This is a genomic window from Vibrio taketomensis, assembly GCF_009938165.1.
GTDB lineage: Bacteria > Pseudomonadota > Gammaproteobacteria > Enterobacterales > Vibrionaceae > Vibrio > Vibrio taketomensis.
Genome location: NZ_AP019649.1, coordinates 2,479,875 through 2,941,247 on the forward strand (window position 1 = coordinate 2,479,875; position 461,373 = coordinate 2,941,247).

Sequence of the window (461,373 nt, forward strand, 5' to 3'; positions counted from 1 at the left end):
GTGTCAGTAGGTACTGAAGCAGTAGACTGGAGCAGTGTTCAAGGCATCGTAGGTAGCTGGATTGTTACCCCGGTTATCTCTGGTTTCTTCGCATATGTCATTTTCGTTAGTGCACAGCGACTGATTTTCGATACTGAAAAACCACTATTCAACGCGAAGCGCTTTGTACCAGTTTACATGTTCATCACCACTATGGTGATTGCGCTTGTAACGATCAAGAAAGGTCTTAAACACGTTGGTCTACATCTAAGCAACACTGAAGCTTGGGTATGGGCAGCTGTGGTTTCTACTCTTGTGATGGTTGGCGGTTACGTTTACATCCAGAAGAAATTTGCTGATCGTGAAGACGACCACGGTTTCTCTGGCGTTGAAGGTATTTTTAGCGTTCTGATGGTAATCACTGCGTGTGCAATGGCATTCGCTCACGGTTCAAACGATGTAGCTAACGCAATCGGTCCTCTATCTGCTGTTGTTTCAACAGTTGAACACCTAGGTGCGGTTACAGAGAAAAGCACAATCGCTTGGTGGATTCTTCCATTAGGTGGTTTCGGTATCGTGGTGGGTCTTGCAACTCTTGGCCACAAAGTAATGGCAACCGTTGGTACAGGTATCACTGAACTAACACCAAGCCGTGGCTTCGCAGCTCAGCTAGCAACAGCATCGACTGTAGTACTAGCGTCTGGTACTGGTCTACCTATCTCTACTACCCAAACTCTTGTTGGTGCAGTTCTAGGTGTAGGTTTTGCGCGTGGTATCGCTGCACTTAACCTAGGTGTTGTGCGTAACATCGTCGCTTCTTGGATTGTAACTCTGCCTGCAGGTGCATTGCTGGCGGTAGTGTTCTTCTATGCGATTCAAGCGGCGTTTAGTTAATCAATATTAAAGTCAGAAAAATGTAAGCTGGCTGTCATTATTGACTCAAACACGCAGAAAGGGAGGCTCAGCCTCCCTTCTTTGTTGCACCTAACTAGGAAACTTCTTACTATTTGCTTCTCAGGATTCCTTCCACCTGAGAGCTTGATGACTGTTAAAGGATTTACCGTGAAAAAACTGGTTTTAATGATCTTTGCTTGTATCATTGCTGCCCCTTCAGCAATGGCAAAAGATCGCTATATTTCTGACAATTTGTTCACTTACATGCACTCTGGTCCTAGCAACCAATACCGCATTATTGGTAGTGTCAATGCAGGTGAGAAGGTCTCTCTAGTTGCTGTAAACAAAGAGACTGGCTACAGTGAAGTCGTGGATGACCGTGGCCGTAAAGGCTGGGTATCAACCAACTTTGTGACAACACAAGAAAGCATGACGACTCGTCTACCTCGCCTTGAAAAAGAGCTAGCCGATGTAAAATCAAAGCTTGCTAACGCGAGTTCTAATGCGAACAAAGAAAAAGCAGGTCTAGTGGAATCACTAGAGAATCGTAATAGCCAAATCTCTGAGTTAGAGAAGAGCTACGCAGACATGAGCCAGCAGCTTACTGCTTCTCAGACTGAAGTTCGCAACCTGCGCGCAAAACTTGATACGCAAAAAGATGATTTGCTGCTTAAGTATTTCACCTACGGTGGCGGTGTTGCGGGTATCGGCTTATTACTAGGCTTAATCCTGCCACACATTATTCCTCGCAGAAAGCGCTCTCCAGCGGGCTGGGCATAACTAGATACCAATAAAAAAGGTCACGCATGCGTGACCTTTTTTATTTAGTGAGTAAATCGCTTTAACCTTGCCAGTCATACAAAGCCGGCACTCTCAGTTTTTCACCCGCAACTTCAATCACACAAGCTTGTGGTTCAATCGCTTTTAACTGCACTCCACTAGTAAGCCAATCACCCTCTTTATATTCGGTATTGTTTACTTTTACCCAGCGCTTGTTGCTGTTTGACGAATAGACATGTGTTTGGAAGTTCAACGCAGGAAGTTTGCCATGCCAATCTGCAGCAACTGAGGCAAATTCTTGGGCGGCATCATTTGCACGCTCAATAGACGCCACATCAGCGCTAGTCGCACCCTCGCTCATTGCCGTCTGCAAACGTTGAGCAATCTCCGGCGACAAATCGGAAAGGTCTATCCCTTCTAACAGTTCATCCTCTGTGTGATCATCTATAGATGCGGTTTTCGCAGACTCAGTGTCGATTGTTTCTGCGGCAAATGCCACATTGTTGTCTATTTCAGTAACGACCAATGGTTCGCGCAATGTGCTTAAAAGCGCTCCTGAGTCAGGGTAACTTAACTCCATCAAAGGCGCTGGTTTCTCAAGAATTTCAACCCTCTCAACATTGCGCTCTAGCCATTGCTGCTTAGCTTGTTGGTATTGATAAGCACTCACCCCAAGAGCCGTTACTGCTGCAGGAATAAATATAATGCCGAACAATTTAGACCATCGCAGTGCCTTATTATCTGTAGCTTGTACACCAAGCACGTAGGCGCTACCTCGGTGCTGCTGATAACCTTGTTGAGACTCTTCTAATGATTGAATTAGGTTAGCCATTAGATGCTCTCCAAAATACTTAAGTACGGGGCTGGTTCTTGAACCAGTAGCTCCAAGCGTTGCAATGTTTGCTCGCCCGCAATACCGTCAACGTTTAACCCCTGCCACTGCTGAAATAGACTCACTTTACGCTCTAAATCTGAACCATAAGTTGGTTGTTTGGAGATGGGTAATTTAAGTAAACGAGAGAGCTGCTGATCTAACGTCACTACCTGTTTGCCTCGCATGCCAGGCTTCAAAGTGCCTTGCCAAAGTTTCTGATAGATCACACGGTATTCACCATGCCAAATTTGTTTCAACCATTTGCTTTCAAACTCCACCCGCTCGCTATCGAGTAGCAACTGCACTCGATCTTCAGACGCGCGATACAGCACGGCATAACGTCGATCTCCCTGATAATCTAGCGTCAATACCACCGGTAAGTTCTGTTTGCGTAACTGTGCTAAATCGCCCTCAGATTCTACGCAGGCAAAGCGTGAATTGGGGTTATCGACACACATTTTATCTACGACTGATGCTTGATAGCCCCAGACGTAATAAAGCTCATTGAGGCTCTCTGCAAGGCTAGAAGAGCGACTCAAAAGCGTATTCATCTGCGATGGAAAGACCTCCACACTCTGGCTTACAACCGGTTTTGGCGGGTATTGTTGCTGCAGTTGAGCATCAATCATTGGCGTTATTTGAGTCGGTAAATAGTGCCAAGTTGCCGCGGCTAACACTAAGCCTAACCCTGAGGCAATATAAGTGGCTTTAGAACGATTGGTGGTTTTAGGTTTAGCCGCTTGATAGCAAGTCGACTGAAAACTCATCACCTCTTCACATGCAACCTGCACACTCGCACTGCTTGGGCGCATTTCGCCCAGTGAAAACGCCCGTTTCAGTGCGGCATCACATACAAGATTAATTAAACGAGGGATGCCTTGCGTCGCACTCGCAATCGCTTTACACGATTTGGCGGAGAATAACTCGCTAGTGGCCCCGGCTAGTTGTAAACGAAACTGAATGTACTTGGCAGTTTCGTCGCTGTTAAGTGGCAATAAATGGTAACGACCAGTGATACGCTGAGAAAGCTGACGCAGTTGCGGGAGCTGCAATTTTTGCTGCAATTCAGGCTGACCAATGAGTAATACTTTTAGTAACTTGGTTTGCTCCGTTTCAAGATTGGTCAATAAACGCAGTTGCTCTAATACTTCAGCCGACAAATGCTGCGCCTCATCGATCATCACCAGCGTTTGCTTACCGCTGCGGTGACTTTCTAACAAAAACTGCTTAATCGTATCGGTTAATTGTTTGAGCGTCGCTTGAGAAGAATATTGCAGAGCAAATTCATCACAGATGGCCTGCAACAACTCCAAATTGGAAAATGTTGGGTTGAGAATGCTACCAATCTGCGTTGAGCTGTCCAAAGCTTTGACCATTGCTTTAGCTACGGTGGTTTTTCCCGTACCAACTTCTCCAGTTAACATAGCAAAGCCTCCACCTTCGCCTAAACCGGCTCGAAGATGATGCATTGCTTCTTTATGGCGCTGACTTAAATAGAGAAATCGCGAGTTAGGCACGATAGAAAATGGTAACTCGACAAATCCAAAATGTTGGTTATACATGGAATTGGTCACTGGGAATTTATTGATAACGAAAGTAACATTGGCTACAACAATAGGCAATGATGATAATCGGTGAGTAATAAAGTGCAAAAGTATCTTGTTGGTGGTGCGGTACGTGATCAACTACTAGGGCTTAACGTCTATGACAAAGACTGGGTTGTCGTAGGGGCGACACCTGAACAATTGCTAGATCAAGGTTATACAGCGGTCGGAAAAGACTTTCCGGTCTTCTTGCATCCCAAAACCAAACAAGAGCATGCATTGGCACGAACGGAACGCAAAACCGGTGACGGCTACACAGGCTTTCAATGCCACTTTGCACCAGACGTGACACTAGAAGAAGATCTATTGCGCCGCGATCTCACCATCAATGCCATGGCACAAGATGAGCATGGCACTATCATCGACCCGTATCAGGGTCAGCAAGATCTGAAAAAACGCGTTTTAAGGCATGTCTCTGATGCTTTTGTCGAGGATCCTCTGCGCGTACTACGTGTAGCTCGATTCGCAGCGAAATTAGCCCATCTTGGCTTTCGCGTGGCACCAGAAACCATGACGTTGATGACGCAAATCGTCACCAGTGGCGAACTAGAACACCTAACGGCGGAACGTGTCTGGCAAGAGTGGCATAAATCCCTAAGCACCCAAGATCCTCAAGTCTTTCTCGATGTACTTCGTCAATGCGGTGCTCTTAACATTGTGCTGCCTGAAATTGACCGCTTATTTGGTGTCCCGCAACCACCACAATGGCATCCAGAAATTGATACCGGCATCCACACTCTAATGGTCGCCAAACAAGCGGCATTGCTATCAGAGACCAGCACCGTTCGATTTGCCGCGCAAGTACACGATCTGGGCAAAGGTATTACACCTGAGAAAGAGTGGCCAAGCCATAAAATGCACTGCCATACCGGGCTTAAAATCATCAAAGCATTGTGTGAGCGGGTACGTGTACCAAACGAGTATCGAGATTTAGCACTGATGGTATGTGAACAACACTCTAATATTCACCGCGCCGCCGAACTCAAACCTGCAACTAAATTAAAAATTCTCAACAAGTTCGATGTATGGCGCAAACCTGAACGCCTAGACGACATCTTATTGTGCTGCAAAGCTGACAGCCAAGGGCGTACTGGCTTTGAGACTATTGATTACCCTCAGCAAGCGATCTTTGAATTGGCTTACCAAGCAGCACTGAGCGTGCAAGTACAAGACATCATCGCTGATGGTTTTAAAGGCGCAGCTATTCGTGAAGAGATGGAGAAACGCAGAGTTGAGGCGATCGCGAATGCATCGAGAGTTGAAAATTGAGAAGCGAGCTTAACCCTCTAGCACTGCTTAACCAGTAACTTATTTAAACCGCGTCATTGAAATATTAGAGAGCTCACCGTGAGCTTTCCTCCAAAGACAAAGGCCCCACCGAAGTGGAGCCTTTCTAAAAGCTATTTAGCTAAGCTTATAATTAAGCTTGACCTTTAACTTCTTTAAGACCGCTTCTTTGAAATATGGGAGAGCGCGCCCACCGTGAGCTTTCTCCAAATACAAAAGGCCCACCGAAGTGGAGCCTTTCTAAAAAGCTATTTAGCTAAGCTTATAATTAAGCTTGACCTTTAACTTCTTTAAGACCGCTTCTTTGAAATATGGGAGAGCGCTCACCGTGAGCGTTCTCCAAAATAAAAGGCCCCACCGAAGTGGAGCCTTTCTAAAAGCTATTTAGCTAAGCTTAAAATTAAGCTTGACCTTTCACTTCTTTAAGGCCGCTTCTTTGAAATATGGGAGCGCGCTCACCGTGAGCTTTCTCCAAATACAAAAGGCCCCACCGAAGTGGAGCCTTTCTAAAAGCTATTTAGCTAAGCTTATAATTAAGCTTGACCTTTAACTTCTTTTAGACCGTTGAAAGGAGCGCGCTCACCTAGAGCTTCCTCGATACGGATTAGTTGGTTGTACTTAGCAACACGGTCAGAACGGCTCATAGAACCAGTTTTGATTTGACCTGCAGCAGTACCTACCGCTAGGTCAGCGATAGTTGCATCTTCAGTTTCGCCAGAACGGTGAGAGATTACAGCTGTGTAACCTGCGTCTTTAGCCATCTTGATTGCAGCTAGAGTCTCAGTTAGAGAACCGATTTGGTTGAACTTGATTAGGATAGAGTTAGCGATGCCTTTCTCGATACCTTCAGCTAGGATCTTAGTGTTTGTAACGAATAGATCGTCACCAACTAGTTGGATCTTGTCGCCTAGAAGTTGAGTTTGGTGTGCGAAACCAGCCCAGTCAGACTCGTCTAGACCATCTTCGATAGATACGATAGGGAATTGCTCAACTAGACCAGCTAGGTAGTGGTTGAACTCTTCAGAAGTGAAAGTTTTGCCTTCACCTTTCATGTTGTAGATGCCAGCTTCTTTGTCGAAGAACTCAGATGCTGCACAGTCCATAGCTAGAGTTACGTCTTTACCTAGAACGTAGCCAGCTGCTGCAACTGCTTCTGCGATAACTTCTAGCGCTTCAGCGTTAGATTTTAGGTTTGGAGCGAAACCACCTTCGTCACCAACTGCAGTGTTGTAGCCTTTAGACTTAAGAACTTTAGCTAGGTTGTGGAATACTTCTGCACCGATACGTAGAGCTTCTTTAAGAGTCTTAGCGCCAACTGGTTGGATCATGAACTCTTGGATGTCAACGTTGTTGTCTGCGTGCTCACCACCGTTGATGATGTTCATCATTGGTAGAGGCATAGAGAATTGACCAGCAGTACCGTTTAGCTCAGCGATGTGCTCGTATAGAGGCATGCCTTTAGCAGCTGCAGCTGCTTTAGCGTTTGCTAGAGAAACAGCTAGGATAGCGTTTGCACCGAATTTAGATTTGTTTTCAGTGCCGTCTAGTTCGATCATGATAGCGTCGATTGCAGCTTGATCTTTAGCATCTTTGCCTACTAGAGCGTCAGCGATTGGGCCGTTTACAGCTTCAATAGCTTTAAGAACACCTTTACCTAGGAAACGTGATTTGTCGCCGTCACGTAGCTCAAGAGCTTCGCGAGAACCTGTAGAAGCACCAGATGGAGCTGCTGCCATACCAACGAAACCGCCTTCTAGGTGAACTTCAGCTTCAACAGTTGGGTTACCACGTGAGTCGATGATTTCACGACCTAGAACTTTTACGATCTTAGACATTAATGTTTCCTCTCGTATAAAATAAATGTCGAATTAAAGGGCAGTCACAAACCTTTGCGACTGCCCGTATCCTTTTTACTTCTTACTTCAATTCACCGCGCGAGTTTTCTCCCGCAGCTTTAACGAAACCTGCAAATAATGGGTGACCATCACGAGGAGTCGAAGTGAACTCTGGGTGGAACTGAGCTGCAACAAACCATGGGTGGTTCGGGTTCTCAATCATTTCCACTAGCTTCTTGTCCGCTGATAGACCTGATACTTTCAGACCTGCTTTTTCGATTTGCGGACGAAGTAAGTTGTTCACTTCGTAACGGTGGCGGTGACGTTCATGAATCGTATCGCTACCGTATAGTTCACGAGCTTTGGTACCTTTTTCTAGGTGACATAGCTGTGCACCAAGACGCATTGTACCGCCTAGGTTAGATGATTCAGTACGTTCTTCTACGTTACCTTCTGCATCCACCCATTCAGTGATTAAACCAACCACTGGGTACTTAGTATCTTTATTAAATTCTGTAGAGTGTGCGCCTGGCATGCCTGCTACGTTACGCGCGTATTCAATCAGCGCAACTTGCATACCAAGACAGATGCCTAGGTAAGGAACTTTGTTCTCACGAGCGTATTGCGCTGCAAGAATCTTACCTTCCACACCACGGTCACCGAAGCCACCAGGAACTAGAATTGCGTCTAGACCTTCTAGAACTTCAGTACCTTTAGTTTCTACGTCTTGTGAGTCTACGTATTTAATGGTGACGTTTAGACGGTTTTTCAAGCCCGCGTGTTTCAACGCTTCGTTTACTGATTTGTATGCGTCTGGCAGTTCGATGTACTTACCAACCATACCGATCGTTACTTCGCCCGTTGGGTTCGCTTCTTCGTAGATTACTTGTTCCCACTCAGAAAGATCCGCTTCTGGTGCATTAATGCCGAAACGAGCACACACTAGGTCGTCTAGACCTTGAGACTTGATTAGTTGAGGGATCTTGTAGATTGAATCTACGTCCTTCATTGAGATTACCGCTTTCTCAGGAACGTTACAGAATAGCGCAATCTTCTTACGCTCGTTCGCTGGGATCATACGATCTGAGCGGCAAACTAGGATATCTGGTTGAATACCGATTGATAGAAGTTCTTTTACAGAGTGTTGAGTCGGCTTCGTTTTCACTTCGCCAGCTGCTGCTAGGTAAGGAACAAGAGTTAGGTGCATGAACATTGCACGTTCACGGCCGATTTCAACCGCTAGCTGACGGATTGCTTCCATGAATGGTAGCGATTCGATATCACCTACAGTACCACCGACTTCAACGATCGCGATTTCATGGCCTTGAGAACCATTGATTACACGGTCTTTGATTGCGTTTGTGATATGAGGGATAACTTGAATTGTTGCACCTAGGTAGTCACCACGACGCTCTTTAGCTAGAACGTCTGAGTAAACACGACCTGCAGTGAAGTTGTTGCGCTTAGTCATCTTGGTGCGAATGAAACGCTCGTAGTGACCAAGGTCTAGGTCTGTTTCGGCGCCATCTTCTGTAACGAACACTTCACCATGTTGAGTTGGGCTCATTGTGCCTGGATCAACGTTGATGTAAGGGTCAAGCTTCATCATAGTCACTTTAAGACCACGAGCTTCTAAAATCGCTGCAAGAGATGCTGCTGCAATACCTTTACCTAGAGAGGATACAACCCCGCCAGTAACAAAAATGTAATTTGTCGTCATGTTTAACCTGAAATTGGTTGAATGAGGGAAAATGGATTTCTTCTGGACGGGAAGCAAATATACCAGAAGGCCCTTAACGCCACAACGTGAAATCTATCACACCACCACTATTATTTTTTTGCTTCAAATCAAAGTGAATGATTCAGATTATTCAAACTTATAAACAGCATGAGTCAGAATTATCCATTTTACGCATAATTAGGTCACTAATTACGCTCTTCTTGCTTCGCTTTTTGCCAATATTCTTCTAGTTCATCGAGACTGCATTGTTCCAATTTTTTTTCATTCTGTTGCACTTTTCTCTCTACTTGAGAAAAACGACGAACAAACTTTAAATTTGCCTTAGCCAATGCGACCTCTGGGTTAACTTCTAAATGGCGAGCCAAATTCACCACTGAGAACAATAAATCACCCAGTTCTAGCTCAACGTTCTCTTGTTTGCTGTCGACAAGTAAAGCTTCTTCCATTACCTCGTCCAACTCTTCATGGACTTTATCTACGACCGGAGCCAACGAATCCCAATCAAATCCATAGCGTGCACACTTCTTTTGCATCTTTGTAGCACGTATTAACGCCGGTAGAGAATTTGGTATTGAGTCTAGAATACTTTGTTCGGTTTTTCCTGCCCGCGCCTTCTCTTTCGCTTTCTCTGCTTCCCAGTTAGCATTGATGGCTTCATCGGACTCAAATTCAACCTCAGAAAAAACATGCGGATGGCGACGAGTCAGTTTTTCATTGACTGTTTCCACCACATCAGAAAACTCAAACAGTCCTTGCTCTTTCGCAAGCTGACTGTAGAAAATCACCTGGAACAGTAAATCACCCAACTCTTCTTTTAAGTTCGGCCAATCTTGGTTATGAATCGCATCCACCACTTCATACGTTTCTTCAATGGTATGCGGCACAATAGTTTCAAAGGTCTGCTTACGATCCCAAGGACAACCTTGTTGTGGGTCGCGCAGCGTCTCCATAATCTGTTCTAACTGTTCAATTGGATGACTCATGTTTTCTCCTCCACCAGCCCGACACTATGTTCTCAGGCCAGTAATAAACAAAAAGGTGAGCAGCTAAAACCACTCACCTTGAATTCTTTCTATCAGGCAACGCCAAGTTATAAAACGAGAGCCTAATTCCTTTAGAGAAACACACGTTTTTGCTAAGCAGTTGGCGTTTTAACAAGGCAACATGCGCATGAGACTCCCAGAGCATAGCCATCTATGTGATGAGTCTGGGCCGGCACTCCGGAGTAAGCGCAGTTAACGCCGTAAAAACAACAAATGCGACGCAAAAATTAGCCTAAGCGTTTTACTAGCATCACATCTTTAATCTGCTCAACACGACTAATCAGTCGATTGACCACCTCGACATTGGTCACTTCCAATTCAAAGTCGAGAATCGACAATTGATTGCGATAATCAACTCGGCTCTTCATGCTATTCACTTTGACTTTTTCGTTAGCAAACAGAGTGGTGATCTCTTTAAGCAAACCACTACGCTCCATTGCCTCAACACGCAACGTTAGTGAGTAACTCCCTGCAAAGCCTCTACCCCAAACCGTATCGATAATACGTTCTGGTGCATGGTGGCGTAAGTCATCTAGTTGTTCGCAGTCTGCTCGGTGCACTGAGATACCACGACCTTGGGTGATATAGCCTTTAATCTCATCACCGGGAATTGGCTGACAGCAGCGTGCTAGGTGGGTCATCAGATTATCCACCCCTTCTACCACAACCGCATCCTTATTCGGACGGTTTGGCGTTGAAGGTTTGTTTTCTGCCTCACGCAGTTTTTCTAACGCTTGCTGATCTTCTTCCTCTGCCGTGGGCTTGTTCACCAAAGCGTTGATGTGGTTGATGATTTGGTTGATGCGCAAATCACCGCTACCCACGCCAACGAACAATTCATCGGCGGTGTTCATATTAAAACGCTTGAGTGCATATTGCTCAGCATCTTTAAGCGTCGCACCAATCTTTGCCAGTTCGTGTTCTAAGATCTCACGCCCCGCTTCGAGGTTTTTCTCTCGGCTTTGTTTACGGAACCAAGCGTTAATTTTTGCGCGCGCACGGCTTGAGGTCACAAAGCCGGTTGCTGGATTTAGCCAGTCACGAGATGGGTTGGGTTCTTTTTGCGTGATAATTTCAACTTGATCACCCATTTGTAGCTTGTGAGTAAACGGAACGATGCGACCGCCCACTTTCGCACCGATACAGCGGTGACCCACCATCGAGTGAATATGGTAAGCAAAATCAAGCGGTGTTGCGCCCATCGGTAAATCGACCACATCACCACGCGGGGTGAAGGCATAAACGCGATCATCAAAGACTTGGCTGCGAACCTCATCAAGCATTTCGCCTGAATCAGACATTTCTTCTTGCCAATCAAGTAGTTTGCGCAGCCAAGTGATCTTCTCATCGTAACCACTACGGCCGCTGCTACCTTCTTTGTATTTCCAGTGCGCAGCAACGCCCAGTTCAGAATCTTCGTGCATCTGTTTGGTACGAATCTGAATCTCGATGGTCTTGCCTTCTGGCCCTAAAATGACGGTATGGATTGACTGGTAGCCATTAGGTTTCGGGTTGGCAACGTAGTCATCAAATTCGCTTGGCAAGTGTTTGTACTTGGTATGCACCACACCCAAAGCGGCATAACAATCTTGCAATTTGTCAGCGATAATACGCACCGCACGCACGTCAAAAAGCTCGTCGAACTCCAAGCCTTTTTTCTGCATTTTTCGCCAGATGCTATAGATGTGTTTTGGACGACCGCTCACTTCGGCATTAATACCCGAAACGCTCATCTCTTGGTGAAGGTCGTCGACAAAATCTTTGATGTACTGTTCACGCACAATTCGGCGCTCAGACAGTTGTTTGGCGATTTGCTTGTAAGTATCTGGTTGTTGGTAGCGAAATGCGTAGTCTTCGATTTCCCATTTCAACTGACCAATACCTAGACGGTTAGCCAGAGGTGCATAGATATTGGCGCACTCTTTCGCAACAGCGCGGCGCACTTCATCCGGTGCTTTTTTCACTTCAATCAGGTTGCAGATACGTTCTGCCAGTTTGATCACTACGCAGCGAAAATCATCCACCATCGCCAACAACATGCGGCGAACGTTATCGACTTGCGCTGAAGCAGCACTGCCTTCTAAGGTCACATTCAGTTGACCCAATGCAGCCATTTCTTCAACACCATCAATAAGCTTAATGATCTCACTGCTAAAGTCTTCTTCCAGTTTTTCGCGTCCAAGCGCACCGGTCGAGACTAAAGGGAATAACTGCGCAGCGACTAGGGTCGGCCTATCCATTGAGAGAGTGATCAATATTTCAATCATCTCGCGCCCACGCCATAGCAACAATGACGCATTATCATTGCCCTTTAGGTAGCTTTCACACTGACGATAAACTTCAGTTAAGCGCTGAGCAGTTTTGGACTCTTGCTTTAAGCTCGAGATCCACTTGTCCAATTCAAACTGTTCGTCTTGATTTAAATGCGCGCTTCTTACCGCAACCATCTTTCTTCGTCCTAGCTGTTACTTTGTTTTCAGACTAACCATGTCTTATAGGCTATCGCGCCTAGTGTTAGTTCACTTTATTTTGCTGAACCCATGACAAATAATGCCATCGACTCAAGGTGACCTGTGTGCGGGAACATATCGAGCATGCCCAGCTTTTGCAATTGATACCCTTGTTCTAACAGACTTTGGCTATCTCGCGCTAAAGTCGCTGGGTTACAAGAGACATACACCACACGACGAGCTCCTAAATTCGCAAGCTGATCAACAATACCGCTTGCACCTGCTCGTGCAGGGTCTAACAGTATCTTATCAAATTTTTTACTTGCCCACGCCATAGATGACATATCTTGTTCTAAATTTGCTTGATAGAACGACACATTGTCAATCAGGTTCAGGTGAGCGTTTTGTGAAGCTTTCTCCACCATAGCTTCAACGCCTTCTACCCCAATCACTGATTGCACTTGCTTGGCGATTGGCAAACTGAAGTTCCCCAAACCACAGAATAAATCCAAGACATGGTCGGTAGACTCTAGTTCTAACCAATCTAGCGCTTGCGCCACCATTTTTTGGTTTACTACTTGGTTCACTTGAATAAAGTTATTTGGCGCGAACGGAATGGTCGCCCCCACTTCTTGGTAGTTCGCCTCTTCACCCAACACTAAATCCAGTTGATCTGTTTGTGGCATTAAATACAGCGTCGCTTGATTGTCACTAGCAAAGTTCTCTAACTGTTGCTGTTCTTTGCTGCTGAGTGGTTTTAGGTGGCGAAGCACGATCACTTTGGTATTGTCGCCTTTTACCAGTTCAACGTGGCCAATCGCCTCTTGATGCGAGAAACCTTGCAGTAGTTGATACAATCCTGGCAGTATTGCGTTTAAGTCAGAATCCAACACAGGACAGTTGGTTACCGTGACAATCTGTTTACTTTGCTTACGACGAAAGCCAAATTGCAGTTTGCGTGTCTTCTTATCAAGTATCACGCTGACACGTGCACGACGACGGTAGCCAAGGCTTTCACCCGTGATTGGTGAAGAGAGTTCCAACGTTTGACCAGCAAACTTACGCATCAAACCTGAAAGCGCCTGCTGCTTGTATTTCAATTGAGCCGATTCCTCCAAATGCTGCAAATTACAGCCACCGCATTGTTCGTAATGCGGGCAAAATGGCTTTACTCGCTCATCGCTACTGGTTTGTACTTTAATGAGATTAGCGCGAGCGTATTTGCTTTTGGATTCGGTCAGCTGCACCAGCACTTGTTCATTAGGTATAGCGCCTTCGATAAACACAGGCTTACCTGATGAATAGGCGATGCCGACACCTTGATGGTCGAGTTTTTCCACCTTCATCGATTGGTGTTTGGTATCTATTTGAGTTTTCTTCTTCGGTTGGAAAAAACGCGCCATGCTCTGTGCCTGTAGTGAATAACTTGATTTGCTACTCAGACGTCACCTTTTCACGTCTGAGTGATTGTTTGTGCCGCTGCGGTTGATTATGCTTATCGTTTTAACGGCTAGAATAATTCCTACCTCAATAATAGGTCAGGATTACACTGAGCTTATTTTCCCATATCCACACCACGATGTTTAGACAATAATGACCAGATATGGCTTACGCGCCCGCGTTATTACCCTTACTCTAGCGCCAACCCTCATCATTGGCTTACTTCTCAGCGCTATTTTTTCTTTTAACCGCTACCATGACTTGGAACGCCAAGTGGTTAATTCTGGTCTAAATATTATTGAACCATTGGCGATTGCCAGTGAAGATGGACTAAAGAATAATAGCCGTGAGTCAGTGCGTAGAATTATAAGCTACGCCCACCGCAAAAACTCCAAGTTTGTGCGCAGTATTGCTGTGTTTGATTACAACCATGAGCTGTTCGTAACCTCAAACTTTCACCCTAACTTTGAGTCGTTGACCTTTCCGCGCAATGAACCGATTCCGCTGTTAGTTACCTCAGATTTACATGACAATACTCTACTGCTTCGAGCTCCTATCATTAGTGAGGCGGGGATCGTTTCTAGCCCGAGCGGTAAAGAAAATAACCCAGCGTTAGGGTACATTTCTATTGAGCTTGACCTCTCATCACTGCGTCTTCAACAGTACCAAGAAGTCTTTGCTTCTTTCTTGGTTTTGATGACCGGTCTTGGTCTCTCGGCATACTTTGCCTTCCGTTTGATGCATGATGTTACCCGACCAATCCGCCATATGAAGAATATGGTCGATCGCATTCGTCGTGGTCATCTCGATGTGCGGATTGAGGGCAAAATGCATGGTGAGCTCGATCAGCTCAAAAATGGTATCAACGCCATGGCGGTGTCACTGTCCGAATACCATGTAGAGATGCAGCATAGCATCGACCAAGCGACTTCCGATTTACGTGAAACCTTAGAACAACTTGAGATTCAAAACGTAGAGCTCGATATTGCCAAAAAACGTGCTCAAGAAGCGGCGCGGGTAAAATCGGAGTTCTTAGCCAATATGTCTCATGAGCTGAGAACACCACTGAATGGTGTGATTGGCTTTACCCGTCAAATGCTTAAAACTCAGTTGACCAATAGCCAAGCCGATTACCTGCAAACCATCGAAAAATCGGCCAACAATCTGCTCAATATCATCAATGATATTTTGGACTTCTCGAAACTGGAAGCGGGTAAATTGGCGTTAGAAAACATTCCATTTGAGCTGCAAGAAACGTTGGAAGAAGTGGTCAGTCTTCAAGCCACCAGCGCCCATGAAAAGGGATTAGAAATTACACTGAAGATCGATCCTAAGGTGCCTATGGGCGTCGTCGGCGATCCGTTGCGTATTCAGCAAGTACTCACTAACCTCGTTGGTAACTCAATCAAATTTACTGAACGCGGCAACATTGATATCAGTGTGGAGCTACGTTCACAAAAAGAAAACCTCATCGAGCTGCAGTTTATGGTGCGCGATACTGGTATTGGTATATCAGAACGCCAACAAGCCCAGTTATTCCAAGCCTTTAGTCAAGCAGATGCGAGTATTTCTCGCCGTTATGGTGGTACCGGCCTTGGTTTGGTCATCACTCAGAAACTCGTCAGCCAGATGGGCGGTGAAATCAGTCTTACCAGTCGTTTGCATCAAGGTTCCACTTTCTGGTTCACCTTGCGTTTGCAAGCCACTGAAATACCGATGTTAGACAATCTAGAGTCCAGTGCACTAAATCAACGTTCGCTGCTACTGATTGAACCTAACATGCAAGCCGCATCGATTACTCGTCAAATGCTGGTTCAGCATGGATTAGTGGTCACTTACCGCTCTTCAATGCCAGATGAGATCGAACGTTTTGACTATGTGCTCCTTAACTTGGCTCCAAACCGATCGAATGAAATCAGCAAGGTTGAAGGCCTAGTAGAGAAAGCGCTGCTTTGTGCGCCACACGTCGTGGTAGGCACTCCAAGCACCATGTTGGCGCTCTCTGATTACTTGATTCAAAAATATCAAATTCATTGTATTACCAAGCCACTATCGCGTAAGAAGCTGTTGCAAACACTCGCAGCCAATCAAGAGAGTTTGCCTGAGATCAAACAAGAAGTGGTGTACAACGAAACACTGCCTCTTACGGTCATGGCAGTGGATGACAATCCAGCTAACTTGAAACTGATTGGCGCCTTACTCGAAGAGCGGGTTGAACGGGTGATATCATGCAATAGCGGTCAAGATGCGGTGAAACAAGCACAGCAACGCCGCTTTGATATCATTTTGATGGATATTCAGATGCCACATATGGATGGTGTCACTGCGTGTAGCAAAATCAAGCAAACCACCCTCAACGCGAACACGCCAGTGATTGCCGTCACAGCCCACGCAATGAGTGGTGAGAAAGAAAGACTATTGCAAGCTGGCATGGATGATTACCTCACCAAACCAATTGAAGAGCACGTTCTGCAACAAGTACTGATGCATTGGAATCCCAATGCGAAACATGATGAGTTGCTCAAACTTGAATTGCCGCTACAAGGTGACGTAGTCGTACAAAGCAGTGATGCACATCAAGAGTATAGCAATATCATCATTGATTGGCAGTCAGCACTTAAGCAAGCCGCCAACAAAGAAGATTTGGCCAAAGACATGCTACAAATGCTGATTGACTATATTCCTGAGGTCAATCAGGTGGTGGAGCAAGCATTAGAGCAAGATGAAACCGACTTAGAATTGTTGATTCACCACGTACACAAGTTACATGGTAGTTGTTCATACTCAGGCGTACCTCGGTTGAAAAAGTCTGTGCCACGATTGAAAAAGCGCTTCGTTCAGGGCAAAGCATTGAAGACATCGAGCCTGAGCTATTTGAACTGCAAGACGAGATGGAAAAAGTCACAGCCAGTGCCGAGCCTTATCTTAGTTAATAGTTTCAGTGACAAAAAGAGCGCCATCTAGGCGCTCTTTTTTTGCTTCAACAGTTAGTGCTCACTAACAGCTAGCATTCATAAATAACCGTCGCAACGGCGTAATGACGCTCATCGGAGATCGACACATGCACATTGGCTACCGACATTTTTGTTGCCAATTCCAACGCCTTATTACGTAACGTGAGTACTGGCTTACCCAATTCATCATTGCCAATCATAAAGTCCTGAAAAGATACGCCCATAGCTATGCCAGTGCCGAGCGCTTTTGACGCTGCCTCTTTGGCAGCAAAACGCTTAGCTAAAAAACGCCCTTGCTGCTTACTTTGATGAAACGCCTTCATCTCATCAGCGGTAAGAATGCGCTCAGCAAATGCGACACCAGTACGAGCCAGTGCTTTTTCAACTCGCTCAATTTCTGCGATGTCTGTACCTAATCCGACAATAGCCATAACTTATTTGCGCGCTTCAACCATTAAAGCTTTCATCTCGCGCACGGCTTTTTCTAAACCATCAAATACCGCACGACCAATAATCGAGTGACCAATATTAAGCTCGTAAATTTCAGGAATCGCCGCAATCGCCGAGACATTGTGATACGTCAAACCGTGACCCGCGTTAACCATGATGCCCAAACCCGCAGCATAACTTGCGCCAGCCGCAATGCGTTTTAGCTCAGCCTGCTGCTCGGCTTCAGTTTCTGCATCGGCATAGTGACCTGTATGCAATTCAATAAATGGTGCACCACAAGCTTTTGATGCATCAATTTGCGCTCGGTCAGCATCAATAAACAGCGAGACTTTAATCCCTGCAGCCGTCAGTTTCTCAGTTGCTGCTTTCACTTTTTCTAGCTGACCAACCACATCCAAACCGCCTTCCGTGGTTAACTCTTCACGCTTTTCTGGCACTAAACATACGTACTCAGGCTTAGTTGCGAGTGCAATATCCACCATCTCATCCGTAACTGCCATTTCAAGGTTCATGCGTGTTTGCAGCGTTTCAGCCAAAATACGCACATCGCGATCTTTGATATGACGACGGTCTTCACGTAGGTGAATGGTAATACCGTCCGCCCCTGCTCGCTCAGCAATTTCCGCTGCATGCACTGGATCTGGGTACTTAGTACCACGTGCGTTACGAAGGGTTGCGATGTGGTCGATATTCACACCTAGGTAAATTGAGCTCATGTCTAAATACTCCTTGCTCTAGAAACTCGTGAAATAAAGAGTTCTCTACTTTTTAATGGTTTGCCACCAAGATAAGGTTTTAACGCAATACGTGTAAATCGCTTAGCAGCTTGTAATTGGGGTTTAGTAATAAACCTACGTTCACTGATCGCAATCAGTTCATCACCTTTAAAGGTCAAATTGTCCAATCTAACCGACGCGATAAACCCTTTTTGTTCACGATAGCGATAAGTCATGTTTGGGTCTATCGGTTCACCAGTACCTGCACAATGCAGGAAATCAACACCATAGCCCATTGCAGACAGGAGTGCTAGCTCAAAACGGCGCAAAGCAGGCTCTGGGTTCTCCGCCTGAGCAAGCTCGGTCAATGCATGTAAGTAATCATGAAATAACCCTGGCATTGGCACTTCAGCCATCAGCACTCGGCCAATCAGTTCGTTAACATACATGGCGGAATATAGGTTGATACCCGTAAGAGGTAAGCCAAGGCTAATGGGCTCCGCTTGACGTAACGTTTTCATCGAGCCACTGCCTGACCACTTAAGCAATAGTGGAGTGAATGGTTGCAATGCCCCTTTAAGGTTGGAACGTTTACTGCGCGCACCTTTGGACATAATCGAGACACGACCATACTCCTCACTGAAAACATCGAGAATCAAACTCGACTCACTGTAAGGGCGACGATGCAGCACAAAGCAACGTTGTAAACCGTCTGCGGACATAGATTCCTTTACTTGTAACAAAAAGGAGCCAAACGGCTCCTTAGTATTGATTGGGAGCGAAGCTCAATAGCTTCACTGCATTACAAATCGTCGATATAACCTAGCGAGCGCAATGCACGCTCATCATCAGCCCAACCTGATTTCACTTTAACCCAAGTTTCTAGGTAAACCTTACGGCCAAACAGCTCTTCCATGTCCAAACGCGCTTCGCGACCGATGGTTTTGATCTTTTCGCCACCTTTACCGATCACCATTTTCTTCTGACCACTACGTTCAACCAAGATCAACGCATTGATATGGAAACCGTCAGTCTCAGGGTTGTAATCGAAACGCTCGATTTCCACTGTCACAGAGTAAGGCAGTTCTTCACCGGTAAAACGCATCAGTTTTTCACGCACGATTTCCGACGCCATAAAGCGCTGAGAACGATCTGTTACGTACTCTTCTGGGAAATGGTGTACCGCTTTTGGTAAGTGCTCACGCACATGCTTACGCAGTACTTCAATGTTCTTACCGTGTTTCGCTGAAATTGGCACAACATCGACGAATTCCATCTTCTTCGACAGATCCATCATATGCAGCATAACGTCGTTACGGTCAGCGACCACGTCGACTTTGTTAACACAAAGCACAACTGGGAAGTTCGCGTTACGTAGTTTGTTTAGCACCATCTCATCGTCGTTGGTCCAGTGTGTACCATCAACCAAGAAAAATACTAGGTTCACATCACTCAGTGATGAGCTAGCAGCGCGGTTCATCAAGCGGTTGATAGCACGCTTTTCTTCAATATGAAGTCCTGGGGTATCAACATAAATTGCTTGGTAATCGCCGTCAGTATCCACGCCCATAATACGGTGACGTGTGGTTTGTGGTTTACGTGAGGTAATCGAAATCTTCTGACCCAGAATGCGGTTCAGCAGGGTTGATTTACCTACGTTAGGACCAACAATCGCAACAAAGCCACAGTGTTGGTTTTCCGGTGAGCTGGTTGGTTGCTCATTGCCCGACGCAAAATATGCATCGATATCAAATTCGTTGTTATCTGAATCAGCCATTGGTCAATTGCTCTAGTGCTGTTTCCGCAGCCGCCTGTTCTGCCTTGCGACGACTGGTACCTTTGCCGATCACAGGTGCTCCGATACCTGCAACTTCACACGAAACCGTAAACTCTTGGTTGTGTGCTTCACCTTTAATATTAGTCACTGTGTAAACAGGCAGCGGTTTTCTGCGACCTTGAAGGAACTCTTGAAGGCGAGTTTTCGGGTCTTTCTGCGATACACCAGGCTTGATTGCTTCTAGGCGAGATTGGTACCAGCTCAGCACGATACCGCGAACCGTTTCTAGGTCACTATCTAGATAGATAGCACCAATGATGGCTTCGACAGCATCAGCTAAAATTGAGTCACGACGGAAACCGCCACTTTTCAACTCACCTGGACCTAATTTTAAGTAATCTCCTAAAGCGAATTCACGCCCTAGTTCCGCCAATGTGTTACCTCGCACCAGCGTTGCACGCATGCGGCTCATATCCCCTTCATTCACTTTTGGAAAGCGGTGATAGAGATCATCAGCAATAACAAAACTTAAAATTGAATCGCCCAGAAACTCAAGACGTTCGTTGTGTTTACCATTGGCACTGCGGTGAGTCAGTGCAAGGTTAATAAGCTCAGCTTGCGTAAAGCTATAACCGAGCTTTTCTCTAGTAATGCGATTGGAGAATTCATGCTCTCTCGTTAATCAATTTAGTCATCTCTTTAATAAATGATGTTGCCACCAAGCAGCATATCAGCCAAGTCGCAACATCAGATAGATTCAAGATTTAGTTAATCCCACCAATGCGGTTGAAACGCACACCGGTAGGAATCCAAGTTGGTAGGACGCTATCTTCACCGCGTTCGAATTCGAAGCTGATCCAAATACCTACGGCCTTACCCACTAAGTTTGCTTCTGGAACAAAACCCCAGTAGCGACTGTCAGCGCTGTTGTCACGGTTATCACCCATCACAAAGTACTGACCTTGAGGAACAACCCATTCACTTACACCAGGACGCGGATAGTATGCATCTACACGGTCACGACGTAGTGGGTTGATCAAAATTTGGTGCTGCTCTTTGCCCAACAACTCATCCATTTGAATCATTGGCACGCCATTTTGAATAAATTCGCTTTCTTCAACGTTAAATAGTTTTACTGGCTTACAGCTATGCTCACCGGCTTTTTTGATGCAGATTTGTTTATCAGCACCGTAACGCACGGTATCACCAGGTAGACCTACCACACGTTTAATGTAGTCGATGCTTGGTTGAGGTGGGTATTTAAATACCACCACATCACCACGCTCAGGTTTACCCACTTCAACTAACTGTGTACGCCATACCGGATCTTTTAAACCGTAAGCGTACTTTTCAACCAAAATAAAATCACCAACCAATAGTGTTGGCATCATTGACCCTGATGGAATTTGAAACGGCTCGTAAACAAACGAACGCAGTACCAAGACAAAAGCAATCACTGGGAAAATCGATACGCTGTTTTCAATCCACCAAGGCTGAGCTTTGATTTTTTCAATCGCCGCAGAATCTAAACCGTTGGTTTGAGCTTCAACCGCGGCTAATTTTAGCTGACGTTTTTTTGCAAAAACCAACTTCTCTAGTGCCCATACAATGCCCGTAACTAACGTAACGAGAACTAGGATAAGTGAAAACGTATTTGCCATTGACTTCCCTTACTTTCAAAAACACGAAAGTGAAAGAGCCGAAACCCTTTCACTTACTTTGATCATAACGTTGAGCAAATGCCCAATTTATTAATCTTTACCAACATGAAGAATCGCTAGGAACGCCTCTTGAGGCAGCTCTACGTTACCGATCTGCTTCATGCGTTTCTTACCTTCTTTCTGTTTCTTCAACAGTTTCTTCTTACGGCTCACGTCACCACCGTAACATTTCGCCAGTACGTTTTTACGTAGCTGTTTAACCGTTGAACGTGCGATGATGTGGTTACCGATTGCCGCTTGAATTGCGATATCAAACATTTGGCGAGGAATGAACTCTTTCATCTTCTCAACCAACTGACGACCACGTGTTTGCGATTGATCTTTGTGAGTGATCAATGCCAATGCATCCACTTTGTCACCGTTTAGCAGTACGTCTACACGTACCATGTTTGACGCTTCAAAGCGTTGGAAGTTGTAGTCTAGTGATGCGTAACCACGAGACGTTGATTTCAAACGGTCAAAGAAGTCTAGTACTACTTCCGCCATTGGAATGTCGTATGTCACTGCCACTTGGTTACCGTGGTAAACCATATCTACCTGAATACCACGTTTTTCAATACATAATGTGATTACGTTACCTAGGTAGTCAGATGGCACTAGAATATTACAACGTGCGATTGGCTCACGAATCTCTTCAATATCGTTCACCGCTGGCAGTTTCGCTGGGCTATCTACGTAGAAAACTTCACCGTCAGTTTTTTCAACTTCGTAAACTACGGTAGGCGCCGTGGTGATCAGATCAAGATCGTATTCACGCTCAAGACGCTCTTGAATGATTTCCATGTGCAGCATACCTAGGAAACCACAACGGAAACCAAAGCCTAATGCCGCCGAGTTTTCTGGCTCGTAGAATAGCGATGCGTCGTTTAGGCTTAGTTTACCTAGTGCATCACGGAAGTTTTCGTAATCGTCAGATGATACTGGGAATAGACCCGCATAAACCTGAGGTTTTACTTTCTTAAAGCCTGGTAATGGTGTTTCGCTGCCGTTTTTCGATAGCGTTAGCGTATCACCTACTGGTGCGCCTAGGATGTCTTTGATACCACAAACAACCCAACCTACCTCACCGGTACGTAATACGTCGGTGTCAACTTGCTTCGGCGTAAAGATACCTAGACGGTCTACACCCCAAGTCTGGCCCGTGCTCATTACTTTGATCTTGTCGTTCTTCTTCAGTACGCCGTTTTTAATACGTACCAGAGACACAACGCCAAGGTAGTTATCGAACCAAGAGTCGATGATTAGCGCTTGAAGTGGCGCATCCGCATCACCTTCTGGTGCTGGAATCTTAGCCACGATAGTTTCTAGAACATCATCAACACCGAGGCCAGTTTTCGCACTACAACGCGTTGCGTCAACAGCATCGATACCAACGATATCTTCAATTTCTTCTGCTACACGCTCAGGATCTGCTGCAGGTAGGTCAATCTTGTTAAGGATTGGCACTACTTCAAGATCCATTTCGATTGCGGTGTAACAGTTAGCAAGAGTCTGTGCTTCTACGCCCTGACCTGCGTCAACCACCAATAGTGCACCTTCACATGCAGCAAGAGAACGAGATACTTCGTATGCGAAGTCTACGTGTCCTGGAGTGTCGATGAAGTTAAGCTGGTATGTTTCGCCATCTTTAGCCGTGTAGTTTAGAGTCACACTCTGTGATTTGATGGTGATGCCACGCTCACGTTCTAGATCCATTGAGTCAAGAACTTGCTCTGCCATTTCGCGATCGGTTAGACCACCACATACTTGGATCAGACGGTCAGATAGGGTCGACTTACCATGGTCGATGTGGGCGATAATCGAAAAGTTACGAATGTGCTTCATGATTTGGGGTGACTAAACTCTTTAAAATAGGACATAAGAAAGCCGTCGTTTGACGGCATTTCAATCAAGTTGGCAGATTCTATCCAATTTTGATACCCAAGTCACTTGAGTATTTCACTGGATAGGCTCTCCCAATACTCTTAATAATATGACTTGTTGCGAGGATTGTCGCTCAAGGCGGTGCGCAAAGTGTTTTGCCAACAAAATTCCACCAGCGGTAAATAATGCAGAGACCAAAATTACCAGCCCCTCACCACCGCCAATCATTGGTGCTAACCATAAATGCGCCAAAACAGCTCCGAGGATTAATGCCAGTAACGGCGTGATATAAACCACCGCCGCTGACTGCAATAAACTCTTCTCAGCCATGCCAATTTCTACCACTTGACCGACTTTCACCGCTTGCTGCGTAAATAGATGCCAGTGCAGGACTTTGCGTCCAACGGCTTTTGATACAATCCCTGTGCCGCAACTTTTTTGCGAGGAGCAGCTGGAGCAGCTAGTTTGCTGCTCACAACTTAATTCCACATCGTACCCTGATGATTTTCGCGTGACGTTAGAAACCGTCGCGAGTGCTGTCATCATAGAATTATTTCTCTTGCGTTGGATTCACTTTGACTGATTGAGCGATACGTTGCGCAGTTGCTGGCGGAATGTCACCAACAACCGAAATCTCAACGTCTCCGCGTACAGACGTATGCAACGTGCGGCGACCTTGACGCACGATCTGCCCTTTCAGTGAATGGCTGTCACGTGGCGATACATAAATAGAGAAGTTAAACAGCCCGTCAGTATACATTTGACTCTCAACCATGCGGTCAGTTACAGCCATACGATAACGGTTTAGCTCTGTCGCTTCAAAGCCACTCGGAATCCAGCCTGCACTCCAAAACGACTGTTTGACTTCACCTTTTGGCAATGAGATCACCGGAGGCAATTTCACCCCTTTTAGGCCACTCAAAATCTCCGCAATATGGTCATTCACACTGTATGAGATAGCGCGGTATTGCTCGAGAACTTCACCATCACGATCAATAAGATCGGCACGCAATGGTAATTTGCTCTTTTCATCAACCCAAAGCACATAGCTGTAACGTAAGCCATCTTTTGGCACGATGCGCAGCACCTGGCATGCAGCTCCTGCTTCTCGCGCTCTACCTACTTGAATAAAGTCATAGTTATCATTTAGGTGAGAGATATCGCTGTTCAGCATCGGGAACGTTGGCGCGACCATATCCGCCGACTCGATCGTAAATGGGTCAACACCCGGCTCAATGTAGCTCACTTCGTCGCCACGACGAATTACTTCTCGAATAGGTCCACTAAGATAAACCAGATGAGCAAAATGCTCTTGTCCGTCACGAGCATGACGATAAAGCAATGGTTCAATACTGTTTTTCTTAATCAGGATATAAGAGATCTCGAAATTAAGTTGCTGACTAGCCTCGTTCATTTGATGCAACAAGGCCTCTGCTGGTTTTTCTTCAGCAAAGGCCATCGGAGACGTCAAACTGAACAGTGTCAGCGCACTGATCAGAAATTTTTTCATTCAACTACCGTATCTAGATCGTTGTCTGCTTCACCAACCGATCCACTATGAAGTCTAAGTTGCAGCTCGTAATCTTGCAGTAATGCGTTAATACGACGGCGTTGTTCTTGCACATTCAGTGAGTTTTTAGACGAATTCGCTTCATCACGAGTAAGACTCACAGGTTCCGCACTTCCAGAAAATGGAATGGTTTGAAGTACTGGAATTTGATCCGCTTCAGCTGTTGGGTTTTCACCATATTGTTGAACACCAAGTACAACAGCCAGTGAGACACAAGCGGCAATCCCCACCTGACCCAACTGGGTAAGCCAGTTAGGTAACGTCCAAGCTGCTGATTTCGGTGTCGGCTGAGCTTCAAGACGCGCAGTCTCAATACTCGTGACTTTATCTGCAGTATAGACACTATGAGCTGGTTCATTTTCTAACGCTAAAGCTACGCTTTCAGCAATATTCCACTCAGGCTTTGCTGGTGCATCACCACGAAGAACATCACCAATTAAATGATAGTTCTTCCAGGCTTCTAAGCCTTGTTGATCGTTTTCAAGCTCCGCAATTAAAGCTTTATCGATCAATTCTCCATCCATGAGTGCTGAAAGTTTCTCTTTGTCAGCCATTATTTTCACCATAAATGTTGCGACTAGCGTTGTAAAAGCGGTTGAATTTTCTTCTCTACCGCTTCACGTGCACGGAAAATACGCGAACGTACTGTTCCTACGGGGCAATCCATGACTGCAGCGATCTCTTCGTAACTCAAACCATCAAGTTCTCGCAGAGTCATTGCAGTTTTTAAATCATCAGGCAATGCATCTATCGCACTGAAAACTACCTGTTTCAATTCCTTGGACAACGTTAAGTTCTCAGGGTTCGATATTTCTTTTAATGCACTGCCATTTTCGTAATATTCAGCTTCTTCAGTGTCCACATCTTGCGTTGGAGGCCTGCGGCTTTGGGCCACTATGTGGTTCTTCGCAGTATTAACAGCGATACGATATAACCAAGTATAAAATGCGCTTTCGCCACGAAAACTAGGTATTGCTCGATAAGCTTTAATAAATGCTTCTTGCGCTACGTCAGGGACATCACCAGGATTGCTCACATAGCGGGAAATAAGGTTGCACACTTTGTTTTGATATCTCAAAACGAGTAAATTAAATGCTTGCTTATCTCCACTCTGAACTCGCTCAATTAATACTTGATCGGTCAGCGGCTCGTTCATTCGAGCGTTTACTCCTATCGTTCTATCTCATAACCACAGGTGGTGAGAATTAATTGTGCAAAATGTAGTATTGACACCACTGCTTACTTGAGCACTATTGTGACCTCGTAAAGAAATGAAAGTTCAAAATAAATTCATTTATTCTTAGCTAGTGATAAGTCAACGACCTTAGTTGCTAGATTGTGAGGACGAAATGAGCGAAAAGCAACGACAATAAAGCACAATTACGGTGCAGGGAGTGTTAATATTGTTGTTAACAAAAGTTTATAGCGTGAACGCACGCTTTGATTATTTAGGACAATAAAGAATTTTATGAACGCAAACCGTGAACATCAATGTGATGTACTTGTGATTGGCAGCGGAGCTGCTGGTCTGTCATTAGCGTTGCGTGTTGCCGAGCACGGCAAAGTCATTGTGTTAAGTAAAGGACCACGCAGTGAAGGGGCAACATTCTACGCTCAAGGCGGCATTGCCGCTGTATTTGATGAGTCTGATAGCATCGACTCACATGTTGAGGATACGCTTATTGCTGGCGGTGGAATCTGTGAAGAAGACACCGTTAAATTCATCGCTGAGAACGCGAAAGAATGTGTGCAATGGCTAATTGATGGTGGTGTGCCTTTTGACCGTGAAGACAATGACAGCGATGAAGCACCGCGTTACCACTTAACGCGTGAAGGTGGTCATAGCCATCGCCGCATTTTGCATGCTGCAGATGCCACTGGCATGGCGATGCAAACTTCATTGCAAGATAACGTTCATAATCACCCAAATATCACCGTTCTTGAACGCCATAACGCACTTGATTTGATCACCGAAGAGAAAATCGGTGGTGACAATAAAAAAGTGGTAGGTGCCTACATCTGGAACCGTAACGAAGAACATGTAGAAACCGTTCGCAGTAAATTCGTTGTATTGGCAACAGGTGGCGCATCAAAAGTATACCAGTACACGTCAAACCCTGACGTGTCGTCTGGTGATGGCATTGCGATTGCTTGGCGTGCAGGTTGTCGCGTCGCGAACTTAGAGTTCAACCAATTCCACCCAACTTGCTTGTTCCACCCAGAAGCACGTAACTTCCTACTTACAGAAGCATTACGTGGCGAAGGTGCTTACCTACGCCGTCCTGATGGCTCACGCTTTATGCCCGACTTTGATGAGCGTGCAGAACTTGCACCGCGTGATGTCGTAGCACGTGCCATCGACTTTGAAATGAAACGTCTTGGCGCAGACTGCATGTATGTTGACATCAGCCATAAGCCAGCCGATTTTGTCCAAAAGCATTTCCCAACTATCTACACTCGACTGATGGATCTTGGCATCGATATGACCAAAGAACCTATTCCAGTGGTACCTGCTGCACACTACACCTGCGGCGGTGTCATGGTAGACCAAGATGGTCGTACCGATTTAGATAATCTGTATGCGATTGGTGAAGTGAGCTATACCGGTTTGCATGGTGCTAACCGAATGGCATCAAACTCACTACTTGAATGTGTGGTTTATGCATGGTCAGCATCGAAACATATTTTGGCTAACATCGACAACGTCGCTATGCCTGCATCACTACCACATTGGGATGAGAGCCAAGTAAGTAATAGTGACGAGGAAGTGGTGATTCAACATAACTGGCATGAACTGCGCCTATTTATGTGGGATTACATGGGCATTGTTCGTACTGACAAACGTTTAGAGCGTGCACTACGCCGTATTCAACTGCTGCAACAAGAAACGCACGAGTACTACAGCAACTTCCATGTTTCTAATAACCTACTTGAACTGCGTAACCTGCTACAAGTCGCTGAGTTGATGGTGCGCTGTGCGATGGAACGTAAAGAAAGTCGTGGCTTGCATTACACTCTCGATTACCCAGATCAGCTGGAAAATAGTGGTCCAACTATTTTGGTTCCAGAGAAACTCAAGTAAACAAAACGCAAAAGGAGCCTTCATGGCTCCTTTTTTAATAGCATCAATAATTGCCAGTAATGTTCTTCATCCACACTATCACGCCAGATGAAATGCCAACCACGGTGAACACTTAATATAATCACAAGCTCAGAAAATACCAGCCATGCACGCCGGTAAGTGTAGCAACCAAGCTCTGTTTGCACTCGTCCATCAGGATAAACAGCAATATCGCCAACTAAGCTGGCGGCCAATAAACCATCGCGACGATAAGTAAAAACAAGTTGAATCAACAAGTAGGCAGTCACCACTAGTGGAATATCACTAATGATCAATAAACAACAGGCCAACACCAGAAGAATGGTATTGGCCTGAAAAGAATAACGACTGGATGTGAGTCTACACTTAACGCACTTTACTGAGGTTATGGGCGACAATTTTATCTACCATCGAAGCATGGCTTAAATTTTCACTGCGACCGTGCCCCATCACCCAAGTGAACAAATCCGGATCATCGGATTCCAATAGGGAAACAAAATCTCGTTGTTCAGTCTCGCTTAAAGCATCAAAGCACTCTTCGAAAAACGGCATGATAACCACGTCCAATTCCAACATACCACGACGACATGCCCATTTAATACGCGCTTTTTCTTCTGCGGTGTACATTCTCATTCCTCACCTGACATATTGGTTAAACCTGAGTGTAACAAGCCTGCCTATTTGCCTCTACTATATCAATCACACTAGTGTCACAGTTTTGGTAGAATAACAAATATGGGCAACACCTTGTGATAGGTGTTACACGCACCCATGTAAAGAGATAATGAGTTCGACAAAATGCAATTTTGCACTCAAGGTGTTACAACTACATTTCGTATCAACGCAAACATATCAAGGTACAACTATGGATTGGCTTAACGACTTCACTCCCCTTTCGCATACTGCAAGCGAAGCGCTCCCTGAGCTAATGCTGACCCATTTACCATCTTGGGGATTGGTAACACTGGTAGGAAATGACGCAAAATCCTATCTGCAAGGTCAAGTCACTTGTGATGTGGTTCAACTCGATAAGTCACAATCAACTTTTGGTGCTCATTGTGATGCGAAAGGTAAAGTGTGGTCGGTATTCCGTGTGTTCCACCATCAAGGGGGTTACGCATTATTTGAGCCGCAATCTGCACTAGAAAAACAGCTGGCTGAAATCAAAAAATACGCGATTTTCTCAAAAGTAGAGATCAAGCAAAGTGAAGATATTCTCCTAGGCCTCATCGGAACCCAAGCACAATCCGTGATCGATCAGATGAGCGAAGAAACCGGTGATGTTCGTACAGTGACTGGCGGTACGGCGGTTAAGATTGATTCACAGCGTTGGCTGTTAGCGCTCGATGCAGAAAATGCAGCTGAATTTGCGCAGCAAACAGGGGCATTAAAAGTCAACGAAGCGATTTGGCGTCGTTTTGACATTGAAGCAGCGCTACCGATTGTTGAACAAGCAGAGCAAGGGGAGCATATTCCTCAAGCACTCAACGTTCAGGCTCTAGATGGAATTAGCTTTAAGAAAGGTTGTTACACGGGTCAAGAGACCGTGGCCCGCGCTAAGTACCGTGGCATCAATAAGCGCGCAATGTACATTGTTAAAGGTTACACCGAACAAGAACCGGCACTACCAGCCAACCTTGAACGCGCTGTGGGTGATAACTGGCGCAGTGCAGGTCAATTGCTGGCGCACTATCGTTTTAGTGATGGTGAAACCATTGCATTGGCCGTATTACCAAATACTTTAGAAGCCGATACCCAGCTACGCTTAGCTGAGCAGCCAAGTGCTCTTTGGACCATGCAACCACTACCGTACACACTTGATGACGAATAGTGCCTTGCAAACCAAAGTCACCGTCTATTTAGATGTGCAGCAGGTGCAATATCGCCTGTTGCCGCATGCAACACCTGCCGTAAGTGTTGCTGATGCTGCGCAGCAGCGTGGTATCCGCCAATCACAAATGGTCAAATCCATCCTACTACGCGATATGAGCGACCTATTTGTATTAGCTTGCGTACCGGGAGATAAATCAGTCGATCCTAAAAAAGTCCGATCACTGCTTAACAGTCGCCGCATGACCTGTGCCGATGCATCAACCATCGTCGAACTGACTGGCTATCAAGTTGGCACCGTCACCCCATTACTACTTCCTCAACCCATGCCCATCATTTTTGATTCTCGATTGCTTCAAGAGCCGGAAGTGACCATCAGCAGCGGAAGTCATTTGGCTGGCGTCGCGCTTAATTGCCAAGATCTTATTAAGCTCTGCAAACCAACCCTCGCTGATATATGTCGATAATGATCACCATTCAACTTTAATCACAACACTGCATTACATAGTTTAGCGACACAGATCAAAGTTAATGGTAAGAGCTGTGATTCTTTTTTATTCACAATATCAGCATAAGTAGTCATTGGTGTTTTTTTATTCTATTCTAAACCAACTGTTAACACGCCCTGCGTTTTTTGGGGTTCACTCCGCTAAATAGCGGCTTCCCCCCTTCACCAATGTTGTGTTGTCAGTACTAAGTGAATACCTGATTTAAAGGGTTATCCACTTTTGTGTAATGCATCTAGACTATTCGCCCGCCTGTATGGGCTTTTTTATCAAAAATTTACATTTATCTGTCTCGGCATCCCTTTTCATCGGCTATTCTTAATTTTGTCATATGAGCTTGTTTTAATAACCTGCAGTTCGAACAAAATGACAAAGCAATAATGAGCAGAGAATCACGAAAATATTAGGAAATGCCTGCATATTTGCTTACGGCAACACAATTATCCACATTGTTACAATTTGCCGTATTTTCCCCTATAAGAATCACATTTTTTCCAGAGGGAAATTCGTATAATTACTAAGCTTGCTAAACATGAAGGATAATTTTATGAGACTGTTTAAGCGCTATACACCAAGTATGATTGCTAAACACGTAAGTCGACTATTTAAGGGACGAATCTATATTTACGGCATCGGTAAGTTTGAATTTGATAATGGAAAACTTATCCTTCCGGAAAGAGCAGAGCGAAGACACTTTCAAGCAGTAAAAGAAGTGAATCAAGAGATCATGAAGTTACGTTGCGCTTATGCTTGATGTGCAGAAATATTCAAAAAAAGGTTGGCGAAAGCCAACCTTTTTACATTACACATCACAAGATATGCTAAATCGAAGAAATCGAGCTTTTCGCTAGATTAGGTAAATCACCTTTCAAGCCCAAAGCACGTTTCATGATCTCATCTTTAGCGCCGGGAAGTTGACCAGCAAGCTTCATACCGATACCACGAATCAATTTTTTCGCAGGGTTATCGCCTTCAAACAAATCTTTAAAGCCTTGCATAGCCGCAATCATTTTCGCCGCCTCTGCTTTACGCCAGCGCTCGTAGCCCCGTAAGTTACGTTTACTACCAATATCTTGCCCTTGTTGCCATAACGTCAGAATCTCCTGCGCGAGACTCGCAGCATCTAACAAGCCAAGGTTAACCCCTTGCCCTGCCAAAGGATGAATGGTATGCGCAGCATCACCGACTAAAGCAACACGCTCAGTGACAAAATCTCGTGCGTAACGCATCTTCAGAGGGAATGCAAAACGCTCCCCGACAACCTCACACATACCAAGACGAGCGTCAAATTCTGCGGTTAGTGCCTTATTGAAGTCATCTTTGTCCATCGCCACTAAACGCTCTGCACGGCTAGGCTCGGTAGACCAAACGATTGAGCTCATTTGGCTATTACCCATAGGTAGGAAAGCCAATGGCCCTTGCGGGGTAAATATTTGACGAGCAACTTGCTCGTGTGGCTCTTGTGTCCATACATTGGCAACGATTGCGCTATGACCATAATCCCAATGTGTTAAAGGAATATCTTGTTGGCGACGCACCCATGAGTTAGCACCATCAGCACCAATCACCAATTTGGCAGTAAGCGACTGACCATTCGCTAAGGTCAGCCATGCTTCACTTTCACCAATGGCTAATGTTTGGCACTGCGCGGGCATTAACATCGTCACGTTGCTCTGCTTTTGCACTTGCTCCAATAATGCCAACTGAATGACACGGTTTTCAACAATATGACCAAGGTTGGGTTGCGCCAGTTTTTGTGCATCAAATTCGATACGCGCAAAACTATCTTGCTCCCACACTTCCATTGCCATATATGGGGCAGCACGACGGTCGATAATACCTTGCCAAGCACCAAGATTACGCAGAATGGTTTCACTAGATCGGCTCAACGCTGACACTCGAACATCTGGCAAGTCATTTAAATCTTGTTCTGGTTCACGACTTTCAATAACCGCAATTCTCAGCTCTGAATCCTTTAAAGCTGCGGCCAGAGCCAGGCCAACCATACCACCGCCAACTATTGCAATATCTACACTTTGCATCATATTTTTCTAATCCTTTGGCACTAGCGTGCCACTAAACCTAGTGTTCTCAGTAATAGCGGAGATTTTAGCTGCGGAACATTGTCCATCATGGCTAACCCCAAATTGCGCCCAATGCGCATGGTGAGATAATCGTTGGAGAACAGGTGTACCAACGAAGAAGTCATCTCAATCGTTCGTGTACGATCTTCCACTCGACGATGTTTAAATTGGCTCAAGACCGAATAGCGACCAACATCATCAAGTGATGATACAAGCTCTTCTGCTAAACTCATCACATCACGAATGCCCAAATTAAAGCCTTGTCCAGCGATGGGGTGGAGTGTTTGTGCTGCATTACCAACAATCGCAAAACGATGAGATACATTGTTCTCACGATAACGCAATAACAACGGATAGCTCGCTCGCTCGCCCACTTCGGTCAATTGCCCTAATCGCCAACCAAACTCAGTTTGTAAGTTCAATAAGAACTCGGCATCACTCAAGCCCAACACTTTTTTGGCTTGCTCTGGACGCAAACACCAAACCAATGACATTCGGTTGTCACTCATCGGCAATAGCGCGACTGGTCCTTGATGAGTAAAACGTTCAAATGCTCGACCATTATGCGCTACTTGAGTGCGAATATTTGCAATAACTGCGACTTGGTTGAAATCATGTTCGCGCAGCGACATGCCGATTTGCTCACAACAAGCAGAAATCGCACCGTCAGCCGCGACCAACAATTGGCACTGAAGTTGTTCCCCATTATCTAACGTCACCACATTGTGGGTCTGTAGGCGCTCAATATCTGTCACTGAGTTAGGACATAACAATTCGATCTGTGAGCTCTGCATCGCTTTGTGGTGATAAATACGCCCTACATCCGCCAGTTCAACCACATAACCCAACGCGCTAGCCGCAATATCTTGGCAATCTATGTCTGTCATGCCTGCATGCGATTGATCCGAAACGTGAATATGCTTGATTGCCGTTGCGACAGGCTCAATCTGCTGCCACAAATTCAGTTGCTGTAGAATCTGCACCGTTCCATGGGAAAGGGCTATTGAACGAGAATCAAAACCAGGATGTGCCTGATGGTCAACTTGATAAGCTTCGACAACCGCAACACGAAGCTTTCCGTGCGCTAAACTATCAATCGCCAGCGCCAAGGTCATACCGGCCATTGCTCCGCCTGCGATAACGACATCAAACTGCTTCATGACGTAACCCAATTAGTGGATTGTTGGATTTGATTCTACCTGCGCTGGTTTTTGACCAAACTCAGCATGAATCGTCAACACGCACACTTTAATGTGCTCAATTACTTGTTCTAATAAAACGGCTTGTTCTTGTAAGTCATCGTCTTCATCGATGCCCAACTTGGCCATTTCTTCCAAATCAGAGAGTGCTTCTTTTGCTTGGTTTGAGGCTTGCTTTAGGTTCGCATTTATCAAGCCAAGACCAGAGATAAAGTGATTAATCCAATCAGCAACACCATCGGCCATATCAAACAAGCTTGCACTCGCTTCTTCATCTGGCAGTAATAGTGACAACTCCATATCAGTGCCAGTCAGTTCTTTAATTGTTGCATCTAAGGTTTTTTGCGCCTGTTGCAACGCTTTATCTGGCCAACCCATACCTTCATTGGTGTAGTCAAAAATCAGCGGTTGCCAGCTCTTATCCGTTAAACTTAAACCGCCACTTAACATGCCGGTCAACAAACCGTGTAGCTCTGAAGGATTGACCGCCAAGCCTGCAGATTGCATTTCACTTGCGAAAGTTAAGTAATCTGGAAGGGTAATGTTACTCATGGATAAACCTAATATTGCAAAATAATAGCTAATCCTACCATTTTGATGGTTAGGCGAAAATCTACATCAAGACAATAATGAGCGTGTTTTACACAATTTGCCCAATTACTGTGTGATTGCCCTTTGTTTTGCCTCTGTTACACGGGAAACACTTGAATCTTAACAAGGCTTTTTCTATAGTTTCCCCCTCGGTGATGGTCTGCATTGTCACCTTAATTTAAGTGTAGAGTGGATATGAGTAGCCAAGCGGTAGAAGTTGAAATTTTAGGTAAGTTAACTCGCGTTAACTGCCCAGCGGGTCAGGAAGAAGCGCTGCTTCAAGCTGCCAAACGACTGAATGATCGTTTGAAGGACATGACCGATAAAACAAAAGTGACCAACGAGGTACATTTGTTAACGATCGCTGCGTTGAACTTCTGTTACGACCTCGAAACTCGTGATTCAACTACTCAACAACACAATGAATTGCAAATGCAATTGAATGAGCGCATGGAAAAGCTCACCGCGTCACTTGATGACGCCTTAAGTAAAGTACCGCAGGGAAAGGCACAACCTTTAGCTTAAAAAAATATTCTTGATTGTTTTGCACGACTAAACTTAGCCAATACGCTACAATCGAGATCCCGATTTACCCTGGAGTGTACGTTAGTGGGATTACGTCCCTGAGCCGATAAGCAATCCTTAAGGGTTAGTACTTGGAGGCTATTGAGCAAGCTCGGCTCGTACCGAGAAGCCTACGGTCACCATTGCTGATCCGCCTTGAACCAGCTGGTTCAAGGGTCAAAATCTCCAACGGCACTCTGGGGTATCCTTCGATACCCTGTTAACCTCGGGTAATCGCATGACTCTCTCAAGACAAGAATTTCGTCAACAAGTTCGTCAACTCCGCCAACAACTCCCTCAACACTTTCAGCAACAAGCTGGTTTAACACTGATTGAGCAATTCGCCTTATTGCCGGAGCTAAAATTCGCGCAACATATTGCACTTTACCTCAGCGCTGATGGTGAAATTGACACGAATCCACTGATTGATTGGTTGTGGCAACAAGGCAAACAAGTCTATTTGCCGGTTATTCATCCTTTTTCTAAAGGACACTTGCTGTTTCTTCACTATCAACCGGAAACAGAAATGGTGCTCAATAAGTACCGTATTCTTGAGCCGAAATTAAAACAGCACCTCATCCGTCCTCTGTACCAACTCGATCTTATATGCACACCACTCGTCGCCTTTGACTCCACCGGACATCGACTCGGGATGGGGGGAGGCTATTACGATCGAACCCTACAACCTTGGTTTGAGAGTCAGCGAGGACCAAAACCAATTGGCCTGGCTCATGACTGTCAACATGTCAGTAAATTACCAATCGAAGCTTGGGACGTGCCACTACCAAAAATAGTGACACCGAGCACAATATGGCAATGGGAAACTGCAGTCTGAGGGTATATAATCCGCCGCGCAAACGTTAACTTCCATCCAGTTAGGAGATGAGCATGACTCAAGATGAAATGAAAAAAGAAGCGGCTTGGGCTGCACTTAAGTATGTAGAGAAGGACAGCATTGTAGGTGTCGGTACTGGCTCTACTGTAAATCACTTCATCGATGCGCTTGGCACAATCAAAGACGATATCAAAGGCGCAGTTTCAAGCTCAGAAGCATCAACTCAACGTCTAAAAGATTTAGGCATTGAAGTATTTGATTGCAATGATGTAATCAAGCTAGACATCTACGTTGATGGCGCTGATGAAATTAATGCTCATCGTGACATGATCAAAGGTGGTGGTGCCGCACTGACGCGTGAAAAAATCGTTGCCGCGATCTCTGATAAGTTCATCTGTATTGTAGATGACACCAAAGCAGTCGATATTCTTGGCCAATTCCCACTACCAGTTGAAGTTATCCCAATGGCTCGCTCATACGTGGCGCGCGAACTAGTAAAACTTGGCGGCGATCCTGCTTACCGTGAAGGCGTGATCACTGACAACGGTAACGTGATTCTTGATGTGCACAATATGCAAATTGTGAATCCGAAAGAAATGGAACGTGCAATCAACGCTATCGCTGGTGTTGTCACGGTTGGTTTGTTTGCAGCTCGTGGCGCGGATGTGGTTATTACCGGTACACCTAACGGTGCCGTAATCCAAGAGTAATCACTCTCTCATCCCTCAACAGAAGCTCGAATCGAGAGCGCTAATTCTGTTATTTGATTACAAGCGACGCCACTATGGGGTCGCTTTTTGCATTTTTCCGAGCCAAAAATCGATTTTATTCTGTAATTTTCTTACCCAAACTGCTTTTTTTTTGTTAACTTATTGAACAGAAGACGCACAAGGAAAACGTTTGCGTTACTAAATTAGGGTGAGTGAACACTCTGTTTAGCCCATTCAGCAATGTGCGCCAGTTAAGCCCCCTTTTCCCATTTTAAGGACAGAATAATGGCCAAAGTTTCACTGGAAAAAGACAAGATCAAAATTCTCCTGCTTGAAGGTCTACACCCATCAACCGTCGAGGTACTACAGGCAGCAGGTTACACTAACATCGAATACCACAAAGGTTCCCTATCAGATGAGGACCTATTGAAGGCGGTTAAAGATGTGCATTTCATTGGTATCCGTTCGCGTACCAATCTTACTCGTGAAGTTATTAATGCAGCAGAAAAGTTGGTTGCGATTGGTTGTTTCTGTATTGGTACCAACCAAGTTGACCTCAATGCCGCTGCGGTGCGTGGTATTCCGGTATTTAATGCTCCATTCTCTAACACTCGTAGCGTAGCTGAATTGGTGCTCGGTCAAATCCTACTATTGCTTCGCGGTATTCCAGAGAAAAACGCTCTTGCTCACCGTGGCATTTGGAAAAAAAGCGCAGATAACTCATATGAGGCACGTGGTAAACGTTTGGGTATCATTGGTTACGGCCACATCGGTACGCAACTTGGTATTATTGCTGAAAACCTTGGTATGCGTGTTTACTACTACGATATCGAAAACAAGCTATCACTTGGTAACGCAACGCAAGTACCAACACTAAGCGAACTGCTCAACAAGTGTGACGTTATTTCTCTGCATGTTCCTGAAACACCAGAAACCAAAAATATGATGGGCGCCGAAGAGTTTGCCCGCATGAAGCCAGGCTCGATTTTTATCAACGCGGCACGTGGTACGGTGGTTGATATCGAAGCGCTTTGTCATGCATTGGAAGCTGGGCATATTTCTGGCGCTGCGGTTGACGTATTCCCAATCGAACCGGCAACCAATAAAGAAGCCTTTGAATCACCGCTACAGAAATACGATAACGTGATCCTAACTCCGCACGTGGGTGGTTCAACTCAAGAAGCTCAAGAAAACATCGGTGTGGAAGTGGCTGGTAAACTGGCGAAATACTCAGACAACGGCTCAACACTCTCTAGTGTTAACTTCCCAGAGGTTGCACTCCCAGAGCATCGTGACTGCTCACGCCTACTTCATATTCACCAAAACCGACCAGGCATTTTGACCCAAATTAACACCATTTTCGCAGAAGATGGTATTAACATCGCTGCTCAATACCTGCAAACAGCGGCCGATATCGGTTATGTAGTGATTGAAGTTGAGACTGAGCGTTCAAAAGAAGCACTGGCAAGACTGAAAGGGATTGAAGGCACCATTCGTGCGCGTATCCTGCATTAATTAATGCTTTGATGAACAAAAAAACCACCGCGAGTTCGGTGGTTTTTTATTTTCGGTAGAATGCAATTTTATGGTTTCAACGCCCGTTCGCCGCGAGCAATTCCCACCACGCCACTACGCGCGACTTCAATCACTTCGGTGACTTCAGACATAGCTTCAATAAACGCATCCAACTTATCGCCAGCACCCGCCAATTGCACCGTGTATTGCGACGCCGTGACATCAACAATTTGCCCACGGAAGATGTCCGCCGTACGTTTCACTTCAGCACGAGCAAAACCACTCGCTTTCACCTTCACCAACATCAGTTCACGTTCGATATGCTCATGTTCGGTGACTTCTTGAACTTTGAGTACATCAATCAACTTGTGCAGTTGCTTTTGGATCTGCTCAATTTCCATATCGTCAGAAATGGTGGTGATATTCAAACGTGATAGTGTTTCATCGTCCGTCGGTGAAACCGTCAAGGATTCAATGTTGAAACCACGTTGAGAAAACAGCCCCACAACTCGAGAAAGCGCACCTGGCTGGTTTTCTAATAACAGTGAAATAATATGTCTCATTAGGTACGCTCCGTCTTGCTTAGCCACATCTTATCCATACCCTCGCCTTTAATTTGCATTGGGTATACATGCTCAGTTTCGTCTACGTTGATATCAACAAACACCAAACGATCTTTCATCTCAAGTGCGCGTTTTAAGCCGTCTTCAAGTTGATCAGGTGTCTCAATACGAATACCTACATGACCATAAGCCTCTGCAATAGCGGCAAAGTCGGGTACCGAACTCATATAAGAGTTAGAATGGCGTCCTTGGTAAATAATGTCTTGCCACTGTTTTACCATGCCTAAGAAACGGTTATTTAGATTAATAATCTTCACGGGAATGTCGTACTGCATTGCCGTCGACAACTCTTGAATATTCATCTGAATACTGCCATCACCGGTAACAACCACCACTTCTTCTTCCGGCTTGGCAAACTTCACGCCCATACCTGCTGGCAAACCAAAACCCATGGTGCCAAGACCACCGGAATTGATCCAACGGCGCGGTTTATTAAATGGATAGTACAACGCCGCAAACATTTGATGCTGACCAACATCCGATGCAACATACGCATCACCATTAGTCAGTTTATGCAATGTTTCGATAACTTGTTGCGGCTTAATACGCTCAGGAGAGGTTTCATAGCGTAAGCAGTTTTTATCTCGCCAAGTTTGGATCTGATCCCACCAAGAGTTCAATGCTTGCTCATCATTGGTACCACCTTGCTCCACCAGCAAATTCACCATCGACTCTAAAACTTTTTCTGCCGAGCCAACGATCGGTAAATCGGCTTTAACGTTTTTAGAAATAGAAGAAGGGTCAATATCGATGTGCATCACTTTGGCATTTGGGCAGTATTGCTCCAAATTGTTGGTGGTACGGTCGTCAAAACGCACTCCAATACCAAAGATAAGATCCGCTTCATGCATCGCCATATTGGCTTCATATTTACCATGCATACCAAGCATGCCAAGCGAGTTCTTATGTGTACCAGGAAAAGCCCCCAATCCCATCAGCGTACTCACTACAGGTAGATTTAGCGTCTCAGCAAGTTTAAATAGTGGCTCATCCGCACCAGAAATAACCGCACCACCACCGACATACAACACTGGCTTTTTCGCCTCAAGCAGTGCTTTAAGAGCTTTCTTAATTTGCCCTTTATGTCCGCTCGTCGTGGGCTTATATGAGCGCATCGTAATTGATGATGGATACTCATAAGGGAATTTGAACTGTGGATTAATGACGTCTTTCGGCAGATCAATCAGCACTGGGCCAGGTCGCCCAGTTGTTGCAATGTAAAAGGCCTTTTTGACTGTTTCAGGAATATCTTCTGCTTTTTTCACCAAAAAACTGTGTTTTACGATCGGTCTAGATACCCCGACGATGTCACACTCTTGAAACGCATCATTACCGATTAAGTTGTTCGGCACGTTACCCGAGATAACAATCATTGGAATTGAATCCATATACGCAGTCGCAATTCCGGTAACGGTATTGGTCGCACCAGGACCAGAACACACCAACACAACCCCAGGCTTACCAGTAGCACGCGCGTAACCATCCGCCATATGCGTGGCGGCTTGCTCATGACGAACGAGGACGTGTTTGATTTGGTCGGTTTTTGCATGAAGAGCATCGTAGATATCCAAAACGGAACCGCCTGGATAACCGAAGATTTGTTCAACGCCTTCTTCGATAAGAGATTGCACAACCATCTCATTACCGGACAACATTGCTGCCATATTGTTCTCCTTATCTGCTTCCAACGAATCAGGTCAATGCGTTGGGCAGTTAATCACATAGTCTAGGGCTTACTTTTAGCCTATTAGAAAGACTTCCACTTCTTCTCTATGCCTTGTGTTCGGTCATAACAAAACACAAGATACGGCAACAAATGTAACGCTTTATTTTCAATGATGCTATTGCGACACTTCTCGCAATATTTATAAAACTCCAGAAAAACTCACTTTTTAAGATAGGTACTCAGAACAAAGGATAATATCCAGTATCAAATCTCTGATATGTGATAAAAAAAGGTGAAGAATTTTTCACCACCAGTTTGAAGTCAAAAATCCCCGATTAACGGGGATTTCTATCAATTAATGAGGTTTACGATCAGAAGGCTTCTCGTCATACATCTCTTCGATTTCTTTGTGATACTTATCGTGGATCACTTTACGACGTAGCTTTTGTGTTGGTGTTAATTCACCATCATCCATCGAAAACGCTTTTGGTAGCAGTTTGAATTTTTTCACCTGCTCAAACTTCGCCAGCTCTTTCTGCAGATCGTTAACACGCTTTTCCAACATCTCAATGATTTGGTTGTGTTTAATCAATTCAACTCGGTCGTGATACTTGATGTTTAGCTCTTTAGCGTACTCTTCGAGGCTGTCGAAACAAGGTACGATAAGTGCCGATACAAACTTACGCGTATCCGCGATAACAGCGATCTGCTCGATAAAATGGTCTTTACCAATCGCACCTTCCACCATTTGTGGTGCGATGTATTTACCATTCGACGTTTTCATCAGCTCTTTGATGCGATCGGTAATAAACAAATTACCGTTTTCATCAATATGACCTGCATCGCCGGTTTTTAAGAAGCCGTGTTCATCAAATGTTTGCTGAGTTTCTTCTGGCATCTTGTAGTAACCACGCATCACCATCGGGCCACGCACCAAAATCTCATTGTTTTCACCGATTTTAACTTGTGCACCAGGCATCGACATACCGATTGAATCTGGGTTAAAGCATTTATCATCCCAACAAGAGACTGTCGCAGTCGTTTCTGTCATGCCGTAACCAAGCTTTACGTTGATACCCATTGCATGAAAGAAGCGACCAATGGTTTCATCAAGCTTCGCACCACCACACGGCATAAAGTTGATACGACCACCTAGCAGGCTACGCAGCTTAGACAATACAATTTTATCCGCAAACTTATGCGCACGTTTCAACATGAATGACGGCTTACGGCCTTCTTGATGACACACTGCCATCTTCGCACCCATGTTTACTGCCCAAGTGAACATCACTTTACGGATGAATGGCGCTCGTGCCACTTTTTCATGGATAGCTGAGAAAATCTTTTCGTAGAAACGAGGTACTGCACACATCACGGTTGGACGCACTTCACTCAGTGCGTCACGCACTTGCATCGTGTCTTGCAAGTAGCAGTTAGTCGCGCCTTTGTACAGTACATAGAAAGTCCAAGCACGCTCAAATACGTGTGATAGTGGCAAGAAACACAGTGATACGTCTTCTTTACTGAGACTCAAACGCTCATCGTGGCCAATTAGCTGCGCTGCAATATTGCCGTAATCCAGCATAACCCCTTTAGGCTGACCCGTTGTGCCCGAGGTATAAATCAATGTGAATAGATCTTCTAGATCCACATCATTTAAACGTTGTTCTAGTTGTGCTTGGAATTGCTCATTGCCACGGGCAATAAATTCATCCCAACTCAGCGCAAATTCATAACCACTAACATCGATGTCATTAGACATCACAACGATAAGCTCAAGCTGTTCACATTGTTCGAAAATAGAAATCGCAGCATCAAGCTGAGCCTGCTCACTGACAAACAGTACTTTTACATCCGCATTTTGCAGAATGTAAGCCGACTGCGCCGCAGTATTAGTTGGATAGATTGGAACGGTCACGCCACGGATCTGCATCGTCGCAATATCTGCGATCGTCCAGCGAGGCATGTTATTTGAAAAGATCCCTACTTTATCCTGAACATCAAATCCCTGAGCCAGTAACGCAAGTGAAATTGCATCCGCTTGCTGACCAAATTCAGCCCAGCTAATACCCTGCCATGCACCATCTACTTTGTGCTTAAGAGCCGTGCGCTCTCTGCCTTGAGCAATCTGTTCGCGAATTCGTTTAACGATGTGAAAATCTAAATTGGCCATCTCTTCTACCTTTAAGCTTACACCTGTAAGCCTTTTGCGCGCTCAGTGTACATTTCAAGCAAAAAAAGGCAACTGACAAGTATCAAAGTTATGCGAAAAAGCCCTATGAGCTTGAGCTGTTCGTTTGATTTTTAAGCACAACAATTGATAGAAGAGAAGATAGGAAAAATAATAAATGAACTCGAAACAATTTAAATTCAACAAGTTGAGGCATTTACGTCAGAACCCTAGTTTCAATAACAACGACAGTTCGCAACCAAGATTCAACAAATATCTGCTTACATTTTGCTGCTATTGAAAGAAACTAAACATTGGCGACGTAACTCGGAAAATCGACTTGGCTCCAAAGCTGCTCTGTAAGGGTTTGTTTGTTATCCCAATCCCCTTTGAGAAGCCAATCTACGATAGCACTCGCAACATCCGGATAATGGACTTTCTCACCCGGATCCTCATCTAACCAAGCTCTAACTTTAGACGCATCTAGGCTGTCCATTCCCGTCGCAAGCCCCAAATGCTCAAGCGTGGCCACATTAGACAACTGCTCAAACTGCCCAGCTAAAGGCTTTAATAACAGTTTTTTCCCTAGTGTTAAGGCTTCTGATGGTAATTCAAATCCGCCGTTGGCAATAATGCCTGCGCAGCGATTTAGGTGATGATGAAAGCCATCCAAACTCAACGGGTAGAACTCTATATTGTCGACTTTTTGGTACTCGCTTATTTGCGGATGAAAGCAGACAAATGTCTGACGTGAAAAACGCATCACTAAATCAATAATGTCATCAATATTTTCAAACGGTAAATAGACCAAAATAAAAGACTCCGCTTCAACCTGCTCATTTTGGGTATGGACAATCGGAGGTAAGATAGGTTGCTCAAAATGATACCAATGCAATCCAATATGATGTTCTGCTGGAGCAAAGGAGCGAATCAAAGCTTTATCAAAGCAACTCGCTCCTCGTAACGGAACTCGATACCGAAACGCATTTTGATGACTAATACTAACAATCGTTTTTTTCTGCTTTTTCGCCGCCCAAGCAGAAACAGGCTCGAAATCATTTAGAACTAAATCGTAGTGTGATAAATCAAGCTGCTTTACCTCTCGGTAAAAATTGAACACGCTATTGTGTTGCAAAGTCTTAAGATAGCTGACGTGACCATTTTCAGTAATAAAGGTTAATCCACGTCGAACCTGATAGTCACCAAACTCACGCATAGAAAAGAACTTATCTTTGTCTCGCCCTGAGAACAGGAAATCTACCTCAACTGACTTAACTTTGAAGGCTTCTGCCATAGCGCGAGCTCGCGCAATATGTCCATTACCCGTACCTTGAATACCGTATAGAATCTTCATCGCTTAACCTCCAAACCATTGCAGAGCAAAAGTCGCCGTTGCTATCCCTAAACACGCACCGAGTACCACATCAGAAAAGAAATGCACCCCGAGTAAAATTCGGGCAAAGGCAATCATACTGGCCCAGACAAAAGCAAAAGCGGCCAATTGGGGATAAAAGTGACTAAGTAAAATTGCGATAACAAATGCCGCCGCAGTATGTCCGGACGGTAAACTGTACTTATCTGAAGGGGTTATAAAAGCTGGGATTAACCCTGTAAGTTCATTTGGGCGGCGACGTTTAATGGTATTTTTTAGTAGCCAATAACACGGCAGTTCAATGACAAAAGCCAACAACCCCGACAGTAAAAGTAGCGTCCATGTTGACCATCAAGCCACAACGCCAGTACGCCTAACAGGACATACAAATGACCATCACCCGTATGTGAAATGGCTTTACTTAAACGTGATGCCAGATGACTATGCTTGTTTTGCAAACACATCAATGAAAACGCCAAATCAAATTTGGCAATTGGTTCAATCGCTCTCATTGCTCAATCCTTTTTGATTGCACTGTGACCACGTTAAAAGCTACGCATGACAGCCCCATGAAGTTTTGATTCTTTTCTTATGACAGGACACTCAGCTCAGATATCGAAATAATTGATGAAAAGATGCACTAATCGGAACAGTGGAAAAAATTTAACCAATTTTGCCTTTTGCGGTTGACTCATAAAGCTGAGTACGGTACTAATTCTATTAACTTAAACATGTGGTCTCATTAACGCTCTTAGGAAGTAGTTAACAATGACAATGAATTTCTCTATCCTGCTAAGCCTCCTCCTGATCGTGAACCAATCGCGCGGGTAGGCTGTGGAAGAGAAATAACCACAACGGAATACACAAAACCCGCATCGAGATGCGGGTTTTTTTATGTTCAATTACTGGAAGTAATCGTTTAAATCCCGCAACAAGCGGATAAACGGAGTAATAAGGAAGCAACTATGAACGATCAGGTCATTATTTTCGACACCACGCTACGAGATGGCGAACAGGCATTATCAGCCAGTTTAACAGTCAAAGAGAAACTGCAAATTGCGTATGCTTTAGAACGTCTCGGTGTTGATGTAATTGAGGCTGGTTTTCCGGTTTCTTCCCCTGGTGATTTTGAATCCGTACAAACCATCGCTCGCAATATCAAAAATAGCCGTGTATGTGCCCTTTCGCGTGCCGTTGCTAAAGATATCGATGCAGCAGCAGAAGCACTAAAAGTAGCCGATGCCTTTCGTATTCATACCTTTATTTCCACCTCAACTGTCCATGTACAAGACAAACTGCGCCGCAGTTATGACGATGTGGTAGAGATGGGAGTGAAAGCGGTTAAACATGCTCGCCAATACACAGATGACGTTGAATTTTCTTGTGAAGATGCAGGGCGTACACCCATCGACAACTTGTGTCGTATGGTCGAAGCGGCAATCAATGCGGGAGCAACAACCGTCAATATTCCTGATACTGTCGGCTACACTGTGCCGAACGAATTTGGCGGCATTATTGAGACCCTATTTAACCGCGTACCAAACATAGATAAAGCAATCATCTCAGTGCACTGCCACGATGACTTAGGTATGTCAGTAGCAAACTCAATCGCAGCAGTTCAAGCCGGCGCCCGCCAGATTGAAGGCACAATCAATGGTATCGGTGAGCGCGCAGGTAACTGTTCGCTTGAAGAAATCGCCATGATCATCAAAACCCGTCAAGAGCTACTTGGTGTCCGTACTGGCCTAAAACATGATGAAATTCATCGTACCAGCAAACTGGTTAGCCAACTATGCAACATGCCAATCCAGAGCAACAAAGCGATTGTTGGAGCCAACGCTTTTAGCCACTCTTCAGGTATTCACCAAGACGGAATGCTAAAGAACAAAAATACCTATGAAATCATGACTCCAGAGTCAATTGGTCTTAAGAATCAAGCCTTGAATCTGACCTCACGCAGCGGCCGTGCGGCAGTAAAAAGTCATATGGACTCAATGGGGTATAAAGAAGAAGAATACAATCTTGATGCTTTGTACGAAGACTTCCTAAAACTTGCTGACCGTAAAGGTCAAGTCTTTGATTACGACCTTGAAGCTTTGATGCACTTCTCTAACTTGCGTGAAGAAGATGACTTCTACAAGTTGAACTACCTAAGTGTGCAATCAGGCAGTGTCATGGCAACAACTAGCATCAAGATTCTTTGTGGTGATACCGAAAAATGTGAAGCGGCTGTAGGTAATGGCCCGGTAGATGCACTTTACCAATGTATTTATCGCGTCACGGGTTACGATATTGTGCTGGATAAATTCGACCTAACAGCAAAAGGTGAAGGCGAAGATGGACTTGGCCAAGCCGATATCATCGCTAACTACAAAGGACGCAAATATCACGGGACGGGCGTATCAACCGATATTGTTGAAGCATCAGGCCAAGCGCTACTGCACGTAATCAATAGTATTCACCGCGCCGATGAAATTGAGCAGATGAAGCAGAAAAAACTGGCTAGCGTATAGGATGACACGCCACTGCCAAACCTAACAGCAGTGGCAAAAATTACAGCAACACAACGCGATATAATACTTAAAGGATTAACATGACAGACAAGAACTATAAAATTGCCGTATTAGCGGGTGATGGGATTGGCCCAGAAGTGATGGCACAGGCGAATAAGGTGTTAGATGCAATAGAGCAAAAACACGCCATTCGCTTTGAGCGTAGTGCTCACGATGTCGGTGGTATTGCGATTGATAACCATGGTACGCCACTACCACAAAGCACCATTACAGCTTGTGAAGAATCTGATGCGGTTCTGTTTGGCTCCGTTGGCGGTCCTAAATGGGAACACTTACCGCCGAATGATCAACCTGAACGCGGTGCTTTACTTCCTCTACGTAAACACTTTCAACTGTTTTGTAACCTTCGCCCAGCACAAATCCACACAGGCTTGGAAGCATTTTCACCTTTGCGTGCAGACATCTCTCAGCGTGGATTTGATATTGTCGTGGTGCGTGAGCTCACTGGCGGTATTTATTTTGGTCAGCCAAAAGGACGCGAAGGTGAAGGCGTACAAGAAAAAGCCTTCGATACCGAAATCTACCACCGCTTTGAAATTGAACGTATTGCTAAAATCGCCTTTGAATCGGCTCGTCTACGTCGTAAAAAAGTATGTTCCGTTGATAAAGCGAACGTTCTACAAAGCTCCATTTTATGGCGTGAAGTGGTCGAAGAGATTGCCAAAGATTACCCAGATGTCGAGCTATCACACATGTATATCGACAACGCCACCATGCAGCTAATCAAAGATCCTGCACAATTCGATGTGATGCTATGCTCTAACATTTTTGGCGACATTATCTCTGATGAATGCGCAATGATTACTGGCTCTATGGGGATGTTACCTTCCGCAAGTTTAAACGAAAGCAAGTTTGGGTTGTATGAGCCAGCAGGCGGCAGCGCGCCAGATATCGCTGGCAAAAACATCGCCAACCCAGTTGCTCAAATCCTATCTGCAGCACTCATGCTGCGTTATAGCCTAGGTGAAGAAGCCGCTGCACAAGATATCGAGACAGCCGTCAGCAAGGCTCTTGAAGCGGGTGAGCTTACAGCGGATCTTGCTGGCAATAAACCGGCACTATCCACCTCTGAAATGGGCGATAAAATCGCTAGCTACATTCTAAATTCATAAAAATTACACGGAAGTAAAAGAGTATGGGCAAAACGCTATACCAAAAAGTCTACGACGCACACGTTGCCGTCGCAGCCGAGGGTGAAAACCCAATTTTGTATATTGACCGACACTTAGTCCACGAGGTGACCTCTCCACAAGCCTTCGATGGTCTACGTGAAAAGGGTCGAAAAGTACGTCAGGTGAATAAAACCTTTGCGACGATGGATCACAACGTCTCCACCACGACCAAAGACATTAATGCGTCCGGTGAGATGGCACGTATCCAAATGGAAACGCTATCGGAAAACTGTAAAGAGTTTGGCGTCACTCTTTACGACATCAACCACAAATATCAAGGCATCGTACATGTCATGGGCCCTGAGCTCGGGATTACTCTTCCAGGTATGACGATTGTTTGCGGTGACTCACACACAGCCACACATGGTGCTTTTGGTTCACTGGCGTTTGGGATCGGTACATCAGAAGTAGAACATGTATTAGCAACTCAAACATTAAAACAAGCGCGCGCCAAAACTATGAAAATTGAGGTGCAAGGCAGAGTTGCGCCTGGCATCACAGCTAAAGATATTGTGCTGGCAATCATAGGCAAAACAACTGCCGCTGGCGGTACCGGTTATGTGGTGGAGTTTTGTGGTGAAGCCATTCGCGATCTCACCATGGAAGGTCGCATGACCGTCTGTAACATGGCAATCGAATTAGGTGCGAAAGCCGGTTTGATTGCACCTGATGAAACTACTTTCGAGTATGTGAAAGGACGTAAATTTGCCCCGCAGGGTGCTGATTGGGATGCAGCTGTAGAATACTGGAAAACGCTACGTACAGATGACGACGCAGTATTTGATGCAGTGGTGACCTTGCAAGCAGCAGACATCAAACCGCAAGTGACTTGGGGCACCAATCCTGGTCAAGTGATTGCGGTCGATGCGCCAATTCCAGCGCCAACTAGCTTTAGCGATCCAGTAGAGAAATCATCAGCAGAAAAAGCACTGGCATATATGGGCTTAGAAGCAGGTAAATCACTCTCTGACTACTCGGTGGATAAAGTATTTGTAGGCTCTTGCACCAATTCACGTATTGAAGATATGCGTGCAGCAGCTGCAGTAGCAAAAGGGCGTAAAGTAGCCTCACACGTTCAAGCACTTATCGTTCCTGGCTCAGAACAAGTTAAAGCTCAGGCCGAAGCGGAAGGCTTAGATACCATATTTAAAGAGGCCGGATTTGAGTGGCGCCTACCAGGCTGTTCAATGTGCTTGGCGATGAACAATGACCGTTTAGGTCCACAAGAACGCTGTGCATCAACATCAAACCGTAACTTTGAAGGACGCCAAGGACGTGATGGACGCACGCACCTAGTTAGCCCAGCCATGGCAGCTGCTGCTGCGATTGCAGGGCGTTTTGTCGATATTCGTGAGTTGGATTAAGGAGAATCAAACATGTCAGGTTTTAAACAACATACTGGTTTGGTTGTTCCTTTGGATGCAGCCAACGTTGATACCGATGCCATCATTCCTAAACAGTTTCTACAAAAAGTATCGCGTTTAGGTTTTGGTAAGCACTTGTTCCATGATTGGCGTTTTCTCGATGATGCGGGTCAGCAGCCTAACCCTGAGTTTGTAATGAATGCCGCACGTTATCAAGGCGCTTCAATTCTACTCGCTCGTGAAAACTTCGGTTGTGGTTCATCTCGTGAACATGCACCGTGGGCGCTAGCGGATTACGGTATCAAAGCGATGATTGCACCAAGTTTTGCCGACATTTTCTATGGCAACTCAATCAATAACCAAATGGTGCCAGTACGTCTAACCGAACAGGAAGTCGATGAAATATTCCTATTTGTTGAAGCAAACCAAGGGGCGCAAGTGGAAGTCGATCTTGAAGCCAATGTGGTGAGAGCAAATGGTAAAGAATACCGCTTTGAAATCGATAGTTTCCGCCGCCATTGCTTACTGAACGGTTTGGATAATATTGGTCTGACGCTACAACACGAAGATAAGATTGCTGAGTACGAAAGTAAGATTCCAAGCTTCTTAGCTTAACGAATCAATAATAAGGGTTGGTATTTACCAGCCCTTATTTATTTTCCGTGAAAGCTTTTTCCTTTCAACCTGGTCCATCTTATGACTTATCAATCACTTCGAGTTCGCCTATGAAAAAGTTGGTCATATTAAGCCTCAGCTTATTCTCCCTCCCTCTCTATGCTGCACCAGAAGCTAATCTTTGGAGTTACTGGCAACAAAGTAACGAAAACAATAACGCCGAAATATCACATCAAGCATGGCAAGAGATACTCACTCAATATGTTTCCAGTCAGGGTGAAAATAATTTGTTTGCTTACCGAGTGGTCACCACACAAGATAGTGATAAGCTCGATGACTATCTAACCAAAATGGCAAGTATCGACCCACGTCAGTACTCGAAAGATGAACAGTACGCTTATTGGGTTAACCTTTATAATGCGCTGACGGTAGATATTATCTTAGAAGAGTACCCGGTTAGCTCTATCACCAAACTAGGCGGTTTATTTAGCTTTGGGCCATGGGATGAAGAGGTGATTACCATCAATGGCAAACACGTTACCCTCAATGATATTGAGCATCGAATTTTACGTCCTATCTGGCAAGATCCTCGCACTCATTACGCTGTGAATTGCGCCAGCCTCGGATGCCCTAATCTACAACAACAAGCTTTTACAGCAAAGAATACTGAGCAATTATTGGAGAAGGCGGCGATAGGTTTTATCAATAGCAACAAAGGCGCGCAGATTAAAGGCAACACATTGGTTGTCTCTTCTATTTACGATTGGTTTGGTGAGGACTTTTCCGTTGATGGAGGTGTGAGAGCACATCTAAATAAATATCGCCCACAGCTAAAAAGTGCACCAAGCAAAGTTGACTATGAGTATGACTGGTCACTTAACGAAAAACGTTAACCGCTGAAACGAAAAGCCCCGACCAAAAGGTCAGGGCTCTGAAATATTACCTGGCGATGTCCTACTCTCACATGGGGAAGCCCCACACTACCATCGGCGCTACTTCGTTTCACTTCTGAGTTCGGCATGGAATCAGGTGGGTCCAAAGCGCTATGGTCGCCAAGAAAATTCTTTTATTTAGATGGTGCTGATACCCAGAATCGAACTGGGGACCTCATCCTTACCAAGGATGCGCTCTACCGACTGAGCCATATCAGCACACAAAATCTGTGTCCTAGGAGACTAAAAAAGCCCGTTCTGCAAACGGGCTCTTTTAACTATTGCTTTCACCTAAAATAAACTGAAGACATACCATCGGCGCTAATTCGTTTCACTTCTGAGTTGCACTGGGTCCAAATCGCTATCGGCAAATTCTTTAATTCGGAAAGCTGTTTTCAGTTCTTACACATTCAATGTTCTAGTTTGAGTCCATCAAAACCCTTGGGTGTTGTATGGTTAAGCCTCACGGGCAATTAGTATCAGTTAGCTCAATGCCTCACAGCACTTACACTGACCTATCAACGTCGTAGTCTCCGACAACCCTTTAGGATACTTAAAGTATCAGGAGAACTCATCTCAGGCTCGCTTCCCGCTTAGATGCTTTCAGCGGTTATCGATTCCGAACTTAGCTACCGGGCAATGCGTCTGGCGACACAACCCGAACACCAGAGGTTCGTCCACTCGGTCCTCTCGTACTAGGAGCAGCCCCTTTCAATTCTCCAACGCCCACGGCAGATAGGGACCGAACTGTCTCACGACGTTCTAAACCCAGCTCGCGTACCACTTTAAATGGCGAACAGCCATACCCTTGGGACCGACTTCAGCCCCAGGATGTGATGAGCCGACATCGAGGTGCCAAACACCGCCGTCGATATGAACTCTTGGGCGGTATCAGCCTGTTATCCCCGGAGTACCTTTTATCCGTTGAGCGATGGCCCTTCCATTCAGAACCACCGGATCACTATGACTGCTTTCGCACCTGCTCGAACCGTCATTCTCGCAGTTAAGCGGGCTTATGCCATTGCACTAACCTCACGATGTCCAACCGTGATTAGCCCACCTTCGTGCTCCTCCGTTACTCTTTGGGAGGAGACCGCCCCAGTCAAACTACCCACCAGGCACTGTCCGTAACCCCGATTAGGGGTCGACGTTAGAACATCAACACTACAAGGGTGGTATTTCAAGGACGGCTCCACAAATACTGGCGTACTTGCCAAAGCCTCCCACCTATCCTACATGTAGGGTCAATGTTCAGTGCCAAGCTGTAGTAAAGGTTCACGGGGTCTTTCCGTCTAGCCGCGGGTACACTGCATCTTCACAGCGATTTCAATTTCACTGAGTCTCGGGTGGAGACAGCGTGGCCATCATTACGCCATTCGCAGGTCGGAACTTACCCGACAAGGAATTTCGCTACCTTAGGACCGTTATAGTTACGGCCGCCGTTTACCGGGCTTCGATCAGAGCTTCGACCGAAGTCTAACCCCATCAATTAACCTTCCGGCACCGGGCAGGCGTCACACCGTATACGTCATCTTACGATTTTGCACAGTGCTGTGTTTTAATAAACAGTTGCAGCCACCTGGTATCTGCGACTCTCAATAGCTCCATCCGCGAGGGACTTCACCGTCAAGAGCGTACCCTCCTCCGAAGTTACGGTACCATTTTGCCTAGTTCCTTCACCCGAGTTCTCTCAAGCGCCTTGGTATTCTCTACCCGACCACCTGTGTCGGTTTGGGGTACGATTCCTTACAATCTGAAGCTTAGAGGCTTTTCCTGGAAGCATGGCATCAATGACTTCACTACGTAGTAGCTCGACGTCGTGTCTCAGCCTTAGAAAGAGCCGGATTTACCTAACTCTTAAGCCTACGCACTTGAACCTGGACAACCGTCGCCAGGCCCACCTAGCCTTCTCCGTCCCCCATCGCATTGTAAGAAGTACGGGAATATTAACCCGTTTCCCATCGACTACGCCTTTCGGCCTCGCCTTAGGGTCGACTTACCCTGCCCGATTAACGTTGGACGGGAACCCTTGGTCTTCCGGAGGAGGTTTTCACCCCTTTATCGTTACTCATGTCAGCATTCGCACTTCTGATACCTCCAGCATGCTTTACAACACACCTTCAACGGCTTACAGAACGCCCCTACCCAATAACTAAAGTTATTGCCGCAGCTTCGGTTTATAGCTTAGCCCGTTACATCTTCCGCGCAGGCCGACTCGACTAGTGAGCTATTACGCTTTCTTTAAATGATGGCTGCTTCTAAGCCAACATCCTAGCTGTCTAAGCCTTCCCACATCGTTTCCCACTTAGCTATAATTTGGGACCTTAGCTGGCGGTCTGGGTTGTTTCCTCTCCACGACGGACGTTAGCACCCGCCGTGTGTCTCCCGGATAGTACTTACTGGTATTCGGGTTTGCAAGGGTTGGTAAGTCGGGATGACCCCTAGCCTTAACAGTGCTCTACCCCAGTAGTATTCGTCCGAGGCGCTACCTAAATAGCTTTCGGGAGAACCAGCTATCTCCAGGTTTGATTGGCCTTTCACCCTAGCCACAAGTCATCCGCTAATTTTTCAACATTAGTCGGTTCGGTCCTCCAGTTGATGTTACTCAACCTTCAACCTGCCCATGGCTGAATCACCTGGTTTCGGGTCTATATCCAGAGACTGAACGCCCAGTTAAGACTCGGTTTCCTACGGCTCCCTAGATGGTTAACCTTGCCACTGAATATAAGTCGCTGACCCATTATACAAAGGTACGCAGTCACAGGACAAAAGCCTGCTCCTACTGCTTGTACGTACACGGTTTCAGGTTCTATTTCACTCCCCTCACAGGGGTTCTTTTCGCCTTTCCCTCACGGTACTGGTTCACTATCGGTCAGTCAGTAGTATTTAGCCTTGGAGGATGGTCCCCATATTCAGACAGGATAACACGTGTCCCGCCCTACTCGATTTCACTGAACACACATCGTCAACTACGGGACTATCACCCTGTATCGTCGGACTTTCCAGACCGTTCGTCTAACGTAAAGCTTAAGGGCTAGTCCAATTTCGCTCGCCGCTACTTTCGGAATCTCGGTTGATTTTTTCCTCGGGTACTTAGATGTTTCAGTTCCCCGGTTCGCCTCTACGCTATGTATTCACGTAGCGATACTTACTATGTAAGTGGGTTTCCATTCGGAAATCCCAGACTCAAGTGGCTTTTACTGCCTAATCTGGGCTTATCGCAAGTTAATACGTCCTTCATCGCCTCTGACTGCCAAGGCATCCACCGTGTACGCTTAGTCACTTAACCATACAACCCGAAGGAGTTTCGAGTTGATAATCAAATCACCAAAGTTGTCTGCAATTTTTATACATGATGCAGACTCGATTTTGCGGACTCAAATTCCAAGAACACTTGAATGTTTTTAGTTGTATTCATAAATGAATACTTTGAGAACTTTACAAACAACAATAAATTGTTGTTTTGTCAGCTTTCAAATTGTTAAAGAGCTTGATTTCTTTCGAAACCATTTTTAAAACACTCAACTTTCTATTCAAAAGTAAATGCGCTTAAAGATGGTGGAGCTATGCGGGATCGAACCGCAGACCTCCTGCGTGCAAGGCAGGCGCTCTCCCAGCTGAGCTATAGCCCCATCTTGTTGATACTGTGTGCCAATCTTCTTGGGAAGGAAGATTGGTGGGTCTGAGTGGACTCGAACCACCGACCTCTCGCTTATCAGGCGAACGCTCTAACCACCTGAGCTACAGACCCAGTATCGTCTCTAAACTTTATAAACCATCAATCTGTGTGAACACTCATCGCAATAATCATCGTATAAGGAGGTGATCCAGCGCCAGGTTCCCCTAGCGCTACCTTGTTACGACTTCACCCCAGTCATGAACCACAAAGTGGTGAGCGTCCTCCCGAAGGTTAAACTACCCACTTCTTTTGCAGCCCACTCCCATGGTGTGACGGGCGGTGTGTACAAGGCCCGGGAACGTATTCACCGTGGCATTCTGATCCACGATTACTAGCGATTCCGACTTCATGGAGTCGAGTTGCAGACTCAATCCGGACTACGACGTACTTTTGGGATTCGCTCACTCTCGCGAGTTGGCAGCCCTCTGTATACGCCATTGTAGCACGTGTAGCCCTACTCGTAAGGGCCATGATGACTTGACGTCGTCCCCACCTTCCTCCGGTTTATCACCGGCAGTCTCCCTGGAGTTCCCGACATTACTCGCTGGCAAACAAGGATAAGGGTTGCGCTCGTTGCGGGACTTAACCCAACATTTCACAACACGAGCTGACGACAGCCATGCAGCACCTGTCTCATAGTTCCCGAAGGCACCAAAGCATCTCTGCTAAGTTCTATGGATGTCAAAGTAGGTAAGGTTCTTCGCGTTGCATCGAATTAAACCACATGCTCCACCGCTTGTGCGGGCCCCCGTCAATTCATTTGAGTTTTAATCTTGCGACCGTACTCCCCAGGCGGTCTACTTAACGCGTTAGCTCCGAAAGCCACGGCTCAAGGCCACAACCTCCAAGTAGACATCGTTTACGGCGTGGACTACCAGGGTATCTAATCCTGTTTGCTCCCACGCTTTCGCATCTGAGTGTCAGTATCTGTCCAGGGGCCGCCTTCGCCACCGGTATTCCTTCAGATCTCTACGCATTTCACCGCTACACCTGAAATTCTACCCCTCTACAGTACTCTAGTCAGCCAGTTTCAAATGCAATTCCGAGGTTGCCCCGGCTTTCACATCTGACTTAACTAACCACCTGCATGCGCTTTTACGCCCAGTAATTCCGATTAACGCTCGCACCCTCCGTATTACCGCGGCTGCTGGCACGGAGTTAGCCGGTGCTTCTTCTGTCGCTAACGTCAAATCCATACGCTATTAACGCATGAACCTTCCTCACGACTGAAAGTACTTTACAACCCGAAGGCCTTCTTCATACACGCGGCATGGCTGCATCAGGCTTGCGCCCATTGTGCAATATTCCCACTGCTGCCTCCCGTGGAGTCTGGACCGTGTCTCAGTTCCAGTGTGGCTGATCATCCTCTCAGACCAGCTAGGGATCGTCGCCTTGGTGAGCCCTTACCTCACCAACTAGCTAATCCCACCTAGGCATATCCTGACGCGAGAGGCCCGAAGGTCCCCCTCTTTGGCCCGTAGGCATCATGCGGTATTAGCCATCGTTTCCAATGGTTATCCCCACATCAGGGCAATTTCCTAGGCATTACTCACCGTCCGCCGCTCGCCGCCCAACAAATCCCCGAAGGTTCAATGTTGTCGCTGCCGCTCGACTTGCATGTGTTAGGCCTGCCGCCAGCGTTCAATCTGAGCCATGATCAAACTCTTCAATTTAAGATTTTGTGACTCAATGAATACTGATTACATTACAAAGTAATGTTGAATTGACTGTGCCGATACTAAGTATCGAATTGGTCACTCAGTTCATTGAAATCAATTTGAAGCCTAAGCTTCTAATTGGATTATCATCAACGAGTGCCCACACAGATTGATAGGTTTATATTGTTAAAGAGCTTTGCTTTAAGTCTTTCTCTCAAAGCGGAGGTGAATTCTAACGAGATAATTGAAAGAGTCAAACACTTTTTTCAATTAATTTTCTCAGAAGTTTCAACCTCTCTGACTAACGCTGAAGCCTTGTGGCGTATGCCGTGTCAGTGGAAGCGCATTATAGGGAGATGAATTTTATTGGCAACCCTAAAATCCAACTTTTTAATAAAAAAACGCTCAAGCGAACAACTATCACTCAAACCGATTATTAAACGCACTTTTAAGCCTAATTTTTCATCACAAACAGCTTTCATCATGAGATAAATGAGGCATTGTTCACGACATTCTTATAACTACCTAGTGCCTCGCTCTGAAAGTCGACTGCTATCATTACTTTCTATATGCCTTATTCTAAATCTGGTAAGCATGACTAGAATAGAAAATGATTTTACCGGGTAGCTTCAAGAGTAAAGGTATAGTGCTCTTGATTGTAATAGACATCGGACACTTCAAACGGCATGCCTGACTCTAAACGAGCAATGCTATGAGCACACAGTACTGGCTCATCTCTTTTTAACCCTAAATGCATACGAACTTCTTCAGCCGGCAGCTCCGCTCGAATTCGCTTTTTACTGCCTCCAACCTTTTGTCCTTTATCGACCAAATAACGATATTTTGATCCATTGAGATGGTGCTCTTGCAAATCACCAAACATGGGTTCAGCTAGCATATAAGTCGATTCGAATACAAATGGAATGTCACCCACTAGTCGTAAACGCTTCATAAACCAGACGGAACTACCAGGCTCAAGACCAAGCTCTTCAACCACATGTTCCGGTGCCGCTACTTTTTCTAAATGCAAAAGCTTGTTACTGATCGGCGAGTTAAGGCTAATCGCCACTTCACTAGAAGTTAAATGCTGATCTAATGGCAGGGCTATTTTAAGTTCTTGCATTGGCTGGCAAATAAATGTTCCACGACCACGCTGTCTTTCCACCACACCTTGACGTACCAAATAGTCCACCGCTTTACGCGCTGTCATCCGAGACACTTGATATTGCTCGGCAAGCAAAGTTTCAGACGGTATTGAATCACCCGGATGCAATACACCACTTTCTATTTGCTCAGTCAAAATGCGTTCTATTTGTAGATAGATAGGAACGTGAGATTCTTTGTCTATCATGCCTAACCCCTTGTTTGAAGATCACTTATCGTAACCGTCAATAATTGAATACACAACTATACAACCCTGTTTGAACGCTGAATTATTGCCCCTTTAAACAAATATCGAGCCACTTTGCTCAGCCTATAGCTTAGTGATTAAACTCACACTAACGAATAAGTTGTATAGACAACTATACTTTAAAGCGATTTAATCAGCGCCATAATAAAAATGATGATATGGAGATATCACTGGATGAAACATTTTGGTTCTAAGCTTCAAGACCTTGGAAAAGCACTGATGATGCCGATTTCGGTTATCGCAGCTGCGGGTATTTTCCTTGGCTTGGCGGCTGCCCTACAGAACCCAAACATTACTGGACAAACATTCAACCAATTGGAATTTGTTCAGCTTGTACTGGGTTTATTCGTAAAGTTGCTGGCTCATTATTCGGCAACCTTCCATTATTCTTTGCTGTCGCTGCGGCTATTGGTCTGGCGAAACAGGAAAAACCAACTGCAGCATTTGCTGCCATTATTGGTTTTATTTCTATGCATGTGGGCGTGAACTATTCACTGCTCGCTCAAGGTCTAACGCCAGCAACTACGTCTGTCGCTTACCTTGTTTCTCAAGGCATGGATAAAACCGCTGCAATGATGTTCGCTGCAGAGTTTGGTAATACACTGGGTATCTTCTCATACCACATGAGCGTACTTGGCGGTGTTATCGCAGGTCTAGTAACGGTCGCTTTGCACAACCGTTTCTATACGATTGTTTTGCCAACCGCGATTAACTTCTTTGGCGGTCGTCGTTTTGTACCAATCATCACCGTTGTGGTATTGCCACTTGTTGGTGTTGCGATGTCATTGATCTGGCCAACCATCGGCGCGGCAATTGCGAAGATTGGCGAGTTTATCGGTCAAGCAGGTAGCTTTGGTACTTTCCTATTTGCGTTTGCTGAACGTCTACTGATCCCAACCGGCTTGCACCACATTCTGAATGAAACCGTACGCTTTACACCTATCGGTGGAATTGCCAATGTTGATGGTGAAAGTGTTGTTGGTGCATTAAGCATCTTTAACTACGCACTCACTCACCCAGGCAGCATCGATAACGACATCGTGAAAGAAGCTACTCGCTTCCTAGCGCAAGGTAAAATCCCAGTAATGATGTTCGCTCTACCAGGTGCGGCACTGGCGATGTACCACTGTGCTCGCGAAGAACATAAGACGCGAGTCAAAGCTCTAGTGATTGCTGGCGCACTGGCTTCATTCACTACCGGTATCACTGAACCACTAGAATTTAGCTTCATCTTTGTTAGCCCAATTCTATTTATCTTCCATGCGATTATGACTGGTTTGTCTTTTGCGTTGATGCATGTGTTTGGCGTGATGATTGGTAACGTACAAGGTGGCGTGATCGACCTATTCGTCTTCGGTGTACTCGGCGGAGCTCAGACACAGTGGTGGTTTGCAGTATTAGTCGGCGCTTGTTACTTCCCTATTTACTACTTTGTATTCCGCGGTGTGATTACTCGTTTCAATGTGGCAACACCAGGTCGCGAAAAAGAATCCGTAAACACTGAAAACGTAGGCGACGCATCAGAACAAGCAACTCGAATTATCGAAGGTCTTGGTGGCTCCAAAAATATTCAATTAGTGGATAACTGCTTCACTCGTCTACGAGTAAAAGTGAACGATATCTCTAAAGTTCAGGACGACTTCCTAAAAACAACCGGCGCTTCGGGCGTAAAACGCGCCAGTGACGTAGATGTACAAGTTATCTATGGCCCACAAGTAGAAAGCATCGCAAACGATGTAAAAAAAGCGCTCGCAATTTAATTCAATTTTAATTTAGCCCCCTGCGTGATGGGGGGCGTTGAAAGATTCAATCGAAGGTAGAAGTAAGATGACTAAAGCATTCAATATCGTATTAGTTGGTGGTGGTTCAACTTGGACTCCAGGTCTTTTAAAAGCACTATGCAAACGCAAAGAGAGTTTCCCACTAAAACGTCTAGTGATGTTTGATGTAAAGGCTGAACGTCAGGAAACGATTGGCGAATACGCGAAACTACTTTTCTCTGAAGATTACCCAGAGCTAGAATTTGAATACACAACTGACATCAACGTGGCATACAAAGATGTCGATTTCGTACTTTGCCAAATGCGTACTGGCGGATACGAAATGCGTGAAAAAGATGAAAAGATCCCACTATCAATGGGGATCATTGGACAAGAAACCTGTGGCCCTGGTGGTTTCGCTTACGGCATGCGCTCAATTGGCGATATGATCCAGATGGTAGAAGATGTACGTGCTCGCTCACCTCAGGCATGGATTCTAAACTACACCAACCCTGCTGCAATTGTGGCTGACGCATTGAAAAAACGCTTCCCACACGATGACCGTATTCTAAATATCTGTGACCAACCAGTGAACCTACTGCGTTCATACGGTCGTCTACTGAATGTTGATCCAAACGAGTTTGATCCTGTTTACTTCGGCCTGAACCACTTTGGTTGGTTTACGCACCTGTACAACCAGCAAGGTGAAGATCTTGCACCAAAACTAAAAGCTTACATAGCAGAAAATGGGTTTATTCCAGTTGATGCTGAACAGCGCGACCAATCTTGGTTAGATACTTATGCGGCTGTTGCTGACATGCTGCGTGACTTCCCTGATTATCTGCCAAACACGTACCTACAATACTACCTATACCCAGAGTACAAACTGTCGAAGCTAGACCCTGAATTTACTCGTGCAAATGAAGTAATGAATGGCCGTGAAAAACGCGTATTTGAAGAGTGTCGCCAAGCAGTCATTGATGGCACGACCAAAAACTCTAGCGTAGTACACAACGACGCGCACGGCGATATGATCGTTGAAGTAGCCGAGTCCATCGCCTTTAACCAAAAACGTAAATTTGTTGTGATCCTCGAAAACAACGGTTTAGTTGCAAACCTAGACAACGATGTGATGGTGGAGGTTACTGCAGAACTTGGCATTAACGGCCCTCGCCCATACGGTGTTGGTAAGATCCCTACGTTCTACAAAGGTATGATTGAAAACCAATTCGCCTACGAACGTTTAACGGTAGAAGCTTGGTTTGAAGGTTCTTACACCAAAGCTCTGCAAGCGCTCACTCTAAACCGCACCGTTGGCGATGCGAAGAAAGCGCGCAAAGTACTTGATGCATTGATTGAAGCAAACAAAGGCTACTGGCCAGAACTTGCATAATATAAAACATAAGAGAGCCATTACGTCCCCCTAAATGGCTCTTATAAGCTCCAATGCCCAAGCCATTATTTTTAATGCTTGGGTATTTTTTTATCTGCCGTATTTTCTATTGAGCAATTCCTCATTTGTGACTAAAACGAGGTTCACAAGACAACGAAAAATGCATCATCAACGCAGTCTGTTATGCCAATAAGGTGAATACCATGAGAGTTGCTCTGATCGGACTGGGAGATATCGCCACCAAAGCGTATTTACCTGTACTCAGTCAAATGCAAGGAATTGAATTGATTCTTTGTACCCGCAATCAACAAGTGCTGACGCAGCTAGCTGACCAATATCGTATCAAACATGTGGTGAGCGAATACCAACAACTGCTCAATTTCCATATTGATGCGGTGATGATTCACTCAGCAACCTCAACACATGTTGAAATTGCGTCATTTTTCCTTTCCCATGGCGTTGCCACTTTTGTCGATAAACCTTTGGCCAACAACTACCCGGATGTGGAAAAACTGTATGGATTATCTGAGAGCAAAGGTATCCCACTCTATGTAGGATTCAATCGCCGTCATATCCCCTATACAACCAACAGATTCCACAACTTCAACAAGGCCAATTAAACGATATCCTCAGTTTTCGCTGGGAAAAAAATCGCTATCAGCTACCCGGCGAGCTAAATACTTTTATCTTTGATGATTTTATCCACCCGCTCGACAGTATCAACGTCACCGCCAAAGCTACTCTTGATGACGCCTATGTAACGATTCAACGCCAAGGCCAACAACTCGCGAGGTTAGATGTTCAATGGCAACATGGGGAGACCATTCTCCATGCCTCAATGAATCGCCAGTTTGGTATAACAGCTGAACGAGTCCAAGTTTGCTTAGAAAATTCCAGCTACGAATTTGATTCCTTCGTTTCTGGTGTAAAACTCAGCCAAGATAGCGAAATCAAAATACAACAAAAAGATTGGACACCAATGCTGTGGGGCAAAGGCTTTTATGCGATGGCAAAAGATTGGTTCAACGTCGTTGAGTGCAACAAAATGGATAGCTTGATAGTGAAGCGCAATTTGGCGAGCCACCAGCTTGCTCAGCTGTTGTATCAAAAAATTCAAACAGAGTTATCGGCTTAAAACAGACGGTTCATTGCACCATTTAGCAATGCTAGCTAAAGACAAAAGGCTTGTTATATGGCAAGCCTTTTCAATTCCAATTGATACTTAGAGCTTAAAGATGGTCTTAATGATTTCGTTCGCTTTATGTAAGTCTTTGTCAGTCACATTTTGTAATCGAGATTGATAACGTGAATAGGCAACAAGGTCTTTCTCGCGGTGAAAGTCGTACACCACTTGCCCTTTTTCAGTAAGAATTAAGCGCTGCTTTCTCTTGTCATCTGGATGCTCAGTACGATCAATCAAACCAAGCTCAGCCAGCTTATTTAAGGTTTGAGATATTGCGCCTTTGGTTTTGTAAGTTACCGAAACAATATCCGACGCAGTAACAATCTCATGCCGACCAATGTAATCAATAATATGCACTTCATGCACGAGCAAGTTGTCTTCCGTTCCATATGGTCGACTAATCTTGCCATAGGCAGAAATTTTGTCTGCGACAATATTGAGCGTGTCCATCAAATGGCTGATTTCTATTAGATCCTTCATCAACTCTCACTTTTAATTATTTTTCAGCAGTGCCGTTTATTACCCAATTAGATCTCAACGTAACGAATAGCCGACATGGATAAATCATTTGTTCCACTTCAGCAAACGCCACCCTCTATAACGGGGGTTCAACATGCGCATTTCGCCCTAACGCAGGCAATGTAATCGTTTTCTCCGCCAGCGACAATCCCCAAGCAAAGCTGAAATGACTTCATCATTTTTACCGCTTCGATGACAAAAATACACTCAATGTTAAAAATCATCACCGAATATTCAACCAAGGTTAATGGTCATAATTAAAGCGGTGAATACCCAAACGTTAACCCGATCACGCTTCATTAGTTTATTTAGAGTTCTATCACTAAATAGGTATTGAAGCTTTGCTCATTTAGTTTAGTGATTATACCATTTTAGTGTAGTCACTAAACCATTTAATCAGATATAAATGAGTAAAAATATGTGGAAAAATTAGAACCCTACCGCTCTTCAATCGTTTTGCTGCTCGCTCTTGTTGCTGGTGCAACACTTGGCATCGTATCACCAGAGCTCGCGCTAAAAGTTAAGCCTATTGGACAAATTTTCTTAAACCTTTTATTTATGATCATCGTGCCTCTAGTGGGCATTAGCGTCATGTCATCAATTGCAGAAATGACTGACCTTAAAAAGCTAGGCAAATTACTAGGTCTAGTACTGATCGTATCAATCTCTATGGCTGCAATCCCTGCTCTAGGCATCATCGGTGTTGCGTCTATCTTCGATCCAGCGCAAGGTGTTGTTATTGACCTAAGCGAGAAGTTCACTGGCGGTCAAGGTGGCATGGACTTCGTAAGCATGTTCACTACTAACGACTTTGCAGGCCTGCTATCTAAATCAAACATCCTTGCACTGATCATCATGTCTGTTCTTGGTGGTATTGCGATAGGTCAAGCGGGTGAGCGTGGCAAAGTGATCGCTGAGCTATTAAAGAGCGCAAACGAAGTCGTGATGAACATCGTTGGCCTAATCATGAAAGGTGCACCACTCGGTCTTGGCGCATTCTTCGCAGCGACTATGGCTGAGCAAGATACTGAACTACTAAGCACTTTTGCTAGCGCATCTATCCTGTTCTTCGTAACAGCAGCAATTTACTTCGTGGTTGGCTCAGTTGTTTACTCATACATCGGCGGTGGCGTAAAAGGCGTGAAAGCTTTCTGGAAAAACGCTGCAGAGCCTTCAATCACAGCACTAGGTACTTGTTCTTCTCTAGGTACGCTACCGGTAACGATTCGCGCGGCGAAAAACATGGGTATCAAAGAAGAGATCGCTGATATCTGTCTACCGCTACTGGTTAACCTTAACAAAGGTGGCGTAGCGATGATTGCTGCACTGAAGATTGTCTTCATCTACGCAGTACTGGGCATGCCTTTCACATTCGACGTATTCGTTACCACTATGATCATCGCTGTTCTATCAGCAATCATCGTAGGCGGTGTACCTGGTGGTGCTTTCCTAGGTGAGATCTTCATCGTAACCACACTAGGTCTGCCTCTAGAAGTTATCCCAATGTTGGTAGTAATCGGCACCATCACTGATGCACCAGCAACACTACTCAACGTGATTCACGACCTAAACGCGACGCAAATCGTCGAGCGTTTCATGGGTAAGAAAGAAGCACAAACACAGCAAAAAACAGAACCGCAGTTAGCATAATAAATACAAAGAGAGTTATCTTATGACTAGTAAAAACATGGAAACCAAATTAGTAACCGCAGGTCGTAAACCACGCTTTCTGCAAGGTTCAGTAAACCCAGTGATTCAACGTGCATCGTCTCTAGTATTTGAAAGTGTGCAACAGAAGAAACACGCAACGGCAAACCGCGCGAAAGGCGAACTGTTCTACGGTCGCCGTGGCACTCTCACCCACTTTGCTCTGCAAGATGCAATGTGTGAGCTAGAAGGTGGCGCGGGCTGTTACCTATACCCATGTGGTGCAGCTGCTGTGTCTAACTCGATTCTGGCGTTCGTTGAGTCTGGTGACCACGTTCTAATGACTGGTGCCGCGTACGAACCGACCCAAGATTTCTGTAACATCGTACTCAAAGACATGGGCGTTTCAACCACTTACTACGATCCAAGTGTGGGCGAAAAAATTGCCGAGCTAGTGCAAGACAATACCAAAGTGGTTTTCCTTGAGTCACCAAGCTCAATCACGATGGAAGTGCAAGACATCCCAGGGATTGTTAAAGCGATTCGTGCCATCAATGAAGAGATCATCATCATGATCGATAACACTTGGGCTGCGGGTATCCTATTCCCTGCGCTTGAGTACGGCATCGATATCTCTATTCAAGCGGGTACTAAGTATATCATCGGTCACTCAGACGCGATGCTAGGTACTGCTGTAAGTAACGAACGTTGCTGGGATCGCCTAAGAGAACGCTCTTACCTAATGGGTCAAATGGTCGATGCAGATACCGCTTACGTTGCCTCTCGCGGTCTACGCACGATGGGTATTCGCCTTGCTCAACATGAGAAAGCAAGTATCGAAGTGGCTCGTTGGCTAGCAGATCGCCCAGAAGTCGCTGTGGTTAACCACCCAGCACTACCAAGCTGTAAAGGCCATGAGTTCTACGTGCGAGACTTCAAAGGCTGTAATGGTCTATTTAGCTTCGTACTCAACAAAAAGCTATCGCAAGAAGAGCTAGAGCTGTACTTAGATAACTTCGCACACTTCTCTATGGCTTACTCATGGGGCGGTTATGAATCATTGATCCTAGCCAACCAACCAGAAGAGCTGAATGCCATTCGCCCAGCGAACCCAGTAGATTTTGAAGGTACGTTGATTCGTATCCACGTTGGCCTAGAAAATGTGGGTGATCTGATCGAAGATCTAGAAGCAGGTTTTAACCGCATTTACAAATAAACAATTCATAACGAAATTATATCTGTTATCAAGCCTCGAATGACCTCGAGGCTTTTTGTTTTCTTTCAATAACTAAATTGAAAGAAAACTCTACTGACTTCAATTGTTGACTATCCACCAGACGAAAGTCCTAAACAAAACATGTTATATTTAGAGGCAGTGATTCATCAGTTGTTATTGTATTTTTCTCTATGGAAATCAAGCTTCATTCAAACGCAGCGACCACACCAAAAATTCGCAAATACATAAAAAACTCAGATAAGTCAGATACCGAGTTAGCCTACGAACTAAGTATCTCTATTGATACTGTGAAGAAGTGGCGTGCCCGTGAAGATATTTATGACAAATCACATCGACCAAAAGTCATTCATCGCCGTTTAACCCCAGAACAAGAATGGCTGATTATTTATCTTCGCCATCGCTTGTGCTTGTCGTTGGATGAACTGCTTGAAGTCGCACAACTGCTGATCAACAAAGCCTTATCTCGCGCTGTCCTCAATCGTTGCCTGAAAAAATATCAGGTACCACGGATGAACAAGCCCGCACTATCACAAAGCGGAGCTGTTGTTGTTGATATGATCAAGTTACCAAATGGACTGGCACAAAAGTCACCCTATTTATTGGTGCTCACAGAACAGTACTCTGGCTTTATCAGTTTCGCATTAGTGCAATCTCTGGAAGATTCAACAGCGATCTCTGGGCTAAATGAATTTGCAAAACATGCTCTACCATACCAAATACAATCCATGATTTTACCTGAGCAAGCCTTTGTTATTCAGTGGGCAGAGAGTATGGGAATAGCGTGGACTGCACACAATGCCTCGACACGCTTTGAGCTCACCACCGAACAACCCGTGAATTTTGATCAAGGCTATGAACATTTTCTCGATGGTGAACAATTTGACCAACGATTGGGCTTACCTTCTGTTTTGCTTTGCTATGAAGATTTACTCAATAAAAGAGTCATGCGCAACCGCCTAAAAAATCTGACGCCAAGTGGTTATTGGAAAAACAAAATGGGGAGCTAAGGCTCCCCATTTTGTGACTAAATAATACAAACCGATTAGAGATCAAGCTTGAGTGACTTTGCGTAAATCAATGATCTCTTCAGCCATATCCATCAGTAGTACCGCATTCATCAAGTGATCTTGTGCATGTACCATAACGATATGAACAGGGAGCTTTCCTTCACCTTCATCAAACTCAATCAATTGGGTTTGAATATGATGAGCCTCTTTCAACGCTGATTTAGCCCCTTGCATCAGTTCTTCAGCATTGGTGAAATTACCCTGACGAGCCTCACGCATCGCATTCATCAACATACTACGGCATTGACCAGCTTGAACGATCAACGACATTACCCATTCTTCATATTGCTCTTTATCCATCATGCTACCTGCGCCATAAGAGACATTGCTTGAGCAAGGATTTTTTTGCCATCTGTCATGCCGTAATCCATCATATTGATCAGGGCAATCGGACGCTGATGGCTATTCGCTACCGCTTGGAAATCAGCGAGCTTGTAACTAATTTGCGGAGCCAATAAGTAGCAATCAAATTCCGCAGCACAATCATCAAAATCTTGCGAACCTTTCGCTTCAATAACCGCTTCAATACCTTCAGCTTGAGCGGCTTCTTGCATGCGCTTAACCACTAAGCTTGTAGACATCCCCATATCACAAATCAGCAAAATCTTTTTCATCTTCAACTCCTATTATTCTATTGGTGCGGTAATACGCGTTTGATAAGCATCCATCCATTCTTGGGTTGCTGGCGAATAATGCGTAAAACCTTGTTCATCTCGTTCACATACATAAACGGTTGCAGGGTGCTTTGCGGTCATAACAGAAAAAGAAAAACTGTCGATATTCGTTGCCGCACCAAAGTCCCCTTCTTTATTGATACAAACGACTGACAGATCGCCTGCTTTGCCATAACGAGCAATCAGTTTCTGCTCAAGCTCACGAACCGTGCTATCTGCTGCTTCCTGAGGCGTCATGCCTTCACCCATTCGACGCACAATCTCGTAACTAATACACCCTTTCATCAAGTCTTCACCAAGGCCGGTTGCAGTTGCTGCACCAATATCACTATCGGCATAGTAACCTGACCCCGATACTGGTGAGTCCCCAACTCGACCTGGGCGTTTCATAAACAAACCACTGGTTGATGTACCAACACAAATGTGACCTTCAGTATCTAAAGCAGCGATACCAACAGTATCATGACCTGTATAAGGAGATAGCCCACGATAAATCGTTTCACGACAACGCTTCAAATAATGTTGCTGTGCACGCTCTGTGAGCATGTTCTTTTTCTCAAAACCCTGGTCAAAAGCCCACACCTCAGCCCCTTCACCGACCATAAAACTGTTAAAGCGCTCTCGACTTAATTTCTCAGCCACTAGAATTGGGTTAGCGATGTCTTTGACACTTGCAATGGCTCCTAGCGCCATGGTTGTGCCATGCATAAATGCAGCATCTAACTCAACAACACCTTTTTCATTCGGTAAGCCGCCATAGCCAACACTTTTGTAGTATGGGTAGTCTTCGACACGTGTGACTGCTGTCAGAACGGCATCGCTAGCTGTTTGGGACTGTTGTAGCATCTCAGCCCCTTCACAAATGCCATCAAATGCCATTCGCCATGTGGCAATGATGCCCCAGTTTTTTGTTTCCATGGATTAAGCCTTCGCTGTTTCTAATACTTGTTCTTGTTCTGTTGTTTGCGGTACTTCCGTTGAGCGATATTGCTTATCAATAATGCGCAAGAATGGTAAGTAAATCATCGCACCGATGGTCAAGTTCACAATCTGCATAACGGCACCGGAGATGCTGGCTGTAACGATAAATCCAGATAAGACAGGCGGTAACGTCCAAGGAATGAATGCGCCCGTCGTGGTAGAAACGAGCCCGATAGACATCGCTACGTATTGCAGAGTCACTAACACTAAAGGTACTAAGTTAAATGGGATCAACATGATTGGGTTCATGATGATCGGCAAACCAAATAGCACCGGTTCATTAATGTTGAAAATAGAAGAGCCCGCTGCGAGCTTACCCACTTTTTTGATGTGTTGTGAGCGAGCAAAAATCAAAATTGCGATAATTAATGACAGCGTTGCACCTGCACCACCCATCCAGATGATGTCAAAGAACTGTTCTGTAACAACGTGTGGAGGCGTCACACCATTTGCCATCGCACTTAAGTTGTCTTGTTGGTTTTCTGCCCATACAGGACGCATAATGCCATTGACCATTGAACCACTGTTAATGCCCACAGACCAAAGCAATGTAATGGTTAGTGAAGTCATCAACGCGCCAAAATAAGAGGTACCAAATGAGCGAACTGGTGTTGCTAACACGTCATAAATAAACTGGTGAATGGTATTGAAATCCGTCATTGCAAACGCCAAACGAATCGCAAGAGCTAGACACAAAACCACAGTTGCAGGAACCAGAGCAGCAAACGATTTTTCTACTGCAGGTGGAACACCATCTGGCATTTTGATCGTGATACGTTTTTCAATAAACCAGCGGAAAATTTCGGTCCAGAGCAATGCACCAATCATCGCGACAAACAAACCTTTTGAACCCAACCATTCTGTTGGAATCACGGTGCCCACACCTTCTACACTGGCAAATGGCGTTAACACCATAAACGCAGATAGAGACAAAACACCGGCTGAGATTCGGTCTACTTTATAACGCTCTGCAAGACGGTAGGCGACCATAAAAGAGATAAACAGAGACATTCCAGAAAAGATAACCGAAAACGGAATTTCGATATTATTTCCCCAGTTAGGGCCAAACACCGAAGCCATAAACTCTTTGTAGCTTGCGCTTGGGAAAGAACTGATAACCAATAAAATCGAGCCTACGATAATAAATGGCATAAACGAGATATACGCATCACGAATCGCTCCAAGGTGACGCTGTTGTGCCACTTTGCCAGCAATTGGCATCATGCGACTTTCGATAAAGCGCATTACCTTTTCCATACAACCCTCCATTAAGTAATCATGTGATACTTTCATTTAATTTCGGCAATAATATAGCCACCATCAACCAAATAATTTTGCCAAGATCACATTTACCAACTCATTTGTATCACGTGATTACTATTATGTTTCTAATCGTGATTTATATCTCATATCCGTTGTTATTGATGCTTCACCCGACGTTTATCAGCCCAAAACGACGAAAGGCCGCTATAAAAGTGACCTTTCTAATATGATACCGATGACGGAGTTGACTGGGCAGGCACTCCTGACGCCACGCCGGATTCGAGTTATCAAATCCCAGATACAACAAAGCCCCGACTTTCGTCGAGGCTCTGTCTTTAAATATGGTACCGGTGGCGGAATTGATCGGACCCGCGTTCGGGACGCCACGCCAGATATTGAATTTCACTAACTTTCAATCGCCCAAAACGACGAAAGGCCGCTATAAAAGCGACCTTTCTAATATGGTACCGGTGGGCGGACTTGAACCGCCACGCCCGAAGGCAACGGATTTTGAATCCGTCGTGTATACCAATTTCACCACACCGGCATCTTAAGGCTATTGCCTCTTGATGGTTGGCATTATACGTAACAACTCAGTTCATGCAAGTGCAAAAGATTGAAATCACAATCGTTTGCTGAATATTTCGCCACAAACCGATAAGCTGTGCGCAAGCTCTCTTTTCACAACGCTCTTGAAACATTATCCTGACGCCTGTTTTACCAATTGAGTGACTCGTATGACTAGCCAACAGCCACTTCCACCAGCGGGACTATTTCGTCGTCTTGGTGCGCTGTTTTATGACAGTTTAATTATTATTGCGATCGAAATGATGGCAGCAGGAATCGTCATTGCGATATTGCATGCGTTGATGGCAATGAACCTTATCAATATTGCACCTTATGTTGATGTCAGTGATTTGCTCACTAACCATCCAGTGTGGAGCCCAGTCTATACACTGTACCTAGCCGTAGTTTGGATCTATTTCTTCGTCTTTTTCTGGACAAGAGCTGGGCAAACCCTTGGTATGCGAGCATGGAAAATTCAAGTTCGCAATCTAGATGGCGGCTATATCACGGTGACTCAAGCGCTCATCCGTTTAGCAACTTCTGGCTTTGGCCTTGCTAACTTTACCGTGCCGCTTGATCCGCAAAAGCGTGGCTTTCATGATATTTGGGCCAAAACCCAAGTGGTAGTCTTACCAAAAGCACAATAACCACATAGCTTACGGACACAAAAAAGGAAGGCTTTTGCCTTCCTTTTCCTTTTTGACCCCAGCTCAATACTAATCGATACGCAGTTCTTTTAGCATCGCTTCTGGTAGCGCCAACTCATCATTTTTATTCACTGATATACCCGCAGCAATGATTGCTTCAGCGATTTGCTTCGCTTCTTCCAGTGAGTGCATCGCCGCAGTACCACATTGATATTCGTTGAGCTCTGGGATTTGGTTTTGGCTTTCGACCTTTAGCACATCTTGCATAGCTGCCAGCCATGCATCGGCCACTTGCTGCTCGCTTGGCGTACCAATCAAACTCATGTAAAAACCGGTGCGGCATCCCATTGGGGAAATATCAATGATCTCAACCGCATCACCATTTAAATGGTTACGCATAAAGCCAGCGTATAGGTGCTCAAGCGTATGAATCCCTTTTTCCGATAGAATGTCTTTGTTCGGAGCTGTAAAACGCAAATCAAACACGGTAATCGTGTCGCCTTTAGGCGTCGTCATGGTTTTTGCAACTCGAACCGCCGGTGCATGCATACGTGTATGATCAACGGTAAAACTATCTAATAATGGCATCGTTCCCTCTCCTGCTGGCTAGAAAAACCAGCTTCTGTTGTCTTCCAATTCTTGGCGGCACTGTTTAAGTTGCCAACCATAATCCTTTGCTTGTTGTTCTACTTTACGCGCGATGCGCATCAACGTTGGCTTACTCCGGTATGTTTTGCGTTTATAACCTCCGCGCCCTTCATGATAAGCAAGGTACTGATTGTAAGGATCCCATTTTGAGATCCCCAATTGCTTTTGCGTCTCAGACGTGTACCAACCAATAAACATCAACGAGTCATCAAAACTGGTGCGAGAACCACCATGATCGGTCGCTTTTTGAAAATCTTCCCATGCAGGATCTTGCGCTTGCGCATAACCATAGGCGCTGCTCACTCGTCCCCAAGGAATAAAACCAAGTAGATAGTCTTTTGGTGGTCGCGCATCATGACGAAAGCTACTTTCTTGCTTAACAAATGCCATGGCGACGTTAATCGGAGTGCCCCACTCTTTTTGCATATCCACCGCATCATCATACCAATCAGGATTTTCGCGGAAAATCGCACAAATGTTACTTTGATTGCTTGGTGGCGGGGTTGCACAGCCAGCCAAACTGGCTGCGCAAAGTAAAAGAGCAAGTTTTAGAGTCCTTTCTTTTGACATGATGATTGGTTTACTGCTTTAGATAAGAAAAATAGTCTGCTAGGAATTCATCAAATCCAAGAGTATCTGCTTGCTCTTGAGCTGCTTGAGCCTCTCGAGAACGAACCACTTCTTGCTCCATTAACGGCTCACTGTAAGCGCTATATTGATGAGCAAGATGTTGGTCAATGTACTTACGACCTAACGCTCGGCCCAAGTTACCAAGACCTTGATGCGTTTTAGTATCGGCAAGTACTTGGCCAGACAAGGTTAACTCTGGATTATCAATCCAAGATAGTAGCTTAAAGCATACCGCTTGGTAAGCGTCACCACCTAAAGCTTCATCCATTTTTTCTGCAACTTGAATTAGCTCAACAAAAACACGTTTTGCCCAATCTTGCAGAGTTAGGATTTCACCCTTACAACCAATTTGTAGCTCTAAACCCACCTTACGTCCTTCAACGACAACCTTGTTCCAGTTTTCACGCCAGCAAGACTGTTCACAGAAATCCATTGGGTCTGAATCACTAAGCGCCGCCCACGTTAGGAACACATCCAAGAAACGCACTTGGTCTTTATCAATACCAACCGAGCTGTATGGGTTCACATCCAGCGAACGCACTTCAATGTATTCAACGCCACCACGAGTCAATGCCTCTGATGGTTTCTCACCGCTTTGAGTCACACGTTTTGGACGAATTGGTGCATAAAGCTCATTTTCAATTTGCAGTACGTTGCTGTTAAGTTGGCGATATTCACCGTCTACCTTAACCCCAAGTTCAGCAAATTTTTCAGAAGGGGTACGAATGGCATTGTTCAACCCAGTAAGGTATTCCTCAATGCTATTAAACCCAATTTTCAATGCACCTTGCTCACTGTTGGTATAACCCAAATCACTTAAACGTAGTGACGTCGCTTGTGGCAAATATAGAGTCTCACCGATGTTTTCAAATGGCAGATCCGTTTCACGACCTTTGATAAACGATGAGCAAAGCGCAGGCGAAGCACCATAGAAGAATGGAATTAACCAACCAAAACGGTAGTAGTTACGGATTAGTGCAAAGTAACCTTCTGACTTACTTGCTTGACGCTCTTGTTCGCTTTGCTCACCGTACAATGCATCCCAAAATGAATCAGGAAATGAGAAATTGAAATGCACTCCTGAAATGATTTGCATCAGACTACCGTAGCGGCGCTTTAACCCTTCACGGTAAAGTGTTTTCATCTTACCTGAATTCGAACTGCCGTATTGAGCAAGATTGATGATCGACTCATCACACACATAACACGGCATTGAAAGCGGCCACATTTTCTCGCCATCAAGTTTAGTTTGGGTGAAATGATGAATGTCTTCTAACTGCCCTATCAGAGTATCGATATCTTGAGAGACAGGGGTAATAAATTCGAGTAGCGATTCGGCGAAGTCGGTGGTAATCCATTTGTTGGAATAAGCAGAGCCTAAACCTGCTGGATGCGGGGAAGTTGCCAGATTTCCACCTTGTTTATAACGAAGGGTTTCTCGCTCTACACCGCGGGTGAAGTGCTTAAACACTTCAGGATTGCGGGCAACTTTCTCTAAACGCGCAGCAAAATCTGTCAAAATTGAGTCGCCTTAATCTGTGGTTCTGAATCATATGATCGTACCAATATGAATCGAACTGGCTGAATACATACTGTAGGGCGAAATTCTCGCCCTACAAACATGCTCTCTTTATGTGTCCTTTATGGGACAATTTCAAGCTCTATGATAGGAATCTGTAATGATTCTAGCTGGGGTTTTAACTTTTTAGCATCACCCACAACAATGATTTGGTAATCTTTGGGATTAAACCACTTATTTGCGACCGCATCCAGAGTCTGCTTATTGACCTTTTCAGCGATTTCATTGCGCTGTTGTAGATAATCCTCATCTAAACCAAAGGTTAAAATGCTACCAAGCAAGCCTGCTTTCTGTGATGGGGTTTCATACTTAAGTGCATCTTTTTGCCCCACTGCTAAACGCATAAATTCAAGCTCTTGATTGGTCATTCCCTGCTGACTGTATTGCTCCAGTTCCTTTTCCATCTCAATGATGGAAGGTACTGTAGCGTCCGCGCGTACTTGAGCACCAAAAACAATCACACCAATTTCACGATTTGCCGCGTAATAGCCATTAGCGCCATAGGTATAACCCTTATCTTCTCGCAAATTTTGGTTTAAACGACTATTGAAATTTCCCGCTAAATTAAAATTCGCTAATTGAGTTAAGTAGACCTCACCTGTCGCATCAAACGGCAAACCTTGACGCACCATACGTACCACACTTTGTGGCGCTGACGGTTTATCAACCAAATAAATGTTTTGACCTTTCATCTGTGAGAACAGTTGTGGGTTAAGTAGCGGTGCAGCTTCGCCCTTCCAACTATCGACAAAATCCAGTTGCTCAAGAATGTCATCTTCATCAATGTCACCCACGACGACAATTTGTGCTCCGTGTGGTGTGTAATGCTGGCGATAGAATGTTTTCACATCGTCTAGAGTTAGAGCATCCATCGACGTTACCGTACCATCACTTGAGCGCTGGTAGATTGATCCATTAAACAACACTTGGCGAGTTGCTTGCGAAACTAACCAACTTGGCTGCTGATGTTGATAAATCAAGCCTTCCAGCATTTGTTGTTTGACGCGGTCAAAATCGGTCTGTTTAAACGCAGGCTCAAACAGCACCTCTTTAATGATGGCGATGGTTTGCGGTAAGTTTTTCTCTAAACTCGCAACCGAAATAGAAGTGGTGTAGTTACCGACATCAAAGCCGACACTGCTGCCCAGTTTATCTAGTCTCGCTTGTAACTCTTCTAGCGTCGATTTGGTCGTTCCTTCTTGCATCATCGCGGCTGTTAGATTCGCGAGCCCTTCTTGACCTTCAGGAACATAACGCTCACCAGCAGGAAGGCGAATATCAATTTGAACCGTCGGTGTCTCATCAGTTTCTGTACCAATAAGCTCTGCGCCATTGTCAAAATAAACGCGGTACAAATCCGGCATTTCTGCTTCTACAGCATCAGCGACTTGTGGCATCACTGAGCGGTCAAAGTCATCCACTGGTCGACGGTAGGCTAATTCGCTCTCTTTGATTTTTTCATACGTTGGCAGTGTACGCGGTGGCGTCTTAAACGTGCTTGGTTCTACCGCAAGGTTCAACTTGCCACGTGGGACAATGCTCAAGACCACTTTATGATGACCGTTGAGATAATCCTCATAGGCGTCCATGACGGTTTTTGGCGTTAATGCCCGAATCTCTTCCAGTTTGCTTTGCAAACGGTCTGGTTGACCATAGAAGGTCTCATTTGAGGCTAATTGTGACACTTTGCCCGATACACTCTGCAGCGCAAACACTGCTGAAGATTCCGATAAGCCTGTAATTTGATCTAAACGCTCCTGACTGATGCCCTGCTGTTTGAATTCAGCCAGAATTTGCATCATCTCTTGATAAAGTGGCTGCAATTTGCCTTTTTCCCCGGATGGTGCCATTGCATAAACGTAAAAATTACACGCCAGTTCGGCACAATCTTGAAACGCACCCGCATCGACGGCTTTTTGCGTTTTCACCAGTTTTTGATACAGCAATGAGTTTGCGCCACTGCCAAGTTCAGCAGCTAAAGCATCCAACGCATCTTGATCTTTATGACCACGATATTGAGTTGGCCAACCGATCAGCACCATTGGTTGCTGAATGCGATCTTCAAAAGTAATGAATTTGTCTTGGGTTAACTTCGCAGGCTGTTTTGGTGCTTGTTCCACTTCAGGACCACGAGGAATAGATCCAAAGTACTTCTCAACCCACTCCAATGTCTGATCAACATCAATATCACCACCAATGGTCAAAACCGCATTGTTCGGCCCGTACCAGCGTAGGAAAAATGCTTTAAGATCGTTGACGTCAACTCGGTCTAGATCCTCAACATAACCAATGGTTTGCCAAGAATATGGATGACCTTCTGGGTACATCGCCTCTGACATTTTTTCCCACATCAAACCGTAAGGACGATTATCAAAGTTTTGCGCACGTTCGTTTTTCACCGTGTCGCGCTGCACTTCAAATTTGCGTTGAGAAACTGCATCTAGCAGAAAGCCCATACGATCCGATTCTAACCACAACATTTTTTCTAATTGGTTAGCCGGCACGGTTTCAAAGTAATTGGTACGGTCACGGTTAGTCGTGCCATTTAACGTGCCGCCAGCTTCAGTGATAATACGGAAATGCTGCTGATCACCGACATGTTCGCTGCCTTGGAACATCATATGCTCGAAGAAATGAGCAAAACCTGATTTACCAATTTCTTCACGGGCAGATCCAACGTGATAAGTGACATCGACATGCACCAGCGGATCTGAGTGATCAGGGGACAAGATAACGGTTAAACCATTATCCAATTTATATTTGCTGTAAGGGATAGTTGCCTTATCAGAAACCGCATCGACCTCTTCAACTAAGGTGACGCCTTTAGGTAAGGATGAAAAGAACGGTACGGAATAATCGAGATTCGAGGTGCATCCGAATAAAACGGTAAGAGAAGCAGCACCGACAAAAACTTTCTCATCGTGTTTCCTTAAAATAAACCGTAGAACAAAGCAGTAAGCAAAGAGTAACGAAAGGCTTTACCCAAAAAGATCAGCCAAAAACTTGGCCAAAATTTCATGCGTAACCATCCTGCCGCGAGGCAAAGTGGATCACCAATAATCGGCAACCAACTAAAGAATAGTGACCAATAGCCATATTTTTCTAACCAGCGTATGGCTTTATGACCGTGTTTTTCGTTTTGAGTTCGATTAGGTAACCAAAGACCCAACCAATAATTGGTTAATCCGCCAAGGGTATTTCCAACCGTGGCCACTAATATAATCATAGCTGGCAAATATTGATTAAGGCTGAGTGTAGCGATTAACCCAGCCTCTGAACCACCAGGCAATAATGTAGCACTGAGAAATCCGCTAAAAAAAAGAACCCAAAGTGCTGAATCAGAAAACCATAAAGCGATTGATTGAAACGCAGTGTTAAACGTTTCTAGCATTGCATATCCAACAAAATTTTTCCTCGTGTGCGCCCGGTTTCCATTTGTTTATGAGCATCCACTACCTGTTCCATTGGGTAGATCTTATAGATTTCGGTCTTAAGTAGACCGATACTGACTAGGTATAACATCGCATCCAACTGCTCGCGGCTAGGATCAACCAACATGCCCGTAGCGTCAAAACCAAGCAACTTGGCCTTTTCACAAATCAGTTCTGCGCTTAAGGTTGGCACCGTCACGACCTTCGCTCCATCTTTGAGGCATTTCAGTGCATCCAACGCTGCATCACCACCGACCAAATCCACTAATGCATCGGCATCTTCAACTCGTTCTGAGACGGGGGAAAATTGGTAGTTAATCGCATGTGCACCAAGCGTAGCTAAATAATCAAGATTAGCTTCGCTACAAGTGGTAAATACTTCGGCTTTGGCAGCAATCGCTAATTGCACGGCAATATGTCCAACACCACCAGCGCCAGCCAAAATCAATACTCTCTGACCTTCTTGGACTGAGACTTTATCTAATGCTTGAATCGCAGTTTGTCCCGCTAAAGGCAAAGCTGCTGCCGCTTCTAATGTGACTGCCGGTGGTATACGACTGAGCATTTCTTCAGGTACCGTGATGTACTGACTATAACCACCGCCCTGCAACGGAAAACCAATAAAACCTGCCACCTTGTCACCAATTTCAAATCGATCGGTACCTTCTCCGCATGCAACAACAGATCCTGAAATATCGTACCCTAGTACCCAAGGTAGGTTGTCCTTGTTTTGTGCTGCAGCCCAACCAAGACCAGCTCGCGTTTTGGCATCAATAGGGTTAACGCCAGCAAATGCAACTTTCACCAACACTTCTCCCTTATCAGGGCTCGGCATTACCGAACTTTGGATTGAGAGCACTTCCGGCTCGCCAAATGTTGAGATCACGATCTGTTTGTTTTCCATAGCAACCAATCCTTATTGATGAAAAAAGGGATGCCGAAGCATCCCCTTGAATATATAACATTTTGTTGGCTTAAGTTAACCGATTGTTCGCAATCTAACCAAGTTAACATTCAACCTCAGTAACACGAGACTTAACCCACTAACGCCAGCAGAATACCGGCTGCGACTGCAGAACCGAGTACACCCGCTACGTTTGGTCCCATAGCGTGCATCAGTAGGAAGTTTTGTGGGTTCGCTTCTAAGCCCACTTTGTTTACTACGCGTGCTGCCATTGGTACCGCAGAAACGCCTGCCGCACCAATAAGAGGGTTAATGTCTTCTTTCGAGAACTTATTAAGAATTTTCGCCATAATGACGCCGCCAGCAGTACCGATACTGAAAGCAACCGCGCCTAGTGCCAAAATGCCTAACGTTTCTAAGTTCAAGAACTCTTCTGACTGCAACTTCGAGCCCACACCAAGACCTAAGAAAATGGTCACGATGTTAATCAGTTCGTTTTGCGCCGTCTTCGATAAACGCTCAACCACACCAGCTTCACGCATCAAGTTACCAAGACAGAACATACCAACCAGTGGTGTAGCTGAAGGTAGGAACAATATGGTCATCATCAGTACCGCTAATGGGAACAGGATCTTTTCTGTTTTACCCACATGACGTAGCTGAGCCATTTTGATCTTACGCTCTTCTGGTGTCGTCAGTGCTTTCATGATTGGTGGCTGAATAATCGGAACCAATGCCATATAGCTGTATGCTGCAACTGCAATTGCACCCAATAGATCCGGTGATAATTGGCTAGCAAGGAAAATTGCCGTAGGGCCATCAGCACCACCGATAATTGCAATCGATGCAGCATCAGCCATGCTAAATTCCATGCCAGGCACAAAGTTAAGTAGAATTGCACCAAACAAGGTCGCAAAAATACCAAACTGAGCCGCCGCACCTAACCACAGAGTTTTTGGGTTAGCAATCAATGCACCAAAGTCAGTCATCGCACCAACACCCATAAAGATCAAGAGTGGAAACACACCTGAATCGATACCAATGTAGTAGATGTAGTACAACATACCGCCTGGCTCAGTAAAACCAGCATTCGGAATGTTAGCTAAGATTGCACCAAAGCCGATCGGTAGCAGTAGCAAGGGCTCAAAGCCCTTGCGAATCGCTAAAAAGAGTAGCAAACAGCCCACAGCAATCATGCATAGCTGGCCAAACTCGAAGTTAGCAATACCGGTTTCCGACCAGAGAGTTAGTAATCCTTCCATGGTACTCCCTTACGCTAAGCTCATAAGTGGCGAGCCAACGACAACTGAATCACCTTCTTTGACGTGAAGATCTTGTACCGTACCACTGCGAGCTGCACGGACTTCAGTTTCCATCTTCATCGCTTCAAGGATCAGCAGGACATCACCCTCTTCCACTTGAGAACCACTTTGCACGTTCACTTTGAAAATGTTGCCAGCTAAAGGCGCTGGAACATCTTCTGCATCACCTACTGGCGCTACTGGTGCTGCCGCTTGTTGAGGCGCAGCCGCAGGGGATACCGACGTCAATTGACCTTGAGGACCAACTTCTACGTTGTACACCTGACCATCAACTTTAACGCTGTATGATTCAATGCCACCTGAAACAGGTGCTGGCGCAGCAACGACTGGAGCCGCGACTGGCTCTTTACCTGGAGCTGGCTCAAATGCGTCTGGGTTATTGCGGTTTTTAAGGAACTTAAGACCAACTTGTGGGAACAATGCATAAGTCAAAACGTCATCAACGGTGTCTTCAGCAAGTGAAATACCTTCTTCTTTCGCTTTAACTAATAGCTCTTCCGTCAACTTATCTAGCTCAGCTTCAAGCAAATCCGCTGGACGACAAGTGATCGCTTCACCACCGTTTAGTACACGAGCTTGCAGCTCTGCGTTTACTTCTGCTGGTGCTGCGCCGTATTCACCTTTTAGTACACCCGCAGTCTCTTTAGTGATGCTCTTATAACGCTCACCAGTTAGAACGTTGATAACTGCTTGAGTACCTACGATTTGTGAAGTTGGGGTTACCAATGGAATAAAGCCAAGGTCTTGACGTACACGTGGGATCTCTTCCAATACTTCATCAATTCGATCGCTCGCACCTTGTTCTTTCAACTGACCTTCCATGTTGGTTAACATGCCGCCAGGTACTTGAGCGATAAGAATGCGTGAATCGACACCTTTCATCGAACCTTCCCATTTTGCGTATTTCTTACGTACATCACGGAAGTAAGCAGCAATTGGTTCAAGTTGTTCTAGGTTAAGGTTGGTATCACGCTCTGTACCTTGTAGCATCGCTACCACGGTTTCCGTAGGCGTGTGACCGTAAGTACAGCTCATTGATGAGATTGAGGTATCAAGGATATCGATACCCGCTTCCACCGCTTTGACAGCTGTCGCAGTAGATAGACCAGTCGTCGCATGGCAATGTAATGCCAAAGGAATATCACAAGAAGCTTTAATACGGGTGATCAACTCTTCTGCTTCGTATGGTTTAAGCAAACCTGACATATCTTTGATACAGATTGAGTGACAGCCAAGATCTTCAAGACGCTTAGCAAGATCAACCCAAGTATCAGCGTTGTGCACTGGGCTTGTTGTATAAGACAACGTACCTTGCGCATGTGCACCAACGTCCACTGTTGCTTTCACAGCTTTTTGGAAGTTACGAACATCATTCATCGCATCAAAGATACGGAACACGTCCATACCATTTGCGTGAGCACGTTCAACAAATTTCTCAACCACATCATCCGCATAGTGGCGGTAACCTAGTAGGTTTTGACCACGCAATAGCATTTGCATTGGCGTATTCGGCATTGCTTTTTTCAGCTCACGTAGACGCTCCCATGGATCTTCGCCCAAGAAACGAATGCACGAGTCAAACGTTGCGCCACCCCAAGTCTCTAAAGACCAGTAACCGACTTTATCCAGCTCAGCGGCAATCGGTAACATATCTTCGATACGCATACGCGTCGCAAACAATGACTGATGGGCGTCACGAAGTACCACATCGGTGATAGCTAGTGGTTTAGACATGCTCATAAACTCCTTTTAATCCTTAAATGCTATTTCGCTGTTGAGGCTCGGTACTGATGTACCGCGGCAGAAATTGCTGCGACAACCTGTGGGCTTACAGCAGAAGATGATTGAACTGTTTTTTTCTGTGAAGGTTTAGAAATCGGCTCGGGCACTTCCTCAGGAACAATCCGAGACATTAACCGAACGAGGTAAACAAGCAGTGTGAGAAATAAGAAGACGAACGACATACCCGTGATCATCAGGGCTGCCGCATCGATCAATTGGCTTCCAATAGTGTCCATTTTATATCCTTTGTTTGTCATCCTGACAATCGTCTTCACAGCCCAGCATATCCATGCTGCTCGTCGCTGCGAAAGCTGTACTTTGCAGTACTCCGTATTGTCGAAAGATGCATCCTACAATCCCGACAAGAGGCTTAGGATTATCTCGATTGGTTAAAGTTTGTCAATTTTGTTTAAGGGAGTCTTGATGACATTGCACACTTTGAGGGTCTTCTTCGTAGTACAACTCACATAACTCGGAGTTATTCGTTATTTACAGAACGAATAACTATGTTGTTATGCAACGTTATTCCAAACTGGCTATTTTTACTGCGATAGGCTTAAAAGTTCTGCAATTTACGCTGTAAAAACAACACGTTGTACAAAGAAGGTAAATGAATTGAAAGAGAAGTGTTAATAAAAAAGCCCTGCATTTCTGCAGGGCTTGAAGAATGGCGCGCTCGAGAGGATTCGAACCTCTGACCGCCTGGTTCGTAGCCAGGTACTCTATCCAGCTGAGCTACGAGCGCGCAATGTTTTCGATATCAATGGTAACCACCAATATCAGGTCTGTGACCTAAAGAGTGGCGCGTCCTGGAGGATTCGAACCTCCGACCGCCTGGTTCGTAGCCAGGTACTCTATCCAGCTGAGCTAAGGACGCACGGGTTTCGATAATGATAAATCACTATCAGGACTAAAGCCCTTAATAATGGCGCGCTCGAGAGGATTCGAACCTCTGACCGCCTGGTTCGTAGCCAGGTACTCTATCCAGCTGAGCTACGAGCGCGCAATATTTTCGATATCAATGGTAACCACTAATATCAGGTCTGTGACCTAAAGAGTGGCGCGTCCTGGAGGATTCGAACCTCCGACCGCCTGGTTCGTAGCCAGGTACTCTATCCAGTCGCTAAGGACGCACGGGTTTCGATAATGATAAATCACTATCAGACTAAAGCCCTTAATAATGGCGCGCTCGAGAGGATTCGAACCTCTGACCGCCTGGTTCGTAGCCAGGTACTCTATCCAGCTGAGCTACGAGCGCGCAATATTTTCGATATCAATGGTAATCACCAATATCAGGTCTGTGACCTAAAGAGTGGCGCGTCCTGGAGGATTCGAACCTCCGACCGCCTGGTTCGTAGCCAGGTACTCTATCCAGCTGAGCTAAGGACGCGCAGGATGTGAAGCATATCACAAAACTTTAGATTTGAAACAAAAAAATTGACCTGAAGGCCAATAAAAATGGCGGTGAAGGAGGGATTCGAACCCTCGATACGGTATCAAGCCGTATACTCCCTTAGCAGGGGAGCGCCTTCAGCCTCTCGGCCACCTCACCGTCTTGCGGAGGCACATATTACGATTTACCAAAAATATGTCAATTACTTTCTTGGCAAAAATAGCAAAAAGTCATTCAACCGTTGGCTATTTAATCAAAGCGGTGTTTATTCGCTCTTTTTCCTGTAAATCATTTACTTTAAATACAAAAAAAGCTGACCAATAGTCAGCTTTTTCTTTAGCAATTAGTAGTTGCCTGATGCAACGTTACCATTACCTTTTTCTGCCTGAATGCGCATGTAGATTTCTTCGCGATGAACAGACACTTCTTTCGGAGCATTAACACCGATACGCACTTGGTTACCTTTCACGCCAAGTACTGTTACAGTGACTTCATCACCAATCATTAGGGTTTCACCAACACGGCGAGTTAAAATTAGCATTCTGTGCTCCTTGAGTGATCTCTTAAAATTTCTTGCTACGAAGCTATTATCAACAAAAGTTATATTTTCGTAAACTCTATTCTTATTCGAATCTAGCCTGAAAACACATGTTTTTGTAAGCAATCGACTGCTTCAATAGGCTTTATATACGTTTGGTGTAATATATTTGCTGCACAATTTACCTGCTCAACTGACAATGCAATCGTGAAAGACTGTTCATCTAATCTTAGATGAGTTGTCACAATTTGATTATCAATAAGTAACTGATGAGCCGTATGCGCTAGCGATTCTGCATCCGCACCAACCGCAGTTAACAAGCTGATCGTATTACGATCGGCCACCTTTCCCTGTAAGACCATTTCTAGTTTAGAGTAAGCGTCAGACTTAACAACCAAACCGAGCCATTCTGGGTGTTCAATCACATCCCAGATATCAATTCCAAATAATTGACACTGCTCTTCAATCGCGACTAGCGACTCCTGGTCAATCTTAATCAAACACATATCGCGCTGAATCGCTAAACCACAGATAGGCAAATGACACTCTTCCCCTTTGACCAAGCTGCCTTGGTTAATGTCAAAGGTAGAGAGTACTCTGAGCGGCACTTGGTTTTTCCAAGCATATTCAACCGAAGGTAAATGCAGCACTTTCGCACCAAAACGGGCCATTTTTTCCATCGATGGGAAGTCGATAACCGTCAGTTTTTGAGCATCGTCAACGATACGTGGATCGCAGGTATACACCCCATCCACATCGGTAAAGATCTGACACTCATCAGCTTTAAGAGCGCCAGCAAGCGCAACAGCGGTAGTATCTGAACCACCACGACCTAAGGTCGTGATATCACCACCAGCAGTAATGCCTTGGAAACCTGCCACAATCACAATTTGGTCTTGTGCAAGCAATTGGTCTATCGCCGTTGTGTCAATATTGACGATGGTCGCATCGTTATGCTGACCATTGGTCAAAATATTTGCTTGTCCACCCGTCAAAGAACGAGCGCTATAGCCCATCTTATTGAGTGTAATAGCCAGCAGTGCCATTGAAGCCTGTTCACCCGAGGCTAGCAGCACATCAAGTTCACGAGCATTAGGCACACTATCGATTTGCTGAGCAAGATCGAGTAAGCGATTAGTCTCACCCGACATCGCAGATACGACGACCACGACGCGATTGCCAGCATTCTTTGCATCAATAATGTGTTTTGCCACTTGATGAATTCGTTCAATTGAACCCACCGATGTACCGCCAAACTTCTGCACGATTAGAGGCTTTTTCATTTAGTCTTAAACCTTTACAAGACCAAGTCTCATTGTGCCACTCAATATATCTATCGAGCGGGAAAACATAGATTCAAACAGCAGAGCAATATCTGATGTCTATAAAAAACAACGCTCAACCATAATTGATTGAGCGTTTTTTAGTTCAGTTGAGTGTTATAGGCGCTCAGTAATCCAAGCTTCTACTGACTCTAAGGCGCTCGGTAGTGCTGCTGCATCAGTACCGCCTGCCTGAGCCATATCAGGACGACCACCACCTTTACCGCCAACTTGTAGCGCCACCATGTTAACTAGCTCACCCGCTTTTACTTTGCCGGTCAGATCTTTAGTCACTCCAGCGATTAGGCCAACTTTACCTTCAGCTACATTACCTAGCATGATGATACCGCTACCTAGTTGGTTCTTCAGTTCATCAACCATACCGCGTAGCGCTTTGTTGTCTGCACCATCTAGCTGAGCCACGAGTACTTTCACGCCAGCAATTTCTTTCACTTGGCTAGTTAAGCTCGCACTTGCTTGAGAAGCCAGTTTGTCTTTCAACTGCTGAATTTCTTTCTCAAGTGCTTTTGCTTTCGCTGCTGCATCAGACAATTTTGCTTCGTACTTGTCTTGCTGTGCTTCGATTGCATCTAGTGCCGCTTCACCCGTTACCGCTTCGATACGACGAATGCCTGCTGCGATACCGCTTTCAGAGGTGATCTTGAATAGACCGATGTCACCCGTGTTAGATGCGTGAATACCGCCACATAGTTCAGTAGAGAAATCACCCATTGAAAGTACACGAACTTCATCATCGTATTTCTCACCGAACAGTGCCATTGCACCTTTCTGCTTCGCAGACTCAATATCCATGATATTTGTTTCGATGTTGTGGTTACGACGAATTTGTGCGTTCACTAGACGTTCAACTTCTTTTAGCTCAGCCGCTGTCACACCTTCAAGGTGAGAGAAGTCAAAACGTAGGTTTTCAGCTTTTACTAGCGAGCCTTTCTGCGTTACGTGCTCACCAAGCACTTTACGTAGTGCTGCGTGTAACAGGTGCGTTGCAGAGTGGTTCAATGTAATTGCAGCGCGACGTACAGCATCAACTAGCGCTTGTGCTTTGTCGCCTTTAGCAATAACACCTTCAACTAGCTCACCGTGGTGTGCAATTGCGTTACCCAGTTTTTGTGTGTCTTCTACTTTGAATAGGCCTGATTCAGTTTTGATCACACCAGCGTCACCACACTGACCGCCTGATTCTGCATAGAATGGGGTTTCTTCAAGGATAAGAATCGCCTTATCACCCGCTGACAGTGATTCAACTTCGTTGCCTTCAACAAACATTGCAGCAACTGCACTTGAACCTTCTGTACCTGCGTAACCGCAGAACTCAGTTTGTGCGTCAGTTTTAATTGCAGCGTTGTAGTCAGTGCCGAATTGGCCCGCTTCACGCGCTCGTTGACGCTGCTCTTCCATTGCTTTTTCAAAACCTTCTTCGTCGATCGCAAAGTCACGCTCACGAGCTACGTCGTTAGTTAAGTCAGCAGGGAAGCCGTAAGTGTCGTAAAGTTTAAATACGGTTTCGCCGTCTAGTACTTTACCGTCTAGGTTATCTAACGCTTCGTTTAGAATTGTCATGCCACGTTCAAGAGTACGTCCGAAGTTTTCTTCTTCAATGCGCAGAACTTTCTCAACTACAGCTTGTTGACGTTTTAGTTCTTCGCCAGCAGTACCCATGATCTCTGCCAACACGCCCACCAACTTGTGGAAGAATGCACCTTGAGCGCCCACTTTGTTACCGTGACGTACCGCACGACGAATGATACGACGTAGCACGTAACCACGGCCTTCATTAGAAGGCATTACACCGTCTACGATCAGAAATGAACATGAACGGATGTGGTCGGCAATAACACGTAGAGACTGGTTAGATAGGTCTTCACAACCTGTCACTTCAGCCGCCGCTTTGATTAGTGTTTGGAACACGTCGATTTCGTAGTTTGAGTGCACGCCCTGCATGATTGCAGAAATACGCTCAATACCCATACCCGTATCAACAGATGGCTTTGGAAGAGGTTCCATAGTGCCATCTGCGTGACGGTTGAACTGCATAAATACGTTGTTCCAGATCTCGATGAAACGGTCACCATCTTCTTCAGGAGAACCAGGACGACCACCCCAGATATGCTCACCGTGATCGTAGAAAATTTCAGTACATGGACCACAAGGGCCGGTGTCACCCATTTGCCAGAAGTTGTCTGACTCGTAAGCTTTACCGCCTGGTTTGTCGCCGATACGTACGATGCGATCCGCTGGAATACCAATTTTCTTATTCCAGATATCAAATGCTTCGTCGTCAGTCTGGTAAACCGTTACCAATAGACGCTCTTTAGGTAGTTGTAGGGTTTCAGTTAAGAATTCCCACGCGTAAGCAATAGCGTCTTCTTTGAAGTAGTCGCCAAAGCTGAAGTTACCTAGCATTTCGAAGAATGTGTGGTGACGAGCAGTGAAACCTACGTTTTCTAGGTCATTGTGTTTACCACCAGCACGTACACAGCGTTGGGCCGTAGTTGCTCGTGTGTAGGCGCGTTTTTCTAAACCTAAGAAACAATCCTTGAATTGGTTCATACCTGCGTTAGTGAACAGCAGGGTTGGGTCGTTATGCGGTACTAACGATGAACTTTCTACGATTTGGTGTCCTTTGCTCTCAAAGAACTTGAGGAACGCGTTACGAACCTCATCTGTGCTCATGTACATGCAGCTCTTCCTGAAAATAGTCGAGATAGAATTTTGCTGTATTGTACACATAAGCGCATGCTAGATGCTAGCTTGAGAATTACCCTATTTCGCCCCTTTTAGCGGCTAATTTTTATTCAAACCGATAAAAGCGAATCAATCTTTGTCAAAACAGTTAATTAGTCTATGTTTAGTAAACTCAACCTCATTCTTCTCACTGAATGCATTTGTGATTCTCAGCCATCCAAAACAATGGGGTTAACGTTCGTTAACAGGTTCGTTCAAAGGTCAGAATATAGGTATAAAAAAGCCCCGCATAAGCGAGGCTATTCAATCAAGAGTGCTTGTTAGAACTCTTCTTCTTGTGGCATTTCACCCGTTTCTGGCTCTTCAGGTTGAGCTGGGCTTAGCAGCATTTCACGCAGTTTGGTGTCGATAGTTTTCGCAGCTTCTGGGTTCTCTTTTAAGAACTTACATGCGTTCGCTTTACCTTGGCCAATCTTGTCGCCATTGTAGCTGTACCACGCACCTGCTTTTTCCACCAGTTTGTGTTTAACACCTAGGTCAATCAGCTCACCTTCACGGTTAAAGCCCTGACCGTAAAGAATTTGCGTGTCTGCTTGTTTAAATGGCGCTGCGATCTTGTTCTTCACCACTTTGATGCGAGTTTCGTTACCCACTACTTCGTCGCCTTCTTTGATAGAACCAGTACGACGAATATCAAGACGAACAGAAGCGTAGAACTTCAGTGCGTTACCACCCGTTGTGGTTTCTGGGTTACCAAACATCACACCAATCTTCATACGAATTTGGTTAATGAAGATACACATACAGTTTGACTGTTTTAGGTTACCCGTTAGCTTACGCATCGCTTGTGAAAGCATACGAGCTTGCAGACCCATGTGGCTGTCACCCATTTCGCCTTCAATTTCAGCTTTCGGTGTTAGCGCTGCTACTGAGTCAACCACCAAAACATCAATCGCACCAGAGCGAGCTAGTGCATCACAGATTTCTAACGCTTGCTCACCTGTATCTGGCTGAGAAACCAAAAGTGCATCGATATCTACGCCCAATTTTTTTGCGTAGATAGGGTCAAGTGCGTGCTCTGCATCGATAAAGGCACAAGTTTTACCTTCACGTTGCGCAGCAGCAATCAGCTCAAGTGTTAGCGTTGTCTTACCTGAAGATTCTGGACCGTAGATTTCTACGATACGACCCATTGGTAGACCACCAGCACCTAGTGCGATATCTAGAGAAAGTGAACCTGTTGAAATGGTTTCTACATCCATGGTGCGGTTATCGCCAAGGCGCATAATTGAGCCTTTACCGAATTGCTTTTCAATCTGACCTAGCGCAGCGGCGAGGGCTTTTTGTTTGTTCTCGTCCATCACTTTCTCCAAGTTATCCACCATTACTGATGAATACAAAATTCGATTCGTCGTGTTCAGTGTCATCTGAACCATTTATGCGTGTCATTATACTGTTGATTCATACAGTGTCCATACCTGGATGAATTTTTTTTGTGCTCAATCTCTAGAGTGCTGATATCGAGCTGTTTTTAAAGCACATTAAATTACATTATCAAATTCGACGTAAATAATCACACAAGGTGCCCATAGCGTAGTTGATAGCTTGAGCACGCACCGCTGCCCTATCACCTTGAAAATATTGAGCATCCACTTCTAACCAACCGGCTTGATTGGCAAAACCAAAACAAACCGTGCCAACTGGTTTTAGTTCACTGCCACCGGTTGGCCCAGCAATACCGCTAATCGACACCGCTATGGTTGCGGTTGAATGTTTTAGTGCACCAAGCGCCATTTCTGCGACCGTTTCGGTACTGACTGCACCATAAGAATCTAACGTGTCCGATTTGACGCCGAGCATGTCCATTTTGGCTTGATTGCTGTAGGTCACAAAGGCACGGTCAAACCAAGCTGAGCTGCCTGCAATATCAGTCACTGCCGTTGCAACTCCACCGCCAGTGCAAGATTCCGCCGTCACTAAGACCTGTTTATTGAGTAATAGCAACTCACCCAGTTCAACACTCAATTTTTGATGTGATTCCATATTCAAAATCCTCAACGTGGCTTTTCGCTCGAGTACGATTCACGTATCCTAAGCGGCAATTGTTATAAACGAAAGAAGTTAGCCGTGAAAGCCGAACAAACACACACTCCTATGATGCAACAATATTTAAAGTTGAAGGCAGAAAATCCTGACATTTTATTGTTTTATCGTATGGGAGACTTTTATGAGCTTTTCTATGATGATGCCAAAAAAGCCTCTCAATTGTTGGATATTTCATTAACTAAGCGTGGCTCTTCCGCTGGTGAACCTATTCCTATGGCGGGCGTTCCTTACCATGCGGTCGAAGGTTACCTTGCGAAATTAGTCCAACTGGGTGAATCTGTTGCGATCTGCGAACAAGTAGGCGACCCAGCGACCAGTAAAGGCCCTGTCGAGCGTAAAGTGGTGCGTATTGTAACGCCTGGAACAGTCACCGATGAGGCTCTTCTTTCAGAGCGAGTGGACAACCTGATTGCGGCTATCTATCACCACAACGGTAAATTCGGCTACGCCACACTTGATATTACCTCTGGCCGCTTTCAGTTGACCGAACCAGAAACCGAAGAAGCCATGGCGGCAGAGTTGCAACGCACCTCGCCACGTGAACTGCTATTTCCCGAAGACTTCGAACCTGTGCATTTGATGTCATCACGCAGCGGTAACCGTCGTCGTCCGATATGGGAATTTGAAATTGATACCGCCAAGCAGCAACTCAATCAACAATTTGGTACGCGTGATCTGGTGGGCTTTGGCGTTGAACAAGCCAAGCTAGGTTTATGTGCCGCTGGCTGTTTGATTCAGTACGTCAAAGACACTCAACGTACTGCCCTACCACACATTCGCTCGCTGACGTTTGATCGCCAAGACCACTCGGTCATTTTGGATGCCGCTACGCGCCGTAACCTTGAAATCACGCAAAACCTTAGCGGCGGTCTGGACAATACGCTGGCAGAAGTACTCGATAAAACGGCGACACCAATGGGTAGCCGCATGCTCAAACGCTGGTTACATCAACCGATGCGCTGCATTGATACCCTCAATCAACGCTTGGATGCCATCACAGACATTAAAGATCTGAGCCTATTTTGCGATTTACAGCCGGTATTAAAACAGATTGGCGATATCGAGCGTATCTTAGCTCGTCTAGCACTGCGCTCTGCTCGCCCACGCGATTTGGCTCGTTTGCGCCATGCGATGCAGCAACTGCCTGACTTAGCGAGTGTATTGGCATCACTCAACCATCCATACTTAGCTAAATTAGCTCAATATGCAGCGCCAATGGATGAGGTGTGCGATCTGCTTGAACGAGCGATCAAAGAAAATCCACCGGTAGTCATCCGTGAAGGCGGTGTGATTGCCTCCGGCTATAACGCCGAACTTGATGAATGGCGAGATCTGGCTGATGGTGCGACAGAGTACCTTGAAAAATTAGAACGAGAAGAGCGTGAACGTCACGATATCGACACTCTAAAAGTGGGTTATAACGCAGTTCACGGTTTCTATATTCAGGTGAGCCGTGGTCAAAGCCACCTCGTACCGGCCCATTATGTGCGACGCCAAACGCTGAAAAATGCGGAACGTTACATTATTCCTGAGCTGAAAGAGCACGAAGACAAAGTACTTAACTCCAAATCAAAGGCGCTATCAGTCGAGAAAAAACTATGGGAAGAGCTATTTGATTTACTACTTCCTCATTTAGAGCAAATGCAAAATCTCGCCTCTGCGGTATCGCAATTAGATGTATTGCAAAACCTCGCAGAACGTGCCGATAACCTCGATTACTGCCGCCCAACCCTGAGCCAAAATCCGGGTATTACGATTAAGGCCGGTCGTCACCCGGTGGTTGAGCAAGTAATGAATGAACCATTTATTGCCAACCCAATTGAGCTGAACGCTCAGCGTAAGATGTTGATCATTACCGGCCCGAACATGGGTGGTAAATCAACCTATATGCGTCAAACGGCGTTGATTGCTTTAATGGCGCATATTGGCTCTTACGTACCCGCAGAATCGGCACAAATTGGTTCTATTGATCGCATCTTTACTCGTATTGGTGCCTCGGATGATCTCGCCTCCGGTCGCTCAACCTTTATGGTAGAAATGACCGAAACTGCGAACATTTTGCACAATGCTACCGAGCGCAGCCTAGTTTTGATGGATGAGATTGGTCGTGGTACCAGCACTTATGATGGTCTTTCTCTTGCTTGGGCGAGTGCCGAATGGCTAGCCAAGCAAATTGGTGCATTAACCCTATTTGCAACGCACTACTTTGAGCTGACTGAGCTGCCAAACCAAATTGCCCATCTAGCGAACGTGCACCTCGATGCGGTTGAACATGGTGACAGCATTGCCTTTATGCATGCCGTACAAGAAGGCGCAGCAAGTAAGTCTTATGGTTTGGCCGTTGCTGGACTTGCAGGTGTGCCAAAAGCGGTAATCAAGCAAGCGCGTGCGAAGCTGTCACAACTTGAGCTGCTTAGTCATGCCACCGATGTCACTGCGCCACGCAGTAGTGCTGTCGATATTGCTAATCAGCTCAGCCTGATTCCTGAGCCAAGTGAAGTGGAAGAAGCTCTGGCTAATATCGACCCTGATGACCTTACACCGCGTCAAGCACTAGAAGAGCTCTATCGTTTGAAAAAATTGCTCTAATTCAAAAGCCGCACTTTAAGTGCGGCTTTTCTTAACTTTCGCATTAGCAACAGCGATCCGCCTCGAAATTTTAAGTAACAGCCTGTAAACCCAAAGTTTTATTTTATTAGCGGCTCGGAATAAATACTGAGCAACATTCTTTCATTCCCCATCCCGCCCCATGATCAGCCCGAATTTATTAACAAATCTCGGAGATTGTTATGCATAACTACTCTAAAAAAGTACAGCGTGGTTTTACCCTTATTGAATTGATGATTGTAGTGGCGATTATTGGTATTTTGACTGCCTTTGCCGTACCTGCTTATCAAAATTACACCAAAAAAGCGACTCTAGCGGAGTTTCTAAAGTGGCGTCTTCAGTAAAGTTGGCGGTTGAATTATGCGCACATGAAGAAGCCGGAAATGTAACTGATTTTATGGGTAACTGTGTTACTAAAGCTGGTTCAAGTGTTCCTTCTATTGCGCTAAACAATATTATCGTAACAGCAAAGCGGCATCCGCTGGCGTTGCTGTAGAAGCGGTTGCTGGCACGGGTGGTAAAGGTCCAATTGCGGCTGGTGAAAAGTACATTCTGACTTCTACATATAGTGATCAGGGTTTAACTTGGTTGCCACTTGTAACGACGGCTCAAAAGACCAAACAGAATACTGTCCTGACTAATCGTGAATAATTCACTGATTAATATTTTATTAAACAGTGGTGAGTTAGATGAAAATCTCGCTCACCGCTTTTCTGCATTGACAGACAGCCCAGATATCAGCCCAGATGATATCTTTGCCCCATTAGCAGCGCCGACTTTGCCCAATTAACCAGCCGAGTATTTCAGCTCTAGTTCAGATTAATGATTATGAGTATGAAAAGCTCTGTAATGAACTGGGCTTAAGCTCACTGATACAAAAATTTCAAACCATTCCCGTTGAACGCAATAGCCACGCATTAGTGTTGGCGGTCAGCGACCCCACCGAAGAAGAGGTGATTGAGGAGTTTCGCTTCGCGACTGGCGTACCAATTGAGCTTGTTATTGCCGATCTAGGAGCAATACGAAAAGCGATCAATACCCTTTACGGGCGTAATATTGGTGCCAAAGGCTCTAACAAAAAAGAGATCAACTCTACTGAACTCGAAAGCTTAGTTAATCTTACTGACGATGAGCTAGGCAGTCTTGAAGACTTAAGCCAAGATGAAGCGCCGGTTAGCCGTTATATCCACCAAGTACTCTTAGAGGCAGTACGTAAAGGCGCGTCAGATATTCACTTTGAACCTTATGAACATGACTACCGCATTCGCCTGCGCTGCGATGGTATTTTACTTGAAACACACCAACCACCTGTTCAGCTTGGACGACGTTTGTCTACGCGGGTAAAAATTCTCTCTAATTTGGATATCGCTGAGCGCCGCTTACCCCAAGATGGTCGCACAAAATTAAGACTCAGCGAGCAAATTGCTATCGATATGCGCGTATCTACCCTGCCAACGTTATGGGGAGAAAAAGTGGTACTGCGTCTATTAGACAGCAGTGCTTCACAACTTGATATCGATAAACTCGGTTATAGCGAGCTACAAAAACAGCTCTATCTAAAAGCACTTAAAAAGCCACAAGGCTTGATCCTCATGACCGGCCCAACCGGAAGTGGTAAAACCGTGTCGCTGTATACCGGCTTAAATATTCTTAACACGCCGCAAGTTAATATTGCAACCGCGGAAGATCCGGTTGAAATCAACTTACCCGGCATTAACCAAGTACAAGTCCAACCACAAATTGGTTTTGACTTTGCCGCCGCACTGCGCTCATTTCTACGTCAAGACCCAGATATTGTCATGGTTGGGGAAATTCGCGACTTAGAAACTGCAGAAATTGCGATTAAAGCGTCGCAAACCGGCCACTTGGTGCTCTCTACATTACATACCAACTCAGCGGCAGAGACCTTAGTGCGTCTGCAGAATATGGGCATTCAACCCTATAACATCGCATCGTCGCTCACACTCGTTATCGCGCAGCGACTGGTGCGCCGCTTATGCAAACACTGCAAGCAACCCGTCAAACTCGATATCGCATTAAGCTCTCAGCTAGGCCTTGAACCTGAACAAATTATTTATCGCAACAATAAAGCGGGATGCGATCACTGTAACAGCGGCTACTCGGGACGATTAGGTTTATTTGAAGTCATGGACATTAACCATGCCCTAAAAAAAGCGATTTTGGAGAGTAAGAGCGCGGTTGATATTGAAGCCCTTGCAATTAAACAAGGCATGTCCACCCTACAAATGTCCGGCATCGAGAATTTGGTTCAAGGCTTGACCAGTATTGAAGAGCTACGACGCGTGCTATTTTTCGCTTAGGAGAGGTAAATGAAGCGCCCAATTGAATTAAAAAACTACCGCTGGCGCGGAGTTAACAGTGCAGGTAAACCTGCCTCTGGCTATATTTTGGCACTGACCGAATCCGAAGTACGTGACAAACTCAAACAGCAAAAAGTGCGAGTGAAGAGCCTTGTACCACGCAACGTTTCATTTTTCCGTAAGCATTTTGAAAAGATCAAAGGGAAAGACATCACCTTACTGACGCGTCAGCTTTCAACCATGATCAATACCGGTATTCCGATCATTCAGGCATTTAAGTTAGTGGCGGATAACCATCAAAAAGCAGAAATGAAATCGTTACTGCTCTCGATCTGTAAAAGCATTGAATCAGGTACACCCCTATCTACATCCTTAAAAGTTAGCCCTCATTTTGATGCATTGTATATCGACCTCGTCGCTTCAGGCGAAGCATCCGGTAACCTTGGCGAAGTATTTAAACGTATTGCAACTTATCGAGAAAAGTCCGAGCAACTAAGGGCTAAAGTGGTCAAAGCAATGATCTACCCAAGCATGGTTATGTTGGTTGCCTTGGTGGTAAGCTATTTGATGCTCACCATGGTAATCCCCCAATTTGAAGATATGTTTGTTGGCTTCGGTTCAGAGTTACCTTGGTTTACTCAACAAGTACTTAAAGTCTCCGATTTCACCCAAGACTACAGTCTGTTTCTGTTCAGTCTTATTGCTACCACGGTCATCGTTGTAAAAATACTCAGTAAACGCTCTTATAGATTTAGATTGGCATTGAGTCGACTAAGCCTACGAATTCCCGTTATTGGCACCGTAATATCAAAAGCCGCCATCGCGAAGTTTAGCCGGACGCTCGCGACCAGTTTTGGGGCAGGTATTCCGATTCTATCTTGTTTAAAGACCTCTGCTCGCACTGCAAACCAATTGCACTATCAAACGGCACTGGAAACGGTACACCAAGACACAGCAGCTGGTATGCCTTTGTATTTGGCGATGCGCCACAGTAATGTCTTTCCTGAAATGACACTACAAATGGTGATGATCGGTGAAGAGTCTGGCCGCTTAGATGAGATGCTCAATAAAGTCGCCACCATTTATGAAATTGAGATTGATGATACCGTCGATAATTTAGGTAAAATTCTTGAGCCTATGATCATCGTATTCTTAAGTTTGGTAGTCGGTAGCCTAGTAGTTGCGATCTATTTACCAATCTTTAACTTGATGAGTGTTATAGGCTAAGATAGCCGTTTACAATTTCCCTCTTCTTCATAAAGCAATTGAGTTGTATATGGCTGTTTTTACGCTTTACCCGTGGCTATTTCCATTATTAGCCACGGTTTTCGGTTTGATCGTCGGTAGTTTTCTCAATGTTGTCATCCATCGCTTACCGATCATGATGGAACGTGAATGGCGTAAAGAGTGCCAAGAAAGCTTTCCTGAGGCCAATCTGAGTGTCGAGAGTGGTGTCTATAACCTGAGCGTACCACGCTCTGCTTGCCCAAGTTGCAATCATCAATTGCGAGCTATTGATAATATCCCCGTGATTAGCTGGCTAATGCTAAAAGGCAAATGCCACCAGTGCCACACTAAGATCAGTGTTCGTTACCCACTTGTTGAAACCTTAACGGCCAGTCTTTGCTTGCTAGTCGCGCTGCAATATGGCTTTAGCTACTTTGCGATCGCACTACTATTTTTTACTTTTGTTCTGGTCACAGCCACCTTTATTGATCTTGATACCATGCTGCTGCCAGATCAGTTAACCCTACCTTTAATGTGGGGCGGCATCAGTTTAGCTCTATTGCAAATTAGCCCTGTTAGCCTACAAGACTCAATCATCGGCGCCATTGCTGGTTATTTATGTTTGTGGAGTGTCTATTGGGCATTCAAATTACTCACAGGTAAAGAAGGCATGGGCTATGGTGATTTCAAACTCCTTGCAGCGCTTGGGGCTTGGTTAGGCTGGCAATATTTGCCCATGATTATTTTACTCTCCTCTTTAGTTGGATTAGTTTTTGGTATTATTCAGTTGAGAATGCAAAAGAAAGGCATTGAAATGGCCTTCCCTTTTGGTCCTTATCTTGCAATTGCAGGTTGGGTTGCGGCGCTATGGGGCGAGCAAATTCTCACTCACTACTATCAATTTCTTCTAGGGGCTTAGTATGACTTTAGTCATCGGACTCACTGGTGGTATTGCCAGCGGCAAAACTACCGTTGCGAATCTGTTTCGTGACCAATATACGATCGACATTGTCGATGCCGACATTGTGGCTCGAGAGGTCGTTGAACCGGGTAGCGCAGGGTTGCAAGCCATCTGCGCCCGTTATGGTAAAAATATTCTCTGGGATGATGGCACGCTGAATCGCGCCGCTCTACGAGAAATTATTTTTACCGATATCAAAGAAAAGCAATGGCTAGACTCTCTTTTACATCCAATGATTCGAGAGTCGATGCAAATTCAGTTGCAGCAAGTTCAGTCGGACTACGCTTTGCTAGTCATCCCGTTGATGGTTGAAAATAATCTACAACAATTGGCTGACCATATTTTAGTGGTCGATGTTGACGAAGAAATGCAAATTCAGCGCACGGTTAATCGCGATGGCGTCTCTCGTGAACAAGCAGAATCGATTTTACGTTCACAAGCCAGCCGCGCAGAACGACTAGCAATTGCTGATGACGTGATCACGAACAGTTCACAAAACCAACAACTTTTGCCCCAAGTCGCAAAATTACATAAAAAGTACCTAGAAATGAGCATGGCAAATCAGTGAGAATAGGACGTCTAACTGCCAAGGCTATATCGCGATGACCACACAGTACTTTGAACATCCTTTAAATGAGAAAACTCGCATCTATCTCCGTGTAGAGGCGTTGTTGCATCAATTGGATGTGTCATCACGATTCAGCGACGATTTGCAACACTTGAACTTTTTTCGTGCTCTGTTCGATTTATTGGAAATCTTTGAACAGATCCAGCTAAAAAGTGAATTGGCAAAAGACATCGAAAAACAGCGCCTCACCTACCGTAATTGGCTGAATGTCGAAGGGGTTGACCAAGAGATGCTGCGCAAAATTTTGCAAGAAGTAGACCAAGCCCATAGTGAATTGATGAACGCGGAACGCTTTGGCCAAAGCCTTAAAGAAGATCGTTTTCTTAGCACTATTCGTCAGCGATTTAACTTGCCAGGTGGCGCATGCTGCTTCGATTTACCGGCCCTTCACCATTGGTTGCATTTACCCTGTAAACAAAAGCAGCAAGATGCACGCGGTTGGATGGAGTCATTAAGCTCACTATCCAATGCTCTCAGGTTATGGCTACGTTTAACCCGCGAAACCGGTTACTCTCAAATAATCGTTGCGCATAACGCCTTCTATCAAAGTGATGCCGAAGAAGCGAACATCCTGAGGCTAAACATTCCGATGCACTACAGCGTGTTTCCAATGATTTCTGGTCACAAAAATCGCTTCGCGATTAAATTTATCGAATTCAAAACTGGCCAAGCCTATACAGGCGATATCCAATTTGAATTGGCGGTTTGCTGCTAATTCACCATTGAACCGTTATACTGCATTTAACTTATTAAACTAATTACTGTGTTATGAGCAAGATTACCAAAGTCGCCTGCCCGCAATGTGGCACCGAAGTTATTTGGGGTGAGCAAAGCCCTTTCCGTCCATTCTGTAGCAAAAAGTGCCAAATGATTGATTTTGGCGAATGGGCAGACGAAGAAAACAGCATTGCTGGTGCACCGGATATGTCCGATAGCGATGGCTGGTCGGAAGATCAGTATTATGAATCGAACGCTTCGATAAAATCAGAGCTGAAATGAGAATGTAGAGATAAGATTTGAGAATAATTTTCAAACGATATTTTGAGCTTAGAACGGCAGGATTTTCAGTTCTAGCTAGGCAGTGGAGCGGAGTTTACGTGAGTAAATGAGCACCGATAACGACGCTAGAAAGGAAAATAACCCGTTATAAGCCCAAATAAAAAAGCGGAGACCAAATGGCCTCCGCTAATACTATGAGAACGCTAGTTATAGCATTACTTCTTAGCAAGTTTCTCTTTGATACGAGCTGACTTACCAGAACGCTCACGTAGGTAGTACAGTTTGGCACGACGTACTGCACCGCGGCGTTTAACTTCAATGCTATCAACGATAGGAGAATGTGTTTGGAACGTACGCTCAACACCTTCACCGTTAGAGATCTTACGTACAGTGAATGCTGAGTGTAGACCACGGTTACGGATTGCGATTACAACGCCTTCAAAAGCCTGTAGACGCTCACGTTCACCTTCTTTTACCTTAACTTGAACTACAACAGTGTCACCTGGTGCAAATTTAGGTAGGCCTGATTTCATTTGCTCTTCTTCAAGAGCCTTGATGATGTTACTCATTTTAATAAATTCTAGAATAAACTGATACTAAATAAATTAGGTTACTAAGCTTGATGTTCTTTAATGAACTCAGCCAGTAATTGTTCCTGTTCGTCAGTCAGAGCTAGGTTTTCCAGAAGCTCTGGTCTTCTCAGCCAAGTACGGCCCAGCGATTGTTGTAATCGCCAGCGACGAATGTCCTTATGATTGCCTGACATCAGTACCGCTGGTACTTCTTTGCCATCCAACACTTCAGGGCGCGTATAGTGAGGGCAATCTAACAAGCCATTCGCAAAAGAATCTTCTTCTGCTGACGCAAAGTCTCCAAGCACTCCAGGAATAAACCTTGAGACTGAGTCAATTAACGTCATGGCTGGGATTTCTCCCCCCGTCATCACAAAATCACCAATTGACCATTCTTCGTCAACTTCGGATTGAATGATGCGCTCATCTACCCCTTCATAGCGACCACAAATAAGAAGCAAGTTCTCGTTTGTTGCCAGCTCTTCAACCCCTTGTTGGTCGAGCTTACGACCTTGAGGTGATAGGTAAATGACTTTCGTCTTACCCGGTGATGCCTGTTTGGCCGTATGAATGGCATCGCGCAAAGGCTGCACCATCATCAACATGCCAGGACCACCACCGTAAGGTCTATCATCAACAGTGCGATGTTTGTCATGAGTGAAATCTCGAGGATTCCATGTCTCAATCGACAAAAGACCTTTTTTAACCGCTTGACCTGTTACCCCAAAATCAGTAACAGAACGGAACATTTCAGGAAAAAGGCTAATAACGCCAACCCACATGTTTATCTCGCTCTGTAATTGGGGTGATTAGAATCCAGGATCCCAGTCAACTTCGATCCGTTGAGCTTCGCGATCAACTTTGATGATCACTTGCTCTGTAAGGAACGGAATTAGTCGTTCCTTTTGCCCGAAAGCATCTTTTAGATTTGCTTTAACAACCAAAACATCGTTTGAGCCAGTTTCTAGGATGTCAGAAACAACACCTAGGTCGTAACCTTTAGTGGTTACTACTTGCATACCAAACAATTCACGCCAATAGAATTCTTCTGATGACAATTCTGGTAGTACCGCAGGGTCGATAGCAATTTCAAAGTTCGTTAGAAGTTGCGCTTCTTCGCGCACATCCAAACCCGCTAGCTTACATACATAGCCTTGACCATGACGTTTCCAGCTTTCAACTTTGTACTCAACCCACTCGCCTTTTTGGTTTAAAAACCAAGGGCTGTAATCAAAGATGTTTTCAGCATTGTCTGTGTAGGAAAAAACTTTAAGCCAACCACGAATGCCGTAAGTAGCACCAAACTTGCCTACAACAATCTTGTCATCGCTCATTGTTTCTTTACCTTTCATCGACATAAGCTAATTTCTTCTTCTTGGTAAAGAATTAAGCCGCTTTTTGAGCGTCTTTAACTAGCTTAGCAACGCGGTCAGATAGAGACGCGCCTTGACCAACCCAGTGGTTAACGCGGTCTAGGTCTAGACGTAGACCTTCTTCTTGACCTTGAGCAGTTGGGTTAAAGAAACCAACTTTCTCGATGAAACGGCCAGTTGATACGTTACGGCTGTCCGCAACTACGATTTGATAAAATGGACGCTTTTTAGCGCCGTGACGTGCCAAACGAATGGTTACCATGTCGTCCTCTTTGCTTTCTCAAAAATAAAATTAACCCCAATAACCGTTCAAATCAGTAAACAGTTTGGGGTCCGTGCCAAAATAAAGCTCCGGAATTTTACTCTTATTCCGGAGCAATGCAAGGTCTTTAGCTATTTTTTCACCACCACAAATTGGCAAATAAGTATGTGATATAGCTAACACCTTGAAACTTCTGTCGACTTAAAAGGCTTATCGGCCGAATGGATTGAAACCACCGCCCATGCCGCCCATCATGCCTTGCATGTTGCGCATCATGCCTTTCATTCCACCCTTCTGCATCTTCTTCATCATCTTCTGCATCTGAGTGAACTGTTTAAGTAGACGATTCACATCTTGTACTTGCACACCAGAACCAGCGGCAATACGTTTTTTACGTGAACCTTTTATGAGTTCAGGACGTTGACGCTCTTTCATGGTCATGGAATTGATGATCGCTTCCATCTGCTTGAACATCTTGTCGTCCACTTTGTCTTTTACGTCGGCTGGTAGCTGAGACATACCTGGTAGTTTATCTAGCATACCCATCATGCCGCCCATGTTTTGCATTTGCCCCAGCTGTTCACGGAAGTCTTCTAAATCGAAACCTTTCTTCTCTTTGAACTTTTTCGCTAGTTTTTCTGCTTTTTCATGGTCTACGTTGCGTTGTAGATCTTCAATCAGCGACAGCACATCACCCATACCAAGAATGCGTGATGCCACACGGTCTGGGTGGAATGGTTCTAGCGCATCGGTCTTCTCACCAACACCCAAGAACTTGATTGGCTTGCCGGTAATATGACGCACTGACAGCGCTGCACCACCACGTGCATCACCATCAACTTTCGTCAGAATTACACCGGTTAACGGCAGTGCATCACCAAACGCTTTCGCCGTGTTCGCCGCATCTTGACCTGTCATGGCATCAACCACAAACAGGGTCTCTACTGGGGTAATTGCAGCGTGCAGATCTTTAATCTCTGCCATCATCTGCTCATCAACCGCAAGACGACCTGCGGTATCGACTACCAATACATCGTAGAATTTCTTCTTCGCATGATCGATAGCTGCATTAGCAATATCGATTGGCTTTTGATCTGGAGATGAAGGGAAGAAATCAACACCGATATCGGTCGCTAGAGTTTCTAGCTGCTTGATCGCTGCAGGACGGTATACGTCGGCAGATACAACCAGAACTTTCTTCTTATCACGCTCTTTTAATAGTTTAGATAGCTTACCTACCGATGTGGTTTTACCCGCACCTTGTAAACCGGCCATCAAAATGACTGCTGGCGGCTGAGCGGCAAGGTTTAATGCCTCGTTCGACTCACCCATAACCGCTTCAAGCTCAGCTTGAACGATTTTAATAAACTCTTGGCCTGGAGTCAGAGATTTAGATACCTCGACACCAACTGCACTCTCTTTAACGCGATTAATAAACTCACGGACTACTGGCAAAGCCACGTCGGCTTCCAATAGTGCCATGCGCACTTCACGCAAAGTCTCTTTGATATTGTCTTCTGTAAGACGTCCTTTACCGCTGATGTTTTTCAGGGTACGGGACAAGCGATCCGTTAAATTCTCAAACATCTTGTTCTCTTCGCTAAATTCGGCGATCAATTCCCTTGAGTATACCTTAGCCAACCCTTGCTTGGCACTAGTCGATTGGAATTAGATATCTCATCTTGCACAATTCCTTGCCTATCCCCCATAGCCCAAAAGTGCGTAGCAAGGTATAATTTGTTAAAAATCCACCAGCTTAATCGAGAGTAATGGACAACTTAGTCGCAGTAAGCGCAGCAATCCTTTATATCCTAGCGATTGCCACCATCATCCCTGGTCTGGTTCATCAAACCGGCATTCGAGCAAAAACCGTTTTGGTTAGTGCCGTCCTAGCGTTGCTGTTTCACGCTTGGTCATTGAGCGATCTTATTTTTTCTGGTGCCGGGCAAAACCTCAGTATTCTCAACGTCGCCTCATTAATTAGCTTCATTATTTCGCTAGTGATGAGCACTGCGATGTTTAAAGCTCGCTTGTGGTTTATTCTGCCTGTGGTTTACAGTTTTGCAGCCATTAACTTGTTGGCGGCAAACCTACTACCAAGCAGTTACATCACCCATTTTGAAAATGATCCAAAACTACTGATTCACATTTCGTTGGCACTGTTCTCCTACTCTACCCTAACCATTGGCGCGCTCTATGCGCTGCAATTGGCTTGGTTAGACAATCGCCTTAAAGCAAAAAAAGCGTTAGTGATTAATCCTAACGTGCCACCACTGATGCTGATTGAACGTCAACTGTTTAAGATCATTTTGATTGGTACCGCACTGCTAACCGCCACATTGATTACCGGTTTTACCTTTGTGCACGATATGTTTGCCCAAGGTAAGGCTCACAAAGGGATTCTCTCTTTTATTGCGTGGATCATTTATTCGATATTGATTTGGGGTCATTACCAAAAAGGTTGGCGTGGTAAAAAAGTGACTTGGTTTGCTATTGCTGGCGCAACACTACTCACCCTCGCCTATTTCGGTAGCCGCTTTGTGCGCGAGATTATTCTTAACTAACGGCTATCATTCATCGTCTCAATGCGGACTGAGCGAGTATTGAGTCAATCAAATAGAAAAGGTGCAATTTGCACCTTTTTTTGTAGCTAAGAAATCGGGACTTTCACCATTGACTTACTCATTCAGTTAGGTCATAAATTAAGCTAAATATCACAACCAACAGGTAAGTTTTGGACGACATATCAACGGGTATCTTGTTTGCGCTACTCGCGTGTCTGATTGTCATTTCAGGTTATTTTTCAGGCTCAGAAACAGGGATGATGGCTCTGAACCGCTATCGCTTAAAACACCTATCCAATAGTGGCCATAAAGGCGCTAAGCGAGTAGAAAAACTACTCGACCGCCCAGATAGACTGATTGGTCTGATCCTCATCGGCAACAACTTAGTTAATATTCTGGCTTCGGCCATCGCAACGATTCTCGGTATGCGTTTATACGGGGATATTGGTGTGGCTATTGCCACTGGTGTTCTCACCTTGGTGATACTAGTCTTTGCTGAAGTCACCCCAAAAACCATCGCCGCGCTCTATCCAGAGCGAGTCTCTTATGCCAGCAGTATTCTTCTCTCTATATTAATGAAGCTACTTTCACCACTGGTAATGTTGGTGAACTTTATTACCAACGGTTTTATTCGTTTACTCGGGGTTAAGACTAAACACGAAGAGGAAGACCATCTGAGCTCGGAAGAGTTGCGCACTGTCGTCAATGAAGCGGGTAGCCTTATTCCACGTCGTCACCAAGATATGTTGGTTTCGATACTCGATTTAGAAAACGTCACCGTCAATGACATTATGGTGCCACGTAACGAAATCACCGGCATCAATATCAATGATGACTGGAAGTCCATCATTCGCCAAGTTACTCATTCTCCTCATGGCCGTATAGTGCTTTATCGCGATCAAATCGATGAAGTGGTTGGCATGCTACGCCTACGCGAAGCTTCTCGTTTGATGCTAGAGAAAAATGAGTTCACGAAAGAACGATTATTACGTGCGGCTGATGAGGTTTACTTTATTCCAGAAGGTACACCACTTAATGTGCAGCTACTAAAATTTCAACGTAAAAAGCAACGTATCGGTTTAATCGTCGACGAATACGGCGATATTGTTGGCTTGATTACTCTGGAAGATATTTTAGAAGAAATTGTCGGTGAATTTACCACATCTATATCCCCAAGCCTGTCAGAAGAAATTGTGCCGCAAAGTGACGGCAGTTTTTTAATTGAAGGCAGCGCCAATATTCGCGATATCAATAAAGGTTTAAAGTGGAAACTGCCTACCGATGGCCCGAGAACACTCAATGGCTTGTTATTGGAACATTTAGAAGATATTCCCGAAAGTCACCTTAGCGTTCAAGTGTGCGGTCACCCAATGGAAATCGTAGAGCTAGAAGAAAACAAAATAAAACTGGTTAAAGTCTTTCCCAAAATAAAGAAAGTTAGCTAAGTACTTTTCATCTACGCCCGAAACAAAACGCCTTGGAAAACCAAGGCGTTTCTACAACAAATTTTCGTCACCTTATTAGTCATCTTCGATGCTAAATAGGTTTTCCATGCTAAGGCCTTGCTTAACTAGAATCTCACGTAGTCGACGTAGACCTTCTACCTGAATTTGGCGAACTCGCTCGCGAGTAAGATTAATTTCACGACCGACTTCTTCCAGTGTTGAAGGCTCGTACCCTAGCAATCCAAAACGGCGCGCCAAAACTTCTTTCTGCTTAGGGTTTAACTCATCTAACCAGCCTATCAACGAATCTTTAATGTCATCATCTTGCGTCGACACTTCAGGATCTGAGTGATTCACATCAGGGATGATATCAAGCAGCGCTTTTTCACCATCACCACCGATTGGTGTATCTACCGAGCTAATGCGCTCATTAAGACGTAGCATTTTGCTCACATCTTCTACTGGCTTATCCAATTGAGTAGCGATCTCTTCAGCCGTTGGCTCATGATCAAGCTTTTGCGACAGTTCACGCGCAGTACGCAAGTAAATGTTTAACTCTTTCACCACATGAATAGGTAGGCGAATCGTACGAGTCTGATTCATTAGCGCACGTTCAATAGTTTGACGAATCCACCATGTAGCGTAAGTAGAAAAACGGAAGCCTCTTTCAGGGTCGAACTTCTCTACCGCACGAATCAAACCAAGATTACCTTCTTCAATTAAATCGAGCAGTGCTAAACCACGGTTGCTATAACGTCGAGAAATTTTCACAACTAAACGCAAGTTACTCTCAATCATGCGCTTACGTGCCGCTTCATCGCCTCGCAATGCACGTCGAGCGTAGAGTACTTCTTCTTCTGCAGTTAGGAGTGGAGAAAAACCAATTTCTCCTAAATAGAGTTGGGTTGCATCAAGGTTTTTGGTTGAAACCTCGAATTCTTCTTTAACAGTTTCTGTAGATGATGATTTTCCGCTGAGTTGTTCCTCGACATCAAAACCTTCCATGTTTTCGATATCAAACTCTTCGACTTTTGCTGCTGTGTTGCTGATACTCATAGCGCCTCCCCCTGGCGAGCTAGCAAGACATTGAATACATCTAATGTCCTTGATGGATCTCTTCTAGCAAATTATTGATAAGTAACGTCTACGGCAAGTAACGCTTCGGATTGACCGACTTACCTTCATAGCGAATTTCAAAGTGCAAGCGAACACTGTTGGTTCCTGAACTACCCATAGTTGCAATTTTTTGGCCTGATTTAACACTTTGACCTTCTTTTACTAGCAACTGGTCGTTGTGAGCATACGCGCTCAAAAATTTATCGTTATGTTTTATTATCACGAGGTTTCCATAACCTCTTAGTGCATTTCCTGAATAAACGACGGTGCCGGCAGCTGTGGATACTATTGATTGACCGCGTTGACCTGCTATATCAATCCCTTTATTTCCTTGGTCTCCCGCCGAAAAGTTTTTAATCACTCTCCCTTTAGTTGGCCATAACCACTTGGTAACCTTAACGTTACTAGATGTCGTGTTATTGACTTTTTTGTTAACATTTTGTTTACCGTTAGTGCCAACATACTCCTTTGGTTTAGATTGATCAACCCCTTTTGTAGCAGTTTTATGCGCTACTGGTTTAGTATTGTTTGTGCTTTGTTTTCTAACTTGTTGATTCGAGTTTTTACTCGAACTGCTCGCTTTTGCGGCAGCAACAGTCGAAGAGGCTGCCGCCGCTTTAGTTGACGCAACTCCTGCGCCAGTCCCAGCATACGCTGGAGCCTGATAGGCAGGCTGCCACAACTTCAGCTTTTGGCCAGGGTAAATAGTGTACGGAGGTTGCAATTTGTTGTAACGAATAATCTCCTTTACATCTTTGTCTGTGACATAAGATATAAAATAGAGAGTATCGCCCTTTTCAACTTGATAGTAACTGCCGCGATAACTGCCGCGAGAAATTGAGTCATAATCTTTATTTATACTTGATACTGGTGCGGGGGAATGAGGAGCACACCCAACGAGAGTGCAACTTAAAACCAGCGTCAATAATGAATTAGACTTAGAAAGCATGATTAAGCGAGATCACCTGCAACCAGTGGAACAAAACGTACCATTTCTATCATCTCTGACAGATATTCTTGTCCCTTTCGGGTAATTTTTAGCAATTGCTGTTCATCCACACCAACTGGAATCACCATAATGCCACCGTCACTAAGCTGTTCCAGTAAACCATTTGGAACACTCTCGGCAGCAGCGGTCACGATGATCGCATCAAACGGCGCTTTAGCCGCCCAACCTTGCCAGCCATCACCATGTTTGGTTGAAACGTTATAGATATCAAGCTGTTTTAAGCGACGCTTGGCATCCCATTGCAACGCCTTTATACGCTCAATTGAGTAAACGTGATCCACCAACTGAGCGAGAACTGCGGTTTGAAAACCCGAACCAGTGCCTACTTCTAGAACTTTGCTACCGCGTTTTAGTTCGAGCATTTCCGTCATTTTCGCCACAATATATGGCTGAGAGATCGTTTGTCCATGGCCAATTGGCAGCGCATTATTATCGTACGCTTGATGTTGCATTGCTGCAGAAACAAAGCTCTCTCGCGGTAAGCGATGAATTGCTTCCAATACCGCTTGATTTTGAATGCCACTCGCGACAAGAAACTGCATTAATTTGTCGGCATGTGGATTGACCATTATTTACTACCCTTTAACCATTGAGACATTGCGCCGATTGACTCATGAGCCGTCAAATCAACTTGGAGCGGAGTGATAGACACAAAACCCTGTTCTATCGCATAAAAATCCGTCCCTTCTCCTGCATCTTGCTCTTTACCTGGAGGCCCAAGCCAATAAATATCATGTCCACGCGGATCTTTCTGCTTGATCATATCTTCGGCGTGATGACGAGCACCTAAACGCGTCACTTGAGTACCGGCTAGATCGGCATAGCGACGATCAGGAATATTGACGTTTAATAGACGATTCGTCGGAATTGGTTGTTTGAGATGTTGCTCAACTAACTCAATCGCGACTTGTGCTGCCGTAGCAAAATTGACTTTGCCGGCTAATGACAAAGCGATGGCTTGCACACCTAAAAAATGCCCTTCCATCGCAGCGGCAACAGTACCAGAATACAGTACATCATCGCCTAAATTTGCACCGTGATTGATGCCCGACAATACCAAGTCAGGCAAGTCATCTTTCATTAGCTCATTTAATGCAAAATGCACACAATCCGTTGGCGTACCTTGCACTGAATAAGTATTGGGCGCAATTTCATTTACACGCAATGGCTGTTCCAGCGTTAATGAATTTGAGGCACCGGAGCGATTTCGATCTGGCGCCACAATAGTTATGTCGGCAAAAGGACTGAGAGCTTGAGCTAGAGAGTGAATACCTTCGGCGTGCACGCCATCGTCGTTACTCAACAATATTCTCAGGCGAGTGTCACTCATTCGTAACTGCGCTCCACTTCAATTTCTTCGATTAGCTCGCGAACTATCGCAGTTGCAAAACAACCTGCATCAAGCGCGAAACGCAGAGTGATGTCATTATCTTCCACACTCCATGTTAGGTTTTGTGGTTTCAAAGCAATCTCACGGCGATCATGGCGCATACGGTTGCCACGAATCAGTGCCATAAGATCAGGTTCTGCATCTAATTGTGGCTGCTCTAATTCCAGAGCTTTAGCTTGTGTCGGCAGCACATTATCACCGGCTAACGCAGCGGTAATGAGGTATTCGCCTGCCATGACCTTTTCAATCATATCGGCGATATTGGCTTGTTCAACAGGGAGTAAGTCACGACCCGCTTGCAGCAAATCACCCTCTACCGCTTGGGCAAAAACGCCTTGCTCAATACGCGCAGAAACGATGGCATTAAAAATCCAAGAACGTGCCGCTGATAAATACAGGCTGCGCTTATTCTGATTGCGCGTGCGAACATTTTCACGTCCCCAACGGCGCGCTTCAGTTACGTTATTACCATCATGACCAAAACGCTGACTACCAAAGTAATTTGGCACACCAGTTTGAGCGATGTTTTCTAGACGTGTCACCACCTCTGCCACATTCGTCACTTCAGCCATAGTGACAACAAATTCATTACCCACCAAATCACCAGGGCGCAATTTTTTGTTGTGGCGATCTGTCGCTACAATTTCGATCGATGGGTATTGAGCCAAAAATTCCGTAAAGTCTGGCGTTTCACCTTTTGGTAAATGCACGCTCAGCCACTGCTCTGTCACTGCATGGCGATCTTTAAGGCCCGCCCAGCTGACATCTTTCGATTTTACACCACACGCTTTTGCCAATTCATTGGCGACAAAACTGGTATTTTCACCCGTTTTGCGAATACGTACCATCAGGTGTTCACCTTCACCGGTGAAATCGAAACCTAGATCTTCATATACTTGGAAGTGCTCCGGCTTTAACTTAAGTTTGCCTTGCGCGGTTGGCTTGCCATTTAAATAAGCGAGCGAAGATAAAATGTCTGACATGTTGTATTCCACCGCTTGTTGATATGAACAACAAACGATTTTGATTAATTTTGTTTAACTAGTAGCACCACCGCTTCACATGCGATGCCCTCTTTTCGGCCAGTAAAGCCAAGGCGTTCTGTTGTTGTTGCCTTGACATTTACATTACCAATTCCTGTTTCTAAATCTTCAGCAATTGCTGCGCACATGCTCTCAATATGAGGAGCCATCTTTGGTGCTTGGGCCATGATGGTGACATCCGCATTGCCGATTACATAACCCTGCTCTTTCACGCGGCGATACACATCACGCAATAGCATACGGCTATCTGCCCCTTTCCACTTATCATCGGTATCTGGAAAATGTCGACCGATGTCACCGGCAGCAATAGCACCTAGCAATGCATCACTTAAAGCATGTAAAGCGACATCACCATCCGAATGGGCGACCAAACCTTGTTCATAAGGAATGGCAACGCCACCGATAATCACAGGACCTTCGCCACCAAATTTATGTACGTCAAAACCGTGTCCAATTCGCATCATGGGTTATCCTATATTTCTCTGTAAGTAGAACTCAGCTAATGCGAGATCTTCTGGTTGAGTAATCTTTATATTGTCAGCTGCCCCTTGGACAAGCGCAGGTTGAAAGCCCGCCCACTCCAATGCTGATGCTTCATCAGTAATGATAGCACCTGCCGCCAAAGCCTTTGACAGGGTCTCAACCAATTGCTCTGCCTTAAACATTTGCGGGGTCAGAGCATGCCACAAATCGCTACGCTCAACGGTATGGTCAATATCGTGATTTCCATTTGCGCGTTTCATAGTATCGCGCACCGGTGTTGCCAAGATACCGCCAACAGGATGCACAGATGCCACTTCAATCAGCGTATCTAAATCCGACGCACGTAAACAAGGTCTAGCTGCATCATGCACCATTACCCATTTGCTTAGCTTCTGCTCGGCGACATATCGCAGCGCTGACAACACGGAATCTGCACGCTCTTTTCCCCCGGAAACACGCACGACTTGTGGGTGAGCAGCAATACTCAGCTCTGGGAAATAGGGATCGCCTTCAGTAATTGCTACAACGACTTGGCTGATCTGTTGATGTGCAAGCAACTTGTCGACAGTATGCTCAAGCACCGTCTTCTGCCCAATCATCAGATATTGCTTAGGTTTGTTGGCTTTCATACGACTGCCGACACCTGCGGCGGGAACTATCGCAACGATGCCTTGAGTGGTTATTGCTGTCATGTTACTGGTGTTCCTCTCCAATCATGCGGTAGAAGGTTTCACCTTCTTTTACCATGCCGAGTTCGTGTCTCGCGCGCTCTTCAATGGCATCTAACCCTTGGCGCAAATCGTCAATCTCAGCAAACATCTCGGTATTACGCGCCGTTAAATTGCCATTAACTTGTTGCTGAACCTCGATCTCTGAACTAACTGTCTGATAATCAGTCATTCCATTTTTTCCTAGCCACCAGGTGTACTGAAGCCAGCCAAGGAGTAACAATAATGTCAGTGCTAAAACTCGCATAAAATTTTGTTAGAGAAGAAAAAAGAAAGACCACATATATACCACAATGTCGCATTGGGCGCGAGATTGGGTTATGTGGCCTTTTTATAGAAGATATAGGGAATGGATTAATTAAACGCTAAGAATGCCAATAAGCCAAAACCAAGAATCAGGCGATAAATGACAAATGGAGTCATGCTAATGCGCGCAATTGCCTTCAAGAAAAAGTGAATACAAAAGTATGCACTCACAAACGAAGTTAAAATCCCTGTCAGCAAGAAGCCATAGTGAATTGGCTCACCACTGGTAACAAGCTCAAGGCCAAGATAACCACCCGCCAAAAGAATGATTGGAATCGACATTAGGAACGAAAAACGTGCAGCCGCTTCACGAGTAAATCCAAGGTACAATGCCGCTGTAATGGTCGCTCCAGAGCGTGAAGTGCCCGGAATAATTGCCATCGCTTGTGCTAAGCCAATGAATAGCGCTTTCTTCCAACCCGCTTGGTATTCATCACTCACCAAGCTCGCGTTTCTGTCGACATACCACAGTAACAAACCAAAAATTACGGTCGTGGTCGCGAGTACCCAAGCACTACGTAAATAAACCTCAACGATATCCTTCATTAATAGCCCGAAGATACACGCTGGAATGGTGGCCAATAGAATCATCCAAGCCAATTTAGCTTCTTTACTTCGATCACCTTTAAAAATCGAAGCGAAAAATGCCGAAAGCAAACTTACCACTTCAGCACGGAAATAAATCATCACAGCCGCTAGCGTTCCGACATGAACTGCAACATCAAATGCCAAGCCCTGATCTGGCCATCCAAATACCGCAGAAGGCAGAATCAAATGCGCAGAGCTAGAAATTGCAAAACTCAGTCAAACCTTGAATTAAAGCCAATAAAACGCTTCTAAATAACTCATTGTGTACTCATTAAAGAAATATATTGTTAAAACCAAAGCGCGATTTTCTTGAGCGAATCAATGTGCTTCGCTTGGTGATAAATCTGCGCGATAGTTTGCCCGTCATTTGGGACAACCAAATCAGGACATAATTCATAAAGAGGTTGGATGACAAACGCATACTGATAAATATCGCTACGTGGCACGGTTGGATTTTGCTCTGAAGTTTGCTCACCAAACAAAACAATATCCAAGTCTAACGTGCGTGGCTCAAACTTAGCCGCATTCGCTTTACGCCCTAACTTCAACTCAATTTTACGCAGGGCATGTGAAAAGTCTGTCAATCCCATATCGGTTTTCATTTCGACCACGAGATTGTAAAAAGGCTCACCCGCAAAACCAACCGCTTCACTCTCATAGATGTTTGAAAGACGGCTAATTTCTCCAATATGAGACAATTCAACAATCGCAGCGTTGATATGTTTTTCTCGTTCTAAATTTGAACCAATACCGATATAGGCAGTGATCATATTTGCCCTCGTTCAATCACCACACCGACACCTTTTGCTTGAGGCACTGCACTAGGCTTGGTCAGACGAATCTTAATCCACGGCACACTAAAGCGAGTCATAATCAATTCAGCAATTTCCTCTGCGACTCGCTCGACTAGCAAAAAGCGACCATTAACAATATGCTCGATCACCGCTTGACTAACTTGCGCATAATCTAATGCATCTGCCACATCATCACTTTTACCTGCTTTACGATTGTCATGTGCCATCTCAATATCAAGCACTAGCTTTTGTTTGATGCCTTGCTCCCAATCGTAAACGCCAATCGTGGTGATCACTTCAAGTTGCTCTATAAATACTTTGTCCATGCTCTAGCGCTTCCTGTACAGGTCGGATACCTAATAAAGATAAAAAATCGTACTATTTGTTTACCTTGAGTAGTTTGCTCAATGCAAGCACGATATGATATCAAACAAACATCAGTTTCATCGAGCACCCATTTTATGACCCCACTAGCACTTGCCATGATCATTTCAGCCTATTTATTAGGCTCGATCTCAAGTGCGGTCTTAATTTGTCGCGTACTCAAATTAGACGATCCACGTAAAGTTGGCTCCCACAACCCTGGAGCCACCAATGTGCTGCGAATTGGTGGGCGCAAAGCTGCACTTGCGGTACTGATATGCGACATGCTTAAAGGCACCATTCCTGTTTGGGGCGGCTATTTTCTCGAGATCGAACCATTAATGCTCGGCATTGCCGCGATTGCAGCCTGCTTAGGCCATATGTACCCGCTATTTTTCCACTTCAAGGGGGGGAAAGGGGTCGCTACTGCACTTGGCGCGATTGCACCAATTGGTCTCGATTTAACCGCTATGGTGATGGCAACTTGGCTGATCATCGCTTTAGTATTCCGCTATTCGTCCCTAGCTGCGATTATCACTGTACTGCTAACGCCAATGTACACCTGGATGATCAAACCGCAATATACTCTGCCGGTAGCGATGCTTTGCTGCTTGATCATCTTCCGCCATCATCAAAACATTCGCCGTTTATTTGAAGGCACTGAACCTAAGCTTGGCGAGAAAAAGCCTAACCAAGCTTGAGGATCTATTTGATCATTCTTATTTAAAGCCGATCTGCGCAAGAAAGCTTTGCAGCATTGTATTCACCATTTCTGGTTGCTCTAAGTTTGAGATATGTCCAGCCTGCGGGATCTGCACTAACTGCGAACCACTGATACAGTCTTGCATGAGATAAGACTCAAGCACCGGCCGCGGCTTATCTTCTTGCCCCACGGCAATAAGCGTTGGTAATGCAAACTTTTCTATCTCTTCAATCATATCTCGGCGTCCGAATACCATTCGCCCGATACGTGCGATTTCTGCTGCTCGCTCACTTTTGATCGCACGTAGGCTTGCGGTGAAAGCCTCGACCAATTGTGGATTATCTTGCAAAACATTATTGGCAAAAAATAGCGGCACTATCGCTTCAATAATGGCCTCCGGAATAGCTCGCTGCTCTTCAATGGTTTGTAGCATTGCCCAGTATTTTCGATGAGCGACTTCTGGTTCTAAGCCAACGAAGGTATCCATCAATACTAAGCCTTTGACTCGTGATGGCGCTAATGAAACCAGCTCAGTTCCCCACATGCCGCCCACTGACAAACCAACCAAAACAAACTGATCGATATCTAAATGATCCAGCAATGCCAGAACCTGCTGAGCATAATCTTGTAAAGTGCGAGTGTTTGCTGGCGCAGAGTCTGAGTCACCATGCCCCCATAGGTCCGGCACAATGCAGCGATAAGATTGGCTGAGAACTTCAATTTGCGGCGCCCACATTTGGTTATCCCACAAATAACTGTGCCCCAGCACGATGACAGGACCTTGCCCCACGTCTTGGTAAGCCATTTGCTGGCCTTCAATTATAAATTTGTTCATATCTCTATACTTATTATTCTGCTCTAAACACAAAAAAGGCCGCTGTAAAGCGACCTTTCTATATAACTATTAAGCAATAGGATCCAATTGATCAATTGGCCAGCGAGGACGAGCTTGTACCGCAAGATCCGCTACTTCGCCATTTTTCAGACGTTGCATACCAGCGTAGGCGATCATTGCACCATTATCGGTACAGAATTCAGTGCGTGGGTAATACACTTCACCGCCAATTTTCTTCGCCAATTTTTCTAACTCAGCACGAAGGCGCTTGTTGGCACTTACGCCACCAGCAATAACGATACGTTTGAAACCCGTTTGATCCAATGCTCTCTTACATTTGATCGCTAATGTGGCACATACCGCTTCTTCAAACGCTAACGCGATATCGGCACGAGTTTGCTCGTCATCACCATTAGCTGCAATCGTATTTGCAGTAAAGGTTTTTAGGCCAGAAAAGCTCATGTCCAAGCCTGGCACGTTAGTCATTGGGCGCGGGAACTTAAAGCGACCCGGTGTACCTTTTTCTGCCAACTTAGACAGCAGTGGACCACCCGGGTAATCCAAGCCCATCAATTTCGCCGTTTTATCGAACGCTTCACCCGCCGCATCATCGATCGACTCGCCAAGGATCTTATATTCACCAATGCCTTTTACTTCAACCATCATTGAATGACCACCAGAAACCAACACCGCAACAAATGGGAACGGCGGTGGGTTATCTTCTAGCATCGGCGCAAGTAAGTGACCTTCCATATGGTGAACAGGTACAGCTGGCACACCCCAAGCATAGGCAAGGCTGCGACCAATCGTTGCGCCCACTAATAGCGCGCCAACTAAGCCAGGACCTGCGGTATAGGCAATACCATCAATGTCTTTTGGTTCTAAATTTGCATCAGCCATTGCAGCTTTGATCAATGGGATCGTTTTCTTTACGTGATCACGTGAGGCAAGTTCTGGCACTACACCGCCGTAATCAGCATGCAGTTTGATCTGGCTGTAAAGTTGGTGAGAAAGCAGGCCTTTCTCATCGTCATAAATGGCGATGCCTGTCTCATCACAAGATGTTTCGATACCGATAATGCGCATGGTCTACTCGGGTGTTTTCTTGATTATTACAAATTGGCGGCAATCTTACCTTGCCTTGCTGTTGCAAACAAATTTTGTACAAACTTCACTAAAATATATTTACATCTTCCCCACTACAATAATGGAAAAACCGCTATTTTCGCAGCAAAGATAGCCAACTTTTGGTTGCTGTCTGAGACAAATTTGTCACAAAAATCGACCCTCTTGTTTTAACCTCTAAGATACTGATTTAAAAACAACAACCAAGCGATCCACACTAAGCCTTACGCAATCTGGCTTGATGGACTAAACTGCCCCCTTGCATTACATGGGTATATACTCGACAAAGTGCTTTACAAAGCCATAGTGATCGGATTAAAATTCCGCACCATTTTTGATCAAGCTGGTTATAGACCGAACAGAGTCGTTCGGACTGTCAATTACCAGCGTTAACGAATTAACCCCCGAGGTGAAAGGCATATGCCAGTAGTTAAAGTACGTGAAAACGAACCGTTCGACGTTGCACTACGTCGTTTCAAACGCTCTTGCGAAAAAGCAGGTATCCTTTCTGAAGTGCGTCGTCGTGAGCACTACGAAAAACCAACTACAGTTCGCAAACGCGCTAAAGCAGCAGCTCAAAAGCGTCACGCTAAGAAGCTAGCTCGCGAAAACGCTCGTCGCGTTCGCCTGTACTAATAACTAAGTCCCACAGGATAAAGTTATGGCTCTGATTGATACTCTCAAAGAAGAGCAAAAATTAGCGATGAAAGCCAAGGACAAATTGCGCCTTGGCACTATTCGTTTAGCCTTAGCAGCGATTAAGCAACGTGAAGTTGACGAACAGATCACTCTGAACGAAGACGACATTCTTGCTGTGCTGACCAAAATGGTTAAACAACGTCGCGACTCTGTCGCTCAATTCGAATCAGCAGGTCGTCAAGATTTAGCTGATGCGGAAAACGCAGAAATTGCTGTACTTGAAGATTTCATGCCACAAGCGCTTACCGACGAAGAAGTTGCTCAGCTAATTGAAGCTGCGATGACTGAGTCTGGTGCAGCCGGTATGCAAGATATGGGTAAAGTAATGGCCGTTCTTAAACCGCAAATTCAAGGGCGCGCAGATATGGGTAAAGTAAGTGGTTTAGTTCGCGCTAAACTGGCTTAATTATCCAACCCTATTGCAGCAAGCCGTGCAATCCTATGGAACGCACGGCTTGTTTGTATCTGGATAACGGAATTTCCATGGCAGCACACTGTCATATATAGTTATCCCACCCACTATTTTCTTTTTTGTTAGGTTTTATGGCTGGACACATCCCTCGTAGTTTTATTGATGACCTGCTAGCTCGACTTGATATCGTCGATATCATTGACGCACGGGTAAAACTTAAGAAAAAAGGCAAGAACTACGGCGCTTGTTGCCCTTTCCACAACGAAAAGACCCCATCCTTTAGCGTTAGCCAAGAGAAGCAGTTCTATCACTGTTTTGGCTGTGGCGCGCACGGTAATGCCATCGACTTTATGATGGAATATGAACGTCTTGAATTCGTTGAAGCAATTGAAGAGCTCGCCTCATTCTTGGGTTTAGATGTTCCTCGAGAACAGCGCCAAGGTGGCAACTTCCGCAATGATCAACCACATGCCAATAGCGATCAAAAACGCAGCTTATATGATCTTATGGCGAGTATTGGTCAGTTCTATCGCCAACAGCTTAAGCAACCAAGCAGTAAAGTAGCGATTCAATATCTTAAAGATCGTGGCTTATCTGGTGAGATCGTACAGAAGTTCGGCATTGGTTATGTTGCCGACGAATGGGATTTAGTGCGCAAGAATTTTGGACAGCACAACGATGCCCAAGAGATGCTAGTCACTGGCGGGATGTTGATCGAAAACGACAACGGTAACCGTTATGATCGCTTCCGTGGTCGTGTGATGTTCCCTATTCGCGACCGTCGTGGCCGTGTAATTGGTTTTGGTGGTCGTGTTATTGGCGAAGGAACACCGAAGTACCTTAACTCACCAGAAACCCCTATTTTTCATAAAGGCAAAGAGCTTTACGGCCTTTACGAAGTATTGCAAGCGTACCGTGAACCTCCTCGAATCCTAGTCGTAGAAGGCTATATGGACGTGGTGGCATTAGCGCAATATGGTGTTGATTACTCGGTGGCTTCACTGGGTACGTCAACGACCGGTGATCATCTGCAAGTGCTGTTTCGCCAAACCAGTACTGTTGTCTGTTGTTACGATGGTGACCGCGCAGGTAGAGAGGCAGCTTGGCGAGCAATGGAAAATGCGCTGCCGTATTTGACCGATGGTCGCCAATTGAAGTTTATGTTCTTACCTGATGGTGAAGATCCGGACTCTTATATTCGTCAACACGGCAAACAAGCTTTTGAACAACAAGTCGAGACCTCCATGCCTTTGTCTGACTTTATGTTCAGTTCGCTAATGCAACAAGTCGATGTATCAAATAAAGAAGGGATGGCGAAACTGACCAGTCTCGCTCTACCGCTGATCGATAAAGTGCCCGGTGGTACCCTGCGCTTGTATTTACGAGACCTACTCGGTAAACGCTTGGGTTTGATGGATGATCGTCAACTTGAGCAACTTATCAGTAAAGAAGGTAAGAAAGAAACTAGAGCTTTGCCGCATCAAGAGATCAAACGTACTCCAATGCGTGAAGTTATTGCTTTGCTTATTCAAAATCCGAGCTATGCTGATATGGTACCGGATCTAAGTAGTGTGAAGAATCTAACAGTTCCGGGGCTAAGTTTATTGCTTGAAGTGCTTGAATATTGTCAACAGCATCCCCATATCACTACAGGTCAATTATTAGAGCAGTGGCGAAATAGCAATCAGTCCGCTCTAATGTCACGTCTCGCGGGATGGGAAATTCCCCTCGATGACGACAATGAAATGGATATATTTTTAGACTCACTGGACCGAATTCTGTCTCAGTGCGTTGAGAAACAAATTGAAAATCTGCAGGCCAAAGAAAGAAGCATCGGCTTATCAGCCGACGAAAAAAGGGAGCTCCTAGCCTTAATGCTAGATTTGAAAGCGTAACCCTGTTTGTATAGGCAGCAATCAATTAATTTGTTAACATGTATGGTTTGCATATCGCATACTAATTCCTTCACCAAATACTAAGTTGGATACCGTCTATGGATCAAAATCCGCAGTCACAGCTGAAACAACTTGTCATCAAAGGCAAGGAGCAAGGCTATCTGACCTACGCAGAAGTTAACGACCACTTGCCAGCAGAAATCGTAGATTCTGAGCAGGTTGAAGACATCATTCAAATGATTAACGACATGGGTATCCGAGTGGTGGAAACTGCTCCGGACGCTGATGATCTTGCTCTAAATGATGATGACACAATTACCGATGAAGACGCAGCAGAAGCTGCGGCAGCTGCACTTTCAAGCGTAGAAAGTGAAATCGGTCGAACTACTGACCCAGTACGTATGTACATGCGTGAAATGGGTACGGTTGAGCTACTGACTCGCGAAGGCGAAATCGACATCGCGAAGCGTATCGAAGATGGTATCAACCAAGTTCAAAATGCTGTTGCAGAATACCCTGGCACTATTCCATACATTCTTGAGCAATTTGATAAGATTCAAGCGGAAGAACTTCGCCTGACTGATCTTATCACTGGCTTTGTTGATCCAGACGCAGAAGAAACGACTGCGCCAACCGCTACTCACATCGGTTCTGAATTGGAAGAATCTGATCTAGAAGACGAAGATGACGATCTAGATGATGATGACGAAGATGGCGATGATGACGCAGAAGAAACGGAAGAAGATACTGGTATCGATCCTGAAGTAGCGCTAGAGAAATTCACTTCACTACGCAATACTTTCCAGAACTACCAGCTAGCGGTAAATGAACACGGTCAAGAAAGCCCGAAAGCACAAGTTGCTCACGAGCTAGTGCTAGACGTATTCAAAGAGTTCCGTCTAACGCCTAAGCAGTTCGACTACCTAGTAGAAGAACTACGCACTTCTATGGAGCGTGTACGTACTCAAGAACGCCTGATCATGAAGGCAACTGTTGAATACGGTAAAATGCCTAAGAAGTCATTCATTACTCTATTCACTGGTAATGAATCAACGGAAGCATGGTTAGACGAAATCCTAGCATCTGACAAGCCATACGCTGACAAGATCAAGCTAAGTGAAGAAGACATTCGTCGTTCTATCACTAAGCTTCGCATGATCGAAGAAGAAACGTCACTAACGGTTCAAAGCATCAAAGAAATCAGCCGTCGCATGTCTATTGGTGAAGCAAAAGCTCGCCGTGCGAAGAAAGAGATGGTTGAAGCGAACTTACGTCTTGTTATCTCGATTGCGAAGAAATACACCAACCGTGGTCTACAGTTCTTGGATCTGATCCAAGAAGGTAACATCGGTCTAATGAAAGCGGTTGATAAGTTTGAATACCGTCGTGGTTACAAATTCTCAACTTACGCGACTTGGTGGATTCGTCAGGCGATCACTCGTTCTATCGCAGACCAAGCACGTACGATCCGTATTCCGGTGCACATGATCGAAACGATCAACAAGCTAAACCGTATCTCTCGTCAAATGCTGCAAGAGATGGGTCGTGAGCCATTACCGGAAGAATTGGCAGAGCGTATGCAGATGCCAGAAGATAAGATCCGTAAAGTACTGAAGATCGCTAAAGAGCCAATCTCAATGGAGACACCAATCGGTGACGACGAAGATTCGCATCTAGGTGACTTTATCGAGGATACCACTCTAGAACTACCACTAGACTCAGCAACAGCTACAAGCTTAAAAGCTGCGACTAAAGACGTTCTAGCGGGTCTAACGCCTCGTGAAGCGAAAGTACTGCGCATGCGCTTTGGTATCGACATGAACACTGACCACACTCTAGAAGAAGTGGGTAAGCAGTTCGACGTTACTCGTGAACGTATCCGTCAGATCGAAGCGAAAGCACTACGTAAACTACGTCACCCAAGCCGTTCAGAAACTCTGCGCAGCTTCCTTGACGAGTAATCTCGTAGAGATGAATTAAAAAAGGTGAGCACTAGCTCACCTTTTTTGTATCTATTCGGTTTAACTGAATAAAAACTAAACGGAATTACCCCGTATAGTGGCTAGACACCCCTACCGGCATCCCCTATAATCGTTCACCTAATTTGGCCCCTTAGCTCAGTGGTTAGAGCAGTCGACTCATAATCGATTGGTCCCCAGTTCAAGTCTGGGAGGGGCCACCAATTTCGAGAGCCTGATGAAGTAATTCATCGGGCTTTTTTGTGCCTACAGCAAATAATCCCTACAAATAATGGGACTAATAAACTGAGGTGTCGAATTCTATTCGGCCAATGAAATGGACAGAAGCGCAACCCTTATGCCTGATAGTGAAATCGTCGTTTTTCCTTGGAACACAAATTTTGAAACCGGAATTGCAAGTATTGATCAGCAGCACCTACAGCTGTTCAAACTAGTGAATAAACTTGCCAACGCCTTAGTTCATGAAAACCGAATAGAGATATCTGAAATATTTGAACAGCTCGCAGACTACGCCAGCTACCACTTTACGGAAGAAGAAAGAGTTTGGTCGGAATACTTTCAGCAAGACGATTGGATGCTCTCTCATGCCCGCACCCACCATAGTTTTCTCCCCGATATTCTTGCTATTCAAAAAGAATCACTCAATTCAGATTGGCGAGATACGATTGAGAAAGTGCTTCAGTTTCTGGTTCGTTGGTTAGCGTTGCATATTCTCGAAGACGATAAAAAAATGAGTCTGGTAGTAAGAGAACTCCAAGCAGGGCTCTCTTTGAGCGAAGCAAAACAAATCGCTAAGAAAAAAATGCGTGGTTCCGTTGGGGTGTTAATCGACACAGTACTCACCATGTATGAAGAGCTCTCTTCACATGCCATCGAGTTAATTCGAGAAAAGCACCGCCGTATTGTCGCTGAACGTGAATTACTCGCCCTCAATCAGCAGCTACAACAACTTGCTATCACTGACGAACTCTGCGGCCTATACAATCGTCGCCATTTTATGCAAGTCATCCCCAATCACATCGAACAAGCTTATCGCAGCCAAACTCCCCTATGCTTTGTCTCACTCGATTTAGACCACTTCAAAACGCTCAATGACTCTTTAGGGCATATTCAAGGCGATAATGCCATTCAGCAAGTCGGTATCACATTACAACGTTTATTCTGTCAGGAAGGGCAATTTATCTTCCGTATGGGAGGCGAAGAGTTTCTTCTTGTCGCAACCAGCACCTCGATAGAACAAGCTCAGCAATTTGCTGAATCAATCCGCTCAAGCATTGCCTGTATTAAACTTAACAATGATAAAAAAAACCTCAGTCATCAATTGACTTGTTCCGTTGGGGTATTTTGTCATACTCCGCAGTTCAACGATGATTTCCTCTACTTCTTAGAAAGAGCTGACCACGCACTCTATCAAGCAAAAAATAGCGGACGTAATCGAGTGGTGTTTGCTAACTCATGATAAAAAAAATGGCTAACCTTAAAGTTAGCCATTTTTTCAATTCAAACAGTTGGATTAAATTGCCCAACCACCAGCGTAAAACGCAACTAAGACTGCGGTTAACAGCACAATTCCAAAGCTCAGTTTCTTATACTCGCCAGAGATCACTCGGCCAACAACCAAGCACAAGAAGCCCAGCATAATACCTGTCACGATATTCGCGGTGAGTACAATGAATACCGCACACATTAAGCCTGACAGCGCATCAATCGAGTCTGAGAAATCCAGTTTGCTCACGTTGCTTAGCATTAATAAACCTACGTACATCAATGCAGGCGCAGTCGCATAACTAGGAACTAGGTAACTGATTGGTGAGATAAATAGCACCAACAAGAATAGCAAACCGACTACAACTGCAGTTAAGCCTGTTTTACCGCCCGCCGCCGTGCCCGCTGCTGATTCGATATAAACCGCAGCTGGAGAACCACCAACAAAACCAGAAACAATACTACTCACAGAGTCTGACGTCAGCGCCTTACCACCATCGATGATATTGCCATCTTTATCCAAAAGATTGGCTTGGCCAGCTACCGCACGGATAGTACCTGTCGCATCAAAAATGGCCGTCATCACCAACGCTAATACGCTTGGTAGTACTAATGGACTGAATGCACCCATAATATCCATAGTGCCAAACAAAGAATGTTCACCGCCAAATGATGGCATGGCAAAGAAACCTTGATATTGCACATTTGGATCAAAGATAAGACCTAGAACCGAAATGGCGATAATCACGAGTAGGATACCGCCAGGCACGCGACGCTTTTCCAAGCCAAAAATCGCGGCTAAGCCCAAGACAGACATCAATACTGGGAATGATGTGAAATCACCAAATTTAACCGGTAAGCCTTCTGCAGGGTTCTTTTCAACTAGGCCAACACCTGTAGCGGCAATCAACAGCAAAAACAGACCAATACCAATGCCAGTGCCATGAGCAATACCTGTCGGTAGATGAGTAAGAATCCATTGACGCAGACCAGTAACGGTAATGGCAGTAAACACCACACCCATCAAGAATACTGCGCCTAACGCAACTGGAATTGATACACCTTGTCCAAGCACCAAACTAAATGCAGTAAACGCAGTGAGAGAAATGGCACAACCAATCGCCATCGGCAAGTTTGCCCATAAGCCCATCAATAGAGAACCAAATGCCGCCACCAAACAGGTCGCAATAAATACCGCACCTTGATCAAATCCAGCAGCCCCTAACATACTCGGTACAACAATGACTGAATAAACCATCGCAAGAAACGTTGTTAGACCAGCCAATACCTCTTGGCGAATATTGCTACCACGTTGAGCAATTAAGAAGTACTTATCGAGTTTGCCACTCAAAGAAGCACATGAGGAAGAGTTCTCAGCTTGATGCGCTTGAGATGGAGTCTTGTCAGACATGGGGATTCCTATTTAGTTTGCAACAGCATACCTCATAACGTTCTGGCAGCAGATTTGCTCATATCAATGAACTCGTTTTGCCACAACGCTTGGTTAATACCGAGTTTGTTTAGCAGTTAAATCTGGTTAAACAGCAAAATACAAAATTGCGAGTGCTGTTTAGAGGCGAGAAAGTACTCTTTCTTTATCACAATGACAAGTGATTTAACCCTTTACCGCAAACGTTATCGTCACCAAGTTAGATTACGTTTTTAAGAAGAAAATAAAGGTTACGAATTTTCAATATCTAACCGATATAACGATACCAACAGAGTGTGAAAAGATAGATAAATTAATCTGACAAGCTACAATGCGCGTAACGCTTATTCTGCTCACTCGCTCTTAACCACTCGTGGTTATGACCGCTATTTATCAGGACATCATCATGTCACGTGACTATACCATTGACTGCTTAGCCAGCACGCCCACTCACGAACTAGAAGAACTGAGCCAACGCCTCATTCAACGTTTAGTGCCTGAAGACTACATGAGTGAACTTTTCACCTTTGATAGTGAAGAAACAGACTCAGAGGACAAACTGCAAGAGGCTCAGCTTGATGCCATGTTGCGCCTTAATGCTATTGCACTTAGCCAGCTCCCGGCACTCTTTGCGGATTCAGAAAATAGCGCGCAAAACATTCTGCGCATGCAGCGTTTACTGCTGTGGCACTTCTATGCCGTATCGTTTCGTCTAACCCAAGCAATATCACTTGAAGAGCACTGCCGTCACGTAGAAACCCTACTTCAACAAAGCCCAGAGAACACTCTCGAATGGCTAACAACTCTCACTGACCTACTACGTCAATACGCACAAATTGCCCAAGCATAATTTATTCATCGCTCATAGCAATGTGAGCGATGCACTTCCAGCTTGAGATATCATTCTTTCCTATCTCCTTCGCTTGCTCACTTCTCTACCTACGCTAACAACATCATCGGGTGAACCTTTAACTTTGCCGCCGATTCGAGGTCATATTCAATCGATAAAAACGGGTTTTATTGTTGCCAAATAGTCCGTTGTAGTGAGTAAAAACAGGCGTAGATTTAAAGACATGGACAGACACATTACATTTAAACGCTGTCTATTAAGGAAAAAGTATGAGTCACTTCAATAGTCAAGAACATCAACACGCTCAACATGGTCACCAACACGGCGCTGAATTTGAACATGAAAAAATGGAACGTCGCTACGGCGATGAAGTAGAGCACAAACATAACCGTGACCACCATGAAGTGCGTGAACATGAGCAAAGCCACCCTCATATTCAACACGGCGGTGATCCGGTTGGTCACAAACACCCGGTACAATCTCATTCAGACCGTCATGAACATCACGATGCCCATCATCACAAAACTAAACAACATGACCATAAAAAACATTCTCGTGAACACCACAAAACCGGTCATCAAGAATAATTAACCGCTAGTGCTATTTCATCGAGTCAGCAAACACAAAAAAAATGGCAGCGTTAAATTCGCTGCCATTTTCGTTTGTATCACATTATTCAACCGTTACGGATTTAGCTAAGTTACGCGGTTGGTCAACATCCGTACCTTTAATTAAGGCAACGTAGTAAGACAACAACTGCATTGGCACTGTGTAGTAAATTGGCGCAGTAATGTCACTCACGTGTGGCATAGTGATGATCTTCATCGTGTCATCCGCTTCAAAGCCTGCTTCTTCATCGGCAAACACATACAACAGCCCACCACGTGCGCGCACTTCTTCGATGTTTGACTTGAGCTTCTCAAGCAGATCATTACTTGGCGCAACCACCACCACTGGCATATCGGCATCGATTAACGCTAACGGACCATGCTTTAGCTCACCCGCGGCGTAAGCTTCTGCGTGAATATAAGAAATCTCTTTCAGTTTCAGCGAGGCTTCCATCGCCACAGGGTAGAACTCACCGCGACCTAAAAATAGCGTGTGATGCTTATCCGCGAAATCTTCTGCTAGAGCTTCGATTTCTTTCTCAAATGATAACGCTTGCTCGATTTGATTTGGCAGCGCATGCATTGCACTAACAATCTCCTGTTCACGCACTTTATCGATAGTGCCACGCTCTTTACCGAGCGCAGTAACCAGCATCAATAGTGAGATCAACTGAGTGGTGAACGCTTTCGTGGATGCCACACCAACCTCAACCCCAGCTCGGGTCATAAAGGCAAAATCTGACTCACGCACCAATGATGAACCTGCGACGTTACAAATCGTCATTGCGGCCATGTAGCCTTTCTCTTTAGCCAGGCGCAATGCTGCTAGCGTATCAGCCGTTTCACCAGATTGAGAAAGGGTAATCAACAAGCTATTTGGGCGAGTGACAAATTTGCGATAGCGGAATTCTGAAGCAATTTCGACATCACAACTAATCCCAGCAATCGCTTCAAACCAGTAACGGGCAATCATACCTGCGTTGTATGACGTACCACAGGCGACAATTTGAATATGTTCGGTCTTAGCAAGAATGTAAGCCGCTTTAACGCCAATCGCATCTGTAATCACCGAATCAGCAGTGATTCGACCTTCCATGGTATTAATTAGTGCCGTTGGCTGCTCAAATACTTCTTTTTGCATGTAATGACGATAATTACCTTTATCTGCCGCATCATGCTCCAGTTTTGATTCGGTAATCTTACGTTCAACGTGCTCACCGAGGCTATTGAATACGGTCACGTCGCGACGAGTGACTTCCGCAACATCTCCCTCTTCAAGGTACATAAAACGACGAGTCACGTTAAGCAGTGCCAACTGGTCTGAAGCAAGGAAATTTTCACCGACACCAAAGCCAATCACGATTGGGCTACCTGAACGAGCGACAACCAAACGCGATGGGTCGTTACGATCCATCACCACGGTACCATAAGCACCTTCAAGCTGTTTTACTGCAGATTGCACCGCGACCAATAATGATGGTGCAGAACGAAGTTCCCACTCAACCAAATGGGCAATCACTTCCGTATCTGTTTGTGACACAAATTGATAGCCACGCTCGGTCAACGTGTCACGCAACTGCTCATGGTTTTCGATGATGCCATTGTGCACCACTGAAATATCACCAGAGACGTGAGGATGGGCGTTGATTTCTGAAGGCTCACCGTGTGTTGCCCATCGAGTGTGAGCGATGCCAGTGCCACCAACAACATGTGCCGAATCTACCGTATCCGCCAGTTCTTGCACTTTACCTAAGCGGCGAATACGCGTTAAGTTGGATGCCGAGTCAACAATGGCAACACCGGCGGAATCATAACCACGGTATTCCAGTCTTTTCAGTCCTTCTACTAAGATTTCTGCAACATCACGCTGCGCCACAGCACCGACGATTCCACACATAGTTGTTCTCCATTTTTATTCCAGCGCCAGCAAGCAAAGGCACCTTGGTTCAAGATCTAATTGTTAATTTGCGATTTGTTGGATTAAGCGAGAATGACACGAACGCCATGCGACTCAATTTGCTGTTGGTATTCAGCAGGTAGGTCTTTATTTGTAACCAATACGTTGATTGCATCCCAGCTCAGTTCTAAATTTGGTATTCGACGACCGATTTTTTCTGACTCAACCATAACAATGACTTCTCGAGAGACTTCTGCCATGACGTTGCTAAGCCCAACTAACTCATTGAACGTGGTAGTTCCTCGGTCAAGATCGACGCCATCAGCACCAATAAACAGCTGATCAAAGTCATACGATCGTAGTACGGTTTCAGCGACCTTGCCTTGAAACGATTCAGAGTGTGCATCCCAGGTTCCACCCGTCATCAGCAGATGAGGCTCGTTCTCTAGTTCGTTAAGCGCATTCGCGACGATCAGTGAATTGGTCATCACAACTAAACCACGCTTATCATTTAACTGCTGAATCAACGCACCGGTCGTACTTCCGCTGTCGATCACAATTCGGTTGTGATCACGAATTAGCGTTGCAGCCGCCTCCGCCAGCTCTATCTTTCGAATCGAAACTTTACTGTTAAGTTCCTCATTAACAACTTCCGAGGGAAGTGCGATAGCTCCACCATAACGGCGTAATAATTGACCGTTCTTCTCTAATGAGGCTAAATCCTTTCTAATCGTTACCTCTGAGGTATCAAACTGATTAGAAAGTTCTTCCACACTGACTTCGCCTTTGGTGTTAACCAATAATGAAATTGCATGTCTTCTAAGTTGTGTATTTCGTTTCGACATTGATCAATTTACTCTTAGTTTCGTTTCGAAACTTATTATATCAAATCGAAACTTATGCGTCTATTTATTTTGAACCAAAAATTAATCTTTAGCGATAAAACCTTGTCCTAAGACAATTCTTAAGCAGTGATATTGAATTGATTCGGTGGTAGAATTCGCAACCGAAAAGAAAAAATTACAGAATTAGGCGTCATTTAATTGCAATCATAGACAACTAAGTTGATATAAATCACATTAAATGGCGTAACATCAATGTCAAAACGGTCATAAAATGACTAAATTTGGCGAAAGACTTTCAAAACTGGAGCAAGACTAGAAGGCGTAACTACACTGTAGGTTTGTTAAAGCAAATTTACTCGAGCCATCCTTGCTGCAGCCTGAGTATTGAGCACTGAATTGATGCAATACTCGAATAAAAACCAAGTTTGAAATTGTAACTATATTATTTACCGGAGAGTATCTTCCATGAAAAAGACCAAAATCGTTTGTACGATTGGCCCTAAAACTGAATCTGTTGAGAAGCTAACTGAACTTGTGAACGCAGGCATGAACGTAATGCGTCTAAACTTCTCTCACGGTGACTACGCAGAACACGGCACTCGTATCGATAACTTCCGTAAAGTAATGGAAGCGACTGGTAAACAACTTGCAATCCTTCTAGACACTAAAGGTCCAGAAATCCGCACTATCAAACTAGAAGGCGGCAACGACGTTAACCTAGTAGCTGGTCAAGAATTCACTTTCACAACTGACGCAACAGTTGTTGGTAACGCTCAAACTGTAGCTGTTACTTACCCAGGTTTCGCTAAAGACCTATCTGCTGGTAACACAATCCTAGTAGATGACGGCCTAATCGAGATGGAAGTTATCTCTACAACTGAAACTGAAGTTAAATGTAAAGTTCTTAACAACGGTGCACTTGGCGAAAACAAAGGCGTTAACCTACCTGGCGTTTCTGTTCAACTTCCAGCTCTATCTGAAAAAGACAAAAACGACCTTAAATTCGGTTGTGAGCAAGGCGTTGATTTCGTTGCAGCATCTTTCATCCGTAAAGCAGCTGACGTGAAAGAAATCCGTGAAGTTCTAAACGCAAACGGCGGCGAGAACATCCACATCATTTCTAAGATCGAAAACCAAGAAGGTGTTGATAACTTCGATGAGATCCTAGAACTTTCTGACGGTATCATGGTTGCTCGTGGTGACCTAGGTGTTGAAATCCCAGCTGAAGAAGTAATCTTCGCTCAGAAGATGATGATCGAGAAATGTAACCGTGCACGTAAAGTAGTTATCACTGCTACTCAAATGCTAGATTCTATGATCAACAACCCACGCCCTACTCGTGCAGAAGCAGGCGACGTTGCTAACGCAATCATGGACGGTACTGACGCAGTAATGCTTTCTGGCGAAACAGCAAAAGGTAAATACCCAGTTGAAGCGGTATCTATCATGGCTCAAATCGCGAACCGTACTGATTCAGCTCTAAAAGCTGAGCTAGGTTCACGTCTAGACAGCCCACGCCTACGCATCACTGAAGCAGTATGTAAAGGTGCGGTAGACACTGCTGAGAAACTAGCAGCACCACTAATCATCGTTGCAACTGAAGGCGGTAAATCAGCTCGCTCAGTACGTAAGTACTTCCCAACTGCAAGCATCATCGCGCTAACTACTAACCAAAAAACTGCAGCACAACTAGTTCTAACTAAAGGTGTTCGCCCAGTTCTTGTTGATTCAATCGACAGCACTGATGACTTCTACAAAAACGGTAAAGAGTACGCTCTAACTTCTGGTTTTGGTAAGAAAGGCGACATCGTTGTTATGGTTTCTGGTGCACTAGTGGCTTCAGGTACAACAAACACAGCATCTGTACACGTTCTATAATTTATTAACGTATACAAGCAGTTAAATAAAAAGAGGGCTATGCCCTCTTTTTTTATATACTCGCTTGCCTCGCTATAAACTAGATTGTATATTCGCGCAAAAGTACTACGTACTGTTTAATCAGATTCAAGGTTGAAGTAGCTCTGATTGCTAAAGCGAGGATTGTATAGTGCCAAGCCCAACATTAACTGACAAAGTGGCTAAGATGATTCGCCACGACATCTTAGTGGGAAATTATAAACCCAGTGAAAAACTGGTTGTTGCTGAGCTTAAGAAACGCTACGACGTTGGAGCCTCACCAATTCGCGAAGCATTGGTTCAGCTTTCATGGTCAAAGTTTGTGATCGTAGAGCCACAAAAAGGCTGTTGGGTTGCGCCGATTTCCGAGCAAGAGCTTTCTGATCTGCATGAAAGTTTGAGGGTGGTCGCACCGGTATTGCTAAGGCAGTCTATTTCGTTGGGTGACGAAGGTTGGGAACTAGAATTGCTCACCGCCTATCACAAGCTTGCACGTTTAAAAAACACTCAAGAGGAATATGAGTGGATTGAATGGCAAAATCGTCAACGCCACTTCCACGAGTCCCTACTCAGCGCGGCGTCATCTAAAATTATGTTGGTATTCTTCAATGAGCTGCTCAATCAACTGCAGCGCTATCGCTTCCACGCGATTTGTAATGGAATGAATTGCCAAGCGATAAATATTGATGAGTATGAATCGATCATCAAATCCGTATTGGCTAAAGATACTGAAGGTGCGATAGAAAAGTACCAACACCTCGTTTCAAATACGGTATTGCAGCTAGACCTTGCGTTTAGTCCAGCTGCGTAAATACACAAAGATTTAGCCGACTTGTGGTTTATTCTTCAAGTCGGTATACCACCTCAACGCGATCTCGAATAACGATGGTTGAATCTTGATAACCATTAGATTCGCTCTTCATATCCATACTCATCGCACGCATTAATACCGGTTTAGCACTATTGCCGTTATAGTTGATTTCCCAAACCTTATCTAAATCTCGATCAAAACCTTTCGCTAAAGATTTTGCTTTGCTCTGCGCATCTTCAATTGCAGCACTACGTGCTTGCTGTTGATATTTCGCTTCGTCTTTAACTTTCAAGGTAATGTTGTCGACTTGGTTAATACCAGAACTTAACGCCGTATCTAAGTACTGGTTCAGCTTATCAAGATCATCCACTGTAACGGTGACGGTGCGGCTTGCTCGATAGCCAACCAACTCAGCCTGGCCTTGTTTTGGATAGTGATATTGAGGAGCAATGTATAGGTTAGTACTGGTAATATCATCTGCTGTTACACCTTGCTTTTTCAAACTCGCAAGGAATGCACTAACCGCTTTATCCACGCTTTGCTTCGACTGCTCAGCCGTCATCGTGGTCTCTACCACCTGTACCGAAAACTCTGCCATATCAGGCTTGGCAACAACTTCACCATAACCAGTGGTTGTAAGATGAGGAAAGTTGTAATCACTCGCCATCGCGCCAAAGCTTGTTGTGAGCATCAATACCGCCAAGGATAACTTATTCATATCTATCGCCTTATTCCTGTCACTGAGACACTGTTCTAAATACATAATAAGCCTAACAGATGATTAAACCAGCACCTTGACTGTAAACTGACATAACTTTAACTAAGTCAGCTCGGTAAAATAACCCGCGAGTGATTGATGATGGCATCAGAAATTGATTTTAAAATACCGGTTTCTAGCTGCCAGTGATGCCAATAAATGCGCTGAGAAAGGAAAAATCCCGGTGTGATATCTACCAGCCATCCCTGTTCTAATTCCTCTTCAATTTGCAGCCTTGGAATAAGACAATAAGCAACACCATTCAGTGCAAGTTTGACAAACGCTTCGGAGCTACGCACGGTATGTTTCAGTACACTGCCTTTGGGTAAATTGAAGTGCTGATGCAAAAAGCGATCGTTCATATCATCATGAAAGTCATAGGCAAGTGTTGGCGCTTCAAGCAATGAATCTCGATTTACTCCATCAGGAAAATAGTGCTGAGCAAATTCAGGGCTTGCGACACATAGATAATCCACTCGTCCTAAGTAATCGGCATCACAGCCGGGAATGGATTGGGATTCTAAACTGATTGCGCCAGCCACCTCCCCGTTACGCAGTTTTTCAAGCGTTCGCCCCTCATCATCAACCACTAAATTGAGCGCAACACGCTCACGCTTCAGCAGATCACTTAATGCTGGTAACAACCACGTCGCTAAACTGTCGGCGTTAGTGGCCAGCGAAAGCTGTAGTGGTTGATAGCTGGCATCATTGCGTAACTCAGGCACCAAATCGCTTTCCAATAATCTGACTCGACGATAAAGACCTAATAGCTTTTTGCCAATTGGCGTTGGTTTAGGAGGTTGCTCACGGATCAGCGCAGGTTGGGCGAGAAACTTCTCAAGCTGCTTTATCCGCTGAGAAACCGCTGATTGAGAGATAAATAACTGCTCTGCTGCATGTTCAAAACTGCCAAATTGTACAATGGCATCCAATGCTTCTATCCATTTGTAATCTAAACCACGCATCACTCTTTTCCTTCGCGTCATTATTTTTATCGCATAAGCACTACTTATATTACATTAAAATCATTAAATATACTTATCTTGGCTAACCCGTTATCTTCGCTGCATCTTTTACCCTCACTTGGAGAGAAAACAGTGAACTTTTGGGTTTTGTTACAAGGATTTAGTCTTGGTGCGACGATGATTATTCCAATCGGTGCGCAAAATGCCTACGTGCTTAACCAAGGTATTAAACGCCAACATCATCTAACCACAGCGATCACCTGTAGCCTTCTTGATACCATTTTTATTTCGCTGGGGATCTTTGGTGGCGGCGCACTCTTGTCGCAAAACGAATTGTTGTTAACGGCTGTCACTCTGGGTGGTATTGCCTTTCTTTCTATCTATGGTGCATTAGCGTTAAAAAGCGCATTTCGCGATCCAGCCACACAAGAAAAGGCGCAGCACATGGTCGCTCGTGGTCGCAGAACCGTAATTCTGGGTGCTATGGCCGTGACGATTCTAAACCCACATCTGTATCTCGATACGGTGGTAATCTTGGGCTCGATTGGTGGGCAGTTTGAAGGTCAGGACCGACTCTCGTTTGCACTCGGTACCATTATGGCTTCATTTGCTTGGTTCTATACGCTATCGATCGGCGCGGCCAAATTAGGGCCAACCTTGTCGAAACCTAAGGTAAAAAAAGGCATCGATATTCTGGTAGCTATTATGATGTTCACCATTGCCTCTGTACTAGCAAATGGATTAATTGAACAATATTGGTGATAAAAAAAGCGAGGCTAAATGCCTCGCTTTTTCATAAACTTAATCGAAGAGATTATGCATCGACTTTGTTTAGATGCACATCCATCTGTGGGAATGGAATTTCGATACCGGCTGCATCCAATGCTTCTTTGATTGCTTGAGTTGAATCGAAGTATACATCCCAGTAATCCGCAGTGTTACACCATGGGCGCACAACGAAGTTTACTGATGAGTCAGCCAGTGCTACTACACCGATAGTAATATCAGGATCTTTAAGGATACGTGGATCTTTTTCCAATGTTTCACGGATAACTTGTTTGGTCAGTTTTAGATCTGAGCTGTAAGAAACACCAATCATCAGGTCAACACGGCGAGTGTCATGACGTGAGTAGTTAGTAATTGGAGAGCCAATGACACCTGAGTTTGGTACCACTACCATCTTGTTATCTGGTGTTTTTAGTACGGTTTGGAAAATTTGGATAGCTTCTACGCTGCCCGCAACACCTGATACTTCTACATAATCGCCAGATTTAAACGGACGGAAAGCCACAATCAACACGCCAGCGGCAAAGTTAGATAGTGAACCTTGTAGTGCTAGACCAATTGCTAGGCCTGCTGCACCGATTACAGCAACCACTGAAGCAGTTTGCACACCAATACGGCTCAATGCCGCGATTAGCACGATAACGAATAGCGTGTAACGTACGATGCCGTGTAGAAACTCAACAACCGCTTTGTCCATCTTCTTCTTATCAAGCATTTTAGCAACGCTGTTCGCGATCGCTTTCGCTACGATATTACCGATAAACAGAATCAGAATCGCTGAAATGATATTCACACCGTACTGAACCAATAAATCAGAGTTACCCTCTAACCAAGTTTGAGCTTGAGAAAGGCCATCTACCAATGGAGTTTCAATCCCCTTTGACTCACCTGCCATATAATTTTCCTCTTCTTTGAATAGGCTAACTAACCTAGTACTGCTTTAATTTAACGACAATATCCCTATTGTTGACTGAACCTTTTGCCAGTTTCGCGGCAAAATAGCCCATTTTGTTACTTTAGAAAAGTAAAGATTGTGCAAAGACAATCGAAAACAAAAGGTTAACTTTGTGCAATCACACTAACCAGTTAAAGCCTACGCACTTGAACTTAGTTTCGCCACAATTTTTATGCATATAGATTCAAAGTCTTACGCGTTTTCATGACATAAAACCCGCTCAATGAGCGGGTTTTTAAAACGATTAATTCTAACGAAGAATCATAGTACGTCGATTGCGTTTAGGTCAGCGAATGCTTTCTCTAGACGTGCAACCATTGACTCTTGACCAGCACGTAGCCATACGCGTGGGTCGTAGAATTTCTTGTTAGGAGCCGCTTCACCAGTTGGGTTACCGATTTGACCTTGTAGGTAATCGTGGTTCTTAGCTTCGTATTGACGGATGCCGTCCCAAGTTGCCCACTGTGTATCTGTATCGATGTTCATTTTGATAACACCGTAAGAGATAGACTCTTTGATTTCAGCTTCTGAAGAACCTGAACCACCGTGGAATACGAAGTTTAGCGCGTTTGGAGCGATACCAAATTTCTCAGCACAGTATGCTTGAGAATCACGTAGGATAGTTGGAGTAAGAACAACGTTACCTGCTTGGTATACACCGTGTACGTTACCGAAAGATGCTGCGATAGTGAAACGGTGGCTGATTGGGCTTAGTTTCTCGTATGCGTATGCAACGTCTTCAGGAGAAGTGTATAGCTCAGAAGAATCCATATCTGAGTTGTCTACGCCATCTTCTTCACCACCAGTACAACCTAGTTCAAACTCTAGAGTCATACCCATTTTTTCCATACGAGCTAGGTACTTAGCACATGTTTCGATGTTTTCTTCTAGAGACTCTTCAGATAGGTCGATCATGTGAGAAGAGAATAGAGGCTTACCAGTTTGAGCGAAGAACTCTTCACCTGCGTCTAGTAGACCGTCGATCCATGGTAGAAGTTTCTTAGCCGCGTGGTCAGTGTGAAGAATTACTGGCACACCGTAAGTTTCTGCTACAGCGTGAACGTATTTAGCACCCGCTACAGCGCCAAGGATTTGTGCACCTTGACCTTCTAGTTTAACGCCTTTACCGCAGAAGAATGCAGCACCGCCGTTAGAGAACTGAACAACTACTGGAGCTTTAACTTTAGAAGCAGCTTCAAGAACACCGTTGATAGAGTCAGTGTTAACTACGTTAACTGCTGGTAGTGCAAAGTTGTTCTCTTTAGCAATTCAAAATCTTTAGACTAGTCCTATTTATCTGTCGTTTTAAAATTAAAACTTACTAATTTATGATTCTGCAAACGTTTGCTCACAACGCAGCTCATTCTATCAGAATAGAAATCGCCTTGGAACAAACAAGAAAGCGGAAGATTTCTCTCCCGCTTTACTAAAATTATTTTGCGCGTGCTTCTAGCATTTCAACTGCTGGAAGAACTTTACCTTCAACGAACTCAAGGAAAGCACCGCCGCCAGTAGAGATGTAAGATACATCAGCTTTGATACCGAATTTATCGATAGCAGCTAGAGTGTCACCGCCGCCTGCTACAGAGAATGCAGGAGACTGAGCGATCGCTTCAGAAATACCTTTCGTACCTGCTTCGAAGTTTTTGAATTCGAATACACCTACAGGGCCATTCCAAAGGATAGTTTTCGCGTTTGCGATGATTTCAGCTAGAGCAGCAGTTGAATCTGGGCCAAGGTCGAAGATCATGTCGTCGTCTTGAACTTCAGAAACGTGCTTGATTTCAGCTTCTGCGTTTTCGTCAAATGCTTTTGCACACGCTACGTCAGTTGCAACTGGAATTGCACACTCTTTCATTAGTTTTTGTGCAGTTTCAACTAGGTCTGCTTCGTATAGAGACTTACCTACGTTGTGGCCTTCAGCTGCGATGAATGTGTTTGCAATACCACCGCCAACAACTAGTTGGTCAGCAATTTTAGATAGTGACTCAAGAACAGTCAGCTTAGTAGAAACTTTCGAACCACCAACGATAGCCACTAGAGGACGCTCTGGGTTGCTCATTGCTTTACCTAGCGCTTCTAGCTCAGCAGCTAGTAGAGGGCCAGCACATGCTACGTCAGCAAACATACCAACGCCGTGAGTTGAAGCTTGTGCACGGTGAGCAGTACCGAATGCATCCATTACGAATACGTCACATAGTGAAGCGTATTTCTTAGATAGCTCTTCGTCGTTCTTCTTCTCGCCTTTGTTGAAGCGAACGTTTTCTAGTACTACTAGTTCACCAGCGTTTAGCTCTAGGCCATCTAGGTAATCTTTAGCTAGTTTAACTTCGCAATCTAGTGCGTCGTTTAGGTAGTTAACTACAGGTTGTAGAGAGAACTCTTCAGCGTATTCACCTTCAGTTGGACGACCTAGGTGAGAAGTTACCATTACTTTCGCGCCGGCTTCTAGGCATAGCTTGATAGTTGGAAGAGATGCGATGATACGTGCATCAGAAGTTACTTTACCGTCTTTTACTGGCACGTTTAGGTCAGCACGGATGAATACACGTTTACCTGCTAGATCCAGGTCAGTCATCTTGATTACAGACATGATTTGTCCTCTCAAATAATAAAATAAAGTTTTTAACGACTCAGCAACCTTGCCAAGCCAATGAATTCTTTAAACTGCTTATGAATATGGAGATCGAGTTAATTTATTTCAAGGGTGAAAATAAATTTATCTGCACATTCTTGTGCGGCTACTTAGCATTCTGCATTGCTAATGCTGTGTCCAACATACGGTTGGCAAAGCCCCACTCGTTATCACACCACACCAACATTTTAACCAAGTGACCGTTGCTCACTCGGGTTTGCGTTCCATCAACAATGGCACTGTGCGGATCATGATTGAAGTCCACTGAAACCAGCGGCGCTTCAGTATAGTCAACTATATTGTGTAATGTACACTGAGATGCGTTAATAATGGTTTGATTTACGTCATTAACTTTCACATTTGTATTAATTGTGACACTTAAATCCATCGCGGTCACATTAACAGTCGGCACTCGTACCGAAATTGCTTCAAATCTGTTGGAAAATTTCGGAAATATCCTTTCAATTCCCTGATGCAACTTTGTATTAACCGGAATGATCGATTGACTCGCACTGCGCGTGCGGCGTAAATCACTATGATAAGCGTCAATCACTTGCTGATCATTCATCGCCGAATGGATAGTGGTGATGGTGCCAGAGTCGATACCAAAGGCTTCGTCTAATACTTTGATGATGGGCACAATACAGTTAGTCGTGCATGAGCCGTTAGAAATTATGCGTTGTTTCGCGGTGAGGGTCTCATGATTAACCCCATAAATAATGGTGTTATCGAGATCATTGCTACCTGGGTGAGAAAACAATACTTTTTTCGCACCGGCTACAATATGCGCAAGTCCATCAGCACGGCTACCGTAAACTCCCGTGCAATCTAAAACGATATCGACCTCAAGATCGCGCCAAGGCAACAGCTCTATGGTCGGAAGATGCAGAATACGAATTGCATCTCGTTCACCATTATCATGTTGGATATAAAGGTGTTCTTGATCATGAGCAACACGTTTGATGAATCGTCCGTGGCTCGTATCGTATTGCAATAGATGCGCCATTGCCTCTGGTTGCGCCAGTTCATTAACTGCCACCACCTTAATCTGTTGGTGCTTACCACTCTCATAGATAGCGCGTAATACATTACGACCGATTCGGCCAAATCCATTGATCGCAACTTTCAGCATAATTCCATCGCCTGTTTTGTGTTGTGGCTATGAATGGTACTTGTATTCACTCTCTCTGTCACAAAAAAAGCCCCGCTATCGCGAGGCTTTATTCGTGTTAGCTCAGCATTACGCTAGCAATTCGTTTGCAGTGTTCACCACGTTTTCAACCGTGAAGCCAAACATTTCAAACAGTTGCTCTGCTGGTGCTGACTCACCGAAGGTTGTCATACCGATGATACGGCCATCGAAACCTACATACTTGTACCAGAAGTCCGCAATGCCTGCTTCAATTGCGATGCGTGCTGTTACGTCTGATGGCAGTACTGATTCACGGTAAGCAGCGTCTTGCTTATCAAAGGCATCGGTTGATGGCATTGATACTACGCGCACAGCTTTACCTGCTGCTGTAAGCTCTTCAGCTGCTTTCACTGCTAGTTCAACTTCAGAACCAGTCGCGATAAGAATAAGCTCTGGCTTGCCAGCACAATCTTTAAGAATGTAAGCACCCTTAGCGATGTCAGCCACTTGCTCTGCTGAGCGTGGTTGTTGTGCTAGGTTTTGACGCGAGAAGATAAGCGCTGATGGACCATCTTTACGCTCAATCGCCAGTTTCCAAGCTACTGCTGATTCAACTTGGTCACATGGACGCCATGTGCTCATGTTTGGAGTCAGACGTAGTGATGCGATTTGCTCAACGGGTTGGTGAGTTGGGCCATCTTCGCCAAGACCAATAGAGTCATGCGTGTACACTTGGATATTTTGCACTTTCATTAGTGCCGCCATACGCATTGCGTTACGAGCGTATTCCATGAACATTAGGAAGGTTGCACCGTAAGGAACGAAACCACCGTGCAGTGCGATACCGTTCATGATTGCAGTCATACCAAATTCACGTACACCGTAGTGAATGTAGTTACCAGAGAAGTCGTTTGCTTCTAGCGATTTAGAACCCGACCACATGGTTAGGTTAGACGGTGCTAAGTCAGCAGAGCCACCCATAAATTCTGGTAGCATTGCACCAAACGCTTCTAGTGCATTTTGTGATGCTTTACGTGATGCAATGTTGGCAGGGTTTGCTTGAAGGTCAGCAATGATTTGGCTTGCTTTCGCTTCCCACTCTGCAGGTAATTCACCGTTTACACGGCGTTTAAACTCGGCTGCTTCTGCTGGGTACGCCGCTGCATAAGCGTCAAATTTTGCGTTCCACGCTGCTTCTTTGTCTGCGCCTGCCGCTTTTGCATCCCACTCAGAGTATACGTCTGCAGGGATTTCAAATGCTGGGTGTTCCCAACCTAGGAATTCACGCGCTGCTTTGATTTCTTCCGCACCTAGTGGCGCGCCGTGACAGTCGTGTGAGCCAGATTTGTTTGGTGAACCAAAACCGATGATGGTTTTAGTACAGATTAGCGTTGGACGTGGGTCTGCTTTCGCCGCTTCAATCGCTGCATTGATTGCTGCAGAGTCGTGACCGTCTACTGCTGGGATTACGTGCCAGCCGTAGGCTTCAAAGCGCTTTGGTGTATCGTCAGAGAACCAACCTTCTACATGACCATCGATAGAGATACCGTTGTCATCCCAGAATGCGATGAGCTTACCAAGACCTAGCGTACCAGCAAGGGAGCATGCCTCGTGCGAGATACCTTCCATTAGACAGCCGTCGCCCATAAACACGTAAGTGTGGTGGTCAACGATGTTATGGCCTTCTTTGTTAAACTGCGCAGCCAGTGCTTTCTCTGCCATCGCCATACCAACTGCGTTAGTAATGCCTTGACCTAGTGGACCAGTCGTTGTCTCAACACCTGGTGCGTAGCCGTACTCTGGGTGACCTGGTGTTTTAGAGTGCAGTTGACGGAAATTTTTCAGATCGTCAATTGATAGCTCGTAGCCAGTTAGGTGCAATAGAGAGTAAATCAGCATTGAGCCGTGGCCGTTTGACAGTACAAAACGGTCGCGATCAGCCCACTCTGGGTTAGCTGGGTTGTGGTTTAGATGTGAACGCCAAAGTACTTCAGCGATATCAGCCATACCCATAGGTGCGCCTGGGTGACCAGAGTTAGCTTGTTGAACACCATCCATGCTTAGAGCGCGGATTGCATTGGCAAGATGTTTACGAGAAGACATGTCTGCTCCTGAGTGCAAGTAAGCGAGTTTATTGTTCGAGGGAGTTATTGTGCGCGTATTCTCTCAAAGCCCCAACAGCACTGCAAACGTTTTCCAGACAAAAAACAGACAAAATTTCGGATAATTTCCGCGAAATTGTTAAATACAACACTAATATCAAATTTGCATGCAAACGTTTGTTTCGCTCTTTTCAAAAAGAGTAATTGTAACCAAGCGAATTTAAAATAGACGTCTAGATGTAGAAACACCTACACTCCTTAAGATTATTTTTAGTACGGGAAACTCCTGTACAAGCGACAAAAGTGGAGCTCACATGGCTAAGCACCTATTTACTTCTGAGTCTGTTTCAGAAGGCCATCCAGACAAAATTGCAGACCAGATCTCTGATGCGGTTCTTGATGCGATCCTAGAACAAGACCCGAAAGCACGTGTTGCGTGTGAGACCTACGTAAAAACCGGTATGGTAATGGTTGGTGGCGAGATCACGACTTCTGCATGGGTCGATATCGAAGAACTGACTCGTGAAACGGTACGTGAAATTGGTTACGTGCATTCAGACATGGGCTTTGATGCTAACTCTTGTGCAGTCCTAAACACCATCGGTAAACAATCGCCAGACATCAACCAAGGCGTTGATAAAACAGATCCAAAAGAGCAAGGCGCTGGTGACCAAGGCATCATGTTCGGTTACGCATGTAACGAAACTGACGTTCTTATGCCCGCACCAATCACTTACTCACATCGTCTGGTTCAACGCCAAGCAGAAGTGCGTAAAAACGGTACACTAGATTGGCTACGTCCTGACGCAAAATCTCAGGTAACGTTCCAATACGATCAAGGTAAGATCGTAGGTATCGATGCGGTTGTTCTTTCAACGCAACACTGTGATTCAATCTCTACACCAGATCTTCGCGAAGCGGTAATGGAAGAGATCATCAAGCCAGTTCTTCCTTCAGAATGGCTAAACAAAGAAACTAAATACTTCATCAACCCAACTGGCCGTTTCGTTATCGGTGGTCCAATGGGTGACTGTGGTCTGACTGGGCGTAAAATCATCGTAGATACATACGGCGGCGCAGCTCGTCACGGTGGCGGTGCATTCTCAGGTAAAGATCCATCGAAAGTAGACCGCAGTGCAGCATACGCGGCGCGTTACGTAGCGAAAAACATCGTAGCGGCTGGCATGGCTGACCGTTGTGAGATTCAACTTTCTTACGCAATCGGTGTAGCGGATCCAACGTCTATCATGATCGAAACGTTTGGTACTGAAAAAGTATCACACGACATCATCATCGAAGCCGTGCGTCAGTTCTTCGATCTACGTCCATACGGTCTACAAGAAATGTTGAACCTACTGCAACCAATCTACAAAAAGACGGCTGCATACGGTCACTTCGGTCGTGAAGAGTTCCCTTGGGAAGCAACCGACAAAGCAGCAATGCTACGCGACTTCGCTGGTATCAAATAACACCTCATACCAGCCTCACTGAATGTGATTGATTTATCAGCCCTCGCTACTGCGAGGGCTTTTTTATTGCTTCTCTATTTTCAATCATTCCTGCCGCAGCTTTCGATTGGCGAATAATTTGTAAATTTTCCGATCTCTGTTAATAGTTAAAAAAAAAGTTATTTGTAACGCACAAAACCATGATGCAGCTCACGAAGCGTACACCTACTGGAACAGGTAAAGAGTCTGAGGAAGTTTCCTACCGGTGTCACTCGATGTCTTAACGTTAGCCTACATCATTCATAGCCACGCAGCGCTAGTTGCATCAGTGAGAGACAATCAAGGAGGAGACATGCCTCGAACGGTAAATAATCCATCAGAACTTAAGCAGGATCGGAAACACGTGCCCAATCATGAGTACGCGCGCACGTTCCCCTGTAATACAGTCAGCATTAGTGCCCCATTCCATTGGCTGGCGCTTGGACTGCACGACTTTGTACGCTTGCCGCTGATCAGTGCTTTCTACGGTATCTGCTTTATGGCCGCAGCAGTCGGCATCGTGTTGCTGGTGCAATGGCAAGGCACCCACTTAGTGATCATGCCAAGCCTCGTGGTCTATATGTTGATTGGCCCTTTTCTCGCACTCGGCCTCTACGATGCTAGTTGGGCGCGAGAGCGAGGTCATAACCCTAACCTGATGCACTCCATCAAGGCAATTGGCCGCAACTCAAGCTCACAATGGGCCTTTGCCGTACTGTTGGCGGTATGCATGATATTCTGGATGCGTATTGCTGCGCTATTGCATGCTCTCTACCCTTCAGTTCAAGGCGCCCCACTAACTGACTTTTTGCCTTTCTTAATGATTGGATCGATCGTCGGCTTCGTTTTAGCTTGCGCGGTATTTAGCATCTCTGCGTTTTCTATTCCTCTGATGATGGAACGGAGAGTGGATATGATGACGGCAGTGTTTACCAGTTTTCACGCCGTACGCTCCAATATCCCAGCCATGGCAGTATGGGCGGCGATTATCTGCGGCGGCATTCTCATTGGTTTTGCTACCTATGGTATCGGCATGTTGTTCACCATGCCGATTCTTGGCTATGCCACTTGGCACGGTTACCATGAAGTGATTAAGAAAAAGCATCATCCTTAACAGATAAGTTTTATCACGCTATTATGCCTCAGCCCAGCCCATTTGCTGGGCTGAATTGTCTCTGGCACTACCCTTAGGATCATCGTGGATATAGAACTTCGCTATCGAGCTCAACAAAAAGTCACTCACTGCTTACAGTTAGCGGAACAGGCATTTAAGCGCTCTTTTCCTAAACCTATTTTACGCTTCGCTCTGCGTGGAAAAGCGGCGGGTAAAGCTTATCTGCAACTCAACGAGATTCGCCTTAATTCAGTGTTGTTCATTGAAAACCAAAGCGCTTTTCTAGAAGAAGTGATTCCACATGAAGTTGCTCACCTGATCACTTATCAAGTATACGGCCGAGTGCGTCCACACGGCAGAGAATGGCAAGGGGTAATGGAGTCCGTATTTGGCATTGCCGCCAATACGACTCATTCCTTTAACGTCAATTCGGTCCAAGGAAAAACCTTTGAGTACCAGTGCCAATGTACTCAATACCCACTCTCTATTCGTCGTCATAATAAAGTGATTCGTCATCAAGCCAGTTATCGCTGCCAAAAATGTCAGCAGCTGTTGAGCTTTACTGGTCGCCAGCTATCCTAATTGTAAAATTATCAGCGAAAAGAAGATAAATTGAGTGTTATGATGCAAAAAGCCATTCTTTGTTAATACTTTTTGATGCGTAAACTTTTATCTCTTTTACTGGTTATTACAGCCAGCAGCGCGATTGCTGCGCCACCAACCTCTTTCTCTGCCGCCAAACGCGAAGCAGTTTCTATCTACAAAGATCTGGAGAAAGATATTAACTACAACACCAGTTTTTACTGCGGCTGTGATATCAATTGGCAAGGTAAGAAAGGTGTGCCAGATCTTGACGGCTGCGGTTACAAAATTCGCAAACAAACGCAGAAAGTACGCGCCACTCGCATCGAGTGGGAACATGTAGTCCCTGCATGGCAATTTGGTCATCAATTGAAGTGTTGGCAAGATGGTGGTCGCAAAAACTGTTCACGTCGTGATAAACAATTTAAGCGAATGGAAGCCGACCTACATAACCTCACCCCTGCTATCGGCGAGGTCAATGGTGACCGTTCTAACTTTAACTTTAGCCAATGGAACGGTGTAGATGGTGTGACGTATGGTCGCTGTGAGATGCAAGTTAACTTTAAACAGCGCCAAGTAATGCCACCAGATCGCGCTCGCGGATCGATCGCTCGAACTTACCTTTACATGAGTCAAGAATATGGCTTCAAGCTCTCCAAACAGCAACGTAACCTCATGACGGCATGGAACAAAACCTACCCGGCAAAGGCTTGGGAATGTGAACGTGATAAGCGTATTGCCAAGGTTCAAGGCAACCACAACCCATTTGTGGTTGAAGCCTGCCGCAAGCTATAAACATCGGTTAGGCAGAGCGCCCCTTGTTTTTTCTGCCTAACGCATCCATGTTATTCTCTATAAAACTCAACTACGTTGGAACGATTACCGATGCGTATTCCTCGAATTTATCACCCAGAAACCATTCACCAACTTGGCATCGTGGCATTAAGCGAAGATGCAGCCGGCCATATTGGCCGCGTACTGCGCATGCAAGTCGGTCAAGAAGTGTTGCTATTTGATGGCTGCGGCGCCGAGTTTCCGGCTGTTATCAGTGCTGTATCAAAAAAATCGGTGGAAGTAGAAGTCACCGAGCGTATTGAACGTAGCTGTGAATCACCATTAGATCTGCATTTAGGTCAGGTTGTTTCTCGTGGTGACAAAATGGAATTCACCATTCAAAAATCGGTTGAGCTTGGTGTGAATACCATCACTCCGCTGATCTCTGAGCGCTGCGGCGTAAAACTCGATCAAAAGCGCTTTGAGAAAAAACTTGAACAGTGGCAAAAAATTGCTATCAGCGCTTGTGAACAATGCGGCCGTAATACCGTGCCAGAAATTCGCCCAATTATGAAATTGGAAGATTGGTGCGCTGAAGAGTATGACGGTTTGAAACTCAACCTTCACCCACGCGCTAAATACTCAATCAATACACTACCAACACCCGTTGAAAAAGTACGCTTGTTAATCGGTCCAGAAGGCGGCTTATCCGCTCAAGAGATCGATATGACCCAAGAATACCAATTTGAAGAAACACTGCTAGGCCCTCGCGTTTTACGCACTGAGACCGCAGCGTTAACGGCAATTACCGCCCTACAAGTTCGCTTTGGCGATCTTGGCTAATCGGAGAAGATCATGATCAAACTTGGCATCGTGATGGACCCTATTTCGTCCATCAACATCAAAAAGGACTCTAGCTTTGCAATGCTGCTAGAAGCGCAACGTCGTGGCTATGAAATCCACTACATGGAAATGAATGATCTGCACCTAGACCAAGGTGTGGCAATTGCTGATACCAAAATCGTTGAGCTTAAAGAAGATCCAAACGGTTGGTACGAGTTTAAGTCCGAGCAAACCATTAAGCTGGCTGATTTAGATGCGGTACTGATGCGTAAAGATCCGCCTTTCGACACCGAATACATCTACGCGACTTACATTCTTGAGCGTGCTGAAGACGAAGGTGCATTGATCGTTAACAAACCGCAAAGTCTGCGTGACTGTAACGAAAAATTGTTCACGGCTTGGTTCCCAGAACTGACACCAACCACCATCGTGACACGCAAAGCAGAGAAAATTAAAGCCTTCCGTGAAGAGCATGGCGATGTGATCCTTAAGCCGCTGGATGGCATGGGTGGCGCATCAATTTTCCGCGTAAAAGAAAACGATCCAAACGTTTCAGTCATCATTGAAACACTGACTAATCTGGGCCAAAACTACGCAATGGCACAAACGTTCGTGCCAGATATCAGCAATGGCGATAAACGTATCCTAGTGGTGGATGGCGAGCCAATGCCTTACTGTCTAGCGCGCATTCCAGCTAAAGGTGAAACCCGCGGTAACTTGGCGGCAGGTGGTCGTGGTGAAGCGCGTCCTCTGAGTGAAACAGATAAAAAGATCGCTGAAGCTGTAGCGCCTACACTTAAAGAAAAAGGTCTGATCTTTGTTGGCCTCGATGTCATTGGCGACAAGCTAACTGAAATCAACGTGACCAGCCCAACCTGTATTCGCGAAATCGAAGCTGCCTTTGATATCTCGATCACGGGCAAATTGATGGATGCCATTGAACGTCGCGTGAATAAGTAAAATCCATATGGGGCGCCTGCCGCCCCAACTTGGCTTGACATAAGGCTGGATTGTTATGAATTTGACTAACCACTTTTTGGTTGCGATGCCGGGGATGAAAGATCCCTATTTCAAGCGCAGCGTTATTTACATTTGTGAACACAATCAAGATGGTGCGATGGGTCTGATGATCAGCTCACCAATTGAGATCACGGTCGGCAAAATGCTCGAGCAAGTCGATGTGCAACCCGTGCACCCTCAACTTAAAACCGATAACTTGGCGATGCCGGTACTTAACGGTGGTCCAGTATCTGAAGATCGTGGTTTTATTCTCCACCAGCCGAAAGATCGCTACGAATCCAGTATCCAAATGACAGATCACATTTCCGTCACCACCTCAAAAGACATTTTGAGTGTGCTCGGTACTGAAGCAGAACCAAACCAATACTTAGTTGCACTCGGTTATTCCGGTTGGGAAGCGGGTCAACTGGAAGTCGAACTTGCTGAGAATTCATGGCTGACAGTTGAAGCCGATCCGAGCGTGATTTTCGATACGCCAGTGAGTGACCGTTGGCAAAAAGCGGTACAGATGCTGGGAATCGATGTCGCACAGCTCTCTAGCGATATTGGCCACGCATAATCGACCAACCCATTACCTATTTATTTTTGAAGTAAGCACTATGTCTAATAGAACCATCATGGCTTTTGATTTTGGCACCAAGAGCATTGGCAGCGCTATCGGCCAAGAAATTACCGGCACGGCGTCACCACTTAAGGCATTCAAAGCCAATGACGGTATTCCAAATTGGGATGATATCGAAAAGCAAATCAAAGAATGGCAGCCAAACCTGCTCGTAGTTGGGTTACCAACTGATTTGCACGGCAAAGACTTAGAAACGATTACGCCACGCGCGAAGAAATTTGCTAAGCGTCTGCAAGGTCGTTATGGCCTGCCGGTGGAGTTGCATGATGAGCGTCTATCAACTGCTGAAGCGCGTGCTGAGCTATTTTCGATGGGCGGTTACAAAGCGCTATCAAAAGGCAATATCGACTGCCAATCAGCGGTGGTCATTCTTGAGAGTTGGTTTGAAGCCCAATGGGGTGAGTAACTCACACCCTACAAACAATACGCCAAATACAAAAATCCCAAGCCAAAGCTTGGGATTTTTTATGCTCACTAAAGCTACTCGCCTGCCACTTTTAGTGATTCCAGCAGGATTGAGCCGGTTTGAATTTGTGAACGGGTTTCGACATCACTACCAACAGCAACAATTTGCTGGAACATCTCTTTAAGGTTTCCGGCAATGGTAATTTCCGATACTGGGTATTGAATCTCGCCATTTTCAACCCAAAAGCCGGCGGCACCGCGAGAGTAATCACCGGTGACCACATTCACACCCTGGCCCATCACTTCCGTTACCAATAAGCCAGTGCCCAGCTCTTTTAGCATCTGCTTAAAGCTTTGTCCTGTCGATTGTACAAACCAATTGTGAATACCGCCCGCATGGCCAGTCGGTATCATGTTCATCTTACGCGCTGCATAACTGGTTAGCAGGTAAGTCGCGAGCGTACCATCGGTGATAATTTCCGTATCACGGGTGTAAACACCTTCGCTATCAAATGGGCTTGATGCTAAACCACGTAGGATATGTGGACGCTCAGAAACATTGAACCAACTCGGCAAAATCTGCTTACCAAGATGATCAAGTAGGAATGAAGATTTACGGTAAAGGTTACCGCCACTGATCGCCATCACTAGGTGACCAAGTAGCCCAGTGGCAACGTCAGCGGCGAACATCACTGGGTATTTGCCCGTTGCTAAGCGTTTGGCATCAAGGCGACTGATGGTTTTTTCTGCCGCTTGTTGCCCCACGATTTCCGGTGCCCACAATTCGTCTTTATGACGGGCGATAGTATAGCTGTAGTCACGCTCCATCTCGCCATTGGCACCTTGACCAATCACACAACAGCTGGTGCTGTGGCGGCTACTCGCATAGCTCGCTAATAAACCATGGCTGTTACCGTAAACTTTTACCCCGTAATGGCTATCGTAGCTTGCACCATCACTTTGTTTAATTTTACTGCTGTAGGCCAATGCTCGCTCTTCAGCAGCAATCGCAACTTTAGCGGCGTAATCAGGGTCTGGCGTATCAGGATGGAACAGATCCAAATCTGGAATTTCTTGCACCATCAATTCTTTTGGCGCAGGACCTGCGTACGGATCTTCTGACGTGTACTGGGCAATATCTAATGCCGCCAATACTGTCTGTTGAATCGCTTTTTCACTTAGATCAGACGTAGATGCACTGCCTTTACGTTGACCACGGTAAACCGTAATACCTAGGGCACCATCACTGTTAAACTCAACGTTTTCTACTTCACACATGCGAGTAGAAACGCTTAAGCCAGTCGACTTAGTAATGGCAACTTCAGCAGCGTCAGCTTTGACCGCTGCCATCTCCAGCGCTTTCGCAACTGCCGCTTCTAGCTCAGCGCGTTGCTGAGCAACTTGCTCTTTTACGTCCATATTTCATCTAAATTATCGTGAGTATTCTTTCTAGGATAACAAGAATTTCGCATTCTCCCCACGATTCTTGTTAAAATAGAGGAATAGATAGTCAAATAAGGCAAAATAAATGGCACGTAAAAATCAGAAAGCGCCATGGGAACCGGAAGAAGAGATCATCTGGGTTAGTAAATCCGAGATGAAACGCGATATGGAAGCATTGCAAAAGCTTGGCGTAGAGCTAGTTGACCTCAGTTCATCTACTCTAAAGAAAATGCCGCTAAGTGAAGATCTTCTAGACGCGGTACTCGATGCACAACGCTTTAAAAACGAAGCGCGTCGTCGCCAACTGCAGCGCATCGGTAAACTAATGCAATTTGAAGATGCAGAGCAAATTCAAGCTGCGCTAGATAAAATTCGCAACAAGCACTCACAAAACACGGCGGTTCTACACAAGCTAGAACAGTTGCGTGATCGTGTGGTTGAGCAGGGCGATGCGGCAATTGACCAAGTCATGGAGTTATACCCAGAAGCAGACCGTCAACGTCTACGCCAACTTGCTCGCCAAGCTGCGAAAGAAAAATCATCGAACAAGCCACCAAGAGCGTTTCGTGAAATTTTCCAAATTCTGAAACAGCTAAACGACGAAGCTTTATAAGCAAACCATGTTTGTTTCGAATGAAGAAAAGGTTGCCACTTGGCAACCTTTTTTGTTTTTTTAACTATCAATGTCCGGCTTTGACAAACGCCGCCAATGCCGTATTGCGATGCTCAGTGGTTAACTGGCTAATTTTATCGGCAACCGCGACTTGGCCATGATGAATAAACGCAAAATCACTGGCAATCGCTCGCGCGTCACTGACATGATGCGTCACCATCACCACGGTAAGATTACGTTCAGTCGCTAAACGCTTCACTAACCCCAGCATCTCCTCTCGCAACAGAGGATCAAGTGCAGAAAACGGCTCATCGAGTAACCAAATCGAATGCGGTTGAACAAAGCAGCGCGCAAGTGCGACTCGCTGACGCTGACCACCAGACAATTGCTCTGGCAATCTATTAAGTAGCTCTCCTACACCAACTTGTTGTGCCGCTTGTTCAACTAATTGACACTGTGTTGGATTGAGCTTCAACCCAGGATGCAAACCTAAGCCAATGTTCTCTCTCACACTCAGGTGAGCAAAAAGATTATGTTCTTGAAACAGCATCGCCATCGGTCTTTGATGCGGCGCTTTACCAACCACAGACTTTCCAGCCGCCACAATATCGCCGTTGAGAGGCTCAATAAAACCCGCCATCAATGCGAGTAAGGTTGATTTACCTGCACCACTTGGCCCCATCAATGCACAAATAGCACCTTGTTCAACCTGCAGTTCAAAATCAAACGCCTGATCGTGATAGGTATAGTGAATTTGCTTAACGTCTAACATTGTTCACCTTTGCCTCGGCTTTAAACAATTTTTCAATCAAAGTAAAACAGCCCACGCTTAATAGCAGTAACGTCAGCGATACCACCGCTGCCGCCTCCATCTGATAGCTACCTAATAGTTGGAATAAATACAGTGGCAAGGTGCGAAACTCTTGCCCACCAAACAAAGCAATTGCCCCTAAGTCGCCAATCGCCAGCATAAAGCTGATTGAAAACGCATGCGCCATCGGCTTTCTCAACCCACGCCACTCAACCACTTTAAATCGGTGCCAACCGCGCAGACCAAGACTGGCCGCCAAATATTGGTATTGCTGCTCAATTTGCAACATCGGCTGTGCAAGCGTCTTCACCACGTATGGCAGCCCCATTAATGCGTTCACCGCTACCACAATGAAGAAGGCCATGCTAAACACATCAGTAAAATTGCGCAGCAGTAAAAATAGCCCAGTAGAAATCACCAAGCCTGGTGTCACAAGAATAATGGTACCAATCAACTCTATCTGATCGGCGCTACGATTATTGCTGTTCAAGCGCAAGCGGCGACTGGTGGTCAGAATTGCCAGGCCTGCAGCTAACGCGATCACGCTGGCTACCACTGCCACCTGCAATGATGCAAGCAATGCATGCCAAAAGTGCTCATCCGAAAGTACGGTGAACAACTGTGCATTAACACCACTGAACACCACGACGAGAAGCGGTGGCAACACTAATAAACTCGCCAAGACTATCCAAATGCTATCCCACAAACGCCAAGCAAACGTATCGTTAACCAAATATTGCTGCTGAGTAAAAGAGCCACTCGTCACTGCTACAGGCTTAGCTATGCGCTGAATCGCCAATGCTAAACCTCCGCAAAGTACCATTTGCCAAATGGCCAGCAACGCCCCTGCTTGCAGGTCAAAATCAAACTTAATCGCTTGATAGATGGCTAGTTCAATCGTGGTTGATTTGGGCCCGCCGCCCAAAGCCATAACCGTAGCAAAGCTGGTAAAGCACAACATAAAAACCAAACCAGACACATGCGGTAATTGCTGGCGCAACCGCGGCCATTCCACCCATTTAAATTTTTGCCATTGGCTCATCCCTAAATGAGCACACAATTTATGTTGCTCTTGTGGAATCGACTCAAGAGTTTGTAATAACAAACGCGCGGCGTACGGCAGATTAAAGAAAGCATGGGCCAGCAAAATGCCATTGAGACCATAAATAGAAAATGGCAATTCCTCACCCAAATAGGCATAAATGTCGGCGAAAATTCCTGAATTACCGTAAATAGCCAACAAGCCAAACACGCCAACTAACACTGGAAGCACTAAGGTTGAACTAAACAGCCTTAGCAGTATGCGTTTACCTTTGAAGTTGCGTTTAGCAAGTGCGTGCGCCACAGGTAACGCAAAGCCAACGCTTATGAGCGTTGAGAGAAAGGATTGATAAAAACTGAATTCAGTCACATGGCGATAATAAGGATCTTGCCACACTGACAATAGATTGAGCGATGGCGCCGCAACCAACAGTGCTGCCAACGCAGAAAAGACAAAGGCCGCGATAACGATCGCGACCACAAGCCCAATTTTAGGGGTACGATTCAAGCCAACACCTTAGCGAGTTAAGGCGCTTTGCCATTCACGAATCCAAGCGCGACGATTTTCTGCCACTTGATCAGAAGTAAAGCTTAATGCTTTTGCTGGCACGGTCAGTGACTCATAGCCTTGTGGTAATTTGATATCGGTCACCGGGTACATCCAGTTGCCCGTTGGCATCGCTGCTTGAAATTCTTCGCTGAGGATAAACTGCATAAACTGATCAGCTAACTCAGGGTGAGCCGAGCCTTTCACTTTGGCTGCTACTTCCACTTGGGTGTAATGGCCTTCACTAAAATTGGCAGCAGCAAAACGCTGATCGTTTTCAGCAATAATGTGGTAGGTCGGAGAGGTGGTATAAGACAGCACCATGTCTGCTTCACCCTCTAGAAACATCGAATAAGCTTCCGACCAGCCTTTCGTTACCGTGACAGTTTTAGTTGCGATCTTTTGCCATGCCTGCGACACATCATCGCCATACACCGACTTCATCCACAGCATAAAACCTTGCCCTGGGGTAGAAGTGCGCGGATCTTGATAAATGATTTTAAGATCGTCACGCTGCTCCACCAGCTCTTTTAAGCTCTTCGGTGGGTTTGTGAGCTTTTCTTTGTTGTAGACAAAGGCAAAGTAACTAAAGTCATAAGGCACGAAGGTTTTATCTTGCCAGCCACCCGGAATCGTCACGTGTGAGGTATCGACCGAATGCTCCGCTAAATAACCGGTTTTTTTTGCCTCTGCCATTAGGTTGTTATCTAAGCCTAAAACGATATCCGCTTTGCTGTTACCGTTTTCTAGACGTAAACGGTTAAGAATCGATACCCCATCATCTAAAGCAACAAAGTTGACTTCACAACCGCCACATTGCGCTTCAAACGCTTTTTTTACCGCAGGTGCTGGTCCCCAATCAGCCGCAAAAGAATCATAGGTGTAAATAGTTAGTGTGTTATCTGCAGCAAAAGCAGAAAAAGATGCGCAAGCCACTGCAAGGGCTGCAAAAGAGGTTTTCACTGTTCGCTCTCCAATTTTGAGCGGCACAGGGTTGAGGTCGAGGTGGAGTTATCCGTAATTATTCATTTCCCTGACTCAATTCCTACGCCAGCATTATCTGGTTCAGGTCACGGGTTCAGACGTTGGTCAATCTCAGCCATGCAATATACAGCTCCCCGATGAGTTACCGACGAATTCTAACCATTGTATTAACGAATAGCTACGTTGATCATTTGCAAAAGACCCCAGCGAAATCTCACTAGGGTCTTGAAACGGTTTGATGTACAGACGCCAAATGATTAACAGCGCTGATCATAACCCCAGCGCGGCACTAGGCCTTGTTCGACACCAAGGTGATCGAGAATGCGCGCCACCATAAAATCAATCAAATCTTCGATGGTTTTCGGTTGATGATAAAAGCCGGGTGCGGCAGGCATGATGGTCACGCCCATCTGCGATAACTTGTGCATGTTTTCCAGATGCAAAGTGGAGAAAGGCGTTTCACGCACCACCAGCAGGAGCTGCCCGCGTTCTTTCATCACCACATCGGCCGCACGCTCAATTAAGTTGTCAGACATGCCATGAGCGATTGCTGCGACACTGCCTGCTGAACATGGACATACCACCATCTGCTTTGGTGCCGCCGAACCTGACGCAACTGGTGAAAACCAATCGTCTTTACCACACACCACCAGCTTATCAGGATCGCAGTTTAGATGTTTGACCAATGCTTGCTTGGCCGCAGCAGGGCCGCTTGGCAGTTTTAGGCCATGCTCGGTCGCTAGCACCACTCGAGCGGCAGAAGAGATCAGCAGATACACTTGATAATCGGCGGCAAGCAGACATTCAAGCAGGCGCAACCCATAAGGCGCACCGGATGCGCCCGTGAAGGCTAAAGTGATCGCTTTCGCTTGTGGTTTACTCATTCACGTTGTTCCAATTTCTTTATTCAGCTAATTACTCAGCTCTCTGTTCTGCTAACTGAGCCAATAGCTTGCCATGAATACCTTCAAAGCCGCCGTTGCTCATCACTAAAATATGATCACCCGGTTTAGCCGCAGCAACGATTTGCGCCACCAATTGATCAATGTCGTCGCTGCTAGAAGCTGGTTGACTGCATTGCTCTGCCACATCTTGTACTGACCACTCGATACCCGGCGGTTGGTATAAAAAGACTTGATCAGCATGATGTAAAGACGCGGCTAAGGTTTCTTTATGCACGCCACGCTTCATCGTCGCTGAGCGAGGTTCTAACACCGCAATGATTTTCGCATCGCCGACTTTATTACGCAGACCACCCATAGTCAGTTCAATCGCGGTTGGGTGGTGTGCAAAATCATCAAAGACAGTAATGCCATTCACCTCACCTTTTAACTCAAGGCGACGTTTGGTATTGATAAATTTACCTAAAGCTTCACAGGCTAAATCAGGCGTGACGCCAACATGACGCGCTGCTGCGATCGTCATAAGTGCATTATCTACGTTGTGATCGCCAACTAAATCCCACTTCACAGTGCCAACATATTGTTCTTGGAATAGCACCTTGAACTCGGAACCGTCTTTGGCAATTTTTTCGGCACGCCAATCGGCTTGTTCACCAGTAAACTCAGTTTCACTCCAACAACCACGCTGTAAAACATCCGCTAATGCAGGATCATTGACCGGCGCAAGAATGCGCCCATTACCCGGAACGGTACGCACTAAATGGTGAAATTGACGCTTGATCGCCTCAAGATCATCAAAAATGTCGGCATGATCAAACTCTAAGTTATTCATCACTAATGTGCGTGGGTGGTAGTGAACAAACTTCGAACGTTTATCAAAAAAAGCACTGTCATATTCATCCGCTTCGACGACAAAAAACATACTTTCGCCCAGTCGAGCAGAAATACCGAAGTTACCCAGCACACCACCAACTAAGAATCCAGGTTGGTATCCGCACTCTTCCAATACCCAAGACAGCATACTGGACGTGGTCGTTTTGCCATGAGTACCAGAGACAGCCAATACCCAACGATCATGCAACAGAAACTCTTGTAACCACTGCGGGCCAGAGGTGTAACGCAAGTTGTTGTTTAGTACATGCTCAACACATGGGTTGCCACGACTCATCGCATTACCAATCACCACTAAATCAGGCGCGGGATTGAGTTGTGAAGGATCGAAACCCTCAATTATTTCAATACCTTGAGATTCAAGCATGGTGCTCATTGGCGGATAAACGTTGGCATCACTACCGGTGACTTTATGACCCAATTGACGCGCTAACACTGCCACGCCGCCCATAAAAGTACCGCAGATCCCTAAGATATGAATATGCATAAACTAAACCTTGTTCTACGCGAAAAATACCGCCTCATTATGGCGATTAATAGATGAAAAGCGAACCATTTTGATCACCCTTTTGTGGCTACATAAGCTGATTTATCACCGTGCTCGCCACAAATTCAACATTGCAAATCACACGCTGAACAAAGTAAATAAATTGAGATCTCAATCAATTAGTTCATTACCATAAAAGATTCCCGTCTTACACTTAATAAAAAATGTGTTGTTCACAAAACAACCAACCGAGTAAATGAGACATTCATGTCCTTATCTACTCACTAGCCCAATGGTTAATACTAAAAAAGGAAATACCATGTCAGGAATGCGCACCCTTGGCGAATTTATCGTCGAGAAACAAGCAGACTTTCCGCACGCAAGTGGTGATCTTTCATCGCTACTGGCTTCTATCCGCTTAGCAGCAAAAATCGTGAACCGTGAAATCAACAAGGCTGGTCTTGCTGATATTACCGGTTCAGTCGGCGCCGAAAATGTTCAAGGCGAAGAACAACAGAAGCTCGATTTATACGCCAATGAAAAATTCAAAGCCGCATTGGAAGCTCGCGATCAAGTGTGTGGTGTGGCAAGTGAAGAAGAAGATGAAGCGGTTGCCTTTAACAAGGAACTGAACAAAAACGCAAAATATGTGGTGTTGATGGATCCTCTAGATGGGTCATCCAACATTGATGTCAATGTGTCAGTCGGCACGATTTTCTCGATCTATCGCCGCGTGTCACCGATTGGTACACCGCCGACCGAAGAAGACTTTTTACAACCGGGCAATAAGCAAGTTGCCGCGGGTTACGTCATCTACGGTTCATCAACCATGTTGGTGTATACGACAGGTAACGGTGTGAACGGTTTCACGTACGACCCTTCGCTTGGCACTTTCTGCTTATCACATGAGAACATGATGATTCCAAAAGATGGGCAGATTTACTCGATCAACGAAGGTAACTACATTCGTTTCCCACAAGGTGTGAAAAAGTATATCAAGTACTGCCAAGAAAACGATGCCAACACCAAACGTCCTTATACCTCACGATACATTGGCTCACTGGTAGCGGATTTCCACCGTAATTTGCTTAAAGGTGGTATCTATCTTTACCCAAGTACACAAAGCCACCCTCAAGGCAAGCTACGTTTACTTTATGAGTGCAACCCAATGGCATTTATTATCGAGCAAGCCGGTGGTAGCGCTTCTGATGGCGTCAATCGTATTATGGATTTGAAACCAATAGAGTTGCATCAACGTGTACCATTTTTCGTAGGTTCAGAAAACATGGTCAACAAAGTCGAAGAGTTTCTCGAACTCTATCGTGATGAAACAAAATGATAAAAAGCGCCTTAGGGCGCTTTTTTCATTCAATTTACCAACAGTTTGTTTACATTAATGACTATTTCGCTTTAAGGTAATAGACGCATTTTTGACCAAGCATTTGACTGGTCATAACAATAAGTCACTCAGCGACAGTTGATATAAAAATGCACGCCAACATCGAAGCATCGGACTATGACTGTCGTTTATCAATATAAGGATATAACCATGAGCTTAAATGACGTACCAGCAGGTAAATCACTTCCTGATGATCTCTATGTGGTGATTGAGATCCCTGCTAATGCTGATCCCATCAAATACGAAGTAGATAAAGACTCTGGCGCGGTATTTGTAGACCGTTTTATGTCTGCCCCGATGTTTTACCCTTGTAACTATGGTTACGTTAACCACACTCTGTCATTAGACGGTGACCCGGTTGATGTCTTAGTACCCACTCCATATCCATTAATGCCGGGATCTGTCATTCGCTGCCGCCCTGTTGGAGTACTAAAAATGACCGACGAATCTGGCGAAGATGCCAAAGTCGTCGCTGTACCACATAGCAAGCTTTCAAAAGAGTACGAGCATATTCAAGATGTGGGCGACCTACCAGAGTTGCTTAAAGCACAAATCACGCACTTCTTTGAGCGCTACAAAGAGTTGGAAACGGGTAAGTGGGTTAAAGTCGACGGTTGGGCAAATGCCGAAGCGGCGCGCCAAGAGATTCTAGAATCTTACCAGCGTGCGCAAAAATAAACGTCGCTATCAACAAAGACTAAAAAGCCAGCTTTCGCTGGCTTTTCTTTTTATAGCTCGAAATACGTGCTTTCATAGTCAGAGCGGAAGAACGGATTGATATCATCACAGATACCACGATACGGCTTACCCGTTGTACCGAGCATTCTCGCATCTTGCTCGCAGTAAGTTTTTTGCCCCATTTGGTAACCATCAAGATAGGCTTTGTACTGCTCTGAATTCACATCACCCGATAGTGAGTGCTTCACAATTTTACTCTCAGACAGCATCAATTGACCATCTAACGCCTGCTGTTGACCAAACTCTTGCCATGCCAACGGATCATTAGACAAAGACGGCGTGACCGACGCGCAACCAACTAAAAGCAATGTAACAGCTAACAATTTCCAGTTCATATTTCCCCCTTGTGTGAGAGCCCCTATGCGAGATTATACTCTTTGACACCAGTTTCCTGATGAGATGAGTACGTCTAATTGCGAGGCATCTTGATATAAGTATATCCAAGCTTGGCCATATGGGGTCTCGATTAACTCTCTACGATATTCAATCGGTACATCTTCCAGCTCATCAAGCGACTTTAATATACCTTGATCAATAAGATACACCTCACCGATGATCACTTGATGTCCTGTTACTACGGCAGGATAGGCCCCAAGATCATAAAGGGCATATTCTGGTGGTGTTTCATGCTGACCTAAAAACTGCGCCTGAGAAAGAAACGAATGATTACTTTCCCCTTGACGTAAAGTGCCGTAAACAAAGACCAGATGCTGCATAAATGCCCCTTAGTTAAATTCAAACTGATACAACAGATCGACCGCACTATCTAAGCCCGATACCGCTTCAAGATAGAGATCCTTCATTAAGCGATAACGCACGGTAAATTCACCGACAGAATCAAAGATCCCAACGCCATATTTAACCTGTAGCCCCGGAAGCACATAACCACTCACGGTTACCTGTGAATCATCACCCGATCCTGCTGTATCTAATTGTAGATCTTGCACACCAAAAGCTTCACCGATCTCGCCAACCACTTTACCGCTTTTCGCCAAACTCAAACCAATTAAGGTGGTCGTCATCGCATTGCCACCTGATTCACCATCAATATCTTGGCCTCGCAATAGGTATGACAGAGCATTTGCCTGCGGCATGGTTGGGTTGGAGAAAATCGTTAATGTTGGTTCATCAGCCGGCCCAACCACCTTCACCCCGGCAGTCACGTCATCCTGTGTGTTCTCAGGGTTACGAATTGCGGTAATCTGTACATAAGGCTGATCGACTGGACCATTCATTAAGATCTTACCCTCGGAAATCAACAAATCCTGACCAAATGAAGAGTATTCACCATTAACGATATTGATTTCACCGGTCACAAACGGACCTTTGTTTTTCTGGGTAACTTTCAAGCGTCCTTCCAAGTTACCTTCCAGACCAAACGCCGATAATTTGAAATCATCACCAATATCAATACGAATATTGCTCTCGAAATCAAATGGCACGGCGCTCTTTTCTTGGATCGGTTTGCGTTGTGCATCAACCAACACTAAGTCTTTTGACACACTCACCGCACTTGGTGGTAGTTCATCAATGACAATGCGCCCCCACGGTAGCGAAATTTTGCCATCAATCGAGGCTTGGTGAGGGCCTGCTGTCAGCGTCATATCGGGTATCACTTTAACTTTCACCATCGGTGGTACCACGACTTTTAGCTCATCGGCAAATACTCGTACGTGACTGCGCCACGCCGCGAGGTCTTGCCAGTCACCATCACCACTGACATTTAAAACCCCATCGGGGGTTTTCAACGCCGCAGAGACCGCTGCATTGTAGCCGGTGAAGTCAATCGCAATTCGACCAGAGTCCACCTCTATTGGAGAGATATCACCTTTTAACAGCACATCATCAACCACAAACTGACCATTGACTTGTGGATGTAACAGCGGACCAGATATCTTCAAATCCGTTTCTATATTCGATTTGAGCTGACTGTATTCACCCACCAGCGGGCTGAGAAAATCAAGATTGAAACGGCCAAGCGTCAAACGACCATCAATTTGTTTGTTCTCCACTCGCATATCTGGAATGGTTACCTCACCACTCAAATCGCCATTATCGGTAACATCGAGCATCCAATCCGCTTTCAATACGTTATCAGCGATAGAGGCATTGACCTTGGCGCTTTCCCAACCAAAGACCAGCGGTTGATCAAATTGTTGTGTCACGTTGCCCTTAGGCATCGTCAGCGACGCTTTTAATTCTGGTACCTGATTTTGTGCCCATTTTGCCCAGACTTGACCATCTAACGATCCTGTTAAACTGGTCTTCTCAGGCAAAAACATACTGACTTGCTTCAAGGCAAATTGATTGATCGAAAGCTGAGCTTCACCGCTTTGCCCCACTTTGATCGTTTCATCTAAACAAACCGAAGCGCCCTTTTGTCGCCAACAATGAGCGCCCACTGTTGCCTGCTCAGTCGCGCTATCAAAGCCCAACTCGGTGGCGTCCTCTAAACGCCATTCCCCTTGTTCAGTATCAAACTGCATGCGTTGCAATTGGCCAACCCAGTTAAAAGCAGGACTGGTGGTATAGCTGCCACTGATAGCCAAACTAGTCGAAACAATCGGTGAATTCACATCCAACGTCACTTCATGCGCTTGCTCTGTCCCGGATGCTTGTAAGTCAATCGTCTTAATCTCATTGCCTTGAACATTCACACCTTGCACTTGCAAAGACGCATTACCATGCGGTGCTGGCAGAGGTACCACATCGGCTTGAAGCTTGGCAGAAGCAACTTGCACCTCATTACGCCAATCGATGCCATTGACATCCAATGCCATCACAACTTCTGGTTCAGCGAACTTACCGCTCATTTGGATAGAACCAAGCGCACTCCCTTTCAATTCCGGCACTGTCTTAGCAAGCTCAGGCAGTTGCAACTGAATGTCCATATTCCACTGCTGCTCTAATTTACCCTTAGCGGTAATAGAATTAGGGCCATGAGATAACACCAAACTCGGTGTGTTAAGCGAAACAATCCCTTTACCTTTGCGATCAGAGACATCTAGTGACCCAACGATATTGAGTGGGTATTGGCGCAACATGCCATCGATATCTAGCATCGGGACAAATACATGCCAACCGCCTTGTCCGGTTAGATTTCCTGACGTCCGCAGTTTGCCACTAATATTGCCTTCTGCCTGCTGCCAATAAAGCCCAGGCTGAATATTGGACATCACCAAATCCGCGCTCCAATTGAGAGGCGCATCCCAGTTGACCATCCCTTTACCCGTTACCTCACCACCTAGTGATTTCAGCGATAAGTTGGATAAATTGATTTGGGAGAGATTCCCTTTGCCTTTTAAGTCGAGCGCAACATCAGGTATTTGTTGACCTTGCACAGCTCCATTTAATCCAAGCTGATACCCCTTTAATGAACCGTTAGCACTAAAGCGCTTTATTTGCGCTTTGTAGTCGGCTGTGCCTTTAAACGGCCACTGAACATTACCTTGAGTTAAAGTCACATCGAAGGGTAATTGGGGATCAAGCGGCTGCAATTGCCCATCTATCTTCGCAGAGATTAACTTGCTTAGCTGCGCATCCAGCTGCAGCTTTTCAACACTCCCCGTAGCAGTGAGCTTAAGCTGTTGCCCCTGCAATGGGTCAATCGCTAAGCGAGCATTTAAGGTGGCATCCAACGGATATTTTTGCGCCAATGTAATATCACCGAATAACGATGCGGTGACTTCTGGCATCACTAATTCGAGCTTTGCAATCTCAACCTTAGACTCATGCGCACGCGCCGATAGACCGAGGTGGTTAACAATCACCGGTGATGCCTGTTTTAATTGAAAGTCATTGATATCTAACTGCGCGACATCTATAGATAGCGGCAATACCACTTCTGGTAACACAATTGCCGTCGCTTTATCTTCTGCTTTGGCATTCGAAGTTGGCTCAGGCGTTGACGGAGCCAACGAGAGATGCGGGCTCTGCAGAAGCGTCGGATGAATGGTTAACTGACTGCCTTGCCAAGTTAAACTCGTCGCAAAAGACTCCCAATCGATATGGTTACCCAATATATTGAGATTGATATCATCAAGTGTCGCTTTCGTGATTTGTAGCGGTACCGGAGTTGAAAGCACACTGTTGTTATCGGTTGCCTCAGGCTCTTCCGTCGTCGATTCGGCAACGGAAGTTAAATCAAACGTCACCCCTTGAACTGCAAGCTCATCCACGCAAATGCTGGGTTTAGCTAAACAACCAACACTGGTACTTAATGTCAGTGAATTGACCGATGTATCAATGTGCAATTGAGGATCTTGGTAACGTACATCGCGCAAAGTAAAACTAGGGAATATACGACCTTGATAATCACCAATGGTCAATTGCGGTACAAAACGGTCAGCAAGCCAAACCACCGCACCGAGCCCCGACTGAGTAAACAGCAAGCCGCCCAAAGCAACCACTAAGCTCAGTACAATCAATAACAAAAATAAAGATAGCCACTTTGACCACTTAATTACCACTTTGGTCATAGTTCAGGCCCTAAAGTAAAATGTATTTGGAATTCATCACCTGGGTTCGCATCTAGCCCCCAAGCGAAATCGAGTCGCACCGGCCCCACCGGTGATGCCCAGCGAATACCCACGCCGACGCCGCGTTTGAAATCCGGCTTATCGTTAAACGCATCACCGTAGTCGTAAAACACCGCACCCCACCAGTTGCCCGTGACTCGATAGTTGTATTCTAACGACGTGACTGCCACGAACTTGGCACCGGTTAACGCACCGCTGCTATCACGAGGAGAGATCGACTCGTAGCCATAACCACGCAGGTTATTATCACCACCAGCAAAGAAACGCAGTGATGGCGACAACTTGTCAAAATCATCCACTATGTTGGCACCACCACCAATACGGAAAATACCTCGATGGTTCTCACCCAGACTACGAATCCAAGACATGCCACCTATCACGCGCAGCACATCTGTTTCAGACATCGCCTTTGAATTACCGTATTCCAAAGTTAAGGTCTGTTTATCGCCCCATGTTGGCATGGCTCCACCACGAGCTCGAGTGCGGTTAAATGAAATACCCGGCAATAAGAATTGAGCATTATCATCTTGAATACCTTGCTCATAGTTTTCTAATAGATAACGAATAAACACCGTGCGGTGCCAACCATTATCTAGCGTCCAATGGCGTTCCAGCGCCAAATTAGACTCAATACTTTTGGTATCTCGATTGTCGACATTCTTCATTCCGTACTGAATGCGATAGTAGTCATTCAACACGTCTTCGAGTGGAATACGATAACTGGCAGTAATGGTTTGCTCGGGCTTAGACAGTGAAAAACTGCTATCAAAACTGTGGCCGCGTGAATTCACCCACGGTTTTTTCCATTTGAGCGAGCCACGTACCCCAACGTCTGTAGAATAACCAAGACCGGTTTCTAGCTGGTTACGCGCTTGCGGAGCCAATGTCACCTTAATCGGTAATTCACGCCCCTGCCCCAAGTAACTCAAATCAGGCTCAACAAATACCGAAGAAAACCAGTCTGTATTGGATAGGTTTTGGTTGTACTCTCCAATGTCGGTGACCAAATATGGGTCGCCTTGTTTGTAGGGCTCTAATGAATGCACACGCGTTAGGTCAATTTGGCTCCCCGTAACCATGGTTTGGCCAAAGTGATAGCGAATACCGCTGTCATAATGCATATCAATATAAGCTTGATTGAGCTCTGGAGAGACTTCTAATCGACTGACTTTAAAGTCACCTTCAAAGTAACCTTTTTGTAGAGCCAAATTACGAATGCTTGATTTAAGCGCATCATACTGCCCTTGATTTAAACGCTTGCCCTGCTTTAACCCACTATTTTTGACTAAATTGCTAAAGTCCTTATCTTGCGCGGCCTCACCTTCAAACTGAATATCTAAATCTTCAATTAGCACCGGAGGCCCCGGTGTGACTTTTACAATCAACTCACCGCCATCATCAGCGGTGCGAAAATCAAATTGAGGGTGATAGTAACCAAGCGCATTAAGAGCCTCGGTAATACTGCGTTCTAAACGCGCTTGAAAGCGCAGAGAGGTGTCATATTCTTTTTTAGGGATAGATGAAAGGTAAACATCCACATTGTCTTTAACCGATCCTTTCAATCCTTGAATGGATAAATCGATGTCACTAGCCTTGGCCACACTTGCAAACAAGAGCGACGACGTAACAATGGCTAAAGACTTTTTTATCATGGCTGAGCAACACTATTTTTATTGATTTTGAGCATTTATTTGTACTTAAGTGACCTCAAGAGGCTTGAGTATCTACATAAATCATAACGTGACTTATACGATTCGTCTGTATTAAAAGTGTTAAACATCCCGTCTTAAAGAAGGATAACTTAACAAGGAAAATGGCATGCTAGACAAACAAACCCTTATATCATCAGACTCTGCACTACCCGGTCGCAATGAACCGCTCAAGATTGATGATTTACATTTCGTTAATGGCTCAGAGCTCAAAGCGCCATTAAAAGATAACCAACAGCAAGTTCTCTTTGGCATGGGCTGTTTTTGGGGGGCTGAGCGCTTATTTTGGCAACTTGAAGGCGTGGTTAGCACTTCTGTCGGTTATGCGGGAGGCTTTACACCAAACCCAACTTACGAGGAAGTATGTAGTGGCCAAACTGCGCATGCTGAAGTTGTGCGTGTGGTATTTGAACCGGAAATGATCAGTTTGGAAACTTTACTGCGTGTTTTTTGGGAGCGACACGATCCAACTCAAGGTATGCGCCAAGGAAATGATCGCGGAACCCAATATCGCTCCGCCATTTATGTCTACACACCAGAGCAACTCGATTACGCGCAGCAAAGCCAGAATGCCTACCAAACTCTGCTCGGCACCACACCCATCACCACAGAGATAACTTTTGCCGACAACTACTACTTCGCTGAGAGTTATCATCAGCAATATTTAGCCAAAAATCCTAATGGATATTGTGGCTTAGGCGGTACTGGGGTGTGCTTTCCTCCCACTGTCTAGTCGACGATGGTCTGGCTAGTGGATTCGCATTTTGAGTATATACTTTAGTTGCAGACCAACCCGATGCAAAAGATGGCGCTCTCATCCCCATTAGCCATCAGTGCATTTAAGGGTAAAAACAACAACAGGAAGAAATAATGAAAAATAAAACTCTGCTAGCACTGGCAATTGCCTGCGCTCCGATGCTTGCCTCTGCGCACAATCTAACCTTGGGTCAGGCAACACCAACTGTCAACGTCGCTGAATATGGCGAGATCTTAGTAAAAGACAAAGATGCGGTTTACCAAGCATGGAGTACCAATGACATGTTGGGTAAGGTTCGCGTGATTCAAGCAATTGCAGGACGCAGCAATTCAAAAGAAATGAATGCACCGCTAATGGCCGCTATTACCGCCGCTCAATTCCCGGCAGATGCCTACCAAACCACCACGATTATCAATCAAGATGATGCGATTTGGGGTACGGGTTCATTTGTAAAATCATCAGCACAAGATAGCAAAATGGAATTTCCTTGGTCTTCAATGGTGCTAGATGAACACGGCCTGGTTGCACAAGCGTGGCAATTAAAGCCTGAATCATCTGCAATCATCGTACAAGACAAGCAAGGCTCGGTATTATTCGTAAAAGAAGGGGCTCTGTCTGAGGCTGAAGTGAAACAAGTTCTTGAGTTAGTAGCGCAAAATTTATAAACAGCTAAATTTTCCCTGACGTTTAAAAACGGAGTTGTTATAGTATAACAACTCCGTTTTTTTATTGGTTGAAGAATTGAATGCCACGCTTTCACTTCATTGCAGGACGCAAACTGATGATTGTATTTTGTACAATCACTCTTGTGCTGTGGACCAATTTTGCGGTTATTCATCACCAGCTTGATCTCGATAAAACTCATCACGAGCACCATCATTGCCAGCTTTTTGCTAGCACAATGCATGGCGCCAAATCGAGCTTACCGAAGCTGATACTCAATCATTCACCTGAACCTCCACCTTCGCTTGCTGACTACCACTACATGACGGTTCCGGTGATCGCGCAAATCGCTCGCGCACCGCCTAAACTTATCTAAATACAAACAGTTAATTTTTACTAACCCAATTACCTGAGGTGTACGTTTTAATCGCGCATCGTTGCCAATATCACGACATCGTTTTAAATAAGTTCTAGGAAAACAGAATGAATAAGATTTCTTCGATCGCACTGGCGGTTGGTTTTACTCTATCTACCTCATCATTTGCTCAAGATGATTTTCGCCAACACGATGCTCACGTGCATGGTGTAGTTGAGTTTAACATTGCCCAAGACAGTAATGAGCTACTGGTCGAGATCACTGCACCTGGTGCCGATGTGGTGGGCTTTGAGCACGCCCCTGAAACGGATGCGCAAAAACAAGCGTTAACACAAGCCATCGCGCAACTTAAACAACCACAACAAATTCTGACCTTGGCTCCTGCGGCAAAATGCGATGTGGAACATATCGCCGTGAATCATACATTGGGTCACTCTGAGCACCACGACCACGACCACGAGCACGACCACGACCATGACCATGACCATGACCATGACCATGGCCATGACCATCATGATGATCACCAACATCATAACCATCAAGAAAAACATGCCGATCACCACGATGAACATCATGGCCATGAAGGGCACGATGATCATGCTGATCACGAAAAAGGTGGGCATGGTGAATTCACTATCGAATATCACTACCAATGTGGTGATATCAACAAGCTCAATGCTATCGAGACCACTTGGTTTAGCCAGTTCCCGAGCACAGAGAAAGTGCATGCCAATGTGCTAACCGATACTGCGCAGACTGCCGTAGAGCTAAGCCCAAGCAGTACAGCGATCAAACTATAATCAAACCATGAGCTTGGTCGATACACCAAGCTCATATCGTCTCAACATTCGTTGGAATATTCGATGGATACTATTTCGCCATCTAAAGTGATCGAACTTCGCCAAGCAAGCTTTGCTTGGTCGGAGAATCATTCACCCACTCTTATCATTGAAGATTTGCAGGTACAGCGCGGTGAACACCTATTTATTAAAGGCCCGAGTGGCTGTGGTAAATCGACACTATTAGGGTTGTTGACTGGCATTAATCAAATTCAATCTGGTTCACTTTCAGTGTTAGGCCAAGACCTAAGCCTGTTAACCAGTGCTCAACGCGATCGTTTTCGCGCTGACAACATTGGCTACATTTTTCAACAGTTCAACTTATTGCCGTATCTTAATGTGGTTGAAAATGTCACTTTACCTTGTCAATTCTCGACATTGCGACGTGAGCACGCGGGCAAACACCCTGAACAAATGGCCAAAGCCTTGCTGCATAAATTGCACTTAAGTGAACACCTACTGCATAAACCCGTAGTTGAGCTCAGTATTGGTCAACAACAGAGGGTCGCCGCAGCAAGAGCCTTAATTGGTCACCCACAATTAATCATTGCTGATGAACCAACATCGTCACTCGATCATGAAAACCGAACCGCATTTATTGAGCTGTTACTTGAGCAAGTCAATCACGTTAACGCGACACTCATTTTTGTCAGTCATGATCCAACATTAGAGCCACTGTTCGACCGAAGCCTCGATCTACGACAAATCAACCAAGCAGGAGTCGAACAATGAAAGCCACTCTGTTACTCGCTTGGAAAAGCGTCAATAATCGCCGCTTAACCGCTTTTCTTACCATCCTCACCGTTGCTGTGTCTTTAGTACTGCTACTTGGGGTTGAACGTATTCGTACGCAAGCAAAAACCAGCTTTGCCAATACGATTTCCGGTACCGACTTAATCGTTGGAGGACGCTCTGGACAGGTTAATTTACTGCTTTATTCGGTATTTCGCATTGGTAATGCGACCAACAATATTGACTGGAAGAGCTTTGAGGAATTCAGCCAACATCGCTCGGTAAAATGGACCATTCCGCTATCGCTGGGGGATTCTCATAAAGGCTTCCGTGTTCTCGGTACCAATCATAGCTACTTCGAACATTATCGATTCGGTAATAAACAGCCTCTGGAACTTGCCCAAGGCAAGCCATTTAATGGTTTATTTGAGGCGGTGATCGGTTCAGATGTGGCGAAAAAACTCGGCTATCATATCGGCAGTGAAATCATCATTGCGCATGGCATTAGTGATGTTGGCTTTAGCCGTCATGACAATTTGCCATTTAAAGTGGTCGGGATATCTGCTCCGACAGGAACACCAGTCGATAAAACAGTCCATGTATCCCTTGAAGCAATTGAAGCGATCCATGTGGGATGGGAATCGGGTGCTCGTCTTGGTGCCACACCAAGTGCAGAACAATTAGAACAATACGACTTTCAACCCAAGCAAATTACCGCAATGCTGATTGGCTTAAAGTCGAGAATTCAAACTTTCGCTTTGCAACGTCAAATCAACACCTATACCAAAGAACCCTTGAGTGCAATTCTACCCGGTGTCGCCTTACATGAATTATGGGGCATGATGTCTGTAGCAGAGCAAGCATTGATGGTGGTATCAGGCTTTGTTGTGGTCGCTGGATTGCTGGGCATGCTTTCTAGCTTGCTCACCAGTTTACAAGAACGCCGCCGAGAGATGGCAATATTGCGAGCGATGGGCGCGAGGCCAAGACACATATTCAGTTTGCTGATCCTTGAAGCCAGCGTTCTCACTGCGGTCGGTATTGTATTGGGTATTGCAGCTTTGTATGGGTTGATTGCTTTAATTGGACCCTATGTCGCCACGCAATACGGTATTCAACTGCCTTTAATTATGTTGTCCTACCATGAACTGATGCTCATTGCTGCTGTACAATTTGCCGGCACCATTATTGGGGTTTTCCCTGCTTTACGCGCTTACCGCCAATCGTTAAGCGATGGAATGACGATAAGAGTTTAACCATGAAAAAAATGACTATCTTGCTATGTATGATGTTCAGCATCGCGCTTCCTAGCGCTAGCTTTGCTAATGAAGATATTTTAACGCTAGATTGGATCGACCTGATCCCAGAGGCTGAGCGCAACCAGTTTGATTCGGTTGGTATGCCTTTGATTACTGACCATTCCGGTGGGGCGATGGAGCAATCTAAACTCGGCACCGTTCGCCAAGAGCTTAACGGCAGTGAAGTGAAAATTCCGGGTTTTGTCATTCCTTTGGAAGGGGATGATGAGAAGATCACTGAATTCTTACTCGTACCCTATTTCGGTGCTTGTATTCACGTGCCGCCGCCGCCGCCAAACCAAATTATCTATGTGAATTTTCCTTCGGGAGCACCAATTCAACAGCTTTGGGATGTGGTGTACGTGATAGGGACACTCAAGACAGAAACGCTTAACCATGAGTTAGCCGAAACCGGCTATTTGCTCGAAGGTAGTGCGATCACTGAATATGACGACTACTAGATTGAGTTAACAATTTAGCAACCTGTTAATCTTCTTTTTCTACACTAAGTATCTAGACAAATAAACTAGAACGGTTAGGTACAATGCGAGAAGTAAGGCGATTGACAGGTGCTTTTTTAGTTTATTATCTTCAGAAAACTTCATGACCACCTCGCTAATTGCGATAACAACTTTAACAAATTATTATCAATTGAGGTAGCAAATTTTGCCGAGGCTTCTCACAATAGTTTCTCTAGCCGCAACTGGTTGAACAAGGTAAAGTTATAACTCACTGTTGGCTAAGGTAATCTCATGTCAGAAAGCAGCAAACCCGTCACGATTGAATACACTCCAAACTCTGAAACGCGTAATGAGAAAAAATCGAGTTACGTAAAAGACAGCTCAAGTCGCGTTATGTATATCGCGCAAGATCACGGCCTTGACGCTTTGCTGCAAAAAGAAACGCCACAGAAAAATGCGCTTGAGCGCGCTTTGGTTCGTGAGCGCAAACGACGTGAGCAACGGCAAAAAAATCTTGAGCAAATTCTTAAGCTCGCATTCAAATCCTGTAACGACGAAACGGCTGGAGAGCCTGACCAAGACTGGCTGTATCGATTTTTCGATATGGCTCAAGAGGTGCACAACCCTTCGATGCAGCGCCTATGGGCACAAGTATTTAAACGCGAAGTCACCAATCCGGGATCTACTTCGATGAAAGCACTTAAAGTGCTGCACGACATGTCACCCAAAGAGGCACAAATCCTCCAGCGAGCTGCGTCTTTGGCCTGCAGTTTTGGACATGACAATAGCCGTAAACTTCTGGTGGGCATGCGTGCTCAAGGCAGTATCTTCCAATTTGGCAAACGCACCATTACCAGCAACATCAACCTAGGTAGCTTCCAACTGCCCTACTCGAGCTTACTGGTGCTATTTGAATTAGGCTTGATGCACGGCACCGAGCTCGAGTCAGGAGAAATTGAAGTGAATTCAGCCCTGCCACTCAATTACCAAGGTAAAGACCTATCTCTACAAGTTTTGGGGAAAGGAGTTCGCTTGCTCTACTATCGCTTCTCACCAACTGGTAACGAGTTATGTAAATTGCTGGGTAATAAACCGAACTCACAATACTACGATCAAATGGTCGCCACGTTAGGCCAGCGATTTAGCATACAAACTGAAGCTAGCACGACCATTCATCATACGGTGTAAGACTCAGAGGGACGCTGGGCTTAGAAAAGCTAGAATTTAGATGTAAGAATTAAGACTCAAAAAAACGCCAGCGTATTATTGCTGGCGTTTTTGTTTTCTTGGGATAACCGAATAATTGAAGCAGTACTCAACAACGCTATAACTTCAAATATACGTACCCGTCAGCAATAACCAAAATAGTTGATGTTGCAGCTAGGCGACAAAAAAATGCGCCCTAGGAGCATAGAAAACTATGTGACTAGGACGCATTTATGCAGTCAACAACGCTGCGGCTTAAATATACAGGTTATTACGCTTTGAACGCTTTAAATGCGTTGATCAAACCATTCGTCGAGCTGTCGTGTGAGTTGATTGCAGACTCATCAGCAAGTTCTGGTAGGATTTGGTTTGCTAGCTGTTTACCTAGCTCCACACCCCATTGGTCAAAGCTGAAGATGTTTAGGATCACGCCTTGTACAAAGATCTTATGTTCGTACATTGCAATCAAGTTACCTAGTGTACGCGGAGTGATCTGTTTCACTAGGATAGAGTTGGTTGGGCGGTTACCTTCAAACACTTTGAATGGTACTAATGCCGCAGCTTCTTCTTCCGTTTTGCCTGCTTTAATAAATTCAGCTAGAACGGTTTCTGCTGTTTTACCAAACGCTAGAGCTTCAGTTTGTGCGAAGAAGTTAGACATGAGTTTTTGGTGATGGTCACCCGCTGGGTTGTGGCTGATCGCTGGTGCGATGAAGTCACAAGGAATCAGCTTAGTACCTTGGTGGATCAATTGATAGAACGCATGCTGACCGTTAGTACCTGGTTCACCCCAGATAATTGGACCCGTTTGGTAAGTGACTGCGTTGCCGTTACGGTCAACGTATTTACCATTTGATTCCATGTTACCTTGTTGGAAGTACGCCGCAAAACGATGCATGTACTGATCGTAAGGTAGGATAGCTTCAGTTTCCGCGCCATGGAAGTTGTTGTACCAAATACCGATTAACGCCAAGATTACTGGAATGTTGCTTTCTAGATCGGTTGATACGAAGTGGTTATCCATTTCATGCGCACCATCTAAAAGCTCAACAAAGTTGTCGTAGCCTACCGATAGAGCGATTGAAAGACCGATTGCTGACCATAGAGAGTAGCGACCACCAACCCAGTCCCAGAACTCAAACATGTTGTCTGTGTCGATACCAAACTCAGATACCGCTGGCGCGTTAGTTGAAAGTGCCGCAAAGTGTTTAGCAACGTGTGCTTGATCTTGAGCAGACTCTAGGAACCAATCACGAGCAGTGTGCGCGTTAGTCATGGTTTCTTGTGTTGTAAACGTTTTAGACGCAATCAAGAACAACGTGGTTTCTGGGTCTACTTTCTTCAATGTTTCAACGATGTGAGTACCATCAACGTTAGAAACAAAGTGCAGATTTAGGTGGTTCTTGTATGGCGCTAGTGCTTCCGTCACCATGTAAGGACCAAGGTCAGAACCGCCGATACCAATGTTCACGATATCTGTGATTGCTTTGCCTGTGTAACCTTTCCACTCACCGCCAATTACGCGCTCAGTGAAAGATTTGATTTTTTCTAGTACCGCATTCACAGCTGGCATTACGTCTTCGCCATCCACCATGACTGGTTTATTTGAACGGTTACGCAAAGCGGTGTGCAGCACTGCACGACCTTCAGTTTGGTTGATTGCTTGACCACTGAACATCGCTTCAATTGCTGATTGAAGATCCGTTTCTTTCGCTAAAGCAAAAAGATGTTGCAACGTTTCTTGATTGATTAGGTTTTTAGAATAATCGATAAGAAGATCGTTACCAAAACGAGTAGAAAACTTATCAAAGCGTGCTGCATCGCTAGCGAACAACTCAGTTAAATCCATATCTTGAGCAGATTCAAAATGTGCTGTTAACGCTTTCCACGCTTGAGTTTGCGTTGGGTTAATATTTTTCAACATGGTCTCTATTCCGATGTTACAGTAGGTTTTATTCCAAGATGATTAAATCGTTGGAACCCCCGGTTTTAAGCAAAAAACTGTCTAGCCTATATGTTTGGGCTTAACAAACACAAAACAAGCTAATGTAATTTTTTTTCATGATCAAATTATCGCTCAGCAATAATTCATTCACATTGAGTTAAATCATGTTCAATTGGTTCGATAATGTTGACGATACAATGCCAAGTAATTTCAATAACCTTGTGTATCATCTAGGTTAATGCCATTAGCCTAGTTAGCTTGAGTAAAATTGCCAAATAATTCATCAAGGAAAGATTATGTGGTCTCAGACAACCATCTCATTAAAAGCAAAATCGCGCGGCTTTCATCTCGTTACTGATGAAATTGAGCAACAATTACCGCAGATTAAGTCACTTTCTGTTGGTTTATTACACCTATTTATTCAGCACACTTCGGCCAGCCTAACCATTAATGAAAATGCCGATCCCACGGTGCGCAAAGACATGGAGAAACACTTCAACCATTTTGTGCCAGAACGCGCCGCCTACTACCAGCATACCTACGAAGGCGATGACGATATGCCTGCCCACATCAAAGCCTCAACCATAGGTGCAAGCCTCAGTATTCCCATTACTAAAGGACGTTTAGCTTTAGGTACATGGCAGGGCATTTACTTGGGTGAGCATCGTGACCACGGCGGTAGCCGCCGTGTTATGGCCACCATTCAAGGTGAGTAACACGCTACTTACCAAGTACCAAGAACGACAAAGGGAGCCAATATGCTCCCTTTGAATGGTTAGTCTGAATACACCATGTCAACACGTGGTGTCAGTTTAGTCACTAGCTCATAAGCAATAGTGCCAATATGAGCAGCCACTTCTTCTGAAGGCAATTCTTTACCCCATAAAATCGCTTCATCACCCACTTTGTCAGTCGCATCTGGGCCTAAATCGACGGTTAGCATGTCCATTGACACCCTACCTGCGATAGGTGCTTTACGACCATTGACAAATACTGGTGTACCATTTGGTGCCGTACGCGGATAACCGTCACCGTAACCAATCGCAATCACGCCAACTTTGGTGTCTCGCTCGCTAGTCCAAACACCACCATAGCCAATACTTTCGCCTTGTTTAACTTCACGAACAGCAATGATATGCGACTTTAATGTCATAACAGGTCTAAACCCGAGCTCCGCAGCAGTTTTATCAGCAAATGGCGACACGCCATACATAATAATACCCGGTCTAACCCAATCTAAGTGGCTATTAGGCCATGCCAATACACCGGCGGACGCGGCAAGTGAACGCTCACCAGCACAGCCATCCGTCAATGAACGAAACAGCTCAATCTGCTCATGAGTGGTCGCTTTTTCTAGCTCATCGGCACAAGCGAAATGACTAATATAACGCAGTGGTTTCGCAACATTATCGCAAGCTTTCAAACGAGAGATGAATTCTTCTAGTTGCTCAGGGCGCACACCTAATCGGTGCATGCCGCTATCAATTTTCAACCATACTCGAACCGGTGTTTCCAATTGTGTATTTTCGAGCGCTTCAAGTTGCTCGACACAGTGCACCACAGTTTGAATGTTATTGGTCACAAGTACCGGTAAATCGCCCGGAGAGTAAAAACCTTCCAGCAACAAAATCGGGTTAACAATACCAGCTGCACGCAATTGCAATGCTTCTTCAATACGTGCCACACCATACGCGCCCGCTTCCGTGGCGTGCTTAGCGATTTGCACCAATCCATGGCCATAACCATTGGCCTTAACCACGGCCATTATCTTGCTTTGTGGTGCGACCAATTTGAGTTGTTGAATGTTGTGCTGTAATGCGGCGAGATCAACGTGTGCGGTTGCCGCTTTCATATAACTCATGGTGTTATTCATCATCCATATCAAACGCTGTACCGGTATAGTTATCGAAACGCGAGTGTTGCCCTTGGAATGTCAGACGTACGCGACCGATTGGGCCGTTACGTTGTTTACCGATAATTATTTCGGCAGTCCCTTTCATTGTACTTTCTGGGTTATACACTTCATCACGGTAAATAAACATGATCAAGTCGGCATCTTGCTCGATAGAGCCTGATTCACGAAGATCCGAGTTTACTGGGCGTTTGTCAGCACGTTGTTCTAGGGAACGGTTTAGCTGCGAAAGCGCGACCACTGGTACGTTTAGCTCTTTCGCCAACGCTTTGAGTGAGCGAGAAATTTCCGCAATTTCTAAGGTACGGTTATCTGACATAGCTGGCACACGCATTAACTGCAGGTAGTCGACCATGATCATTGATAAACCGCCATGCTCGCGAGCAACTCGACGGGCACGTGAACGCAATTCAGTTGGCGTTAAGCCTGAGCTGTCATCGATATACATGTTCTTCTTCTGCATCAGAAGACCCATGGTCGACGAAATTCGCGCCCAATCCTCATCATCCAGTTGACCAGTACGAATTTTGGTTTGATCAACACGAGAAAGAGAAGCCAGCATACGCATCATGATCTGTTCTGATGGCATCTCGAGTGAGAAAATAAGTACCGGCTTGTCTTGTTCCATCGCAGCGTTTTCGCATAAGTTCATCGCAAATGTGGTTTTACCCATCGATGGACGCGCCGCAACAATCACTAAATCGGAGCCCTGCAAACCCGCAGTCATTTTGTTTAAGTCCGTAAAACCCGTACTCACGCCAGTCACACCATCTTGTGGTGATTTGTAAAGAAGTTCGATTCGCTCTAGCGTCTTTTCAAGAATGTTGTCGACGTTCTGCGGGCCTTCACTTTCTTTAGTACGTGACTCGGCAATGGCGAATACTTTACTCTCCGCCATATCCAGTAGGTCTTCAGAACCTCGACCTTGAGGATCGTAACCAGCATCGGCAATTTCATTCGCCACACCAATCAAATCACGTACTACTGCGCGCTCAGCAACAATATCAGCATACGCGTTAATGTTAGCGGCACTCGGCGTGTTTTTGACTAGATCAGCAAGGTAAGCAAAACCACCGACATCATCGAGGCTTTCATGCTGCTCTAAATGTTCAGAAAGTGTAATTAAGTCGAGTGGTTTACTATCTTCTAGAATGCGTTGTACCGCTTCAAAAATAACGCGGTGTGGGCGGCTATAGAAATCACGCGCGACGACACGTTCTGCAACAGTGTCCCAACGCTCATTATCCAGCAATAGACCACCGATGACCGATTGCTCAGCTTCCAACGAATGAGGTGGAACCTTGATTGCGTCAACTTGTGCGTCTGGGGTTTTGCGTCTGCGATTATCTGCCATGGTCATGCTCAACTACTTTCTATGACCGATCATTATAGCGAGATTAATACGCTTGTCTTCCATTGGCTCAAAGATTGTCGGTCAGTTGCGATAATTAACTTCCCTCTGACCGATTTAGTGTGAGTTACGAATACTATTTCATGCTATTTTATTCGCCCACTAATTTAAAGACGATGAGGACCCGTGTGACAAAAGTTTGGTTGGCCTGTTTTGGTTTATTTAGCGCTGCTCTCGCGCACGCACAAGAAACGGAAACCACGGGTGACATTGATGTCCCATCTCCTTGGAATAGTGAGGTGGAATTCGGTTACCAAGCACACTCAGGTAATTCTGAATCAGAATCTTTAAACTCACGTATCGACGCTGAGTATATTCGTGGACGCCATCGAACAAACGGCGAGTGGAAGTTTTATCTACTTTACAAAGATGGTGAAGAAGATAAGCGCCAATCGAGTTACAGCCTACAGACGGACTATAAGCTCAGCCCCAAAACCTACCTTTACGGCAGTTTCAGCGGTATTGACTCGCGCTACAGCGCCTACTACCGAGATTATACGTTTTCTGGTGGTGTCGGTTACCAATTCACCAATACCGATACGCTACTCTTAGAAGTGGAAATTGGCCCGGGCTATCGCTATCAAGAACCGAATCTTGATGAGATCGATGATGACGATATTGTGTTCCCTGATATCGTGGAAGAGGCAATTTTCCGCGGTAAAGTGAATAGTAAATGGCAAGTCGTCGACAACCTTGCTCTGGGTGCGACGTTTACCTTAGTCAGCGGGCATAGTAACACTCGCATTGATACCGACCTGAATGCGACCAATGCCATTACCGAAGACATCGCGCTCAAGCTCGCCTATTCTCGCCAATACCACGACCGAGTGCCAGAAGGGCTGCAAAACTCAGACAGCATCTTCTCGGTTAATTTGCTGTTTGCCTTCTAAATCTCAAATTTCACGCATAAAAAAAGCACCTCAAAGAGGTGCTTTTAAAATACGTCTTGATACTGATATTAGTCAGCAGCAACAACTTGTAGGTTAACTGTAGCGAAAACTTCAGAGTGAAGTTGAACGCTGATCTCGAACTCACCAGTTGTACGTAGAGCGCCTTCAGGAAGACGAACTTCGCTCTTAACTACAGCAACGCCAGCAGCAGTGATTGCGTCAGCGATGTCGCGAGTACCGATAGAACCGAATAGTTTACCTTCGTCACCAGCTTTAGAAGCAATTACAACTGCTTCTAGAGCGTTAACTTGCTCTGCGCGAGCTTGTGCAGCAGCTAGTTGCTCAGCAACTTTAGCTTCTAGTTCAGCACGGCGAGTTTCGAACATTTCAACGTTAGCGCCAGTTGCCATAACTGCTTTACCTTGTGGGATAAGGAAGTTACGAGCGTAGCCTGATTTTACGTTTACTGTATCGCCAAGACCACCTAGGTTACCGATTTTATCAAGTAGAATAACTTGCATTGTTTAATCCTCTTTCTTAATAAACCGACCGATTACTGATGCTTGTCAGTGTACGGTAGTAGTGCTAGGTAGCGTGAACGCTTGATAGCGCGAGCTAGTTGACGTTGGTATTTAGCGCTTGTACCAGTGATACGGCTAGGAACGATTTTACCAGCTTCAGTGATGTAGTTTTTAAGAGTTGCTACGTCTTTGTAATCAATCTCTTGTACGCCTTCTGCAGTGAAACGGCAGAATTTACGACGACGGAAGAAACGAGCCATGGGCTATCTCCTGATCTTAAATTTGAGTTATGTTGTCGGCATGCAACACTAATTTACCTACGCCATTTCGGCCGGTTTGGTAAGCGACAAAGCCCCCTACCTTAATGTTACTGCCTTGTACTAAGTCTTGAGTTAATGCAGTTGACCTTGCCCCGCTGATGACGACTGGAATACGACAATAAACTTGGCGTGGTAAGTCGGCTTCAATCACTGTGGAACGGTGTTCTAACCAAAACTGGCAGTGCTCTATTCCACTTGGGCTTTTTCTACGAATCGGAGACTTAGCAACAGTGCCACTGAGCTCCATTCGATTGGTCATACAATCAATTACTCAGCTGCAGCTTCAGCACGCTCTTCACGCTTAGCAGAACGTTCTTCTTTCTGTTTAAGCATGATTGATGGCTCAGTGATAGCCGCTTTAGTACGCATGATCATGTTGCGTAGAACTGCATCGTTGTAACGGAAAGCAGTTTCTAGCTCATCGATAACAGCTTGGTCAGCTTCAACGTTCATTAGAACGTAGTGAGCTTTGTGAAGCTTGTTGATTGGGTACGCTAGTTGACGACGGCCCCAGTCTTCTAGACGGTGGATAGTACCGCCAGCTTCAGTGATTGAACCAGTGTAACGCTCGATCATGCCAGCAACTTGCTCGCTTTGATCTGGGTGCACCATGAATACGATTTCGTAATGACGCATGTGTTGCTCCTTACGGATTATTCAGCTTCCACAAATGGCTCGGTCATCCAGAGGAAGCAAGGAACGAAAGATAGTTGACCGAGAATTTAAGAGCACGAATAGTACAGAAAGAGAGCAGTTTAAGCAAGCAAAATATAAAAGTGGGAAAAGAGAGGAAAATCGCTGAAGCGCCCGTCACTCAGGCGCCTCTGGAAAGGTAGAGAAATCACTTAATCGTCATCGTCTTCATCGACAAACTGGGCTTGCAGATAGTTTTGAATACCCGTCATTTCAATCAAGCCAAGCTGAGTTTCCAGCCAATCAACATGTTCTTCCTCATCTTCGAGGATATCTTGAAACAGGTCACGAGAAACATAGTCGTGCACGTCTTCCGCATAAGCAATTGCGGCACGCAGGTCTGGGATAGCCATCATCTCAAGTTTCAAATCGCATTCGAGCATCTCTTTGGCGTCTTCGCCAATCATCAATTTGCCCAAGTCTTGCAAATTAGGAATGCCTTCGAGAAATAGAATACGCTCAATAAGATGATCGGCATGATTCATTTCATCGATGGATTCGTGGTACTCCTTGTCGGCCAGATGCTTTAAGCCCCAGTCTTTATACATGCGCGCATGCAAGAAATATTGATTGATGGCGATGAGCTCATTGCCAAGGATTTTATTGAGATGTTGGATGATGATGGGATCGCCTTTCATGGGAAACTCCTCCTTGTTGATTCCTATAACTCTAGAAGCAATCAACAGAGAGTCAAAAAGACGAGCCTTAGATTTAACTGGCTTGTTTGTACAATTGTGGTGCAGTTTCGTTAATTATCTGCTTAGCTTGCTTAATACACTTACCGCATTGAGAGCCAAGAGCGGTACATTTTTTAATACTACGCATATCCGCCACGCCCTCTTCCAGCACTAATTGTCTGATTTTTTTGTCGGATACACCGTGACATAAGCAAACGTACATTTCTAACCTCAAACACTACCGTTTCGTCATGAAATATAAACGAGAATAGTTCTTACTACTAGTTAGATTTATAAAATTTCTAAGACCGATTGGCTATATCGAAACTAAGAATTCAGCCAAGAACACAAAAAGAGAATTAAGAATGTTGAATAGGGGAATAGTGCTGGTCGCTAACCAATTGTTTTGTAGGTTTAGTTGAGTGACAAGTCATGGCCTGGGTGCCAGTTTTGATTATAACCAAAATGAAAAAGGGAAGCCTAAGCTTCCCTTTCTCTAGATGCGCATTCTTCTTACGAAGAAGTGTGCAAGTCTTAGCTAATTCTTAAGAATTAAGCGAAGATCTTAGCAACAACACCAGCACCTACTGTACGGCCACCTTCACGGATCGCGAAACGTAGACCTTCGTCCATTGCGATTGGTGCGATTAGCTCAACAGTCATTTGGATGTTGTCGCCTGGCATTACCATTTCTACGCCTTCTGGTAGAGAGATATCACCAGTTACGTCAGTTGTACGGAAGTAGAACTGTGGACGGTAGCCTTTGAAGAACGGAGTATGACGGCCGCCTTCATCTTTAGATAGTACGTATACTTCTGATTCGAACTTAGTGTGTGGAGTGATTGAACCAGGTTTAGCAAGAACTTGACCACGTTCAACTTCGTCACGCTTAGTACCACGTAGAAGTGCACCAACGTTCTCACCAGCACGACCTTCGTCAAGAAGCTTACGGAACATCTCAACACCAGTACAAGTAGTTGTTGTTGTATCTTTGATACCAACGATTGCTACTTCGTCACCTACACGTAGGATACCGCGCTCGATACGACCAGTTACTACTGTACCACGACCTTGGATTGAGAATACGTCTTCGATAGGCATTAGGAATGGCATATCGATTGCACGCTCAGGTTCTGGGATGTAAGTATCTAGTGCTTCAGCTAGTTCGATGATCTTAGCTTCCCACTGCTCTTCGCCGTTTAGTGCGCCTAGTGCAGAACCTTGGATAACTGGTAGGTCATCACCTGGGAAGTCGTATTCAGATAGAAGTTCACGAACTTCCATTTCTACTAGCTCTAGAAGCTCTTCATCATCAACCATGTCACATTTGTTCATGAATACGATGATGTAAGGGATACCAACCTGACGGCCTAGTAGGATGTGCTCACGAGTTTGTGGCATTGGACCATCAGTTGCAGCAACTACAAGGATACCACCGTCCATCTGTGCAGCACCAGTGATCATGTTTTTAACATAGTCAGCGTGTCCTGGACAGTCTACGTGTGCGTAGTGACGTGATGGAGTGTCGTACTCTACGTGTGAAGTAGAGATTGTGATACCGCGCTCACGCTCTTCTGGAGCGTTATCGATAGATGCGAAGTCACGAGCAGCACCGCCGTAAACTTTTGCAAGAGTAGTACAGATAGCTGCAGTTAGAGTTGTTTTACCGTGGTCAACGTGGCCGATAGTACCAACGTTTACGTGCGGTTTTACACGTTCAAATTTTTCTTTAGACACGTTCGTGTTCCTTCCTAGTTATGATTCGTCGTGATCAGAATTGATCATCGACGCGCCAGAATCTGCTATTTTATGCGCCAACGTCCGTCAGCGCAATATTTGGACGTATTGATCTGCAAAAAAGTCGTCGACTTTCTTTTGATCAATGCGACCTATTTAGTAACCACGCTCTGCAATGATTGCATCTGCAAAGTTCTTAGGTACTTCTGCGTACTCATTAAACTCCATAGAGTATGAGGCGCGACCCTGAGTTGCAGAACGTAGGTCTGTTGCATAACCAAACATTTGAGATAGCGGTACTTGAGCACGAATGATCTTAAGACCAGCGTGACCCTCATCCATACCTTCGATCATGCCGCGGCGACGGTTAAGGTCACCAACAACATCACCCATCCAATCTTCAGGCGTAGTTACTTCAACTTTCATCATTGGTTCAAGAATGACTGGACTAGCTTCTAGTGCGCCCTTCTTGAATGCCATTGAACCTGCGATCTTAAACGCCATTTCGCTTGAATCGACATCGTGGTAAGAACCATCAAATAGTGTAGCTTTAATGTCTAGAACTGGGTAGCCAGCTAGAACACCACTATTCATTTGTTCTTCGATACCTTTCGCTACAGAGCTAATGTACTCTTTAGGAACTGCACCACCCACGATCTCATCAACAAAGACGAAACCTTCACCCAGTTCTGAAGGCTCAAGTTTGATCCATACGTGACCGTATTGACCGCGACCGCCAGATTGACGGACGAACTTGCCTTCCACTTCCGCTGTGCCACGAATGGTTTCACGGTAAGCAACCTGAGGTTTACCAACGTTACAATCAACGCTGAATTCACGCTTCATACGATCAACGATGATATCTAGGTGAAGTTCACCCATACCAGAGATCAGAGTCTGACCTGTTTCGTCGTCGGTTTCCACGCGGAAAGACGGGTCTTCTGCCGCTAGTTTACCTAGTGCAATACCCATCTTGTCTTGATCTGCTTGCGAGCGAGGCTCTACTGCAATCTGAATTACTGGCTCTGGGAATTCCATGCGCTCAAGAATCACTTTATGGTTCTGATCACATAGCGTTTCACCCGTGGTCACATCTTTCAGACCGATGGCAGCAGCGATATCGCCAGCGCGAATCTCTTTAATTTCTTCACGCTTATTGGCATGCATCTGAACGATACGGCCAAAGCGTTCTTTCTTGCCTTTTACTGAGTTGTAAACTGAATCACCTGTATTCACCACACCTGAGTATACGCGCATGAAAGTTAACGTACCCACGAATGGGTCAGTTGCAATCTTAAATGCTAGAGCTGCGAACGGTTCGTTGTCGTCAGCGTGACGCTCAACTTCGTTCTCGTCATCGTCGATACCTTTAATCGCAGGTACATCAACTGGAGACGGTAAGTATTCAACCACTGCGTCTAGTACTGCTTGCACGCCTTTGTTCTTAAACGCACTACCACAAGTAGCCAGTACGATTTCGTTGTTTAGCGTACGAGTACGTAGAGCTTGCTTGATCTCTACTTCAGACAATTCGCCTTCTTCAAGGTATTTGTCCATTAGCTCTTCACTTGCTTCTGCTGCCGCTTCAACTAGGTTGTTGCGCCACTCTTCAGCAAGCTCTTGCATGTCAGCTGGAATGTCTTCGTAAGTGAACGACATGCCTTGATCGGCTTCATTCCAGTTGATCATTTTCATCTTGATAAGGTCGATAACACCTTTGAACTCTTCTTCTGCACCAACGTTTAGCTGGATTGGAACCGGGTTCGCACCAAGACGCGTTTTAATTTGATCGACAACGCGTAGGAAGTCTGCGCCAGTACGGTCCATCTTGTTTACGAATACCATACGTGGAACTTGGTATTTATCAGCTTGACGCCATACAGTTTCAGACTGAGGTTCAACACCAGATGAGCCACAGAATACAACTACTGCACCATCAAGTACGCGCAGAGAACGTTCAACTTCGATGGTGAAGTCTACGTGTCCTGGGGTGTCGATGATGTTGATGCGGTGATCTTGGAATTGTGCTTCCATACCACGCCAGAAAGTTGTCGTAGCAGCAGAAGTGATTGTGATACCACGCTCTTGCTCTTGCTCCATCCAGTCCATGGTTGCTGCACCATCGTGAACTTCGCCGATTTTGTGAGAAAGGCCGGTGTAGAACAGAATACGTTCAGTTGTGGTAGTTTTACCTGCATCTACGTGCGCACAGATACCGATATTACGGTAGCGCTCAATAGGAGTTTTACGGGCCACGGTTGAATCCTCTTAACGTAGGGACTATTGCTATGCCCAAGGAGAAAGTAAAAAAACCTAACCCCCAGATATAGCAATAGTTCCTAGCAAATGCATAGGAACTAAAGAAGTGCTGCAAGGAACCTTGCAGCACAAAAAAGGTATTACCAGCGGTAATGAGCGAATGCTTTGTTCGCTTCTGCCATACGGTGAACGTCTTCACGTTTCTTAACAGCAGTACCTTTGTTTTCTGACGCGTCTAGCATTTCAGCAGCTAGGCGAGCAGCCATAGATTTTTCACCACGCTTGCGCGCAGCTTCAACAACCCAGCGCATAGCAAGTGCGTTACGGCGAACCGGACGTACTTCTACTGGCACTTGGTAAGTTGAACCACCTACACGGCGAGATTTAACTTCTACCGCTGGGCGTACATTTTCAAGAGCTTCTTCAAATACAGCTAGGTGATCTTTACCAGATTTCTCAGCCATAGTGTCTAGTGCAGTGTAAACGATTTTCTCTGCAGTAGATTTTTTACCGTCAACCATTAGGATGTTAACGAATTTTGCCAGCAGTTCAGATTTGAACTTTGGATCTGGAAGGATCTTACGCTGACCAATAACGCGACGACGTGGCATGGATTTTCTCCGTTGTCTTCTTCAGGTTTTATCCAAAACTTTTCAGTTTTTTCAAAAAATTCAAAATAATTTAGTGTTTGGCCTTACTTAACGGAATCCATTAAGACTTAGGACGTTTCACACCGTACTTAGAACGACCTTGTTTACGGTCGTTTACGCCAGCACAGTCTAGTGCGCCGCGAACAGTGTGGTAACGCACACCTGGAAGGTCTTTAACACGACCACCACGGATTAGAACAACAGAGTGCTCTTGAAGGTTGTGACCTTCACCGCCGATGTACGAAGTCACTTCGAAGCCGTTCGTTAGACGAACACGACATACTTTACGAAGTGCTGAGTTAGGTTTTTTAGGTGTAGTAGTGTAAACACGAGTACATACACCACGTTTTTGTGGGCACGCTTCTAGTGCAGGCACGTTGCTTTTAACAACTTGCTTTGCACGTGGCTTACGTACCAACTGGTTAATAGTTGCCATTAACTAGCTCCTGATTTACTTGAAAGTAAGCTTTGTGAAAAATCTAGCCCCGAATTACCAAAGGCAATACGGGACGCAAAATTCTATGCAGCAGTGAGATGTGTGTCAAGAAATATACAGATCTTTTTTAAACATCGAGTGAGTGATATCACTTCACTGCAATTTGAATCGCTTACCTAGCTTAATTCCAGGTAAGTGATTGAGAGTGGCTTGCAGTCAAATCAACCAACTGCAAGTAATCGATCGGTTGAATTGAAGGACTGACACGATTTTGAATACCTCGTGCTTGCACATCGGCTAGCAACACAAACACTTCCTTTGTTTTGAGTATAGAAAACAACGGATGTTGTGCATTACTCAAATAGGCCGCCTCTTCAATCAGTACCACTTGATCGCCTTGAGCGTAAACAGCGTTGAGTTCATTCAACGCAGCTTGGGATTTTACGATATGCAGCATATGACCTCTTAAAATGAGAGAAGTTTGCCCGCTTGGTGCAATTGCATGCTCAAAGCCTCGGAGTCAAGACGCTCTGCATCAATCACTAAATCAGCCTGAGCTAAACCGCGCAGTTCCAGTGATGTCTGACAAACGTAAACTTGTTCAATATCATACAGGTCAAACAATTTTAGCATCGGCGCATAATCTTTACTTAAGATCTCACTAGGCTGCTGTCCTTGGAGCAATTGATAGACCCCATCGCCAGTGAAGATAACACTGATGTCTTCGCAATATGCCGATGCGGCTAACAGCGCATCCACCCCCTCACGGCCTGCACTGGAGCTATGGGGAGCACTACGAAATAGGTAAGTTAACTGACTCAAAACTGCACCACTCTATCTTGAGTAAGCATGGCTTCGGCTAAGCTACCTAGCCCTGCTTGATGAAACCCTTCAGCCAAATTGTGTTGAGCTAAACCATGTTGATTAGCTTCACTTTCACTCACGACACCACGACGCAATGCCGCTGCAACACAAGTTTCAAGTCGCACATTGTGTTGAGCCGCCAACGCTTGCCACGCTTTGGTTAAATCAAATTCATCGTTAGCTGGCACGGTTAAACCACTACCGTTCGTCACACCATCTTGATAGAAAAACACACTCACTAGAGTGTGTCCTTTCTCAATCACTGCTTTAGCAAACTGATAGGCGCTACGGGCGGATTGGCTGCCGTAAACCGGCCCATTGACGACTAGAGTGTAAGTCAAACTCACTTCTCATCGTCCTCAGTTTTACGCTGACGGATGTAAAGGTATACCGTGTGTTTTGAGATATTCAAACGATCGGCCACGCGGTTAATCGCATCTTTGATATCAAAAATACCCTTATCGTACAGCTCCATTACGATCTGACGGTTCTTAGTATTGTTCGATACAGATTTATCCGCGTTGATTTCCTCAATGGTGCGCTCAACCGTTTGATCCACCAGCTCTTCCACATCGCTGGCAAAGTTTACTGATGACGCGGCATCTTTAGCTTCTTGCGTTGGCATAAAAGATTGCAGCACTTGTGAGAATGGCGCATCAAGATTGACGTTAACGCATAGCAGACCAATAACACGATTGTCTCCATTACGAATAGCCACGGTGATTGACTTCATCAATACACCGCCTTTAGCACGAGTAAAGTAGCTGCGAGAGAAGTTGCGCTCAGAACCTTCAATGTCCTTAAGCATTTTTAACGCAAGATCGGTAATTGGCGAACCTACTTGGCGACCAGTGTTTTCACCATTGGCGATTTTAATTGCCGAGGTATTAAGATCTTCTAATGAGTGCAGCACTATTTCACAAAACGGGCCAATTAAGCTCGCAATGCCGTCTACGACTGCTTCGTAAGATCTGAGGATCTGCTTGTCGTGCTCACTGAATGGCATCACATTGACGGATTCCATTTCGAGCAACATCTCCGTATTTAAGGTTTCTGTCGTCGTCACTTTATTAAGCCTTCGAGCGAATAATCAACAAATTGATGTAAGTTTATCAGAAATTTTGAATAGAACACTAAGCTATAAGGCTAACTAGTGATTTAGGACAAATAAATCCTACCTCTGAAACAACTATTTAGAGGGTTATCACTGTATTTATGAGGAAGATATGCAGCGGTGCGAAAATAAAAAAGGCTCAGTTTCCTGAGCCTTTAGCAATAGATTCACCGACTTTATTGAGCGGCTTGATCACCATTGTCGATACTGACTAGCTCAACTTCGAAAACTAAGGTTGAGTTAGCTGGAATGCTTGGTGTGTCTTGATCGCCGTATGCTAGCTCTGGCGGAATTACGAATTCAAACTTAGAACCCACAGGCATTAACTGCACGCCCTCTGTCCATCCAGGAATCACGCGGTTAAGTGGGAAAGTCGCCGTTTCACCACGATCGTACGAACTGTCAAACTGAGTACCATCGATTAGCGTGCCTTTGTAGTGCACTTCAACCGTATCAGTATCTTTTGGCTTTTCGCCTTCTGCTGGTTTAAGTACTTTGTACATCAAACCCGATGCTGTCGTGGTAACGCCTTCTTCTTTTGCAAATTTAGCACGGAAATCATCACCCGCTTTTTTGCTTTCAGCTGCTTTTTCAGCCGCTTGTTTTTGCATATTTTCAGCAACACGCTTATCTAGACTTTCTAACGCAACACGAATTTCATCTTCGTTCAGTGCCGCTTTGCCAGCAAACGTATCTTCGATACCCTTAAGTACCATGTCTTTTTTCAGATCGATACCGATTTCACTTGGCTTATCGATGCTTTGTGCTAGGTAAGTAGCAAAAGATGCACCAATCGCGTATGCCGCTTTATCATCTTCCGAATTAAAGTGAACCGCTTTCTCAGCTTGTACTTGCTCAACGGCAGGTGCGACTTCTTTTTTTGGCTCTTCTTCTTTTTGACAGCCAACCGCCAGCATTACGGTTGCTGCAAGCAGTGACACTTTAAATATTGATTTCATTGATTTCTCCAAATTATGGCATTTGTCGTTGTGCACAAATTCTGAATAAAAACTGGTGTACGTTCAGTTGATGTACCAATATACCCAATATACGTTCAAATTAATGAAAACCAAGTAGATATTTGGAACTTTAATGCGATTATTTTAAAACCTTTGTTTGTTACCTTTGTCAGCATAGCGTTAAACGGCTGCTTTTTCTCGAATTCAGACGATCAGCGCTGGGAACTCGAGCCTAGCGGAACGAGTAGCCTCGCATTAAGTCGCGATGCTCGATTTGCATTGCTTTACTCTAAACAGCAACAACTGGTTCTATGGGATCTGCAAGAGTCTCAACCACTGGCTGAGTTGGGCCCACAAGATCAACAAACCAGTACCGTTTCCCACATCAAGATCTCCGATAACGGTCGCTACGCGATTACCGCAAGTCAAACCAATTTTGCCGTTTGGGATCTCGCTTGGACCCAAGCCAAAGGATTGTGGTCAATTTCTGATGGCACTATTCGTGATGTCGATATTGCCAATAATGGCGAGCGAGTGTTGCTTGGCCTAACCAACGGTAAAGCAATCTATGTCAACTTAGTCACCGGACGTCGCATGGAGTTCCTTGCTCATCGAGAAAAAGTCAATTCCGTCGCGCTTTCTCCCAACGGTCGCTTTGCTCTGACCGGCGGTAATGATTACAACGCCTATTTATGGGATACCACCAGCGGGCAAGCGCTGCACAAATTTGAACATGAGCAACGTGTAAACCGCGTAGCGCTGCATCGTGATGGTAAATATGGTTTTACCTCGGATGGTGGGAATCACGCCGTGGTCTGGAATTTAGTCACCGGTGAAGAAATCGCTCAACTGAGCAGTTTTTCACGCCAACTTATTTTCTCAACAGCACGCTTTTCTGATGACGGACAAATGCTTATCACTGGTACTCCATCCAGCCGAGTAATGATTTGGGATACTCAAAATGGTAAACAACTAGATCGGTTTGAGACGGAACCGCTAAAAGATGCTCGTCCTCCGAGATCAGTAGTGTATGATGCTGCCTTTGACCATCACGGCCGTGTAGTGACTGGCACTTCTGCTGGCATCGCTCAAGCTTGGAAACTCGATTAATATCATGACAGAAAAGCAGATCATTGAATTAGAAAACCGCATTAACGACTTGGAGTGTCAACTCGCTTTCCAAGAAGAGACTATTGACACACTAAATGATGCATTGAGCCAACAGCAATTACAGATCAGTAAAATGCTGGATCAAATGAAGTATGTGGTTGGTAAAGTAAAGAATATGGACTCTTCCAATCTAGCGGATCCTTCAGAAGAGACACCACCACCTCATTACTAACAAGATGGTGGGATAAGGTGAGCACTCAGGCTTAAGCAAAGCAGTAAGCAATCACAGCTCCAGCGACCACTAGACAACCGCCAATTCGGCGCAAATGCGTGTCAGGTTGCTGACTTAACTCTGCCACCATTGCTCGCCATCCATTCGGCGCAAGTAGTGGACCTAATCCTTCGACGATTAATACTAAGCCAATGGCTAACCAGATTGAATCTGACATCTTCTATCTCTCTCAGTCGCTAGGTAAAAACAAACCTAACACTATCAAAAAAGGCTCCTTACGGAGCCTTTTGCTTATCGATTACCAAAGACGCTTACTTAACGCCTTTTGCATTATTCATGTATTGGAAGAACTCACTGTTCGGATCCAGTACGAGAATATCGCTCTTCTCGCTAAATGATTTCTCATACGCTTTTAGTGAGCGAACAAAGCTGAAGAATTCAGGATCTTTGTTGTAAGCATCTGCGTAGATTTTCGCCGCCTCTGCATCCGCATCACCTCGAGTTACTCGAGCTGTTTTGTCTGCTTCAGCAAGAATGGTTGCTACTTCTAGTTCAGCTTGCGCACGGATAACTTCCGCTTGCTCACGACCTTGAGAACGGAATTGGCGAGCAACCGATTCACGCTCAGCACGCATACGATCGTAGATTGACTTACTGATACTGTCAGGAAGGTTGATCTTCTTCATTCGGAAATCAACGATATGAATACCTAAGTCTTCCATCGCATCTTTACGAGTGCCGTTAAGAACGTTCTTCATGATGATGTCACGTTCGCCATCAATCTCTAATGCTTCTTTCGCTGCTTCAGTGGTAACTTCCGCTTCGTCATCCGGCAAGATGGTGCTGTTGCGTGGACCAGATACAATCTGTTTGATTTCACGAGCACCGATTTCAGAACGCAAAACGTCTGTTACTTTACGGCTCAACAGTGTTTGCGCTGTTGCTACGTTACCGCCGCCAGTCGCTAGATAGTATTGACCAAAGTCTTCAATACGCCATTTCACATACGAGTCGATGATTACGTCTTTTTTCTCAGACGTTACGAAACGGTCAGCACGACCATCCATCGTTTGAATACGTGCGTCTAACGTATTTACACGATCAAACAATGGCATTTTAAAGTGAAGGCCAGGTTCATAAATACGTGCGATTTCATTATTGTCTTTCAGTACACGACCGAAGCGAATAACGATACCACGCTCCCCTTCAGGGATAACGAATAGTGACATTAGCATCAGCACTAACGCGACAACTAATACAGGGATCATTAACTTACGCATTATTAATATCTCCCTTGACGTGTCGTAGATGAGCGTGAAGTTGAGTCAGAACTCGGAATATTCAACTGAGGCTCCAATTCAATTTGGTCATACGCAGACGTTTGTTGAGTGGTGTCTTTCTTAGCGCCGCTCTTCTCACCTGCCAGTTTATCAATTGGTAGGTAAAGTAGATTGCCGCTCGATTCAGAATCAATCAACACTTTCGACGTATTTGCGTACACACGTTCCATAGTATCTAGGTACAGACGATCACGCGTTACTTTTGGCGCAGCTTGATACTCTGGTAGTAGTTTCTCGAACTGAGCAACTTGACCCAAGGCACCATTGATTGTGCGCTCACTGTAACCTTGTGCTTCTTTCAATAAACGTTCCGCACGACCTTTCGCTTTAGGAATGATGTCGTTTTGGTAAGCTTCTGCTTCACGTTTGAAACGTTGCGCATCCTCACGAGAAGCTGTTGCATCATCAAATGCATCTTTTACTTCTTCTGGCGGACGAGCATCTTCAAAGTTCACCGCGACAACTTCGATACCCATGTCGTAACTATCAACAATCTTCTCAAGCGTTACTTGAGTGTTTTGACGAATTGATAAACGACCGCTGGTTAGAATGCTATCCATCAATGAGTCACCGATTACTGCACGTAGTGCAGAATCCGTAGCTTGACGCAAGCTGTCATCAGCGTTGGTTACACGGAATAAATATTTATATGGATCAGCGACACGATATTGCACGTCCATCGCAACTGTTACTACGTTTTCATCTTTGGTCAGCATTAGACCTGATGAACGTAGCGAACGAATCGCTTGTACGTTAACAGGTGTCACTTCGTCGATAAAACGAGGACGCCAGTTAAGACCAGGATCGACCACACGGTCGTATTTACCTAGTCGCAGAACAACACCGCGCTCTGCTTCGCCAATAGTGTAAAAACCAGCAAAGAACCAAATTGCTACCGCAATCGCAGCGATCACACCAAAACCTAGTGCACCGCCACCACCGATAGTTGGGCCTTTACCGCCTTTTCCACCAAACTTTCCACCCAGTTTCTGACTCAGTTTATTGAAGACTTCGTCTAAGTCTGGCGGTCCTTGATCACGGCCACCTTTGTTACCGCGATTATTATTACCCCAAGGGTCGTTATCGCGGCCATTGTTGCCGTTATTATTACCAGGCTCATTCCACGCCATTAGAAAGCTCCATCATTTGATATGACGTTATACTGTAGCAGTCATTTAAGTAACTATAAAGTCACGTAAAACTGCCCCTTCTCTTTTTTCAAGTCTAGACCAATCCACCTGTTGCATACGAATATTAATCAACAAGTTTCCATCTTGGTCATATTCTTCTTGCTGAATACACTTCATTTGGAAGAATGTACTACGTAATCGACCTTGATGTTGTGGAGGAATACACAATTGGTATTGCACCATTTGACTCGCTAGGCGCTCAGTCAAGGCTGCAAATAAAAGATCCATGCCTTTGCCTGCCATAGCAGACACCCAAACTGTACGAGGAATACCTTCCTCATCACGTTCGATACGTGGCTCTTGCCCTTCGAGGTTATCAATCTTATTCATGACAACCAGAGTGGGAACCTCGTTAGCGTCGATCTCTTCTAGTACTTCATGTACTGCTTGAATATTCTCACGAAAACGCTCATCACTGGCATCGACAACATGTAACAAAATGTCAGCTTCTTGCGTTTCTTGCAGCGTCGCTTTAAAGGCAGCAACCAAATCATGCGGTAAGTGGCGAATAAATCCCACGGTATCAGCAAGTATGGCAGCGCCAACGTCAGCTAGTTCTATCTTACGCAATGTCGGGTCTAATGTAGCAAACAATTGATCCGCCGCGTAAACGCCAGCTGCTGTAATACGGTTAAACAGAGTAGATTTCCCTGCGTTGGTATAACCAACAAGAGAAATGGTTGGGATTTCTGCTCGACTTCTTGCTCGGCGACCTTGCTCACGTTGTTTGGCCACTTTTTCCAATCGGCGCAAAATGGCTTTAATACGTTCACGCAATAAACGTCGGTCAGTCTCTAACTGAGTTTCACCTGGACCACGTAAACCGATACCACCTTTTTGACGTTCAAGGTGAGTCCAACCACGAATAAGGCGAGTCGAAATGTGACGAAGCTGAGCGAGCTCAACTTGTAATTTACCTTCGTGGGTACGGGCACGTTGTGCAAAGATATCTAAGATCAAACCAGTACGGTCTAACACTCGACATTGGCACAACCTCTCGAGGTTACGCTCTTGGGCAGGAGAGAGGGCGTGGTTGAAGATCACCACGTCGGCATCAGTCGTTTGCACATACTGCGCAATTTCCTGAGCTTTGCCCTCACCAACATAGTATTTAGGGTGTGGGGACTGTCGACTCCCCGTTACAACTTGTAACGACGACACTCCAGCAGACCATACCAGCATTTCAAATTCGCTGAGATCTTCCCACTCCCCTTGTTGCGTGAAGTTGACATGAACAAGTACGGCTCGCTCACCGGCTTCATAACGGTCAAACAAGCATCAACTCCTTAAAATAAAACTAATTGTGATCAGGGATTAATCTTCCGATTTCTCTGATGGACGGTCACCGTTTGCTTGGCGTTCACCACTGTGGTGGCTTACTGGACGAGCAGGTACAACCGTAGAGATCGCGTGTTTGTACACCATTTGGTTAACCGTGTTTTTCAATAGGATCACGAATTGGTCAAAAGATTCGATCTGACCTTGAAGCTTAATTCCGTTCACAAGGTAGATAGACACGGGAATACGCTCACGACGTAGCGCGTTTAAGAATGGGTCTTGTAGAGATTGCCCCTTAGCCATTTTATTTTCCTTATTTTGTAATTTTGTTTTAGTTATTTAGCTATCGGTTATTGTAACAACCGTTTGTTACATCGGAGCTAAACGAATAAAAAGCCCTGAATTACTGTTATGGCGGTAAATACCGCAAAATTCAAGTAACAGATCCTTTACAGGGTACATTCACGCAAAAGCGATCACATTATACACAGCTTGAACCACTCGATGCCACGGCATTTGAGACAGTTTCTAGTGCTTGTTCAATGTTTTCGCTATCTAACCAAGTTAAATTATCCCAGCTGCGTAACCAGGTAATTTGTCGCTTGGCCAATTGGCGGGTTGCACAGACGCCACGAAATATCGCTTCATCAATAGTGCAATTCCCATCCAAATAGTCCCACATTTGTCGATAACCTACGCAGCGAATCGACGGAAGATCCGGATGAAGATCATCACGCGCGTACAACGCTCGCATTTCCTCTTCAAAACCAGCCTCGATCATCTTTTCAAAACGTAGCTCAATTCGACGGTGGAGCTCCGCCCTATCCTTGGGAGCGATTGCAAATTGTTTGACGTTAAACGGTAGGCTCTCACCTTTGGTTTGCGTCAACTCAGTAAGAGTTTTACCTGAAATTCGATAAACTTCCAACGCTCGAGACAATCTTTGTGGATCGTTGGGATGGATGCGTTGGGCTGATACAGGATCAATTTCATGCAGCTGATCGTGCAGCACGCCCCAACCGAGAGTCAATGCTTCCTGCTCGATTTGTTTACGAATTTCAGGGTTTGCAGCAGGAAGAGGTGACAGACCTTCCAATAATGCTTTGTAATACAGCATTGTACCGCCAACGAGCAGCGGAATTTTACCGTCAGCCACAATCTCATTCATCGCTTGAATGGCGTCACGACGAAAATCAGCTGCAGAATATGACTCTGTTGGATCCAATATATCAATCAGACGATGCGGCGCCAGTGCCAATTCATTCTCATCCGGTTTTGCGGTACCAATGTCCATACCTTTGTAGATCAACGCTGAATCTACTGAAATAATTTCCACTGGGTATCGCTGGCGAAGACGGATAGCTAAGTCGGTTTTACCTGACGCTGTTGGCCCCATTAAAAACAGGGCTAATGGCAATTCTTTATTCATAAATTAAACGCTGCAATGGTTGCAGTAAAATCAATCGGCCTGACAAATTGTGGATCATGTAAAGGAAGCGCTTCTTGCCAAAGCATTTCTACTTCAGCAACGATTTGAATCGCTTCAGATAAAGTGTAGTCACTTTTTGCTGACGTCACTGTATCGGCTAACCATTTACTCAAAATACGCCAGTCGAGGTTACCCTTTTCCGGAGCGGTAAATGAAGCGGCGTAAGATAACAGATTCGGCATCAACTGTTGTAAGTTTTGTTGGCGCAGCGGTTGGGGAACCCCCATCACCATCAATGATTGTTCATTACGCAGTTTGAACTCTATGCCCAACTGACGAAACTGATCTTGATGCTGCTTGACCGCCTCACTCTGCGGAGCGTCAATTTTTAACCCCAATGGCACCAATAAAGGCTGGCTCTTTAACCCTTCATTACTTACTTGAAGTTGCCCCAACACACGCAACCATTCGGCATATGGCAAGGAAACGACATGTGCGCCCGCCTTATTGGCCATCATGACAAATTGACCTGAAGCCATGCAGATCGCTTTACCCAAAGATTCTATTGCTGCATCTACCTGACTCGATGGTTGGGGCTCGCGTGGCGATGATGGCGGTAACTTAGGTGTTTGCATCAACTGTTGATAAGCTGCGACTTCCTGCTTGGAAGGCGTTGGTGCGGCATGGCGTTCTTGAGGCTTAACGCGCGGAACAGAGCGACTCTCAACCCAATCATTACGCGGAGCTTGCTCCCGCACTTGTGTTATGTCTTCATCACTAGCAGGATCAACTGCGCGCCCTGGATAATGAGGGACTCGCTCAATCGCTTGGTAAACTTGCTCAGGTACGACCTGATTTAGCTCAGCTGGAAACGATGTCGGTTTATCCGTATCCATCGACTCTGATGAGAGCGTTTCTGACGGATCATCCGCAGCGTGATGGAAGGCTGAGGTATTGATCTGAGGTTGGTCGATATGGTGACTTTGCGCCAAGGCATCGGCTAACGCTTGATAGATAAAATCGTGCACTAAACGGGCTTGATGAAAACGCACTTCGTGTTTAGCGGGATGAACATTGACGTCAACTTGGTGCGGATCAATATCGATATACAGCACATAGGTTGCAAATTGATCGGGACGCAAACTATTTTCATAACTTTGACGAATCGCATGGTTGATCAATTTGTCACGCATCATACGGCCATTAACGTAACAGTACTGCAAATCACTTTGTTGACGAGCACCATCGGGTGTGGTGATCCAGCCGTGAAGCTTTAGACCTTGATGCTCAAGCTCAATCTTAAGCATACTGCGCACGAAGCTGTTACCGCATACCGCCGCAATACGCTTTTCTGCTTGAACTTCCGTTTTTGCGTCTCGATACTGCTTCACCAACTTGCCGTTATGGCGCAAATTGATCGTGACATCAAAACGGCTGAGAGCAATACGTTTGATGAGTTCATCAATATGTGCAAATTCAGTTTTTTCTGTGCGCAGAAACTTACGCCTTGCAGGGGTATTGAAGAAGAGATCGAGCACTTCAACCGAGGTACCAATAGGATGCGCAGCCGGTTGAAGCTTCACTGCCATATCGCGACCTTCACTGTGCGCTGCCCATGCTTGCTCTTGGGTCACCGGACGCGAAGTTAAGGTAAGACGAGACACTGAGCTGATACTCGCAAGTGCCTCACCACGAAAACCCAGGCTCATTATCGCTTCAAGATCATCTAAAGAATGGATCTTTGACGTTGCATGACGACTTAGCGCAAGGCCAAGTTCATCTTTCACAATGCCTTTGCCATTGTCTCGAACACGAATTAACTTGGCGCCACCTTTCTCAATATCAATATCGATACGAGTCGCGCCTGAGTCCAAGCTATTTTCGACAAGCTCCTTTACGACCGAAGCGGGTCTTTCTACCACCTCACCAGCGGCGATTTGGTTAGCAAGCCGAGCGGGTAGGATCTTAATCGTCATGGTTCACTTTCTGCTTAGTTATGAGGAATGATCAATACCTGACCGATAGCCAGTTGATCCGATCTCAGGTTATTGGCTCGGCGTAAACTATTAATGCTCACATTGTATTTATCAGCAATCTTACCTAAAAACTCGCCGCGCTGTACTTTGTGCTTGCGCAATGGCTGATCTTTTAAGCTAACGGTAATCTTGAGTTTCTGACCTAGCTTCAAGGTATCCGAGCGAAGATTATTTTGACGTTTAATATCCGCAACCGATACTTTGTACTTGCTGGCAATCTTGCCCAAATACTCGCCACGCTGTACCACGTGAGTAATGGTCTTTGTTTCCACTGGATTGCTGGCTTTCGGCACCGACACTGGCGAACTTGCACCCGGAATCGTTAACACTTGGCCAATCGCTAAGCTCGAACTCTTGAGGTTATTCGCCGCCATAATCGCTTTGGTTGAAGAGCCATACTTCTTAGCAATCACTGACAGTGATTCACCACGCGCAACTTTGTGTTTTATCGTTTTGCCACGATTAGCAAACAAAGTGCCTTCTGGTGGATTTTCTTCAAAGTATTTCACAATCGCTTTAGTTAAAGCACGAGCAAGTTTGTCTTGATGGCTACGCTGGAAGAGTAATTTCTCTTCTGTCGGGTTAGATATAAAACCGGTCTCCACCAATACAGACGGAATATCCGGTGATTTCAATACCGCAAGGCTAGCATTAACTGGCTCTTTTTTATGTAAGCGCACACCCGCTAGGCTCATTTCTCGCAAAATCTTGGTCGCGACTTTATAGCCTTCTTTTTGTGAGTGACTAAATTGCAGATCCAACAAGGTTTGGCTCACGTTCTTGTCGTTGTTGTTTTTCGCCAACACTTCACCGGCGCCACCTAAAAGCTGAGACTGTTCTTCATGGTTTTCAACCCAGCGAGCAATTTCAGTATTGGCACGACGCGTATTGAGCACGAACACCGAACCACCACGAGGTTGTGGCGAATGGAAGGCGTCAGCATGAATAGAAACTAACAAGTGCGCTTTGTTCTTGCGTGCAATCTCTGAACGCTTGTTCAAGTTAACAAAGTAGTCACCACGACGAGTCAATACTGCCTTCATTCCAGGAATGGCATTAATTTGATCGGCAACTTTTTTGGCAATCGATAGAGTCGCGTGTTTTTCGTATTTACGTGTCGGACCGATCGAGCCTGGATCTTCGCCACCATGGCCGGCATCAAGAGCAACAACAATATCCGCAGTACCAAGTAACTGTGACGCATCACGGCTCACTTCACTCTTACTTGCAGCCGGTGTGCTCGGCGCTGTTTTGCTCGCACCATGACTGATATCTACCACCAACCGATGGCCATATTGTCCGCCCGGTGTCGGTGCGAGCTTAAATAGCTGCACAGCGGTTTTTTTGGTTAACTCAAAGACCAGACGATACGTTCCCGCTTTAGGCGGCGTACTCTTACGGATCTTTTTCAACACTGGACTGTCCTGAACATTCAGCGGCAGTTTAGTTTTGAGTTGAGTATCCTTTAGATCGACAACCAAACGTTCAGGGCTGGAAAGCGTGAAATAGCTAAACTCAGCTTCTGATTTAAGATCAATAACTACTCGAGTTTCATCAGGAGAAGGCCAAACTCGAAGACTCTCTAATGCATTAGCCCAAGAAGACGCTGAAAGCAGTGAAAACACTAATGCTATGCATAGAGTAAAAGCGCGCAAAGGATGGATGATCAACATAACTCCAATAAGTCTAGCAGGCGAATACCATATTCATTGTTTGCAGTAACCTGAGCAATACGTTGCTCACCGTTATAACGAATATCAATGTCTAGATCGGCTTCCGGCAGTAATCCTGTCCCTTTTTCAGGCCATTCAACTAAACAGATAGCGTCAGCAGTGAAATAGTCGCGAATACCCATAAACTCTAGTTCCTCAGGATCCGCCAATCGGTAAAGATCGAAATGATACACTTGCCATTGAGCAAGTTGATAAGGCTCTACTAGTGTATATGTTGGGCTCTTTACATTACCTTGATGCCCTAACGCACGAACGAAGCCACGACTGAATGTGGTTTTACCCGCACCAAGATCACCATGAAGATAAATGGTGGTTTGCTGCGAGCACAAATTGGCTAACGCCGTTCCTAATTGGATCGTTGCTTGTTCATCTGGTAGGACAAAATGTTTTGAGCTCATGACTAATCTTCTCTGGAATGACTATATAAAAATCAAAAGAACTGGAATAGTAAACTGGGTTGGATTTGAGAGACAAGATCTCTTATGTAAGTAAAAGGAAAATATTCGCGATTGGTGGCTTGTGTATTGGCTAGATCCTCACCTTAAGATCTTGTAAGATCCGTCCCCCTTTTTGTTGAGTGACACTTGCATGAATTACCAAGAGCTAGCCGATAAAATCAAAATTTGGGCCAAAGAGCTTGGCTTTCAAAAAGTTGGCATCTGCGATGTAAACTTGCAAGAGCATGAAGCAGAGCTGCAAAAATGGCTGGATGCGGGCTATCACGGCAGTATGGACTGGATGGCTCGCCATGGCATGATGCGCGCCAGACCTAATGAGTTACTACCTGGCACTATTCGCGTGATCAGTGCTCGTATGGACTATCTACCACCACAAGCTCAATTTGCAACGAATCTTAGTAATCCCAATCATGCTTATATCAGCCGCTACGCGCTTGGGCGTGATTACCACAAGCTAGTACGCAATCAACTGAAAAAGCTTGGACAATTGATCGAGCAAGAAGTCGAACACCTCAATTGCCGTCCATTTGTTGACTCCGCCCCAATACTCGAACGTCCTCTGGCACAAAAAGCGGGGCTTGGCTGGACAGGTAAACACTCACTGATTTTAGATAAAGACTGTGGCTCATGGTTTTTTCTCGGCGAATTACTGGTTGATATTCCGCTACCCGTCGATGAAGCCAGTGACAATCAATGTGGTAATTGCAAAGCCTGTATTACCTCTTGTCCGACTTCCGCCATTATCGAGGACGGGGTTATCGATGCCCGTCGCTGCATTTCATATTTGACGATTGAATTTGATGGCATTATTCCGGTCGAATTTCGCAAAGCGATGGGTAATAGAATCTATGGCTGTGATGATTGCCAATTAGTTTGCCCATGGAATCGTTATTCTGAAGTCACACAACAAACCGATTTTCACCGTCGCGCCTCATTAGAGAGTCCGGATTTGGTCACACTGTTTAATTGGGATGAAACAACCTTCCTAAAAAATATGGAAGGCTCCGCAATTCGCCGTATTGGGCATCAGCAATGGCTGCGCAATATTAGCGTCGCGATGGGCAATGCACCTTTTTCTCATGCAATCATTGAATCACTCGAAAGTCGTAAAGGCTTGTCCTCTGAGCTTGACGAACATATTGACTGGGCTATGACTCAGCAACTCTCTCAAGCAGACGAAAAAAATGGAATTAGGATAAAGCAAGAACGATTAATTCGAATTGTGCAAAAAGGTCTTCCAAGAGACGCATAATGCTTGCCAACTTTACGAATAAATAATTTGAGTTGTCTCTCAATTTGTATATGTGGAAAAATTAACTACAGTGATTAAAAATCTAATCAAACAAAAGTTAACCACAGAACAAATTTATGACTAGGATCAATGTATTTTTAGATAATGATCCATTTTTAAACGAATCAATGCTCGACAAAAAATAAACCTTTACATATCAGCCATTTACACTAATTCATTTCACAAAATGTGACTACAGTTCAGAGAAAGATCTTTTTTTGAAGGGGTTATCAAGAGCTATATTTCAGGTTACCCACCAAGTTATCCACAACATCTAATTTGTGGATAAGTCTGTTAGTTACACGATAAATTTCGCATATACAGAGGCATAGCATTTGGAGATTTGAGCTCAAAACGCAGAAATACAAAATTTAGGTCAAAATCAACCTAAACAATTTTAATTTTTTGGGGATTATGCTTCACAGCATTAGAAAGAGCGGATGGCTAATTTTAGCCACATCAAATGGTGGTTCATTTGATAAAAAATTGGAGCGACACACGAGGTTCGAACTCGTGACCTCAACCTTGGCAAGGTTGCGCTCTACCAACTGAGCTAGTGTCGCATCTTTGTCATTGTGCACAATGAGGGCTATTAAATTGGAGCGACACGAGGTTCGAACTCGTGACCTCAACCTTCAAGGTTGCGCTCTACCAACTGAGCTAGTGTCGCATCTTTATCATTGTTAAGCACAATGAGGGCTATCAAATTGGAGCGACACACGAGGTTCGAACTCGTGACCTCAACCTAACGAGGTTGCGCTCTACCAACTGAGCTAGTGTCGCATTGATAAATCGCCTGAGCAATTTATCTTAATGTGGTTGCGGAGCTGGATTTGAACCAACGACCTTCGGGTTATGAGCCCGACGAGCTACCAAGCTGCTCCATCCCGCGTCCGGATGTCATTGTTAAGCACAATGAAAGCTATCAAACTGGAGCGACACACGAGGTTCGAACTCGTGACCTCAACCTTAAAGGTTGCGCTCTACCAACTGAGCTAGTGTCGCATTGATAAATCCTGAGCAATTTATCTTAATGTGGTTGCGGGAGCTGGATTTGAACCAACGACCTTCGGGTTATGAGCCGACGAGCTATAGCTGCTCCATCCCGCGTCCGGATGTCATTGTTAAGCACAATGAAAGCTATCAAACTGGAGCGACACACGAGGTTCGAACTCGTGACCTCAACCTTGGCAAGGTTGCGCTCTACCAACTGAGCTAGTGTCGCATTGATAAATCGCCTGAGCAATTTATCTTAATGTGGTTGCGGGAGCTGGATTTGAACCAACGACCTTCGGGTTATGAGCCCGACGAGCTACCAAGCTGCTCCATCCCGCGTCCGGATGTCATTGTTAAGCACAATGAAAGCTATCAAACTGGAGCGACACACGAGGTTCGAACTCGTGACCTCAACCTTGGCAAGGTTGCGCTCTACCAACTGAGCTAGTGTCGCATTGATAAATCGCCTAAGCAATTTACCTTAATGTGGTTGCGGGAGCTGGATTTGAACCAACGACCTTCGGGTTTGAGACCCGACGAGCTACCAAAGCTGCTCCATCCCGCGTCCGGATGTCATTGTTAAGCACAATGAAAGCTATCAAACTGGAGCGACACACGAGGTTCGAACTCGTGACCTCAACCTTGGCAAGGTTGCGCTCTACCAACTGAGCTAGTGTCGCATCAACAACGTTTCCGTCGTTCAGGGCTGCGAATTATAAGAGCATTTTTTTGTGATGCAAGCCCTTCCTGCGAAAAATCGTAGTTTTTTTCTCGTTTGATGAAAAAGCACACAAAAGCATGGTTAAAAATCCGGTTTTGAACAAAATACGAGCACTGCAATGGTTAAATTATCTACGCTTAATTAGCTGATTTTTAAAAGCACTTTATTTATTGGCAACAAGATTTAATTCGTAAATGAGACCATAACCGAGCAAACCGACTTTTAAAAGACGCTATAACTGGTTTAAAAGTAAGCATTTGGTTATAAAACATCATAAATAGTATCTTGATGCAGATGGAGTTGATCGTGATCGCAAGGGGCGAGTTTCAATCTTTGACTAAGTTTCTATTGCTGATCTTTCTCGGTCTATCACTTATTGGTTGTGGCTCAATGCCAAAGCCCGTGCGAAATTTGGGTAAAACCGATGTCGACTTTGTCATGGACGTACATGTAAAGCAGCAAAAAGAACTGCTAATGGAACTGACTCGCAAATTATACGTGCGTAATCCCAATCAACTTAACAAGCTCAACGGGATAACAATTGAAGACCGTATGCTGCAGATATTTGGGCGTCCAGACGAACTTGAAGCTAAACCTTTGGTGTTTGAAGAACTTGGCAACAAAACCAGTATTGATGCTATTCTTCTCGCGTTTGATGAAAACTATCAAGGCGACCGAGTGTTTGCCGCGATTGTTGGCCTTACTGAAATGCTGCGCCGCTCTTACAATCATCAACAAGAATTTTTTATTCTCGACTCACTTGATGAACAATCGCTCTACAACAGCGCTCGAAATATAGAAGTGTTTGTTTGGCGACTATACCACCGTAAAGACAGTCAGGGAGAGCCATTAATACTCAGTAACCATTTCACCGAAGAGAATATCGACATCAGTTTCGATCGTCTTTTTGCCAAGATGGTAATGGTACAAGATATGATGGCATTGATTGTTGCTGATAAAACCGATCGTAGTATTACCAAGGTTGCCCATGGTGTGGCGCAGTTTGTCTTTCTTCCCGTTCCTTAAAGAAAAAACCGCAGATGAATCTGCGGTTTGAAATTATCGACTGACTAGATTTAGATCTTAAAAATTGTCTGACGGTAGTATTTGAGTTCAGCGATAGATTCGCGAATGTCGTCCAGCGCCAAATGGCTACCTTGCTTAGAAAAACCATCTAGGATCTCTGGCTGCCAGCGGCGAGTCAGTTCTTTTAGCGTGCTCACATCTAAATAGCGGTAGTGGAAATACTCCTCCAATTCCGGCATGTGCTTATAGAGAAAGCGACGATCCTGACCAATACTGTTACCACAAATTGGCGACTTACCTTTTGGTACCCACTTTTCTAAAAACTCAACCGTCTGACGAATCGCTTCTTGCTCGTCAACTTGACTGTTACGAACTCGTTCAACTAGGCCACTGTTGGTGTGTGTGTTGGTGCACCAATCATCCATCTTTGCCAGTTCTTCCTCTGGTTGATGCACGGCCAGTACTGGGCCCTCAGCCAAAATATTGAGTTCACTATCAGTGACAATGGTGGCGATTTCGATGATCTTATGAGTCTCTGGATCCAGCCCAGTCATCTCAAGATCAACCCAGATTAAGTTTTGATCGCTAAAGGACATAAATCGTTGCCTATTGGTTTTTCGCTAAAAAAGGTACTATACCCAAATTCGGATACCCAAGATAGCAATCTGCGGTATCGAACCTAAGAGAATCAGATTAAGTAGATCATCGTGGCAAAAAAGAAAAAGCTAACCAAAGGTCAAGTACGACGCGTTCGTAGCAATCAAAAACGCAAGCTGACAAAAGAAGAAAGCGTCCAGTGGGACGAGTCGATGCTGGGCGGTTCAAAATCCGGTCTTGTCATCACCCGATTTGGTCAACATGCCGATATTGAAGACAGCGAAAGCGGTGACATTCATCGCTGTAACTTGCGTCGTGGTATTGAAACACTTGTTTCTGGCGATAAGGTTATCTGGCGTCCAGGTTTAGAATCAATGGATGGTATTTCAGGTGTGGTTGAAGCCGTTGAACCACGTAGCTCAGTATTAACGCGCCCAGATTACTACGATGGTCTAAAACCGGTTGCCGCGAACATCGACCAAATGGTGATTGTCTCTTCGGTGCTACCAGAATTATCACTCAACATTATCGACCGTTACCTAGTGGCGTCGGAGACTCTGGGCATCGCACCACTGATTGTACTGAACAAAGTCGACTTACTAGAGGACGAGCAACGTGAAACCTATCGCCAATGGCTGAATGAATACGAGCGTATCGGTTACAAGGTTCAATTTGTCAGTAAGAAGAGTGGCGAAGGCATCGCTGAATTGGAGCAAGCATTGCGTGACCGCATCAATATATTTGTTGGTCAATCAGGTGTGGGTAAATCAAGCTTAGTCAACGCGTTAATGCCTGAACTCGAGATTGAAGAAGGCGCCATTTCAGAAAACTCTGGATTGGGCCAACACACCACGACCGCCGCTCGCCTTTATCATATTCCTTCTGGCGGCGATCTAATTGACTCTCCAGGGGTGCGCGAATTTGGTTTGTGGCACTTAGAAGCCGAAGAAGTGACTAAAGCGTTTATCGAATTTAAACCGTACCTTGGTGGCTGTAAGTTCCGAGACTGTAAGCACTTGGATGATCCTGGCTGTATTTTGCGTGAAGCGGTTGAGAATGGCGAGGTGAGCGAAACACGTTTCGAAAACTACCATCGCATTCTAGAAAGCATGACGGAGAACAAAGCGAACCGCCAATACTCACGCAGCAAAAAAGCGGACCTCTAACGCAAGCTGTTGTTTAGATACGCTGCAACTGCTGACTTTTGCCACAGAATTAAGTAACATTCTGCGCCCAAAGTTTTGAAACAGATAATTAACATTGGAATTAAACACAATGGATAAGATTAAAGTTAGACTGCAATATTGGATTCCACAGCATGCCCTGACGCGTTTAGTCGGCAAGCTTGCATCCGCAAAAGCTGGCGGTCTAACCACAGCGATCATTCGTTGGTTCATCAAACAATACAACGTCAACATGGATGAGGCTTTACAGTCAGATCCAAGCTACTTTAAGACGTTCAATGAATTCTTCGTCCGCGAATTGAAAGAAGGCGCTCGCCCAATGGTTGAAGGCGAGAGCGTAATCACTCACCCTGCTGACGCTCGCGTAAGTCAATTTGGTCCAATTGAAAATGGCAAGCTAATCCAAGCGAAAGGCCATGATTACACGGCGCTAGAATTGCTTGGTGGTGATGAAAAGCTGGCAGAAGAATTTGCTGATGGTGAGTTTGCAACGCTGTACCTATCGCCAAGCGACTACCACCGCGTACACATGCCATGTGATGGCACGTTACGTCAGATGATTTATGTACCTGGTGATCTGTTCTCAGTGAATCCACTAACTGCAGAAAATGTACCCAACCTATTTGCTCGTAACGAACGTGTCGTGTGCATTTTTGACACTGAGTTTGGCCCGATGGCACAAGTACTGGTTGGTGCAACCATCGTTGGTAGCATTGAACAAATCTGGGCAGGCACGGTGACGCCACCACGTGGCAACACCGTGTATCGTTGGGACTACCCTGCAGAGGGTGACAAATCTGTGATGTTGAAAAAAGGCGAAGAGATGGGTCGTTTTAAACTTGGCTCAACAGTTATCAACTTATTTGCAAAAGACAGCATCCACTTCGATGACAGCATGAAACTGGGTGAGAAAACCGTTTTAGGCACCGCCTACGCCCATCGCAAATAAGCAAAAAACGCGCTTAAATAATCCTCACTTTATGTGGGGATTTTTTTGACCCAAAACAAATCTAACGCAACAAATTTTACCAGTTTGCAAAATTATTAACCCAGTCTAAGACCTTAATTTGTTTATATTTTAATCTAGCTTTCAATTCCGATTTGAAAGGTACGAACGCCTATGAAAAAGATTCATTACGGCACCATAATCAAGCTCTTAGTCTGTTTTGGGCTGCCGCTCGCGGTTCTGTTTATGCCCATTGATTCTATCCCTATTGACGATCTTACTCTTATCCAACATCGACTTCTTGCCATCTTCTTACTCGCTGCTCTTTTGTGGGTGTTGGAGCCCATCCCTGTCTTTGCTACATCGATATTAATCATCGCCCTTGAGCTGATCATGATCTCCAATAAAGGGTTGCATCTATTTCGGAATCCACCAGCCGGTCATGATTTTGGTGAACTTGTCGCTTATACCGATATTTTTGGAGCCTTCTCCTCACCGATCATCATTCTCTTTATGGGTGGTTTTGCCTTGGCAATTTCTGCCTCTAAATATGAGTTGGACAACAACTTAGCCCGGGTGCTACTCAAACCATTTGGCACCCAACCACGCTTTATCATGCTGGGCTTAATGTTGATCACCGCAATCTTCTCAATGTTTATGTCAAACACTGCCACCACAGTAATGATGCTTGCACTATTGGGGCCAATCGTTGCCTCTGCCCCTAAAGGCGATCTTGGAGTGAAAGCATTGGTGTTGTGTATTCCTATTTCAGCCAATACCGGCGGTATCGCAACCCCTATTGGTACCCCGCCAAATGCCATTGCTTTGCAATATTTAACCGGTGACAACACCATCGACTTTTTGCAATGGATGATGATGGGACTCCCTTTTGTCATTGTGCAATTGACTATCGCTTGGTTCTTACTGCAAAAACTTTTCCCTTCTCAACAAAAAGAGATGGAGTTAAAGCTTAATGGTACGTTCCAAAAAAACTGGCGAGCCATGACGGTATACGCCACTTTTGCCGTGACCATTCTATTGTGGATGACCACCAAGCTACACGGCATGAACACTTATGTGGTGGCGATTATTCCGTTAGCGGTGTTTACCGTTACTGGCATCATGGGCAAGGAAGAGCTCAAACTGATCAACTGGGATGTATTGTGGTTAGTAGCCGGTGGTATTGCGATAGGTATTGGCCTTGATAAAACAGGCTTAGCATTCGCACTTGCGCATGCAATCGACTATGAGTCACTATCACCAATGGCAGTGATCATTACCATGTCTTTAGTGTGCTGGGTAATGGCAAACTTCATGTCCAATACCGCAACCGCTAACCTTTTAATGCCAATTGCGGCGGCAATTGGGGTATCAATGCAAACGCTAGATATGCAAAATTTACTGGTTGTTGTCGCCTTCTCGGCATCACTCGGTATGATTTTACCGGTCTCTACGCCACCAAACTCTTTGGCTTATTCTACAGGCCTGATTGAGAGCAAAGATATGGCGAAAACCGGTGTCATCATCGGTGTGATTGGTCTATCGATCGTTTATATCGCCAACTGGATCCTTTCATAATCTTCGATAAGCAAGCATCGGGCATTCTCTTGTCCTTTGCTTGCCGTCTTTCTTCAGGCATATTATTGATTCTTCATTGACGCTCACTGAGCGTATTTGCATTGATTCAAGGATGAATTCAATTATGGGCTATGAATGGTTAGCTCTTGCTGCCGCTTTTCTATGGGCGCTCTCTAGCGTTATCTCTGTGACGCCTGCGAAACATCTTGGCAGCTTTGCTTATAGCCGTTGGCGTATGGGCTGTGCCAGCATTATCCTCGCATCAATGGCACTGATCACCGGAGGTTGGTCAACGGTTACCTTACCTTCAATAAGTGCAATGGTGATCTCTGGACTTATTGGTATCTTCATCGGTGATACTGCACTTTTCTCTTGCCTCAATCGCATGGGGCCGCGCCAAGCCGGATTGCTGTTCTCATGTCATGCCGTTTTTTCTGCTGTTCTGGGCTATTTTCTGTTTAGCGAGCATATGACAACACTGGAATTGCTTGGAGCTAGCCTGGTCTTTGCCGGGGTGGTGTTAGCGATTTTCTTTGGCCGCAAAGGACAGCAAAATAATCAGTTAGAAACCATCAATGGTAGTACTTGGGTCGGTATTGGTCTTGGATTACTGGCCGCTCTTTGCCAAGCGCTCGGAGGGATTATCGCGAAACCAACGATGCTCACCGATATTGATCCTGTCGCGGCATCTGCAATGCGTATGATGTCTGCCTTTATCGCGCATAGTTTGTTATTGCTCACTGGTGCACGTATTGCCAAAGCCACTCATACCATTAATCGCAACGTGTTTCTGTTGACCGCTTTTAATGCCTTTTTAGCGATGGCTGTCGGCATGACATTAATCTTATATGCTCTACAAGAAGGGAATGTGGGGATGGTGGCTTTGCTTTCCTCTACCACACCAATCATGCTGCTACCTATACTGTGGATTTACACCAAACGATGCCCCAATCGTTATGCGTGGTTTGGTGCGAGTTTAGCGGTAATTGGCTCCGCTATCTTGGTGCAATAACACTATTGGGCTTGAGACAAAAATTAGCCGTATTAACTATCAGAGTGATTGGTTTTTTCTACTTTACAAACGCACTCAATGGTTGAGAATAAGAGTCATTATTAATGTAAGCGTATGGTGAATTAAATAATTCACTGAAAGATTGCTACGAGAAATCGCGAACAATATTTGATCTTAACCTACAGTTCTGGTTAAAAAGTGTAGTAAAATTACGCTAGTTTTGTATTGAGGTACTCAGGTTAGTCCCTGACTCCGACAGTTACTATTTTTAACGAGGTTTAATCTATGTCTGCTAAGAAGCCTTTGGCTCTAGTTATCCTTGACGGTTACGGTCACCGTGAAGATACAGCAAATAACGCTATTGCAAATGCTGCGACTCCAAACTTGGATAAGCTATTTGCCGAACATCCAAACACGCTAATCTCTGCCTCTGGTATGGATGTAGGTCTACCTGACGGTCAAATGGGTAACTCAGAAGTTGGTCACACTAACATTGGTGCTGGTCGTATCGTTTACCAAGACCTTACTCGAATCACTAAATCAATTTCTGACGGTGAGTTTGTTCAAACTCCAGCTCTAGTTGAAGCAATCGATGCTGCTGTAAAAGCAGACAAAGCGGTACACATCATGGGTCTAATGTCTCCAGGTGGCGTACACTCACACGAAGATCACATCTACGCAGCCGTTGAAATGGCAGCCGCTCGTGGCGCAGAGAAAATTTACCTACACTGCTTCCTAGACGGCCGTGACACACCGCCACGCAGCGCTGAAGGCTCTCTAAAACGCTTCCAAGACCTGTTCGCTAAACTAGGCAAAGGTCGTGTTGCATCACTAGTGGGTCGTTACTACGCTATGGACCGTGACAACAACTGGGATCGCGTTCAAGTTGCTTACGATCTGCTGACTCAAGCAAAAGCAGAATTTACATTCGACACTGCTGTTGAAGGTCTAGAAGCGGCTTACGCTCGTGATGAAAACGATGAGTTCGTAAAAGCAACTGCGATCAAAACTGCGGACCAAGAAGATGCGATCATGCAAGATGGCGATGCCGTTATCTTCATGAACTACCGTGCTGACCGTGCGCGTCAAATCACACGTACTTTTGTACCTGGTTTCGACGGTTTCGAGCGCGCTGTATTCCCTGCGCTTAACTTTGTAATGCTGACTCAATACGCTGCAGATATTCCTCTAGCAATCGCATTCCCACCAGCATCACTAGACAACACTTACGGTGAGTGGTTATCTAAGCAAGGTCAAACTCAGCTACGTATTTCAGAAACTGAAAAATACGCACACGTAACTTTCTTCTTCAACGGTGGCGTTGAAAATGAGTTTGATGGCGAAGAGCGTCAACTTGTAGCGTCTCCTAAAGTCGCAACATACGACCTACAACCAGAAATGAGCTCAGGCGAACTGACTGACAAGCTAGTGGCGGCGATCAAATCTGGTAAATACGACACTATCATCTGTAACTACCCTAACCCAGACATGGTTGGTCACACCGGTGTATACGAAGCAGCGAAACAAGCTATCGAAGCTATCGATGACTGCATCGGTCGCGTAGTAGAAGCAATCAACGAAGTTGATGGCCAAATGCTAATCACAGCTGACCACGGTAACGCTGAAATGATGGTTGACCCAGAAACTGGCGGCATCCACACTGCACACACTAATCTACCAGTACCACTTGTGTACGTAGGCAGCAAATCACTTGAGTTTGTTGAAGGTGGTAAACTGTCTGACCTAGCACCAACTATGCTATCGCTAGCGGGTCTAGAAATCCCAGCAGAGATGTCTGGTCACGTTATCGTTAAATAATCACTAACGCATAACTTAAAAACGCCCAAGTATTACTTGGGCGTTTTTGTTTCTGCATTCATCACCACAAGATTTGACATTACGCTTTCTTCCACGATTTCTCTTTAGGTATACTGACCCTCAATCAAACGCTTAGGATATTTTGCGCTAATGACACTTTCAGCCGAATCCAAATTTCGTCGCCGCTTTACCCTGCTACTTGTCACGCTGTCTTGCACTAGTGCGTTAGCTTTATCACCTGTATCTGCCGCGAACCAAAACGAATTATCTGGGGTTAAAGGTGAGATTTCACGTCAAAAACAAAGCTTAAGCTCACAACAGAAAAAGCTCGACGATCTGCAAAAGTCACTTAAAAACCAAGAACTAAGCATCAACAACTTAGAGCGAGAGATAAAACAGACCAAATCTTCGCTAGGTCAGACAAATCAGAACATTGCTTCACTAGATAACAAGGTTTCAGCGCTACAAACACAAAAAAAAGCGCAAAGTGAAAAGCTTATCCAATTGCTACAAACCTACTACGTGACTGAGCGAGCAAAATCACCGACTAACGTTTTATCGCAAAATGCGGATGATGATCGCATTAGCCACTACTTTCAACATCTTGCAAAGCAACGTGCTGAGACGATAGAGAAACTTGAAAATACGGCGCGAGATCTAGAGCAAAGTGAACAACAACTGTTACTCGAAAAACAACAACTGACGAAGTTACTTGAACAACAAACCAATAAACGCGAGCAGCTAAGCAAAGCCCAGTCACAGCGCAAAGGTACTGTAAGTAAAATTCAAAAAAGCATTTCCAGTGATCGAGTCTATCTCTCTGAACTGCAACGTAATGAAGCGCGTTTAAAAGCAGAGATAGCAAAAGCAGCGAAACGCAATGCTGTACCAATGGATGGACTCGCACGCCAAAAAGGCAAACTACCATGGCCTGTAAAGGGCAGAGTTCTTAATAGCTACGGCTCACGACAAACCGGGCAAATTAATTGGAAAGGTATGGTGATTCAGGCCAACTATGGTCAAGCGGTCAAAGCGGTTTACTCTGGCACCGTCGTCTTCGCCGATTACCTACGTGGTTATGGTTTAGTGGTGCTACTCGACCACGGTAAAGGGGATATGACGCTGTACGGATTTAACCAAAGTCTATTGAAGAAAGAAGGTGATAAGGTCGCCGCTGGCGAGCAAATCGCGCTGGCCGGTGATACCGGAGGTCAAGAACAAGCCTCACTCTACTTTGAAATTCGCCGTAACAGTAAAACCCAAGACCCTATTGCTTGGCTTAAACGCCGCTAGGAATGAATTCATCTACCGAAGGCGCTGTAAAGCGCCTTTAAATTCATATATTAACGTTGGTAGTAATCACTCACTTTATGAATAAGCGACGGTAGCATCTCAACCTCCAAATGGTTGATGCCACCAGCGGCCTCTCTCCCTCCCCCGGAAAAAAACTGACTGCATAGTTCACCCGCTCCTTGCTTGTTATCTAAAGGTGCACGCAGCGAAACCGTATATCCATTCTGACTGTTTTCAGTTAAGACTAAATGCGCTTGATGCGGCGTTTGGTTGGCTAACCAATTACCATAAACCCCGCTAATACGTCGTGAGGCAGCGCTATTGGGCAGCTTATAGACATTTAAGTTCGCATCTTGATAGGTAGGCTGTAGTGATTGAGCACTGCTCATATCCTGCTGATAAGCCGCTTTTAGACTATGGTACGGTGAATCTTGCGCAGCAATAACAGCGAAAGGATCATCGTAAGTCAAAAGCTGCTGAAACAACTTTGCAGGATGGTAATGGAGATCATCAAGGCTCTCACCATAGCCGTTATAGTTAACTAGAGTCCCCAACTCTTTTAGCTGTTGGGCTTGCTGAAGCGATAGGCCAGCCAAATGTGCGAGCTCATCGGCGCGTGTAAGCAAATTATCGCCATAAGCCGCCACTATCGCCCAATAATGGAAACGACCTTGAAGAAGTTGGTCGACAATCAGAGCCGTACATGTGTTGGCATCAAGATTGATATGTGCTTCAAGAGTTGGGAAGGTAGGAATATCACCACTTTGATGGTGATCGGCATAAAATACTTGAGCGCCAGACTCCAAAGCTTGGCGTAAGCCTTGCTGATTACGGCTCATCGAAATATCGAGAACTGTTAACGAATCACCGACGCCAACCTTGATGTTATCGAGCAGTTGAATGTCACGTTTAACGCCTGTAACCAGCTGAGCCGATTTAGGCTCTGCTAAGCGCAGTTGAAGAAGCGCGATAATGCCATCAGCATCACCATTAAAAACGTCGTAGTGCATAACAATACTCAGGTTATAAGATTATGATTAATCTAACCTTTGCTATGCAATTAAACAAAGAGCGAAAGGTTATAAACCCTCTCCTTCGATTATAATACGCTCGATGATCTTACGTCAGCTTAGTACTCAAGCGTGCATTGCTTTGACGCCTTCTTCTAGTAATTGCAGTTGCTCCAAGCCAGTTTCCGTTGCTTGTGGCTTCACGACGGAGATCATTTGCAGCATACCTCGGTGAATCACATCCTCAGTGATTTGAGTCTTGGTCGACATCGCCGACTGGTAACTTAACCAACTGGTCGCGATCAAATGCAAAGTACGAACTTGCGCCTTCATATCACTAGGAGAGACATTAAGTAAACCCAATGAGACAAAGTCAGCCATGATACTCACAAGATTCGCCTGCAGCTTCTCCTGAACCACAATGTAGTCTTGGTGCAAGTCTTCATCACGCTGCAGTATTTCAGGTAGGTTGGCGTAGAAAAAACGGTACTTCCACATCAAAGTGAAAATCGAGTTGAGGTAACGTTTTAACATCACCAAACTCTCTTGCTGGACTGATATCGGGGCAAAACGCTCAAGCAGTTCATTTGAGTACAAAGCAAAGATTTCTCGCACGATTTCTTGCTTGTTACGAAAGTGGTAGTAGAGGTTACCCGGACTAATATCAATATGCGCGGCAATATGATTGGTCGTGATATTTCGCTCACCATGCTCATTAAAAAGATCGAGCGCCGCTAGAACTATTTTATCGCGCGTCTTCATCGTGGGAGTGTTCCTTTCAATTAATCCAATACCATCTACAGATGTAGTGTATCGCTGCTTTACTCGTTATGCACTAGTGTACCGAATAATAAAAAGCGCCTGGTCTAATCAGGCGCTTTTTTTATATCGAATAAATCTTACGATTACTTGTGGTAAGGTTTTGAAAGCTCGTGTACCGCTTCAACGAACACACCCGCATTTTCTGGCGGTACATCCAAATGGATACCGTGACCCAAGTTAAATACATGGCCAGTACCTGCATCACCAAAGCCTTCAAGGATTGATGACACTTCCTCACGAATACGCTCAGGTGAAGCGTACAGCATCGATGGATCCATGTTACCTTGCAGTGCCACTTTATCGCCGATACGCGCTTTAGCGTCAGCGATGTTGATGGTCCAGTCTAGACCCACAGCATCACAGCCTGTTGCTGCGATTTGCTCTAGCCACATACCACCGTTTTTGGTGAATAGTGTTACTGGTACACGACGGCCTTCATTTTCACGAATCAGACCATCGACGATCTTGTGCATGTACTGTAGTGAGAATAGGTTGTAATCACGCGGAGTAAGAACGCCACCCCAAGTATCAAATACCATAACAGACTGCGCGCCAGCTTTGATTTGCGCATTCAGGTACTCAATAACGCTATCTGCTAGCTTATCCAACAATAGGTGAAGTGTCTGAGGCTCTGCATACATCATCTTCTTGATCTTAGTGAACGCTTTCGAGCTTCCACCTTCAACCATGTAAGTCGCCAGTGTCCATGGACTACCAGAGAAACCAATCAATGGTACTTCACCTTGCAGATCTTTGCGGATCTGACGCACGGCATTCATTACGTATTGCAGCTCACCTTCAGGATCTGGAATACCAATCTTGTCTACGTCAGCTTTACAAGTGATCGGCTTATCAAACACTGGGCCTTCACCCGTTTCGAAACGCAGACCAAGTCCCATTGCATCGGGAATAGTCAAAATATCAGAAAACAAAATTGCCGCGTCTAGCGGGAAGCGACGTAATGGTTGGATCGTCACTTCAGAAGCGAGTTCTGCATTGCGACAAAGCGACATAAAGTCACCCGCTTGGGCGCGCGTTGCTTTGTATTCAGGTAGGTAACGACCTGCTTGGCGCATCATCCATACTGGGGTGTAATCTACTGGCTGTTTTAAAAGCGCGCGTAGATAACGATCATTTTTCAATTCTGTCATTGTGCTTTTCCAATCTTGGGCCTTTTTGTTAACGCCCGTATTCTAACACTGTTTTAGGGGTAAAAGCCGAGTGCTTTGCAACCTAGATCAAGTTATTAACCTTTTATTGATTGGTTAATTTGCACCCCAACCTCAACAGTGATTAAATTTCAACGCTAGCGAAAACTACAATAATTAACTGGTATTCAATACTCAACCTCATAACGACATCTTACCCCTCCTCACGGAGGGTTTTTTTTGTTTAATTTTCAGTATGATGATCTTTTATCTCGATCACTGTTTGATCAATTAATGCACGAGCAATCGTACCTTTCGGCGCTACCGGTGGCATTTGATCTATCGAGAACCACTGTGCATCGCTGAGCTCGCTGTAATCAGGCTTAACCTCACCCGCTTGATAATCAGCCAGAAATGCCATCATCATGCTCGAAGGGAACGCCCAAGGTTGACTGCCAAAATAACGAATATTGGTTACTTCAATTCCAGTTTCTTCTTTAATTTCTCGAGCTACACATTGCTCAAGTGTTTCGCCAACCTCAAGGAAACCGGCGATCACCGTGTACATTCCATTGCGATGACGAGGGTGCTGAGCGAGGAGAATTTGATCTTGTTTGCGCACCGCAACAATAATGCACGGAAAAATCCGTGGATAATGCAGTGTTCGACACTGACCACATTGCATTGCCAATTGAGTATGATTGAGATGATTGCGACCACCACACAGAGGGCAAAAACGCATACTCTGCGACATATGTCCGTATTGCACAGCTTTGCTGATCAACAGAAACAAGGCTTGATCAAATTCAAGACACTCGCGTAATGAGGTTAATGGCAAAGTTTGTTCAACGTCTGGCTCATTGAGCCACATCACAGGAATTTTATTGTAATCACCAACATAAACAGCTTTGTGGTGATCAAAACCAAGTTCCTCGGCGCTACCTAACGGTAACTCGTTGTTATTTAGATAAACTTCACTATCTAACACCACACACCAATACACTTTTTGCTGGGCACTGATATTACAATTTTTCAACATTACCATCCCTCGATGCTTGAAGTTCAACCATTTTACTGGCAATCTAAATTCATACCAGAGTTTGTATCTATTGAATTTTTTGACTACAAATTTGGTGAGGACAAATAGGTTTTCAATCTATCATCGCTTTGCTTTGCAAGGCTTAATAATCACCGGAGTGTGATTGGATCATGAGGGCATGGTCATGCTAAAAAAATTCCAACAAACACAAGAACAGTGGGGTGGCTCGAGTGAAGTCATCGACCATTGGTTAGAGACTCGACAGCTGTTAATTGTTGAGTACTGTAAGCTTGCTACACGACAACCTACTAGCCAAAAAACATCCCTTTCTTCACTTCCAACGCCTCAAGAACTTCAAAGCTTTTGCCAACATCTAGTCGACTATATCTCGGAAGGTCACTTTAAGATCTACGATATGGTGATGGATAAATGGCGCGCCACCGGCTTTGAAGCGACCGATGACATCAATGCGGCTTACGCAAAAATCGTATTAACCACTGATCCGCTACTCAATTTTACCGACCAATATGCTGATGTCAGTGAGAATGATACGCTTGAAGTGTTCGATACCGATGTCTCCAACGTTGGCCAAGTACTCGAGCTCAGGTTTGAAGTTGAAGATCATCTGATCCAGTTAATTGCTGATAGTTTAGCTGTGCCGCCAGGTGCGTAGAGATTAGAACGCCCAGTTAAGCTGGGCTATTGAAGATAGAAATGCCCAACTTTGTTGGGCAATGAAACATGTAAAGAATAGCTTCAGCTTTACTTCATTAGCTCACTGTCACTCTCGAATACACAGTCAAAACTAATAACGCGAATGCTTCGAGACTTCCGATCTCATTTCTACTTTATAGTCCTCAGCTCCCTCTACTCAGAGAAGGCGCAAGACCGAACGATATCTCACTATCACCTTACTAAACATTTTTACTTATCGAGGCCAAACAATGCTTGTTGCTCCATAAGCTCAACTTCGTTATGCGTTCTACTCCCCAAAATGCAAAAAAGGCACCCGAAGGTGCCTTTTATTATTTCTTATTCAGCGACGAATTAGTCTTCTGAAGAGAAACCTGCATTTAGAAGTGCCGCTAGGTTATCAGTCGCTTGTTCTGCTGATGGACCTTCTTGCTCTTCTGCGCGCTTAGCTTGACGCTCTTGGTGGTATGCGAAACCTGTACCCGCTGGGATTAGACGACCAACGATTACGTTTTCTTTCAGACCACGTAGCTCATCACGCTTACCAGAAACTGCAGCTTCTGTTAGTACGCGAGTTGTTTCCTGGAACGATGCCGCAGAGATGAACGACTCAGTCGCTAGCGATGCTTTCGTGATACCTAGAAGATCACGTTCAAAACGTGCAGGCTCTTTGCCTTCAGCTTCTAGATTACGGTTAGCAATCTTAACTTGTGAGTATTCAACTTGCTCGCCAGGTAGGAACTCAGAGTCACCTGCGTGTGTGATAGTACACTTACGTAGCATTTGACGAACGATAGTCTCAATGTGCTTATCGTTAATCTTAACGCCTTGTAGTCGGTAAACTTCTTGTACTTCGTTAGCGATGTATTGAGTTACTGCGTGGATACCACGTAGACGTAGGATGTCATGCGGAGTCTCTGGACCATCTGCAATTACATCACCACGTTCAACTTTTTCACCTTCGAACACGTTAAGCTGACGGTGTTTAGGAATCATCTCTTCGTAAGTTTCACCGCTATCGCGAGTGATAACTAGACGACGCTTACCTTTCGTTTCTTTACCGAAGCTCACAGTACCAGTGTGCTCAGCAAGGATCGCAGGCTCTTTAGGCTTACGAGCTTCGAATAGGTCAGCTACGCGTGGAAGACCACCCGTGATGTCCTTGTTACCGCCTGATTTCTGAGGAATACGTGCTAGCGTATCACCCACACCTACTTCTGCGCCGTCTTCAATGTTCACGATCGCTTTACCAGGTAGGAAGTAGTGAGCTGGCATATCAGTACCAGGGATCATTACATCGTTACCTTGCTCATCGACAAGTTTGATAGCTGGACGCATATCTTTACCTGCTGATGGACGAGCCGCAGCGTCTGTTACTTCGCTTGAAGATAGACCAGTTAGGTCATCAGTTTGACGAGAAACTGTTACACCATCAATCATATCTACGAACTGGATGCGACCAGCTACTTCAGTGATGATTGGCATAGTGTGCGCTTCCCAGTTCGCTACTGTTTCACCAGCTTGAACTGCATCGCTATCTGCCTTGCTTAGGATCGAACCGTAAGGCAGTTTGTGTTTCTCTTTCGTACGACCAAATTCGTCAATGATGGTTAGCTCAGAAGCACGTGAAGTGATTACTAGCTTACCAGCTTTGTTGATTACGAATTTCGCGTTGTGTAGCTTAACAGAACCATTGTTCTTCGCTTGGATGCTGTTCTCTGCTGCTGCAGTAGATGCCGCACCACCGATGTGGAACGTACGCATCGTTAGCTGTGTACCTGGTTCACCGATAGACTGAGCAGCGATTACACCAACTGCTTCACCTTGGTTCACTAGGTGACCACGAGCTAGGTCACGACCGTAACATTGCGCACAACAACCGAAGTCAGAATCACATGTAACTACAGAGCGAACACGGATTTTATCTACCGAGTTCTCTTCCATAATCTGACACCACTTCTCATCAATTAGAGTGTTACGTGGGATCAGTACATCTTCTGTACCTGGTTTTAGAACGTCTTCAGCAACTACACGACCTAGAGCAAGTTCAGTTAGTGCAACTTTAACATCACCACCCTCGATGTGAGGCATCATGTCAACACCCTCGTGAGTGCCACAGTCATGTTCAGTTACAACAACGTCTTGTGCTACGTCTACTAGACGACGAGTTAGGTAACCCGAGTTCGCTGTCTTAAGTGCTGTATCCGCTAGACCCTTACGTGCACCGTGGGTAGAGATAAAGTACTGTAGTACGTTTAGACCTTCTTTAAAGTTCGCAGTGATCGGCGTTTCGATGATCGAACCATCTGGACGAGCCATCAGACCACGCATACCAGCTAGCTGACGAATCTGAGCTGCAGAACCACGAGCACCTGAGTCAGCCATCATGTAGATGCTGTTGAATGACTCTTGTTGCTCTTCTTCGCCGTCACGGTTAATAACCGTTTCAGAAGAAAGGTTTGCCATCATCGCTTTCGCAACGCGATCGTTGGTCGATGCCCAAATATCGATCACTTTGTTGTAGCGTTCGCCCGCTGTTACAAGACCAGATTGGTACTGTTCTTGAATTTCGCGTACTTCTTCTTCCGCTGCTGCGATTTCAGTGTATTTCGCAGGTGGAACAACCATGTCGTTGATACCTACAGATACACCAGAAAGTGCTGCGTATGCGAAACCTGTGTACATGATTTGGTCAGCGAAGATAACCGTGTCTTTCAGACCTAGCTTACGGTACGCTTCGTTAAGTAGGCTAGAGATTTGCTTCTTACCTAGTTTTTGGTTAACGATGCTGTACGGTAGACCTGCTGGCACGATTTGCCACAACATTGCACGACCGATAGTTGTGTCAACCATCTTAGTTTCTGTCGTTGTGTTGCCGTCTTCGTCTTTAACTGTCTCAGTGATACGAACTTTAACGCGAGCGTGTAGCTCAGCAGTCTTAGTACGGTATGCCTTTTCAGCCTCAGCAGGGCCAGAAAGGTACATACCTTCGCCTTTCACGTTGATCTTTTCACGAGTCATGTAGTAAAGACCCAATACAACGTCCTGAGAAGGTACGATGATCGGATCACCTGACGCTGGCGACAGAATGTTGTTTGTCGACATCATCAGTGTACGTGCTTCAAGCTGTGCTTCTAGAGTTAGAGGTACGTGAACCGCCATTTGGTCACCATCGAAGTCCGCGTTGTACGCCGCACAAACTAGTGGGTGTAGCTGGATCGCTTTACCTTCGATTAGTACTGGTTCAAACGCTTGGATACCTAGACGGTGAAGTGTAGGTGCACGGTTCAGTAGTACTGGGTGTTCACGGATTACTTCGTCTAGGATATCCCAAACTACCGCTTCTTCACGCTCTACCATCTTCTTAGCAGCTTTGATTGTAGTCGCAAGACCACGAGTCTCTAGCTTGCTGTAGATAAATGGTTTGAATAGCTCAAGTGCCATCTTCTTAGGAAGACCACACTGGTGCAGACGTAGGTATGGACCAACTGTGATTACAGAACGGCCTGAGTAGTCTACACGTTTACCTAGAAGGTTCTGACGGAAACGACCTTGTTTACCCTTGATCATATCAGCAAGAGATTTCAGAGGACGCTTGTTCGAACCAGTGATCGCACGACCACGACGACCGTTATCTAGTAGCGCATCAACAGACTCTTGCAGCATACGTTTTTCGTTACGTACGATGATGTCCGGAGCAGCAAGCTCTAGAAGACGCTTCAAACGGTTGTTACGGTTGATCACACGACGGTATAGATCGTTCAGATCTGAAGTCGCAAAGCGACCGCCATCTAGTGGTACTAGTGGACGTAGATCTGGCGGAAGAACTGGAAGAACCGTTAGGATCATCCACTCTGGGTTGTTACCAGATGCAACGAACGCTTCAACTAGTTTAAGACGCTTAGTTAGCTTCTTACGCTTAGTTTCAGAGTTAGTTGTGTCTAGCTCTTCACGCATTTGTTCCGCTTCAGCGTGCAGATCCATAGAACCTAGTAGGTCTTTGATCGCTTCTGCACCCATCTTAGCAGTGAACTCATCGCCCCACTCTTCTAGACGGTCTAGATACTCTTCTTCAGTTAGCATCTGACCTTTTTCTAGATCAGTCATACCTGGTTCAGTTACTACGTACATTTCGAAGTAAAGAACACGTTCGATATCACGTAGAGGGATATCCATTAGTAGACCGATACGAGACGGTAGTGATTTTAGGAACCAGATGTGAGCAACTGGTGATGCAAGCTCGATGTGGCCCATACGGTCACGACGAACTTTAGTTTGTGTAACTTCAACGCCACACTTCTCACAGATAACACCACGGTGCTTCAAGCGCTTGTATTTGCCACAAAGACATTCATAGTCTTTAACTGGACCAAAGATACGCGCACAGAACAGACCATCGCGTTCAGGTTTGAACGTACGATAGTTGATCGTTTCAGGTTTTTTAACTTCACCGAAAGACCATGAACGGATCATGTCTGGTGAAGATAGACCGATTTTGATTGCATCAAATTCTTCGGTCTTATGCTGTGCTTTTAGAAAGTTTAATAAGTCTTTCACAATCAGCTCCTGTAAGGAGTTAAAAGGAGCCCACCGTTAAGTGAGCACCTTCTACCTAATAATCGCTTTTACTTCCCCAAGCCGTAGCTTGGGGAGATAAGAGATTACTCTTCGTCTTCTAGCTCGATGTTGATACCTAGCGAGCGAATCTCTTTCAACAATACGTTGAACGATTCTGGCATGCCAGGTTCCATGCTGTGGTTACCGTCTACGATGTTTTTGTACATCTTAGTACGGCCGTTAACGTCATCCGACTTAACGGTTAGCATTTCTTGTAGAGTGTAAGCCGCACCGTATGCTTCCAGTGCCCATACTTCCATCTCACCGAAACGCTGACCACCGAACTGAGCTTTACCACCAAGTGGTTGCTGAGTTACTAGGCTGTACGAACCAGTTGAACGAGCGTGCATCTTGTCATCAACAAGGTGGTTCAGTTTCAGCATGTACATGTAACCTACAGTTACAGGACGCTCAAACGCATCACCTGTGCGACCATCAAACAGTTTTAGCTGACCAGATGTTGGTAGGTCTGCTAGCTCTAGAAGAGCTTTGATTGATGATTCTGGTGCACCATCGAATACAGGTGTTGCGATTGGTAGACCACCACGTAGGTTTTCAACCAATGTACGAACTTCTGCATCAGATAGAGAAGCAATGTCTACTTTCTGGCGAGTGTCGCCTAGATCGTAAACTTTTTGCAGGAATTCGCGGAATTTCGCTAGTTCTTGCTGCTGTTTCACCATCTTGTTGATCTTGTCACCGATACCTTTCGCTGCCAGACCTAAGTGTACTTCTAGGATCTGACCGATGTTCATACGCGAAGGTACACCCAGTGGGTTAAGTACGATGTCTACCGGCTGACCGTTTTCATCGTATGGCATGTCTTCAACAGGGTTGATCTTAGAGATTACACCCTTGTTACCGTGACGACCCGCCATCTTATCACCAGGCTGAATGCGACGTTTAACCGCTAGGTAAACCTTAACGATCTTCAGTACGCCAGGTGCTAGATCATCACCTTGTGTGATCTTACGACGCTTAGTTTCAAACTTCTTATCGAAGTCCGCTTTTAGCTCGTCCCACTGCTCTGCTAGTTGCTCAAGCTGAGTCTGTAGAGCATCATCTTCAAGCGTTAGCTCTAGCCACTTCTTACGATCAGTCGTGTCTAGTTTCGCTTCAGAGTAACCACCTTCGATCAATACAGCGCGAACACGGTTTAGAAGGCCACCCTCAAGAATCTGGAATTCTTCAGTTAGGTCTTTCTTCGCTTCTTTCAGCTGCATTTGTTCAATTTCAAGTGCACGTTTGTCTTTTTCAACACCGTCACGAGTAAATACTTGAACGTCGATGATAGTACCTGAAACAGAGTTTGGTACGCGTAGAGACGTATCTTTAACGTCTGACGCTTTCTCACCGAAGATAGCACGTAGTAGCTTCTCTTCTGGAGTTAGCTGAGTTTCACCTTTAGGCGTTACTTTACCTACAAGGATGTCACCGCCTTTCACTTCCGCACCGATGTAAACGATACCTGACTCATCTAGTTTAGATAGAGCAGACTCACCTACGTTTGGAATGTCAGCTGTGATCTCTTCTGCACCCAGCTTAGTATCACGTGCCACACAAGATAGTTCTTGAATGTGGATAGTCGTGAAACGGTCTTCTTGAACTACGCGCTCAGATACTAAGATCGAGTCTTCGAAGTTGTAACCGTTCCAAGGCATGAACGCGATACGCATGTTCTGACCAAGAGCAAGTTCACCTAGGTCTGTTGAAGGACCATCAGCAAGAACGTCGCCACGAGCCACTGGTTCACCTGGCATCACACATGGACGCTGGTTGATACAAGTGTTCTGGTTAGAACGAGTGTATTTAGTTAGGTTGTAGATATCGATGCCTGCTTCGCCAGGTACCAATTCTTCTTCGTTCACTTTAACAACGATACGAGAAGCATCTACAGACTGGATTACACCACCACGTTTCGCTACTGCAGTTACACCTGAGTCAACAGCGATGTTACGTTCGATACCAGTACCTACTAGAGGCTTGTCAGCTTTCAGTGTTGGAACTGCCTGACGTTGCATGTTCGCACCCATTAGAGCGCGGTTCGCGTCATCGTGTTCTAGGAACGGGATTAGCGATGCTGCAATTGATACTACCTGGTTCGTCGCAACGTCCATGTACTGAGCGTGCTCACGAGGGTGAAGACCAGATTCACCTTTTTGACGAGCTGTGATCAGCTCATCTGCAAAAGTGCCATCTTCGTTAAGCTTAGTGTTCGCCTGAGCGATAACGAATTGACCTTCTTCGATTGCAGAAAGGTAATCTACTTCGTCTGTTACTACGCCATCTACTACACGACGGTATGGAGTCTCTAGGAAACCGTACTCGTTACAACGTGCAAACGCAGATAGTGAGTTGATCAGACCGATGTTTGGACCTTCAGGCGTTTCGATCGGACATAGACGACCGTAGTGAGTTACGTGTACGTCACGTACTTCAAAGCCAGCGCGTTCACGAGTTAGACCGCCAGGACCCAATGCAGAGATACGACGTTTGTGCGTAACTTCTGATAACGGGTTGTTTTGGTCCATGAACTGTGAAAGCTGTGAAGAGCCAAAGAATTCTTTAACCGCTGCTGAAATAGGCTTAGCGTTGATTAGATCTTGAGGCATGATTGCATCAAGGTCACCAAGGCTTAGGCGCTCTTTCACTGCACGTTCAACACGTACAAGACCAACGCGGAATTGGTTTTCAGCCATTTCACCAACAGAACGGATACGACGGTTACCTAGGTGGTCGATATCATCGACCTCACCGATACCGTTACGGATCGCGATCAGTTTCTTCATCACTTCGATGATGTCTTGCTCATCTAGTGTGCCTTGCTCTTCTGCATCAGTACGTGCGATCGAGCTGTTGAACTTCATACGGCCAACAGTTGATAGATCGTAGCGCTCTTCAGAGAAGAATAGGCTTTCGAATAGAGCTTCTGCAGCTTCTTTCGTTGGTGGCTCGCCAGGGCGCATCATGCGGTAGATTTCTACCAGTGCAGAGATACGGTCAACAGTGCTGTCAACGCGTAGAGTTTCTGACATGAATGGGCCGTGGTCTAGATCGTTCGTAAATAGAACTTCTAGAGCTTTGTGACCAGCTTGAGATAGGTTCGCTAGTGCTTCCAAGCTAATTTCTTGGTTTGCAGCAACGATGATCTCGCCAGTCGCTTCATTGATGTAATCTTTCGATGCAACTTTACCAACGATGTACTCTACTGGTACTTCGATGTGGTCAATACCATCTTTTTCAAGTTGACGAATATGACGCGCAGTTACACGACGACCTTGTTCAATGTAAACATTACCGTTTGCTTCGATATCAAACGAAGCAGTCTCACCACGTAGACGCTCAGGAACCAACTCCATCATTAGAGTTTGGTCTTTCACTTGGAAGTTCACTTTCTCGAAGAAGATATCTAGGATCTCTTCAGAAGTCTTACCTAGTGCGCGTAGGATGATTGACGCAGGTAGTTTACGACGACGGTCGATACGTACGTATAGGTTGTCCTTAGGATCGAACTCAAAGTCAAGCCATGAGCCACGGTAAGGAATGATACGTGCGTTGTATAGAACTTTACCTGATGAGTGAGTCTTACCCTTATCGCTGTCGAAGAACACGCCTGGGCTTCTATGCAGCTGGGATACGATAACCCTCTCGGTACCATTAATTACGAAGGTACCATTGTCTGTCATAAGCGGAATTTCGCCCATGTAGACTTCTTGTTCTTTGATGTCTTTAACGGTGCCTGCTGGCGCGTCTTTATCAAAAATAACTAGACGTAGTTTTACGCGTAGTGGTTTTGAATAAGTAACACCACGAATTTGACATTCTTTAACGTCAAATACTGGCTCACCAAGACGGTAGCTAACGTATTGCAGCTCTGAATTGCCGTTGTAGCTCTGAATTGGGAATACAGAACGGAAAGCAGCCTCAAGACCGTATTGTCCCTCAGGATCCTGTTCGATAAATTTTTCGAACGAATCGAGCTGGATCGATAGCAGGTATGGAATGTCCAAAACTTGTGGACGAGTACCAAAGTCCTTACGGATGCGCTTTTTCTCGGTATAAGAGTAAACCATGGGGTTCCTCAGCTCGCTGATAAGTGACCCAAACTGTCCGCCTTTCACCTTGCTAGATGGGGAGGGACAGTGACTAACAACTGTTTACTGTAGGACATAACATTCAGGTTTGAACGCGATGTGTTTTGCTCAGATTTAGGTGCTTAAACAGCGGGAAAATTCACCTAGACCCTACAGCGCAAAAAGGCCGGTGGTCATAAAACCACCAGCCAATAGCCTTTCGGCTAGGAAATTAAGTAATAATTACTTAACTTCAACTACAGCACCAGCTTCTTCAAGCTGAGCTTTAAGTGCGTCAGCTTCAGCTTTATCAACACCTTCTTTAAGTGCTGCTGGAGCGCCGTCTACTAGAGCTTTAGCTTCTTTAAGACCTAGGCCAGTTGCGCCACGTACTGCTTTGATTACAGCAACTTTGTTAGCACCAGCAGAAGCTAGGATTACGTCGAATTCAGTTTGCTCTTCAACAGCTGCTGCTGCTGCGCCGCCAGCTACTACAGCTGCTGCTGCAGAAACGCCGAATTTCTCTTCCATTGCTTCGATTAGTTCAACAACTTGCATCACAGACATTTCTGCGATTGCGTCTAGGATTTGCTCGTTAGTAATAGACATAACAATTCTCTTTTAAGTCAACAATAAGTTTATTTAGCAACCAGTAAAAAGCAAGGCTTATGCCGCTGCTTCTTCTTTTTGATCGCGGATAGCTGCGATAGTACGTGCCAGCTTGCCAGCAGAAGCTTCTTTCATGCACATCATTAGGCGTGCGATAGCTTCGTCGTAAGTTGGTAGTGTCGCTAGTAGTTCAGCGTCAGTTAGAGCGCCTTCAAATGCAGCAGCTTTGATCTCGAAATCTTTGTTCTCTTTAGCGAAGTCTTTGAAAAGACGCGCTGCAGCACCTGGGTGCTCGTTAGAGAATGCGATTAGTGTAGGACCAGTGAAAGTGTCAGTTAGACACTCGTACTGTGTACCTTCAACTGCACGACGTGCTAGAGTGTTACGAACAACTCGTAGGTAAACGTTAGCTTCACGAGCTTGTTTACGTAGAGTAGTCATTGCACCAACAGCAACGCCACGAGAATCAGCTACAACTGCAGAAAGTGCACCACTGGCAGCTTCGTTGACTTCAGCAACAATTGCTTTTTTGTCTAGAAGGTTTAAAGCCATCTTGGATTTACTCCTGGTTGTTATTACACCACTCACTATTATCACAACAGTGAGAGCTATTTAGGTGCTTCCCAGAAGAAAGGTAACTATTTGCATAGAGCTTTCTGTCAGTTCGGGCACCATCTACGTAGGATGATTAAGTCATCATTTATAAAATAAACTCAGACACCTACGGTCTTGGACGGAGACTGGGTTATAATTCAAGTTAAATTCACAAGTGAATTTAACGAACCAAAGTTCAGCCCCAACCACAAATATTAGGCGCAGAATTATACACTAATTTTGCGCCTAATCAAATGAATTAAGCTTGAGTGTTCAGGCTAGCCTGATCAACTGCAACGCCAGCACCCATTGTAGTAGAAATGCTAACTTTCTTCAGGAAAGTACCTTTCGCTGAAGATGGTTTAGCTTTCTTAAGAGCAACTAGAAGTGCTTCTAGGTTCTCTTTCAATTGTTCTGCGTCGAAAGACACTTTACCAATTGTTGTATGGATGATGCCGTTTTTGTCGTTACGGTAACGAACCTGACCAGCTTTAGCGTTCTTAACAGCTTCAGCAACGTTAGGAGTTACAGTACCAACTTTAGGGTTTGGCATAAGACCACGAGGACCTAGGATAGTACCTAGTTGACCTACAACGCGCATTGCATCTGGAGAAGCAACAACTACGTCGAAGTTCATTTCGCCCTTCTTAACTAGCTCAGCTAGATCTTCCATACCCACTAGGTCAGCGCCAGCTTCTTTAGCAGCTTCAGCGTTTGCACCTTGAGTGAATACAGCAACGCGGATATCACGACCAGTACCGTGTGGTAGTACAGTTGCACCACGTACGTTTTGGTCAGATTTACGAGCGTCGATACCTAGGTTAACAGCAACGTCTACAGACTCAACGAATTTAGCAGTTGCTAGTTCTTTTAGAAGAGCTACAGCTTCGTTGATTTCGTATTCTTTAGTTACGTCAACTTTTTCGCGAATTACGCGCATGCGCTTAGTTAGTTTTGCCATGATATTAACCCTCTACCACTAGGCCCATTGAACGAGCAGTACCCGCAATAGAACGCTTCATCGCTTCAATGTCAGCACCAGTCATGTCAGCAGCTTTAGCTTCTGCGATTTCTTGGATTTGAGCTTCAGTTACAGTACCCACTTTTACAGTGTTTGGACGGCCTGAACCAGACTTAAGACCAGCAGCTTTCAATAGTAGAGTCGCAGCAGGTGGAGTCTTAGTGATGAATGTGAAAGAGCGGTCGTTGTAAACAGTGATTACAACTGGTGTTGGTAGACCTTTCTCTAGAGATTCTGTTTTTGCGTTGAACGCTTTACAGAATTCCATGATGTTAACACCGTGTTGACCTAGTGCAGGACCTACTGGTGGACTTGGGTTCGCCATACCAGCAGCAACTTGTAGCTTGATGTAAGCTTCAACTTTCTTAGCCATGATAATTCCTAAGTTTGGGTTCTAACGCTAATCAACTGATCAGCTCCCCGGTTATTACAAAACTTTTTACTTCAGGGAGAAGTAAAAAGGCGCGAAATTATAGTCATAATCCGCGCCTTTAACAAGCCTTTAAAAGGTGTTTTTTTAATCAAGTTTTTCCACTTGACCAAATTCAAGCTCAACTGGTGTTGCACGACCAAAGATCGATACAGACACTTTCATGCGGCTCTTCTCGTAATCCACTTCTTCAACAGTACCGTTGAAGTCTGCGAATGGACCGTCAGTAACACGAACAACTTCACCCGCTTCGTACATAGTACGTGGACGTGGTGCTTCACTCGCTTTCTCAAGACGGTTAAGAATCGCATCAGCTTCCTTATCAGAGATAGGAGCTGGACGATCAGAGGTACCACCAATGAAGCCCATGACACGCGGAACACTGCGCACTAAGTGCCATGATTCATCGTTCATGATCATCTGAACTAGGACGTAACCTGGGAAGAACTTACGCTCTGACTTACGACGTTGGCCAGCGCGAATTTCAACTACTTCTTCAGTAGGAACAAGTACTTCACCGAATAGCTCTTCCATAGCATGCATTTTGATATGCTCACGTAGAGACTGAGCTACACGACCTTCAAATCCAGAAAAGGCTTGAACTACATACCAGCGTTTTTTAGGAGCTTCACTCATGTAAATAAACCCTCTATACCCCAGTTACTAGAGCTACCAAACGAACCATAATGCCGTCGATACCCCATAGTGCTAGAGCCATTACAATACTTACAGCTAGAACGATCAGTGTAGTTTGTAGAGTTTCTTGACGCGTTGGCCAAACCACTTTACGAACTTCCATGCGAGATTCTTTCGCAAACGCGATCGCAGCTTTACCCTTAGTTGTTGTAGCAGCAACACCAAGTGCCGCAGCAATTAGTACAACAACTCCTGCAGCGCGAACCACTACAGACATATCACCATACAGGTAATTACCCACAACAGCAGCAGTTAGCAGAACAAAAGTGATAATCCACTTAAAGATATCCGCGCCATTTGAGCTTTCAGGAGTTTCAGCGTTATTAGCTTTCATAAAACCAACCTGTCACAAGTCTTAATATAGACGACAACAACCCCGCTGTTGCAGGGCAAATCCATGAAACGGCAATTTAAATCAATTGACGTACTCTTTTTCTGACCGAGAAGCAAACTTCCCTTTCAAAAATCCTGCTAAACATCTGCTTGGACAAGAAATCAGCAAACATTATGTTGAGCGCAGAAAAGGGCATCAAATGATGCCCTTTTTGCTACTGGTTCGTCAAATCTTATTCAAGATTTTCTGAAGTCTTCAGCTAATTCTTAAGAATTAAGCGAAGATCTTAGCAACAACACCAGCACCTACTGTACGGCCACCTTCACGGATCGCGAAACGTAGACCTTCGTCCATTGCGATTGGTGCGATTAGCTCAACAGTCATTTGGATGTTGTCGCCTGGCATTACCATTTCTACGCCTTCTGGTAGAGATATCACCAGTTACGTCAGTTGTACGGAAGTAGAACTGTGGACGGTAACCTTTGAAGAACGGGTATGACGGCCGCCTTCATCTTTAGATGGTACGTATACTTCTGATTCGAACTTAGTGTGTGGAGTGATTGAACCAGGTTTAGCAAGAACTTGACCACGTTCAACTTCGTCACGCTTAGTACCACGTAGAAGTGCACCAACGTTCTCACCAGCACGACCTTCGTCAAGAAGCTTACGGAACATCTCAACACCAGTACAAGTAGTTGTTGTTGTATCTTTGATACCAACGATTGCTACTTCGTCACCTACACGTAGGATACCGCGCTCGATACGACCAGTTACTACTGTACCACGACCTTGGATTGAGAATACGTCTTCGATAGGCATTAGGAATGGCATATCGATTGCACGCTCAGGTTCTGGGATGTAAGTATCTAGTGCTTCAGCTAGTTCGATGATCTTAGCTTCCCACTGCTCTTCGCCGTTTAGTGCGCCTAGTGCAGAACCTTGGATAACTGGTAGGTCATCACCTGGGAAGTCGTATTCAGATAGAAGTTCACGAACTTCCATTTCTACTAGCTCTAGAAGCTCTTCATCATCAACCATGTCACATTTGTTCATGAATACGATGATGTAGGGATATAACCTGACGGCCTAGTAGGATGTGCTCACGAGTTTGTGGCATTGGACCATCAGTTGCAGCAACTACAAGGATACCACCGTCCATCTGTGCAGCACCAGTGATCATGTTTTTAACATAGTCAGCGTGTCCTGGACAGTCTACGTGTGCGTAGTGACGTGATGGAGTGTCGTACTCTACGTGTGAAGTAGAGATTGTGATACCGCGCTCACGCTCTTCTGGAGCGTTATCGATAGATGCGAAGTCACGAGCAGCACCGCCGTAAACTTTTGCAAGAGTAGTACAGATAGCTGCAGTTAGAGTTGTTTTACCGTGGTCAACGTGGCCGATAGTACCAACGTTTACGTGCGGTTTTACACGTTCAAATTTTTCTTTAGACATGAGTTGTCCCTCTAGGTACGGATTTAAGTGGCGCGAATGACCACGTAACCAAACTTATTGGTGATAAAGTATATATCAAAAGGAAAATTTTGCTTTGGGAGCTGGTGCTGATACCCAGAGTCGAACTGGGGACCTCATCCTTACCAAGGATGCGCTCTACCGCCTGAGCTATATCAGCAACAAATTGTGATTGGAGCGGGCAGGGAATCGAACCCGCATCATCAGCTTGGAAGGCTGAGGTAATAGCCATTATACGATGCCCGCACACGTAACTCTTCGAGCTATTTCCTAAAGAATATGGTGGAGGGGGACGGATTCGAACCATCGAAGGCAGTGCCGGCAGATTTACAGTCTGCTCCCTTTGGCCACTCGGGAACCCCTCCAAATTTTTGCCATTCTCACTAACCCTATTTCGAAAATAGGAGGGAATGGTGCCGACTACCGGAATCGAACTGGTGACCTACTGATTACAAGTCAGTTGCTCTACCTACTGAGCTAAGTCGGCATAAGTGGAGCGCATTCTATTGAATGATTTTCTTGCTTGCAATAGCAAATTGGAAAAAAGTGAATTTTTCTCGAAATTCCGTTCGCTTGCTGAAATTTCGCACAATTCTGACCGTAAATAATGATTCTTGCTTGCTTGTGATTTGCTTTCTGATGCGCATGATGTATGTTCGCAATTTCTGAACGATGAAACTAGTCGAGAGTGCTATGACTCCTTATATCTCTTTTAACCGACAACAATGGGCTGAATTGCGCAATTCAGTGCCGATGACTTTGTCTGAAGATGACTTAAAAGAGCTACAAGGTGTCAATGAAAGTCTCACCATGGAAGAGTCTGTAGAGATCTACCTTCCGTTAGCTCGACTACTCAACCTGTATATTTCTGCTCGCCAAAGTCGTAACACTGTTTTACAGCACTTTCTTGGCGCAAAAACTGCCCCACCACCGTTTATTATTGGTATCGCGGGTAGCGTCGCGGTGGGTAAAAGCACCACTGCGCGTTTACTTAAAGCTCTGCTTTCTCGCTGGGAAGATCATACTAAGGTCGAATTAGTCACCACCGATGGCTTTTTGTATCCGAAAAAGGTACTCGACGAGCAAGGCATTATGCATCGTAAAGGCTTCCCTGAATCATACGATATCAAGCGCTTGGTTGAATTTGTTTCGGACATCAAAGCTGGTAAGCCTAATTTGCAAGTACCGGTGTATTCGCATATTACCTACGACATCACTGATGAAGTGAAAATTGTTGACCGCCCAGACGTATTAATTATTGAAGGCCTGAACGTACTGCAAAGTGGCATGGATTACCCTCATGCGCCACACCGAGTGTTCGTCTCCGACTTTCTAGATTTCACTATCTATGTGGATGCTGAAACACCAATTATCGAACAGTGGTATATCGATCGCTTTTTGAACTTCCGTAAGGGTGCTTTTACTAAGCCTGGTTCTTACTTTAGTCACTACACTCAATTGAGCGAACAGCAGGCGATTGATAAAGCAAAAAATATTTGGCACTCAATCAACGGCCTCAATCTAAATGAGAACATTTTGCCAACCAAAGGTCGTGCGCAATTGATTTTGAAAAAAGGTCAAAACCATCTCGTCGAAGAGATTTTGCTGCGTAAGTAACAATTCTCAGATTAGTTCAATCACTGAGATTGAGCCTTGTTACTGGCTCGAATGAAAGTAAACCGACGAACGGTAAACAGATGAGCTGCCATTTATGGCGACTCGCTCAGTTAACCACTTTTTGAAAACAATCCCGATCCATCTCTCGCATATTGACCGTTAAACTGCGTACATGCCCTGCTTGGTTTTGCAGTTCGGTCATTAAGGCTCTAGATAGCTCTCTTTTTTGTTCCGCCGTTCTTCCTGCTAACAACTCAAATGTCACATGGATAAAATCCACGCTGTCGCCCTCCTCCCCCACTAACCAATCATGATAACGCAATGCTCGCGATTTTAACGCTGGCGCATCGAACAGCCCCGACTGAATGGCAATATGGTGTAAATCCTCAAGTAAGCGTTGAGTATTCACTCGCTCATCAACCGAATTTGAGTATTCCATGACTAAATGTGGCATCGCTTTCCCTGCAAATGATTCCTGTACTTGTGAACAACTATTAACAATTTATCGGTAAGATGCCGAGCGCATTACTGTCATTCTGTCTGATGGATCACTGATTAACATTTCAACACCCACAGGGGTTAGTTTTGTATTAAGATCCTTTCAAGAAATGATACGGGTCATGATTTGCGTGATTTAATCTGTTATATTCTTACGTAGATTTATTACATTAACGCTTTAATTTAAATATGGAGATATTCTATGCGTCGTCCTGTAGTGATGGGTAACTGGAAACTTAACGGCAGCAAAGCAATGGTTAAAGAGCTGCTAACTGGTCTTAACGCTGAACTTGAAGGCGTTGAAGGTGTTGACGTAGCAGTAGCTCCACCAGCGCTTTACATCGACCTAGCAGAGCGAGTGATTGCTGAAGGCGGTAACAAGATCATCCTTGGTGCACAAAACACTGACCTAAACAACAGCGGTGCATTCACTGGCGACATGTCTCCAGAAATGCTAAAAGACTTCGGTGCAACCCACATCATCATCGGTCACTCTGAGCGTCGTGATTACCACAACGAATCAGACGAGTTCATCGCTAAGAAATTCAACTTCCTAAAAGAAAACGGTCTAACTCCTGTTTTCTGTATCGGCGAATCTGAAGCACAAAACGAAGCTGGCGAAACTGAAGCTGTATGTGCACGTCAAATCAACGCAGTTATCGATGCATACGGCGTTGAAGCTCTAAACGGCGCAATCATCGCTTACGAACCAATCTGGGCTATCGGTACTGGTAAAGCAGCAACTGCAGAAGATGCACAACGCATCCACGCATCTATCCGTGCGCTAATCGCAGCGAAAGACGAAGCAGTAGCAGAACAAGTAATCATTCAATACGGCGGCAGCGTTAAACCAGAAAACGCAGAAGCTTACTTCTCACAACCAGACATCGACGGTGCTCTAGTTGGTGGTGCTTCTCTAGACGCTAAGAGCTTTGCGGCGATCGCTAAAGCGGCGGCAGCAGCGAAAGCGTAATTTTCGATTTCAAGTTCGAAAATATAGTAAAAGGTCAGCTTCGGCTGGCCTTTTTCATATTCGAGTGGCAACTATAGTTTGCGGCAATTTCTGCACTGCAAACTATCACCAACCCGATGAATCAAGTATTCTAACCTTTTCCACTTGTTCGACGGTTTTATGCACGATAAACATGGCCTATTAACTGGCTCAATCCCCGAAGTGCTAAGGCAGATGACCATCCCAATGACGGTGGGCATGATTGCCATTCTGATGTTTAACCTCGTCGATACTTTCTTTATTTCTCTGCTTGGCACTGACGCATTAGCGGCCGTCAGCTATACATTTCCCGTCACCTTTGGTGTTAACTGCATCACGATGGGGATCGGTATGGGTTTATCCACCAACATTGGACGTCTACTTGGTCAACGTCAGGCGCAAGATGCCGCTCGCGTTGCTAGCCATGGTTTGATTCTCGCGGTCATATTAGTGACTATCGCTTCTACCATCGGCTTGCTAACGATCAGACCTCTGTTTGTCGCCTTAGGTGCGGAAGCAAAGTTACTGCCACTCATTGAGCAGTACATGACGATTTGGTATTTATCGATTCCGCTATTGGTGATCCCGATGGCGGGTAATAGTGCAATACGAGCCAGCGGTGATACTAAGACCCCGGCCAAGATCATGATGCTAGCGGGGTTGATTAACGGTATTCTCGACCCGCTGTTGATCTTTGGCTATGGTCCATTTCCTGAATTGGGTATTCAAGGTGCCGCCATCGCCAGTGCCATTAGTTGGTTCGGAGCCCTAATTAGCTCACTCTACGTTCTAATCAAACGTGAAAAACTGCTGGCATTGCCTAAGCTCACTTTCTTGCACCAAGACTGCAAAATGATCCTCAAGATCGGCACTCCAGCGGCGTTCTCCAATGCAATGTCGCCATTGTCGGGGGCACTTTTGATGATGATCCTCTCAACTCATGGCACCTCTGTGGTCGCTGCTTACGGCGCAGCACAGCGTATCGAGTCGATTCTAATTTTGGTGTTAATGTCTCTCACTTCTGCGCTCACCCCTTTTATGGCGCAAAATTTTGGCGCAGATAATCCAGAGCGCAGCTTTGCAGGTCTCTTTCTCAGCATGCGCTTTGCTATCGTGTTCCAATTGATGATATTTGTCATGATGGTGCCGCTGAGTATTCCGCTTGCCGCCATGTTCTCTCAAGAACAGGCCGTGCAGAACCAACTGTGGCATTACCTGATCGTCGTGCCATTTAGCTACGGGTTTCAAGGCATCATGATGATGCTGGTGTCAGGGCTTAATGCACTGCATCAACCATTAAGAGCCTTCCAGTGGAGCGCGATGCGCCTATTTATCTTAACTTTGCCAATGGCGTGGGTGGGCGGTAAGTGGTTTGGTGTTGAAGGCGTCTTTATTGGCATTGCTGCCGGCAATATCATCGGCGGTAGCTTAGGTTATCTCTATGCGCTTAAGTTAAGGAAAAACTGTCGTCATCTGCTTGCGCAGAACCTCAAACAGTAGTGATAAAAAAGCCAGCTTAACGCTGGCTTTTTTAATTAATCTTCTTCGACATCGTCTTCATCGAGGTCGAGATCGATATTCAGTGGCTCTTGAGAAAGAATCACGCCGGTATTATCGGCATACAGGTAATCTTCGGGGATAAAGGTAACACCGCCAAAATTGACTGGAATGTCCACCTCACCTTCACCTTTGCTGGTTGCGCCAACTGGAATAGAAGCGAGAGCTTGAATACCAATACTCATATCTTCTAACTCATCAACTTCGCGCACGCTACCGTAAACAACGATACCTTCCCACTCATTCTCTTCAGCAAGAGTGGCAATTTCAGCGTCAATCAATGCTCTACGTAGTGAACCGCCACCATCGACCAGTAATACTCGCCCAACGCCATCTTGCTCTAAAATTTCGCGGATAATGCCATTATCCTCGAAACATTTAACGGTAGTAATTTGCCCAGCAAATGAAGCGCTGCCGCCAAAGTTGCTAAACATAGGTTCTACCACATCCACTTGGTCTAAGTAGATATCGCATAATGCTGAAGTATTGTATTCCATAACATTTCTTCTCATCGCGTTGGTCATATCAATCGAGTATATCCAGTCACTTTAGGTTTGCAATCACTAGCTGCGTTTAACTCACTAGAGTTTGAGCTATAACCACCCCAGCAAACAGCAAATTGGTGACTAACGAACACTTAACCACAACCGGCATCATAGGGGCAATTTGTGCCGGTTGCTCCGCGAGCCATACCGCTTTGCCGTGTTTAAACGTCACTAACAGGCTCAATAAAAATGGCAGCATTACCCATACAGGTGAAGGTTGAAGTAGCAAGTACGCAATAAACGCCGCCACCGCACCCGCGAGTAACACAAAGTGATATTGCTTCGCGTGTTTTTGCCCTAAACGAACTGCCACAGTGCGCTTACCGCAACGAGCATCATTTTCAATGTCACGCATATTGTTGATATTCAGCACCGCTACTGCCAATAAACCGCAACCAACGGCAGGCAAAACAAGTGATGGTTCAACAATACCTGTATGTAGAAAATAGGTACCAGCTACACCAAGCAAACCAAAAAAGATAAATACTGAGATATCACCCAACCCAACATAACCATAAGGTTTGTTGCCCACGGTATAGGCAATCGCAGCCCCAATCGCTAATAGGCCTAGGCCCATGAAAGCTAAAATGCTCTCCCAACTATTTAGCGCATGCAACACCAACACTAACCCTGCAATCATTGTCAAAATCACATTAACGATGATCGCTTGGCGCATGGTTTTCGGTGTTACCGCACCAGATTGAATTGCCCTTGTCGGTCCTAGGCGTGCTTCGTTGTCGGTTCCTTTGACTGCATCTCCATAATCATTGGCCAGATTCGACAAGATCTGTAATAAAGTCGCAGTAATAAATGCCAATACCGCAACAGATAGAGAAAAATGATGGCTTGAGAACGCCAAAACACTACCAGTCAAAATAGAGACTAGTGCCAAAGGCAAGGTTTTAGGGCGAGCGGCATCCAGCCAAATTTGCAGTGTCTGTTTCATACTCGTTAGTGTAGTGAGATATTCACGTTTAGAAGTTGTGTCATATCAAAGTTAGCAGAAAAATAAAAAGGCCACCGAAGTGACCTTTTCTAATTTGGGCAAAATTATTTAACGCGACCAACGTATTCAGCTGAACGAGTGTCAACTTTGATCACTTCACCGATAGCAATGAATAGAGGAACACGTACTACTGCACCAGTAGATAGAGTCGCTGGTTTACCGCCAGTACCTTGAGTGTCACCTTTTAGACCTGGGTCTGTATCAGCAACTTCTAGCTCAACAAAGTTTGGTGGAGTCACAGCGATTGGGTTGCCGTTCCAAAGTGTTAGCATACAAGTGTTGTTTTCTACCAACCACTTAGCGTTCTCACCTACAGCTTTCTTGTCTGCAGCAATTTGTTCGAACGTTTCGTTGTTCATAAAGTGGTAGAATTCACCATCGTTGTATAGGTAGTCTAGATCGATATCCATTACGTCAGCCACTTCAACAGTGTCGCCAGACTTAAATGTTTTCTCTAGAACTTTACCTGAAAGCAGTTTACGGATTTTAACGCGGTTGAATGCTTGACCTTTACCTGGTTTTACATACTCGTTTTCGAGAATGACACAAGGCTCATTATCAAGCATAATTTTAAGACCGCCTTTGAATTCATTCGTGCTAACAGTAGCCATTTTTTCCTCTTACCATTCTTCGAGTTAAATTTAATGCCGCACATCATAACCCGAAATGCCGATTCTGTTGAGCAAAACTGGCTCAAACAGCTAGCGAATGGGATCTCTGATCCTGAAAAACTGCTAGAACAGTTGCAGATCGATCCTTCACCTTGGCAACACGGATTTGAAGCGAGAACGCTTTTTGCGCAGCGTGTGCCGCAAAGTTTTGTCGATAGAATGGAAAAAGGCAATCCTTTTGATCCGCTTTTACGCCAAGTTTTACCCTTATCCGAAGAATTTGCGGTACATGAAGGGTACTCCAATGATCCGTTGGAGGAACAAGACAACCAAATCCCTGGATTACTGCATAAATACCGCAACCGTGCACTGATGATCGTAAAAGGTGGCTGCGCGGTGAATTGTCGCTACTGCTTTCGCCGTCACTTCCCTTATCAAGACAATAAGGGGAGCAAAAGCGTATGGCAAAATAGCTTGGATTACATTGCAATCCACCATGAACTGAATGAAGTGATTCTTTCTGGCGGCGATCCGCTCATGGCCAAAGATGACGAATTGCGATGGTTGATCGAACATATCGCCGAAATTCCTCATATCAAGCGACTGCGCATTCACTCACGCCTACCGGTGGTGATCCCTGCTCGTATTACGCCTGAATTGCTTGAGATCCTACAAAGCACACGTTTACAAGTTGTGTTGGTCACCCATATCAACCATGCCAATGAAGTTAACCAAGAGTTGGTCGGTAAAACCGCCCTACTCAAACAAGCGGGCGTCACCTTACTCAATCAAGGAGTACTGCTTAAAGGGGTCAACGATTCGGTGCAAGCCTTAGTTGATTTAAGTGAAGCGTTATTTGACGCCGATATTTTGCCCTACTACCTGCATGTACTCGACAAAGTGCAAGGCGCTGCCCACTTCTTTGTCAGTGATGAACAAGCGAAAGAGTTAATGGCTGGCGTCATTCAACAAGTTTCGGGTTACCTCGTGCCTAAGCTCACCCGTGAAATTGGCGGTCGTAATAGCAAAACGCCATTAGATCTACATTTAGAATAGAGCTCACACAATCCGCACATTAAACGGTTAATTAATTTGTTACCATAATCCAGTATTTCCACTCGTGATAACAGCATAGATTATGAAAACCAAGAACAAAGGCTTTACGCTTATTGAGCTTATTATCGTGATTGTGGTTCTCGGTATTTTGGCCATCACGGCACTACCGCGCTTACTCAATCTGCAAACAGACTCACGTATTGCCGCGTTAAATGGCTTAAAAGCGGGCATGCAAAGCGCGGCAGATATGGTGTATCCCCTTGCGATTCAAAATGGTGTCGCAGATCAGAGCTCCGGACAAATCACGATTGATGCAGGCCCAGTTAGCCTCGCTTACGGCTACCCAGCAGCCTTTGCTAAGCAGACTTGGAGCGTATTGATGGAAGCCAAATTTGCGGATGGCGTCTACAACCCTGAGACCGAAGCGGATTGGTATTTCCATAACCCTCGCGGAGGAGCAAACGACTCATGGATCCGTTTTATGACCAAATCGCTCAAAGATCCCAAATACAATTGCTACTTGATTTACAACCAAGCGACCGAGAGCAAACCGCCCTATTTTGAATTGGTCACGACAGGCTGTTAACACTGAACAGCATTGCTGTATGTTGATCTATAGATATAAAAAAACCACCTCAAGTAGGTGGTTTTTTTTGATTCAGTCAACTAGCTTAGAACAATTCTTCCGCTACTTGGTATAGATCGTTACGCACTGGACGCTTCATATTTTCAATCGCATCGATGATATCATGGTGAACAAGTTGCTCTTTAACGATACCAACACAACGACCACCGTGACCTTCTTGTAGTAGGTGCACTGCGTAGTTACCCATGCGAGATGCTAGAACACGGTCAAACGCTGTTGGACGACCACCACGTTGAATATGACCAAGTACTGTTGCGCGAGTTTCACGACCCGTTGCCGCTTCGATCTCTTTCGCCAGTTCGTTCGCATCCATCATTAGCTCAGTAAGGGCGATGATCGCGTGTTTCTTACCTTTGTCGATGCCATCTTGAATGTTGTTGATTAACTTCTCTTTGTCTAGACCAGTTTCCGGAGTGATGATGTACTCACAGCCACCAGCAATCGCAGACATAAGAGTTAGGTCACCACAGTGACGGCCCATAATTTCAACGATTGAGATACGTTGGTGAGAAGATGAAGTATCACGTAGACGGTCAATCGCATCGATAACTGTATTTAATGCAGTTAGGTAACCGATAGTGTAATCCGTACCTGCGATATCGTTGTCGATAGTGCCTGGTAGACCGATACATGGGTAACCCATTTCAGTCAGCTTCTTCGCACCCATGTAAGAACCGTCACCACCGATAACAACAAGTGCATCGATGTCATGCTTCTTCAAGTTTTCAATCGCTTTTTCGCGAATTTCAACTTCACGGAATTCAGGGAAACGAGCTGAACCTAAGAAAGTACCGCCCTTGTTAATCACATCAGACACGCTTGAACGGTCCAATTTTTCGATGCGGCCTTCGTAAAGACCTAAATAACCGTCGTATACACCGTATACTTCCAAGCCTTCAGACAAAGCTGTACGTACCACACCGCGAATCGCTGCGTTCATACCTGGTGCATCACCACCACTTGTCAAAACACCGATCTTCTTAATCATGTTTAGCCTCAATTTTTGGGAATTTTATTTCAAATTTTACGTCAGACGCCGTCAGGTAAGCGGCTGACCAAATTTTTTAATGTGCAATATGTTACCTTGCAGAGGAAGGAATACTACTTTTATTTGCACGAAGTTATGTAACTTTTCTACTTATGTAGAGTATTACAGTTTTAGTCATTAACTTTGTTGATACATATCAGTATCACGTTTTATTTGTCGTATCGTTGAAAAGATAGCCAAAGCAATGCCACTGTCCAATCAATTTTCACTTACCAATCAGCGAATTTTTGCTGTTTCTCGCTCGTCTCAACCACGGAGTGCGGATCTTGGTGGATTAGAATATCCGCTTGCGGAAATTGCGCCAGCAAACTTATTTCTACTTGATCAGAAATATGATGTGCCTCGATTAATGGCAATTCATCGTCCAACTCTAAATGCAGTTGGATAAAGCGCACTGGCCCAGACATGCGTGTACGCAGTTGATGCACACCCAGTACACCCGGCACACTGATGCAGCACTGTCTAATTTCAACAAGTTCTTCTTCCGGCAACTGACGATCGAGCAAAGTTTGAATTGCCTCATGCACCATTTTAAAGGCGCTATACAAAATGTAGATCCCAATGGCGACGGCAAACACCGCATCCGCTTGACGAATACCCGCCCAACTTAAACCGAGCGCTAACATAATGGCCGCGTTCATGTATAAGTCAGTTTGGTAATGGAGAGAATCTGCGGCAATAGCTTGGCTGCCAGTTTTACGCACCACGTGCTGTTGAAAACGAACTAAAGCAAACGTCACCACGATGGCAAACATGCTGACATAAACCCCGTATTCCGGAGATTGCAAATCTTGCGGTCTGAAGAAGCGTTCAATACCGTTGAGGATAAGAAATACCGCCGAACCAGAAATAAACATGGCTTGAGCCAATGCTGCGAGAGACTCAGCTTTACCGTGGCCAAAGCGGTGTTCTTTATCCGCTGGTTGTAATGCAATTCGAATCACAATGAGGTTCACAACCGACGCGGCTATATCCAGCATAGAATCAATCAATGAGGCCAGTAAGCTCACTGACCCCGTTACCCACCACACCGCGAGTTTATCAATAAAGAAAACTTGCAACGAGGTTACAGCCCACGCCGCCATAGTGACAAGCTTTGCGTAATCTTGTTTCATTGTTGTTTTTTCGTCATTTATGATGCGGCAATTATAACCAAGTTCGCTAAAAAGCAACAAGGCAGCCATTTGGCTGCCAGGATATCTAATTTAATTAGTTGTGATGCTTACGATTTTCATCGCACTTTGCCATGCGCTCTTTGCTCAATTCAACAAACTTCGCTTTTTGTTCAGGCGTTAAGACACTCAGCATTTGATGGCGCTTCTCAAGCATTTTAACTTTACGTTCCGTTTGTTGCTCTACCATCTCTTTAGCAAGATCGTTCGCAGCTGCTTGGTCAAAGTTATCCGCCAATACCAGTTGCTGAACTTTGTCGTGATACGCTTGGCGCTCTGCTTTACGCGCTTCAAAGTTTGCTTGATAGTTTTCTTTCATCTCTGCTTTGTTCGCTTCACGCATCTCTTTTAGCTGATCTTTTTGCGCATCCGTGAGATCAAGCTGTTTAAAGATGCCGCGATCCATACCACCGTGGCAACGACCACCTTTATGGTCACCTTTACCACCAAATGCGAATGCGCTTGCTGAAGCAAATGCCACTGGAATTACCGCCGCAGCCAAAACTAGTTTCTTTACTGTGTTCATAATCTATACCTTGTAAGTGTGTTAGTGAGGCTGCGATTGCAGCGCTTGAATATAGATTAGTGTTTTGAGAGTAAATTGGCGTTTAGAGAGCGTAAAGATACGTAAAGAGCAAACTTTACGCTAATCGTTGCCTTTAATAACCAGTAATATACTTAAAGAAAAGCATACTTAAGGGCATTGCATATGGCACACATTCTATTAATTGATGACGATACTGAGCTTACCAGCTTGCTAAAAGAGGTACTCACCTTTGAGGGCTTTATTGTATCTGAAGCCAATGATGGTGAAGCAGGCTTAGCAGCGCTCAATAAAGATATCGATTTAATCCTACTGGATGTGATGATGCCAAAACTTAACGGCACCGAAACCCTAAAACGAATTCGTGAAAAATGGGAAACGCCAGTATTAATGCTGACCGCCAAAGGGGAAGAAATCGATCGCGTGATTGGCTTAGAACTCGGCGCTGATGATTATCTGCCAAAACCGTTTAGCGACCGTGAACTGCTGGCACGGATTCGTGCCATTTTGCGCCGCACACAAACCGTGAGCCACACCCGAGCCAGTGATAGCCTTGAATATCGTGACATTACTATTTATCCAGGCAAGCAAGAAGCGTACTGCCAAAATCAGTTATTGGAACTGACAACCACTGAATTTGCGTTGTTAGCACACTTTGTCGCTCACCCAGGTGAAACGATTACCAAAGAAGAGCTCAGTTTAGATGTGCTAGGAAAGCGTTTAGCTGCGTTTGATCGTGCTATTGATATGCATGTATCTAACCTACGTAAAAAACTGCCTGAGCGCAGCGATGGCAAACCAAGGATCAAAACGCTACGTGGACGCGGCTACTTATTGGTGGAGGAAGATTGATGCGTCTACCTCGCTTTACCAGTCTATACGGACGTATCTTTGCTATTTTCTGGCTAACAATGTTATTGGTGCTGATCGCGGTTTTAGCGCTGCCGCATCTTGATCCACGTAAGTCTCATGACATTCCACAAAAGCACATCAAACAAATGCAAGAGTATGCGCAGCGTATTGAGCAACGCTATCAGCATGTGGATAACTTAAACCAGCTACTACGTCAGATAGAAAAAGATCGCCCTTCACCACGCGATCCTCGACCAAGGTTCTTCTTGACGGATCTTGATGGCAGAATTCTGACAGCGCAAAAGCAGCGTAATTTTAAACTGCGCGCGCTACAAAACTTTATCTCTAGTATTGAATCTGTCGATCATCCTAAACAACGACTTTATGGTCACTACATGGTCGCGGGGCCAGTGCCGATTTCGCTGGCAGGCGAAAACCTCCATATGTACGTGTCATTTAAATGGGATGAGCCACCACCGTTCTTATTGAAGCTATTTGACCACCCACTGCAACTTCTGCTTACCGTCATGTTGGTCAGTACGCCATTCTTGCTATGGCTTGCTTGGGCACTTAGCCAACCTGCAAGGCGTTTAGAGCGCGCTGCGCGTACCGTGGCAAAAGGGGAATTTATCGTTGACCCCAGCCTAGAAAAAGGCACGAAGGAATTTCGCCAAGCCGGTGCAGCCTTCAACCAAATGGTGCAAGACGTCAATCAGATGATCTCTGGTCAACAACGTTTGCTATCGGATATTTCCCATGAGTTACGCTCGCCACTCACTCGTTTACGCATGGCAACCGCACTCGCCACGCGCAAACAAGGCGAAAGCCCTGAACTGACACGCATAGATACTGAAGCACAGCGCTTAGAACAAATGATCAGTGAACTGCTTGAGTTATCACGCATGCAACTTGATAGTCATACCGATCGTGAGCGCCAACCGTTGAGTAGTTTATGGGAAGCAATCCTTACCGATGCTCAATTCGAAGCCGAACAAATGGGCAAAACGCTAAGTTACACAGCCATTCCTGAACGTAACATCTCAGGTAAACCGAAACTGCTGATGAGCGCATTAGACAACATTGTGCGCAATGCAATTCATTATGGTAAAGACCATATTGAAGTTTCGATTTCTGCCGATAACGAACAGGTCATCGTTCATGTCGACGACAATGGCGAAGGTGTGCCTGAACAAGAACTTGATGCCATTTTCCGTCCGTTTTACCGTGTCTCAACCGCACGTGACCGCGTCAGTGGTGGTACCGGACTTGGCCTTGCGATTACTCAAAGCGCCGTTCGTCAACATAGCGGCACGATTGAAGCCACACGCAGCCCACTTGGCGGGTTGCGAGTCACGATCTGTTTACCGCTTCTGTTTGACTAGTCACTGACGTAAAGGGCATCACTTCGGTATGCCCTTTCTCTATTTTTCCCCTCAATCATCCTGTTATACTCAGGCCAATCTTTTCGCCGATACGACAAAAATTCATGTTTGATATTGCTTTATACGAACCGGAAATAGCGCCAAACACTGGCAATATTATTCGTCTAAGTGCCAACTGTGGCGCTAACCTGCATCTAATTGAACCACTTGGTTTTGATTTGGAAGAGAAAAAAGTGCGCCGTGCGGGCTTGGATTATCATGACCTAGCACGCGTTAAACGCCATAAAAATTTGCAGGCCTTTTTGGACTATTTGCAAAATGAGCGTGAAGGTGGATACCGTATTTTCGCCTGTACCACCAAAACTACCGGTCATCACGTCGATGCAAAATTTCAAACCGGTGATGTGCTACTGTTTGGTCCGGAGACCCGAGGCCTACCGGCGGATGTGATCGACAGCTTACCAATGGAACAGCGCATTCGCATTCCGATGATGCCAGATGCACGTAGCCTTAACTTATCCAATGCCGTTGCAATCATTGCTTATGAAGCATGGCGTCAGATGGGCTTTCAGGGCGCACAATAAAATTGATAGCGAGAATCTACGCTCGCGAATAACAGATATAAGAAAGGGCGCGAATGCGCCCTTTGCTAATTGAGTCGATTACGATCGTTGTCGTCGTCATCCTTGCGTTCATACTCACCTTCAAAGGTATTGCCCTTATCATGTGATTGGTCAAACGGATTACGCTGGAAAGGATCTTGGTCAAAACCATTTTGCTGCTCAAAACCACCATGGTTGCCAAACCCACCTTGGAAACCACCACCAACAGAGCGCACAACCATTTTACTCATCAGGTATTTTGCAATCACTGCGCGTGGCGCCGGCAAAAGAATTAACATACCTAACGCATCGGTCATAAAGCCAGGAGTCAGTAACAGCACACCGGCCACCGCCAGCATGACACCTTCCACAATTTGCTGCGCCGGTAACTCTCCCTGCTGTAGGCGATTTTGCACATTCATTAGTGTCTGCAATCCTTGGCTACGAACCAGTGACGCACCAACGAATGCGGTAATCAAAACTAACGCAATGGTTGGCCATAAGCCAAGAAATCCGCCGACTTGAATAAATAGGCCAATTTCAATAATCGGAACTAAGATAAAGAGTAAAAGTAAGATAGGAAACACAAGCCCTCCTTTGTTAAGCACACCTTAGCTTTAAGCCTGCATGGCGACAATAGTTTCCCTAATTGAATTGTGAGAAATCGTGACTGGGAGGTGAGATTAGAGAGTACCGCTCAGTGAGAGGCATTTTGTTTAAGTAAAGAGAATCAACCACAAAGCGAACAATTAACTGTTATTTTTCACACAAATTGCGCGCAATTAACATACTAGACACGTTGCGTTACATCTGTGATTTGGATTACTGAGCTATATCAATTTCACTCAAAGATTTTTCCATCTTTGCCGTAAAAGGTGATCTACTTAATATTTTTATGAACAAGGTCGAGTATCATGTGCCACAGAAAGTCAGGATGGATTTCAGCCAAATTATCTAGTGAATGGATTCTTTTAACCTCAGAATTGGCCATGACATAACAGCTTAATTTGATAATCATTCTTAAGGATCCACCTATGGCTACCCTATCAGAAGTTACTGCAGTTAACTCAGCCACTCGTATCGAAGAAGATCTACTAGGCGAACGTCACGTACCTGCCGATGCTTACTACGGCATTCACACGCTACGTGCGATGGAAAACTTCAACATCTCTAATGTAACTATCTCTGACGTACCTGAGTTTGTACGCGGCATGGTTATGACTAAAAAAGCGGCAGCTCTTGCAAACAAAGAGCTAGGCGCTATTCCTAAAGATGTTGCTGACTACATTCTTCAAGCGTGTGATTTGATCCTTGAAACGGGCAAATGCATGGACCAATTCCCATCAGACGTATACCAAGGCGGTGCTGGTACTTCAGTAAACATGAATACCAACGAAGTTATCGCTAACGTTGCGCTTGAGCTAATGGGCAAAGAAAAAGGTCAATACCAATTCATTAACCCTAATGACCATGTAAACAAGAGCCAATCAACTAACTGTGCTTACCCAACTGGTTTCCGTATCGCGGTTTACAACAGTGTTCACACACTAATGACCTCTATCGAATACCTAAAAGCAGCATTTGAACTTAAAGCACAAGAGTTCAACGGCGTACTAAAAATGGGTCGTACACAGCTACAAGACGCAGTGCCAATGACTGTTGGTCAAGAGTTCCGCGCTTGGGCAGTAACACTAAACGAAGAAATCCGCGTTCTTGAGTACACATCAAAACTGCTACTTGAAATCAACCTGGGCGCAACTGCAATCGGTACTGGTCTAAACGCACCAGCGGGTTACCAAGGCCTAGCGGTGAAACACCTTGCAGAAGTAACGGGTCTAGAAGTCGTTCCTGCCGAAGATTTGATCGAAGCAACTTCTGACTGTGGCGCTTACGTAATGATCCACGGCGCACTAAAACGCCTAGCGGTGAAACTATCTAAGATCTGTAATGACCTACGTCTACTTTCTTCTGGTCCTCGCGCAGGTCTAAATGAATTGAACCTACCTGAACTACAAGCAGGTTCTTCAATCATGCCAGCAAAAGTAAACCCAGTAATTCCAGAAGTTGTAAACCAAGTGTGTTTCAAAGTTCTAGGTAACGACAACACTATCTCGTTTGCAGCAGAAGGTGGTCAGCTACAACTTAACGTAATGGAACCTGTGATTGCACAAAGCATGTTTGAATCTATTTCACTGCTAAACAACGCATGTATCAACCTACGTGATAAGTGTATCGACGGCATCACAGTGAACAAAGAGATCTGTGAAAACTACGTTTACAACTCTATCGGTATCGTCACTTACCTAAACCCATACATCGGCCACCACGAAGGTGACATCGTAGGTAAGATCTGTGCAGAGACTGGTAAGAGCGTACGTGAAGTGGTTCTAGACCGTGGTCTACTGACTGCAGAAGAGATTGACGAAATCCTTTGCGTTGAAAACTTCATGCATCCAACGTATAAAGCAAAACGCTACGAATAAGAAAAAACAAGAGGGCCCCAAAAGGGCCCTTTTTTAACGCCGAAATTTGGCAATAAAATTTAAGTAATGGTGTGAACTTGGCTTTTTTTGCTCGCTGTTTGTTGCAAATCGCCGTCACCATGAACACAACAGAATAAACGAGGGTTATTTATGATTGCAGTCGAGCTGTTCGTCGTTCTGCTCTTTATCTTTTTAGGAGCTAGAATTGGGGGTATCGGCATCGGTTTTGCCGGTGGTGCTGGGGTTATCGCTTTATCACTAGGGCTGGGTGTGCACACAAGCCAAGCCTACATTCCGGTAGATGTTATTCTAATTATCATGTCAGTTATTACCGCGATTGCCGCAATGCAAGTTGCCGGTGGTATGGACTGGCTAGTGCAAGTTGCAGAAAACTTTTTACGCAAAAATCCTAAGCGCATTACCTTTTACGCACCGATTGTGACTTACGTAATGACACTGATGGCTGGTACTGGCCACACGGCGTTCTCCACGCTACCGGTTATTGCAGAAGTGGCCAAAGGCCAAGGCGTTCGTCCTTCACGTCCGCTTTCTATTGCTGTTATCGCTTCACAAATTGCGATTACTGCCTCACCGATTTCTGCTGCGGTGGTTGCTTTTGCTGCCATGCTAGCACCTAAAGGCGTCGACTACTTAACGCTGCTTGCCGTGTGTATTCCTACCACCTTTATCGCTTGTATGATTGGCGCATTTGTCGCTAACTTTATGGGTAAAGAGTTAAAAGACGATCCGGTTTACCAACAACGTCTTGAACAAGGCCTAATCAAGCTTGCGGGTAGCGAAAAACGCGAATTGTTGCCAACCGCTAAACGCGCAACCTATATCTTCCTGATCGCCATCGGTTTGGTCGTCTGCTACGCTGCTGCGATCTCACACTCAATTGGTCTGATTGAAAACCCAGCGCTTGGTCGTAACGAAGCCATCATGACTGTGATGTTAGCAGCGGCAGCACTGATTGTTTTCACTACCAAAATTGATGCTAACCAAATTCCTGCAGCTAGCACCTTCCGTTCAGGTATGACAGCTTGTGTATGCGTACTCGGTGTTGCATGGTTAGGTTCAACCTTTGTTAACGCTCACGTTAATGAGATCAAAGAAGTGGCTGACGAGTTACTTGCCGACTATCCATGGATGCTGGCATTAGTACTGTTCTTTGCTTCAATGCTACTTTATTCACAAGGTGCAACCACCGTTGCTCTAATGCCTGCCGCACTGGCTATTGGCGTTGCGCCATTAACTGCGGTTGCATCATTTGCTGCGGTCAGCGCGCTATTTGTACTACCGACTTACCCAACGTTACTGGCTGCAGTTGAAATGGATGATACCGGTTCAACTCGCATTGGTAAGTACGTATTCAACCACCCATTCTTTATTCCAGGTGTGGTCACCATTAGCTCAGCCGTTGCTCTTGGGTTTGCCTTTGGTGGGCTGGTGATTTAATCACTACACCATAGCGAATCAGTAATATCGACCTTAAAAAGCGCTCCGGCGCTTTTTTTATTGCTGCGTATTCACACTCCACCCATCATTATTTCGACTTCTGACTGAAACTAATTGGCTGTTTTCTCTGTCATATACAATCTATCGACGGTTGAGTTGGATAAAAAGTCAGCCTGTACGTAAAATACCCGCAAGTTAAATTAAGTGATGTTTGTATGCGCTCAGTTTTTTCCATTCTGATTTTATGCCTAAGTGTCGTGGCGTCACCCGCGATGGCGCTGTTTGGCAACAACTCTAATACTCCGAGTTTTACCACTGACAACAATCGATTCGTTCCTGTTGATGACGCGTTTCCTTTCAATAATTTTCAGCAGAATAATCGCGTATTTCTCGATTGGCAGGTCAAACACGACTACTACTTGTATCAAGAACGCATCTCGATTAGTGCAGAAAATGTGACCTTAGGTGAGCTTGATATTCGTGAAGGGCAGCCTTATCACGATGAATTTTTTGGCGATGTCCATATCTATACCGAGCCACTGTTTGTTGAAGTTCCTCTACAGGATTATCAACCAGGCGCGCGTTTAATCGTTCAGTATCAAGGCTGTGCCAAAGCAGGCTTTTGCTACCCACCGGAAACTCGAGTGATTGATGTCAAAGCCTTTACTACTGCAAGCAACGACGCCACAACACAGTCAGCGGATACTTCGCTAACCAAGCCACAAACATCATCCACACCAACCAGCCAATCACCTGCGCCGCAATCCAAAGAAAGCAGCCTTGCAGGCCAATTAGCTGATAATTGGTGGACACCACTGCTATTTTTAGCTCTTGGGGTTGGTCTTGCTTTTACCCCATGTGTACTGCCTATGTACCCAATTCTGACCAGTATCGTATTAGGAAGCGGGAAGTTATCGCACCGCCGCGCTCTTGGTTTGTCATTTATTTATGTACAAGGTATGGCGCTCACTTACACCTTACTCGGTTTAGTTGTGGCATCGGCAGGCATGCAGTTCCAAGCTGCAATGCAACACCCATACGTATTGTTTGGCCTTAGTGTCATGTTTGTCGCCTTAGCCTTATCGATGTTTGGTGCTTACACATTGCAACTGCCATCAAGTGTGCAAACTTGGCTTAACGGCCTGAGCAACAAGCAGCAAGGGGGGAGTAATGCAGGTGTGTTCGCTATGGGTGCGATATCTGGTCTAGTGTGTTCACCATGCACCACAGCACCGCTTTCTGGTGCTCTGCTCTATGTCGCTCAAAGTGGCGATTTAGTCACAGGTGCCGTAGCGCTCTATGCACTGGCCTTAGGTATGGGTATTCCGCTAATGTTGGCGGCGGTATTTGGCAACAAACTACTACCAAAAGCCGGTGCTTGGATGGATCGCGTTAAGGTACTATTCGGCTTTGTATTACTCGCTGCGCCAATTTTCCTATTGGAGCGTATCTTACCAGAACAGTGGTCTACCGCTTTGTGGTCTGCGCTTGGCATTGCCGCTTTTGGTTGGCTTTATCACCTTAAAAACTCGCTAACTTTTGGCGGTTGGAAACAGAGTGCGGTCGGCATTATTGCGGTATTGGGTCTATTTGCTTCGGCGCAACCTCTGCTCAACTACTGGTTTAGTCCACAAGCACAAGTCGCTGAGCATGGCGTTGAATTTATCAAAATCAGCAATGTAGCAGAGCTTGAGCAGCAGCTGGAAAAAGCGCAATTGGCGGGGAAACCTGTCATGCTCGATTACTATGCTGATTGGTGTGTTGCGTGTAAGGAATTTGAAAAATACACATTCCATACACCAGAAGTGGAAAGCAAATTAAAGGATTTTGTTTTGCTTCAAGCAGATGTAACGAAAAACCAAATGCAAGATATCGAACTGCTGCAGAAATTAAATGTCCTTGGTTTACCAACTATTGAGTTTTGGAATGCTGATGGCAGTCATCAGCCAAATGCTCGCATTACTGGTTTCATGGATGCACCAAGTTTTATTAACCACTTAAACGCTCATCAACTCTAGCCGATCACAAACTCACACCTCAGTATTTACTGGGGTGTGACATTTCTTAGACAAAAGTCGATTTAGTTCAGAATTTTAGAGTACAAATATTGTTCTAAGCATCAAACGCAATGATAATTCCATTAACCAAATAACAATAAGTGGTTAACGTTATGGACTCAAATTACACCATCATCATTGCTGATGATCATCCGCTCTTTCGCAATGCTTTGTTTCAAGCGATTCATATGGCGATCAGCGGTGCTAATCTTCTTGAGGCCGATTCGTTAGAAGCTCTTATTTCTCTACTCGGTAAAGAACCAGATGCAGACCTTTTGTTGTTAGACTTAAAAATGCCAGGAGCAAACGGCATGTCAGGACTAATACAGATGCGAGCTGAATTTCCTGATTTACCGATAGTCGTCGTATCTGCCAGTGAAGAACCATCTGTCGTCACTCAAGTAAAAAGCCATGGTGCGTTTGGCTTTATTCCCAAATCAAGCGACATGCGCGAATTGATCGCAGCGCTCAATCAAGTTCTTGGTGGTGAACCATTCTTCCCTGAAGGTTCGATAACTAATCATGCAGCCTGTACCGATTTAGCCGAAAAAATTGCTACCCTCACACCACAGCAATACAAAGTATTAGGCATGCTCTCCGATGGTTTGCTCAACAAGCAAATTGCTTATGAACTCAATGTTTCCGAAGCGACAATCAAAGCACACATGACGGCGATATTTCGTAAACTCGGCGTTAAGAACCGTACTCAAGCCGTGATACTACTTCAACAATTGGAGTCAGAAAGTTAACTCACTTTGTGCTGACTTAGACACAATTAAACTCTGCTACACTTAGCTCACTTGGTGCTACTTTAAGCACCTATCCCTCTGTTATTTCGCTTGATGACCATTCGGTCGTCAAATTGATTTCCGCTAACTCTGGGAGATTGTTTTGCTGAGCATTGTGTTAACTCAATTCGTCGTGCTTTGGGCAGTTATTGACCCTGTCGGAACTGTGCCTGTCTACCTATCTCAAACTCAACACCTTTCCATCAAACAAAAACGAGTTGTGGCGTTTAAAGCGGTCGCCATTGCCACTGGCTTGTTGCTATTTTTCCTTATTGCTGGGCAATTACTATTGGAAGCCATGCAAATACCGCTACCTGCCTTTCAAGCTGCTGGCGGACTAGTGTTACTCCTGTTTGCGCTCACCATGATCTTTGGCGAAAGTAAGCCAGAGCAAGAACAAAAACTGAGCCAAGAACTCAGTCATTCTGAATTAGCCGATCTGGCCGTTTACCCACTCGCAATGCCTTCTATTGCCTCGCCAGGAGCCATGATGGCTATCGTGATGCTCACTGATAATCATCGATATTCTTTACTCGATCAAAGTATTACCGCTGGGGTTATGATTGCGGTGCTCGTGATCACTTTATTGTTTTTATTACTGGCAAGCCAAATACATCGAGTCATCGGTAATGTCGGAGCCGCCATCATTAGTCGTGTCATGGGGCTCGTTTTAGCCGCCGTTGCTCTCAATAATCTATTAATGGGCATACGCGACTACTTTTTATTGTGATCAATGCACCATTCTGCGTGCTACAGCATTAGACCTTAGGCTTAATTAACACAATGTTAACACCAATCCCAATAAGCCACTTCATATAACCAACTGATTTTAATCAACTCAATAAATATTCATTGCCGACTAAAGTAGAAAAGCCATCCTACTTTGTCACTGCTATTGTAAATCCAGAAACATTTTTTTAACAACAATCATGCGTAAGGAGACGGCAATGGCGTTTGAAAGTCAGGAACGAGCCAAAGCCTATTGGGAAAAGAACGTAAGACTAATGATCGGCCTAATGGTCGTGTGGTTTGTCGTATCTTTTGGCTGTGGCATCTTATTTGTTGATGTGCTTAACCAATTCCAAATTGGTGGCTACAAACTTGGCTTCTGGTTTGCTCAACAAGGATCCATCTATACCTTCCTCGGAATCATTTTCTTCTATGCGTGGAAAATGCGTCGAATCGACCGTGAATTTAATGTAGATGAGTAAGGAGTAGCTCAGATGGATTTGAAAACTATCACTTACCTAGTTGTAGGGGCGACTTTCCTCCTCTACATCGGTATTGCAATTTGGGCTCGTGCAGGCTCAACCAAAGAGTTTTACGTGGCAGGCGGCGGGGTCAACCCAATTGCCAACGGTATGGCGACTGCCGCTGACTGGATGTCTGCCGCTTCGTTCATTTCAATGGCAGGTCTAATTGCCTTTATGGGCTACGGTGGTTCTGTATTCCTTATGGGTTGGACTGGTGGTTACGTACTACTTGCACTGCTGCTGGCCCCTTATTTACGTAAGTTTGGTAAATTTACCGTACCTGAATTCGTAGGTGAACGTTTCTACTCAAACGCAGCTCGTATCGTCGCGGTTGTTTGTTTAATCATCGCATCCGTCACTTACGTAATCGGTCAGATGAAAGGTGTCGGTGTCGCATTTGGTCGTTTCTTAGAAGTTGATTACTCAACAGGTCTACTGATCGGCATGTGTATCGTATTTATGTACGCTGTAATGGGCGGCATGAAAGGGATTACCTATACGCAGATTGCTCAATATTGCGTCCTCATTCTTGCTTACACTATTCCTGCAATCTTTATCTCTCTGCAACTAACCGGTCACCCTCTACCACAAATTGGACTGGGCAGTACTATCTCAGGAACCGATGTTTATCTACTCGACCGGCTCGATCAGGTGGTGACAGAACTTGGCTTTAGTGAATACACCACACAAGTTCGTGGCGATACACTCAACATGTTCGTTTACACCATGTCTCTAATGATTGGTACAGCGGGTCTGCCACATGTAATCATCCGCTTCTTCACCGTACCTAAAGTACGTGATGCACGAACATCTGCAGGTTACGCGCTCCTGTTTATTGCGATTCTGTACACAACCGCTCCAGCAGTATCTGCAATGGCACGTCTGAATTTAATGGATACTGTGAACCCTGCACCGGGCCAACACTTAGCTTATGACGAACGTCCTAGCTGGTTCAAAAACTGGGAGAAAACGGGTCTACTTGGCTTTGATGATAAAAACCACGATGGTCTGATTGATTACACGTCAAACCCAGCGACTAATGAGCTGAAAGTTGACCGTGACATCATGGTACTAGCCAACCCAGAGATCGCGAAACTGCCTAACTGGGTCATCGCGCTTGTCGCTGCCGGTGGTTTAGCAGCCGCACTTTCCACTGCTGCTGGTCTATTGTTGGCTATCTCCTCGGCGATATCCCATGACTTAATCAAAGGCGTAATCAATCCAAATATTTCTGAGAAGAAAGAACTGCTTGCCAGCCGAATATCGATGGCAGTGGCCATTGGTGTGGCCGGTTATCTAGGTCTCAATCCACCAGGGTTTGCCGCCGGTACGGTAGCGCTAGCATTCGGCCTTGCAGGCTCCTCCATCTTCCCTGCATTGATGATGGGTATCTTTAGTAAGAGCATCAACAAAGAAGGCGCAATTGCAGGCATGATTGCAGGTATCAGTGTGACGCTATTCTACGTATTCCAGCACAAAGGCATCCTATTCGTCGCAGATTGGACCTATCTACAAAGCTGGGGTAGCAACTGGTTCTTTGGTATCGAACCCAATGCATTTGGTGCAATTGGCGCTCTATTTAACTTCATCGTAGCCATCGCGGTATCGAAAGTGACCGCTGAAACGCCACAAGAAGTAAAGATTTGGTTGAACACGTACGTGTTCCAGCTGGCGCTGGTGACGCAGTCGACCACTAAAATCTAATTCAAAGCACAAAAGCCCCTGCGGGGGCTTTTTTATTCCTATTAGTCTGTTTAAATAAGCATCTATACCCAATAATTTAGTGCCGTCATTTTATGAGTTATTAGGTATACATTTTTAGCCCGTCGTAGTCGCAAGGAAGCCCTATGTTTAAGAATAAACACATTATTATTGCTCTGTTAGTCGCCCCTATTCTCTCTATCATCGCTTACTTCGGTACCGATTTAGCACTAAGTGAAAAACCTCATGCCGCCAAAGAGGGCCAGAGCTACAAACTTCTGAGCAAGTCGAATTGCCGTTATACCAGCGGCATCTGTGACATGGAAAATGGGGAGTTTAAAATTAAGTTTCGCTCTGAAAACCTAACCAACAATAAGTTAGAGCTTTCATTGACTTCGGCTTTTCCGCTCGAGGGCATTAAAGTGGCTCTGGTCGATGATCCAGAGCAAAGTGCTAAACCACTTGATATGCAGTCAAACAGCAAGGATGGCAAGAACTGGTCTATCAACTTACCGGCGCCAGCTAGTGAAGAGAGCTGGTTACGTGTTGCCGCTCAAGCCGATGGGGTGGTGTATTACGGCGACACACAAACCGCATTTGTAAAATACGAAACCCTATTAAGTGACAAGTAATTTAGACCTCGGCACGACTTTTATCGCGTTAGTCGTGCCGAATTTGATCTGGCTATTCAACGCGATTGAGTATCGCCCTTAATTTCAGTGGTTTGACGGGTTTAGGAATAAAACTAAAGTTATTAGATTCAATACCAGTGAGCATATCGGGCGTACGGTCAGCACTGATAATGACTCCGATAAAGCGATTTCCTAGCCGCAAGCGACATTGCTGAAGCACCTCCAGTCCCGTACGTCCATTATCTAAACGATAGTCAGACAGAATAACGTCAGGCAACCAGTTTTCTTCAATCGCTTGCAAGCTTTCTACTATATCTGCTGCGCAGCGTACATCGCATCCCCAACGCGCCAATAACTTTTCCATACCAATCAAAATGTCACTTTCATTATCGACACAAAGCACTTTGATATGGCTGAGATCATTCACAGCCTGCAACGGAGTAATCATCACTTGCGGCGCAGCCTGCGCTGAACGTTTAAGACTAATAGAGAACACGCTACCACTGCCCGGCCAGGATCGCATTGCGATCTGATGTCCAAGCACGTTCGCGATCCCTTTCGAAATAGCTAAGCCTAACCCCAACCCTTGATCCGATCGAACTTGGTTTCCACGATTAAATTCTTCAAAGATCTCTTGCTGCTTATCTTCGCTGATCCCTTCGCCATTATCCCAAACTTCGATGCGTACATGACTATTACAATGACGAACACCTAACACCACTTTACCTCGAGGGCTGTAGCGAAATGCGTTGGTGAGAAAATTCTGAATGACTCGGCGAAGCAATTTCGGATCTGACTCCACCACGGCTTGACTCGGCACCATGCTAAATTCGATGCCCTGCTGCTTCGCCAGAGCACTGAATTCGGCGTTAAGATTCGACAGCACATCATTGATCGCAAAACCATATACGTTAACGTCCAACTTCCCAGACTCTAAGCGCGAAATATCGAGCAAATCGCCAATTAAATCTTCCGCCGCTCCTAATGCACTTTCAATATGATTAGATAGCTGCTTGGTCTCGCTTTCTTTTGCGACTTCCGAGAGTGATGAAGCAAAGAGACGGGCCGCATTCAACGGTTGCATCAAATCGTGGCTAACTGCAGCGAGAAAACGCGATTTTGAACGCGACTCATGCTCTGAACGCTGTGTTGCCGCAACCAATTGTTTATTGAGACGTTCTAACTCTTGCGTGCGCACTCTCACGCGCTCTTCCAAGCTCTCATTGGCATCTTTCAATGCCTGTTCGGCATCACGGAACACTGTAATATCCGTAAAGCTCATCACAAAGCCGCCACCGGGCATAGGATTACCTTGAACTTCAATCACGCGGCCATCAGGGCGAATGCGTGATGAGGTATGACGCGTACCTTGCTCTAGATGATAAATCCGCCGACGAACATGATCTTCCGGATCGCCTGGGCCACATAATCCCTGCTCTGCATTGTGGCGGATCACATCAGCAATTGGCCGTCCAACTTGAATCAACCCTGGCGGAAAAACAAATAGTTCAAGATATCGTTGATTCCATGCAACCAATCGCAATTGCTTATCTACAACCGCAATCCCCTGACCTATGTGCTCTATTGCTCCTTGTAACAATCCGCGGCTGAAGTCATACAACTCAGATGCCTCATCGACAATGGTCGCTACCTCTTCCAGTTGCATGTTACGACCTTGCAGCGCTGACGTCAGTACTAACTTAGCCGAAGATGCACCAAACACACCCGCAAGCACACGTTCAGTATGGCGAATCAAGGTTGAAGGCGCTTGCTGAGTGGGCATTAAAGTTTCGCGTTGCTGACTCCAATATTGGGTAAATGCACTACGTACGCGCTGGCGACCAACAAAGCGCGATGCGAGCATTTCAAGCTCAGCCACCGTCACTCGGCTTTGATATAAACTGATGTTTTCACTTTCCGGCAATGGTGTACCGATAAACGATGCTGACTGTAACCGTTCACTCAAACTTGCGCGAGTCAACATCGAGACCACGGTATAACAAAGAGCATTAACGGATAGGCTAAGTACGATACCCCAATCAGATGCTTGGACTCCAATCTCACGCAGCGCCAATGGCGGCTCAATAAGCCATAGTAAGACATTGTTATGGCTGTCTCCCGCCAATAACCCCGTAGCTTGCATTAACGTGATTAACCACAGCGTAAAACCAAACAGCAAACCGATGTATACCCCTTTCCGATTACCCTGTCGCCAATACATGCCACCAAGTAACGCTGGAGCAAATTGGCTAATGGCGGCAAAAGAGAGAAAACCGATCGCGGATAAGGATTGAATATTGCCCAGCACTTGATAAAAACCCCAAGCGCCAAACAGCAATAGCAAAATTAGTGCGCGGCGAATCACCAATAACAGACCTGAGAACTGACGATGCCCGCGGTGGCTTAAGCGCATTCGTCTTAGTAGCAACGGCATGACAAGGTCATTGGAAACCATAATAGCCAGAGCAATAGTTGAGACGATCACCATGCCACTGGCGGCCGATGTACCACCAAGAAAGGCGAGTAACGCCATATCACTTGCACCAAGCGACATTGGCAAGCTGATCACATAAGTATCGGCACTCACGCCCGAAAGTAGCCCTTGCCCAACCCATGCGATCGGCAAGACAAACGTCCCCATCAGTACCAAATAGACAGGGAAAAGCCAGCGTGCCGTGTGTAAATCTTGTGGCCGTTCATTTTCAACCACCATGGTGTGAAATTGACGCGGTAAGCAAAGAATCGCAACCATAGTCAGTACGGTATGAATCACTAAGGTTGGCCAGTTCGGGGATTGATAGGTTTGCGCCGCGATGTCTAGTAGCACGATATCGGATCGATTTAACGCAATCAGCAGAATAAAACTGCCCACGACCATAAACGCCACCAGCTTGACGATCGACTCAAAAGCAATCGCCATCATCATGCCTCGGTGATGCTCGGTGTTATCAATATGTCGAGTACCAAATAACATCGTAAACACGGCAAGTGCCAGCACCACAAACCATGAGGCATCCGCACCAGCAAACAGCACTTCACTTTTTAACTGCGGCGCGATCACTTCCAGCCCCATGGTGATACCACGTAGCTGTAGAGCGATGTAAGGCAAGATACCGACGACAGCAATCAGTGTAATTACCACCGCTAAACCTTGCGATTTGCCATAACGCGCAGCAATAAAATCAGCGATAGAGGTGATGTGTTCGCGTTTCGCGACAATAATCAGCCGTGCGAGAATGCGCCAGCCAAGAGTAAAAACAATGATGGGGGCAATATAGATCGGAAGAAATGACCACGGATTACTGCTGGCTTGCCCTACCGTGCCGTAAAATGTCCAAGAGGTGCAATAGACCGCGATCGAGAGGCTATAAATCCAAGGCCGCCACTTTGCAAGCCAACTACGTTGCTTGTCTCCATACCATGCAATCCAAAACAATAGTCCGAGATACAACAATGATACGGGAATCACTAGCCATCCTTGCATGCGATATCCTTAAATTACACTCTGTTAGTTAATTGTTATTAAACTAACAGAGTGTATAAATATCAATCAGATGTCTTTAATTCTGTGCTTCAAGCGCCGCTTTATTGTCTTGCGTGTTCGTGGTTGTAGGCTCGGCACGAATAAACAGCGCCAACGCTCCCATTACGGCCATCACCCAGAACACATTCGCTCCCCAGTTCTCGTAACCCCAACCGCTCAACGCTGTCATCAACGCAATAAATGCCCCCAGAGGGATCGCATTATATAAAGCCTGTAATGCAACCATTCGGTTTTGATCAGAGACTTGAATGTACTGAATCGCCGCAATATGAGCGACCGCAAAGGTCACACCGTGTAGCATTTGAATCGCAACCAAAGCCACTAACGCAGTCGTCGATGCAGTAAGCCCCCAGCGAACCATGACACCAACAGATGCGACGACGAATAATGCACGTAAACTCCAGCCAACAAACAAACGCTTACTTAGAGCAAAGACAAGCACTTCAGCGACAACACCTAAACTCCAAAGGTAACCTATGATCGCTTCTGAATAGCCAGCTTCTTTCCAGTAAATGGTACTAAAACTGTAATAAGCGGCATGACTGCCCTGAATAAGCGCCACTAACGCAAGAAAACGAATCACATTGGGATCGCGTAATAGCTCTCCTAATTTTGGGCGTTGTGTTGGTTGGCGAGTGTCTGTCACTGGCATTGGGTTTACTTTGCGCATCGAGAAGATAAATGCGACCAACATACCCACCATCGCTGTATACAAAATCATGTCTGAGCCATACAACGAAACTAAATAGCCCACTACGGTTGAACCAGCGATAAATGCCACTGAGCCCCAAAGGCGTGTACGGCCATAGTCGAGCATTTTTAAGCGACTGTAGTAATTTGCCATCGCATCCGAAATTGGAATAATCGGCCCACAGCACAAGTTAAACAGTACTGTTGCCAACGCCATCAACCAAAAACTACCGCCAGTGAAAAAATGAAAACCAACAAAGAGTAATCCAGCGAGACTAAAGGCGCGAACAGCCGGCATTAAATGTTCAACTTTGTGAATGCGCGGCGTAAGCAAAAGGTTCGCCACACAACGCGTAGCAAAGCCGATACCCACCAGCAAACCAATATCGGCAGGCGAGATACCTTGCTCTTCAAACCACAGCGCCCAAAATGGCAGATACACACCATAGGCAAAAAAGAAACCTGTAAAATATTGAGAAATCCAGCCATAAGGCGAGGGCGTAAACATGATTACCTCAGAAAAAATTGTATGCTGACAACATTATCTACTTAGCGTGGCGGGATAAAAAGGGAACTTTGATCCGCCGTTGCTTTCCTCTTAATCATTTCGACCAAAGTCGTCTGGCGCAGAATTGCAAATTTGTCACACTGAATAGGTAGACAGTCGAGTGATAAGGTATTTCATGCCAGACAAATTCAATATGCAATCTGCCCCTTTTGACCGCCTAGATAAGGTGCAACAAAATACATTGCGCTCATCACTCGATGTCGCCTATTTTCGTGGCCGAGAGACGTTATTGAGTAGTGGTAGTGAAAGTAATCACTTACATATTCTGATCAAGGGCGCAGTTGAAGAGCGCTCCGTCGATGGAAAAGAGATCTTTGCGCATTATGCCAATGACGATCTTTTTGATGTTCGCTCATTATTTGAAGGCAAAGTTCGCCATAATTACATCGCACTCGAGGACACCCTTGCTTATTTATTGCCTAAGTCGGTATTTCTCGACTTATATGAGCAAAATGGGCAATTTGCCGCTTACTTTGATAATAACCTAGCGAAGCGCCAAGCCTTAATTGAAGCTGCTCAGCAGCAACAAAATCTAGCCGAATTTATCCTAACGAAAGTCGACCGTGATATTTACCATCCTGCACATATTCTTCACCATAATTTACCACTTGATGAAGCCACGCAATACCTCAAAAACAACGCTGTCGATTCTGCATTAGTTGAACTCAACCCCGAGGATAGTCGATTGCAAAATCGGCCAAGTGAATTCCCTTTTGGCATTATTACTCGTACCAATATGTTGCATGCCGTGATGCTAGACCGCTTACCACTCGATACAGCAGTGGGTGATATCGCGACATTCCCAGTCATGCATGTCGACGAAAGGGATTTCTTGTTTAACGCTATGATTTCGATGACACGAAATCGCATGAAACGGCTAATGGTCTGCAATGGCAATCAACCAGTAGGCATGTTAGATATGACGCAAATCCTCAGTGCCTTTTCGACCCACTCACACGTTCTCACACTGAGTATCGCGCGAGCAACGACAGTAGAAGAGCTTGCCATTGCCTCTAACAGACAACGACAACTGGTCGATAGTTTGCTCGGCAACGGTATCCGTACGCGATTTATCATGGAGCTCATTTCCGCAGTCAATGAACGCATTATCGAGAAAGCATTTGAATTGATTGTGCCTCCTGCATTGCATGATCACTGCTGCCTAATCGTGCTCGGTTCTGAAGGGCGCGGTGAACAAATTATCAAAACCGACCAAGATAATGCATTGATTCTCAAAGATGGGTTGGAATGGCATCAGTGCCAACCGATTATGGATGCTCTAACTCGAACTCTTTTGCAACTTGGCTACCCACTCTGTCCGGGCAAAGTGATGGTCAATAATCCCGAATGGGTGAAATCTCAGAGTGAGTGGAAAAAAACCATTCAAAGCTGGTCAAAAGCTAGCAGCGCTGAACAAGTAATGAAACTAGCGGTGATGACCGATGCTCATGCGGTCGCTGGCAATGTAGAGTTAATCAAACCCGTGAGTGAGTGCTTACATAAAATCATGTTTAACAACATGCTGACCTTACAAGATTTCTCCCGCCCCGCACTGCAGTTTTCATTGCCTCTGACGCTATTTGGCAATGTAAAAAATGACAAACAAGGCCTCGACTTAAAAAGCGGAGGCATCTTCCCTATCGTACACGGTATTCGTACCTTAGCGTTGGAATATGGCATCGAAGAAAACAACACGTTCGAGCGTATTGAAGTACTGCGCAACAAAAAGATCCTCGAGCCCGAGACTGCCGACAATCTTAACGAGGCACTCAAGTTATTCTTCAAACTTCGCTTGTCGCAACAACTGAACAATCAGCATAGTCACAATCGAATCGAGCTAAAACAATTAGAACGAAGCGAACGTGATTTGCTGCGCCACAGCCTACATGTGGTGAAAAAGTTCAAACAGTTTCTCGGCTATCATTATCAGATTAGAGATTAAGGAAGGCTGGTTATGAATTGGCTACAACGCCGCTACTGGCATTACAAGCTTAAAGGATCTCCCTATCAACACTACTTTGGTGCGATAACACAAGGTGAGTATGTCTCTCTCGACTGTGAAACGACCAGCTTAGATCCCAATAGAGCAGAACTGGTGACGATTGCTGCCACTAAAATCATTGATAACTGCATTCTCACCAGTCAGCCATTCGAAGTGCGCTTGAGAGCGCCACAATCTCTCGACTCTGGATCCGTAAAGATTCATCGCATCCGCCACAAAGATCTCGAAAATGGCATTGATGAAAAGCAAGCACTACTCAAACTGCTCAAGTTTATCGGTAATCGTCCTCTCGTGGGTTACCACATTCGTTATGACAAAAAAATCCTCGATCTTGCTTGTCGTAAACATCTGGGATTTCCTCTGCCCAACCCCTTGATCGAAGTGAGCCAGATCTACCATGACAAACTTGAGCGACATCTACCCAACGCCTACTTCGACTTAAGTTTAGATGCGATCTGCAAACATCTCGATCTGCCAATGCAAGATAAACACGATGCACTACAAGACGCGATATCCGCCGCGCTCGTCTTTGTTCGCTTAACCAAAGGCGACTTACCCAGCCTTAACATACCCTATAACCACTAACGAATTAATACATCGTCGATAACCCATTCATCCTAAAGTCTAATTGTGAAAAATACGCCGCTGAACGACAGTTATAACATTGCTAGGTTCGAGTTAAGGCTTAAACGCGCAAGGCTTGAATATTCAAAGATGTGACTTTAGACGCCAGACTGCGTTTAAGGAATCGCTCAATTCACAAGGAGAGAAGCAATGAGTGAAGCCCACGTTTATCCGGTAAAAGACAATATCAAAGCGACAACGCATGCGGATAATGAAACCTACCTTGCCATGTATCAACAATCTGTGACCGATCCAGAAGGCTTCTGGAGTGAGCATGGCAAAGTCGTTGACTGGATCAAACCATTCACCAAAGTAAAAAGCACCTCATTTGATACTGGCCACGTAGATATTCGCTGGTTTGAGGATGGCACACTCAACGTTTCTGCCAACTGTATCGACCGTCACCTTGCTGAGCGTGGTGATGAAGTTGCAATCATCTGGGAAGGTGATGATCCTGCTGATGATAAAACACTGACTTTCAATGAATTGCACCATGAGGTCTGTAAATTCTCAAATGCATTAAAAGACCAAGGCGTACACAAAGGCGATGTCGTTTGTCTTTACATGCCAATGGTGCCGGAAGCGGCGATTGCCATGCTAGCTTGTACTCGCATAGGCGCCGTTCATACCGTAGTTTTCGGTGGCTTCTCACCTGAGGCACTATCTGGCCGCATCATTGACTCTGATGCAAAAATTGTCATCACTGCCGATGAGGGGGTGCGCGGTGGCCGAGCTGTGCCACTGAAGAAGAATGTGGATGAGGCACTGACCAACCCAGAAGTAAAGACCATTGAAAAGGTAGTGGTACTAAAACGCACAGGTGGAGAAATTGAATGGCACTCGCACCGTGATGTATGGTGGCACGAAGCAACCGCAAAAGTCTCTGCAAATTGCCCACCAGAAGAGATGAAAGCTGAAGATCCGTTATTCATCCTGTATACCTCCGGCTCGACGGGTAAACCCAAAGGTGTATTACACACCACTGGCGGTTACTTGGTTTACGCCACCATGACCTTTAAATATGTTTTTGATTACCAGCCAGGGGAAACCTTCTGGTGTACCGCTGACGTTGGTTGGATTACTGGTCACACCTACCTTATCTACGGTCCACTCGCCAATGGTGCCAAAACAATTCTGTTTGAAGGCGTACCAAACTATCCTAAAACGAATCGCATGAGTGAAGTAGTCGATAAACATCAGGTGAATATTCTCTACACCGCACCGACCGCAATTCGTGCATTGATGGCAAAAGGTAATGAAGCGGTAGAAGGCACTTCACGTTCAAGCCTACGCGTGATGGGCTCAGTCGGTGAACCTATCAACCCTGAAGCGTGGGAGTGGTACTACAAAACAATTGGTAACGAGGCATCTCCTATTGTCGATACATGGTGGCAGACTGAAACCGGCGGTATCTTGATAGCCCCACTACCGGGCGCGACTGATCTTAAACCCGGCTCTGCAACTCGCCCATTCTTTGGCGTACAACCTGCGCTAGTGGATAACATGGGTAACATCATTGAAGAAACTGCCGCAGAAGGTAACTTGGTCATTCTCGATTCATGGCCTGGTCAAATGCGCACGGTTTACGGTGACCATGAACGTTTCGAGCAAACTTACTTCTCAACCTTCAAAGGCATGTACTTCACCAGCGATGGCGCTCGCCGTGACGAAGATGGTTATTACTGGATCACAGGCCGGGTTGATGACGTACTGAACGTATCAGGCCACCGCATGGGGACAGCAGAAATCGAATCTGCACTCGTGGCGCACGACAAAATTGCAGAAGCGGCTATCGTCGGTATTCCTCATGATATCAAAGGCCAAGCAATCTACGCTTACGTGACACTTAATGATGGTGAATTCCCTTCTGCCGAGCTGCACAAAGAAGTCAAAGATTGGGTGCGTAAAGAGATCGGACCGATTGCGACACCCGATGTGCTGCACTGGACAGATTCGCTACCAAAGACCCGCTCAGGTAAGATCATGCGCCGAATTCTACGTAAGATTGCTACCGGTGATACCAGCAACTTAGGTGACACTTCAACACTCGCCGACCCTAGCGTAGTTGAAAAACTCATCGCAGAAAAAGCTGAACTGGCTTAGTAAGTTAAGCTTCTATAGAAAACCGTCACTGTGTGGCGGTTTTTTTTTGCACAAAGCCGATAAATTTACTTTGGCTTTACTCAGTAACATGTTTTTTCTGTTATCTCGGTTACAGAAACAAAAGACAAATATGGGAGATTAGACCAGTAAATTGCTGCTAATTGTTTTGAATTAGCTATAATCGTGGACGATTTTTAAAAAATCACTCGATTGGTACTGAAAAATCGTGCTGATTTATCGTATATTTAGAAACAGATTCGTTTCGCTCACGATAAAGGAAGATAGCCACATAATGTCAGCAAAATCACGAATTCTACTTCTAAACGGTCCGAACCTTAATTTATTAGGGTTACGCGAGCCTGCACATTATGGGTCGAACACCCTCGATCAGATCGTCACTACATTAGCTCAACAAGCGGCTGAAGCGGGTGTCGAATTCGAGCATCTTCAGTCCAATCGCGAGTATGAATTGATTGAAGCGATTCATGCCGCCTACAACCAAGTAGATTTTATTATTATCAACCCAGCGGCTTTTACTCACACCAGTGTTGCCCTGCGTGATGCTCTACTTGGCGTAGCAATACCTTTTATAGAAGTACATCTATCGAATGTACATGCCCGTGAGCCATTCCGTCATCACTCCTACTTGTCTGATAAAGCGCAAGGTGTGATTTGTGGTTTAGGTGCTCAAGGCTACGAATTTGCATTGTCTGCAGCAATTAAGCACCTGCAGGCAAAATAACCAAACACTCTGCAGCCTTACTGGCTGTCTTACTCACAAGATAAAAGAGAAAGTAAACATGGATATCCGTAAAATCAAAAAGCTGATTGAATTAGTTGAAGAATCTGGCATTGCTGAGCTAGAAATTTCTGAAGGTGAAGAATCAGTACGCATCAGCCGTCACGGTTCTGCGCCTGTTCACGCGGCACCAATTCAATACGCAGCAGCACCTGCTCCAGTAGCGGCTCCAGCGCCAGTAGCAGCTCCAGCTGCAGCGGCAGAAGTTGAAGCAGCACCAGCAGCGCCTGCCGGTCACCAAGTGCTTTCTCCAATGGTTGGTACTTTCTACCGTTCACCAAGCCCTGAATCAAAATCATTCATCGAAGTGGGTCAAACTGTTAAAGCTGGCGACACACTATGTATCGTTGAAGCGATGAAAATGATGAACCAAATCGAAGCGGATAAATCAGGTGTGGTAACGGCTATCCTAGTTGAAGACGGCCAACCAGTAGAATTCGACCAGCCACTAGTTGTAATCGAATAATCGAGGCTCAAGCTATGCTAGATAAATTAGTCATCGCGAACCGAGGTGAGATTGCACTTCGTATTCTTCGCGCATGTAAAGAGCTAGGTATCAAAACTGTAGCGGTACACTCTACTGCTGACCGCGACCTTAAGCACGTATTGCTAGCAGATGAATCGATCTGTATCGGTCCTGCGCGTGGTATTGATAGCTACCTGAACATTCCTCGCATTATTTCAGCAGCAGAAGTCACTGGCGCAGTAGCGATTCACCCAGGTTACGGCTTCCTATCTGAAAACGCAGACTTTGCTGAGCAAGTTGAGCGCAGCGGCTTCATTTTTGTTGGCCCTAAAGCAGATACAATTCGCATGATGGGTGACAAAGTGTCAGCAATCAATGCGATGAAAAAAGCAGGTGTACCTTGTGTACCAGGTTCTGACGGCCCACTTGATAACGACGAAGTGAAGAACAAAGCGCATGCAAAACGTATTGGTTACCCAGTAATCATCAAAGCGTCTGGCGGCGGCGGCGGTCGTGGTATGCGTGTGGTTCGCAATGAAGGCGAATTGACTCAAGCTATCGCAATGACTCGCGCTGAAGCGAAAGCAGCATTCAACAACGATATGGTTTACATGGAGAAATACCTAGAAAACCCTCGTCACGTTGAAGTTCAAGTCATTGCGGATGGCCAAGGTGGTGCAATTCATCTAGGTGAGCGTGACTGTTCAATGCAACGTCGTCACCAAAAAGTTGTGGAAGAAGCGCCAGCACCAGGCATCACTGAAGAGATGCGTAAGTACATCGGTGAGCGTTGTACTCGTGCATGTCTTGAGATCGGTTACCGCGGCGCGGGTACGTTCGAATTCCTATACGAAAACGGTGAGTTCTACTTTATTGAAATGAACACTCGTATTCAGGTAGAACACCCTGTGACTGAAATGGTAACAGGCGTTGACCTAATCAAAGAGCAACTGCGCGTTGCCGCAGGCCAACCACTGTCATTCACTCAAGATGACATCAAGATCCGTGGCCATGCAATTGAATGTCGTATTAACGCAGAAGATCCAGAGCGCTTCCTACCTTCACCAGGTAAGATCGAACGCTTCCATGCGCCAGGCGGTATGGGTGTTCGTTGGGAATCGCACATCTACTCAGGCTACACAGTGCCACCTCACTACGATTCAATGATCGGTAAACTGATCACTTACGGTGAAAACCGCGACGTAGCGATTGCACGTATGAAAAACGCCCTAGGTGAGATGATCGTTGAAGGCATCAAAACCAACGTTCCTCTACAAGTTTCGATCATGAACGACGAGAACTTCCAACACGGTGGTGCGAACATTCACTACTTAGAGAAGAAACTGGGTCTTCAGTAATTCTCAAGTTTAATCATGCAAAATGCCCACATTACGTGGGCATTTTTACTTTCGGCTGCTAAACTCTGCGCCATTATTCTGATTCACCCACGAAAAGAGCACATACTCATGCCTTGGATTCAAATCAAACTCAATGCGACCAAAGATAACGCTGAAACCATCAGCGATATGCTAATGGAAGAAACAGGCGCGCTATCAGTTACCTTTTTAGACGCAAAAGATACTCCAATCTTTGAACCTCTTCCGGGCGAAACTCGCTTGTGGGGCGATATTGATGTTTTGGCTTTGTATGACGCAGAAGCAGATACGCAGTTCATTGTTAGCCAAATCAAAAATAGCGGCCTAGTTGCAGAAGATTTTGCGCATAAAGTTGAACAGTTAGAAGACAAAGACTGGGAACGCGAATGGATGGACAACTTCCACCCTATGAAGTTTGGTGAGCGTCTATGGATCTGCCCAAGTTGGCGTGACGTACCAGATCCAGAAGCGGTCAACGTAATGCTGGATCCTGGCCTTGCGTTTGGCACTGGTACCCATGCAACTACAGCGCTTTGTCTTGAATGGCTTGAAGGTATTGATCTTCAAGGTAAGACGGTGATCGATTTTGGTTGTGGTTCAGGTATCCTAGCGATCGCCGCGATCAAACTGGGCGCAGCGAAAGTGGTTGGTATCGATATCGATCCTCAAGCATTGATCGCATCACGTGATAACGCGGAGCGTAACGGCGTCGCCGATCAACTTGAAGTATTCCTTCCACAAAATCAACCTGAAGGCTTAGTGGCTGATGTTGTGGTCGCCAACATCCTTGCTGCGCCACTACGTGAGCTTTCTGCCATCATTAAAGGCCACGTGAAGCCAAACGGCTTACTGGCGATGTCTGGTGTACTCGATACACAAGCCGAAGATGTGGCGAACTATTACCGTGATGAATTCCAGATTGACCCAATTCAAGAGCAAAATGAATGGTGTCGCATCTCGGGTCAAAAGCAAGGCTAGACAAGGTTTTGAAGCTTAATAGACTGATATTTAAACAAATTAACAAAACATTTTGTGAATGCTCAAATATTAGTCTTTTCACGCAGTGAAAAAATGCGTAAAATGCGCGCCCTTGCTGGTACAGAACTGTGAAGACGTTTTGAAAATAGGTAATCATCAACTCAAGAACAAACTAATCGTCGCTCCAATGGCGGGTGTTACGGATAGACCATTTCGCGAGTTGTGTCTCCGTTACGGTGCGGGAATGGCCGTCAGTGAAATGATGTCGTCAAACCCTCAATTATGGAAGACTGCGAAATCAAAACAACGCATGGTACATGAAGGCGAATCGGGCATTCGCTCTGTACAGATCGCCGGTTCTGATCCCCAGCTGATGGCTGAAGCAGCTCAATTTAGTGTTGAAAACGGTGCGCAAATCATCGACATCAATATGGGCTGCCCAGCTAAAAAAGTGAATAAGAAGCTAGCCGGTTCTGCATTGCTAAAGCATCCAGATATCATCGAAGATATTTTGAAAGCCGTAGTCAACGCAGTCGATGTTCCTGTGACATTGAAAACCCGTACAGGCTGGGACACAGACAATAAAAACTGTGTCCAAATCGCTAAATTAGCCGAAGACTGCGGCATACAGGCTTTAGCCCTTCATGGGCGCACCAAAGCGTGTATGTACAAAGGTGAGGCCGAATACGACAGCATCAAGGCGGTAAAACAAGCCATCTCTATTCCGGTTATCGCTAACGGTGATATCGATAGCCCTGAGAAGGCGAAATTTGTACTGGATTATACCGGTGCAGACGCTCTGATGATTGGACGCCCTGCCCAAGGTCGTCCTTGGATTTTTCAGGAAATCCAGCACTATTTGGAAAACGGCACCGTAATGCCAGAACTTCCAACTGCGGAAGTGAAAAGCATTATGCTTGGTCATGTGAACGCTCTACATGATTTCTATGGAGAGTTCTTAGGCCCTCGCATTGCTCGCAAGCATGTGGGTTGGTACCTAAAAGAGCATGAGCAAGCGAACGAGTTTCGCCGTACCTTCAATGCCATCGATGTTGCCTCGCTGCAACTCGAAGCACTTGAAGGTTATTTTGATAACGTTGCACCATAATTACGAGAAGAGCTAGACCGAATATGTTCGAACAAAATCTAACTTCAGAAGCATTAACAGTAACTACAGTAACTTCACAAGATCAAATCACGCAAAAGCCACTACGTGATTCTGTTAAAGCATCTCTTAAAAACTATCTTGCTCAATTAAACGGTCAAGAAGTTACAGAACTATACGAATTAGTTCTAGCTGAAGTTGAACAGCCACTACTAGACACCATCATGCAGTACACTCGCGGTAACCAAACTCGCGCAGCAACTATGATGGGCATCAACCGCGGTACTCTTCGTAAGAAACTTAAAAAATACGGTATGAACTAATCTAGGTTGGTTCATCATTAATTAGAAGGCCATGCTAGCAATAGTGTGGCCTTTTTTTATCTCGCTAGATTTCATTGCTTCGCTCTATTTTTGAATGTCGACGTTTAATATAAGATTGGCGCATACCTTATCGCGCTTTCTATGCGGTAGATGTACAAAGTGGTGAGCGAATTCCGTTTCATTTCTTTTGTTGCAAGCCGTCTTCGTGCGGCCTGTCTCATAATTGGGACTAATTTTATCCAAACACTCCAATAAGCTACAAAACTAGTTTCATGTAAATTGTGTTCCTCGTGTATTTAGCTAAAATGCTTGTTTGCATTTTTGCACTAATGAAGGCTGGATATGGTGAGTAACAGAGAAGAATGGTTAGATTTTATTCTTAACTCCTTACCTGACCACGTCTTTATCTTGGACCAGTCTGGTCGCTATCTTGATAGCTACGGTGGTAAATACAACGCCGTAAATTTCAATGCCAAAAGCTATATTGGCCTGCAGCTCGAGCAAGTTCTCTCAGCAAGTAAAGCAGCCGAATTACAATCACTGATTGATCAAGTGATCAAATCTCGGTCTACCCTCGTTGTTCGCTACAGCATCAAGCTACAAGATCATTTATTACTATCGGTTGAAGATTTACAACATCCTGATATGCCAGAAGAAAGCTGGTTTGAGGCGATCATTAACTATGTAGGTTCACCAGAGGAAAACTCGCATCAGGTGATGTGGTCGGTGCGTAACGTAACGCAAACCCACCAGTTAGAAAACAAACTCAAAAAGCTATCTGAAACCGATGAACTGACCAATGTTCTAAACCGACGCGCTTTTCTACTCGAACTTGAGCAAGAATATGAAACGCAGAAGCAGCAACCGGAACGCCATTTGGTATGCTTAATGATCGATATTGATCACTTTAAAGAAATCAACGATATGGTTGGCCACCTTTCAGGTGATGAAGCGATCAAGCATGTAGCCAAGATCTGTCAGCAACAAATTCGTAGCAGCGACCATATTGGTCGTTTGGGTGGCGAAGAGTTTGGTGTGGTATTGAGCAATACTAATGCTATTCAAGCTTTTGATGTTGCAGAACGCATTCGCTACTCGCTTTCAACCACAGCGTGTAAAGTGGATGGGCATGATATCTATCCAACAGTCAGTATTGGCGTTGCTGAGTGCAATCAAAATGTCGACTCAGTGAAAGCACTGTTAATCAATGCCGATAAAGCGATGTATTACTCAAAACGTACCGGGCGCGACCAAGTAACGATTTATCACGACAACCTGCCGGATCTTAAAATTCATTCGGCAACCAAGGCTCGCATCCTACGCGCATCTTAAGCCACCAGCACTCAATGCTATTGATGATGGTGACAGCAACTCTGCTCACACTCTTCATCCGCAAGCGCCCCTAAGATTGAGCAATGACTGGCGTTATCTTCCACATCACCACAACACGCATCATTAATTTTTTTCAGTGCTGTTCGAATTCGAGTTAGCTCTTCAATTTTTTCATCAATCACTGTGAGTTTGGCAGAGGTGATCGCTTTAACTTCGGCGCAACTATGCTCGGTCGCTTCCAATTTTATTTCTAAGAGCTCTTTAATCTCTTCTAAGCTCAAACCCAAATCCTTCGATTTAAGAACGAACGCTACCTGCTTTTGATTCTCTTCATTGTAGAGACGATAGCCCGACTCACTGCGACCAGCGGGGTTGATAAGGCCGTTTTTTTCATAAAAACGCAGTGTATCGGCCGTCACACACCTTTTGGCCAATTCTCCAATCTGAAACATGACATTTCCTTTTAACGGTTTGGTTACGTACACGCTTAAATATCGGCATAATTACAATTATTTTTGCGATGCCAAACGATTGCGCGAGCTTTTTTGTAATAAATTAGTTAGACTGTGCGCGTTCAAATTCAGAGCAACTTACTCGCTCGATGAAAAGGCAAAAAGGTCTTTACCAAAACTGGCCAATATTCTACTTCATGATGTAGAAACAAGTTCATTTTTGGCAAGCATCTTTTAATTCGTGAATTTGAGGAAAATGGAAGCATGAATACCGCTCGTCCTATTCGCCGCGCGCTAATTAGCGTATCAGACAAAACAGGGATTGTTGAGTTTGCTCAAGCTCTAGTTGAGCGAGGCGTCGACATTCTTTCCACTGGTGGTACAGCTCGCCTACTGGCTGAGCAAGGTATCTCAGTAACTGAAGTCTCAGACTACACTGGTTTCCCAGAAATGATGGACGGCCGTGTAAAGACGCTACATCCAAAAGTTCACGGTGGTGTACTTGGCCGTCGCGGTCAAGATGATGACGTAATGGACAAACACGGCATCAAACCTATCGATATGGTTGTGGTTAACCTATACCCATTTGCGGCAACCGTTGCTCAGCAAGGCTGTACTCTAGCGGATGCTGTTGAAAACATCGATATTGGTGGTCCAACAATGGTTCGCTCTGCGGCGAAAAACCACAAAGATGTGACGATCGTCGTTAACGCTGGTGATTACAATCGCGTTATCACAGAGATGGATGCGAACGATAGATCTCTGACTCTAGACACACGCTTTGACCTTGCGATCGCCGCATTTGAACACACAGCGGCATACGATGGTATGATCGCAAACTACTTCGGCACTATGGTTCCGTCATATGGCGAGAACAAAGAAGGCGACGAAGAAAGTAAATTCCCTCGTACATTCAATCAACAGTTCGAGAAAAAGCAAGACATGCGTTACGGTGAGAACAGCCACCAAGCGGCTGCTTTCTATGTCGAAGCAAACCCACAAGAAGCCTCTGTCTCCACCGCGCGTCAAATCCAAGGTAAAGCCCTTTCTTACAATAACATCGCCGATACCGATGCCGCACTTGAGTGTGTGAAAGAGTTCAATGAGCCAGCGTGTGTGATCGTTAAGCATGCTAACCCATGTGGTGTCGCACTAGGTAAAGACATCCTTGAAGCTTACAACCGCGCTTACCAAACTGACCCAACCTCAGCATTCGGCGGCATCATTGCATTCAACCAAGAATTAGATGCAGCAACGGCACAAGCAATCGTTGAGCGTCAATTCGTTGAGGTGATTATTGCACCTTCTGTTTCTGCTGAAGCGATTGACGTCGTTGCAGCGAAAAAGAACGTACGCCTACTTGAGTGTGGCGAATGGTCAACCAAGACCACAGGTTTCGATGTCAAGCGTGTTAATGGCGGTCTATTAGTTCAAGACCGTGACCAAGGCATGGTTAGCCGAGATGACCTGAAAGTGGTCTCTAAGCGCCAACCAACAGAAGAAGAACTGAAAGATGCCCTATTCTGCTGGAAAGTAGCCAAGTACGTGAAATCCAATGCGATTGTTTACGCTAAAGGCGACATGACTATCGGTGTGGGTGCAGGTCAAATGAGCCGCGTTTATTCGGCTAAAATTGCTGGTATTAAAGCGGCAGATGAAGGTTTAGAAGTCGCAGGTAGCGTAATGGCTTCAGATGCATTCTTCCCATTTCGTGACGGCATTGACGCCGCTGCCGAAGCTGGAATTAAGTGTGTCATTCAACCTGGCGGCTCTATGCGCGATGATGAAGTAATCGCAGCAGCAGATGAACATGGTATGGCGATGATCTTTACCGGGATACGTCATTTCCGCCACTAATTCCACACTTCGTATTGAGCGCTGTGGCTACGTTAACGGCACTCGCTAACCCTAGTCGTATAGATAACTATGCTCCTAGGGATGAGCTCGATTGTTGCCTTGCCACAACACCCATTACTTTGAGGACATAGTTTTTCTTAATTAATTTGGATATTTGAAATACATAGAGCAAGTCGGTGTCTTTAAGTTCAAGGAAAAAGCGCGCAGTTTATAAGTATAAATGAGCACTTTTGACGCAGAAATTAAGACACTGACGACGCTATAAGGATTTTAAGAGATGAAGGTATTAATTATTGGCTCCGGCGGTCGTGAACATGCACTAGGTTGGAAAGTCGCACAAAACCCTGACGTAGAAACCGTGTTTATTGCCCCTGGTAATGCAGGCACAGCACTTGAGCCTAAACTTGAGAACGTCAACATTGACGTTGAAGATGTACAATCGCTCGTCAAATTTGCCCAAGAAAATGCCATCGAACTGACTATCGTCGGTCCTGAAGCACCACTCGTTATCGGTGTGGTTGATGCATTCCAAGTCGCAGGCTTACCAATCTTTGGCCCAACGCAAGCCGCTGCACAGCTTGAAGGCTCAAAAGCGTTTACTAAAGACTTCCTTGCTCGTCATGCGATTCCAACGGCTGCTTACGCAAACTTCACTGAAATTGAGCCTGCGCTGGCTTATGTTCGTGAACAAGGTGCGCCTATCGTTGTTAAAGCGGATGGTCTTGCCGCAGGGAAAGGCGTCATTGTGGCAATGACACTGCAAGAAGCAGAAGATGCCATTAAAGATATGCTTGCTGGTAATGCCTTTGGCGCAGCAGGAAGCCGTGTGGTTATCGAAGAGTTCCTCGATGGCGAAGAAGCAAGTTTTATCGTCATGGTGGATGGTGAAAACGTATTGCCAATGGCGACCAGCCAAGATCACAAACGTGTTGGCGATAAAGATACGGGGCCAAACACCGGTGGTATGGGTGCCTATTCTCCTGCGCCAGTAGTCACGCCTGAGATTCATGACCGCATCATGCAAGAGGTTATCTATCCAACTGTTCAAGGTATGGCTGCAGAAGGAAATCCATACACGGGCTTCCTATACGCAGGTCTAATGATTGATCAAGACGGTACACCAAAAGTGATCGAATACAACTGCCGCTTTGGTGATCCTGAAACCCAACCAATTATGATGCGCATGCAATCCGACATGGTTGAACTCTGCCTAGCTGCGATCGATAAAAGACTCGATCAAGTTGAATCTAAGTGGGATCCTCGCGCTTCGATTGGTATTGTACTGGCTGCCGGTGGCTATCCTAGCGCATACGATAAAGGTGACGTCATTTCAGGCTTACCACAAATCGAAGTGGAAGGTGAAAAAGTCTTCCATGCCGGTACCAGCAATAATGCAGGTGATATTGTGACTAATGGTGGGCGTGTATTGTGTGCGACGGCATTAGGCAATAGCGTGTCAGAAGCGCAGACGCATGCTTACGAGCTTGCAAAACAAATTAGCTGGAAAGGTATGTTCTATCGCAACGACATCGGTTACAGAGCGATAGAGCGCGAAAACCAAGCCTAAATTTGATATTAACAGATACTAGACAGAAAAAAGGCACTCAGTTGAGTGCCTTTTCTATTCTTTACTTCATGTCCGGTGGATCGATACATGGCTGACCATCATCGGACAGCATCAGTAAATCATCAACAACCAATCGGTCACTGCTTTCACTACCAACAAATGCCACATAACTATCAATACTTGCTAAACGCTCAACCACAAAACTTGGAAGGCTCTGATTGAACTCTAAATTGGCAAATTCTTCACCGTCACAAGTTTCAAATTCACGCCCATCCCAATACCCTTGAATCAACTGCGTACCTTGAGCATTTTGTGCTTTGGTTTTTTCAACCACGCTAATTGCTTCATTCTTCAATTGCTCGAGAAAATCAGATTTTAACGGCAGCACTTTATCATCCAAGCGATATTGCTGATAAACGGCTTCACCTTGCTGGTTAAAGCGCACATGAATCTTATAGGGCACAAGGCCTTTAGCTTCTTTTAACTGTTCACCTTCACGAATCAGCTCTCGAACACTGCCCTCTTCCCAACGATAATTACTTTGATACCAGCCATAATCACCCGCGACCACATAGTCTTCAGCATGCAAAGGAATACCCAAACGCTCGGTATACCAATATAAACTGGTCGCATCACCCATGCTTTGTCCACCTGAGTGGGAGGCAATAAGTTCGTTCTGTGGGTTAGAAATATTAGCTGAACAGCCAAAAAGGAGAGAGAGGATTAGTGAAGGAAGGAATTTGTTTTTCATAAGCGTAGGCAAACGCCAAGACCACAACGGGTCCTGGCGTTAATTTAATTATTTCACTGCGTCTTTAAGTGCTTTACCAGCAACGAAAGCAGGAACATTAGCTGCTGCGATTTGAATTTCAGCACCAGTCTTAGGGTTACGACCAGTACGTGCAGCGCGGTGGTTTACTTTGAATGTACCAAAACCAATTAGTTGAACTTGGTCACCCTCTTTAAGTGCACCAGATACACCTTCAAGAGTAGCTTCAAGAGCAGCTTTAGCTTGTGCTTTAGATAGGTCTGCTTTCTCTGCGATAAAGTCGATTAATTGGGTCTTGTTCATTAGGTTTCCCTTCTCATATGTTATCGAATTCGACTCACTCTAAAGCATAAATGCCCCATCTGGCAAAGGTTTGTAGGCATTCTTTGGCTTTGATGCCTTACTTTTAACCACAATATGAGTAATAACTCACAAATTGTTACCAGCTAAGCCATAATCAATACTTGTTTTAAATCAATTTAACCTTATTTATTAACCGCTCAAACAACGTTAAGCCTGATATTACGCGGTTTAGAGATGATAAAATACGCACACCAATAATGCCCAGGCATATCGAAACGGGAATTTTCACTCGAATTGTGAGACCATTTCATAGCAAAATTAGGTCGTGGTAATAACTTTTATAGGAACAATATGTTGCTGCTAACTATATACGTCACTGTCGCGATTGGCGTATCTTTTATCTGTTCAGTTCTCGAAGCGGTCTTACTAAGTATTACTCCGAGCTTTATTGCTCAAATGCGTCAAAATGGTCATCCAGCGGCAGATAAACTTGCCAAGCTAAAACAAGACATTGACCGTCCATTGGCTTCTATCCTGACTCTAAACACCATTGCACACACTATCGGTGCGGCAACAGCGGGTGCTCAAGCAGCGATTGTGTTCGGTAGCGAATGGTTAGGTGTGTTCTCTGCCGTACTAACGTTAGCTATTCTTGTTCTATCTGAAATCGTGCCAAAAACGATTGGTGCAACTTACTGGCGCCAACTTGCGCCATTTGCAGCTAGCACGCTACGTTGGATGGTATGGCTACTGACACCATTCGTATGGTTCTCTGAACAAATTACTAAACGTCTTGCACGTGGTCATGAAGCACCAAAAATGCGTGATGAACTATCAGCAATGGCAATTCTAGCGAGAGAGAGTGGTGAATTTGCAGAGGGTGAATCAAAAATTCTAAGTAACCTTCTGGGCATTCAAGAAGTACCAGTAACACAAGTGATGACACCACGCACGGTACTATTCCGTGTCGATGCAGAAATGACAATCAAAGAGTTCTTAGCAGAACACCGCGATACACCATTTTCTCGCCCGCTGGTTTATAGCGAAACGAATGACAATATCGTCGGCTTTGTCCATCGCCTTGAGCTGTTCAAGTTAAAACAATCAGGCAGCGGAGATAAGCAACTTGGCTCTGTAATGCGCCCTGTGCATGTTTTGCTAAATAACATGCCTTTGCCTAAAGCGTTTGACCAAATGCTCTCTAAGCGCCTTCAGCTATCACTAGTGGTCGATGAATACGGTACTGTACTGGGTCTGTTGACGCTGGAAGATATCTTTGAACACTTAATCGGCGAAGAGATTGTTGATGAAGCCGATAATGCAACCGACATGCAAGAGCTGGCGTTTGAACGCTGGGATCAATGGAAGAAGCAACACGGTGTAATCGAGAGTCGTGATGACGACGATGAGGAATACGAGCCTCAAACGGTCGATAAAGATAAATAATAGTTGGTCGAATTAGAAAAGGGAGCTCAAGCTCCCTTTTTTGTATCTTGGGTTTGTATCGATTATAGACTGATACCGATATTACTCACGCCTTCTTCTTTCAGTTCTGCACGTAAGTCTTTAATCAAATCAATATCACGTTCTTCTGCGTCTTTTAACGGACGGAAGATAGCCCACTGAACATCCCATTCCGCGCACACAGCTTCATTGTCTTTTTGATTTTCATCAGTGATTTCTTCACCGGTTTGCGCTTCTTCTAGTTGAGCAACTGTCACGACAGACTGCTGACTTACTTTCTGCATACTTTCGAACAGATCATCACGATCAAGTAAACCATGGATCATCGTTGATAGTGCAACGCACGCATCGATTGCTGGGTAGACGCCGTAAAAATCAAAATCTTCTGAGCTAGGAATGATCTCTTCTAACTTCTCAAGTTGACGCTCAAAGTTAACCTTTGCCGTTTTCACCGTTAGTTGTTCCCAGATACTATCTAGAATGTCACGATAGGTGCGAGCCGAAGCAAACTGAGTGTTTTCACAAAACATTGCGTAGTTTGGGTACATACGCTCACACAGACAAGCCATGAAGGTTATCTGTTTCCAAGGTTCTAACTTCTCAAGACGAAGCTGAAGTGGGTTTCTTAGCATAATGGCTCAATTGGTTGCAGAAAAATACAGCGGCAGTTTACTTGATAACCAGCAGGGAAAAAAGCAAAGCCTATGAACAATTTCACGAAAAAACTCTTTATTTTGACAGAGCAAAACGAGACATACCAAAAGCTGGTTGAATCGTACAATCTACCTAGTTTAGAGATAACACCACACGCTCGTGAAGCGCATATCATTTTGGCGGCACCACCGCTGGTCGCTCCCATACTGAATCAGTGTGAAAACTTACAATGGGTTCAATCCGTTTATGCCGGCGTAGATGCTCTAATCAAAGATAGCCTACGCCAAGATTACCTGCTGACAAATGTGAAAGGTATTTTCGGACAACAAATATCGGAATACGTATTGGGCTTGAGTATTGAGCACTATCGTCATTTGCAGCTCTACAAACAACAGCAGACCAAAGCAAATTGGCAACCTCATCAGTATCAAACCTTAGATAGCAAAACCATGACAATCGTTGGTACAGGTGAAATAGGCACGCATTTAGCTAAAGTGGCAAGCGTATTCGGCATTACAACGCAGGGCGTCAATACTAGTGGGATCCCAAAAGCCAGTTCGCCTTTTAGTCGAATTTATCATATCGATGAATTAGCAACAGCCATTAGCCACTCTGACATCGTTGTTTCAACCTTACCTGACACCATCAAGACTCGAGGCATCTTCAATCATCAGGCATTTAGCCAGGCGCAGAATGTGCTGTTTTTTAATGTCGGACGTGGAAACAGCGTTAACCAAGCAGCACTATTACGCGCATTGAAGAGTAAGCAAATTGAGCATGCTTTTCTCGACGTGTTTGAGCAAGAGCCACTAAATGACGACCACCCATACTGGCGCCACCCAAACATTACCATCACACCCCACATCGCTGCCCTAAGTTTTCCAGAACAAGTGGTGAAGATATTTGTCGATAACTATCTACACTGGGAACAAGGCTATACACTGCACAACAGAATTGATTTCAATAAAGGCTACTGATGCTAGAACAATTGCTTAAACAAATCAGACAATGCCGCTTGTGCGAACCAGAGCTACCTTTAGGAGCCAACCCCATAATTCAAGCTCATCAGGATGCAAGATTGTTGATCATTGGCCAAGCTCCAGGTACACGGGTGCACAAAAGCTCAATTCCTTGGAATGATCCCAGCGGTGACAGGCTAAGAGAATGGTTACAGATCGATAAGCCTACGTTTTATGCTCCTCGCAAAATAGCGATTATGCCTATGGGTTTATGCTACCCGGGAAAAGGAAACAGTGGTGATCTACCACCCAGAAAAGAATGCGCACCTAAATGGCATCAAGCAGTGCTTGAACATCTGCCCAATATCGAAATGACGCTGTTAATCGGACAGTATGCACAAAACTATTACCTAAGCGATAAACCGAAAACCCTCACTGAAACCGTGAGGAATTGGCAGCAGTGGGCACCTAAATATATTCCTTTGCCACACCCCTCACCTCGTAACACGCTCTGGCTCAAGAAAAACCCATGGTTTGAAGCAGATGTTGTGGCTTATATAAGAGAGTATGTACAGCAGAAAGTTTAAGTAGGAAGGTTTCACTACGGAATAATAGACGATCGCTACAGATACATCCCAAAGCGATGTAGATAGCTAAGATATCGAGCGTTCCAATTTGATTTTCATTGAATGTAAAAAAGCTCTGCGATTTCTTGCGGACACGCCTAGTGAGGGCTTTACAATAAGTGGCGGAGCTGCTGGGCTGGCAATCCAGTGGGACTCGATTCCTTTGCAAGGAACTTTTCTTCAGATATTAAAAACCCGACGCTTTCGCATCGGGTTAAATAAGTGGCGGGTGGACGGGACTCGAACCCGCGACCCCCGGCGTGACAGGCCGGTATTCTAACCAACTGAACTACCACTCCGCAGTGGACTACTTGTCGTCGCTGACAAGTGTTCATAATTTAAAGCCTGGCGATGTCCTACTCTCACATGGGGAAGCCCCACACTACCATCGGCGCTAATTCGTTTCACTTCTGAGTTCGGCATGGAATCAGGTGGGTCCAAATCGCTATGGTCGCCAAGCAAATTCTTTAATTCGGAAAGCTGTTTTCAGTTCTTACACATTCAATGTTCTATTTGAGTCCAATCAAAACCCCTTGGGTGTTGTATGGTTAAGCCTCACGGGCAATTAGTATCAGTTAGCTCAATGCCTCACAGCACTTACACACCTGACCTATCAACGTCGTAGTCTCCGACAACCCTTTAGGATACTTAAAGTATCAGGAGAACTCATCTCAGGCTCGCTTCCCGCTTAGATGCTTTCAGCGGTTATCGATTCCGAACTTAGCTACCGGGCAATGCGTCTGGCGACACAACCCGAACACCAGAGGTTCGTCCTCCGGTCCTCTCGTACTAGGAGCAGCCCTTTCAATTCTCCAACGCCCACGGCAGATAGGGACCGAACTGTCTCACGACGTTCTAAACCCAGCTCGCGTACCACTTTAAATGGCGAACAGCCACCCTACCCTTGACTTCGCTTCCAGGATGTGATGAGCCGACATCGAGGTGCCAAACACCGCCGTCGATATGAACTCTTGGGCGGTATCAGCCTGTTATCCCCGGGTACCTTTTATCCGTTGAGCGATGGCCCTTCCATTCAGAACCACCGGATCACTATGACCTGCTTTCGCACCTGCTCGAACCGTCATTCTCGCAGTTAAGCGGGCTTATGCCATTGCACTAACCTCACGATGTCCAACCGTGATTAGCCCACCTTCGTGCTCCTCCGTTACTCTTGGGAGGAGACCGCCCCAGTCAAACCACCAGGCACTGTCCGTAACCCCGATTAGGGGTCGACGTTAGAACATCAACACTACAGGGTGGTATTTCAAGGACGGCTCCACAAATACTGGCGTACTTGCTTCAAAGCCTCCACCTATCCTACATGTAGGGTCAATGTTCAGTGCCAAGCTGTAGTAAAGGTTCACGGGGTCTTTCCGTCTAGCGCGGGTACACTGCATCTTCACAGCGATTTCAATTTCACTGAGTCTCGGGTGGAGACAGCGTGGCCATCATTACGCCATTCGTGCAGGTCGGAACTTACCCGACAAGGAATTTCGCTACCTTAGGACCGTTATAGTTACGGCCGCCGTTTACCGGGCTTCGATCAAGAGCTTCGACCGAAGTCTAACCCCATCAATTAACCTTCCGGCACCGGGCAGGCGTCACACCGTATACGTCATCTTACGATTTTGCACAGTGCTGTGTTTTAATAAACAGTTGCAGCCACCTGGTATCTGCGACTCTCAATAGCTCCATCCGCGAGGGACTTCACCGTCAAGAGCGTACCTTCTCCCGAAGTTACGGTACCATTTTGCCTAGTTCCTTCACCCGAGTTCTCTCAAGCGCCTTGGTATTCTCTACCCGACCACCTGTGTCGGTTTGGGGTACGATTCCCCAATCTGAAGCTTAGGGGCTTTCCTGGAAGCATGGCATCAATGACTTCACTACCGTAGTAGCTCGACGTCGTGTCTCAGCCTTAAAAGAGCCGGATTTACCTAACTCTTAAGCCTACGCACTTGAACCTGGACAACCGTCGCCAGGCCCACCTAGCCTTCTCCGTCCCCCATCGCAATTGTAGAAGTACGGGAATATTAACCCGTTTCCCATCGACTACGCCTTTCGGCCTCGCCTTGGGGTCGACTTACCCTGCCCGATTAACGTTGGACAGGAACCCTGGTCTTCCGGCGAGGGTTTTCACCCTTTATCGTTACTCATGTCAGCATTCGCACTTCTGATACCTCCAGCATGCTTTACAACACACCTTCAACGGCTTACAGAACGCTCCCCTACCCAATAACTAAAATTGCCGCAGCTTCGGTTTATAGCTTAGCCCCGTTACATCTTCCGCGCAGGCCGACTCGACTAGTGAGCTATTACGCTTTCTTTAAATGATGGCTGCTTCTAAGCCAACATCCTAGCTGTCTAAGCCTTCCCACATCGTTTCCCACTTAGCTATAATTTGGGACCTTAGCTGGCGGTCTGGGTTGTTTCTCTCCACGACGGACGTTAGCACCCGTGTGTCTCCCGGATAGTACTTACTGGTATTCGGGTTTGCAAAGGGTTGGTAAGTCGGGATGACCCCCTTAACAGTGCTCTACCCCAGTAGTATTCGTCCGAGGCGCTACCTAAATAGCTTTCGGGAGAACCAGCTATCTCCAGGTTTGATTGGCCTTTCACTAGCCACAAGTCATCCGCTAATTTTTCAACATTAGTCGGTTCGGTCCTCCAGTTGATGTTACTCAACCTTCAACCTGCCCATGGCTGAATCACCTGGTTTCGGGTCTATATCCAGAGACTGAACGCCCAGTTAAGACTCGGTTTCCCTACGGCTCCCTAGATGGTTAACCTTGCCACTGAATATAAGTCGCTGACCCATTATACAAAGGTACGCAGTCACAGGACAAAGCCTGCTCCTACTGCTTGTACGTACACGGTTTCAGGTTCTATTTCACTCCCTCACGGGGTTCTTTTCGCCTTTCCCTCACGGTACTGGTTCACTATCGGTCAGTCAGTAGTATTTAGCCTTGGAGGATGGTCCCCATATTCAGACAGGATAACACGTGTCCCGCCCTACTCGATTTCACTGAACACACATCGTCAACTACGGGACTATCACCCTGTATCGTCGGACTTTCCAGACCGTTCGTCTAACGCGTGTAAAGCTTAGGGCTAGTCCAATTTCGCTCGCCGCTACTTTCGGAATCTCGGTTGATTTCTTTTCCTCGGGTACTTAGATGTTTCAGTTCCCCGGTTCGCCTCGTTACGCTATGTATTCACGTAACGATACTTACTTATGTAAGTGGGTTTCCCATTCGGAAATCCCAGACTCAAGTGGCTTTACTGCCTAATCTGGGCTTATCGCAAGTTAATACGTCCTTCATCGCCTCTGACTGCCAAGGCATCCACCGTGTACGCTTAGTCACTTAACCATACAACCCGAAGGAGTTTCGAGTTGATAATCAAATCACCAAAGTTGTCTGCAATTTTATACATGATGCAGACTCGATTTTGCCGGACTCAAATTCCAAGAACACTTGAATGTGTTTTAGTTGTATTCATAAATGAATACTTTGAGAACTTTACAAACAACAATAAATTGTTGTTTTGTCAGCTTTCCAAATTGTTAAAGAGCTTGATTTCTTTCAAAACCATTTTTAAAGATTCTTAAGGAAAAACCTTTAAAGATGGTATCCCGTAGGGAGTCGAACCCTGTTACACCGCCATTGAAAGGGCGGTGTCCTAAACCTCTAGACGAACGGGACACTGGATTTAAAGATTTGGGAAATCTTCATTCTCTTTACTTTATAAACCATCAATCTGTGTGGACACTCATCACGATAATCATCGTATAAGGAGGTGATCCAGCGCCAGGTTCCCCTAGCGCTACCTTGTTACGACTTCACCCCAGTCATGAACCACAAAGTGGTGAGCGTCCTCCCGAAGGTTAAACTACCCACTTCTTTTGCAGCCCACTCCCATGGTGTGACGGGCGGTGTGTACAAGGCCCGGGAACGTATTCACCGTGGCATTCTGATCCACGATTACTAGCGATTCCGACTTCATGGAGTCGAGTTGCAGACTCCAATCCGGACTACGACGTACTTTTTGGGATTCGCTCACTCTCGCGAGTTGGCAGCCCTCTGTATACGCCATTGTAGCACGTGTGTAGCCCTACTCGTAAGGGCCATGATGACTTGACGTCGTCCCCACCTTCCTCCGGTTTATCACCGGCAGTCTCCCTGGAGTTCCCGACATTACTCGCTGGCAAACAAGGATAAGGGTTGCGCTCGTTGCGGGACTTAACCCAACATTTCACAACACGAGCTGACGACAGCCATGCAGCACCTGTCTCATAGTTCCCGAAGGCACCAAAGCATCTCTGCTAAGTTCTATGGATGTCAAGAGTAGGTAAGGTTCTTCGCGTTGCATCGAATTAAACCACATGCTCCACCGCTTGTGGGCCCCGTCAATTCATTTGAGTTTTAATCTTGCGACCGTACTCCCCAGGCGGTCTACTTAACGCGTTAGCTCCGAAAGCCACGGCTCAAGGCCACAACCTCAAGTAGACATCGTTTACGGCGTGGACTACCAGGGTATCTAATCCTGTTTGCTCCCCACGCTTTCGCATCTGAGTGTCAGTATCTGTCCAGGGGGCCGCCTTCGCCACCGGTATTCCTTCAGATCTCTACGCATTTCACCGCTACACCTGAAATTCTACCCCCCTCTACAGTACTCTAGTCAGCCAGTTTCAAATGCAATTCCGAGGTTGAGCCCCGGGCTTTCACATCTGACTTAACTAACCACCTGCATGCGCTTTACGCCCAGTAATTCCGATTAACGCTCGCACCCTCCGTATTACCGCGGCTGCTGGCACGGAGTTAGCCGGTGCTTCTTCTGTCGCTAACGTCAAATCCATACGCTATTAACGCATGAACCTTCCTCACGACTGAAAGTACTTTACAACCCGAAGGCCTTCTTCATACACGCGGCATGGCTGCATCAGGCTTGCGCCCATTGTGCAATATTCCCCACTGCTGCCTCCCGTAGGAGTCTGGACCGTGTCTCAGTTCCAGTGTGGCTGATCATCCTCTCAGACCAGCTAGGGATCGTCGCCTTGGTGAGCCCACCTCACCAACTAGCTAATCCCACCTAGGCATATCCTGACGCGAGGCCCGAAGGTCCCCTCTTTGGCCCGTAGGCATCATGCGGTATTAGCCATCGTTTCCAATGGTTATCCCCCACATCAGGGCAATTTCCTAGGCATTACTCACCCGTCCGCCGCTCGCCGCCCAACAAATCCCCCGAAGGTTCAATGTTGTCGCTGCCGCTCGACTTGCATGTGTTAGGCCTGCCGCCAGCGTTCAATCTGAGCCATGATCAAACTCTTCAATTTAAGATTTTGTGACTCAATGAATACTGATTACATTACATAGTAATGTTGAATTGACTGTGCCGATACTAAGTATCGAATTGGTCACTCAGTTCATTGAAATCAATTTGAAGCCTAAGCTTCTAATTGGATTATCATCAACGAGTGCCCACACAGATTGATAGGTTTATATTGTTAAAGAGCTTTGCTTTCAATGCCTTAGCATCTCAGCGAGGTGCGTATAATACGCTTCCCACTTTGAAAGTCAACATAAAATTCTAAGTTTTCTTAAAACTTTATGGTGACTTGCTTATTAAATAAGCAAGTGCGAAATAAAGCCTGGCGATGTCCTACTCTCACATGGGAAGCCCACACTACCATCGGCGCTAATTCGTTTCACTTCTGAGTTCGGCATGGAATCAGGTGGGTCCAAATCGCTATGGTCGCCAAGCAAATTCTTTAATTCGGAAAGCTGTTTTCGTTCTTACACATTCAATGTTCTGTTTGAGTCCAATCAAAACCCTTGGGTGTTGTATGGTTAAGCCTCACGGGCAATTAGTATCAGTTAGCTCAATGCCTCACAGCACTTACACACCTGACCTATCAACGTCGTAGTCTCCGACAACCCTTTAGGATACTTAAAGTATCAGGAGAACTCATCTCAAGGCTCGCTTCCCGCTTAGATGCTTTCAGCGGTTATCGATTCCGAACTTAGCTACCGGGCAATGCGTCTGGCGACACAACCCGAACACCAGAGGTTCGTCCACTCCGGTCCTCTCGTACTAGGAGCAGCCCCTTTCAATTCTCCAACGCCCACGGCAGATAGGGACCGAACTGTCTCACGACGTTCTAAACCCAGCTCGCGTACCACTTTAAATGGCGAACAGCCATACCCTTGGGACCGACTTCAGCCCCAGGATGTGATGAGCCGACATCGAGGTGCCAAACACCGCCGTCGATATGAACTCTTGGGCGGTATCAGCCTGTTATCCCCGGAGTACCTTTTATCCGTTGAGCGATGGCCCTTCCATTCAGAACCACCGGATCACTATGACCTGCTTTCGCACCTGCTCGAACCGTCATTCTCGCAGTTAAGCGGGCTTATGCCATTGCACTAACCTCACGATGTCCAACCGTGATTAGCCCACCTTCGTGCTCCTCCGTTACTCTTTGGGAGGAGACCGCCCCAGTCAAACTACCCACCAGGCACTGTCCGTAACCCCGATTAGGGGTCGACGTTAGAACATCAACACTACAAGGGTGGTATTTCAAGGACGGCTCCACAAATACTGGCGTACTTGCTTCAAAGCCTCCCACCTATCCTACATGTAGGGTCAATGTTCAGTGCCAAGCTGTAGTAAAGGTTCACGGGGTCTTTCCGTCTAGCCGCGGGTACACTGCATCTTCACAGCGATTTCAATTTCACTGAGTCTCGGGTGGAGACAGCGTGGCCATCATTACGCCATTCGTGCAGGTCGGAACTTACCCGACAAGGAATTTCGCTACCTTAGGACCGTTATAGTTACGGCCGCCGTTTACCGGGGCTTCGATCAAGAGCTTCGACCGAAGTCTAACCCCATCAATTAACCTTCCGGCACCGGGCAGGCGTCACACCGTATACGTCATCTTACGATTTTGCACAGTGCTGTGTTTTAATAAACAGTTGCAGCCACCTGGTATCTGCGACTCTCAATAGCTCCATCCGCGAGGGACTTCACCGTCAAGAGCGTACCTTCTCCCGAAGTTACGGTACCATTTTGCCTAGTTCCTTCACCCGAGTTCTCTCAAGCGCCTTGGTATTCTCTACCCGACCACCTGTGTCGGTTTGGGGTACGATTCCTTACAATCTGAAGCTTAGAGGCTTTTCCTGGAAGCATGGCATCAATGACTTCACTACCGTAGTAGCTCGACGTCGTGTCTCAGCCTTAAAAGAGCCGGATTTACCTAACTCTTAAGCCTACGCACTTGAACCTGGACAACCGTCGCCAGGCCCACCTAGCCTTCTCCGTCCCCATCGCAATTGTAAGAAGTACGGGAATATTAACCCGTTTCCCATCGACTACGCCTTTCGGCCTCGCCTTAGGGTCGACTTACCTGCCCCGATTAACGTTGGACAGGAACCCTTGGTCTTCCGGCGAGGAGGTTTTCACCCTTTATCGTTACTCATGTCAGCATTCGCACTTCTGATACCTCCAGCATGCTTTACAACACACCTTCAACGGCTTACAGAACGCTCCCCTACCCAATAACTAAAAGTTATTGCCGCAGCTTCGGTTTATAGCTTAGCCCCGTTACATCTTCCGCGCAGGCCGACTCGACTAGTGAGCTATTACGCTTTCTTTAAATGATGGCTGCTTCTAAGCCAACATCCTAGCTGTCTAAGCCTTCCCACATCGTTTCCCACTTAGCTATAATTTGGGACCTTAGCTGGCGGTCTGGGTTGTTTCCCTCTCCACGACGGACGTTAGCACCCGCCGTGTGTCTCCCGGATAGTACTTACTGGTATTCGGAGTTTGCAAAGGGTTGGTAAGTCGGGATGACCCCCTAGCCTTAACAGTGCTCTACCCCCAGTAGTATTCGTCCGAGGCGCTACCTAAATAGCTTTCGGGGAGAACCAGCTATCTCCAGGTTTGATTGGCCTTTCACCCCTAGCCACAAGTCATCCGCTAATTTTTCAACATTAGTCGGTTCGGTCCTCCAGTTGATGTTACTCAACCTTCAACCTGCCCATGGCTAGATCACCTGGTTTCGGGTCTATATCCAGAGACTGAACGCCCAGTTAAGACTCGGTTTCCCTACGGCTCCCCTAGATGGTTAACCTTGCCACTGAATATAAGTCGCTGACCCATTATACAAAAGGTACGCAGTCACAGGACAAAGCCTGCTCCTACTGCTTGTACGTACACGGTTTCAGGTTCTATTTCACTCCCCTCACAGGGTTCTTTTCGCCTTTCCCTCACGGTACTGGTTCACTATCGGTCAGTCAGTAGTATTTAGCCTTGGAGGATGGTCCCCATATTCAGACAGGATAACACGTGTCCCGCCCTACTCGATTTCACTGAACACACATCGTCAACTACGGGACTATCACCCTGTATCGTCGGACTTTCCAGACCGTTCGTCTAACGCGTGTAAAGCTTAGGGCTAGTCCAATTTCGCTCGCCGCTACTTTCGGAATCTCGGTTGATTTCTTTCCTCGGGGTACTTAGATGTTTCAGTTCCCCGGTTCGCCTCGTTACGCTATGTATTCACGTAACGATACTTACTATGTAAGTGGGTTTCCCCATTCGGAAATCCCAGACTCAAGTGGCTTTACTGCCTAATCTGGGCTTATCGCAAGTTAATACGTCCTTCATCGCCTCTGACTGCCAAGGCATCCACCGTGTACGCTTAGTCACTTAACCATACAACCCGAAGGAGTTTCGAGTTGATAATCAAATCACCAAAGTTGTCTGCAATTTTATACATGATGCAGACTCGATTTTGCCGGACTCAAATTCCAAGAACACTTGAATGTGTTTTAGTTGTATTCAATAAATGAATACTTTGAGAACTTTACAAACAACAATAAATTGTTGTTTTGTCAGCTTTCAAATTGTTAAAGAGCAATAATAGCTCGAAGCATTTGCTTCAAAACCATCAATCTGTGTGAACACTCATCGCAATAATCATCGTATAAGGAGGTGATCCAGCGCCAGGTTCCCCTAGCGCTACCTTGTTACGACTTCACCCCAGTCATGAACCACAAAGTGGTGAGCGTCCTCCCGAAGGTTAAACTACCCACTTCTTTTGCAGCCCACTCCCATGGTGTGACGGGCGGTGTGTACAAGGCCGGGAACGTATTCACCGTGGCATTCTGATCCACGATTACTAGCGATTCCGACTTCATGGAGTCGAGTTGCAGACTCAATCCGGACTACGACGTACTTTTGGGATTCGCTCACTCTCGCGAGTTGGCAGCCCTCTGTATACGCCATTGTAGCACGTGTAGCCCTACTCGTAAGGGCCATGATGACTTGACGTCGTCCCCACCTTCCTCCGGTTTATCACCGGCAGTCTCCCTGAGTTCCCGACATTACTCGCTGGCAAACAAGGATAAGGGTTGCGCTCGTTGCGGGACTTAACCCAACATTTCACAACACGAGCTGACGACAGCCATGCAGCACCTGTCTCATAGTTCCCGAAGGCACCAAAGCATCTCTGCTAAGTTCTATGGATGTCAAGAGTAGGTAAGGTTCTTCGCGTTGCATCGAATTAAACCACATGCTCCACCGCTTGTGCGGGCCCCCGTCAATTCATTTGAGTTTTAATCTTGCGACCGTACTCCCCAGGCGGTCTACTTAACGCGTTAGCTCCGAAAGCCACGGCTCAAGGCCACAACCTCCAAGTAGACATCGTTTACGGCGTGGACTACCAGGGTATCTAATCCTGTTTGCTCCCCACGCTTTCGCATCTGAGTGTCAGTATCTGTCCAGGGGGCCGCCTTCGCCACCGGTATTCCTTCAGATCTCTACGCATTTCACCGCTACACCTGAAATTCTACCCCCCTCTACAGTACTCTAGTCAGCCAGTTTCAAATGCAATTCCGAGGTTGAGCCCCGGGCTTTCACATCTGACTTAACTAACCACCTGCATGCGCTTTACGCCCAGTAATTCCGATTAACGCTCGCACCCTCCGTATTACCGCGGCTGCTGGCACGAGTTAGCCGGTGCTTCTTCTGTCGCTAACGTCAAATCCATACGCTATTAACGCATGAACCTTCCTCACGACTGAAAGTACTTTACAACCCGAAGGCCTTCTTCATACACGCGGCATGGCTGCATCAGGCTTGCGCCCATTGTGCAATATTCCCCACTGCCTCCCGTAGGAGTCTGGACCGTGTCTCAGTTCCAGTGTGGCTGATCATCCTCTCAGACCAGCTAGGGATCGTCGCCTTGGTGAGCCTTACCTCACCAACTAGCTAATCCCACCTAGGCATATCCTGACGCGAGAGGCCCGAAGGTCCCCCTCTTTGGCCCGTAGGCATCATGCGGTATTAGCCATCGTTTCCAATGGTTATCCCCCACATCAGGGCAATTTCCTAGGCATTACTCACCCGTCCGCCGCTCGCCGCCCAACAAATCCCCCGAAGGTTCAATGTTGTCGCTGCCGCTCGACTTGCATGTGTTAGGCCTGCCGCCAGCGTTCAATCTGAGCCATGATCAAACTCTTCAATTTAAGATTTTGTGACTCAATGAATACTGATTACATTACATAGTAATGTTGAATTGACTGTGCCGATACTAAGTATCGAATTGGTCACTCAGTTCATTGAAATCAATTTGAAGCCTAAGCTTCTAATTGGATTATCATCAACGAGTGCCCACACAGATTGATAGGTTTATATTGTTAAAGAGCTTTGCTTTCAATGCCTTAGCATCTCAGCGAGGTGCGTATAATACGCTTCCCACTTTGAAAGTCAACATAAAATTCTAAGTTTTCTTAAAACTTTATGGTGACTTGCTTATTAAATAAGCAAGTGCGAAATAAAGCCTGGCGATGTCCTACTCTCACATGGGGAAGCCCCACACTACCATCGGCGCTAATTCGTTTCACTTCTGAGTTCGGCATGGAATCAGGTGGGTCCAAATCGCTATGGTCGCCAAGCAAATTCTTTAATTCGGAAAGCTGTTTTCAGTTCTTACACATTCAATGTTCTATTTGAGTCCAATCAAAACCCCTTGGGTGTTGTATGGTTAAGCCTCACGGGCAATTAGTATCAGTTAGCTCAATGCCTCACAGCACTTACACACCTGACCTATCAACGTCGTAGTCTCCGACAACCCTTTAGGATACTTAAAGTATCAGGAGAACTCATCTCAAGGCTCGCTTCCCGCTAAGATGCTTTCAGCGGTTATCGATTCCGAACTTAGCTACCGGGCAATGCGTCTGGCGACACAACCCGAACACCAGAGGTTCGTCCACTCCGGTCCTCTCGTACTAGGAGCAGCCCCTTTCAATTCTCCAACGCCCACGGCAGATAGGGACCGAACTGTCTCACGACGTTCTAAACCCAGCTCGCGTACCACTTTAAATGGCGAACAGCCATACCCTTGGGACCGACTTCAGCCCCAGGATGTGATGAGCCGACATCGAGGTGCCAAACACCGCCGTCGATATGAACTCTTGGGCGGTATCAGCCTGTTATCCCCGGGTACCTTTTATCCGTTGAGCGATGGCCCTTCCATTCAGAACCACCGGATCACTATGACCTGCTTTCGCACCTGCTCGAACCGTCATTCTCGCAGTTAAGCGGGCTTATGCCATTGCACTAACCTCACGATGTCCAACCGTGATTAGCCCACCTTCGTGCTCCTCCGTTACTCTTTGGGAGACCGCCCCAGTCAAACTACCCACCAGGCACTGTCCGTAACCCCGATTAGGGTCGACGTTAGAACATCAACACTACAAGGGTGGTATTTCAAGGACGGCTCCACAAATACTGGCGTACTTGCTTCAAAGCCTCCCACCTATCCTACACATGTAGGGTCAATGTTCAGTGCCAAGCTGTAGTAAAGGTTCACGGGGTCTTTCCGTCTAGCCGCGGGTACACTGCATCTTCACAGCGATTTCAATTTCACTGAGTCTCGGGTGGAGACAGCGTGGCCATCATTACGCCATTCGTGCAGGTCGGAACTTACCCGACAAGGAATTTCGCTACCTTAGGACCGTTATAGTTACGGCCGCCGTTTACCGGGGCTTCGATCAAGAGCTTCGACCGAAGTCTAACCCCATCAATTAACCTTCCGGCACCGGGCAGGCGTCACACCGTATACGTCATCTTACGATTTTGCACAGTGCTGTGTTTTTAATAAACAGTTGCAGCCACCTGGTATCTGCGACTCTCAATAGCTCCATCCGCAAGGGACTTCACCGTCAAGAGCGTACCTTCTCCCGAAGTTACGGTACCATTTTGCCTAGTTCCTTCACCCGAGTTCTCTCAAGCGCCTTGGTATTCTCTACCCGACCACCTGTGTCGGTTTGGGGTACGATTCCTTACAATCTGAAGCTTAGAGGCTTTTCCTGGAAGCATGGCATCAATGACTTCACTACCGTAGTAGCTCGACGTCGTGTCTCAGCCTTAAAAAGAGCCGGATTTACCTAACTCTTAAGCCTACGCACTTGAACCTGGACAACCGTCGCCAGGCCCACCTAGCCTTCTCCGTCCCCATCGCAATTGTAAAAGTACGGGAATATTAACCCGTTTCCCATCGACTACGCCTTTCGGCCTCGCCAGGGTCGACTTACCCTGCCCGATTAACGTTGGACAGGAACCCTTGGTCTTCCGGCGAGGAGGTTTTCACCCCTTTATCGTTACTCATGTCAGCATTCGCACTTCTGATACCTCCAGCATGCTTTACAACACACCTTCAACGGCTTACAGAACTCCCCTACCCAATAACTAAAGTTATTGCCGCAGCTTCGGTTTATAGCTTAGCCCGTTACATCTTCCGCGCAGGCCGACTCGACTAGTGAGCTATTACGCTTTCTTTAAATGATGGCTGCTTCTAAGCCAACATCCTAGCTGTCTAAGCCTTCCCACATCGTTTCCCACTTAGCTATAATTTGGGACCTTAGCTGGCGGTCTGGGTTGTTTCCCTCTCACGACGGACGTTAGCACCCGCCGTGTCTCCCGGATAGTACTTACTGGTATTCGGGTTTGCAAAGGGTTGGTAAGTCGGGATGACCCCTAGCCTTAACAGTGCTCTACCCCAGTAGTATTCGTCCGAGGCGCTACCTAAATAGCTTTCGGGAGAACCAGCTATCTCCAGGTTTGATTGGCCTTTCACCCTAGCCACAAGTCATCCGCTAATTTTTCAACATTAGTCGGTTCGGTCCTCCAGTTGATGTTACTCAACCTTCAACCTGCCCATGGCTGAATCACCTGGTTTCGGGTCTATATCCAGAGACTGAACGCCCAGTTAAGACTCGGTTTCCTACGGCTCCCCTAGATGGTTAACCTTGCCACTGAATATAAGTCGCTGACCCATTATACAAAGGTACGCAGTCACAGGACAAAGCCTGCTCCTGCTTGTACGTACACGGTTTCAGGTTCTATTTCTCCCCTCACAGGGGTTCTTTTCGCCTTTCCCTCACGGTACTGGTTCACTATCGGTCAGTCAGTAGTATTTAGCCTTGGAGGATGGTCCCCCCATATTCAGACAGGATAACACGTGTCCCGCCCTACTCGATTTCACTGAACACACATCGTCAACTACGGGACTATCACCCTGTATCGTCGGACTTTCCAGACCGTTCGTCTAACGCGTGTAAAGCTTAAGGGCTAGTCCAATTTCGCTCGCCGCTACTTTCGGAATCTCGGTTGATTTCTTTTCCTCGGGGTACTTAGATGTTTCAGTTCCCCCGGTTCGCCTCGTTACGCTATGTATTCACGTAACGATACTTACTTATGTAAGTGGGTTTCCCCATTCGGAAATCCCAGACTCAAGTGGCTTTTACTGCCTAATCTGGGCTTATCGCAAGTTAATACGTCCTTCATCGCCTCTGACTGCCAAGGCATCCACCGTGTACGCTTAGTCACTTAACCATACAACCCGAAGGAGTTTCGAGTTGATAATCAAATCACCAAAGTTGTCTGCAATTTTTATACATGATGCAGACTCGATTTTGCCGGACTCAAATTCCAAGAACACTTGAATGTGTTTTTAGTTGTATTCATAAATGAATACTTTGAGAACTTTACAAACAACAATAAATTGTTGTTTTGTCAGCTTTCCAAATTGTTAAAGAGCAATAATAGCTCGAAGCATTCGCTTCAAAACCATCAATCTGTGTGAACACTCATCGCAATAATCATCGTATAAGGAGGTGATCCAGCGCCAGGTTCCCCTAGCGCTACCTTGTTACGACTTCACCCCAGTCATGAACCACAAAGTGGTGAGCGTCCTCGAAGGTTAAACTACCCACTTCTTTGCAGCCCACTCCCATGGTGTGACGGGCGGTGTGTACAAGGCCAGGAACGTATTCACCGTGGCATTCTGATCCACGATTACTAGCGATTCCGACTTCATGGAGTCGAGTTGCAGACTCCAATCCGGACTACGACGTACTTTTTGGGATTCGCTCACTCTCGCGAGTTGGCAGCCCTCTGTATACGCCATTGTAGCACGTGTAGCCTACTCGTAAGGGCCATGATGACTTGACGTCGTCCCCACCTTCCTCCGGTTTATCACCGGCAGTCTCCCTGGGTTCCCGACATTACTCGCTGGCAAACAAGGATAAGGGTTGCGCTCGTTGCGGGACTTAACCCAACATTTCACAACACGAGCTGACGACAGCCATGCAGCACCTGTCTCATAGTTCCCGAAGGCACCAAAGCATCTCTGCTAAGTTCTATGGATGTCAAGAGTAGGTAAGGTTCTTCGCGTTGCATCGAATTAAACCACATGCTCCACCGCTTGTGCGGGCCCCCGTCAATTCATTTGAGTTTTAATCTTGCGACCGTACTCCCCAGGCGGTCTACTTAACGCGTTAGCTCCGAAAGCCACGGCTCAAGGCCACAACCTCAAGTAGACATCGTTTACGGCGTGGACTACCAGGGTATCTAATCCTGTTTGCTCCCCACGCTTTCGCATCTGAGTGTCAGTATCTGTCCAGGGGGCCGCCTTCGCCACCGGTATTCCTTCAGATCTCTACGCATTTCACCGCTACACCTGAAATTCTACCCCCCTCTACAGTACTCTAGTCAGCCAGTTTCAAATGCAATTCCGAGGTTGAGCCCCGGGCTTTCACATCTGACTTAACTAACCACCTGCATGCGCTTTACGCCCAGTAATTCCGATTAACGCTCGCACCCTCCGTATTACCGCGGCTGCTGGCACGGGTTAGCCGGTGCTTCTTCTGTCGCTAACGTCAAATCCATACGCTATTAACGCATGAACCTTCCTCACGACTGAAAGTACTTTACAACCCGAAGGCCTTCTTCATACACGCGGCATGGCTGCATCAGGCTTGCGCCCATTGTGCAATATTCCCCACTGCTGCCTCCCGTAGGAGTCTGGACCGTGTCTCAGTTCCAGTGTGGCTGATCATCCTCTCAGACCAGCTAGGATCGTCGCCTTGGTGAGCCCTTACCTCACCAACTAGCTAATCCCACCTAGGCATATCCTGACGCGAGGCCCGAAGGTCCCCTCTTTGGCCCGTAGGCATCATGCGGTATTAGCCATCGTTTCCAATGGTTATCCCCCACATCAGGGCAATTTCCTAGGCATTACTCACCCGTCCGCCGCTCGCCGCCCAACAAATCCCCCGAAGGTTCAATGTTGTCGCTGCCGCTCGACTTGCATGTGTTAGGCCTGCCGCCAGCGTTCAATCTGAGCCATGATCAAACTCTTCAATTTAAGATTTTGTGACTCAATGAATACTGATTACATTACATAGTAATGTTGAATTGACTGTGCCGATACTAAGTATCGATTGGTCACTCAGTTCATTGAAATCAATTTGAAGCCTAAGCTTCTAATTGGATTATCATCAACGAGTGCCCACACAGATTGATAGGTTCTTATTTTTAAAGAGCTTTCCTAGCCAACTCACCACTTCAGTGCCTCGTTGCTAGGGGTGCGTAAGATACGCTTTTTAATTTGAGAGTCAAGCGTTTTTTCAAACTTTCTTAAACTCTTATTACCACCCGAACCGTGACTTGCGTCTCACTCCGTGTCGGTGAGGCGGCATTATAGGGAGGTTTTAAAACATGACAAGCCTTTTTTGACAATTTTATTTCGATCGCCTAAAAAGACGGCAAATCATTAAAATAGGATAAAATATCAACATTTGAGACATGTCACATCAATATATTGGAAAAAGGACAAGCATATACGTAAGATTCGATGTGTCTATTTTGTTAAATGTAGACATCTAACTTTCTCTGACCTAGAAGTAGTATTCTGATTATGAGTTCAAATAAATCGATAGTAATGATAATCGCAATCGCCGTTCTCGGTGGAATTGCCTTTTCTGTAATAGAAATATCCCCTGCCATCAGTTTTGTTTTGGGTGTAGTTGCGACCGCTTTTGTTTTGAAATTCTCTAATGCAACCCCTAAAGAAATTGAAACGCCACTTAACGACCCGGCGACTAAGACTCTATATGTAGGGAACTTGCCATATAAAGCGAACGAATCTCACGTGAAAGAATTGTTTGCTAAGCATGGTGAGGTATTTGCTGTGCGCTTAATGAAAGATAAACGTACTGGTAAAAGAAGAGGGTTTGGTTTTGTTGTTATGGCTGCCTCTGACGCAGAAACAGCCATCGCTGGATTAAACGAGAAGGATTATATGCAGCGCACTCTAAAAGTGCGGATTGCGAATGAGCCTAAATCTCCAGATGAAAGTGACGAACTGGACTAAAACCTAATTCAGTTAACGACTGGTTCAGCGCATCTTCTTGCCAAGGAGGTGCGCTTGAATAAATCTCCCTTCCCCCACTCGTCTCATTACTCTCATTCAACGCCAGCAAATCCTTTACTCTGCGTGCGATCGCCTCTCCAGAATCCACCAGCATGACTTGTGAACCGAGTACCGTTTGAATTTCTTCTTTTATTAATGGGAAATGAGTACAGCCCAATACCGCCACGTCGATCTTATTCGCCAATGGCGCAAGCAGTTGTGCCATCTCTTCTAAAGATACAGCCTGACCACGCAACTTCTCTTCAGCAATATCTACTAGGCGTGTCGACCCCAGCATTTCGACCGTTTTGTTTTGCGAAAAATTACGGATTAGCTCATGAGTATATTCGCGCTTAACCGTTGCAGGGGTTGCAATAAGGCCAACCGCTATACTTGCCAGCACAGATGCAGGCTTAATTGCCGGAACAACACCAACGACTGGAATCGTCAGTAGATCACGCAATGACGGCAGCACAATAGTGCTTGCGGTGTTGCAAGCTATCACCACCAAATCAATCTGATGCTTTTCGACCATCGCTGATACTAACTTATTGACTCTCTCTAATAGAGTTTGGCGCTCTAACTCCCCATAAGGGTATGCGGCATTATCAAATAAGTAGTAGTAATCAAGCTGAGGTAGACAAGCTGCAATCTCTTTGTAAACAGAAAGGCCGCCGACACCCGAATCGAAGATCAGAACTTTGGGTTGCTGAGTCACTGAGTTATTCCCGTAATATAGATGCAGCAAATCATACTCTGCGATTTGCTTTTCGCAACATCTTCGCTTGGTATCTTTGGTGAGAGAAACGTTCACCATGCTCTACCGAAGATAACTGCAGTTCTATCTCACCAGAAAAACTGCGAGTTTGGGTAACTAACGTATGAAACTCTCCATTTTCTCCACATACATCAACATCGACCGGCAACTCAGCTAACAACGCTTGATCATACCACCGTCCACAAAACTGACGAGATATTCGCTCGCCATCGGCTGTGACCAACATGGTTTTAATGTCACGAGTGATAATTTCATTGGCGAGTTTGTCGCTGTCTTCACCCATTAGAGGGAATACACACTCCCATCCAGCAGGCTCGATATAACTACGGCGGTATTCAGCGATACCATTACAGAACATGTCGCCAAATGCTACGCAGCTAAACTCGAGCTTAGCGCTTCTTAATCCATCCACGACTAAGCTTTGATAAATCTCGTTGCTAGGAAAAACGGCTGGTAGTTCGATAGTCACTAATGGCAATGCAAGTAATTCTGCTTGCATCTTGATAACAGAAAGTGGTGTCGCTTGAAATGGCACTTCATCTTTTAGGTGAGTAGTGAAGATGCCCACAACTTTGTAATCATCGCTTTCGATTAAGCGCTCTAGAGTTAGGGTTGAATCTTTACCGGAAGACCAACTAACAATGACGTTTTTCTTCATTCTTTATCTCGTAAAGGAAAAAACCGCCCGAAGGCGGTTTAGAAACTAAAATTTGTAGTTCACATTCAGGTAGTAGGCTCGCTCTGCTGCTGGGTAACCTTTTGCAGTTTCAAATTCTTCATCGAACACATTATCAATTCGCGCACTTATTGTGGTCGATTCATTTGCGTAATAGCTTACTGCTGTATCAAACAACGAATAGGCAGGTAACTCATCAGAACCATCAGGACGTTCACCGATGTATTGGTAACCAATCGACCAATCCACCTCATCGAATACAACTAACGCATTCCACTTGTATATTTCCTTCGAACGACGCGAAAGCTGTTTACCATTAGCATCTTCAGGATCTTTGAATTCTGCACTTACCTGATGTTGAACAATACCGGTATCAAACTCCGATACCATTTCAATACCGCGAATATGGCTTCTACCTTCGATATTTGCGAATTTATATGTGTCGAAATTATATTCAATAATATTGTCAATTTTGTAATCGTAACCTGTAACAGACCATCTTACTGATTGAATGACACCGCCAATCGTAATATCCCATGCATCAGACTCTTCAGGCGCTAGTGTTTTATTCCCTGAATATGGATCATTGAGTTGATATAGGTCCGGAGCTTTAAAGGCCGTACCAAACGTACTTTTAATACCAAACTCAGGTATAAATTCATACCCAGCCCCAATTGAATAAGTGTACTGCTTTCCGAATTGTTCGTTATCATCGGCACGCCCACTCAATTCAAACGTTGCTTTATCAACATTGGCGCTCACAACAGCAAAAGCCGCAGAATTGGTTCGGTCAAATTCTTCATTTGCAACCTTATCCGCATAAGACTCATCTCGCCAATCGACACCACCCGCAACCACAATGTTATCCGATAGCAGATAGCTATTCGTCCATTGGACATTTTGCTGTTCTAATTCCCCAATACGACCAGAATGCTTACCTTCTTTCTGTTCGTAGTCCCATTCTTTTTGCTTTTGCTTGCTATAGGTCAACTCAGACATCAGCTTGTTAGACTGAAACTTAGCCCCTAGAGCCGCTGCAATATTATCTTTTTCGCCTTCATAGTATTGGTGACTACCAAAACTACTATCATATTGATAAATATTTTCATAAGCGCGAACGTTAGCAAATAGCGACCAGTTTTGATTGAGGTCATGCACATAACCAACTAGAGCATTTTTACTTTCAAACCCATGACGATCGCCATCATTAACGCCTGGTTTTGGCTTTACGTTGTACCCATCATCACTTTCATATCCGACAGCAACATTCAATTGACCATCTTGAGCAACTTCAACACCAGAACGTAAACTTAACTCCTGATAATCTAGGCTACCAAGACCTGCACTAAGCTTTGTTTCTTCCTGCTGAGAACGTGCCACTGTGATGATATTAATCACACCACCAATCGCTTCCGAACCATAAAGAGATGCGCGCGCACCACGAATGTATTCAATTCGATCAACGTAAGTTAACGGGATTTGGTTGAAATCAACCGAACCTTTTGCTGCGCGAGCGAAACGGATGCCATCGACCAAAACAAGGACTTGATCCGAGTTGGTTCCTCGCACATAAATACTCGCCAATTGACCACGCCCACCATTCTGCGACAACTGAATTCCCGTAAGACGACGGAGAATATCCGGTAATGTTTTAGCCTGCGTTTGTTCAATATCTTGACGAGTAATAATCTCTACATTAGACAAAGCAGAAGCTTGAGACTGCTCAAAACGGTTAGCGGTTACCACCATTGTTTCATCTGCAGTATTGGATTGGGCGTAAGAATAAGAGGTGTAAGAAAGCAGTGATGCCACCGCCACTGCCAAAATTGATTGGTTCATTTTGTTGTCCTAAATCGCGTAAATTCCACTGAGCATGAAGTGTTACTTCCAATGTGTTGCTCAGTTGCTGGCAGGTATTCGGACTTTAGAGCTGTTAACCTAGTAACTCGACTTCCCATCTCATACCAGAGGCAGTGTCATTTGAGCGTTCGTTCTCTATTACCGCTGCGCGTCAGTTCTGGATTTTCACCAGATTCCCTTTTCAGCCATCTATACTTCTAGATAGCACCAGCTACGCGAGAATGGTATTGGGCAATTGGTCATTTGTCCAGCAAATATCTGAATCTTCTATTATTGTTAAGGTAACAACACACAAGTAACTCAGCTTTGAGACAATCAATTCAAACCATTTCCTTGCAAAACTGGACATATAGCTGATATCGAATAAAATCTGCGCTCTTAAATAAATTGCACCATACAAAGGTTATTAATATGGCGACTCTTGATGTGAACCCTCAGCACTACCAACAACAGTTGGCAGAAAAAGTAGAACGTCTAAACCAGATGTTTGCTCAATACGATGTGCCAGAGTTGGAAGTATTTGAATCTCCTGAGCAGCACTACCGTATGCGTGCAGAATTTCGCGTGTGGCACGAAGGTGAAGACATGTACTACATCATGTTTAACCAAGAAACTCGTGAAAAATACCGTGTTGACCAATTCCCAGCAGCAAGTCGTCTAATCAATGATCTGATGCCACTACTTATGGATGCGATGAAGAGTAATGAATCTCTGCGTCGTAAGTTGTTCCAAGTCGATTTTCTATCCACATTGAGCGGTGAAGTACTGGTGTCTCTTCTTTACCATCGCCAACTGGATGATGCTTGGATTGAAGAAGCAAAAGCACTGAAGCAACGTCTTAATGATGAAGGTTTTAACCTAAATCTTATCGGTCGTGCCCGTAAGATGAAGATCGTAATGGATCGTGATTTTGTAGTAGAGAAGCTAGATGTAAACGGCAAACCTTACATCTATCAGCAAGTAGAGAACAGCTTTACCCAACCGAATGCGAAAGTTGCCACTAAAATGTTGGAGTGGGCAATTGACTGTACTCAAGATAGTCAAGGCGATCTACTTGAACTTTACTGCGGTAACGGTAACTTCTCACTGGCACTAGCACAAAACTTTGACCGTGTGTTGGCGACTGAATTGGCCAAACCTTCGGTTGAGTCAGCGCAATACAACATCGCGGCGAATGAAATTGAGAACGTACAAATCATCCGTCTATCAGCAGAAGAATTTACTCAAGCTATCGAAGGCAAGCGTGAGTTCCGTCGTCTTAAAGATGCGGGGATCGATCTGAATAGCTACAACTGCAATACTATCTTTGTTGATCCTCCTCGTTCAGGTATGGATATCGACACTTGTAAAATGGTGCAGGGTTACGAGCGTATTCTATACATCTCATGCAACCCTGAAACACTGCAAGAGAACCTAGAAGTATTGAGCGAGACTCACAAGGTCACTCGTTTTGCTTTATTCGATCAGTTCCCATACACCCACCATATGGAAGCGGGTGTAATGCTAGAGCGCAAATAACGATATTGTGCGAAGATATAAAAAAACGAGCCATCCGGCTCGTTTTTTTATGGCGGCTAATTATTCTGCCGCGTGTTCTTCTTTCTTCGACATATAGCCAAGCTTCTTACCAATCCATAGCATCAACAACATCGACACTAGGATTGCAAAGAAATTAGAGCCTGAATCTGGATATTGCGCTTTTAAGAAAGCGGAGTGACCAAAGGCACCGACAAAGAAACACGCCAGGCCTACCAGTGGAATATCTTCCGATACTGGATTAGTTAAGTATTCTTTGTAGAGTGCTTGCACGGCGAGTACTAGCGCGATGATTGGAAAAATCGAAAAGCTGACTTCGCTCATCGTCATCCAAGAAAGCAATGCGTCACCACACATACCTGCAATCAAAGCGAGTACTAACGTCTTTTTTTCCGATCCATGATTAACTGGGTTATTTTGAGTTGTCATTAATCTATCCCACCTTTTAGTCGGTTACGTTCACGTTCTTTGCGATACCAATAGGCCCCTTTGGCTATCATTCGCAATTGCATGATCAAACGCTCCGCCAAAATTTCACGGTCACGTCGATCGAGATCTAGTGCCTCAGCACCAGAGCTAAATACTAAAGTTACAGATGCTTCAGCTTGGGTAAACGCCTCATCACGGCTCATCCCCGTGCTGATCAAATATTCGGTCATCTCAGCAACAAAGTGCTGAATTTCTCTCGCCACAGCGGTACGAAATGCAAATGATGTACCTGAGCGCTCACGTAAGAGTAGACGAAAAACGTTTGGGCTACTTTCGATAAATTCCATAAAGGTCTCTACCGAAGTGCGAATAACACTACCCTCTTTCGCAATACGCTGACGAGCTTGACGCATCAATTGACGAAGCAGTAAGCCACCTTCATCAACCATGGTTAAACCTAACTCATCCATATCTTTAAAATGGCGATAAAATGAGGTCGGTGCAATTCCAGCTTCGCGTGCAACTTCGCGAAGACTTAAATTAGAAAAGCTTCTATCGGCACTCAACTGACTGAATGCTGCGTCAACAAGTGAGCGACGCGTTTTTTCTTTTTGCTGTGCGCGAATTCCCATGGTTTTCATTTTCTAATTTCTACTTTCCTGACAAGGGATTCTCTTAATATACAATGATTCTCCTTTTGAATTAAGCCTTTCCTAGTTATGGGGAATAAACCGCAGTTGACCAGTGATTACAATCGTTTTGCCTCAATTTAGAGATCTCAAGCAGTGTTGTTGACACAATTTGCATGCTCTACGCGTGATCACATCGACCCTCTGGAACGACAAATATTTACCCTTTCATAGAATTCGTTAAAATCACGATAAAGCAATGTTAATAACTCTATAACAAGGAAGATGTTATGCCCGGAAGCAATCATTTTGATGTCATCGTAATCGGAAGTGGTCCTGGCGGTGAAGGGGCTGCTATGGGTTTAACCAAAGCAGGACTTAACGTTGCTATTATTGAGAAAGAAATAAGTGTTGGTGGCGGATGTACCCACTGGGGTACCATTCCTTCTAAAGCTCTACGTCATGCCGTAAGCCGCATCATAGAATTTAATAACAACCCGCTATTTTGTAAAAACAACACCAGCTTACATTCTACCTTCTCTAATATCCTCAACCATGCTAAGTCTGTGATTGATAAACAAACGCGCTTACGCCAAGGCTTTTATGATCGCAATGACTGCACGCTATTGTTTGGTTCAGCTCGTTTTATAGATCGTAATACTGTCGCGGTGATGCAAAGCGACGGCAGCGAAGAGTTCTACAGGGCAAATAAGTTTGTTATCGCAACGGGTTCGCGCCCTTACCGACCAGATAATGTCGACTTTACTCATGAGCGCATCTATGACAGCGACTCAATCTTGAGTCTCAAACATGATCCTCGCCACATCATTATTTATGGTGCGGGTGTTATCGGTTGCGAATATGCGTCCATCTTTCGTGGTCTTGGGGTCAAAACCGATTTGGTCAATACTCGTGATAGGCTACTGAGCTTTTTAGATAACGAAGTCTCTGATGCGCTTTCTTACCATTTCTGGAACAGCGGCGTGATCATCCGCAACGATGAAACTTACGAGCAAATCGAAGCCACTGAAGACGGGGTCATCGTTCATTTGCAATCTGGTAAGAAAATGAAAGCTGACTGTATTTTGTATGCCAATGGTCGTACAGGTAACACGGATAAACTAAACCTCGAGGCGGTTGGGCTTGCCGCAGACTCTCGTGGCCAACTTAGGGTAAACAGTAACTACCAAACCGAAGTTGAGCATGTGTACGCAGTCGGAGATGTAATTGGCTACCCTAGTCTCGCGAGTGCGGCCTATGACCAAGGTCGCTTTGTTGCTCAAGCGATTACTAAAGGACAAGCTGAGAATTATCTGATTGAAGATATTCCGACTGGCATCTACACCATTCCAGAAATCAGTTCGGTGGGTAAAACAGAGCAAGAGCTTACTGCAGCGAAAGTGCCTTATGAGGTCGGGCGCTCGTCTTTCAAACATTTAGCGAGAGCTCAAATTGCCGGAAAAGACATTGGTAGTCTAAAAATTCTCTTCCATCGTGAAACCAAAGAGATTTTGGGTATTCATTGTTTTGGCGAACGTGCAGCGGAAATCATTCATATCGGCCAAGCCATCATGGAACAGAAAGGTGAGGCGAATACGATAGAGTATTTCGTTAATACCACCTTTAACTATCCCACCATGGCTGAAGCCTATCGCGTCGCCGCGCTCAATGGTTTAAATCGCCTATTCTGAAAATGCAAAAGCCGCTCAATTGAGCGGCTTTTGGCTGGTTTAAGCAAAAAATCGGTCTTGCTTCCATTGGGAGATAAACATAACGCCCAATGTCACTCCTCGCATTAACATAAAGGTTAACATCGCAAGCCATAGCGCATGGTTTTGCCAACTTGCAAAAAGATAGAAGGTAGCAAAGAAGCAGCTCGTTGCGATAAACATACCATTACGCATATCTTTACCTTTGGTTGCGCCAATAAAAATACCATCGAGTAAAAAGCACCACATTGAAACAAGCGGCATCGCCACCAACCAAGGCAGGTAAACTAACGCTGTATCATGCACAATTTCGATATCAGTAATAAGATTGATCAGTTGCGAGCCAGCAAAAGCAAAGACCAACGTCAAACCACTACAAATCACTAAACTCCAGAAGAATGTACCAATCAAAGATTGAGACAATTGTTGACGATCTTTCGCACCTATCGCTTTACCTACCATTGCTTCCATTGCATACGCAAAGCCATCCATGCCATAAGAGATCAACATTAAGAAGCTCATCAATACTGCATTGGCTGCCACAATTTGATCACCAAAACTGGCGCCTTGGAAAGTCATAAAAGTAAAACTGGCTTGCAGACATAAAGAACGGAGGAAAATATCGCGATTGAGCTTCACAAAACGCATCACCCCGTCACCACTGACTTTAAGTAGGCCCAATACCGGTGGAAGATGTTGTTTACGCCACGTATGAAGCACACAAGCGAAGCCGAACCCACAACCAGAATAATCAGCAATCACAGAGGCAAGCGCAGCACCTTCAACTTTCCACCCAAGCCCAATCACAAACAGCACATCGAGGACAATATTGGTCACGTTAGTGATGATCACCATCCACATTGGCGCTTTGGCATTTTGTGTTCCTAGCAACCACCCAAGCAACACAAAATTAGCAAGAGCAGCCGGCGCACTCCAAATGCGTACTTCAAAGTACTGTGCAGCATAATGTTTGACTTGTACACTGGCGTCACTAAACCCAAAAATAAACTCACTTAGCCAAGGATATATCAGCAATATGATGGCTGAGAAAGCTACCGCCATCAGCAGGCCTTGCACAAAAACCAAACCTAACTGATGACGTTCACTACCACCACATGCTTGTGCGGCAAGCCCAGTAGTCGACATTCGCAGAAAACCAAGTAGCCAAAATGTGACGCTAATAACCATGCTACCCAGCGCAACACCACCTAAATACCAAGCATGCTCAAGGTGACCGATCACAGCTGCGTCGACCAGACCCAGTAGTGGCACGGTAATGTTGGAAAGAACCATCGGAATAGCAAGTAATAACACTTGCCGGTGCATCGCACGATTTGAGAGAGTTTGAAAAATGTTCACGAAAATACAACTTTACTGATCTGGAGAGTAAAGTGTAACCGGATCACCAACGAAGCAAAACGACTACTGGCGTTAATCGATACTTAACACTCGATAATTTGGCTAACCATCTCTGCCACCATTTCCAGCGTGTACAGTGTTGATCTAGCGGAGAAAATTGACGAACTCGACGTAGCCAAGGCATATAACGCAGCATCTTACGCGCTGCGTCTTCATAACCATGTGCATAGCCCGCACTACCCAAATGCTGACCAAGCTGAGTGTGGCTTAGATCCCCAGCTAAGACTAAACATGCCCTTGCATCATCAAAATATCGGCCTAACGCTTGAACAAACTTTGCCACTTGCCCATCGCAGACATCCAGCAATGCATGTTCACACACAATCATCACCGGTAACGACTGATTAAGCTCAAACACTTCCAGCCAGTACAAATCGATTACACTGCCGCTGCAATAATGGTAGCGCTCACTTCGATGAAATAGCTTCTGTCGCCACAATAAATTCTCTGTCACATCCAGTTCAATCCAACGACAGAGACCATTATCAATTCGGTAAAATCGCGTATCTAGCCCTGCCCCCACATTAATAATGCACCCATCCGGATGTTGCTTTAAAAACTGAGTGACTTGTTCATCACACAATTGCGTTAACGTCGCATGTAATAGTTGCTGCTGGTCAATATTGCCTGCCAGACATTCCGGTGCGAGTTTGCAGCGCTGACAAGCACTGGCTGCAATTGGATCATAGACTAAACCATCATCGGCAAGGCTTTCACGGCTGCGAAACCACAATGGCTGGAGCAAATGATTGGGTACTTGATACCCAGTTTTAGGGGGGCGCTGTGGGGTGCTCATTATCATCCTCCTCCTGAGAGAAAGAAGATGATAATGAATATCAATTACAATATCAAGTTGATGAGATTTATTCTCATCAAGATAACATTGTTACATCCAATCTGTGTTGCGAATAATACCAACAGCAAGACCTTCAATCGTTAGATGCTGACTAGACAGGTCTACTTTAATTGGTTCAAATTCTGCATTTTCTGCATGTAACAAGACTGTTGAACCCTTACGTTCCAAGCGTTTTACTGTTACATCATCGTCAACACGTGCAACCACTACTTGGCCATCACGCACATCTTGAGTCTTATGCACAGCCAGCAAGTCACCATCCATAATGCCGATGTCTTTCATTGACTCACCGTTAACACGTAACAAGAAATCCGCTTGTGGCTTAAACATGCTTGGGTCAACTTGGTAATGTGCTTCTACATGCTCTTGAGCCAAAATAGGCTCGCCAGCAGCAACTTGGCCAATTAATGGCAAACCTTGCTCATCATTCGCCGCCTCAAGCAGAATACGAATACCACGCGAAGCGCCTGGAATAATCTCAATCACTTGCTTACGAGCAAGCGCTTTTAAGTGTTCTTCTGCAGCATTTGCTGAGCGAAAACCTAGTTCTTTAGCGATTTCAGCACGCGTTGGCGGCATGCCAGTATCATCAATTTTACTTTTGATCAGATCAAAAACTTCTTGCTGTCGGGGCGTTAACGGCTTCATGAGTCACCTGTCTTTTTATACGGTTAACTGTTGTATATCCAGTAACTGAATAAATGAAAAGCAAATTGATGGTTTTTTAATGGGTTAGAGAAATAGGATTTCTAACCATGTGTAACCTGCTAATAACAAAGCAAGAAATACTGCTGCCGAGCCAATATCTTTCGCCCGACCAGAGAGTTCATGGCGCTCAGGCCCAATACGATCGACCACGGCTTCAATCGCGCTATTGATCAATTCAGCCATGAGTACTAATACCACAACCGCAATAAGCAGAATCCTTTCCACTTGAGTGACATCTATCCATAACGCAACGGGAATCATCACCGCCGCAAGCAAAACTTCTTCACGAAATGCCGCTTCATTTTTAAACGCAGCTTTTAGACCTAGCCAAGAATAGCGTGTCGCGTTCATAACGCGTTTTAAACCGTGGACTGATTCAGGTTTCACATTCATCTCTCATCGTTGACACAATTCAGCTAATGCCTTTTGTTGAATTGCTGTTTTTACATTCAATAAAAATTCAAAGGTTAGACCAGTTTCTGGTATCCTTGCTGCCTAAAAAATCGCTTGGGCACATTTCGAGTTCTAAACTGAGAAAAGAACTGGAAATGTGCTTATCATCTAATTGAGGCAAAGAACCTTTATGTCTTCTGGACGCTCTCTATCACGTTCGCTTCTTAAACTTCCACTATCAGTGTTAGTAAAAGCAACGGCTATCCCTTCAAATCCGATTGAAGATCATAGCATTGATATTAACAAGCCAATAATTTATGCACTACCTTATCGCTCTGCTGTCGATCTACTTAGTCTTCAGAAACAAGTAAAATCTCTAGGTCTGCCTGACCCGCTATCACCACTAGAAATCAACGGTAAGAGCTTTAATCGCTTTGTTTTCACCTCATCTCGTGAAACTGTGATTAGCAATGACAGAGACATGCCAGCGGAGTCTATCGCTCTCTTCTCTGAACTGTTAGCACTGCATAAAGAAGATTCTGAACTGGATGTCCAAGTCATTCCAGTAACCGTTCTTTGGGGTCGTAAACCAGGAAAAGAAGGCAAACAAACCACTTACCTGCAATCGCTCAATGGCCCACAAAAAGCAAAAGCTGTGCTGCTTTCAGGACGTGATTGCTTAGTGCGTATTAGCCCGGTCGTATCTCTTCGCTACATGGCAAACTCGCACGGAACCGATGAAGCAATCGCACACAAATTGGCACGCGTTGCTCGCATTCACTTTTCTCGTCAAAAATTGGCAGCGTCAGGCCCTAACCTGCCAAGTCGCCAAGCTTTATTTAAACGCTTGATGAAATCAAAAGCGATTGAAAAAGCGATCGAAGACGAAGCAAATGCAAAAGGTATTTCGTTAGAGAAGGCTCGTAAAGAAGCGCAAGATATCATGGACGAAATCGCAGCTGATTTCTCCTATTCTTTAGTGAAAAATGGCGATCGCATATTAGGCTGGCTCTGGAATCGTATCTACCAAGGCTTGAACATCAATAATGCTTCAACTGTACGCCGCCTAGCGCAAGACGGCCACGAAATTGTATACGTTCCTTGCCACCGAAGTCATATGGATTACCTATTGCTATCTTATGTGCTTTACCATGAAGGTATGGTGCCGCCACATATCGCAGCAGGTATTAACCTTAACTTTTTCCCAGCCGGCCCGATTTTCCGTCGTGGTGGTGCATTCTTTATTCGTCGTAGCTTCAAAGGCAACAAGCTATATTCAACGATTTTCCGTGAATACTTAGCTGAGCTCTTTGCCAAAGGTTATTCGGTAGAATATTTCAGCGAAGGTGGTCGTTCACGCACTGGCCGTCTACTAGAAGCCAAAACCGGCATGTTGGCTATGACTGTACAAGCCATGCTACGCGGTCTAAATCGCCCAGTCACCTTAGTGCCAGTATACATCGGTTATGAGCATGTAATGGAAGTTGGCACGTACGCAAAAGAGCTGCGTGGTAGCCGCAAAGAAAAAGAAAACGCAGGTCTAGTGCTGCGCACTATTCGTAAACTGCGTAATTTTGGTCAAGGTTACGTGAACTTCGGTGAACCAATTCCAGTAAACCAATACCTGAACGAACACGCTCCAGAGTGGACCAAAGACATCGACCCAATGGGCGGTTCAAAACCTCAATGGCTAACTCCTGTGGTGAATGGTCTTGCTACCAAGATGATGACGCATATTAACGATGCCGCAGCAGCCAATGCGCTCACGCTTTGTGCCACAGCATTATTGGCATCTCGCCAACGTGCGTTATCTCGCGACAGCTTAGTGACTCAAATTGATACTTACCTATCACTTCTGAAAAACGTGCCGTACTCTTCCACTTATACCATGCCGACTGAAGATGCAGAGACACTTGTCGCGCATGCTGTATCACTGGATAAGTTTGTGATCGAAGCTGACAGTATGGGTGAGATCGTCTCACTCGATCGTAATCAATCAATTTTGATGACTTACTATCGCAACAACATTATCCACCTATTTGCGATTCCATCTTTAATTGCACAGATGCTAGTACGTCGTCAAAAGCTGACGTTGGCGCAAATCAAAGCCAATGTGGCTCAAATCTACCCATTCTTGAAAAAAGAGCTATTCCTGAGTGTAGAAGAGTCACAATTGGATGAGATGGTCGAAGCATATGTCAATGAACTCGCAAACCAAGGTTTGATCAGTATCAACGATGATATGGTTGAGATTAAACAGAGTAATACTCAAGTATTGGTACTGCTGGGTCGCACAATTTCCGAAACCCTGCAGCGCTACGCAATCTCGCTAAATCTATTGGTGGCGATGCCAGAACTGGGCAAAGCAGACCTAGAGATGAAGAGCCAAGATATCGCTCAACGTCTTGGTCGTTTGCACGGCATTAATGCTCCTGAGTTCTTTGACAAAGGCGTGTTCGCCGCAATGTTCGCGACGCTTAAATCTCAAGCATACTTAGATAGTGACGGCAATTGTGACCTTGAAAAAACTCGCCAGTTTTCAGAGCTGCTTTACACCCTGCTATATCCTGAAGTGCGCTTAACTATCCGTGAAAGTGTGTGCCAAGCGGCAGAGCATTGTGAGCTAAACGAAAAAGAAAGTGAGTAAATTCACTGTCGTTATCGATAAATAGCAAAAAGGGCATCATTCGATGCCCTTTCTTTTATGCGGTGATTAACCTTACCAAAAGGCCACCAGTAGACCAATCGTGATCGCCATTCCTACATAGTTGTTGTTGAGAAAGGCTTGGAAACAAAGCTCACGCTCGCGATGGCGGATTAGATGCTGCTGAAAAACAAACAAAGCACCAACCGCTAAAATACTCCAATAGAAGCTAGTGCCCAATTGGTACCACATTCCCAAACCAATCAGCATCAATAACGTGGTTAACTGCAATACTCCAATCATCATTTTGTCGAAACGACCAAATAGAATCGCCGTTGATTTGATGCCGATCTTTAAATCATCATCTCGATCTACCATGGCGTACTGTGTGTCATAAGCAATCGTCCACAGCGCATTAATCACAAACAAGAACCACACCATCGGTGGCAGTTCGTTAGCTTGTGCTGCCCAAGCCATAGGAATCGCCCAGCTAAAAGCTAAACCTAAAAACAGTTGCGGCAAGTAAGTATAACGCTTCATAAATGGGTAAATGAATGCGAGAAAAATACCAACAAAAGACAACTTAATCGTGAGCGGATTCATCGTCAGCACTAACACAAAGGAAAGCACCGCTAAGAGTAGAAACAGCGTCATCGCCTCACGTGCACTGATTAACCCAGATGGTAGTGGACGGTGCTGAGTACGTTTTACATGACCATCGACTTTACGATCAGCAAAGTCATTAATCACGCACCCCGCTGCGCGCATCATGATCACACCAAGAACAAACACCAACAACACTTCAAGATTAGGAATCCCCTGAGCGGCAATGATTAACGCCCACATGGTTGGCCATAACAACAATAGCGTACCGATCGGCTTGTCCATGCGCATCAACTGCCAATATGCACGCGCTTTAACTGCGGTCATTTGACTCTCTCCTTAGAGTAAATGGGAGCATCTGGTAAGAATAACTCAGCCACTAACATCGGTTTGTGATTCATCCATAAACGTGAGCGTCTCGCCAAACATAATCCATTGGGAGTGTGTGCCCAACCGACTTGTAGTGCATCACGTTTAACGTGTTGCGAACTAAATACGGTCAAGCCAAGCGGAATTTCTCCTTGTTGACGTAGGTCATGTGGCTGATCAGTTAGAGATGACTCAGGTATCAGAGTGCGCCCAATTAACCACGGTTGACCATCACCCTTCAACACCACTTTACGCAGCAAACATGGTTCATTCGCCAACAACAGACTTTCTTGCGAATCGAGTTGATTGGCTTCAACCTGATCGTTGTGAAATAGATCTACGTTCAATTGTTGGCAATAAGTTTCTAATAAACGTGACAAAGAGCCCTGTTCCAGTAACCATTCCCTCGCAATATGAGTAGGAAAGATAAAATTTTCAGGCTGTTGCCATTCGACTTGGCGCAGTGAAGACAGATAAAGCGCTATCATTTGATTCATATTAGTATTCAATCAGTCGCTCTATCGCGTACAATAAAGCTACAGTTCATTGGCGGCCCGTAGTTTACGATTCACCATTATTCCTTACAAATAGATGCTCTATTGTAACAAGACTCCGGCAATTCGAATATCGTGATCAGAGGAAAGAAAAGTTAGAAATATGCTTAAACGTTACCTAGCCCTAATATTTATGTCTCTTGCCCTGATCCCAGCGATGCCAGCCTTGGCGAATCAAGACGCAACAGTCCCTCAACTGGCCTATTTCACGCTTGAACCGGATCTCACCACAAATTTTTATACCAAAGGCGATAAACTTGGCTACATTCAAGTGCGTATCGATATCATGGTCGCTAATCAAAGTGATTTGCCACTCATCGAAAAGCATCAACCATTAATTCGTGATGCCATCATCGAAATGCTAGGTAAACAGACAGAAGAAACCATTAAGTCACTGGCGGGACGTGAAGATTTACGCAAAACACTGGTTCAAGAACTTAATGCAATCTTGTTACCTGAAACGGGCAAAACACTGATTGCTGATTTGCTCTTTACCAAGTATCTCTATCAGTAGTAACACGACATACAAACACAAAAAAAGCGGCTCAACGCCGCTTTTTTCATTTTCGAGTATCCCACACACCTATCGCGATACCTGAAAGTAAACCAACTAGGTGAGCGGTATTGGCGATCGCCATAAATGGCTGAACAAAACCCAAAACTAACCAAACTAACATAAAACCAAGTAGTGGTTTAGGCATGATCAAGCCTTTACTTGGCGCTCGGTAACCCAGCATCCAGATATAGCCCACTAGCGCATACACAACCCCGGACAAACCACCGAAGTTCGCACCTTCGACCCAATATTGACCAAACCCTGAAACAGCAGCTGAAATCAGGAAAATCTGCACCAACTTACCACTACCGAGGCGTTGCTCGATATCTCCCCCAAACTGCCACCACCACAGTAAGTTAAATACAATATGCATCACGGAAAAGTGCAGCAGCGCATGACTAAACCAACGCCAAATCTGCCACTCCTGACCAGAAAAAGCCGGGAAATGCAGTGCGTTAAATACGGTCTGCCCCATACCAAATTGTTGCAGAGCAAAAATGACAATACAGGTTGCCATGATCAACAAGCTAAACGGACCTGCTTTAGCTTTGATCATTGCCATCATACTTGGGGAATTGTAGCGAAATACATTTTTTCGACTATCAGCGACATCCCATGATGCAGCCTGATATTTTGTGTCATTGGGATTATTAAGGAACATTTGTAACTCAGCTTCTGTTTCGACTTGATGCTGAGCATCTTTGAGCCACAAAGCAAACTGACCGCCCCCCTCAGGCATCATGATTATTTCAACTTGGCGTGACGCCATATAATCAATAAACGCTTGAGCCATTCTTGGCTGGTTAAGGGTAATCAGTCTGATCATAAATAATGCTACCTATTTTGATTCCACTGGCAACTCAGCACGATGCCAAGCTTCAAAGCCACCATCTACACTATACACCTGCTCAAAGCCTTGGTTAACCAAATACTGGGCAGCACCTTGGCTACTGATTCCGTGATAACACATTACCAATACTGGCTCATCAAATTCTGCCTGCTGCATGAACTGCACAATCGTGTCATTAGTTAAATGAAAGGCATTCTCTGCATGCGCCACGGCAAACGACTGAGGATCTCGAATATCCAACAAGTGCGCCTGTTCATTTTTCATCAAAGTTTGAGCACTTTGCACATCAATATGTTTGAACTGGTCCATTTACTTTCTCTTTGGTCTTTTATTATTAGCAGTATTGTAACCTATCCAATGCTCAACAAGTACACGATGTGTGTAAGGTTATCCACTTGCGATCACTTCTTCGCCATTTGTGGATAAATTTGTGGATTACGTTGATAAAGTGTCTAAGCGCCTAACGATCCACTAGATGTTGTGATGATCCTTATTTTTTTGTGGGTAATTCAAATACTATCCCCAAATCAAATACGCCGTTTAAGCCTTTATTCACCCCGCTTTCTGACACCTAACCAAGAAATTTCTCACAGAGTTATCAACAGGCAGTTTTAGGTTTTAGATCGAGGTTGGCGATCAGGCATAAAAAAACCGAGATCAAATGATCTCGGTTTCTTAAAATTCTTTGTCTGAAATAGGCGTTACATTTCACCCACAGCCATTTTCAGCTTTTTCATCGCATTTTTTTCTAACTGACGAATACGCTCTGCAGATACGCCATACTTATCAGCGAGATCTTGCAATGTTGCTTTGTCATCCACCAACCAGCGAGAGCGTACAATATGCTGGCTACGCTCATCCAAGCTCGCAAGTGCTGCACTTAAACGATTATTGGTGTGCGTTTCCCAGTTCGCCGCTTCAATGTTTTCTGCTACATCAGAGGATTTATCTTCTAAGTACAACACTGGGGCAGGGTTTGAAGAACCGTGGTCATCATCATCAGCACTGAATTCAAACGTTGCATCTTGTGCTGCTAAACGAGATTCCATTTCACGCACTTCTGAAGGCTCAACACCAAGCTCACGTGCAACTGTCTCAACTTCACCATTGTTAAACCAACCTAAACGCTTTTTAGATTTACGTAGGTTAAAAAACAATTTGCGTTGCGCTTTAGTGGTTGCCACTTTCACGATACGCCAATTACGCAGTACGTATTCATGAATTTCAGCTTTGATCCAGTGAACTGCAAATGAGACTAGGCGAACACCGACTTCTGGATTAAAGCGTTTGACCGCTTTCATCAAACCGATGTTACCTTCCTGAATGAGATCCGCCATTGGCAAACCGTAACCTGAATAGCCACGAGCTACATGCACAACGAATCGCAGATGTGAAAGGATCAAACCTTTAGCTGCATCAATTTCACCGTCGTAATGTAAACGTTCCGCGAGTTCACGTTCTTCATCAGCTGTCAGCATAGGGTAGCCATTCACTGAACGAATGTAGCTATCTAAGCTATCTTGTGAAACTACAGCTATCGAATACGCTTGGTTAGTCATTCAAGTCCTCATCAAACTATGATCTGGATTAAGTGTTTTAGCCCATCAATACTGAACCCAAAATGAACAGGTTTCAAGCAATCAGAACAAAAATAGTTCAAACAAAATGTTTCAACGCGTGAAAAAGTATACGGTAGCGTATACTTTTTTCAAGTCATGTTGAGATAATTTTTAACCATTTGATTAAACAGGATCAATTTCGTTGAGATGTCGCTGTGCAGAGATCTTTGCGGCTAAACAACCTAAAAATGTGCCCAGCATTAATAGCAACAATGTCTCATCCCAACTCAAGCCGATCAAACGGAAGCGGCTATCATACAGAAGCGCTAACTGTTCAACACTACTATTAAGTAGAACTGTGATTAACGCGGTAAGAATCCATGCCGTAAGCGCACCAAGCAAACCAAACCACATACCAGAGTAGAGATATGGGCGCAAAATATAACTATTTGTCGCCCCAATGAGCTTCATGGTTTGTATTTCATGTTTGTTTGCTTCGACATTGAAACGCAGCGTATTGCCAACAATCAGAAACACCGATGCCAACATCAAAACTGAAAGTGTCACGACAATACTCAGCACTAAATTTTTGATCGCATCAAGACGGCTTAACCAATCTTCGTCTAAGCGTACATCGGTAATTTCCTCTTCCGCCCCAATACGCTTCGCTAACGCTTGGATTGTCGACTTATCGTCCGCGGATGGATTCACCACCAAGACACCAGGTAAAGCGTAATCTTCTAATAAAGAGAGCGCCTGATCAAAACCTGAGTACTGACTCAAATCCGCCAAACCTTGCTGTGGGGAGATGTATTCCACCGAAGCCACTTCGGATAAGCTCTCCAGCTCATCCTTTAACACCATAATGCGTGGCTCTGGCGTTTGCTCTTTAATATAAGCACTAATATGCGAAGGGCCGGCAACCTGACTGGTCGCAACAGCTACGTTCTTACCTAGCAGATATAGGCTGGCCGGCAGAGTCAACGCCATCGATATCACGGCCAAAGTCAAAACATTGCCCAGCGGGCGCGACCACAAGTTCTTAAAGGAAGCTTTAGCTTGTTTGAAGTGAACGGCAAAGTAGCCATCACGTTGGATGCGAGCACTCTTTTTCACTGGCTTTTTGTTACGAGCATTAGCGGCCATAATCTTCAACCTCACTCAAAAAGCCTTGATTTAATTCCATATGACGATACTGAGGACGCGACTGCACTAAATTCATATCATGTGTCGCAAGCAAAATAGTCACACCCGCACGATTGAATTCTTCCAATAGGCGTAACACGCGCGCTGAGAGCTCTTGATCCAAATTGCCCGTTGGTTCATCTGCCAATAACAGGGTTGGTCTATTTACCACTGCCCTCGCGATACCGACTCGCTGCTGTTCACCACCAGAAAGCTGGCTAGGTAAACAACGTGCTTTATCCAGCAACCCGGTTTTATCTAATGCCGCTGAAACACGATGTTTAATTTCATTTTCAGAAATTGATTCAATCCGCATCGGTAACGCCACATTGTCGTAGACCGAACGATCCATTAATAAGCGATGATCTTGGAATACGATCCCGATGTTGCGGCGCAACAACGGGATATCCTTATTTGGAATACGGGTGATATCATGCCCATTAAAGCTGATTTTACCGTCAGTCGGACGTTCAATCGCACATATCAATTTAAGTAGGGTACTTTTACCGGCCCCTGAGTGACCACCTAAAAATGCCATTTCGCCACGGCGAAGATGAAAATCGACCTTTTGCAGAGCCTGTCGACCACCACGGTAAGCTTTGCTTACTTGCTCAAACTTAATCACCCGTTGTTCCTCTTACTCACAAACCGATTAATCTTCTCGGCTAAACAGTGCGTCAATAAACTCTTGTGTCTCAAACGGACGTAGGTCATCAATACCCTCGCCCACACCAATAAAGCGAATTGGAATTTGGAACTGATCAGCCAGCGCAAAAATCACACCACCTTTTGCCGTACCATCCAGCTTAGTCAGGGTAATACCCGTGATCGGTGCAACATCGCTAAATAGCTTCGCTTGGCTAATCGCATTTTGACCAGTACCCGCATCTAACGTCAGCATCACTTCATGCGGTGCAGAGTTGTCGATTTTCTGCATCACACGAACAATCTTACGTAGCTCTTCCATTAGATTAGATTTGTTTTGCAAACGGCCAGCAGTATCAGCAATCACAACGTCATAACCACGTGCTTTTGCCGCTTCAATCGCATCATAGATAACAGAAGCACTGTCAGCGCCTGTATGCTGAGCAATCACTGGGACGTCGTTACGTTCACCCCACACTTGTAACTGTTCAACGGCTGCAGCGCGGAAAGTGTCGCCCGCAGCCAGCATCACTTTTTTACCTTGTGATTGGAATTGCTTCGCAAGCTTACCAATTGTGGTGGTTTTACCCACACCGTTTACGCCAACCATGAGAATGACATAAGGCGTTTTGCTGCTATCAACTTCAAGCGGCTGTTCAACATTAGATAGAATCCCAGCCATCTCTTCTTTCAATAGACCGTAAAGCGCTTCGCCATCTTTTAGATCGGCGCGAGAGGCTTTCTCAGTCAAGTTTTCGATGATCTTGAGCGTGGTATCCATACCCACATCAGCGATGAGCAGTTGCTCTTCTAGTTCTTCAAACAGATCATCATCAATCTGTTTGCCTTTAAACAGGCCAAAGAAGCCTGCGCCAATATTGGCTTTTGTACGCGCAAGGCTGCGCTTCAAACGAGCAAAGAAACTTTCGGTTGGTTTCTCTTGTTCTTGAACACGCGGTTCAACGGTGTCTGTTGGTTGTTCTGCTTCTGCTTCTGCTTCTGCTTTAACAGTCTGTTGTTCAGTTTCTACTTCGGCAACGGTTTCTTCTTGCTCTACAACTGGCTCGACAACCTCTTCAGGTTGAATGGACTCTACCTGCTGCTCTTGTTCTGGTTGCTTAGCTTGTTCATCGTCACCAAAACCAAGCCAAGAGAGCAATCCGCGCTTCTTTTTTTCCGTCATCTGGGGATATCCTAGATTGTCTTAATTAAGTCTGCTTCTTCTTCACTAAGCTAACGCAAAATGAAAAAGAAAATGACAACAGAGTGAAAAGTTACCACTTTAATCATGATTTAAGGTTACACTTTGTCATCAATGAAATTAGGCTGTACTCAGCGCGTAAACGCTGAGCGACTGGGTATAGTATCACTTTATTAGCGGTCAAAAAATCTATGGTAAGACGTCGCCAGCAAAACACATCACAAAAAAAACCTTCAACCGGCTTTGTTCGAATTATTAGTGGCTTATGGCGTGGACGAAAATTGCCTGTTCACGATGCCGAAGGACTTCGTCCAACCACAGATCGCGTTAAAGAAACGGTATTTAACTGGTTAGCACAGGATGTGCCGCAAGCGAAATGTTTAGACCTATTTGCCGGCTCCGGCGGTTTAGGTTTTGAAGCCGCATCGCGCCAAGCTGACTCAGTCACCTTGATTGAGCTTAACCCGGCGGCATTCAAGCAGCTAGAACAGAATATTGCGTCACTTAAAGCCAACAATATCGTGGCAAAAAATACTGATGCACTTAATTATCTGAGCCAAGCTGGCACACCCCATCATGTGGTGTTTATCGATCCACCGTTTCGTAAAGGCCTACTCAGTGAAACTATCAGCTTACTTGAGCAAAATGGTTGGTTAGCCGACGATGCGATGATTTATATTGAAACAGAAAAAGAGCTGGCCATTGAAGATCTACCCGAACACTGGCACCTGCATCGAGAAAAAACAGCAGGACAAGTCAGCTTCCGCCTATACCATCGACAATCAGCATAAGGATAGTAAATGAAAGCACTGATTTTGTTAGCGAAAGCCGCGATTGGCTTTGTGTGGTTTGTTCTGATACTAAACTTTTTTATGCCTTTTCCAGGTAACGCAGCAATTGCACTCTACATTTTGACTGCTTTCTTATTCATGATGCATGGACTGCAAATGCTGATCTTTATTGGTGCCTTTGGCGATAAAATAAACATGAGCGGCTGGGAGAAATGGTCAATACTGATTTTTGGTATTTTCGCCCTACTCGACATTCGCCGTAAGTATATGATGTGATGTAAAAAAGCCGCTCAATTGAGCGGCTTTTTTAATTAACCCAATTTGATTAGAGGCTAAGGTAGTTCTTCAAACCATCTAATAGCATTTGAGTGGAAATCATCACCAGTAATAACCCCATTAAGCGCTCAATGGCTTTTAATCCTCGCTCACCTAACAATCGATGTAACACGCCGGAGAACATTAAAATTACAAACGTTGCTGACCATGCGATGGCTACCGCTCCTGAAAGCTCCCACAATTTGTCTGGGTGTTGGCTAGAGAGCAGCAAAATAGTCGCAATCACTGATGGACCAGCTAGCATCGGAATCGCCATAGGGACAATAAATGGCTCTTCACCAGCCGCTAAACCCGTAATGCTCCCCGCCGATGGGAAAATCAACTTAATCGCGATGATAAACAAGATAATCCCGCCCGAGATACTCAGGGTTTCGGGTTGTACATGCAAAAACGCCATGATGTTTTTGCCAGCAAAAAGGAACAATAACAGAATAGCTAGCGCAAAAAACAGTTCACGAACTAATACGATTCGACGTCGCTTTGGCTCTAAATGCTTTAAGATTGAAAGAACTATCGGTAGGTTACCCAGTGGGTCCATGATTAGAAACAGCAACGTCGCCGCAGAAAGAATGTCCATTAATTACCTCCAAGACTTTGCCGCGAAGTATAACCGCTAATGACCAGCCTTGCCTGAGAGATTCCTTTCCCTCACGATTAAGATTAATGACCGCAAACTCGCTCTTGATTCACCACCCAGACACCACCTTGCTGAATGATTTTTTGACGTTCCACAAAGAAGGCAAATAGCTTTTCAAAATCAAAGCCCGATAACTTACAGGTACGGAATTGTGCCTCTGTACCAAATTCCTCGATCACCGATTGGCGTAGATCAGATTCAGTCATTGGTTTTTCACGTAAAAGGTTCAGTACTTTATGTGCGTGAATTTCACTCATATTTATAACTCCTAACGGATGAAATCATGCACACAGCATAACTCAGCTTGGTGTAGCACGTCTTTGATGTTAGATAATGAAGGATGCCGTAATCAAACAGTGCGCCAGAAGATAACTACCCGAAATGAGATAACGCCCGAACACAATAGGTTGGCGATAATCATGAATCGCGAGCATAACCGCGGAGGTGGTCAAGGTCAGGCTACCGATAAAGGCACACAACGCGGCCGTGTTTTTTTGGTACATCCAAAACTCACCCGTAACCCAGTTGAGTTGTAGCAACACCATTCCCATAATCACAACAGGAAAAATGAGCCTGTCAATTTTGGGAAGTAACAAGAAGAACGCGACAATCCCCATAGCAAGAAGCATCGCCGCCAACCACCAGATAATTTGGCCAGACAACACCAACCAAAAAGCCGTGCTGTAACAAAGTTGCGCAGCAATAAAACTGGCGAAACAGATTCGTTTGAAGCGCTTGGTGATATAGAGGCCATCAGCCACCATTGAAATAATAAGCCCGAGTGAGACCCACCACTCTGCGCGTCCAACTAGATTGCCTTGCCCCCACAACATACAAAGCAATAGTAGCATCGAGAAACAGGAGAAAAATATTGCTTGCTTCGGCTGATTATTTTCAATGGATGTAATTGAAATAAAACCTGACAAGGAAACCGCTAGCCAACTCCACATAATGCTACCCCTATGACATCGAATCGCTAGTTTAGGGGGCACATCGAACTTGTCCATCCTTCAACGACAAATATTGGATCTTGATTACGATTGCATACTGGCCAAGAAACCGAATGCCGCACAGTAAATCAATAGATTAACCTGTGCTTTTAAGGCGTTTTCTATCACTAAACAATCGCGCTGTGTTTTTTAGACAAAAATCATTATGGCTAAATATCACCAACCTACAGATACAGATTAAATTTTAATAAAATCAGAGTCTTATGCTTGCATTTTAGTTTTATAGAATTCAAACCCACGTTTTCTTGTCTTACATTTTCAATTAACTGGTCATTTCATCAAAAATCATCTCGCCAAATGAGAATTTATTCCAATAAAACTCATCTAAAAACATAAAATGATACAAATCAGTTTAAATCGACAACTTTCATCCGAAGCCAATAAAACAAAAGAAAAATATAGAACACAAAGTAATCCGATTTATTTTAAATAAAAACAACAAGTTAAACTGGATGTTGCATTAAAGACAAGTTCTGAGCTCATTCAAAACAGCGAAACCAACAACCTAAAGCAAAGGATTAACCGTAATAATCGAGACTATTAATTTGTTTTTAAGGTGTTATCAAGTTGATTGTTGATCAAACCACCAAAACTCTGCTATTCTTTATTACATAGAATATAACATCAATAAAATGGAGCAGAATTATGATTACTTCTTCACAAAAACAAGGACTTGTAATGATCGCAGTTGTTGTTGGCTTAATGATTCTGCCAATGATGTACTAATCGAATTACAAAAAAGAAAGGGACGCCTAATGGCGTCCCTTTTTTGCTTTATGCCTCAACAATGAACAAACTCTGTTCATAATCTAAGCGCAAATCTAATTTTCTATCTCTCAACGAAACTACTGGTTTTATCGACTTATTTTGAATTATCAGAAGTGCTTCGATAAAACATCCCAATGCGCGTAATAAAACAGCATTGCCGCCAAGGTAATCAACGTCATCAATGAAATAGCAACTCGCCAAATAAAACGGCTACTTCTTGGAGTTAACTCTTTTTCACACTCATCGCAAGTAGACAAAAAGTCACGACGATTATCTAATTTATAGTCGTATTCATGGACAATTTTGTTTCGTATCGTCGCGATATAGCGTAGTTTTCCAATCACTTGATGAGGCAAACGCTCTTCACAGCTGGTGATCAACTGATGTAAGCCTTTGCCTTCCGCGTGATATTGAGTACGCAGCAGATGCTCGATTTTACGAGTGCGTGTAATCACGCTATCGATGTCTGACATAACTTATCTCCCTGCCAAGTATACACATACCTAAAGACGCTAACATTCAACCGGATTACTTCCGTCATTTGATCTTTAAGTGGTCAGTGTATACAACAATCGTCTCCTTATTCTCTTTCTAATATAACAAGTTGCAAGATCATTCCTACCTATCAATTGCGTGTTCATGACTGAATTCACGAGTTATTAACGCAATCAACTGTGATATCGATCGAAAATCTATTTTTGCTATGAGCAATCTGTGCTTTATATCTCAGAGCTTAGTCAACATCGAACTAAAAAAATAGCTAGAATGCCATGTTGCAACTCCAAGGAAGAAACGAATGCCTATCACCATTTTTGTCGCGATCGCATTGCTAGGGCTTTTAGCTGGTTGGTTTTTTATTAGCTTTTATCGTCGTCATATGCAGGGAGAAGATGCTCCAGAACAAAAGGCTGACGTAACGATTCTAGATAAACAAGCGATTGATATTGAAAATGCCGAACCAGGCCAAGATGACCAAGAGTATTGGATCTACGTTCAACGTGGCCGTGTAGGCCCTAAACGTGAGTTTCAAGTTGGTATTCATTACTTCCATGCTTTGAATCCGGGGGATAAAGGGACGCTCACATACCAAGGTGATAAATTCCTCCATTTCGCACTCAAACGTCCATAACCCCATACACCTTGTATAGTGATATCAGCATAATCAAGGCAACAACCATTTGGTCTTATTGCTCTGCGCTAGCAAATAACTCAATGCTAGCGCTCCCCCACCACTGAGCACGACCCACATTGGAATCACCCATAGAGGGTGCCCCTCATGCCAGCCATAAGCTTTCATCGGCCATAAAAAGATGGGGTGGAGTAAGTAGATACCCAAACTGTGTTGACTGATCAATGCCACCACTTTATGTGCACCTGCAGATAGGTAATCACTAAAATAGCGACAGGCAATAAAAATCATACTCGCCGCTGCGACAACGTTTAGCGTCTTATAGGATAACCAGCGTCCAACCGTATATTTCCATAATTCAATACTATGCGTTAAAACCATAAAGGCTGTGATCAATAAGGCGAATATCCCCAGCCAAATGAAGCTATTTACGACCCAAGACTTGAGAGGTACATGCTTATATAGCAAGTAACCAAGGGGCAAGTAGCCGCTATACAACCATAACTCAAGGTTCCACACTCCGTTGATGCCAAAGAGGTACAACCCAGTTGTCACCAACCAAATCAATACATATACCACCAGCGCTTCTATATTGCCGTGTTTAACCGTCGCTTGAAAAAACGGGATCAAAAAATAAAGTGGGATAAAGTAATAAAAGAAACCGAGATGGTAATAGGTTGGGTGATCGTAACTATGGGTTAAAACTTTCGTCACTTCACTGCCATTGAAACCTTGAGCCGTCCAACCAGATAGAAATGCATAAAACAGCGACCAAACGAGAAATGGCACCAACACTTTACCCAGGCGACGTTTCATGTAGTAGCCTAGATCAAAATCCCGCTTATCACTGAGCAACAGCGCACCAGTAATTAGGATAAAAACCGGTACCGCCCAACGACTAACGCTGTTAATGGAGACAGCACTTGCCCATTGGTCAAAAGGAATCACACCGAGTTCATGGCGGTATGGTGCCAATACATGGATAGCGATGACAGCAACAGCAGCAACACAGCGTAGCAGGTCAAAAAATTGGACGCGTTCTCTCATAAATCAACAATCACTTATTTCAGTGTATTGACTATAGCAACAAAAAAGCTGACTAAACCAATAACAAGTAAGGGTTTCGCCAGCTTTTAGTAAGAGTGTTAATTCAAGCAATTGTTATCAGCTCGATGCTTGCTCCAATTTCGGTAATTTAAGAGAAATGACCGTAGTAATCGCCAAGAAGGCAAATGACACCCACAAACAGGCAGCCAAGCCCGCCATTTGAAATACCCAACCAGAGAGAACTGTGCCGATCAAGCGTCCCATCGCATTAGCCATATAGTAAAAGCCTACATCCAATGACACACCATCACCTTTGGCATAGCTAACGATAAGATAAGAGTGCAACGACGAGTTGACTGCAAATACAGCACCGAAAATCATCAGGCCGACCACTATTACCAATTGCGGCTGCCAGCCAATTTGCACCGCATAGGCGATACCGGCAGTGATCACCGCGAGCAAACCCGCCCAAACTAATGCTGCACTTCCATCTGGTACTCGACCTTGTGCCTTCCCAGTGATCTTTGGAGCAAGGCCCTGAACAAAGCCGTAAGCAATCACCCAAAGCGCAAGAAAGCCTCCCACCCATAGGTGTTCCCAACCAAACGTACTGCCAAGATAAATTGGCAATGCAATCACAAACCACACATCACGAGCCCCGAACAGGAACATGCGGGCCGCAGAAAGAATGTTGATCGACTCTGATTTTGAAAAAATTTGACTAAACTTCGGCTTAACTTTTGCTTTGCCCATATCACTTTCAAGGCCAAGTAAGCTACCGAACAGCACTAAGCTCAGTACGCCCGCCATCAGCAACACTGCCACTTTGAACCCCACCAGCGATAGCAACAGACCACCAACAAAGAAGCCAACCCCTTTAAGGGCATTCTTTGAGCCGGTTAAAATGGCTACCCACTTATAGAGCGCACCTTGTTGATCATCCGGAACTAAAGTTTTAATCGAGCTCTTAGCACTCATCTTATTTAGATCTTTAGCGATACCGGACATCGCTTGCGCGAGCATAACCCAAGGAATGGTTAACCATGCATTTGGCACCGCCAACATAGCTAAGGCAATAATTTGCATCGCCAAACCAAGGTTCATGGTTTTATTAAGACCAAGTCTTGCGCCAAGCCAGCCACCAATTAAATTTGTGACCACGCCAAAGAATTCATAGAAAAGGAAAAGAGAGGCAATTTCTAGCGTGCTGTAACCCAAATCATGAAAATACAACACCACCAGCATGCGCAGGGCGCCATCGGTAACAGTAAAGTTCCAATAGTTAAAGGTCACCAGCATGTACTGACGAACACTTTTGCTCAAATTGGCAAACATAAGCCACCTTGTATGAACAGCAATTGAAGCTTTTGGTCACCCATGATCCAAAAGCTTCTAGAACTAAAGATTAAGCTTGAGCAACCTGCTCAATGTATTCAACTTGAACTGGCTTGGTAAACGCGCCAGGACGCAGCGCTTGAACTTGAGCGATGATGTCAGCCAAAGCCCAATCGCGTTCAAGTAGAAGGTGCGCAGCCAGAAGACCTGTACGGCCCGAGCCGCCCATACAGTGCATAGCGACCTTACCACCTTGCGCCACAATCTCGTGCAGAGTTGGCGCAGCAGCTTGCCATTTGGCGGCAAATTTTTCATCAGGAGCACAATCGTCTTCAATTTCAATTTGGAACCATTGCATGCCAAGCTCTTGAGTGAGTGAGCCCAGTTGAGAAACATTTTTCTCGGCCAGTTCATGATCGTCTAATGCCGTCACAATGGCTTGTACACCTTGCTCTTTTAACTGTTCAAGACTTGCGTATAGTGATGCGTCTTTAGTACCTGGACAAGGCGTCAAAATCAGCGCGCCTTGTTCAACGTCAAGCTGCCATGTTGGATGTGTCATGATCATTTCCTCCTATACCAAACCAACTTTACGTACTAGCTCTGCGGTACGTGTCGCGTAACCCATTTCGTTGTCATACCAAGCATAGATTTTCACCATGCGAGTACCAACCACCATGGTCGAAAGCGCATCAACGATAGTCGAGCGTTGGTCACCTTTGTAATCAATCGAGACCAATGGACGATCTTCAAAACCTAAAATGCCTTTAAGTTCGCCTTCTGACGCTTCTTTTAGTAGCGCATTTACTTCTTCCGCTGTCGTATCGCGCTTCACATCAAAAATAATGTCAGTCAGTGAGGCGTTAGCAAGCGGCACACGCACTGCGTGGCCATTAATTTTGCCCGCAAGCTCTGGGAAGATTTCTACAATAGCCGTTGCCGAACCCGTCGTAGTCGGAATTAAGCTCATACCGCAAGCTCGAGCGCGGCGCAGATCTTTATGCGGCGCATCCAAAATGGTTTGAGTATTGGTTAAATCATGAATGGTGGTAAATGATGATTGCTCAATACCCAGTTTTTCATGAATAACCTTCACTACTGGCGCAATGCAGTTAGTGGTACACGATGCCGCCGTGACAATGCGGTGAACATCCGGATTAAAGATCTCATCGTTAACACCGACAACAATGTTGGCAATGCCTTCTTCCTTCACTGGCGCAGAGACCACAACACGCTTAACGCCTTGTGCTAGGTACTTGTTCAAAAATTCAGTTTTACGGTGTTTACCTGTTGCTTCAATCACCACATCACAGCCAGACCAATCAACCGCGTCGATCTCTTTTTCACGAGTCGTTTGAATACGTTGACCCGCAATAATCATCTCATCACCATCAGTGGTAACTGCGTGGTTCCAACGGCCTTGCACTGAATCAAATTCCAGTAAGTGTGCCAAAGTATTGCAATCGCCTGCGACATCATTGATCAAAACAAACTCCAGCTCAGGCCAGTCAAACGCAGCACGTAGCGCAAGGCGACCAATACGGCCAAAGCCATTAATACCTACTTTAATTGTCATAATTAAGTCTCTTCTACAGTTATTGGCAGCAGACAGGACGCTGCTGAATTGCGTTTAATCTATCGATATCTTGTTGGTACTCCGTTTTTAAGCAGTTTGAAGCAACAAGATCATCAATCAATTTATTCATCCAACCCGGCAATGATGGATTGCGGCGGTAAAACACCCATTGGCCTTGGCGCACGTCGACCAAAATGCCACTTGAGCGCAGTTGAGCTAGATGTCGGGAAATTTTTGGCTGGCTCTCTTCAAGAGCCTGAGTTAGGTCGCCGACGCATAAGCACTCTTCACGCATGATAAGCATAAGACAACGCACGCGAGTTTCATCGGAAAGCAATTTAAAAAACTGATGTGGCAACATTAACAACATCCTCATATATGGATATGCATATATATTTGATCATTTTTAACCAAGGATCAAGCTTCATTTCGCATTGTCATAAAAGTTTCATCTAGGGACGACGATTATACTCAGGTGACTTCTAGGCGTGCTGGTATCGTAAGATTAATTGATCTTGTTAATGGCTTGGCTCCACTGCTGAGCTTTCGCAATATTAGACATCACATCTTCAAGCGGTAAATCGAGCAAAGCGCAAGCTTGCTGCATGCCTTGCCAATCTGCCCTCTCATAACACTCTTCAATATTGAGTAAGATGCCATAAGGCCCTTGGCGCTCAAGCAGGGCTTGTTTGATGGCTCTATTTAGTGGGAGTTGTTCGAGTAGTGTTTCAATGGATAGATCAAACATCGCATCAATAATCGAAAACAACCCAATAAGAAATGCTTGTTCTTTATGTTGTTGCAAAGGGTTATGTGCAGACATCAAGGAGCAGAAATGCGCGCGTTGCAATGAAAGATAGAAAAGTTCACGCGGTTTTTTATTGGAAATAAATGAGGCAACAGTGAGCGAGACAAACATCTTTAATCGCTCTTGCCCTAAGTAAACTAGCGCCTGATGAAATGAAGAAATCGTAACCTCTAAACGATCGGAAAGGTTGTTCACAAAATGCAGCAGCTTATATGACAGCGCCACATCTCTGGCGACTATCTGCTCCACCTTTGCAAAATCCACCTCGTCCTTACATACCTCTTGGAATAATTCCATCGCAATCACTTGCTCAGGGCTGATATACCGTTGCTCAACCATTTCAGGTTTAGCAAAAAAATACCCTTGGAAGAAATGGAAGCCCGCTTCACGCGCCTGTTTAAACTCTTGTTCTGTTTCAACACGCTCTGCAAGGTATTTACGTTTACTTCCACCAGCCAAGCGCTGTTTTACAAACACACATGAGTTCTCTAACCCCAACGCACTAATATCGATTTTCACAATATGAACTAATGGAAGAAACCTCTCCCATTCAGGGGTGTAGACAAAATCATCCAGTGCCAACATGTAGCCCTGTTGGCGCAGTTCACGTAGAGCAAGATAGAGCTCATCGGTAGGCTGGCAAGTCTCTAGTACCTCAATCACTATTTTGTCTTTTGGCAATGTTAGCGGTAGCCGGCGGAGCAAACTTTGATAGGGGAAATTGACGAAATAACGAGAGTGAGCAAGGGCAGGATTAGTACCGATAGTCAAAAAGTTTTCAGCGATTAAACGATAAGTCGCTCGGTTTGATTCTACGTGGGCTGGATAGGCGTTCTCGACACCATCACGAAACAACAACTCATACCCGAGGGTTTGCCTGCGAGTATTGAGGATTGGTTGTCGCGCCACGTAGGTTTGCTTCATGCACTATTTATCACTTATGTCAGTTTGTTAGGATTTCGCTGTGGCTAATAATGCGCCACAACCAATAAACATTGAGCCAAACAGCTTATTAATCTTCGCCATTGCTCGTTCAGAACGAATGTATCGCCCCATTTGCGAGGCTAATGTTGTGTAACCCAGCATCACAAATGCATCAATTACGACAGTGGTCACGCCCAAAATTACAAATTGAATCAGTTGTGGCTGACTCGGATTAATAAACTGTGGAAACAACGCCACCAAAAACACGATCGATTTAGGATTGGTCAAGTTAATCGCAATCGCACTGCACATTAGAGAGAAACCACTACGCGGTATATTATCGCGTTGCGTAGTGAAACTGCTGTGGTCGCGCCACTTTTGAACACCTAACCAAACTAAGTAAATAACACCAACCCACTTAATTACAGAAAAGGCCATTGCTGATTGTGCGACCAATGCCCCAATACCAGCGCCAACTAAAACGATATGGAAGGTTAATCCAATTTGTAGACCGATGATCGCCCCCAATGATTTGCGCGTTCCATAACTCAAACCATTACTAATCGAATTTACCGTGCCTGAGCCCGGAGCCAGACTAAATACAATCGCTGTGGCCACATAAGCCAACCAAACATGCCATTCCATGCCGTAATACCTCTCGACTAATTGTCATTAGCCAAACATAATTAAAACTTGTTGTATACCCAAAGAAGTTTAGGCCTTATCCCTATGACCACTATGCACGCAGCCAACTCGCTTTCTTATACTCAAGAGCCTCAATTTGAGCAAGCCATTACCGGTGAAATTGCCGAGTTCTGGCAGGGTCGTAATCAAGGTTTCTTACGTTCAAGCGATAAGCGCAAACTTTACTGGGTTTCTTTTACCTCAGAACAACACACAAAAGCGATCGTGGTCGTCAATGGCCGAATTGAATGCTGTGAAAAATATCAAGAACTTCTGTTTGATTTGTTTCGCCAAGGCTTTGATGTCTATAGCTATGACCATCGTGGCCAGGGGTTATCCGAGCGCTTAGTGAAAAATCAGGATATTGGCTATGTCGAAGAATTTGATGACTATGTCGATGATTTGGAACTCATGGTGCAGCACTTTCAACTGCAGAATTATCGAAGTCGTTATCTCCTTGCACACTCGATGGGCGGCAATATTGCCACTCGTTATATACAGACACGTCCTAGCCACCCATTTACCGCGGTCGCGTTAAGCGCACCTATGTTTGGCGTCAATCTTAAATGGTACTTAAAACCCATCGCTCACTGGGTTGGCCAGATCCTTACCGCCATTCATGCTGAGCCGAATTATGCACCCGGGCAAGTTCCATACTACCCAAAACCGTTTGAGGGCAATTTACTGAGCCAAAGTGATGTGCGCTATCACTGGTTTAGGCAGCTCTATCAACAAAAACCTGAATTACAAGTTGGGGGCGCGAGTGCTCGCTGGGTATGGCAAAGCTTACTGGCTTGCAAACAGTGCCTATTGCTGACACGTCAAATCAAAGTACCGCTATTAATATTGCAAGCAGGCGATGACCAAGTGGTAGCGAATCAAGCGCAAATCGCTCTGGTAAAAAAACTAGCAAAAACCAACGCAACTTGTGCGTTAAAGATTATTCATCAAGCACGCCATGAGCTGTTGTTTGAAAAGGACAAATATCGCAATCAAGCGTTGAATACCGCGTTGCAATTTTTTGCGCAGCATCACTAAATAAGGAAAAAGAGGGCGTATTTTTTACCCTCTTTTTTGTTCCTCAATTGGAGTAAAATGCGCCTTGCGCAATTTGGCTTCTCAAGTTGCGACAACCTGTTCACATGAGGGCAATATGACCACTACACGCAAAGAGACTCCATTCCAACTTGTCGCCTCAGATCTTGATGGAACGCTACTCGCGCCAGACCACAAACTTAGCGAGTTTTCTAAGCAAACTTTGAAAGATCTTCATAACCAAGGCTTCACCTTTATCTTTGCAACCGGTCGCCATCATATTGATGTAGCTGGCATTCGTGAACAAGTTGGCATTCCAGCGTACATGGTGACATCAAACGGCGCACGCGTGCACGACCAAAATAACAATTTGATGTACAGCAACAACGTACCAATGGACTTGGTTCAGCCGGTGATCGACACGATCAAAGTTGATCCAGAAATCTTTATCCATCTTTACCGCAATGATGAATGGATGCTAAACCGTGATGATGAACTGTTGCGTGACTTTCATGAAGATTCAGGTTTTAGCTACACCTTATACGACATTGACAATCCGCCAGTAGACGGCATTGCTAAACTGTTCTTTACTCACCCAGATATGGATCACGAGTATTTGGTTCAGTTCGAAGAGAAACTGAATGAGAAGTTTGGCGACCAATTAAATATCGCCTTCTCAACGCCTTGGTGTTTAGAGATTATGGCTGCTGATGTATCAAAAGGTGACGCACTAAAAGTGATTGCTGAATCCTTAGATTTAAGCCTTGAAAACTGTATCGCTTTTGGTGATGGCATGAATGACGTAGAGATGCTTGAAATGGCTGGTCGTGGTTTGGTGATGGAAACCGCTCATGCACGAGTCAAAGCAGCATTGCCAAACAATCAAGTAATCGGCAGCAACGCAGATGATGCCGTTGCGCACTACCTACAAGACAACTTACTGTAAGACGTAACATGTTCCCCTGAAAAGGCAGCACTCGCTGCCTTTTTGTTGCAATTACTCTTGGTGTAAAATCGCCTGCCATTCTTCTTCCGATACTGGCATCACCGACAAGCGATTACCTCGCTTTACTAACGGTAATTGCTCAAGTTCTGACATCGCTTTGAGTTTAGCCAGCGGAATCACTCGCGACAGTTTTCTCTCAAAGGCAATATCAACCATAAACCAGCGCGGATTATCCGGTGAAGACTTGGCATCAAAGTAATCACTTTCAACATTAAATGCAAAATGGTCAGGGTAAGCCTCTTTAACGACTTTGGCGATACCTGCCACGCCCACGTCTTTGCAAGATGAGTGATAAATCAGCACCAGATCCCCCACTTTGACCTCATCCCGCAGCATATTTCTCGCTTGATAATTTCGGACACCCTCCCAACATGAAATGTTTTGTGTTCGCAACGTGTCAATAGAGAAGGTATCTGGTTCAGTTTTAAACAACCAATATGCCATAATGTCTCCAGTTTAAATCCGATTAGGGAAGAGATAGCATGAAGGCATTAACTACCCCTGTGATGCTGGTCAGCCTTTTGACTTTACAGGCTTGTTCAATGGTAAGCGATGAGGCAGCTCAGCCGACCACTGAGACATCAGTCACCGTAGCCAGTTTAGAACAACCCAATACCATAAAACCACAAACTTTCGTGATGCGTGGTGAGGTAGTCCTTGGTCATGAAGCGCAATCTATTCAACCTTGTGGCAGTGAAAAGCAGTATTGGTTAGCGATCGATCACGACAAGTTTATGCAAGCCCAGGCTCTGATCTCTGCGCCATACCAACCTATGTATGGTGAAATGATTGGTTATCTCGAAACCTCCAGTCGCGATGGCTTTGATGCCGACTATGACGCTCGATTTGTCGTGGAACAAGTTAACTTGCTCACCGCAGAAAACCCAAACCGCTGCGAACGCCCACTGCAAAAAAATCGCGCTTTTGGTAATGAACCATTTTGGTCATTAGACTTCAATAACAGCGAAATTAGCTTTCAACCTATGGGTGGTCAAAAGCAAAACTTTGCTGTCACCCAATCTCGTTTCGAAGCGAACCGCCGCCGTTATGACTTTGCAAACGGTCAATTAGAACTAAATCTGCGCAGTTGCAACGACGGTATGAGCGACAGCATTTATGGTTGGAGTGCCTCACTTCAAGTTGGCGAAAAGCAGTACCACGGCTGTGCGACTCTATCGAATCAAGATGCGACGTTAAATTGGACTGGTACCTACCAAGCGACCTCGACTCAAAGTGCTGGCTTTAGTGTCATCCTCAATATGCTAAGTGATCACTCGGCCACCACTACCTACCGTTATCAAGATAACAGCGGGGATTTAGTTGAACGCGGTTATTGGCAACAGCTAAGCCCACAACAAGTGCAAGTGGTGATGACTCACCATCAACAACAACCATTGTTATCAGAGCGCTTGTTCATTCGCGATGGTTATCAATTAACTGCCGATAAAGAAAAAGTGGGGGATGTGGTTTATCCTATCGCTGATGGCGGCTTGACTCTATTTAAAACCAAGCAAGAATTCAGTGCCGATCAAATCACGACACCACCAGCCTCACCAGCTCCGCTAACTGAAGCGCTCGCGGTTACGTCCAGTGCTCAGTTTGATGCCAAAGTAGATAGCGCGCTGCGTAACTATTTCACTATGCACAAAACTGACCCTGCAGAGACTCGATATCGTTGGCTTACCTATGATCTCAATGGCGACGGACAAGATGAGTTACTCACGCTGCTCGATTGGTGTGGCAGTGGCGGCTGTACGCTATTGGTATTTGAGAACCATCAGCAACAATGGCGTTTCAATAGCCGCATGACCTTGGTTAATACGCCATTTTACGTCGGACAGCAAAGCCAGAATGGCTGGCGTGATTTAATTATGCCCGTTCGTGGTGGTGGCGCGACGCCAGAGCTGCATCAACTACGTTATAACGGCATCAGCTACCCTCTGAATCCAAGTACGGCACCAATTGCGAGCCAAGATAACCTAAGTCCCGTCACTCTGTTCAGTGATGGCTTAGTACCACAACAAGAAGGAGCCAAGCTGTAATGTCAGCGCCTCATGCATGTGCAGGCTGCGGCCTGCACCATCAATGTGTTTGCCACTTATTGCCACACTTTGATATTCCTGCACATATTGCTTTGTTGATGCATGAAAATGAACTCACGCGCGACACCAATACCGGGCAATGGCTAATCAAAGCCATTGCTTCCACCAGCCAACATATCTGGCAACGTAAAGCCCCCTGCCCGAAGCTCATGGCGTTAATCAATAGTCAGCAGTATCAGCCCTACTTGCTATTTCCAAGTGAAGAGAGCGTAACGATAGAGCAGGCAAAAACAGCAACGCAAGCCGAGCAGAAACGTCCGTTATTGATCATATTGGATGGAACCTGGCAAGAAGCAGGGAAAATGCTGCGCAAAAGTGCTTGGTTGGCAGAACTGCCACACGTACACATTCAACCCAACGAACAGTCAGACTATCAATTGCGTCGTAACCAGCAACAAGGGCATCTTTGCACCCTTGAGGTGGGAACGGAGATCGTTAAAGAATTAGGGCTAATAGAACCTGCTCGACAACTCAGTGATTTCTTCCATTACTACATGCGCGCCTTTAAAGCCGATAAAAGCGGCCATGCGTTAAAAGATTAAAGCTGTAACAGCTCATCTAGGCGCTCAATTTCAACGTCAGGCAATATCGAAGCATGTTTTTCGTGGCGAACGCTTAAACCTTGGTCGTTGATCCAACAAGCTTGAAAACCGTTATTCTTCGCGCCAGCGACATCGGTAGTAAGATGATCGCCAACATGCAAAATATGTTCACGTGGCAAAGTAAGAAATTGTTGAGCTTGAGTAAACATATCTGCATGTGGCTTGGCATGACCATTTGGACCTGCGCGCAAAATCAAACTGAAATAGTCACTTAATCCAATGCGCTCGACATCGACATTGCCATTGGTAATCGCCACTAATGGTCGTTTGTCAGCTAATTCCGCCAATACTTGGTGAGTGCTTGTCGGCACACTAAAATCACTTCGCAGCTCTACAACGACCGCCATCAGATCATCGGCCGCTTGTCGTGCCTGTTGCGCTGAATAACCTAAAAGCAGTAGACCTTGATAAATGGTGGTATGGCGCCAAAGCGCCACATCGCTATACAGCCAGTTATCTTGCTCAGCCAACTGCATTTTAAGTGCTTGCCACCATGCCTCGTTTTGTGTGGCACTGATCGGATGATGTAGGTGTAGCCACGCATTTGCATCACGCGTTAAACGCGCGATCACCGGACGATTATCGTAAAGTGTGTCATCCAAATCAAAACTCATCGCTTTGATTGGTGCTAACTGACGATAGAACTTCATCACATCACCTTTTCGTTGTTAGTTACTTCTTCTTGGCTCGCGGATGCGCTTGGTCATACACTTGTGCCAAATGTTGGAAATCCAAGTGGGTATAGATTTGCGTGGTGGAAATATTTTCATGCCCAAGCAGCTCTTGCACCGCTCGTAGATTATTACTCGATTCCAACATGTGAGTCGCAAAAGAGTGTCGAAGTTTATGCGGGCTAATATGACTCGCCACCGCTTGTTTTTGTCCCCATTCCGCCATGCGTTTTTGTACATTGCGATGCGAAATACGCACACCAAGCTTAGAAACAAACAGCGCTTTTTCATCCGGATTAGCAAGCCCTGAACGCACTTTTAACCATTTCCCCACCCACTCTTTAGCGAGACCAGAAAATGGGACTTTACGTTCTTTATCACCCTTACCAACCACACGCAGCTCACCGCTAAACAAGCTAACATCTTTGACGTTAACACTGACCATTTCAGCCAAACGTAAACCTGCGCCATACATCAACTCCATCATCGAGCGATCGCGAATCGATAATGGATCGTCATCCGTCACTTCTAACAGCTGCCCCACTTCATCGACATCGAGGTTTTTCGGTAGCGGACGTTTCTTACGCGGCGCACTGACACCCTTTGCTGGGTTGGCAGAGAGTTCTCCGCGTAAAATTAGAAAATCAAAAAAGCTGCGTAACGATGACAGACGCGTGGCTAAGCTACTCGCTTTCATTCCTTCACGCATGCCTTTACTGGCGAGTTGACGCACCCATGCTGCATCCACTTGGGTCCAATCTTTGACACCCATGCTCAGCAAATGCTGAGCCATGGTTTCTAATTGTTGCTTGTAATTACGTTGAGTGTGAAGACTCAGCCCTTTTTCACTTCGTAAGTATTCATAGAAGCGATCCAAGGGCGTTTGCAGGCTGTTAGGCAGAGGTTGTACTGATTTGTTCATTAATGTCCACTTGCCATGGCAAGGTTACAATCAAATACGAAAGAACGAGTGCCAGATGGCGTAAAAAGAGAGTATCCATATGAGGCTGGAAATGCCCGCCATCATCGCTAGAGAAAGCGATAAGGCCCTGTATTTTACCTTTTACTAAAGGTAGCACAACGTAAGACCCCAACTCAGGGGTACGATTAGATTCACCAAATAAAAGCTCACGATCTGCTTTGCGCATACGGCCTAAATACGCCGATTTACCATTGAGGTTATTGGTAGCAAAACGCTGATAATGCTCGTAGCTCAGCTGATAGTGTTTCGACGGTGCATCAAATAGACGCACGTATGCGAGTAAACCGAGCGCCTTCGCTTTCGCTTCAACTTCTTTGATGACTTCCAATAAGCTGTCACACTTTAAAAGCTGCTCTTGCAACTGCATAAATTCGTGAAAGGTTTTATCGTTATTCGCTGCCAGCGACATCAGCGTAGTAATCTCTTCTTCGAGTTCTTCAATCCGCTGACGTTGGCGATTAAGTTGAATATGAACCAGTGATACCGCGCCTTGCTCCTGCATCGGCAGTGCCAGTCGATCGACCAATTCTCGGCGCTGAACAAAAAAATCTGGATTATCACGCAGATACTCTGCGACAACTTCTGCAGTTAAAGCATCCGCTTCAATGTGTGACACAAACAATCCTTAGTTAACAGTTAATTTGACCATCAAAAACATGCGTAGCAGGGCCCGTCATATATAGCGGTTTACCCATTCCTTGCCATTGAATCTGCAGCTCACCGCCCGGAAGACGTACGGTCACATCCTCATCAAGCAAACCTTGCAAAATACCCACGGCGACAGCACCACAGGCGCCACTACCACACGCTTGTGTCTCACCCGCTCCGCGTTCATAAACGCGCAGATTAATCTCATTGCGATTAACCACTTGCATAAAGCCAGCATTCGCTCGTTCAGGAAAGCGTTCATGTGACTCGAGTAAAGGCCCTAGCGTTTCTACGTCAGCGGTTTGGACATCATCAACCACTGTGACTACATGAGGGTTGCCCATGCTTACCGCACCACAAAACAGCGTCTTATCTTCCGCGCGCATGATGTAGGTCTTTTCCATCTGTTTGGCTTTAAATGGAATTTTATTTGGCTCGAATTCAGGGACACCCATATTCACGGTGACTTGATCGTCTTCCTCGATGTGGAGCACCATTTTGCCTTTCTTAGTACTTACGCTAATGCTGTATTTGTTGGTTAAACCTTTCATACGCACAAAGCGTGCAAAACAACGTGCTCCATTGCCACATTGCTCGACTTCACTACCATCGGCATTGAATATACGATAGTGAAAATCGGTTTCCGGATCATAAGGCGCTTCAACCACCAGCAGTTGATCAAAGCCTACCCCTGTATGACGATCCGCCATACGGCGGATCAAATCAGGAGAGAAAAAAATGTTTTGGGTGATGCAATCAACGACCATAAAGTCGTTCCCCAAACCATGCATTTTAGAAAAGTGGAAATGCATACTGTCTCATTTACTCCGGTAATACACTTTCAAGCTCCCATAAGCTTGAAAGCTCCTCACGCTTACGAACCAAGTGAGCTCGATTACCATCAATCATCACTTCTGCCGCTCGAGTGCGAGTGTTGTAGTTAGACGCCATTACAAAGCCATATGCTCCAGCAGAGCGCACTGCCAGCAAATCATTAGCCTCTAATACCAACGCGCGATCTTTGCCTAGAAAATCGCTGGTTTCGCAAATCGCTCCAACCACATCGTAGGTTTTGGCTTCACCTTGGCGTGGACAAACAGGAACAATGTCTTGCCAAGCTTGATATAACGCCGGGCGCATCAGATCATTCATCGCCGCATCGATAATGGCAAAGTTTTTATGCTCGGTATGTTTAAGGAATTCGACTTTGGTCAACAACACGCCTGCATTCGCGACAATCGCACGCCCAGGTTCAAAGATTAATTCTAAATCCTGATGATTTTGCAAGCGACCAAGTAATGCCGTTGCATATTCCGATGGCTGTGGTGGCATCTCATCACGATAAATAACGCCAAGCCCACCACCCACATCAAGATGACGAATATTGATCCCTTCCGCTTTTAGCTCATCAACCAGTGCAAGCAAGCGATCGGTCGCATCAATAAATGGGTCAATGTCAGTCAGCTGAGAACCAATATGGCAATCAATGCCTTTGACATCGAGATGTTCAAGACTATGTGCAAGACGATACACCGCAGGTGCGCGATCAAAAGCGATACCGAATTTGTTATCGCGCAAACCAGTCGAAATATAAGGGTGCGTGTGTGCGTCTACATCTGGATTAATGCGCAGTGACACAGGAGCAATCACACCCATTTCACTGGCTACTTTATTCAACCGCTCAAGTTCTGGCTCAGATTCAACGTTAAAGCACTTAATGCCCACTTCCAACGCACGCTGCATTTCTGCTTCGGTCTTCCCTAGCCCTGAGAACACTACTTTGCCTGGGTCGCCGCCCGCCGCTAATACGCGCTCTAACTCACCACCAGAGACAATGTCGAAACCAGAGCCCAAACGTACCAATGTATTTAACACACCAATATTAGAGTTCGCTTTAACCGCGAAGCACACCAAATGTGGATGATCACCCACAGACTTATCAAAGGCATGCCAATGGCGCTCAATTGTCGCGCGAGAATATACGTATAGCGGAGTTCCGAACTGCTGAGCTAAGTCAGAAAGAGGAACCTCTTCGGCCCATAGTTGGCCATCATCCTGATAATTGAAGTAATCCAATGTGCTTTCCCTTTATCTTTATCTTGGTGAATCACGAAGCTTCTTGCTTATGGTGATTTTACTGCGTTTGCTCGTTTTGTTGATTATCATCAGGCATATATAACGGGCCTGTTTGACCACAACCAGCCAAACCCAACATCGAGACAATAAATAGAGCTAAGATTGATTTTTTCATAGGTCTAACCGTGATTATTCTTTCAATGCCCCCTATAATCGCACCACACTCAGGAAAAGCAATAGGATAGACAAGATGAACGATACAGAATTTCATCAACTTGCGGATGAACAAATGCAATTCATCGAAGAAATGATTGATGATTCAGGTGCGGATATCGATTACGAAACATCGGGTAACGTAATGACTCTCGAGTTTGAAGATCGCAGTCAAATCATTATCAACCGTCAAGAACCGATGAAAGAGATCTGGCTTGCTTCTCGTTCAGGCGGCTTCCACTTTGCTTATGTTGACCAACAATGGATTTGCTCAAAAACAGGGTTAGAGCTGATTGCGATGGTTAAACAAGAGTGTGTAAAACACGCCGCTGAAGACATCGACTGGGTGTAAGCGTCAAAAAAGAACAATGTAAAAAAGAGCACCTGAGTGCTCTTTTTTGTTATTAAGCGTTAACCGCGCGATTTGGCTTTACATACGTCGCCCCATCATTACGGTATGGCACGATGTACGGCTCACCATCTTCAGCGTCATAAACGATTTGATAGTACTGCGGCAAATTAAAGTTAATAAATTTCGATGCGACTTGGTTGTCATCTCGCACCGAGGTGTAGAAACTATTCACGCTTGCGATCATTTCATCTTTACCACCGTTAAATTGGTGATAAACCTCAACGCGGTTCGCTTCATCTAAGACATAAATGTTGAAGCCTTTATCGGTATCTTCAAAGAAGAACTGCACTAAACCTTCACTCGCACAATGATCGACGATCTCTGGCAACGCGTAATCCTGATCTTGATCCAACATCAGCAGCGGCGAACCTTTAAGTTTGTTGGTTGAAATGCTGCGATAAAAATCGACTGAGTTTTCCAACATCTGTACTGACACGCCACGACGCTCAAAGAACAGACCAAACATTTGCTGAGCAATACGCAATGCTTTAAAGCGGCGACGCTTTTCTTGTTCAACCGGCTTCAAACGTAAATCGATACATTCTGCCAACAGCTGATACACCATATTGCGCATCACACCACGTAAGTTTTTGCTGTAGCAGAACACATCAACCGATTCTGGTGGCAACGCATCTTGGTGCATTTTACCCAATACGGTTTTCAGCGCGTCAAGCATCGCTGTCTCACCTTTAAAGTGCAAAGTACGCACTTCATGCCAAGAATTGCGATAAACCAGATCCACACTACCCACCAAGCATTTCTGCTCAGGACCGTAGCTAAAGACATCAATGTTTTTCAAATCAACTTTAAGCGCCTTACCACTTAGCTCTGCGGTTGGATCTTCTTCAAAGTTGATAAACATGGCGAGCTGGCTAATCTCACATGGGCTTGCCAACGCTTGCATGCTTGGGCGGCGTTTACGCAGTGAGAAGGTATTACGTAGATCGCTCACCATTTGGTAAAACTTGTCGATGTCTAAGTGAGCATCACGAATCACCGCATTCAAGTGCGTCGATTCAGTAATCAAACCATTAAAGAAAGCCCAAGCCACTAGTTTACTCAAGTATTCATTGTGCTCGAGGTAGGGCTGACCAAGAATACGTAGCGGTTGCAATGGTTGTTTGTATAAGTACCAACCCGATGTATTGGAATGTCCTTGCGGCACTTCAATGAAGGTCAATTCAGGTTCATGTAAGTCTGGAGAAATCTGAGGGTTCAGTAAAGTCACTTTACCCGGCAAGACTTCAAATGCAGCATACAACTTGCGTGCAAGAATACTAATGTCTTGCGGACTAATCGCCGAGGTAATGTCATTACGGCGTGCAAATTGGATCAAGTTACGGTAACTGAGCATGAGTGCATCAAGCAGTGAATTGTGCACTAATTTCACTTGCTCAACTTTCCAATGACGACGGTTATCGAGCTCCTCAATAACATCCGGAGTCCATTGCCATTGGCTAACTAAATGTGTAAGTACGTCGCGACGCCACTGCACGGAGCCCGCACCGGGTTCACGCGACAGCTTTTCATGTGTTTTGAGATAGAAACAGCGACGAACTAAATCAAGGCGTGTGGTGTCGCCAATACGTTCTAAGTAGCGCGTTACCTTCTCTAGCATCAAATAGTAAGCATCGGTGCCATAAACATCGCCATCGTTAGCAAAGAAACGGCGCTTGGTATCTAGGCTAAGTAGCTGTGCATGAGGGTACTCCCACGAATACGCTTCGAGTAAAATCGCTTTAAGTACTGACTTATATGGCGAATCGATACTTTTGTATAATTGCCACAAGTTTGAGCCAAAATACTCTTCCGCTGGAATACGGTGCAACTGACCAAAATCAATCCAAGCACTGCAATCCAACTGACCTCTGTTACAAAGTTCGTGAACGTATTCGTCGTAGCACGCTTCCATTTCTGGTGGCACGATCTGCCATAATAGGCGCTGACCAGCCAAACGCACGGCACTGCGATAAAACTCATCCAATAGCAACATATGCTGTGATGAGCCACAGTTGTCACCGGTCATCTCTTCTGAACGGTTGGTCTTGAAGCGCTCTTCATCCATGATAAAGAAGTTCGCTTCCACCCCAAGGTTTTGCGCCCAATCGGTTATCAGCAAACACTTGTTGTTCAAGCACTCGCGTTCGTTACGGCTCATTAGTGGTGAGACACACACCCAAATATCCAAGTCACTTGAGGTACTTTGACCGATAGACGAAGTGCTGCCCATTGTATAAAGGGCTAAAATGGCTGGATTAGGATTATCAGAGAGTGGCTGACCAATGGTGAGTTCAGTGTCTTCTACGAATTGCTGTTGCTCAGAATTGAGCTGAAAATCATAGATGCCATGAGGAACTTGAGCGTCGTAATAACCAGGAAAAACAGGATGGTTGTAATGCAAAAGCGTAGGAATAAGATGAAAGACTCGCTGAGCTTGCAAATCCATAAGTGCCAGCGCGCGTTCGATACGCTGCCGGTTCAGATCGTCTAATCTTTGAATTAACTTCTCAGTGTAAGCCTGCAAGGGAGATTCCTTGGTTATTTCCTACTATACGCCTTGCTCAATAATTCGGCTAAAGCGCCAACAAAACGTGATCAATCTATCATTTTATTTTAATTGGTAAAGATTTGTACGATCGATTCTACATTGTTTTGTCTTTAACATCCGTGAATTTCCTAAAGCCTAGTTTGGTATGTAACCGCTTTTTCTAATAATCATCCTATTCACAAACGAGACTTTTATCACAATAAATTGTGATATTCATGCTACCTCAACGCCATTTACCGATTCGATACACAGAACAGTAAATTTTTCAGGCGCTCAGTGGTAGGATTAGTCTATCAATCACCAATTCAAAACAGGCCAATATGACAACGACAGCCCCAATTCGAATCGCTACTCGCCAAAGCCCGCTCGCACTATGGCAAGCGCACTACGTTAAGGACGCACTGCAAGCCGCCCACCCTGGCCTTGAAGTTGAATTGGTCACAATGGTGACAAAAGGCGACATCATTCTAGATACACCACTAGCAAAAGTTGGTGGTAAAGGTCTTTTCGTCAAAGAGCTAGAAGTGGCCATGCTTGAAGGTCGCGCTGACCTTGCGGTGCACTCAATGAAAGATGTACCAGTGGACTTTCCAGAAGGCCTAGGTCTTGTCACTATCTGTGAACGTGAAGACCCGCGTGATGCATTCGTCTCAAATACCTACACCAGCATCGATGAATTGCCACAAGGTGCCGTTGTCGGTACATGCAGCCTACGTCGTCAATGCCAACTGAAAGAATACCGTCCAGATCTTGTGATTAAAGAACTACGCGGCAACGTGGGCACACGTCTAGGTAAGCTGGATGCGGGTGAATATGACGCGATCGTACTTGCAGCGGCTGGCCTAAAACGCCTGAAGCTTGAAGAACGTATCGCAAGCTTTATTGAGCCAGAACAGTCACTACCAGCTGTTGGCCAAGGTGCCGTAGGTATCGAATGTCGCCTCGATGACGAGCGCCTTATTAAACTGCTTGAACCACTAAGCCATGCGGATACAACTGATCGCGTCAAGAGCGAGCGAGCAATGAACTTAACGCTTGAAGGCGGTTGCCAAGTTCCAATCGGCAGCTATTCATTGCTAGATGGCGACGAGCTTTGGTTGCGTGCGCTGGTTGGCGAGCCTGATGGTAGCAAAATCGTGCGTGGTGAAATCCGTGGACCTCGCTCTCAAGCTGAAGAAATGGGTATAAAACTCGCGAATCAGCTACTCGACAATGGTGCCCGTGAAATTCTAACTAAGCTTTACGCAGAGCACGAGTAAACCTTATGGCAGTTTTGGTGACTCGCCCAGGAGAACAAGGCCAAGCATTATGCCAACAACTTGCTCTGAAGGGCATTGAAGCGATTCATCACCCTCTCATCACTATGCAAGCTGGGGAGAACCTCTCCAGCTTAGCTTCTATACTTAAGCGAGCCGATATTATTATTGCGGTTAGCCAACATGCCACAGAATATGCGCATCATGTTTTGACTGATTTGCAAACCCAGTGGCCCCAAAGCGCTATCTACCTTGCCGTCGGTCAAAAATCTGCGCAGTTTTTAAGCAAACGTAGCCAACAGAAAGTAGACTACCCAGAGATAAGTGACAGCGAACATTTACTGCAAATGCCACAATTGGCGCACGTTTCGCAGCAAACCGTTGTCATTCTCAGAGGCAATGGCGGGCGAGAACTGATTTTCAACACTCTTGTAGATAGGGGGGCAAAAGTCGAATACTGTGAAGTGTATAAACGAGAAAACCTCGCATTCCACTCAGAAATTGTGGTGCCTTTCTGGCAAGATAAGCAAATTAAGCAGTTAATTATTACCAGTTCGGGACAACTAAATTTCTTTGTTGAACAGATAACACCGCAATATCGGGATTGGATTTTTAGTTTAGAGCTGTTTGTTCCAAGTGAACGCATAGCGATTGAAGCGCGGCGCGTTGGCTTCCATAACGTCGTCAATACAGGAAGTGCTTCAAACCAAGAATTATTGGCAACTCTCTGGCCAAAATAACAGGACGAAAAAATGACAAGTAAAAACAATAACGATCAGGTTGAATCAGAGAACAAAAACGACTCAACACCCACTACCAGCACCAGTGTTGAATCAACCTCCCCTACCAAAGCAGAGACGAAGCCTGAAACTAAAGCAAAGGAAAATTCGTCGGCAGCTGAGACTCAAAAAACCGAACAGCCTGCTCAACTCGAAGAGAAACAAGGCAAACGCGGCGTTAAACTGGGTGCGATTGCTATCGTACTCTCGATTTTATTTGGTGGTGGTCTGACATTCCACATGCAACAAAAGGATGCGCAATACCAAGCGCAGATCGATGCGCTACGTAACCAGTTAGCCCAAGCAGAATCGTCGATGAGTAGCAAAGTAACAGCAGCGGAACAAGCCACTCTTGCTAAAGCCAATGAGATGGCTGTCCACACCGAAACTCTGTTAGCGCAGCAGCATAAGAGCATTGAGAGCCTACAACTGGCAATTGCTGACGTAAAAGGTCGTCGTCCTAATGATTGGCTACTCGCGGAAGCGGATTACCTCGTAAAACTGGCAGGGCGTAAACTGTTCTTAGAACATGATGTTGAAAGCGCAACGCAACTCATGGAAAGCGCCGATCAACGTATCGCTGCACTCAATGATCCAAGCCTGGTACCACTACGCAAATCAATGGCGAAAGACATTACTCAACTTAAATCGGTACCACTGATCGACCGTGATGGCTTAGTGCTGCGTTTAACGGCTCTACAACAGCAAGTGGATAGTTTGCCACTTGCTAATGCCATTTTGCCTGAAGCTCAAGCTGAAGAGCCGCAACAAGTGTCGCAAAACATCGATGACTGGCAACAAAACCTAAAAACCTCATTAAAAGACTTCTCGGAAAACTTCATTACTTTCCGTACTCGTGACGGCAATATCATTCCATTGTTATCACCTGAGCAAACTTTCTATCTTAAAGAAAATATGAAAGCGAAACTCGAAACAGCAATCAAAGCGGTGTATGTCGAGCAAGAGGCGCTTTACGATGCAGCGCTCACAACCGCACAAGAGTGGTCTTTCTCATTCTTTGATCAACAGAGCAACGCAGTTAAAGAATTCAATAAATCACTTAATCAACTCAGTGAACAAAATGTGCAAGTTGAATATCCGGTTAAACTGGAAACGCAACAGATTCTCTCTGACGTTATTCGTGATCGCTTACGCCGCGAAGTAACGACCATTGGTTCGGAGGAAAAATAATGTTTCGACTGATTTTCCTTTTTGTTGTTTTAGGTGCCGGCCTTTACGTTGGTAGCGAATACTCCGGGCAACAAGGCTACGTGCTGATTTCAATTGCCAACAAAACCATTGAAATGAGTGTCACAACTTTAGTGATTTTTGTCATTGCAGCACTAGCGGCACTGTTTGCATTAGAGTACCTAGTTAAGAAAGTGTTCTATGCGAGTTCTGCAACATGGAACTACTTTAGTGTGCGTAAAATGCGTCGCTCACGTCGTTACACGAATGAAGGCATCATCAAACTGTTAGAAGGCGACTTCAAAGAAGCAGAGAAAAAAGTGACTCGTTGGGCAAATCATCATGATATGCCGTTATTGTGTTATTTAGTCGCTTCAGAAGCGGCACAAGGCCAAGGCGATGCAAACAAACGAGATCATTATCTGAAGTTGGCTCTTGAGCAAAAAGATGCTCGCCTTGCGGTTGAATTAACCCGTGCTAAGCAGCAATTGCGTGAAGCCCAGTTTGAAGCCGCTTATACCACTCTTTCTGATCTGAAGAGCGATTACCCAAATAACGTTGTGGTATTAAATCTTCTCAAAACCGTCTACGCTGAACTCAAGCTTTGGCAACAACTATTAGAACTGCTACCAAAACTTGTGAAAACAAAGCTGATCACTAAAGAAGAGCAAAATCTTTTAGAGCAACGAGCACAATGTGGCTTGTTAACAGAAATCGCAGAACAAAAAGGCAGTGAGGGGTTGATTCAATATTGGAACACCCTATCACGCAAGACCAAGACCGACTTACATTTAGTCGAATGCTTCAGTCGTCAATTAATCAGTCGTAAAGCAGACGATACCGCCTTTACCATCATCAAAGAAACATTGAAAAAGCATCCAAATGCCGACCTCTACAAGCTGTTGCCTGAATTAAACTTGGCGGATAGTCATCCTGCAATCGTATTTTTAGAAGATGCATTACGTAAAGATGCCAACAATGCTGAAGCGCATAGTGCTCTTGCACAATTTCATTTGCGCGGACAGAAATGGTCAGAGGCGCAGCAGCACTTTGAAAAAGCCTTAGCACAACGCTCAAGTGTCTCTGATTATGCTTATCTCGCTGATTCACTAGAGAAGCAAAATTTTAATAAAGCAGCTCATGAAGTCTCGAAGAAAGCGCTCACTTTGGTAAGTAGTAAGTAATCTGACCGTTAAAGATTATAAAGCCGACCTAATGGTCGGCTTTTTTTATGCCAAAAATACATATCGCGAATCAGCTAAAACGATTCTATCAACTCATACTCAAGCCCCGTGTACTAAGTAGTGATTGGCCAATCCTTAACTAGCCAGCAATTGGCTGTTGATACCTAACATAAACACAAGTCTTAGTCGCTCGCTATCCGTCTTTAGCGCATCAATTAAAACCATTCACCTCTATTAAGTTGCCTTCACTATTGTTTTTTATGGCTGATTTATTCGATTCGTCAGTTGTGGTGAGACGATAGTTTGAACTTAGATAAACCAAACCGGCATAGCTAAAATGCTTAGTTGTGCTAATCATCATCAGTGTATTTCGGCGTGCGGCATTAACAAGAACGCTTGCAGCGATGCGGCCTTGTCATTTTGATTATTGCAGTAGCTAGTATACCTACTGATACTGCTGCATTAGAGAGAGTATGGGGTCTATTAGCTTTATAGGAATGGACAGAATACTGAGAAATTTAGGCTGGTTGTTCCAAAAGCTCACCGACAAAATAGAGCAAGAGATTTTAGATATTGAGCGTTCCAAGTTCATTTTCACAGAATGTGAAAACGCTCTGCTATTTCTTGCGGACACGCCTCGTGAGGGCTTTACAATAAGCGGCGGAGCGGTTGGACTGGCAATCCCGCGGGACTCGATTCCTTTGCAAAAGGAACTTTTCTTCAGATATTAAAAAACCCGACGCTTTCGCATCGGGTTAAATAAATGGCGGAGTGGACGGGACTCGAACCCGCGACCCCCGGCGTGACAGGCCGGTATTCTAACCAACTGAACTACCACTCCGCAGTGGACTACTTGTCGTCGCTGACAAGTGTTCATAATTTAAAGCCTGGCGATGTCCTACTCTCACATGGGAAGCCCCACACTACCATCGGCGCTAATTCGTTTCACTTCTGAGTTCGGCATGGAATCAGGTGGGTCCAAATCGCTATGGTCGCCAAGCAAATTCTTTATCAATTTGCTCGCAAATTCAAACGCACTTTAGTGCGGCCCTTCAGGTGAGATTTGCTTGCAAATCGAATAATTCGGAAAGCTGTTTTCAGTTCTACACATTCAATGTTCTATTTGAGTCCAATCAAACCCCTTGGGTGTTGTATGGTTAAGCCTCACGGGCAATTAGTATCAGTTAGCTCAATGCCTCACAGCACTTACACACCTGACCTATCAACGTCGTAGTCTCCGACAACCCTTTAGGATACTTAAAGTATCAGGGAGAACTCATCTCAAGGCTCGCTTCCCGCTTAGATGCTTTCAGCGGTTATCGATTCCGAACTTAGCTACCGGGCAATGCGTCTGGCGACACAACCCGAACACCAGAGGTTCGTCCACTCCGGTCCTCTCGTACTAGGAGCAGCCCCTTTCAATTCTCCAACGCCCACGGCAGATAGGGACCGAACTGTCTCACGACGTTCTAAACCCAGCTCGCGTACCACTTTAAATGGCGAACAGCCATACCCTTGGGACCGACTTCAGCCCCAGGATGTGATGAGCCGACATCGAGGTGCCAAACACCGCCGTCGATATGAACTCTTGGGCGGTATCAGCCTGTTATCCCGGAGTACCTTTTATCCGTTGAGCGATGGCCCTTCCATTCAGAACCACCGGATCACTATGACCTGCTTTCGCACCTGCTCGAACCGTCATTCTCGCAGTTAAGCGGGCTTATGCCATTGCACTAACCTCACGATGTCCAACCGTGATTAGCCCACCTTCGTGCTCCTCCGTTACTCTTTGGGAGGAGACCGCCCCAGTCAAACTACCCACCAGGCACTGTCCGTAACCCCGATTAGGGTCGACGTTAGAACATCAACACTACAAGGGTGGTATTTCAAGGACGGCTCCACAAATACTGGCGTACTTGCTTCAAAGCCTCCCACCTATCCTACACATGTAGGGTCAATGTTCAGTGCCAAGCTGTAGTAAAGGTTCACGGGGTCTTTCCGTCTAGCCGCGGGTACACTGCATCTTCACAGCGATTTCAATTTCACTGAGTCTCGGGTGGAGACAGCGTGGCCATCATTACGCCATTCGTGCAGGTCGGAACTTACCCGACAAGGAATTTCGCTACCTTAGGACCGTTATAGTTACGGCCGCCGTTTACCGGGCTTCGATCAAGAGCTTCGACCGAAGTCTAACCCCATCAATTAACCTTCCGGCACCGGGCAGGCGTCACACCGTATACGTCATCTTACGATTTTGCACAGTGCTGTGTTTTAATAAACAGTTGCAGCCACCTGGTATCTGCGACTCTCAATAGCTCCATCCGCAAGGGACTTCACCGTCAAGAGCGTACCTTCTCCCGAAGTTACGGTACCATTTTGCCTAGTTCCTTCACCCGAGTTCTCTCAAGCGCCTTGGTATTCTCTACCCGACCACCTGTGTCGGTTTGGGGTACGATTCCTTACAATCTGAAGCTTAGAGGCTTTTCCTGGAAGCATGGCATCAATGACTTCACTACCGTAGTAGCTCGACGTCGTGTCTCAGCCTTAGAAAGAGCCGGATTTACCTAACTCTTAAGCCTACGCACTTGAACCTGGACAACCGTCGCCAGGCCCACCTAGCCTTCTCCGTCCCCCCATCGCAATTGTAAGAAGTACGGGAATATTAACCCGTTTCCCATCGACTACGCCTTTCGGCCTCGCCTTAGGGGTCGACTTACCCTGCCCCGATTAACGTTGGACAGGAACCCTTGGTCTTCCGGCGAGGAGGTTTTTCACCCCCTTTATCGTTACTCATGTCAGCATTCGCACTTCTGATACCTCCAGCATGCTTTACAACACACCTTCAACGGCTTACAGAACGCTCCCCTACCCAATAACTAAAAGTTATTGCCGCAGCTTCGGTTTATAGCTTAGCCCCGTTACATCTTCCGCGCAGGCCGACTCGACTAGTGAGCTATTACGCTTTCTTTAAATGATGGCTGCTTCTAAGCCAACATCCTAGCTGTCTAAGCCTTCCCACATCGTTTCCCACTTAGCTATAATTTGGGACCTTAGCTGGCGGTCTGGGTTGTTTCTCTCCACGACGGACGTTAGCACCCGCCGTGTGTCTCCCGGATAGTACTTACTGGTATTCGAGTTTGCAAAGGGTTGGTAAGTCGGGATGACCCCTAGCCTTAACAGTGCTCTACCCCAGTAGTATTCGTCCGAGGCGCTACCTAAATAGCTTTCGGGAGAACCAGCTATCTCCAGGTTTGATTGGCCTTTCACCCCTAGCCACAAGTCATCCGCTAATTTTTCAACATTAGTCGGTTCGGTCCTCCAGTTGATGTTACTCAACCTTCAACCTGCCCATGGCTAGATCACCTGGTTTCGGGTCTATATCCAGAGACTGAACGCCCAGTTAAGACTCGGTTTCCCTACGGCTCCCCTAGATGGTTAACCTTGCCACTGAATATAAGTCGCTGACCCATTATACAAAAGGTACGCAGTCACACCACGAAGGTGCTCCTACTGCTTGTACGTACACGGTTTCAGGTTCTATTTCACTCCCCTCACAGGGGTTCTTTTCGCCTTTCCCTCACGGTACTGGTTCACTATCGGTCAGTCAGTAGTATTTAGCCTTGGAGGATGGTCCCCCCATATTCAGACAGGATAACACGTGTCCCGCCCTACTCGATTTCACTGAACACACATCGTCAACTACGGGACTATCACCCTGTATCGTCGGACTTTCCAGACCGTTCGTCTAACGCGTGTAAAGCTTAAGGGCTAGTCCAATTTCGCTCGCCGCTACTTTCGGAATCTCGGTTGATTTCTTTTCCTCGGGGTACTTAGATGTTTCAGTTCCCCCGGTTCGCCTCGCTACGCTATGTATTCACGTAGCGATACTTACTTATGTAAGTGGGTTTCCCCATTCGGAAATCCCAGACTCAAGTGGCTTTTACTGCCTAATCTGGGCTTATCGCAAGTTAATACGTCCTTCATCGCCTCTGACTGCCAAGGCATCCACCGTGTACGCTTAGTCACTTAACCATACAACCCGAAGGAGTTTCGAGTTGATAATCAAATCACCAAAGTTGTCTGCAATTTTTATACATGATGCAGACTCGATTTTGCCGGACTCAAATTCCAAGAACACTTGAATGTGTTTTTAGTTGTATTCAATAAATGAATACTTTGAGAACTTTACAAACAACAATAAATTGTTGTTTTGTCAGCTTTCCAAATTGTTAAAGAGCTAGATTTCTAATGAAACCATTTTTAAAGATTCTTAAGGAAAAACCCTTAAAGATGGTGGAGCTATGCGGGATCGAACCGCAGACCTCCTGCGTGCAAGGCAGGCGCTCTCCCAGCTGAGCTATAGCCCCATCTTGTTGATACTGTGTGCCAATCTTCTTGGGAAGGAAGATTGGTGGGTCTGAGTGGACTCGAACCACCGACCTCTCGCTTATCAGGCGAACGCTCTAACCACCTGAGCTACAGACCCAGTATCGTCTCTAAACTTTATAAACCATCAATCTGTGTGAACACTCATCGCAATAATCATCGTATAAGGAGGTGATCCAGCGCCAGGTTCCCCTAGCGCTACCTTGTTACGACTTCACCCCAGTCATGAACCACAAAGTGGTGAGCGTCCTCCCGAAGGTTAAACTACCCACTTCTTTTGCAGCCCACTCCCATGGTGTGACGGGCGGTGTGTACAAGGCCCGGGAACGTATTCACCGTGGCATTCTGATCCACGATTACTAGCGATTCCGACTTCATGGAGTCGAGTTGCAGACTCCAATCCGGACTACGACGTACTTTTTGGGATTCGCTCACTCTCGCGAGTTGGCAGCCCTCTGTATACGCCATTGTAGCACGTGTGTAGCCCTACTCGTAAGGGCCATGATGACTTGACGTCGTCCCCACCTTCCTCCGGTTTATCACCGGCAGTCTCCTGAGTTCCCGACATTACTCGCTGGCAAACAAGGATAAGGGTTGCGCTCGTTGCGGGACTTAACCCAACATTTCACAACACGAGCTGACGACAGCCATGCAGCACCTGTCTCATAGTTCCCGAAGGCACCAAAGCATCTCTGCTAAGTTCTATGGATGTCAAGAGTAGGTAAGGTTCTTCGCGTTGCATCGAATTAAACCACATGCTCCACCGCTTGTGCGGGCCCCCGTCAATTCATTTGAGTTTTAATCTTGCGACCGTACTCCCAGGCGGTCTACTTAACGCGTTAGCTCCGAAAGCCACGGCTCAAGGCCACAACCTCCAAGTAGACATCGTTTACGGCGTGGACTACCAGGGTATCTAATCCTGTTTGCTCCCCACGCTTTCGCATCTGAGTGTCAGTATCTGTCCAGGGGGCCGCCTTCGCCACCGGTATTCCTTCAGATCTCTACGCATTTCACCGCTACACCTGAAATTCTACCCTCTACAGTACTCTAGTCAGCCAGTTTCAAATGCAATTCCGAGGTTGAGCCCCGGGCTTTCACATCTGACTTAACTAACCACCTGCATGCGCTTTACGCCCAGTAATTCCGATTAACGCTCGCACCTCCGTATTACCGCGGCTGCTGGCACGGAGTTAGCCGGTGCTTCTTCTGTCGCTAACGTCAAATCCATACGCTATTAACGCATGAACCTTCCTCACGACTGAAAGTACTTTACAACCCGAAGGCCTTCTTCATACACGCGGCATGGCTGCATCAGGCTTGCGCCCATTGTGCAATATTCCCCACTGCTGCCTCCCGTAGGAGTCTGGACCGTGTCTCAGTTCCAGTGTGGCTGATCATCCTCTCAGACCAGCTAGGATCGTCGCCTTGGTGAGCCCTTACCTCACCAACTAGCTAATCCCACCTAGGCATATCCTGACGCGAGAGGCCCGAAGGTCCCCCTCTTTGGCCCGTAGGCATCATGCGGTATTAGCCATCGTTTCCAATGGTTATCCCCCACATCAGGGCAATTTCCTAGGCATTACTCACCCGTCCGCCGCTCGCCGCCCAACAAATCCCCCGAAGGTTCAATGTTGTCGCTGCCGCTCGACTTGCATGTGTTAGGCCTGCCGCCAGCGTTCAATCTGAGCCATGATCAAACTCTTCAATTTAAGATTTTGTGACTCAATGAATACTGATTACATTACCTAGTAATGTTGAATTGACTGTGCCGATACTAAGTATCGATTGGTCACTCAGTTCATTGAAATCAATTTGAAGCCTAAGCTTCTAATTGGATTATCATCAACGAGTGCCCACACAGATTGATAGGTTTATATTGTTAAAGAGCTTTGCTTTGAACTTTTCTCTCAAAGCGGAGGTGAATTCTAACGAGATAATTGAAAGAGTCAAACACTTTTTTCAATTAATTTTCTCAGAAGTTTCAACCTCTCTGACTAACGCTGAAGCCTTGTGGCGTCTGCTGTGTCAGTGGAAGCGCATTATAGGGAGATGAATCTTATTGGCAACTGTTTTTTGCAAAAAAACACCAAAAACAGATCGTTCGATTAAATAAGCATCAAAAAGACAAAAAAGAGGGCATTTAACCCTCTTCTTTGTCGCAAGTATCTGGATATTTATATGAAAGCATAAGCATCAGCAAACATTCGTTCACTGCGAGCTTGTTTATTTTGAGTGAATTGTTCTCGAGCTGCACCTGCCATTTCAAAACGACCAGCGATATAGATATCAAACTCTGCTAGCGACTCAAAATCCTCACTAATCGCTTGCAGCACATTACCGCTTTTACCTTGCCAATCTTCTGGTGCATCTTCCACAACAGGAATAAAGTGCACGTTACCATGCTTAGCAGCGATCTGTTTGAGTTCCGCTTTTGCGTATAGCTGGCTGCGATCTCGAGCTCCCCAATACAGGTAGATAGGGTTAGGGATGTTTTGGGCGATGCAATGATCGAGAATCGAACGTACATAACTAAAGCCAGTGCCACCAGCAATAAGTAATAGTGGTCGTTCACTCTCTTCTTGAACCCACGCATTACCATGCGGTGCATCAATTGCGACACACGAACCATCGGCTAGTGCCACTCGCATTGCTTCAACCACTTCTAACGCATAAGCATTGTGCTCAGCAGCACCAATGTGAAGCTCAAGTTCACCCTCATGACGACAAGGGCTACTCGCAATAGAAAAAGGACGCTTATCTTTCTCACCCATTACCACCATCAAATACTGACCCGCTTTGAACGGTACCGGATTTTCAGGATGTAGCAGAATGCGATAAGTATTAGCCGCCAAAGGCTCAATTGACTTTACTTTACATTGAATACTCATGGGTTCCTCTCACTTACTCTTCAAAAGTAAGGACTAAATGACTTTCTGTATGAGCTAGACAGGGAAATATCCAGCCTTGTTGTTGTTCTTGTTCAGTCAACATGGGTTCCAGTTGATAGCTGACTTCTCCAGTGACTTTTTTACACATGCACATTGCACATGCGCCCACTTGGCAACGGTGAGGAAAGCTTATGTTATTGTTGAGCGCCGCTTCTAACACCGTTTGTCCTTGTGGGACTTCAAACTCTACCTGACTTGGCAGTAACCTGACCTTATGTGTCATGCGATGCCTAATTGATGCCAAATAGCATCGATTTTTGCCACCAATTCAGGGTCTTTCTTAATCGGAATGCCCCACTCTCTGAGTTTTTCGTTACCCAGTTTATTGGTCGCATCCCATGCCATGCGGCTCACTCCGGACACGGCCTCTTTATAAAGCAAGCTATCACGAGCAGGATCCATACGAGTGGTCACCGCCCAGATAACATCATTCCAATCACGAATGTTGACATCATCATCGCACACAATCACAAATTTCGGATCGACATAAGCTTCGAGCTGGGACCAAACCGCTTGAATCGCTTCACGCCCTTCTCCAACGTTCTGCTTATCTATCGACAACAACACCATCTGTCCTGTATGCGCACCTTCCGGAAGATGAATATCTAACAGACTTGGAATATCTCGTTTGAGTTGCGCCAATATCGCTTGGCTATCAAACAATTCCGATTTCGTCACAGAGTGAGTAAGTGCTAACTCAGCATCCCATTTAATGGTCGCATCTAGCCCCATCTTGGAACCTAACCCTACCACCGGGGAAGCAAAATCAAGCGAATCGATTGGTGTATTCTCAATCATCAACGTGTCACGTACCGGATCCATATGTTCCGTCATCGCTTTGGTTACTTCTCGCCAATCACGCGCATTCACCGATTCATCACATACGATAACGTATTTGGTATACATAAACTGACGCAAGAAAGACCATACCCCCATCATTACGCGCTTAGCATGACCTGGGTACTGCTTCTTCATCGTGACTACTGCCATGCGGTAAGAGCAGCCTTCCGGAGGTAGATAGAAATCTTCAATCTCAGGAAATTGCTTTTGCAAAATTGGCACAAACACTTCGTTAAGCGCCACACCTAATACCGCTGGCTCATCCGGCGGACGCCCTGTATAGGTGCTGTGATAAATCGGTTTTTCACGCATGGTAATGTGCGTAATAGTGAAAACGTGGTGCTTCTCTTTTTCGTTATAGTAGCCAGTATGATCACCATAAGGGCCTTCATCTGCGAACTCATTTGGATCGATATAGCCTTCAAGCACCATTTCAGCACTTGCCGGGACCTCAAGGTCATTACTAATCGACTTCACCACTTCTGTGCGACTGCCACGCAGTAACCCTGCAAAGGCATATTCCGATAGCGTATCTGGAACCGGCGTCACTGCGCCAAGAATTGTTGCCGGATCCGCACCGAAAGCAACTGACACCGGGAATGGCTGTCCCGGATGCGTTTCCATCCAGTCTCGTAGATCAAGAGCGCCGCCACGATGGGCGAGCCAGCGCATGATAATTTTGTTTTTACCCAATTTCTGCTGGCGATAAATACCGAGATTTTGGCGTTTCTTATTTGGACCTTTAGTGACAGTTAAGCCCCAAGTTAGCAGCGGAGCTACGTCATCTTGCCAGCAACTCATCACCGGAATTTTATCAAGATCAACCTCATCACCTTGCCAAACAATTTGCTGGCATGGCGCATTACGTAACCTTTTGGCCGGCATATGCAGCACTTGTTTAAACAGCGGTAGCTTTTCCAGTGCATCTTTAAAGCCTTTGGGTGGCTCCGGCTCTTTAAGATAAGCCAATAGCTTACCCACTTCGCGTAGCTCTTTTACTTCACTACGCCCCATCCCCATCGCCACACGCTCTGCCGTACCAAACAAGTTGGTCAGCACTGGGTAGTCGTAGCCAATTGGGTTTTCAAATAGCAATGCCGGACCGCCCGCACGTAAAGTTCGGTCACTAATTTCCGTCATTTCATAATGAGGGTCTATCGGGTGAGTAATGCGTTTTAATTTACCTTGTTGCTCTAACAGGTGGATAAAATCGCGTAAGTCCTTACAACTCATAACTCTTCTATTGGCTGGTTAAACTGCAGGCAGTATATCAAAAAACCGAAATTGACGATCCCTGTTTATTATGTGGGTATTATGAATGGCATTAAACAAACATTATTGGCTAAGAACGCTGAGAATTTGATTGCGCTTGACTCGGTTATCGCTGCTTGCCAACTCGGTCAACCAAGTTGAATAACCCTGTTCGAGCAACTGACGGGCGACAAAAGGAGCGTCATCTTTGCTACCCATTTTCGCAATCAAAAACTCTTCAACCGCCAAAGTCATAGGTTTAATCCCAACGAGTTGGGTGATAGCAAGCTCACTTAAACTCGGGTTGTGTGCTGCTGCCATTAATTGCTCAATCGCAAATGGATCGGCCACAGAGCCCAAACGGCGAATTTCCTCTTCACTATAGAAGCTCGCTTTCATCAGCCACAATAGTTTGTACACCGCTGGGTCTTCACTCACTTGCGCAAGACGCACCATCACCTGCGGTGAAGGCAACCAACTAACCACGACCTTATCCGTTAATTGCTGGCCCAGATAGCGCACCGCTTCAGGAGATAAACTATCAAGTTCTCTCAGTAATAATTGCTCACGCGCTTGTTTTTGATAATTACTGCCTGATAGCCATTGCTGTAAATCAAGTTGTTGCCTCTCTGCTTGCATAACAAACTCAAGCACCGACTGATCTTGATGCCAACGCTTTAATAGACGGCTTGCAATCGCAGGATAGTTAAATGCAGGGGTTGTGAACTCATAACCATCACCCATTTCAATCACTTGATAAGTGGGTACCATGGCTTTTTGTTGCTCAACAAATATCGCCATTTTAGGCGTAAGGATAAGCTCTTGCTGCTCTAGCTTTTGCAGCAAAAGATAGCGGGCAACTTCTTGTTGTGGGAAAGCTAAACGCTCGAGAGAAAAACTCAGTATATCGGTTTTATCTTCCATGACGTATTGCAGTAGTTCGGCAACCTTTGCCTGCATGTGATCACTTTGACGCCATAACTCAACTCGCTCTGGAGTCATCGACGTGGCAGCAACTTGCGGCGCTCCTAACGCTAGCAATAAAGACAGGAGAAGCGACGACAACATTCCTTGTTGCATGTTAACCTCCTTGTAACATTCTTCATCATTGTGCAGCGGCACTACAAAGAATGCAAACAAAAACGCCACCGTGATATTCGGTGGCGTTAGCGTATTGATTTAATTACTGACGACGCATTGCATCAAAGAATTCATCGTTAGTCTTAGTCATTGCGAGCTTATCGATTAGGAATTCCATCGCATCAGTTTCGCCCATTGGGTGAACAATCTTACGTAGAATCCACATCTTCTGTAGCTCATCAGTCTTAGTCAGTAGCTCTTCGCGACGAGTACCTGAGCGGTTGAAATCAATCGCTGGGAATACACGTTTTTCAGCAATCTTACGGTTTAGGTGCAGTTCCATGTTACCTGTACCTTTAAACTCTTCGTAAATTACTTCGTCCATCTTAGAACCAGTATCAACTAGCGCTGTTGCGATGATAGTTAAGCTACCGCCTTCTTCTACGTTACGTGCTGCACCGAAGAAACGTTTTGGACGATGTAGAGCGTTCGCATCCACACCACCAGTTAGTACTTTACCAGATGAAGGTACGACGGTGTTGTATGCACGAGCTAGACGAGTGATCGAGTCAAGCAGGATAACTACGTCTTTCTTATGTTCAACTAGACGTTTTGCTTTTTCAATTACCATTTCAGCCACTTGTACGTGACGAGACGCTGGCTCATCGAATGTCGATGCAACAACTTCACCTTTCACTAGGCGTTGCATTTCTGTTACTTCTTCAGGACGTTCGTCGATTAGAAGAACCATCAACACACACTCAGGGTGGTTATAAGCGATACTTTGCGCGATGTTTTGTAGCAACATTGTTTTACCCGCTTTTGGCGGAGCTACAATCAGACCACGCTGACCTTTACCGATAGGTGATGCAAGGTCGAGTACACGAGCTGTGATATCTTCAGTAGAACCATTACCACGTTCCATCACCATACGCTCATTTGCATGCAATGGCGTTAAGTTTTCGAACAGGATCTTATTTCGAGCGTTATCTGGCTTGTCATCATTTACTGTATTGACTTTTAGCAGGGCAAAGTAGCGCTCACCATCTTTTGGTGGACGAATTTTTCCGGCAATAGAGTCACCAGTACGTAAGTTAAAGCGACGAATTTGGCTTGGAGAAACGTAAATATCGTCAGGACCAGCTAGGTAAGAACTGTCTGCACTACGAAGGAAACCAAAACCGTCTTGAAGAATTTCCAGTACGCCGTCGCCAAAAATGTCTTCACCGCTTTTTGCGTGAGCTTTTAGAATAGCGAAGATGATGTCTTGTTTTCTTAGACGAGCAAGGTTTTCTAGACCTAAGCTTTCGCCAAGTTTAACAAGATCTGAAACAGGTCTGTTCTTCAGTTCTGTAAGATTCATGGTGGTAGATGCTTGTTTAGTCAAAATAGGATCTGTTGTTTTTAAGTTAGATGGAATATGGTCTCAGGATCGACCAAGAAGAGAATTCTGTTTAATTAACGTGCGATAAATTAGCACTAAAATATAGCCTAGTCTATCTTTTGTTTCCGTTCAAAAAACAAAACCGCGCATTGTATCTAAATGCACGGTCTTATTTATACAGCGAGTTATAGGTTAGCGTCCAAGAACTCTTTTAGCTGAGTTTTCGATAGCGCACCCACTTTGGTTGCTGCTACGTTGCCATCTTTAAATAGAAGCAACGTTGGAATACCACGAATACCAAATTTAGGCGGAGTACCTGCGTTTTGGTCGATATTCAGTTTACCGATAGTGAGTTTGCCTTCGTACTCATCTGCGATTTCGTCAAGAATCGGCGCAATCATCTTACAAGGACCACACCACTCTGCCCAAAAATCAACAAGAACTGGGCCTGCAGCATTGATTACGTCGTTTTCAAAACCTTCATCAGTTAGCTGCAAAATCTTATCACTCATCTTCCACTCCACTGTGTTTTTCGGAACTGGTTGGATGATAACCAGTATTGAGATGCCCTATTGGAATGTATTTACTTTCGTATTGCAAGCTTAAGCTGATATTCTATAGCAATGAAGAAGACGCACATCACAGAGCAAAAGTTCGCCGATTTGGGGCTACAACCCCAAGTTATAAAGGGTTTGGAGCAAAAAGGGTTCGAATTTTGTACCCCTATCCAAGCTCAGGCGCTGCCGGTACTGCTCTCCGGCCGTGACATCGCAGGCCAGGCCCAAACGGGCACTGGTAAGACGCTAGCGTTCCTTACTGCTACTTTTAACCACTTATTGACTACGCCAGAGATTGAAGGTCGTAAGCCAACGCAACCACGAGCGATTATTATGGCTCCTACGCGTGAACTTGCGATTCAGATCTATAACGATGCCGATAGCTTGATTGCCAGCACGGGAATCAAAGCGGCATTAGCTTATGGCGGCGAAAGCTACGACAAGCAATTAGCGAAGTTAGAGCAAGGGGTCGATATTCTGATCGGTACGACTGGTCGCATTATCGACTTCTACAAACAGCGTGTATTCAATCTAAACCACATTCAAGCAGTGGTATTAGATGAAGCGGATCGTATGTTTGACCTTGGCTTTATTAAAGACATTCGTTTCTTGTTCCGCCGTATGCCTGAGCCAAAAGATCGTTTGAACATGCTATTCTCAGCAACGCTTTCATACCGCGTGCAAGAGTTAGCATTTGAACACATGAATGAGCCAGAGTCGGTTGTGGTTGAGCCTGAACAAAAAACAGGTCACCGCATTCAAGAAGAACTGTTCTACCCTTCGAATGAAGATAAAATGGCTCTGCTACAAACGCTAATCGAAGAAGAATGGCCAGATCGCGCGATCGTATTTGCTAACACCAAACACGTGTGCGAATCAATTTGGGGTCACCTTGCGGCTGATAAACACCGTGTAGGTCTACTTACTGGTGACGTTCCACAGAAAAAACGTGAGCGCATTCTTGAGCAATTCACTCAAGGTGAGGTGGATCTATTAGTGGCAACTGACGTTGCAGCACGTGGTCTACATATTCCACAAGTAACTCACGTCTTTAACTACGATCTACCTGACGACTGTGAAGACTATGTTCACCGCATTGGCCGTACTGGCCGCGCGGGCGCAAGTGGTCACTCGATCAGCTTTGCTTGTGAGCAATACGCGATCAACCTACCAGCGATCGAAGAGTACATCGAACACGCAATTCCAGTGTCAGACTACGATTCATCAGCGCTAATCCAAGATTTGCCAGCGCCGATTCGTCTACGTACGCGCAATCCACAACAGCGTCGTACCAATACAGGTGGTGCGCGCAACGGAAACCGCAAACCAAATCGCTCTCGTCCACGTCAGCAAAAGGATTCTTAAGTCGTTTATGAGCCAAGCCGTCCCTTCTCCGCTATACGCTGCTATCGATCTCGGGTCGAACAGTTTTCATATGCTCGTTGTGCGTCATATTGATGGCAGCGTTCAAACCATGGCTAAAATTAAGCGCAAGGTACGCCTTGCTGCTGGGTTAAACGAGAATAACGTTTTAAGCCAAGAAGCCATGCAAAGAGGATGGGACTGCTTGAGTCTGTTTGCTGAACGACTACAAGATATTCCTACAGAAAACATTCGCATTGTTGGCACCGCGACCCTGCGTACCGCCACCAATGTGGATGTCTTTTTAGCCACAGCCAATCAAATTCTTGGCCATAAGATTGAAGTGATCTGTGGTGAAGAAGAGGCGGCAACAATCTATAAAGGAGTGGCGCACACTTCTGGTGGTTGTGGTCGTCGTTTAGTGGTTGATATTGGCGGTGCTAGTACCGAGCTTATTATCGGTGAAGGCTTTGAAGCTAAGGCACTTACTAGCCTGAAAATGGGTTGTGTGACTTGGCTTGAACGTCATTTCAAAGACCGCCAATTAAACCTCGATAATTTTAATCAGGCCATTGCTGCAGCCAAAGACACTTTGCAGCCGATCTTAGCGCAATACACTCAATTGGGCTGGGATGTGTGTGTTGGTGCTTCAGGCACTGTCCAAGCACTGCAAGAAATTATGTTGGCGCAAGGTATGGATGAGGTGATTACTCATGCCAAACTAAAACGTCTACAGAAACAAGCCATGCTAGCTGACCATTTGGAAGAGTTAGAAATTGCAGGCCTGACTCTTGAGCGCGCACTGGTTTTCCCTAGTGGACTTTCAATTCTGATTGCGATCTTTGAATTGCTTGAGATTGAATCAATGACTCTCGCTGGCGGCGCTTTGCGTGAAGGCTTAGTGTATGAAATGGTCGATGAGCTTAAACAAGATGACATTCGAGCACGCACCATTACCAGCGTGCAACATCGCTATCAAATTGACCATGCTTATGGCGAACAAGTAGCCACACTTGCCACTCGCCTACTGGAACAATGCCAAACTGATTGGCTAGTAGAATCACAAGCTAAGGTATTACTCAATACCGCGGCAAAACTGCACGAGATTGGCCTGACTATAGATTTCAAAAAAGGTGGTGAGCATAGCGCCTACCTACTGCGTCATTTAGATTTACCTGGCTACACTCGCGCCCAAAAACACTTGCTGGCGGAATTAACTCGCCGTTACCGTGAACAGTTAACCTCACTGCCAGAACAACACGCAATCTCTGGCACTAGTGCTAAACGTGTATTGCGTTTATTGCGATTGGCCGTGCTATTAACACATCGTCGCAACCCAGCTCTTGAACCACAAGTCACGTTGCAATCAGAAGGCGATAAACTCGAACTGACGATCAGTGCTGACTGGCTACAAGAGAACCCTCTAACTGCAGCCGAGCTTGAGATTGAAGCCAACCGCCAAAGTGACATTGGTTGGCCGTTAACCATTATTAGCCAGTAGCTAACAGCAGATACAATAAAGCCCGAGCATTGAATCTCGGGCTTTTTTATTCCTCACACCAACTCGTTAGGCGAACTTAGTTGTTTGCGCCAACCATCTTGAAATCCGGGTTGGAAGCAGTCAGCTTTCTTACTAAGTAGTTAAGCAGCACACCGTACATAGGAACAAACAGACCCAAACTAATCACGAGTTTGAAACCGTAGTCGACGAATGCAATTTCCATCCAATGCTCTGCCATGAATGGATCTGGGCTTTGGTAGAAAGCAATAGCGAAGAAAGCGATAGTGTCCAACGCATTACCGAACAAAGTCGAACAGGTAGGCGCTACCCACCACTGTTTCATTTGGCGTAGACGGTTAAATACGTGCACATCCATGATTTGGCCTAGCAAGTAAGCCATAAAACTTGCGATCGCAATACGCGCCACAAATAGGTTAAATTCACCCAAATGAGCAAAACCTTGGAACTGACCTTCAAAGAACAGTACTGATAAGGCGTAAGAAACCGCCAACGCTGGAAGCATTACCAAGAAAATGATTTTGCGTGCAAGTTGAGCACCGAAAATACGTACGGTTAGATCAGTTGCCAGAAAAATAAATGGAAAAGTGAATGCACCCCATGTGGTATGAAAACCCATGATGGTAAATGGTAGCTGAACTAGGTAGTTACTTGATGCAATGATGATCAGGTGAAACAGAACTAGATAGAAAAGGGCGTTGCGCTGCTGCGCAGGGGTAAAGTTACTCATGCGATACCTTTTTAGTTTGGTTTGGGGGTGAGGGAACCCAAATCGAATCAATTCCATACTCATCCTGTTCGGACGAGACATAAAATCAACTCTTACCAACAATGTTAAACATAAAAGTGCTGTTAGCGAATAAATAGAGTGCTAATCAGCAAGGTCGGCGATTATACATTAACCAATTTATGCTGCAAGTTGCTTTTAACTTGTGGTGATTTTTCACCAAAATACGTGTTTAGTTGGCGTCAAACTCAGCACGAAACAGGCTGGCTAAATAATTCAATTCTTCACGATTATCGCTACCCGCCAGCGTTTCTAACCACATACTCTCACTATAGTGCTCAGCTTTGAGAAACAGTTGAGTGTCTTCAAAATCAATCAACCATGAATGAATATCGGCATCGCACTGCTTTTCAATCACTCGAGCCGATAGAGTGGCAACCAAACGCTCGCCTAGAGCCGGAAACGAATCAAAATCAAAACTTGGAGCACGAACAATAATTCTTCCCTGCTCTGCCTGATAATCAATCAAGCCAAAATCCTTTTGTGGTTTAACCATGATGCGTGATGTGCTCCTGAATCAAATCTAAAAATGGATCAGCGTATTTCTCCAGTTTGCGCTGCCCAACACCGCTGACTGCCAACATTTCGCCGTAAGAGGTAGGCAGAATTTCTGCCATGTCGATTAGCGTGGCATCACTAAATACCACATACGGCGGCAAGCCATCTTCATCAGCAATCGACTTACGCAGCTTACGCAATTTAGCAAACAGCTTTTTATCGTAGTTTTTACTGGTCAGTTTGTCTGACTTCGCAGCTCGAACTGCGGTATCCAGACGCGGCACCGCGAGCTCTAAACTCATTTCACCACGCAGCAAAGGGCGCGCTTCTTCGGTTAACTGCAAGGTCGAATTACGAGTAATGTTTTGGAACAGCAGTCCTTTATGAATCAGCTGACGGAAGATACTCACCCAATAATCATGGCTATGGTCTCGCCCTAAACCATAGGTTGAGAGCTTGTCATGGCCTTGCTCTCGAATACGAATATTTTGCATACCACGCAACACTTCCACCACATAGCCAATACCGAAGCTTTGGTTAACTCGGTAGACACAAGACAACGCTTTTTGCGCCTCTTGAGTTGCATCAAAATGTTTTGGTGGATCTAAGCAGATATCGCAGTTACCACATGGCTTGTCTCGATATTCACCAAAATAGTTCAGTAGCACCTGGCGACGACAGGTTTGCGCTTCAGCAAAAGCGCTCATTGCATTGAGCTTATGCGCTTCTACTTGTTTTTGCGGCCCCTCATCTTTTTCATCCAACATACGGCGCAGCCAACCAATATCAGCTGGATCATAAAGCATCATCGCTTCCGCTGGCAGTCCATCACGCCCCGCACGTCCGGTTTCTTGGTAGTAAGACTCGATATTACGTGGAATATCAAAATGCACCACAAAGCGAACGTTCGGTTTGTTAATCCCCATACCAAAAGCAACGGTAGCCACCACGATCTGAATATCATCACGTTGAAACGCTTCTTGTACATACGCACGTTCATCGGCATCCATACCAGCATGGTAACTCGCTGCTCGAATATGGTTATTGCACAGCTTCTCGGTCAGCATTTCCACTTTCTTACGGCTACCGCAGTAAATGATGCCGCAATTGCCTTTCTGTGTATCGAGATAACGCACGATCTGCGATACCGGCTTGTGCTTTTCCAGTAAGGTGTAGCGAATATTTGGGCGATCAAAACTGCCTAAATAGATATGAGGATCGTTAAGCTGCAAGCGACTAGTAATGTCTTTACGTGTGGCATCATCAGCGGTAGCTGTCAGCGCCATAAAAGGCACATGAGGAAAATACTGCTTTAGCTGACCCAGTGCTGCATATTCCGGGCGAAAATCGTGGCCCCATTGCGAAATACAGTGCGCTTCATCGACCGCAATCATGCTAAGCGGCAGACTTTCTAAACGCTCAATAAAATCACGCATCAATACTCGCTCAGGTGAAACATAAACCAGCTTTAGCTGACCTGAATGCATGCGGTTATACACTGAGAGGAGATCTTCACGTGACATGGTTGAGTTTACACACTCGGCCGCCACACCGTTGGCTTTGAGCTGATCCACTTGGTCTTTCATCAGAGAAATCAGCGGTGAGATCACCAAAGTAATGCCACTACGCACTAATGCCGGGATCTGATAGCACAATGATTTACCACCACCGGTTGGCATAATCACCAAGCTATCACGCCCCTCTAGCGTCGATTCAATGACTTGCTGCTGACCTGTACGGAAAGTTTGGTAGCCGAACACCTGCTCAAGCACACTTTGGGCGCTAACAATTTGTTGTTCGTCTGACTGAGCAAGTAACGTTGAGGTCATTGAATGTCTCTAATTATAAGAATGAGGCTGGGGGCACATTGTAGTGGGGATTGATGGTGAATAAAACCGCAAATTATTAGGTGAATCTTTGCTCGGTATTTATACTGGGAAAATTCTTTTAGTTTCTCCTTTTTGTGAATTTTATGACCAGTGAAGACGAACAACAACGCGCGCGTCAAGGTGTATTACTGGCGATCGGTGCGTACACCATGTGGGGTATCGCCCCTATCTACTTCAAACAACTCGCTGGTGTACCTGCACTCGAGATTCTCAGTCATCGAGTCGTTTGGTCATTCCTACTGCTCGCTTTGCTGCTGCATTTTGGCCGTCATTGGGGGAGTGTGCGTGATGTGTTTAGAGATAAACGCAAAATGGTTTACCTCACCAGTTCGGCGATTTTAATTGGTTTTAACTGGCTGCTGTTTATCTGGGCAGTGAACGCAAACCATATGCTTGATGCCAGCCTTGGTTACTATATCAACCCACTGATTAACGTATTGCTAGGGATGCTGTTCCTTGGTGAACGCCTGCGTGCATTGCAATGGGTCGCGGTAGCACTGGCAGCAGGCGGAGTGTTGATTCAGTTAATTGCATTTGGCTCGGTGCCACTAGTAGCAATCGGTTTAGCGTGTTCATTTGGCTTTTACGGTCTACTGCGTAAAAAAGTCAGTGTGGGCGCACAAACTGGCTTATTTGTTGAAACTCTTGTGCTAGCACCAGCGGCATTGATTTACCTGCTGTGGATTGCTGATTCGCCAAGTGCCCACTTTACGCAAAACCCGATCACATTAAACTTACTGTTATTCTCAGCCGGCATTATTACTACTTTGCCGTTACTGTGTTTTACCGGTGCAGCAACACGTCTTAAGCTCTCAACGTTAGGCTTTTTCCAATACATCGGCCCAAGCTTAATGTTTTTGCTCGCCGTGTTAGTGTATGGCGAAGCATTTACTGTCGATAAAGCACTAACGTTTGTGTTTATTTGGGGAGCGTTGATCGTCTTTAGCTTTGATGGCTTACGTAACAACCGTCGTAGTAAAAAAGCCTTAGCGAAATAAATTATCACGGCGATTTTTACAAGACATCGCTGCAATTCAACGATAAGCTTGGTGAAACATTCACCAAGCTTTTTTTGTTTTATGGAACAGGCTGATTATCGTAATACCATTAGCGAATCGATAAATCTGATCGATGCGCACTATCAGCATTTCAGCTTTCAGCGCCACTACCATCTTGATTTTCATATTGGCCTGATCACCCAAGGCGAACAAAAGTTCCATCATAAAGGGCAAGCACATCATGCCGGTTCAGGACAAGTAATCATCATGCCCCCCGACGAACTGCACGATGGGCAGTCAGTGTGGGATGCCGGCTATCAAACCAAAGTATTTTCACTCGACCCTAATTGGTTTTCTCGCTTGTCTAATGCAAGTGCTGAGCAAATAGTCAGTTTTCGTCAAACAGTTATAAATGACTCACAAGTCTTCCATCAACTACAGCAGCTACACCAACTTCTTGGCGATAAAAACCTCAGCCAGCTAGCCAAAGACTGCCTTCCTCTCGAAGGATTTGAACAACTGCTCACTTGTTATAGTTATCAGCAAATTCCGCACACTCATACGCTAGGTCGTCAATCTATGACTGATCTAAAAGAGTTTATCTGGGCTCATATTGATCAACCGATTCGTCTCGAACAACTTGCGGCACTCTGCCATCTCACGCCAACCCAGTTTCAGCGCCACTTTAAAGCCAGTGTTGGTATCAGCCCCTATGCTTGGTTAAGTCGTTTGCGTCTTGAATATGCAATGAAGTTATTGCGAGGTGGGCAAACCGCAACACAAGTTGCTCATCAAGTCGGTTTTTACGATCAAGCACACTTTAGCAAGGCGTTTAAAACCAGTTTTGGCATTACACCCAAACAAGTCAGCACTTAAACCAGTTGAGTGATCAAAATTTACAAGCTTTGCGGCGCTTAGGATTTGATAATAGCGTTCTTATTTTTTGATTCACTTTGAGCACTTTGCTCTCGCTAACTGTATATGACCAACGAAATCACCATTCTTGCTACGCTCGCTTCTGTTCACTGGATTGCACTAATGAGCCCAGGTCCAGACTTTGCACTGGTAGTACAAAACACTACACGCTACGGACGCAAAACCGGCCTATATATAGCCTTGGGTTTATCATGCGGCATTTTGCTGCATTCACTATTCAGCCTAACTGGCGTCAGTTATCTGATTCAGCAGCACCCAGCCCTATTTGCGCTTGTGCAATTGATGGGCGGTGGCTATCTACTTTATCTCGGTATAGGTGCGCTATACGCCGTTTGGTCAACCCGCCATCAGACTGCCAATAACAGTGGCAATACCACTGGATATCTACTAGCAAGCAAACGCCAAGCTTTCGCTCGCGGATTTGCCACCAACATTCTCAACCCAAAAGCATTAGTATTTTTCCTTAGCTTGATGTCGAGCTTAGTGCCGAGCGATATGTCTTGGGAAGGTAAAGGCATCGCCCTACTTATTCTTTGGTCATTGTCGTTGGTTTGGTTTTCACTTTTAGCGTGGTTGCTGTCCAGTGTTCGCCTGCAACAAAAATTGCACCGTGCAGCAAAATATATTGATGGCGGATGCGGAATCATCTTCTCATTTATTGGATTCACTATTATTTATCGTTCGCTAGTTGATTTTTCTGTATTGCTCGCAGCGGCCTGATCATCCTTTTGCCAATCTCTTTGTGCGAGATCTCTTACAAACAACTGCGGAGATCTCGCATTGTGACTGAGAAAAACATCTACAATTAACTTAAGATTATGTTTTTATTGAATTTAATCTTAATAAAATAAAAAGTTCACGAAAAGAAATCGATTGCACCAATTGTTCTCACGCGGGAAATACGTAATATTAAACGTGTCGGAAGGATACTGACACGGAACAGGAAATTACCACGGATTAGGTAATCTTCAGGAAGAAGATACGGTTATTCAGGAAGAATAGTCGGCATGGAAAGCAAATTGGACATTGAACGGACGCAATAGTGACTAGGATGGTTGCTACTAAGGATGGGAAATGGACACCTCTGGACGAGGCAAGGACTGAACATCAGGATGATGTCATGGACACCGCTCAGGGACCAAGTGATGAGAGCTAACGAGGATTGTTAGCAGACCAGGATAAGGTCAAGGACACCGCTAGGACGGCGACGAAAGGAATACGCTGAAGGACTACAGCACACTATCATGGATTAGATGCATGGAGCACTTTTAGTAGCCGGATTGCTGCGAGTAAGACTATAACCCCGAAGGGCGTGAGCCCCTCGGGGTTTTTCTTTTTCTTCTGCGTAGAGAAAATTTTAGCGTTGTTGCTAAATGCGCTCACGCCCATCACATAGTTAACTATGCTCAGGGGATTCGCTTATTTATCGCCTAGCTAAAACTTCCTCTACTTTGAAGTAACTGCGAGCTTAGAAACCAAACCATCGACAAAAACATAATAGTTCTAATGGAAAATTATTCGAAAGCATCAACTGCAAATAGATTGGTACGTACGATATCGGTTTGCTCGAAAGGTTCATTTATTTATCGCCTAACGAAAATTCCCGCTACTTTAAACAATCACGCCTAACCAAGTCGTCACTCGATACGACATGCCAAGTCTGTACAGCTAAAAATCTTTTTGTTCAGAAAAAGCGGATTTACACTGCTAGAAAAAGAAAATTAATTTATAAATAACAATGATTTATTTAATATTCACTAGTTTACGTACAGCTTTTCGAGCTTTTGGTTACCTATAGGCCAAAGACTAAAAAGGCGTACCGAAGTACGCCTTTGCATTTAATTTACGTCAGTGATTACAGCTTTTCTAACCTTGCGTAAGCGGTCACTAGCCACTTAATACCTTCACCGTTAAAGGCAACTTGTACTCGGCTTTGTGGGCCACTACCTTCAAAGTTGATGATGGTGCCTTCACCAAATTTTGGATGCAGCACTCGAGAGCCTAGGCTAAAGCCAGTTTCATTAAAGTTCTCTTTGACGACCGTTTGACTAAAGCGACCTGAGCTTGCAGGGCGGCTGACTTGCGCTTTCATGCGCACTTCATCTAAACAGCCTTCTGGCAATTCTTTAATAAAGCGAGACGGTTTATGGTATTTATCTTGGCCATATAAGCGACGCATCTCTGCATAAGTGATGTAGAGTTTTTCCATTGCACGTGTCATGCCTACATAGCAAAGACGACGTTCTTCTTCTAGGCGTCCTGCCTCTTCAGCTGACATTTGGCTTGGGAACATCCCTTCTTCAACCCCAACCATAAACACCAGTGGGAACTCTAGACCTTTTGCACTGTGCAGCGTCATTAATTGCACCGCATCTTCAAACTCATCGGCTTGACCTTCACCCGCTTCCAACGCTGCGTGAGTCAAGAAAGCGGTTAGCTCGCTCATCTCGTCCGCTTCTTCTGGTTTTTCAAACTGACGCGTTGCAGTAACCAATTCTTCCAAGTTTTCAATACGTGCTTTTGATTTCTCGCCTTTCTCTTGCTCGTACATCGCAAACAGACCAGAGTATTTGATCACATGGTCAGTTTGTTGATGCAACCGCATTTCACAGGTGTCATCTTCCAGCGCATTAATCAGTTCGATAAAACGGCTTAACGCCCCTGCCGCTCGACCTATCAGCACTTTCTCATCAATAAGAGCAATACTTGCTTCCCACAAAGTACAACCGCGATCACGGGCCGCAAAACGCACGGTTTCTAAGGTCTTGTCACCCAGACCACGCGTTGGTGTGTTGACCACACGCTCAAACGCCGCATCATTAGTACGGTTATTGATAAGGCGCAGATAACCGAGAGCATCACGAATTTCCTGACGTTCGAAGAATCGCATACCACCATAAATACGATAAGGCAGACCCGCTTGAAGCAACGCTTCTTCCAGTACACGTGACTGGGCGTTATTGCGGTACAACATCGCGGCATCGTTTAACACTCCGCCTTTATCTTGCCACTCTTTAATTTTACCCACGGCAAAACGTGCTTCATCCAACTCATTGTAAGCGGCATACACCGAGATTGGTTCACCCACATTACCGTCGGTCCACAACTCTTTACCCATACGCTCGGTATTATTGGCAATCAGCGTGTTCGATGCCTCTAGAATGGTTTTGGTCGAACGGTAGTTCTGCTCCAAACGAATGGTGTTCACGCTTGGAAACTCGAGGGTAAACTTCTCGATATTTTCGATTTTTGCGCCACGCCAACCGTAGATCGACTGATCGTCATCACCCACGATCATCACGTGCGAATTCGGCCCAGCCATCATACGCAACCACGCATACTGAATGTTGTTGGTATCTTGAAATTCGTCGACCAGAATGTGTTTAAAGCGTGCTTGGTAATGCTCACGGATCGCCGTTTTATCACGCAGCAATTCATGTGCTCTTAATAAAATTTCAGCAAAATCGACCAAACCTGCTCGATCACACGCTTCTTGATAAGCGCTGTAGAGCTGTAAGTATGTTTTAGTCACTGGATCGTGGTAAGCATCAATATGCTGTGGGCGCAGACCCTCATCTTTTTTGCCGTTAATCCACCAGCAAACTTGGCGTGGTGGCCACTGCTTTTCATCCAGGTTTTGCGCTTTGATCAGACGCTTCAACAGACGCTGTTGATCATCACTATCAATGATTTGGAAATCTTCCGGTAGCTTAGCATCAAGATAATGGGCACGTAGAATGCGGTGGCAAATACCGTGGAAAGTTCCGTTCCACATACCCGATGCACTACCCATCATAAGCTCTTCAATACGACCACGCATTTCTGCCGCCGCTTTGTTGGTAAAGGTTACCGACATAATTGAAAACGGAGACGCTTGCTCAACCGACATCAGCCATGCAATACGGTGTACCAGCACACGAGTTTTACCACTGCCTGCTCCAGCAAGAACAAGTAGGTTTTCAATTGGAGCAGCAACGGCTTCACGCTGTTTATCGTTTAGACCGTCGAGAAGTAAAGAAGGATCCATCATGGCTAAGCTACTGGTTATTTATACATAAAAGTTGATTATAACCTAAACAGCTTGGTGATATGAGAAGAAAAAACAGAAATTTTTGCCAATTTTTTACGCAGGCATTTCAGCATGTTAATGACAATTTCTGCTGTTTTTTTTATCGTCACGAATAATTTTTTGAAAGTTTTCGCTGCGTTTTTCTATCTTTTTAAGGGAGCAAACTGTTGAACAGCTTGCCAAATTTAACCAAAGGAAAATCAGTCGAGGAATTTACTATGAAAAAGTCTAATCTAGCTGTAACTGCTGCAATCACAGGTCTATTGGCGATGGGTACGCTAACTGCAGCTCCAGCTGTCGCCGCAGAAAAAGAAAAATGCTACGGCGTTTCTAAAGCAGGTAAAAACGACTGCGCAACTAAAACAAGCTCATGCGCAGGTACTGCCAAGGAAGATGGTCAAAAAGATGCATTCGTGGTAGTTCCAAAAGGACTATGCGACAAATTGGTTGGCGGTAACACTCAGTCATCTTAAGTCTTGCATGGCGCGCTAACGCTCAATTAGCGCGCCACTTCTTTTACTTACCTATTTGTTTACCGCTTAGTTAGGGATGACTCGTGACCACAAGCTCTTATCACCCATCAATTGGCGTAGGATTACGTTCGCCGCATATGGATTACTTTTTATCTGAGCCTGCGCAACTATCTTGGTTAGAAATCCATAGCGAGAACTATTTTAAATCCGACTCCATTGCTCGCCAGCAACTACAACAAATTCGCCAACACTATCAGATTAGCTGTCATGGAATTGGCCTATCGCTCGGCAGCGTGGGGCGCATCAATTCTCAACATATCGCCCAACTTTGCGGTCTGGTGAACGACATCGAACCAATACTGGTTTCAGACCATTTAAGCTGGAGTGAAAACGGTGGTCATTACTTCAACGACTTACTACCACTGCCTTATACCGAAGAGGCCCTAAATGTGTTTTGCCGCAATGTGCTGGAAGTACAAGATGCGCTTAAGCGCCCGCTATTAATTGAAAACCCATCGAGCTATGTAAAATTTGCGCATTCGACTATTGCTGAGTGGGATTTTCTCACCGAAGTACAACGCCGAACAGATTGCCGCTTACTGCTCGATTTCAACAACATTTATGTATCCGCCTTTAACCACGGCTTCAGTTGTGAGCAGTATTTACAAGCTATCCCTAGCCAAGCTGTCGACGAAATTCATTTGGCGGGTTTTACCGTCAAACAGCTAGAGAAAGGTGAGATTTGGATTGATACGCATAGCCGCCCGGTCAGTGACGAAGTTTGGCAGTTGTACACCGCTTGGGTGCAGCAACACGGGGCTCGACACACGCTTATTGAGTGGGATTTGGATATTCCTACACCTCAAGTGCTACTTGGTGAAGCCATCAAAGCCAGTGACATTGTTAAAGCGCATGCGACGAAAGCACTCATCACCAAGGAGGCGCTATGAAGCTTGCCGAGTTACAACAGCAATTTGCGAGTGCGCTTCATTATCAAGCGTTAGGTGAGGACTGCCAAATCATCAGCGATATTTTTGATGCCGACGAGCGGATGCAAATCTACCGCAACAATTTTGTGATCAGCTTAAGTGAAGCACTACAAGCTACCTACCCGATGGTTGAAGCGCTGTTGGGTGAAGAATGCTTTGCCCAAGTAGCCCGCCAGCACGTGCTCAATCAGCCACTGACCTGCGGTGATGTGACCCATTATGGCCAAGGATTTGATCTGTCACTGCAAAGCTTTAATGCGGTGATGGAAGCCGCACCTTATATTGCTGAAGTGGCGAAATTTGAATGGGCGTGCGATGTCAGCCAGCAATGCTTCTCGGTCGATCGTAACCAGCATCGGCAAGAGGCCGATTATTCACTCGAGGAGTTAGCACAACTACCGGCTGAGCAACACGGCTTTGTGCAATTTAGACTGCACGCTGATGTGGTGTTATTCGCCAGTCAATATGCGGTTTATGCGCTGCAACAGACCATCATTCAACAGCCACAAAACTTAGCAGATCTGGATATTCAACAGCCTCAGCAAGGCATATGTGCATGCGACAGCAACGGCAGTGTTTGGTGCTTAGCATTAGAGGATTCGTTATACCAACTGCTGATCAAATTGCATCAAGGCGAAATGCTCGCTGATATTGACCCGCAGCTTTTAACCTCCCTTAACCAAGCGATCGAACTCGAACTTATCGCTGGCTTTTCATTATCTCAATCAGATGCAAATTAAAAGGAGCGCACCATGAGCACTAAATCAATGATCGATAGCTATGATGACCTGATTGGCAAACTGCAATGTGTGTTCATTCCGCTACTACTGCTGTTCTGCCGTCTATGGGTGGCGTGGGTCTTTTTTAATTCGGGACTAATTAAAATCAGTTCATGGGACAGCACCCTCTATCTATTTGAGTTGGAATACCAAGTACCGATTCTGCCTTGGGAACTTGCCGCTTATATGGGAACTGCCGCAGAGTTAATTCTGCCAGTATTTCTTGCCTTGGGTTTACTGACACGACCAATGGCGGCAATTCTGTTCGTGTTTAATATTATCGCCGTCGTCTCCTACCCATTACTGTGGGAAAAAGGCTTCTACGACCACCAGCTGTGGGGCTTGATGATTCTTATCGTTATCGTTTGGGGCCCAGGCCCATTTTCAATCGACAAACTAATCAAATCCAAAATCCAAAACTAATCCCAAACACAAAAATGCAAAAAGCCTTCCAATCGGAAGGCTTTATTATTTTTAATCGATCAAATTCGGCACTAAGCCAAACTAGTTGGCGATGTAGCTAGGCGTCCAAGGAGTAAAGCCTCTTCTAATCCCAATCATTCTCAATGCAGTTGAGAGTTTCTGCTAGGCAGCAAAGTTTCACTATCTAGGAGCATAGACAACCACTTTTGAGAGCAAGGTGACTAGAAGTACAACAGCTAAATCCTGCACTAACGCAAACTAGTTGGCGATGTAGCTAGGCGTCCAAGGAGCAAAGCCTCTGAACATAGACAACTATGTGATGAGGTTTGCGAGCGCAGGACAACAACGCTACAGCGCCAAATAGGCAGGGTTAGGCTAGGATGCCTGAATGACGTAGAAGAGCATCAATCTCTGGCTCTCTTCCACGGAAACGCTTAAACAGCTCCATCGGCTCTTCACTGCCGCCCATTTCTAGGATGTTATTAAGGAAGCTTTGCCCGGTTTCTTTGTTAAAAATGCCTTCCTCTTCAAAACGTGAGAACGCATCTGAAGACAACACTTCTGCCCACAGGTAGCTGTAGTAACCGGCGCTATAACCACCAGCAAAGATATGGCTAAAGCTATGAGAAAAGCGGTTCCATTCCAGACCTGGCAGCACAGCTACTTTCGCTTTGACTTCGGCTAATGTTTCTAGCACTTTCGGGCCTACTTCTGGGTCGTACTCGGTATGCAGCGTAAAATCGAACAAACCAAACTCTAGCTGACGCAAAATGAACATCGCTGATTGGAAGTTCTTCGCAGCCAGCATTTTATCCAGCATTTCTTTTGGTAGTGGCTCCCCGGTTTCGTAGTGGCCAGAAATAAACGCTAGCGCTTCTTCTTCCCAACACCAGTTTTCTAGGAACTGGCTTGGCAGTTCTACCGCATCCCATGGCACACCGTTGATACCTGATACCGCACCAGTATTCACTTGAGTTAGCATATGATGGATACCATGACCAAACTCGTGGAATAGCGTCACTAGTTCATCATGAGTAAACAGCGCTGGCTTGTTGCCCACTGGCTTGTTGAAGTTACAAGTTAGGTACGCCACTGGTGTTTGCAGCTCACCATCAAGGGTAATACGACGACCACGGCAATCATCCATCCATGCACCGCCACGCTTATGTTCACGCGCATACAGATCGAGGTAGAAGCTACCACGCAGTGTCTTCTCGCTATCAAAGATATCGAAGAAACGTACAGACTCATGCCAAGTATCAACACCTTGACGCTCGGTCACTGTCATACCAAATACTCGATTGAGTACCTCAAACAGACCGCTTACTGCTTTTTGCTCTGGGAAGTAAGGGCGTAACTCTTCATCTGAAATCTGGAACAGGTGCTGCTTTTGTTTTTCGCTGTAGTAAGCGATGTCCCAAAGATTAAGTTCTTCAACGCCAAACTCACTCTTAGCGAATTGACGCAATTCTTCAACTTCACGCTCACCTTGTGGTTTCGCTTTGGTTGCTAGGTCATTCAAGAAGCCCAGCACTTGCTCTGGCGTTTCTGCCATTTTGGTTGCCAGCGACTTTTCGCTGTAAGTACCAAAACCAAGCATACGCGCAATTTCGTGACGCAGTTTTAGCTTCTCAGCGATAATTTCACTGTTGTCCCACTTACCGGCATTTGGACCACGATCAGACGCACGAGTAACGTACGCTTCGTACAACTCTTGGCGCAATGCTTGATTGTCACAGTACGTCATCACTGGTAAGTACGATGGAATATCGAGCGTTAATAGGTAACCATCGAGCTCTTTCGCTTGTGCGGCTGCTTGCGCCGCTGCCAATGCAGATTCTGGCATGCCCGCTAGATCTTGTTCATCCGTAATGTGCTTAGTCCAACCCATGGTGGCATCGAGCACATTGTTAGAGAATTGCGAGCCGAGCTCAGACATACGCTTGCTGATTTCACCGTAACGGCGCTGCTCTTCTACCGGCAAACCGATACCCGATAGTTCAAAATCACGCAGTGAATCGGTAATGGTTTTTTGCTGCGCTTGCGTTAGCTCGGCAAAGGCTGCACTGCTCTTAATCGCTTTATAAGCATCAAACAAGCCTTTATGCTGGCCAACCCAAGTACCGTATTCTGAAAGAATTGGCAGACAACTTTCATACGCTTCACGCAGTTCGTCACTATTAACCACTGAATTCATGTGGCTCACAGGTGACCAAATGCGGCTTAGGCGGTCATCCACCTCTTCGATTGGTGCAACAATATTTTGCCAAGTTGGCTCAGTGGTGTTTGCCAACACTTGCTCAATTTTGTCGCGGCAATCGCTAATCGCTTGCTCGACTGCAGGCTTAATATGCTCAGGTTTGATCTGAGAGAATGGCGGTAAGTCGGTAAAGGTAAGAAGCGGATTGGACATAATGCATTCCTTATGTTTGCACAAAGCGAACTGACGAAATCGTCACTAAAATTTTTATTACTTGTTTAGTAAATATAGGTAAGTTAAGCGATTTTCAATAGTCACCTAGGCGAATATGATGACAAGCGAGGCAGAATCAGGGCTGCAGCGACGGATAAATCCATCATCGACTGACTCGGCAAATACTGCATCTCACACCCAGTTGGGTATATACTAATCCCAATTGTAAATCCTAAGACCATGGTCATCAGACCGTATAGAGAGTGTCCCTTGCTGAGTTATCGTCACAGTTTTCACGCTGGCAACCATGCCGATGTCGTTAAGCACATTGTGCAAAGCCTTATTCTTGATGCACTAAAGCAAAAAGATAAGCCTTTCGTTTACCACGATACCCATTCAGGTGTTGGTCGTTACGACTTAACCCATGAATGGTCAGAAAAAACTGGCGAATACAAACAAGGTATCGCACGCATTTGGGATAACCCAAATATTCCTGCGGATATTCAAAGCTACATTGATTCAATCAAAACATTGAACAATGGCGATGCGCTACGTTACTACCCTGGTTCACCTCGTGTAGCTCGTGCGCAAATTCGTCCACAAGACCGCATGGTGCTCACAGAGCTGCACCCAAGTGATCATCCGCTGCTTGAACAAGAATTTGAGCGTGACCGCCAAGTCAGCATCTACAAAGAAGATGGCTTTAAACGCTTAAAAGCAAGTTTGCCACCACAAGAACGCCGTGGCCTAGTGCTGATCGACCCGCCTTATGAACTGGCAAAAGAATACCGCGATGTGGTGCAAGCGATTTACCAAAGCCACAAACGTTGGGCGACAGGTATCTACGCTATTTGGTACCCAGTGGTAAACCGCTGCGATATCGAAGACATGATTGAAGGCTTAGAAGGCCTAGGCATTAATAAGATTCTACAAATCGAATTGGGCGTGTCACCAGATACTAACGAACGCGGCATGACAGCATCAGGCATGATTGTAATCAACCCACCGTGGAAGCTAGAAAGCCAGATGAAAGAAATTTTGCCTTTCCTACAAGAGGCAATTGCGCCAGTAACGGGTCACTGGAAAGTCGATTGGATCGTGCCAGAATAATTCACACTGACATAAAACCAGCTTTTACCCTATCTAAAGTGCAGCCATAAAAAAGCTGCGCTTTTTTATTCTAATTACATCTCTCTCATCGCTATTTATCATAAGTAACCTCACTTTTTCCCATTTAGGAAATTGCTAGATTCGATTTATGATAGCAACATAGGATTAGGTGCCAATTCGTCGGGTAACATTGAGTTAACTCATTGCCACCCCAATGTAATTGCTAACACAACAATTAATAAGCTCTTGGAGAAAGTAATGGCGACTCATTTTGATTATATCTGTATCGGTGGCGGCAGCGGCGGCATTGCATCAGCAAACCGTGCAGCTATGTACGGCGCAAAAGTTGCTCTAATTGAAGCAAAAGACCTAGGTGGTACGTGTGTAAACGTAGGTTGTGTGCCGAAAAAAGTGATGTGGCATGGCGCTCAAATTGCTGAAGCCATGAATCTTTACGCACCAGACTACGGTTTTGATGTCGACGTTAAAGGTTTCAACTGGAGCAAACTGGTAGAAAACCGTCAGGCCTACATTGATCGCATTCACCAATCTTACGATCGCGTATTGGGCAACAACAAAGTCAACGTGATTAAAGGCTTTGCTAAGTTTGTTGATGAGAAAACCGTTGAAGTCGATGGCGAGCTATACACAGCAGATCATATTCTGATTGCGGTTGGCGGTCGTCCGACTATTCCAAACATTCCAGGCGCAGAATACGGCATCGATTCAAATGGCTTCTTCGATCTTGCAGAGCAACCTAAACGTGTTGCGGTTGTGGGTGCAGGTTATATCGCCGTTGAAATCGCAGGCGTACTAAGCGCACTAGGCACTGAAACTCACCTATTCTGCCGTAAAGAATCACCACTACGTAGCTTTGATCCAATGATCATCGAAACCCTAGTGGAAGTGATGAATGCTGAAGGCCCAACGCTACATACGCACTCAGTACCAAAAGAAGTTGTAAAAGAAGCGGATGGCAGCCTAACTCTACACCTTGAAAACGGTGAGAGCCAAAACGTTGACCAACTTATCTGGGCAATCGGTCGCCACCCAGCGACAGATGCTATCAACCTAAGTTCAGCAGGTGTCGCGACCAACGAACGCGGTTACATCAAAGTAGATGAATTCCAAGCGACGAACGTCGCAGGTATCTACTGCGTGGGCGATATTATGGAGGGCGGCATTGAGCTAACTCCAGTAGCGGTGAAAGCGGGTCGTCAACTTTCAGAGCGTCTGTTCAACAACAAACCAAATGCGAAGATGGACTACTCACTTATCCCTACCGTGGTGTTTAGCCACCCGCCAATTGGCACCATTGGTTTGACAGAACCAGAAGCGATTGCTCAATACGGCGAAGAAAACGTTAAGGTTTACACCTCTGGCTTTACCGCAATGTACACCGCTGTGACTCAACACCGTCAACCTTGCAAAATGAAGCTGGTTTGTGCGGGTGAAGATGAAAAAGTGGTTGGCCTACACGGCATCGGTTTTGCGGTCGATGAAATGATTCAAGGCTTTGGTGTAGCGATGAAGATGGGCGCAACTAAAGCGGACTTCGACTCAGTCGTTGCCATTCACCCAACGGGTTCAGAAGAGTTTGTTACCATGCGTTAACCGCATGTGCGCAGCGCACATAGCGCAACTTAACTAAAACTAAGCCCAGATTTTTATCTGGGCTTTTTGTTGGCTAGCGATAACTTAAACCACTAAATACTTAGCGACAGCCTCTTTCACTACTCGAGACTTATCTTTGCTCAATAGTTCAACCAGTTGTGCGCCATCCTCGGCTTGGCTAAGAATCTGAGGCAACTGTGCTCTGCGCCCTGCATGCAAGTAATCCAAGGTATCCGCAAAACGACCAAAATTGCCTCGAGCATGGTGCTGAATAAAATCACAACAGATCGCAAACTCAGCGTTCTTAATACAGAACAGCGTGATATGGGCTGGATTCACTTCCAGATCAACTAGCCATTTAAGCAAAAAGTGCATCCCATTTTCACTGCTCTCTTCCTCGCGCTCTTGTTCAAGGTATTGCTCAAAATCGATCTCACCCTGCTGCAATAACTCCAATAACCATGCCTTTTCATGCTGACCTTCTAATAACTTAAAGCCACGATAATCATGGTTAAGCATTAGGTGCAATAAACGATTTCGCTGCATCGGCGGTAACATCCACAGCAATTGCTTCAACGTGTATAAGCGATATTCATCGACGCTTGATCTGAAATTTTCAGTCTCAATTTGTGCCGCATACAAACGATGTATCTGCGCATACTCAACATCACCATTAAGATAAGCCAATGTTTGCGCCACAATATGCTCAATACGGACAGCTGCGTCTTGGAGTTGCTTAAAAGGGAAAGCACCGCTTGAGGCTCAACGTCTGCTGACACAATTACCAATAGACCTCTAGGTAATGCATCCTCATAAATTTCCAACGGCAGCTCTTTATCGGCAATGAGTATTTCATAGTGCTCACCTCGTTGTTGCACTATGGTGCTTTGCATCCAGCTTGCACCATCCATATAGCAAGACTGGTCATGAATCGTGCTTTCAGTCGCCACTATCGGCCTGCGTAATTTTGCGGCACTTTATCGCCATAACCGACATACACACAACCAGTGCCAAGCTCATGCGCCAAAGCAAACTCCAAGAGCGAAGGTTTAACTGCGTAACAATCCGTAGTGCTCGTGTAAATTCATGCTCGACATCCAATTCGAGATGGGGATATCTCAATGAAGCATGGTGCAAAATTCCACTCTCGCTTTCATTGATAAAGCGTAAACCAGTATGCAATGCTTGTGCTTTTACGGGCAACACCACCAAACATACTGCCAAAAGGCCCCATCGCACCGTTAGCGTCATTGGCAATCTCGCTATAGCCTGCCAATGCTTGCATGTAACGCTCGGTATTATTGCGCTGACGACTCATCTCAAACGCACTCAGAATACCGGCATCAATACCCGCTTTTTCCAACTGCTCGCTAATTTCGATCTCTTGCAGAACATTGTTAAATTCAATATCCCAGCAGTCTTCAGAATACGCCCTCAGTACATTACGAGCGGCACGCACTGGTGCCAGAGCAATCACAAATTGCCACAGACGGTCGGCCTGAACACGCTGTGGTAATGGAAGTTGCCTTAACCAAAAGGCAATTAACGTAAAACGTTGGAAGTCTTCATCGTGATCGCTGAACAGGCTATATCCAGGCTGGTATTCGCTAAATTTATTGATGTACACATCACCACGACAGCATTCATCACGCTGTAGATTCGGTTCAAGCAAAGCGATCAAACTCGCTTGATCCTCTTGAGGTTGCTCGGCACAAAAATAATCACGGACACGCTCAATATCGCTTTCGCTTAAGCCCTTGCCTTCAGGACAATGATAACTTCCTTGAATAAAACTCTGTTTGAGAAGGTATTCAACCGCCATCCGCCAGATATTGTTTTGCTCAATATAGGCGAACAAAGCACGAGTTACCTCATCGCCGATCTGCTGGTGATAATCACGGTACAACTGGTAAGCCGCCAGAGCAAAAAAGCCCATCTGTGGTTTATCCCAATGTATTGGGTCACATAGCTCACGAGAAGGACGTAGAACACTCTCCACTCGCTGAAAATGCTTGTTGTAGAGCAATTCATCTCGGTCATTAAAGGCAAAGAAAATCGACTGCACATCACGCGTTAAAGCTGGATCTTGCAAATCGGATGGTTGCTCAAGCTGCGGGTCTGATAACTGACTGTAACGACGATAGTAATCTTGGTGAGATAGCAGTGGCTGATCGTCATCGGTCAACGACTCCATCATATATTTATTTAACTCACGTCGACCCAAAGCGTGATAAAACACATCAACAACACGTAAATATTGCTGCTTTCGCTCTTCAAGCCATGCGAGTTGATTGTTCGATGTAACCGTAAGCGTGGTTACTAGGCCATTGCTTAACTCGATCGTTGTCTCTTCACCAAAGTGGTCAGTAAGTAAATCTCCTCGAACAAGGGACAGAATATCTTCTAACTCTTCATTGACCCCTTGGTTGTTGTATTCCCAGTCATGGACAAAATCATCAATATGCATTGCCATCTCTGGAGCGTGGGCTGCTGCCAGAGACAATATTTCTATCTCTTGCAATGAGTGCAGAGCATCAATATCAGAGCCATCTTCAATATATCGCCACAGTCGCTCACCTTGCGGCATTGCAATGATTAACGATTTCAATATCAAGCTACCGTAGTTAATGTCAAAGCGGCGATCATCGCGTTCACGATAAGAACGATACTTAGCTCGGTCTTGCAATGCGCTCTCCGCTGGACGAACAAGTGGGCCAGAGACTTGGCTTTGAACCCAATGCTGCATGTCATAAGCTTCGTCTTCAAGCGTACTGCCAATAAACGCCTGCTGCATAAATGCATCTTCTGCTTCACTATCATCATAGAAATCGGTGTGAGCAAACAGGGTTTGATACAGCCACAACACGGGTTGATACGCCATCAAATCCTCTTCCTCATCACTGTGTTCATTAATACTGGTCAGCAACACAGGTTCAGCTTGAAAACGCTCAATCACCATCTGCTTAAAGCTCGCGTAAACACATGGATTTTGTTGCAAGTACTCACCTAGCGGTTGGTTTATCAACTCTTTGCTATAAATCTCTTGCATAAACATCCCCAAGCGAAAGATCGAGTTATCACACCAAATAAATGCTTTGATAATTTCAGGATGCCAACCATATTCCGCGAGTAGTGTAGAGAGATATTCTTCATATTGAGTCGCATGCTCGTCATCCCAATAAGGAATAAAGAACTGTCCAATTAAATATGCGTACTGCAGATCCGTTTTAGCCAACATATAAATTGCTTCAATACCAAATACTCGCATGTCATCGAGCCACATTTTGTCGGTATCATTCATGCGACGACTGTAAGCAACAATCGCTTTTGCGGTCGCAACGACCGCTGGTCGAATTTGCGGATATTGCAACGCTGCCGCAAACAAAATCGGCTCTGATATATACACTTCTCTATCATCGGTTATTTCACGATTGTAATAGTGGCTTCCACCTTCTTGACCACAATTAAGCGCAGATTTCAGCAACTCGAGATTGCTGCCCGCATCACTTGGCTGTAATCGACGAAGGCCTTCCGTCGTTTGCTGTTTAAATTCGACATCAAATTGCTGCTTATTAAAGGCGGTACCATCGTTCAACATGCTCTGATACTGAATCAGTGCCGATTCTATTTGTTGCGGATCTTGAATATCGATAGAAATAATCTGGTGTTTATCAAATTGATTCATAAAGCAATACTGCATTAATTAAATAACTTTAATTACAGTAAGTTAAAAAGATAAACAGTCAAAGGTGAGAATACTAAAAGCAGATATTACGCAGCTTAGCCATCCAACTCGCTGATTTTACTCATCCTCAAGCAATACAGGATCTATCTGTTTCAGGATTGAATTCTTTTATCTCATTTTGCATTTAGACTTTTTCTATTACTTGATTGTTAGAATTGTGAGTGGGGTCTAGTATTTACGTAAGTAATTGTAACTGCGCTTTTAAGCGTTTTTGTCAAACGCCTCGACATTGGGCGCACAACCAAGTTGGTTTATAACAATGAGCGAAACTCCATCGACCTCCCATTTTGTCCGTAATCTTTTTATTACCGTCATCATTGCTGCGGCATTAGCAGCCGCCAGTTATTTCTATGTACAACATCAAAAAAACTACCCAAATACTGACGATGCTTATGTGCATGCCAATGTGATTTATATTGCGCCACAAGTCAGCGGTAAAGTTATTGGTGTGAATGTCTCTGATTATCAACAAGTCAGCAAAGGCGACTTGTTATTTCAGATTGATCCCGCGCCGTTTCAAGCACAATTAGATGAAGCACGAGCAGCTTATGAAGTAGCACTACAAAATAATGCGGCAACAGACGATGCGATTCTTGCGGCAAGTGCCAATGTAAAAAGTGCCGTGGCGCAACTAGCCGATGCACAATCCACTTATCGCCGCATCAACGATTTGGTAAAAAAACAGCTATTACCTGCACAACAATTGGATGATGCAAAAGCCAAACTATCCAGCGCAGAAGAAAATGTGATTGCCGCACGCGCGAACATGTCGCAATTAATTAAATCACAAGGCGCACAAGGCACTGAAGCTCCAGAAGTAAAACGCGCTGCAGCGGCACTTAGCCAAGCCACGCTTTCTCTTTCTTACACCAACATTTTTGCTCCGCAAAGCGGCCACTTAGGCAAACTTAGCGCCCACACCGGTAGCGTCGTTGCTTCTGGTCAAGCTCTAGTGCCGCTCGTGGAAGACAACACTTACTGGGTGCAAGCGAACTACAAAGAAACTCAATTAGAAAATATTCGTGTCGGCATGCCTGCCACCATTGAACTGGATTTGTATCCAAAAGCAGCTTATCACGGTGTGGTGAAAGCAATTTCTCCAGCGAGTGGCTCTTCATTCTCACTGCTCCCACCAGAAAATGCGACGGGTAACTGGGTTAAAATTCCACAGCGCTTTCCAATAATGATCCAATTGACCAACGTTGATGAACACCCAGATTTTCCATTGCGTGTTGGGGCGAGTTCAAACGTAACCATCGATACTGTTCACGCTCAACCTCAGCAACAAGAGCAGTAATATGGCGGAGATAGCTCTCTCAAACTCCGAACAGGAGCAAGAGTCGCAAGTAATGAGTGAGGGTAGCCGTAAATTGGTTACCCTTGCCGTGATGCTCTCTGCGATCATGGTTTTACTTGATATGACCATCGCCAACGTCGCCCTACCACATATGATGGGCGCTCTTGGGGTGACTTCTGATCAGGTAACTTGGTTCTGACTTCATACTCAATGGCGGAAGCGATCTTTATTCCGCTCGCCAGTTTTCTGTCGCTGAAATTTGGCGTACGCCGCTTGCTGCTGCTGTCCGTCACTGGCTTTGTGATTACCTCAGCATTATGTGGTCAAGCTGATGGCATTGCAGAAATGGTCACCTTCCGGGTAATGCAAGGCGCGTTTGGTGCTGCGGTTATTCCCCTTTCCCAATCCATCATGGTGCAAATCTACCCCAAAGAACAACGGGGTAAAGCAATGGCACTGTTTAGTGTTGGGGTATTACTCGGACCGATTCTTGGCCCAACTCTCGGCGGCATCATTACCGAAAATATGGATTGGCGCTGGATCTTCTACGTCAATATGCCAATTGGTGCCATCTGTCTTGCGTTGATCTACTTTTTCGTCAAACTCGACGGTCGCGGAAAAACCAGTATTGACTGGCCACTGGTGATCGCCATGACCATTGGTATTGGTCTACTGCAAATGGTGCTCGATAGAGGTAACGAAGAGTCTTGGTTTGAATCCAATCTCATCTTGTTCAGTGCGATTATCAGTGCCATTGCATTGGTCTTTTTCATCGCTCGCTCAATCATAACCAAAGGCGATATTGCCCCTATCTGGCTGCTCAAAGACCGCAACCTCGCAATGTCATGCATCGTGATGGCAGGCTTTTCAATGGGGATGTTTGGCATCACCCAATTACAGCCGATGATGCTCGAGCAGCTATTAAATTATCCGGTAGAACTGACTGGATTTATGATGGCACCACGCGGCTTAACGTCAGCAATTGTATTGCTAATGATGGCGCGCTACATGGACCGCATTGATGCTCGTTTGCTGATTGTCATTGGTTTGTCACTCAATGTGCTGGTACTTACTTTATGACGCAGTACTCGCTACAAATTAATACCTACTGGATTTTGCTGCCGAGTATCATTCAAGGTGCAGGGATGGGATTGGTATTCGCGCCACTTAGCCAATGGCTTATGCCACGCTAGCAACAAAAGACACCATTGGCGGTGCCGTGATCTTTAACTTATGTCGAACCATTGGTGGATCATTTGGTATCTCGATTGTGAATACCTACTTCTCTCGCATTCAGCAGCAAGAGTGGAATCAGTTGGGTGGCTCCTTATCGCCCACCAATCCAGCCCTACAACACGCCGCACAAGCGCAAGGCGTACCGATCACCGATCCATCGTTTATCGCCCAAGTACAAAATCTACTACTTCAGCAATCGACGTTACTCGCCTTTGTCTACACCTTTGGCTTTCTACTTATTTCCTACATGCCTAATTCCATTATTGGCACTGTTTAACGAAGACCAAAACCATAAAACAACAGCCCCTATCGATTTGGGGCTGTTATCTAATTACTCACACACATAATATTGAGCAAAGACTTACCGGATATGTGCGTTATTTTACCGCTAGTAAATAGCGCCGTATGGTCACTTCCCCAATATGGTAGATGCATTGGCCATTGGTTACTTTGCATCACATCTGCAGCCAGTAAAGTTTGCCACTGATCTTGGCTTGGCACACTCATATCTAATTGCTGGCAAACCTGGTTGCTATTGCAAAATCTAGTCGGCTCCATGGCTTGTCATATTCCATATAGAACTGTTCATCACTCAGCGGCAAATACGGTACGCTGAAAGAAACATCCCTCTATTTTTATTTCACGACGAATCGAGATTCTAGCTTGGATGGAGCAGCGGCTTCTTTAGGTGGCTTTGCTGCGGCGATAGGGCAGGTTTGCTGGAGGAATAATCGTCATCGACTGACGTTTGGCTGGCTTGCTTGCTTGTGCTTCAATTTTACGCGCCGGCACAACCGAAGGCGGTGCGCCTTTTACCACTTCACGAATAAAGGCTTGTTGATACGGTTTGAGTTGCTTTACTGCACGCAAATCTGCTCGCTTGAGTAAAGTCTGATATGGACCAATCAAACAACGCGCATTTTTCCTTCGACTTTGCCCATCACCGCTAATATGTGGGTAAATCACTTTTGCTTGCTCAAGAGTTAAAGGTTTGGCTAAAACACCACATTGAATCCAAAATGTTGATTGATCGCCTTTGGGCTGCTGTTTGCCCCATAAACCTTTGCCAATTGGGCAGCAGAGAGTAAAGGAAGTTCATGCGCTGAAGCCTGAGTGGCATCACAAAAATTCTTGGGCGCTGACTGGCATTACTGCGCCAGCACCCACTAGAGTAACAATTGTCATTAACTTGGCACGCTGCAAATTAAGCGGCAGCAATTTTATATCCATATCGGCAAATCGACCTTTATTGTTATTTTCTTGGCTAGGTTTGGGTGAAGCTTAGAAAGACTCAAATTAGAACAACCTTTTGAAAAACGTTCCTTTAAAATCCATTTTCACCTCCACTCAGCCAGCAGAATCACTCGATTGTAAATTACTTTGCGTTGAGAAAATGTGAATGCAAAAAGAGCCGTGTTTTAATTCGGCTCTGAGTGTAAAACTTTGCCAACGTGTGATCTTGGACGTAGATCACCTATTTATTGCAAGCTACTTGCTGGTTCGACAACTGGCAAAAATGTCTAAACCATCTTGATAAACCTGAGTTTTTACGTCCATCACACCCAGCAGTGAGTGGAACAGATTGTCATGAGAGTGGGTATCAATTTGTTGAGCTTTTTGTTGTAAGCAATCACGATTAATATGCTTCACTTGCTCAAAACCTGGTGACATCCAGACAATAAGCGGCACAGTTTTTTGTAGATCAGGGGCAATTGAATACGGTGCACCATGCAAATACATGCCGTCTTCACCTAGAGACTCCCCATGATCCGAAAGATAAATCAATGCCGTGTTGTATTTGCTTTCTAACTTGGTCAAACGCTTAATCAACTGACTCAAAACATAGTCGGTATAGCGAATGGTATTGTCGTAACTATTTACGATCTGCTCTCGACTACAGTTTTCAATATCAGCCCGCGGACAATCAGGCTGAAATACCGCCATCTCTTTCGGATAGCGTTTGTAATACGTAGGGCCATGGCTGCCAATCAAATGCAGCGCAATCATACGGTTGCCATCTAATTGTTCGACGTTTTTATCAAACCCATTCAATAACACCATATCGTAGCAAGTATCTCCATCACACTGGGCATCGACATTATGGCGATTCATCATCTGACGTTCGATACGGTTCGCAACCCCTTTGTCGCCACCATCATCGTCTTCCCAAATCATGGACACACCAGCGCGCTTAAGAATATCAATCGCATTATCTTGATTCGCCGCTTTATCGTGGCTGTAAGTATCATGGGTTAAGATGGAAAACATACATGGCAATGATACCGCTGTTGCCGTGCCGCAAGAGCGAACGTCCTGAAATGAAATCACGCCAAGTTTGGATGTAAACGGATTGGTTTCACGATCATATCCGTTCAATTGATAATTGTGTGAACGAGCGGTTTCACCAACCACTAACACCAATAAGGTTGGTTTAGTCTTCGCTTTGCTCCAGAGCCATTTGGTGGGCATCAAGACCAATCTCTTGATAAGGCTCAGGCGTAAAAGTAAGTACGATGAATATACTTGTATGTTGAACCCACGAACTCTGTCGGCACGATCACGCGCTTAAGATAACTATTATTGCGTCCAACCGATGCGTAGTCTTGGTAGTACAGACCCGCTATTGCCACAATGACCAATACAGAGACCAACATTGAGGCCATTTTTTGCCCCACGACCATCAGAGCGCTTTGTCGCTTTACTTTCACCGTTGCCAATAACAGCGCTGGCAGTAAACCCAACACCACAAACCAAACAACCGAATAGGCACTAAGATATGAACCAGCTTCACTGCTGTCAGTCTGCATGATATTGGTGATCATATCTGGAGTAAAAATGGTGCCATAGTTGAAACTGGCATAGCTGACCAAAGCTGAGCTTACGAGAAGCAACATAAAGAATGGTTTAGTAATAAACGGCCAACTAAACACATTAAAATGAGGTTTAACGCAGCAAAGAAAAACAGAGGAATGGTAATAATAAAGCCAACCTTCACCGCTTCCATCTGGCTAAAGATATGCTGTAGTTCTTTATAAATCGGAAGATTCAACACTAAAGCAAAATAGAGTGCCAGCAATGCGGTTATGGCCATATAAGATAACGATAAACGTCTCATAATCTACTCCCCTTTAAACTCATCACGTTGCTGGAACCGAAAAGCTGGTTATAGCTTTCTAGATTAAGTGTAGACCTAGCATCTAACCTTCTATTGTATTGGCTGTTATTCACCCGAATGTCCCATTGGTTGTGTTGAGGTGCAAAAATGCAGAAATAAAAACTGCATATGAGACAACAATTTGCACAGAAACTCGAAATAACTCAGCAGAAACATAGATTCCATATCTGAAATTTGTGGTTAATAGAAACAAAAAAAGCCGCATCAAAATGCGGCTTTCTAAAGCAAGGTTAAGCGTTAACCTTTGTAAATTTTCGGGTTAAATACATCGCGTAGCCAGTCACCCAATAAGTTAATCACCAAAACTAATGTCACGAGAACGAGACCTGGGAAGGCAGTAATCCACCACGCACCAGAGAAGATATAGTTAAAACCAATACTAATCAAAGCGCCAAGTGATGGCTGATCGACAGGCAAACCTAAACCCAAGAATGACAGCGCCGCCTCAGACATGATGGCATTTGCCACTTGCACGGTAGAGATAACCAAAATTGGTGATAAACAGTTTGGCAAAATATGACGGAACATAATACGTGGCGCTTTAAAGCCCATCACGTGCGGCCTCCACATATTCTTCTTCTTCTCTGCCAATACGGAAGCGCGAATAGTAGTGCATACTGTGGCCACTCTGCCACACCGATAATCACCACCAGCATGAGAACGGCATATTGACTATAAAACTCGTTACCAAAACTGGCTTTAAAATTGCCGAAACAATAATCGCCACCATCATGGTAGAGAAAGAGAGCTGCACATCGGCAAACCGCATCAAAAAGCTATCAATACGGCCACCAAAGTAACCCGCAGAAAGGCCAATGACGATACCTAAAAACAACTGCAAGCCCACCGCCATAAAACCGATAGTCAGAGACAAACGTGAGCCATACAAAATCGTCGATAAAATATCGCGCCCTTGCTCATCTGTACCCAGTAAGAAACGCTCATCACCCTCTTCCATCCATGAAGGTGGTAACTCAGAGTCCATAATATCAATTGACGCGAGATCATATGGGTCTGTTGGTGATTAATGGAGCACTCAGCGCCAACACCAAAACATCATAAATACCGCAAAGCTGACCATCGCCACTTTGTCGCAAAAATAGTAGAGAATGTCTGACTGTTTAAATCGCTCCCAACGAGAAGGAGCTGCTACAACTTGTTCCATGATTACCTTTACCAGTTAGATTTACGGTTGGGTTAATTAAGCCATATAGCAAATCGACAATGGTGTTGGTCACGACAAAGATAAGCCCAACAAAATAACGTAAGCAGTGATAAGTGGCGTATCTACACGGTTTATCGCTTTAAAATAGAAGCCGGTGCCCGGCCATTGAAATACGGTTTCAGTCAAAATGGTGTATGCCACCATCGTGCCGATCTGTACGCCACCAACAGTCAGTACTGGTAACAATGTATTTTTCAGTGCATGTTGGTAGTAGATTTTTCAGCTTCAGGCCTTCGCCGTAGCAAACTTAATGTATTCCGAGCCCAACACTTCAAGCATTTCAGCGCACTAAGCGAATAAATAGCGGCAACATAATCGAAGCCAGTGCAATACATGGCAAAATTAAGTGAGCAAGACCATCAAGCGTAAAATAGCCAGACTCCCAACCCAATACATTAGCGGTTTCGCCTCGCCCATATGACGGTAACCAGCCGAGCTCAATCGAGAACACATACATCAACATAATGGCGGTTAAGAACACAGGAATGGAAATACCAATACTGCTGCCAGCCATGACCAATTTGGTGAAGAAACTTTTCGGATGAATCGCCGAATAGACGCCAAGTGGGATGGATAAGCCGACGATAATCAGCGATGCACCAAACACAAGTTCGAGTGTCGCGACCAATTTATCCAGAATGACTTCCACCGCTGGGCGTTTGAAAAAGTAAGATGTGCCTAAATCTCCTTGCAGCGCATTAGTAACAAAACGAGTGTATTTGGTAATAAAGGGATCGTTTAGTCCCATTTCGTCACGCAGTGCTTGTCGCTCGGCTTCTGACACCGACTGCCCTACAAGCTCACGTAATGGGTCACCCAGGTTATCCTGAATGGCAAACGCCACTAAACTGATCACAAACATCACTATCAGTGCCTGATATAGGCGCTTGACCAGAAACGAAAACATTCCCTGCCCCTTAACTATCCTTGTTGCTACGTAGAAAGGCCACGCAGCCATTACAACTTTTATCGATACACCAATCTATATTTGAATTTAGGGAGCAAGCGTAGCGCTCGCTCCCTAATGTGCATCGAAATTTATGCCTTATTTAACCACTAGGTCTCCAAAGTAAGGCATTACCATTGGGTTAACGATTGCAGCTGCGCCAACATTCGATTTAGAGCCCCAAGCTTCACTTTGCCAATGCAGCGGAACAAACGCCGCATCGTTGTACAGAATACCTTCTACTTTTTGTAGCATTGCTGCACGTTTGACTGGATCCGTCTCTACGTTTGAATCTTCAATCAATTGGTCAACTTCTGCGTTTGTAGTAAACCACAGTTGTATTGGCCTTTACCTGTTTCCGCATTACGAGTCATGGTCAAAATTCAGTTAGGTTAGCTGAATCTTCTGTATCTGAGTGCCAACCAATCATCAGTAGATCTGCCGCACACAAATCAAACTCAGGCCAGTATTGCGCTTTAGGCATGGTTTTTAGGTCAACTTTGATGCCAATTTTTGACAACATCGCTGATGCCGCTTGAGCAATTTTTGCATCGTTCACATAACGGTTGTTTGGCGCGATCATGGTAAGTGATAAACCATCTTCGTAACCCGCTTCTTTCATCAACTGTTTGGCTTTTTTCACGTCATAGCGAGGAACGAGGGTTTCATCGTAACCCATGTAGCCTTCAGGGCCTTGTTGGCCAGCCGTGGTCGCAAAGCCTTTCATGATTTTCTTCACGATGCCTTCGTTGTTAATCGCATGAACGATAGCTTGACGAACACGCACATCTTTCAGCGCCTCATTCCCATTTTGGTTCATTTGGAAACTGATTAAACGCGTGCCTGGCAGCGTTACTAGGTCGATACCTTTTGCATCCATCACACGCTTGTGATCGTTTGGCGCAACAGGGTGAATAAGATCTACGTCACCAGAAAGAAGAGCAGCTACGCGAGTCGCATCTTCTTTGATTGGTACTAGCGTAATGTTATCTACGTTGCCTTCAGACTCTTTATCCCAGTAATCTTCAAAACGTTTAAATTCAACTTTTACGCCTTGTTCACGTTCGGTCACGATGTAAGGACCGGTCGCTGAAATATTGGTCGATGCAAATGAGTTACCATGCTTGATGATGGCATCTTTTCCGTACCGTCAGCCGCTTTTACCAGCATAGAACTTACTATCCATTGGGAAGATGTAAGGTTTGCAGCACAAGTGGATACTTACCTTTAGAAACCAAATCCACTGTGTAGTCATCCACTTTGACCATTTTCTCATATGGGTCAAAGATAGCTTTAAAGTCAGGTGAATCTTTCAAACGCTCAAAAGTCCACACTACGTCATCAGCCGTCATCTCATTACCCGAGTGGAATTTTACGCCCTCTCTTAAATGGAAACGGTAAGTGGTGTCATCCACACGCTCCCACTTTTCTGCTAAACGAGGTTCAAAATCCAATTTTTGAGTAAAACGAACCAGCGGATCCATCACCATGTGTGACAGCTGCAGCGTACCACCTGACAATTGCTCATGTGGGTCAAGTGATACCGGGTCAGCATCATACGCAATCGTAATATCTGCGGCTGATGCGCCAAAAGTTAAACCTGCAGCCATCAAAGCTATGACTAGCTTGCTCTTCATGGTTTTCATTGCATAACTCCTTATGCGGGAATCCAATCCCTAGTTGTTGTATTTGCATCTAATAATATTCAGCGGCATGACCATGCCGAGAATGACATCGGCTTATGCCGTTTTTACTTCTTCTCGCAAGCCAGTGAACTCTGGCATTAAAGAAATCAGATGTTGGCTGTACTCATGCTTAGGGCGCGTAAACAGCTCTTCTGTTGGTGCCACTTCAAGCAATGTTCCCATCTTCATCACTCCCACGCGATCGCACATTTGGCGAATCACCGGCAAGTCATGGCTGATAAACAGCATGGTGAGATTGAGTTCATCTTGAAGATCTTTGAGTAAGTTGAGAATTTGCGCCTGCACCGACACATCCAGTGCCGAAGTAGGTTCATCACAAATCAATAGACGTGGACGCGTCGCCAGTGCGCGGGCAATCGAAATCCGCTGACGTTGACCACCAGAAAACTCGTGTGGGTACTTCACCGCCGCCATTTTGCCCAAACCAACATGATCGAGCAGATCATTAACGATCTGTTGCGTTTCGGTTTCATTGCGCGTCAGCTTATGGAAGCGAATCGGCTCAGCAATGATGTCAAAAATTTTCATCCTTGGGTTCATCGAGGTATATGGGTTTTGGAACACCATCTGCATTTGACGACGTAGCGGGCGACGGGCTTTTTCTGAAGTGAGCGCCGTAAGGTCGATGCCTTCAAACGTCACCTTGCCTGAGTTAGGTTGATATAAGCCGGCAATCACACGAGCAATAGTCGATTTACCCGAACCAGATTCACCAACGAGACCAAAAGTCTCGCCTTCACGTACTTCAAAACTGACATTATTCGATGCCTGCACGTATTCACGGCGGCTCTCAAATAAGGAATCTTTGGTCGTAAAACGCAGATTGACGTTTTCTACTTTGAGTAATGGACCAATATAGCTACGCTGATCTTGGCTTTGCCCTAACCAATGGTTTTTGATGTCTAAAGGTTTATGTTCAGACGCTTGCTCGATATAACTCACCAATGGAAAACGTTTCAGTTTTACATCGGAACGAGGAACGGCGGAAATCAGACTGCGTGTATAAGCATGGTCAGGATCACCGAGCACTTTGGCGGTTGGACCAAACTCGACCAAATCGCCGCGATACATAACGGCAACACGATCTGTTACGTTAGAAACCACACCCATGTCGTGAGTAACCAACATACAACCCACGTTATTCTTTACACATAACTCACGGATAAGGTTGAGAATTTGGTCTTGAATCGATACATCCAGTGCCGTTGTTGGTTCATCAGCAATGATCAGATCTGGCTCGCCAGCAAGAGCAATGGCGATCACCACACGTTGGCGCATACCACCAGAAAACTGATGCGGATATTGTTTAAGGCGGTTTTCAGGTTGAGGAATACCCACTTGTTGCATCAAAGACAAAGCTCGCTGATACGCTTCTTGCTCTGACACTTTCATGTTGGCATGAATAGTTTCAGTAAGTTGATGCTCCACAGTAAAGAGTGGGTTTAACGAGGTCATCGGATCTTGAAAGATAAAGCCGATTTTTGATCCTCTTACTTTGCGCATCTCAGAAGGTGATAATCCAGAGATTTTCTCACCATCCAGAAAAACTTCTCCGCCAGCAATAGTGCCAGGAGGGCTAAGCAGATCAATAACTGCGTTACCAACGGTAGATTTACCAGCACCCGATTCACCAACCACACCGACAATTTCGCCACGCTCAATATTGAACGACAATGATTTTACCGCAGCATGGACACCATGACGCGACGGATACTCAATTCGAAGGTTTTTAACTTCTAGAAGTGACATTACCAGACCTCTACTGCTTTGGCAGTTTTCGCCCTGTCTGAAAAATAGAATCCATTCATTAACCAGCATTTCATGCTATTATTATCAGTGCTCAATCTGGCAAATATTTTACATTATTGCAACCTTTGCGATATAAAATATTATTCCTGTATACATTTTAAGCAGCCAATTTCAGTCAATGTGCATATTTATACCATCTATGCATTACCAACTGTGACAAGTCATAAGAATATACCTCTACACAAAGCGATTTAACACTCACTTTCTAACAGATAAATCTATATTTGGCATAATTAACCACTGAATAAAACCACTCAATTTAACAATCACAAAACAAAAATATGAATCGATAAAAATATCAGCATATTTGTTTAATCTTTAGGCATTTAAATGGTTAATAATTCTTCAAACCAATTTTTCTTACTCAGTTAGAATTTGCGAACATTTTGACGACGAGCTCACGTTATTTTTATCGACGCTTGTGAGAATTCGACAAGATAACACTGATGTTTTTGTGCGAATCTAACTTCGAGGATCGGTTGAGAAAAACATCCAAACAAAATAACCGCGCATTATCAGTGCATAAGAATGTAGAGAGATGTGTTGGGTATCAGCGATAAGAAATAAAGAGAAGTTCCGTACATTTGGATTTCTAGAGACTGGCATTACATTGGACTGGCATTCCAGCTCCTGAGTCGGCATGTGCAGACTTAGTTTTAGGCTTGAAATGCAAAAAAGCCCTAGTCTTTCGACTAGGGCTTCGTATGGTGGTCGGTGAAGAGGGATTCGAACCCCCGACCCTCTGGTCCCAAACCAGATGCGCTACCAAGCTGCGCTATTCACCGAGCATGTATTCTTTAAGAAGAATGGGGTGGCTAACGAGACTTGAACTCGCGACAACCGGAATCACAATCCGGGGCTCTACCAACTGAGCTATAGCCACCATAGTTTTTTACCGATATTTCCTCCAGGCTTATGGCGCGCCCGAAAGGATTCGAACCTTCGACCTTTGGCTCCGGAGGCCAACGCTCTATCCAGCTGAGCTACGGGCGCATGCCCTATCGGCGGAGAGGAATAATACGGATATCACACTATTGCGTCTAGTACTTTTTCAACTTTTTTTATCGTTTGATGCCTTTTTCGACAGCAAAGAACAAATATAACGCAGTCTGCCGTGTGATGTAACCCCGCTCGTTGAGAAGTTATTGTTTATTGCAACAACTTATCGAGATATAATCACTCACTGTTTACATTGATTTAACAGTGAATTTGATCTGTATCTCAATCAACAGACTAAATAAAAGGTAAGAACCAACTTACCCTCAGGAATGTATAGTGAGTTTTATGGATATGTCTCGAAAAATCTTAACCGCTTTGGTTGCTGTAGCAACATTTTCTAGTGCGTCTTTTGCAGCCAGTGTAAGCCAAGAAGAATATGATGCCATCGCAGAAAGGATTAAACCTGTGGGTGACGTTTACCTTGCGGGCAGTGAGCCTGTTGTTGCAGCGGTCCCTTCAGGTCCCCGTGATGGTGCGACCATTTATGGCACTTTCTGTACAGCGTGTCATGCAACAGGCGTCAGTGGTGTTCTATCTCGGCAGCGCCGATGATTGGTCACCGAATTGCCCAAGGCAGAGATATTCTCAACAATCATGCAATTAATGGCTTTAACGCGATGCCAGCAAAGGTGCGTGTATGGATTGTTCTGACGATGAAATTATCGCGGCTATCGATCATATGATTGAAGGGCTATAAGCCTGTGAAAAGGCTTGGTTAAACCAAGCCTTTGTCTCTACTTCTTAAACATCGCTCTCAAGTTGGCGATGTGTGCCTGCCCTTTTGCCATGCGCTCTTCTTGCGTCGCTGGCTTTTTATGCTGTTCCCATTCAACATCATCAAATGGCAACTCATCTAAAAAGCGGCTCTGGGTTGGCTTAATCAACTCACCAAACTGACGACGTTCACGACACATGGTAAATGTCAGCTCTTTCTGTGCACGTGTAATACCCACATACATCAGACGGCGCTCTTCCTCTACATTATCCTCATCAATACTGGTTTGATGCGGCAAAATGCCCTCTTCACTACCAATCAAATAAACGTAAGGAAACTCCAAACCCTTAGATGCGTGCAGTGTCATTAATTGAACGGCATCACTATCGTCTTCTTCTTCACTGCGTTCCATCATGTCACGCAGCGTTAAACGCTGTACGACTTCTTTCAGCGTCTTCTCTTCTTGGTCATAGTTGTCACCTTCTAAATCAGACACGATCCAAGAGTAAAGATCAGAGACGTTTTTCATTCGCATCTCAGCTGCTTTCGGGCTAGCCGAGGTTTCATACAGCCAATCTTCATAGTGAATATCACGCACCAACGAGCGCACAGCTTCCACCGTATCGCCACGTTCTGCCTGATCAGCAATCGCCACCAGCCAAGAAGTAAAACGGCGCAGGTTTTCTAAGCCACGCCCTGAAAGATGATGCTCAAGTCCAAGCTCAAAACTGGCCTCAAATAAGCTCTTACCGCGCATATTGGCGTAGCTGCCAAGTTTCTCAAGCGTTACCGGGCCAATTTCACGCTTAGGCGTATTTACAATGCGCAAAAACGCATTGTCATCATCAGGATTCACTAGCACCTTGAGGTAAGCCATGATGTCTTTGATTTCAGCCCGAGCAAAGAAAGAGGTACCACCAGAGAGTTTGTATGGCACACGGTTTTGCATTAATGATTTTTCAATCAGGCGAGATTGATGATTACCACGATACAAAATGGCGTAGTCTCGGTATTCGGTGCGATTTAAAAATTTATGCGCAATGATTTCACCGGTAATACGTTCCGCTTCGTGATCTTCATTTTTAGCCATCAATACTTTGAGCTTTTCACCGTCTGGCAACTCAGAGAACAACGCTTTCTCATATACGTGAGGGTTGTTAGCAATCAGAATATTGGCACACCGCAAAATTCGGTTAGTCGAACGGTAGTTCTGCTCTAATTTGATCAGTTTTAAGTTCGGAAAATCTTCACCAAGTAGAATCAAGTTTTGCGGCTTCGCACCACGCCAAGAATAGATCGACTGATCGTCATCACCTACCACGGTAAAGCGTGCACGCTCACCCACTAATAAACGCACCAACTCATATTGGCTAGTGTTGGTATCTTGATATTCGTCCACCAGCAGATAGCGGATCTTGTTTTGCCAACGCTCACGCACTTCGCTATTACCGCGCAGCAACAAGACCGGCATCAAAATCAAATCATCGAAATCTAATGCGTTATAGGCGCGCATCTGCTTTTGGTACATATCAAAACAAAAAGCGAATAGTTGTTGCTGCTCACCAACGGCACGAGCTTTGGCTTCATCTGGCGACAACATGTCGTTCTTCCAGTTAGAGATAGCACTCATCAACTGACGCAATAAATCTTTATCACCATCAAGTTGTTTTTCGGTCAGATCTTTCAGTAAAGCCAACTGGTCTTGATCATCAAACAACGAAAAGCCCGACTTTAAGCCTAAATGTTTGTGTTCACGTTTGATGATATTGAGGCCCAAAGTATGAAAAGTCGAAACCATCAATCCTTTAGACTCTTGTTTACCCAAGGTTTGCCCTACACGCTCTTTCATTTCACGCGCAGCTTTGTTGGTAAACGTCACGGCCGCAATGTTGCGCTTTATAACCACATTGCTGAACCAAATAAGCAATTTTATTGGTGATCACGCGGGTTTTACCTGAGCCAGCGCCTGCCAAAACAAGGCATGGGCCTGACACATACTTCACCGCTTGGTCTTGTCCGGGGTTCAGCTTCATGGTGCTCTCATTCAGAAAAATTAATGCCGCCTATAATAAAGGTGCAATAAGGTGATTGCTAACATTTAAATCATCTTCACGGCGTGAGAATTCACCGCTGTTAGTAGTAAGTTTAGTCAGCAAATGAATTTATAAAGCACGTTTGATTTTGTTTGACATGCATTTTTGACACATTGTTTTCACTAATATGCAATCAATTGTGAACTTTTAGTCGCAATGGTTCTACAATGAATGAACGTTCATTCATTGGTGTTTTCATTTAATGACCAATAATTTATGCGTGGATAAAAAGCAGCAAATTCTGTGCGCCGCTGAAACGGTGATCGCAGAATCCGGTTTTCATGGTTTGTCCATGTTAAAAGTCGCCAAACAAGCCGGAGTCGCTGCAGGGACCATCTACTGCTACTTTTCAGACAAAGAACATCTTTTGTCCGAAGTTCGTCTTAGTGTCGCTCAACGTATTGCTGATGCAGTACAAGAGGTAACGGTAACGAACCTCTACGAGATCGTTACCGCCAAATGTGGTTAAACACATGGAACCTAGCGCTATGTAACAAAAATGCGCTCAGTAACCGTGTGCAATACGACTCACTGCCTTCAAATGTTGAACCGGAAGTTCGAGCTCAAGAAAAGTTAATGTTTCATCAAGTAAACAAATTATTTGAGGATGGTAAGGCGCAAGGAGTTTTTAAACCTATCGCAAACGAGGTGTTGTCAGGTCTGACATTTGAGGCGTGTGTCGCCCTAGCTCGTAAACATGCCATAGGCTTCTACCAATTGGATGATGCCGCTTTGGAAGCCGCTATCGACGCCAGTTGGGACGCAGTAATCAATCACTAACTTGGAGTTCTGATAAGAATGAAAAAGTGGACTTTCTTTATGATTGTCATCGTAATTCTACTGTTTGGTAGCGTTATTGGTTTCAATCTATTCAAGCAACAGAAGATAGCCGAGTACATGGCTAATCGCCCCGAACCAGAGTTTCCTGTCACTGCAGTCACGATTAAATCGGTTGACTGGGTGCCAGTCATAGAGGCGATTGGTTTTATCGAACCAAATCAAGGTGTGACCCTTGCTAACGAAAGCAGCGGTATCATCGATAAAATCAGCTTTGATTCAGGCACCCAAGTTGAGCAGGACCAACTGTTAGTAGAATTAGATTCTGCGGTTGAACAAGCGAATTTAAAGAGCGCACAAGCAAAAGTGCCGGCAGCCAAAGCGAAATACAAACGCTACCAAGGCCTATACAAAAAAGGTTCTATCTCTAAAGAAGCATTGGATGAAGCTGGCGCTAACTACTTCTCACTTGTGGCGGATGTAGAAAGCCTAAAAGCGTCTATTGACCGTCGCCAAATTCGCGCGCCATTTGCTGGTGAAGTGGGTATTCGTAACGTTTACCTAGGCCAATATCTACAAACTGGTACTGATATCGTTCGTCTTGAAGATACCAGTGTGATGCGCCTGCGCTTTACTGTGCCACAAAATGATATCTCTCTCATCAAGCTTGGTCAGGAAGTGGACATCTTTGTTGATGCGTATCCTAAACTTCCATTTAAAGGCTCGATTACCGCGATTGAACCTGCGGTTGCCGTTCAAAGTGGCCTGATCCAAGTACAAGCTGATATTCCGAATAGCGATGGTAAATTGCGCAGTGGTATGTTCGCTCGTGCGAAAATTATCCTACCTTCGGTAGCCAACCAAGTGACTCTGCCTCAAACCGCAATTACTTACACGCTATACGGCGATAACGTTTACATCATCACTGAAGAAGACGGTGAAATGCGCGTTAAGCAACAAGTCGTGAAAGTGGGTGAGCGTTCAGGCGACATCGCGCACATTCTGGAAGGTGTGAAACCTGGTGATCAGGTGGTAACTTCAGGGCAAATTCGACTCAGTAACCACGCGAAAGTGCGTATTGTTGAAGACACTGCTCTAACTCCACCTAAAGAAACACCAATGCTGTAACGGAGGGACCATGCGCTTTACTGATGTTTTTATTAAACGTCCAGTTTTAGCGGTATCCATCAGCTTCTTGATCGCCTTGCTTGGTTTGCAAGCCATCTTCAAGATGCAGGTACGTGAATACCCTGAAATGACGAATACGGTAGTAACGGTTACCACCAGTTACTATGGCGCGAGTGCGGATTTGATCCAAGGCTTTATTACCCAGCCTTTGGAACAAGCCGTCGCACAGGCAGATAATATCGACTACATGACTTCACAATCGGTGCTTGGTCAATCGACCATCACGGTAAATATGAAGTTGAATACCGATCCAAATGCTGCTCTATCTGACATATTGGCAAAGACCAACTCAGTACGCTCACAACTGCCTAAAGAAGCAGAAGACCCAACGGTAACCATGTCTACCGGTGCGACAACTGCTGTGCTTTATATTGGCTTTACTAGTGACGACCTCAACTCCAGTCAAATCACCGACTACTTGGAACGTGTTATTAACCCGCAACTATTTACGGTTAACGGCGTTTCGAAGGTCGATATGTATGGTGGTGTTAAATACGCGCTGCGTGTTTGGCTTGACCCATACAAAATGGGCGCACTGGATCTAACGGCAACTGACGTGATGGGCGTACTTAACGCCAACAACTACCAGTCAGCAACTGGCCAAGCCATTGGTGAGTTCGTGCTGTATAACGGTAGCGCCGATACCCAAGTATCTAACGTCGATGAACTGAAAGCACTGGTGGTGAAAACCGGTCAGGGCAATGTTGTTCGCCTTGGTGATATCGCAAAAGTCACCTTAGAGAAGAGCCACGACGTATATCGTGCAAGTGCTAACGGTAAAGAAGCGGTCGTTGCGGCAATCAACGCTGCGCCTAGTGCTAACCCAATCAATATTGCTGCGGACGTAAAAGCGTTATTGCCTCAACTAGAGCGTAACCTGCCAAGCAATATCAAAATGAACGTCATGTATGACTCAACGATTGCGATTAACGAGTCAATCCATGAAGTAATCAAAACCATCCTCGAAGCCGCGGTTATCGTATTGGTGGTGATTACTATTTTCCTAGGTTCTTTCCGTGCGGTAGTCATTCCTATTGTTACCATTCCACTGTCGCTGATTGGTGTAGCGATGGTAATGCAAGCAATGGGCTTTTCTTGGAACTTGATGACGCTGCTGGCGATGGTACTTGCCATCGGTCTGGTGGTGGATGACGCGATCGTTGTACTGGAAAACGTTGACCGTCATATCAAAGAAGGTGAGTCGCCGTTTCGTGCTGCGATCATTGGTACGCGTGAAATTGCCGTACCGGTTATCGCGATGACTCTAACACTTGGTGCGGTATATGCACCGATTGCTTTGATGGGCGGTATTACCGGCTCGCTATTTAAAGAGTTTGCGCTGACGCTGGCTGGTGCGGTATTCGTATCCGGTATCGTGGCACTTACACTTTCTCCAATGATGTGTTCGAAAATGCTTAAGGAACACAGCAAGCCAAGCAAGTTTGAGACAACGGTACATAACGCTCTCGATAAAATGACGGCGCGTTACGACAAAATGCTGCATGCAGTAATGAGCCATCGTCCAGTCGTTATCGCTTTTGCATTAATCGTGTTTGCTACCCTACCTATTCTGTTTAAGTTTATTCCGAGTGAATTAGCCCCAGCAGAAGATAAAGGCGTAGTTGTGTTAATGGGTACCGGTCCGGCAAACGCCAACTTGGATTACCTTGAAAACACCATGGAAGACGTGAACAAGATTCTCTCTGATCAACCAGAAGTAGAATATGCTCAGGTATTTACTGGTGTGCCAAACTCAAACCAAGCGTTTGGTCTGGCGACGCTAAAACCGTGGAGCCAGCGTGAAGCAAGCCAAGCTGATATCACCAAACGTGTAGGTGGCTTGGTTTCAGATGTTCCAGGAATGGCCGTGACTGCATTCCAGATGCCGGAACTTCCAGGCGCAGGTTCGGGTCTGCCCGTTCAGTTCGTTATCACCACACCAAATAACTTTGAAAGCTTATTCACGATTGCCAGCGATATTCTGGTTCAAGTAGCGAAAAGCCCAATGTTTGTGTACTCAGATCTCGATCTGAACTACGGCTCTGCAACGATGAAAATCAGCATCGATAAAGACAAAGCTGGTGCTTATGGTGTGACCATGCAAGATATCGGTATCACGCTAAGTACGATGATGTCTGATGGCTATGTAAACCGTATCGACTTAAGTGGTCGCTCTTATGAAGTCATTCCTCAAGTAGAGCGTAAATGGCGTCTAAATCCAGAGTCGATGAACAACTATTTCGTAAGAACTGCGAATGGTGAATCTATTCCACTAGCAAGCTTGATTACGATTGATGTGGTTTCGGCACCTCGTACCCTACCTCACTTCAACCAGCTAAACTCAGCAACGGTAGGTGCGGTACCAGCGCCAGGCGTTGCAATGGGTGATGCAATTAATTGGTTTGAGGATATTGCACAAAGCAACCTTCCATCGGGTTACAACCACAACTATATGGGTGAAGCTCGTCAGTTTGTAACCGAAGGTAGCGCGCTTTACGCAACCTTTGGTTTGGCACTGGCGATCATCTTCCTAGTATTGGCGATTCAGTTTGAGTCGATTCGAGATCCGATCGTTATCATGGTGTCTGTACCGCTAGCAATCTGTGGTGCCTTAATTGCACTCGCTTGGGGTACGGCGACGATGAACATCTACTCGCAGGTCGGCTTGATTACGCTGGTTGGCCTGATTACCAAGCACGGTATTTTGATTTGTGAGGTAGCCAAAGAAGAACAGCTACACAACAAACTCAGTCGTATCGATGCGGTAATGGCAGCAGCGAAAGTTCGTCTTCGCCCAATCCTAATGACCACAGCTGCGATGATTGCCGGTCTAATTCCATTGCTATACGCATCTGGTGCGGGTGCTGCGCAGCGCTTTAGTATTGGTATCGTAATCGTGGCTGGTTTGGCGATTGGTACTCTATTCACGCTATTCGTTCTGCCTGTAATTTACAGCTACTTGGCTGAACGTCATAAACCACTGCCAATCTTTGTTGAAGACAAAGACCTTGAAAAACTGGCACGTGTTGATGAAGCAAAAGCTGCACATCGCGATATGGCGAATAATGGCAACTAATTCGGTTTGCTAACATTCCAATCAAAAGGTCACTTCGGTGGCCTTTTTTATTGGCTGGTAAGGATTCTCAACTCAGCGTCATCAAACGTTTAAGTCGCTTTTTTGTGCGATAACTAGCGACTTTTGCGTATCAATTAAATAAAATGATGCCAAAGATACAGGAGTGTTAACACCATGTTTGACCCGAAGAAACTAGAGCAAATCGCTAAGCAAATTCACGACTCTATGCCGCAGCCAGTGAAAGACCTAGGCGCTGACGTTGATCAGAAAGTTCGCCAAGTAATTCAAGGCCAACTAAACAAACTCGACGTGGTAAGCCGTGAAGAGTTTGATGTCCAAACACAAGTACTGCTACGCACTCGCCAAAAACTGACCGAAATGGAAAAGAAACTGGCCGATATCGAAGCAAAGCTTGCAGACAAATAAGCAATAGATAAAAAAGGCTTGCCCCAATGGAGCAAGCCTTTTTGTTTGTCTGAACGTTATCCCACACCCTCAAGCAAGAATGCAGGAATAACGTTGATGATCGTGTTATTGACCGCCTACCGCGATATGCTTCATGTCAGTCATGTAGCCACGTAGTTCTTCACCAATGTACTCAACTGGGTGGTTACGAATAGCAAAGTTCACATCAATCAGCTTCTGGTTATCCACTTGGTTTGACGCTTCGCCCAAACCTTTACCGATAACATCCGTGTTCACTGACGGCATAAATTTCTCACGCAGTAGCGGCGTTGCAACGTTAGCAAACAGGTAGTTACCGTATTCAGCCGTATCTGAAATTACCACGTTCATTTCGTAAAGGCGCTTACGAGCAACCGTATTGGCAATCAGCGGAAGTTCATGCAATGACTCGTAGTATGCTGACTCGTCGATGATGCCTGAAGCGGTCATTGCTTCAAATGCCAGCTCAACCCCAGCACGTACCATTGCCACCATCAGGATGCCGTTATCAAAGTACTCTTGCTCACTGATTTGGATGTCAGTCGTTGGGTAGTTTTCAAATGCAGTTTCACCGGTTTCTGCACGCCAGCCCAGAAGGTTTACATCATCGTTTGCCCAGTCAGCCATCATAGTGCTTGAGAACTCACCTTGAATGATGTCGTCCATGTGTTTGTTGTACAGTGGACGCATTAGCTCTTTAAGCTCTTCGGACAGGTCATACGCTTTGATTTTCGCTGGGTTTGATAGGCGATCCATCATATGAGTTATGCCACCAAACTTCAGCGCTTCAGTGATAGTTTCCCAACCGTATTGCAGTAGTTTACCTGCGTAACCAGGGTCGATACCTTCTGCTACCATCTTCTCGTAACAGACGATAGAACCCGCTTGCAGCATGCCACATAGGATTGTTTGCTCACCCATTAGGTCAGATTTTACTTCTGCTACGAATGAAGACTCTAGACAACCTGCACGGTGACCACCTGTCGCAGCTGCCCATGCTTTCGCGATATCCCAGCCTTCACCTTGAGGATCGTTCTCAGGGTGAACAGCGATAAGCGTTGGTACGCCGAAACCACGTTTGTATTCTTCACGAACTTCAGTACCAGGACACTTAGGCGCAACCATCACAACGGTAAGGTCTTTACGTACTTGCATGCCCTCTTCAACAATGTTGAAGCCGTGTGAGTAACCAAGCGCCGCACCTTGCTTCATCAGTGGCATAATGGTTTCCACTACGTTGGTGTGTTGCTTGTCTGGCGTTAGGTTAACCACAAGGTCTGCTTGTGGGATCAACGTTTCATAGCAACCCACTTCAAAACCGTTTTCTTTCGCGTTTTTGTATGACTGACGCTGCTCGTCAATCGCAGCTTGGCGTAGCGCGTAAGCAACATCCAAACCTGAATCACGCATGTTTAGACCTTGGTTTAGACCTTGAGCACCACAACCAACAATGACTACCTTCTTGCCTTTTAGGTAATCAGCTTCAGTAGCAAACTCACTGCGATCCATAAAACGACAACGACCTAATTGGTCTAATTGCTCACGCAAATTTAGGGTATTGAAATAGTTAGCCATGGTAGGGCTCTCCTTTAAGAATAATGTCCATGAGGTCGGTAATATTGCTTACCGAATGAGCTGATACTAAAACAGACAATTAATTGCTTAAAGTGATATATTCACAATTAGTCATTGCAATAAATGCAACGTGGAAAATTATTGATATGGAAATTAAGTGATTATGAACATTAAAAGCCTACAGCTGTTTATTCACTTGTGTGAAAGCCGCAACTTTGCCAAGACAGCAGAGGCGAAACACATCAGTCCTTCGGCTCTTAGCCGACAAATCCAGAAGTTAGAACAGGAAACTGGGCAAGTTTTATTCGTGCGGGATAATCGCAGTGTTGAACTGACCCCTGCGGGTAAAAAATTACTGCCCGTGGCACTCAATATTCTTAGTGAGTGGCAAAACTACCACGCGCAATTCACCGATTTGGATAGTGAACTGAAGGGTGAAATTCGCCTGTTTTGCTCGGTTACGGCCAGCTATAGCCATTTGCCAGAATTGCTTTCCGAGTTTCGCCAGCAACACCCATTTATCGAATTTAAACTCTCTACGGGCGATCCCGCACAAGCCATTGATAAGGTACTCCACGACGAAGCGGATATTGCGATTGCGGCCATGCCTGATCATCTCCCCTCTCGCATCGCATTTGAAACCATCAGTGAAATTCCACTGTCGGTGATCGCCCCTGCCGGAGTAAGTCATTTAGCGCATGAACTACATAGCGATAAACCCAATTGGAATTCACTCCCCTTTATCGTGCCAGAAGCAGGCACGGCACGTGAACGCGCCAACACTTGGTTTAAAGCGATGCGAATCAAACCTAACATTTATGCGCAAGTCTCTGGTCATGAAGCTATTGTGAGTATGGTAGCGCTTGGCTGTGGGGTGGGTATAGCACCGGATGTGGTGATCAACAACAGCCCCGTTCGCGATAAAATTGAGCGAGTAATGAAAGTCGCCTCGATTGCACCGTTTGAATTAGGCGTGTGCTGTAAGCGCTCGCAACTCGACAATCCCCTAATCAAAGCGTTATGGAAAGTTGCACAAGAGAAATACATTAGCCTTTAGTATTTATTGGGGCAAAAAAGCACAAAGCCACGCGTTGCGTGGCTTTGTTGATTCTATTGTAGATACGCTTAGATAACGCGTGAGAACTGCTGCTGACGAGCACGATCACGGAGATATTTATCAAAACACATACAGATATTACGGATCAGTAGACGACCACGTAGCGTGACACGAATTTCGCTATCATCCACTTCAACCAAACCATCGTTGATGAAGGTTTGCAGCAATTCTAGGTCTTGCGCAAAGTACTGGTTAAAGTTGAGTGTAAATTCACGCTCAATAAAAGTTTTATCCAGCTTAAAGTTACAGATAAGCTGCTTAATCACTTCACGACGAATCAAATCATCTTGGTCGAGCGATACCCCTTTCCATAGTGCATGACGCTGCTCATTCACTTGAGCGTAGTACTTTTTCAGCTCTTTTTGGTTTTGCGCATAGGCATCACCAATCATCGAAATCGCTGATACACCAAAGCCAACTAAATCACACTCACCCTGAGTGGTGTAGCCTTGGAAGTTGCGGTGCAATACCCCATTACGCTGAGCGACAGCAAGCTCATCATCCGGCAATGCAAAGTGGTCCATACCGATAAACTGGTAACCCGCCCCCGTTAAGGTTGCGATAGTTTGTTGCAAGATTGCCATCTTTTCTGACGCTTGCGGCAAATCTTCATCTTTAATCTTACGCTGAGCAGCAAACAATTGCGGCATGTGTGCGTAGTTAAATACCGATAGACGCCCCGGTTGCATCTCAAGCACTTGCTTTAATGTTTCAGCAAAAGACTCTTGAGTTTGTTTTGGTAAGCCGTAGATCAAATCAAGGTTGGTAGAACGGAAGCCGAGATCTTTAGCACGCTTAACCATCGCAATAATAAAGTCTTCATCTTGCTCGCGGTTAACCAGCTTTTGCACTTCTTTGTTAAAGTCTTGCACGCCGATACTTAAACGGTTGAAGCCTTCGCTACGAAGGTGATCCAGCATATCCAACTCAATTTCACGTGGATCGACTTCAATGCTAATTTCAGCGCCCGCTTCAAAATCAAATTCACCACGTAAAATAGCCATCACTCGGCTAATTTGCGCTTTTGATAGAAACGTTGGTGTACCACCACCAAAATGAAGCTGAGTCACATGGCGGTTTTGCAGCAAACTGGCACGTGTACGAATTTCTGCCTCGAGCACATCAAGGTATTCATCCGCTTTATGTACGTGACGAGTAATCACTTTATTACAGCCACAGTAGTAACAAAGCTTATGACAGAATGGAATGTGAATGTATAGCGACAAAGGTCGTTCTGGGTAAGCCGTGCACGCCATATCATAATCAGCAACCGTAAAGGCTTCATGAAATTCTAAGGCGGTTGGGTAAGAAGTGTAACGAGGACCGGAATAGTTATACTTATCCAGAACCGTTTGATCCCACTCAATTTGTTGGCTTGCTACGACTTGCTGCGACATGTTGTTGTTTCCATTCTTTGACTAAAAGGTCAAGGTTTCGTTAACGGAGCATTTTGCCATAAGCTTCTACAAGAGAAACAGAGGTCGCCCGTTATTTTGAGCACCAAAACCCAGAACTGATTTCAGAACTGATAAATCGATCACTCACAGTAATTGTAAGTGATCGACGGTCAGTTATCAGGTTTGCTTGGCTGAGACTTACACCATTTGAATGTTGATTTGGTTGTTAAGTGGCTGCACTCGTTTTTGCAGTCGCTTCAACTCTTCAACAATGGCATCTTGCAGACGCGATTCGGCTTTATGGCGAGTTAGGTTTTGTTGCATGCGTTCTTTTTTAACCAGAGCTTGGCGATCTTCGCCACGCGCCATGTCTTTTACTACATGGTACAACTCTGAAATTGCAGGGAATTCTTGGTCGAAATCGACACGATCATCACCCTGCACATAATCCATAATGCAGTAAACACGAATACTGATTTCAGACAGGTCACACTGCCCTTGAATGCCCGCCATACATAACGTATTGACGTTTTCAAAGATATTCGCATTACGCTTTGCAATCGCTAACTGACGATGCCTCAGCTGCAATTCCTTTTGCTTCTTCAGTTGAAGAAGAAGGTAACCTGCGTAAGATGCTAGACCGAGAATAATGATTCCACCAGCAATGGCTAACAAGGTTACATTCATACTTTACTGTTATCCTTTAAATTGGTTGATATCAAACGATTCAAACTGCGATAACAATTCATCGTCTGATGCAGGCGTTTTACTTGCTTGACGCTCTTCAGGGAACTCATCAAAGTCTGAGTACTCTTCTTCATCTTGAGCATCATCAAAAATACCAAGTTGCTTCATCAGCGCTTCGATGCGCGCTAATTTTTCATCAACGTATTTCTGCAGGCCTGCACCTAGGTTTTCACCACTTTCGATACGATCTAACAATACGTTTAATTGCGCATCGTTTTCTAGCATCTCTAGCTCTTTTTCGGCACTTAAACGACGCTCAACTTTAGTTGGCTTCTTAGCTGCTTCAACAATTAGAGGAATCTTCTTCTTACTGCCTAAACGAGGGTCACGCTTTTGACCATTGGTCATCTCTTTCTGCGCTTTCGCTTCAGAGTTGCGGCTACCGGTTTTTAGACCTTTGCGCTTTTTGTCTCTTTTACGCTGACGTCCATCAACGTCTGCTTGTGTACGGTTACGAACAACAATAACGTCACCGTTACCGCCAGATCTTGCTTTTTTGCTACGACTCATTACTGGGGTTTCCTCAGCAAAATTACATCTTTTCCAACAAATTCAAGTTCGAGCTGATCCTGCTCTGCCAAGTACTCAAACGTTTTACGACTAAAAAAGATCACATGGGTGAGATCGTTTTTGTAGTGCCAAGTCGCAAACGCTTCAACATCGATCACCATCTTGGTCATTACACCAAGCCAGCCACCGGGCTTAACTAAATTTAACCATTGCTGCCACACTTTATCCGGATGATATAAATGCTCGATCACTTCGGTGGCAGTCACAAAGTCATACTGTTGATTTAATACCTCCATATTAGGATGGTAATAAATGTCATACAACTTCATCGTGTGCCCCTGCTCTTGCAACATCAAGGATAATGTTGGACCAGGACCACAACCAAAATCTAACCCTTGCGAATTTGGCGCTACACGTTGGCAAATCGGGTCAGCCATGCGTGATAAAAAGCGGCGGTAACCTTCATCACTTGGATCGTTCTCGTGGAGATCGTAGTGGGCTTTTTCCGCTTTTGCGTCTAAACGCTGATCTGGATTAACAAATACTAAGGCGCAATTTGCGCATTCTAGATACTGACGACGCTTATCTTCAAAGTAATGGTGAGTGTGATTGCTTTGACAAAGCGGACAGTGGTGCATTGTTACATCCTTTTTATAGGGGATGCGCAACATACCAGAAACTGCGGTCAGAGTGGAGTATTATTGTGCAATAAATCATCAAATCAATAAAATTTGATATAAAAAGCGATAGAATCTCTATCGCTTTCTAAATGCCATGATGGCGAAACTGGGTTGTGCAAATATTGCACTCCAAATTTCCTTTTGTTTTTCGAGCTTTCCCTGCCAAAAAGGTGTTGTTTGTCATCATCCTAATGAATTTTGGCTTTCCATCTACTTCCTGTAGCTGAGCTAATCCTTAGCCTGATCCTTTCCCCTGTCTAAACCATTAGACGAGTCAACCATCCTTATTTTGTAAGCTTCCTGCTTACAACGCATCCTTTATCGCATCGACCAAGTCTTCCTGACTTGCATCCTTGGAGACCATCCTAGCCTTTTATCCTGCCCCACCTCATGTGGATGTCTCTACTTTACTGCAGATGCTCTTAGAGGCAACATTCAATTCTAATTTTTGTTGTTCAAATAACACTCACCACTGCAACTGAATGTTTTATGGCATTTAAAGCTATACAGTAAAATTACACTCATGACGAATGGCAAATCTCTTACAAACTGGCGAGCAAGATCAGAAATTACCGCCACATAGCTGGTGTGACCGCGATCAAACTAATTTCAAAGCAACAAAAAGCCACGCGATGGCGTGGCTTTGCAAGACTGACTGGAAGCATTTTGAAAAGAGTGTGTTTAGTGAAGACCACCAACATAATTTGACAGTACTTCGATATCTTTATCGGTTAGTTTTTGTGCAACATCACGCATCATAGCGTTCATATCGTTGCCACGATTACCATCTCTGAATTTCTCAAGTTGAGACTTGATGTACTCTGCATGCTGACCTGAAATTTTTGGAAATCCAGACAACTCAGTACCGTTACCACGTGGACCATGACAAGCAATACATGCCGCTAAACCACGCTCTGCATCACCTGCGGTATACAGAACTTTACCTTGCTCAACCGCACTTTCTGGCGTGGTATTATGCGCCAACGGTAATGAAGCATAATAAGCAGCGAGATCGGCCATATCTTGTTCACTCAATGGCATCGCCATGCCACTCATTACAGGATCAAAACGGCCTTGTTTTCCGCTACTGGTCATGCCCAATTTTAGATCTTTCAGCTGCTTCTCAATGTACTTTGCATGCTGACCGGCTAGGGATGGGTACATTCCAAGTAAACTGTTGCCGTCCGCTCCATGACACGCAACACATGTTTGTGATTTTGCTTTACCAGCTTCTATATTGCCTTGGGCCCAAGTGGAGCAGCTGACTAAAATACTCACAATTAGCACTAATTTCTTCATGACATTCCATTATAATTATCTAGCTTCCAGTACCACTCTGCATTGCCACTCATGGTACAATAGGCGACCTCATGCCGAGTACGGTTATTTTACACAATTTCACAAAAAAGTAATCAATTGACTACACAAAGTCGAGATGGAGTTAACAGTGAACGTAAAAATTAATTACCAAAACACCCATTTCATCACAAGTGCACCTGACATTCGTCACTTGCCAGAGGATGAGGGCATTGAAATTGCGTTCGCCGGACGTTCCAATGCCGGGAAATCGAGCTCTTTGAACCGATTGACCAACCAAAAAAGCTTAGCAAAAACCAGTAAAACACCGGGTCGTACCCAGTTAATCAACCTATTTAAGGTAACAGAAGGCTGTCATATCGTTGACCTGCCTGGATATGGTTTTGCACAAGTGCCGCTTGAAATGAAGAAGAAGTGGCAACAATCGTTGGGTGAGTACCTACAAAAGCGCCAATGTCTAAAAGGCCTAGTAGTATTGATGGATATTCGTCATCCAATGAAAGACCTCGACCAACAACTGATCTTCTGGGCTGTGGATTGTGGTATTCCAGTACAGGTACTACTGACGAAAGCTGACAAGCTAAAAAGTGGTGCACGCAAAGCGCAATTATTGAAGATCCGTGAAGATGCAAAAGGTTTTGGCGGCACCGTTAAAGTCGATGCGTTCTCATCACACAATGGTCTAGGCGTTGATATTCTGCGTAATAAACTGGATGAATGGTTTGCACCTGCTTTTGCTGACTCAGTAGAAGCCGACATTGATAGCGATATTGATGAACAAGACGGTGAATAATTTCATCTAAGCTTTGCTCTAGCAAAGTTCACCCAAAGTTGAAGCCTCGCAATGTGCGAGGCTTTTTTGTATTCATCAAACAATCCGGTTAAGTAAAGCCGTAGAGAAAAAGAAAAGCCCCACTCTAGGTTGGGGCAACGGGAGAGAATTACACATCATTATTGTTATGCTGTTAGCTTGTCGTATTCATACTCGAGTTTCAACATTACTAGCTGTATGGGTATTTAACTTACCTCATAAGCCAGATCTCAAGCAGCACAAAGCTTTCCCATGCATTCTCACATGAGCACGTTAAAATTATAGCGTTTATTTTTATACAAAATAACAAAAATGTGATGAAGGAAAGTTACAGTTTTCGCCTTAAACATGGCACAAATTGCGGAAATGTCGATGACAGAAAGTCGAGAGTTTTAGTCGGAATGATCGCTAAAAATGAAGAAGTGAAAGTTTTTCTTTGCCACAAGAAAAACGCCCCAGCCAAACACTGGCTGGGGCGGCTGAATCAGCCTAATCCAATAACGTGAAACAAAAGGTCTGAAAGATAGAACATCTTACCTCTGTACCCTACGCAGATTAATGTACAACAATTGGTCAGAAATTCAAAGTCATTTTGTAAGTTTTTTTCAGTATTATTTTGTTAGCTACATAAACCCCTTGAGCGGTCTGGCTTTATTAAGAGCAAAAAAAAGCCAGCATTTGTGCGCTGGCTCATGTTAAACGTTATAAATTGCTCAAAATTTGTCTAGTGCGCCTGTTCCCAGTTGTCACCATGACCAGCTTCTGCAATTAGTGGCACAGCAAGATCTGCTGCAGATTCCATCAATTTTTGTACTTTAGTTTCAATTTCGGCTAAAGCTGACTCTTGAACCTCAAATACTAATTCATCGTGCACTTGCATTAGCAACTTAACACGGCCTTGGCCTTCACTTTCAATCCATGCATCAACCAACAGCATCGCTTTTTTGATGATGTCAGCAGCTGTACCTTGCATTGGAGCGTTGATTGCGGCACGTTCAGCAGCCTTACGACGCATACCATTACGGGATTGAATTTCTGGTAAATGCAGACGACGACCAAAGATGGTTTCTACATAACCTTTTTCTGCGGCTGCGCTGCGAGTATCTTCCATATACTGCATCACACCTGGGTAACGCTCGAAGTACTTGTTCATATAATCTTGCGCTTCACCACGAGGAATACCCAACTGCTTCGCCAGACCAAAGGCACTCATGCCGTAAATCAGACCAAAGTTAACCGCTTTCGCACGGCGACGTTGTTCTGAAGTCACGTTATCAATGGTTGTACCCATGATTTCAGCAGCCGTTGCTGCGTGGATATCTTTACCCTCACGGAACGCATCAAGCAGCGCTTGGTCACCCGATAGATGCGCCATAATGCGTAGCTCGATTTGTGAATAGTCGACCGCCATAATTTTATAACCATGCGGCGCAACAAATGCTTGGCGAATACGACGACCTTCTTCATTACGAATCGGAATATTCTGTAAGTTTGGATCCGTTGAAGATAGACGGCCGGTTGCGGTTACAGCTTGATGGTAAGAGGTATGCACACGACCAGTTTCTGGGTTGATCATTTTTGGCAGTTTGTCAGTGTAAGTCGATTTCAACTTAGCCAAACCACGGTACTCCAGAATCAGTTTTGGCAGCGGGTAATCCAATGCTAGCTCTTGCAACACTTCTTCATTCGTTGAAGGCGTACCCGAAGGGGTTTTCTTCACAACTGGCAAGCCCATTTGCTCAAACAAAATTGCTTGTAGCTGTTTTGGTGAGTTCATATTGAACTCTTGACCCGCCAACTCATAGGCTTTTTGCTCTAGCTCATCCAAACGTACCGCAATCTCTTGCGATTGAGCAGACAGCATCATGTCATCAATTAATACGCCGGTGCGTTCAATACGAGAAAGCACAGGAACTAATGGCACTTCGATCTGCTGATAAATCTCATTGAGCTTTTCATCTTGTGACAAAATGTCGTTTAAACGATGGTGCAGACGTAGCGTTACATCGGCATCTTCTGCTGCATAAGGAGACGCTTGCTCAAGATCGATCTGGTTGAAAGTCAGCTGGCCTTTACCCTTACCCGCAATCTGCTCAAACGAAATGCAGCTATGTTGTAGGAAACGCAGCGCCAAGCTGTCCATGTCATGTTTGCCACCAACGCTGTTGTAGACATAAGACGCCAGCATAGTGTCATATTTAATACCACGCATTTCGATGCCGTAACGCGCCAACACACTCATATCATATTTAAGGTTTTGACCCACCTTAGCTTGATTGGCGTCTTCTAGAATCGGTTTTAGCTGCTCAAGTACCCAAGCGCGATCCAGTTGCTCTGGAGCATCAAGGTAATCATGGGCAACTGGCACATAAGCCGCCTCACCTTCAGCGATTGCAAATGACAAACCAACTAAGTTTGCCACCATATAATCAAGGCTGTCAGTCTCGGTATCAAATGCAAACACGTCTGCCGCTTTGAGTTTTTCCAACCATTGATTGAACGTGTCTTGATCGACAATCGTTTGGTACTGACTGCGGTCAATCGATACCGCTGAAGTGTTGATTTCCGCTTGGCTAGTCGTGTTTGTTGTCGCTACCGCACCCGATTTTTCATCGGCTTCCACCACACCAGAGCCACCTTCAAGTAGCTCGTTAAGCCAAGACTTAAACACCAGTTGGCCAAACAATTGCACCAACTCATCTTTATTTGGCTCGGTTTTGACTAGCTCTTGCGGTTTAAACGCCATCTCTACGTCGAGTTTAATCGTCGCCAATTGATAAGAAAGCAGCGCATCCTCTTTATTATCCACCAGCTTTTTCGCCATGGTCTTAGAGCCACGGAAACCCAGTGGCGCAATGTCATCAAGGTTTTCAAACAGCTTATCTAAACCACCAATACCTTGTAGCAGTGCGGTTGCAGTTTTATCACCAACCCCCGGAACACCAGGAATGTTATCGACTTTATCGCCCATCAATGCCAAGTAATCGATGATCAACTCAGGTGGAATACCAAACTTCTCGATCACCCCTTCACGATCCAATACCACGTTGGTCATGGTGTTGATCAACGTGACATTTTCATCCACCAATTGCGCCATGTCTTTATCGCCAGTGCTGATCAAGACAGGAATACCCTGCTGTGATGCTTGAGAGGCCAAAGTACCAATGACGTCATCGGCTTCAACGCCTGGGATCGAAATCAAAGGCAGACCCATAGCACGAATGACATTATGTAGCGGTTCAATCTGGCAACGCAGATCATCTGGCATTGGTGGACGATTAGCTTTGTATTCTGGATACATGTCATCGCGGAAGGTTTTACCCTTGGCATCAAACACGACTGCAATACGATCCGAGGCAAATTGACGCATCATGCTGCGTAGCATATTCACTACGCCATACACAGCGTTAGTTGGAATATCACCATTACTCATCGTTCCTGGGTAGGCATGAAATGCACGATACAGGTACGAAGAACCGTCGATCAAAATCAGAGGATTATCTGGAATACGAGCCATAGTCTTAAGGTTTCCAAAGAGAATGCGAATTAGATTTGCCTAGGATGCCATGAGTGCGGCAGTGATGCTATTTAAACTCTGTGATGTCTCTAGCGAGATTTGCTGAATAAGCCACCACATGATGTGTCCACTTGTGGATAACTCTGTTTATAATAGTTATCCACTCAACTTGATAACGGTCACATTTTTAAATAAATTAAATTTAACCTTATGTATTTAAAGAAATAAAGAAAGATCGATCCTTTGTTTTGCGATCGCAAAACGATCCTCGTTTGTGGAAAAGACTGCTGTTGTCCTTTTGTGCAAGAGAAAATGATAGGCATAAAAAAAGCGACATCTTTCGATGTCGCCTAGCAAAAATGTAGTCAAAGCGTTTCATGTGGAACATGCGGCTTTGCCATAGAGCTATAAATTACACTGGAAGCAATGTGAGCAATGTCGTGTCCAAAAGAACTTGTGCAAGTTCGAGAAATTCAGCCTCATCACAAATTCATGCGAATTCATAATTCAACGTCCTTGTGAACTTCCTCATTCCCTAAGACGAGATTGATAATAATGATTCTCATTTAGATTGTAAATACCTAAATGAGAAAAATCTCATTTATTTGTTATCTCCGCTCTGCATCGCCTTGCTAAAGTGAATTCTTGCCTCACGAATGTCTGGTTTGGACTCATAATTTTCAATCATGTAGCCATTTTTATCAACAATCTAAGCATCATTGGAAATTGGTTACGAGACTTCACTTTAAGGGTTTTATAGCCTTGAGCGACAACCCAGGCTTCTTGTTCATCCAGCAGTGTTTGCGCTACACCTTTGCCACGAGCTGCTGGCGTTACGCCGCCAAACCAGCTGTAAAACGTCTCTGCATTTAGCTCATAACCGATTTTAAAGCCAATAATGTCATCTTGCTCTTCCGCCACCAACACTAAACTGCGTTTACCCTCAATCCTTGCAGCCAGTGAATTGACACTTTTATGCGCAAATTCATTGATAGCCTCTACCGCCTCGACACATTCAGCCAAGGTCCCACGACGAAATACCACACTCATTGATTGTCCTTTCAAAACGATTAAGCGAAAAAAAGGCCGGCGATGCCGACCTTCATTATTTTAGTTGCAGCAATTACTTGTCTCGTAGAAATTGCGCCGTTTGGCCATTTTCTTCCGCTAACCACTCAGCAACGTCTTTAGCAAAGTAAGTCAAAATACCATCTGCACCAGCACGTTTGAAACAAAGTAGTGATTCCAAGATTGTTTCACGTTCTTTCAGCCAACCATTTTGGATCGCCGCTTTATGCATCGCATACTCGCCCGATACTTGGTAAGCAAAAGTCGGCACTTGCAGCTCTGATTTCACACGACGTACCAAATCTAGATAAGGCATACCTGGCTTCACCATCACCATATCCGCACCTTCATTGATGTCCATTGCTACTTCGTGCAGGGCTTCATCGCTGTTAGCTGGGTCCATTTGGTAGTTCTTTTTGTTACCACCTTTTAAGTTAGACGACGAACCGACCGCATCACGGAAAGGACCGTAATAATTTGATGCATATTTAGCAGAGTAAGCCATGATTTGCGTGTTGATATGACCCGCAGCTTCTAGCGCTTCACGAATCGCACCAATGCGACCATCCATCATATCTGATGGAGCAACCACATCTACGCCTGCTTCAGCATGAGATAAGGCTTGTTTAATCAACACTTCAGTAGTTTGATCATTTAGCACATAGCCTTCTTCATCGATGATGCCATCTTGGCCATGAGTGGTGTATGGGTCCAATGCCACATCAGTGATCACGCCAATTTCCGGCACATGCTCTTTAAGGGCACGAACCGTACGTTGCACTAAGCCTTCTGGGTTGTATGCTTCTGCGGCACACAAGCTTTTAGCGTCTTGGTTCACCACTGGGAATAGAGCGATCGCAGGCACACCTAATTGAGCTAGGTATTGCGCTTCTTCTAACAGTAGATCAATCGACAAACGCTCAATGCCCGGCATTGACTCTACTTGCTCACGACGATCTTTACCCATCAGTACAAACATTGGGTAGATAAGATCATTTACTGACAGTTGATTTTCGGCCATAAGACGACGGCTAAAGTCATGCTTACGCATACGGCGCATACGACGTGCTGGGAACTGACCTTGGATAGAAACTGACACTCTATTCTCCTTCAATCTGGTGAAAGTGCTTGTACAGAATGATATCACTCTTAAACCTTGGCGCTAGCGGCAAAAACCAAAAATGCAAAAAATGACCTTGCGTTCACACTGCCGTATACTCAAATTATCTATTTTCAATGAGTACTACCATGATCGACACCCATGCGCATATCTATGCCAGCGAGTTTGATAACGATCGCGATCTCGTGGTCGAACGCGCGCTTAATCAAGGCATTGATAAAATTTTACTGCCTAACATCGACCTTGATTCAATTGAGCCGATGCTTGCGACCGAAGCGGCCTACCCGACGATCTGCCGTTCAATGATGGGGCTACACCCTTGTTATGTGGATAGCAATGTCGACCAAACACTGGCCACCATTTATAGCTGGTTTAGCAAGCATAACTTTATCGCCGTGGGTGAAATCGGTATCGATCTGTATTGGGATAAAACCTATCGCACCGAGCAAGAAAAAGCGTTTGTGACCCAATTGAATTGGGCCAAAGAGATGCAACTTCCGGTGGTGATCCATACTCGTGATTCGATTGAAGAAACCTTATCGCTGCTACGTGGAGAACAAGATGGCTCGCTACGTGGTGTGTTCCATTGCTTTGGTGGCAGCGTGGAAGAAGCGAAAGCTATTAATGACCTTGGCTTTCATTTAGGTTTAGGCGGTGTATCGACATTCAAAAACGGCGGCATGGATCAAGTGATTCCACACCTCGATATGGATTATGTAATTCTCGAAACTGACTGCCCTTACTTAGCGCCCGTGCCTCATCGAGGTAAACGCAATGAGCCAGCTTACACTGAGTTGGTCGCCAATCGCATTGCGACACTGCGTGAGCTCACGTTAGAGCAAGTCGACAGCATCACCACACATAACGCGAAAACGTTATTTAATCTGTAGGCGGTAAATCGCAAGCAATAAAAAAGGTTGGCATTGCCAACCTTTTTTCTATTCTTCTGCTTGCTCTTCCGCATCATCATCTTTGCGCACATAGAATCTGGCAAAGAACAGACCAACTTCAAACAACAAACACATCGGCACGGCCAACAGTGTCTGTGAAATCATATCCGGTGGCGTCAGCAGCATACCGATAATAAATGCCAATACGATAATGTATGGGCGCTTTTCACGGAGACTTTCGGGATCGGTCGCCCCAGTCCAACACAGCAAAATAATCGCCACAGGTACTTCAAACGCGATACCGAAGGCTAAGAACAACGCCAGTACAAAATCGAGATAACTCGAAATATCCGTAGCGAACTCTACACCACCCAGTGAAATTGCCGTGAAGAAACCGAATACCAGTGGAAACACCACAAAGTACGCAAACGCCACACCAGCGTAAAACAACAATGAACTAGAGAACATCAGCGGCATAATCAAACGACGCTCATGTTTGTATAGCCCTGGCGCCACAAATGCCCATACCTGATAAAGAATAAAAGGCACGGCCAAAAATACCGAAGCAATCAAGGTCAGTTTTAATGGTGTAAAGAAAGGAGATGCAACGTCAGTTGCAATCATGGTTGCCCCTTCAGGCAGGCGCTCTACTAGTGGTTTTGAAACAAACTCGTAGATGTCATTGGAGAAGTAAATCAAACCAACGAACACCACCAACACAGCTAAGATTGCACGCAACAGGCGATTTCTTAGCTCCAGCAGATGGCTGATTAAAGGTTGTGTCTGCTCGACAGAGGACATATCTAACCTCATTCAAAACGATCAAAAAGGAGCTACATGGATAGTGCAGCTCCTCACAATGAGACTACTCGGCTTTCTTGTCTGCAGGAACAGATGTCTCGGCAGCAGTTGGCTTCGAGTCCACTTCAACTTGGCTAGTCTCTGTAGCCTTTTGAGCATAGGGACGCTGAACCTCTTGCGCCGCTTTTTTGAGTTCTTCCACCGAAGACTTCAATTCAGGGGAAAGATCTTCCATCCCCATCTTTTCAGCTTTGCGAAGGTTCTCTTGCAGTTCTTGAATCTTAAGCTCGTGATTGATTTCATCTTTCACATTGTTTGCCATGCTTTTCGCAGCCGACACAAAGCGCGATACGCTACGAATGGCATGAGGCAAACGCTCAGGACCAAGAACTACCAGTGCGACGACAGAGATTAATACCAGTTCCCAAAAACCGATATCAAACACGTGTTATGCCTGCTCTTTGTCTTTCTTAGTTTCAGCAGTCGCGTCAGTCTTCTGCTGTTCTAGGTTCTTAGGTTCAAAGTCAGCATCTTTTTTGTCTTGCTGAGCTTCTTCATCACTCATCGCTTTTTTAAAGCCTTTCACTGCACTACCCAAGTCACCACCGATGTTGCGTAGTTTCTTTGTACCAAACAGCAAGATAACAATTACGGCAATAATAAGAAGTTGCCAAATACTAATACCACCCATTCTTTTTACCTCGGGTTCTACTAAACAAAGTTTCGTTAAAGTCTAATGCTTAACGGCGATAAGCTCGCCAACTAAACAACCAAAATGTGACGCCTGCGATAGCGCTAACCGTCGAAAGCTGTTCAAAGGTGCTGTTGACCAATATCGCCGAGCATACGACTAATGTGGCACCAACACCAAATAAAAATTTTCCAGTTGCCTGCTGTCGTTTCGACGCTCGGTAACCTTGGTAAAGCTGATCCATGCGTTGATTCATTGCTTTGCCTTGACGCAAACTGTCGTAAAGCAGCTCTGGCAACTCTGGTAGCTTTTCTGCCCAAAACGGTAAACGGTCTTTAATGCCGTTGATCACCGCTTGCGGGCCAACTTGGTTCATCATCCACTCTTCTAAGAATGGTTTGGCTGTTGCCCACAAGTCTAATTGTGGATACAGCTGACGTCCCAAGCCTTCAACATACAGTAATGTTTTTTGTAGCAACACTAGCTGTGGTTGAACTTCCATCTCAAAGCGACGTGCCGTGTTGAACAAATTCAACAACACATGGCCAAAAGAGATTTCACACAGTGGTTTAGCAAAAATAGGCTCACACACCATGCGAATAGCGAACTCAAATTCATCAACATTGGTATGATGCGGCACCCAACCAGACTCGACATGCAACTCTGCTACACGGCGGTAATCTCGGTTAAAGAACGCCAAAAAGTTCTCAGCTAAATAGCGTTTATCGTCGCTATTTAGAGTGCCGACAATGCCACAATCCAAACCAATCCACATTGGATTTTCTGGATGTTCCGGCTTAACGAATACGTTGCCAGGATGCATGTCCGCATGAAAGAAGCTGTCGCGAAATACCTGAGTAAAAAAGACACTAACACCACGCTCAGCCAACAATTTCATATTGGTGCCATTGGCTTCTAAGCCAGCGATATCAGATACTTGTATACCGTAGATTCGTTCTGAAACCATCAGACTTTCACTGCTAAAGTCAGGAAAAACTTCTGGTACATACAGCTCTTCGCTGCCTTCAAAGTTACGACGCAGCTGAATAGCGTTCGCAGCTTCCCTTCTTAAGTCTAGCTCATCAAGCAAAGTCTTTTCATATTCACGCACGACTTCAACTGGTTTCAAACGACGTGCTTCAGGCAAAGCCCTCGCGACTATACGCGCCATGCGATACATCAGTTTTAGATCTGCATCAATCACAGGGCGAATATCTGGTCGAATGACCTTTAAAACGACCTCTTGGCCGCTATCTTTAAGTCGCGCAGTATGCACCTGAGCGATGGAAGCCGACGCTAAAGGCTTAATATCGAAATCAGTAAACCATTGCTCAATTGGGCCGCCCAGCGCTTTTTCCATTTGTTGCTTCGCCAACTCACCATCGAATGGCGATACTTGGTCTTGCAACAACGCCAATGGGTCTGCAATGTGTGGCGGGAAGAGATCTCGTCGAGTCGACATCATCTGACCAAACTTGATCCATACTGGCCCTAAGTCTTGCAATGCCAGGCGTAGACGCTCTCCTAGCGGTTTGTCTTGATGTTTGTTTTTAATCCAGAACAGTGATTTGCGAGCCAATAAAGGCGCTTTGGTCAATTGATGATCGGGTAACAGCTCATCCAGCCCATATTCGAGCTGAACTTTGACAATGCGGTAAAGACGACGAAGTTCCGATGGGGTCATAGGCGCTCCATCAATTGAGAGAGCTTCGCTTCTAAGCGTGCCGCTTGGCTGGCAACATCATCCACTTGATCGCAAAAATAAGCGACTTCTAACGGCGCTGGCGCCAGTTTCCACTCTTCGGTGATCACTTGTGCGAGATGATTTTGATGTTTGTTGGCTTGTGATTTCACAAACTGCCCAAAATGGCTGGCACCTTTGACTAAAGAATGCGCCACCACATCACCGGTCACACGTGACAGCCATTCTTCGAGGTCTGGCTTGCAATCGGTCATGAGCTGAGAAAACTTCTGCGCTAATTGAATATCACCTTCGAGTACTAGCTTATCTTGCTTGATCAGCTTGGTGATATTCGCTTGCTCACGCAATTCAGGCAACACAGATAAATTCAATGATAAGTAACAATTCGGCTCACCTTCATAATTGCCCAACACATCGATTTGTTGGCTAAAAACGAACGTCAGCGTTTTGTTTAGCTCTTTTAAGTGCACTTGAATCACTTGGCCCTTAAGACGAGCCAAACGACGACCCAATTGTGGATCGTCTTTAATTAGAGTGTTGAGCGTCGTTTCGATAACGGCTGTCACTAATGGTTCGAATGGCATAACAACCCTTTTAGAACTTATAACCGCGGTGCAGAGCAACAATACCGCCAGTTAGGTTGTAATAGCTAGTTTGTTCAAAACCAGCCTCATCCATCATGCCTTTTAGTGTTTCTTGGTCAGGATGCATGCGAATCGATTCCGCCAAGTAGCGGTAGCTATCTGCATCATTTGCCACCAATTCACCCATTTTAGGCAAGAGGTGGAATGAATATGCGTCATACACTTTTGATAGTGGTTCGAGGATGGGTTTGGAAAACTCCAATACCAATAGACGACCGCCCGGTTTTAACACGCGGAACATCGAACGTAGCGCTTTGTCTTTATCTGTTACGTTACGTAGACAGAAACTGATGGTAATCACATCAAAGTAATCATCAGGGAATGGCAGCTCTTCTGCATTGGCTTGCACGTAATGCACGTTACCAACAACGCCAATATCACGCAGTTTGTCACGGCCGACATTGAGCATTGAGTTGTTGATATCCGCTAAAACCACATGGCCTTTTTCACCGACAATACGTGAAAATTTAGCGGTTAAATCGCCAGTACCACCACCAAGGTCAAGCACACGTTGACCCGGGCGAGCACCACTACAATCGATAGTGAAACGCTTCCACAAACGGTGAACACCGCCCGACATTAAGTCATTCATAATGTCGTATTTTGCTGCTACTGAATGAAATACTTGCGCTACTTTGGCAACTTTTTCTTCTTTGGCTACGGTAGTAAAACCAAAATGCGTCGTTTCTTGAGTATCTAAAGCTGTGTTTGACTGCACGCTTGTATCCGCCATGATGAATCCTCTTCGAGCAGCCCTGTGTAACTTTGATTTAATAGGTATGAGCTGCGGTCGATTAGTTTACTTTATCCTCAGCCGTATGTCTTTCTATCAGCGATGCATTTTCCACCAAATATTCATTTTCTGACACATCCGCTGCTTGCGCTAACTCGGCAATGGCGGGCGAAATAGGACGTTTCACCTCTACGCCAAGCTGTTTAAAACTCTCTGCTTGGCGTATCACGTTGCCTCGACCGGACACCAACTTGTTCATCGCACCTTGGTAGTTTTGATTGGCACGGTCGAGCGCACCACCAAGCCCTTCCATATCTTCTACGAACAAACGTAACTTGTCGTACAATTTACTGGCTCGCTCGGCAATCACTTGCGCGTTTTGATTTTGTCTGTCATTACGCCATAAATTATCAATCGTGCGCAGTGCCACCAACAAGGTAGTTGGACTAACCAAAATAATGTTCTGTTCCATCGCATCTTTAACCAAGCTCGGATCCGCTTGAATCGCTACTTGAAAAGCAGGCTCAACCGGAATAAACATCAACACATAATCCAAGCTGCGAATACCTTTAAGTTGTTGATAATCCTTATTACTCAGACCTTTGATATGGGTGCGCAGCGCAAGTAAGTGATCACTTAATGCACGATCTCGCTCACTGTCAGTTTCTGCATTGAAGTAACGTTCATACGCCACCAGTGCCATTTTGGAATCAATCACCACCTGCTTCTCTTGCGGCAAGTGCACAATCACATCCGGCTGATAACGTTTACCCGCTTCATTTTGCAAACTCACTTGAGTTTGGTATTCATGCCCTTCACGTAAACCTGATTCAGCCAATACGCGAGCCAGCACCACCTCACCCCAGTTACCTTGCTGTTTGTTGTCACCTTTGAGCGCTTGGGTCAGGTTGACCGCTTCTCGGGTCATTTGCTCGTTCAAGCGCTGCAAGTTTTTCAGTTCATGCACTAAGGTATGACGCTCTTTCGCTTCAAGGTTAAAGCTATCGTTAACTTGGCGTTTAAAGCCTTCCAATTGCTCTTTGAGCGGACTGAGTAACCCTTCCAAACTCTGGCGATTTTGTTGATCGACTTTAGCCGTTTTTGCTTCAAACAATTGATTGGCTAAATGCTCAAACTGCTGCTTTAAACGCTCTTCTGCTTTCTCTAGCAACTGCAGTTTTTCTTGGCTTGCCAGTTGCGCTTGTTGATGACGAGCCTCTTGCTCGCGTAGTTGCGCTTCCAGTTGCGATTTCTGCTCACGAACCGCATTAAGATCATCCGCGTATTGCTGACGCTCTTGTTTGACGGCTTCGAAATAACGCAGTTTTTCCATTACCGCCATAAACTTACCGTGCGACTGCTTAAGCTCATAAGCCGCTTTATCACGCTCTTGATCCAGCTCATCCAGCTCTTGCTGCGCTTCATGCAAAGCATGCTTTAACTGGTTTAGTTGTGTTTGCGCCAATTGCTGATTGGATTCCAATTGCTGCGTCAGTAGTTGGCTCTCTAAACTCAATTTCTGCTTTACCCACCAACCGACCGCAATACCACTGACTGCGGCGCCACCAAGGGCACTAAATAACACGCTTTGGTTCTCGATAATCCATTGCATAATAAGGCGTTAACTCTTGTTCATCAGTTGCAAATAATGGTATTTCACCACTGGATAAATGTCCAGTTTGTCGACCGAATATTCAACAGATACACTTAGCTCCCCGTACACTGTGCGAATGGTTCGCTAGGTGCGTATTTGCTTGCTATATGAAGGAACACTATGAACGAGCGCCGCGCGTTAGGGTTTGGTTTATCTGCCGTTTTACTTTGGTCAACAGTCGCCACCGCATTTAAACTCACTCTGGCTGAATTCACTCCTATTCAAATGCTAACGATCGCCAGCATGGTTTCTGCTCTGGTACTGATCGTGATTTGTGGCGTGCAAGGTAAGCTTGCCTCACTGCCGACTATCTTCCTCGCCAACCCTTGGTATTACTTGCTACTTGGCCTTATCAATCCCTTGGCGTACTACGTTATTTTATTTAAAGCTTATGAGTTGCTTCCCGCCTCCCAAGCACAAGCGATCAACTACAGCTGGGCGATCACTTTGACGCTGATGGCGGCGGTATTTCTTGGACAAAAAATTCGTAAACAAGATTGGGTGGCTTGTGTATTGAGCTACTTTGGCGTGGTGGTTATCGCCACCAAAGGCGATATTTTAGGGCTCAATTTTGAAAGCCCTCTCGGCGTCGCGTTAGCGCTGCTTTCAACGCTGCTTTGGGCGAGCTACTGGATTTTGAATACCAAAAACAAAGCCGACCCTGTGGTTGGGGTATTACTGGGCTTTTTAGTGGCGATTCCGTTTGCGATTGGTTTAAGTATTTGGGAAGGCGCGAATTGGAGCCAAATTACTGCTTCTGGTTGGTTGGCGGTTACCTATGTTGGCCTGTTTGAAATGGGGATTACATTTGTTCTGTGGTTAACGGCACTAAAACTGACACAAAATACCGCGCGCATCAGTAACCTGATTTTTGCTTCACCATTTATCTCATTGATTCTATTGGCGACTGTGATTGGTGAAAGCATTCATCCCACTACTCTTATTGGATTGGTGCTGATTATTACTGGCTTGGTCATTCAACAATTTAAGTTCAAAGCGAAAACCGCAGCTGCGATCGAATAATAAAAGACTGAAAATCAAATAAACAAAAAGGGTGCTGTAAGGCACCCTTTTTTCTTTCAGGCAATCTAATTCGGGGGAAGAATTAGTGGTTGATAGCGCGAACAAGTTCAGCAATGCCGTCCCAGTTGCCGTTGTCCATCATATCGGTTGGAATCATCCAAGTACCGCCACATGCCACTACCGATTTGATTGCTAGGTAATCAGCTGCATTTGATGGGCTCACGCCACCTGTTGGCATAAACTGCACTGGGTAAACTGCAGTCAATGCTTTAAGCATACCCACGCCGCCTGATGGCTCTGCTGGGAAAAACTTCAGTGTACGCAGACCCATTTCCATCGCTTGCTCAACCAAACTTGGGTTATTCACTCCTGGTACGATTTGAACGTTGCGTTGTTGACAGTACTTAACCGTAGTTGGGTTAAAACCAGGGCTTACGATAAAGTCCACACCCGCTTCAATCGCGATATCAACTTGTTCTGTCGTCAGAACTGTACCTGCACCGATCAATAGCTCTGGGTATGCTTCGCGCATAATACGGATAGATTCAGCCGCTGCTTCAGTACGGAAAGTTACTTCTGCACATGGTAGGCCGTTTTCTACCAAAACCTTTGCTAGAGGTAGCGCGTGCGCTACGTCATTGATAGCAATAACAGGGACGATTTTGATTTCACTCAATCGTTGTTCAAGAGTTTTCATGAATAACCTCTATAGGAAAAAGCTTAGTGTCGCAACAATGATAAACGCAATGCCGCCTAGTAATGTTTCCATTACAGTCCAAGTTTTTAGCGTTGTCTTCTCGTCCATATCTAGTAGACGAGATACTAGCCAGAAACCAGAGTCGTTAAAGTGAGAAAGTACTGTTGCACCACCCGCAATTGCGATAACGATGAAACATAGGTCTAGCTCACTTAGACCCGTTGACGCTGCAACTACTGGCGCAATAAGCGCTGCAGTTGTCGTTAGTGCTACTGTTGCTGAGCCTTGTGCAACACGTAGACATGTTGAGATAACGAATGCTGCTACGATAACTGGCATACCAGTGTCAGTTAGTACACCCGCAAGTGCATCACCGATACCACTTGCACGTAGTACGCCACCGAACATACCGCCCGCACCCGTTACTAGAATTACACCACAGATTGGCGCTAGAGAATCGCCACATAGCTTCTCAAGTTTCGCCATGCCGTAGTCTTTAGCAAATACTGCCAAACATACGATCAGTGTGATTAGTAGTGCAACCGGAGTTTTACCTAGCATACGCAAGAATTCAACTAGCGCTGACTTACCATCAATCAAACCAGCCACGGCTAGCGTGTTTAGACCAGTATCAAGACAGATTAGTAGTACAGGTAGTACTAGGATTGTCATTACTGTGCTGAACTTAGGTAAGTTCGCTTCATCAACCACTGTGTCGCCATTGAAGAAAGCTTTTGATAGTGGAATATCAAATTTCTTACCAGCGTATAGACCAAATAGGTAAGCACCTAGGTACCAAGTTGGGATTGCAACCAGGATACCGACAACAAGTAGTAGACCGATGTTTGCACCTAGGAATTCAGCTGCCGCAACAGGACCTGGATGCGGAGGTACAAAACCGTGCATTACCGCAAACGCACCTGCTGCTGGTAGTGCATATTTGATTGGCGAACCACCAAAACGCGCTGCAACACTCAGGATGATCGGCATCATTACAACTAGGCCCGCATCAAAGAAGATAGGGAAACCGAACAGTAGTGACGCCACACCTAGTGCAAACGGAGCACGCTCTTCACCAAAGCGGCCAATCAAAGTATCAGCTAGTACCTTAGCACCACCCGTTACTTCCAAAATTTTACCAATCATTGCACCTAGACCAACCAGCAGGGCAACAGAAGCTAGAGTGCCACCGAAACCGCTCATCATTGTTGGTACTACTTGCTCTGACGCTACGCCAGTCGCAATTGCAGTCAGCAAACTTACGATAGTTAGAGATGCAAATGCATGCACCTTAAACTTAATAATCAATACCAACAACGCAGCAATTGATAGCACTGCGATAGTCAATAGATAGGTTGGATCAGAGGCTTGAGTTAACAGCTCCATAGGTTCACCTTCGAAATTATAGTTTGTGTTGTAGTTCACATTTATTTACGTTACCGGTAACATGTTACCGATAACACGAATAAGATAAACCCATATTTTAAAGTGAATGCCAAAATTGGGATCACGCGCAAATTTGTTTATGAGGATTGGTTATGGCAGGCAGTAGTGTCATCGTAATGGGCGTTTGTGCTTGTGGTAAAAGCACAATTGGTGAGCACCTAGCAGCGAAGCTTGGTCGCAAGTTTATTGATGGTGATGATCTTCACCCACGTGCAAATATTCAGAAGATGGCTTCAGGTCAACCACTGAACGATGACGACCGTATGCCATGGCTAGAACGTATCCGCGATGCGGCTTTCAGCCTCGAAAGCAAAAATGAGCACGGTATTATCGTCTGCTCTGCACTGAAAAAGAAATACCGCGATCAAATCCGTGAAGGTAACGAGAACGTCACTTTCCTATTCCTTGATGGCAGTAAAGACCTAATCATGAAGCGTATGCGCCAGCGTCAAGGTCACTTCATGAAAGAAAATATGGTGAACAGCCAGTTTGAAACGCTTGAGCGCCCAGATGCCGAGCCACAAACTGTCGTAGTTGATATCGACTGCTCAATCGAAGAAATCGTAGCAAAAGCTGCTGAGCAACTAATTGCAGCAAACGAGGTAGCATAATGACTCACCAAGTAATTCTTGATGTAACCCAACGCTTAGCTGAGCGTAGCCACGAAGCGCGCACTGCGTTTCTGGCTCGCACACAAGCGCAAGCTGACGCAGGTAAAGGTCGCGTAAATCTTAGCTGTGGTAACTTAGCTCACGCGGTTGCCGCTTCTTGCTCTGCAGAGAAAAAGAGCATTCTTGATTTTACCCATGCGAACGTTGCGCTGATCAGTGCATACAACGACATGCTCAGTGCCCACCAGCCATACCAAGAGTACCCAGCACAAATCAAAAAAGTGTTGGCGGAATATGGTCATACAGCTCAAGTAGCGGGCTGTGTACCAGCGATGTGTGATGGTGTGACACAGGGCCAAGCGGGTATGGACATGTCATTGTTCTCTCGTGATTTGATTGCTCAATCGACGGCACTATCGCTAAGCCACAATGTCTTTGATGCAACCCTACTATTGGGTATTTGTGACAAGATTGCACCGGGACAGCTAATGGGTGCGCTAACTTACGCTCACCTACCAACTGCATTTGTACCTGCGGGTCTTATGTCTACGGGCATCAGTAACGAAGAAAAAGTCGATGTACGCCAAAAATACGCAGCAGGCGAAGTCGGCAAAGATGCCCTACTTGATATGGAATGTCGCGCTTACCATGCACCAGGTACTTGTACTTTCTACGGTACGGCAAACACTAACCAGCTCGTATTTGAAGCGATGGGCTTGATGCTTCCTGGCTCAGCGTTTATTCACCCACATTCTGAACTGCGCCATGCACTGACTGATTTCGCATCGGTGAAAATCACCAGTATGACGGCTGGTTCAGCAAACTTCCGTCCACTATCAGAAGTCGTGACTGAGAAGAGCTTGGTGAATGGTATTGTGGCTCTACTTGCGTCTGGTGGTAGTACTAACCATACAATTCACATGTTAGCCGTTGCTCGCGCAGCAGGCATTCTACTCACATGGCAAGACATCAGCGATCTCTCTGATGTAGTTCCTCTGTTGGCTCGCGTTTACCCGAATGGCCCAGCAGACATGAACGCCTTCCAACAAGCAGGCGGCGTACCAGCGCTAATGCGTCGTTTGGATGAGTCAGGCCTACTACACCGCGATGTTACGCCAGTATTTGGCGATTTCGAAGGTCAAATGAGCCTACCAACACTGAACGATGGCAAACTTGAGTGGAACAGTATTGTTGAAACCAAAGATGCAGAAGTGATTGCTGCAACAGGTGAGGCATTCCAAAAAACCGGTGGCACACGCGTTCTAACCGGTAACCTAGGCAACTCAGTGGTAAAAGTATCGGCAGTAAAAGAAGACCAACGTGTCATCGAAGCGCCGGCGGTAGTTTTCCAATGCCAACACGAAGTTGAAGCGGCATACAAACGTGGTGAGCTCAACAAAGACTGTATTGTAGTGGTAACACACAATGGCCCTGCTGCGAATGGTATGCCTGAACTGCATAAGTTAATGCCGATTCTAGGTAACATTCAAAAAGCAGGCTTCAAAGTGGCGCTTGTGACTGACGGTCGTCTATCTGGTGCATCAGGTAAGATTCCATCAGCGATTCACCTATCACCTGAAGCCCTGCGTGGCGGTGCGATTGGTCTAGTGCGTGATGGCGACATCATCAGCCTTAACTGCCAAACGGGTGAGCTAAACAACCTAAGCGATATGACTGGTCGTGAGCCACTACAAATCGATACGGAAGTGGTACAACAAACTTGGGGCCGTAATCTGTTTAGCGTACTACGTCAAAGCGTGAGCAGCGCTGAAGAAGGTGCAAGCTTTATCGTTTAAGGCTTTGCATTGAAGTGACTAAAAAGCGCAGTGTTAACACTGCGCTTTTTGTTTTTAAGCCTTTTTAATTTCAAGCGAAAATGAATTAAACGCTTTCGCCTGCGGTAATTTGATACCCCATATCCACCACTTTCTCTTCAACAGCCTCGCCTCTTAAACGAGTGAGTAGCAACTCCGCACTTTTTTCACCAATGGCAAAACGAGGGGTATCGACACTGGTCAGTTTCGGAGAGATGGTTTGGCTAATATCAAGCGCGTTGTAACCCACGACCGCTAATTGTTGTGGTACTGCTATTTGGCGACGCTGAGCGCTCAGCAAAGTACCGATGGCAATATCATCGTTGGTACAAAACACACCATCTAGATCTGGGTATTGTTCTAGCGCTCTTTCAAGAAGTCCATCGGCGATGGAAAAGCTTGAATGCTCACCCGTCAAAATATGTTTCGGTTCAAAGCCGGCCTCTGACATAGCACGATCGTAACCTTGCATACGTAATCGGGTACGCGTATCTAAACGTGCGCCAAAATAGGCAATGGTCTTTTTACCTGAAGCAAGAATGCGTTTTACTACCTGATATGATGCTTCTTCATGATCTAAGCCGACCGCCATATCAATTGGCTTTAGAGGCAGTTCCATGGTTTCCACCACGGGAATACCCGCATTTTTGATCATCTGTAGTGTGCGCGGCGTGTGATCGCTTGCTGTCAGAATTAAGCCATCTACTTGATAAGATAATAAAGAGGCAATCTTCTGCTCTTCTTCATGTTCATCATAACTGAAGTGTGCCAACAAAGTTTCATAGCCTTGTGGCTTAGTGACGTTTTCAATCCCTTTAACGAACGCTGCAAAAATTTGGTTTGAAAGTGAAGGCAGCAGAACGCCAATTGCGCGGCTCGAAGATTTAGACAGCATTGCTGGTGCACGGTTTTCAATATAACCCGTTTGCTCAATCGCTGCGGCAATTTTAACACGTGTTTTTTCAGCCACTGACTCGGGGTTGCGCATATAGCGCGACACCGTCATTTTAGTAACGCCAACTTGGTCTGCGACATCCTGCAGTGTCGCGCGATTTTTCTTGTTATTTTGACTCATTGTATGATTATTGTGATTTTATGTTACACGTAACATTATGCCCGCGCACGCCATACTCAACAAGTGTCGCATGAGTAAATACTCACTATGGATACAAAAAGCTCCCCCTTTTATGGGAGAGCTCACAAAATCAATCAGTCTGTACAATCAAGCATGTTGCCCAGCGACAAAGCCCGAACTCCAACACCACTGGAAGTTGTAGCCTCCAAGCCAACCCGTTACATCCATCACCTCGCCGATAAAGTACAAACCTTTGATTTGTTTACACTCCATGGTTTTTGATGACAAGTGGTCAGTATCAACCCCGCCTAATGTCACCTCTGCGGTGCGATAACCTTCTGTACCATTCGGTGCAATTTTCCAGTTTTCTAGGTAAGTGGTGATTTGTTCCAGCTGCTTTTGATTGAATTGCTTAAGCGGCTTATCCTCAAGTTCTTTGCGCTCAACCATCACCTCAACCAAACGTTTTGGTAGTACTTTCGCTAAGGTATTTTTTAAGCTCTGGTTTGGGTGTTTTTCTCTTGATGCGGTAAGAAGTTCATTAACGTCTGCTTCAGGCACCAAATTGATCGTCACCTCTTGGCCTGCTTTCCAAAACGAAGAGATTTGCAGTACTGATGGACCAGATAAACCACGATGAGTAAACAGCAATGCTTCTTTGAACACTGTACCGTTTTGTGCAGTGATTTCTGCTGGAATGGCGATACCAGATAGAGTTTCAAAAGCTTCTTTATCTTGTTTGTGCAGCGTAAACGGCACCAAACCCGCAGTCGTTGGCACCACTGGCAAGCCAAATTGCTCGGCAATCTTATAACCAAATGGCGTCGCACCAAGTTTTGGCATCGACAAACCACCTGTTGCCACCACCAGCGACTGACAGTCAATCACATTTGTATTGGCATGTAGAGTGAAGCCCTGCTCGGTTTGTTCAATTTGGTGAATATCTTGCTGGTAGCGCAGCTGAACTTTGCCGTTCTGACACTCATCAAGCAGCATGCTGACAATTTGTTTCGCAGAATCGAGACAGAACAACTGACCATGATCGCGCTCTTCAAACTCAATCCCGTACTTACTCACCATCGAGATAAAATCCCAGTTGGTGTATTGCGACAATGCCGACTTCACAAAGTGCGGATTGCGACATAAGTAGTTATTGGCACTGACATCGTAATTAGTAAAGTTACAACGGCCGCCACCCGAAATTAGGATTTTACGTCCCGGCTTTTTGGCATGATCAAGCACGAGCACTTTACGGCCTCGCTTACCTGCTTCTGCGGCACACATTAAACCTGCAGCCCCGGCACCTATAATGACGACGTCAAATTTTTCACTCATGATGTCTTACTCAAACGCTCTCAACGCAAATAAAAAAGGATGTGCTGATGGCACATCCTTGCTAATCGAGGCGCTATTCTAGCGATTCTTTGGCTGCTTGCCAATTAATCAACGGCGCTCAAATTCCGTCATTGCTTTAAAGGAGGATGACCGCTAACAAGGTTACACCAATTAGCGCCATTGAAAGGATAAACAGTTGACGTACTCGCGAACACTTTGCTGTGAACACTTCATCATGATGATGATGGTACTCTTTACTTTTTAAATATGAGTAAAGCTTAACTTGCTTGCTCATATTGCCATGCGTGGTAAAGAAACCATTGCCATCCACTTGCTGATAAAGCAAAGGATGAGCCTCTCGCATCACATAGATTAATGAACGAAGCGCTGTTAAATAGCGAACCAAGTTAACCAAGGTTACCATCATAAGCGCGAATAGAATGGTGTCTGCACTGATCATCTTTCCTCCCTACATCCTGGTATGGAACACCCTGAAGAAAAGACGATCTGTTTACAGTGTCTCTGGCTGGGGACTATGCAGCCGGGGCATCCATAACCGAAGATGAACCTTCTTTTGCTAAAGCTGCTAGATCTTTATCAATGAAGAACAATGCTTTACCGTCCTCACCAACAAGTTCTAGCTTATCTAATATCCCTTTAAATAACTTCTCTTCCTCGTGCTGTTCAGCCACGTACCACTGTAAGAAGTTGAACGTTGAATAGTCTTGGCAAGTGAATGCTAGATGAGCCAATTTGTTGATTTTCTCTGTAATCATTTGCTCATGTTCATAGGTTTCACGAAATACATGCCCAAGGCTATCAAACTGGTGTGGTGGCGCTTCAATCGCACCTAAAATTGGCAATGCACCTGTCTCACTTACATAGGTAAATAGACGCTGCATGTGCTCCATTTCTTCTACGGCGTGAGCGCGCAAAAATTCAGCTGCACCCTCAAATCCTTTATCTTCACACCAAGCGCTCATTTGTAAGTATAGATTGGATGAAAAAAATTCTAGGTTAATTTGTTCATTCAATTGTTCAACCATTGCTTGAGACAGCATCGTTTTCTCCTGTGAATACTTCTATTTATCAAAACTATAACACGATCCATCGAGAGATATGAGATCAAAACAGCATAATTATTAACCGACCAGTGCTAACCTTAAATCAAAGTCCAATAGGAGATAGCATTATGAGTTATCAACATATTTTAGTTGCGATTGACTTATCAGAAGACAGCAAACACTTGGTAGATAAAGCCGTCAAGTTAGCCGCACCACTCAACGCTGATGTATCGTTTATACATATCGATGTGAATTACGCAGAGCTGTACACGGGTTTAATCGATATCAACATGGCTGAAACTCAGCACAAAGCCATCGAAGCCTCACAAGAGCAATTGCAAATGTTGGCTGACAATGCGGGCTATCCAATCAAACATACATTGGTCGGCAGCGGTGACCTAGGTAATGAGCTATGTGAAAACATTGGTGAATACAAAATAGACCTAGTGGTATGTGGCCATCATCAAGATTTTTGGAGCAAACTGCTTTCTTCAACGCGCCAACTCATAAATTGTACTCCGGTCGATTTGTTGGTTGTACCTCTTATAGATTAATCGCACCTCGATTTATTCTGGTTTAGACTGACGGCTGATTTCATTCATGAGTGTTAATTATGGGTTATTTATCAGCCGTTACGCTTTTATGGGCTTTCTCATTTAGCCTGATTGGCGTTTATCTCGCTGGCCATGTTGATTCTTGGTTCTCGGTCCTAATGCGCGTCGCGCTTGCCAGCCTCGTTTTTCTGCCATTTATTAAATTTAAAGGCGTCAGTCGCTCACTTATTCTCAAACTGATGGTGGTTGGTGGCTTTCAACTTGGCTTGATGTATTGCTTCTACTACCAATCCTTCTTGCTACTCTCTGTGCCAGAAGTGTTACTTTTCACAGTCTTTACTCCTATTTATGTCACCCTGATTTATGACTGGCTCAAAGGACGCTTTTCACCTTGGTACTTAGTCACTGCAGTTATCGCTGTTGCTGGCGCTGTCATCATTAAGTTCGCAGGGATCAATCAAAACTTCTTACTCGGATTTTTAGTCGTACAAGGAGCAAACCTGTGCTTTGCCATTGGTCAGGTAGGCTACAAGCACATTATGGAAACCGAAAAAGTTGAGCTGCCGCAACACTCTATCTTTGGCTATTTCTATTTAGGCGCCTTAGTTGTAGCGAGTACCGCTTACCTGTTGATGGGCAACCCAGATAAACTCCCAACGACGAATGTTCAATGGGGAATCTTGTTCTATTTGGGCGTCATCGCCTCTGGTTTCGGTTATTTCGCTTGGAACAAAGGCGCAACCTTAGTCAATGCCGGCGCTTTGGCGGTAATGAATAATGCGCTCGTGCCAGCAGGATTGATCGTCAATATCCTGATCTGGAATCAAAATGCCGACTTACTTCGTTTAGGTTTAGGCGGAGCGGTTATTTTGCTTTCGCTATGGGTAAATGAAACTTGGGTGAAACGCCGAGTGGAGCGAGATTACGCCGCCCGCTAATCCCATCGCCCCAGATGGCAAAAGCCCGCTAAGATAGCGGGCTTTTTTAATGAAGTGATTCGGCTGATTTTGGTGCTGTCATCGAGGCTTGTAATTGATATAAGCGCTGATTGACCGAGCTAAATTTCGCTTCAATTTTCTGTTGTTTGCGCAGTAACTTTTCTTGCTTACTGATTGCCTTACTCAGTTTTTTTGCATACTTCTTCTGCTTTTTCGCCTGCTTCTTAAGATGCTTAGCATCAACGTTATGTTCATGCGCTGATTCAAAGGAGACTCGTTGCAATGCTGGTTCTGGCTTAATCTCTGTCGCTAAACTCACATCATGCAACTTAGTATCTACCGCTAATGCCTCTGGCTTACACAAGGTATTCTTATCTGCAGAAGAACGAGCGCACGAGCGGCAAATATACTTTGGTGCACTGACTAAGTGCGTTATATCACTCAATTGAGCGGTAATATCGTGACGATTTAATTTGCACAAACGCTTACTCATACAACAACCTTAGTAAGAATACGAATAGTTATTACTAAGATATACAACCAAGCCCGTGTTGAAGCAAGCAGAAATTGTTACTTGAGAGAATTAAGTCATCGATGCTTTTACATACACATCAAAGCGGTTTTTCTTTGTTTCAATCGCCATACTCGGCTTATGATTATTCAACCACTCAGCATAATCTGGGCGCTTAACCACGACACGCTTGGTAGCCAAAGCTAGCGCAGGTTCTAACAAGCCATCTGCATCATTATCAGCCCCAACCAATGATTGGAAAACCCGCATCTCTTTTTTGACTAGAGCACTCTTTTTCTTGTTTTCTGGGTGTGGGTACATTGGGTCAAGATACACCACATCCGGGGCCACAAAGTTCACATCACTCGCTAGTTCATTGAGTGCATTGTGGCTAGAAGCATGAATTAACGTCATTCGCTCACTCACCCATGAACCGATCTCTGCATCAGCTTTCGCTCGCATTAAACCGTCATCAAGTAATGCTGCCACGACAGGGTTACGTTCCACCATTTGCACTTTACATCCCAGTGAAGCCAATACGAACGCATCGCGCCCAAGCCCTGCCGTACCATCCAACACCGTTGGCGTCGCACCTTTATTTAAACCTGCAGCTTTGGCTATCGCCTGCCCTTTACCACCACCAAATTTGCGGCGGTGAGCTACGGCACCTGACACTAGGTCAACAAATATTGCACCCAGTTTAGGTTCGTCGAGTTTACGCAATTCCAAACGTTGTTCTGTCAATACCAGTGCGAACGGACTGGATGAGTCATGTTGTAATCCCCAACGTTGAGCAATTTGCTCTAGGCGTTCGGTTTGTATTGAGTCTTCACAAACAAGTTGTAGTTGCAAGGCGGTGCTCCATAAAGCGCAAAAAGAGAGGGCGAAGTTTAGCGAATTTTATCATTCGCTACTACGATTGGCGTTATCAGCCATCAATTGAGATACTAAATCCGCCAGTGGTTGTGGTTTTCCTATTACATAACCTTGAGCATAGTCGACACCTAACTCCACCAATAAATCGATGATCTGGTTATTTTCAACAAATTCAGCAACGGTCCGTTTACCCATCTTTTGTGCCAAATCGTTAATCGATTTCACCATCAAATAGTCCATGCCGTTGTTCGCCATATCACGAACAAACAGACCATCAATTTTTACTATATCAACCGGCAGCTTTTTCAAATAGCCAAACGAAGATAAGCCTGATCCAAAGTCATCCAACGCAATCACACAACCAAGTTGTTTGAGCTGACTGAATAACTCTATTGCCTGGTTCATGTTACTCATCGCGGCCGTTTCGGTAATTTCCAAGCAGATTTTTTCACACGGTACCGAGGTATGACTTAACGCTTCGAGCAAATATGAAACAAAACCTTGGTTACCCATAGATTGCCCAGAAATATTGATCGCACAACATCCCAGTCTCTCTAAGGCATTTGGGTTCGACTCTAGCCACGTCAATGTTTGATGTATGACTCGCTTATCCAATAAATGCGCAATGCTGTATCGCTCGGAGGCTGGCATAAATAAACCTGGGGATAGGTACTCACCATAGCTGTCTCGGATTCGAACCAACACCTCAAAATGCATCCCTGAGGCGCCTTCATCTAAGCTAAGAATTTGTTGTGCAAATAGCTCGACGCAATCTTCTGCTAACGCCCTGTGCACTAAGTTAACACAGCCCATCTCCATCTCTCGACGACGTAATAATTGGTCATCTTGGCAATAGATATTGTAGCGATTTCGCCCTTCTTCTTTTGCCGCATGGCAAGCAGTGTCTGCTTGAGCATGGACCATTTGCGGAGAGCTCACCGAATGGTCGATCAAACGTATGCCGATCGAGCAAGTCAGATTGAGTTTAATTTCATCCCAAATGAAAGGTTGTTGTGCCAACGCCATGAGAATAGATTCAGCGACTCGTTTAACATTCACCTCTGCACAATCTTTCACTAAAATAGCAAACTCATCGCCCCCCATTCGAGCCAAGATCGCCTTACTCGGGAGCACCTCTTGCAGCATGCTGGCACAGAACTGTATCGCCGCATCGCCCGCTTCATGGCCAGCCGTATCATTCAGTACTTTTAGCTGATCGACATCTAAATACAGCATCGCGTGAGTACGAGTGTGGCTCGCAACCTCTTTCAATGCTTTTGCCAGCTCAATTTCAAATTGGTTACGGTTATAGGTATCGGTTAATAAGTCGTACTGCGCCTGATAAGCGAGCTGTTCCGCTAATTGATGTGTTTCAGTAACATCTTCACCAGCAATAAGTAAGTGACCACTTTCGGCTAATGGCCTGATATTTTCGCGAATCCAAAGCACGTGGCCATCTTGGTGACGATAAGCAACTTCTCGACGCCATACTCCTTTCAGGGCCTGTTTAGGTTGCAGCAATATCTGACGCGCAATCAGAGCTTCATCATCGAAATAAAACTCTTTTAGCTGATGTCCTAATAACTGCTTTTCATGATACCCAAGTAGCTGCTCGGCAAAGCTGTTGACCTGTTGAATGCGATTCTGTTCATCAAGCGTAATCATCATGACTGGTTGCTGATGGTAGTAATAACTTAGTGTTGCTTCGTTCTCAAACAAGCGCGCTTCCGTGAGCTTCCTTGTAGTGATATCACGCGCCTCAAGCAGCACGCGTGGTGAGGCATGTTTTTGCACAGAGAGAATTCTCAACGTCAGTTCAATACTCATCGCACCCTGTTCTGGATGGAATAACTCCGCTTCAAATTGACACACCGATTTACTGGTAAGGTTCTCAAAGTATTGTTGAATCAAAGGCGCTGTATCTCGGTGCCACTGACGATAAGCCCATAGTGGTTGCTCACTCAATGCACCATTACTGTATAGCAATGCACTCAACTTGCTGTTGGCCGACAACAAATAACCGTTCAGATCGAAAAGACCAATCAACTGATAGCTTTGATCAAAAACCATCTCAATCAATGCTTGGTTATCACTCGCAAGACGTTCGCTTTTTCTCAATCGACTGAGGTAATAAATTAACACCACAATGACGGTGAGCAATATGCAGAACAACAATGCTGCTGCACGTAATTCGCGGTGATAACGCTCTGAAAAGCTTAACGGTTTGTTGATCAAAGCCGCCGACAACAAATCATTGCCATTTAACTTCCATGCGATCAAAGCTTTGTAGTCCAATTTAACTTCCCGCATACCAACTTCAATCGCAGGTAGTGGCTGTTCAGGATGCTCTAAGACTTCTATCAGTTTCATGGCCGCTTGCTGCCCTTGAGAGCGCGCGTTCGGCATCACACCGCCCACAGCACCAAAGCCCAACCCTAAATCATGCACCATGTATACAGGGCCACCCGATAGTAGGCTTAACTCTTGAATGTCACGCGGCGTAATAATGGTTCCGCTTTGTTCACGGAAAAAAGCAGCCAAAATCAAACTGGTTCTTTTATCAAACTGCTTTGCCAGCGCCAACACCTCATCAAATGAATCCAGTGCCAAAGGTTTAACCACGAAAGGCAATGATTTGTGCTGGGATATATAGCGATTGATCTGCTCAAGTATTTTTTCTCCAGTCACCGTTTTGTCGGTGACCAGATAAACAGTATGCGTATTGTTCTGCAGTCTCTGAATAAGTTCTAAATTTGCCGCGATATCAATTTCTTCAATAACACCAGTCGCATTGATTCCAGTATGCATATCGGCTTGGTAATGATTGATACCACCAAAGATAACGGGTGTCCCATTTAGCTCTGGCGCCAACTTTTTCATTAACGCTAATGCGGTATTATCGCTCACCACGATGGCATCGTAAGCTTTGTGATTGAACTGAGATTGATATAAGCGATATAGTTGATCGAGATAATCTTGGTTCTGTAAGCGTTTGGTATCTAGATAATCTATCTGAGGTTGAATATCGGTTGTAGTTAGGATTTCATTCAAGCCTTGCTGAAAACGATCGGTCCAAAAGAAGCCATGATGATAGGAATGAACCACAAGCACTTCTTTATTTTGCGCCGTCACATAAGAACTAAATAGACAGCAGAGAAGAATGAATCCAGCGCGCACTTAACAATGTTCGATATAGAAAGAAAAAGGTGGTAGATATTACCATTAATGGGGTTAGTTGAAATTCTTCACTAAGCATTGAATTCATCTATGACAGGGAAATTAATGAATCTTCATCCAAATAAACTCGACGATTTAGACAAGGCGATATTAAAGACGTTAATGGCCGATGCTCGCACCCCCTACGCTGAGATGGCAAAACAGTTCAATGTCAGCCCAGCCACCATTCATGTGCGAATTGAAAAGATGAAAGCAGCGCAAGTGATTCAGGGGACTGAAGTTGTTGTCGACACCAAGAAGCTTGGTTATGACGTATGCTGTTTTATTGGCATCAACCTTAACGCTGCCCGCGACTATCACTCTGCGCTAGAAAAGCTCAATGCTTTAGAGGAAGTCGTCGAGGCATACTACACCACTGGGGCTTACAATATTTTCGTCAAATTAATGTGTCGTTCGATAGAAGAGCTGCAATATGTGTTAATCGACAAACTGCAGGCGATCGATGAAGTGCAATCCACCGAGACTTTAATTTCGTTACAGAACCCTATCAACCGTAACGTGAACCCATAAAAAAGCTCGCCATTGGCGAGCTTCAAATCTGTTTATCGTGAAGCAAGGTATTGCTTCAACTCTTCAACCGAGATCCCTTGATCAGAAATCTGTTTAGCAAGTAGATCAACTTGTTCGTCTTTACGAGAAGCGATCACTTGTTGAAAGTGGTAGATGATGTCACGTAAAACAGGAAGCGGTACCTGTTTCGCTGCACTCTGAATGCGTTCACCACTTTGGTTACCTAGTTCATTAAGAACTTTACCAAACATTATTTTCTCTGGAGAACTGTCTAGTTGCTCCATTAATTTAGCGATCTCGTACGTCGTTAAAGACATGTTCTACTGCTTTCCACCTGCTAAGTTGAGCCAAATAATATACAACTTTTTATTGGCGAGTAATAGTTTGCAGACCAAGCGAATTATTGCGCGACAGCTTGATGCCAAGCACGTGCGGGTCTGGTAAACATGATTATAAACCAAGGAAGTACGATCAGCATCTGAATTGCGATCATTACTTTCGCCTCAACACCTAGCAGTTGTACTAAACCAATCACCAAACCAGAACCACTCATTTGCAGTAGACCTAAAAGCGCAGCCGCTGTACCCGCTTTATCACCAAAAGGTGCCAGTGCTTTACCCGCGGCAGCACCTAGAATCCAAGCAAAACCAATCGATGACATAAATACCGGCAACATAAACGCCATCGGATGTGCCACATTGGCGAGCAGAAGCATCATGACACCAGCTACCATCAACACAGCGAGACCAATCACCAATGTTAAACGTGTACCCAACTTATCCATACATTTTGGTGCTGTCATACTCGCCGCAATATTGATCGCTGCATTGATACCAAACCAAAACGTAAATTGGTTCATATCCAAACCAAGTTGCTCCATCAATACTACTGGTGCCGAGGTTACGTACGCCAAAATAACGGCCATGGCCAACATACAGAGACTGGCATGAAAGATAAACGTCGGTGTTTTAAGAATGTCTAAGTAACGATTAAGCTTAAACACTGGCTCTTGGCTCATTTGTGGGTTGGTTTCTTTTAGACGTAGCGCCAGCAATACAAACACAATAGCGGCATATAGCGCCATAAAGCTAAAGTTACTGCGCCAGCCAAATTGTTGCGTTAACCAACTACCAAGAATCGGCGCTAACGCCGGAATAAAACAGATTGCACCATTGAGGTAACTAATCATTCGACCGCTTTTTTCAGGGCCAAATAAGTCGCGAACTGTTGCAAAGGCGGCTACCGATGTAGCACAAGCACCGAAGCCTTGTAGCACGCGAGCAACCAACATCCATTCGATATTTTGAGCACCCCACGCCAATAGAGCACTCACGCAATAGATGCCAATTCCTCCCAATGCAACAGTTCGACGTCCGAGTTTATCTGCCAGAGGGCCAGCAAATAGCTGCCCCAAACCCATAGCAAATAAAAACCAAGTTATCGTGCCTTGAGATAGCGCGTGTTCCACGTGAAACGCTTCTGACATTAGAGGTAAAGCAGGCAAGTAAATATCAATCGCTAAAGGGCTAAATAGCACCAGTAGGGTTAACATTATCATTTGAGATTTTTTCGGCGAAACAGCGCTAGACATGATAAAAATTAATCAGTTATTAATGAAATTGGCGCTAGTCTAAGTTAGTCTAGATATTACTTCCAATGACAATCTATCATCAAAGTTATTCTATTTAGGAATACCAATGAATATCGAAAAGCTAGCCCGCCTCGATCTCAACTTACTGGTATGTTTCAAAGTATTGAGTGAAGACCTCAACGTAACCAGAGCAGCCAATCGCTTATGCCTGTCACAATCTGCTGTAAGCAAAAACTTAGCGAAATTGAGAATCCAGTTTGATGACCCGCTATTTGTGCGCAGCTCGCATGGGCTCACGCCAACACCAAAAACTCTGTTTCTGAAACCAAAACTCGAAAACTTGATTCATCAGTTGGAGTTGCTCACCCAACCTGAGCACTTTGTACCTGACACCAGTGATCATCGGTTTCAAATTGCTGCCGTAGAAAGTGTCTATCCACTGATCTTGCCTCACTTTTTACCCCACATTTTCCAGCAAGCGCCGAATGTCACCATCAGCACGCATCCGTGGAATTCGCAAACTTTCGCTCTATTGCAGCGTGGTGAAATCGATCTTGGTATCACCGGTAAAGATATCGATATTAATGATGCTAAGTTAACCATGTTGCCGCCAAGCGACATTTGCGAGCAAGAGATCTACCGTGACAATCAAAAATGCTTAGTTCGCAATAATCATCCAGCACTCAAACAACCTTGGAATCTAGAAAACTACCTTAAACAACGGCACGTACAAGTACGTTGTGATGGTAATGATCGCTGGCTATTGGATTATCGCCTTGCCGATATTGGTAAAGAACGGGATATCGCGATTACCGTTCCGGACTTTAATAGTGCAGCCAGTCTATGTAGCTACACTGACTTTGTCTTTACTGCACCAAGTCACTTTGTTCAGCTTGCAGCCAAGCAATTGAACTTGACCGTGCTAACTCTGCCCCTCGAGTTTCCACCAATGGCTTATACCCTATTCTGGCACCGAGACCGGGAAAATGACCCGGCGTTAACCTGGTTACGAGCCATGATTTGTGACAAAACCGATGCGTTACGTGCGAGTTACTAGTGCGATTTATGGCGAAAAATCAAACTATAATAATAGGCACTGGTGAACATTTGCAGCCACTGAGCAAAAAGAGTAGCTTAACTAACCAATGCGTATTGACGCGATCACGACAAATTGAAGGATTAAACAATGCATAGTAATACTGAACAGCATTTAACTGCCATTAGACAATGGCTTGTTCAGCAAAACCTAGATGCGTTAATCGTACCTCACGAAGACGAGTACTTAGGTGAATATATTCCAGCTCATAATGAGCGCTTACATTGGCTAACTGGCTTCACAGGTTCAGCAGGTGCGGCCGTTGTTACTCAAGATAAAGCCGCTATCTTTGTCGATGGTCGTTACACGGTGCAAGTCACCAAACAAGTACCCGCAGCATTATTTGAATATCGCCATCTCATCAATGAACCCGCACTGGATTGGTTAGTCGATAACCTTGCTCCGGGCGCAAAGATTGCGATCGATCCTCGCATGCACAGCGGCATGTGGTTAGAAGCAGCACAAGCAAAACTCAACAAACGTCACCAAACCGTAATTCTAGATAGTAACCCTATCGATACTCTTTGGAATGACCGCCCACAACCAGTTCTATCTGATGTGCGTCTAATGGCTAATGAAACGGCGGGTCGAAATAGTGCTGAGAAGCGTCAGCAAATTGCGCAATTGGTGCAAAAACAAGGTGGCGACTGTGCCATCATCACTGCGCTTGATTCGATTTGCTGGTTACTGAATATCCGTGGCCTCGACGTATCACGCCTACCTGTATTACTTTCACATGCAATCATTCATGACAACGGTCATGTTGAGTTCTTTATTGAACCAAGCCGAGTTCCAAGCAACTTTGCAGCACATGTGGGTGAAGGTGTCACCGTATTTTCACCAGATCGTCTGCAAGCGCAGCTAGAGCGACTTGATGGTAAAAACGTGTTGCTTGACCCTGCGATCAGCAATGCCTGGTTTAAATTGGTGCTGCAAAATTCTGGCGCTCATATTGTACCTGCCTCTGATCCATGCCTGATGCCAAAAGCATGCAAAAATGCAGTAGAAATCGCTGGCATGAAAGAAAGTCACCTACGTGATGGCGTCGCCATGGTTCAGTTCTTGAGCTGGCTTGATGCAGAAGTTGCTGCGGGTCGCCTCTATGATGAAGGCCAATTGGCAGACAAACTTGAAGCCATCCGTCGTCTTGAACCGACATTGGTTGATTTGAGTTTTGACACCATTTCTGCTGCTGGCAGCAATGCTGCAATGTGCCATTACAACCACAATAACCAGCCACAACCAACGCAACTCAGCATGGATAGCCTGTACTTGGTTGATTCAGGTGGTCAATACATTGATGGTACTACTGACATTACACGCACCGTCGCAATCGGCACACCTAGCGCAGAAATGATTAAACAGTTCACGCTCGCATTAAAAGGTCATATCGGTATCGCTCGTGCCCGCTTCCCACGTGGTACTCGTGGTTACCAACTTGATACCTTGGCACGTCAACATCTATGGGCTGAAGGCTTTGACTATGACCATGGTACAGGCCACGGTGTCGGCCACTTCCTTAGTGTGCACGAAGGGCCTGCGAGTATCTCGAAAAAACAAATCGATGTTGCATTAGACAAAGGTATGGTGCTGTCTAACGAGCCTGGTTACTACCGTGCCGACCAATTTGGTATTCGCATTGAGAACCTAGAACTGGTTGTAGAGCAAAGCACTCAAGGTGATTTTTCTGTATTGGCATTTGAATCTTTGACTCGTTGCCCAATCGATAGTCGCAATATCGATGTTAACCTACTAACTCGTCCAGAATTAGCATGGCTCAATAATTACCACCAAATCGTTTGGGATGAACTCAGTCCACGCCTAAGCGACAAAGCAGTATTGGCATGGTTACGCAACGCGACTCAACCGTTACAACATGCAAACTAATCCAAAGTGAATTAGTTCAAAAATAGAAAAGGCTCCTTCCGGAGCCTTTATTGTTTCACGTGAAACATCGTAACAAAATCAACCAGAATAGGCAGAATGCCAATCACGCCAAACAGGGTCAAAGCCACGAGATCTAATCATCGCTTCAACGCTTGCGGCACTTCGATCATCACTGACTTCAAATTGCTCTAATTCGACGTTGTCGACTGCATAACCGCCAGGTTGAGTTTTCGATGCCGCTGACATGCTAGTAATTCCTAAAGGTAAAATATTATCTCGGAACACCTCACTTTCTCGCGTAGACAGCGATAACTCCACTTCAGGATTAAGCAGTCGATAAGCGCAAATCAACTGGACTAATTGGCGGTCAGACATTATCGATTTGGGCTGTAAGCCACCAGTACATGGACGTAAACGTGGAAATGAAATTGAATAACGAGTTTGCCAATAATTGCGTTCTAAATACTCAAGGTGGGCAGCAACAAAGAAGCAATCTGTTCGCCATTCCTCTAGTCCAATTAAAGCCCCTATACCTATTTTATCGATCCCAGCTCTTGCGAGTCTATCCGGTGTTTCTAGACGATATTCAAAATCCGTTTTGTTACCACGCAAGTGATGCTGCGCATAGGTCGATGGATGATAGGTCTCTTGATAGACCATCACCGCATCTAAGCCTAGTTCTTTGAGCTCAGCATATTCAGCTTGTTCGAGTGGCTGCACTTCCATTGCCAAATAGTTAAAGTGTGGCTTGATAATCGGTAACACTTGCCGAAAATAATTTATTCCGACTTTCGTTTCATGTTCACCGGTCACCAATAACACGCTATCAAATTTCATACTTTTGATTGCAGCAATTTCCGCTTCAATTTCTTGTGTATCGAGTGTTTTGCGTTTGATTCGATTTTCCATTGAAAACCCACAGTACGTACACGCATTGGAACATAAGTTAGAGAGATAAAGCGGAATATACAAAGACATAGTATTACCGAACCGCTTACGAGTAAGCACACTAGAAAGCTGCGCCATCTGCTCTAAATATGGTTCAGCTGAAGGAGAAATTAGCGCTTGGAAATCATTTAAATCACGCTTAGTACGACTTAAAGCTCGCTCCACGTCCTGAGCCGTTTTACTCATAATTGATAGTGAAATTTGATCCCAATCGTATTGCCTTAATTGTTCTACAAAACTCATTAGCGAAATCACTCATCGAGAAAAGAAGTTAAAGGACTAGAAGCTACGGCGTGCTTTGTTTGGCCGGCCAACCCAGCGATATAGGCTGAACGTCCCGCTTCCACCGCTTGTCTAAATGCGGTTGCCATCGCCACTGGATCTGGAGATGCTGCGATCGCGGTATTAACTAGAACGGCATCAGCGCCCATCTCCATCGCTCGTGCGGCATGCGAAGGTGCACCAATACCCGCATCAACCACAACTGGCACTCGGGCTTGATCAATGATGATTTCCAAAAAATCATGTGAAGCGATGCCTTTGTTTGAACCAATCGGTGCACCAAGCGGCATAACCGCTGCACAACCAACCTCTTCAAGACGTTTACATAAAACAGGGTCTGCATGGCAATAAGGCAAGACAATAAATCCGTCTTTAACCAACTGCTCCGCCGCTTTTAAGGTTTCAATCGGATCTGGCATCAAATATTTTGGATCGGGATGAATTTCTAACTTTAACCAGTTCGTCGCTAGCGCTTCACGGGCTAAATGAGCAGCAAATATGGCATCTTGCGCATTTTTGGCTCCAGAGGTATTTGGCAACAGGTTTACCCCAGCCTCAATAAGTGGCAGTAAAATGTTGTCTTGTCGATCATTCACATCTACGCGTTTAAGTGCCATCGTCGCCAACTGCGAACCTGACGCTTGAATAGCATTCGCCATTAACGTGCTATTGGCAAACTTACCGGTGCCAGTAAACAGACGGGATTGAAATACTTTGTCAGCAATTTTAAGCATCATTAGCCTCCTGCAATTGCTTGAAATAATGAAATAGCATCACCAGCCGCCAATACGGTGCTTTGCCACTCGCTTTTGGGAATTACTTGATTGTTTATCGCAAATACACAGCCTTGGTGAGGCAATTCAAACTGACAAATGATTTGTTGTAGGTTGATATTCGCATCGACAACATGCGCTGTACGATTAATAATTATTTCAATCGATGGCATCGTTTACCTCTTCTACTTCTGATACTTCAAACGAGACTGCGCTAACACCACACACGGAACACTGGCTATCTTTATGAATCGATAACTGTTGCCACAGCATGCTCTTGCCATCGAATATATGAAGTTGGTTAGAGGAAACCATAAACCTGCCGGTTGCTAACTTTTGAATCACAGCTAGCGCTTGGTAATTTCCTAAAATACCCACAACCGGCCCCACGATTCCTGATTGACTGCAAGATTGAGGATTAACAATCTCATCGAATGGATAAAGACAGCGATAACAGGCATCATTTGAACCAAAGTCATAAACTGAAAACTGTCCATTCCACCCTATCGCGGCGCCAGAAACTAACGGCGTTTTTTGTTGAAAACAGGCCTGATTGATCTGCTGACGCGTTGCCATGTTGTCACAACAATCCAGCACAACATCAGCCATCATGATCTCCAAATTTAGCTGAACCTCGGTCAAACGCTTAGCTACCGTTCTCACCGACACGTCTGGATTTAATTGTTTAAGTTGTTGGCTCATTGCCTCAACTTTGTGTTGCCCAACATTTTCTTGTCGATAAACGACTTGTCTCTGTAAATTACTCACATCGACGCAGTCATCATCAACAATAACCAATCTACCGACGCCAGCAGCCGACAAATACAGACTTGCAGCACTACCTAAACCACCACAACCAATGATGAGAACCTTAGAATCCATAATCCGCTGCTGGCCCTGTTCATTAATTTCGGGTAAACAAATCTGCCGTTGATAGCGAATAAATTGCTGATCATTAAGCATGACGAACACCTCGTTGGTTAACCGCCATTATTCGTCGGAACTGGTCGATGACTTGTTGGGGTGACTCTGACAACGTAATGGCTCGCACGACCGCTAAGCTCGATACACCGCAATGCCAAACTTGAGCAGCGTTACTCAAATCAATGCCACCAATAGCAACCGTTGGATAGCCTTGGGTTTTGGTACCTATTGAATTAGGTATAGAGGATATTAACTGCTGGTAAAGCGCTAACCTCACTAGTCCTTGCGGGTTAGATGGCATTTGTTTAGTTGTGGTAGGAAAAACATGACCAAGTGCGATATAGCTTGGTTTGAGTTGAGCGATCCTCAACAGTTCATAATAGCCGTGCGTAGAAAGTCCTAAGGAAATACCAGCTTGCTGTAATTGCTCAATATTAGATTCTTCGAGATCTTCTTGGCCTAAGTGAACACCAAAGGCTTTATGCTCGAGTGCTAATTGCCAGTAATCGTTGATAAAGACTTGCGCATCGAATTCACGACCTAGCGCTATCGCTTGAATGATTTGTTGCTCAAGAGTTTCAGTTGCTGGTTCCTTAATTCGCAACTGAATAGTCTTAATGCCCATCTTGAGTAAGCGTTCGACCCACTCAACACTATCGACCACAGGATAGAGACCTAAACTCCCTTCAGATAACTGATGAAAAGCAGTTGGGGTTTCACACTGACGCCACCCAACTGAGATACCCAAAGCCTCATGATGCAATACAGGAGTCGGAAAATCACAATACTTACTAGGCCATGTTTCACGTGGAACATTGTTTTTTGCTCGAGCAACCGTCAACGCATCTTCAAGTGGAAAATCAAGAGCAAGCAGCACCAATAGCCAAGCAAGATGCTGCTTAGTTTCTCTCACGTTTGTGTTTGAGCGTAAGGCTCTTACTTCTCCACTGAGTGGATGTACCCAAATATCTAACGTCTGATTATTATCACGAACGTCAATTAGGATATGATGCTCTGCAACAAAAAGAGAATTACAGGGATGCTGATACTGAACATAGAAATCGCATTCATTCGAGTCGATTTGCCACAGATCGCTACCAATCCTATGGCAAAAAGTATTCGTCACAACCTGGCAATCATTACTATAACTTTCGACAACAGCGACGTATTGGGTATCAAAGTTTTGGTTATTTGCTGCAGATAACGCAAGTTGAACTTGCGCTATTAACTCCGACTGCTCTTTAGGGATACGTATTTCCACCATCATTATTCCGCCTCTGATGAGATTGCTGGATGGTAGAGTTCAGAACCCGCTGCACGAAATTCTTCTGACTTTTGGCGCATACCTTCAAGTGGATTATCAAGCAATTGAATTGAAATCGCTTGATCCGCTACCACCTGATTCGTGTCTTTCGCGTATTCACGAACCTCTTGGGAAATTTTCATCGAACAGAACTTTGGTCCACACATCGAACAGAAATGAGCCACTTTGCCTGATTCTTGAGGTAAGGTTTCATCATGAAAAGCTCTTGCAGTTTCAGGGTCGAGTGAAAGGTTAAATTGATCTTCCCAACGGAACTCAAACCGCGCTTTAGACAATGCGTTATCACGCACCTGTGCTCCGGGATGCCCTTTTGCCAAATCAGCAGCATGTGCTGCTAACTTATAGGTAATCAGACCGGTTTTTACATCTTCTTTATTAGGCAATCCTAAATGCTCTTTGGGCGTGACATAACACAGCATCGCACAACCATACCATCCAATCATTGCTGCACCGATGCCTGAGGTGATGTGGTCATAACCCGGCGCAATATCGGTCGTCAATGGACCGAGAGTATAGAAAGGAGCTTCATGGCAGTGCTCAAGCTGCTCTTCCATATTTTCTTTGATCATGTGCATTGGTACGTGACCAGGGCCTTCAATAATCACCTGTACGTCATATTCCCAAGCAACTTTCGTGAGCTCACCCAGCGTTCTCAACTCAGCAAACTGAGCTTCATCATTGGCATCAGCCACAGAACCAGGGCGCAGTCCGTCCCCAAGGGACAGCGCGACATCATACTTGGCGCAAATTTCACAGATTTCACGAAAATGAGTATAAAGAAAACTTTCTTGATGATGGGCTAAACACCATTTGGCAATAATGGAGCCACCTCTGGATACGATCCCTGTCACTCGTTTTGCTGTCATTGGAACATAGCGAAGTAGCAATCCGGCATGAATAGTAAAGTAATCCACCCCTTGCTCTGCCTGCTCAATCAAGGTGTCCCTCATCACTTCCCAACTAAGGTTTTCCGCGATGCCGTTTACCTTTTCTAACGCCTGATACATAGGGACGGTGCCAATTGGTACTGGGCTATTACGTAAAATCCATTCTCGCGTTTCATGAATATTCCGCCCAGTAGACAGATCCATGACGGTATCACCTCCCCACCGAGTTGCCCAAACTAGCTTTTCTACTTCTTCTTCAATCGAAGATGAAACCGATGAATTACCGATATTTGCGTTCACTTTCACTAAAAAGTTACGTCCAATGATCATCGGCTCTGATTCAGGATGGTTAATATTTGAAGGGATAATTGCCCGTCCTTCCGCGACTTCTTTGCGCACGAATTCTGGTGTGATGTCTTGGGGTAGATTGGCACCAAAACTTTGGCCTGAATGCTGCTGATTTAGCACTTCATCGCGATATTGGGCGCGCCCCATATTCTCTCGCAATGCGATATATTCCATTTCAGGAGTAATCACTCCCTTACGAGCGTAGTGCATTTGAGTAACGCATCTACCTTCAGTAGCACGTCTTATGCGTGGTAAATTGCCGTACCGAAGTTCATCTAATGTTTCGTCGGATAGACGTTGTTTGGTGTAGGTAGAACTTACGGATTGAAGAACTTCGGTATCACCGCGCTCTTCAATCCATCCTTCTCTTAGCTTCGGTAAGCCACTGTAAAGGTTAATTTGATAGTTAGGGTCTGTATATGGTCCTGAGGTGTCATACACGCGTATCGGTTCATTAGGCTCGAATACAGGGGCTTCTTTGGAGTCTCCTACCAAACTATCCGCCAATAAAATTTCTCGCATTGGAACGCGAACATCAGGGCGGTAGCCCTCAACATAGATTTTTTGAGAATTAGGGTAAGGTTGGACTGAAAGGCTTTGTATAAACTGTTGTGCTTCCAATCTCGCTTGCTTGCGACTCGACATAGCATTTTTCCTTGCTCATTTATTAAAAACGTTTGGGATAAAAATGCTTGACGGAACGATATGACAGAAGAGTTCGAATAAAGGTTGTAATAACCTAATACGACATCGATATGTAGACTAACAGACAGAAATAGAGTTATTTCTGGTAGTGAATCTTCTCCTGTTCCCTTCGCAGATATTAGTCTGATCAGGTTCAACGGATCCCGAATTAACGGTCTCAGCCAAAAGGCACTCCGACAAGTGAAGAAATTATAAGCAAAATTTGGCGCTAAACAAAGCGGGCCACATCCAATTTCCGACCTAAATATTGGCTTTCATCAGTAATTGGAAACCCAACCATGCGGCTGAAATACTTAACACCACATTTAAAATAACGTTCAGACCCATCTTTAAGAACGCGCCTTGTTGCATCAATAACACGTTATCCATAGAGAATGTAGAAAATGTGGTTAAGGCTCCAAGAAAGCCTAAACCAATGATCTGGCGCCAAGGCTCAATCGACATAATCTCACTTTCAAACGCGGCGATTAGTAGACCCATAATAAAAGAGCCAACGACATTCACCGTTAAAGTACCGTAGGGAAAACCTCGGCCCAAAAGCATAACGCACAGTTCAGAGACTAAATAGCGAGAACAAGCACCAAATGCGCCTCCCAAAGCTATGTAACCCAAAATGGAAAGTTGTCCCATAAATCCCCCTCGACAATTTGGCTATATTGTAGTCATAACTCAGAGAAATTCGAGAGTTCTAAACTGATATTACCTTAGTAATTTGTTTGAGATTTTAAAAGTTACGGATGTCACTTTAACCGTAGTTTTTAGATACACGCTGCGTAATGGCTACCAAAGAAGAGCAAAAGAGAATAGACGGTAGAATTTAGAACCAAAAGGATTAGTTGAAATATAGAATAACAGAAAAGGTTAAAACTTATTCCCCAAAGAGAGACACCTTAGATATCGAACGTTCTAATTTCGTTTCTGCCAGAAACGAAAAAGGCTCCAGCATTTCTTCGGGGACGTCTAGTCTAGAGCTTAAATATGGCAGGGGTGAACTGGGCTGGCACTTCAGAGATTCGACCGGGCTTGCGCACAGGCTCCCAACACTTACTTTGCAAAAGCAACAGATGTAAAAAAGCCCCAGCATTACTGCTGAGGCTTTAGAAGATGGCAGGGGTGGAGAGATTCGAACTCCCAACACGCGGATTTGGAATCCATGGGTTACGCTCTATAAAGATATAACCGAATACAACCCTTGGTTATGTTGGCTTGTACCGTATGGAGATTTCGCAAGCTAATGTACAGCAATGTGGTCACCACTGAATTTCATCGACAAGTCGTATCGAGAATCACTGACCAACTTGCACCACGTCTAAGTTCGGGGCTAAATTTCCGACTATGTATGTAGCAATGGATACATTGCGGCAATTCCACTAACGATTAGCAAAACCATCCCACCGAGAATCTTCCAACACATTCAGCAGACAATGACACTCTTGTAATCACTCATAGTCGTCGCGCTGCAATCCTATCATTATCAGGGTTTGAAATTTAGTGAAAAATAGTGAAGTGAAGCGCAACAAATAAAAATTAATCAATTGAAAAACATAGCCTTAGATGATTGAATCAAATTATTAATTATGCGTGGTATGGCTATGGCTGGAAACTTTCAAGATGATGTTCGAGAAGAAGCGATGCGAAATCTTTTCGGCTTATATAAAGATGAAAACGAGGGACGATCGGGTGTTGACGCCTATTTAGACATTCATGGTTATCAAATCGCCTTTGAGCTTAAAACAACATCCAAAGGGTCTGTAACGACAGTAAGAGACTTTGGTCCTGACCATATAGAAAAGTGGAGAACCAAACATTGGTTAATTGGATTTTTCATTAATGGAACAGAATATTATGTCTATGCATCTCCAGAGATGATGAGGCCATGGATACAAGAAAAATCTGAATACATCTCCCTGACTTCAGAATGTCGGAGATAGCTTCGTCACGTCTAACTTTAGAGGATATGTATAACATCCTTGGACAAAAACCATGTATACATATCAAGACGCAAAGAAGTTACAAAAATGCAATTGAAAAGCATGAGTACATTTCATTGCAGGACATTCGAATGGATACTCGCCTCAACGTATGCTAGAAATTTTGCAGTCTCGTTGCGAGTACCTAGTTAAACGAGGAAGTACATTAAACAATCCTCACATCCCTTTTACATATTTTGAAAGTTTTCCAAAAATAACAGCCAATCATGCTCAAGCACTTAGAGAAATGGTTCGATCTGCTATGTAGTATCTAACTTGAAGTCAGATTGACTAAATCTGGCTCCATATTAAGATCTAATACTTCAATGCTTCTGCAACATTTTTGCAACTTGATAAGCTACAGGTGGAGCAACAGAGTTACCGATTTGACCTAATACTTGATAAACCGCTCCAGCGAACTCCCATTTTCAGGAAATCCTTGAATAATCCCTACATCTTGAACACTTAACCTAAAATGGTCATCTTTCGCAGGAAAGCTAGATGCCTTTTCCGGCTAGCCTGAATACCATTGGGCCAAATTTCCATATTGCCCCAAGTTTTTGACCTGCAGCGCTATTAAGTATAGATGTCGTATTTTTTCCCCGTAAACCCACTTCTTAATGTTGGAGAAAACCATCAGCACCTATATCTTTTAACCGAGAGCTTGTCTAACCCCATTGTTTCAGGTAAATCGTCAAATGGGATTACTCGATTCTTAGTATCAAAAGTATGCTTATTGTGGGTTGGTGTTGGAATTTGAAAGCGCTGAAAGCACTGTTCATCTCTAAAACCTACGAAAACACTCGTCTTCGCACTTGAGGAACGCCAAAATCAGAGGCGTGCATCTCAAATCTTATGATGTGATAATCACTCAATGGTTCATAAATATACTTTTGCACAAATCCATCAAACTTAGGATTCAAGAGCCCTAACACATTTTCTGCTACGAAAGCTCTCGGTTTGATCGTATTTACAGCACGATTAAACTCTCCCACATGTTCCTTTCATCATCTTCTCCTTTTGAGACCCAGCAACTGAAAATGGTTGACATGGTGGACCACCTTGAATTATGTCTACCATCCCTTTGTAACGTTCCCAAGCAGTTTTGATACATCACCTTCATCTGGACCAGCATAGACATTCCACTCAGGTCTATTACGCTGAAGAGTATCTTTGCAAATAGGAATAAGTTCGTACGATGCAACATGCTCGAAACCAGCAAGGTCAAAACCTAAGTCCAATCCACCACCACCAGAGAAAAGGCTCAAGCTACGAAGACCATTTGATTCTAGCCTCGGCATCAAGGCTTCTAAATTTAAGAGTGGTTGATTGATTGAGTGAACAGACTTTGACTTCCTTCATCTGCTGCCAAGCGAGCAAGCCTTGATTGTTGAGAGATTCTACGGTACTCATCTCTTTTTTCTTCAGTTAAATCATACTCTTTTGGGATATATTTTTATATACAGATGAGCTGCCAGCCAATGTAAACCTCTTAAAAGTCAAAGAATCAATTTCTCGTATTTTACCAACTCTCGACCTTAAAATCAGTGTTTTTCATATTGAATCAGTTTATCAATTAAGCTTTTGTTTTTGGCTATTTCACTAGTACTGCTACATCTAAAAACATCATCTTCTAAACTAAGTGATTTAATGATAGCTAAAAGCCTGCCCCTTACGGAATCAGGCTTTCATTCGTTTACCGCATACTAAGCAACAAGTTTTTCAGTGCATTTCATTTTGTAGTCTTCCAGCATCAACACTGCTTCATCAACTTCGTCAGGGTGAAACACCAATGTCAAATCTACAGTCGGATACTTGCGAACAAACCAAGATAATAGTGACAACATACGAGTCGTAATCGGTAACGCTGATTCAAGCAATTTACGTCCCTTGCTGTTCGCCAGATCTTGCTTGGCGATACTCTCGATACCATCTGCATCAAACATCGCAACCAACTTGTCATAGTGACCTCGTGGGCACGTTGCGGTACAGCGGGTAAGCCCCAACCACCTTGAGTGATTGCACGTAACATCTGCACCTTAAAATGCCCTCTGAGCCATCTTCTAAGTACTTAACACCTGTGCCCTTGAGGTAGCGACGAACCTTGTAGAAGTCCATCCAGTTATCCCAATCATCCATTCCCTTTAAACAGTTATTTACACGCCATTCGTCGAAGTAAGTGCGAGCGTCTAAACCCTCATCAACGGTATTCCATGGAACAGTATCGAACGATAGATGCTCTACCACTTCACCGCTAACAGGGTGACGAACTTTCACTATACGTGGGTTTATAGGACAACGCTTAAAGTCCCATTCAAGATTCAGCGTTTGCTCGGTGTGGATGCTAACCAAGTCCATTTCCTTTAACCACATATCACGAGCTGAAGCCAAATGACTACGTTCAATCTTCTGTTTCGGATAGCGGTCTAAGAACAACTCAACCATCCAAGCATTTTCGTTAACGCCTTTCGGTGGTTTAACCCTGCCTTAGCACATACTGGCTTGGTATTACCCAATTCAGTAGTTAATTGCCCACGCGTTTTCATCGAGATAATCTGCTTCGCATGGTGCTTGAGTTGCATCATGTCTTCACCGCTAACCTCTTTACAGATACGTTGGAACCGTTTTGCTAATGGACCATCTAGACAGGTCTCCAATTGCTCAGACGTGGCATTGGTAAGAAATCCGTCTGTCGTTGCACTGACAATTTGCACATCATTATCCATCGTTAGCTTGCGGATAATTTCCATCATTGTGGCACGAACAAAGCCCGCAGCATGAGCAGCATAATGCGCATTGGTCACTGGCGAATATGGGATCTTACTGCTTAACCCTGATGAGACATCGAAACCAGATTTTCCCGAAGTCCCAGCCCAACCTTTCCGTAAAGGGTATTCCCAATCAACTTCCAAAGCTGGTCATACAGCTCATTACCCTCTTTTTATACTTAGAACGTTGCTTACGAATGATCTTAGTAAACGCCTTGAACTGAGATACCGAACCCTGTTTCCACGGAATCACCTGACCGTGAAGAATCTCAATTTCTACACCTGCATCATAAGCCAGTTGCAACTCTGGTGCTGTCACATACGTTGCCCCTCTAAAGGGTAATAGATACCACGCAAGTCTGTACGACAAGGTAATAGCCCCACTTTGTACCCTCTGGATGCTTGAAACGTACATAAGCAAAGCCCATGGTGTGACCGAGATAATCTTCAATGTTCTTCGACTCAAATGAGTTTAGATAGTCAGCTTCGAGAATATCGACCAATGCCGTCGTGTAAGCACCCGATAAGTCGTAATCGTTATAATCACCTTGCTCTGTTACCCCAAAGTACGCTCCGAAGTTCGCTCCACCATAGAAACAGTTCATAGCTAGTGCGTCGGTATACTCACGGCTCACTGTCTTAGCTATCTTGACAGATTTACGTATCCCATTACTCTTAGCGTGGTAATACTCACCCTTACGTTTCTCGTACCCTAAGAACTCGTGCATCTCATTCACACCACCGCACGTATGCTTGAACAACGACACAGTAAAGTTTCCATGTGTCGAGGGTAACTGCTTCAGCTCTAGCCCCGTATCTTCACGCATATCGACCAATGCAAACCTCTGCATTTGTAAGCCATACTTCAAGGCAATTTCCGCATCACGAACGGCATAGCGATCAAACAAGCTCTGATCTTCACAATACAAGTCATCCATACGAGAGATCATACCGTCAGCCAATGTCATCTTAGGAATGCCCACTAGCTCACCGATGTCATCAAGCGAGGCTTTACTGCTTAACAACAATGTGTCGATGAAGCGCACCTTGGTTTCAAAGGTATTGTTCGAACCTGTATAGAACTTGGTGTTTTCAGTCTTGTACTTACTGCGACCAATAGATGCTAAGTCAATGCCATAAGAACCACGCCCCGAAGTGATCGAGCCTTGTACCGCAGTGAAAGAATTCTTATGGTTTTACTCTTCGCACCGATATTCCAGAACTCTTCAAATGAGGCAATGTCAGCACGTAAAAGTGAGCATAAATAAAGGTATGCTCAGGCCACTCGTCGATAAATCCACGAGCCTTAGCTTTAATTAGCAACTCCTGAATGAACTTGTCGAAATTGACCTTGTAACCCTTAGTGCTGTTAGCTAGTTGTTTGCGCTTTAGCATTTCCTCATCTTTCGATAGACCTTGATCACGGCACTCTTTAATCAACTTAGCCATCTCCGTGTGCTTCACACCTTTAAAAGACTTGTCACCGACCTGAACACAATACGAATAACAGAGAATGTCATTTTTCTCCGTCTCAGGGTTAAAGACCCACTCAGAATCAATCGCGATATGTACTGCTTTACCTTTTCCACGCATCGCAGCCCATGGTGCAGAACGTAGTCCCTCGAAATAGCGTTTCACCTGTTCATCAACGGTTTTCTTCGCTTCCTCACGAGTACGCAACTCTTGCTGAAACTTGGCGATTTGATCATCCAGTATGTAGGAACGATTGTTAGAGAATGTGTCTACTAGGAAATCTTCAACTTCACGGTCTGTCTGACGCATAAGTTGATAGTTGTTCTTAGCTTCTTGCTCGAAAATGTTCATCTTTAATTACCCATTAGCTCGGTATAACAAAGATTGGTATTAAAGAGGTGCTCTATGGAGACAATTTTGGAAAAAGACTTGCATGAAATGGTGCGCCCGAAGGCAGTGGTTTGCTAGACCGTATTAAATCGATGTTCACTCTTACTTGTTGATGTACTTAAACGCATCCTCGGCGACTTCTATCACTTGCTTGTAGCTCCAGTTCGTCTTGCGCTTACCATCTTTCCAAAAGTGGTTTTAAGGCGGTGAGCAATACTGTTCTTTAGGTACTGACGATCACCTAACTCGTAGTCAGCTTCATCAATCACCTTCCAGTGAAACCAATAAAACGATCAGCATCACCGTTATAACGAACAGGCTGTGCATTGAAGACAGCATCTTTGATGTCAATTTTAGCTTGTTAAGATTTACTTGTAGTTCTGTGTTCATAATATTTACCTCGGTTGTTAATTAAAAATACCAGCCAGATCAGGCTGAATAAATTTGCCACTTTCGTAGTTTCTAGTACAGCGTGCAAATTGCTCACTGCTAAATCACGCTTCTCAGCGGTAGAAATGGCAAGGAATGCTAGTATCGCATCACCCTCACCCCGAATGATTAATCCCTTGTATTCAGGACCACTACTGTTTTCAATAACCTCTATCGCAGAACAACGAACATAGTTACCATTGCCAAAGTTTAAAATGGGTTTGTTTTCGATGATTCGATGATCTTACTCGTGCAATCATCGGCATCCCCCCGTTTTACCCTGCTTATCCGCATTTAGTTCCGTGTAACTGATCGCCCTACCTTTTTATCTAACAAGATAAAGAGCTGACCCAAACGAATCACACTGACGATACGGTTAGGATCGATAAGGTTTTATCAAGCGTCTCGATAAGACCACGTTGATTTTTCTTTGCCATAATGCCTCCAATTTAATCTTAATAAAACAGCAACTTAAAACAACCGAAATAAAGTCGAAATAGTGCCGTTAATATATTGTTCTTTATTCGAAAGGAAACTTGATATTAGATATCAGCCTTGAGTAAGTACGTGGAACGTTTTGATCAGGTAATAACGGCTTGGAACGGGCGCAAACACAATGGGGAAAATTAGGTTACGAATAAAAAAGTAGAGACGTTCCATCCCTACTTTTACAACACTCCTAACCATCCAACACTTCATCAATCACAAGACCAATAGCAAAACCGGCTATCAAACCGTAAGGTCCGCCAAGGCGTGCTCCAAGGGTGCCGCCCAGTCGAGCCGCTTTCAGCCCAAGATCCCTTTTAGATTTCGGTAATTGTGCAGGCTTAGGTAGAAAAGGTTTACTCGTTTCTTCATTGTTCAGTTCCTATATTGCAGATATGAAAAAGGCGATACCATTACTGATACCGCCCATCTATTTTGTCGTGAAGACCTCTATACTATCTAGTCGTCATACTCATCGTAATAATCATCATCGTAATCGTTGTCATCACTGTCTTCATCATCGTCTTCCCACAGCTCATGCCAATTCATACCTAGCTCATTGAGCGCTTCTTCTTCGGTATAACCGTTTTCATTCATGCACTGCTCGACGTCAGCATTCAACTTAGCCATGACTATCAACACTTCTTACAGTAGTTCTGGGTGACTTGCTTGCATGAATTACACACCCATTTCCCACAACGACTGCACGAAGTTCCGCCCATTACATCCGTTTTCTTGCGACACTTATGGCAAGTCCAAAGCTTCATTGAATTTAAAAATACTCATTACATTTCCTTAGCTAACAAGTAGCTCTATTTTAGCTGCGAATGACAATAGAACGCCGAGCCACAGCTATGCTCAGGCATCCCAGATTGACGTTATTTAGTGATTATTCAGCGATATTGCTGACGTGAGGGCTAATACAAAGGGAAGTATTATCAGTTGCGATAACCGTATAGACGGATGAACAAGGTAAGATTCGGTACGATGCAAAGTAAGTTCGCTTTGTTCCAAATCGTGCTATCTACTTGGCTTAATCATTGCTATTCAAGTAACACTGGAACATAGAAAATTGACTCAACCAACGAATGACAAACATGGTTAGAAGATCCCATGGTTCTCGATTCGGGTTGGCTCAAACAACTTGATGCAGCATCTACGCTATACAGGTGAGTCTGAGCTTCAAGATGGCGAGTGTCATCAGTAGTGACCACCCACGGCATCATGAACAGATCCTAAACCAGTACCAAGGGAACCGACCTTGAAATTGCCACTATGTGCCGATTTTCAAAGTTTCGATGCACATTAACGTTAAACGACGAATTGCCCATTCGAAGCCCCTTACGAGATATGGCAACGCGAAAAATGGTGCTGTTTTTCGAGCGAGGTTTAAAACTAAATAATAATCTGCCACCAGGCTGAGTGCATATATAGGGGAATATCATGGAAAATCTGATAGTTAAACCCGACACAAACCCACTCATCAACCTTAGTCGCCATAACAGTTTTACCTATACCGTTTCCAATGCTTTCTCGGCATTGGAAGTTTCAATAACACCGAAATGACCCCATTAAAGAGCAACGGATGTGTAATCCTTGCGTTTAGTCCATCTGATAAGGGAAATACCCCATCACTCGTTGCCAAGCTTACAACAATGCAAACCAGACAAATTAAGAACCAAAACTGGCTCAAGGCTCCGGTCTACCTCCTGTACTTTGCAATAATTTCCTCATCAATCAGATTCAGTAGCCAAGGCTCTCAGCTCAGTTTTCACAGTCTCATATCGCTCAGACAATCGGTGTAAAACACGTTATCAGGCACAGGCTCAAGAATTGAAATAGTCCGAAGCACTGATGCTAAGAACCCTACTGAATTACTGCTTCCGCCAGCTACAACTGGCTTCAAGACAGCAGATTTCATCGTTTTGTCTTTCTGGTCATCAAGTAGGGTAAAGATGTCCTCAAGCCTCACCCAAGCCTTAGAGAACAAGCCAGATGAAGAATTTTAGACACTCGAATGTAAAACTCCTTTCATCCTCTCGAATTGCAATTTGATACTCCAACGTACCATCTGACTTGGGACTTAACTTCGGGCTAACTCCTCCTTAATAACGGTAAATGGATCAACAACAGCATCTTCTATCTTGTCGTTGCTCTGGATTTCTTCAGTTGCTTTTACATGTTTTCGGCTCATACAAATTCCTCTTATTCAGTCATTTCAATCAAGGCTTTAACGAGCCCTGTTTTATTACTTGTCGAACCAACGATGTAGCTACCACCACCATCGTCAGCATGAATACAACCGCTACCACATGGGGATCAGTCTCATGTGGTAGCACAATGACAAACTCTGGGTTATCTAGGGCATAAGCCAAGAGAGTTTCCATGTCTTCATCAACATCACCTAATGCTTCATCGGTATCATCAGGCTCAATCAAAATCAGGCATATTGAAACTTCATCCCAAAACTTTTCAGCTTCATCACGTTGCCCATCCCACGGAAGCAAAGTTGTTCAACCAATTGCTCTTAATTGATAACGGCAAATCCAGCAACTCAACGGCTGCAATGCTTTTCACTACTATCATTAAACTTTTCCTCTCAATTCCAGAATGAAAAAGCCCCTGAATAGTTAGTTATATTCAGGGCTATCTATACTTTTAATCTCTATTTTCAGGCTATTTAGGTTCGGGTAGTGCTAGATTTTCACTCGCTTTCATCACCATATCAGACAAAGCATTTGCGCCACGTTCTAATGCTGTTCGGTCAAAATGCCTGTAGGATAACGTCGAACAAATATCACTATGGTTGAGAACTCGCTGAACAGAGGTCACATCTAACCCTGAATGGTTCAAAAGATTAGATGCAGCAGAGTGTCTAGCCGTATGGGAAACTACGCCATCTGGATCAATCCCAGCCCGTTCCAGTATCAACTTCAATGCCTTTCTAGGTGGTGATATATGCGTTCCTTGACGATTACCAGGAAATACATAGGGTTTCCTGGCTGCTTCAACTCCTAAGCTCCAAAAGCAATTCTAGCATTAGGTCGGAGAGGTAGATCTGATGTGATTTCTTGTTCTTCGTGGTCTTAATAAACAACGTTCAGTCTTCAAACGACACATCATCCCAAGTCCTCTCAAGTAACACTGATATACGACAACCACTAAGCCATAACATAGCAATCAAATTGCCCTTTACCTTGCAGTAATAAGTTCGAGCTACCTTTATCAGCAATGCCGTTTCTTCAATATTCAGGAATCGCTCACGGGCTCCATTTTCAGGTAATAAGCTAACCTTCGTTGCATGATTCGTGGTGTCCCAGATCTTAGCTGACAGAGAACATAAACCCTTGATCAGCACAATTACCCTGTTGTTAGTGCTTGTTGAATAAGACTTTCCCTTATAGCTCCGTCGTTAGGTGAGATTGCTGCTTCATGATTGCATGAGCAGTCAGCTTATCCATCGGGATTTTATAGATAGGCTTACAACGCAGGAATCGAGTTTCATCATCACGCCATGATTTCTTTCGCTAGCCCATGGGAGGTATGTCTCATGGAAGAAGGTATACATCGGGAATCATCACCGTTGAGCGAGAATCCCTTTCAATCTTAGGGTCAATACCATCGGCGATTTGCACTTTAAGCTTACGTGCTTTCTTTCTAGCTTCTTCCACTGATAGATCTGGAAAACGACCTAGAGAAATACTTGCCTTACGACTAGGTTTATCATGAGATCTAAGAAGTTTTTGATGAATATCGCAGTAAGAAACGACGATTCCCGTCTTTCCGACAAGTACCTTTAAACCAATTACGCTGTTATCTCCACCGCCATCAGACCATTCAAGATCAGTCGAGCGAGAGTCAGCAGGCGGTACTGGCAAGGATCTTACTACCGAATTAGTGAAGTTAACGGTTCTATTAAGTGTCATGACATCAATACTCCTATTTCTATCAATCACTTAATATTCTATATGTTTCAAAGGTGTTTAAAGACTCCTCTCGTACATGGTAAACGTCGTTAACCATTGATATGACGAGGCTTAGCTATGAATATCAGAACTTGATAGTAGCAATGTATATTGCCGTCATTTGCATTGGCATCCGTGACACCATGCGAGGGAGAACCTACACGACATCATCAGATAATGAAAATGTGGGTACAACTAGTGTACCAATAACAGAGTGTGAAATTTAGCGATGAAGTACCACACCACTGGCTTAAAGCAGCGTCATTAGGAACGAACCACCGTCACCCAAGTACGAGCGAACGGCATTCACGTGACCGGATATAGACCAGAGCAAAGGAGAGATTCTATGAAAGGTGTTCGTTGGCGATATTCAACCTAGGTTTACGCAAGCGCAATTTGTAGCTGTATCGCTCACCACGAAGTTTAAAGCTGAAGACAGGATATGAACCGGAAGAAAAATTTGGAAAGCTATAGGTGTTGTTCTGATGGGATTTTCGAGTGGAAATAGGTAGGCAATTTGAAAGCGTCGATTTCTTATAACGTTAGAAAAAAAAGTCCCAACCTAAGTTGAGACTTTCTATACCCCGAAAGGAAAATGGCAGGGTGGAGAGATTCGAACTCCCAACACGCGGATTTGGAATCCGCTGCTCTGCCAATTGGAGCTACACCCCTGTAGAAACTACAGTTTAACACATTGTAGATTCAAAAAAACCTCGCAGAAGCGAGGTTTTCGAATAAGTGGCGGAGTGGACGGGACTCGAACCCGCGACCCCCGGCGTGACAGGCCGGTATTCTAACCAACTGAACTACCACTCCGCAGTGGACTACTTGTCGTCGCTGACAAGTGTTCATAATTTAAAGCCTGGCGATGTCCTACTCTCACATGGGGAAGCCCCACACTACCATCGGCGCTAATTCGTTTCACTTCTGAGTTCGGCATGGAATCAGGTGGGTCCAAATCGCTATGGTCGCCAAGCAAATTCTTTAATTCGGAAAGCTGTTTTCGTTCTTACACATTCAATGTTCTAGTTTGAGTCCATCAAAACCCCTTGGGTGTTGTATGGTTAAGCCTCACGGGCAATTAGTATCAGTTAGCTCAATGCCTCACAGCACTTACACACCTGACCTATCAACGTCGTAGTCTCCGACAACCCTTTAGGATACTTAAAGTATCAGGGAGAACTCATCTCAAGGCTCGCTTCCCGCTTAGATGCTTTCAGCGGTTATCGATTCCGAACTTAGCTACCGGGCAATGCGTCTGGCGACACAACCCGAACACCAGAGGTTCGTCCACTCCGGTCCTCTGTACTAGGAGCAGCCCTTTCAATTCTCCAACGCCCACGGCAGATAGGGACCGAACTGTCTCACGACGTTCTAAACCCAGCTCGCGTACCACTTTAAATGGCGAACAGCCATACCCTTGGGACCGACTTCAGCCCCAGGATGTGATGAGCCGACATCGAGGTGCCAAACACCGCCGTCGATATGAACTCTTGGGCGGTATCAGCCTGTTATCCCCGGAGTACCTTTTATCCGTTGAGCGATGGCCCTTCCATTCAGAACCACCGGATCACTATGACCTGCTGCACCTGCTCGAACCGTCATTCTCGCAGTTAAGCGGGCTTATGCCATTGCACTAACCTCACGATGTCCAACCGTGATTAGCCCACCTTCGTGCTCCTCCGTTACTCTTTGGGAGGAGACCGCCCCAGTCAAACTACCCACCAGGCACTGTCCGTAACCCCGATTAGGGGTCGACGTTAGAACATCAACACTACAAGGGTGGTATTTCAAGGACGGCTCCACAAATACTGGCGTACTTGCTTCAAAGCCTCCCACCTATCCCACATGTAGGGTCAATGTTCAGTGCCAAGCTGTAGTAAAGGTTCACGGGTCTTTCCGTCTAGCTGCGGGTACACTGCATCTTCACAGCGATTTCAATTTCACTGAGTCTCGGGTGGAGACAGCGTGGCCATCATTACGCCATTCGTGCAGGTCGGAACTTACCCGACAAGGAATTTCGCTACCTTAGGACCGTTATAGTTACGGCCGCCGTTTACCGGGCTTCGATCAAGAGCTTCGACCGAAGTCTAACCCCATCAATTAACCTTCCGGCACCGGGCAGGCGTCACACCGTATACGTCATCTTACGATTTTGCACAGTGCTGTGTTTTTAATAAACAGTTGCAGCCACCTGGTATCTGCGACTCTCAATAGCTCCATCCGCAAGGGACTTCACCGTCAAGAGCGTACCTTCTCCCGAAGTTACGGTACCATTTTGCCTAGTTCCTTCACCCGAGTTCTCTCAAGCGCCTTGGTATTCTCTACCCGACCACCTGTGTCGGTTTGGGGTACGATTCCTTACAATCTGAAGCTTAGAGGCTTTTCCTGGAAGCATGGCATCAATGACTTCACTACCGTAGTAGCTCGACGTCGTGTCTCAGCCTTAAAAAGAGCCGGATTTACCTAACTCTTAAGCCTACGCACTTGAACCTGGACAACCGTCGCCAGGCCCACCTAGCCTTCTCCGTCCCCCCATCGCAATTGTAAGAAGTACGGGAATATTAACCCGTTTCCCATCGACTACGCCTTTCGGCCTCGCCTTAGGGGTCGACTTACCCTGCCCCGATTAACGTTGGACAGGAACCCTTGGTCTTCCGGCGAGGAGGTTTTCACCCCTTTATCGTTACTCATGTCAGCATTCGCACTTCTGATACCTCCAGCATGCTTTACAACACACCTTCAACGGCTTACAGAACGCTCCCCTACCCAATAACTAAAAGTTATTGCCGCAGCTTCGGTTTATAGCTTAGCCCCGTTACATCTTCCGCGCAGGCCGACTCGACTAGTGAGCTATTACGCTTTCTTTAAATGATGGCTGCTTCTAAGCCAACATCCTAGCTGTCTAAGCCTTCCCACATCGTTTCCCACTTAGCTATAATTTGGGACCTTAGCTGGCGGTCTGGGTTGTTTCCCTCTCCACGACGGACGTTAGCACCCGCCGTGTGTCTCCCGGATAGTACTTACTGGTATTCGGAGTTTGCAAAGGGTTGGTAAGTCGGGATGACCCCCTAGCCTTAACAGTGCTCTACCCCCAGTAGTATTCGTCCGAGGCGCTACCTAAATAGCTTTCGGGGAGAACCAGCTATCTCCAGGTTTGATTGGCCTTTCACCCCTAGCCACAAGTCATCCGCTAATTTTTCAACATTAGTCGGTTCGGTCCTCCAGTTGATGTTACTCAACCTTCAACCTGCCCATGGCTAGATCACCTGGTTTCGGGTCTATATCCAGAGACTGAACGCCCAGTTAAGACTCGGTTTCCCTACGGCTCCCCTAGATGGTTAACCTTGCCACTGAATATAAGTCGCTGACCCATTATACAAAGGTACGCAGTCACAGGACAAAGCCTGCTCCTACTGCTTGTACGTACACGGTTTCAGGTTCTATTTCACTCCCTCACAGGGTTCTTTTCGCCTTTCCCTCACGGTACTGGTTCACTATCGGTCAGTCAGTAGTATTTAGCCTTGGAGGATGGTCCCCCCATATTCAGACAGGATAACACGTGTCCCGCCCTACTCGATTTCACTGAACACACATCGTCAACTACGGGACTATCACCCTGTATCGTCGGACTTTCCAGACCGTTCGTCTAACGCGTGTAAAGCTTAAGGGCTAGTCCAATTTCGCTCGCCGCTACTTTCGGAATCTCGGTTGATTTCTTTTCCTCGGGGTACTTAGATGTTTCAGTTCCCCCGGTTCGCCTCGTTATGCTATGTATTCACATAACGATACTTACTTATGTAAGTGGGTTTCCCCATTCGGAAATCCCAGACTCAAGTGGCTTTTACTGCCTAATCTGGGCTTATCGCAAGTTAATACGTCCTTCATCGCCTCTGACTGCCAAGGCATCCACCGTGTACGCTTAGTCACTTAACCATACAACCCGAAGGAGTTTCGAGTTGATAATCAAATCACCAAAGTTGTCTGCAATTTTATACATGATGCAGACTCGATTTTGCGGACTCAAATTCCAAGAACACTTGAATGTTTTTAGTTGTATTCATAAATGAATACTTTGAGAACTTTACAAACAACAATAAATTGTTGTTTTGTCAGCTTTCCAAATTGTTAAAGAGCTTGATTTCTAATGAAACCATTTTTAAAAGCACTCATCGAATGCGCTTAAAGATGGTGGGCGATACCGGGCTCGAACCAGTGACCCCCTGCTTGTAAGGCAGGTGCTCTCCCAACTGAGCTAATCGCCCACATTAGTTTTACTTCTTGTGGAAGAAGTCTCGAATGGTGGAGCTAAGCAGGATCGAACTGCTGACCTCCTGCGTGCAAGGCAGGCGCTCTCCCAGCTGAGCTATAGCCCCATCGAGAAAATGGTGGGTCGTGCAGGATTCGAACCTGCGACCAATTGATTAAAAGTCAACTGCTCTACCAACTGAGCTAACGACCCAATGGTATCCCGTAGGGGAGTCGAACCCCTGTTACCGCCGTGAAAGGGCGGTGTCCTAGGCCTCTAGACGAACGGGACACTGGATTTGAAGATTTTGGGAAATCTTCATTCTCTTTACTTTATAAACCATCAATCTGTGTGGACACTCATCACGATAATCATCGTATAAGGAGGTGATCCAGCGCCAGGTTCCCCTAGCGCTACCTTGTTACGACTTCACCCCAGTCATGAACCACAAAGTGGTGAGCGTCCTCCCGAAGGTTAAACTACCCACTTCTTTTGCAGCCCACTCCCATGGTGTGACGGGCGGTGTGTACAAGGCCCGGGAACGTATTCACCGTGGCATTCTGATCCACGATTACTAGCGATTCCGACTTCATGGAGTCGAGTTGCAGACTCCAATCCGGACTACGACGTACTTTTTGGGATTCGCTCACTCTCGCGAGTTGGCAGCCCTCTGTATACGCCATTGTAGCACGTGTGTAGCCCTACTCGTAAGGGCCATGATGACTTGACGTCGTCCCCACCTTCCTCCGGTTTATCACCGGCAGTCTCCTGAGTTCCCGACATTACTCGCTGGCAAACAAGGATAAGGGTTGCGCTCGTTGCGGGACTTAACCCAACATTTCACAACACGAGCTGACGACAGCCATGCAGCACCTGTCTCATAGTTCCCGAAGGCACCAAAGCATCTCTGCTAAGTTCTATGGATGTCAAGAGTAGGTAAGGTTCTTCGCGTTGCATCGAATTAAACCACATGCTCCACCGCTTGTGCGGGCCCCCGTCAATTCATTTGAGTTTTAATCTTGCGACCGTACTCCCCAGGCGGTCTACTTAACGCGTTAGCTCGAAAGCCACGGCTCAAGGCCACAACCTCCAAGTAGACATCGTTTACGGCGTGGACTACCAGGGTATCTAATCCTGTTTGCTCCCCACGCTTTCGCATCTGAGTGTCAGTATCTGTCCAGGGGGCCGCCTTCGCCACCGGTATTCCTTCAGATCTCTACGCATTTCACCGCTA

Annotated in this window: 384 protein-coding genes, 40 tRNA genes, 18 rRNA genes, 1 other RNA gene, 20 pseudogenes and 3 riboswitches (2 of these 466 running past the window's edge); of the genes and pseudogenes, 158 read left to right on the forward strand and 305 right to left on the reverse strand. The window is 45.2% G+C overall.

Annotation, left to right across the window (positions count from 1 at the left end; translation table 11 throughout):
• Together Vt282_RS11405 and Vt282_RS11410 are read left to right on the forward strand one after the other, a co-directional pair.
• Window positions 1–873, forward strand: partial view of an inorganic phosphate transporter gene (locus Vt282_RS11405; protein ID WP_162045618.1) — the 3' portion only. Its footprint begins 387 nt before the window's first position; only the last 873 of its 1,260 coding nucleotides appear in the window; its start codon lies off the left edge, out of view; its stop codon occupies window positions 871–873.
• Window positions 874–1,041: 168 nt separating this feature from the next.
• A complete protein-coding gene (locus tag Vt282_RS11410) occupies window positions 1,042–1,653 on the forward strand; it encodes a TIGR04211 family SH3 domain-containing protein (RefSeq protein ID WP_162045617.1) in 612 nt (203 codons plus the stop codon).
• A gap of 61 nt (window positions 1,654–1,714) precedes the next feature.
• On the opposite strand, the gene Vt282_RS11415 is transcribed toward Vt282_RS11410, so the two are convergent.
• On the reverse strand, window positions 1,715–2,485 hold the full coding sequence (locus tag Vt282_RS11415) for a general secretion pathway protein GspB (protein WP_162063426.1): 771 nt from the start codon (window positions 2,483–2,485) through the stop codon (window positions 1,715–1,717).
• Entirely contained in the window at window positions 2,485–4,089 is a 1,605-nt protein-coding gene (locus Vt282_RS11420) for an ExeA family protein (protein WP_162063427.1), read from the reverse strand. The genes Vt282_RS11415 and Vt282_RS11420 overlap by 1 nt, the downstream gene beginning before the upstream one ends.
• Window positions 4,090–4,173: 84 nt before the next feature.
• On the opposite strand from Vt282_RS11420, the gene Vt282_RS11425 reads away from it, so the two are divergent.
• Window positions 4,174–5,400, forward strand: coding sequence for a multifunctional CCA addition/repair protein (locus Vt282_RS11425; protein WP_162063428.1), 1,227 nt, complete (start codon window positions 4,174–4,176; stop codon window positions 5,398–5,400).
• Between the two features lie 551 nt (window positions 5,401–5,951).
• Here Vt282_RS11425 and eno read toward each other — a convergent pair.
• The 5 genes from eno to rlmD all read right to left on the reverse strand — a co-directional run bounded on the left by eno (window position 5,952) and on the right by rlmD (window position 13,890).
• Window positions 5,952–7,253 (reverse strand): phosphopyruvate hydratase, encoded by a 1,302-nt coding sequence (gene eno / locus Vt282_RS11430; RefSeq protein WP_162045614.1) that lies wholly within the window; start codon window positions 7,251–7,253, stop codon window positions 5,952–5,954.
• Between the two features lie 82 nt (window positions 7,254–7,335).
• Complete coding sequence (locus Vt282_RS11435; RefSeq protein WP_162045613.1) at window positions 7,336–8,973, reverse strand: CTP synthase; 1,638 nt, start codon at window positions 8,971–8,973, stop codon at window positions 7,336–7,338.
• A gap of 206 nt (window positions 8,974–9,179) precedes the next feature.
• Window positions 9,180–9,977 carry a nucleoside triphosphate pyrophosphohydrolase gene (gene mazG, locus Vt282_RS11440; RefSeq protein ID WP_162063429.1) on the reverse strand — a complete coding sequence of 266 codons (798 nt, stop codon included), beginning with the start codon at window positions 9,975–9,977 and terminating at the stop codon, window positions 9,180–9,182.
• A gap of 287 nt (window positions 9,978–10,264) precedes the next feature.
• The gene (gene relA / locus Vt282_RS11445; protein ID WP_162045611.1) at window positions 10,265–12,484 is read right to left on the reverse strand and encodes a GTP diphosphokinase; all 2,220 of its coding nucleotides are present in this window, start codon (window positions 12,482–12,484) and stop codon (window positions 10,265–10,267) included.
• 77 nt (window positions 12,485–12,561) lie between these two features.
• Window positions 12,562–13,890 carry a 23S rRNA (uracil(1939)-C(5))-methyltransferase RlmD gene (gene rlmD, locus Vt282_RS11450; protein ID WP_162063430.1) on the reverse strand — a complete coding sequence of 443 codons (1,329 nt, stop codon included), beginning with the start codon at window positions 13,888–13,890 and terminating at the stop codon, window positions 12,562–12,564.
• 190 nt (window positions 13,891–14,080) lie between these two features.
• On the opposite strand from rlmD, the pseudogene barA reads away from it, so the two are divergent.
• Window positions 14,081–16,860, forward strand: a pseudogene (gene barA, locus Vt282_RS11455) (two-component sensor histidine kinase BarA).
• A gap of 71 nt (window positions 16,861–16,931) precedes the next feature.
• Here the strand turns inward: barA and acpS are convergent.
• The 11 genes and pseudogenes from acpS to rpoE all read right to left on the reverse strand — a co-directional run bounded on the left by acpS (window position 16,932) and on the right by rpoE (window position 26,134).
• Window positions 16,932–17,312 carry a holo-ACP synthase gene (acpS, locus tag Vt282_RS11460; RefSeq protein WP_162063431.1) on the reverse strand — a complete coding sequence of 127 codons (381 nt, stop codon included), beginning with the start codon at window positions 17,310–17,312 and terminating at the stop codon, window positions 16,932–16,934.
• 3 nt (window positions 17,313–17,315) lie between these two features.
• On the reverse strand, window positions 17,316–18,047 hold the full coding sequence (gene pdxJ / locus Vt282_RS11465; protein ID WP_162063432.1) for a pyridoxine 5'-phosphate synthase: 732 nt from the start codon (window positions 18,045–18,047) through the stop codon (window positions 17,316–17,318).
• Between the two features lie 2 nt (window positions 18,048–18,049).
• Window positions 18,050–18,769, reverse strand: coding sequence for a DNA repair protein RecO (recO, locus tag Vt282_RS11470; RefSeq protein WP_162045606.1), 720 nt, complete (start codon window positions 18,767–18,769; stop codon window positions 18,050–18,052).
• Window positions 18,770–18,849: 80 nt separating this feature from the next.
• Window positions 18,850–19,824, reverse strand: coding sequence for a GTPase Era (gene era, locus Vt282_RS11475; RefSeq protein WP_162063433.1), 975 nt, complete (start codon window positions 19,822–19,824; stop codon window positions 18,850–18,852).
• Window positions 19,817–20,493 (reverse strand): annotated as a pseudogene (rnc, locus tag Vt282_RS11480) (ribonuclease III). The gene era and the pseudogene rnc overlap by 8 nt, the downstream one beginning before the upstream one ends.
• 95 nt (window positions 20,494–20,588) lie before the next feature.
• Window positions 20,589–21,485, reverse strand: a complete 897-nt coding sequence (lepB, locus tag Vt282_RS11485) for a signal peptidase I (RefSeq protein ID WP_162063434.1) — start codon at window positions 21,483–21,485, stop codon at window positions 20,589–20,591.
• Between the two features lie 90 nt (window positions 21,486–21,575).
• Window positions 21,576–23,369, reverse strand: a complete 1,794-nt coding sequence (gene lepA / locus Vt282_RS11490) for a translation elongation factor 4 (RefSeq protein WP_162045602.1) — start codon at window positions 23,367–23,369, stop codon at window positions 21,576–21,578.
• A gap of 114 nt (window positions 23,370–23,483) precedes the next feature.
• Window positions 23,484–23,954 carry a SoxR reducing system RseC family protein gene (locus tag Vt282_RS11495; protein ID WP_162045601.1) on the reverse strand — a complete coding sequence of 157 codons (471 nt, stop codon included), beginning with the start codon at window positions 23,952–23,954 and terminating at the stop codon, window positions 23,484–23,486.
• 4 nt (window positions 23,955–23,958) lie between these two features.
• Window positions 23,959–24,918 (reverse strand): sigma-E factor regulatory protein RseB, encoded by a 960-nt coding sequence (gene rseB, locus Vt282_RS11500; RefSeq protein WP_162063435.1) that lies wholly within the window; start codon window positions 24,916–24,918, stop codon window positions 23,959–23,961.
• Window positions 24,915–25,544 carry an RseA family anti-sigma factor gene (locus tag Vt282_RS11505; RefSeq protein WP_269472555.1) on the reverse strand — a complete coding sequence of 210 codons (630 nt, stop codon included), beginning with the start codon at window positions 25,542–25,544 and terminating at the stop codon, window positions 24,915–24,917. Before Vt282_RS11505 ends, rseB begins: the two co-directional genes overlap by 4 nt.
• Before the next feature lie 11 nt (window positions 25,545–25,555).
• On the reverse strand, window positions 25,556–26,134 hold the full coding sequence (gene rpoE / locus Vt282_RS11510) for an RNA polymerase sigma factor RpoE (protein ID WP_162063437.1): 579 nt from the start codon (window positions 26,132–26,134) through the stop codon (window positions 25,556–25,558).
• Window positions 26,135–26,446: 312 nt separating this feature from the next.
• On the opposite strand from rpoE, the gene nadB reads away from it, so the two are divergent.
• Window positions 26,447–28,060 (forward strand): L-aspartate oxidase, encoded by a 1,614-nt coding sequence (gene nadB / locus Vt282_RS11515; protein ID WP_162045597.1) that lies wholly within the window; start codon window positions 26,447–26,449, stop codon window positions 28,058–28,060.
• Between the two features lie 20 nt (window positions 28,061–28,080).
• Here the strand turns inward: nadB and Vt282_RS11520 are convergent, their stop codons facing one another.
• Window positions 28,081–28,392 (reverse strand): hypothetical protein, encoded by a 312-nt coding sequence (locus Vt282_RS11520; RefSeq protein WP_332057962.1) that lies wholly within the window; start codon window positions 28,390–28,392, stop codon window positions 28,081–28,083.
• A 52-nt stretch (window positions 28,393–28,444) separates the two neighbouring features.
• Entirely contained in the window at window positions 28,445–28,705 is a 261-nt protein-coding gene (locus Vt282_RS11525; protein ID WP_162045595.1) for an FAD assembly factor SdhE, read from the reverse strand.
• Between the two features lie 238 nt (window positions 28,706–28,943).
• Here Vt282_RS11525 and ygfZ point away from each other — a divergent pair, with 238 nt between their 5' ends.
• From ygfZ to Vt282_RS11540, 3 genes are all read left to right on the forward strand, one after another.
• Window positions 28,944–29,909 carry a tRNA-modifying protein YgfZ gene (ygfZ, locus tag Vt282_RS11530; RefSeq protein ID WP_162063439.1) on the forward strand — a complete coding sequence of 322 codons (966 nt, stop codon included), beginning with the start codon at window positions 28,944–28,946 and terminating at the stop codon, window positions 29,907–29,909.
• Entirely contained in the window at window positions 29,899–30,375 is a 477-nt protein-coding gene (locus Vt282_RS11535; protein ID WP_162063440.1) for an aminoacyl-tRNA deacylase, read from the forward strand. Before ygfZ ends, Vt282_RS11535 begins: the two co-directional genes overlap by 11 nt.
• 586 nt (window positions 30,376–30,961) lie before the next feature.
• Window positions 30,962–31,168: a DUF1107 domain-containing protein gene (locus tag Vt282_RS11540; RefSeq protein WP_162045592.1), complete on the forward strand. Its 207-nt coding sequence runs from the start codon at window positions 30,962–30,964 to the stop codon at window positions 31,166–31,168.
• A 67-nt stretch (window positions 31,169–31,235) separates the two neighbouring features.
• On the opposite strand, the gene Vt282_RS11545 is transcribed toward Vt282_RS11540, so the two are convergent.
• The 3 genes from Vt282_RS11545 to Vt282_RS11555 are packed head-to-tail and all read right to left on the reverse strand — an operon-like array spanning window position 31,236 to window position 34,249.
• Window positions 31,236–32,459 (reverse strand): FAD-dependent 2-octaprenylphenol hydroxylase, encoded by a 1,224-nt coding sequence (locus Vt282_RS11545; protein ID WP_162063441.1) that lies wholly within the window; start codon window positions 32,457–32,459, stop codon window positions 31,236–31,238.
• A 20-nt stretch (window positions 32,460–32,479) separates the two neighbouring features.
• Window positions 32,480–33,658 (reverse strand): 2-octaprenyl-6-methoxyphenyl hydroxylase, encoded by a 1,179-nt coding sequence (ubiH, locus tag Vt282_RS11550; RefSeq protein WP_162063442.1) that lies wholly within the window; start codon window positions 33,656–33,658, stop codon window positions 32,480–32,482.
• 12 nt (window positions 33,659–33,670) lie between these two features.
• On the reverse strand, window positions 33,671–34,249 hold the full coding sequence (locus Vt282_RS11555; protein ID WP_162063443.1) for a YecA/YgfB family protein: 579 nt from the start codon (window positions 34,247–34,249) through the stop codon (window positions 33,671–33,673).
• A gap of 234 nt (window positions 34,250–34,483) precedes the next feature.
• Here Vt282_RS11555 and Vt282_RS11560 point away from each other — a divergent pair, with 234 nt between their 5' ends.
• From Vt282_RS11560 to serA, 5 genes are all read left to right on the forward strand, one after another.
• Window positions 34,484–34,813 (forward strand): cell division protein ZapA, encoded by a 330-nt coding sequence (locus tag Vt282_RS11560; RefSeq protein WP_162045588.1) that lies wholly within the window; start codon window positions 34,484–34,486, stop codon window positions 34,811–34,813.
• 63 nt (window positions 34,814–34,876) lie between these two features.
• A non-coding RNA gene (gene ssrS, locus Vt282_RS11565) (6S RNA) lies at window positions 34,877–35,060 on the forward strand.
• A gap of 30 nt (window positions 35,061–35,090) precedes the next feature.
• Window positions 35,091–35,687: a 5-formyltetrahydrofolate cyclo-ligase gene (locus tag Vt282_RS11570; protein ID WP_162063444.1), complete on the forward strand. Its 597-nt coding sequence runs from the start codon at window positions 35,091–35,093 to the stop codon at window positions 35,685–35,687.
• A 53-nt stretch (window positions 35,688–35,740) separates the two neighbouring features.
• Window positions 35,741–36,397, forward strand: a complete 657-nt coding sequence (gene rpiA, locus Vt282_RS11575; protein ID WP_162045586.1) for a ribose-5-phosphate isomerase RpiA — start codon at window positions 35,741–35,743, stop codon at window positions 36,395–36,397.
• A gap of 285 nt (window positions 36,398–36,682) precedes the next feature.
• Complete coding sequence (gene serA, locus Vt282_RS11580) at window positions 36,683–37,912, forward strand: phosphoglycerate dehydrogenase (RefSeq protein WP_162045585.1); 1,230 nt, start codon at window positions 36,683–36,685, stop codon at window positions 37,910–37,912.
• Window positions 37,913–37,980: 68 nt separating this feature from the next.
• Here the strand turns inward: serA and ilvN are convergent, their stop codons facing one another.
• The 5 genes and pseudogenes from ilvN to Vt282_RS11605 all read right to left on the reverse strand — a co-directional run bounded on the left by ilvN (window position 37,981) and on the right by Vt282_RS11605 (window position 44,255).
• The gene (gene ilvN, locus Vt282_RS11585; protein WP_162045584.1) at window positions 37,981–38,475 is read right to left on the reverse strand and encodes an acetolactate synthase small subunit; all 495 of its coding nucleotides are present in this window, start codon (window positions 38,473–38,475) and stop codon (window positions 37,981–37,983) included.
• On the reverse strand, window positions 38,475–40,199 hold the full coding sequence (locus Vt282_RS11590) for an acetolactate synthase 3 large subunit (RefSeq protein ID WP_162045583.1): 1,725 nt from the start codon (window positions 40,197–40,199) through the stop codon (window positions 38,475–38,477). Before Vt282_RS11590 ends, ilvN begins: the two co-directional genes overlap by 1 nt.
• Before the next feature lie 357 nt (window positions 40,200–40,556).
• Window positions 40,557–42,374 (reverse strand): AMP-dependent synthetase/ligase, encoded by a 1,818-nt coding sequence (locus tag Vt282_RS11595; protein WP_162063445.1) that lies wholly within the window; start codon window positions 42,372–42,374, stop codon window positions 40,557–40,559.
• Window positions 42,375–42,678: 304 nt separating this feature from the next.
• Window positions 42,679–43,725: an MJ1255/VC2487 family glycosyltransferase gene (locus Vt282_RS11600; protein WP_162063446.1), complete on the reverse strand. Its 1,047-nt coding sequence runs from the start codon at window positions 43,723–43,725 to the stop codon at window positions 42,679–42,681.
• Between the two features lie 3 nt (window positions 43,726–43,728).
• Window positions 43,729–44,255 (reverse strand): annotated as a pseudogene (locus Vt282_RS11605) (phosphatase PAP2 family protein).
• Window positions 44,256–44,708: 453 nt separating this feature from the next.
• On the opposite strand from Vt282_RS11605, the gene leuA reads away from it, so the two are divergent.
• From leuA to Vt282_RS11630, 5 genes are all read left to right on the forward strand, one after another.
• A complete protein-coding gene (gene leuA / locus Vt282_RS11610; RefSeq protein WP_162045580.1) occupies window positions 44,709–46,256 on the forward strand; it encodes a 2-isopropylmalate synthase in 1,548 nt (515 codons plus the stop codon).
• A gap of 80 nt (window positions 46,257–46,336) precedes the next feature.
• The gene (leuB, locus tag Vt282_RS11615) at window positions 46,337–47,428 is read left to right on the forward strand and encodes a 3-isopropylmalate dehydrogenase (RefSeq protein ID WP_162063447.1); all 1,092 of its coding nucleotides are present in this window, start codon (window positions 46,337–46,339) and stop codon (window positions 47,426–47,428) included.
• A gap of 23 nt (window positions 47,429–47,451) precedes the next feature.
• Window positions 47,452–48,852 carry a 3-isopropylmalate dehydratase large subunit gene (gene leuC, locus Vt282_RS11620; protein ID WP_162063448.1) on the forward strand — a complete coding sequence of 467 codons (1,401 nt, stop codon included), beginning with the start codon at window positions 47,452–47,454 and terminating at the stop codon, window positions 48,850–48,852.
• Window positions 48,853–48,864: 12 nt separating this feature from the next.
• A complete protein-coding gene (gene leuD / locus Vt282_RS11625) occupies window positions 48,865–49,467 on the forward strand; it encodes a 3-isopropylmalate dehydratase small subunit (RefSeq protein WP_162063449.1) in 603 nt (200 codons plus the stop codon).
• 110 nt (window positions 49,468–49,577) lie between these two features.
• The gene (locus Vt282_RS11630; RefSeq protein WP_162063450.1) at window positions 49,578–50,360 is read left to right on the forward strand and encodes a DUF547 domain-containing protein; all 783 of its coding nucleotides are present in this window, start codon (window positions 49,578–49,580) and stop codon (window positions 50,358–50,360) included.
• A 48-nt stretch (window positions 50,361–50,408) separates the two neighbouring features.
• Here Vt282_RS11630 and rrf (Vt282_RS11635) read toward each other — a convergent pair.
• The 7 genes from rrf (Vt282_RS11635) to Vt282_RS11665 all read right to left on the reverse strand — a co-directional run bounded on the left by rrf (Vt282_RS11635) (window position 50,409) and on the right by Vt282_RS11665 (window position 57,087).
• Window positions 50,409–50,524, reverse strand: a 5S ribosomal RNA gene (gene rrf / locus Vt282_RS11635).
• A gap of 18 nt (window positions 50,525–50,542) precedes the next feature.
• A tRNA-Thr gene (locus tag Vt282_RS11640) sits at window positions 50,543–50,618 on the reverse strand.
• A 233-nt stretch (window positions 50,619–50,851) separates the two neighbouring features.
• Window positions 50,852–53,688, reverse strand: a 23S ribosomal RNA gene (locus Vt282_RS11645).
• A gap of 267 nt (window positions 53,689–53,955) precedes the next feature.
• Window positions 53,956–54,031 (reverse strand) — tRNA-Ala (locus Vt282_RS11650).
• A 42-nt stretch (window positions 54,032–54,073) separates the two neighbouring features.
• Window positions 54,074–54,150, reverse strand: a tRNA-Ile gene (locus Vt282_RS11655).
• 64 nt (window positions 54,151–54,214) lie between these two features.
• A 16S ribosomal RNA gene (locus Vt282_RS11660) occupies window positions 54,215–55,751 on the reverse strand.
• Together the 16S, 23S and 5S rRNA genes with 3 tRNA genes alongside form the textbook arrangement of a ribosomal RNA operon.
• 601 nt (window positions 55,752–56,352) lie before the next feature.
• Entirely contained in the window at window positions 56,353–57,087 is a 735-nt protein-coding gene (locus tag Vt282_RS11665; protein ID WP_162063451.1) for a GntR family transcriptional regulator, read from the reverse strand.
• A gap of 404 nt (window positions 57,088–57,491) precedes the next feature.
• Here Vt282_RS11665 and Vt282_RS11670 point away from each other — a divergent pair, with 404 nt between their 5' ends.
• The 3 genes and pseudogenes from Vt282_RS11670 to Vt282_RS11680 all read left to right on the forward strand — a co-directional run bounded on the left by Vt282_RS11670 (window position 57,492) and on the right by Vt282_RS11680 (window position 61,435).
• Window positions 57,492–58,907 (forward strand): PTS transporter subunit EIIC, encoded by a 1,416-nt coding sequence (locus tag Vt282_RS11670; RefSeq protein WP_232055168.1) that lies wholly within the window; start codon window positions 57,492–57,494, stop codon window positions 58,905–58,907.
• A gap of 67 nt (window positions 58,908–58,974) precedes the next feature.
• Complete coding sequence (locus Vt282_RS11675; RefSeq protein WP_162045573.1) at window positions 58,975–60,300, forward strand: 6-phospho-alpha-glucosidase; 1,326 nt, start codon at window positions 58,975–58,977, stop codon at window positions 60,298–60,300.
• 203 nt (window positions 60,301–60,503) lie between these two features.
• Window positions 60,504–61,435, forward strand: a pseudogene (locus Vt282_RS11680) (Gfo/Idh/MocA family protein).
• A gap of 87 nt (window positions 61,436–61,522) precedes the next feature.
• On the opposite strand, the gene Vt282_RS11685 reads toward Vt282_RS11680, so the two are convergent.
• Window positions 61,523–61,963: a MarR family winged helix-turn-helix transcriptional regulator gene (locus tag Vt282_RS11685; protein ID WP_162063452.1), complete on the reverse strand. Its 441-nt coding sequence runs from the start codon at window positions 61,961–61,963 to the stop codon at window positions 61,523–61,525.
• Between the two features lie 459 nt (window positions 61,964–62,422).
• Between Vt282_RS11685 and Vt282_RS11690 the strand changes: the two genes are divergently transcribed.
• The 3 genes from Vt282_RS11690 to Vt282_RS11700 all read left to right on the forward strand — a co-directional run bounded on the left by Vt282_RS11690 (window position 62,423) and on the right by Vt282_RS11700 (window position 65,893).
• Entirely contained in the window at window positions 62,423–63,652 is a 1,230-nt protein-coding gene (locus Vt282_RS11690) for a dicarboxylate/amino acid:cation symporter (RefSeq protein WP_162063453.1), read from the forward strand.
• A 22-nt stretch (window positions 63,653–63,674) separates the two neighbouring features.
• Window positions 63,675–64,865 carry a cystathionine beta-lyase gene (gene metC / locus Vt282_RS11695; RefSeq protein WP_162045570.1) on the forward strand — a complete coding sequence of 397 codons (1,191 nt, stop codon included), beginning with the start codon at window positions 63,675–63,677 and terminating at the stop codon, window positions 64,863–64,865.
• 191 nt (window positions 64,866–65,056) lie between these two features.
• Window positions 65,057–65,893: a helix-turn-helix domain-containing protein gene (locus Vt282_RS11700; RefSeq protein WP_162063454.1), complete on the forward strand. Its 837-nt coding sequence runs from the start codon at window positions 65,057–65,059 to the stop codon at window positions 65,891–65,893.
• 42 nt (window positions 65,894–65,935) lie between these two features.
• On the opposite strand, the gene Vt282_RS11705 is transcribed toward Vt282_RS11700, so the two are convergent.
• The 5 genes from Vt282_RS11705 to Vt282_RS11725 all read right to left on the reverse strand — a co-directional run bounded on the left by Vt282_RS11705 (window position 65,936) and on the right by Vt282_RS11725 (window position 69,418).
• Entirely contained in the window at window positions 65,936–66,253 is a 318-nt protein-coding gene (locus Vt282_RS11705) for a PTS lactose/cellobiose transporter subunit IIA (RefSeq protein ID WP_162047510.1), read from the reverse strand.
• Window positions 66,253–66,567, reverse strand: coding sequence for a PTS sugar transporter subunit IIB (locus Vt282_RS11710; protein ID WP_162045568.1), 315 nt, complete (start codon window positions 66,565–66,567; stop codon window positions 66,253–66,255). Before Vt282_RS11710 ends, Vt282_RS11705 begins: the two co-directional genes overlap by 1 nt.
• A gap of 12 nt (window positions 66,568–66,579) precedes the next feature.
• Window positions 66,580–67,545 carry a N(4)-(beta-N-acetylglucosaminyl)-L-asparaginase gene (locus tag Vt282_RS11715; protein WP_162063455.1) on the reverse strand — a complete coding sequence of 322 codons (966 nt, stop codon included), beginning with the start codon at window positions 67,543–67,545 and terminating at the stop codon, window positions 66,580–66,582.
• A 3-nt stretch (window positions 67,546–67,548) separates the two neighbouring features.
• The gene (celB, locus tag Vt282_RS11720; RefSeq protein WP_162045566.1) at window positions 67,549–68,865 is read right to left on the reverse strand and encodes a PTS cellobiose transporter subunit IIC; all 1,317 of its coding nucleotides are present in this window, start codon (window positions 68,863–68,865) and stop codon (window positions 67,549–67,551) included.
• Window positions 68,866–69,333: 468 nt separating this feature from the next.
• A tRNA-Leu gene (locus Vt282_RS11725) sits at window positions 69,334–69,418 on the reverse strand.
• Between the two features lie 190 nt (window positions 69,419–69,608).
• On the opposite strand from Vt282_RS11725, the gene Vt282_RS11730 reads away from it, so the two are divergent.
• A complete protein-coding gene (locus Vt282_RS11730) occupies window positions 69,609–70,085 on the forward strand; it encodes an RDD family protein (RefSeq protein WP_162063456.1) in 477 nt (158 codons plus the stop codon).
• A gap of 69 nt (window positions 70,086–70,154) precedes the next feature.
• Here Vt282_RS11730 and luxS read toward each other — a convergent pair whose 3' ends face one another.
• The 21 genes from luxS to pncC all read right to left on the reverse strand — a co-directional run bounded on the left by luxS (window position 70,155) and on the right by pncC (window position 88,383).
• Complete coding sequence (gene luxS, locus Vt282_RS11735) at window positions 70,155–70,673, reverse strand: S-ribosylhomocysteine lyase (RefSeq protein WP_162063457.1); 519 nt, start codon at window positions 70,671–70,673, stop codon at window positions 70,155–70,157.
• An 18-nt stretch (window positions 70,674–70,691) separates the two neighbouring features.
• Window positions 70,692–71,303, reverse strand: a complete 612-nt coding sequence (locus Vt282_RS11740; RefSeq protein WP_162045563.1) for a transglycosylase SLT domain-containing protein — start codon at window positions 71,301–71,303, stop codon at window positions 70,692–70,694.
• Between the two features lie 10 nt (window positions 71,304–71,313).
• A complete protein-coding gene (gene gshA / locus Vt282_RS11745; protein ID WP_162045562.1) occupies window positions 71,314–72,882 on the reverse strand; it encodes a glutamate--cysteine ligase in 1,569 nt (522 codons plus the stop codon).
• Between the two features lie 122 nt (window positions 72,883–73,004).
• A complete protein-coding gene (locus tag Vt282_RS11750; protein ID WP_162063736.1) occupies window positions 73,005–75,878 on the reverse strand; it encodes a M16 family metallopeptidase in 2,874 nt (957 codons plus the stop codon).
• Window positions 75,872–76,333: a YqaA family protein gene (locus tag Vt282_RS11755; RefSeq protein ID WP_162063458.1), complete on the reverse strand. Its 462-nt coding sequence runs from the start codon at window positions 76,331–76,333 to the stop codon at window positions 75,872–75,874. Before Vt282_RS11755 ends, Vt282_RS11750 begins: the two co-directional genes overlap by 7 nt.
• Window positions 76,327–77,277: an NADP-dependent oxidoreductase gene (locus Vt282_RS11760; RefSeq protein ID WP_162063459.1), complete on the reverse strand. Its 951-nt coding sequence runs from the start codon at window positions 77,275–77,277 to the stop codon at window positions 76,327–76,329. The genes Vt282_RS11755 and Vt282_RS11760 overlap by 7 nt, the downstream gene beginning before the upstream one ends.
• 131 nt (window positions 77,278–77,408) lie before the next feature.
• Window positions 77,409–78,539 carry a sodium ion-translocating decarboxylase subunit beta gene (locus tag Vt282_RS11765; protein ID WP_162045558.1) on the reverse strand — a complete coding sequence of 377 codons (1,131 nt, stop codon included), beginning with the start codon at window positions 78,537–78,539 and terminating at the stop codon, window positions 77,409–77,411.
• Between the two features lie 9 nt (window positions 78,540–78,548).
• Entirely contained in the window at window positions 78,549–80,333 is a 1,785-nt protein-coding gene (oadA, locus tag Vt282_RS11770) for a sodium-extruding oxaloacetate decarboxylase subunit alpha (RefSeq protein ID WP_162063460.1), read from the reverse strand.
• A gap of 29 nt (window positions 80,334–80,362) precedes the next feature.
• A complete protein-coding gene (locus tag Vt282_RS11775; RefSeq protein WP_162045556.1) occupies window positions 80,363–80,617 on the reverse strand; it encodes an oxaloacetate decarboxylase subunit gamma in 255 nt (84 codons plus the stop codon).
• 432 nt (window positions 80,618–81,049) lie between these two features.
• Window positions 81,050–81,126: transfer RNA gene (locus Vt282_RS11780), tRNA-Arg, on the reverse strand.
• Between the two features lie 55 nt (window positions 81,127–81,181).
• Window positions 81,182–81,258 (reverse strand) — tRNA-Arg (locus Vt282_RS11785).
• Window positions 81,259–81,307: 49 nt separating this feature from the next.
• Window positions 81,308–81,384: transfer RNA gene (locus tag Vt282_RS11790), tRNA-Arg, on the reverse strand.
• 55 nt (window positions 81,385–81,439) lie between these two features.
• Window positions 81,440–81,514, reverse strand: a tRNA-Arg gene (locus Vt282_RS11795).
• Window positions 81,515–81,562: 48 nt separating this feature from the next.
• Window positions 81,563–81,639, reverse strand: a tRNA-Arg gene (locus Vt282_RS11800).
• Window positions 81,640–81,694: 55 nt separating this feature from the next.
• A tRNA-Arg gene (locus tag Vt282_RS11805) sits at window positions 81,695–81,771 on the reverse strand.
• Window positions 81,772–81,840: 69 nt separating this feature from the next.
• A tRNA-Ser gene (locus Vt282_RS11810) sits at window positions 81,841–81,933 on the reverse strand.
• A gap of 184 nt (window positions 81,934–82,117) precedes the next feature.
• On the reverse strand, window positions 82,118–82,315 hold the full coding sequence (gene csrA / locus Vt282_RS11815; RefSeq protein WP_004415691.1) for a carbon storage regulator CsrA: 198 nt from the start codon (window positions 82,313–82,315) through the stop codon (window positions 82,118–82,120).
• A gap of 92 nt (window positions 82,316–82,407) precedes the next feature.
• The gene (locus tag Vt282_RS11820) at window positions 82,408–83,595 is read right to left on the reverse strand and encodes an aspartate kinase (protein ID WP_162063461.1); all 1,188 of its coding nucleotides are present in this window, start codon (window positions 83,593–83,595) and stop codon (window positions 82,408–82,410) included.
• Window positions 83,596–83,751: 156 nt separating this feature from the next.
• Window positions 83,752–86,334 carry an alanine--tRNA ligase gene (gene alaS / locus Vt282_RS11825; RefSeq protein ID WP_162063462.1) on the reverse strand — a complete coding sequence of 861 codons (2,583 nt, stop codon included), beginning with the start codon at window positions 86,332–86,334 and terminating at the stop codon, window positions 83,752–83,754.
• A 326-nt stretch (window positions 86,335–86,660) separates the two neighbouring features.
• Complete coding sequence (recA, locus tag Vt282_RS11830) at window positions 86,661–87,701, reverse strand: recombinase RecA (RefSeq protein ID WP_162047509.1); 1,041 nt, start codon at window positions 87,699–87,701, stop codon at window positions 86,661–86,663.
• A 193-nt stretch (window positions 87,702–87,894) separates the two neighbouring features.
• The gene (gene pncC / locus Vt282_RS11835) at window positions 87,895–88,383 is read right to left on the reverse strand and encodes a nicotinamide-nucleotide amidase (RefSeq protein ID WP_162063463.1); all 489 of its coding nucleotides are present in this window, start codon (window positions 88,381–88,383) and stop codon (window positions 87,895–87,897) included.
• 84 nt (window positions 88,384–88,467) lie between these two features.
• Here pncC and mutS point away from each other — a divergent pair, with 84 nt between their 5' ends.
• The 9 genes and pseudogenes from mutS (at window position 88,468) to yacG (ending at window position 97,189) form a co-directional block, all read left to right on the forward strand.
• On the forward strand, window positions 88,468–91,035 hold the full coding sequence (mutS, locus tag Vt282_RS11840; RefSeq protein WP_162063464.1) for a DNA mismatch repair protein MutS: 2,568 nt from the start codon (window positions 88,468–88,470) through the stop codon (window positions 91,033–91,035).
• 200 nt (window positions 91,036–91,235) lie between these two features.
• Window positions 91,236–91,694: pseudogene (locus Vt282_RS21255) on the forward strand (pilin).
• A gap of 2 nt (window positions 91,695–91,696) precedes the next feature.
• A complete protein-coding gene (locus tag Vt282_RS11855; RefSeq protein WP_162063467.1) occupies window positions 91,697–91,843 on the forward strand; it encodes a hypothetical protein in 147 nt (48 codons plus the stop codon).
• 28 nt (window positions 91,844–91,871) lie between these two features.
• Window positions 91,872–93,374, forward strand: a pseudogene (pilB, locus tag Vt282_RS11860) (type IV-A pilus assembly ATPase PilB); the annotation flags it as partial.
• Between the two features lie 9 nt (window positions 93,375–93,383).
• Window positions 93,384–94,601 (forward strand): type II secretion system F family protein, encoded by a 1,218-nt coding sequence (locus tag Vt282_RS11865; RefSeq protein ID WP_162063468.1) that lies wholly within the window; start codon window positions 93,384–93,386, stop codon window positions 94,599–94,601.
• A 49-nt stretch (window positions 94,602–94,650) separates the two neighbouring features.
• Entirely contained in the window at window positions 94,651–95,520 is an 870-nt protein-coding gene (locus Vt282_RS11870; RefSeq protein WP_162063469.1) for a prepilin peptidase, read from the forward strand.
• 1 nt (window position 95,521) lies between these two features.
• Window positions 95,522–96,130, forward strand: coding sequence for a dephospho-CoA kinase (gene coaE, locus Vt282_RS11875; RefSeq protein ID WP_162063470.1), 609 nt, complete (start codon window positions 95,522–95,524; stop codon window positions 96,128–96,130).
• 34 nt (window positions 96,131–96,164) lie between these two features.
• The gene (gene zapD, locus Vt282_RS11880) at window positions 96,165–96,905 is read left to right on the forward strand and encodes a cell division protein ZapD (RefSeq protein ID WP_162063471.1); all 741 of its coding nucleotides are present in this window, start codon (window positions 96,165–96,167) and stop codon (window positions 96,903–96,905) included.
• Window positions 96,906–96,958: 53 nt separating this feature from the next.
• Entirely contained in the window at window positions 96,959–97,189 is a 231-nt protein-coding gene (gene yacG, locus Vt282_RS11885; RefSeq protein ID WP_162063472.1) for a DNA gyrase inhibitor YacG, read from the forward strand.
• 215 nt (window positions 97,190–97,404) lie between these two features.
• Here the strand turns inward: yacG and rplS are convergent, their stop codons facing one another.
• The 5 genes from rplS to ffh all read right to left on the reverse strand — a co-directional run bounded on the left by rplS (window position 97,405) and on the right by ffh (window position 100,983).
• Window positions 97,405–97,758 carry a 50S ribosomal protein L19 gene (gene rplS / locus Vt282_RS11890; RefSeq protein ID WP_038173824.1) on the reverse strand — a complete coding sequence of 118 codons (354 nt, stop codon included), beginning with the start codon at window positions 97,756–97,758 and terminating at the stop codon, window positions 97,405–97,407.
• A gap of 44 nt (window positions 97,759–97,802) precedes the next feature.
• Entirely contained in the window at window positions 97,803–98,543 is a 741-nt protein-coding gene (trmD, locus tag Vt282_RS11895) for a tRNA (guanosine(37)-N1)-methyltransferase TrmD (protein WP_162045544.1), read from the reverse strand.
• A gap of 27 nt (window positions 98,544–98,570) precedes the next feature.
• Complete coding sequence (gene rimM / locus Vt282_RS11900) at window positions 98,571–99,119, reverse strand: ribosome maturation factor RimM (RefSeq protein WP_075715362.1); 549 nt, start codon at window positions 99,117–99,119, stop codon at window positions 98,571–98,573.
• 28 nt (window positions 99,120–99,147) lie between these two features.
• On the reverse strand, window positions 99,148–99,396 hold the full coding sequence (gene rpsP / locus Vt282_RS11905; protein WP_162045543.1) for a 30S ribosomal protein S16: 249 nt from the start codon (window positions 99,394–99,396) through the stop codon (window positions 99,148–99,150).
• Window positions 99,397–99,606: 210 nt separating this feature from the next.
• The gene (gene ffh / locus Vt282_RS11910; protein ID WP_162045542.1) at window positions 99,607–100,983 is read right to left on the reverse strand and encodes a signal recognition particle protein; all 1,377 of its coding nucleotides are present in this window, start codon (window positions 100,981–100,983) and stop codon (window positions 99,607–99,609) included.
• A gap of 182 nt (window positions 100,984–101,165) precedes the next feature.
• On the opposite strand from ffh, the gene Vt282_RS11915 reads away from it, so the two are divergent.
• Both Vt282_RS11915 and Vt282_RS11920 read left to right on the forward strand, forming a co-directional pair.
• Window positions 101,166–101,960, forward strand: coding sequence for a cytochrome C assembly family protein (locus Vt282_RS11915; protein WP_162063473.1), 795 nt, complete (start codon window positions 101,166–101,168; stop codon window positions 101,958–101,960).
• Between the two features lie 170 nt (window positions 101,961–102,130).
• On the forward strand, window positions 102,131–103,405 hold the full coding sequence (locus tag Vt282_RS11920; RefSeq protein WP_162045540.1) for an HlyC/CorC family transporter: 1,275 nt from the start codon (window positions 102,131–102,133) through the stop codon (window positions 103,403–103,405).
• A gap of 75 nt (window positions 103,406–103,480) precedes the next feature.
• Here the strand turns inward: Vt282_RS11920 and rpoS are convergent, their stop codons facing one another.
• From rpoS to folB, 11 genes and pseudogenes are all read right to left on the reverse strand, one after another.
• Window positions 103,481–104,461 carry an RNA polymerase sigma factor RpoS gene (gene rpoS, locus Vt282_RS11925; protein WP_162063474.1) on the reverse strand — a complete coding sequence of 327 codons (981 nt, stop codon included), beginning with the start codon at window positions 104,459–104,461 and terminating at the stop codon, window positions 103,481–103,483.
• Between the two features lie 88 nt (window positions 104,462–104,549).
• Window positions 104,550–105,470: a peptidoglycan DD-metalloendopeptidase family protein gene (locus tag Vt282_RS11930; protein ID WP_162045538.1), complete on the reverse strand. Its 921-nt coding sequence runs from the start codon at window positions 105,468–105,470 to the stop codon at window positions 104,550–104,552.
• A 2-nt stretch (window positions 105,471–105,472) separates the two neighbouring features.
• A complete protein-coding gene (locus Vt282_RS11935) occupies window positions 105,473–106,099 on the reverse strand; it encodes a protein-L-isoaspartate(D-aspartate) O-methyltransferase (RefSeq protein ID WP_162063475.1) in 627 nt (208 codons plus the stop codon).
• Window positions 106,099–106,845, reverse strand: coding sequence for a 5'/3'-nucleotidase SurE (surE, locus tag Vt282_RS11940; RefSeq protein ID WP_162047508.1), 747 nt, complete (start codon window positions 106,843–106,845; stop codon window positions 106,099–106,101). Before surE ends, Vt282_RS11935 begins: the two co-directional genes overlap by 1 nt.
• Window positions 106,846–106,856: 11 nt before the next feature.
• Window positions 106,857–107,903 carry a tRNA pseudouridine(13) synthase TruD gene (gene truD, locus Vt282_RS11945; protein ID WP_162063476.1) on the reverse strand — a complete coding sequence of 349 codons (1,047 nt, stop codon included), beginning with the start codon at window positions 107,901–107,903 and terminating at the stop codon, window positions 106,857–106,859.
• A gap of 44 nt (window positions 107,904–107,947) precedes the next feature.
• Window positions 107,948–108,427 carry a 2-C-methyl-D-erythritol 2,4-cyclodiphosphate synthase gene (ispF, locus tag Vt282_RS11950; protein WP_162063477.1) on the reverse strand — a complete coding sequence of 160 codons (480 nt, stop codon included), beginning with the start codon at window positions 108,425–108,427 and terminating at the stop codon, window positions 107,948–107,950.
• Between the two features lie 3 nt (window positions 108,428–108,430).
• Complete coding sequence (gene ispD, locus Vt282_RS11955) at window positions 108,431–109,138, reverse strand: 2-C-methyl-D-erythritol 4-phosphate cytidylyltransferase (protein WP_167515605.1); 708 nt, start codon at window positions 109,136–109,138, stop codon at window positions 108,431–108,433.
• A 1-nt stretch (window position 109,139) separates the two neighbouring features.
• The gene (gene ftsB / locus Vt282_RS11960; protein ID WP_162045533.1) at window positions 109,140–109,421 is read right to left on the reverse strand and encodes a cell division protein FtsB; all 282 of its coding nucleotides are present in this window, start codon (window positions 109,419–109,421) and stop codon (window positions 109,140–109,142) included.
• A 107-nt stretch (window positions 109,422–109,528) separates the two neighbouring features.
• Window positions 109,529–110,329, reverse strand: a pseudogene (locus Vt282_RS11965) (undecaprenyl-diphosphate phosphatase).
• 26 nt (window positions 110,330–110,355) lie between these two features.
• A complete protein-coding gene (gene folK / locus Vt282_RS11970; RefSeq protein ID WP_162045531.1) occupies window positions 110,356–110,838 on the reverse strand; it encodes a 2-amino-4-hydroxy-6-hydroxymethyldihydropteridine diphosphokinase in 483 nt (160 codons plus the stop codon).
• Window positions 110,835–111,188: a bifunctional dihydroneopterin aldolase/7,8-dihydroneopterin epimerase gene (gene folB, locus Vt282_RS11975; protein ID WP_162063479.1), complete on the reverse strand. Its 354-nt coding sequence runs from the start codon at window positions 111,186–111,188 to the stop codon at window positions 110,835–110,837. The genes folK and folB overlap by 4 nt, the downstream gene beginning before the upstream one ends.
• A gap of 135 nt (window positions 111,189–111,323) precedes the next feature.
• Here folB and plsY point away from each other — a divergent pair, with 135 nt between their 5' ends.
• A complete protein-coding gene (plsY, locus tag Vt282_RS11980; RefSeq protein WP_162045529.1) occupies window positions 111,324–111,926 on the forward strand; it encodes a glycerol-3-phosphate 1-O-acyltransferase PlsY in 603 nt (200 codons plus the stop codon).
• A gap of 18 nt (window positions 111,927–111,944) precedes the next feature.
• Here the strand turns inward: plsY and Vt282_RS11985 are convergent, their stop codons facing one another.
• The gene (locus Vt282_RS11985; protein ID WP_162063480.1) at window positions 111,945–112,763 is read right to left on the reverse strand and encodes an alpha/beta fold hydrolase; all 819 of its coding nucleotides are present in this window, start codon (window positions 112,761–112,763) and stop codon (window positions 111,945–111,947) included.
• A 69-nt stretch (window positions 112,764–112,832) separates the two neighbouring features.
• On the reverse strand, window positions 112,833–113,849 hold the full coding sequence (tsaD, locus tag Vt282_RS11990; RefSeq protein WP_162063481.1) for a tRNA (adenosine(37)-N6)-threonylcarbamoyltransferase complex transferase subunit TsaD: 1,017 nt from the start codon (window positions 113,847–113,849) through the stop codon (window positions 112,833–112,835).
• Between the two features lie 459 nt (window positions 113,850–114,308).
• On the opposite strand from tsaD, the gene rpsU reads away from it, so the two are divergent.
• From rpsU to Vt282_RS12020, 6 genes are all read left to right on the forward strand, one after another.
• Complete coding sequence (rpsU, locus tag Vt282_RS11995) at window positions 114,309–114,524, forward strand: 30S ribosomal protein S21 (protein ID WP_001145625.1); 216 nt, start codon at window positions 114,309–114,311, stop codon at window positions 114,522–114,524.
• A 25-nt stretch (window positions 114,525–114,549) separates the two neighbouring features.
• Window positions 114,550–114,993 (forward strand): GatB/YqeY domain-containing protein, encoded by a 444-nt coding sequence (locus tag Vt282_RS12000; RefSeq protein ID WP_162045526.1) that lies wholly within the window; start codon window positions 114,550–114,552, stop codon window positions 114,991–114,993.
• Between the two features lie 137 nt (window positions 114,994–115,130).
• A complete protein-coding gene (gene dnaG, locus Vt282_RS12005; RefSeq protein ID WP_162063482.1) occupies window positions 115,131–116,894 on the forward strand; it encodes a DNA primase in 1,764 nt (587 codons plus the stop codon).
• A 98-nt stretch (window positions 116,895–116,992) separates the two neighbouring features.
• The gene (gene rpoD, locus Vt282_RS12010; protein WP_162063483.1) at window positions 116,993–118,855 is read left to right on the forward strand and encodes an RNA polymerase sigma factor RpoD; all 1,863 of its coding nucleotides are present in this window, start codon (window positions 116,993–116,995) and stop codon (window positions 118,853–118,855) included.
• A 145-nt stretch (window positions 118,856–119,000) separates the two neighbouring features.
• Window positions 119,001–119,076, forward strand: a tRNA-Ile gene (locus Vt282_RS12015).
• Window positions 119,077–119,210: 134 nt separating this feature from the next.
• The gene (locus Vt282_RS12020) at window positions 119,211–120,332 is read left to right on the forward strand and encodes a GGDEF domain-containing protein (protein WP_162063484.1); all 1,122 of its coding nucleotides are present in this window, start codon (window positions 119,211–119,213) and stop codon (window positions 120,330–120,332) included.
• A 54-nt stretch (window positions 120,333–120,386) separates the two neighbouring features.
• Here the strand turns inward: Vt282_RS12020 and Vt282_RS12025 are convergent, their stop codons facing one another.
• Window positions 120,387–121,769 carry an NCS2 family permease gene (locus Vt282_RS12025; protein ID WP_162045523.1) on the reverse strand — a complete coding sequence of 461 codons (1,383 nt, stop codon included), beginning with the start codon at window positions 121,767–121,769 and terminating at the stop codon, window positions 120,387–120,389.
• Window positions 121,770–122,193: 424 nt separating this feature from the next.
• Between Vt282_RS12025 and Vt282_RS12030 the strand changes: the two genes are divergently transcribed.
• Together Vt282_RS12030 and Vt282_RS12035 are read left to right on the forward strand one after the other, a co-directional pair.
• Entirely contained in the window at window positions 122,194–122,637 is a 444-nt protein-coding gene (locus Vt282_RS12030) for an exoribonuclease R (protein ID WP_162045522.1), read from the forward strand.
• Between the two features lie 269 nt (window positions 122,638–122,906).
• On the forward strand, window positions 122,907–123,224 hold the full coding sequence (locus Vt282_RS12035) for a cation diffusion facilitator family transporter (RefSeq protein WP_162045521.1): 318 nt from the start codon (window positions 122,907–122,909) through the stop codon (window positions 123,222–123,224).
• Between the two features lie 85 nt (window positions 123,225–123,309).
• Here the strand turns inward: Vt282_RS12035 and glmS are convergent, their stop codons facing one another.
• Both glmS and Vt282_RS12045 read right to left on the reverse strand, forming a co-directional pair.
• On the reverse strand, window positions 123,310–125,142 hold the full coding sequence (glmS, locus tag Vt282_RS12040) for a glutamine--fructose-6-phosphate transaminase (isomerizing) (RefSeq protein ID WP_162063485.1): 1,833 nt from the start codon (window positions 125,140–125,142) through the stop codon (window positions 123,310–123,312).
• An 83-nt stretch (window positions 125,143–125,225) separates the two neighbouring features.
• Entirely contained in the window at window positions 125,226–125,987 is a 762-nt protein-coding gene (locus tag Vt282_RS12045; protein ID WP_162063486.1) for a DeoR/GlpR family DNA-binding transcription regulator, read from the reverse strand.
• Between the two features lie 465 nt (window positions 125,988–126,452).
• On the opposite strand from Vt282_RS12045, the gene pykF reads away from it, so the two are divergent.
• Both pykF and Vt282_RS12055 read left to right on the forward strand, forming a co-directional pair.
• On the forward strand, window positions 126,453–127,865 hold the full coding sequence (pykF, locus tag Vt282_RS12050) for a pyruvate kinase PykF (RefSeq protein WP_162045515.1): 1,413 nt from the start codon (window positions 126,453–126,455) through the stop codon (window positions 127,863–127,865).
• A gap of 169 nt (window positions 127,866–128,034) precedes the next feature.
• The gene (locus tag Vt282_RS12055) at window positions 128,035–128,694 is read left to right on the forward strand and encodes a GntR family transcriptional regulator (protein ID WP_162045514.1); all 660 of its coding nucleotides are present in this window, start codon (window positions 128,035–128,037) and stop codon (window positions 128,692–128,694) included.
• Between the two features lie 28 nt (window positions 128,695–128,722).
• Here the strand turns inward: Vt282_RS12055 and Vt282_RS12060 are convergent, their stop codons facing one another.
• Window positions 128,723–129,412 carry an oxidative stress defense protein gene (locus Vt282_RS12060; RefSeq protein ID WP_162045513.1) on the reverse strand — a complete coding sequence of 230 codons (690 nt, stop codon included), beginning with the start codon at window positions 129,410–129,412 and terminating at the stop codon, window positions 128,723–128,725.
• 107 nt (window positions 129,413–129,519) lie between these two features.
• Entirely contained in the window at window positions 129,520–130,416 is an 897-nt protein-coding gene (locus Vt282_RS12065; RefSeq protein ID WP_162063487.1) for a LysR family transcriptional regulator ArgP, read from the reverse strand.
• 132 nt (window positions 130,417–130,548) lie between these two features.
• Between Vt282_RS12065 and Vt282_RS12070 the strand changes: the two genes are divergently transcribed.
• Window positions 130,549–131,178: a LysE/ArgO family amino acid transporter gene (locus Vt282_RS12070; RefSeq protein WP_162063488.1), complete on the forward strand. Its 630-nt coding sequence runs from the start codon at window positions 130,549–130,551 to the stop codon at window positions 131,176–131,178.
• Between the two features lie 52 nt (window positions 131,179–131,230).
• Here the strand turns inward: Vt282_RS12070 and mscS are convergent, their stop codons facing one another.
• From mscS to tkt, 5 genes and pseudogenes are all read right to left on the reverse strand, one after another.
• Entirely contained in the window at window positions 131,231–132,097 is an 867-nt protein-coding gene (gene mscS, locus Vt282_RS12075; RefSeq protein ID WP_162045510.1) for a small-conductance mechanosensitive channel MscS, read from the reverse strand.
• A gap of 321 nt (window positions 132,098–132,418) precedes the next feature.
• Window positions 132,419–133,426 (reverse strand): annotated as a pseudogene (fbaA, locus tag Vt282_RS12080) (class II fructose-bisphosphate aldolase); the annotation flags it as partial.
• 163 nt (window positions 133,427–133,589) lie between these two features.
• The gene (locus Vt282_RS12085; RefSeq protein ID WP_162045508.1) at window positions 133,590–134,750 is read right to left on the reverse strand and encodes a phosphoglycerate kinase; all 1,161 of its coding nucleotides are present in this window, start codon (window positions 134,748–134,750) and stop codon (window positions 133,590–133,592) included.
• Window positions 134,751–134,898: 148 nt separating this feature from the next.
• Window positions 134,899–135,924 (reverse strand): erythrose-4-phosphate dehydrogenase, encoded by a 1,026-nt coding sequence (gene epd, locus Vt282_RS12090; protein ID WP_162063489.1) that lies wholly within the window; start codon window positions 135,922–135,924, stop codon window positions 134,899–134,901.
• Between the two features lie 108 nt (window positions 135,925–136,032).
• The gene (gene tkt / locus Vt282_RS12095; RefSeq protein WP_162063490.1) at window positions 136,033–138,027 is read right to left on the reverse strand and encodes a transketolase; all 1,995 of its coding nucleotides are present in this window, start codon (window positions 138,025–138,027) and stop codon (window positions 136,033–136,035) included.
• 313 nt (window positions 138,028–138,340) lie between these two features.
• Between tkt and metK the strand changes: the two genes are divergently transcribed.
• The 8 genes from metK (at window position 138,341) to ruvX (ending at window position 144,874) form a co-directional block, all read left to right on the forward strand.
• On the forward strand, window positions 138,341–139,495 hold the full coding sequence (gene metK, locus Vt282_RS12100) for a methionine adenosyltransferase (protein WP_162045505.1): 1,155 nt from the start codon (window positions 138,341–138,343) through the stop codon (window positions 139,493–139,495).
• Between the two features lie 331 nt (window positions 139,496–139,826).
• Window positions 139,827–140,627 carry a DUF2189 domain-containing protein gene (locus Vt282_RS12105; protein ID WP_162063491.1) on the forward strand — a complete coding sequence of 267 codons (801 nt, stop codon included), beginning with the start codon at window positions 139,827–139,829 and terminating at the stop codon, window positions 140,625–140,627.
• A gap of 84 nt (window positions 140,628–140,711) precedes the next feature.
• Entirely contained in the window at window positions 140,712–141,209 is a 498-nt protein-coding gene (locus tag Vt282_RS12110; protein ID WP_162063492.1) for a SprT family zinc-dependent metalloprotease, read from the forward strand.
• A gap of 75 nt (window positions 141,210–141,284) precedes the next feature.
• Window positions 141,285–142,004, forward strand: a complete 720-nt coding sequence (locus Vt282_RS12115; protein WP_162063493.1) for an endonuclease — start codon at window positions 141,285–141,287, stop codon at window positions 142,002–142,004.
• Between the two features lie 90 nt (window positions 142,005–142,094).
• On the forward strand, window positions 142,095–142,826 hold the full coding sequence (gene rsmE, locus Vt282_RS12120) for a 16S rRNA (uracil(1498)-N(3))-methyltransferase (RefSeq protein ID WP_162063494.1): 732 nt from the start codon (window positions 142,095–142,097) through the stop codon (window positions 142,824–142,826).
• A gap of 12 nt (window positions 142,827–142,838) precedes the next feature.
• Window positions 142,839–143,786 carry a glutathione synthase gene (gene gshB / locus Vt282_RS12125; protein ID WP_162045501.1) on the forward strand — a complete coding sequence of 316 codons (948 nt, stop codon included), beginning with the start codon at window positions 142,839–142,841 and terminating at the stop codon, window positions 143,784–143,786.
• Window positions 143,787–143,841: 55 nt separating this feature from the next.
• Entirely contained in the window at window positions 143,842–144,405 is a 564-nt protein-coding gene (locus Vt282_RS12130) for a YqgE/AlgH family protein (protein WP_162063495.1), read from the forward strand.
• 40 nt (window positions 144,406–144,445) lie between these two features.
• Complete coding sequence (gene ruvX, locus Vt282_RS12135) at window positions 144,446–144,874, forward strand: Holliday junction resolvase RuvX (protein WP_162045499.1); 429 nt, start codon at window positions 144,446–144,448, stop codon at window positions 144,872–144,874.
• Between the two features lie 74 nt (window positions 144,875–144,948).
• Here ruvX and pmbA read toward each other — a convergent pair whose 3' ends face one another.
• Window positions 144,949–146,292: a metalloprotease PmbA gene (gene pmbA, locus Vt282_RS12140; RefSeq protein ID WP_162063496.1), complete on the reverse strand. Its 1,344-nt coding sequence runs from the start codon at window positions 146,290–146,292 to the stop codon at window positions 144,949–144,951.
• Between the two features lie 109 nt (window positions 146,293–146,401).
• Between pmbA and yjgA the strand changes: the two genes are divergently transcribed.
• Entirely contained in the window at window positions 146,402–146,929 is a 528-nt protein-coding gene (gene yjgA, locus Vt282_RS12145; protein ID WP_162045497.1) for a ribosome biogenesis factor YjgA, read from the forward strand.
• Window positions 146,930–146,996: 67 nt separating this feature from the next.
• On the opposite strand, the gene thiQ is transcribed toward yjgA, so the two are convergent.
• From thiQ to mpl, 5 genes are all read right to left on the reverse strand, one after another.
• Entirely contained in the window at window positions 146,997–147,701 is a 705-nt protein-coding gene (gene thiQ / locus Vt282_RS12150) for a thiamine ABC transporter ATP-binding protein (RefSeq protein ID WP_162063497.1), read from the reverse strand.
• The gene (gene thiP / locus Vt282_RS12155) at window positions 147,688–149,289 is read right to left on the reverse strand and encodes a thiamine/thiamine pyrophosphate ABC transporter permease ThiP (RefSeq protein WP_162063498.1); all 1,602 of its coding nucleotides are present in this window, start codon (window positions 149,287–149,289) and stop codon (window positions 147,688–147,690) included. The genes thiQ and thiP overlap by 14 nt, the downstream gene beginning before the upstream one ends.
• A 9-nt stretch (window positions 149,290–149,298) precedes the next feature.
• A complete protein-coding gene (gene thiB, locus Vt282_RS12160) occupies window positions 149,299–150,291 on the reverse strand; it encodes a thiamine ABC transporter substrate binding subunit (RefSeq protein ID WP_162063499.1) in 993 nt (330 codons plus the stop codon).
• 62 nt (window positions 150,292–150,353) lie between these two features.
• Window positions 150,354–150,459, reverse strand: a riboswitch (TPP riboswitch).
• Between the two features lie 110 nt (window positions 150,460–150,569).
• On the reverse strand, window positions 150,570–151,196 hold the full coding sequence (locus Vt282_RS12165; RefSeq protein WP_162063500.1) for a flavin prenyltransferase UbiX: 627 nt from the start codon (window positions 151,194–151,196) through the stop codon (window positions 150,570–150,572).
• 31 nt (window positions 151,197–151,227) lie between these two features.
• Complete coding sequence (gene mpl / locus Vt282_RS12170) at window positions 151,228–152,592, reverse strand: UDP-N-acetylmuramate:L-alanyl-gamma-D-glutamyl-meso-diaminopimelate ligase (protein WP_162063501.1); 1,365 nt, start codon at window positions 152,590–152,592, stop codon at window positions 151,228–151,230.
• 319 nt (window positions 152,593–152,911) lie between these two features.
• On the opposite strand from mpl, the gene fbp reads away from it, so the two are divergent.
• Window positions 152,912–153,931: a class 1 fructose-bisphosphatase gene (gene fbp, locus Vt282_RS12175; protein WP_162063502.1), complete on the forward strand. Its 1,020-nt coding sequence runs from the start codon at window positions 152,912–152,914 to the stop codon at window positions 153,929–153,931.
• A 210-nt stretch (window positions 153,932–154,141) separates the two neighbouring features.
• Entirely contained in the window at window positions 154,142–154,669 is a 528-nt protein-coding gene (gene ppa, locus Vt282_RS12180; RefSeq protein WP_162063503.1) for an inorganic diphosphatase, read from the forward strand.
• A 50-nt stretch (window positions 154,670–154,719) separates the two neighbouring features.
• Here the strand turns inward: ppa and Vt282_RS12185 are convergent, their stop codons facing one another.
• The 4 genes from Vt282_RS12185 to tamA are packed head-to-tail and all read right to left on the reverse strand — an operon-like array spanning window position 154,720 to window position 160,919.
• Window positions 154,720–155,064, reverse strand: a complete 345-nt coding sequence (locus Vt282_RS12185; protein WP_162063504.1) for a DUF2799 domain-containing protein — start codon at window positions 155,062–155,064, stop codon at window positions 154,720–154,722.
• Between the two features lie 33 nt (window positions 155,065–155,097).
• Window positions 155,098–155,445, reverse strand: coding sequence for a gamma-glutamylcyclotransferase family protein (locus Vt282_RS12190; protein WP_162063505.1), 348 nt, complete (start codon window positions 155,443–155,445; stop codon window positions 155,098–155,100).
• A gap of 9 nt (window positions 155,446–155,454) precedes the next feature.
• Window positions 155,455–159,207, reverse strand: a complete 3,753-nt coding sequence (gene tamB, locus Vt282_RS12195; RefSeq protein WP_162063506.1) for an autotransporter assembly complex protein TamB — start codon at window positions 159,205–159,207, stop codon at window positions 155,455–155,457.
• Window positions 159,204–160,919: an autotransporter assembly complex protein TamA gene (gene tamA, locus Vt282_RS12200; RefSeq protein ID WP_162063507.1), complete on the reverse strand. Its 1,716-nt coding sequence runs from the start codon at window positions 160,917–160,919 to the stop codon at window positions 159,204–159,206. The genes tamB and tamA overlap by 4 nt, the downstream gene beginning before the upstream one ends.
• A gap of 166 nt (window positions 160,920–161,085) precedes the next feature.
• Here tamA and msrA point away from each other — a divergent pair, with 166 nt between their 5' ends.
• From msrA to Vt282_RS12240, 8 genes are all read left to right on the forward strand, one after another.
• Window positions 161,086–161,709, forward strand: coding sequence for a peptide-methionine (S)-S-oxide reductase MsrA (msrA, locus tag Vt282_RS12205; protein ID WP_162063508.1), 624 nt, complete (start codon window positions 161,086–161,088; stop codon window positions 161,707–161,709).
• Between the two features lie 137 nt (window positions 161,710–161,846).
• Window positions 161,847–162,398, forward strand: a complete 552-nt coding sequence (locus tag Vt282_RS12210; protein ID WP_162045484.1) for a YtfJ family protein — start codon at window positions 161,847–161,849, stop codon at window positions 162,396–162,398.
• An 80-nt stretch (window positions 162,399–162,478) separates the two neighbouring features.
• Window positions 162,479–162,772, forward strand: coding sequence for a DUF2607 family protein (locus tag Vt282_RS12215; protein WP_162045483.1), 294 nt, complete (start codon window positions 162,479–162,481; stop codon window positions 162,770–162,772).
• A 107-nt stretch (window positions 162,773–162,879) separates the two neighbouring features.
• Window positions 162,880–163,572: a zinc uptake protein ZrgA gene (gene zrgA, locus Vt282_RS12220; RefSeq protein WP_162063509.1), complete on the forward strand. Its 693-nt coding sequence runs from the start codon at window positions 162,880–162,882 to the stop codon at window positions 163,570–163,572.
• A 63-nt stretch (window positions 163,573–163,635) separates the two neighbouring features.
• Complete coding sequence (locus tag Vt282_RS12225; protein WP_162063510.1) at window positions 163,636–164,343, forward strand: ABC transporter ATP-binding protein; 708 nt, start codon at window positions 163,636–163,638, stop codon at window positions 164,341–164,343.
• A complete protein-coding gene (locus Vt282_RS12230) occupies window positions 164,340–165,599 on the forward strand; it encodes an ABC transporter permease (protein ID WP_162063511.1) in 1,260 nt (419 codons plus the stop codon). Before Vt282_RS12225 ends, Vt282_RS12230 begins: the two co-directional genes overlap by 4 nt.
• Before the next feature lie 2 nt (window positions 165,600–165,601).
• Window positions 165,602–166,102 (forward strand): DUF3299 domain-containing protein, encoded by a 501-nt coding sequence (locus tag Vt282_RS12235; protein ID WP_162063512.1) that lies wholly within the window; start codon window positions 165,602–165,604, stop codon window positions 166,100–166,102.
• 291 nt (window positions 166,103–166,393) lie between these two features.
• Window positions 166,394–167,290: a TIGR03899 family protein gene (locus tag Vt282_RS12240; RefSeq protein ID WP_162063513.1), complete on the forward strand. Its 897-nt coding sequence runs from the start codon at window positions 166,394–166,396 to the stop codon at window positions 167,288–167,290.
• Window positions 167,291–167,579: 289 nt separating this feature from the next.
• On the opposite strand, the gene pgi is transcribed toward Vt282_RS12240, so the two are convergent.
• Window positions 167,580–169,232 (reverse strand): glucose-6-phosphate isomerase, encoded by a 1,653-nt coding sequence (gene pgi / locus Vt282_RS12245; RefSeq protein WP_162063514.1) that lies wholly within the window; start codon window positions 169,230–169,232, stop codon window positions 167,580–167,582.
• A gap of 317 nt (window positions 169,233–169,549) precedes the next feature.
• Here pgi and Vt282_RS12250 point away from each other — a divergent pair, with 317 nt between their 5' ends.
• Window positions 169,550–169,969: a secondary thiamine-phosphate synthase enzyme YjbQ gene (locus Vt282_RS12250; RefSeq protein ID WP_162063515.1), complete on the forward strand. Its 420-nt coding sequence runs from the start codon at window positions 169,550–169,552 to the stop codon at window positions 169,967–169,969.
• Window positions 169,970–170,028: 59 nt separating this feature from the next.
• Here Vt282_RS12250 and alr read toward each other — a convergent pair whose 3' ends face one another.
• On the reverse strand, window positions 170,029–171,105 hold the full coding sequence (alr, locus tag Vt282_RS12255; RefSeq protein WP_162047506.1) for an alanine racemase: 1,077 nt from the start codon (window positions 171,103–171,105) through the stop codon (window positions 170,029–170,031).
• A 13-nt stretch (window positions 171,106–171,118) separates the two neighbouring features.
• Window positions 171,119–172,519, reverse strand: a complete 1,401-nt coding sequence (locus tag Vt282_RS12260) for a replicative DNA helicase (RefSeq protein ID WP_162047505.1) — start codon at window positions 172,517–172,519, stop codon at window positions 171,119–171,121.
• 185 nt (window positions 172,520–172,704) lie between these two features.
• On the opposite strand from Vt282_RS12260, the gene Vt282_RS12265 reads away from it, so the two are divergent.
• On the forward strand, window positions 172,705–173,466 hold the full coding sequence (locus Vt282_RS12265; protein WP_174238887.1) for a DUF481 domain-containing protein: 762 nt from the start codon (window positions 172,705–172,707) through the stop codon (window positions 173,464–173,466).
• 68 nt (window positions 173,467–173,534) lie between these two features.
• Here the strand turns inward: Vt282_RS12265 and rplI are convergent, their stop codons facing one another.
• The 15 genes from rplI to fkpA form a co-directional block, all read right to left on the reverse strand.
• Window positions 173,535–173,987 (reverse strand): 50S ribosomal protein L9, encoded by a 453-nt coding sequence (rplI, locus tag Vt282_RS12270; RefSeq protein WP_162045474.1) that lies wholly within the window; start codon window positions 173,985–173,987, stop codon window positions 173,535–173,537.
• A 32-nt stretch (window positions 173,988–174,019) separates the two neighbouring features.
• Window positions 174,020–174,247, reverse strand: coding sequence for a 30S ribosomal protein S18 (rpsR, locus tag Vt282_RS12275; RefSeq protein WP_000090472.1), 228 nt, complete (start codon window positions 174,245–174,247; stop codon window positions 174,020–174,022).
• Between the two features lie 16 nt (window positions 174,248–174,263).
• Window positions 174,264–174,566: a primosomal replication protein N gene (priB, locus tag Vt282_RS12280; protein WP_162045473.1), complete on the reverse strand. Its 303-nt coding sequence runs from the start codon at window positions 174,564–174,566 to the stop codon at window positions 174,264–174,266.
• A gap of 8 nt (window positions 174,567–174,574) precedes the next feature.
• A complete protein-coding gene (gene rpsF, locus Vt282_RS12285; RefSeq protein WP_075652511.1) occupies window positions 174,575–174,943 on the reverse strand; it encodes a 30S ribosomal protein S6 in 369 nt (122 codons plus the stop codon).
• A 209-nt stretch (window positions 174,944–175,152) separates the two neighbouring features.
• The gene (bfr, locus tag Vt282_RS12290) at window positions 175,153–175,638 is read right to left on the reverse strand and encodes a bacterioferritin (protein ID WP_162045472.1); all 486 of its coding nucleotides are present in this window, start codon (window positions 175,636–175,638) and stop codon (window positions 175,153–175,155) included.
• A gap of 73 nt (window positions 175,639–175,711) precedes the next feature.
• Window positions 175,712–175,900, reverse strand: a complete 189-nt coding sequence (locus tag Vt282_RS12295; RefSeq protein ID WP_162063516.1) for a (2Fe-2S)-binding protein — start codon at window positions 175,898–175,900, stop codon at window positions 175,712–175,714.
• Window positions 175,901–176,229: 329 nt separating this feature from the next.
• Complete coding sequence (tuf, locus tag Vt282_RS12300; protein ID WP_162045470.1) at window positions 176,230–177,414, reverse strand: elongation factor Tu; 1,185 nt, start codon at window positions 177,412–177,414, stop codon at window positions 176,230–176,232.
• Window positions 177,415–177,570: 156 nt separating this feature from the next.
• A complete protein-coding gene (gene fusA, locus Vt282_RS12305; RefSeq protein WP_162045469.1) occupies window positions 177,571–179,670 on the reverse strand; it encodes an elongation factor G in 2,100 nt (699 codons plus the stop codon).
• 143 nt (window positions 179,671–179,813) lie between these two features.
• A complete protein-coding gene (gene rpsG / locus Vt282_RS12310; protein WP_053397177.1) occupies window positions 179,814–180,284 on the reverse strand; it encodes a 30S ribosomal protein S7 in 471 nt (156 codons plus the stop codon).
• Window positions 180,285–180,384: 100 nt separating this feature from the next.
• Window positions 180,385–180,759, reverse strand: coding sequence for a 30S ribosomal protein S12 (gene rpsL / locus Vt282_RS12315; RefSeq protein ID WP_004399892.1), 375 nt, complete (start codon window positions 180,757–180,759; stop codon window positions 180,385–180,387).
• Window positions 180,760–180,940: 181 nt separating this feature from the next.
• Window positions 180,941–181,216: a sulfurtransferase complex subunit TusB gene (tusB, locus tag Vt282_RS12320; protein WP_162063517.1), complete on the reverse strand. Its 276-nt coding sequence runs from the start codon at window positions 181,214–181,216 to the stop codon at window positions 180,941–180,943.
• 8 nt (window positions 181,217–181,224) lie between these two features.
• Window positions 181,225–181,581, reverse strand: coding sequence for a sulfurtransferase complex subunit TusC (tusC, locus tag Vt282_RS12325; protein ID WP_162063518.1), 357 nt, complete (start codon window positions 181,579–181,581; stop codon window positions 181,225–181,227).
• Window positions 181,578–181,964 carry a sulfurtransferase complex subunit TusD gene (tusD, locus tag Vt282_RS12330; RefSeq protein WP_162063519.1) on the reverse strand — a complete coding sequence of 129 codons (387 nt, stop codon included), beginning with the start codon at window positions 181,962–181,964 and terminating at the stop codon, window positions 181,578–181,580. Before tusD ends, tusC begins: the two co-directional genes overlap by 4 nt.
• A gap of 2 nt (window positions 181,965–181,966) precedes the next feature.
• Entirely contained in the window at window positions 181,967–182,689 is a 723-nt protein-coding gene (locus Vt282_RS12335) for a helix-turn-helix transcriptional regulator (RefSeq protein ID WP_162045465.1), read from the reverse strand.
• A 224-nt stretch (window positions 182,690–182,913) separates the two neighbouring features.
• Complete coding sequence (fkpA, locus tag Vt282_RS12340; protein ID WP_162045464.1) at window positions 182,914–183,696, reverse strand: FKBP-type peptidyl-prolyl cis-trans isomerase; 783 nt, start codon at window positions 183,694–183,696, stop codon at window positions 182,914–182,916.
• 153 nt (window positions 183,697–183,849) lie between these two features.
• Here fkpA and Vt282_RS12345 point away from each other — a divergent pair, with 153 nt between their 5' ends.
• Together Vt282_RS12345 and Vt282_RS12350 are read left to right on the forward strand one after the other, a co-directional pair.
• Window positions 183,850–184,806, forward strand: coding sequence for a WD40 repeat domain-containing protein (locus tag Vt282_RS12345; RefSeq protein WP_232055055.1), 957 nt, complete (start codon window positions 183,850–183,852; stop codon window positions 184,804–184,806).
• 4 nt (window positions 184,807–184,810) lie between these two features.
• Window positions 184,811–185,038, forward strand: coding sequence for a SlyX family protein (locus Vt282_RS12350; RefSeq protein WP_162045462.1), 228 nt, complete (start codon window positions 184,811–184,813; stop codon window positions 185,036–185,038).
• Window positions 185,039–185,069: 31 nt separating this feature from the next.
• On the opposite strand, the gene Vt282_RS12355 is transcribed toward Vt282_RS12350, so the two are convergent.
• From Vt282_RS12355 to tsaE, 9 genes are all read right to left on the reverse strand, one after another.
• The gene (locus Vt282_RS12355; protein WP_162063520.1) at window positions 185,070–185,255 is read right to left on the reverse strand and encodes a DUF2065 domain-containing protein; all 186 of its coding nucleotides are present in this window, start codon (window positions 185,253–185,255) and stop codon (window positions 185,070–185,072) included.
• 94 nt (window positions 185,256–185,349) lie between these two features.
• On the reverse strand, window positions 185,350–186,318 hold the full coding sequence (gene hflC / locus Vt282_RS12360; RefSeq protein WP_162045460.1) for a protease modulator HflC: 969 nt from the start codon (window positions 186,316–186,318) through the stop codon (window positions 185,350–185,352).
• A 2-nt stretch (window positions 186,319–186,320) separates the two neighbouring features.
• Entirely contained in the window at window positions 186,321–187,508 is a 1,188-nt protein-coding gene (hflK, locus tag Vt282_RS12365; RefSeq protein WP_162045459.1) for an FtsH protease activity modulator HflK, read from the reverse strand.
• A 45-nt stretch (window positions 187,509–187,553) separates the two neighbouring features.
• A complete protein-coding gene (gene hflX, locus Vt282_RS12370; protein WP_162045458.1) occupies window positions 187,554–188,843 on the reverse strand; it encodes a ribosome rescue GTPase HflX in 1,290 nt (429 codons plus the stop codon).
• A gap of 39 nt (window positions 188,844–188,882) precedes the next feature.
• Window positions 188,883–189,149, reverse strand: coding sequence for an RNA chaperone Hfq (hfq, locus tag Vt282_RS12375; protein ID WP_162045457.1), 267 nt, complete (start codon window positions 189,147–189,149; stop codon window positions 188,883–188,885).
• 178 nt (window positions 189,150–189,327) lie between these two features.
• Complete coding sequence (gene miaA, locus Vt282_RS12380; protein WP_162063521.1) at window positions 189,328–190,275, reverse strand: tRNA (adenosine(37)-N6)-dimethylallyltransferase MiaA; 948 nt, start codon at window positions 190,273–190,275, stop codon at window positions 189,328–189,330.
• Window positions 190,272–192,251 carry a DNA mismatch repair endonuclease MutL gene (gene mutL, locus Vt282_RS12385; RefSeq protein WP_162063522.1) on the reverse strand — a complete coding sequence of 660 codons (1,980 nt, stop codon included), beginning with the start codon at window positions 192,249–192,251 and terminating at the stop codon, window positions 190,272–190,274. The genes miaA and mutL overlap by 4 nt, the downstream gene beginning before the upstream one ends.
• A 14-nt stretch (window positions 192,252–192,265) precedes the next feature.
• A complete protein-coding gene (locus Vt282_RS12390; protein WP_162045454.1) occupies window positions 192,266–193,984 on the reverse strand; it encodes a LysM peptidoglycan-binding domain-containing protein in 1,719 nt (572 codons plus the stop codon).
• Complete coding sequence (tsaE, locus tag Vt282_RS12395) at window positions 193,978–194,442, reverse strand: tRNA (adenosine(37)-N6)-threonylcarbamoyltransferase complex ATPase subunit type 1 TsaE (protein WP_162063523.1); 465 nt, start codon at window positions 194,440–194,442, stop codon at window positions 193,978–193,980. The genes Vt282_RS12390 and tsaE overlap by 7 nt, the downstream gene beginning before the upstream one ends.
• Before the next feature lie 190 nt (window positions 194,443–194,632).
• On the opposite strand from tsaE, the gene queG reads away from it, so the two are divergent.
• Window positions 194,633–195,754, forward strand: coding sequence for a tRNA epoxyqueuosine(34) reductase QueG (gene queG, locus Vt282_RS12400; RefSeq protein WP_162063524.1), 1,122 nt, complete (start codon window positions 194,633–194,635; stop codon window positions 195,752–195,754).
• Between the two features lie 526 nt (window positions 195,755–196,280).
• Here the strand turns inward: queG and Vt282_RS12405 are convergent.
• The 9 genes from Vt282_RS12405 to Vt282_RS12460 form a co-directional block, all read right to left on the reverse strand.
• Window positions 196,281–196,356: transfer RNA gene (locus tag Vt282_RS12405), tRNA-Gly, on the reverse strand.
• Between the two features lie 35 nt (window positions 196,357–196,391).
• Window positions 196,392–196,463, reverse strand: a tRNA-Ser gene (locus Vt282_RS12410).
• 38 nt (window positions 196,464–196,501) lie between these two features.
• Window positions 196,502–196,576 (reverse strand) — tRNA-OTHER (locus Vt282_RS12415).
• 33 nt (window positions 196,577–196,609) lie between these two features.
• A tRNA-Met gene (locus Vt282_RS12420) sits at window positions 196,610–196,685 on the reverse strand.
• A gap of 144 nt (window positions 196,686–196,829) precedes the next feature.
• Window positions 196,830–196,903, reverse strand: a tRNA-Met gene (locus tag Vt282_RS12430).
• A 39-nt stretch (window positions 196,904–196,942) separates the two neighbouring features.
• A tRNA-Gly gene (locus tag Vt282_RS12440) sits at window positions 196,943–197,018 on the reverse strand.
• A gap of 33 nt (window positions 197,019–197,051) precedes the next feature.
• Window positions 197,052–197,128, reverse strand: a tRNA-Met gene (locus tag Vt282_RS12445).
• 39 nt (window positions 197,129–197,167) lie between these two features.
• Window positions 197,168–197,243, reverse strand: a tRNA-Gly gene (locus tag Vt282_RS12455).
• A 150-nt stretch (window positions 197,244–197,393) separates the two neighbouring features.
• Window positions 197,394–197,469: transfer RNA gene (locus Vt282_RS12460), tRNA-Gly, on the reverse strand.
• A gap of 374 nt (window positions 197,470–197,843) precedes the next feature.
• Here Vt282_RS12460 and Vt282_RS12465 point away from each other — a divergent pair.
• Window positions 197,844–198,536 carry a hypothetical protein gene (locus Vt282_RS12465; protein WP_332058902.1) on the forward strand — a complete coding sequence of 231 codons (693 nt, stop codon included), beginning with the start codon at window positions 197,844–197,846 and terminating at the stop codon, window positions 198,534–198,536.
• A gap of 50 nt (window positions 198,537–198,586) precedes the next feature.
• On the opposite strand, the gene orn is transcribed toward Vt282_RS12465, so the two are convergent.
• A complete protein-coding gene (gene orn / locus Vt282_RS12470; RefSeq protein WP_162063525.1) occupies window positions 198,587–199,132 on the reverse strand; it encodes an oligoribonuclease in 546 nt (181 codons plus the stop codon).
• A gap of 111 nt (window positions 199,133–199,243) precedes the next feature.
• Here orn and rsgA point away from each other — a divergent pair, with 111 nt between their 5' ends.
• The 6 genes from rsgA (at window position 199,244) to Vt282_RS12500 (ending at window position 206,964) form a co-directional block, all read left to right on the forward strand.
• On the forward strand, window positions 199,244–200,299 hold the full coding sequence (gene rsgA / locus Vt282_RS12475; protein ID WP_162045450.1) for a small ribosomal subunit biogenesis GTPase RsgA: 1,056 nt from the start codon (window positions 199,244–199,246) through the stop codon (window positions 200,297–200,299).
• Between the two features lie 109 nt (window positions 200,300–200,408).
• On the forward strand, window positions 200,409–201,266 hold the full coding sequence (gene asd / locus Vt282_RS12480; protein ID WP_162063526.1) for an archaetidylserine decarboxylase: 858 nt from the start codon (window positions 200,409–200,411) through the stop codon (window positions 201,264–201,266).
• Between the two features lie 171 nt (window positions 201,267–201,437).
• Window positions 201,438–202,841 carry an SLC13 family permease gene (locus tag Vt282_RS12485; protein ID WP_162063527.1) on the forward strand — a complete coding sequence of 468 codons (1,404 nt, stop codon included), beginning with the start codon at window positions 201,438–201,440 and terminating at the stop codon, window positions 202,839–202,841.
• Window positions 202,842–202,965: 124 nt separating this feature from the next.
• A complete protein-coding gene (locus tag Vt282_RS12490; RefSeq protein ID WP_162063739.1) occupies window positions 202,966–203,853 on the forward strand; it encodes a DMT family transporter in 888 nt (295 codons plus the stop codon).
• A gap of 285 nt (window positions 203,854–204,138) precedes the next feature.
• The gene (gpmM, locus tag Vt282_RS12495) at window positions 204,139–205,671 is read left to right on the forward strand and encodes a 2,3-bisphosphoglycerate-independent phosphoglycerate mutase (RefSeq protein ID WP_162063528.1); all 1,533 of its coding nucleotides are present in this window, start codon (window positions 204,139–204,141) and stop codon (window positions 205,669–205,671) included.
• A 150-nt stretch (window positions 205,672–205,821) separates the two neighbouring features.
• A complete protein-coding gene (locus tag Vt282_RS12500) occupies window positions 205,822–206,964 on the forward strand; it encodes a murein hydrolase activator EnvC family protein (protein ID WP_162045446.1) in 1,143 nt (380 codons plus the stop codon).
• A 50-nt stretch (window positions 206,965–207,014) separates the two neighbouring features.
• Here the strand turns inward: Vt282_RS12500 and Vt282_RS12505 are convergent, their stop codons facing one another.
• The 4 genes from Vt282_RS12505 to nudC form a co-directional block, all read right to left on the reverse strand.
• Window positions 207,015–207,974 (reverse strand): DHH family phosphoesterase, encoded by a 960-nt coding sequence (locus tag Vt282_RS12505; RefSeq protein ID WP_162063529.1) that lies wholly within the window; start codon window positions 207,972–207,974, stop codon window positions 207,015–207,017.
• Between the two features lie 126 nt (window positions 207,975–208,100).
• Window positions 208,101–208,736: a TetR/AcrR family transcriptional regulator gene (locus Vt282_RS12510; RefSeq protein WP_162063530.1), complete on the reverse strand. Its 636-nt coding sequence runs from the start codon at window positions 208,734–208,736 to the stop codon at window positions 208,101–208,103.
• A gap of 143 nt (window positions 208,737–208,879) precedes the next feature.
• Entirely contained in the window at window positions 208,880–209,947 is a 1,068-nt protein-coding gene (gene hemE, locus Vt282_RS12515; RefSeq protein ID WP_162045443.1) for a uroporphyrinogen decarboxylase, read from the reverse strand.
• A 241-nt stretch (window positions 209,948–210,188) separates the two neighbouring features.
• Window positions 210,189–210,983: an NAD(+) diphosphatase gene (gene nudC, locus Vt282_RS12520; protein ID WP_162063531.1), complete on the reverse strand. Its 795-nt coding sequence runs from the start codon at window positions 210,981–210,983 to the stop codon at window positions 210,189–210,191.
• A 178-nt stretch (window positions 210,984–211,161) separates the two neighbouring features.
• Here nudC and rsd point away from each other — a divergent pair, with 178 nt between their 5' ends.
• Window positions 211,162–211,656 carry a sigma D regulator gene (gene rsd / locus Vt282_RS12525; RefSeq protein ID WP_167515606.1) on the forward strand — a complete coding sequence of 165 codons (495 nt, stop codon included), beginning with the start codon at window positions 211,162–211,164 and terminating at the stop codon, window positions 211,654–211,656.
• 374 nt (window positions 211,657–212,030) lie between these two features.
• On the opposite strand, the gene rpoC is transcribed toward rsd, so the two are convergent.
• From rpoC to Vt282_RS12595, 13 genes and pseudogenes are all read right to left on the reverse strand, one after another.
• Complete coding sequence (gene rpoC / locus Vt282_RS12530) at window positions 212,031–216,233, reverse strand: DNA-directed RNA polymerase subunit beta' (protein WP_162045440.1); 4,203 nt, start codon at window positions 216,231–216,233, stop codon at window positions 212,031–212,033.
• Between the two features lie 104 nt (window positions 216,234–216,337).
• Window positions 216,338–220,366, reverse strand: a complete 4,029-nt coding sequence (gene rpoB, locus Vt282_RS12535; RefSeq protein ID WP_162045439.1) for a DNA-directed RNA polymerase subunit beta — start codon at window positions 220,364–220,366, stop codon at window positions 216,338–216,340.
• A 243-nt stretch (window positions 220,367–220,609) separates the two neighbouring features.
• Complete coding sequence (rplL, locus tag Vt282_RS12540) at window positions 220,610–220,975, reverse strand: 50S ribosomal protein L7/L12 (protein WP_162045438.1); 366 nt, start codon at window positions 220,973–220,975, stop codon at window positions 220,610–220,612.
• 57 nt (window positions 220,976–221,032) lie between these two features.
• Window positions 221,033–221,527 (reverse strand): 50S ribosomal protein L10, encoded by a 495-nt coding sequence (gene rplJ / locus Vt282_RS12545; protein ID WP_162045437.1) that lies wholly within the window; start codon window positions 221,525–221,527, stop codon window positions 221,033–221,035.
• A 301-nt stretch (window positions 221,528–221,828) separates the two neighbouring features.
• Window positions 221,829–222,530: a 50S ribosomal protein L1 gene (gene rplA, locus Vt282_RS12550; protein ID WP_162045436.1), complete on the reverse strand. Its 702-nt coding sequence runs from the start codon at window positions 222,528–222,530 to the stop codon at window positions 221,829–221,831.
• A 4-nt stretch (window positions 222,531–222,534) separates the two neighbouring features.
• Window positions 222,535–222,963, reverse strand: coding sequence for a 50S ribosomal protein L11 (gene rplK, locus Vt282_RS12555; RefSeq protein ID WP_162045435.1), 429 nt, complete (start codon window positions 222,961–222,963; stop codon window positions 222,535–222,537).
• A 144-nt stretch (window positions 222,964–223,107) separates the two neighbouring features.
• A complete protein-coding gene (nusG, locus tag Vt282_RS12560; protein WP_162045434.1) occupies window positions 223,108–223,656 on the reverse strand; it encodes a transcription termination/antitermination protein NusG in 549 nt (182 codons plus the stop codon).
• A gap of 13 nt (window positions 223,657–223,669) precedes the next feature.
• On the reverse strand, window positions 223,670–224,050 hold the full coding sequence (secE, locus tag Vt282_RS12565; RefSeq protein ID WP_075651602.1) for a preprotein translocase subunit SecE: 381 nt from the start codon (window positions 224,048–224,050) through the stop codon (window positions 223,670–223,672).
• Between the two features lie 273 nt (window positions 224,051–224,323).
• Window positions 224,324–225,503, reverse strand: a pseudogene (gene tuf / locus Vt282_RS20650) (elongation factor Tu).
• 102 nt (window positions 225,504–225,605) lie between these two features.
• Window positions 225,606–225,681, reverse strand: a tRNA-Thr gene (locus Vt282_RS12580).
• 13 nt (window positions 225,682–225,694) lie between these two features.
• Window positions 225,695–225,767, reverse strand: a tRNA-Gly gene (locus Vt282_RS12585).
• 34 nt (window positions 225,768–225,801) lie between these two features.
• A tRNA-Tyr gene (locus Vt282_RS12590) sits at window positions 225,802–225,886 on the reverse strand.
• Window positions 225,887–225,932: 46 nt separating this feature from the next.
• A tRNA-Thr gene (locus Vt282_RS12595) sits at window positions 225,933–226,008 on the reverse strand.
• Between the two features lie 206 nt (window positions 226,009–226,214).
• Between Vt282_RS12595 and coaA the strand changes: the two genes are divergently transcribed.
• Complete coding sequence (gene coaA, locus Vt282_RS12600; RefSeq protein WP_162063532.1) at window positions 226,215–227,138, forward strand: type I pantothenate kinase; 924 nt, start codon at window positions 226,215–226,217, stop codon at window positions 227,136–227,138.
• Between the two features lie 106 nt (window positions 227,139–227,244).
• Here the strand turns inward: coaA and Vt282_RS12605 are convergent, their stop codons facing one another.
• Window positions 227,245–227,592, reverse strand: a complete 348-nt coding sequence (locus Vt282_RS12605; RefSeq protein ID WP_162045432.1) for a 5-carboxymethyl-2-hydroxymuconate Delta-isomerase — start codon at window positions 227,590–227,592, stop codon at window positions 227,245–227,247.
• Window positions 227,593–227,838: 246 nt separating this feature from the next.
• Here Vt282_RS12605 and tpiA point away from each other — a divergent pair, with 246 nt between their 5' ends.
• Window positions 227,839–228,609, forward strand: coding sequence for a triose-phosphate isomerase (tpiA, locus tag Vt282_RS12610; RefSeq protein WP_162045431.1), 771 nt, complete (start codon window positions 227,839–227,841; stop codon window positions 228,607–228,609).
• Between the two features lie 159 nt (window positions 228,610–228,768).
• Complete coding sequence (locus tag Vt282_RS12615) at window positions 228,769–230,127, forward strand: MATE family efflux transporter (RefSeq protein WP_162063533.1); 1,359 nt, start codon at window positions 228,769–228,771, stop codon at window positions 230,125–230,127.
• A gap of 35 nt (window positions 230,128–230,162) precedes the next feature.
• On the opposite strand, the gene rraA is transcribed toward Vt282_RS12615, so the two are convergent.
• From rraA to efp, 3 genes are all read right to left on the reverse strand, one after another.
• Entirely contained in the window at window positions 230,163–230,681 is a 519-nt protein-coding gene (rraA, locus tag Vt282_RS12620) for a ribonuclease E activity regulator RraA (RefSeq protein WP_162045429.1), read from the reverse strand.
• Between the two features lie 76 nt (window positions 230,682–230,757).
• On the reverse strand, window positions 230,758–231,675 hold the full coding sequence (locus Vt282_RS12625; protein WP_162045428.1) for a 1,4-dihydroxy-2-naphthoate polyprenyltransferase: 918 nt from the start codon (window positions 231,673–231,675) through the stop codon (window positions 230,758–230,760).
• Window positions 231,676–231,779: 104 nt separating this feature from the next.
• Window positions 231,780–232,346: an elongation factor P gene (efp, locus tag Vt282_RS12630; protein WP_162045427.1), complete on the reverse strand. Its 567-nt coding sequence runs from the start codon at window positions 232,344–232,346 to the stop codon at window positions 231,780–231,782.
• Window positions 232,347–232,379: 33 nt separating this feature from the next.
• Here efp and epmB point away from each other — a divergent pair, with 33 nt between their 5' ends.
• Window positions 232,380–233,402 carry an EF-P beta-lysylation protein EpmB gene (epmB, locus tag Vt282_RS12635; RefSeq protein ID WP_162063534.1) on the forward strand — a complete coding sequence of 341 codons (1,023 nt, stop codon included), beginning with the start codon at window positions 232,380–232,382 and terminating at the stop codon, window positions 233,400–233,402.
• Between the two features lie 82 nt (window positions 233,403–233,484).
• A complete protein-coding gene (locus Vt282_RS12640) occupies window positions 233,485–233,988 on the forward strand; it encodes a type II secretion system protein (RefSeq protein ID WP_162045425.1) in 504 nt (167 codons plus the stop codon).
• Between the two features lie 85 nt (window positions 233,989–234,073).
• Here Vt282_RS12640 and pfkA read toward each other — a convergent pair whose 3' ends face one another.
• The 3 genes from pfkA to Vt282_RS12655 form a co-directional block, all read right to left on the reverse strand.
• The gene (gene pfkA, locus Vt282_RS12645) at window positions 234,074–235,036 is read right to left on the reverse strand and encodes a 6-phosphofructokinase (RefSeq protein ID WP_162045424.1); all 963 of its coding nucleotides are present in this window, start codon (window positions 235,034–235,036) and stop codon (window positions 234,074–234,076) included.
• Between the two features lie 269 nt (window positions 235,037–235,305).
• Window positions 235,306–236,211, reverse strand: coding sequence for a CDF family cation-efflux transporter FieF (fieF, locus tag Vt282_RS12650; RefSeq protein ID WP_162063535.1), 906 nt, complete (start codon window positions 236,209–236,211; stop codon window positions 235,306–235,308).
• A 94-nt stretch (window positions 236,212–236,305) separates the two neighbouring features.
• Entirely contained in the window at window positions 236,306–236,794 is a 489-nt protein-coding gene (locus Vt282_RS12655; protein ID WP_162045422.1) for a CpxP family protein, read from the reverse strand.
• A gap of 183 nt (window positions 236,795–236,977) precedes the next feature.
• On the opposite strand from Vt282_RS12655, the gene Vt282_RS12660 reads away from it, so the two are divergent.
• From Vt282_RS12660 to Vt282_RS12670, 3 genes are all read left to right on the forward strand, one after another.
• Complete coding sequence (locus Vt282_RS12660; RefSeq protein ID WP_162063536.1) at window positions 236,978–237,664, forward strand: response regulator; 687 nt, start codon at window positions 236,978–236,980, stop codon at window positions 237,662–237,664.
• Complete coding sequence (cpxA, locus tag Vt282_RS12665; RefSeq protein WP_162063537.1) at window positions 237,664–239,046, forward strand: envelope stress sensor histidine kinase CpxA; 1,383 nt, start codon at window positions 237,664–237,666, stop codon at window positions 239,044–239,046. Before Vt282_RS12660 ends, cpxA begins: the two co-directional genes overlap by 1 nt.
• 104 nt (window positions 239,047–239,150) lie before the next feature.
• Window positions 239,151–239,630, forward strand: a complete 480-nt coding sequence (locus tag Vt282_RS12670) for a tRNA (cytidine(34)-2'-O)-methyltransferase (RefSeq protein WP_162063538.1) — start codon at window positions 239,151–239,153, stop codon at window positions 239,628–239,630.
• Window positions 239,631–239,695: 65 nt separating this feature from the next.
• Here Vt282_RS12670 and Vt282_RS12675 read toward each other — a convergent pair whose 3' ends face one another.
• Window positions 239,696–240,235: an FxsA family protein gene (locus Vt282_RS12675; protein WP_162063539.1), complete on the reverse strand. Its 540-nt coding sequence runs from the start codon at window positions 240,233–240,235 to the stop codon at window positions 239,696–239,698.
• Window positions 240,236–240,682: 447 nt separating this feature from the next.
• Here Vt282_RS12675 and aspA point away from each other — a divergent pair, with 447 nt between their 5' ends.
• The 8 genes and pseudogenes from aspA to Vt282_RS12715 all read left to right on the forward strand — a co-directional run bounded on the left by aspA (window position 240,683) and on the right by Vt282_RS12715 (window position 250,020).
• Window positions 240,683–242,131, forward strand: a complete 1,449-nt coding sequence (gene aspA, locus Vt282_RS12680; RefSeq protein ID WP_162045417.1) for an aspartate ammonia-lyase — start codon at window positions 240,683–240,685, stop codon at window positions 242,129–242,131.
• A 150-nt stretch (window positions 242,132–242,281) separates the two neighbouring features.
• Window positions 242,282–243,589, forward strand: a complete 1,308-nt coding sequence (locus tag Vt282_RS12685; protein WP_162063540.1) for an anaerobic C4-dicarboxylate transporter — start codon at window positions 242,282–242,284, stop codon at window positions 243,587–243,589.
• Window positions 243,590–243,804: 215 nt separating this feature from the next.
• A complete protein-coding gene (locus Vt282_RS12690; protein ID WP_162063541.1) occupies window positions 243,805–245,607 on the forward strand; it encodes a protein-disulfide reductase DsbD in 1,803 nt (600 codons plus the stop codon).
• A 152-nt stretch (window positions 245,608–245,759) separates the two neighbouring features.
• Entirely contained in the window at window positions 245,760–246,395 is a 636-nt protein-coding gene (locus Vt282_RS12695; protein ID WP_162045416.1) for a response regulator, read from the forward strand.
• 142 nt (window positions 246,396–246,537) lie between these two features.
• Complete coding sequence (locus tag Vt282_RS12700; RefSeq protein WP_162063542.1) at window positions 246,538–247,164, forward strand: MarC family protein; 627 nt, start codon at window positions 246,538–246,540, stop codon at window positions 247,162–247,164.
• 217 nt (window positions 247,165–247,381) lie between these two features.
• Complete coding sequence (locus Vt282_RS12705) at window positions 247,382–247,645, forward strand: DUF4212 domain-containing protein (RefSeq protein WP_162045414.1); 264 nt, start codon at window positions 247,382–247,384, stop codon at window positions 247,643–247,645.
• Between the two features lie 12 nt (window positions 247,646–247,657).
• A pseudogene (locus Vt282_RS12710) lies at window positions 247,658–249,384 on the forward strand (sodium:solute symporter family protein).
• Between the two features lie 150 nt (window positions 249,385–249,534).
• A complete protein-coding gene (locus Vt282_RS12715) occupies window positions 249,535–250,020 on the forward strand; it encodes a hypothetical protein (RefSeq protein WP_162063543.1) in 486 nt (161 codons plus the stop codon).
• 52 nt (window positions 250,021–250,072) lie between these two features.
• On the opposite strand, the gene Vt282_RS12720 is transcribed toward Vt282_RS12715, so the two are convergent.
• The gene (locus Vt282_RS12720; protein WP_162063544.1) at window positions 250,073–253,504 is read right to left on the reverse strand and encodes a hybrid sensor histidine kinase/response regulator; all 3,432 of its coding nucleotides are present in this window, start codon (window positions 253,502–253,504) and stop codon (window positions 250,073–250,075) included.
• A 76-nt stretch (window positions 253,505–253,580) separates the two neighbouring features.
• Window positions 253,581–254,762, reverse strand: coding sequence for a 3-phenylpropionate MFS transporter (locus Vt282_RS12725; RefSeq protein ID WP_162063545.1), 1,182 nt, complete (start codon window positions 254,760–254,762; stop codon window positions 253,581–253,583).
• Between the two features lie 175 nt (window positions 254,763–254,937).
• Between Vt282_RS12725 and Vt282_RS12730 the strand changes: the two genes are divergently transcribed.
• The 10 genes from Vt282_RS12730 (at window position 254,938) to Vt282_RS12775 (ending at window position 265,930) form a co-directional block, all read left to right on the forward strand.
• On the forward strand, window positions 254,938–256,764 hold the full coding sequence (locus Vt282_RS12730; RefSeq protein WP_162063546.1) for a DUF294 nucleotidyltransferase-like domain-containing protein: 1,827 nt from the start codon (window positions 254,938–254,940) through the stop codon (window positions 256,762–256,764).
• A 12-nt stretch (window positions 256,765–256,776) separates the two neighbouring features.
• Window positions 256,777–257,409 carry a 3'-5' exonuclease gene (locus tag Vt282_RS12735; RefSeq protein WP_162063547.1) on the forward strand — a complete coding sequence of 211 codons (633 nt, stop codon included), beginning with the start codon at window positions 256,777–256,779 and terminating at the stop codon, window positions 257,407–257,409.
• A gap of 189 nt (window positions 257,410–257,598) precedes the next feature.
• On the forward strand, window positions 257,599–259,551 hold the full coding sequence (gene acs / locus Vt282_RS12740; protein WP_162063548.1) for an acetate--CoA ligase: 1,953 nt from the start codon (window positions 257,599–257,601) through the stop codon (window positions 259,549–259,551).
• 292 nt (window positions 259,552–259,843) lie between these two features.
• Window positions 259,844–260,293, forward strand: a complete 450-nt coding sequence (aroQ, locus tag Vt282_RS12745) for a type II 3-dehydroquinate dehydratase (protein ID WP_162045406.1) — start codon at window positions 259,844–259,846, stop codon at window positions 260,291–260,293.
• Between the two features lie 58 nt (window positions 260,294–260,351).
• A complete protein-coding gene (accB, locus tag Vt282_RS12750) occupies window positions 260,352–260,816 on the forward strand; it encodes an acetyl-CoA carboxylase biotin carboxyl carrier protein (protein WP_162045405.1) in 465 nt (154 codons plus the stop codon).
• Window positions 260,817–260,830: 14 nt separating this feature from the next.
• A complete protein-coding gene (accC, locus tag Vt282_RS12755; RefSeq protein ID WP_162045404.1) occupies window positions 260,831–262,174 on the forward strand; it encodes an acetyl-CoA carboxylase biotin carboxylase subunit in 1,344 nt (447 codons plus the stop codon).
• Between the two features lie 108 nt (window positions 262,175–262,282).
• Complete coding sequence (gene prmA / locus Vt282_RS12760; protein WP_162063549.1) at window positions 262,283–263,170, forward strand: 50S ribosomal protein L11 methyltransferase; 888 nt, start codon at window positions 262,283–262,285, stop codon at window positions 263,168–263,170.
• 139 nt (window positions 263,171–263,309) lie between these two features.
• Window positions 263,310–264,278, forward strand: a complete 969-nt coding sequence (gene dusB, locus Vt282_RS12765) for a tRNA dihydrouridine synthase DusB (RefSeq protein WP_162063550.1) — start codon at window positions 263,310–263,312, stop codon at window positions 264,276–264,278.
• A gap of 23 nt (window positions 264,279–264,301) precedes the next feature.
• Complete coding sequence (fis, locus tag Vt282_RS12770) at window positions 264,302–264,598, forward strand: DNA-binding transcriptional regulator Fis (protein ID WP_000462885.1); 297 nt, start codon at window positions 264,302–264,304, stop codon at window positions 264,596–264,598.
• Window positions 264,599–264,940: 342 nt separating this feature from the next.
• Window positions 264,941–265,930 carry a GGDEF domain-containing protein gene (locus tag Vt282_RS12775; RefSeq protein WP_162063551.1) on the forward strand — a complete coding sequence of 330 codons (990 nt, stop codon included), beginning with the start codon at window positions 264,941–264,943 and terminating at the stop codon, window positions 265,928–265,930.
• 17 nt (window positions 265,931–265,947) lie between these two features.
• On the opposite strand, the gene zntR is transcribed toward Vt282_RS12775, so the two are convergent.
• Complete coding sequence (gene zntR / locus Vt282_RS12780) at window positions 265,948–266,382, reverse strand: Zn(2+)-responsive transcriptional regulator (protein WP_162063552.1); 435 nt, start codon at window positions 266,380–266,382, stop codon at window positions 265,948–265,950.
• Window positions 266,383–266,646: 264 nt separating this feature from the next.
• On the opposite strand from zntR, the gene purH reads away from it, so the two are divergent.
• Together purH and purD are read left to right on the forward strand one after the other, a co-directional pair.
• The gene (gene purH, locus Vt282_RS12785) at window positions 266,647–268,239 is read left to right on the forward strand and encodes a bifunctional phosphoribosylaminoimidazolecarboxamide formyltransferase/IMP cyclohydrolase (protein ID WP_162063553.1); all 1,593 of its coding nucleotides are present in this window, start codon (window positions 266,647–266,649) and stop codon (window positions 268,237–268,239) included.
• 277 nt (window positions 268,240–268,516) lie between these two features.
• Window positions 268,517–269,806: a phosphoribosylamine--glycine ligase gene (gene purD / locus Vt282_RS12790; RefSeq protein ID WP_162063554.1), complete on the forward strand. Its 1,290-nt coding sequence runs from the start codon at window positions 268,517–268,519 to the stop codon at window positions 269,804–269,806.
• 61 nt (window positions 269,807–269,867) lie between these two features.
• Here the strand turns inward: purD and Vt282_RS12795 are convergent, their stop codons facing one another.
• Together Vt282_RS12795 and hupA are read right to left on the reverse strand one after the other, a co-directional pair.
• Entirely contained in the window at window positions 269,868–270,557 is a 690-nt protein-coding gene (locus Vt282_RS12795) for a DUF1481 domain-containing protein (RefSeq protein WP_162063555.1), read from the reverse strand.
• Window positions 270,558–270,605: 48 nt separating this feature from the next.
• Window positions 270,606–270,878, reverse strand: coding sequence for a nucleoid-associated protein HU-alpha (hupA, locus tag Vt282_RS12800; protein WP_075649482.1), 273 nt, complete (start codon window positions 270,876–270,878; stop codon window positions 270,606–270,608).
• Between the two features lie 351 nt (window positions 270,879–271,229).
• On the opposite strand from hupA, the gene Vt282_RS12805 reads away from it, so the two are divergent.
• The gene (locus Vt282_RS12805) at window positions 271,230–272,324 is read left to right on the forward strand and encodes a CNNM domain-containing protein (protein WP_162045396.1); all 1,095 of its coding nucleotides are present in this window, start codon (window positions 271,230–271,232) and stop codon (window positions 272,322–272,324) included.
• Window positions 272,325–272,386: 62 nt separating this feature from the next.
• Here the strand turns inward: Vt282_RS12805 and Vt282_RS12810 are convergent, their stop codons facing one another.
• Window positions 272,387–272,974, reverse strand: a complete 588-nt coding sequence (locus Vt282_RS12810) for a YjaG family protein (RefSeq protein WP_162045395.1) — start codon at window positions 272,972–272,974, stop codon at window positions 272,387–272,389.
• Between the two features lie 72 nt (window positions 272,975–273,046).
• Between Vt282_RS12810 and Vt282_RS12815 the strand changes: the two genes are divergently transcribed.
• Both Vt282_RS12815 and Vt282_RS12820 read left to right on the forward strand, forming a co-directional pair.
• Window positions 273,047–273,973: a D-2-hydroxyacid dehydrogenase gene (locus Vt282_RS12815; RefSeq protein ID WP_162063556.1), complete on the forward strand. Its 927-nt coding sequence runs from the start codon at window positions 273,047–273,049 to the stop codon at window positions 273,971–273,973.
• On the forward strand, window positions 273,973–274,542 hold the full coding sequence (locus Vt282_RS12820) for a uracil-DNA glycosylase family protein (RefSeq protein WP_162063557.1): 570 nt from the start codon (window positions 273,973–273,975) through the stop codon (window positions 274,540–274,542). The genes Vt282_RS12815 and Vt282_RS12820 overlap by 1 nt, the downstream gene beginning before the upstream one ends.
• Window positions 274,543–274,804: 262 nt before the next feature.
• Here the strand turns inward: Vt282_RS12820 and Vt282_RS12825 are convergent.
• The 11 genes from Vt282_RS12825 to Vt282_RS12875 form a co-directional block, all read right to left on the reverse strand.
• A tRNA-Asp gene (locus tag Vt282_RS12825) sits at window positions 274,805–274,880 on the reverse strand.
• A 44-nt stretch (window positions 274,881–274,924) separates the two neighbouring features.
• A 5S ribosomal RNA gene (gene rrf, locus Vt282_RS12830) occupies window positions 274,925–275,040 on the reverse strand.
• Window positions 275,041–275,125: 85 nt separating this feature from the next.
• Window positions 275,126–277,949: ribosomal RNA gene (locus Vt282_RS12835) — 23S ribosomal RNA — on the reverse strand.
• A gap of 256 nt (window positions 277,950–278,205) precedes the next feature.
• Window positions 278,206–278,282: transfer RNA gene (locus Vt282_RS12840), tRNA-Glu, on the reverse strand.
• A gap of 87 nt (window positions 278,283–278,369) precedes the next feature.
• Window positions 278,370–279,913: ribosomal RNA gene (locus Vt282_RS12845) — 16S ribosomal RNA — on the reverse strand.
• Window positions 279,914–280,226: 313 nt separating this feature from the next.
• Window positions 280,227–280,340 (reverse strand): 5S ribosomal RNA (gene rrf / locus Vt282_RS12850).
• An 83-nt stretch (window positions 280,341–280,423) separates the two neighbouring features.
• A 23S ribosomal RNA gene (locus Vt282_RS12855) occupies window positions 280,424–283,293 on the reverse strand.
• A gap of 272 nt (window positions 283,294–283,565) precedes the next feature.
• Window positions 283,566–285,107: ribosomal RNA gene (locus tag Vt282_RS12860) — 16S ribosomal RNA — on the reverse strand.
• 313 nt (window positions 285,108–285,420) lie between these two features.
• Window positions 285,421–285,536, reverse strand: a 5S ribosomal RNA gene (gene rrf, locus Vt282_RS12865).
• A gap of 85 nt (window positions 285,537–285,621) precedes the next feature.
• Window positions 285,622–288,477: ribosomal RNA gene (locus Vt282_RS12870) — 23S ribosomal RNA — on the reverse strand.
• A gap of 274 nt (window positions 288,478–288,751) precedes the next feature.
• Window positions 288,752–290,290, reverse strand: a 16S ribosomal RNA gene (locus Vt282_RS12875).
• A gap of 552 nt (window positions 290,291–290,842) precedes the next feature.
• Here Vt282_RS12875 and Vt282_RS12880 point away from each other — a divergent pair.
• On the forward strand, window positions 290,843–291,298 hold the full coding sequence (locus tag Vt282_RS12880; RefSeq protein WP_167515607.1) for an RNA recognition motif domain-containing protein: 456 nt from the start codon (window positions 290,843–290,845) through the stop codon (window positions 291,296–291,298).
• Here the strand turns inward: Vt282_RS12880 and murI are convergent.
• From murI to btuB, 3 genes are read right to left on the reverse strand one after another with little or no spacing between them, the layout of a single operon-like run.
• Window positions 291,264–292,055, reverse strand: a complete 792-nt coding sequence (gene murI, locus Vt282_RS12885) for a glutamate racemase (protein ID WP_162063558.1) — start codon at window positions 292,053–292,055, stop codon at window positions 291,264–291,266. The two genes, Vt282_RS12880 and murI, sit on opposite strands and share 35 nt — an antisense overlap.
• A gap of 31 nt (window positions 292,056–292,086) precedes the next feature.
• Window positions 292,087–292,773, reverse strand: a complete 687-nt coding sequence (locus tag Vt282_RS12890) for a Dph6-related ATP pyrophosphatase (protein WP_162063559.1) — start codon at window positions 292,771–292,773, stop codon at window positions 292,087–292,089.
• Window positions 292,774–292,818: 45 nt separating this feature from the next.
• Window positions 292,819–294,630 carry a TonB-dependent vitamin B12 receptor gene (gene btuB / locus Vt282_RS12895; RefSeq protein ID WP_162063560.1) on the reverse strand — a complete coding sequence of 604 codons (1,812 nt, stop codon included), beginning with the start codon at window positions 294,628–294,630 and terminating at the stop codon, window positions 292,819–292,821.
• Between the two features lie 52 nt (window positions 294,631–294,682).
• Window positions 294,683–294,878: riboswitch (cobalamin riboswitch) on the reverse strand.
• 184 nt (window positions 294,879–295,062) lie between these two features.
• On the opposite strand from btuB, the gene trmA reads away from it, so the two are divergent.
• Entirely contained in the window at window positions 295,063–296,169 is a 1,107-nt protein-coding gene (gene trmA / locus Vt282_RS12900) for a tRNA (uridine(54)-C5)-methyltransferase TrmA (RefSeq protein ID WP_162045390.1), read from the forward strand.
• Between the two features lie 60 nt (window positions 296,170–296,229).
• Here trmA and Vt282_RS12905 read toward each other — a convergent pair whose 3' ends face one another.
• Window positions 296,230–296,616: a YijD family membrane protein gene (locus Vt282_RS12905; RefSeq protein WP_162045389.1), complete on the reverse strand. Its 387-nt coding sequence runs from the start codon at window positions 296,614–296,616 to the stop codon at window positions 296,230–296,232.
• Window positions 296,616–297,257 carry an HTH-type transcriptional repressor FabR gene (gene fabR / locus Vt282_RS12910; RefSeq protein ID WP_162045388.1) on the reverse strand — a complete coding sequence of 214 codons (642 nt, stop codon included), beginning with the start codon at window positions 297,255–297,257 and terminating at the stop codon, window positions 296,616–296,618. The genes Vt282_RS12905 and fabR overlap by 1 nt, the downstream gene beginning before the upstream one ends.
• A 278-nt stretch (window positions 297,258–297,535) precedes the next feature.
• Between fabR and sthA the strand changes: the two genes are divergently transcribed.
• A complete protein-coding gene (gene sthA / locus Vt282_RS12915; protein ID WP_162063561.1) occupies window positions 297,536–298,936 on the forward strand; it encodes a Si-specific NAD(P)(+) transhydrogenase in 1,401 nt (466 codons plus the stop codon).
• A gap of 39 nt (window positions 298,937–298,975) precedes the next feature.
• On the opposite strand, the gene dinF is transcribed toward sthA, so the two are convergent.
• From dinF to Vt282_RS12935, 4 genes are all read right to left on the reverse strand, one after another.
• Window positions 298,976–300,313: an MATE family efflux transporter DinF gene (dinF, locus tag Vt282_RS12920; RefSeq protein WP_162063562.1), complete on the reverse strand. Its 1,338-nt coding sequence runs from the start codon at window positions 300,311–300,313 to the stop codon at window positions 298,976–298,978.
• Window positions 300,314–300,356: 43 nt separating this feature from the next.
• On the reverse strand, window positions 300,357–301,169 hold the full coding sequence (locus Vt282_RS12925) for a class I SAM-dependent methyltransferase (protein ID WP_162063563.1): 813 nt from the start codon (window positions 301,167–301,169) through the stop codon (window positions 300,357–300,359).
• Between the two features lie 90 nt (window positions 301,170–301,259).
• Window positions 301,260–301,877: a transcriptional repressor LexA gene (lexA, locus tag Vt282_RS12930; protein WP_162045385.1), complete on the reverse strand. Its 618-nt coding sequence runs from the start codon at window positions 301,875–301,877 to the stop codon at window positions 301,260–301,262.
• 84 nt (window positions 301,878–301,961) lie between these two features.
• Window positions 301,962–302,324: a diacylglycerol kinase gene (locus Vt282_RS12935; RefSeq protein ID WP_162045384.1), complete on the reverse strand. Its 363-nt coding sequence runs from the start codon at window positions 302,322–302,324 to the stop codon at window positions 301,962–301,964.
• Window positions 302,325–302,520: 196 nt separating this feature from the next.
• Between Vt282_RS12935 and plsB the strand changes: the two genes are divergently transcribed.
• Window positions 302,521–304,977 carry a glycerol-3-phosphate 1-O-acyltransferase PlsB gene (plsB, locus tag Vt282_RS12940; protein ID WP_162063564.1) on the forward strand — a complete coding sequence of 819 codons (2,457 nt, stop codon included), beginning with the start codon at window positions 302,521–302,523 and terminating at the stop codon, window positions 304,975–304,977.
• A gap of 72 nt (window positions 304,978–305,049) precedes the next feature.
• Here the strand turns inward: plsB and ubiA are convergent, their stop codons facing one another.
• Window positions 305,050–305,904, reverse strand: a complete 855-nt coding sequence (gene ubiA, locus Vt282_RS12945; RefSeq protein WP_162063565.1) for a 4-hydroxybenzoate octaprenyltransferase — start codon at window positions 305,902–305,904, stop codon at window positions 305,050–305,052.
• Entirely contained in the window at window positions 305,901–306,443 is a 543-nt protein-coding gene (locus tag Vt282_RS12950; protein WP_162063566.1) for a chorismate lyase, read from the reverse strand. The genes ubiA and Vt282_RS12950 overlap by 4 nt, the downstream gene beginning before the upstream one ends.
• A 160-nt stretch (window positions 306,444–306,603) precedes the next feature.
• On the opposite strand from Vt282_RS12950, the gene Vt282_RS12955 reads away from it, so the two are divergent.
• Window positions 306,604–307,014 carry a flagellar basal body-associated protein FliL gene (locus tag Vt282_RS12955; RefSeq protein ID WP_162045381.1) on the forward strand — a complete coding sequence of 137 codons (411 nt, stop codon included), beginning with the start codon at window positions 306,604–306,606 and terminating at the stop codon, window positions 307,012–307,014.
• Between the two features lie 46 nt (window positions 307,015–307,060).
• Here Vt282_RS12955 and glpG read toward each other — a convergent pair whose 3' ends face one another.
• The 6 genes from glpG to ftsY form a co-directional block, all read right to left on the reverse strand.
• A complete protein-coding gene (glpG, locus tag Vt282_RS12960; RefSeq protein ID WP_162063567.1) occupies window positions 307,061–307,882 on the reverse strand; it encodes a rhomboid family intramembrane serine protease GlpG in 822 nt (273 codons plus the stop codon).
• 12 nt (window positions 307,883–307,894) lie between these two features.
• Window positions 307,895–308,215, reverse strand: a complete 321-nt coding sequence (gene glpE / locus Vt282_RS12965; RefSeq protein ID WP_162045379.1) for a thiosulfate sulfurtransferase GlpE — start codon at window positions 308,213–308,215, stop codon at window positions 307,895–307,897.
• 392 nt (window positions 308,216–308,607) lie between these two features.
• Entirely contained in the window at window positions 308,608–309,465 is an 858-nt protein-coding gene (gene rpoH, locus Vt282_RS12970; RefSeq protein ID WP_162045378.1) for an RNA polymerase sigma factor RpoH, read from the reverse strand.
• A gap of 183 nt (window positions 309,466–309,648) precedes the next feature.
• Window positions 309,649–310,611 carry a permease-like cell division protein FtsX gene (ftsX, locus tag Vt282_RS12975; RefSeq protein ID WP_162063568.1) on the reverse strand — a complete coding sequence of 321 codons (963 nt, stop codon included), beginning with the start codon at window positions 310,609–310,611 and terminating at the stop codon, window positions 309,649–309,651.
• Window positions 310,601–311,275 (reverse strand): cell division ATP-binding protein FtsE, encoded by a 675-nt coding sequence (gene ftsE, locus Vt282_RS12980; RefSeq protein ID WP_162045376.1) that lies wholly within the window; start codon window positions 311,273–311,275, stop codon window positions 310,601–310,603. Before ftsE ends, ftsX begins: the two co-directional genes overlap by 11 nt.
• 27 nt (window positions 311,276–311,302) lie before the next feature.
• Window positions 311,303–312,478: a signal recognition particle-docking protein FtsY gene (ftsY, locus tag Vt282_RS12985; RefSeq protein ID WP_162045375.1), complete on the reverse strand. Its 1,176-nt coding sequence runs from the start codon at window positions 312,476–312,478 to the stop codon at window positions 311,303–311,305.
• A gap of 209 nt (window positions 312,479–312,687) precedes the next feature.
• On the opposite strand from ftsY, the gene rsmD reads away from it, so the two are divergent.
• Window positions 312,688–313,287, forward strand: a complete 600-nt coding sequence (gene rsmD, locus Vt282_RS12990; protein ID WP_162063569.1) for a 16S rRNA (guanine(966)-N(2))-methyltransferase RsmD — start codon at window positions 312,688–312,690, stop codon at window positions 313,285–313,287.
• A 9-nt stretch (window positions 313,288–313,296) separates the two neighbouring features.
• Window positions 313,297–313,563 (forward strand): DUF1145 domain-containing protein, encoded by a 267-nt coding sequence (locus Vt282_RS12995; protein WP_162063570.1) that lies wholly within the window; start codon window positions 313,297–313,299, stop codon window positions 313,561–313,563.
• A gap of 49 nt (window positions 313,564–313,612) precedes the next feature.
• Here the strand turns inward: Vt282_RS12995 and Vt282_RS13000 are convergent, their stop codons facing one another.
• The 4 genes from Vt282_RS13000 to Vt282_RS13015 form a co-directional block, all read right to left on the reverse strand.
• On the reverse strand, window positions 313,613–314,200 hold the full coding sequence (locus Vt282_RS13000) for a YhgN family NAAT transporter (RefSeq protein ID WP_162045372.1): 588 nt from the start codon (window positions 314,198–314,200) through the stop codon (window positions 313,613–313,615).
• A gap of 83 nt (window positions 314,201–314,283) precedes the next feature.
• The gene (locus tag Vt282_RS13005; protein WP_162063571.1) at window positions 314,284–314,517 is read right to left on the reverse strand and encodes a YecH family metal-binding protein; all 234 of its coding nucleotides are present in this window, start codon (window positions 314,515–314,517) and stop codon (window positions 314,284–314,286) included.
• Window positions 314,518–314,586: 69 nt separating this feature from the next.
• Complete coding sequence (locus tag Vt282_RS13010; protein ID WP_162045370.1) at window positions 314,587–315,210, reverse strand: lysoplasmalogenase; 624 nt, start codon at window positions 315,208–315,210, stop codon at window positions 314,587–314,589.
• A gap of 935 nt (window positions 315,211–316,145) precedes the next feature.
• Complete coding sequence (locus tag Vt282_RS13015) at window positions 316,146–316,511, reverse strand: DUF4145 domain-containing protein (RefSeq protein ID WP_162063572.1); 366 nt, start codon at window positions 316,509–316,511, stop codon at window positions 316,146–316,148.
• A 323-nt stretch (window positions 316,512–316,834) separates the two neighbouring features.
• On the opposite strand from Vt282_RS13015, the gene Vt282_RS13020 reads away from it, so the two are divergent.
• Window positions 316,835–317,167, forward strand: coding sequence for a DUF2500 domain-containing protein (locus Vt282_RS13020; RefSeq protein ID WP_162045368.1), 333 nt, complete (start codon window positions 316,835–316,837; stop codon window positions 317,165–317,167).
• Between the two features lie 33 nt (window positions 317,168–317,200).
• Here the strand turns inward: Vt282_RS13020 and Vt282_RS13025 are convergent, their stop codons facing one another.
• From Vt282_RS13025 to rhtB, 7 genes are all read right to left on the reverse strand, one after another.
• The gene (locus Vt282_RS13025) at window positions 317,201–318,214 is read right to left on the reverse strand and encodes an acyltransferase (RefSeq protein ID WP_162063573.1); all 1,014 of its coding nucleotides are present in this window, start codon (window positions 318,212–318,214) and stop codon (window positions 317,201–317,203) included.
• A 117-nt stretch (window positions 318,215–318,331) separates the two neighbouring features.
• Entirely contained in the window at window positions 318,332–319,549 is a 1,218-nt protein-coding gene (arsJ, locus tag Vt282_RS13030) for an organoarsenical effux MFS transporter ArsJ (RefSeq protein WP_162063574.1), read from the reverse strand.
• Between the two features lie 70 nt (window positions 319,550–319,619).
• Complete coding sequence (locus Vt282_RS13035; protein WP_162063575.1) at window positions 319,620–320,111, reverse strand: cyclin-dependent kinase inhibitor 3 family protein; 492 nt, start codon at window positions 320,109–320,111, stop codon at window positions 319,620–319,622.
• 12 nt (window positions 320,112–320,123) lie between these two features.
• Window positions 320,124–321,125, reverse strand: a complete 1,002-nt coding sequence (locus Vt282_RS13040; protein WP_162063576.1) for an ArsJ-associated glyceraldehyde-3-phosphate dehydrogenase — start codon at window positions 321,123–321,125, stop codon at window positions 320,124–320,126.
• A gap of 19 nt (window positions 321,126–321,144) precedes the next feature.
• The gene (locus tag Vt282_RS13045) at window positions 321,145–321,486 is read right to left on the reverse strand and encodes a metalloregulator ArsR/SmtB family transcription factor (protein WP_162063577.1); all 342 of its coding nucleotides are present in this window, start codon (window positions 321,484–321,486) and stop codon (window positions 321,145–321,147) included.
• Between the two features lie 144 nt (window positions 321,487–321,630).
• Window positions 321,631–322,857 carry an EAL and HDOD domain-containing protein gene (locus Vt282_RS13050; RefSeq protein ID WP_162045362.1) on the reverse strand — a complete coding sequence of 409 codons (1,227 nt, stop codon included), beginning with the start codon at window positions 322,855–322,857 and terminating at the stop codon, window positions 321,631–321,633.
• A 27-nt stretch (window positions 322,858–322,884) separates the two neighbouring features.
• Window positions 322,885–323,502 (reverse strand): homoserine/homoserine lactone efflux protein, encoded by a 618-nt coding sequence (gene rhtB, locus Vt282_RS13055; protein WP_162045361.1) that lies wholly within the window; start codon window positions 323,500–323,502, stop codon window positions 322,885–322,887.
• Window positions 323,503–323,586: 84 nt separating this feature from the next.
• Here rhtB and Vt282_RS13060 point away from each other — a divergent pair, with 84 nt between their 5' ends.
• Both Vt282_RS13060 and Vt282_RS13065 read left to right on the forward strand, forming a co-directional pair.
• Entirely contained in the window at window positions 323,587–324,579 is a 993-nt protein-coding gene (locus Vt282_RS13060; RefSeq protein WP_162063578.1) for an alpha/beta fold hydrolase, read from the forward strand.
• 115 nt (window positions 324,580–324,694) lie between these two features.
• The gene (locus Vt282_RS13065; RefSeq protein ID WP_162063579.1) at window positions 324,695–325,522 is read left to right on the forward strand and encodes a Cof-type HAD-IIB family hydrolase; all 828 of its coding nucleotides are present in this window, start codon (window positions 324,695–324,697) and stop codon (window positions 325,520–325,522) included.
• Between the two features lie 51 nt (window positions 325,523–325,573).
• Here Vt282_RS13065 and Vt282_RS13070 read toward each other — a convergent pair whose 3' ends face one another.
• On the reverse strand, window positions 325,574–326,026 hold the full coding sequence (locus tag Vt282_RS13070; protein WP_162063580.1) for an EVE domain-containing protein: 453 nt from the start codon (window positions 326,024–326,026) through the stop codon (window positions 325,574–325,576).
• A 38-nt stretch (window positions 326,027–326,064) separates the two neighbouring features.
• Between Vt282_RS13070 and Vt282_RS13075 the strand changes: the two genes are divergently transcribed.
• A complete protein-coding gene (locus Vt282_RS13075; RefSeq protein WP_162063581.1) occupies window positions 326,065–327,624 on the forward strand; it encodes a COG3650 family protein in 1,560 nt (519 codons plus the stop codon).
• Window positions 327,624–328,226, forward strand: coding sequence for a tRNA-uridine aminocarboxypropyltransferase (locus Vt282_RS13080; RefSeq protein WP_162063582.1), 603 nt, complete (start codon window positions 327,624–327,626; stop codon window positions 328,224–328,226). The genes Vt282_RS13075 and Vt282_RS13080 overlap by 1 nt, the downstream gene beginning before the upstream one ends.
• Here Vt282_RS13080 and yigB read toward each other — a convergent pair.
• The 6 genes from yigB to lptM are packed head-to-tail and all read right to left on the reverse strand — an operon-like array spanning window position 328,223 to window position 332,838.
• Entirely contained in the window at window positions 328,223–328,936 is a 714-nt protein-coding gene (gene yigB / locus Vt282_RS13085; RefSeq protein WP_162063583.1) for a 5-amino-6-(5-phospho-D-ribitylamino)uracil phosphatase YigB, read from the reverse strand. The genes Vt282_RS13080 and yigB overlap by 4 nt on opposite strands.
• Before the next feature lie 22 nt (window positions 328,937–328,958).
• Window positions 328,959–329,879 (reverse strand): tyrosine recombinase XerC, encoded by a 921-nt coding sequence (xerC, locus tag Vt282_RS13090; RefSeq protein WP_162063584.1) that lies wholly within the window; start codon window positions 329,877–329,879, stop codon window positions 328,959–328,961.
• Entirely contained in the window at window positions 329,851–330,555 is a 705-nt protein-coding gene (locus Vt282_RS13095; protein ID WP_162045353.1) for a DUF484 family protein, read from the reverse strand. Before Vt282_RS13095 ends, xerC begins: the two co-directional genes overlap by 29 nt.
• 13 nt (window positions 330,556–330,568) lie before the next feature.
• A complete protein-coding gene (gene dapF / locus Vt282_RS13100) occupies window positions 330,569–331,399 on the reverse strand; it encodes a diaminopimelate epimerase (RefSeq protein ID WP_162063585.1) in 831 nt (276 codons plus the stop codon).
• 10 nt (window positions 331,400–331,409) lie between these two features.
• Window positions 331,410–332,663 (reverse strand): diaminopimelate decarboxylase, encoded by a 1,254-nt coding sequence (gene lysA, locus Vt282_RS13105; protein WP_162063586.1) that lies wholly within the window; start codon window positions 332,661–332,663, stop codon window positions 331,410–331,412.
• A 58-nt stretch (window positions 332,664–332,721) separates the two neighbouring features.
• Window positions 332,722–332,838 (reverse strand): LPS translocon maturation chaperone LptM, encoded by a 117-nt coding sequence (gene lptM, locus Vt282_RS21730; protein WP_408647145.1) that lies wholly within the window; start codon window positions 332,836–332,838, stop codon window positions 332,722–332,724.
• A 75-nt stretch (window positions 332,839–332,913) separates the two neighbouring features.
• On the opposite strand from lptM, the gene cyaY reads away from it, so the two are divergent.
• Window positions 332,914–333,228, forward strand: coding sequence for an iron donor protein CyaY (gene cyaY, locus Vt282_RS13115; RefSeq protein ID WP_162045349.1), 315 nt, complete (start codon window positions 332,914–332,916; stop codon window positions 333,226–333,228).
• Between the two features lie 52 nt (window positions 333,229–333,280).
• On the opposite strand, the gene Vt282_RS13120 is transcribed toward cyaY, so the two are convergent.
• Window positions 333,281–335,812 carry a class I adenylate cyclase gene (locus Vt282_RS13120; protein ID WP_162063587.1) on the reverse strand — a complete coding sequence of 844 codons (2,532 nt, stop codon included), beginning with the start codon at window positions 335,810–335,812 and terminating at the stop codon, window positions 333,281–333,283.
• Between the two features lie 344 nt (window positions 335,813–336,156).
• On the opposite strand from Vt282_RS13120, the gene hemC reads away from it, so the two are divergent.
• The 4 genes from hemC to Vt282_RS13140 are packed head-to-tail and all read left to right on the forward strand — an operon-like array spanning window position 336,157 to window position 340,243.
• Window positions 336,157–337,095 (forward strand): hydroxymethylbilane synthase, encoded by a 939-nt coding sequence (gene hemC / locus Vt282_RS13125; RefSeq protein WP_162063588.1) that lies wholly within the window; start codon window positions 336,157–336,159, stop codon window positions 337,093–337,095.
• Between the two features lie 5 nt (window positions 337,096–337,100).
• Window positions 337,101–337,832 carry a uroporphyrinogen-III synthase gene (locus Vt282_RS13130; protein ID WP_162063589.1) on the forward strand — a complete coding sequence of 244 codons (732 nt, stop codon included), beginning with the start codon at window positions 337,101–337,103 and terminating at the stop codon, window positions 337,830–337,832.
• Window positions 337,833–337,844: 12 nt separating this feature from the next.
• The gene (locus tag Vt282_RS13135; protein WP_162063590.1) at window positions 337,845–339,062 is read left to right on the forward strand and encodes a uroporphyrinogen-III C-methyltransferase; all 1,218 of its coding nucleotides are present in this window, start codon (window positions 337,845–337,847) and stop codon (window positions 339,060–339,062) included.
• Complete coding sequence (locus Vt282_RS13140) at window positions 339,062–340,243, forward strand: heme biosynthesis protein HemY (protein ID WP_162063591.1); 1,182 nt, start codon at window positions 339,062–339,064, stop codon at window positions 340,241–340,243. Before Vt282_RS13135 ends, Vt282_RS13140 begins: the two co-directional genes overlap by 1 nt.
• 764 nt (window positions 340,244–341,007) lie before the next feature.
• Here the strand turns inward: Vt282_RS13140 and Vt282_RS13145 are convergent.
• The 12 genes from Vt282_RS13145 to trxA form a co-directional block, all read right to left on the reverse strand.
• A tRNA-Asp gene (locus tag Vt282_RS13145) sits at window positions 341,008–341,084 on the reverse strand.
• A 44-nt stretch (window positions 341,085–341,128) separates the two neighbouring features.
• Window positions 341,129–341,243 (reverse strand): 5S ribosomal RNA (rrf, locus tag Vt282_RS13150).
• Between the two features lie 153 nt (window positions 341,244–341,396).
• Window positions 341,397–344,275, reverse strand: a 23S ribosomal RNA gene (locus Vt282_RS13155).
• A gap of 259 nt (window positions 344,276–344,534) precedes the next feature.
• Window positions 344,535–344,610: transfer RNA gene (locus tag Vt282_RS13160), tRNA-Ala, on the reverse strand.
• Window positions 344,611–344,652: 42 nt separating this feature from the next.
• Window positions 344,653–344,729 (reverse strand) — tRNA-Ile (locus Vt282_RS13165).
• A 64-nt stretch (window positions 344,730–344,793) separates the two neighbouring features.
• Window positions 344,794–346,338: ribosomal RNA gene (locus Vt282_RS13170) — 16S ribosomal RNA — on the reverse strand.
• Window positions 346,339–346,803: 465 nt separating this feature from the next.
• Window positions 346,804–347,517, reverse strand: a complete 714-nt coding sequence (gene fre, locus Vt282_RS13175) for an NAD(P)H-flavin reductase (protein ID WP_162045343.1) — start codon at window positions 347,515–347,517, stop codon at window positions 346,804–346,806.
• A 13-nt stretch (window positions 347,518–347,530) separates the two neighbouring features.
• Window positions 347,531–347,800, reverse strand: a complete 270-nt coding sequence (locus Vt282_RS13180) for a 2Fe-2S iron-sulfur cluster-binding protein (protein ID WP_162063592.1) — start codon at window positions 347,798–347,800, stop codon at window positions 347,531–347,533.
• On the reverse strand, window positions 347,797–349,650 hold the full coding sequence (gene ubiD, locus Vt282_RS13185; protein ID WP_162063593.1) for a 4-hydroxy-3-polyprenylbenzoate decarboxylase: 1,854 nt from the start codon (window positions 349,648–349,650) through the stop codon (window positions 347,797–347,799). Before ubiD ends, Vt282_RS13180 begins: the two co-directional genes overlap by 4 nt.
• Before the next feature lie 102 nt (window positions 349,651–349,752).
• A complete protein-coding gene (locus Vt282_RS13190) occupies window positions 349,753–350,748 on the reverse strand; it encodes a hypothetical protein (protein WP_162063594.1) in 996 nt (331 codons plus the stop codon).
• Between the two features lie 103 nt (window positions 350,749–350,851).
• Entirely contained in the window at window positions 350,852–352,111 is a 1,260-nt protein-coding gene (rho, locus tag Vt282_RS13195; RefSeq protein ID WP_162045339.1) for a transcription termination factor Rho, read from the reverse strand.
• Window positions 352,112–352,317: 206 nt separating this feature from the next.
• The gene (gene trxA / locus Vt282_RS13200) at window positions 352,318–352,644 is read right to left on the reverse strand and encodes a thioredoxin TrxA (protein ID WP_162045338.1); all 327 of its coding nucleotides are present in this window, start codon (window positions 352,642–352,644) and stop codon (window positions 352,318–352,320) included.
• A 111-nt stretch (window positions 352,645–352,755) separates the two neighbouring features.
• On the opposite strand from trxA, the gene rhlB reads away from it, so the two are divergent.
• Both rhlB and gppA read left to right on the forward strand, forming a co-directional pair.
• Window positions 352,756–354,054, forward strand: coding sequence for an ATP-dependent RNA helicase RhlB (gene rhlB / locus Vt282_RS13205; protein WP_162045337.1), 1,299 nt, complete (start codon window positions 352,756–352,758; stop codon window positions 354,052–354,054).
• Window positions 354,055–354,061: 7 nt separating this feature from the next.
• Window positions 354,062–355,552 carry a guanosine-5'-triphosphate,3'-diphosphate diphosphatase gene (gene gppA, locus Vt282_RS13210; protein ID WP_162063595.1) on the forward strand — a complete coding sequence of 497 codons (1,491 nt, stop codon included), beginning with the start codon at window positions 354,062–354,064 and terminating at the stop codon, window positions 355,550–355,552.
• A gap of 76 nt (window positions 355,553–355,628) precedes the next feature.
• Here gppA and Vt282_RS13215 read toward each other — a convergent pair whose 3' ends face one another.
• The 3 genes from Vt282_RS13215 to recQ all read right to left on the reverse strand — a co-directional run bounded on the left by Vt282_RS13215 (window position 355,629) and on the right by recQ (window position 358,684).
• Window positions 355,629–356,300 (reverse strand): 7-cyano-7-deazaguanine/7-aminomethyl-7-deazaguanine transporter, encoded by a 672-nt coding sequence (locus tag Vt282_RS13215; RefSeq protein ID WP_162045335.1) that lies wholly within the window; start codon window positions 356,298–356,300, stop codon window positions 355,629–355,631.
• A 229-nt stretch (window positions 356,301–356,529) separates the two neighbouring features.
• On the reverse strand, window positions 356,530–356,853 hold the full coding sequence (locus tag Vt282_RS13220; RefSeq protein ID WP_162063596.1) for a DUF3630 family protein: 324 nt from the start codon (window positions 356,851–356,853) through the stop codon (window positions 356,530–356,532).
• Window positions 356,846–358,684: an ATP-dependent DNA helicase RecQ gene (gene recQ / locus Vt282_RS13225; RefSeq protein ID WP_162045333.1), complete on the reverse strand. Its 1,839-nt coding sequence runs from the start codon at window positions 358,682–358,684 to the stop codon at window positions 356,846–356,848. The genes Vt282_RS13220 and recQ overlap by 8 nt, the downstream gene beginning before the upstream one ends.
• A 143-nt stretch (window positions 358,685–358,827) precedes the next feature.
• Here recQ and rarD point away from each other — a divergent pair, with 143 nt between their 5' ends.
• The 3 genes from rarD (at window position 358,828) to Vt282_RS13240 (ending at window position 361,398) form a co-directional block, all read left to right on the forward strand.
• On the forward strand, window positions 358,828–359,742 hold the full coding sequence (gene rarD / locus Vt282_RS13230; protein ID WP_162063597.1) for an EamA family transporter RarD: 915 nt from the start codon (window positions 358,828–358,830) through the stop codon (window positions 359,740–359,742).
• 81 nt (window positions 359,743–359,823) lie between these two features.
• Window positions 359,824–360,618: a helix-turn-helix transcriptional regulator gene (locus tag Vt282_RS13235; RefSeq protein WP_162063741.1), complete on the forward strand. Its 795-nt coding sequence runs from the start codon at window positions 359,824–359,826 to the stop codon at window positions 360,616–360,618.
• Window positions 360,619–360,723: 105 nt separating this feature from the next.
• Window positions 360,724–361,398, forward strand: a complete 675-nt coding sequence (locus Vt282_RS13240) for a LysE family translocator (RefSeq protein ID WP_162063598.1) — start codon at window positions 360,724–360,726, stop codon at window positions 361,396–361,398.
• Window positions 361,399–362,533: 1,135 nt separating this feature from the next.
• On the opposite strand, the gene uvrD is transcribed toward Vt282_RS13240, so the two are convergent.
• The gene (uvrD, locus tag Vt282_RS13245; protein WP_162063599.1) at window positions 362,534–364,708 is read right to left on the reverse strand and encodes a DNA helicase II; all 2,175 of its coding nucleotides are present in this window, start codon (window positions 364,706–364,708) and stop codon (window positions 362,534–362,536) included.
• Window positions 364,709–364,965: 257 nt separating this feature from the next.
• Here uvrD and Vt282_RS13250 point away from each other — a divergent pair, with 257 nt between their 5' ends.
• From Vt282_RS13250 to Vt282_RS13265, 4 genes are all read left to right on the forward strand, one after another.
• Complete coding sequence (locus Vt282_RS13250) at window positions 364,966–365,220, forward strand: BufA1 family periplasmic bufferin-type metallophore (protein ID WP_162063600.1); 255 nt, start codon at window positions 364,966–364,968, stop codon at window positions 365,218–365,220.
• 83 nt (window positions 365,221–365,303) lie between these two features.
• Window positions 365,304–366,170, forward strand: coding sequence for an MNIO family bufferin maturase (gene bufB / locus Vt282_RS13255; protein WP_162063601.1), 867 nt, complete (start codon window positions 365,304–365,306; stop codon window positions 366,168–366,170).
• Window positions 366,167–366,949 carry an HvfC/BufC N-terminal domain-containing protein gene (locus tag Vt282_RS13260; RefSeq protein ID WP_162063602.1) on the forward strand — a complete coding sequence of 261 codons (783 nt, stop codon included), beginning with the start codon at window positions 366,167–366,169 and terminating at the stop codon, window positions 366,947–366,949. The genes bufB and Vt282_RS13260 overlap by 4 nt, the downstream gene beginning before the upstream one ends.
• A gap of 12 nt (window positions 366,950–366,961) precedes the next feature.
• The gene (locus Vt282_RS13265) at window positions 366,962–367,411 is read left to right on the forward strand and encodes a DoxX family protein (protein ID WP_162063603.1); all 450 of its coding nucleotides are present in this window, start codon (window positions 366,962–366,964) and stop codon (window positions 367,409–367,411) included.
• A 370-nt stretch (window positions 367,412–367,781) separates the two neighbouring features.
• Here Vt282_RS13265 and prlC read toward each other — a convergent pair whose 3' ends face one another.
• Complete coding sequence (prlC, locus tag Vt282_RS13270) at window positions 367,782–369,824, reverse strand: oligopeptidase A (protein ID WP_162063604.1); 2,043 nt, start codon at window positions 369,822–369,824, stop codon at window positions 367,782–367,784.
• A gap of 270 nt (window positions 369,825–370,094) precedes the next feature.
• Here prlC and Vt282_RS13275 point away from each other — a divergent pair, with 270 nt between their 5' ends.
• Both Vt282_RS13275 and gorA read left to right on the forward strand, forming a co-directional pair.
• On the forward strand, window positions 370,095–370,934 hold the full coding sequence (locus Vt282_RS13275) for a 23S rRNA (adenine(2030)-N(6))-methyltransferase RlmJ (RefSeq protein WP_162063605.1): 840 nt from the start codon (window positions 370,095–370,097) through the stop codon (window positions 370,932–370,934).
• A gap of 258 nt (window positions 370,935–371,192) precedes the next feature.
• A complete protein-coding gene (gorA, locus tag Vt282_RS13280; protein ID WP_162063606.1) occupies window positions 371,193–372,548 on the forward strand; it encodes a glutathione-disulfide reductase in 1,356 nt (451 codons plus the stop codon).
• A gap of 84 nt (window positions 372,549–372,632) precedes the next feature.
• On the opposite strand, the gene Vt282_RS20655 is transcribed toward gorA, so the two are convergent.
• Both Vt282_RS20655 and Vt282_RS13285 read right to left on the reverse strand, forming a co-directional pair.
• Entirely contained in the window at window positions 372,633–373,247 is a 615-nt protein-coding gene (locus Vt282_RS20655) for a hypothetical protein (protein WP_232055057.1), read from the reverse strand.
• A 454-nt stretch (window positions 373,248–373,701) separates the two neighbouring features.
• The gene (locus Vt282_RS13285) at window positions 373,702–376,233 is read right to left on the reverse strand and encodes a hypothetical protein (RefSeq protein ID WP_232055058.1); all 2,532 of its coding nucleotides are present in this window, start codon (window positions 376,231–376,233) and stop codon (window positions 373,702–373,704) included.
• A gap of 319 nt (window positions 376,234–376,552) precedes the next feature.
• Here Vt282_RS13285 and Vt282_RS13290 point away from each other — a divergent pair, with 319 nt between their 5' ends.
• The gene (locus tag Vt282_RS13290; RefSeq protein ID WP_162063607.1) at window positions 376,553–377,590 is read left to right on the forward strand and encodes an HlyD family secretion protein; all 1,038 of its coding nucleotides are present in this window, start codon (window positions 376,553–376,555) and stop codon (window positions 377,588–377,590) included.
• A gap of 52 nt (window positions 377,591–377,642) precedes the next feature.
• Window positions 377,643–379,173: pseudogene (locus Vt282_RS13295) on the forward strand (DHA2 family efflux MFS transporter permease subunit).
• Here Vt282_RS13295 and Vt282_RS20660 read toward each other — a convergent pair.
• The 10 genes and pseudogenes from Vt282_RS20660 to Vt282_RS13340 all read right to left on the reverse strand — a co-directional run bounded on the left by Vt282_RS20660 (window position 379,154) and on the right by Vt282_RS13340 (window position 388,680).
• Entirely contained in the window at window positions 379,154–379,333 is a 180-nt protein-coding gene (locus Vt282_RS20660) for a hypothetical protein (RefSeq protein WP_232055059.1), read from the reverse strand. The pseudogene Vt282_RS13295 and the gene Vt282_RS20660 overlap by 20 nt on opposite strands.
• A gap of 177 nt (window positions 379,334–379,510) precedes the next feature.
• Complete coding sequence (locus tag Vt282_RS20665) at window positions 379,511–379,792, reverse strand: hypothetical protein (protein ID WP_232055060.1); 282 nt, start codon at window positions 379,790–379,792, stop codon at window positions 379,511–379,513.
• 522 nt (window positions 379,793–380,314) lie between these two features.
• Window positions 380,315–381,941, reverse strand: a pseudogene (locus Vt282_RS13305) (phosphoethanolamine transferase).
• 297 nt (window positions 381,942–382,238) lie between these two features.
• Window positions 382,239–383,166: pseudogene (locus Vt282_RS13310) on the reverse strand (ABC transporter permease).
• A pseudogene (locus Vt282_RS13315) lies at window positions 383,123–384,133 on the reverse strand (ABC transporter permease). Before Vt282_RS13315 ends, Vt282_RS13310 begins: the two co-directional pseudogenes overlap by 44 nt.
• A 138-nt stretch (window positions 384,134–384,271) precedes the next feature.
• Window positions 384,272–385,818 (reverse strand): annotated as a pseudogene (locus Vt282_RS13320) (ABC transporter substrate-binding protein).
• Window positions 385,819–385,911: 93 nt separating this feature from the next.
• Window positions 385,912–387,627 (reverse strand): dipeptide ABC transporter ATP-binding protein, encoded by a 1,716-nt coding sequence (locus Vt282_RS13325; protein ID WP_162063608.1) that lies wholly within the window; start codon window positions 387,625–387,627, stop codon window positions 385,912–385,914.
• A gap of 768 nt (window positions 387,628–388,395) precedes the next feature.
• Window positions 388,396–388,472, reverse strand: a tRNA-Pro gene (locus Vt282_RS13330).
• A 22-nt stretch (window positions 388,473–388,494) separates the two neighbouring features.
• Window positions 388,495–388,570: transfer RNA gene (locus tag Vt282_RS13335), tRNA-His, on the reverse strand.
• A gap of 33 nt (window positions 388,571–388,603) precedes the next feature.
• Window positions 388,604–388,680: transfer RNA gene (locus tag Vt282_RS13340), tRNA-Arg, on the reverse strand.
• Window positions 388,681–388,971: 291 nt separating this feature from the next.
• Between Vt282_RS13340 and Vt282_RS13345 the strand changes: the two are divergent.
• Window positions 388,972–389,383 (forward strand): annotated as a pseudogene (locus tag Vt282_RS13345) (c-type cytochrome).
• 37 nt (window positions 389,384–389,420) lie between these two features.
• Here Vt282_RS13345 and rep read toward each other — a convergent pair.
• A pseudogene (gene rep, locus Vt282_RS13350) lies at window positions 389,421–391,434 on the reverse strand (DNA helicase Rep).
• 262 nt (window positions 391,435–391,696) lie between these two features.
• On the opposite strand from rep, the pseudogene Vt282_RS20675 reads away from it, so the two are divergent.
• The 4 genes and pseudogenes from Vt282_RS20675 (at window position 391,697) to ubiK (ending at window position 396,961) form a co-directional block, all read left to right on the forward strand.
• Window positions 391,697–392,274 (forward strand): annotated as a pseudogene (locus tag Vt282_RS20675) (TetR/AcrR family transcriptional regulator).
• Window positions 392,275–392,292: 18 nt separating this feature from the next.
• On the forward strand, window positions 392,293–393,399 hold the full coding sequence (locus tag Vt282_RS13360) for an efflux RND transporter periplasmic adaptor subunit (RefSeq protein ID WP_162045311.1): 1,107 nt from the start codon (window positions 392,293–392,295) through the stop codon (window positions 393,397–393,399).
• Between the two features lie 10 nt (window positions 393,400–393,409).
• On the forward strand, window positions 393,410–396,535 hold the full coding sequence (locus Vt282_RS13365) for a multidrug efflux RND transporter permease subunit (RefSeq protein WP_162045310.1): 3,126 nt from the start codon (window positions 393,410–393,412) through the stop codon (window positions 396,533–396,535).
• 174 nt (window positions 396,536–396,709) lie between these two features.
• On the forward strand, window positions 396,710–396,961 hold the full coding sequence (ubiK, locus tag Vt282_RS13370; protein WP_162045309.1) for a ubiquinone biosynthesis accessory factor UbiK: 252 nt from the start codon (window positions 396,710–396,712) through the stop codon (window positions 396,959–396,961).
• Window positions 396,962–397,066: 105 nt separating this feature from the next.
• Here ubiK and ilvC read toward each other — a convergent pair whose 3' ends face one another.
• Window positions 397,067–398,554 carry a ketol-acid reductoisomerase gene (ilvC, locus tag Vt282_RS13375; protein ID WP_162063609.1) on the reverse strand — a complete coding sequence of 496 codons (1,488 nt, stop codon included), beginning with the start codon at window positions 398,552–398,554 and terminating at the stop codon, window positions 397,067–397,069.
• Between the two features lie 163 nt (window positions 398,555–398,717).
• Here ilvC and ilvY point away from each other — a divergent pair, with 163 nt between their 5' ends.
• The gene (gene ilvY / locus Vt282_RS13380; protein WP_162045307.1) at window positions 398,718–399,611 is read left to right on the forward strand and encodes an HTH-type transcriptional activator IlvY; all 894 of its coding nucleotides are present in this window, start codon (window positions 398,718–398,720) and stop codon (window positions 399,609–399,611) included.
• Between the two features lie 68 nt (window positions 399,612–399,679).
• Here ilvY and hemN read toward each other — a convergent pair whose 3' ends face one another.
• From hemN to Vt282_RS13405, 5 genes are all read right to left on the reverse strand, one after another.
• Window positions 399,680–401,068: an oxygen-independent coproporphyrinogen III oxidase gene (gene hemN, locus Vt282_RS13385; protein WP_162045306.1), complete on the reverse strand. Its 1,389-nt coding sequence runs from the start codon at window positions 401,066–401,068 to the stop codon at window positions 399,680–399,682.
• Window positions 401,069–401,266: 198 nt separating this feature from the next.
• Window positions 401,267–401,755 (reverse strand): DUF2489 domain-containing protein, encoded by a 489-nt coding sequence (locus Vt282_RS13390; RefSeq protein WP_162045305.1) that lies wholly within the window; start codon window positions 401,753–401,755, stop codon window positions 401,267–401,269.
• 9 nt (window positions 401,756–401,764) lie between these two features.
• Window positions 401,765–402,325 (reverse strand): Der GTPase-activating protein YihI, encoded by a 561-nt coding sequence (gene yihI / locus Vt282_RS13395; protein ID WP_162045304.1) that lies wholly within the window; start codon window positions 402,323–402,325, stop codon window positions 401,765–401,767.
• Window positions 402,325–402,963: a class I SAM-dependent methyltransferase gene (locus tag Vt282_RS13400; RefSeq protein WP_162063610.1), complete on the reverse strand. Its 639-nt coding sequence runs from the start codon at window positions 402,961–402,963 to the stop codon at window positions 402,325–402,327. The genes yihI and Vt282_RS13400 overlap by 1 nt, the downstream gene beginning before the upstream one ends.
• Window positions 402,964–403,686: 723 nt before the next feature.
• Entirely contained in the window at window positions 403,687–404,304 is a 618-nt protein-coding gene (locus Vt282_RS13405) for a c-type cytochrome (protein WP_162045302.1), read from the reverse strand.
• A gap of 148 nt (window positions 404,305–404,452) precedes the next feature.
• Here Vt282_RS13405 and yihA point away from each other — a divergent pair, with 148 nt between their 5' ends.
• Entirely contained in the window at window positions 404,453–405,115 is a 663-nt protein-coding gene (gene yihA / locus Vt282_RS13410; protein ID WP_162063611.1) for a ribosome biogenesis GTP-binding protein YihA/YsxC, read from the forward strand.
• 502 nt (window positions 405,116–405,617) lie between these two features.
• On the opposite strand, the gene spfP is transcribed toward yihA, so the two are convergent.
• The 4 genes and pseudogenes from spfP to hemB form a co-directional block, all read right to left on the reverse strand.
• On the reverse strand, window positions 405,618–405,665 hold the full coding sequence (gene spfP / locus Vt282_RS21915; RefSeq protein ID WP_438356636.1) for a small protein SpfP: 48 nt from the start codon (window positions 405,663–405,665) through the stop codon (window positions 405,618–405,620).
• Between the two features lie 192 nt (window positions 405,666–405,857).
• Complete coding sequence (polA, locus tag Vt282_RS13415) at window positions 405,858–408,650, reverse strand: DNA polymerase I (RefSeq protein WP_162063612.1); 2,793 nt, start codon at window positions 408,648–408,650, stop codon at window positions 405,858–405,860.
• A 601-nt stretch (window positions 408,651–409,251) separates the two neighbouring features.
• Window positions 409,252–409,700, reverse strand: a pseudogene (locus Vt282_RS13420) (GNAT family N-acetyltransferase).
• A gap of 73 nt (window positions 409,701–409,773) precedes the next feature.
• Complete coding sequence (gene hemB, locus Vt282_RS13425) at window positions 409,774–410,817, reverse strand: porphobilinogen synthase (protein WP_162063613.1); 1,044 nt, start codon at window positions 410,815–410,817, stop codon at window positions 409,774–409,776.
• Between the two features lie 149 nt (window positions 410,818–410,966).
• On the opposite strand from hemB, the gene Vt282_RS13430 reads away from it, so the two are divergent.
• A complete protein-coding gene (locus Vt282_RS13430) occupies window positions 410,967–411,728 on the forward strand; it encodes a TatD family hydrolase (RefSeq protein WP_162063614.1) in 762 nt (253 codons plus the stop codon).
• 48 nt (window positions 411,729–411,776) lie between these two features.
• Here the strand turns inward: Vt282_RS13430 and tatC are convergent, their stop codons facing one another.
• From tatC to rmuC, 7 genes and pseudogenes are all read right to left on the reverse strand, one after another.
• Window positions 411,777–412,529 carry a twin-arginine translocase subunit TatC gene (tatC, locus tag Vt282_RS13435; protein ID WP_162045297.1) on the reverse strand — a complete coding sequence of 251 codons (753 nt, stop codon included), beginning with the start codon at window positions 412,527–412,529 and terminating at the stop codon, window positions 411,777–411,779.
• A gap of 154 nt (window positions 412,530–412,683) precedes the next feature.
• Window positions 412,684–412,974, reverse strand: a pseudogene (gene tatB / locus Vt282_RS13440) (Sec-independent protein translocase protein TatB); the annotation flags it as partial.
• A gap of 3 nt (window positions 412,975–412,977) precedes the next feature.
• Complete coding sequence (gene tatA / locus Vt282_RS13445; RefSeq protein WP_162045295.1) at window positions 412,978–413,220, reverse strand: Sec-independent protein translocase subunit TatA; 243 nt, start codon at window positions 413,218–413,220, stop codon at window positions 412,978–412,980.
• A gap of 49 nt (window positions 413,221–413,269) precedes the next feature.
• Window positions 413,270–414,904 (reverse strand): ubiquinone biosynthesis regulatory protein kinase UbiB, encoded by a 1,635-nt coding sequence (gene ubiB / locus Vt282_RS13450; RefSeq protein WP_162063616.1) that lies wholly within the window; start codon window positions 414,902–414,904, stop codon window positions 413,270–413,272.
• Window positions 414,901–415,506 (reverse strand): ubiquinone biosynthesis accessory factor UbiJ, encoded by a 606-nt coding sequence (locus Vt282_RS13455; protein ID WP_162063617.1) that lies wholly within the window; start codon window positions 415,504–415,506, stop codon window positions 414,901–414,903. Before Vt282_RS13455 ends, ubiB begins: the two co-directional genes overlap by 4 nt.
• Before the next feature lie 10 nt (window positions 415,507–415,516).
• On the reverse strand, window positions 415,517–416,299 hold the full coding sequence (gene ubiE / locus Vt282_RS13460; protein WP_162045292.1) for a bifunctional demethylmenaquinone methyltransferase/2-methoxy-6-polyprenyl-1,4-benzoquinol methylase UbiE: 783 nt from the start codon (window positions 416,297–416,299) through the stop codon (window positions 415,517–415,519).
• Between the two features lie 61 nt (window positions 416,300–416,360).
• Entirely contained in the window at window positions 416,361–417,911 is a 1,551-nt protein-coding gene (gene rmuC / locus Vt282_RS13465; RefSeq protein WP_162063618.1) for a DNA recombination protein RmuC, read from the reverse strand.
• A 162-nt stretch (window positions 417,912–418,073) separates the two neighbouring features.
• Between rmuC and Vt282_RS13470 the strand changes: the two genes are divergently transcribed.
• Entirely contained in the window at window positions 418,074–418,976 is a 903-nt protein-coding gene (locus Vt282_RS13470; RefSeq protein ID WP_162063619.1) for a DMT family transporter, read from the forward strand.
• 82 nt (window positions 418,977–419,058) lie between these two features.
• Here Vt282_RS13470 and Vt282_RS13475 read toward each other — a convergent pair whose 3' ends face one another.
• Window positions 419,059–419,673, reverse strand: coding sequence for a bifunctional 4-hydroxy-2-oxoglutarate aldolase/2-dehydro-3-deoxy-phosphogluconate aldolase (locus Vt282_RS13475; RefSeq protein WP_162045290.1), 615 nt, complete (start codon window positions 419,671–419,673; stop codon window positions 419,059–419,061).
• Between the two features lie 9 nt (window positions 419,674–419,682).
• On the reverse strand, window positions 419,683–421,059 hold the full coding sequence (locus tag Vt282_RS13480) for a GntP family permease (RefSeq protein WP_162045289.1): 1,377 nt from the start codon (window positions 421,057–421,059) through the stop codon (window positions 419,683–419,685).
• A gap of 152 nt (window positions 421,060–421,211) precedes the next feature.
• Here Vt282_RS13480 and Vt282_RS13485 point away from each other — a divergent pair, with 152 nt between their 5' ends.
• Both Vt282_RS13485 and edd read left to right on the forward strand, forming a co-directional pair.
• Window positions 421,212–421,730, forward strand: a complete 519-nt coding sequence (locus Vt282_RS13485; RefSeq protein WP_162063620.1) for a gluconokinase — start codon at window positions 421,212–421,214, stop codon at window positions 421,728–421,730.
• Entirely contained in the window at window positions 421,730–423,526 is a 1,797-nt protein-coding gene (gene edd, locus Vt282_RS13490) for a phosphogluconate dehydratase (RefSeq protein ID WP_162063621.1), read from the forward strand. Before Vt282_RS13485 ends, edd begins: the two co-directional genes overlap by 1 nt.
• 85 nt (window positions 423,527–423,611) lie before the next feature.
• Here edd and Vt282_RS13495 read toward each other — a convergent pair whose 3' ends face one another.
• The 4 genes from Vt282_RS13495 to ftnA form a co-directional block, all read right to left on the reverse strand.
• On the reverse strand, window positions 423,612–424,619 hold the full coding sequence (locus tag Vt282_RS13495) for a substrate-binding domain-containing protein (RefSeq protein ID WP_162045286.1): 1,008 nt from the start codon (window positions 424,617–424,619) through the stop codon (window positions 423,612–423,614).
• Between the two features lie 147 nt (window positions 424,620–424,766).
• The gene (locus Vt282_RS13500) at window positions 424,767–425,954 is read right to left on the reverse strand and encodes a BaiN/RdsA family NAD(P)/FAD-dependent oxidoreductase (protein ID WP_162063622.1); all 1,188 of its coding nucleotides are present in this window, start codon (window positions 425,952–425,954) and stop codon (window positions 424,767–424,769) included.
• Window positions 425,955–426,090: 136 nt separating this feature from the next.
• On the reverse strand, window positions 426,091–426,414 hold the full coding sequence (uspB, locus tag Vt282_RS13505; protein ID WP_162045284.1) for a universal stress protein UspB: 324 nt from the start codon (window positions 426,412–426,414) through the stop codon (window positions 426,091–426,093).
• Between the two features lie 73 nt (window positions 426,415–426,487).
• Window positions 426,488–427,015: a non-heme ferritin gene (ftnA, locus tag Vt282_RS13510; protein ID WP_162045283.1), complete on the reverse strand. Its 528-nt coding sequence runs from the start codon at window positions 427,013–427,015 to the stop codon at window positions 426,488–426,490.
• 131 nt (window positions 427,016–427,146) lie between these two features.
• Here ftnA and Vt282_RS13515 point away from each other — a divergent pair, with 131 nt between their 5' ends.
• Together Vt282_RS13515 and Vt282_RS13520 are read left to right on the forward strand one after the other, a co-directional pair.
• Window positions 427,147–427,572: a universal stress protein gene (locus Vt282_RS13515; protein WP_162063623.1), complete on the forward strand. Its 426-nt coding sequence runs from the start codon at window positions 427,147–427,149 to the stop codon at window positions 427,570–427,572.
• Window positions 427,573–427,631: 59 nt separating this feature from the next.
• Window positions 427,632–428,510: a carboxylate/amino acid/amine transporter gene (locus Vt282_RS13520; protein WP_162063624.1), complete on the forward strand. Its 879-nt coding sequence runs from the start codon at window positions 427,632–427,634 to the stop codon at window positions 428,508–428,510.
• Between the two features lie 46 nt (window positions 428,511–428,556).
• On the opposite strand, the gene Vt282_RS13525 is transcribed toward Vt282_RS13520, so the two are convergent.
• The 3 genes from Vt282_RS13525 to Vt282_RS13535 all read right to left on the reverse strand — a co-directional run bounded on the left by Vt282_RS13525 (window position 428,557) and on the right by Vt282_RS13535 (window position 433,074).
• Window positions 428,557–429,003 (reverse strand): hypothetical protein, encoded by a 447-nt coding sequence (locus tag Vt282_RS13525; protein ID WP_162063625.1) that lies wholly within the window; start codon window positions 429,001–429,003, stop codon window positions 428,557–428,559.
• Window positions 429,004–429,093: 90 nt separating this feature from the next.
• Window positions 429,094–429,873: a class I SAM-dependent methyltransferase gene (locus tag Vt282_RS13530; protein ID WP_162063626.1), complete on the reverse strand. Its 780-nt coding sequence runs from the start codon at window positions 429,871–429,873 to the stop codon at window positions 429,094–429,096.
• 51 nt (window positions 429,874–429,924) lie between these two features.
• A complete protein-coding gene (locus Vt282_RS13535; protein ID WP_162063627.1) occupies window positions 429,925–433,074 on the reverse strand; it encodes an EAL domain-containing protein in 3,150 nt (1,049 codons plus the stop codon).
• Window positions 433,075–433,179: 105 nt separating this feature from the next.
• Here Vt282_RS13535 and asnC point away from each other — a divergent pair, with 105 nt between their 5' ends.
• On the forward strand, window positions 433,180–433,644 hold the full coding sequence (gene asnC, locus Vt282_RS13540) for a transcriptional regulator AsnC (protein WP_162045279.1): 465 nt from the start codon (window positions 433,180–433,182) through the stop codon (window positions 433,642–433,644).
• Window positions 433,645–433,676: 32 nt separating this feature from the next.
• Here asnC and tsrA read toward each other — a convergent pair whose 3' ends face one another.
• Window positions 433,677–433,961, reverse strand: coding sequence for an H-NS-like global regulator TsrA (gene tsrA, locus Vt282_RS13545; RefSeq protein WP_162045278.1), 285 nt, complete (start codon window positions 433,959–433,961; stop codon window positions 433,677–433,679).
• 83 nt (window positions 433,962–434,044) lie between these two features.
• On the reverse strand, window positions 434,045–435,235 hold the full coding sequence (locus Vt282_RS13550; protein ID WP_162063628.1) for a multidrug effflux MFS transporter: 1,191 nt from the start codon (window positions 435,233–435,235) through the stop codon (window positions 434,045–434,047).
• A 106-nt stretch (window positions 435,236–435,341) separates the two neighbouring features.
• On the opposite strand from Vt282_RS13550, the gene Vt282_RS13555 reads away from it, so the two are divergent.
• Window positions 435,342–436,292: a LysR family transcriptional regulator gene (locus tag Vt282_RS13555; RefSeq protein ID WP_162063629.1), complete on the forward strand. Its 951-nt coding sequence runs from the start codon at window positions 435,342–435,344 to the stop codon at window positions 436,290–436,292.
• A gap of 129 nt (window positions 436,293–436,421) precedes the next feature.
• A complete protein-coding gene (locus Vt282_RS13560; protein ID WP_162063630.1) occupies window positions 436,422–438,218 on the forward strand; it encodes an aminopeptidase P family protein in 1,797 nt (598 codons plus the stop codon).
• A 78-nt stretch (window positions 438,219–438,296) separates the two neighbouring features.
• On the opposite strand, the gene thiH is transcribed toward Vt282_RS13560, so the two are convergent.
• From thiH to Vt282_RS13600, 8 genes are all read right to left on the reverse strand, one after another.
• The gene (thiH, locus tag Vt282_RS13565; RefSeq protein WP_162063631.1) at window positions 438,297–439,409 is read right to left on the reverse strand and encodes a 2-iminoacetate synthase ThiH; all 1,113 of its coding nucleotides are present in this window, start codon (window positions 439,407–439,409) and stop codon (window positions 438,297–438,299) included.
• Between the two features lie 8 nt (window positions 439,410–439,417).
• A complete protein-coding gene (locus Vt282_RS13570; RefSeq protein ID WP_162063742.1) occupies window positions 439,418–440,182 on the reverse strand; it encodes a thiazole synthase in 765 nt (254 codons plus the stop codon).
• Between the two features lie 2 nt (window positions 440,183–440,184).
• Window positions 440,185–440,394 (reverse strand): sulfur carrier protein ThiS, encoded by a 210-nt coding sequence (gene thiS / locus Vt282_RS13575; protein WP_162063632.1) that lies wholly within the window; start codon window positions 440,392–440,394, stop codon window positions 440,185–440,187.
• The gene (locus tag Vt282_RS13580; RefSeq protein WP_162063633.1) at window positions 440,381–441,184 is read right to left on the reverse strand and encodes a HesA/MoeB/ThiF family protein; all 804 of its coding nucleotides are present in this window, start codon (window positions 441,182–441,184) and stop codon (window positions 440,381–440,383) included. Before Vt282_RS13580 ends, thiS begins: the two co-directional genes overlap by 14 nt.
• Window positions 441,177–442,412, reverse strand: coding sequence for a thiamine phosphate synthase (locus tag Vt282_RS13585; protein WP_162063634.1), 1,236 nt, complete (start codon window positions 442,410–442,412; stop codon window positions 441,177–441,179). Before Vt282_RS13585 ends, Vt282_RS13580 begins: the two co-directional genes overlap by 8 nt.
• On the reverse strand, window positions 442,412–444,349 hold the full coding sequence (gene thiC, locus Vt282_RS13590; protein ID WP_162063635.1) for a phosphomethylpyrimidine synthase ThiC: 1,938 nt from the start codon (window positions 444,347–444,349) through the stop codon (window positions 442,412–442,414). Before thiC ends, Vt282_RS13585 begins: the two co-directional genes overlap by 1 nt.
• A 147-nt stretch (window positions 444,350–444,496) precedes the next feature.
• A riboswitch (TPP riboswitch) is annotated at window positions 444,497–444,595 on the reverse strand.
• Between the two features lie 54 nt (window positions 444,596–444,649).
• A complete protein-coding gene (gene crcB / locus Vt282_RS13595) occupies window positions 444,650–445,039 on the reverse strand; it encodes a fluoride efflux transporter CrcB (RefSeq protein ID WP_162045269.1) in 390 nt (129 codons plus the stop codon).
• Between the two features lie 475 nt (window positions 445,040–445,514).
• A tRNA-Trp gene (locus Vt282_RS13600) sits at window positions 445,515–445,602 on the reverse strand.
• Window positions 445,603–446,001: 399 nt separating this feature from the next.
• Here Vt282_RS13600 and Vt282_RS20180 point away from each other — a divergent pair.
• Window positions 446,002–446,340, forward strand: coding sequence for a PDDEXK family nuclease (locus Vt282_RS20180; protein WP_197740075.1), 339 nt, complete (start codon window positions 446,002–446,004; stop codon window positions 446,338–446,340).
• An 830-nt stretch (window positions 446,341–447,170) separates the two neighbouring features.
• Here the strand turns inward: Vt282_RS20180 and Vt282_RS21735 are convergent.
• From Vt282_RS21735 to Vt282_RS13685, 24 genes are all read right to left on the reverse strand, one after another.
• A complete protein-coding gene (locus Vt282_RS21735) occupies window positions 447,171–447,374 on the reverse strand; it encodes a DNA cytosine methyltransferase (protein ID WP_197740076.1) in 204 nt (67 codons plus the stop codon).
• Entirely contained in the window at window positions 447,361–447,459 is a 99-nt protein-coding gene (locus tag Vt282_RS21740) for a DNA cytosine methyltransferase (RefSeq protein ID WP_197740077.1), read from the reverse strand. Before Vt282_RS21740 ends, Vt282_RS21735 begins: the two co-directional genes overlap by 14 nt.
• Window positions 447,453–447,680 carry a DNA cytosine methyltransferase gene (locus Vt282_RS20195; protein WP_197740078.1) on the reverse strand — a complete coding sequence of 76 codons (228 nt, stop codon included), beginning with the start codon at window positions 447,678–447,680 and terminating at the stop codon, window positions 447,453–447,455. Before Vt282_RS20195 ends, Vt282_RS21740 begins: the two co-directional genes overlap by 7 nt.
• A gap of 405 nt (window positions 447,681–448,085) precedes the next feature.
• On the reverse strand, window positions 448,086–448,325 hold the full coding sequence (locus Vt282_RS20680; protein WP_232055062.1) for a hypothetical protein: 240 nt from the start codon (window positions 448,323–448,325) through the stop codon (window positions 448,086–448,088).
• 13 nt (window positions 448,326–448,338) lie between these two features.
• A complete protein-coding gene (locus tag Vt282_RS20685) occupies window positions 448,339–448,824 on the reverse strand; it encodes a hypothetical protein (protein ID WP_232055063.1) in 486 nt (161 codons plus the stop codon).
• Window positions 448,806–449,291 carry a hypothetical protein gene (locus Vt282_RS20690; protein WP_232055064.1) on the reverse strand — a complete coding sequence of 162 codons (486 nt, stop codon included), beginning with the start codon at window positions 449,289–449,291 and terminating at the stop codon, window positions 448,806–448,808. Before Vt282_RS20690 ends, Vt282_RS20685 begins: the two co-directional genes overlap by 19 nt.
• Window positions 449,281–449,466, reverse strand: coding sequence for a hypothetical protein (locus tag Vt282_RS20695; protein WP_232055065.1), 186 nt, complete (start codon window positions 449,464–449,466; stop codon window positions 449,281–449,283). The genes Vt282_RS20690 and Vt282_RS20695 overlap by 11 nt, the downstream gene beginning before the upstream one ends.
• Window positions 449,467–449,479: 13 nt before the next feature.
• On the reverse strand, window positions 449,480–450,193 hold the full coding sequence (locus Vt282_RS20700; protein WP_232055066.1) for a hypothetical protein: 714 nt from the start codon (window positions 450,191–450,193) through the stop codon (window positions 449,480–449,482).
• Between the two features lie 142 nt (window positions 450,194–450,335).
• A complete protein-coding gene (locus Vt282_RS20705) occupies window positions 450,336–450,971 on the reverse strand; it encodes a hypothetical protein (RefSeq protein WP_232055067.1) in 636 nt (211 codons plus the stop codon).
• A gap of 300 nt (window positions 450,972–451,271) precedes the next feature.
• The gene (locus Vt282_RS21260; RefSeq protein ID WP_269472569.1) at window positions 451,272–451,400 is read right to left on the reverse strand and encodes a hypothetical protein; all 129 of its coding nucleotides are present in this window, start codon (window positions 451,398–451,400) and stop codon (window positions 451,272–451,274) included.
• A 984-nt stretch (window positions 451,401–452,384) separates the two neighbouring features.
• On the reverse strand, window positions 452,385–452,555 hold the full coding sequence (locus tag Vt282_RS13620) for a hypothetical protein (RefSeq protein WP_162045264.1): 171 nt from the start codon (window positions 452,553–452,555) through the stop codon (window positions 452,385–452,387).
• 413 nt (window positions 452,556–452,968) lie between these two features.
• Window positions 452,969–453,151 (reverse strand): hypothetical protein, encoded by a 183-nt coding sequence (locus Vt282_RS13625; RefSeq protein ID WP_162045263.1) that lies wholly within the window; start codon window positions 453,149–453,151, stop codon window positions 452,969–452,971.
• Between the two features lie 996 nt (window positions 453,152–454,147).
• Complete coding sequence (locus tag Vt282_RS13635; RefSeq protein ID WP_232055068.1) at window positions 454,148–454,432, reverse strand: hypothetical protein; 285 nt, start codon at window positions 454,430–454,432, stop codon at window positions 454,148–454,150.
• Window positions 454,433–454,601: 169 nt separating this feature from the next.
• A complete protein-coding gene (locus Vt282_RS20710; protein ID WP_232055170.1) occupies window positions 454,602–454,883 on the reverse strand; it encodes a tyrosine-type recombinase/integrase in 282 nt (93 codons plus the stop codon).
• 590 nt (window positions 454,884–455,473) lie between these two features.
• Window positions 455,474–455,851: an Arm DNA-binding domain-containing protein gene (locus Vt282_RS20715; protein ID WP_232055069.1), complete on the reverse strand. Its 378-nt coding sequence runs from the start codon at window positions 455,849–455,851 to the stop codon at window positions 455,474–455,476.
• A 635-nt stretch (window positions 455,852–456,486) separates the two neighbouring features.
• Window positions 456,487–456,562 (reverse strand) — tRNA-Trp (locus tag Vt282_RS13645).
• A gap of 67 nt (window positions 456,563–456,629) precedes the next feature.
• Window positions 456,630–456,706 (reverse strand) — tRNA-Asp (locus Vt282_RS13650).
• A gap of 44 nt (window positions 456,707–456,750) precedes the next feature.
• Window positions 456,751–456,866: ribosomal RNA gene (gene rrf / locus Vt282_RS13655) — 5S ribosomal RNA — on the reverse strand.
• Window positions 456,867–456,950: 84 nt separating this feature from the next.
• A 23S ribosomal RNA gene (locus tag Vt282_RS13660) occupies window positions 456,951–459,826 on the reverse strand.
• A 253-nt stretch (window positions 459,827–460,079) separates the two neighbouring features.
• Window positions 460,080–460,155: transfer RNA gene (locus Vt282_RS13665), tRNA-Val, on the reverse strand.
• A 35-nt stretch (window positions 460,156–460,190) separates the two neighbouring features.
• Window positions 460,191–460,266 (reverse strand) — tRNA-Ala (locus Vt282_RS13670).
• A 10-nt stretch (window positions 460,267–460,276) separates the two neighbouring features.
• A tRNA-Lys gene (locus tag Vt282_RS13675) sits at window positions 460,277–460,352 on the reverse strand.
• A gap of 2 nt (window positions 460,353–460,354) precedes the next feature.
• Window positions 460,355–460,430, reverse strand: a tRNA-Glu gene (locus Vt282_RS13680).
• An 88-nt stretch (window positions 460,431–460,518) separates the two neighbouring features.
• Window positions 460,519–461,373: ribosomal RNA gene (locus Vt282_RS13685) — 16S ribosomal RNA — on the reverse strand; it runs 690 nt beyond the window's last position.

Bases quoted from the DNA above. Each gene is read 5' to 3' on its own strand.
- mazG (WP_162063429.1), bottom strand. From the start codon at position 9,977: ATGAGTCATCCAATTGAACAGTTAGAACAGATTATGGAGACGCTGCGC.
- Vt282_RS12775 (WP_162063551.1), top strand. From the start codon at position 264,941: ATGGTGAGTAACAGAGAAGAATGGTTAGATTTTATTCTTAACTCCTTA.
- Vt282_RS12995 (WP_162063570.1), top strand. From the start codon at position 313,297: ATGAAAGCACTGATTTTGTTAGCGAAAGCCGCGATTGGCTTTGTGTGG.
- thiH (WP_162063631.1), bottom strand. From the start codon at position 439,409: ATGAGTTTTGTAGAACAATTAAGGCAATACGATTGGGATCAAATTTCA.
- ftsX (WP_162063568.1), bottom strand. From the start codon at position 310,611: ATGGCCGCTAATGCTCGTAACAAAAAGCCAGTGAAAAAGAGTGCTCGC.
- trmD (WP_162045544.1), bottom strand. From the start codon at position 98,543: ATGTGGGTTGGCGTTATTAGCCTTTTTCCTGAAATGTTCCGTTCTGTT.
- accB (WP_162045405.1), top strand. From the start codon at position 260,352: ATGGATATCCGTAAAATCAAAAAGCTGATTGAATTAGTTGAAGAATCT.
- Vt282_RS13495 (WP_162045286.1), bottom strand. From the start codon at position 424,619: ATGAGTCAAAATAACAAGAAAAATCGCGCGACACTGCAGGATGTCGCA.
- Vt282_RS13285 (WP_232055058.1), bottom strand. From the start codon at position 376,233: ATGAATCAATTTGATAAACACCAGATTATTTCTATCGATATTCAAGAT.
- Vt282_RS12105 (WP_162063491.1), top strand. From the start codon at position 139,827: ATGCCTCGAACGGTAAATAATCCATCAGAACTTAAGCAGGATCGGAAA.
- Vt282_RS11985 (WP_162063480.1), bottom strand. From the start codon at position 112,763: ATGAACAAATTTATAATTGAAGGCCAGCAAATGGCTTACCAAGACGTG.
- hemN (WP_162045306.1), bottom strand. From the start codon at position 401,068: ATGTCGCAGCAAGTCGTAGCAAGCCAACAAATTGAGTGGGATCAAACG.
- rpsP (WP_162045543.1), bottom strand. From the start codon at position 99,396: ATGGTAACCATTCGTTTGGCACGTCACGGCGCTAAAAAGCGTCCATTT.
- Vt282_RS13585 (WP_162063634.1), bottom strand. From the start codon at position 442,412: ATGATGGTGGAAATACGTATCCCTAAAGAGCAGTCGGAGTTAATAGCG.
- rarD (WP_162063597.1), top strand. From the start codon at position 358,828: ATGACCAGTGAAGACGAACAACAACGCGCGCGTCAAGGTGTATTACTG.
- Vt282_RS20195 (WP_197740078.1), bottom strand. From the start codon at position 447,680: ATGCCGAGGCTAGAATCAAATGGTCTTCGTAGCTTGAGCCTTTTCTCT.
- Vt282_RS13500 (WP_162063622.1), bottom strand. From the start codon at position 425,954: ATGAGTGAAAAATTTGACGTCGTCATTATAGGTGCCGGGGCTGCAGGT.
- Vt282_RS12130 (WP_162063495.1), top strand. From the start codon at position 143,842: ATGAATTTGACTAACCACTTTTTGGTTGCGATGCCGGGGATGAAAGAT.
- Vt282_RS11495 (WP_162045601.1), bottom strand. From the start codon at position 23,954: ATGATGACAGCACTCGCGACGGTTTCTAACGTCACGCGAAAATCATCA.
- rraA (WP_162045429.1), bottom strand. From the start codon at position 230,681: ATGGAATACAATACTTCAGCATTATGCGATATCTACTTAGACCAAGTG.
- ygfZ (WP_162063439.1), top strand. From the start codon at position 28,944: ATGGATTGGCTTAACGACTTCACTCCCCTTTCGCATACTGCAAGCGAA.
- Vt282_RS12500 (WP_162045446.1), top strand. From the start codon at position 205,822: ATGACACTTTCAGCCGAATCCAAATTTCGTCGCCGCTTTACCCTGCTA.
- Vt282_RS12605 (WP_162045432.1), bottom strand. From the start codon at position 227,592: ATGCCACATTTAGTCATGGAATACTCAAATTCGGTTGATGAGCGAGTG.
- pgi (WP_162063514.1), bottom strand. From the start codon at position 169,232: ATGTTGAAAAATATTAACCCAACGCAAACTCAAGCGTGGAAAGCGTTA.
- ubiA (WP_162063565.1), bottom strand. From the start codon at position 305,904: ATGACCGCAGTTAAAGCGCGTGCATATTGGCAGTTGATGCGCATGGAC.
- Vt282_RS12880 (WP_167515607.1), top strand. From the start codon at position 290,843: ATGAGTTCAAATAAATCGATAGTAATGATAATCGCAATCGCCGTTCTC.
- tamB (WP_162063506.1), bottom strand. From the start codon at position 159,207: ATGACCAAAGTGGTAATTAAGTGGTCAAAGTGGCTATCTTTATTTTTG.
- Vt282_RS12225 (WP_162063510.1), top strand. From the start codon at position 163,636: ATGGATACTATTTCGCCATCTAAAGTGATCGAACTTCGCCAAGCAAGC.
- hfq (WP_162045457.1), bottom strand. From the start codon at position 189,149: ATGGCTAAGGGGCAATCTCTACAAGACCCATTCTTAAACGCGCTACGT.
- Vt282_RS12810 (WP_162045395.1), bottom strand. From the start codon at position 272,974: ATGCTAAGAAACCCACTTCAGCTTCGTCTTGAGAAGTTAGAACCTTGG.
- Vt282_RS12190 (WP_162063505.1), bottom strand. From the start codon at position 155,445: ATGCAGCATCTGGTCTTTGTTTACGGCACTTTACGTCAAGGGGAAAGT.
- secE (WP_075651602.1), bottom strand. From the start codon at position 224,050: ATGAAAGCTAATAACGCTGAAACTCCTGAAAGCTCAAATGGCGCGGAT.
- Vt282_RS13570 (WP_162063742.1), bottom strand. From the start codon at position 440,182: ATGCTTAAAATTGCTGACAAAGTATTTCAATCCCGTCTGTTTACTGGC.
- pmbA (WP_162063496.1), bottom strand. From the start codon at position 146,292: ATGGACGTAAAAGAGCAAGTTGCTCAGCAACGCGCTGAGCTAGAAGCG.
- hflK (WP_162045459.1), bottom strand. From the start codon at position 187,508: ATGGCGTGGAATGAGCCTGGTAATAATAACGGCAACAATGGCCGCGAT.
- Vt282_RS13025 (WP_162063573.1), bottom strand. From the start codon at position 318,214: ATGAGAGAACGCGTCCAATTTTTTGACCTGCTACGCTGTGTTGCTGCT.
- Vt282_RS12615 (WP_162063533.1), top strand. From the start codon at position 228,769: ATGCACGATAAACATGGCCTATTAACTGGCTCAATCCCCGAAGTGCTA.
- tatA (WP_162045295.1), bottom strand. From the start codon at position 413,220: ATGGGTGGTATTAGTATTTGGCAACTTCTTATTATTGCCGTAATTGTT.
- Vt282_RS13560 (WP_162063630.1), top strand. From the start codon at position 436,422: ATGCATAGTAATACTGAACAGCATTTAACTGCCATTAGACAATGGCTT.
- Vt282_RS11600 (WP_162063446.1), bottom strand. From the start codon at position 43,725: ATGAAGATTCTATACGGTATTCAAGGTACGGGTAATGGACATATTGCG.
- rsd (WP_167515606.1), top strand. From the start codon at position 211,162: ATGGTCATGCTAAAAAAATTCCAACAAACACAAGAACAGTGGGGTGGC.
- Vt282_RS11435 (WP_162045613.1), bottom strand. From the start codon at position 8,973: ATGACGACAAATTACATTTTTGTTACTGGCGGGGTTGTATCCTCTCTA.
- dnaG (WP_162063482.1), top strand. From the start codon at position 115,131: ATGGCTGGACACATCCCTCGTAGTTTTATTGATGACCTGCTAGCTCGA.
- Vt282_RS20660 (WP_232055059.1), bottom strand. From the start codon at position 379,333: ATGAGTGTGCCAAGCCAAGATCAGTGGCAAACTTTACTGGCTGCAGAT.
- Vt282_RS13000 (WP_162045372.1), bottom strand. From the start codon at position 314,200: ATGGACATTCTTTCTGCGGCGACGTTGCTGTTTCTAATCATGGACCCA.
- rpoD (WP_162063483.1), top strand. From the start codon at position 116,993: ATGGATCAAAATCCGCAGTCACAGCTGAAACAACTTGTCATCAAAGGC.
- mscS (WP_162045510.1), bottom strand. From the start codon at position 132,097: ATGGCAGGTGAGTCAAAGGGGATTGAAACTCCATTGGTAGATGGCCTT.
- acpS (WP_162063431.1), bottom strand. From the start codon at position 17,312: ATGGCTATTGTCGGATTAGGTACAGACATCGCAGAAATTGAGCGAGTT.
- tamA (WP_162063507.1), bottom strand. From the start codon at position 160,919: ATGATAAAAAAGTCTTTAGCCATTGTTACGTCGTCGCTCTTGTTTGCA.
- gppA (WP_162063595.1), top strand. From the start codon at position 354,062: ATGAGCCAAGCCGTCCCTTCTCCGCTATACGCTGCTATCGATCTCGGG.
- recA (WP_162047509.1), bottom strand. From the start codon at position 87,701: ATGGACGAGAACAAACAAAAAGCCCTCGCCGCTGCGCTAGGTCAGATT.
- Vt282_RS12805 (WP_162045396.1), top strand. From the start codon at position 271,230: ATGTTGCTGCTAACTATATACGTCACTGTCGCGATTGGCGTATCTTTT.
- lptM (WP_408647145.1), bottom strand. From the start codon at position 332,838: ATGAAAAAATCAATCTTAGCTCTATTTATTGTCTCGATGTTGGGTTTG.
- Vt282_RS12815 (WP_162063556.1), top strand. From the start codon at position 273,047: ATGAACAATTTCACGAAAAAACTCTTTATTTTGACAGAGCAAAACGAG.
- asnC (WP_162045279.1), top strand. From the start codon at position 433,180: ATGAATCTTCATCCAAATAAACTCGACGATTTAGACAAGGCGATATTA.
- yihI (WP_162045304.1), bottom strand. From the start codon at position 402,325: ATGAGTCGTAGCAAAAAAGCAAGATCTGGCGGTAACGGTGACGTTATT.
- Vt282_RS12695 (WP_162045416.1), top strand. From the start codon at position 245,760: ATGGACTCAAATTACACCATCATCATTGCTGATGATCATCCGCTCTTT.
- fis (WP_000462885.1), top strand. From the start codon at position 264,302: ATGTTCGAACAAAATCTAACTTCAGAAGCATTAACAGTAACTACAGTA.
- bfr (WP_162045472.1), bottom strand. From the start codon at position 175,638: ATGAAAGGCGATCCCATCATCATCCAACATCTCAATAAAATCCTTGGC.
- zntR (WP_162063552.1), bottom strand. From the start codon at position 266,382: ATGTTTCAGATTGGAGAATTGGCCAAAAGGTGTGTGACGGCCGATACA.
- metK (WP_162045505.1), top strand. From the start codon at position 138,341: ATGGCTAAGCACCTATTTACTTCTGAGTCTGTTTCAGAAGGCCATCCA.
- rplA (WP_162045436.1), bottom strand. From the start codon at position 222,530: ATGGCAAAACTAACTAAGCGCATGCGCGTAATTCGCGAAAAAGTTGAC.
- Vt282_RS13620 (WP_162045264.1), bottom strand. From the start codon at position 452,555: ATGGCTAAGTTGAATGCTGACGTCGAGCAGTGCATGAATGAAAACGGT.
- Vt282_RS12625 (WP_162045428.1), bottom strand. From the start codon at position 231,675: ATGAAACAGACACTGCAAATTTGGCTGGATGCCGCTCGCCCTAAAACC.
- Vt282_RS12250 (WP_162063515.1), top strand. From the start codon at position 169,550: ATGTGGTCTCAGACAACCATCTCATTAAAAGCAAAATCGCGCGGCTTT.
- Vt282_RS13240 (WP_162063598.1), top strand. From the start codon at position 360,724: ATGACCAACGAAATCACCATTCTTGCTACGCTCGCTTCTGTTCACTGG.
- rpoS (WP_162063474.1), bottom strand. From the start codon at position 104,461: ATGAGTATCAGCAACACAGCAGCAAAAGTCGAAGAGTTTGATATCGAA.
- Vt282_RS12735 (WP_162063547.1), top strand. From the start codon at position 256,777: ATGAATTGGCTACAACGCCGCTACTGGCATTACAAGCTTAAAGGATCT.
- Vt282_RS13555 (WP_162063629.1), top strand. From the start codon at position 435,342: ATGAATATCGAAAAGCTAGCCCGCCTCGATCTCAACTTACTGGTATGT.
- hemE (WP_162045443.1), bottom strand. From the start codon at position 209,947: ATGACAGAATTGAAAAATGATCGTTATCTACGCGCGCTTTTAAAACAG.
- Vt282_RS11545 (WP_162063441.1), bottom strand. From the start codon at position 32,459: ATGATGCAAAGTGTAGATATTGCAATAGTTGGCGGTGGTATGGTTGGC.
- glpE (WP_162045379.1), bottom strand. From the start codon at position 308,215: ATGGACCAGTTCAAACATATTGATGTGCAAAGTGCTCAAACTTTGATG.
- mpl (WP_162063501.1), bottom strand. From the start codon at position 152,592: ATGCATATTCATATCTTAGGGATCTGCGGTACTTTTATGGGCGGCGTG.
- Vt282_RS11775 (WP_162045556.1), bottom strand. From the start codon at position 80,617: ATGGACACTATTGGAAGCCAATTGATCGATGCGGCAGCCCTGATGATC.
- tsrA (WP_162045278.1), bottom strand. From the start codon at position 433,961: ATGTCTTTAACGACGTACGAGATCGCTAAATTAATGGAGCAACTAGAC.
- Vt282_RS11760 (WP_162063459.1), bottom strand. From the start codon at position 77,277: ATGGAAAACAAACAGATCGTGATCTCAACATTTGGCGAGCCGGAAGTG.
- fre (WP_162045343.1), bottom strand. From the start codon at position 347,517: ATGAGTATTCAATGTAAAGTAAAGTCAATTGAGCCTTTGGCGGCTAAT.
- Vt282_RS12000 (WP_162045526.1), top strand. From the start codon at position 114,550: ATGGCTCTGATTGATACTCTCAAAGAAGAGCAAAAATTAGCGATGAAA.
- rhtB (WP_162045361.1), bottom strand. From the start codon at position 323,502: ATGGAATGGCATGTTTGGTTGGCTTATGTGGCCACAGCGATTGTATTT.
- rplI (WP_162045474.1), bottom strand. From the start codon at position 173,987: ATGCAAGTTATTCTACTTGATAAAATCGGTAACCTAGGTGGTCTTGGC.
- rpoB (WP_162045439.1), bottom strand. From the start codon at position 220,366: ATGGTTTACTCTTATACCGAGAAAAAGCGCATCCGTAAGGACTTTGGT.
- ubiK (WP_162045309.1), top strand. From the start codon at position 396,710: ATGTTTGACCCGAAGAAACTAGAGCAAATCGCTAAGCAAATTCACGAC.
- sthA (WP_162063561.1), top strand. From the start codon at position 297,536: ATGCCCGGAAGCAATCATTTTGATGTCATCGTAATCGGAAGTGGTCCT.
- Vt282_RS11595 (WP_162063445.1), bottom strand. From the start codon at position 42,374: ATGGCCAATTTAGATTTTCACATCGTTAAACGAATTCGCGAACAGATT.
- rplK (WP_162045435.1), bottom strand. From the start codon at position 222,963: ATGGCTAAGAAAGTTGAAGCTTACATCAAGCTACAAGTTGCTGCTGGT.
- Vt282_RS13235 (WP_162063741.1), top strand. From the start codon at position 359,824: ATGGAACAGGCTGATTATCGTAATACCATTAGCGAATCGATAAATCTG.
- orn (WP_162063525.1), bottom strand. From the start codon at position 199,132: ATGTCCTTTAGCGATCAAAACTTAATCTGGGTTGATCTTGAGATGACT.
- csrA (WP_004415691.1), bottom strand. From the start codon at position 82,315: ATGCTAATTTTAACTCGCCGTGTTGGTGAAACCCTAATGATTGGTGAT.
- Vt282_RS12085 (WP_162045508.1), bottom strand. From the start codon at position 134,750: ATGTCTGTAATCAAGATGACTGACCTGGATCTAGCAGGTAAACGTGTA.
- Vt282_RS12295 (WP_162063516.1), bottom strand. From the start codon at position 175,900: ATGTACGTTTGCTTATGTCACGGTGTATCCGACAAAAAAATCAGACAA.
- arsJ (WP_162063574.1), bottom strand. From the start codon at position 319,549: ATGTTTGCCAATTTGAGCAAAAGTGTTCGTCAGTACATGCTGGTGACC.
- Vt282_RS12020 (WP_162063484.1), top strand. From the start codon at position 119,211: ATGCCTGATAGTGAAATCGTCGTTTTTCCTTGGAACACAAATTTTGAA.
- Vt282_RS12235 (WP_162063512.1), top strand. From the start codon at position 165,602: ATGAAAAAAATGACTATCTTGCTATGTATGATGTTCAGCATCGCGCTT.
- gorA (WP_162063606.1), top strand. From the start codon at position 371,193: ATGGCGACTCATTTTGATTATATCTGTATCGGTGGCGGCAGCGGCGGC.
- luxS (WP_162063457.1), bottom strand. From the start codon at position 70,673: ATGCCATTATTAGATAGTTTTACCGTTGATCATACACGTATGCATGCA.
- edd (WP_162063621.1), top strand. From the start codon at position 421,730: ATGACTCACCAAGTAATTCTTGATGTAACCCAACGCTTAGCTGAGCGT.
- Vt282_RS12955 (WP_162045381.1), top strand. From the start codon at position 306,604: ATGCTTAAACGTTACCTAGCCCTAATATTTATGTCTCTTGCCCTGATC.
- Vt282_RS12115 (WP_162063493.1), top strand. From the start codon at position 141,285: ATGCGTAAACTTTTATCTCTTTTACTGGTTATTACAGCCAGCAGCGCG.
- Vt282_RS12925 (WP_162063563.1), bottom strand. From the start codon at position 301,169: ATGAGCACCCCACAGCGCCCCCCTAAAACTGGGTATCAAGTACCCAAT.
- tusB (WP_162063517.1), bottom strand. From the start codon at position 181,216: ATGCTGCATATCGTAAAATCCCAAGCTGCGTTGAATGAACTCAACGCT.
- Vt282_RS11685 (WP_162063452.1), bottom strand. From the start codon at position 61,963: ATGAAGGATCTAATAGAAATCAGCCATTTGATGGACACGCTCAATATT.
- uvrD (WP_162063599.1), bottom strand. From the start codon at position 364,708: ATGATGGATCCTTCTTTACTTCTCGACGGTCTAAACGATAAACAGCGT.
- Vt282_RS11715 (WP_162063455.1), bottom strand. From the start codon at position 67,545: ATGGAAACAAAAAACTGGGGCATCATTGCCACATGGCGAATGGCATTT.
- tpiA (WP_162045431.1), top strand. From the start codon at position 227,839: ATGCGTCGTCCTGTAGTGATGGGTAACTGGAAACTTAACGGCAGCAAA.
- oadA (WP_162063460.1), bottom strand. From the start codon at position 80,333: ATGTCTAAACCACTAGCTATCACCGATGTGGTACTTCGTGACGCCCAT.
- rpsL (WP_004399892.1), bottom strand. From the start codon at position 180,759: ATGGCAACTATTAACCAGTTGGTACGTAAGCCACGTGCAAAGCAAGTT.
- fabR (WP_162045388.1), bottom strand. From the start codon at position 297,257: ATGAAAACCATGGGAATTCGCGCACAGCAAAAAGAAAAAACGCGTCGC.
- era (WP_162063433.1), bottom strand. From the start codon at position 19,824: ATGGCTGATTCAGATAACAACGAATTTGATATCGATGCATATTTTGCG.
- nudC (WP_162063531.1), bottom strand. From the start codon at position 210,983: ATGTTGAAAAATTGTAATATCAGTGCCCAGCAAAAAGTGTATTGGTGT.
- hflC (WP_162045460.1), bottom strand. From the start codon at position 186,318: ATGCGTAAGTTAATGATCCCTGTATTAGTTGTCGCGTTAGTGCTGATG.
- ruvX (WP_162045499.1), top strand. From the start codon at position 144,446: ATGTCTAATAGAACCATCATGGCTTTTGATTTTGGCACCAAGAGCATT.
- Vt282_RS13190 (WP_162063594.1), bottom strand. From the start codon at position 350,748: ATGCAACAAGGAATGTTGTCGTCGCTTCTCCTGTCTTTATTGCTAGCG.
- Vt282_RS11705 (WP_162047510.1), bottom strand. From the start codon at position 66,253: ATGGATAAAGAGCAATATGAAGAATGGGTAATGTCGTTGATCGTTCAA.
- Vt282_RS12490 (WP_162063739.1), top strand. From the start codon at position 202,966: ATGGGCTATGAATGGTTAGCTCTTGCTGCCGCTTTTCTATGGGCGCTC.
- Vt282_RS13360 (WP_162045311.1), top strand. From the start codon at position 392,293: ATGAAAAAGTGGACTTTCTTTATGATTGTCATCGTAATTCTACTGTTT.
- leuC (WP_162063448.1), top strand. From the start codon at position 47,452: ATGGGCAAAACGCTATACCAAAAAGTCTACGACGCACACGTTGCCGTC.
- Vt282_RS13060 (WP_162063578.1), top strand. From the start codon at position 323,587: ATGACCACTATGCACGCAGCCAACTCGCTTTCTTATACTCAAGAGCCT.
- ftnA (WP_162045283.1), bottom strand. From the start codon at position 427,015: ATGCTGTCTCAAGCAATGGTTGAACAATTGAATGAACAAATTAACCTA.
- Vt282_RS12685 (WP_162063540.1), top strand. From the start codon at position 242,282: ATGATTGCAGTCGAGCTGTTCGTCGTTCTGCTCTTTATCTTTTTAGGA.
- Vt282_RS13470 (WP_162063619.1), top strand. From the start codon at position 418,074: ATGAACGAGCGCCGCGCGTTAGGGTTTGGTTTATCTGCCGTTTTACTT.
- leuD (WP_162063449.1), top strand. From the start codon at position 48,865: ATGTCAGGTTTTAAACAACATACTGGTTTGGTTGTTCCTTTGGATGCA.
- leuA (WP_162045580.1), top strand. From the start codon at position 44,709: ATGAACGATCAGGTCATTATTTTCGACACCACGCTACGAGATGGCGAA.
- Vt282_RS11675 (WP_162045573.1), top strand. From the start codon at position 58,975: ATGACTAAAGCATTCAATATCGTATTAGTTGGTGGTGGTTCAACTTGG.
- Vt282_RS11665 (WP_162063451.1), bottom strand. From the start codon at position 57,087: ATGATAGACAAAGAATCTCACGTTCCTATCTATCTACAAATAGAACGC.
- miaA (WP_162063521.1), bottom strand. From the start codon at position 190,275: ATGAATAAAGAATTGCCATTAGCCCTGTTTTTAATGGGGCCAACAGCG.
- epd (WP_162063489.1), bottom strand. From the start codon at position 135,924: ATGCTGAAAGTTGCGATCAATGGATTTGGCCGAATCGGTCGTAATGTA.
- hupA (WP_075649482.1), bottom strand. From the start codon at position 270,878: ATGAACAAGACCCAATTAATCGACTTTATCGCAGAGAAAGCAGACCTA.
- fkpA (WP_162045464.1), bottom strand. From the start codon at position 183,696: ATGAAATCAATATTTAAAGTGTCACTGCTTGCAGCAACCGTAATGCTG.
- thiC (WP_162063635.1), bottom strand. From the start codon at position 444,349: ATGTCGAGTCGCAAGCAAGCGAGATTGGAAGCACAACAGTTTATACAA.
- Vt282_RS11865 (WP_162063468.1), top strand. From the start codon at position 93,384: ATGAAGCGCCCAATTGAATTAAAAAACTACCGCTGGCGCGGAGTTAAC.
- Vt282_RS12215 (WP_162045483.1), top strand. From the start codon at position 162,479: ATGCCACGCTTTCACTTCATTGCAGGACGCAAACTGATGATTGTATTT.
- epmB (WP_162063534.1), top strand. From the start codon at position 232,380: ATGCCGCACATCATAACCCGAAATGCCGATTCTGTTGAGCAAAACTGG.
- Vt282_RS13260 (WP_162063602.1), top strand. From the start codon at position 366,167: ATGAAGCTTGCCGAGTTACAACAGCAATTTGCGAGTGCGCTTCATTAT.
- plsB (WP_162063564.1), top strand. From the start codon at position 302,521: ATGTCTTCTGGACGCTCTCTATCACGTTCGCTTCTTAAACTTCCACTA.
- prlC (WP_162063604.1), bottom strand. From the start codon at position 369,824: ATGTCCAATCCGCTTCTTACCTTTACCGACTTACCGCCATTCTCTCAG.
- uspB (WP_162045284.1), bottom strand. From the start codon at position 426,414: ATGATCAGTGCAGACACCATTCTATTCGCGCTTATGATGGTAACCTTG.
- Vt282_RS13430 (WP_162063614.1), top strand. From the start codon at position 410,967: ATGATCGACACCCATGCGCATATCTATGCCAGCGAGTTTGATAACGAT.
- Vt282_RS12210 (WP_162045484.1), top strand. From the start codon at position 161,847: ATGAAAAATAAAACTCTGCTAGCACTGGCAATTGCCTGCGCTCCGATG.
- Vt282_RS12510 (WP_162063530.1), bottom strand. From the start codon at position 208,736: ATGAAGACGCGCGATAAAATAGTTCTAGCGGCGCTCGATCTTTTTAAT.
- recQ (WP_162045333.1), bottom strand. From the start codon at position 358,684: ATGACCTCAACGTTACTTGCTCAGTCAGACGAACAACAAATTGTTAGC.
- Vt282_RS13005 (WP_162063571.1), bottom strand. From the start codon at position 314,517: ATGAGTGAAATTCACGCACATAAAGTACTGAACCTTTTACGTGAAAAA.
- plsY (WP_162045529.1), top strand. From the start codon at position 111,324: ATGACCCCACTAGCACTTGCCATGATCATTTCAGCCTATTTATTAGGC.
- pncC (WP_162063463.1), bottom strand. From the start codon at position 88,383: ATGGAATCACATCAAAAATTGAGTGTTGAACTGGGTGAGTTGCTATTA.
- Vt282_RS13140 (WP_162063591.1), top strand. From the start codon at position 339,062: ATGTTTCGACTGATTTTCCTTTTTGTTGTTTTAGGTGCCGGCCTTTAC.
- Vt282_RS11700 (WP_162063454.1), top strand. From the start codon at position 65,057: ATGGAAATCAAGCTTCATTCAAACGCAGCGACCACACCAAAAATTCGC.
- fbp (WP_162063502.1), top strand. From the start codon at position 152,912: ATGTCAGGAATGCGCACCCTTGGCGAATTTATCGTCGAGAAACAAGCA.
- Vt282_RS13020 (WP_162045368.1), top strand. From the start codon at position 316,835: ATGCCTATCACCATTTTTGTCGCGATCGCATTGCTAGGGCTTTTAGCT.
- Vt282_RS11555 (WP_162063443.1), bottom strand. From the start codon at position 34,249: ATGAGTAACATTACCCTTCCAGATTACTTAACTTTCGCAAGTGAAATG.
- rho (WP_162045339.1), bottom strand. From the start codon at position 352,111: ATGAATCTTACAGAACTGAAGAACAGACCTGTTTCAGATCTTGTTAAA.
- rpsG (WP_053397177.1), bottom strand. From the start codon at position 180,284: ATGCCACGTCGTCGCGTTATTGGTCAGCGTAAGATCCTTCCAGATCCA.
- thiS (WP_162063632.1), bottom strand. From the start codon at position 440,394: ATGCCATCGATTGAAATAATTATTAATCGTACAGCGCATGTTGTCGAT.
- pfkA (WP_162045424.1), bottom strand. From the start codon at position 235,036: ATGATTAAGAAGATCGGTGTTTTGACAAGTGGTGGTGATGCACCAGGT.
- prmA (WP_162063549.1), top strand. From the start codon at position 262,283: ATGCCTTGGATTCAAATCAAACTCAATGCGACCAAAGATAACGCTGAA.
- Vt282_RS12660 (WP_162063536.1), top strand. From the start codon at position 236,978: ATGGCACACATTCTATTAATTGATGACGATACTGAGCTTACCAGCTTG.
- Vt282_RS13040 (WP_162063576.1), bottom strand. From the start codon at position 321,125: ATGACAATTAAAGTAGGTATTAATGGCTTTGGCCGTATTGGTCGCCTT.
- rmuC (WP_162063618.1), bottom strand. From the start codon at position 417,911: ATGCAATGGATTATCGAGAACCAAAGCGTGTTATTTAGTGCCCTTGGT.
- Vt282_RS11505 (WP_269472555.1), bottom strand. From the start codon at position 25,544: ATGGTGAAAATAATGGCTGACAAAGAGAAACTTTCAGCACTCATGGAT.
- rseB (WP_162063435.1), bottom strand. From the start codon at position 24,918: ATGAAAAAATTTCTGATCAGTGCGCTGACACTGTTCAGTTTGACGTCT.
- Vt282_RS11730 (WP_162063456.1), top strand. From the start codon at position 69,609: ATGACTAGCCAACAGCCACTTCCACCAGCGGGACTATTTCGTCGTCTT.
- rpsU (WP_001145625.1), top strand. From the start codon at position 114,309: ATGCCAGTAGTTAAAGTACGTGAAAACGAACCGTTCGACGTTGCACTA.
- Vt282_RS12060 (WP_162045513.1), bottom strand. From the start codon at position 129,412: ATGAATAAGTTATCCTTGGCGGTATTGATGCTCACAACAAGCTTTGGC.
- yjgA (WP_162045497.1), top strand. From the start codon at position 146,402: ATGGCACGTAAAAATCAGAAAGCGCCATGGGAACCGGAAGAAGAGATC.
- Vt282_RS13045 (WP_162063577.1), bottom strand. From the start codon at position 321,486: ATGTTGCCACATCAGTTTTTTAAATTGCTTTCCGATGAAACTCGCGTG.
- efp (WP_162045427.1), bottom strand. From the start codon at position 232,346: ATGGCTACTGTTAGCACGAATGAATTCAAAGGCGGTCTTAAAATTATG.
- Vt282_RS12065 (WP_162063487.1), bottom strand. From the start codon at position 130,416: ATGCGTGGTTTAGATTACAAATGGATAGAAGCATTGGATGCCATTGTA.
- Vt282_RS12025 (WP_162045523.1), bottom strand. From the start codon at position 121,769: ATGTCTGACAAGACTCCATCTCAAGCGCATCAAGCTGAGAACTCTTCC.
- alr (WP_162047506.1), bottom strand. From the start codon at position 171,105: ATGAAAGCGGCAACCGCACACGTTGATCTCGCCGCATTACAGCACAAC.
- Vt282_RS12230 (WP_162063511.1), top strand. From the start codon at position 164,340: ATGAAAGCCACTCTGTTACTCGCTTGGAAAAGCGTCAATAATCGCCGC.
- Vt282_RS11560 (WP_162045588.1), top strand. From the start codon at position 34,484: ATGAGTAGCCAAGCGGTAGAAGTTGAAATTTTAGGTAAGTTAACTCGC.
- Vt282_RS12950 (WP_162063566.1), bottom strand. From the start codon at position 306,443: ATGAATCAAATGATAGCGCTTTATCTGTCTTCACTGCGCCAAGTCGAA.
- nusG (WP_162045434.1), bottom strand. From the start codon at position 223,656: ATGAGTGAAGCTCCTAAAAAACGCTGGTATGTAGTTCAAGCCTTTTCT.
- queG (WP_162063524.1), top strand. From the start codon at position 194,633: ATGAATTACCAAGAGCTAGCCGATAAAATCAAAATTTGGGCCAAAGAG.
- Vt282_RS12655 (WP_162045422.1), bottom strand. From the start codon at position 236,794: ATGAACACAGTAAAGAAACTAGTTTTGGCTGCGGCGGTAATTCCAGTG.
- Vt282_RS13625 (WP_162045263.1), bottom strand. From the start codon at position 453,151: ATGATGCCGTGGGTGGTCACTACTGATGACACTCGCCATCTTGAAGCT.
- rlmD (WP_162063430.1), bottom strand. From the start codon at position 13,890: ATGGCGCGTTTTTTCCAACCGAAGAAGAAAACTCAAATAGATACCAAA.
- Vt282_RS12795 (WP_162063555.1), bottom strand. From the start codon at position 270,557: ATGAAAAACAAATTCCTTCCTTCACTAATCCTCTCTCTCCTTTTTGGC.
- zapD (WP_162063471.1), top strand. From the start codon at position 96,165: ATGACCACACAGTACTTTGAACATCCTTTAAATGAGAAAACTCGCATC.
- Vt282_RS11765 (WP_162045558.1), bottom strand. From the start codon at position 78,539: ATGGAAGGATTACTAACTCTCTGGTCGGAAACCGGTATTGCTAACTTC.
- Vt282_RS13480 (WP_162045289.1), bottom strand. From the start codon at position 421,059: ATGGAGCTGTTAACTCAAGCCTCTGATCCAACCTATCTATTGACTATC.
- rplJ (WP_162045437.1), bottom strand. From the start codon at position 221,527: ATGGCTTTAAACCTTCTAGACAAAAAAGCAATTGTTGCTGAAGTCAAC.
- priB (WP_162045473.1), bottom strand. From the start codon at position 174,566: ATGACCAATCGAATGGAGCTCAGTGGCACTGTTGCTAAGTCTCCGATT.
- Vt282_RS13290 (WP_162063607.1), top strand. From the start codon at position 376,553: ATGAGCGAAACTCCATCGACCTCCCATTTTGTCCGTAATCTTTTTATT.
- metC (WP_162045570.1), top strand. From the start codon at position 63,675: ATGACTAGTAAAAACATGGAAACCAAATTAGTAACCGCAGGTCGTAAA.
- ilvN (WP_162045584.1), bottom strand. From the start codon at position 38,475: ATGAGACATATTATTTCACTGTTATTAGAAAACCAGCCAGGTGCGCTT.
- Vt282_RS13070 (WP_162063580.1), bottom strand. From the start codon at position 326,026: ATGGCATATTGGTTGTTTAAAACTGAACCAGATACCTTCTCTATTGAC.
- Vt282_RS13515 (WP_162063623.1), top strand. From the start codon at position 427,147: ATGAGTTATCAACATATTTTAGTTGCGATTGACTTATCAGAAGACAGC.
- Vt282_RS13520 (WP_162063624.1), top strand. From the start codon at position 427,632: ATGGGTTATTTATCAGCCGTTACGCTTTTATGGGCTTTCTCATTTAGC.
- Vt282_RS12185 (WP_162063504.1), bottom strand. From the start codon at position 155,064: ATGAACTGGAAATTGTTAGCTGTTACATTGCTTTTAGTTGGTTGCGCG.
- trxA (WP_162045338.1), bottom strand. From the start codon at position 352,644: ATGAGTGATAAGATTTTGCAGCTAACTGATGAAGGTTTTGAAAACGAC.
- Vt282_RS11590 (WP_162045583.1), bottom strand. From the start codon at position 40,199: ATGGCAGCAATGTTGTCCGGTAATGAGATGGTTGTGCAATCTCTTATC.
- polA (WP_162063612.1), bottom strand. From the start codon at position 408,650: ATGGCTCGTATTCCAGATAATCCTCTGATTTTGATCGACGGTTCTTCG.
- Vt282_RS11820 (WP_162063461.1), bottom strand. From the start codon at position 83,595: ATGAAAAAGCCTCTAATCGTGCAGAAGTTTGGCGGTACATCGGTGGGT.
- rpsF (WP_075652511.1), bottom strand. From the start codon at position 174,943: ATGCGTCATTACGAAATCGTATTCATGGTGCACCCAGATCAAAGCGAG.
- asd (WP_162063526.1), top strand. From the start codon at position 200,409: ATGGATAAGATTAAAGTTAGACTGCAATATTGGATTCCACAGCATGCC.
- Vt282_RS13405 (WP_162045302.1), bottom strand. From the start codon at position 404,304: ATGAAGAAATTAGTGCTAATTGTGAGTATTTTAGTCAGCTGCTCCACT.
- dapF (WP_162063585.1), bottom strand. From the start codon at position 331,399: ATGCATTTCCACTTTTCTAAAATGCATGGTTTGGGGAACGACTTTATG.
- Vt282_RS12035 (WP_162045521.1), top strand. From the start codon at position 122,907: ATGAGTCACTTCAATAGTCAAGAACATCAACACGCTCAACATGGTCAC.
- ilvY (WP_162045307.1), top strand. From the start codon at position 398,718: ATGAACATTAAAAGCCTACAGCTGTTTATTCACTTGTGTGAAAGCCGC.
- Vt282_RS13135 (WP_162063590.1), top strand. From the start codon at position 337,845: ATGACAAGTAAAAACAATAACGATCAGGTTGAATCAGAGAACAAAAAC.
- aroQ (WP_162045406.1), top strand. From the start codon at position 259,844: ATGTCAGCAAAATCACGAATTCTACTTCTAAACGGTCCGAACCTTAAT.
- recO (WP_162045606.1), bottom strand. From the start codon at position 18,769: ATGTCCGCAGACGGTTTACAACGTTGCTTTGTGCTGCATCGTCGCCCT.
- Vt282_RS21740 (WP_197740077.1), bottom strand. From the start codon at position 447,459: ATGGTAGACATAATTCAAGGTGGTCCACCATGTCAACCATTTTCAGTT.
- rsmE (WP_162063494.1), top strand. From the start codon at position 142,095: ATGCGTATTCCTCGAATTTATCACCCAGAAACCATTCACCAACTTGGC.
- Vt282_RS11570 (WP_162063444.1), top strand. From the start codon at position 35,091: ATGACTCTCTCAAGACAAGAATTTCGTCAACAAGTTCGTCAACTCCGC.
- Vt282_RS13180 (WP_162063592.1), bottom strand. From the start codon at position 347,800: ATGACACATAAGGTCAGGTTACTGCCAAGTCAGGTAGAGTTTGAAGTC.
- tkt (WP_162063490.1), bottom strand. From the start codon at position 138,027: ATGTCTTCTCGTAAACATCTTGCCAATGCAATCCGCGCTCTAAGCATG.
- Vt282_RS13550 (WP_162063628.1), bottom strand. From the start codon at position 435,235: ATGTCTAGCGCTGTTTCGCCGAAAAAATCTCAAATGATAATGTTAACC.
- glpG (WP_162063567.1), bottom strand. From the start codon at position 307,882: ATGATCAGACTGATTACCCTTAACCAGCCAAGAATGGCTCAAGCGTTT.
- Vt282_RS13130 (WP_162063589.1), top strand. From the start codon at position 337,101: ATGGCAGTTTTGGTGACTCGCCCAGGAGAACAAGGCCAAGCATTATGC.
- Vt282_RS20180 (WP_197740075.1), top strand. From the start codon at position 446,002: ATGGCTGGAAACTTTCAAGATGATGTTCGAGAAGAAGCGATGCGAAAT.
- Vt282_RS13250 (WP_162063600.1), top strand. From the start codon at position 364,966: ATGAAAAAGTCTAATCTAGCTGTAACTGCTGCAATCACAGGTCTATTG.
- leuB (WP_162063447.1), top strand. From the start codon at position 46,337: ATGACAGACAAGAACTATAAAATTGCCGTATTAGCGGGTGATGGGATT.
- Vt282_RS20705 (WP_232055067.1), bottom strand. From the start codon at position 450,971: ATGAACATTTTCGAGCAAGAAGCTAAGAACAACTATCAACTTATGCGT.
- Vt282_RS12715 (WP_162063543.1), top strand. From the start codon at position 249,535: ATGTTTAAGAATAAACACATTATTATTGCTCTGTTAGTCGCCCCTATT.
- Vt282_RS12390 (WP_162045454.1), bottom strand. From the start codon at position 193,984: ATGTTGATCATCCATCCTTTGCGCGCTTTTACTCTATGCATAGCATTA.
- Vt282_RS12485 (WP_162063527.1), top strand. From the start codon at position 201,438: ATGAAAAAGATTCATTACGGCACCATAATCAAGCTCTTAGTCTGTTTT.
- coaE (WP_162063470.1), top strand. From the start codon at position 95,522: ATGACTTTAGTCATCGGACTCACTGGTGGTATTGCCAGCGGCAAAACT.
- Vt282_RS12355 (WP_162063520.1), bottom strand. From the start codon at position 185,255: ATGTCAGATTCAATCTGGTTAGCCATTGGCTTAGTATTAATCGTCGAA.
- pdxJ (WP_162063432.1), bottom strand. From the start codon at position 18,047: ATGAGCTCAATTTACCTAGGTGTGAATATCGACCACATCGCAACCCTT.
- Vt282_RS12725 (WP_162063545.1), bottom strand. From the start codon at position 254,762: ATGTTTACGCCCTCGCCTTATGGCTGGATTTCTCAATATTTTACAGGT.
- Vt282_RS12670 (WP_162063538.1), top strand. From the start codon at position 239,151: ATGTTTGATATTGCTTTATACGAACCGGAAATAGCGCCAAACACTGGC.
- ubiB (WP_162063616.1), bottom strand. From the start codon at position 414,904: ATGACCCCATCGGAACTTCGTCGTCTTTACCGCATTGTCAAAGTTCAG.
- Vt282_RS13580 (WP_162063633.1), bottom strand. From the start codon at position 441,184: ATGCTTAATGATCAGCAATTTATTCGCTATCAACGGCAGATTTGTTTA.
- yacG (WP_162063472.1), top strand. From the start codon at position 96,959: ATGAGCAAGATTACCAAAGTCGCCTGCCCGCAATGTGGCACCGAAGTT.
- yigB (WP_162063583.1), bottom strand. From the start codon at position 328,936: ATGAAGTTCTATCGTCAGTTAGCACCAATCAAAGCGATGAGTTTTGAT.
- lepA (WP_162045602.1), bottom strand. From the start codon at position 23,369: ATGAAGCACATTCGTAACTTTTCGATTATCGCCCACATCGACCATGGT.
- Vt282_RS11930 (WP_162045538.1), bottom strand. From the start codon at position 105,470: ATGCTTTCTAAGTCTAATTCATTATTGACGCTGGTTTTAAGTTGCACT.
- truD (WP_162063476.1), bottom strand. From the start codon at position 107,903: ATGTCAGACATTTTATCTTCGCTCGCTTATTTAAATGGCAAGCCAACC.
- fieF (WP_162063535.1), bottom strand. From the start codon at position 236,211: ATGAAACAAGATTACGCAAAGCTTGTCACTATGGCGGCGTGGGCTGTA.
- ilvC (WP_162063609.1), bottom strand. From the start codon at position 398,554: ATGGCTAACTATTTCAATACCCTAAATTTGCGTGAGCAATTAGACCAA.
- ubiD (WP_162063593.1), bottom strand. From the start codon at position 349,650: ATGAGTTGTAAGGACTTACGCGATTTTATCCACCTGTTAGAGCAACAA.
- Vt282_RS20715 (WP_232055069.1), bottom strand. From the start codon at position 455,851: ATGACACTTAATAGAACCGTTAACTTCACTAATTCGGTAGTAAGATCC.
- Vt282_RS12260 (WP_162047505.1), bottom strand. From the start codon at position 172,519: ATGGCAGATAATCGCAGACGCAAAACCCCAGACGCACAAGTTGACGCA.
- mutL (WP_162063522.1), bottom strand. From the start codon at position 192,251: ATGACGATTAAGATCCTACCCGCTCGGCTTGCTAACCAAATCGCCGCT.
- tsaD (WP_162063481.1), bottom strand. From the start codon at position 113,849: ATGCGCATTATCGGTATCGAAACATCTTGTGATGAGACAGGCATCGCC.
- Vt282_RS12690 (WP_162063541.1), top strand. From the start codon at position 243,805: ATGCGCTCAGTTTTTTCCATTCTGATTTTATGCCTAAGTGTCGTGGCG.
- cpxA (WP_162063537.1), top strand. From the start codon at position 237,664: ATGCGTCTACCTCGCTTTACCAGTCTATACGGACGTATCTTTGCTATT.
- Vt282_RS13400 (WP_162063610.1), bottom strand. From the start codon at position 402,963: ATGCACCACTGTCCGCTTTGTCAAAGCAATCACACTCACCATTACTTT.
- tsaE (WP_162063523.1), bottom strand. From the start codon at position 194,442: ATGAGCTCAAAACATTTTGTCCTACCAGATGAACAAGCAACGATCCAA.
- Vt282_RS13080 (WP_162063582.1), top strand. From the start codon at position 327,624: ATGTCAGCGCCTCATGCATGTGCAGGCTGCGGCCTGCACCATCAATGT.
- Vt282_RS13325 (WP_162063608.1), bottom strand. From the start codon at position 387,627: ATGTCACTTCTAGAAGTTAAAAACCTTCGAATTGAGTATCCGTCGCGT.
- Vt282_RS11740 (WP_162045563.1), bottom strand. From the start codon at position 71,303: ATGTCAAAAGAAAGGACTCTAAAACTTGCTCTTTTACTTTGCGCAGCC.
- ppa (WP_162063503.1), top strand. From the start codon at position 154,142: ATGAGCTTAAATGACGTACCAGCAGGTAAATCACTTCCTGATGATCTC.
- glmS (WP_162063485.1), bottom strand. From the start codon at position 125,142: ATGTGTGGAATCGTCGGTGCTGTGGCGCAGCGTGATGTTGCAGAAATC.
- xerC (WP_162063584.1), bottom strand. From the start codon at position 329,879: ATGAACAAATCAGTACAACCTCTGCCTAACAGCCTGCAAACGCCCTTG.
- folK (WP_162045531.1), bottom strand. From the start codon at position 110,838: ATGATCACTGCCTATATCGGTATTGGTTCAAATTTAGAACGAGAAAAA.
- crcB (WP_162045269.1), bottom strand. From the start codon at position 445,039: ATGGGACAACTTTCCATTTTGGGTTACATAGCTTTGGGAGGCGCATTT.
- ispD (WP_167515605.1), bottom strand. From the start codon at position 109,138: ATGACAGCAATAACCACTCAAGGCATCGTTGCGATAGTTCCCGCCGCA.
- ffh (WP_162045542.1), bottom strand. From the start codon at position 100,983: ATGTTTGAGAATTTAACGGATCGCTTGTCCCGTACCCTGAAAAACATC.
- Vt282_RS13475 (WP_162045290.1), bottom strand. From the start codon at position 419,673: ATGAAAACTCTTGAACAACGATTGAGTGAAATCAAAATCGTCCCTGTT.
- Vt282_RS12505 (WP_162063529.1), bottom strand. From the start codon at position 207,974: ATGCACTACGACGTTTTTAATGGTGATGCTGATGGCATTATCGCGCTT.
- Vt282_RS13390 (WP_162045305.1), bottom strand. From the start codon at position 401,755: ATGAATGTAACCTTGTTAGCCATTGCTGGTGGAATCATTATTCTCGGT.
- aspA (WP_162045417.1), top strand. From the start codon at position 240,683: ATGGCTACCCTATCAGAAGTTACTGCAGTTAACTCAGCCACTCGTATC.
- rhlB (WP_162045337.1), top strand. From the start codon at position 352,756: ATGAAGAAGACGCACATCACAGAGCAAAAGTTCGCCGATTTGGGGCTA.
- rpoE (WP_162063437.1), bottom strand. From the start codon at position 26,134: ATGAACGAGCCGCTGACCGATCAAGTATTAATTGAGCGAGTTCAGAGT.
- accC (WP_162045404.1), top strand. From the start codon at position 260,831: ATGCTAGATAAATTAGTCATCGCGAACCGAGGTGAGATTGCACTTCGT.
- hemC (WP_162063588.1), top strand. From the start codon at position 336,157: ATGACAACGACAGCCCCAATTCGAATCGCTACTCGCCAAAGCCCGCTC.
- acs (WP_162063548.1), top strand. From the start codon at position 257,599: ATGAGTGAAGCCCACGTTTATCCGGTAAAAGACAATATCAAAGCGACA.
- celB (WP_162045566.1), bottom strand. From the start codon at position 68,865: ATGGAAAAGGTAATGCGCTTTATCGAAAGTCGCATGATGCCAATTGCT.
- msrA (WP_162063508.1), top strand. From the start codon at position 161,086: ATGCTAGACAAACAAACCCTTATATCATCAGACTCTGCACTACCCGGT.
- lexA (WP_162045385.1), bottom strand. From the start codon at position 301,877: ATGAAGCCGTTAACGCCCCGACAGCAAGAAGTTTTTGATCTGATCAAA.
- Vt282_RS13525 (WP_162063625.1), bottom strand. From the start codon at position 429,003: ATGAGTAAGCGTTTGTGCAAATTAAATCGTCACGATATTACCGCTCAA.
- Vt282_RS13265 (WP_162063603.1), top strand. From the start codon at position 366,962: ATGAGCACTAAATCAATGATCGATAGCTATGATGACCTGATTGGCAAA.
- purD (WP_162063554.1), top strand. From the start codon at position 268,517: ATGAAGGTATTAATTATTGGCTCCGGCGGTCGTGAACATGCACTAGGT.
- Vt282_RS11540 (WP_162045592.1), top strand. From the start codon at position 30,962: ATGAGACTGTTTAAGCGCTATACACCAAGTATGATTGCTAAACACGTA.
- Vt282_RS11415 (WP_162063426.1), bottom strand. From the start codon at position 2,485: ATGGCTAACCTAATTCAATCATTAGAAGAGTCTCAACAAGGTTATCAG.
- nadB (WP_162045597.1), top strand. From the start codon at position 26,447: ATGAACGCAAACCGTGAACATCAATGTGATGTACTTGTGATTGGCAGC.
- Vt282_RS11935 (WP_162063475.1), bottom strand. From the start codon at position 106,099: ATGGTCAATCCACATGCCGACAAATTAATGCAGTTTCTTGTCGCGAGT.
- zrgA (WP_162063509.1), top strand. From the start codon at position 162,880: ATGAATAAGATTTCTTCGATCGCACTGGCGGTTGGTTTTACTCTATCT.
- trmA (WP_162045390.1), top strand. From the start codon at position 295,063: ATGGCGACTCTTGATGTGAACCCTCAGCACTACCAACAACAGTTGGCA.
- Vt282_RS13215 (WP_162045335.1), bottom strand. From the start codon at position 356,300: ATGAGTAACTTTACCCCTGCGCAGCAGCGCAACGCCCTTTTCTATCTA.
- gpmM (WP_162063528.1), top strand. From the start codon at position 204,139: ATGTCTGCTAAGAAGCCTTTGGCTCTAGTTATCCTTGACGGTTACGGT.
- Vt282_RS12640 (WP_162045425.1), top strand. From the start codon at position 233,485: ATGAAAACCAAGAACAAAGGCTTTACGCTTATTGAGCTTATTATCGTG.
- folB (WP_162063479.1), bottom strand. From the start codon at position 111,188: ATGGACAAAGTATTTATAGAGCAACTTGAAGTGATCACCACGATTGGC.
- pykF (WP_162045515.1), top strand. From the start codon at position 126,453: ATGAAAAAGACCAAAATCGTTTGTACGATTGGCCCTAAAACTGAATCT.
- Vt282_RS13010 (WP_162045370.1), bottom strand. From the start codon at position 315,210: ATGTGGAGTTGGCTAGCGGTTTCCTTGTCAGGTTTTATTTCAATTACA.
- alaS (WP_162063462.1), bottom strand. From the start codon at position 86,334: ATGTACATGAGCACAGATGAGGTTCGTAACGCGTTCCTCAAGTTCTTT.
- rplL (WP_162045438.1), bottom strand. From the start codon at position 220,975: ATGTCTATTACTAACGAGCAAATCCTAGACGCAATCGCAGAAATGTCT.
- ispF (WP_162063477.1), bottom strand. From the start codon at position 108,427: ATGATGCGAATTGGACACGGTTTTGACGTACATAAATTTGGTGGCGAA.
- Vt282_RS12730 (WP_162063546.1), top strand. From the start codon at position 254,938: ATGCCAGACAAATTCAATATGCAATCTGCCCCTTTTGACCGCCTAGAT.
- lepB (WP_162063434.1), bottom strand. From the start codon at position 21,485: ATGGCAAATACGTTTTCACTTATCCTAGTTCTCGTTACGTTAGTTACG.
- Vt282_RS11420 (WP_162063427.1), bottom strand. From the start codon at position 4,089: ATGTATAACCAACATTTTGGATTTGTCGAGTTACCATTTTCTATCGTG.
- eno (WP_162045614.1), bottom strand. From the start codon at position 7,253: ATGTCTAAGATCGTAAAAGTTCTAGGTCGTGAAATCATCGACTCACGT.
- coaA (WP_162063532.1), top strand. From the start codon at position 226,215: ATGACTCCTTATATCTCTTTTAACCGACAACAATGGGCTGAATTGCGC.
- serA (WP_162045585.1), top strand. From the start codon at position 36,683: ATGGCCAAAGTTTCACTGGAAAAAGACAAGATCAAAATTCTCCTGCTT.
- rpsR (WP_000090472.1), bottom strand. From the start codon at position 174,247: ATGGCTCGTTTCTTCCGTCGTCGTAAATTCTGCCGTTTCACTGCAGAA.
- rimM (WP_075715362.1), bottom strand. From the start codon at position 99,119: ATGTCGATGAAAGGTAAAGAAACAATGAGCGATGACAAGATTGTTGTA.
- relA (WP_162045611.1), bottom strand. From the start codon at position 12,484: ATGGTTGCGGTAAGAAGCGCGCATTTAAATCAAGACGAACAGTTTGAA.
- Vt282_RS13075 (WP_162063581.1), top strand. From the start codon at position 326,065: ATGAAGGCATTAACTACCCCTGTGATGCTGGTCAGCCTTTTGACTTTA.
- Vt282_RS20680 (WP_232055062.1), bottom strand. From the start codon at position 448,325: ATGTTTGATGCAGATGGTATCGAGAGTATCGCCAAGCAAGATCTGGCG.
- Vt282_RS12890 (WP_162063559.1), bottom strand. From the start codon at position 292,773: ATGAAGAAAAACGTCATTGTTAGTTGGTCTTCCGGTAAAGATTCAACC.
- rplS (WP_038173824.1), bottom strand. From the start codon at position 97,758: ATGAGTAACATCATCAAGGCTCTTGAAGAAGAGCAAATGAAATCAGGC.
- Vt282_RS12905 (WP_162045389.1), bottom strand. From the start codon at position 296,616: ATGACAACTCAAAATAACCCAGTTAATCATGGATCGGAAAAAAAGACG.
- Vt282_RS12030 (WP_162045522.1), top strand. From the start codon at position 122,194: ATGTCACGTGACTATACCATTGACTGCTTAGCCAGCACGCCCACTCAC.
- ubiH (WP_162063442.1), bottom strand. From the start codon at position 33,658: ATGAAGCAGTTTGATGTCGTTATCGCAGGCGGAGCAATGGCCGGTATG.
- Vt282_RS13065 (WP_162063579.1), top strand. From the start codon at position 324,695: ATGACCACTACACGCAAAGAGACTCCATTCCAACTTGTCGCCTCAGAT.
- Vt282_RS13035 (WP_162063575.1), bottom strand. From the start codon at position 320,111: ATGACACATCCAACATGGCAGCTTGACGTTGAACAAGGCGCGCTGATT.
- Vt282_RS12720 (WP_162063544.1), bottom strand. From the start codon at position 253,504: ATGCAAGGATGGCTAGTGATTCCCGTATCATTGTTGTATCTCGGACTA.
- tatC (WP_162045297.1), bottom strand. From the start codon at position 412,529: ATGTCCTCTGTCGAGCAGACACAACCTTTAATCAGCCATCTGCTGGAG.
- Vt282_RS13365 (WP_162045310.1), top strand. From the start codon at position 393,410: ATGCGCTTTACTGATGTTTTTATTAAACGTCCAGTTTTAGCGGTATCC.
- Vt282_RS21260 (WP_269472569.1), bottom strand. From the start codon at position 451,400: ATGAACACAGAACTACAAGTAAATCTTAACAAGCTAAAATTGACATCA.
- rsmD (WP_162063569.1), top strand. From the start codon at position 312,688: ATGGTAAGACGTCGCCAGCAAAACACATCACAAAAAAAACCTTCAACC.
- Vt282_RS13050 (WP_162045362.1), bottom strand. From the start codon at position 322,857: ATGAAGCAAACCTACGTGGCGCGACAACCAATCCTCAATACTCGCAGG.
- ubiE (WP_162045292.1), bottom strand. From the start codon at position 416,299: ATGGCGGATACAAGCGTGCAGTCAAACACAGCTTTAGATACTCAAGAA.
- Vt282_RS11535 (WP_162063440.1), top strand. From the start codon at position 29,899: ATGACGAATAGTGCCTTGCAAACCAAAGTCACCGTCTATTTAGATGTG.
- Vt282_RS20685 (WP_232055063.1), bottom strand. From the start codon at position 448,824: ATGGTTGAGTTGTTCTTAGACCGCTATCCGAAACAGAAGATTGAACGT.
- Vt282_RS12045 (WP_162063486.1), bottom strand. From the start codon at position 125,987: ATGTCGAAACGAAATACACAACTTAGAAGACATGCAATTTCATTATTG.
- Vt282_RS13220 (WP_162063596.1), bottom strand. From the start codon at position 356,853: ATGGTTAAACCACAAAAGGATTTTGGCTTGATTGATTATCAGGCAGAG.
- Vt282_RS11755 (WP_162063458.1), bottom strand. From the start codon at position 76,333: ATGCTAGAAACGTTTAACACTGCGTTTCAATCAATCGCTTTATGGTTT.
- Vt282_RS11710 (WP_162045568.1), bottom strand. From the start codon at position 66,567: ATGAAAAAGATTTTGCTGATTTGTGATATGGGGATGTCTACAAGCTTA.
- Vt282_RS11525 (WP_162045595.1), bottom strand. From the start codon at position 28,705: ATGTACACCGCAGAAGAAAAAGCGCGTATTAAATGGGCATGTCGTCGT.
- cyaY (WP_162045349.1), top strand. From the start codon at position 332,914: ATGAACGATACAGAATTTCATCAACTTGCGGATGAACAAATGCAATTC.
- Vt282_RS11870 (WP_162063469.1), top strand. From the start codon at position 94,651: ATGGCTGTTTTTACGCTTTACCCGTGGCTATTTCCATTATTAGCCACG.
- thiQ (WP_162063497.1), bottom strand. From the start codon at position 147,701: ATGTTAGACGTTAAGCAAATTCACTATACCTATCACGATCAGGCGTTT.
- Vt282_RS12820 (WP_162063557.1), top strand. From the start codon at position 273,973: ATGCTAGAACAATTGCTTAAACAAATCAGACAATGCCGCTTGTGCGAA.
- rpoH (WP_162045378.1), bottom strand. From the start codon at position 309,465: ATGACTAACCAAGCGTATTCGATAGCTGTAGTTTCACAAGATAGCTTA.
- gshB (WP_162045501.1), top strand. From the start codon at position 142,839: ATGATCAAACTTGGCATCGTGATGGACCCTATTTCGTCCATCAACATC.
- Vt282_RS12350 (WP_162045462.1), top strand. From the start codon at position 184,811: ATGACAGAAAAGCAGATCATTGAATTAGAAAACCGCATTAACGACTTG.
- Vt282_RS12240 (WP_162063513.1), top strand. From the start codon at position 166,394: ATGTCAGAAAGCAGCAAACCCGTCACGATTGAATACACTCCAAACTCT.
- ftsB (WP_162045533.1), bottom strand. From the start codon at position 109,421: ATGCGAGTTTTAGCACTGACATTATTGTTACTCCTTGGCTGGCTTCAG.
- Vt282_RS13485 (WP_162063620.1), top strand. From the start codon at position 421,212: ATGGCAGGCAGTAGTGTCATCGTAATGGGCGTTTGTGCTTGTGGTAAA.
- Vt282_RS11915 (WP_162063473.1), top strand. From the start codon at position 101,166: ATGGACAACTTAGTCGCAGTAAGCGCAGCAATCCTTTATATCCTAGCG.
- Vt282_RS12705 (WP_162045414.1), top strand. From the start codon at position 247,382: ATGGCGTTTGAAAGTCAGGAACGAGCCAAAGCCTATTGGGAAAAGAAC.
- Vt282_RS13455 (WP_162063617.1), bottom strand. From the start codon at position 415,506: ATGCCATTCGAACCATTAGTGACAGCCGTTATCGAAACGACGCTCAAC.
- ftsY (WP_162045375.1), bottom strand. From the start codon at position 312,478: ATGACGGAAAAAAAGAAGCGCGGATTGCTCTCTTGGCTTGGTTTTGGT.
- btuB (WP_162063560.1), bottom strand. From the start codon at position 294,630: ATGAACCAATCAATTTTGGCAGTGGCGGTGGCATCACTGCTTTCTTAC.
- Vt282_RS12165 (WP_162063500.1), bottom strand. From the start codon at position 151,196: ATGAGTAAACCACAAGCGAAAGCGATCACTTTAGCCTTCACGGGCGCA.
- Vt282_RS13015 (WP_162063572.1), bottom strand. From the start codon at position 316,511: ATGTCAGACATCGATAGCGTGATTACACGCACTCGTAAAATCGAGCAT.
- purH (WP_162063553.1), top strand. From the start codon at position 266,647: ATGAATACCGCTCGTCCTATTCGCCGCGCGCTAATTAGCGTATCAGAC.
- rpiA (WP_162045586.1), top strand. From the start codon at position 35,741: ATGACTCAAGATGAAATGAAAAAAGAAGCGGCTTGGGCTGCACTTAAG.
- Vt282_RS11630 (WP_162063450.1), top strand. From the start codon at position 49,578: ATGAAAAAGTTGGTCATATTAAGCCTCAGCTTATTCTCCCTCCCTCTC.